This window comes from Sagittula stellata E-37, from assembly GCF_039724765.1.
GTDB lineage: Bacteria > Pseudomonadota > Alphaproteobacteria > Rhodobacterales > Rhodobacteraceae > Sagittula > Sagittula stellata.
In genome coordinates this window covers 3,726,156-4,176,848 of record NZ_CP155729.1, presented here as the reverse complement: position 1 = coordinate 4,176,848, position 450,693 = coordinate 3,726,156, and the positions used below count along the sequence as shown (strand labels likewise).

Sequence of the window (450,693 nt, the reverse complement as noted above, 5' to 3'; positions counted from 1 at the left end):
GATGGCCGCGCGGCGCGAGGCGGCAATGGCCGCCGAGGCGACCGTCCCGACCGAGGCCTTCGTTCCGGTCGATCCTGTGGAGGAGGCGGCGCTGATGCCCGGTCGAGGGCTCTTCGCGGCCGGTGGCGGGGCACAGCCGGCAGAACGGCCGCCGGTCAACGCCATGCCCGAAAGCCGCGTCGCCGTGCGACGGTTGGGACAGCTCTCGTCCGACTGAACGTCCGGCCCTGTTCCGGGTACGGGCGGCGCGTGTTACCCAAGGGGGACGAATCCCCTGACAGGAGAGCCCAGATGCCGCGCCTCGCCCTTGCCCTGACCGCCCTGCTGATTTCGGCCTGCACCGTCGGCGCGCCGCAGACCGACGCGCCTGGCAACGACGGGGTGGCGCAGAAACTGACGATGGGCGTGACCCGCGCCGAGGCGGAGGTGGCGCTTGGCACCGAGGCCGGGTTCGAGCGCAACCCGAAGAACTTCGACGAATCCTGCGTGAGCTACGCCTATGGCAACGGGCCGAAATACGTACATGCGGTCTATCGTGGCGGGAAACTGGTCAGCCGCACCGACGGACACCGCCAGCTTTGCACCTACGGGACGCTGGTGTCGGCCTGAGCTGCGCACCGGAACCCCTGTCCCTGCCGTCGCGTTTTGATGGCAAACGGAGGTTCACATGACACATACGCTGACATTGCAATCGATCTCGCCCGTGACGCGCGACACGCATCATCTGGTGTTCGACAAGCCGGAGGGATTCGCGTTCACGCCCGGTCAGGCGGTCGACCTGTCGCTGGACAAGGACGGCTGGCGCGAGGAGAAGCGGCCCTTCACCTTCACCAGCCTGCCGGACGAGGACACGTTGCAGTTCGTCATCAAGTCCTACCCGGAGCACGACGGCGTGACCGAGCAGATCGGCAAGTTGCAGGCCGGCGACAAGGTGCTGATCGAGGACCCCTGGGGCGCGATCGAAGACAAGGGCGACGGCATCTTCATCGCCGGCGGCGCGGGCGTCACGCCGTTCATCGCCATTCTGCGCAAGAAGCTGCAGGACAAGGGCACGCTGGAGGGCAACACTTTGGTGTTCTCCAACCAGACGGAGGCCGACATCATTCTGAAGGACGAATTCGACGCGATGCCGGGTTTGGCGGTGGTCTATACCGTCACCGACGAGCCGGACAGCGGCTATGCGCGCGGCCAGGTCGATGCGTCCTTCCTGAAGGACCTGGTCGAGGTGAAAGGCGACGTGGTCTACGTGTGCGGCCCCGACGGCATGGTCGAGGCGCTGCCGCGGGAGGTCGCCGAGCTGGGCGTGCCGAAGGACCATGTGGTGACGGAAGAGTTCGACTGACGGTTTCGGTTCGCTGGCGCGGACCGACCCGCGCGGGCGTTGCCCGCGCAGGCCGGGGGGCTGGCCCCCCGGACCCCCCAAGGTATTTGGACCAAGATGAAGGGCAGGGGCGGTTCCCTGTCCTTCCCTTTGATATGGGTGTTGTCAGTCGGAGGTCAGAACCACTGGCCCGGCTCCATCAGGCCGAGGTCGAGGAGCTGGCGCGAGTGCCATTCGAAAGGCACGGAGTTGTGCCAGTGGAAGTTCTGGATGTCGAAGGTCGAGCCGGGGTTGCGCTTAAGGGCCTTGGCGGTGCGGAAGGACACGATGGCGGCGGTCAGGTTGTTGTGCCAAGGACAGGCGTAGGTGTTGTATTCCTCGTCGTCGAACGTGTGGTCTTCGCGCAGGTGCAGGCCGGGTCTGGCGCGGAAGATGGCGATCCGGTCGATCTTGCGGCGTTCGGGGGGAATGTGTTCCTCGTACCGCCAGCGCAGGCCCCCGAAAAAGTCCAGTTGCCGCTCTTTCGGGTAATTCTTGTTGTCCGGATCGAGCCGGGCGAGCGCGTAGTAACCGGAGCGGTCGAGGCAGGCATCGTCGAGCGAGACGGCGTTCGGGTGGCGGCGGAGGTCGCCGGCGTAGAGGTCCACCACGTAGGTCAGCATGGCATCGCGCCGCTCTTCGGTGTGGTAGGCCAGCATCTCGCCGATGGTGCGGGTTTCGCAGAACGGGTAGAACAGGTACTCGGCGTTGTAGCAGTAGTAGAGCCACGTGCCTTCGGCTGCGGCGTTGACGTGGTTCACGGCTGCCTGCACCGCGCCGTCGGCCATCGCGTCGTAGTCGATCCGGTGGATCTTGCCCACGAGATCGGGCGGCGTTTCCCAGAGTTCCGAGACGAAGCACAGAACGACGCGAAAGCCGCAGTGGCGGTGGTGGCGCAGCGTCGTCGCCAGTTCGGTATCGTCCTCGGCGAAGATCATCGCGACCGGTCCCCTGGCCAGCACCTCGCGGCCCCGGCTGAGGAAATCCTGTAGGGAGTCGTACTGCATCGGCCTGCCCCTGAGCGCTTTGCGCCGAGAATCGGTGAATTTCCGCCCCATTGCAAGACGGGGCGGTTTCGGGGTATCCCGCGCCCCTGATCCCCTAAGCAACTCTCCCTACGCAACGGTGCAGCATGACCCGGAAGCTCTTTATCAAGACCTACGGTTGCCAGATGAACGTCTACGACAGCGAGCGCATGGCGGAGGCCATGGGCGGGCAGGGCTATGTCGTGACGGAAACGCCCGACGATGCGGACATGATCCTGCTGAACACCTGCCACATCCGGGAAAAGGCCGCCGAGAAGGTCTATTCCGAGCTTGGCCGCTACAAGGGGCTGAAGGCCGCGAAGCCCGACCTCAAGATCGGCGTGGCGGGCTGCGTCGCGCAGGCGGAGGGAGAGGAGATCATGCGCCGCCAGCCGATGGTGGATCTGGTCGTCGGGCCGCAGAGCTACCACCGCCTTCCGGAGCTGGAGGCGAAGGCGCGCACCGGGGCGAAGGCGCTGGACACCGATTTTCCCGAAGAAGACAAGTTCGAGCATCTGACGGCGCGTCCCAAGGCGAAGCGCGGGCCGACGGCCTTCCTCACGGTGCAGGAAGGGTGTGACAAATTCTGCGCGTTCTGTGTGGTTCCCTACACGCGCGGGGCAGAGTTGAGCCGCCCGGCGGAGCGCGTGATGCGCGAGGCGCGCGACCTCGTCGAGCGCGGCGTGCGGGAGATCACGCTCCTTGGCCAGAACGTGAACGCCTACCATGGACACGAGCGCGGTCTGGCGGGTTTGATCCGGGAACTGGAAACAATCGATGGCCTCGCGCGCATTCGTTTCACGACGTCGCATCCCAACGACATGGACGACGCGCTGATCGCGGCGCATGGAGAGTGCGAGAAGCTGATGCCTTACCTGCATCTTCCGGTTCAGGCTGGATCGGACAGGATCCTCAAGCGGATGAACCGCCAGCACACCGCCGAACAGTACCTTCGCCTGATCGAGCGTCTGCGCGCTGCACGGCCGGACCTGCACCTGTCGGGCGATTTCATCGTCGGCTTCCCCGAGGAGACGGAGGCCGATTTTCGGGACACCCTCGCGCTCATCGAAGCCGTGGAATACGGATCGGCCTTTTCTTTCAAGTATTCAGAGCGTCCGGGCACACCCGCCGCGGAGCGCGCGCAGGTGCCCGAGGACGAGAAGGACGACCGCCTTCAGCGCCTGCAGGCCCTTCTTACCAAACAGCAGCGTGCCCTCCAGGACGCCATGGTCGGGCGCGAGGTGCGGGTGCTGTTCGAAAAGCCGGGTCGGCTGCCGGGCCAGATGGTCGGAAAGTCGGAATACCTGCATGCCGTGCACGTGGAGGCACAGGGAATCGGTGCGGGCGATATTGCCCCTGTCCGAATCGAATCCAGTGGTCCAAACAGCCTTGGGGGCGTCTTGATGGCGATGTAACTTCGCCACAGAACCTATTGAATCAAAAAACAACCCCGGATTATCCACACAAAACACAAGATGTAGTGGGAACTGTTTCCGAAAGCGGTACAGTCCTTGTGGATTTCTTCTTCCCTTACCTAATGGAATCCTTACACTGACTTTACAGTTAATTTGCGCGGCCCGCTGCCATCGGACCACCGCGCATGGGGGAAACATCAGTTAAGGGACAGAGGCTGTGGTGACACGCATCTCCAAGGCCCTCAGCGCAATCGCGCTGACTGCATCCCTGTGCCTGTCGGTTGCTGCACCGGCGGTCGCGGAAGATGCTGGGCAAACACCTATCATTTCTACGCAGAACACGCGCACCATCGTGGGCGAACAATACATTCCGGGCATCTGGGTCGACCCAGATGGCTGTGAGCACTGGGTCATGGACGACGGCGTGGAGGGCTACATGGACCCCCACCTCGACCGCAAGGGCATCCCGGTCTGCCGCCGGTCCAACACCTGCGGCGTGATGAACACCGACCAGTTCTTCGCCACCGACAGCTACAAGATTTCCAAGCACGGACAGGCGCAGATCGCGAACTTCTTCCGGTCTTCGTCGGCAGTGGGCTTCGTCATCGCCGGGCACACCGACAGCCGGGCGTCCGACGCCTACAACATGAAGCTGTCGTACAACCGTGCGCTGGCTGTGGCCCGCGTCGCGCGGGCAGTGGGGGCCAACATCACCGACGTGCGCGGATACGGCGAACGCATGCCCGTGGCGTCCAACGCCACCGCTGCCGGCATGGCCAAGAACCGCCGCGTCGAAATTCTCTGCTTCCAGTAACGCCCGGGGGACCTTGGACATGAACTTCGCAAAACCGCTTCTTGCCCTGACCGTGGCGGGACTGGTGTCGGCCTGTGGCGTCGACGTTCCGATCGGCCCGGACAAGAGCCAGGACCGCAACTTCTTCGACCGGGACGACCTGTCCGGCATGCAGGCCGGCATCTGGGTCGATCCCAACGGGTGCGACCACTGGATCATCGACGACGGCGTCGAGGGCTACCTCTCGCTGCGGCTCGACAAGTACGGCAAGCCGGTCTGCTCGGGCGTCGCCCCGCCGACCATCGTCACCGGCCAGTTCAAGGGCGGCTCGACCAACATCATCGGCGATCCGCTCTGACGCATCCGTCAACCGCCATCGAACAGGGCCGTCCCCCAGCGGGGCGGCCCTTTTCTGTTGGGCCCCGCGCGGGATAATCCGGCGCCTCGGACGCAGGCACCTGCAGGCGAGAGTGTTTCAAAAGCGTGACATTCGCCGCGCGAGACTTGCGCAGTCGGGTGTGGCTTGGCACCATATCTAGACAAGGGGCCCCCGCCGAATCCACAGCTCGGGCCAAACACGGAGCAGGAGAGAGGCTTGAACACTGGCGTACTGAACGAAGCCATCCTCGAGTTTCCAGACAACCGGCTGCTGATCGACCTCTGCGGAGAGTTCGACCGCAACCTCACAGACATAGAGGCGCGCACCGGCGTGCAGATCCTCAGACGCGGCAACCAGCTTGCCGTGCATGGCCCCGAAGACGCGATCAAGGGCGCCACGGAGGTGCTGCAGGCGCTCTACCAGCGGCTGGAGGCCGGGCGCGAGGTCGGCAAGGGCGACATCGACCGGGAGTTCCGGATGGAGCATGAACCGGAGCCGGACCAGCAGCTCGAAATGTTCGGCGGCGGCAAGGTGGAGATCAAGACCCGCAAGAAGCTGGTGGAACCGCGCACCGACGCGCAGAAGGCCTACGTCCGGTCGCTGTTCGAAAACGAGCTGGCCTTCGGCATCGGCCCGGCCGGAACGGGCAAGACCTACATCGCCGTGGCGGTGGGCGTGAACATGCTGATCACCGGCGCGGTCGACAAGATCATCCTCTGCCGCCCCGCGGTCGAGGCGGGTGAACGGCTCGGTTTCCTTCCCGGCACGCAGGAGGAAAAGGTCGATCCCTACATGCAGCCGCTCTACGATGCGCTGAACGATTTTCTGCCCGGCAAGCAGCTCGCCAAGATGCGCGAGGAAAAAACTGTCGAAATCGCGCCCCTGGCCTTCATGCGCGGGCGGACCCTGTCCAACGCCTTCGTCGTGCTGGACGAGGCGCAGAACGCCACCACCATGCAGATGAAGATGTTCCTCACCCGCCTGGGCGAAGGGTCGCGCATGGTCATCACCGGCGACCGCACTCAGATCGACCTGCCGCGCGGCGTGCCGTCGGGTCTGCAGGACGCCGAACGCCTGCTGAAGGAGGTGAACGGCATCTCGTTCAACTACTTCACCGGCAAGGACGTGGTGCGCCACCCGCTTGTTGCGGCGATCATCGAGGCCTACGAACAGGACGCGGACGGGTGATATCGTCCCGCCGCTCCCGCCTTGCGTCCCACCTTCATCTTGGCACAAATACCTCGGGGGTCCGGGGGCTGGCCCCCGGCCGGTCGATCCCATGCTGACCGACACGATCGTCGAGGACGACCGCTGGGAAGCGGCAGGGCTCGCGGCGCTGGCCGAGGCGGCCGCGCAGGAAACCCTCGCGCAGCTCGGCTTCGTGGCCGACGACTACGAGATCGCGGTAATGGGCTGCAGCGATGGCCGCATAGCCATCCTCAATGCCGATTTCCGGGGCCGCCCGGCGCCCACCAACGTGCTCAGCTGGCCGACGCAGGAACTGACTTCGCCCGACGCGGGCGGCGACCCGTTCCTGCCGCACCTCGACGACGATTTCGAGGCGATGGGCGAACCGCATCACCTGGGCGATCTGGCGCTCGCGTGGGAGACCTGTGAGCGGGAAGCTGCCGAACAGGACAAGTCCATGGCGGACCACGTGACACATTTGCTTGTTCACGGGGTGTTACATCTTATGGGGTACGACCATATCCGTGATGCGGATGCCACGTTGATGGAAGGGTTGGAGCGCGGGATACTTGGCAATCTCGGTATCGCTGACCCATATAGGGAGATTGATGGGCCCGATGGCTCGTGACTGGACCGGAGAAATGGGCGACAACGACGACTCGTCTAACGCGGCGCATGGCGCGCTGAGACAATTTGAAGATGAAGAGGGACAGGATTCGGCGAGGCCGGGCTTCCTGAGGCGCCTCTTCGGTCGGACCACGGAAACCGACATGGAAGACGACTTCACGGGCGACGACACCGTCGGCCCGCGCGAGCCGCCCGTGCACGGAATGATCAACCTGCGGCGCATGCGGGTCGAGGACGTGGCCATTCCCAAGGCCGACATCGTGGCGGTGCCGAACACCATCACCCGCGACGACCTCGTGAAGGTCTTCCGCGAAAGCGGCATGACCCGCGTGCCGGTCTACGAGGGCACGCTGGACACGCCGGTGGGCATGGCTCACCTGAAGGACTTCGCGCTGGCCTACGGGTTCAACGGCGCCGGCGCCCGCTTCAATCTGAAACGCATGCTGCGGCCCCTGCTGTTCGTGCCGCCGTCGATGCCCATCGGCGTGCTGCTGACCAAGATGCAGACGGAACGGCGGCACATGGCGCTGGTGATCGACGAATACGGCGGCGTCGACGGTCTGGTGACCATCGAGGACCTGATCGAACAGGTCATCGGAGAGATCGAGGACGAGCACGACACCGACGACGACCAGTCCTGGGTGAAGGAGCGGCCCGGCTGCTACCTCGCCCTGGCCAAGACCCCGCTGGAGGAGTTCGAGGCGGAGCTGGGCTTTGACCTGACCGAACACGAAGACATCGACGAGGAAGAAATCGACACGCTGGGTGGTCTCGTGTTCATGCTGGCCGGTCGTGTGCCTGCGCGAGGCGAGGTGGTGCGCCACCCCGCCGGCCTCGACCTCGAAGTGGTGGATGCCGATCCGCGCCGCATCAAGCGGCTCCGGGTGCGGCTGCCGGGCGCGCAGCGTGCCGCCAGCCAGTCCCAGGCCGTCGCGCAGTCCGGTGCATCGAAGGCGGGCCATGCCTGAACTGACGGCGCCTGCGCGGGCATTTGTGCTGCGCGGGTGGGCGCGCCTGCCGCTGGCGCTGGCCTGCGGTGCGCTCATGGGCCTGTCGGCCGCGCCCTACGATCTATGGTACGCCGGTTTCCTCGGGCTCGTGGGGGCGTTCGCGCTGTTCCGCGTGGCGCCGCGCGGTCTGCGCGCCGTGGGCACCGGGTGGATGGTCGGGCTGGGGTACTTCGGCCTCTCCATGAGCTGGATCGTCGAGCCTTTCATGGTCGATGCCGCCGCCACCGGATGGATGGCGCCCTTCGGATTGCTCGGCCTCGCGGGTGGGCTGGCGTTGTTCTGGGCGTTGGCGTTCTGGGGCGCCGGCCATGCGCGGCACCGGGTGCTGCCTGCGCTGGTGGTCACGTGGACCGCCGCAGAGCTGGCACGCGCCTATGTGCTGACCGGTTTTCCGTGGGGCCTGGTGGGGTATCTCTGGCTGCCGGTGGCACCGATCCAGTGGGTGTCGCTGATCGGGCCGCACGGGCTGACCTTCCTGACCTTTGCGACCGCCGCACTCTATGCGGCGGAGGCGCCCCGGCGCGGGATGCGGCTGTTGCCGCCGGTGCTTGGGGTGACCGCACTGCTGGCGCTGTTCGGCGGCGGACAGGCGCTGCTCCCGCCGCTGCAGGATCTTGAAGGCCGGCCGGTCGTGCGGTTGATCCAGCCCAACGCACCGCAGCACCTGAAATGGCGGCGGGACATGGTGCCGATCTATTACCGCCGTCAGGTCGACTTCACCTCGGCGCCGATGCAGGACGGCGACAGCAGGCCGGACCTCGTGATCTGGCCGGAGACGGCGCTGCCGACGCTGTTGCACCGTTCGGCCAACGAGCTGGGCGAGATCAGCCTTGCCGCTGGGGCGGCGCAGGTGGTCGTCGGGCTTCAGCGCGAGAACTTCGGCAACTGGTACAACTCTCTGGTTCTGATGGGACCGGACGGCGACGTGCGGCAGGTGTATGACAAGTACCACCTCGTGCCGTTCGGAGAGTACATGCCGGCCAAAGCGGTCTTTGCCCGCTGGAACATCGCCGGACTGGCCGCGCGGGCAGAGGGCGGTTACAGCCCCGGACCCGGGCCGGAGCTTCTGGATCTGGGGCCGCTCGGTGTCGCACTGCCGCTGATCTGCTACGAGGCGGTGTTTCCGCAGGACGTGTACCGCGCGCCGGGACGGCCCGACATGCTGATGCAGATCACAAACGATGCGTGGTTCGGCGCCTTCTCCGGCCCGTACCAGCATCTTGAACAGGCGCGGATCAGGGCCATCGAGCAGGGTCTGCCGATGCTGCGGGCCGCCAACACCGGCGTTTCGGCGGTGATCGACGGCGCGGGCCGGGTGCTGGCGGCGCTGCCGCTGAACGAGGCGGGGTATTTGGACGCGCCGCTGCCGCCGCCGCTGCGGGGCACGCTCTACAGCCGGACGGGGGACCTGCCGATGCTTGTGATGCTTCTGCTTTTCGCGGGCCTTCTGATGCGACACCATCGCATCGCATTGCGCAGAGAAAACGATTGACCCGTTCCCCTGCGGAGCGTAGGCCGAACCGAGGTCTGGAAAATGGCCCAACAAACCCCGTCACAACGGCTTCCTGGCGTGACGGAGAAACCCGAATGGAGCACCCCCCATGTCCCGACAGAGTTACGTTTTTACGTCCGAGTCCGTCTCGGAAGGGCATCCCGACAAGGTCTGTGACCGGATCTCGGATGCCGTTCTCGACGCGTTCATCGCGGAAGATCCGCTGGCGCGCGTCGCCTGCGAGACCTTCGCCACCACCAACCGTGTCGTCATCGGCGGAGAAGTCGGCCTGACCGATCAGGCCAAGCTGGCGGAGTACATGGGGCGCATCGACGACATCGCCCGCGCCTGCATCAAGGACATCGGCTATGAGCAGGAGAAGTTCCACCACGAGACGGTGGAGATCACCAACGTCCTGCACGAGCAGTCCGCGCATATCGCGCAGGGGGTGACCGGCGGCGGCAACCGCGACGAGGGTGCCGGCGACCAGGGCATCATGTTCGGATACGCCACCAACGAGACCGACGCTCTCATGCCTGCGCCGATCCTGTTCAGCCACGCGATCCTCAAGCGGTTGGCCGAGGTGCGCAAGGATGGCACGGAGCCGACCCTGCGCCCCGACGCGAAATCGCAGCTTTCGGTGCGTTACGAGGGTGGCAAGCCGGTCGGCGTGACCTCCATCGTGCTGTCGACCCAGCACGAGAGCGAGAGCCAGACCTCCGACGACATCCGGGCCATCGTCGAACCTTACATCCGCCAGATCCTGCCCGAAGGCTGGATTTCCGGCGAGACGGAATGGTGGGTGAACCCCACGGGCACCTTCGTGATCGGCGGGCCGGACGGAGACGCGGGTCTGACCGGGCGCAAGATCATCGTGGACACCTACGGTGGCGCGGCTCCGCACGGCGGCGGCGCGTTTTCCGGCAAGGACCCGACCAAGGTGGACCGCTCGGCCGCCTATGCCGCGCGCTACCTTGCCAAGAACGTGGTCGCGGCTGGCATGGCAGAACGCTGCACCGTGCAGTTGTCCTATGCTATCGGCGTGGCCCGGCCGCTGTCGATCTACGTCGATACCCATGGCACAGGCGAGATCGACGCCGCCGCGATCGAACGGGCGATCCCGAAGGTCATGGACCTGACCCCGCGCGGCATCCGCACGCACCTGGACCTGAACAAGCCGATCTACGCGCGCACCGCCGCCTACGGCCACTTCGGCCGCGCGCCTGAGGCGGATGGCGGCTTTTCGTGGGAGAAGACCGACCTGGCGGAGGCGTTGGCAAAGGCCGTGTGAGGCGGCCACCTGCGCGCGACGAACGGGAAACCGAGGGCGTTCCAGGTGGAGCGCCCTTTTCTTTTGTGCGAGGCGAGGCTACACGCCCCGGCCATGACCACGTCGAACAAGCATCCCGATGCGCCCTGGCGCAACTTCTATGGCCGTGTGCGGGGCAAGACCCTGCGCCCCAGCCAGGTGGAATACATCGAGGAAGATCTGGCCGCCCTGTCGCCGGGACCGGTCGACTGGGACGTGAACCCCGACCGCGACCCTCTGGACCTGAAGGCGCGGTTCGGCGACCGGCCCCTCTGGCTGGAGATCGGGTTTGGCGGTGGCGAGCACCTCGTCCACCAGGCGGAGACCTACCCGGACGTGGCGATCATCGGCTGCGAGCCGTTCATGAACGCGGTGGCGATGCTTCTGGGCAAACTGCGCGACGCGGGGTGCGAAAATGTCTCGGTCCATCCGGGCGACGTGCGCAACCTCTTCGACGTGCTGCCGGAGGCGTCGCTCGACAAGGCGTTCCTGCTGTATCCCGATCCCTGGCCGAAGAAGAAGCATCACCGGCGGCGGTTCGTTACGCAGGAGCACCTCGCGCCCCTGCACCGTGCCCTGAAACCCGGGGCGGAGTTCCGCGTGGCCACCGACATCCCGGACTACGTCCGTCAGGCGCTGGTCGAGGTGCCGAAAGCCGGGTTCCGGTGGGAGGCCGAGGCGCCGGAGGACTGGCGCCGTCCGTGGTCCGACTGGCACTCCACCCGGTACGAGCAGAAGGCCCTGCGCGAGGGCCGGGTGCCGCACTACCTGACGTTCCGCAAGCATTGAGGGCGAAGGCGGCGCGCAGCCCCGCCCTACGGGCCGTTGCGCCCGTACCTGCGCCGCGCTAACAGTGCCGCGATCTTGACAGGAGACGCCGCATGTCCGCCCATGGTGAACCCATCCCGATGACCTCCCGCCGCGCCGGTCCGCTGACCGGAGAGGCGCATGTGCCGGGGGACAAGTCGATCTCTCACCGGTCGCTGATCCTTGGCGCGATGACGGTGGGCGAGACGAAGGTTACGGGTCTGCTGGAAGGGCAGGATGTTCTGGACACCGCCAAGGCGATGCGGGCCTTCGGCGCGCAAATCGAGAAGATCGGCGAGACGTGGCATGTACACGGTGTCGGCGTCGGCGGATTCCTCGAACCGGAGAACGTGATCGACTGCGGCAACTCCGGCACCAGCGTGCGGCTGATCATGGGAACGATGGCGACTTCGCCCATCGTGGCGACTTTCACTGGCGACGCCTCTCTGAACAAGCGGCCGATGGCGCGGGTGACGGACCCGCTGACGCTGTTCGGGGCGCGGGCCTACGGTCGCTCAAGCGGGCGGCTGCCGATGACCATCGTCGGCGCGAAGGAGCCCATGCCGGTGCGCTACGCGACGCCTGTGCCCTCGGCGCAGGTGAAGTCGGCGGTGCTGCTGGCGGGGCTGAACGCCCCGGGCGAGACGGTGGTGATCGAACGCGAATCCACCCGTGACCATACTGAACGGATGCTGGCGGGGTTCGGGGCGTCGATCTCGACCGAGGACACGAAGGAGGGCCGGGTCATCACCCTGCAGGGCCGTCCGGAATTCGTGCCGCAGGACATCGTCGTGCCGCGCGACCCATCCTCTGCCGCCTTCCCTGTCTGCGCGGCGCTGATCGTCGAAGGATCGGACGTGCTGGTGCCCAACATCGGTCTGAACCCGACGCGCGCCGGTCTGTTCTTCGCCCTGCAGGAGATGGGCGCGAACCTGACCTTCGAGAACATGCGCGAGGCGGGGGGCGAACCCGTCGCGGATCTGCGCGCCAAGTTTTCTCCGGACATGAAGGGGATCGAGGTGCCGGCAGAGCGCGCGGCTACGATGATTGACGAATACCCCGTGCTGTCGGTCGTGGCCGCGTTCGCGCAGGGCAAGACACACATGCCGGGGGTGAAGGAACTGCGGGTCAAGGAAAGCGACCGGATCGACGCCATGGCGCGCGGGCTGCGCGCCGCCGGAGTGCAGGTCGACGAGGGCGAGGACTGGTGGACGGTGCACGGGCGCGGCTTCGGTGATGTCGCGGGGGGCGCGACGGTCGAGACCTTTCTCGATCACCGCATTGCCATGTCGTTCCTTGTCATGGGGCTTGCGACCAATGCGCCGATGTCGGTGGACGACGGCCAGCCGATCGCCACTTCCTTCCCGATCTTCGAAGGCTTGATGGCCGACCTCGGCGCTCACGTCGAGCGTACGTGATCCTGCGCAGCCATCCGCGGGCCGCCGCCGGGCTGGCGGCTTTGGCGGTGCTCGCGCTGATGGCCGTCCTGTTGCACTGGAAGATCGCGCCGCTGACCGAAAGCGAGTTCCTCCCGCAACTGGCCGTCCGCGGATACACCGCCGCCGACCTGCAGGCGTTCGGAAGCGTCTTGGTGCGCTCCGGCGAAGGCGGGCTATACCGCAATATCCTGCGGCTGGATCTGGTGTTCATGGGGCTCTGGGGCCTGTGGGTGGTCCTGGCCTTTCCCGGCCGCAGAGCTTTGGGCATGGCGCTGGCAGGGGTGGTCCTGGCCTTCGACCTGGCAGAGAATGTCCTGCTGCAAGAGGCGCTGGACTGGGCGATGGGGCGCAGCCTGCCTGCCGGCTGGGCGCTGTACCCGCCTTTGATGGACAATGCGCCTGTTGTCGCTTTCACCAGGGTGAAACTGGTGCTCTACCCGTTGGTGACCTGCGGCCTTCTGCTGCGTGATCTGCGGCGCTGAGCCTTTCCTTTCAGGCTTTGTATTGCTATGCGCCGGGTGCGACACGGAGGGTGCCATGATCTTTACCATTGCCATCGACGGGCCGGCTGCGGCGGGCAAGGGCACCATCGCGCGGGCGGTGGCCAGCCATTTCGGCTTTGCCCATCTCGACACCGGGCTTCTGTATCGCGCGGTCGGACGGCACCTTCTGGACGGCGAGGATCCGGTGCAGGCGGCACGGGCACTCGACCCTGCGGAGCTGGACGAGGGTGCGCTGCGCACGCCCGAAGTGGCGCAGGCCGCATCGGAAGTGGCGGTGCTGCCGGAGGTGCGCGCGGCGCTGGTCGACTTCCAGCGCGGTTTTGCGCGCCGCGAAGGCGGTGCGGTGCTGGACGGGCGCGACATCGGCACGGTGATCTGCCCTCTGGCGGAGGCGAAGCTTTTCGTTACCGCCAGCGCAGAAGTTCGGGCGCAGCGCCGCTTCGATGAACTGATCGGCAAAGGGCTGGACGTCGATTACGACAAGGTGCTGGAAGACGTCCGCGCGCGGGACGCGCGTGACATGAGCCGGGCCGAAGCGCCGCTGGTGGCGGCGGAGGATGCGACGGTGGTCGATACTTCGGAGATGGCGATTGCAGGTGCGGTCGCGGCGGCCATCGCGGCGGTCGAGGCCCGCCGCTAGAAACCCATGACCGTCCGCAGGGCGGCGTGGACCGGGACAAGTCAGGTATTTTTGCCAAGATGAAGGCGAGGGGCGCGCGGGCCCTGGCCGTCAGCGCCGTTTCAGAGTGTCGCCGTAATTGATCGTCGGGGTCAGTTCGATCAGACGCTGGACCTCGGCTTCCGGGTTCGAGACGCGTTCGGCGATGATCTCGGCGGCGCGGGTGCCGATCTCGGTCCGGCAGGCGTCCATCGTGGCCAGTTGGCGCGGCAGCCCGTCGAGCAATTCCACGCCGTTGAACCCGGCGAGGCCCACGCGGCCGGGAATGTCGATCCCGGCGTCGAGCAGGTGCATCAGCCCACCCGCCGCGATCATGTCGTTGGAGTAGTAGAGGAAATCGAGTTCCGGCTCCCGCTCCAGCATGGCCTTGGTCATTTCGCGGCCCTTCTTGAGGGCGGAGCCGCCCGAGTAGAATTCGTGTTCCGCGATCTCCACGCCTTCCTTGGCGAGCGCGGTGGTGAAGCCCTCGAACCGTTTCCGGGCGCGGTGGTCGAGTGGCATCTTGGTGCCCATGAAACCGATTTTCTGATAGCCCTGCTTGAGGATCGCGCGGGCCATTTCGCGCCCGGCGCGGCGGTGGCTGATGCCCACGGCGCAGTCGATCGGATCGCCGTCCGTGTCCATGATCTCCACCACCGGGATGCCGGAGGCCTTGAGCATGGCCTCGGACGCTTCGGAGTGTTCGAGCCCGGCGATGATGACACCCGAGGGCCGCCAGGACAGCATCTCGTAGAGGACGCGCTCTTCCTTCTCGGGGAGGTAGTCGGTCACACCGACCACCGGTTGAAGTTCCGTGTTCTCAAGCACGCGGGAGATGCCGGACATCACCTCGGGGAAGACCATGTTGCGGAGCGAGGGGATGATGACGGCGACCAGATTGACCCGTTGGGAGGCCAGTGCGCCGGCGATCTTGTTGGGCACGTACCCCAGCGCCTTGGCAGCTTCGAGTACCTTTTCCCGCGTCGCCTGGCTGACATCGCCCCGGTTCCTGAGGACGCGGCTGACCGTCATCTCGGAAACGCCGGAGGCTTCGGAAACGTCGCGCAGGGTAAGCGGGCGGTGATCGTCTGCTGGCACTTGGGAAATTCCTTTTCTTCGAGTTGGTTCACGATACGCCGTGCCAACCGCCATGCGCAAGAGAGGGCTGAGGTGCGGGACGGGCGCGCGCGAAACCTGTCCTTTCGAGGGCGGAAAGGGTCATGACAAGGCGTGGCGGACAGGCTAAGAGGCGGGGCGTGCGGTCCCGTGGCTCAACTGGATAGAGCAGCCCCCTCCTAAGGGGCAGGTTGCAGGTTCGAATCCTGCCGGGATCGCCATTCCCATTCGCTGCAGTTGCGCCGATGGCGCGGGGCGCCCATGATCGGAGGCAGCTACCGTGGAAGGGACCTGCCTTTGCCTGATGTTCTGACAAATCCGTGGCGTGGCGGCGGGTTCGGCCCTTCGGATATCCTGCCCCTGACAGATGCCGAAGGGGTTGCGCGCTTGCTGAGTTCCTGTCCCCGTCATGCGGAGACGCCCTTGCACGACGTGGCGAAGCTTGCAGCACGTGCCGGGGTGGCGCGGGTCTGGGTCAAGGATGAGCGCGGTCGCATGGGGCTTGGTAGTTTCAAGGCGCTTGGGGCCGCCTTTGCCATTGCCCGCGACGCGGCGGCGACAGGTTCGCTCGACCTGCGGCAAGCGCTGGCGGGGCGGACCTACGTGGCGGCGAGTGCGGGCAACCATGGTCTTTCGGTCGCGGCCGGGGCGCGGGTATTCGGCGCGCGGGCGGTGATCGTCCTGGCCGAGACCGTTCCGGACGCCTTTGCCGAGCGGCTGCGCGACCGGGGCGCGGAGGTCGTGCGGGCCGGGGCCGACTATGAGCGCAGCATGGCAGAGGCGGAACGGAGCGCGGCGGACAACGGCTGGACGCTGCTTTCGGACAGCTCGTGGGAAGGGTACGCCGAACTGCCGCTGCGCGTGATGGAAGGCTACCTGCAACTGGCGGCCGAAGCCGTCGCGCAGGTGCCGGAACCGCCGACCCACATCCTGCTGCAGGCCGGTGTCGGCGGGCTGGCGGCGGCAGTGGCGGCCCATGCACGCGAGGCCTGGGGAGACGGGCCGCGGATCTTCGTCGTGGAACCGGCCTTCGCGCCCGCCCTGGCCGAGAGCATAAGGGCAGGCGCGTTGGTGACGGCGGACGGGCCGGTGTCCGCCATGGGGCGGCTCGACTGCAAGACACCGTCGATGATCGCGCTGGCGGGGCTGGCACGCGATGCCGATGCATTTGTGACAGTCACCGAGGACGAGGCGGCGGCTGGCGTGGCAGTGCTGGCCGAGCATGGCCTGGCGACGACTCCTTCGGGCGGCGCGGGTCTGGCGGCGTTGATTGCGGGGCTCGACATGGCAGCCGACGCGCGCGTACTGGCCATCCTCAGCGAAGGCCCGGAGGATGGCTGACCGGTCGCTGGTCTTTGACGCGGCGGAGTACCGTGGCCGGGTCGCGCGGCTTCAGGCCGCAATGGTCGCGCAGGGGATGGACGCGCTCTTGCTGACCGCCGCGGCGGATGTGTTCTACGTCACCGGCTTCCTGACGCGCTTTTGGGAAAGCCCGGCGCGGCCCTGGTTCGTCGCGGTGCCCGTGGCGGGCGATCCGGTGGCCGTGATTCCTTCGATCGGGGCGGACCTCATGGCGCGGACGTGGATGGACGACCTCCGAACCTGGGACGCGCCCTGTCCCGGCGATGACGGTGTTTCCCTGCTGTCGGCGACCTTGCGCGATCTCGTGCCGGATCACGGGCGAATCGGCGTGCCGATGGGGCTGGAGACGCACCTGCGGATGCCGCTCGCGGACTATGCGCGGGTCCGGGACGCCATCGCACCGCGCCAATTCGTGGACGGGACGGCGGCGGTGCAGCGGGTGCGGGAGATCAAGAGCGCACCGGAGGTCGAAAAGATCCGGCAAAGCTGCGCCATTGCCGGGCGTGCCTTCGACCGTGTTCCGGAGATCGCCGGGCCGGGCCGGCCGCTCGATACGGTGTTCCGCGACTTCCAGCGGTTGCTGCTGGAGGAGTGCGCCGACTGGGTCAGTTACGTCGCGGGCGCGGCAGGACCAGAGGGATATGCCGACGTGATCTCTCCGGCGGGACCCGATCCGATGGCGATGGGAGACGTGCTCATGCTGGACACGGGTACGGTGCGCGACGGGTATTTCTGCGATTTTGACCGGAATTACGCGGTGGGCGAGCCGTCCACTGCCGTGCGCAAGTCGCATGAGGCGCTGTGGCAGGCGACGGAGGATGCGCTGGACGAGTTGCGGCCCGGCATGCTTGCGCGCGACGTGCACCGCATCCTTTCTGAGGGGCTGACGGCGCGGGGCGTGGAACCGGGCGGCGGGCGGCTGGGCCATGGGCTGGGGGTGACGCTGACGGAATGGCCGTCGTTCACGCCGCAGGACAAAACCGAATTGCGCGAAGGGATGGTCCTGACGCTGGAACCCGGCGCATGGGTCGCCCCGGGCCGGATGCTGGTGCACGAAGAGAACATCGTGCTGCGTGCGGACGGCCCGGAACTGCTGTCGCCCCGCGCGCCCGCAGAGCTGCCGGTGCTGTCATGAGGGGGTTTCCCTACGATCTGGACGAGCCGCCGCGCGGAGTTCTGGGACTGATCTCGCTGCATGTGGATGAGACGGTCGAGGCCGATCTGCGCCGTTACCTGCCCGCCCAGGGCACGAAGCTGCACGTCACGCGGCTCAGGTCGGGCGACACGCTGACGCCGGGCAGCATCGCGGGCATGAAGGTCGGGCTGACAGCCGCGGCGCAACTGTTGCCGCCTGCTGCGAGCTTCGACGTGATTGCCTATGCCTGCACGTCCGGCACGGCCCTACTGGGGGCGGAAGAGGTACATGAACAGGTCGCCGCGGGGGCCACGACCGCCGCCGTGACCGATCCGCTGACGGCCGGGCTGGCGGCGATGCACACACTTGGGCTTGAGCGGATCGGGGTGGTGTCGCCCTACGTGGCGGATGTGGCGGAGCCACTCTGTGCCGCCTTCGACGCAGGCGGCGTGGCCGTGGCGCGGACGCTGTCCTTCGGCGAAGAGGAGGAGGCGCGGGTGGCCCGGATCGCGCAGGCCTCTGTCGCGGCGGCGGCGCGCGAGGTGGCGCAGGGCGGTGGCCTCGACGGGCTGTTCCTGTCCTGCACGAATCTGCGTACCGCGGATCTGCTCGGGCCGTTGACGGCGGAACTGGGCCTGCCGGTGCTCGCCTCGAACCAGGTCCTGGCGTGGCACATGCTGAAACTGGCGGGGATCGCGGCGCCTGCGGCGCTGCCGCTGCCGGATGGGCTGAGATAAGGGCAATTGGCCAGACCCGGGGCGCCGCCGCCGTTCCAACGCGACCCGAAGGCGCAGAAGACACATCTTGTGGCCTTTGTGTTACGCGCGACCGCGATGTGACCTCTGGTGCTGGCGCGGCGCCTCGGCGGCTTTATTCTGACACTCCACATAACATCTGCAGGATGCACAGCATGGCGGAGCCTGTCACATCGATCACTGTCGTCGGGGGCGGGACGGCCGGTTGGCTCGCGGCAACCTATCTGCGCAGCAAATGCGCGCCGAAAATCGCGATCACCCTGATCGAATCGCCCAACGTGCCGACCGTCGGCGTGGGCGAGGCGACCGTGCCGCACATGCCAGTCACGCTGCGCGAGATGGGGATCGACGACAAGGAGTTCTTCCGCCGCTGCAACACCTCGTTCAAGATGGGGGTGATGTTCCGCGGCTGGAACGTCGACCACAAGGGACGGCCCTTCGACTACATGAACCCTTTCGCGCCGCCGCCGAAGATCGACGGAGTCGAGGCCGGGCACTACTTCCAGGCCTTCGGGGCGGGCAGGCGGGATTACATCCAGTCGTTTTCGCCGCTGATGGACCTACTCGACGCGGGCAAGTGCCCGCTGTCCTTCAATGCGAAGAACGATCCGATGCCCCGCGCTGGCTATGCCTATCACCTCGACGCGGGCGCCTTCGCCAAGATGCTGGCGGAGGTCGGCGTGGCGCGCGGGGTGGAGCACGTGCTGGACGACGTCGACGGTGTGGAACTGGACGACACGGGCCATGTGGCGGCGCTGAACCTGCGCGCGCTGGGACGGCGGCCGGTGCAGCTTGTCATCGACTGCACGGGTTTCAAGGGGCTGGTGATCCGCGAAGCCCTGGGCGAGCCGTTCGAGAACTACTCGGACTATCTCGCCAACGACCGGGCCATGGCCCTGCCGATCCCGCATGCCGACCCAGAGGTGCTGCCTGCCGCCACGTCGTCCACCGCGCTTGGCGCCGGTTGGAGCTGGTCGGTGCCGCTCTATCACCGGATCGGGACGGGCTATGTCTATTCCAGCGCGCACCGCACGGACGACGCCGCACGGGACGATTTCATGGCGCACCTTGGCGACCGCGCGCCGAAGGGGGCGGAGCCGCGCGTGATCCCGATGCGCATCGGACGGATGCGGCGGGCGTGGGTCAAGAACTGCGTTGCGCTGGGGCTATCAGGGGGTTTCATCGAGCCGCTGGAATCGACCGCGATCCACATGATCGACATGGGCATCCGCTGGCTGCTGCAGTACTTCCCCAGCCGGGACTACGAAGAATCCACCCGCGCCGCCTACAACCGCTGCGCCGACGAGATGTACAATGAGGTGCGGGATTTCATCTGCCTTCACTACCGGCTCGGCAACCGGACGGACACGGACTACTGGTGCGATGCGCGCGGGCTGAAGATCACCGACCGGCTGGAAGGCTGGCTGGACCTGTGGCAGCGGCAATTGCCGGTCGAGATGGACATCGGGCGGGCGAACCTCTTCGATCACAACACCTTCCAGGCGGTGCTTCTGGGCAAGCGGGTCTACGAGAATGGCTGGGGCGCGGCGCGGCTGAACCGGTCGTTTGCCCTGTCCGAGAAGCGCTGGAAGGCTTTCCTGCGCGACAGCGCGGCGCGCAACATGGCGGTTGTGAAGGCGAAGGCCGACCATCGCCGCGCCCTGCGGGTGCTGCGCGGAGAGGCGACGGACGGCGCGGTGACGCGGCAGTCGCTGGGGGCGGTGGCCGACGAGGCGGTGCTCTTCTGAGGCTTGGCGGAAGGCAGGCGGCGCAAAGCCCCGCCCTACATCATTGCGTGCCGGGCGTGGAGCGGGGTGTGCGGAACGCCGGAGGGGCTGATTGGCTGGCGGATGCTGGCGGATGGCCGTTCAGACCATCTCGATCACGCCCTTGTCGATGGCGAGGACATAGCCACGGCGGGCGATGTTCTTGACCAGCAGTTCCGACACGATCTGGTTGCCCAGACCGTCGCGCAGCCGCTTGATGCGGGTGGCGCCGGCGGCTTCCTCGCAGTCGGACTCCGACTTGCCTGAGATCATTGACTCGATCTGCGCGCCGGTCAGCATCTCGTCGTCGAGCCGCGCCTCCGCCAGGACGGAGAGCGTCTCCATCATCGCGTCGGTAAGCTTGAAGCCCATGGTGTTGAGGTAAACCGTCCGCTCCTCGCGCGAGATGATGAGCGAGGAGACCTCGATCCCCGACCGTTCGATCTGGGCCATGCGGCGGTTCAGGGTCACCAGCATCACCAGGAACACCAGCGCCGCAACGAGCAGCGCCGTGGCAAAGATCAACAGGACGAAGATGATCGTGCGATAACTGGCCAGAACGTCGGAAAAGGCCGTGCCCGACTGGGCCAGGATCTCCAGCAGCTTGATCTCGCCCTCGCCGGTCAGGGCGTCGTTTTCGACGAAGATCCGTTCAACCCGCGCGTTGAAGGCGTTGGCGTCGGGCAGGGTGAGGATCAGCAGCCCCCCCGTGATGGCAAGGATCGCGACGATGGCCGCGATGCCGAGAGAGACTAGGCGGCTGCCGGAACGCAGGCTTTCTGAAACGGAAACGGCAATGGGCGGCATCGTGGCTTATCCGGCGGTGGTTCCAAGGATCTTCAGCAGGATCCACCCGTTGGCGGCAAGCCGGGTGCGGACCTCGCGTTCGACCTGCGCGGCGGACTCGCAGGCGTCGAGGACGATCGTACCATGATCAAGCCGCAGGGGGTCGTCCCGCTTCGCCTTGTATTCCACCGAACAGGCGGCAGAGGCCAGCGCGGGCGTCAGGAGGGTGAGTGCCACGAGGGCCGGGGCGAGGATGTGTTTCATGTCTTCAACCCTGCGCCCGGACGCGAGGAAATTCAATAACCGCAACGGTCTGGGCCGGCAGTTATCCGATAGCGCTGGGGCGTTATTGCGTGGTCCGGCGGGGGACGGGCAGCGTGATGCTACGAGGTTTCCCCGCCCCGGGGCCGCCACACACACCTTGCCATGCGAAGAAAGGAATTTCCAATGCGTCTCAAATTCGTCACCTCCATCGTTGCCGTCGGTGCGCTGATCGCCGCCCTGTCCACCGCGTCTCCGGCCGCCGCGCGCAACAACGACACCGCCCGGGTCCTTTTCGGCACGGCGGCTACCCTGTTGCTGCTCAACGAGTTGGCCAAGCAGAACAACAAGGGGCACAAGCCGCGCGCCTACGTCCAGACGGACCGCTCGCCGCGCTACGATCGCGGCCATCGCGATAGGCGGTATGACCGGGGACCGCGGCGCCATCACGGCTACGGGCACCATCGTCACGGCGGTCGTCACCAATGGGACCGCCGCCACAACCGGCACTGATCCAGAATGGCGGGAGCGTCGCGTGGGATGATCCCCTCTCGACCGCGATGCTCCGTTGTCGGGCAGTCCCCCATCCTGTCCCGGGGGGCATGGGGCGCATGGAGCGCGCCCCCTGAAAAGGGCCCTTCGCGGGGCCCTTTTCGCACGGCCTACATGGCGGCTGGGGCGATCAGGACCGGCTGGTCCAGCCAGTGCTCCTGAAGGTTCGGCGTGTCGCCGATGCAGTCCACCACGGCGAAGAGGCCCGGCGTGTGCAACGGGGTCAGCACGCCGTGCCAGGTGCCGCGGTGGAAGTTCACGCCCTGACCGGCGGAGGCGAGAAAGGCGTGGACGGGCCCCGGTGTATCGCCCGGCTCTGCCACGATCACCAGCCACGGGTGACTGTGCATCGGCAGGAACGCCTGCGAGCCTTCCGGATGCCGTTCGACCATTTCAAGCTTGTAGGGCAGGGTGCGCGGTTCGGCATCGAAGACAGAGACGCCCGCACGGCCCCTAGGGCCGAAGTCCATCGTGGCCAGGTCGTGGAAGCGCCCGCACTTGCCCTGATTGATGATCTTGTCCGGCGCGCCCTGTGCCTCCAGCACGTCGCCGAAAGGGGCGAAGGCCTGCGGGGTCAAGGGGCGCGCATGGATCGTCGGCAGGGTCATGGCCGGTCCCCGGGAAGGGAGAGGCTGACGTGCCGGTTCACGTCCTTGTAAAGCAGGTAGCGGAACGGTTCCTTGCCGGTGGCGACGCAGGCCTGCGGGCAGAAGGCGCGCAGCCACATGAAATCGCCCGGCCCGACCTCCACCCAATCGCGGTTCAGCAGGTAGCGCGCGGTGCCCTGTAGCACGTAGAGCCCGTGTTCCATCACGTGCGTCTCGGCAAAGGGGATGCGCCCGCCGGGGCAGAAGTTCACGATGTTGACGTGAAAGTCGTAGCGCAGGTCGAAGGGATCGAAAAAGCGCTGCGTCTCCCATACGCCGACGGCATCCGGCATCGCCGCCTTGCCCACGTCGGTTTCGTGAATGACGAAAGCTTCCAGAGGGTTGAGGCTGGGAATGCGCTGGTGGCGCTTGCGGATCCAGTGGAACCCCGCCGGTGCGTCCGACGTGTTCCAGATCTCCCAATGCGCGCCTGCCGGGATGTAGGCGAAGTGCCCCGGTTGCAGGTCCTCCCGCGCGCCGCCGATGGAGATGCGCAGCGTCCCGAAGGCAACGAAGATGGCGGCCTGCGCCTCCCTGTCGGGTTCGGGTTCGGCGGAGCCACCCCCCGGTGCCAGCTCCACGGCGTATTGCGCGAAGGTCTCGGCAAAGCCGGTCAGCGGACGGGCGAGGATCCAGACCTTCGCCAGAAGCCAGTCCGGCAGGAAGCTGGTGGTGATGTCGCGTTGCGTGACCGCGGGGATCACGGCGTAGGCTTCGGTGAAGACGGCGGTGCCCTGCGGATTGATGTTCTGCCCGGGCAGCCCGCCGGGAGGGAAGGCGTAGGTGGTCAAATCAGGCTCTCCAGACGGAGGCGGGCGATGCGCTCGACCTGGCGGCACGCTTCGTCAAGCTCTTGTTCATGAGTGTTACCGAGGCGGCGCTGGAAGGCGGCGAGGATGCTTTCCTTGGTGTTGTCCTTGACCGCGATGATGAACGGGAACCCTTGCTTTTCGGTATACGCGGTGTTCAGCGCCTCGAAGGTGCTGCGCTCGTCGTCGGTGAGCGCGTCGAGACCGGCCGACGATTGCTCTTCCGAGCTTTCGGCGGTCAGGCGCCGGGCCTGCGCCAGCTTGCCGGCAAGGTCGGGGTGGGCGCGCAGCACCTGCAGGCGTTCCTCGGGCGAGGCGCGGCGGAAGGCGCGGGCCAGCGCATTGGCCAGACCAGCCGGTCGGTCGTGCGCGGGCCCCAGTTCCAAGTCGAAGGCCCGCTCGGCAACCCACGGCGAATGCTCGTAAATACCGCCGAATGTGGCGACGAAGGTCTCGCGGTCCATCTGCGAAGGGCGTGCCCGTTGGACCGGCGGATGAGTGCTGGCCCAGTGGCGGGCAATGTCGATCCGGCGGGCGACCCAGACGTCGTCGAACTGCTGGATGTGGTCGAGGAAACGCATCAGACCGGCGATCTTGCCGGGGCGCCCGATCAGGCGGCAGTGCAGGCCGATGCTCATCATCGCGGGCTTCCCGGCCTGTCCTTCGGCGCGCAGCACGTTGAAGGCGTCGGTCAGATATTCCTCGAAATCGTGGCCGGTGACCCATCCCGGCGCGCCCGCGAACCGCATGTCGTTGGCTTCGAGCGTGTACGGAATGATAAGCTGATCGCGCCCGTGGATCTGTTTCCAATAGGGCAGATCGTCATCGTAGGTGTCTGAAATATAGGCGAATTGCCCGGTTTCCGCGACGAGATCCACGGTGTTCACGGAGCACCGCCCGGTGTACCATCCCTGCGGCGCTTCCCCGGTGACCTCGGTGTGCAGGCGGATGGCTTCGGCGATCTGGGCGCGCTCTTCCTCGGCGGGCATGTCGCGGTGTTCGATCCACTTCAACCCGTGCGAGGCGATCTCCCAGCCGGCGTCCTTCATCGCCTCCACCTGCTCGGGCGAGCGGGCGAGGGCAGAGGCCACGCCATAGATGGTAAGCGGCAGATTTCTTTGGGTAAAAAGCCGGTGAAGCCGCCAGAACCCGGAGCGCGATCCGTATTCGTAGATCGACTCCATGTTCCAGTGCCGCATGCCCGGCCAGGGCTGTGCGCCGGGGATGTCCGAGAGGAAGCCTTCGGAACCCGCGTCGCCGTGTATGATGTTGTTTTCGCCGCCTTCTTCGTAGTTCAGGACGAATTGCACGGCGATCTTGGCATCGCCCGGCCAACGGGCATCGGGACGGTCGGGACCGTAGCCGATCATGTCTCGGATATAGCGGGTCATCTTGACGGGACCTTCGGAATGTCTTGCAGTCCCCCTCAGAAGCGCCAAACCGGCGGGATTTGCAAGAGGAGGGCCCGAGATATGGCCGAAGGGTTCCTGACGACCCACGTTCTGGACACGGCGCGCGGGCTGCCCGCACAAGGCGTGGGGATCACTCTATATCGTATCGAAGGCAATGACCGCCACGAGATATGCCGCGTCGTGACCAATGACGACGGGCGGACCGACAGCCACATCCTGCCCAGGGAAGATTTCCGGACGGGCACCTATGAACTGGTCTTCGAGGCCGGTGCCTATCTGCGCGCCACCGGGCAAGCCGGGGCGGAACCGCTGTTTCTGGACGAGGTGCCGATCCGTTTCGGCATGTCGGAGGACACGCATTATCACGTGCCCCTGCTGATCTCGCCCTTCGCCTTCTCGACCTACCGGGGGAGCTGATCGCCCGGGCCGGGTGTGAAGATCCGTTAAGGTTCACATGGCGTGCGCACCGGTTGACGGAGCGTGCGCCGCCCACATCCGGGGTCGCGGCGCAGAGAACACACAAGGCAATTACCCGATCTTCACGAAGATGAAGGTCTGTTACCGGTGAACCGGCCGTTTCGGGGGGGCGAACCGGCCGGTTGGTAACCTTTTGCCCCGGATCACGCGCTTGTGTGGTTAACGCCCCGGTTTCTTCCGGCTGTCTTCCGGCCTGCGGGCGCAGGGCGCATTCTTCTGGCCCGTGCCTCTGGCTTCTGGCCCGCGCTTTTGGCCCGTGTCCCCGGGGCGCGCATCAGGCAACTGGACAGCGGCGGCCCGGACGCCTATCTACAACGCCCATGGCCAAGAAACCCGACCAGAGTCCGAACTACAAGGTGATCGCCGAGAACCGGCGGGCGCGGTACGATTATGCCATCGAGGACGACCTCGAATGCGGCATCATGCTGACCGGTTCGGAGGTGAAGTCGCTGCGCGAGAACACCTCCAACATCGCGGAGAGCTATGCGGCGGTGGAGGACGGCGAGCTGTGGCTGGTGAACTCTTACATCGCGCCCTACGAACGCGCGATGTTCGGTCACGAGGAACGGCGGCGGCGCAAGCTTCTGGCGTCGAAGCGGGAACTGGCACGCCTGTGGAACGACACCCAGCGCAAGGGCATGACGCTTGTGCCGCTGGTGCTGTACTTCAACCACAAGGGAATCGCGAAGATCAAGATCGGCATCGCCAAGGGCAAGAAGACCGTCGACAAGCGCGAGACCGAGGCGAAACGCGACTGGGCCCGCCAGAAGCAGCGGCTTCTGAAGCAGGGCTGACCCCGGACCGGCACGAAAACGGTGCCCGCCGCGAACGATCATACCTTACTCATACCTTAAACTGACATGGTATCGCCTTAGGTAAACTTGTACGTATACGTACAGGGAGTGGTGTGACGGTGTTTCTGATCGGTGCGATTGCGGGTGTTCTGGGCGGTCTTCTGCTTGGCCTCAGGGCTGGGCATCTCAGTTTCGGGCGTTGGCGGGACGGATGGGCCGGTCTGGCCGGGGGGACGGTGGGCAGCGCGGTGCTGACTCGCATCGGGGCTCCGGCGGAAAGCGCTGGCATGGACGTGGCTGCGGTGATGGGCCAGACCGCCGGCGGACTCGCGGGCGGTGCGGTGGCGGTGGCCGTCGCGGGGGCGTTGCGCAACCGCTGGAAGAAGTAAAACCCGAAGTATTGCGCGCCGCGACGCCCAGCCGCTTGCATGCCGTCGCGGCCTTGCCTAAGCACGTGTGGACGAAAACGGCGGGGTGAGGAGGCGCGCAAGCCATGGACGATCCGAAAGTGCTGGTGTCGACGCACTGGCTGGCCCGGCATCTGAACGATCCGGACCTGAGGGTCCTCGATGCCAGCTGGTACTTGCCCGACATGGGGCGTGATGCGAAGGCAGAATACGCCGCCGCGCACATTCCCGGCGCACGGTATTTCGATATCGACGCGGTTTCGGACGCGCGTTCGGAGCTGCCGCACATGGCGCCGGAGCCGGAGAAGTTCATGTCGCGGATGCGGGCCATGGGCGTGGGCGACGGGCATCAGGTTGTGGTCTACGACGGCGCCGGGGTGTTCTCGGCGGCGCGGGTCTGGTGGCTGTTCAAGCTGATGGGCAAGGACGACATCGCGGTGCTCGACGGCGGTTTCCCGAAGTGGCAGGCCGAGGGCCGCGAGGTCGAGGATCTGCCGCCGGTGATCCGCGACCGCCACATGACGGTGCGCCGTCAGGCGCATCTGGTGCGCGACGTGACGCAGGTGAGCGCGGCGGCCAAGCTGAAGGACCACGAGATCGTCGATGCCCGCGGTCCGGCCCGTTTCCGGGGCGAGGCGGCAGAGCCGCGCGCCGGTCTGCGGTCCGGCCATATTCCGGGCTCGAAGAACGTGCATTATGCCACCCTGCTGACGTCCGAGGGCACCCTGAAGGACCCCGACGCGCTGCGTGCTGTCTTTGAGGCGGCGGGCGTCGACCTGTCGAAGCCGGTCATCACCTCTTGCGGATCGGGCGTGACGGCGGCGATTTTGAACCTTGCGCTGGAGGTGCTCGGGAAGAGCGACCATGCGCTTTATGACGGGTCGTGGGCGGAATGGGGTGCCTTTCCGACGCTGCCCGTCGCGACCGGAGAGAAGTGATGTTCGAACTGCTGAAAGAGCAACCCGCAGACAAGATCCTGATGCTGATGCAGGCGTTCCGCGAGGACCCGCGCGAGCAGAAGATCGACCTTGGCGTCGGCGTCTACAAGGATGCCGAGGGCCGCACGCCGATCATGCGTGCGATCAAGACCGCCGAGAAGCAGCTTTGGGAGACCGAGACCACGAAGTCCTATACCGGTCTGGCCGGTGACGTGGGCTTTGCCGACGCGATGTTCGGCCTGCTGATGGGCGACGCGGTGCCGCGCAACTGCGTGGCGGCGGCGGCGACCCCGGGCGGAACGGGCGCGGTGCGTCAGGGCTTCGACATGATCCGCATGGCCGACCGCGAGGCGCGGGTGTTTGTCAGCGATCCGTCGTGGCCCAACCACATCACCATGCTGAAGCACCTTGAAATGCACATGCAGCCCTATCGGTATTTCGATTCCGAGACCCGGGCGGTGGATTTCGCCGGCATGATGGAAGACCTCGCCGATGCGCGGGTGGGCGACGTGGTGCTGCTGCACGGCTGCTGCCACAACCCGACCGGCGCGAACCTGAACCTGTCGCAGTGGCAGGAGGTCATCGACCTGCTGGTGAAGAACGGCGTCACTCCGATGATCGACATCGCCTACCAGGGCTTCGGTGACGGTCTGGACGAGGACGCGGCCGGTCTGCGCATGGTCGTGTCGCAGATGCCCGAGGTGCTGGTGGCGGCCTCGTGCTCGAAGAACTTCGGGGTCTACCGGGAACGCACCGGCCTGTTGATGGCCGTGGCGCAGGACCCGGTGCGGCAGAAGGCCAACCAGGGAATGTTGAACCACCTCAACCGGCAGAACTTCTCGTTCCCGCCGGACCACGGGGCGCGGCTGGTGACGATGGTGCTGGACGATCCGGCGCTGCGGGCCGACTGGGAAGAGGAAGTGCGCGAGATCCGCGAGGGCGTGCTGGGCCTGCGCGAGCAGCTTGCCGCCGAACTGCAGCGGCTGACGGGATCGGACCGCTTCGGCTTTATCGCGCAGCACCGCGGCATGTTCTCGCGCCTCGGCGCGACGCCCGAGCAGGTGGAGGCGATGCGCCAGTCGCATGGCGTCTACATGGTTGGCGATTCGCGGATCAACGTGGCGGGCCTGAACGCCAAGACCGTGCCGGTCCTGGCCGAAGCGATGGTGGCCGCCGGGGTCTGACGGCCTTCGGGGCCTTCTAGGCTGCAAATGAAAGCGGGGGGCCGGCAGATGCCGCGCCCCCCGCCTGTCTTTCAGTACCTGCGGTTCCGGTCACTCGACAATGATCGTGCCCTTCATCGAAGGGTGTATCGCGCAGGCGTAGGCGTAGGTGCCGGGGGTGTCGAAGGCGATCTCCGTACTGTCGCCACGGTTGAGACGCCCGGTATCCCAGCCGTCGCCCGTTGCGGTGTGCGGTGCGCCGTCTTCGTTCATGAAGGCGACGGCGGTCCCGGCCTTGACCGTGAGGGAGGCGGGCGCGAAGGCCATCCCCGACATGGTCACGGCGGCGCCGGCATGTCTGGCGGCGCGGGCGGTCAGAGCCGTGAGGGGCAGGAGGGCGAGTCCGGTCCCGACAAGGCGGAACATGGCGCGGCGGTCAATCTTGGTCATGTGAAAAGTCCTTTGATAATGAAAAACGCATCTTCGTGTTCCCATGACCTTCCATGTCCCGCCACATGTTTCAGGCGCGATCACGCAGCCGTGTGGCCATGTACTGCTTTGCTGTCCACCGGTGCCTCTGTGCGGTCGTTCATGCCGTAGTCGCGCAGTACGTGCGCCACGCGCAGGCGGTAGTCGGCGAAGATGCCCTTGCGCCCGGCGGACTGGGCGGCGCGGTGCTTTTCAAGCTGGCGCCAGCGTTCGACGGCCGCCTCGTCCTCGAAGAAGCTGATCGACAGGAGCTTTTCGGGATTGGTCAGCGACTGGAAACGCTCGACCGAGATGAAGCCTTCGACCTGTTCGACGAGCGGCCGCATGGTGGCGGCGATGTCGAGGTAGGCGTCTTTCTTGCCCTCGGCGGGGGTCACTTCGAAGATGATGGCGATCATGGCTGGAGGTCCGTGTTGTCGGTTCGGATGGGCGGCGGGACGGTGGGCACCGGTCGGTTTCGGGTGGTGGTTCCCGATGCCCGGCACTCCGGTCCGCCTGCGTGCTGTGCGCGCCAGTTTCGGGAAGCGGCGGGCGCTATGCAAGGCGAAGTTGCCGACGCGGGCGTCGGGGCGGAGCTGGTCTTTTGGTGGACCCGTCGGTGTGCGCCGGTATGGGCGTACTGTCGGCGTGCGCCGGTATGACCGGACCGCCGGCAGGGCGCAGGCACCGGCCTAGCTTTCCTCGCCGTTGCCCTTGCGGCTTTCCCACGTGCGTGTGACCGGAGAGGACATATCGCGGGAATGGCGTCCACGTGCCGCCGCCAGTTGCTCCCGCGCGTCGCGGGGCTGGTCGGGGGCGAAACCGGGGCTGGGGGGGCGCCCGTCGGGCGGCGTCAGGATGTGCCTGAGCAGCGCCACCGGGTGCGCGCGCAACGACAGGCGCATGGCGACGTAGTCCTCCACCACCTCCTCGCCCTCGGTCATCCGGGGCAGGTCGGCCATGACCTCGCGGATCGCCTCGCCCTCGATGTCGCGGGCGAACAGCGGCAGGTCGGGGCCGCGGGTCAGCGCCTTGGCCTCCCACAGCGCTTCGCGCCGGTTCAGCCCGATGCTGGCGAAGGCGTCGGCCTCCGACAGGCGGCCCAGCATCTTCGGCGACAGCCCCGCCCGCCGCCAGACGTCGCGCACCGTGCGGTAGCCGTTGCCGCGCGCGCAGGCGATCCACTGGGCGTCGTCCTCGCTCAGGCCCTTGATCTGGCGGAAGCCCAGCCGCAGCGCCAGACCGCCCCGCCCGTCGGGTTCCAGCGCGTTGTCCCAGTAGCTGGCGTTGATGTCGATGGGCCGCACGGCGACGCCGTGTTCGCGGGCGTCGCGGACAATCTGCGCGGGCGCGTAGAAGCCCATCGGCTGGGAGTTCAGCAGCGCACAGGCAAAGACCGCCGGGTGGTGGCACTTCAGCCAGGCCGAGGCATAGACCAGCAGCGCGAAGCTGGCGGCATGGCTTTCGGGAAACCCGTAGGAGCCGAACCCCTCGATCTGCGAGAAGCAGCGGTCGGCGAAGGCCTCGTCATAGCCGTTGTCGCGCATCCCCTTCATGAAGCGGGTGCGGAATTCGCTGACCGAGCCGTGCTTCTTGAACGTCGCCAGCGACCGGCGCAGGCGGTCGGCCTCGGTGGGGGTGAAGTTGGCGCCGGTGATCGCGATCTGCATCGCCTGCTCCTGGAAGAGCGGCACCCCCAGCGTCTTGCCCAGCACCTCCCCCAGCGCGTCGGAGGGGAAGCTCACCCGCTCCTCGCCGTTGCGGCGGCGGATGTAGGGGTGGACCATGTCGCCCTGGATCGGACCGGGCCGGATGATCGCCACCTCGATCACCAGGTCGTAGAAGTTTCGCGGCCGCATCCGGGGCAGGAAGTTCATCTGCGCCCGGCTTTCCACCTGGAAGACGCCCAAGCTGTCGGCGCGGCAGAGCATGTCGTAGACCTCCGGGTCTTCGGGCGGCAGGGTGGCCAGCGTGTGCGTGGTGCCGTGGTGCAGCTTCAACAGGTCGAAGGCCTTGCGGATGCAGGTCAGCATCCCGAGGCTGAGCACGTCGATCTTCAGGATCCCAAGCGCGTCGATGTCGTCCTTGTCCCAGCAGATCACCGTGCGCCCCTCCATCGAGGCGTTCTCGATCGGCACCAGCTCGTCCAACCGGCCCTCCGTCACGATGAAGCCGCCGACGTGCTGGGAGAGGTGCCGGGGGAAGCCGATGATCTCGTGGATCAGCTCCATCGTCAGTTGCAGGCGGCGGTCGGTGGGGTCGAGGCCGATCTCGCGCATTCGCTGCTCCTCCATCCCGGAGGTGGAGAAGAACCCCCAAAGCTGGGAAGACAGCGCGCCCAGCGTGTCTTCGCTCAGGCCCATGGCGCGCCCGACCTCGCGGATCGCGCGCTTGCCGCGGTAGTGGATGACGGTGGCGCAGATCCCAGCGCGGTGGCGACCGTAGCGTTCGTAGATGTGCTGGATCACCTCCTCGCGGCGCTCGTGCTCGAAATCGACGTCGATGTCGGGCGGCTCGTCGCGGGCCTCCGAGACGAATCGCTCGAAGACCATGGTGCCGATCTCGGGGCTGACGGAGGTGACGCCCAGGCAGTAGCAGGTGATCGAGTTGGCCGCCGAGCCGCGCCCCTGGCAGAGGATGCCGCGCTCCCGCGCGAAGGCCACGATGTCGCGGACGGTGAGGAAATAGGGCTCATACTTCAGTTTCGCGATGAGGGCGAGTTCATGATCGAGCTGGGCGCGGGCCTTGTCGGGGGCGCCCTGCGGGTAACGCCAGGCCAGCCCCTCGTGCGCGAGGCGGGACAGCCGCTGGGTGGCGGTCTCGGTCCCGGTGATCTCGGAAGGGTACTCGTACCGCAGGGAGGCGATGTCGAAGGTGCAGCGCCGCGCCAGTTCGCCGGCACGGGTGACGGCGGCGGCATGCGGCCCCAGAAGGCGGCGCATCTCGTCGCCGGAGCGCAGGCGTTGCTCGGCGTTGGCCAGCGCGTGGCGACCCAGCTTGTCGACCCGCTGGCGGGTGCGGATGGCGGTCAGTACGTCGGCCAGGCGGCGGCGGCGGCCGTGGTGCATCATCGGCTGGGCCGTGGCGACGGTGTCGATGCCCAGCCGTTCCGCCAGCCGGGCCAGCGCGTCGAACCGACGCGCGTCCTGCCCGTCGTAACGGGGCGCGAGGGCGAGGTGCAGGCGCCCGGGCGACAGGGCGTCCCGGTCCGGCGGCACCCCCGGCGCGCCGTTCGCATCCATACCGTCGGAAGGAACAGCGGAGGTCCGGGCAAAGCGGCGCGACACCTGTTCCGCCCGTGACAGCCAGCCGCCCGCGCCGCCCGGCGCTGTGGGGACGCGTGGCGGATGGAGAATGGCCTCCCATCCGCCCATGTCTTCGGGCAGGTCGGCCAGGGAGATGTCGCAAGAGCCCTTCCCGGCCCGCCGCCGCCCCAGCGAGATGATTCTGCACAGATCTGCCCAACTCCGCCGTGAAGTCGCGAGCACCGTCATCTGAAGCCCTTCGCGAAACACCAGCCGGGCACCGGGTATTACCCGCGGCACGGTGTCGACCGGTGCCCGGGGCGGCGCCGGCAGTCCGGGCGGCATGGGCGGCCCGATCAATCCGTCGCGGGCGATGATCTCCTCCCGTTCGCGGATCTGGTAGGCGATCTCCTTCGCCTCGCTGTGGGCTCGTACGATCCCCGCGACGGAGTTCTCGTCGCAGATGGCAATGGTCTCGATACCGAGAAAGGCGGCGCGCTCCACGTATTCTTCTGGATGCGACGCACCTGTGAGGAAGCTGAAGTTGGACGTAATGCAGAGCTCGGCGAACATGCCCGGCAGATTAGTTCATGATTTGTTCCATTTGGAGTCGGAATGCACCACTCTGCCCTGCAGCCCGCCGGACCCGCTTCACTAACAAAAATAGGTATTTGGACCAAGATGAAGACCAAGCCGCGCCATATTCTTCATCTTGGTTCAAATACCTTGGGGGGTACGGGGGGCAAAGCCCCCCGACGGTCGGATCGGCGTCAGCCGATCCGAAACCGGTCATCCCCTGCGATGTGGTCCGAAGAGCGCGGCCAGTCCCAAGAGTGCTCCCGATACCGTGGCAATCATCCCGGCGGCGGAGACCGACGCGGTGTTGCCCAGCCAGAGCGGGCCATATCCGGCCAGCACGTATCCCAGAACGGCCGAGAGCGTCGCGAAGCCAAGCGACCATGTCACCTGGTGTTCCAGCCGGTTGGTCATCAGGCGGGCGCAGGCGGGGGGGCAGATGAACATCGCGATCACGATGATCGAGCCGACAGCGTCGAAGGCGGCCACCGCCGCGAGGGCCGCCATTGTCACGATACCCAGCGAAATCAGGGTCACTGGCAGGCCGAGGGTGCGGGCGAAGGCTTCGTCGAACGTGGCGAGTTTCAGTGGCCGCCAGAACAGCCAAGTCGCCGCTGCGACCACGACCAGCGCTGCCGCCATGCGGCCCAGTTCCGGTGGCAGGGTGGCGAGCGCGGCGGGATCTGTCAGGGCGCTCCAGGAAAAGCCGTCGAGCCAGATCAGGCTTTCCAGGTTGCCGTAAAGCGCATGTTCCACGTCGAGGTGCACCGACGCGGTGTCGGTCTGTTCCAGCAGCAGCACGCCTCCCGCGAACATCGCGGTAAAGACGACGCCCATCGCCGCGCCGGGTTCGACGCGGCCGAGGCGGCGGATGGCCTCGATCAGGACCACGGCCACAAGGGCTGCGCCGGCGGCGCCCAGCATCATCGGTACGGCGGCGATCGTTCCGGTCACCAGGAAGGCAACGACGATACCCGGCAGCACGGTGTGCGAGATGGCGTCCCCGATCAGCGCCTGCCGCCTCAGCAGCAGGAAGTTGCCGGGCAGGGCGCAGGCCATCGCCGCAAGCGTGCCGATCAGCATCGGCGGCAGGGACAGGGCAAGGAATTCGGAGTTCACTGGGCGTCTCCCGCGGTCGGGAAGGGAGGAGGAGACCGGCGGACTGAACACGCGGCACGGGCGTGTCGCGTGACACTTGGGCGACACGCCCGGCGGGCTTTGCAACCGGGCCGGGCTTGGCCAGTCGTGGGAGGGATCGGAGCGGACAGACCGGTCATGCCACCGCTCCCCTGGGACCCAGGCGGGCGTCGATGGCGGCGATCTGGTCGCGGGTCAGGATGTCCTCGATCCGGGTCAGGCCATCGTCGCGCGCGGCGAGTTCGGAAAGCTGCGGCGCGCGGCGGAGTTCCTGCCAGCGGGCTTCGTCCAGTGCTTCTTCCGCGGCGCGGGCGCGGCCCTTTGCCGTGGGCACCCCGTCGGCGCGCAAGAGACCCCGGGCGCGGAGCATCCGGCGTGTGAGGTCTTCGTAGACCGGTTGTCCGTGGGCCAGCGCCAGCAGCCCCTGCCGCAGGTGGACCCGGTGTTGCAGCCGACGGTGGCGCAGCAGGGACGCCATGACACCGCGTCCGGGCGCCGCGATCAGCGACAGGGTGAAGAAGGCGAAGGCGGTCAGCACGATGATCGGTCCGGTGGGCAGTTGCGGCGCGGTGGCCGAGATCGCGGCGCCCGCGTAACCGGCCGCGCCGCCGAGGACGCCCGCCAGCAGTGCCACCCGTTCGGCCCGGTCGGTCCAGAAGCGCGCGGCGACGGGCGGGATGATGAGCAGGGCGACGATGAGGATCAGCCCGACGATCTTCAGCCCGGTCACGGTCACCGCCATCACCAGCGTCATCAGCGCCATGTCGAAGGCATGCACGCTGAGACCCCGCTGGGCGGCATAGCCTTCGTCGAAGGCGATCATCAGCAGCGGCCGGCGCAAGAGCAGCGTGGCGGTCAGCGTCAGGGCGCCTCCGGCGGCGATCAGCAGCGCGTCGCTTTGCAGCATGCCCGCGGTCGAGCCGAGCAGGAAGCTTTCCAGCCCGGCCTGCCGTCCGGCGGACATGGTCTGGATCACGGTCAGCAGCACCACCCCCAGCCCGAAGAAGACCGAGAGCACGGCGCCGATTGCGGCGTCTTCGGACAGGCGGGTGCGGCGGGTCAGCCAGGCCGTCAGCCACAGGCCGAGCCAGGCCGACACGGCGCTGCCTGCCATCAGACCGGCGAGGTTACGGCCCTCGCCGCCGAAGGCCACCATCAGGAGGAAGGCGCAGGCGAGGCCGGGCAGGGTCGAATGGCTGATCGCGTCGGACACCAGTGCGCGCTGGCGCAGGAAGAGGAAGGCACCGACCGTCCCCGCCGCCAGCCCGAGCGCCGCGGCCCCGAGCGCGACCAGCGTCGCATTATAGCCAAGTTGCAGGGTCAGCGCGTCGATCAGCATGGGGTGGGGGCGTTTCCTTGGGACAGATCCGGGTGCGGGGCAGACGGCGTTCGGGCGGCCTGTTTCAGGCTGGCCGGCCTTGGGGCCGTCTTTCGTCAGGCCGTCGTTCGTCAGGCAGTCTGGGCTCAGGCAGGCGGGTGTCGGGCAGCCGTCCGCCGTAGGTGGCTGTCAGCGCCTTTTCGGTGAAGTTCGTGTCCGTCGGCCCCTCGGCCACGCGGCGGCGGTTGATCAGGAAGACCCGGTCGAAGTAGCGCGGCACGGTGGCGAGGTCGTGGTGCACCGACAGCACTGTGCGGCCCTCGTCACGCAGCGCATGCAGGACGGAGATGATTGCGCTTTCGGTGGCGGCGTCCACGCCGGCGAAGGGTTCGTCCAGCATGTAGAGGTCGGCCTTCTGCGCCAGCGCCCGGGCGAGGAAGACGCGCTGCTGCTGGCCGCCGGACAACTGTCCGATCTGGCGGTCGGCGAAACCGTCCATCCCGACGCGCGCGAGACAGGCGAGCGCCGCGTCGCGGTGGGTCTTGCGGGTGCGTCTCAGAAGCCCCAGTTCGCGCCAGAGGCCCATCAGCACCACGTCCATCACAGTGGTCGGGAAGTCCCAGTCGATGGAGGCGCGCTGCGGCACGTAGGCGATCCGGTGGCGGGCCGCTTCGAGCGGTGCACCCCAGGCCGTGACACGGCCCGCAAGCGGTTTGATGACGCCGAGCGCGGCTTTCAGCAGCGTCGACTTGCCCGCGCCGTTCGGGCCGATGATCGCCGTCATCGTGCCGGGGATCAGCGTCATGTCGACGGAGAAGATCACCGGCTCGCCGCCGTAAGACACGGTCAACCCGCGCAAGGCCAGCGGGGCCGCCGAGAGGTCTTCGGTTACGGGCTGCCCTGCGGAGGTGGCGAGGTCGAGGCCATGGGTTTCGGATCGCTGCATCTTAGATCCCGGCATTGAGTTTGCCGTTCATGCCCCGGTCGGGGGCGGTGCCGCCAAGCGCTTTGCAGATCGTGGTCACGTTGTGGTCGATCATGCCGATCCATGTGCCTTCGTAGGTGCCGGGCTGACCCATGGCGTCGGAGAAGAGTTCTCCTCCGATGCGGACATCGGCCCCGCGCGAGGCCGCCCCTTCGATCAGCGCGCGCACGTTGCGGTCGGAGACCGAGCTTTCGACGAAGACGGCGCCGATGCCGCGCGTCACCAGCGCGTCGACCAGCGCGGCGATGCGCTGGAGGCCCGCCTCGGACTCCGTGGAGATGCCCTGAATGCCCATGACCTCGAAACCGTATTCCGCGCCGAAGTAACCGAAGGCGTCATGCGCGGTGACGAGCACGCGCGCCGGTTCGGGCACGGTGGCCAGGACGTCGGTCGCATAGGCCTGCAGCGCGTCGAGCTGCGCCAGATAGGCTTCTGTGTTGGCGGCGAAGGTGTCGGCCTCCTCGGGCCGCAGGTCGGTCAGCGCGTCGCGGGTTGCCTCGACCGCGTGGCGCCAGAGGCGCGGCACCATCCAGACGTGCGGGTCCGGCCGGCCCTCGTAGACCGTGTTGTACAGGATGTCGGTTTCGGGGATGGCCTCGGCGACGGGCACGACGGGCACGCGGCTCGACAGGGTTTCGAACAGATCTTCGAGTTGTGCTTCGAGGTGGAGGCCGTTGCGCAGCGCTACGTCGCCGCGCGTCAGAGTGACGATGTCGGAGCGGGTCTGCCGGTAGCCGTGCGGATCGACCCCCGGACCCATCAGCGCGGTCACCTCGGCCAGCGCGCCCGCAACGTTGCTGGCAGTGTCGGCGATCATGCCCGTGGTGGCGGTCACCCTGAGCGGCGCGGCTGCGTGGCCCATGCGCGGAACCAGAGGCAGGGCGGCGGCGGCCCCGAGGAAGGTACGGCGTGTAAATGTCATGTAAGCTGTCCTTTCTCTGCTCAATATGCGAGCCATTCGCAAGAAGTCAACGTTCATGCGACTTAGTCGCAAGAAAGGTGGGGGTTTGGCTGCGTGTTGCTCTTTGAAACGGCGAGGGGGGGGCGTCTTGCGGACCGGAGCGACGGGTCGCGTGTTGCCGCTTGATGCGGCGGGCCGATCCGTGCCAAGCCCGGTGCCGACGAGGCGGGGCCGGACAGGGAGGGGCGCTTGACCGATTTCGCGACCCTGACGCTGGACGGCAGCGGGCTGGAGCGGCAGCCGAGGGTGAAGGACCTCTATTGGGAGGACGATTACCTCGATCGGTTCGATGGCCGGACGTTGTGGCTGGACGCGGTCTGGCGGGCCGGAGTCGTCCGGCTGATCTGCCCGAGACTGAACAACCTCGACGCCCCTCTGCGCAGGGCACGGTTTGCACTGGACGGGCAGGCGGTGCGGGCGCGGTTCCGGACATATGACCGGCACACCGTCATATCCCTGCGCTCGGCGCGCTGTCCTGCGACGGTCTCGGTCGAGGTGGACGGCTGGCGCGGCGAGAGCGTCGTGCACGGGCCGGAGCCCGATTTCGCCGGGCGCAACGTTCTGGTCACCCTGTCGAAGGACAACGAGCCGGGCTGGATCGAGGACTGGGTGCGCTTCCACATGATCCATCACGGCGCCGACGCGGTGCTGTTCGTCGACAACGGGTCCGAGGTCCACGGCCCGGACGTGGTGCGGCAGGCGCTGGAGGCGAGCGGCGTGCCGGTGGCGCGGGTCTTGTCGACCTCCGTGCCATACGGGCCGCGCGGGAAGAAGCCCTACGCCAACTCCGAGCTGTTCCTGCAGTTCTGCGTCCTGAACGCGGTGCGGCACCGGTTCCTGTGGGACGCCCGCGCCGTGCTGAACTGCGATCTGGACGAGCTGGTGATGTCGGATGGCCGGATCTTCGACCGCGCGGTGGCGAGCCGTTTCGGCTATGTCGCCTTCCCGGGCTACTGGGTGCACCCCGCGCCGGGGTTCGAGGGCGTGCCCTCGCACGCCGTGCATGGCTGGCGCGACGATCCCGCGAAGACGTGTCCGGACAAGTGGTGCATGGTGCCTTCGGGGCCGTTGTGCGGGTTCGAGTGGCGCCAGCACCGGCTGGAGCGGCTGCCCTTTCCGACGTGGTTCCGGGCGAAGGACGCCTGGTTCTGGCACTGCCGCAACATCACCAACGGCTGGAAGCTTTTGAAACGCACGAAGGTGCGCGACGATACCGTGCCGGACGCGGGGCTGCAGGAGGCGGTGGCGGTGCTGCCGCTGCGGCGGGGCTGACGTGCGCGCCTTTCGCGCGGGTGCGATAGCCTTCGGTCCGGCGAACCGTGGCGGCCGGGGCAGGGTGGCGCGGAGCCCCACCCTACGTCAGGTCCGCGCGCCCGGACGCGTTGCGCATGGCGACCGGCGCGGAGCATGAGTATTTGGAAAGCAGAGAAACGGGAGATGTCCTATGCAGGCCAATCCGGTATGGTCCCTGGCGATGGTGTGCGTGTTCGTTGTCATGGCGGCGTCGAACTGGCGGCGGACGCGCATCCGGAGGATGGCGCGCGATCTGCCCACCGCCCTCAGGCGGCGGCTGGGCGAGGCCCCTGAGTACGAGGCGCCCGACGAAGACGCCTTCCGCGACTACGCAGCGCGGCACCGGCGGCTGACGCGGGTCATGCACGTGGCCTGGGGGCTGGCGGCGGTTTGGCTGGTCTATGTGGGGTATCTGGCTTTGGGAGGACAATGACTTGGCAAAAAAACAGGACCTTCAGGAGTGGATCATCGCAGCCTTGAAGGCGCACGGCGGTGAGGCGCACCTGACTCGGATTGCTCAGCATATCTGGGAGAATCATGAAGCTGAACTTCTGGCGTCAGGTGATCTGTTTTATACGTGGCAGTACGATATGCGATGGCAGGCACAGCACCTCAAAGCCGCCGGGAAACTGGAAAAACATAGAAAAAGTTGGCGTCTGACCGGCAAGTGAAGTCGGGCGAAAGCGGCCGGATTGGTTGGGGCGGGGAGGGGCCGTGAACGGCATCCGTGGTAGCGGAGCAAGCAGTCAATCGAGCGAAGTGACCCTCGCCATCCATACGCCGTGCGCCCGGAAAACGGGCAGGTCCTGGCCTGAGTGGCGCGGCTTTGCCTTCTGCATCGGCGCGACATTGAGAATTCACATTTGCGCTGCTATATTCATAGGCAGCCCGGCGCCGGGGCGTGTCACAGGCGCGCTATCCGAAGGAGGACGATGTCCTGTCTGCAATGGCACATGCGGGTACATCCGCTGAACAGGGTCAGCCGATGACGGCGCCGACCCAACCGGACCCGACGAGCAGCGAGATCCTCGCCGCGGTCCTCTCCACACTCTCCGACAACAAGGCCGAAGACGTCGTGCAGGTCGATCTGCGCGGAAAGTCTTCTGTCTGTGACTGGATGGTGATCGCTTCCGGCCGGTCGACCCGGCAGGTGGCCGCGCTCTCGGACAAGCTGGCCGAGACCCTGAAATCGGAGCTGGGCGTCCAGTGCAAGATGGAGGGCAAGGATATCGGGGACTGGGTTCTGATCGACGCGGCGGACGTGGTCGTGCACGTGTTCCGTCCCGAAGTGCGCGAGTTCTACCAGCTCGAAAAGATGTGGATGCCCACGACCGCTTCGGCCTGATGGAAGGTCCGGACGCGACGTGAAAGTGCACCTGTGCGTGGTGGGCCGGCTGAAGGCCGGTCCGGAACGCGCCCTGATCGACGATTATGTGAAGCGGTTCGACCGCAGCGGCCGGTCGCTTGGCCTTGGCCCTGTGCGCGTCGTCGAGGTGGACGACCGCAAGGGCGGCGGCATGGCGGCTGAGGCCGTGTTGCTGCGCAAGGCGCTGCCGTCCGCTGCCAAGGTCTGTGCCCTCGACGAACGTGGTGCAGTGATGACCTCTCCGGAGTTCGCGACGAAACTGGCGGATCTGCGCGACGGCGGCTGTTCCGACCTGGCCTTCGTGATCGGCGGTGCGGACGGGATCGACCCGGGTCTGCGCGCCGAAGCGGATTTCACGCTCAGCTTCGGCGCGATGGTCTGGCCCCACATGCTGGTCCGGGTGATGCTGACGGAGCAGCTTTACCGGGCGGCTTCGATCCTCGCTGGCGCGCCGTATCACCGGGCCTGACGGCAGGCGCGTACTTCAGCTGTAGGCGATCCACAGCAGGATGACGCCGAGGATCACCCGATAGATGACGTAGGGCGTGAAGCTGACGCTGCGCAGCAGGCGCATCATCAGGGTCAGGGCGAGCAGCGCCGCGACGAAGGCGAAGGCGGCGCCGATCAGGGCGTCCTTCACCGACACCGCGTCCTCGCCGGTGAGCACGTCGAGGCTCAGCAGCGCGCCGGAGGCGAGGATCGTGGGGATCGACATCAGCATGGCAAGCTTGGCGCCGTCGGTGCGTGTGTAGCCCAGCATCCGTGCGGCGGTGATCGTGATGCCGGAGCGCGAGGTGCCGGGGATCAGGGCCACGGCCTGCCACAGCCCCATGACGATCGCATCCTTCAGCGACCAGTCGGCGTCGGTCTTCTCTTCCGGGCCGGTACGGTCGGCCCACCAGAGCACCAGCCCGAAGACCAGCATCGCCCAGCCGATCACGGCGGTGGAGCGCAGCATCTCGTCGATGCCAAGCACTTTCAGGGCGAAGCCCGCGATGATCACCGGAATGGTCGCAACGATCAGAAGGAAGGCGAGCCGCGCGCCGGGTGTGTCCATATGTCCCGTCAGAAGCCGGGGCAGGCCGGTGACGGCGTCTTTCACATCTGCACGGAAATACAGCAGGACGGCCCCCAGAGTGCCCACGTGAACCGCAACGTCGATGGCGAGGCCCTGATCCTGCATTCCGGTCAGGATTGGCAGAAGAATCAGGTGACCCGAGGAGGAAACCGGGAGAAACTCGGTAATACCTTGGATCAACGCGAGAATCAGAAGTTGGGTCAGCGGCATTGGGCGGCTCCGAAGAAAAGAATAGCTTCGGTATAACCCCCTGTTTCAGAGAGAAAAGCCGGAAAGTAGGTCCGGATTGTTACCTAAATTCTGAAGTCCTCGGTCGAATATTGGTGTGCGGGACCATAAAAACCGACATTTAGGTCAGTACTTTTGACTTTTATTTGGTGTGAAGCTTCGGTAGAGAGGCGGCGATACGAGGTTGACCCCTGCAAGAGGTTTCACGACACATGGCCAAGCAGCCGATGCTGAAATTCGTCACCACCGAGCGCCAGATGCCGGACAAGCGTGACGCGAACGTCCGCAACAAGGATTTCCAGGAGATCTATGCCGAGTTCGCCGATGCCCGTGCAAAGGAGCAGGCGGCGCGGTGTTCGCAGTGCGGCGTGCCTTATTGCCAAAGCCATTGCCCCCTGCACAACAACATCCCCGACTGGCTGCGGCTGACCGCGACCGGGCGGATGGAAGAAGCCTATGAACTGGCGCAGTCGACCAACACTTTTCCGGAGATCTGCGGCCGCATCTGCCCGCAGGACCGTCTGTGCGAAGGCAACTGCGTGATCGAACAGTCGGGCCACGGCACCGTCACCATCGGCACGGTCGAGAAGTACATCCTCGACACCGCCTGGGAAAACGGCTGGGTGAAGCCCGCCGCCCCCGCGCGCGAGCGTACGGAATCCGTGGGCATCATCGGTGCGGGCCCCGGCGGCCTGGCCGCGGCCGACATGCTGCGCCGCGCCGGTGTGCAGGTCACGGTCTACGACCGCTACGACCGCGCGGGCGGGCTGCTGACCTACGGCATCCCCGGCTTCAAGCTGGAGAAGGACGTGGTCATGCGCCGGGTCAAGCAGCTGGAAGACGGCGGCGTGCGCTTCGTGATGAACTGCAACATCGGCGAGGACATGTCCTTCGACGATATCCGCGAACAACATGATGCGGTCATCATCGCCACCGGCGTCTACAAGTCGCGCGACCTCGGCGGGCCGGGCGCGGGCGCCAAGGGCATCGTCAAGGCGATCGAGTACCTCACCGCGTCCAACAAGTCGGCCAACTTCGGCGACAAGGTGGCGGAGTTCGAGGACGGCACGCTGAACGCCAAGGGCAAGAAGGTCGTGGTGATCGGCGGCGGCGACACCGCGATGGACTGCGTCCGCACCGCGATCCGTCAGGGCGCGGAGAGCGTGAAGTGCCTCTATCGCCGCGACCGTGCCAACATGCCCGGCTCGCAGCGCGAGGTGCAGAACGCCGAGGAAGAGGGCGTCGTCTTCGAATGGCTGACCGCACCGGCGGGCTTCAAGGGCGGCGATGTCGTCAGCGCCGTGACCGTGCAAAAGATGCGCCTTGGCGCTCCGGATGCCTCGGGGCGCCAGCGTCCGGAGCTGATCGACGGATCGGACTACGACGAGCCGGCGGACCTGGTGATCAAGGCGCTTGGTTTCGAGCCCGAGGAGCTGCCGACGCTCTGGGGTGTGCCGGGTCTGGACGTCACCCGCTGGGGCACCGTCAAGGCAGAGTTCACCACCGGCCGCACGGCGCTGCCGGACGTCTATGCCATCGGCGATATCGTGCGCGGTGCGTCTCTGGTGGTCTGGGCGATCCGCGACGGGCGCGACTGTGTCGAGGCGCTGTTAAAGGATCTTGACGCGAAGACGGCCGTGGCGGCGGAGTAACCTCCAGGCTGTGGGGATTGCCGGTACATTCCCGCAAAGGATGCGCTTTCCGGCCGTTTCGACCCCCTGAACCGGCCGGTTGTTAAACTCCTGAAGCGGCGCCCACGCGGGGCGGCGCGCGACGTTCACACAAGTTAAGGGTCCGCAGTGCTGACCCGAACCGCCAAGAGGGTTGAGAATGCGTAAATCGGTGCAGCAGCACATCGGGACGGCGGGGCTTTCGGCTCTCCTGTCGTGCTGCCTGCCGATGGCGCTGGCGGCGCAGGATGCGGTCTTTGCCCCGCCCGAGGGCTGCACGGCCTACCTGACCGTCCAGCACCGCGATTGCCGGGTGGAGCACCACTATACCTGCACCGACGCGGGCACCGACCGCTTCCGCGAGGTCTTTACCGACGAAGGCCCGGTCTACCAGAGCCGGATCGACGCGCAGGCGCAATGGATCAACAGCCGCGAACTGCCGAACGGCGGACTGACGGAGACGCTGCTGCCGGCGCGGGACCACGCGTCGATGGACACGCTTCTGGAGACCGGCGCGGACACAATGGATTTCGAGCAGCGCACCCCGGATGGCCGCCTGCAGCGCATCACCGGCGAGGACCGGATCGTCGACCGCAACGTGGTCATCGACGGAGAGCCGCTGTACCGCACGGAGTTCGTGGTGAATTTCCTTGCGCCCGATGGCGGTGTGATGGGCACCTACACCGGGTCGGAGTATGTCTCGCCCGTGCATCGCCGGTTCTTTGCCGGGCGCGGCAAGGCGGTGTTCGACGGGGTGGAGACGTCCTTCGACCGGACGCCGAAAGAGTTCATCTACCCGGGCGAGCCGGGCTTTGGGGCGCTGGAACCTGTCTACGATTGCGGGGTGATGATGAGTGCGCTTGAGATCGTGCCGTCCGCCGGTGTTTCGGGGGTGGCGCGTTGAGCGCGCTCAGGTCCGGGCCGCAGACCGGCGGCTGTATGTGCGGCGCGGTGCGCTTCACCGCCACAGAGGTGCCGGTGAACGTCGGCGCCTGCCACTGCGAGATGTGCCGCCGCTGGACGGGTTCCGCGCTGATCGGGGTCACGGTGCGGACGGAGAACGTGATCTGGGAAGGGCCGGTGTCGGTCATCGCCTCGTCGGAGTGGGCGGAGCGCGGGTTCTGCGGGCGCTGCGGATCGGGGCTTTATTTCCGGGTCACGCAGGAGGGTCAGTGGTTCGGCAACACCGAGCTGCCCATCGGCGTGTTCGACGACGCGGACGGCTTCGTGATGACGAACGAGATCTACATCGACCACAAGCCGGACAGTTTCGCCTACGCGGGCGAGGGCCGGCGTCTGATGACGCGGCAAGAGTGCGTCGAGCAGTTCGGCGTGCTGGAGGGCGGCGGCCCGGAGGATTGAGGTCCGCGCCCGTGGCGGCGTCCGGATCGTGAGTATTTGGAAAGCAGAGAAGCCCGGGGCTTCGGCGCTTTCCGGGGATGGGGCCATGAGGTCCACGAGAGAACGGGGCCGGTTGGCCAGTAAATGAGCGGGCCGGTTGGCCCGGTGGGACTGAGACGGCGCTTCGGCGCCACGAATGGAGGGCGTGAGCCATGACCAAGTACGATGCAGAGTGGGTCCGGTCCGAGGAAGCCAAGCGCGCGTGGATGTCGGAGAACGGCATGTACCACGAGAGCGAGGAGCATTCCTCGTGCGGGGTGGGTCTTGCGGTCAGCCTGGACGGCAAGCCGTCGCGCAAGGTCGTGGAGGCGGGTATCGGCGCGCTGAAGGCGATCTGGCACCGCGGCGCCGTGGATGCCGACGGCAAGACCGGCGACGGCGCGGGCATTCACGTCCAGATCCCGGTGCCGTTCTTCTACGATCAGGTGGAGCGCACCGGCCACAGGCCGCGCAAGGACGAGCTGCTGGCGGTGGGGCAGGTGTTTCTGCCGCGCACCGATTTCGGCGCGCAGGAGGCCTGCCGGACCATCGTGGAGACCGAGGTCCTGCGCATGGGCTATTACATCTACGGCTGGCGGCACGTGCCGGTGTCGGTCGCCTGCCTCGGCGAGAAGGCCAACGCGACGCGGCCCGAGATCGAGCAGATCCTGATCTCGAACGCCAAGGGGGTGGACGAGGAGCAGTTCGAGCGCGAGCTTTACGTGATCCGGCGGCGGATCGAGAAGGCGGCGGCGGCGGCGGGCATCGCCGGGGCGGGCGGGCTCTATATCGCGTCGCTGTCGTGCCGGTCGATCATCTACAAGGGCATGATGCTGGCGGAGCAGGTCAGCGAGTTCTACCCGGACCTTCAGGACGAGCGGTTCGAGAGCGCCTTTGCGATCTACCACCAGCGCTATTCGACCAACACCTTCCCGCAGTGGTGGCTGGCGCAGCCGTTCCGCATGCTGGCGCACAACGGCGAGATCAACACGCTGAAGGGCAACGTCAACTGGATGAAGAGCCACGAGATCCGCATGGCCTCGTCGGCGTTCGGCGAGCTTGCCGAGGACATCAAGCCGATCATCGCCAACGGGTCGTCGGATTCGGCGGCGCTGGATTCGGTGTTCGAAGTGCTGGTCCGGGCCGGGCGCAACGCGCCGATGGCGAAGACCATGCTGGTGCCGGAATCCTGGTCGAAGCAGGCCATCGAGCTGCCGGAGTCCTGGCGCGACATGTATTCCTACTGCAACTCCGTGATGGAGCCGTGGGACGGCCCCGCGGCGCTGGCGATGACCGACGGGCGCTGGGTGTGCGGCGGGCTGGACCGGAACGGTCTGCGTCCGATGCGTTACGTGGTGACCGGCGACGGCATGCTGATCGCGGGTTCCGAGGCGGGCATGGTGCCGGTCGACGAGGCGACGGTGCGCGAGAAGGGGGCGCTTGGTCCCGGCCAGATGATCGCCGTCGACATGAAGGACGGCAAGCTTTACCACGACGTCGAGATCAAGGACCGTCTGGCGGCCAGCCAGCCCTTCGGCGAGTGGGTCGGCAAGATCACCGAGCTGGACGATGCGCTGAACGCCATCACCGAGAAGCCGATCTTCGAGGGCGCCGAACTGCGCCGGCGGCAGATCGCGGCCGGGTATTCCATTGAGGAACTCGAGCAGGTGCTGGCGCCGATGGCGGAAGACGCCAAGGAGATGATCGCGTCGATGGGTGACGATACCCCGTCTGCCGTGCTCTCGAAGAAGTACCGCCCGCTGTCGCATTACTTCCGGCAGAACTTCAGCCAGGTGACGAACCCGCCGATCGACTCCTTGCGCGAATTCCGCGTGATGTCGCTCAAGACGCGGTTCGGCAACCTCAAGAACGTGCTGGACGAGTCGTCGAGCCAGACCGAGATCCTCGTGCTGGACACGCCGTTTGTCGGCAATGCCCAGTTCGCCGAGCTGCAGAAGCATTTCAACGCGCCCTGCGTGACGATCGACTGTACCTTTGCGTCCGGGCCGGATGCCCTGCGGGACGGCCTGTCGCGCATCCGCGCGGAGGCGGAGGATGCCGTGCGCTCCGGTGCGGGTCATATCATCCTGACCGACGAACGGGCTTCGGAAGACAAGGTCGCGATGCCGATGATCCTGGCCACCAGCGCGGTGCACAGCCACCTGACGCGCAAGGGCCTGCGGACATTCACCTCGATCAACGTGCGGTCGGCGGAGTGTATCGATCCGCATTACTTTGCCGTGCTGATCGGCGCGGGCGCGACCATCGTGAACCCCTACCTGGCCGAGGACAGCCTTGCGGACCGCATCAAGCGCGGTCTGCTGGACATGACCCTGACCGAGGCGGTGGCACGCTACCGCGAGGCCATCGACCAGGGCCTGCTGAAGATCATGTCGAAGATGGGCATCTCGGTCATCTCGTCCTATCGCGGCGGGTTGAACTTCGAGGCGGTGGGCCTCAGCCGCGCGATGTGCGCCGAGTACCTGCCCGGGATGCTGTCGCGCATTTCCGGCATCGGTGTGAAGGGCATCCAGAAGAAGGCCGAGGAAGTGCACCGTCTGGGTTTCCTGGCCGGGCGCGACGTGCTGCCCATCGGCGGCATCTACAAGGCGCGCAAGTCCGGCGAGACCCATGCGTGGGGCGCGCAGGTCATGCACCTGATGCAGGCGGCCTGCGACCGGGCGTCCTATGAGCTGTGGAAGCAGTATTCCAACGCGATGCAGGCCAACCCGCCGATCCATCTGCGCGACCTGCTGGCGATCAAGCCGCTGGGCAAGGCGATCCCGCTGGAGGAGGTCGAGTCGATCACCGCGATCCGCAAGCGGTTCGTGACGCCGGGCATGTCGCTGGGGGCGCTGTCGCCCGAGGCGCACAAGACGCTGAACGTCGCGATGAACCGTATCGGCGCCAAGTCGGATTCCGGCGAGGGCGGTGAGGACCCGGCACACTTCGTGCCGGAGCCGAACGGCGACAACCCGTCGGCGAAGATCAAGCAGGTGGCCTCGGGGCGCTTCGGTGTCACCGCCGAGTACCTCAACCACTGCGAAGAGCTTGAGATCAAGGTCGCGCAGGGTGCCAAGCCCGGCGAGGGCGGTCAGCTTCCGGGCATGAAGGTCACCGACCTGATCGCGCGGCTGCGGCACTCGACCAAGGGCGTGACGCTGATCTCCCCGCCGCCGCACCACGACATCTATTCCATCGAGGACCTTGCGCAGCTGATCTACGACCTCAAGCAGATCAACCCGCGCTGCAAGGTGACGGTGAAGCTGGTGGCCTCGTCCGGTGTCGGCACCATCGCGGCGGGCGTGGCGAAGGCGAAAGCCGACGTCATCCTGATCTCTGGCCACAACGGCGGCACTGGGGCATCGCCTGCGACGTCGATCAAGTACGCCGGCCTGCCGTGGGAGATGGGCCTGTCCGAGGCGCACCAAGTGCTGGCGATGAACAACCTGCGGTCGCGCGTCACGCTTCGGACCGACGGTGGCCTGCGGACGGGCCGTGATATCGTGATGGCCGCCATGATGGGCGCCGAGGAGTTCGGCATCGGCACCGCCGCGCTGATCGCCATGGGCTGCATCATGGTTCGGCAATGCCAGTCGAACACCTGCCCGGTGGGGGTCTGCACGCAGGACCCGGCGCTGCGCGACAAGTTCACCGGCAACGCCGACAAGGTGGTGAACCTCATTTCCTTCTACGCGACGGAAGTGCGGGAGATCCTCGCCGGAATCGGCGCGCGGTCGCTGTCTGAGGTGATCGGCCGGGCGGACCTGCTGACGCAGGTGTCGCGCGGGGCGGAACACCTCGACGATCTCGACCTGAACCCGCTGCTGATCCGCGTCGACGGCTCCGACACCATCGAGTACAACCGGGACAAGCCGCGCAACGCGGTGCCGGATACGCTCGATGCGGAAATCGTGCGCGATGCGGCGCGGTTCCTGAAGGACGGCGAGAAGATGCAGTTGTCCTACGCGGTGATGAACACGCACCGGACCGTGGGCACGCGGACCTCGTCGCACATCGTGTCGAAGTTCGGGATGCGCAACGCGCTGCAGCCCGATCACCTGCACGTCAAGCTGACCGGCTCGGCCGGGCAGTCGCTGGGCGCCTTCGCGGCCCCGGGGTTGAAGCTGGAAGTGTCGGGCGACGCCAACGACTACGTCGGCAAGGGCCTGTCGGGGGGCACCATCGTGGTGCGCCCGCCGCTGGTCTCGCCCTTGGCCGCGGCCGAGAACACGATCATCGGCAACACCGTGCTGTACGGCGCGACGGACGGCTATCTCTTTGCCGCCGGCCGGGCCGGAGAGCGGTTCGCGGTGCGCAACTCCGGCGCGAAGGTCGTGGTGGAGGGCTGCGGCTCGAACGGGTGCGAGTACATGACCGGCGGCGTCGCCGTGATCCTCGGACCCATCGGCGCCAACTTCGGCGCCGGCATGACGGGCGGCATGGCGTATCTTTACGATCCGCAGGGGCTGGCGAAGGACATGATGAACATGGAAAGCCTGGTGACCTGCCCGGTGACCGTGTCGGCCTGGGAAGACCAGCTGAAGGACCTGATCGAGCGCCACCTGGCCGAGACCCGGTCGCAGCGCGCGGCAGAGATCCTGCAGCACTGGGACCTGGAGAAGGCGCACTTCGTTCAGGTTTGCCCGAAGGAAATGCTGAACAAGATCCCGCATCCGCTGGGGATCGAGGAAGGCCTCGCCGTTCCGGCGGAGTGATCGCGGGCGTCGAAAGCAACGGGTCCCTGCCTGTGGGCGGGGGCCACTCCGGATTGTAGGACACGCGTCCTTCCCGCCTGCCGACCATTGGATCGGCGGGCTTTTTTTGTCCTTCGTCTCGCCGGAATTGTTTTGCCGTCCCGGGGGCAGTCTGGCGGGGCGCGGGCGCATGATTTCGATTTTGGTCATTGGGGCCGACAACGCTTTCGGGCCAAGTGAAGGGCCGGGCGGAACGACCGCCACCAAGGCCCCGACCACGTCCGGGACGTCGGGAGCGTGTCCGGTGCCTAATGGCCCTCCGCCAACTGCGCTTGTCACGGGAGGGGTCAGCGGCCATGATCCGAGACAGCATTGGCCGAAGGAACAGCTCATGGCGGACGGTGAGGAATTGATCGGTTCGTGGCGGATGGACGCGTGGACCCGCACATCGGTGGCGACCGGAGAAACCACCGACGCCCTGGGACCTTCGCCCATAGGCTACATCGCATACCATCGCTGTGGGAGGATGATGGCATCCGTATTCCGTCGCGATCGTTTTCCGCCGACGTCACAGGCATGGACGGTGGAGGAGAAAGCCAAGCTGTTCGATGACATGCTGGCGTATGTCGCAACCTACCGTCTCGAAGGCAATCGGGTCATTCACGAGGTTGACGGTTCGTGGAACCCGAACTGGCAGGGGGCGCTGGACCGACCTTTCACGCTGGAAGGAGACCGGCTGGTCATCAGCGGCGCGCCCGGGATCGACCCGGCGACCGGGGAGGAAGTGATCTACCGAATGGAGTTCACCAAGGACTGAGCTACAGGAACGCCATGGATCGTCTTTCTGGCGGACGTGGGAGAACTGACGGTTTCCGGCCCCCAATAGGGGAAAACGGACGACCCGTCCCTGCCGTTTGTATGCGGCAACCTGAGTGGCCGACTTGGGGCGCGGCGTTTTTCATGGGCCGCGGACGTGCGTGGAGGAAGCGATATGATCGAACTGACGGGGCGTCTGCTGTGCGCCGACGCGGCAGAGGCAGAGCGGGTGCGGCAGGCGTTGCCCGCGCATGTGGCGCTGACCCGGGCGGAACCGGGTTGCCTGTCATTCGAGGTGGAGCCTGACGGCCCGCTTACCTGGCGAGTCGCCGAGCTGTTCACCGATTCCGACGCTTTCGAAGCCCATCAGAAACGTATGCGTGAAAGCGACTGGGGGCGCGCAACCGAAGGGATAAAGCGGGACTACGAAATACGCAAAACTGGTTGACGCAGGGTCAAAAACCTCTTTATCGCCACTTTTGCGCACGGCCCGGGCCACCTTCTCAAGCGATAGTGCATATGTGGGTAGACGGTTCCCTTTTGACGGTTACGAGTGATGTGCCTGGCCGGCTCGGCGGGCGTCGGAGCGTCCTTTGGGGCGCTCCTTTTTTGCTCTCGTTCCTGCCGCCCGTCGGTGTAGACAAGGGGCATGGCAAGACGGGCAAAAGCGGCGCGCAAGACGGACGCGCGGAAGACAAAGAGCGACAAGGCGCGCACGGCGGGCAAGCTTCCCCTGAAACGGAGGCTGCGCAGACTTGTGCTGCGGGGGGTGGTGTTGATGGCAGGACTGATGGTCGTGGCGGTGGCGCTGTTCAGCGTGGTCGACCCGCCGATGACGCACACCATGTGGGTGGAGCGGTCGCGGCTGGGCGGGCTGGAGCGCGACTGGGTCGACATGGACGACATCGCGCCGGTCATGGCGCGGTCCGCCGTGGCGGCGGAGGACGCCAACTTCTGCGAACATTGGGGCTTTGACATGGGCGCCATCCGGGCGGCGATCTCGGAAGGGGCGGCGCGCGGCGGGTCAACCATCAGCCAGCAGGTCGTCAAGAACGTGTACCTCTGGCAGGACCGATCATGGCTGCGCAAGGGGCTGGAAGCCGGCATGACCCCCATGGTGGAGGCCATGTGGTCGAAGCGGCGTATTCTTGAGGTCTATCTGAACGTGGCGGAATTCGGCGAGGGCGTCTTTGGCGTCGAGGCGGCCGCACAGCACTACTTCGGGGTGAGCGCGGACGCGTTGAGCGCGCGGCAGGCGGCGCTGCTGGCGGCGGTCCTGCCCAACCCGAAGGAGCGCAACGCAGGCCGGCCCTCGAACGCGGTCGACCGGCGGGCACGGTCGATCCGGGACGGCGCGGCGACGATTGCCGCCGACGGGCGCGACGACTGTTTCGAAGGATGAGCAGCGGGCCGGCGCCACTGCGCCGGGACGCGGGGAGGTGCTTGAATCCCGGTCGTCTTGACCTCTATTAGAGAGGGGCTCCCCGACCATACAGGACTTAAATGGCCAAGCTTTATCACGTTCCTCTTTCACCGTTCTGCCGCAAGGTGCGGTTGAGCCTCGCCGAGAAGAAGATCGAATGCGAGCTGGTGGAGGAACGCTACTGGGAGCAGGACCCGGACTTCCTGCGCCGCAACCCGGCGGCCAAGGTTCCGGTGATCCGGATCGACGGTAAGACGATGGCGGAGTCGGCCGCGATCTGCGAATGGATCGAGGAGAAGTATCCCGAACCGTCGCTGATGCCGCGCTCGGCCGATGCGCGTTACGAGGTGCGCCGGTTGGTGGGCTGGTTCGACGACAAGTTCCACCACGAGGTCACGTCGAAGCTGCTGTACGAGCGGGTGAACAAGAAGTTGATGAAGGCCGGTTTCCCGGACAGCGGCAACGTGAAGTCGGGCGCCAAGGCGGTCAAGTACCACCTCGATTACATGGCGTGGCTGCTGGACCACCGCCGCTGGCTGGCGGGAGATTCGATGACGCTGGCCGATTTCGCCGCTGCCGCGCATCTGTCGTCGCTGGACTACATCTCGGACGTGGACTGGAACCGGTCGTCGGTGGTCAAGGACTGGTACGCGAAGATCAAGTCGCGCCCCGCCTTCCGGTCGATCCTTGCCGACCAGGTGCCGGGTTTCCCGCCGCCCGCCCACTACGCCGACCTCGATTTCTGAGGCCGGTGGCCGGACGCTGATCGCCGGCGATGGCGCGCAGGGCACTTCGGGCAGAGAGGAACGGGGGGTCGCGTGCAGGATCTGACGGCAGCGCTGAAACGGCAGGCGGCAGAGGTCGGGTTTTCCGAGTGCCGTGTCGCCCGCGTGGCCGACCTGCCGGAGGTGATGTCGCGCCTTCAGGCCTTTGTCGACGCGGGCTATCACGGGCAGATGGGCTGGCTGGCGGAGCGGATGCACTGGCGCGGCGATCCCGCAGCGCTCTGGCCCGAGGCGCGGTCGGTCGTCATGCTGGCAGAGGACTACGGTCCGGATGAGGACCCGCTGGCGGTTCTGCAACAACCCGACTGCGGTGCGGTCAGCGTCTACGCCCGGCATCGCGACTATCACGACGTGGTCAAGAAGCGGCTCAAGCGGCTGGGCCGTTGGCTGATCGAGTCGGCGGAAGCGGAGGGCACGACAGGGCCGGAGATCAAGGTCTTCGTCGACACCGCGCCGGTGATGGAGAAACCGCTGGGGCAGGCCGCCGGTCTGGGCTGGCAGGGCAAGCACACCAACCTCGTGTCGCGCCGGCTGGGATCCTGGTTCTTCCTCGGCTGCATCTTCACCACGCTCGACCTGTCGCCGGACGGGGCGGAGGTGGATCACTGCGGGTCGTGCCGCCGTTGCCTTGACGTCTGCCCGACCGATGCTTTCCCCGCGCCCTACAAGCTGGATGCGCGGCGCTGCATTTCCTACCTCACGATCGAACACAAGGGCCCGGTGGACGAGGCGCTGCGTCCCGGGCTGGGCAACCGCATCTACGGCTGCGACGACTGCCTTGCGGTCTGCCCGTGGAACAAGTTCGCGGGCGTCGCGCAGGAGGTGAAGTACCACGCCCGCGACGACCTGCTTGCCCCGCCGCTGGCCGATCTGGCGGCGCTGGACGACGCGGGGTTCCGGGCGCGGTTCTCCGGCTCTCCGATCAAGCGCATCGGGCGCGACCGCATGGTGCGCAACGTGATGTACGCCGTGGGGAACTCCGGCCGGGCCGCGCTGGAGCCGGTGGCCCAACGGCTGTGCGACGATCCGGACCCGGGCGTGCAGGACGCGGCCCGCTGGGCGGTGAAGCGCCTGCGTGGCAGTGGCTGACGGGGCGCGGCAGTTCGGTCACATTTTCCGGTTTGCCGCAAAAAACAGTGAACGCCACGGCAATGTGACTCTTGCGCGAGCGTTCATTCCGTGATGGAGTCCGATTTGCCGAGTGGGGGACGTGCTGCCAATACGCATTCACTCGAAATGTACAGGTTCCCGCGAAAGCGGGGCTTCGGAACGATGCGCCGCAAGCCGTTGATGTCCGGAGGGGTATTGACGGGCGCAGAGCTGCCATCTCCGCGCCCGAGGCGACTTGCGTGTTCTTGGGAGAAAGCGTTGTCACCCGCCTGTTTCATGACAGGTGAACCTTTTTGGCGCAAGGCTGCCCACATTCATGTGTACGATGTTTCGGCGGGGCTTTGCTTATTCGCAACAGGCCCCATCTTCCGTTGCAGACTGCACAGGAGGACGCAGATGCCAAAATATGAACGCAGACCGGATGTTATCGCCACGTTGACGCCAGAGCAGTACCGCGTCACGCAGCAAAGCGGTACGGAGCGTCCGGGCACCGGGGAATACCTCTCCAACAAGGAGCCCGGCATTTATGTCGACGTGGTTTCCGGAGAGCCGCTGTTCGCCAGCGCCTCGAAGTACGAATCGGGCTGCGGCTGGCCCAGCTTCGTGAAACCCATCGAACCCGACAACGTCGTCGAATTGCGCGACACCACCCACGGCATGATCCGGACTGAGGTCCGTTCCCGCCATGGCGACAGCCATCTGGGGCATGTCTTTCCCGACGGGCCCATGGATCGGGGCGGGCTGCGCTACTGCATCAACTCGGCCTCGCTGCGCTTCGTCCACCGCGACGACATGGAGGCCGAGGGCTACGGCGACTACATTGACCAGGTGGAGCAACCGGGATGAACACTGACCTTTCGGGGCAACGGGCAGAGCTTTATGCTCTGCTCGACAAGGAGGCGCCGGAAATCGTTTCGCGCCGCTCCGGATGGGAGCGTGTGGTCCCGCTGGCCGACGGCGCAGTTGTCCTTGTGCTGTCGTTGTCGCAGGACAAGGCTTCGGTCTACGTCAAACCGGAGGGCCCGGACGGCGCGCGTCTGTTGCGTGACCACCAAGACACTTTGGCACGCCGTCTGAAAGTTACACCGGGGCATGGCAGCGGGCAGGCTGAAAAGGGCTACTGGTATCGCAAGGACAACCCCAAGGCCTGCTTCACGATCCGCAGGCAGTGGCCCGAGGCAATCCGCTGGTTTCGGGCGCAACACGCAACATATTATAAGGCATTCGCCGAACTGGAGGACATCCGATGACCGAACGTGCCGTACTGGCGGGGGGCTGCTTCTGGGGTATGCAGGACCTGATCCGCAAGCTGCCGGGGGTGGAAAAGACCCGCGTGGGCTATACCGGGGGGGACGTGCCGAACGCGACCTACCGCAACCACGGGACACATGCGGAGGGGATTGAGATCCTCTTCGATCCGGAGAAGACGAGCTACCGGCGCCTGCTGGAGTTCTTCTTCCAGATCCACGATCCCACCACGCCGAACCGGCAGGGCAACGACCGGGGCATGTCCTACCGGTCGGCCATCTACTACGTGAACGAAGCGCAACGCGACGAGGCGCTTGAGACGATCCGCGACGTCGATGCCTCCGGGCTGTGGCCCGGCAAGGTGGTGACGGAGGTGGAGCCGGTGGGCGATTTCTGGGAAGCCGAGCCCGAGCACCAGGATTACCTGCAGCGCATCCCGCACGGCTACACCTGCCATTACGTGCGCCCGGGCTGGGTTCTGCCCCGGCGCGATGCGGCGGAATAGGGTTGGACGGGAACCGCTAACAGGGGCGGCGCGCCGGGGGACGGTGCGCCGCCTTTTTCGTGTCCGCGAGAGGGGGGGGGCGCTGCCCCCGCCCCTGCGGGGCTCCCCCGAGGTATTTTGCACCAAGATGAAGGGAGCCGGTCCGCCTTCGGCTGCCGTGGCGCGGCGCGGTCGGGAGGGAGATCCGCGCCGGAGAAACGCAAGGGAGAGCGGACCCCTGGGATGCTTTCGGGCGCGAAGCCAGGACGGCTGACGGGGGCGGTCGTCTTCGCGGCCCATCTCCCGGGATGACACGCGCACTTCATGCGGGCGCGGGCCGTCGTCGCCGGGCTGCCTTTGCGACACATCCCGTCCCGCCCATGACGTCACGTTGACGTGGACGCCGGGCGGGTCATGGTGTGTGGTGCCAGCCAAAGAGGGAGGTCCACACATGACGTCATATCCGCACCTGCTGCGCCCGCTCGACCTTGGGCATGTCACGCTGAGGAACCGCGTGCTGATGGGGTCGATGCACACCAACCTCGAAGAGCGGGGCGACTGGAACCGGGTGGCGGAGTTCTACGCGACCCGGGCGCGGGGCGGCGTCGGGCTGATGGTGACGGGCGGCATGGCGCCCAACAACGAGGGCGGCGTCTTTCCCGGCGCGGCGGGTCTTTACACCCCTCAGGACATCGCCAACCACCGCATCGTCACTGACCGCGTGCACGAGGCGGGCGGGCGGATCGCCATGCAGATCCTACATGCGGGCCGCTATGCCTACGGTCCCGATTGCGTGGCGCCCAGCCCGGTGAAGTCCCCGATCAGCCCCTTCCCGCCGAAGGAGCTGGACGAGGAAGGGATCGAGAAGCAGATCGGCGACATCGCCACCGCCGCCGCGCGTGCCCGCGAGGCGGGCTATGACGGCGTGGAGGTCATGGGCTCGGAAGGGTATTTCCTGAACCAGTTCCTCGTGACCCACACCAACAAGCGCACCGACCGCTGGGGCGGGTCTTACGAGAACCGGATGCGGCTGCCGGTGGAGGTGGTGAAGCGCGTGCGCGCGGCGGTGGGCGCGGACTTCATCCTGATCTACCGGCTGTCGATGATCGACCTCGTCCCCAACGGTTCGACCCATGAGGAGGTCGTGCAGCTTGCTCAGGCGGTGGAGGCGGCGGGCGCGTCGATCATCAACACCGGCATCGGCTGGCACGAGGCGCGGGTGCCGACCATCGCCACGTCGGTGCCGCGCCGGGCTTTCGCCTGGGTCACGCAAAAGCTGATGGGCAAGGTCGGCGTGCCGCTGATCTGTTCGAACCGGATCAACACGCCGGAGGTGGCGGAAGAGGTGCTGGCGGAGGGCTGCGCCGACATGGTGTCGCTGGCGCGGCCATTCCTCGCCGATCCGGACTTCGTCGCCAAGGCGGTGGCCGGGCGGCCGGAGTTGATCGCGCCCTGCATCGCCTGCAACCAGGCCTGCCTCGACCACACATTCGCGGGCAAGGTGTCGTCCTGTCTGGTGAACCCGAAGGCCGGGTTCGAGACGGAGCTGGTGGTCGCCCCCGCCGAGATCACGAAGACCGTGGCTGTGGTGGGCGCGGGACCAGCGGGCATGTCGGCGGCGATCACCTGCGCCGAGCGCGGCCATTCCGTCACGCTGTTCGATGCGGCGGCGGAGATCGGCGGGCAGTTGAACATGGCCAAGGTCATCCCCGGCAAGGAAGAGTTCCACGGGCTGGTCGACTGGTTCCGCGCGATGCTGGTCGACAAGGGCGTGACGCTGGCGCTGGGGCGGCGCGTGGGGGCGGAGGACGTGGCGGACTTCGACGAGATCATCGTCGCCACCGGCGTCACCCCGCGCGATCCGCAGATCCCCGGGCAGGATCATCCTTCGGTGCTGGGCTACATCGACGTGCTGCGTCACGGCGCGGAGGCGGGCAAGAGGGTCGCCGTGATCGGCGCCGGGGGCATCGGTTTCGACGTGTCGGAGTTCCTCGTGACCGGGGACAGCCCGACCGAAAGCCTGCCGGACTGGATGCGGGAATGGGGCGTGACCGATCCCGCCGAGGCGCGGTCCGGCCTTTCGCCCGAGGGGCCGCAGCCCGACGCGCCGGTGCGCGAGGTGGTGATGCTGCAACGCAAGTCCGAGAAGCCTGGCAAGAGGCTGGGCAAGACGACGGGCTGGATCCACCGCGCGGGGCTGCAGATGAAGGCGGTCGAGATGAAGGCGGGCGTCAATTACGAGCGCATCGACGACGCTGGCCTGCACATCTCCCATGGCGAGGCGCGCGAACGGCCCGAGGTCATCGCCTGCGACACGGTTGTGCTGTGCGCGGGACAGGTCAGCGCGCGCGGCCTGGCCGATGCGCTTGAGGCGGTGGGCCGGACCTGCCATGTGATCGGCGGGGCGGACGTGGCTGCGGAACTGGACGCCAAGCGTGCCATCGACCAGGGGGTGCGGCTGGCGGCGACGCTCTGACCGGGCACAGGCCTGCACAGGTCCTGCAGAAATGACAGGGCGCGCCTGCACACGGGGCGCGCCATTGTGGCCAAAGTCATTTATCGGAGGACATTGCCATGCTCAGATCATCGGGGCGACGGTTCCTGATCGTCGGCCTTCTCACCCTTCTCATGTTCATCCCCCTGTTCTTCGCGGCGGAGGTCATCGATTCCCGGAAGTCCTATTCTGAGGCGACGATCGACAGCGTCGGCGAGGAGTGGGGTGGCCGTCAGTACGTCTATGGCCCGCAGCTTGTCATCCCGGTGGAGACCACCGTGACGCGGGTGGCGTCGCGGCCGAAGATCGACCCGGAGACAGGTGTGGTGCAGACCGACCCGGAGACCGGCGATGACCTGTTCGAGCGGTTCCGGGAGACCGTGCAGGAGGCAAGCGCGCCGGTGCACCTGCTGCCCGAGGCCTTCGACGTCGACATCGCGACGCAGACGCAGGAACGGCGGCGCGGGATCTTCCGGGTGCCGGTCTATACGGCACAGGTCGATGCCGGTTTCGATTTCGACACCGCCGCGGCAGAGCGCCTGATCGGCCCCGACCAGCGGCTGCGCTGGGATCGGGCAGAGGTCTGGTTCGGCGTCTACAACAACCGGTCCCTGCGCGGCGAAGCGCGGCTGGAAGAGGGTGGCGAAGCGCTGCCGCTGGAACCCATGTCGCAGCGCTCTGGCGTGAAGGCGCTGGTCGGCGACCCGAGGGCGCGGGACCGCTACGACATGCGCCTCGGGATGAACGGCGCGCAGCTCATGATGGTGTCGCCGGTGGGGCGCACCTCTCGTGTCACGATGACCAGCGACTGGCCGCATCCGTCGTTCACCGGCGCCTTCCTTCCGGATGGGTCCACCGTGACCGAGGACGGCTTTACCGCCGAATGGACGATCCCGCATCTGGCGCGGTCGATGCCGCAGGCCGGGCTGGACGATCCCGACGACGCGGCGCGCCGCACCACCTTCGGGGTGGAATACCTGACGCCCAACGACTTCTACCAGAAAGCCTATCGGGCGGCGCGCTACGGCATCCTGTTCATCGCGCTGACCTTCCTGACGATCCTGTTGACCGAACGCGGCACCGGGCGGCCCGCGCACCCCGTGCAGTACATTCTGGCCGGTCTGGCGCAGACGACCTTCGTTTTGCTGATGGTATCCTACGCCGAACACCTGGGCTTTGCGCTGGCCTACGCGCTGTCGAGCGCGGCGGTGATCGGTCTGCTGACGCTGTTCGGGGTCGTGGCACTGAACCTGGGCCGCCGCGCCCTGGTGCTGGGCGCGATGCTGGTGGTGGTTTACGGGGTGCTCTACCTGATCCTGCGCTCGGCGGATTACGCCCTGCTGGCGGGCTCGACGCTGGCCTTCCTCGCGCTGGCGCTGACCATGATCGTCACCCGCAACGAGGACTGGTACGGCCCCGACGCGGGCAAGCCGAAACAGCGCCGGCCCTTCCTGGGCACCACGTCCGAGGCGCCGCCGCCTCCCGCCACGGAAGGCTGATCCGGGGACCCCGCGCAGGAACTCTGCGCGGGGTCTGTCCGTTTATCTGTCAGAGCGCGACACGCAACGCCGCGCATATGAAACACACGACAGGAGGCTCCCATGCCGAATATCGCAGAAGCAAAAGTACTGATCATCTCCACGCACGGTTTCGAGCAATCGGAACTGGAATTCCCCCGCGACCAGCTGCGCGCCAAGGGTGCCGAGGTGCATGTCGCCACGCTCGACGGCAAGGCGATCAAGGGCTGGGAAGGCTCCGACTGGGGCCGCGAGGCCGAGGCCGACCTGAAGATTGAGGATGCCAACCCGCATGACTACGACGCGCTTGTCATCCCCGGCGGCCAGATCAATCCCGATCTGCTGCGCGTCGAGGAGCCGGTTCTGGCACTGGTGCGTACGTTCCACGACCAGGGCAAAGTTGTCGCCGCGGTCTGCCACGCGCCTTGGGTCCTGATCGAGGCAGGCATCGTCGCCGGTCGCCGGATGACCTGCTACACCTCGATCCGCACGGACCTCGAGAACGCCGGCGCCAAGGTGATGGACACGTCGGTCGTGGCCGACAACGGCATCGTCACCAGCCGCCAGCCCGACGACCTGAAGGACTTCGTGTCGAAGATCGTCGAGGAGATCGAGGAAGGCACCCACGGTCGCAAAGCCGCCTGATCCGACCTTCATGACCTGAACGAAACCCCCGGCCCGCGCGTCGGGGGTTTTCGTTTGCCGGCTCGGTTAAGCCGTTTCCTCTCGTTCGCCAGTCAGGGCAGAAACCGCTTTATTGTCTTTACCGCGCCCCATTTCGGCCCCTGTTCGCCTGCATAAACAACAGGAACGAGATTGGACGAGGAGACGAGAATGGATCGTCTGACCGAAATGGAAGCATTCGCCACGGTGGTGGACCAGGGAGGGTTCACCGATGCGGCAAAGAAGATGGGTATTTCCAAGTCGGCCGTGTCCAAGCACGTATCGAGTTTGGAAGCGCGTCTTGGCGCCCGCCTTCTGAACCGGACGACACGGCGGGTTTCCCCGACGGAAATCGGGCTGGCGTATTACGACCGCGCCCGTCGCGTCCTGAACGACGCGGGAGAGGCCGACGCGCTTGTCACCTCGATGCAGTCGGCGCCCTCCGGCCTGTTGCGGATCAGCGTGGCGACCGATTTCGGGGTGAACCACCTGAGCCCCGTGCTGGGTGAATTTCTGGCCGAATTCCCGGACATCACCGTGAACATGGTGTTGAACAACCGCTACGTCGAACTCATCTCCGAAGGCTTCGACATGGCCGTGCGCATCGGCGAGCTGGAGGACAGCACCCTGCGTGCGCGCAAGCTGACCGAGACGACGAAGCGCATGATCGCCTCGCCCTCCTATTTCCAGAAATACGGGCGACCTTCGCGGATCGACGACCTGAACGAACATAAGCTGCTGCATTATTCCAACCAGGCCTCCGGCAACGTGTGGAAGCTGACCGCGCCCTCGGGCGAGAAACGGCAGGTGCGCACGGCGGGCTGGCTGACTGTCAACGACGGGCAGTCCCTTCTGAACGCGTGCATCGCCGGTCTGGGCATCGCCTACCTGCCGTCCTACCTCTATCACGACGCGATGGAGCAGGGGCTGGTCGAGGATGCGATCCCCGATCTGCCGATGGAAATGCAGGGTGTATACGCCGTGTATCCGCCGGGCCGCTTCACGCAGCCCAAGGTCCGCGCCTTCATCGATTTCCTTGTGCATGCCTTTGCCGAAAAGGGCCCGCAGAAGTGGTAAGATCCGGGGCCTGAGCACCCCCGGTAGAATGACAAGATCTGTTTCCCCCGCCTGATGCTAGGCAAACTGGCCCCCGATGACAGAAGTCGTCGGGGGTTTTTTCATCACCTGTGCCGTGGGGCAGTCGCTTGGCGTGCGGCGACCTTGCAAATAGGGCACCGGATGCGCCTTTCTGGCCGGGCCCGAGCCGGATGCGGCCACCTGACCGAGACAGACACACCACTGGCCGCGTGCACGGGCGCAGGACGTGGGAGCGTGCGGTGGGCACCGGCTGGCTGCGCTAGGGCTATTCGGTGGAGATCAGCACCGCCTCGACGCGGCGGTTGGCCTCCCGCCCCTCGGCGGTGAGGTTGCTGGCAACCGGGGCGAGGTAACCCGCGCCCTCCGCCCCGATCCGCCCGGCGTCGGTGTCGTGACGGCTGCGCAGGTAGGCCACCGCGGCCTGCGCCCGGCGCAGAGAGACACCCCGGTTGGCCTCCAGCGAGCCCGTCGCGTCCGTGTGGCCGACGAACAGGATGCGCCGGGTCGGGTTGTCGGAAAGGTACTGCGCCAGCGCGTCGAGGGAGGCGATGTCGTCCCCGCCAAGGTCAGTCGATCCAGACCGGAACACGAGGTCCGACAGGGTCACATGGCCGTCCCGCTCCAGCGCGGCGGGAATGTCACCCGGGTCGATGGCTGCGCCCGACGTCCGTGCCAAGGCAGGGGCGTCGCGCGTGATCTCGGCCTGCACGTCCTGACCGGCCCGGATCACCTGCACGTACCCATCGGACGGGCCACGGCTGGTCAGCACCGATACGGCGCCGCCCTCCGGTCCGACGGCCGAGACGAACCGGAAGTCGTCGAGACTGACGAACATCTCCGGCGCGGGCACCACCAGCGTGGCAAAGCGGAAGTCGAAGCCGCCACAGACCGCCGCCGCGCAGTCGAGCACGATCTCGAAACCCTCGGCCACCAAGGCGTCGCGCAGCGGTTTCAGCAACTGGAAGGAGGTCAGCCCGGACTTGGGCACCCGCCACGAAGACACCTCGATCCGTCCTTCGATCCGGCGGGTGGGCAGGGCGTCATCAGCCCATGGCCCGGTGGGCAAGGCGTAGACGCCCGGGTCCTGCACGGTGTCGAAGGTCTGCTCGGACGATCCCGGCAGCGGCAGGTCGAGCGCGCGCGCAGGGCCGCACAGCAGGACCAGGACTGCAAGGCCGGCCAGACGCCGCCGGGTATCAGCGCGCCTGCGCGTGATATTCATCGTTCGGGCGCATGTCCGTGGCAGACGCGACGCGGTTCGTCATGTTGAAAAACCCCGCCACATTGGCGATGTCCCAGATGTCGCGGTCGGTGAAGCCCGCATCGCGCAACGCCTCGCGGTCGTAGTCGCCGATCTCGGCGCTGGCTTTCGTCATCTTCTCGGCGAACCAGAGCATCGCGTGCTGGCGTTCCGACAGGTCGGCCACGCGCCAGTTCATCACCAGCATCTCGCCCAGTTTCGGATCGCCCGACAGTTGCCGGACGGCGGCGCCATGGGCGGTCAGGCAGTAAAAGCACTTGTTCACCGAAGAGACGACGACCGCGATCATCTCGCGCTCCAGCTTGCTCAGGCCGGAGTCCGCCAGCATCAGGTCGTTGTACATGGCGGTGAAGGCGTTCAGCTTGTCGACGTCGAAGGCATAGGCCTTCAGCACGTTCGGCACCATGCCAAGTTTGTCCCGGCAAACGTCGAAGTATTTCTGCGTCGCCTCCGGCAGGGGGTCCATCATGGGCAGGTTCAGGGCCGTGGGTCTGGTGTCTGTCACGCGTCTTCGCCTTCGCTTTGGTACATCCGGTAATGGTACTGCCCGGCCACCTCCATGTGCAACGAGGCATAGAGCGCGCTGGCCGCGTCGTTTTCTGCGGTGGCGGCGCAGGCCATCCAGCGCGCGCCCTTCCGCGCGGCCCAGAGTGCGGCGCACCGCATCATCCATCCTCCCAACGCCTTGCCGCGATGGTCCGACAGGATGTGCAGCGCATGCACCATGGCCACGCCTTCGTGGATGCCGCAGAAGCCCGCGCCGGCGGGCCGGTCGGACACCCGCCCGAAAAGGCCGGTCTTGGGCTGGGCCGCGCGGTCCATCACCCGGCGCCGCGCCTCGCCGATGCCGCCGTCCTCCCAGATCTCGTTCATGATCGCCAGCGGCTCCCAGATGGCAAAGGCGGAGACACGCGGCAGCTTCAGATCGGTCAGGTGGTCGATCGGCGCCAGCCAAAGGTTCGTCGGATCGACCCGGTCGTAGCCTTGCGCTTCCAGCGCAATGTCGAGCGTCTCGTCCCCGGGCCGGATCATGAAGAGCGCAGGCTGCCCCATCAGCCGCATCGCCGTCTCGGCGGCGGTCAAGTCGTCCACCCGCCACGCGCCGCGCGCCGTGGCCGCCGACACCCTCTTGCCGCCGCCCCGCCCCTCGCGCAGGGTCCAGGGGCCGGTCTCAACCCGCGCCGCCGCGGGCCAGGTCGTGTCGAGGACCGAAAACAGCCGCGACAGATCGGGTTTGAGGTGGATCATCGTCGTCCTTCAATCGCCGAAAAGGGCATTGAGCCGAGTCATCGCGGCGTCGAGCCGCCCGGCATCGGTGCCGCGCACGACCACGTTTGTTCCGAAGGCACCGTCCTTCTGGAACGGGTAGGACCCGAACTGCAGGTCCGAGAACTCCTCGGCCAGCGCCCCGAGCGGCTCCGCCACCATGCCCTCGCCGCGCTGGACGCGCAGGGTCTGCGACAGCAGCGGCGCGCCGCCAACGAGGGTGGACAGCAGGCTCGCGACCATCGCCTCGAAGATCTGCGGCACGCCCGCCATGACATGCACGTTGCCGAGACTGAAGCCGGGGGCGGCGGAAATCGGATTGTCGATCAGCGTCGCGCCGTCCGGAATGCGCGCCATTCTGAGGCGCGCCTCGTTCATCTCGGTGCCGGAACGGTCGTAATGCGCCTGCAGGATCGCGCGCGCATCCTCCCTGACCGAGATCGGCACGCCGAAGGCCTCGGCCACGCAGGGCGCGGTGATGTCGTCGTGCGTCGGCCCGATCCCGCCCGAGGTCACCACATGGTCGAAGCCATGGCGCAGCGCGTTGACCGCCGCCACGATCGCCGCCCGGTCGTCGGAGACCATGCGCACTTCGCGCAGGTCGATGCCGTGCCGGGTGAATTCCTGCGCGAGGTGGTGCATGTTGCTGTCGCGCGTCCGGCCTGACAGGATCTCGTCCCCGATCACCAGCATGGCGGCGGTGGGATTGGGCATATGCGGCACCTCCTTTGTGTCCCGGGCGCCTTGCGCCTCCAGGTGGTTAACGTATAGGCCCCGCTCCATGCGCTTTCAAACACATCTGGTGCCCGCGACCCTTGAGCGCCGCTACAAACGGTTCCTCGCGGACTGCACGCTGGACGACGGCACGCAGGTGACCGCCCATGTCGCCAACCCCGGCTCCATGCTGGGGCTGGCCGATCCGGGCCAGCGGATCTGGCTGGAACCCAACGACGACCCGAGGAAAAAGCTGAATTGGGCCTGGCGGCTGGTCGACCACGGTGGCGGCCACTTCACCGGTGTCGACACGGGCGCCGCCAACCGCGTGCTGAAGGACGCCCTCACAGCGGGCGAGGTCGCGGGGCTCGCCGGTTACGACACGGTGAGACCGGAGGTGAAGTACGGCGAGAACAGCCGCATCGACTTCCTGCTGACGGGCGGCGGAAAACCGGACACCTACGTCGAGGTCAAATCCGTCACGCTCTCACGCCAGCCCGGCCTCGCAGAATTTCCCGACAGCCGCACGGCACGCGGCGCGAAACACCTGGGCGAACTGGCGGCAATGGCAGGGCAGGGGCACCGTGCGGTGATGCTCTACCTCGTGCAGCGCACAGACGCCCGCGCCGTCACGCTGGCCCTCGACCTCGACCCGGCCTATGCGATGGCCTTCGCAAATGCCGCGGAGGCGGGTGTGGAGACACTGGCCCTCGGCTGCAAGATCGCGCCCGAAGGCATCGATCTCGGGCAAGCGCTGCCGTTCCGCGCACCCTGACCTTCATCTTGGCTCAAATACCTCGGGGGGCGCGCAGCGCGGGGCGGAGCCCCCGAACCGGCAGCAAAAAGGCGCCCCCGCAAAGGCAGGGGCGCCCGACAATCTGACCGACCGGTCCGTTGCGTCTCAGACCTTGAGGTTCGGGATGATCTGCTTTTTGCGGCTCATGATGCCCGGGAGCACGACGGTGTCGCCGGATACGGTCGCGCCAAAGGACTTCTCCGCCACGCCCTTCACCAGGTCGTTGGGGACCAGAAGCGTTGCTTCTTCTTTCAGGATGTCCACGACGAACAGCAGAACCTCGTCCACACCGTCCTCGGCCGCGACCGTCTTGAAGGTCTCCATGAGGCTGTCCTTGCGGCCCAGCGGGATCTCGGGCGCGGTCGTCTCAAGCACCGAAACGCGGAACTTCGTGCCGTCCACTTCGTATTCCTTGGAGTCCATCCGGATCAGCTCCGCGTCGGAGAAGGCGGAGACGTCGGACTTCGCCGCGAACATCTGGGCCGCGTAGTCGCTCAGGTCGACGCCCAGGTCGCGGGCCAGACCCTCGGCCACATCGCGGTCGTGCTGCGTGGTGGTCGGCGAACGGAATTCCAGCGTGTCGGACAGGATGCAGGTCAGCGCGGCGCCACGGACCTCGCGCGGGCACTTCTCCATCTCGGAGCCGATCATGTCGACCATGATCGTCGCGGTGCACGCGAGGGGACGCATGGTGATGTCGATCGGCCCTTTCGTCTCCAGCCCGCCAACGAGCTTGTGATGGTCGATGATCGCACGAATGTCGGCGGCGTTGATGTCCGCCGGCAGCTCGGCCGGGTTGTTGGTGTCGACGATGACGACCGGCGTGCCGGCCTCGACCGAGGAGATGATCTCGGGCTTCTCGAGGCCCCAGTGCGCCAGCATGAAGGCGGCTTCGGTGTTGGGTTCGCCCAGGAGAACGGGCTTGGCAGACTGGCCCTTCACTTCGTTGAGATACCAGGACCAGAGGATCGGGCTGCCGGTGGAATCGGTGTCGGGGCTCTTGTGGCCGAATACGAGCGTCGTCATGGCGTGTCCTTGAAAGGCAAATGGTGTCGCGCGCCCTATACCGCCGCAGCGCGGCATTGTCACCCCGCCGCCGAAGGGGTGCGACCTTCGCGCAGGACCCAGAAAGACTTTTCGGATGAAAAGTCTTCACGTCCAAAGACCTTTCGTCCGAAAGGCCTTTTACCTCGGCATCGGATGTCGGGCCTTGTTGTAGGGGGCCCAGTCGGTGATCTCCGGGTAATAGCGGGCCCGCCAGGCGCGGACCTTCGGATTCATCACCCGTTTCCAGACGGGCGGCACCATCGCCGCCATGGCCATCAGCGGGTAGCCGTAGGGCAGCTGCGGCGCCTCGCTCTCATCGTAGGTCTGCAGCAGCGGAAACCGCCGGTCGGGCTTGTAGTGATGGTCCGAGTGGCGCTGGAGGTTGATCATCAGCCAGTTCGTCGCCCGGTGCGAGGCGTTCCACGAATGGCGCGGCAGCACGTGTTCGTAGCGTCCGTCGTCCAGGTGCTTGCGGGTCAGCCCGTAGTGTTCGACGTAGTTCACCACCTCGAGCTGCCAGATCGCGACCCCGGCCTGCACGAGGAACAGCACCGCGCCCAGCCAGCCGCCAAGCGCCAGCGCCAACAGCATCATGCCCGCCTGCAGCGCCCAGTAGCGCCAGAACGGGTTGCTGCGGTGGGTCCAGGGCAGCCCCTTGCGGGCCAGCATGTCGCGCTCCGCCCGGAAGGACGACTGCAGCGATTCCCGCAGCACGCGGGGATAGAAACGGTGGAACCCTTCATTGTAGCGCGCCGTCACTGGGTCGCGCGGAGTGCCGACATAGCGGTGGTGCACCAGCAGGTGTTCGCTGCGGAAATGCGAATAGAGCACCATGGCCAGCAGGATGTCGCCCAGCCAACGTTCGAACCGGTTCCTCTGGTGCAGCAGTTCGTGGCTGTAGACGATTCCCACCGTGCCCGTCATCACGCCCGTGCCGAACATCACGCCGAAGATCTCCCAGCCGTTCAGGTGATCGGCGCGGCTGACATACCAGATCAGCCCGAAGAGTGTCAGGAACTGCACCGGCACCCAGACTTGCGTCAGGAGCTTGTACCAGAAGAGCTGCCTTTCAGTGGTCCCTAGATCGGCGTTCTCCGTGTTCAGTCCGGTCAGGATGTCGATTGCCGAGAACAGATACCACGTCGCGAGAGGCGTGAGCAGGACCCAGAGCCCGCCCTTGATCGCCCCGATCCAGACCAACGGGATCAGCAGGAAGGAGAGGAAGAACGGTAGCGCGGCGGTAAAGCGGGCGACATGCGCGGCGGGGATCATGGGACTGCTCCGGTGTTCGGGACCGTGTATAGTTCTGACGCGACCCTGACCCAAGCACGCATCACCTGCCTTGCGCGAGGTCAAAGGCCTTCCGCATCACCGTTGGCAGATCACTTGGGCTGAAATCCGGCAAGGCGATGAAATCCCCGCGATGTGGCTTTCTGTCCATGGGCACCAAAGCAGTCTTCACCACCAGCCGCAGGTGAAAGTGAGTGAAGGTGTGCCGGGCCTCACCGCCGACCGTCTTCCACTCGGCGCGGATCGGCGGATCTTCGTCCGGCGCGGGGCCTTCGACGTCCAGCCAGTCCGTCCCCGGCCAGCCCAGCATCCCGCCCAGCAGACCCTTGTCGGGACGCGTCTCCAACAGCCACGCGCCATCCACGCGCCGGGCGAGGTAAGCCACTCCTTGCCGCACCGGCTTGCGCTTCTTCGGCGCCTTCTTCGGCAGCTCTGCGGCGGTGCCGTTGGCCCAGGCCGCGCAGGAGGTCCGCCAGGGGCAGAGCCCGCAGGCCGGGCGCTTCGGTGTGCAGATTGTCGCGCCAAGGTCCATGACCGCCTGCGCATAGTCCCCGGGCCGCGCGTTCGGTGTCAGCGCGGCGGCATAGGCGGTCAGGATCGGCTTGGCCGCGGGCAGGGGCGTGTGCTCGTCGTGAAGGCGGGCCATGACCCGCTCGACGTTGCCGTCGACCACCACCCGTGGCACGTCGAAGGCGATGGCGGAGATTGCCGCCGCGGTGTAGGGGCCTACCCCCGGCAGCGTCAGCAGCACGTCGTGATCCGCCGGGAACACCCCGCCGGTTTCCTCCGCGACGACGCGGGCGCATTTCAGCAGGTTCCTGGCGCGGGCGTAGTACCCCAGACCCGCCCAGGCCGCCATGACCTCCGCGTCCGGCGCGGCGGCCAGCGCGTCCACCGTCGGCCAACGCTCCGTGAAGAGACGGAAATAGTCCTTCACCGCCGCGACGGTCGTCTGCTGCAGCATGATCTCCGAAAGCCAGATCCGGTAGGGATCGGGCGCAATGCCCTTTGCGCGCGCGGAAGGCCCCACGCGCCACGGCAGGTCGCGGGCATGGCGGTCGTACCATTGCAGCAGGTCTGCGGCATCGGCGGGGTCACGCAAGGGTGAATACCTCATGAACTTCGGGGCTGGCGCCCGGGGGCGGTGGCCTTAGAATAGCCTCCCGTACGGGGAGTCAATCATGGCGCAACGCAAGTCGACCACATACGGGTTCGCCCGGACCGAGAAGCTGCTTTCGGGCCAGATCCGCAAGGCCTCGGAGACACGCGGTTTTGCCAAGTCCCGCATCCTCACCCACTGGGAGGAGATCGTGGGCGCTGAACTGGCCGGCATGTGCCGCCCCGTCGAAGTGCGCTACGGTCGTGTCCGCTACGATGGGACGACCAACGATTCGCAGGGCGCCAAGCTGGTGATCCTGACCCGCGGCGCCTTCGCCCCGATGCTGGAAATGCGCAAACGCGAGATCCTCGACCGGATCAATGCGGTCTACGGCTACCCGGCGATCCGCCACGTCATCCTGACCCAGACCGCGCCCACCGGCTTTGCCGAGGGGCAGGCGGACTTCCGGCACCGCAAACCGGAGGAGACCGGTCGTACCCCCGATCCGCAAGCGGTGGCGGAAGCCCGGCAAGCGGCGCAGGCCGTGACCGACGAGGGCCTGCGCGCAGCGCTTGAACGTCTGGGGGCAAACGTCATATCGAAGGCAGGGCGGCGCGAGCCCCGCTCTGCGGACTGAACTCAAGAGAGGCAAGACAGATGAACAGGATCCTTTCGGGCGCCCTCGTGGCGCTGGGACTGGCAGCAGGCGGCGCGTGGTACATCACGCAGGGCGCGCAGGGCACCGGCGCGAACATCGCGCTTCCCGGTGCGGCCAACGCGCAGGAAAGCACCGCAGAGGTCGACACATCCACCATCACCGAGATGGTCATGGGCGACCCGGACGCACCGGTCGAGGTCATTGAATACGCCTCGTATACATGCCCGCACTGCGCCAACGCGGCAAAGACCCTGATCCCCGAACTGAAGAAGAACTACGTCGACACCGGCAAGGTGAAGTTCATCTACCGCGAGGTCTACTTCGACAAGTACGGCATGTGGGGGTCGATGATCGCGCGCTGCGGCGGCCCCGAGAAGTTCTTCGGCATCACCGACCTGATCTACAAGGGCCAGGACACCATCCTCGCCCCCGCGCGCGACGGCAACGACGCCGGTGTCGCGGATGAGCTACGAAAGATCGGCCGCATTGCAGGGATCGACAACGAACAGCTCGACGCCTGCCTTGCCGACGGAGACAAGCTGCGCACCCTCCTCGTCTGGTTCCAGGAAAACGCCAAGCGCGACGGCATCGATTCGACACCGTCCTTCATCATCGACGGCGAGAAGTACTCGAACATGAACTACCGGGACTTTTCGAAGATCCTCGACGAGAAGCTCGGCGAATGACGTCGGCACCGCGCGGCCCGCTCGAAGGCCTCAAGGTCGTCGAGCTGGCCCGCATCCTGGCAGGTCCCTTCGCCGGCCAGACGCTGGCCGACATGGGCGCCGACGTCATCAAGGTCGAGGCCGTCGCAGGCGACGACACGCGCCGCTGGGGGCCGCCCTTCATCGACCGCGAAGACGATCGCTCCGCCGCCTACTTCCATTCGTGCAACCGGGGCAAGACATCGGTGGCGGTGGACCTGACGACCGAAGAAGGTCAGGCCCGGGTGCGGGATCTGGTGGCGGATGCCGACATCCTGATCGAGAATTTCAAGGTCGGCGGGCTGGCGAAATACGGTCTCGACTACCCGTCGCTGGCCAAGCTGAACCCGCGTCTCGTCTACTGCTCGATCACCGGTTTCGGGCAGGACGGGCCTTATGCGCACCGTGCGGGCTACGACTACATCATTCAGGGCATGTCGGGCTTCATGTCGATCACCGGCGCGCCGGACGGCGAACCGCAGCGCGCCGGCGTGGCAATCACCGACCTCTTCACAGGGCTCTACAGCGTTTCCGCCATCCTCGCCGCGATCCACCAGCGCGACCGCACCGGGCGCGGTCAGCACATCGACATGGCGCTTCTGGATTGCGCCGTGGCAACCATGGCGAACCAGGCGCTCAACTACCTCTCCACCGGGACCCCGCCGGAACGCACCGGCAATTACCACCCGAACCTCACGCCCTACCAGGTCTTCGAATGCAGTGACGGGCACATCATCATCGCCACCGGCAACGATGCGCAGTTCCGGCGCCTGACCCGTGTGCTCGGCATGGAGGATATCGGTACACAGCCTGAATACATTTCCAACGCCGCCCGCATCGCCCATCGTGCGCAACTGACCGAACGGCTGGAATCCGGCACCCGTCAATTGACGAAGGACGACCTGCTGGCGGCCTGCGAGGCCGAAGGCATTCCCGCCGGCCCGATAAACGACATGGCCGAGGTCTTCGCCGACCCGCAGGTCGTTGCCCGCGGCCTGCGGATCGCCCCCGAAGGCATCCCCGGCGTCCGCTCGCCCTTCCGGTTCTCCGATGCCGATCTCGCGCTCGACCGCGCCGCCCCGCGGCTGCCCAAGGCGGACTGATTCCCTTCATCTTGGCGACAATACCTCGGGGGGGCCCGAAGGGGCGGGGACAGGGCCCCCTCCGCCGTTTCGGTCGGAGAAACGGACACCCGACTTTCCGTAGGGCGGAGATTTACTCCGCCTGCGCGCCGTCACTCCGTATACATCAAGCATACCGTCAGCGTACCGGCGTTGTCGGACAGCCCCGGGTCGGTCTCGTTGATCCGGAACAGCAGCGTGCCGCCGTTCATCCGGAACGGCCCCGTCGAATCGAGGGCTGTCTTGAACGCGGCCCAGGTGCCCTGCCGCGACACGCCGTTCGCCTCTACCCTGTAAAGCAGCGTGCCATGCGCCGCGCCCGGGTCCACACGCCGCGTCCCGCTCTGGGACAGGACCTCCGCCACGGCGCCAAGGTGGCCCGGCGCGCCCACCGGCTCGTGCACGCCGTCCGCAACCGTCCATGCGCCCGTCACCTGGACGTCCTCGACGATCCCTACCGGAAAGATCGCCTGCTGCCAGCCTTCCCTGGCCGAGACATCCTGGCAGACCGGCGCCGCCGCGACGACACCGGGCCATATCAACAACGGCAGAGCCCATAACCTCATAAGCGGGCGCTCAGGACAGGTGATCCACAACGGTCATGCGCTGCGCCAGCTCCTGCACGCCGTCCAGCCAGCGCGTCACCAGCCGCGGGTCGGAGGGTGCCGCGCTCACGCCGGCGGGCACCTCGCGGGCCAGCACCGCCTGCACCGCCCAGCTCACCGGCACCGACACCAGCCGCGCCATGGCCGAGCCGCGCGCGTCGCCCCAGGCGTCCATCACCCATGTCTTGTGGTAGACCGGTCTGCCTTCGCGCTCGGCCTTCAGCGACACGCAGAGCACCACGCGATCCGGCTCGCCCTCGTCGTATCCGTTCTCGGCCAGCAGCTTGTCGGCGATCTCCTGCAGGCGCGCGTCCGAGGCCGCCGGCGCCTCGGCGAAGATGTCCTTCCACGCCTCCGCCCAGCCGTTCAGCCGCAGCGTGCCGCGCACGAAGTCCTTCACCTTCCAGTCGCCGCCAAAGCCGTACTCCGCCATGAACGGCAGCGAGTCGCGGTTGGGGTAGACCTCGAAGCTTTCCGGTGGGTCGAGCGGCGCGTCGTAGCGTGTCAGCGCGTCCCAGGGGTGCGCCACCTCCAGCGTTTCATGGTGCCGGATGGACCGTGAAGGCGAGCGCAGGGCCTTCAGCACGCCAACCGGCGCCCAGGAGAACTTGTACCGGAAGGCGTTGGGCACCTTCGGCACACCGCCGCAGTAGGAGGTGAAGGAGACCGCGTTCTCCTTGTCGAACGCGGGCGAAGCCTTGTAGTCGGCCACCAGCCAGTGCGCCATCAGGTGGTCGATGCCGGGGTCGAGGCCGACCTCGTTCACCAGCCGCGCGTCCGCCGCCCGCGCCTTCGACTCCAGCGCTCGCATCTCGGGCGAGATGTAGGAGGACGAGACAAACTGCGCGCCCGCCTCCAGCGCCATCTCGGCCAGCGGCACGTGCCAGTCCGCGGGGAGCATGGAGACCACCACGTCGCCCGGCTCCAGCGCGCCCTTCAGAGCATCGGGGGTAAAGGCGCGGACCTCCACGTCCCTGTCGCCGACCGCCGTGCGCGCCTTGTCCACCGTGCGGTTCCAGACCGTCATCGGCACGCCCTCGTCGATCAGCCGCCGCAGTCCCGGGACCGTCGACAGCCCCGTTCCGATCCAGTGTACCGTCATTCCGTGGCCTCCTTCAGATGTGTTTCGAATGTCGTATGTGCCTGCCCCCAGACGCCCGCGTCGATCCGGTCGAGTGTCAGCAGGTGCGGCAGAAGCTGCGCCGCGAAGTCCAGCGAGGATTCCAGCGGCAGGAGAGAGGGGAGGTTGTCGATCGCCATCACGTCCAGCGGCGGCGCGTCGTGCACCCGGACCACCGGCGACTCCCAGCTTGTCACCGCGTCGTAGACAGGCACGGGGTTGTAGTCGCTCGACGGATCGCAGGCGATGTCGCCGATCACGCCCAGGCGGCGCGCCCGACCGCCTGCGTCCGGCGGCACGAAGACCGGCACGCCCGGCATGGCGAGGATGCAGTTGAAGAAGATTTCATGCTCCAGCACTTCGGGGAAGGGGCCGCCGTGTGCGGTCTCGGCCATGTCCCAGCCGGTCACCGGTATGCCCATCTGTTCGCACAACTTCTGCGCGCCCGACCCCACACGCCCCAGCGCGCCGATCACGAGGGCGCGGGCCTGAGGGGCGTCGGCCAGCGCCGCGCGAACCTCGTCCTGAAGGGCGTCGGCGTCCTTCCACGTGCCGACAGGGCCGCAGACCGTGCCGCGCGCCTGCGCCGCCCAGGCCAGTGCGCTGACCGCAGCCCCGGCGTAGCCCGCCCAGAACCCGAAGGCCGCGACCCGCCGGTTGTCCTTGTCGACGAGATATTCGAGATCGTAGAGCGCGCCGCCTCCTTCGCCGAAACGGCGCAGGAAGCCATCCCAGCCGGACTGCCGCTTGAAGGCATGGCCGAACATGATGTGCCGGTGGCGCAGGGCCATGCCATCGTCCGGGAGTTCCTTCAGGCCGAAAACGATGGCGTCGGCCGGCGCGTCGGGCCATGACCCCTCGGGTGCGACATCGGCACCTGCGGCTGTGAAGCTGTCCAGTGGCAGCACGCGGTGGGGGCTTTCCTCCACTGTCACGGCGATGCCCTTTGCGCGCAGGGCCTTCACCCCATCGGGCGTCAGGCCGACGCGCTCTTCGTTGGGGCGGCTCTCGGAGCGGATCCAGAGGTGGGTCAAGCGCGTGTCTCCCGTGTTCTTCGTGTCCGCGCAGGGAAGCGTCCCCCGCGCCGGGGTTCAAGCGGAAAGCGCCGATTTCGGAGCGCGAACCGTCTAGAGGTGGCTGCGCGCGAACAGGCGGTCCGGCGTATCCAGATGCGGCAGCGCGTTGAACTGCGTCAGCGCCAGCCCGCTCGGCAGCGGCTGGATACGGTGCAGCGAGGTATTCTCGATCGCGAGGCAGGCATGGGCCATGGCCGTCAGGTCCAGCCGCATCACGATCCGCATCGCCATGCCGATCAGCCCACCGGAGGTGACGATCAGAGCGCGTCCCTCACCCTCGGCGATCTCTGTCAGTGCCGCGCGGACGCGGGCTTCGAAGGCGGCGAAGGTTTCCGGCGCATCCTCGATCCGATCTTCCTGCCAGAGTCCGAACATCTTCGGCAGGTGCGAGACAAAGGCCTCCCGGTCCACCGGCATCATCAGGCCGTGCTGCGACTCGACCAGTGTGGCGAGGTCGAAATAGGACAGCTCGTTCAGGCGCGGGTCGCGGATCGGCCCTTCGAGACAGTCGGGCGCGATGGCCTCGGCGGTTTCGACATGCCGGCGCAGGGTGCCGGTGTAGACCCGCGCGAACTTCTCTCCGGTGGAGCGGAACCAGCCGCCCAGCCATTCCGCCTGTTGCCAGCCAAGCTCGCTCAGGCGGTCATATTCCAATTCGTCCCGCGCGGCGGAATTGGCCTGGCCGTGGCGGACAAGGGTGACATGCGACATGGGACGTCCTTTCCAATACTCACGCGCGCCTTACGCCGCCGCGCACCGGAGGGAAAGGTTCTTCGGGCCGTCACCTGGGCGGAGAGACGGTGATCGCCGGATCGTAGGTGTACACGTTCACCTGAACGTCGCCGGACGGATCAGGCGCGTAATGCGCCACGCTTTCGGAGGTCTCCCAGCGCATCACCCGGCCGTTTTGGGGGTGGACGAAAACGGTGTTCAGGGCGCCGAACCAAGCCCCGGCGGATTCGGGCGTCGGGTCGGTCTTCGTGAAATAGACGAACTTCTCCAGTGTCGTGCCATCGACGTCCGCCATGCCGGGGCAGTCGGTGCGGTCGAGGTTCTTCACGTTCTGCGCCATTTGCGCGCGGATGAATCCTTCGTGGTCGTCGGGGATCAGGTTCGGGGCCTTCGTCCACGGTCCGTCGGGAGACGCCCCCATCCAGCTGTCGGACCCGTCGAGCAGAACCTGTTGCCCGCCCTGCATCCCGCCCACGGTCTTGAGCGGTGTCTCGTAGCGCGCCTCGTAGATCCACCGGACGTTTCCGGCGGCGTCGTAGGTCGTGCCGACAAAGCTGTGCGGCGGCCGTGCGAACGGGTCCAGCGGGCCGCCATCGAACATGGCGGCGATCCGGTCGCGGCACGCGTCGGCAAGCGCCGGGACGGGCGCGGCAAGGGCGAGGCAGGCGAAAAGCGGAAGCAAATGTCTCATGGTGAAAATCCGGTCAGTCAATCAAACAAGGCAAATCCTAGACCGCGTCGGGGCGGATTGCCAAGCTGACGCACTGGCATCTTCGGCCAAAAGGTCCTAAATCTTGCTGAAAGTGAACGGAGACCCGCATTGAACCAGGATACCGCAGGCCGCATCACCCGAGAGGGCATCCGCATCCATGACGCTGCGGACTTTGCCGGCATGCATGCGGCGGGCAAGGTCGCGGCCCAGATCCTCGACGAGGTCGCGGACAAGGTGGATGTCGGCGCAACCACCGGCGAGATCGACGATTTCATCACCCGCCGCGTGACGGAGCTGGGCACCACCTCGGCCACCATCGGCTACAAGGGTTACCAGCATGCGTCCTGCATCTCGGTCAATCACGTGGTCTGCCACGGCATTCCCGGCGACAAGAAGCTGAAGGACGGCGACATCCTGAACATCGATGTGACGGTGATCCTGGATGGCTGGTTCGGCGACAGTTCACGGATGTATGTCGCCGGCAAGCTGCCCCGCAAGGCGGAGCGGCTGATCGAGGTCACGCACGACGCCCTGATGCACGGGATCGAGGCGGTGAAACCCGGCAACACCTTCGGTGACATCGGCCACGCCATCCAGACCTTTGTGGAAGGGCACCGCATGTCGGTGGTGCGCGACTTCTGCGGCCACGGGCTGGGCCGGGTGTTCCATGCGCCCCCGAACGTTCTGCACTACGGTCGACCGGGTTCGGGACCGCGGCTTGAAGAAGGCATGTTCTTCACCATCGAGCCGATGGTGAACCTGGGCCGACCGGAAACCAAGGTGCTGGGCGACGACTGGACCGCTGTGACGCGCGACAAGTCGTTGTCGGCGCAGTTCGAGCATTCGGTGGGCGTGACCTCGGACGGGGTCGAGATCTTTACCCTCTCTCCCGCGGGCCGGTTCCACCCGACCTACTGACACCTGAACCGTTCGCGTGCGGTCTGGTCAGCCAAATTGCCCGGGCCGGACCTTTGGCGGTTCTGCAGGAGCGCCTCCGCGCAATCAACCGAGCGTGAGGGTTTCCGCATTCAGTCGCTGGTGCAGCCACGGATCGTGGCTTGCAACGACAAGGGCCATTCCCTCTTCCACCAGTTTGGCCAGCAGGTCGGCCACCATGGCGCGCGAGACCGTGTCGAGCGCGCTTGTCGGCTCGTCGGCGACCAACAGACGGGGCTGCGCGGCAACGGCGCGGGCAATGGCGATCCGCTGACACTGACCAAGCGAGAATTCGGAAGGGCGGGCATTGATGTCGGCGCGGTCCAGCCCGACCTTGCAAAGCAGGTCGCGCGCGATTGCCTTGCGGTCCTCGGTGCGGATGCGCCTGGTGACGGACGCAGGTTCGCTGATCGTCCGCCAAACCGGCCAGAACGGGTTGAGGCTGGCGGCCGGGTTCTGAAAGACGGGCATGATCGCACCGGCACGGCTGAGTTCGGGGGCACGCCAAACCTGTCCCGTATCGGGCGTATCGAGCCCGGCCAGCGTGCGCAGCACGGTCGACTTGCCCGATCCGGACGGGCCGGCGAGCCCGATGCAGGCCCCGGCACGAACCTCGAAGCTGAGCGGGCCGATGGTCCGGGGGGCTCCGGCGTAGCTGCGTGTGACGTCCTTGCAGGCCACCAGAACCTCGCCCGGCGGCTGCGGCCGCATGACCGGAGGAGAGCTCACCGCGCCGGCCAGCCGGCGTGTCGCCACATGCCGTGCCCCATCGTCGAGCGCGGATACAGGCACGTCGTCGACGATCCGTCCCTCGTGCAGGATTGCGGCCCGGTCCGCGTGGCGGCGCACGAGTTCGAGATCGTGGCTGATGAGCAGGATCGCCGAGCCGCTCGCGCGTAACGTCGCCAGGATCTCTTCGGCGCGGTGGGCGTCCAGCGCGCTTGTCGGCTCGTCCGCCACAAGAAGCGTCGGCACATGGGCGGTGGCGGCCACGATGCAGGCACGTTGCAGCATCCCTCCGCTCCAGCAATGCGGGGCCTTCGTCGCAAAGTGTGGCGCGTCGTCTATCCCCGTGGCCGTCAGGCGCTTGGCGATGCAATCGCGGGCGGGCCTGAGGCCACGGCTTCGCCAGGCTTCGCCCACGTGGTGCCCGACGGTGCGCAGCGGATCGCAGGCCGAATAGGGGTCCTGTGCAACGTAGCCGACAAGGGTGCCCCGCAGGCGGGTGAGTTCGTCCTCGCTGGCAGAGATGAGGTCGTGCCCCAACAGGGAAAGCCGCCCTGAAACCCGGGTCCCGGGCCTGTGAAGCCCGAGGACCGCCTGTGCAATCGTCGACTTGCCGGAGCCGGACTCGCCGACCAGCGCAAGGCATTCGCCCGCTTTCAGGGAAAAGCTGACACCGGTGACCGTGGGGCCGGTTCCGTAGGACACGGTGAGGTTGCGGCAGTCGAGGACCGGAGTCATCGCCGCCCGTCCACAGAGAGCACGTCGCGTAGGCCGTTGCTGATCAGGTTCGCGGACAGGACCGAGAGGAAGATCAGGACAGCGGGTCCCCACAACAGCCATGGCGCGACCGCGAAGAACAGGCGCGCCCCCGACAGCATCGCCCCCCATTCCGCCCGGGGCGGCTGCACGCCGAGGCCAAGGAACGAAAGGCCCGAAATCGCGCCCACCATACCGCCCAACGCAAGCGAGGCGACGACGCCGAGATGCAGCGCGATCCCCGGCAGGATGTGGCGGGTCACGATCCGCCAGCCCGGCACACCGGCCATGCGCGCGGCGATCACGTCGGGCCTGTTCCCGCTGCCGATGGCCATCGAGCGCGCCAGCCGGGCATACCAGGCCCAGTCCGCGACGATCAGCGCGATCAGCAGGTTGACGAAACCGGGTCCGAGCACGCCGATCACGGCGAAGGCGAGGACAAGTCCGGGCAGGCTCATCATCACGTCGGCGACACGCATCATCACCGTGTCGACCGGTCCTCCGGCCAGTCCCGAGACCGTGCCATAGACAAGACCGATGGCAAACACCCCGCCCAGCACCGTCAACGCCGCGCCCAGAGTCCGGTGCGCGCCGTCCATCAGCCGGGACAGCAGGTCGCGCCCGGTGTCGTCGGTGCCAAGCAGGTGTGTCGTGCCGGGACCCTGCAAAGCCACGGCGTAGTCGGGCCAGTCGGGTTCATGGGGTGTCCAGACCATGCCGATCAGCGCGAAAGCCAGCAGCAGACCGCCAAGGATAAGCCCCGCACGCCCGCTGCGGTGCCGCCACAACCGGGGAAGCAGCCTACGGGTCGGCGTAGTGTCGGGCGGACGGGCGCGCGCCACGCCTAGACGGGGCCAGATCGCGCTCATGCCCGGGCCGCGCGCAGTCGGGGGTCTATGGCGATGGCGGCCAGGTCGATCAGCAGGCTGGAGACGACGTACAGACCGGCCGAGACAAGCACGAAGGCCTGGATCACCGGAAAGTCCCGCGCTGTCAGCGCCGCCAGCGTGTAGCTGCCAAGGCCGGGCCAGGTGAACAGCTCCTCGATGATCGGCGAACCGCCCAGCAGTGCCCCGATGGACACGCCGATGGCTGTCAGGAAAGGCAGGGCCGCGTTGGGTAGGGCGTGGATCAGCAGGGTGCGCCGTGATCGTGCGCCACGGGCGCGGGACACCTGGGCGTAGCCGCTGTTCATGGCGTCGATCAGCGAGGCCCGCAAAAGCTGCGTCCACCCCGCCGCGCGGTCGACGCCGATGATCAACGCGGGCAGGATGGCCATGCCGAGCGTGCCGCCCGACAGCACCCGGCCCACACCGGCACCCACGACGACGTATTGCAGCGCCAGAAGGCCGAACAGAAACGTCGGCAATGCCGCACCGACCTGCGTGTAGGCACGGATGAGCCTGTCCGGCCAGCGATCCCGGAATGCCGCCGAGATCAGCGCGAGGGCCAGCGCCACCAAAACGGAGACGGCCAGTGCAAGGCCCAGCAAGGTGAGGGTCGCCGGAAGGCGTCGAGCGATCTCGTCCGAGACCGGCTGGCCGGTCCGCCACGACACGCCGAGATCGCCCTGCACCACGCGCCCAAGCCAGGCCGCGTATCGTACCGGGAACGGCCGGTCGAGGCCCATGTCCTCGCGCAGGTCGGCGATCTCGGCGGGGGTGGGTTCATGTTCCGGCGCCTGCGATTTCAGGATCCGGTACGCCGGGTCGCCCGGCGCAAGCGGCAGCATCGCCCAGACCAGCAGGCTGGCGGCAAGCGCGGTCAGCGCGGCCTGGGCAAGGCGTCGAAGGGCGACCCGGATCACGTCACCGCACCGCGTCGGGCGCGGTCTGCCAGCCGATATGCCGCCAGGCGACACCGGGCTCGTAGGTCGACCAGGCGTCCGACACCAGCGCCCGCGGGCGCAGCATGGTCACGTTGAACACGTAGGGATCGTCTTCGACCAGGATGCCCTGAATCTCGCGCAGGATCTCGTTTCTTGCGGTCTTGTCCACCTCCACGGCAAGCGCCGCGATCAGGTCGTCCATGCGGGCGTTGGAATACCCCGCATAGTTCCGGTTGCCGTCCGAGGCCAGATAGCGGGCGAGAAAACCCTGCACCGCGCCGACGGTGGCCGACCCGTTGCCCAGCAGCGCCATGTCCCAGTCGATCGAACCGGAGGTTATCGCCTCGTTGACGTCGTCCACCGACAGTATTTCGGTGCCGACACCAAGCGCGCGCAGATAGGCCTGCAGCGCGTTCGACAGGGGCACGAGGTCGGGCTGTTGCGGGTAGATCACCAATTTGACCGTCAGGGGGGCGCCGTCCTTCGTCCGGATGTCGCCGTCCAGGGTCCAGCCAGCCTCGTCGAGCAGGCGCGCGGCCTCTTCGGGGTCGTGTTCGTAGTTCGCCACGGCCCAGGGGAAGGCCGTGGAATACAGCCCCTCTGCTTCTGCCGTGGCGCCCCGGAACACCGCATCGGACACCTCGGCATAGTCGATGGACTTCATCAGGGCGCGCCGGACGGCGACGTCCGCAAGCGGCCCCTCTTCGGTGTTCATGAAGGCCGCATAGCCGCCGGTGGACAGGTCGCCCAAGGCGAGGTTCACGTTCGGCGTGGCGTCGTAGACCGGCTTGGCCGAGATCTGCGGATAAAGCGCGATATCCCCTTCGCCGTTCTGGATCGCCAGCACCCGGGCATTGAGGTCGGTCACGAAGGTGACGGTAACACCCGGCATGGCCGGCGTACCACGCCAGTAGTTTTCGTTGCGGGTGGCGGTCAGGGCCGCGTCAGTCAGGTCGGTCACCTCGTAGGGGCCCGTATAGATACCGGCATGTTCCAGCGCCTCCCAGTCCCCGTTCGCGGCCTCCACGGCATCGAGATCGTAGATCAGGAAATAGCTTTCGTGGGCCAGCACGTTCGGGAACTCGGGCAGCGGCACCGGTGTCTTCACGGTGATTTCCAGCGGGCCAGTGACGTCGAAGGTCGTTTCTGGCGGCACGACGCCTTGCAGCGACGCCTTGTTCGCCAGCCGGAAGTCCATCAGCCGCTTCACCGCATCCGCGTCCAGTTGGCGGCCGTTCTGGAACGTCACCCCCTTGTTGAGCGTGATAACCCAGGTCAGGTCGTCCACCTGTTCCAGACTTTCGGCCAGCCAGGGCGCCACGGAGCCATCACGCTGGAATTCCATCAGCAACTCGGCCACGCCGAATTCCTGGAACCAGAAACCCTCGGACTCGGGGTCCATGCTGTCGATCTGGAACGACGTAATCACGCGGATCGGCTGATCGGCCTCCTGCGCCGGGGCGGGCTGGCCAAAAGTAAGGGCGGCGAGGGCCAGCGTGGTCGCAAGGTGTCTCATGATATGGTGCTCCTGTGGGGCGTCGTGTGTTGACTGGGCTGGCTGAGCCGGGCGGTGTGGATGTGCAGGTCAGGCAGTCCGCGCCCCGCGCAAAGCACCTCACGCACGAGGCGTCGGGCTGCCGCGCGGTCCGGTACGTGGAACCAGTCGCCTAGCGGGTAGACCGCGACGACGGGCCCCTTGTTGCAGGGAAAGATGCAGCCGGTGGTCGTCGTCAGGCAGCGCTTCGCGATGCCCGCCTCGGCGCATTCGGCCTTGAGGACATGGCTGAGACTCGCGGCATCGCGCATCTGGCAACGCGGCCCGGTGCAGACCAGCAGATGAAAGTCGAAATCGGGAGGGGTGTCCCAGCCGGGCTTGCCGAGCGCGGGTTTCACATTTTCGACCGACGTCGAAGGCGCGGCAAGCAGGTCGCGCAGCATCTCGGTGGGGCCGGCATCCATGCGGGATGGCTCTGGGCCGAGTGTCACGCCGATGGCCGCATTGACCGGTCGTAGAGACCAGTCGGCCAGAACGCCGGGAAGCCAGGCCAGAAGGCTCTCTGGAAACGGCAGTCCGATGGGTTGCAGCCGGATCGCGCGGGCGCCGCCGCGCCGCATCTCGTCCAGCGCCTCGAACAGGCTCCGGCCCATGTCTTCTAGGCGGATGAGCATGTGGGGGCGTTCCGTCGCCGCGGCGCAGATCGCCTCCAGTCGGTGGAAACCGCCTGCGCTCAGGTTGGCCGACGAACAGGCAAAGAGAACCCATTCCACGGGCGGACCCTCAAAGCGGCCCGCGCCGCAACCGTCGTCGTGTCGTCTCAGGGGAATTATCCGTGCATCTGCCATGGTGCCCTCCGCACAAATGCGGGGCGGGCAGACCAGCGATGACATCGGGCACAAAGAGCCGTCCAAACATAGCACATCTCCTGCCGGACACCCCGCCCGGTTAAAAGTGACTGCGGCGCGGAGCGCGCCGGAGATGGCAGGTCTCCTGACTTGCGGGTCAACGCTTTCCCGAACCTTCCCGAGCCGCCTACCGGCCCAGTGGTGTTCTCAGGATCGCTCTCCGCTCACAGTTGCGGGGGCAGTCGCGGATTCGGCACCTTGCGGACATCCTCACCGTGTTCCCTTTTCATCCCGGTTGGCTTGCTGGCGTTCCGGGAACCATCGCGGATCGTTAAGCACGGATACGGCTTGTCCGTCAATCTCCGGGCGCGATAAAATGAGTGTCGACTTCCCGCGAAGAGTGTATGCGCGTTGATCCGTCGGCGCCGGCAACGATACCCAAGGGCGCGTGGCCGAACACCGTCCCGGATCGCAAACAACCCGGACGCGGTGCATCGCCAAAGCCGTCCAGATGCGCTCGATCGCGACGTGCGCACGACGGAACGTCATCCGCCCGGAATGCAGCGCAGCAGGAACCCTTCCACCGCCGGGGCGTTTTCCGGGTGGAGGAACCGCCATGTCATTCAGAAAGAATTACGTCACCAAGCCGATTTTGAAGTGGGCGAGGGGGGCGATGCCGTCGCTGTCCTCGACAGAGGCCGAAGCCGTCTATTCCGGAGACGTCCACTTCGAGGCGGAACTGTTCTCCGGCAATCCGGACTGGACGATGCTGCGCAGCATGAAGGCGCCCGCCCTTACCGACGAGGAGCGGGATTTCATCGACGGGCCATGCCGGACCTTCTGCGACATGATCGACGTCTGGGATATCGACAGGCGCACCGGCGATCTGCCCCGCGAGGCGTGGACCTATCTGCGCGACGAAGGCTTTTTCGGCATGATCATCCCGAAGGAGCACGGCGGACTCGGTTTCTCTGCCTATGCCCATTCGGAAGTCGTGCGCTACATCGCGGGGCATTCCGTCGTGGCGGCGGTGACGGTCATGGTGCCCAATTCGCTCGGTCCCGGTGAACTGATCCTGCAATTCGGCACCGACGCGCAAAAACGGCACTGGCTGCCACGCCTCGCGCGCGGCGAAGAACTGCCCGCCTTCGGGCTCACCTCCGAAGACGCCGGATCGGACGCGTCGGCCATGACGGACGAAGGCGTCGTCTGCAAGGGGCAGTGGAATGGCGAAGAGGTGCTTGGCATCCGCATGACATGGGCCAAGCGCTACATCACGTTGTCGCCGGTCGCCACGGTGCTGGGTCTTGCCCTGAAGCTGCGCGACCCGGACCACCTGCTGGGCGAGGTCGATGACATAGGGATCACATGCACGCTCGTTCCGACGGATTTGCCGGGGGTGGAGACCGGCCGCAGGCACCTGCCCTCGGGGACCATGTTCATGAACGGGCCGACCACCGGCAAGGACGTCTTCGTGCCGCTCGACCATATCATCGGCGGGCCGGACTATGCGGGGCGCGGATGGATGATGCTGATGAGTGCGCTGGCCGCCGGGCGCGGAATCTCACTGCCATCGCTGTCGGCCGCAGCGGCAGCCATGTCCGCGCACAGCACCGGCGCCTATTCCCGCATCCGCAAACAGTTCAATCTGCCCATCGGGTTGTTCGGCGGCGTGCAGGAGCCCATGGCCCGCATCGCTTCCAACGCCTACACGATCGATGCGGGCCGCCGCCTGACGACGGCGGCGTTGGACGACGGGTACAAGCTGGCCGTGATATCCGCGATCATGAAGTATCACGCCACGACCCGGATGCGTGAAACGATCAACGATGCCATGGATGTGCATTCAGGCAAGGCGGTCATCGACGGTCCGTTGAACTATCTCCAGTCGCACTATCGCGCCATTCCCATCGGGATCACGGTCGAGGGCGCGAACATCGTGACCCGCAACCTGATCATCTTCGGGCAAGGGGCCATCAGGGCCCATCCGCATCTGCTGGACGAAATCGAAGCGATACAGGAGCCGGACCCGGACAAATCGCTCGACTCCTTCGACACCCATTTCTGGGCGCACGTCGGACACTCCCTCCGAACGGTCTGTCGCGCGGGATGGTCGGCTTGGACCGGGCGTGGCAAGGCCCCCGACGATGCAGGCAAGGCGACACCGTTCTATCGGCGCCTGTCGCGCTGGTCTGCGGCATTTGCCCTGACGGCGGACATGGCGTTCCTGACGCTGGGGGGCGGTCTGAAGCGGCGCGAGATGATCTCGGCCCGGCTGGGGGATGCGCTGTCGGAGATGTATCTCGTGGCTGCCGTGCTGAAGCGTTGGGAAGACGACGGGCGTCACGACGCCGACCTGCCCTTGGTGCGCCATGCCACCGAAACGAGTTTCGCCCGGATCGGTCGCGCGCTCGACGAGGTGATCGCCAACATGCCCGCACGCTGGGTCGGCTGGCTGCTGCGGCCCATCCTACGTCCCGGTGCCCATGCGCGGGGTCCCTCGGATCAGGTGATCGAGGAGGTCGCCAAGCTGATCTACGAGCCATCGGACACCCGCAGCCGTCTGGTCGGCCACTACTACGCGCCCAAGCCCGACAGTGGTCTGGGCCTGCTCGATACGGCGTACAAGCTGGTGCTGGAAGCGGCCCCTCTGGAAAAGCGTCTGCGCGATGTGCGCAAAACCCCGCAGGAAGGGCTGGACGCAGGACTGCTCTCTGAGGCCGAATATGCCCAGCTGCAGAGAATGCAGGAGGCTGTGCAGAAGGTTGTCGCCGTGGACGACTACACGCCGGAAGAGCTGGCGGATCTCTACCCCGAAATGACCCCACCGACCGACTGGAAGGAGGCCGCCGAATGAGCCGCCCCGTATACATCGTCGACGGCGCGCGCACGCCTTTCCTCAAGGCCCGTGGTCGCCCTGGCCCGTTCACCCCCGTAGACCTCGCCGTGCAGGCCGGGCGACCTCTCTTGTTGCGGCAACCGTTCGAACCCACGGCCTTCGACCTCGTGATCCTTGGCTGTGTCAACGTCATTCAGGACGAGATGAACCCGGCCCGGGTGGCGGCAATCAGACTTGGCATGGGAGAGAACCAAGTCGCGTTCACGGTGCAGATCAACTGTGGGTCCGGCATGCAGAGCATCGACACGGCCTATCGCTATATCCGCGAGGGCAGTCATGAAATGATCCTTGCCGGCGGCACGGAGGCGCTCAGCCATGCGCCGCTGGTCTATAACCGCGACGCGACCGAATGGTTCGGCGAGATGGCCCGGGCACGGGGGCCGCTGGACAAGGCGAAAGCCATCGCAGACGTCCGGCCGGAATTCTTTTCGCCCGTGATCGGGTTGGAGCGCGGGCTGACCGATCCCATCACGGCGCTCAACATGGGACAGACCGCAGAAGTGCTGGCCCACCGCTTCGGTATCGATCGCAAGATGGCGGATACCTATGCCGATGAAAGCCACCATCGCCTTGCCGCCGCGCAGGAGGAAGGACGGCTCAGGGGCGAGGTGCTGCCGGTCTTCGACCGGGACGGCAATGTACACGAGGTGGACGACGGTGTGCGGCCCAATTCTTCGATCGACAAGCTGGCAAAGCTGGACCCTGCCTTCGAAAAGCCGTTCGGCAAGGTAACGCCCGGAAATTCGAGCCAGATCACGGACGGGGCGTCATGGGTCATCCTCGCCTCGGAAACCGCCGTGGAGGCCCATGGCCTGACCCCGCTGGCCCGCATCGTCGATACGCAATGGGCGGCGCTCGACCCGCGCATCATGGGGCTGGGTCCGGTCCTGTCCTCGACACCGCTGGCGCAGCGTCACGGCCTCTCGGTCGACGATGTCGACCTTTGGGAGATCAACGAGGCCTTCGCCGCGCAGGTGCTTGCCTGTCTGGCGGCCTGGCAGGACGACTCATTCTGCCGCGACATACTGGGTTACGACACCGCCTTTGGCCGGATCGACCGGGGGCGCCTGAACGTCGACGGCGGGGCCATCAGCCTCGGCCATCCGGTCGGCACCAGCGGAAACCGCATCGTGCTGCACCTCGCCAATGCGCTGAAGGCGCGCGGGGGCAGGCGGGGAATTGCAACGGAATGCATCGGCGGCGGTCTGGGCGGCGCCATGCTTTTGGAGGCTGCGTGATGACCTTGTTCAACGAGATCGACCCCGATGACGCCCCCGGCGCCACCCGCCCCCCCGAAACGGAGAACTGGCGTCGCGCCGAGACCGACGGGCTGCTGACCCTCTGGCTCGACTGCCCGGGCACCAGCACCAACACGATCTCCGAAACGGTGTTGCGTGAGTTGGACGTCTTGCTGGACGACGCGAAACAGGCGCAGCCCCGCGGAGTGGCGCTGCGCTCCGCCAAACGCGGCGGGTTCGCCGCCGGGGCCGATATCGACGGCTTTGCCGACCTGCGCGGTCAGGGCGCGACAGAGATGCTGCAGCAGGGGCACGATGTGCTGGACAAGCTGGCCGCCTTGCCGGTTCCGACCATTGCCGTCATTCACGGCGCAACGCTTGGTGGCGGTCTCGAACTCGCGCTTGCCTGCGATTACCGCATCGGCGTCGAGGGGGTGAAGGTCGGCTTTCCGGAGATACAGCTTGGACTTCACCCGGGTCTCGGCGGAACGGTGCGCTTGACGCAACTTATCGACCCGGTGGAAGCCATGCAGATGATGCTCACCGGGCGCAGCGCACACGACCGGAAAGCCAGACGACTGGGGATTCTGGACGCGCTTGTGCCGGAGCGACATGTCGAAGCGGCCATGGATGCCGCCGCGAATGGCAAGCTGAGCCACGACGGCGGCGGCTTGCGGGCAAGCGCCCTGCGCACCCGCGCCGCGCGAAGCCTGGCAGCCAACAGGATGCGCGCGGAGGCCGAGAAGACGGCGCCGAACGCGCATTTCCCTGCCCCCTTCGCGCTGATCGAATTGTGGGAGCGCCATGGCGGCGATCCATCCGCCATGCAGCAGGCGGAGGTGCGGTCCTTCTGCGATTTGCTCGACAGTGCAACGGCGCAGAACCTGATCCGCGTGTTTTTCCTGCGGCGGCGGCTGAAGTCCGGTGCGACCGGGCCTGACGGGATAGACCATGTGCACGTCATCGGGGCAGGGGCGATGGGGGCGGAGATTGCTGCTTGGGCCGCGATCCAGGGGCGGCGTGTCACCATCGAAGACGTGGCTCTTGCGCCGTTGGGCGAAACCGTCCGCCGCGCCACCGAAATCTGCGGCAAAAGGCATCTCGGCGGGATCGAAACGCGCGATGCGCTCGACCGCCTCATGCCCGATCCGGACCGGCTGGGCCGGGCCCGCGCCGATCTGATCATCGAGGCCGCGCCGGAAAAGATGGAGGTGAAGGAGAAGATCTACGGCGAACTTGCGGACCAGATGAAACCCGGCGCCATTCTGGCCACCAATACGTCTAGCCTGCCGCTGTCGTCGCTGGTGACTGCCGCTCCGGTGCCCGGTCACTTTGCCGGGCTGCATTTCTTCAATCCGGTCAGCAAGATGCCACTGGTCGAGGTGGTGTCTCACGATCTTGCATCCGCCGATACGCTGGACCGCCTTGCCCGGTTTGCCAACGGGATCGACAGGCTGCCCGCGCGGGTGAAGGATTATCCCGGCTTCCTCGTGAACCGCGTCCTGGCACCCTACATGATGGAGGCGCTCGCGATGCTCGACGAGGGGCACGACAAGGAGGCGCTGGACCGTGCGGCCCTCGCCTTCGGCATGCCGATGGGACCGGTAACGCTGGCCGATTCCGTGGGTTTGGATATCTGCCTCGAAGTGGCGCTATCCCTGCGCGAGGGGCTGGATGTGCCCGTGGCCGAGACGCCGGGGTGGTTGCAGGACATGGTGGACAAGGGGCACACCGGACGAAAGGCGGGACGCGGTCTCTATGACTACGAAACCGAGAAGCCGCCCAAAGTCCCGGCAGACGACCCGGACCAGAACGTGATCGACCGGCTGATCCTTCCGATGTGCAACGCCGCGGTGGAGTGCCTGCGCAAGGGGATTGCCGAGGATGCGGACACCGTCGATGGCGCGCTGATCTTCGGCACCGGTTGGGCCCCGTTCCGCGGAGGTCCGCTGCATTATGCCCGTGTCCGCAGGGATGTGCCGGACGTGTTGACGAAACTCGCGGCGCAACACGGACCGCGATTTGCGCCCGATCCGGGCTGGGACGATTTTGGCTGACCGCACCACAGCCGAGGCCATCGCCGACGAGATCTTGGATCGGACCGGTGGCGACATCAGGCTTGCCTTGCCGCTTGGGCTGGGCAAGCCTGTCACGCTGGTCAATGCGTTGATCCGGGCCGTCGCTGCGCGTCCGGATGCCCGCCTGTCCATCCTGACGGCGTTGACACTGGAACGTCCGCCCATGAAGGACGAGATGACGCGACGCTTTCTGGGACCTGCGGCAGACCGTCTGTTCGGCCAATACCCCGAACCGGCTTACGCGGCCATGCTGCGGGAAGGGACCCTGCCGCCAAACGTCGAAGTGGCCGAGTTCTTCCTGCTTGCCGGGCGATGGATTGGCGTACCGGCCATGCAGCGCCGGTACATCCCGGCGAACTACACCCATGCATACGACGTTCTTGCCGCCTGGCGCCCCAACGTGTTGATGCAGCTTCTGGCCCCCATGGGATCGGACTACAGCCTGTCTTGCAACACCGATATCTCGTCGGATCTGTTGCGTGATCGCCGCGCAGGCCGCCAGAGCTTCCTTGTGGTCGGCGAAACCAACGCCAACCTTCCCGCGATGTCCGGGCCCGATGCGACGTTGCCGCGGGCAGAGGTGGACCTGTGCCTCGACCCCGGTCCGAATTTCGAGCTATTCTCGGTGGTCAAGCGTCCGGTCGGGCTGACGGAACACGCCATCGGCCTGCATGTCGCCCGCACCGTGCGGGACGGTGGAACACTGCAAGTCGGGATCGGCACCATCGGGGATGCCGTGGCGCACGCGCTGATGCTGCGGCAGTCCGGCGCTTTCGCCGGGGTAGACCGGTCCAACCCCTTCAGGGACGACACATTCGGGGAAACGGGGCCGTTCGATGCGGGGCTCTATGCCGTGACCGAAATGCTTGTCGACGGGCTCGTGAGGCTGTTCGAAGCGGGCGTGATCCGCCGAGAAGTCTGTGGCGCGGCCATCCATGCAGGTTTTTTCGTGGATTGCCGGGATCTATATGAGCGGTTGTGCGCGATGCCCCCGGAACGACGCGACAAGATCCGCATGATGCCCGTGTCTTTCACCAATCAGCTATACGGCGACGAAGAGACGAAACGTGCCGCCCGCGTCGATGCCCGGTTCATCAATTCCGCGATGAAGGCCACGCTTCTGGGCGGTGTGGTCAGCGACATCACCGCGAATGCGCAGGAAGTCAGTGGCATCGGAGGCCAGTTCAACTTCGTGGATCAGGCTTTTGCGCTGAACGGCGCGCGCTCTATCCTGACCCTGCCGGCGACCCGGACAAAGAACGGACGGACGGTCTCCAATATCGTGTGGGCACATCCGCACGAAAGCGTCCCGCGCGCCTATCGGGACATCATCGTGACCGAGTACGGCATCGCCGACCTCCGGGGTCAACCGGACGAGGTGGCCATTGCGCGCATGCTCTGCGTGACCGACGCCCGCTTTCAACCCACCCTGCTGGCCAAGGCCAAAGAAGCCGGGAAGGTCGCGTCCGATTTCGAGCTACCGGACCACGCGGCCAACAACACACCCGAGACCCTGCGCGCCTGGCTGAAGCCGATGAACCTGCCGGAGTTCCCCTTCGGCAGCGATTTCGACGATCTCGAACGGCGGCTCTTGCCAGCGCTCTCCATCTTGTCTGGCGCGCAGGGGAACCGCCTTGCCGTGGCGCGGCTGATGCTGTCCGGACTCGGGGGCAAGCTGCCGGATGACCTTGCCGGGCGCCTGGACCTCGACCCGCCCTCGGGATTGCGCGAACGGGCCCTCCGACTGGCGCTGACGGGCGCCCTGAGGACCGCGTCGGACAACCGGCAGTGACACACGGTCCGGCGCGCAACTGTCCGTTGCGCCGTGCCTGTTGTCCGCGCCTACAGGAAGACCGTCACCGTCACCGGCACAAGGGCCACGACCACCAGCACCAGCAACATCACCGCGATGAACGGCAACGTGGCGGCGAAGATCTGTTCGACGGACACGTTCGGATCGTTCAGCGTGTTGTGCACCGTGAACACAGATATGCCGAAGGGCGGTGTAAGCAGTCCGATCTCGACCGCGATGACCGTCACGATTCCGAAGTGCATCAGGTCCAGCCCCATGTTCTGCGCGATGGGGGCGGCGATGGGCACCATGATCAGCAGGATCGACGTGCTGTCGAGGATCATCCCCATCAGCAAGATGATCGCCGCGTAGAAGAAGATGAACCCGAGCGGTCCGAACCCGGAGTCCGACACAAGCCCCGCGATGGCGTTGGGCAGCCCCGCGATGGCCAGCATCCGGGAATAGAACGAGGCCGCGATCAGAAGCAGCAGGATCGACACGGAGATCACCCCGGTCTGCTTCATCACCTGCCACAGCTTGTGCCGGTCGAGGCTGCGGCGGGAAAGCGCGACCACGAGCGCGCCGAAGGCCCCGACGCCGCCGGCCTCGGTTGGGGTGAAAAACCCGGTGTAAAGCCCGCCCAGCACGAGGATCACCAGCAGGATGATGGGGATCATCTTACGGATCATCTCGCCCAGTGGCATCGGCGTGATATCGCGGTCGAGCCTGCGGGCGCGGGTGCTCTCGGGATCGATCAGCACGAAGGTCGGCGCGACGATGGTCAGGCCGATCAGCATCACGACGAACCCGCCCGCCAACAGCAGGCCGGGGATGATGCCCGCGATGAACATGCCGCCGATGGAGACCTCTGCCAGCACGCCGTAGATGATCAGCAAAAGGCTGGGCGGGATCAGCATCCCCAGAACCGAAGAGCCTGCGACGGTGCCTGCCGAAAAGGCCGGACGGTAGCCGTGGCGCGTCATTTCCGGCACGGCGACGCGGGTAAACACCGCCGCCGAGGCGATGGAGACGCCGGTGACGGCGGCAAAGACGGTATTGGCGGCGACGGTGGCGATGCCCAGCCCGCAGATCATGCGGCGCAGCAATTCCTCCGCCACGGCGAAGGTGTCCCGCCCGACGTTCGAGACGCTGACCAGAAGCCCCATCAGCACGAACAGCGGTATGGTGGCAAAGAGGTAGTCCGCGATGCCGGAATAAGCGGTCAGCTCCAGCATACGGAAGGCCAGGCCGAGGTTGTCGCGGATGATCCAGATGCCGACGAAGGCGACGGAGAACAGCGCGTAGGCGATCTGCATCCCCAGAAGGACAAGCGCGATCAGGACGGCGATCAGGATGAAGCCGATGGTCAGGGTGGTCATTGCGCGGCCTTCATCGTCTCGAATTCCCGTGTGACCCGGTAGAGGGCGGCAAGGGTTGCGGTTGCGGCGCCCAGCACGGTGATCCCGCGGAAGGGCCACGTGGGGATCGTCCATACCCCCTGGACACCGAAGAACTCGGCAGTGGTCCAGGCGGAACCGAACTTCGGCCAGGACGCCCAGACGATCAGCGCGAACACGACCGCGCCGGTGATGCAGAACAGGATCTCGAGCACGGACACCGCGGCGGGCGAGGCGCGCCCGATCCGCCGGACAAGGAAATCCGCACGGGTGAGGCGGCGTTGCAGGATCGCGGCGGGCACCTGCAGGAACACGATTGCGACGACGGTGCGGGCGGCGATCTCCGACACGCCGGTGATCGGCATGTCGAGCAGGTTGCGCCCGATCACATCCGCCACGATCAGCAGCATCAGTGCCCCGATGGAGGCCGTGCCGACCGCCGACATCGCCGCCGCGACACCGCCGAGCGCCGCGCCGAAAGGGGCTTCGGCAAAGGCCGGCACAAACTGGTCTTGGGTATCGGCGGAGCTGTCGTCGCTCATGAATGCCTGCCTTTGCGGTAGGGGTCAGCCCGACCTTCCGGGATCGGGCTGACAGGGGTCAATGCAGTCTTGCGTGGCAGGCTCAGAGCCCTTCGGCCCAGTTCCGGGTCGGGGTCGCGCCCCGTTCGGCCAGCGCATCGAAGTAAGCCTTGAGCACGGTCTTGCCCGCGTCGCCGGTCTGTTCCAGCCACGGCTCGACGATGTTCGGCAGGCCGTTGACCCACTTCGCTTTCTCTTCTTCGGGCAGTTGGTGGACCGTCAGACCCGCGGCCTGCATTTCGTCCATTGCGCGCGCGGCAAGGTCGGCCACGTAGTCGCCATGCGCCACCGAGGTCGCCTTTGCCGCCTCGCGGAAGGCCTCCTGCACCGGGGCTGGCAGGCCTTCGAAGAAGTCCTTGTTCGCCGCGATCCCGCCGAAGTACATCGACCCGATGCCGACACGGGTCAGCTCGGGGGCGACCTCGTAGACGCGCGTGGGAAGGATGCCCGATGCGAAGGACAGGGTGCCCTCGGTCACGCCGGTCTGGATGTTGGTGTAGTAGGTGGTCAGCGCGCCATCGACCGGTGTCGCCCCTGTGTCCCTAAGCCAGTTGGCCGAGGTGCCCGGCGCGTTCAGCTTGCGGTTCTGCAGGTCTTCCATCGTGTTGACCGGGAAGGTCGCGTAGATGTCGTAGCTGTCGGTGATCAGCGAGGACAGGTGGACCATCCCGTTCTCCGCCCACGAGTCCTTCAGCTCGGGCAGGTTCTCTGACAGGTCGTCGAAGATCTCGATGATCATGCGGTGGTCTTCGGTGGCGAAGGGCGTGAAGTAGGTCACGTTCTGGAGCGGCATGTTCGCGCCTTCCCAGACCGTGCCGACCATGCCCACGTCGACGATGCCATCCATCACCGCCTCACGTGTGTCGGTGAATTTGTAGAGCGTGCCGGCGTAATTCTCGACCCAGTCGATCTGATACTCGTTGCCGTTCTCGGCGAGGATGCGGTTCACCTCCGGCTGGAAGGTGTTCTTCATCGCGTAGACCCAGATGTTGGCCTCCGGGTGCGACGAGCCGATGTTGACCGTGATGCTCTGCTGCGCCATCGCGGCGCCGCCCATCAGCACGGCCATTGCGGTCGTGGTCGCCAGTTTCATGAAAGTCATGGTTGTTCCTCCCTGGTGCGGGGCGCGCTCCCGTCGCGCCCGTCGTTTGGTTCAGTCCTCGAATGCCCCGAGCGCACGCAGGATGCGCTCCGGGGTGAAGGGCATCTCCGTGACCTGCGCCCCAAGCGGGCGAAGGGCGTCGTTGATCGCGTTCATGACAGCCGCCGGGGCACCGGCCGTGCCGGCCTCTCCCGCCCCCTTGGCGCCCAGTTCGCTTTCGGCGGTGGGCGTCTCGACATGGCCGATCTGCATGTCCGGCATCTCGGCCGCCATCGGCACGAGGTAATCCGCCATCGAGCCGTTCAGCAGCTGACCGTCGCTGTCGTAGTGGATTTCTTCGTAGAGCGCGCCGCCAAGGCCCTGCACGATGCCGCCACGGATCTGTTCGTCGACCAGTTGCGGGTTGATGACCCGCCCGCAATCCTCGACGCACCAGTGCTTCAGCAGTGTGACGACGCCGGTGTCGGTGTCGACCTCGACGTAAGAGGCCTGCACGCCGTTGGTGAAGGCGAAGGGATAGTCCATCGTGATGAAGTGCCGGGTCTGCACCAGTTCGCGCGGCAGTCCCTTGGGCAGGGTGTCGCCCCGGAAATAGACGATCCGGCCCAGTTCCTCCAGCGGCAGGCGCGCCTCACCACTGTCGGCGTTCACCACCTGACCGTCGCGGATGTCGAGCGCGCCACTGTCGGCCTGGAGCATCGAGGCCGCCACATCGAGGATCGACTGCCGCAGGGCACGGGCCGCCTGAAGGGCTGCCTCTCCGCCGATGCCGGCCCCGCGCGACGCCCATGTGCCGCCGCCGTAGGGCGTGACCTGCGTGTCCCCGGTGATGACGCGCACCGACGAGGGCGGCACACCGACTCCTTCGGCGACGACCTGGCTCAGCATCGCCTCGGTGCCCTGTCCCTGCTCCGTCACGCCGGACAGCGCGACGATGGAGCCGTCGGGGTCCATCCGCACCGTGCAGCCGTCCTGAGCCGAGATCCGCGCCCCGCCGATGCCGTACATGAAGGGCGAGGGGTTGGTCAGTTCGATGAAGGACGCAATGCCGATGCCGCGCCGCTTGCCCTGCTTCAGCGCCTCCGCCTGATCGGCGCGGAGCGCGTCGTAGTCCATCATGGCCACCAGCTTGTCCATCGAGGCATGGTGCGACAGCCCCTCGAACCGCATCTTGGCGGGCGAGGTCACGGGGTAGGCGTCGTCGGCGTACATGTTGCGGCGCCGGATTTCGACCGGGTCCATGCCAATGGCGGCGGCGGCCATGTCCACCAGCCCCTCGGTGATCGCCACGGCGATGGGGTGGCCCACCGCACGGTACTGGCAGGTCGGTGTCTTGTTCTGGAACACCACCGTCGTCTTCGCCCGGTAGTTGGCGAAATCGTAGGGCCCGCCGCAAAGGTTCACCACCTGGTTGCCCTCGATGGCCGAGGTGCGCGGATAGACGGAATACGGGCCGATCCCTGTCCAGTCGTCCACGTCGATAGCAAGGATCCTGCCATCGGCATCCACCGCGATCTTCGCCTCGATCTCGTGGTCGCGGGCGTGGATGTCGGTCGAAAAGCTCTCCAGCCGGTCGGCGATGAACTTGACCGGGCGGCCCATGACCTTGGCGATGGCAGCGGTCGCGACCTCGTCGGGATAGACGTGAACCTTGATCCCGTAAGACCCGCCCACGTCGCCGCAAATCACCCGCACCCGGCCTTCCGGAACGCCGAGGTGCTCTGCCAGAACCGTCTGGATCATGTGCGGTGCTTGAGTCGCATGGTAGGCGGTCATTTGCCCTTCGGCCGGGTTCCAGTCGACGAGGATGGAACGCGGTTCGAGCGTGACGCCGGTATGACGCGCGGTGCGGAAGCTCGCGGAGATCACCTTGTGGGCAGAAGCCATCGCGGCCTCTACATCGCCCTCTTCGTGCTGACGCTGGAAGGCGAGGTTGTCGCCCAGGTCGGGATGGATGACGGGCGTGTCGGGGTCGAGCGCGGTCATCGTGTCCGTGACAACGGGGAGCGGGTCGTAGTCCACGTCGATCAGGGCCGCGCCGTCCTCTGCCGCGGCGCGGCTCGTGGCGACGACGGCCACCACGGGTTCGCCCACCCAGGTCGCCCGGTCGACTGCCAGCGCGTGCTGCGGCGGGGACTTCAGGCCTTTCAGGTGCGCCAGAACGGCGACCCAGGGCGTGCAGACCTGGGCCAGGTCGGTGCCGGTGAAGATCCGCAGCACACCCTTCACGTCCTTGGCGTCGGCCATGTCGATCCGTTTGATCCGCGCGTGAGCAAAGGGCGACCGAACAAAGGCCACATGCACCATGCGGGGCAGGGTGATATCGTCGACGTAGCGCCCGCGCCCTTGCACCAGCTTCGCGGCGTTGGGGCGGGGGACCGTCTTGCCGATGTAGGAATTGGGCCGGTCGGGGTTTCCGAATGCGATGGTCATGCGCGGCCCTTCCCGGCGCGCGCCTGTGCGACGCTTTCGACCGCGTCGACGATGGACTCGTAGCCTGTGCAACGGCAGTAATTGCCCGACAGGTGTTCCCTGATATCAGCCCGCGATGGGACGGCGCCGCGGCTCAGCAGCTCCTCTGCGGCGACCAGCATTCCCGGCGTGCAGAAGCCGCACTGCAGCGCGTTGCGCGCGACGAAGGCGTCCTGCAGGTCGGAGATGGTGCCAACGTCGGTCAACCCTTCGACTGTCCAGACCTCTGTCCCGTCGGCCTGTGCGGCCAACATCAGGCAGCCACGGACCGCCTGTCCGTCGACCCTGATCGTGCAAGCGCCGCAGACACCGTGTTCACAACTCGCATGGGCGCCTGTCAGCGCCAGTTCCATGCGCAGAAAATCGACGAGATGTTGTCCGGCGGGCACGCGCGCCTCGACCGGTTCGCCGTTCACGGTCAGGGAAATGTCCACCTTGTCGCGGAAGGCCTGTGTCATGGGTTGTCTCCTTCGATGCGCGCCACGGCACGCCGCAAAAGCACGCCTGCCAGATGCCGTCGGTAGCTGCCGCTTGCTTGGGTGTCGGAGGGCGGGTCGATCTCTTTGCGCAGGGCTTCGACCGCCGCCTCTGTGTCGCCCGCGTCGAGCGCTTGCATCGCGCCGCGGGCCAGCGTGGGCACCGGCCCGGCAGAGAACACCGACAGCCGGTGCCTCGCCTTGCGCCGGACGAGGCAAAGGCCCGTCAGAGCATAATCGCCGGACCGGCGCGCGACCTCCTCGATCACCTGCACTTCGTCCGGTTCTGCCTTCGGGACGGAGATTGCCGTCAGGATCTCTCCCTCCTCAAGCGCGGTGGTAAAGACGTCCTCGAAGAAGTCCTCCACGGAAATGTCGCGCGTGCCGGCGCTGCCGCTTGCGTGCATCGTCGCGCCAAGTGCCAGGGCACAGGCGGGGAATTCGGCGGCAGGATCGGCATGGGCCAGCGCCCCGCCGATGGTGCCGCGGTTGCGGATCGCGGCGTGGGCGATGTAGTCCACGGCCGTGGACAGAAGGGGCGCATGGGCGCGGATCATCGGGTCGTTGCCGACCTGCGCATGCCGCGTCAGCGCGCCGATCCGAAGGCGGTCGCCGTCCTCGCGGACACCGGAAAGGTCTGCGATACGGGAAATGTCGATCAGCATGTCGCCTTCCGAGAGGCGCATGTTCATCGCTGCGACAAGGCTCTGGCCGCCAGCCAGAAAACGACCAGCCCCCTCCGACCCGGCCATCAGCTCCAGCGCGTGCGCGACGTCGACAGCCCGGGCATATCCGCCCGCCGATGCCTTCATGATGGTATCCTCCCTCCATGAGCGCGACCCGGCTTTTGCCTATTATTGATCGTATGCTCACTACTGTTGAGCGGATGATCTATAAAACTGTGAGCATTACAAGGAAAATTTGCTAAACGGGTTCCGGGACAACGAACCGGGGACACCGTCGTGGACAAAGAAAACGAACAGGACAGGGACGCGGGCACCCGCCGGAGACTGCCTCCAAAGGAACGGCGCGAGCAGATCGTGAACGAGGCCGTGCGCTTCTTTGCCGAGGTCGGACTGGAGGGGAATACCCGCCAGCTGGCCAAGCGACTCGGGGTCACGCAATCCCTTCTTTTCAAATACTTCGCCACCAAAGAAGAGCTGCTGGAGGCGGTCTACGAAAAGGTCTACCTGGGCCGTTTGTCCAACGACTGGCCCGACCGGCTCACCGACCGGTCCGTGCCTTTGAGGGCGCGACTGCTGGCGTTCTACACGGAATACAGCGGGCTTATCTTCGAACATGACTGGATGCGGATATTCATGTTCTCGGGCCTCGCCGGGGCGGCCCTGAATAACCGCTACCTCGAACACCTGGGCAACGTGATTCTCCGCCCGGTGCTGGCGGAGACGGCTGCTTTGACGCCCGGACAGACGCAGCCCACCATGGAGGATCTGTGGAACCTGCACGGCGGGATCGTCTACATCGGTATCCGCACGCACATCTATGGGTTGCCCGCTCCGGATCATCCCGAAGAGGTCATCGCCCGGGCCATCGACAAATACCTTCGGTTCTTCGGTATCCCGCACGACGCCTGACAGCGCGGCGTCCCTGCGAAAGCGAAAAGCGCGGCCCCGGAAGAGGCCGCGCTTTCGGTTCGTCCAGACGGTGCAGGCTCAGACGATGTTGAAATCGAGCCCGAAGATCAGCGGATCGTGGTCAGAAGAGGCGTAGACGCCGTCGTTGTAGAAGTCCGGATCGTTGAAGCTGGTGTCGTATCCGATCAGGCCGGGTTCGTCGGCGTTGATGTGCCACTCCGCCGCGCCGGTGACATGCGCCGCCAGTGCCGTGTCGGCCAGCCCCTGATCCAGCGTGCCCCGCTGGCCGTCGAAGACGTAGGAATACGCCTCATCCTGACCGCCCGGCACGAAGGTGTCGATCAAGTCGACCAGACCGGCGTTATCGTCGAGATACTGGACCGCGTCTTCCTCGGCGTAGGAGTTCATGTCGCCAAGCAGGGCATAGTTCGTGGTGCCGCCGCCATCGTAGGTGTTGGCGATCCAGTCGGCCAGTTCGACCGCCGCGTCGAGGCGGACCCCGTTCCAGAAGCCCTGACCGTCACCCTGATCGTAGTTGGGATCGGCATAGAGGTCGGCCAGCAGTCCCTCGACAGTCGTGTAATTGGCGTTGCCGGGGTTGTTGGTCAGCCAAGTTTCCGCGTCTCCCGCCAAGTTGTCGAGCCCGCTCGGCCCCTTGGATTTGAAGTGCGAGGACACGACGGTAAACGTGTTGCCGCTGGCATCCTCGAAGGTCGCGGCCACGGACGGACGGTTGCGCTGGTAGTCGTCGAAGCTGCCCCCGATGTAGCTTGCCAGATCCATGGCGATGGCCGCCGTCGCATCGGCAGAGGGTTCCGCGTACACGAGGTATTCGGAGTGCAGCAACGTCACGGCGGACGCATCGTAGATGATCCCCGTGGTGATCGCATCCTCGCCGATGAAGTCCCCCGTCCCCGTCGGATCGACGTAGGCATAGGTGGCGGCGGTGCCCTCGGCGTTCAGCAGATCGACCAGCGTGCCGATGGCCGTGGTGCCGTTGTTCTCGATCTCCTGCAGGGCCAGAACCTCGGCGCCGGTGCCGATGATGCCGTCGACGATCTTGGCGGACTGGCGGGCGAATTCGTCCGCAGTGTCGGCGCCGCGCGGATCGAGATCGCCGTTCGGTCCGGTGGCGTTCGAGCCCTCGTCAATCGTGGTGAAGAAGTTCAGCACGTTGTAGGAGGCTACCTGCAGGCTGCCGCCCACGTCCGGCGCGGTGGTCGGGCGCGGGTTCGCGCTTTCGTCGAACACCAGCGTATCGGTGACCTGCAGCGTCCATTCGTCAAAGGCGAAGCCCAGCACGCCCTCTATCGGCTGCGCGATCCCGGTGCCGAGGCGCACGGTGGAGCCCATGTCCCCGAAGTCGTCGGCCTTGTCGAGATAGTCGTTGCCGTCCAGCGGGTTGTTGTCGGGGATGTACTGGAACTCGTCGGGATTCTGGCTGCTGACGCCGTCATCCAGAAGGAGCGAGGCATTGGCGTTCTGTTCGGCCAGTGCCGCGATTTCGGCCTGTTCGGTCTGGGCGTCGTAGATCTGGGTCGGTTGCACCTGTGTGCCCGCCGAAACCGAGATCTGACCATACCGTGCGAGGTTGTAGTTCTCGTTGATCGTCAGCGGGTCCATGGTGCCCGAGACGACCTCCAGCCGCATCCCCTCAAGGCTTTCCCAGTCGGGGACGGTGTCCGGCGACAGAGCGACCACGGTCGCGGAAGGCAACGGGTTGCCGGAGGACTGGACCACGACGCCGGAGACCGAGGTGATTTCCGTCAGGCCGAAGAACTCCGTCACCGATCCGGTGACCTCGACGAGATCGCCAAGCGTGACGGCATAGCCGCCGCCCGTATAGACGTAGATGCCTTCGGAGGTCGCCATGTCACCGTCGCTGTCAGCGTCTTCTTCCTGTAGCCAGAAACCCTCGTCCGTGAGCGCGGTGACGATGGCCGACGCGGTGACCTGCTGGCCAACCAAGGCTGAGGCATCGCCAGCGCCCTGGATCTCTGAAATCAGGGTAATGTCCTCGACCGGCGGCTCGACGACCGCATCCGGATCGGCGGTGACGATGACGTTGTCGAGGTAGACCGCCTCGCTGCCGGAGTTGCTGTCGAACTCCACGATCAGTTGGGCGCTGTTCACGGATGCGTCGACCGTGGCCGACAGGGTGTTCCACGCGCCTTCGATGCCCAGGTCGTCGATGTCCTGCCAGGTGGAGTCGAGCAGGATGACCTCGCCCGCGTCGGTGGCGACGTAGACCTTCAGCAGGTCGTCGGATTCGTAGCCGGTCGATTGCAGGAAATAGTCGATGGAGAAGGTCAGTTCGCCCACGTCCGTCAGGTCGAGCGTGTCGAAGGACAGCCTCAGCAAGCCATCCCCGTCCGACAACTCATACCCTTGAAGGCCATCGCTGTAGGCGCCGACGACACCGGCATAGTTCTGTACGCCGATGAAATCGCCATCTGACAGACCCACGTCGCCGCGGGTGTTCACCCAAGTGAGGTCAAAGCCAAGCTGACCGGCAGAGGCTGCAGTGCTGTCCACGGTGGCAAGGCCCGCGCGGTTGGGCACCTCGGCCTCTTCGCCAAACGCGGTCTGGCCGTCAGAGGCATCGTCGAGTTGGTACTGCGCCCCGGTGGCTTCGGTCTCGAAGCTCTGGGTCACCTGGAAAATCTCTTCCAGCCGCACGTTGTCGAGATAGACCGCCTCGCTGGCGGAATTGGAGTCGAACTCCACCACCAGAGATGCCTCGGTCACGCCGTCTGGCAGCTTGGTGGACAGGGTCTGCCAGGCCCCCTCGATATCGAGGTCGTCGATGTCCTGTCCGCTTGTGTCGATCAGTGTGAACGTGCCGAGGTTGGTTTCCACCACGATACGCAGCAGGTCATCGGCTTCCCAGCCGGTCTCGACCAGGAAGGTGTCGAGCGAGACCTTCAACACGTGGTTCTCGGTGCGGTTGGACAGGTCGATGGTGTCGAAGGTCAGACGCAGCAGGCCGTCCGCATCCGACAGCTCGTAACCTTTCTGTCCTTCGCTGAAGGCGCCCACTTCGCCCGTGAAGGATTGCACGCCGATGAAATCGCCGTCCGAGATGCCCACGTCGTTGCGGGTGTTCTCCCACTCAAGGTCGAAGCCCCACAGCCCGGCGGATGCCTCGGTGCTGTCGACGGTCGCAAGTCCGGGCACGTTGGGCAGGTCTACGACGTCGCCCAGCTCGGTCAGGTTGCCGGTCGCCGGGTCGTAATCGTACTTGCTGCCGCCTGATTCCGTCTCGAACCCCTGCGTGACGGCGATCTTCTCCGATACATCGTTGACGGTCACGGTGATCGCACGCGCGTCGCGTGCACCGTACTCGTCGGTGACCACGACAGTCAGCTCGTAGGTGTTGTCGGTGTCGGCGTCGGCCGGGGCCTCGTAGTCCGGCCCGGCCCCGAAAGTGATCGTACCGTCATCTGCAATCTGGAACAGGGACGCGTCGTCGCCTTCAAGGGAGTAGGACAGCACAGCGCCATTGTCGGCATCTGTGGCCGAGACGGTGGTGACGGCGGTGGTGTTCTCATCCACTGTAATCGCCGGGTCGGAGACTGTCAGGACAGGCGCGTCGTTGGTGCCGGTGACGGTCACCGTGACGGTTGCGGTGTCGGTCCCGCCATAGCCGTCGTCGACGGTGTAGGTGAACGTGTCCTCAAGCGTCTCGCCCTCGGCCAGCGCGTCGAAGGTGGGCGTGTAGGTGATCTGCCCGTCCGCCATCGCGACCATGGCCCCCAGCGCCGAGGTGGCGTCCACGGAGGTGATCGTCAGCGTGTCACCGTCAAACTCGGTGTCGTTCGACAGGAGGTCGGCGACGTCGAGGGTGATCGCCGTGTTTTCCGTGGTGGCCGCGGCGTCGTCGCCTGCCAGCACGGCATTGTTCGTCCCGTCGAGGAAGAGCGTGTAGTCGTCCGCCGCGAAGTAGAGCGCCTCAACCTTCTTCAGCACGTCGACCGAGGTCACGGCGCCCTGGGCATCCGTGATTGTCACGATGGCGGTGGATGCGTTGAGGGCGTGGTGGCGACCCTTCTTGAGGCCCGACAGAGCGATGTCGGCGTCAAGGATGGAGCCAGAATAGACCACGGTGTCGAAGCCCCGGTCGCCCATGATGAAATCGAGGCCGTCAGACGCGATCACCGTGTCGTCACCGCTCCGGCCAAAGATGAAGTCCGTGCCCTCGGTGCCGGTCAGCATGTCGCCTCGGCGGGTGCCGAATTCGAAGTTGAAGGGATTGGAAAAGGCACGGCCGAAGGCCCGACCGTTCAGAGCGTGGTGAAACATTGAGAGGCCCCAGTTGCTGTCATTTGTTGTTTCCTGACAGCCTTTGGTAACAGAGCCTTGACGTCCAGCTTTATGAGCGCGGCTCACAACGCTGGCGCGAGTTTTTGCCGATTGGTCAAAAAATCGCAGGAATTATCGGCGCATGCCGTAAAGGCACTTTTGGGTGACGTAAGGACAGTTTTGCGCCTGTCGCCGCGCTGCATTGGTGCCCGGCGGACGTGTGATCGGCGATACGCAGCAATGATTCGCCCCTCGGGCGGGCGCAATGGGGCAGATGATCGCGCATGGTCGTGCCCATGATCACCCCTTCCAGAAGGGGCACAAATTGCCAAAACGAGCGGCGAGACCGCGTGCTGGACGAAACGGCAACCGCTCGCCACGAACTCTGCCGGTTGGGGGGCTGCCCGCTGCCGAACCGCCGGATTTCAGTGCGATGCAACGGCCCGGGCAAGAACTCGCCACGGACAGAGCGACGCGTTGCCCGGCATTTCCTGCGCCGAGTCGCGTATTCTTTGAGATTTTCCGGGTCTGGCTGTTCGTTGATGGCGATCGTTCTCGGAGCGATCAGTATCAAGGGAGGATACCATGAACTATCTTGCAACCGCGCTCCGCGGCACCGTCGCCGCATCCATCATCCTGGTCGGCGCAACCGGCGCCCATGCGCAGAATTTCGTGAACGTGCTCACCGGGGGCACCTCGGGCGTTTACTATCCGCTCGGTGTCGGCCTGTCGAACATCTATGCCGAGAACATCGACAAGGTGCGCACGCAGGTACAGTCCACCAAGGCCTCCGTCGAAAACCTGAACCTGTTGCAGGACGGCCGGGGCGAGATCGCCTTTGCGCTGGGTGACAGCGTCGCGGCGGCATGGGCCGGGGACGAAGAAGCCGGTTTCCCGGAGAAACTCGACAAGCTGCGCGGCATCGCGGGCATTTATCCTAACTACGTCCAGCTTGTGGCCCTTCAGGAAAGCGGCGCGACCACGCTGGCGGACCTTGCGGGCAAGGGCGTTTCGGTTGGCGCGCCCGCGTCCGGTACGGAACTCAACGCGCGTGCGATCATGGGGGCGGCGGGCATGTCCTATGACGACCTCGGCAAGACCGAATACCTGCCTTTCGCGGAGTCGGTCGAACTGATGAAGAACCGCCAGCTTGACGCCACCCTGCAATCGGCGGGCCTGGGCGTGGCGTCCATCCGCGATCTCTCCACGTCCGTTCCGATCACCGTGGTCGAGATCCCCGCATCCATCGCCGAAACCCTCGGTGCGCCTTACCGGGCGGCGGTGATCCCCGGCGGCACCTATGACGGGCAGGACAGCGACGTTCCGACCGTGGCAATCGCCAACTACCTCGTGACGCACTCGGACGTGTCGGACGAACTGGCCTACCAGATGACCAAACTGCTGTTCGAGAACATCGAGACGCTGACCTCGTCGCATCAGGCGGCGGCACAGATCAAGCTGGAGAATGCGCTCGAAGGCATGCCGATCCCGCTCCATCCCGGCGCGGAGCGCTTTTACCGGGAACAGGGTCTGATCAACTGATCAGGGACGGGTTCACGGCGCCGCGTGCCCCCGCGCGCGGCGCGCGTGCCGTTGTCGAGGGAGACAGACATGACTGACCAAGCCGCACCGCCGGTTCCGGCGGAGACCCATGGCGTGACCTTCCCAGCCGGAAGGGTAGGACGTTTCCTGTTCTGGATCGCCGTGATCTTTTCCCTGTTCCAGATCGCCACCGCGGCGCATCTGGTGGACATGCCCAGCCAGATCGTCCGGGCCATCCACGTGGGTTTCCTCATGGCGCTGAGCTTTCCGCTGGTCGCCTACGCCCGCGAGGCGGGGCCTGTCCTGCGCGCCCTTGCCTGGGCGTTGGCCGCCGCCGGTTTGCTTGTGGCCTGCTACCAATGGGTCGAGTACCGCGACCTGATCCTGCGCGCGGGGCGCCCGACCTCGGCCGATATCGCCATCGGGGTGATCGCGCTCGTCACCGTCTTCGCCGCGGCCTACTGGATGATGGGCATCGCCCTTCCGATCATCGCGGGCCTGTTCCTGCTGTACTGTCTCTTCGGCGAGCATCTGCCCTACCCGCTGGACCATCGTGGGTACGCCTTCGAGCAGGTGATCGACCATATGGCCTTCGGGACCGAGGGCATCTACGGCATCCCGATCTACGTGTCTTCGACTTATATCTTCCTTTTCATCCTCTTCGGTTCGTTCCTCGAACGGGCGGGCATGATCCAGCTTTTCACCGACGTCTCCATGGGGTTCTTCGGGCACCGGCAGGGCGGCGCCGCGAAGGTTTCCGTCGTCTCGTCCGGGCTGATGGGCACGATCTCCGGCTCCGGTGTCGCCAACGTCGTGACGACCGGGCAGTTCACCATTCCGCTGATGAAGCGCTTCGGCTACCGGGCGGAGTTCGCGGGCGGTGTCGAATCCACCGCCTCGATGGGCGGGCAGATCATGCCGCCGGTCATGGGGGCGGTTGCCTTCATCATGGCCGAGACCTTGGACGTGCCCTATGTCGAAGTCGTCAAGGCGGCGCTGGTGCCGGCCATCCTCTACTTCGCATCGGCCTTCTGGATCGTACATCTCGAAGCGGGCAAACACGCGCTGCGCGGACTTCCGCGAGAGGATCTGCCGTCGCCCTTGAAGGCGGTGAAGGACGGCTGGATGCTGCTGGTTCCGCTTGGTGTGCTGGTCTACCTGCTGTTCGGAGGGTACACGCCGCTGTTTGCCGGCACGGTCGGGCTTGGCCTGACGGTCCTGCTGATCCTCGGCGGCTCAATCGTGCTGGGCCTGCCGTCGCCTGCGCTGCGCACCGTCTTCTGGATCGGGCTCGGCCTTGTCACGGCGGCCTTCCTGCAGTTCGGTACGGATGTGCTTTTCGGGGCCGTTGCGGCTCTGCTGATCTGGTGCGCACTGTCCAAGGGCGGCCGCGAGACTCTGTCCCTGATCCGCGACAGCCTGGCCGAGGGCGCCCGCACCGCGCTGCCGGTGGGAGTGGCCTGTGCGCTTGTCGGCGTCATCATCGGCACCATGACCCTGACCGGGGCGGCCAACACCTTTGGCCAGTTCATCGTCTCCATCGGCCAGCAAAACCTCTTCCTGTCGCTGGTGCTGACCATGATCACCTGCATCTTCCTGGGCATGGGCATACCGACGATCCCCAACTACATCATCACGTCCTCCATCGCCGGACCGGCGCTGCTGGACCTTGGGGTGCCGTTGATCGTCAGCCACATGTTCGTCTTCTACTTCGGCATCCTCGCCGACCTGACGCCCCCCGTGGCTCTGGCCTGTTTCGCGGCGGCACCGATTGCCAAGGCGAACGGGCTCAGGATCTCGATGGAGGCGATCAAGGTCGCGGCGGCGGGCTTCGTCATCCCGTTCATGGCGGTCTACACACCTGTCCTCATGCTGCAGCCGGGTGGACCGCTGGCGGAGGCCATCGGTTTCTGGCCTGCGGTGGCCTACGTGGTGTTCAAGACGGTTGTCTCCATCGCTCTGTGGGGCGTGGCGGTGATCGGCTGGCTCGGTCATCGGCTGGGCTGGCCGGTGCGTGCCCTGGCAATGGGCGCGGCCTTCACGCTGATCGCCTCGCTTCCGATGACGGACGAGATCGGTTTTGCGCTGGCGCTGGCCGTGGCGGCGCTGATCTGGTTCGGCGGGCGCAAGGCGGCAGAGGCATGAGCGCGCTGTGCATTGGGGCCACCGTCGCCGCGTTGGCTGCGCAGCAGTTCACGCTGTCCTGGACGCATTCGGTGGAACACACCGGTTGGCAGGAAACGTGGGTTGTCGAAGAGGATGGTCTGCACCTTGTCCGAAGCGCGGTGCAGGGCTCTGGGGCCGGGATGGAGCCCGGCCCGGACGCCCGGTTGCAGAATGGCTGGTGGGTCTGGGACAGCGACGTGTCGGTGGCGGAGCTGATGCTGGCCGCCTCCGGCGCGACGGGGGGCGGATGGCAGTTCTGCGCCGGGGCGGAGTGCCGGGAAATAGGCGCTGTCTCCGGCGCGCCCACACGCATCGCCCCTTGCGACGAGGGGAGTTCCGCCGCCGCATCACTCGTGTCAGAGTAACGCCATGAGACCGCTTCGTCACAGGGCCTTGTGGCCGCTGGTTGTATTCTGTGCCGCGCTTGCGGCCGGGGCGGCAGGCATTGCGGCGTGGCATGTGGCGAAGGGCGCGCTGGCGCAGCGGGTGGACCAGTCGCTGGTTCTGACCGCGCGGACCATCGAGGCAGAAATCGAGCGGTTCCGTTATCTGCCGTCCATCGCGCTCGAAGATCCGCGCATTCGCGCCGCCGTCGTGACGCCGGGCGACACCGCAATGACAGTGACCGCCAGCAGGGCGCTGGAGGTTATCGCCCGGCAGTCGGGCGCCGACGAGCTTTTCCTGATGGATGACACCGGCACCGCGATCGCGTCGAGCAACTGGCAGGACGACCGCAGCTTCGTCGGTGAGAATTACGCTTTTCGACCCTACTTCAAGAACGCGATGAACGGTGGGGCGGGCCGGTTCTACGCCGTGGGCGTCACCACCGGAGAGCCGGGCTATTTCCTGTCGTCGCGCGCCGACATCGCCGGGCGCCCCGCGGTGATCGTCGTGAAGGTCGACCTCCGCCCCTTGCAGGACACCTGGGTCGATGCCGGGGACACGCTGGCGGTGGCCGACAGTTTCGGCGTCATCATACTTTCGGGGCTGGAGGACTGGCTCTACCGCCCGCTGCTGCCGCTGTCGCCGGAGGACCGCGCCGCCATCGTCGAGGAGCGTGTCTTTGCCGGCCTCCCGGTTGCAGAGCGTGCGCCCCTTCTGGAGCGGCCCGGGCAGGAGGACGTGCAGGTCGACGGCAGCAACCGGCTTCTCAGGCGGCAGGCGCTTCCGGTGGATGACTGGGTGCTCCTGGGCAGCACGTCGCTGGCGCCGGCCGTGCGCGGGGCGTCGATCACGGCCGGTGTCGTATTGCTGACGGCGCTGGCCCTTGGCGCGCTGATGCAGACGTGGTGGCAAAGGCGCCGGCTGATCGACATGCGGCTGCGACAGGGGGCCCTGCTGGAAGCGCGCGTGGCCGAACGGACCGCCGCCCTGGCCATCGAGATCGAAGAGCGGCGCCGGACCGAGGACGACCTGCGCGCGGCGCAGGATGCCCTGATCCATTCCGAGAAGATGGCGGCGCTTGGGCGGATGTCGGCGGCCATCGTGCATGAGATCAGCCAGCCGCTCGCTGCGATGGAAGCCACTCTGGCCGCCACGCTCCTGTCCGGTACGGTCACGGATTCCTACGCCACATCGCGGATCGAGAAGGCGCGCAGCCATATCAGGCGGATGCTGCGCACGATCCGGCACCTGAAGAGCTTTTCACGCAAGGAGGCCGGAGAGCGGTCGCCGGTTCCGGTGGACCCGGCCATCCGGAACGCCATGGAACTGGTCGCGCCGCGCGCGTCAGCAGGCGGCGTCTCCATCGGCTTCGATCCCGAAGGTCCGGTGCCGGTGGTTCTCGCCGGGCAGGTGCGGCTGGAACAGGTGCTGGTGAACCTGTTGATGAACGCGCTCGATGCCGTCGCCGGGCAGGACGGTCCGCGCATCCGGGTGGAGCGTCGACAGTCGGAAACCGCTGTCGAGATCGCCGTCGTCGACAACGGACCCGGCATTCCCACGTCGCTGTTGACCCGGGTGGTGGAGCCGTTTTTCAGCACCAAGAAAACCGGCGAAAGCCTCGGTCTCGGCCTGTCCATTTCACGCAACATCGTCGAGGAGTTCGGTGGTCAGCTGACGCTGTCGAATGCGGCGGGGGGCGGTACATGCGCGCTGCTGACCTTCGAGGCGATGGCCTCCGACAGGATCGCCGCGGCATGACCGGGGCCCGCGTCTTCGTCGTCGACGACGATCCCGACCACCTTGAAGGGTTGTGCGACCTGATCTCGGCGGTTGGGCATGAAACCGTCGCCTTCGACGTGGCGTCGGCGGCGTTGACCGCAGCCACCGCCGCGCCGCCCGACCTTGTGCTGACCGATCTGCGCATGCCTGGTCTGGACGGAATAGGCCTTCTGGACGGACTGGTCGATGCGGGTTGCGACGTGCCCGTGGTGGTCTTGACGGGACACGGAGACGTCGCGCACGCGGTCCGCGCTATGCAGTGCGGCGCGGAGGATTTCCTCGAAAAGCCGTACGACGCCGAGCACCTGATGTCGGTGATCGAACGCGCGCTGAAGACCGGGCGCCTTAAGGCCGAAGTCGCGCGCCTGCAGACGCGGTTGGAGGAACAGGCGGACTTCATCGGCGAGAGCCGGGCCATCGCCGCGCTTCGCGACACCCTCGCCGAGATTGCTCCGCTGGCCATCGATGTGGTGCTGACCGGGGAAACCGGGACCGGCAAGGAACTGGCGGCGCGCCTGCTGCATCACCGTGGACCGCATGCGCAAGGGCCGTTCGTCGTGGTCAACTGCGCGACCCTGCCCGAAGTCGGGGCCGAACCGATCCTGTTCGGGGACCCCCGCGCCGCCGCGGACGGTGCCCCGAACCCGGGGCTGATCGCATCCGCCGACGGGGGCACGCTGTTCCTCGACCAGATCGACACCCTGTCGATGGCGTTGCAACCGAAACTGCTGCGCATCCTGCAAACCCGCGAGACGGATGAGATCGCGGGGCCGCGCAAGCTGGATTTCAGGGTCATTTCCTCGGCTTCCCGCCCGCTGCGCGACGCGATCCGGCAGGGCACGTTCCGCGAAGACCTGTATTACCGGATCGCGGGGTACGAGGTCGCGCTGCCCGCCTTGCGGCAGGTGCCGTCGGATGTGCCACTGATCTTCGCGCATTTCCTCGCCGCCGCCGCCGCGCGGCACGGGCGCCAAACGCCCGAGATCACCTTTGACGACCGGAAGGCGCTGCAAAGCCACCACTGGCCCGGCAACGCCCACGAGTTGCGGATCATGGCCGACCGGCACGTGCTGGGGCTGCGGCGCCCGCGTGCGGTGGCGCGGGACAACGGTTCGGGCGCCGTGGTGAACACGGGCCAGACGCTGCGGGATCTCGTGTCCGACTTCGAAGCCAAGGAAATCAGCCGCGTTCTTGACCAGTGCAATGGCAACACGGAGACGGCGGCCCGCATCCTGGGCCTGCCGCGCCGGACGCTCAATGACAAGATCGCCAAGCTGTCGTTGGCCGCAGGGCGCAGGAAGTGACTTGTCGGCTGTTGTTGTGGCCAGCTTTCCTGCCGCGCGATGCCTGGCTCTCCCGGCGAGACACTGCCGGAGGTGGCAATGGCCGAGACGTGAGACCTAGGTCTCAAGCAGGATGAAGCGGGCCAAGTGATGGTCGTGCAAGGCGTCTTGCTGGCTGCTTATCCCGAATTTCGGACGCGCAGCAACAGCGGCAAGGGATAAAAGACGCTGCGGACCGGGGCCATGCATGTACTTATTGGCGCCGCAAGGCGCTTCAGAGGTCGCGCACTGGCTTTTGCCGCCGCGTCCCAGTCGCACGGCCAAGAGCCGCTCAGGGATCGAGGCGCGCGACCTCTACAAGGGCCGTGTGTGCGCTGCAGCCCTGGCCGAGTTTCGAGGTCCCCACGTCCTTCGTCAGCACGTTGGGGTTGCCGTCGAGGTCGATGTTCCCGCCAGGATCGCTATACCAAGCGCCGGTCGGCAGGGCGACAACGCCGGGCCTGATGTCCTGCGACACTTGCGCCCGGGCACGGCAGGCTCCGCGTGCATTGAAAACGCGCAGGAGGTCGCCGGATTCGATCTGACGCAGTGCCGCATCGTCGGGATGGATGACCAGAGGTGCGGGCCGTGCGCCCGGCACATCCGCCAGCGCACTTTCGAGCTGGCTGTGCAGCTTGTCGCCGGGCTGGGGCGAGACGAGGTGGAGCGGCGTTTCCGCATTGGCGGACCCCAGCCATTCGGACGGCGGCAACCAGACCGGGTGACCGGGGCAGTCCTCGTAACCGAACCCGTCAATGGTTTCCGAGAAGATCTCGATCCGGCCCGAAGGCGTCCCGAGCGGCGCCCGGGCCGGATCCGCCCGAAAGGGACCGAAGTACGAATGGCCGATGCGCTCGGAGCGGATCGGCAGCTTGATCCAGTTTTGCTGCCGCAAACCGTCGAGGTCCGGGATATCGATGCCTTGTGCGACTGCCCGTTCGCGGAAGTCGGCATACAGGATCTCGATCCAGTCGTCAGCGCTGCGGCCTTCGGAAAACACCTCTCCTTCTCCGACCCGCTCGGCCAGTGCCGCGAAGATGGCGTAGTCGTCGCGCGCCTCGCCCACCGGCGACACCAGCCTGGGCATATGGAACAGGTGATCGTCGAGGCTGGAGCGGCCGATGTCTTCCCGCTCATATGGGGTGGTCGCGGGGAAGACGATGTCCGCGCGCTTCGCCGTGGCTGTCCACCACGGTTCGTTGACGATGATCGTCTCGGGCTGTTGCCAAGCTTCGTGCAGGGCGTTCAGGTCCTGGTGGTGGTGGTACGGGTTGCCGCCCGCCCAGTAGATCAGCCGGATGTCGGGGTAGGGCGTGCACTGACCGTTGAAGTCGTAGAGTTGTCCGGGATTGCGCAGCATGTCGGCGATGCGGGCCACGGGGATCCTTGTCTGCACCGGGTTCGACAATTGCGAGAAGGTCATCCCCGACATGGCGTCGAGGGTCTTGCCCACGCCACCGATCGCCCCGTAGCCGTAGCCCACGCCGCTGCCCGGACGGCCGATCTGCCCAAGCATCGCGGCCAGCACGGCGGACATCCAGTAGGGCTGTTCCCCGTGTTCGCCACGTTGCAGCGACCAGGCAACCGTGATCAGCGTGCGGGTCCTTGCCATGCGGCGCGCGAGGTCGCGGATCGTGTCGGGTTCGGCCCCGCATAGCGGTGCGGCCCATTCCGGGGTCTTCGGGGTGCCGTCGCTTTCTCCCATCAGATAGGGGCGGAAGCGGGCGAACCCCTCGGTGTAGCGGTCGAGGAAGGCGTGGTCCGTCAATCCTTCGCTCTCCAGAACGTAGGCCAGTGCCAGCATCAGCGCGGTGTCCGACCCGGGCCGGACAGGCAGCCAGTCGCAGCCTTCGGGGGCGTCCGAGCGCTGCGGCCCGACGTTCAGACAGTACATCCCCTTCGCAAGGCAACGTTGCATCCAGCTCGCGGTGTCGTGATCGGTCACGCCGCCCATGCTGACCTGCGCATTCTTCGGATTGATCCCGCCGAACATCACCAGCGTTTCAGTATGGTCGTGAATCGAGTGCCAGCCCTCTTGGTGCTGGTAGAGCAGCGAGAGGAAGTCGATTCCGAAGACGTGCGGCATGATCGATTGCGCGCAACCGGTAGAGTAGCTGCCGAAAGAGGCGACATACCCACCGATGCTGTTCAGGAACCGGTGGACCTGGCTTTGCGCGTGGTGGAAACGCCCGGCGGAACTCCACCCGTAGGAGCCGCCGAAGATCGCCTCGTTGCCGTGGGTCTTGCGGATGCGGTCTATCTCGGCGGCGGCGATGTCAAGCGTCTCGTCCCAAGGCAATTCGACGAAGTCGTCCGTGCCACGTCCGCTGCGCTCCCTGGTGTCCAGCCAGCCACGGCGGATGGAAGGGCGTGCGACCCGCGAGCGGTGATGCACCGCCTGCGGAATGATGTCGGGTATGCGGGAGGGATGCGTATCGCCCGAGAAGGGCCGCGTGGCGACAATGCGGTCGTTCTCCACGTCCACTTCGAAAGCGCCCCAGTGGCTCGACGTGATCCTGGTGAAGCGTGCGGCGGTGTCGTCCATGATGCGTCCCTGGCTCCGGCTGGTTCCTGTGGCTTTCCCTAGCCAACATGGATCGGCGCGCCAAGGGAGAGAGTGGCGGATACACCATTCGTAGGGGTGGCGGAGATCAGGCGGGGCCAGTCGCGCGCCGACTGAGATGGGCGAATGTCGGGGGGAGGGCGCCCGGCACGTCTGATCCGGACCGGGGCACAAGGTGGGGCGGGGCACCGTTGCCCCGCCCAATGATCACTCGGCCGGTTGTGTCGCGGATTGCGCCCGCTTGCGCGTGAACAACCGAACCACAATGACGAAGAACAGCGGAACGAGAAGCACGCCGAAGACGGTGGAGGACAGCGTGCCCCCAAGCACCCCGGCGCCAATGGCGTTGCGTCCGCCGGAGCCCGCACCGGTGGAAATCACCAGCGGCACGACGCCAAGCGAAAAGGCCATGGACGTCATGATGATCGGGCGGAAACGCTGCTTGGCGGCCTCGACCGTGGCGGTCAAGACGTCTTCGCCTGCCTCCATCCGGTCGCGGGCGAACTCCACGATCAGGATGGCGTTCTTGCCGGTCAAACCGATCACCGTCAAAAGACCCACCTGGAAGAAGACGCCGTTCTCGAAGCCGCCGGCCCACGCCCCGAGCAGCGCGCCCAACACGCCGATGGGCATGGCCAGCATCACCGCGAAGGGAATCGACCAGCTCTCATAAAGCGCTGCAAGCGACAGGAACACGGCGGCCAGGGACAGCGCGTAAAGCAGCGGTGCCTGGTTGCCGGATTCGCGTTCCTCCAGCGACAGACCGGTCCACGACAGGCCGAACCCGTCGGGAAGCTGGGACACGAGACGCTCCATCTCGGCCATGGCTTCACCGGTGGTCACACCGGGCGCGGGACTGCCCTGGATCTGGAGGGCAGGCACACCGTTGTAGCGGTAGATGCCCTGTGCCCCCATCTGCCACGAGCCTTCCGCAAAGTTGGCGAAGGGCACCAAACCGCCGGAGGCATTGCGCACCCGCCACTTCGCCAGGTCGGTCGGCGTGGACCGGCTGTCTGCCTGTCCCTGCACGTAGACCCGCTTGATCCGGCCCCGGTCGATGAAGTCGTTCACATAGGCGCCGGCCCAGGCGATCCGCAACAGGTTCGACACATCGGTTGCCGTCACGCCCATCGCGCCCGCCCTGCGCCAGTCGATGGCGAGGTTGAACTGCGAGGCATCTTCGAGCCCGTTCGGACGCACACCCGTCAGAAGCGGGCTTTGTGCCGTCATGCCCAGAAGCTGGTTGCGTGCTGCGACCAGTTCTTCGTGGGTCTGGCCGCCGCGTGCCTGGAGGAACATGTCGAAGCCCGAGACGTTGCCGAGTTCGGTGACGGCGGGCGGCACGACCGGAAAGACGAAGGCGTCCTGGATTTGCGACAGGGCGCCGAAGGCCCGCCCCGCCACCGCCCGGGCAGACAGCGCCGGGTTTTCGCGTTCGGACCAGTCCTTCAGCCGGACGAAGGCCAGCGCCATGTTCTGCCCCTGACCGGCAAAGCCGAAGCCCGCCACGCCGAAGACCGCTTCGACCGCCTCGGATTCCTGTTCGAGGAAGTAGGTCTGCACCCGTTCCACGACATCCTCGGTCCGTTCCAGCGTCGCGCCGGTGGGGGCCTGGATCATCACGAACATGATGCCCTGGTCCTCGTCCGGCAGGAAGCCGGTGGGCGTTCGCATGAACAGCGCGACCATGCCGCCCACAATCAGAAGATAGACAAGAGCCATGCGGACCGGACGCCGCACGATGCCGCCGACCGCCTTGCCATAGCCGCGGGTCGTGGCTCCGAAGCCCCGGTTGAAGAAGCCGAAGAACCCGCGCTTGTCACTGGGGGTGTGCTTGAGCATGGTCGCGCAGAGCGCCGGTGTCAGCGTCAGCGCCACCAGCACCGACAACGCCATGGCCGACACGATGGTGACCGAGAACTGCTGGTAGATCACGCCGGTCGATCCGCCGAAGAAGGCCATGGGCACGAACACCGCGGAAAGAACCATGGCGATGCCGATCAGCGCTCCGGTGATCTGGCCCATCGACTTGCGGGTGGCCTCGCGCGGCGAGAGGCCTTCCTCTTCCATCAGGCGTTCGACGTTCTCGACAACCACGATGGCATCGTCGACGAGCAGGCCGATGGCAAGTACCATGGCCAGCATGGTCAACGTGTTTATCGTATAGCCCATCACCGCGAGAACCCCGAAGGTCCCGAGGATGACGACCGGCACCGCCAGCGTGGGGATCAGTGTGGCCCGCAGGTTTTGCAGGAACAGCAGCATCACGAGGAAGACGAGCACGATGGCCTCGACCAATGTGCGCACCACCTCCTCGATAGAGATCTTCACGAAGGGCGTGGTGTCGTAAGGGATCGTGTAGGCGATGCCGGCGGGGAAGAACTGAGCGAACTCCTCCATCCGGGCGTGCACCAGCTCCGATGTGTCCAGCGCGTTGGCGCCGGGTGCGAGGCTGATCGCCATGCCGCTGGCGGGCTGGCCATCGTAGGTCGGAGTGAAATTGTACCCTTCAGAGCCGATCTCGACCGTCGCCACGTCGTCCAGCAGCACCAGGCCGCCGTTCTCCTGCGCACGCAGGACGATCTGGCGGAAGTCCTCCGGCGTCTGCAGCAGCGACTGCGCGGTGATCGTGGCGTTCAGCATCTGGCCGTCCGACGTGGGACGGTCGCCGAAAGCGCCGGCGGATATCTGTGCGTTCTCGGCACTGACCGCGGCCACCACGTCCGAAGGCGTCAGTTCGTAGGCGGTCAGCTTTGACGGGTCGAGCCAGATGCGCATGGCGTACTGCCCGCCGAACACCTGCACCGCGCCGACGCCTTCGATCCGGGACATCTCGTCCACGAGGTTGGACTTCAGGTAGTCGGAGAGGTCCGTCTGGTCGAGGCTGCCGTCCGGAGAGATCAGCGCGATCACCATCAGGAAGCCGGCAGAGGACTTCTGCACGGTTACACCCTGACGCTGCACGCTGTCGGGGAGGAGCGGCGTCGCTTGTGCCAGCTTGTTCTGCACCTGGACCTGAGCGATGTCCGGGTCGGTCCCGGTCTCGAAGGTCAGCGTGACGCTGGCGGTTCCCGCCGAGGTGGAGTTCGACGACACGTAGCGCATTCCGTCGAGGCCGGTCATCTGTTGTTCGATGATCTGAGTGACGGTATTGGCCACGGTCTGCGCCGAGGCACCGGGATAATTCGCCCGGATGGAGATCGAGGGCGGCGCGATCTGCGGATACTGTGCGATGGGGAGCGTCAGAACCGACAGGATGCCGATCCCCATGATGATGATGGAGATGACCCACGCAAAGATGGGCCGCTCGATGAAGAAACGGGCCATTGCGCTTACTCCGTTGCCGTGGCGGCGTCGCCGTCCGTTGCCGTCGCGGCCTCGGCGGAGGTGTCGGTTGAGGTCTCGGCGGTGCGTTCCGATGGGGCGACGGTGGCGCCCGGCCCGGCCTTTTGCAGGCCTTCCACAACGACCCGGTCGCCCGGGTTCAGACCCTCGCTGACCACCCAGTCGGAGCCGCGGTCCTGCAGGATCGTCAGCGGGCGAACCTCGACCACGTTGTCGGCGTTCACCACCCAGGTCGTCGGGTTGCCCCGGCGGTCGCGGGTCACGGCTTCCTGCGGGACCAGGTACACGTCTTCGAGTTGCGCGGTCGGCATTTCGACCTGCACATACATACCCGGCAGCAGCAGCATGTCGGGGTTCGGGAATTCGATCCGCAGCACGATCACGCCAGTCTGTTCGTCCACATGCGGCTCGGCGGCGGTGAGGTGACCGGGCTGGCTGAAGGGGGCGCCATCGGCGAGGGTCAGCTTGACCTCGCCCGTGGTTTCTTCGTCCAGCGCCGTGCCGCGCCGCCAGGCAAGCAGCTCGGCTGCGGATTGAGTCACGTCGACATAAACCCTGTCCAGCTTGCGGATCGTGGTCAGCGGCGTCGGCTGGCTGGCGGTCACGAGCGCGCCGCGCGAAATATCCGAAAGGCCGATCCGACCGGAAAGGCGGGCGCGGATTTCGGTGTGGTCGAGGTTGATCTGTGCCGACCGCAGCGCGGCCTCGGACATCACCACCTGCGCGTCAGCGGTATCGCGGGCAGACGTCGCCTCGTCCACGGCCTGCTGGCTGGTGACACCGCGCGTGGACAGGCTGCTTACCCGGTCGAAGTCCCTCAGAGCCGCGCGTTGTTGGGCCTGTGACGCGCTGAGCTGCGCCTCGGCCTGCGCGACGGCGGCCTCGTAGGTGGTCGCGTCGATGGTATAAAGAAGATCGCCTTCCTCGACCATCGTGCCCTCTTTGAAGTGACGCTCGGTGATGATGCCGTTAACCTGCGGCCGGACCTCTGCCACCGCCGACGCGCGGACGCGGCCGGGCAGGGTAGAGGTCAGCGTCAGCGCTTGCGGTTGCATCGTCTCGACTGTGACGGCCGCGGGCGGACGCTCGCCGCCTTGTTGCTGTGCAAGCGCGGGTGTGAAGGACAGCGGCAGGGCTGCCGCAACAAAAAGCGCCAGAAGCGGCGCGGTCGTGACCGAACGCATTGTCGGCTCCTTTTCGCGAATCCGGCGAAATCGCTTGGCGCAATCCGGCGGAGTATTTAAAAGACTCTGGCGTCTCATAAGTACCGTAATGTGGATTCCGCAAGCCGCTTTTTGGCGCGAAGGGCAAGGCAGCGCGATTTGGAGGGCAAGCGTGGCACGTACCGCACAAGCAGTCGGCAGGAAAGACGATCCTGTGCCCGTCCGTAAGGGACGGCCTGTCGTCATGGACGCGGAGAAACGGCGGGCCGTGATCCTCGACGCGCTGGACGAGCACTTCCGCGAGGTGGGTCTGGCCGGGATGACCATGGCGGCCATCGCGCGGCGCGCGGGCATGTCGAAACAGACGCTCTACGGCCTGTTCCAGGATCGCGACACGCTGTTCGACGCCTACATCGAAAGGCGCTTTGTCAGATGCGCGCCGGTGCCGGATCTGCCGGAGGACGGGTCTTTCGCGGTCCGTCTGCGCAAGCTTTTCATGATCGACGAGCCCGGCAACCGATGGGACCTGCCGATCGCCCTGTTCCGGCTGGCCATCGCCGAGGCCCAGCAGCACCCGCGCCTCAGCCGGCGCTGTCTGGAAGAGGGGCCGCGCAACAAGCAGGCCATGGTCCGGGCAGAGATCGAGCGGGCCTGCGCGCGGGGCGAACTGCAGGTCGAGGACCCCGCCGCGGCAGCGACGTTGTTGCTCGACATGTTGCACATGCCGGTGATCGAGGCACTGATCCAGACCGATGAACACCCCTGCAAACAGGCGCCCAAAGCGCGGTTCGAGCTGGGTCTCAGGGTCTTCCTGAACGGCATTTCCTGAGGCCCGCGCCGGTTCGGTCAGGCGGCAGGGATCGCGCCCCCGGGACGGGGGTGTTTCAGGAGGCTGTCCAGCGGATCGTGTTCGGCCACGAGGTGCCCGCCGCCCATGTCGCGCAATTGGGGCACATAGACGTCTCCCTTATCGGCGAGGCGCGAGGGCAGGAAGCGCAGCGACGCGCGTGGATCCAGCGGTGAGGGCAGTTCTCCGGGGATGCGGATGCGATTCCGGGCGCGTTCGGCCACCGGATCGGGGATCGGTACTGAGGAAATCAGGGCCTGCGTATAAGGGTGCTGCGGCCGGGCGCAGATGCTGTCCGCGTCGCCCATCTCCACGACGCGCCCGAGGTACAGCACCATGATCCGGTTGGAGATGGCGCGCACCACCGAAAGGTCGTGGCTGATGAACAGCATCGACATGCCGAATTCGTCCTGAAGGTCCTTCAGGAGCTTCACGATCTGCGCCTGGATCGAGACGTCGAGCGCGCTGACCGCCTCGTCGCAGACGATCAGCTTGGGCCGGGTGATCATCGCGCGGGCGATGCCGACGCGCTGGTTCTGTCCGCCGGAGAGTTCATGCGGGTAGCGGTTGTACATCGACGGCTCCAGCCCGACGCGGGTCATCATTGCGACCACTTCCTCGCGCCGCTCGCGGGCGGTCAGTTCAGGTCGGTGGGTCTGAAGCGGCTCCGCGATCGAGGCGGAGATGGTCAGGCGCGGATCGAGGCTGGCCAGCGGGTCCTGAAAGACGATCTGGAGGTCGCGGCGTTCCCGCTTCAGCGCCTTGCGGTCCAGTTCTGTCAGAGGCTTGCCCAGCCACGACACGGTGCCCGACTTCGATGGGATCAGTTGCAGCACCGCGCGGGCGAGTGTCGATTTTCCGCAGCCGGATTCGCCCACGATGCCCAGCGTCTCGCCTTCCTTCAGGTCGAAGCTTACGCCGTTGACCGCCTTCAGAGGGACGGTGCGCCCGAACAGACCGCCACTCACGCTGATCGGAAAGTGCACCTTCAGGTCTTCGACGTCGAGAATGGTGTTGCCTGCGATGTCGCCCGGCGTATCGCCCTTGTCGATCCGGGGCATCGCCTCCAGCAGCTTGCGGGTGTAATCGTGTTCCGGTTCGGCGAAGATGCGTTCCACCGGGCCGTCCTCCACGAATTCGCCAAGGCGCATGACCTTCACGTGATCGCACATGCGGGCGACGACGCCCATGTCGTGCGTAATCAGCGCGATGGCGGTGCCCATCTCCTTCTGCAGCGTGGCCATCAGGTCCAGCACCTCCGCCTGTACCGTCACGTCGAGCGCCGTGGTCGGTTCGTCCGCGATCAGCAGTTTCGGATCGCAGAGCATGGCCTGCGCGATCATCACGCGCTGACGCATCCCGCCCGACAGCTCGTGCGGGTACTGGTCGAGACGGCGCTCGGCCTCGGGGATCTGCACGCGGTTCAGCCAGTCGAGGCAATGCGCGCGGGCGGCGCGGCCCCGCAGACCCTTGTGGACTCTGAGCACCTCGGCCATTTGTGCGCCGATCTTCAGGTGGGGGGTGAGCGCGGTCAGCGGGTCCTGGAAGATCATGCCCACATCCGCGCCGCGGATGGCGTTCAGCCGTTTCAGCGGAAGGTTCAGAACCTCCTGCCCGGACAACGTCACCGACCCGCTGGCATGGCCGTTCGGCGGCAGCAGGCCCATCGCGGCCATGAAGCTCTGCGACTTGCCCGATCCGCTTTCGCCAACGATGCCAAGACACTGGCCCGCGGCGATATCGAAGGAGACCCCCTTGACGGCCCGAACGGCGCCGTCGGGCGTGTCGAAGGAGACCTTCAGATCCTTGACGGAAAACACGGTCATGTCAGCGGTCCTTCGGGTCGAGTGCGTCGCGCAGGCCGTCGCCGATAAAGAACATCGCGATGATCAGCGTGACGTAGAAGAAAAGCGGAACCAGCAGCTGCCAGAGGGTGCCGTAGGCCATGGTGCCTGCCCCCTCCGCGATCAGGCGTCCGAGCGAGGTGTTGGGCTCTGAAATGCCAAGACCGAGGAAGGAGATGAAGCTCTCGGCGAGGATCATCTCGGGCACCAGCAACGACGCGTAGACGATGACCACCCCCGCGAGGTTCGGCAGGATGTGGCGCCGGATGATGGTGGCCTCCGACACGCCGGTGGCGCGCGCGGCCTCGATGAACTCGCGGCCCTTCAGGGTCAGGGTCTGGCCGCGGACGATGCGGCTCATGGTCAGCCACGACACCGCGCCGAGGCCCAGGAACAGTGCCACGAAGCTGCGCCCGGCGACGACGAGGATGAGGATGAGGATCAGCGTCAGCGGGATGGCGAGCATGATATCGACGAAGCGCATCATGACACTGTCGAGGCGCCCGCCGAAGTAGCCCGCGACGACACCCCAAAGCGTGCCCACGACCAGCGCCATGGCGGCACCGATCAGCCCGACCAGCAGCGAGGTGCGCGTCGCCTGGATCGTCCGTGCATACAAATCGCGGCCGAGATCGTCGACGCCGAAGTAGTGCCCGGTCTCCAGCGACGGCATGCCCATGCCCTTCACGTCTCCCATCACGACCCAGTCGATTTCCTCGTTCGACCATTGCGAGAACAGCGGTCCGAACAGCACGAACAGCACGACCAGCGCAAGGATGACGACGCTTGCCATCGCGGCCTTGTTGCGCAGGAAGCGGTTGAAGGCGTCCCTCAGAAGCGACCGGCCGCGCACGGCGGTGAAGTCGGTGATCTCGCCCGCCAGCGCGGCGGCCTTGGGGGATGTTCCGAAAAAGCGCATGTCAGTACCGGATCTTGGGATCGAACCACGCGTAGGCGAGGTCGGTCAGCAGGTTCACGACGACGGTCAGCGCGCCGTACAGGATCGTCACGCCCAGCAGCACCGCATAGTCGCGGGTGAGGGCGGAGTTCACGTAGCTCTGACCGAGGCCGCCGGTGGAGAAGTAGAGATCGACGAAGACGGACCCCGTCAGCACGTAAACGAAGACCGGCCCGAGGTAGGAGATCACCGGCAGCAGTGTCGGCTTCATCGCGTGTCGCCAGATGATCGTGCCTTGCGGCAGGCCCTTGGCACGGGCGGTGCGGATGAAGTTGGAGTTCAGCACTTCCAGCATCGACGACCGGGTGATCCGCGCGATGGACCCCATGTAGGAGGTCGAAAGCGCAATCACCGGCATGATGAGGTATTGCCACTGTCCGCCGTTCCAGCCGCCGCCGGGCAACAGCCCCAGCCAGAGCGTGAAGGTCAGGATCAGGATCGGGCCCATGATGAAGTTCGGCAGCGCCTGTGCGGCGATCCCCAGCGACACGGCGGCGTAATCGATCCAGGTGTTGTGCCGGATCGCGGCGGCGATGCCGAGAACCACACCCACAACCGTCGCGGCGAGGAAGGCCAGCGACCCGTAGGTCAGCGAGATCGGGAAGCCCTGCGCGATGATGTCGTTCACGTCCCGGTCCTTGTAGACGAAGGACGGCCCGAAATCGAAATGCAGGACGATATTGGCGAAATAGTCCCAGAGCTGCTTCCACAGCGGCTGGTCGAGGCCGTAGCGACGCTCGATGTTGGCGAGCACCTCGGGGGGCAGGGGACGTTCGGAAGTGAATGGCCCGCCCGGCGCAAGCTGCATCATGGCAAAGGCAGCGATCACCAGTAACAGGATCGTCGGGACAGCAACCAGAAGCCGTCGGATCACATAAGAAAGCATTTGGGGTTCAACCTTGCGGGAATGGATCGGCATCCCGGGACCGGGTCTTGTCCGGTGCCCGTGCCGCCGCGTGCGATTCCTGCGCGCGGCGGCAGGTCCCGGCGCGAACGCCGGGACGGGTCTGGGAACGGCTTACTCGGCGACCTTGTAGAGGTCCTTCGAATACCAGTTCTGTTCGACGTTGTTGACCGGCCAGTTGCCCACGTCGCTGTCCATCATGTAGACGCCCGCCGCGTGGTAGACCGGGATCACCGGCATGTCCTGTGCAAAGATCTGCTCGGCCTCGGTGTAAAGCGGTGCGCTGTCGTCGGCGGACTTAGCCTCCTGGATCAGCGCGTCATAGTCGGCGTTGGAGTACTTGCCGTCGTTATAGCCGGACGGCGTCGTCAGCAGGTCGAGGAAGGTGGACGCCTCGTTGTAGTCGCCGCACCATGCACCGCGCGCCAGTTCGAAGTCCTGATTGCCGCGCACTTCGAGGAAGACCTTCCACTCCATGTTGGACAGTTCGACCTCGACGCCCAGCTTCTGCTTCCACATCTGCGACATGACCACGGCGATTTTCTGGTGGTTGTCGGAGGTGTTGTACATCATGCCGAACTTCAGCGGGTTGTCGGGACCGTAGCCCGCCTCCGCCAGGAGTTCCTTCGCCTTCGCGTCGCGTTCCGCCTGGGTCATCTCCTGCATTTCGGAGACCGGCGGTTCGAAGTTGGCGACGGCGGCCGGCGTGAAGCTGTAGGCCGCCACTTCTCCGCCCGCCAGCACGTTCTTGGTGATGATGTCGCGGTCGATGGCCAGGGCCAGGGCCTTGCGGACGTTCACGTCCTTGAACGCTTCGGGGCCGCTGTCGGACAGGTTGAACGTATAGTAGTAATTGCACAGCCGCGGAAAGCTGATCGCCTCGTCAGGGTGCTCCTTGGACAGGCGCGGGAACTGGCCTGCGGGGATCTCGGTGCGGTCGAGTTCACCGGCGAGGAACCGGGTCAGGGCCACGTTCTCGTCGTTGATGACCAGCGCCACGGTCTTGTCGATGATGGTGTTCTCGTTGTCCCAGTACATCTCGTTGCGCTCGCGGGTGGAGCGTTCGTTCGGGATGTGTTCGGTCAGCACGTAAGCGCCGTTCGAGACGATGTTCTCCGTCTTGGTCCAGTCGGCGCCGAACTCCTCAACCACCTTCTGCGGTGCCGGGAAGGTCGTGGCATGCGTCACCATCTGCGGGAAGTAGGACAGCGGCTGGCTCAGCTTCACTTCGAGCGTGCGGTCGTCGACGGCGGTGACGCCCAGCTCTTCGGGGGCCATCTCGCCTGCGATGATGGCATCGGCGTTCTCGATGGACATCAGCGACATGTACCACTGGTACGGCGATGCCAGTTCCGGCGAGACAGCACGGCGCCACGCGAAGACGAAGTCCTGCGCAGTCACCGGATCGCCATTCGACCATTTCGCATCGTCACGCAGCGTGAAGGTGTAGGTGGTCTTGTCTTCCGAGGCCTCGTATCCGGTGGCGACACCCGGCACCAGTTCGCCGTTTTCGTCCTGGTTCATCAGGCCTTCGAACAGGTCGCGCGCCACTTCCGACCCGGTCACGTCCTCGACGACCTGCGGGTCGAGCGAAGAGAATTCGTCCAGGATGCGGTAGGTGAAGGTCTGATCGGCGGCCAGCGCCTCGCCGGTCTCCGGGTGGGTCTCCTGCGCCAGTCCGACGGTGGCGATGCCGGCTGTCAGAAATGTCGTCAGAGTCAGTTGGGCGAGTCTTGACATAGTGAATATCCCTTGTTGGCTCGGGGCAACGATGCCCGTCGTGTCTTGGTGTCCTGGCCGCCCGTTATGGTATTGTTATTTTTTGGGTTGTCAGCCTTGGAGTGAGTTCGCGTACCCATGTCTGGGTACTTCAGATTGACTGTTTCTGCTATCGGCAATTCAAAACGGAAGGCCGTCGGGCATGCAATAGGGGTCTACGCGACGTTATTGGATCTTTGGCGCAGTTAGACGTTTCCTATGCCGACGGACTGTCATCCCGCCACCAATGTTGCGTCGTGTCCCCGTGCGGCGCAACGGAATCCGCTCCGGGCGGCGGTAAGCCTGTGTTTGCGGTGACACGATGCCCAGGGATGCGTCGCAAGGGTGGAACCGGGCGCGGGCCAGTTAGGTTTGATTTGCATCCGGCGCCTGAATGCCTGAGAAGGGCAGACCAACACTGCGGGGTTCCATGTCTGTCTCCATGCTGTCCACCTTCGTCAAGCCGATGCACCCGGAAGGGCGGAAATTCGTTGCCATAGCAGCCGCGATCGCGGTCGTCCTGTTCCTCGTGTGGGAACCGCTGGGGTGGATTGCCGCTGGCGTGACGGTCTGGGTCTACTACTTCTTCCGCGATCCGGAGCGTGTGACGCCGAACCGCCCGGACGTCATGGTATCGCCTGCGGACGGGATCGTGTCGCTGCTGGAACCCGCCATTCCCCCGGCAGAGCTGGGTCTGGGCGATGCGGAAATGATGCGCATCTCTGTGTTCATGTCGGTCTTCAACTGCCATGTGAACCGGCTGCCGACCGCCGGGACGGTCGATACCGTCGCTTACCGGCCGGGCAAATTCCTCAACGCCTCGCTCGACAAGGCGTCGGAGGACAACGAACGCAACGGCCTTGCCGTGACCCTGCCGGACGGGCGCCGCTACGGCGTGGTCCAGATCGCAGGTCTCGTGGCGCGCCGTATCCTGTGCTGGACCAAGAAAGGCGATACGCTGGAGCGCGGCGAGCGGTTCGGCCTGATCCGGTTCGGCTCCCGTCTCGACATCTACCTGCCGCCCGGCGCCACGTCGCTGGTCCGCATCGGCCAGACGATGGTTGCGGGCGAAACGGTCATCGCCGATCTGACCGCCGAAACCGGAGAAGGCTGAGCCATGTCGGATCTCCCCCCCGAGCCGGACTCACAGGCGGAGGACCGCAGCCAGGTCTCTCTGCTGATGCTCCTGCCCAACATGGTCACGCTGACCGGCATGAGCTTTGGCTTCACGGCCATCCGGTTCGCGATGGAGGGACGGTTCGGGGCCGCGGTCTTCGCCATCCTGATCGCCGCGCTGGCGGACGGCCTCGACGGGTTGCTCGCCCGCAAGCTGAAGGCCGAGTCGCCGATGGGGGCGCAACTGGACTCGCTGTCCGATTTCCTGTGCTTCGGCGTCGCACCGGCGGTTGTCGTCTACCAGGTGCACCTGGCCCATACCGGCGGGTTCGGCTGGGTCTTTGCGCTGCTGTTCGCCGCCGCCACCTGCCTGCGGCTCGCGCGGTTCAACGTCATGTCGGGGCAGGCCGATGAGAGTGCCGGGCCGAAACGCCACTTCGTCGGTGTGCCTGCACCTGCGGGGGCCATGCTGGGCCTTCTGCCGGTTTTCATGATGCTTGCCGGCGGATGGGACGCGGGGGAGGCACCGGCCATGGTCGCCCTCTGGCTCGCGCTGATCGGTGTGCTGATGATCTCCAAGCTGAAGACGCCGTCCCCGAAGGCGATCAAGGTGCCGCGCCGCATGATCGCGGTCATCCTGTTTGCCACGGTCACGGTGATCGGGTTCAGCTTCACCCACCCGTGGTATCTGTTGGTTTTGCTCGACTGGGCCTATCTGGCCGTCGTCGCACTGGCTGCCATCCGGGCGCGCGGTCGTCTCTTCGGCTGAGCTGAAAGCCCCTCTGCGTTGACAAGCCCGGCGCGGACCCTCACCAATCGGGAAGGGGGTGGCCATGGACGTTCAGAAAAGCGCGGCGCTGGTTGCAGAGCGGATCGCCGAGACACCGGCACGAGGGCGGCGGAGGCTGGTCGCTCTGGCCGGGGCGCCGGGTTCCGGGAAATCGACGCTGGCGCATGTGGTTGCAGCGCGGACACCCAATGCGGCGGTCATGCCGATGGACGGATTTCACCTCGACGACCGGTTGCTGCGGCCCGCTGGCCTGCTGCCGCGCAAGGGTGCGCCGGAGACCTTCGACTTCGGCGGTTTCCGAGCCTGCCTCGCCCGTGTCGCCCAAGAGGACGAGGTCATACTGCCGGTCTTCGACCGTACCCGGGAAATCGCCATCGCCGGAGCGGAGCGCATCGGCCCGGAGACCGAGACGGTGATCGTCGAGGGCAACTACCTGTGCCTTGCCGAGGACCCGTGGCGCGCATTGGTAGAGTTGTGGGACCTGACCGTTTACCTGTCCGTTCCGATGTCGGAACTGGAGCGGCGGCTGATCGAACGTTGGGTGAGCTACGAGTACGACCACGCGGCGGCGCGCGAAAAGGCGCTGAGCAACGACATTCCGAACGCGCATCGGGTGGCGGACAACCTTGGCAACGTCGACCTGACCATCTCCTGGGAAGGGCATCCGTGACCTCTCCGCCGCAGTTTCAGCCGCACCGCAGCATGGACGGTGGTTGTCGGCATGCACCTGCGCCATACTTGTAAGACGGACAGCGGGCAGAGGTCGTCTTATGGGTTTGATCGTGTTCACCGATCTCGACGGCACCTTGCTGGACCATGACACGTATTCCTGGGAGGCGGCGCGTCCGGCGCTCGATGCGCTGAAGGAACGGGGCGTTCCGCTGGTCCTCGCGACCTCCAAGACCGCCGCGGAAGTTGCCCCGCTTCACGCCGATCTTGGCCTTGGCGACACGCCCGCCATCGTGGAGAACGGCGCCGGGTTCTACCGGCCCGCCGACGGTGTGGCGCAGGACGCCGGGGATCACGCCCACATCCGCCGCGCCCTTGCCGATCTGGCGCCGGAACTCCGGGCCGGGTTCCGGGGTTTCGCCGACATGACCGCAGAGGAGATCGCGGAGGTGACGGGACTTGGCCTCGACGGCGCAAGACGCGCCGGGCAGCGGTGTTTCTCCGAACCGGGGATCTGGTCGGGCGCGGACGACACCCGCGCCGCCTTCCTGTCCGGGCTTGGCATGTATGGCGTGCGCGGGCGCAGCGGCGGCCGTTTCCTGACCCTCTCGCTGGGCCGCACGAAGGCGGATGCCATGGCTGAACTTGCCCGCGAAATGGGCGCATCCCGGACAATTGCGCTTGGCGACGCGCCCAACGACATCGAGATGCTGCAGACGGCTGACATCGGCGTCGTCGTGCGCAACGATCACGGGCCGGGCCTGCCCCTGCTGGAGGGCGAGGACGCGGGGCGCATCCTGCGCACTGACCTGACCGGCCCCGCAGGTTGGGCGGCGGCGATGCTGTCGCTTCTTGACGATTACGACGCGAAGGATCCCGCGCATGGCTGACTTTCACCAGAACGGCAACATCGCCCAGTTCCACAACCTGAGGCAGCGCCCGATCGAGGAACTGGTCTACGAGATCGAGACCTTCGCCCAGACGCGCAAGATCAGCCTCGTTCTGCCGTCGCTCTATTCCGAACTGGAAGGCCCGGCGCTGTCGAACATCATCGACGAGCTGAGCCAGGTCAGCTACCTGCACCGGATCATCATCGGGCTGGACCGTGCGGACGAGGACCAGTTCCGCCGGGCGCGCGATTTCTTTTCCCGGCTGCCCCAAGATCATGTGGTCCTCTGGAACGACAGCCCCAGGATGAAGTCCTACATGGCGCGGCTCGAAGAGATGGGGCTGGCCCCGGACGAGCCGGGCAAGGGCAAGAACATGTGGACCTGCATGGGTTACATGATCTCTTGCGCGGATACGGCGGTCATGGCGCTGCACGATTGCGACATCGTCACCTACGACCGCGAGATGCTGGCCCGGCTGGTCTATCCGGTGGTCAATCCGAATTTCCGCTACCAGTTGTCGAAGGGGTTCTATCCGCGTGTCGGCGACGGCAAGCTGAACGGGCGGGTGACCAGGCTGCTGGTCTCGCCGCTCCTGATCGCGCTTAAGCGGGTGATCGGGGACCGGGACTACATCGACTACCTGCGCGCTTTCCGCTACCCGCTGTCGGGCGAGTTCGCGCTGCGCACTGGCCTCTTGCCGGACCTGCGCATCCCCTCCGACTGGGGGTTGGAAATCGGCGTGTTGTCAGAGGTTTGGCGCAACAGCGGGCGGCACACGGTCTGCCAGGTGGAGATCGCCGATGCCTACGATCACAAGCATCAGGACGAAAGCGAAGGCGACGCGGCGGCGGGTCTGAACCGCATGTCCACCGACATCTGCAAGGCGATCTTCCGCAAGCTGGCGGCGGATGGGACGATCTTTACCGCCAACTCTTTCCGGGCGCTGAAGGCCACGTATTACCGGGTCGCGCTGGACCTGCTGGAGTTCTACGACAACGACGCCAAGATGAACGGCCTGACGCTGGACCGGCACCGCGAGGAACGGACCATCGAGCTGTTCGCGGAGAACATCATGGTCGCGGGGCACACCTTCCTGGCCAAGCCCAACGATGCGCCGTTCATCCCGAACTGGAGCCGGGTGAACGCCGCCGATCAGGGGCTGGTGTCGGAGCTTCGGTCGCTGGTGGCCGCCGACAACGCGGAGTTCGCGCCTAAGCCGTTCTGATGAATATCCGTTCATCTTAATGCGGCGCGCGGAGGGATTAAGGCCGCGTGCGATGCCCTGCAACGCGCAGATGTGGGGCCGTCCGCGACGCGATCCACAATGGATCAACCACCTGTTCACCATGCTTAACAACCCGTAGGGGGTGAACCGGCCGGTTCGACCCCTCGAACCGGCCGGTTGGTAATCTTTCTGCGCCGCAGCGAAAAAAAGAGGTTAACGAGGCCTCCCGGGCGATCCGAAACGGGTCAATCCGCGCTGTTCAGGGCCGAGATGCGCCAGCCGTCCGGGCCGGACACCAGCGTCATACGAAGCGCGTACACCTCGCCTGATGACGCGCCGCAGCCGGTCACGCGGGCGCGCAACTGGACCAGCGCAGAGCCGCCCGACACACCCGCATCGGAGGCCTCGACGACGCTCGCATCGCAGATGCCTGCGGCGGCACGTTCGATGGCCTCGCGCTTTTCCGGAATCCAGAGCGCTGCGGGCGCCCCTCCGTCACGCTTGCCGAGCCGGTCGAAGTAGGCGCGCGCCAGCGCCACCGGGTCGGGGCCCGGAACGGAGGTCTGGGCTGCCGCCGCGCCACCGCCCGACGCCTTCCAGGAGACGGAGGTGACGGGCGTGCGCGGGGGCCAGGCCATGCTGTAATGCATGTAGGCCCGCAGATCGGCGCGGTCGCTGTCGGCGGGCATGTCCTCTTGTGGGTAGAGGTTGACCGACACGGTGCCGGATCCCGGCGAGGGCTTGATCTCGCACCAGCCGGTCCAGCCCATCCCCAGGTTGATGTTCCGGAACTGCACGAAGTTCACCGGGATGCTAACGTTGTCGCCCAGCCAGGGGGCGGGGTCGCGTCGCTGGACGTGGTTCGCGACGCTGTCGAAATAATCCTGCCCGCCGGTGTCGTAATCGGCAAAGCCGAACTCCGAATGGTTCCAGCCGCGATAGGTGGAATAGAGCAGGTTATAGCACAGGGTCGCGGCGCGCTGCCGGTCGAAGGCGGGGGTGGCGGTGTTGGGGATGTCGTCCATCAACCCGATGTCGAAACTGTAGAACTGGTCGTTGGTGGTGATGGTGTAGAACTCCTCCGGCGGCGTGCTGAACATCTGCGCGAAGAGGTCGGGGTGGATCATTGACTGCTTGTAACCGGTGGAGGCCACGACCGAGGAGAGCTTGGAAAACGCGCTCTGGATCTGGGCGAAGATGTCGAGCGCGGCGGAGAACGACAGGTCGAGCGGCACGAGCTGCTGCTTCTGGTCAGGCTGGAGGAAGGGCGCGTGGAAGCCCAGCGTCGCGGTGGGGTGCATCCCGCGCGTGGGCTGGCAGGAGTAGGGTGCCCCGGCGCAGGTGTGGCCCGCCATGAAGATCAGCGAACAGGCGGACAGGCATGTTTCACCTGCGTCGATCACGGTGGTCGTGCGGCTGAAGTGCTGGGGGATGGCCAGCGCCTCGGTCACCGAGCCGCCGGGCGAAGACAGGTGCAGGGTGGAATAGGTGCAGGCCGCGCTGTCCATCAATGCTCCGAAGCGGTCGGCGTCGCCCTTCACGATCTGGCCGGAGAGGTAGACGTCGCAATCGTCGCCCATGGTGATGTCGGCGGCCTGCGCGGGCGCGGACAGAAGAAGGAGGCAGGCGAGGGAGGCCAAGAAGCGGAAAGGCATGAGGTCGTCCGGTATTGGTCAGCAGGTCGGCCCATGATGGGTCGGGACCTGCTGCCGGGTCAACAATCCGTCCGGTCGCTTTTTCGCGGTCAGCCCCGGTTGGTGATCCAGCGGCACTGGTAGGGGGCGAGCGTCACGCCGTCCTCCTCGGGGTGCAGCGTCTCGCCAGACAGCAGGTCGATCCAGTCCTCGTCCGCGATCAGGTTGAGCGCGCGGGGCGGCAGGTCCACCGTTTCGGCGCTCACGTTGTGCAGGGCAAAGATCGACTGCTCGCGGTTGATCGACTGCCGCCAGACGCAGAACACGCGGTCGTCGACGTTCAGCGTGAAGTTCGTGGCGTTGGGGTGGAAGGCGGGCTGTTTCGCGCGGAGCTTCAGCCGCTCCTTCAGGGCGGGCAGGACCTGGCCCTGCGGGGTCTCCGGGTCCTTGATGCGCTTGCGCAGGTCCGTGTAGTCCCAGCGGTGGCGATTGATGGCGCGGTTCATGCCACGGCGTTCGACGCCGTCGATGTCGTTCTCCGTGCCCAGCATCGCGTGGATGTAGAAGGCGGGCACCCCTTCGATCGACATGACGATGGTCTGCGAACACAGGAAGCGCGCGATGTGGTTGGCGGTGTCGCCGCGATAGGTCCGCGACAGGGCCGAGAAGAAGGTGGCGTTCAGCTCGTAGACCGATGTGCCGCCGTTCGGCAGCGCCCGCATCGACGCCCGCCCGCCGCTGTCCTGCACGGTAGAGATCATGCGCGCGATTTCCTCGTCCGGCAGCAGGCCTTCGGCGGGGCGCATCCCGATGCCGTCGTGCGAGGCGGTGAAGTTCAGGTAGGCGCAGCCGTGCGGCGCGGGCGGCATGGAGCGCAGCCAGTTCGACAGGAAATGCGCGTCCCCCGAGAGCATGGCGTGCAGGATCAGCGGCGGCAGCGGGAAGTTGTAGATCCAGTGCGCCTCGTTCAGTTGGCCGAAGTAGCTGAGGTTCTCGGCCTTGGGCACGTTGGTTTCGGTCAAGAGCACGACCGGTTCGCGGGCGAAGTCCGCCAGCACCCGCAGAAGCTGCACGATGGCGTGGGTCTGCGGCAGGTGGATGCAGGTCGTTCCGGGCTGTTTCCAGACGAAGGCCACGGCGTCGAGGCGGACGATCTTCACCCCCATCTCGATGTGCAGACGAATGATGCGGATGATCTCGTAGAGGACTTCGGGGTTCTTGAAGTTCAGGTCGATCTGGTCGTGGCTGAAGGTGCACCAGACGTTCTTGACGCCGTTCGCCGTCTCGACCTCCTGCAGAAGCGGCGTCGTCCTCGGGCGCACGACCATCGACAGGTCGTCCTCCGGCGAGGCCTCGAAGAAGAACCCGTCGTAGGGCTTCTGCCCCTGCCGGTAGGCGTTGAACCACGTGCCCTGCGACGAGACGTGGTTCAGCACGAGGTCGGAGGCAAGATCCCATTCCGAGGCGATGCGCTGGATGTCGGGCCAGTCGCCCAGCGAGGGGTTCACCTTGCGGTAGTCGGTCACCGCAAAGCCGTCGTCCGAGGTGAAGGGGAAAAACGGCAGGATGTGCACGCCGTTGACCACGCCCTTCAGGTGCTGGCCAAGGAAGTCGCGCAACAGGTCCAGCGGCTTGTAGACGCCGTCGATCAGGCTGTCGCCGTAGGTGATCAGCAGCGCGTCCTTCTGGCTCCAGAGCTGGTTGCCGGGCTTGCGGGCGCGTCCGCGTGGATCCGTGCCTTCGGGCCAGAAGGCCTCGACGACCCTGGCGGTCACCTCTTCGGTGTCGTGGTCGGGGTAGAGGCGCATGAGCAGCGCATGCAGGCGGTTCGTCAGGGTCGATGGAACGGTCATGGCGGGCCTCTGGGCGGTCGTCGTACCCGGCATTTATAGACGGGCCTTGCGCGATGGCGAAAGGGGCAGGTCATCCGCAAGGCCTGCGGCACCGGAAGCCGGGTGCTTTGCCCTGTTTTTGGGCACCCTGCGAGCTTGCCTCCGCAGACGCCATGGCCCAGCGTGGACGGCAAAGCGAAGGAGCCGGACGATGGCGGAAGTGACGGTCGGGGTGCGCGGGCGCGTGCTCGAAGTGGTGCTGAAACGGGGCAAGGTGAACGCCATCGACGCGGCGACGTCACGAGCGCTCGGCGCCGCCTTCCTGCGCCTGCAGGAGGACGACGCCCTGTCGGTGGGCATCGTTACCGCCGAAGGGCGCTTCTTCTCCGCCGGTTGGGATCTCAAGGCCGCGCAGGACGGCGAGGACCCGGAGGCCGACATGGGCCCCGGCGGCTTCGCGGGCCTGACGGAATTCTGGGACCTGACGAAACCGGTCATCGCCGCGGTGAACGGCACGGCGCTGGGGGGCGGGTTCGAACTGGCGCTGGCGGCGGACATGATCGTCGCCGCCGAAGGGGTGGAGTTCGGCCTGCCCGAGACGTCGATCGGCCTGGTGCCGGATTCCGGCGGTGTGATCCGCCTGCCGCGTCGCCTGCCGCGCGCCGTGGCGATGGAGATGCTGATGACCGCCCGACGCGCCGGGGCAGAGGAATTGCTGCGCTGGGGCGTGATCAATGCCGTGGTGCCCGCCGATGCGCTGATGGCGCAGGCCCGCGCGCTGGCCGACCGCGTCGCCGCCTGCGCACCGCTCTCGCTGCGCGCGGTGAAGGAAATCGCCCGCGCCACGGAGGGCCTCGGCGAACGGGACGCTTTCGCCCTGATGCGCGCTGGCGGGCTGGAGGCCTACGCCCGGCTCTACGACAGCGCGGACGCGAAGGAAGGCGTGGCAGCGGTCATGGAAAAGCGCAGCCCCGTCTGGACGGGACGCTGACTTGCTGGAGACGGAGACTTTCCTGCATCCCTGGACCGGCCACGTGGACGCGCCGCTGCGGCTGGTGGAGAACGTGGTCCGGCCGGCGTGGGTGGACGAATACAGCCACATGAACATGGCGCATTACCTGACGGTCTGCGATCAGGCGAACTGGGCCTTCTTCAACTGGATCAACGATCCGATGCGGATGGAGGCGCGGAACGGCCACGAATACGTCATCGTCGAGAACCACGTCACCTACTGCGGAGAACTCGCCGAAGGCTGCGCCTTCGCCATCGAGACGCAACTCCTCGCCCATGACGCCAAATGCTACATCCTCTTCCACCGGGTGCTGGACGGATCGGGACAGGTGGCGGCGACAAACGAGGTCAAGATGCTGGGCTTCAATCTCCGCACCCGCCGCCCGGACCCATGGGGCAACACCCCGGCGCGCGCCTCGCGCTTGTCGCGGACGCACATCGCGGCCTGCCTGCTCCGGCCTAGGGTCAGGACTCGTTCTCTCTCAAAGCCAGAAGATCACGGTCGCAGCGAGTGCGATCGCTGAGAAGAAGGTCTTTGGGCATCGGTCATAACGGGTCGCCACCCGTCTCCAATCCTTGAGCCTGCCGAACATGATCTCGATCCGGTTGCGACGCTTGTACCTGCGCTTGTCGTACGGGACGGGCGTCTTCCGTTTCGTCCGGCCCGGGATGCAAGGGCGTATCTTCTTGTCTTGCAAGGCTTCTCTGAACCAGTCGGCATCGTAGCCGCGATCTCCGAGCAGCCATTTCACGTCTGGCAGCCCGCCGACCAGCGCACGCGCCCCGATGTAGTCGCTGACGGGGCCGGCAGTCAGGAACAGGTCGATGGGCCGGCCATGGCTGTCGCAGACGGCGTGCAACTTCGTGTTCATGCCTCCCTTCGTCCGGCCAATCAGCCGTCCACGCCCCCCTTTTTCACGCCCAGGCTGGACGCCGTGCGATGGGCCTTCAGATGAGTTGCGTCGATCATCACGGTCGTCTCCTCACCATGCTCGCCCGCCAGCCCGGCCATGATCCGGGCGAAGACGCCTCTATCGCTCCACCGCTTCCAGCGGTTGTAGAGTGTCTTGTGCGGGCCGTATTCCCTTGGCGCATCTCGCCACCGCAATCCATTGCGATTGATAAAGATAATACCGCTCAGAACGCGCCGGTCATCAACCCGGGGCTTGCCGTGCGACTTGGGGAAGTAAGGCTCCAGACGCGCCATCTGCGCATCGCTCAACCAGTAGAGATCAGACATGTTCACCGCTCGTTTTCGAACGGTGAATCACGCTCGCTCAACCAAATCAATGGGTCCTGAACCTAGGCCGGTCAGGGCATCGTTTTGGGGAAACGCTGAGGACACGGCCGTTCCGGCCGTTTGGGGGCTCTGCCCCCGCCTCCCTTGCGGGAGCCTCCCCCGAGGTATTTGGGCCAAGATGAAGGCAAGACGCCTTTGCTTCTTTGCTTCGAAAATACTCTGAAGGGGGTCCGGGGGAAGTGAAACTTCCCCCGGCGGGTCGCTGACGCAGTCAGCGAAACCCGGTTTGTGTGGCGCCCTTACTGGAGCGCCTTGTCGCTGACCGCGTGGGTCCATGCGCCTTCCGGCGCTTTCGTGATGACCGGGTCGGAGCCGCCCGCCAGCAGCGTGTCCACCGTGCGCTGGTAGTCGGCTTCGTCCAGCGCGCCGTTGGAGCCCGACGTCAGCTTGGCGACTTCGCCCATCATCCGGATCTGGTGCTCTTCGGTCTGCGCGCCGGTTTCGTCGTAGTCGAGCACGATCATCGCCGCTTCTTTCGGGTTCTCCTCGGCCCATTTCCAGCCCTGCATGGAGGCGGAGACGAAACGCGCCATCTTGTCGACGAAGGCCTCGTCCGAAAGGTTGTCTTCGAGCACGTAAAGGCCGTCCTCCATCGTGGCGACGCCCTGGTCCTGGTACTTGAAGGTGATGAGTTCGTCTTCGGACACGCCCGCGTCGAGGACCTGGCCGTACTCGTTGTAGGTCATGGTCGAGATGCAGTCGGCCTGGCGCTGGAGCAGCGGATCTACGTTGAAGCCCTGTTTCAGCACCTCGACGGAGCCTTCGGCCTTGCCATCGGTCTTGATGCCGAGCTGGCTCATCCACGACAGGAAGGGGTATTCGTTGCCGAAGAACCACACGCCGAGCGTGCGGTCGGCGAGATCCGCCGGTTCCTCGATGCCCACGTCGCCCCAGCAGGTCAGCATCATGCCCGACGACTTGAAGGGCTGGGCGATGTTGACCAGCGGCAGGCCGTTCTCGCGCGCCGCCAGCGCGGCGGGCATCCATTCGACGATGACGTCGGCGCCGCCGCCCGCGATCACCTGGGTGGGCGCGATGTCGGGGCCGCCGGGCAGGATCGTGACGTTCAGGTCGGCATCCTCGTAGTAGCCGTTTTCCAGCGCCACGTAGTAGCCCGCGAACTGCGCCTGTGTGACCCACTTCAGCTGAAGCGTGACATCGTCCGCGGCAAAGGCCGGTGCGGCGAGCGCGAGCGCGGCGGTGGTGGAAAGGATGTATTTCATGGTTACCTCCGGTTGGTGATGGCCCCTCGTTGATGCGGGGGCTTGGGATGGATGTTAGCGGCCTCGGGTCGAGGCGTGCCAGAATGTCATGCGTTTTTCGATCAGCGTGATCAGGCCGTAGAAGCCGGTGCCCGCCAAAGCGGCAACCACGATGGCCGACCAGACCATCGCCAGGTCGAGCTGGCCGATCGAGGTGGAGATGCGGAAGCCGAGGCCCAGGGTCGGCGAGCCGAAGAACTCTGCCACGATGGCGCCGACCAGCGCGAGGGTCGAGGTGATCTTCAACCCGTTGAAGATGAAGGGCAGGGCGGCGGGCAGGCGCAGGGTCCAGAGCGTCTGGCCCCAGGTCGCGGCGTAGGTCTTCATCAGGTCGCGCTGCATGGCGGTGGTTTCCGACAGGCCGGCCACGGTGTTCACCAGCATCGGGAAATAGACCATGAGCACGACCACGGCGGCCTTTGACTGCCAGCCGAAGCCGAACCACATCACGAGGATGGGCGCCGTGCCGACGATGGGCAGGGCGGCCATGAAGTTGCCGAGCGGCAGCAGCCCGCGCCGCAGGTAGTCGGAGCGGTCGACGAGCAGTGCGGTGAGGAAGGCCGCGACGTTGCCAATCACGTAGCCCGAGAGCGCGCCCTTGAGGATCGTCTGCGTGAAGTCGCGCCACAGGAGGCCGGTGTTGCCCGCGAAACGTTCCGCGATGTCGGAGGGCGGCGGCAGGATCACGGTGGGGACCTCGGCGCCGCGCACGATGAGTTCCCACATGGCGAGCAGCGTGGCGCCGAAGATCAGCGGCACGGCGATCTGCGCGGCGCGCGTGTCGCGGGCAGGTCCGTTGGCGAGCGCCACGTTCAGCGCGAAACCGGCGGCCCAGAGCGCGAGGGCTGCGAGGATCAAGGTCATCGCGGACCTCCGGTGGCGGAGTGGGTGGAGGGGGTGGAGATGAGTATTTGCAAAGCAGAGAAACCGAGGGATGCGCCCTTGCCCGGCGTGGGTTTCCCGGGGGCGGCGAGGAGGAAGGTCATCGCGGGCCTCCGGTGGCGGACTGGGCGGATGGGGTGGGCTTGAGTATTTGCAAAGCAGGGAAACCGAGGGGTGCGCCCTGGCGCGGCGTGGGTTTCCCAGCGGCGGCGGTCCGGGAGCGCGCGACTTTTGGGTGTGGGGCGGGCGGTCATCTGGACATGCCCATCCTGACGAGCGTGCGGCGTTCCACGGCGCCGATCGCCCAGACCAGCACCGCGGCGAGCCCGGCGGCCATCAGGAGCGCGGCCCAGATCTGAGCGGTCTGGCCGTAGTAGCTGCCGGCCAGCATGCGCGCGCCGAGACCGCCTTTCTGCACCGGGAGTTCTCCGACGATGGCGCCCACGAGGCTGGCGGCGATGGCAATCTTCAGCGAGGCGAAGAGGTAGGGCACCGAAGCCGGCAGGCGCAGCTTCGTCAGCACGTCGCGGGTCGGCGCGTTGTATGTGCGCATCAGGTCCATCTGCATGCCGTCCGGCGAGCGCAGGCCCTTCACCATGCCGACCACCACAGGGAAGAACGACAGGTAGGCCGAGATCACCGCCTTGGGCAGCAGGCCCTGGATGCCGATGGAGTAGAGCACCACGATGATCATCGGCGCCAGCGCCACGATGGGGATGGTCTGGCTGACGATGGCCCAGGGCATGACGCTCATGTCCATGACGCGGCTGTGCACGATGCCGATGGCCAGCACGATGCCCAGCCCGGTGCCGATCAGGAAGCCCACGAAGGTCGCGTTCAGCGTGACGATGGCGTGATACAGAAGCCCGCGGTTCGACAGCGACCCGGACCTGACCAGCCCGCGCCGCCCGGTCAGCTCTTCGGTGACGGTCGAGTCGTAGAGTTCCGCCACGACCTGATGTGGGGCGGGCAGGCGCGGTCGGTCGAGCGACCAGCTTTCGCCGAGCGCGCCCAGGTTGCCGAAGACCAGCGCCCATGTGCCGGTGTCCCGGCGTTCCACGGCGGTGGCGGGTGTGACGGGTATTTCGGCACGTTCGGCGCGGGTCAGGGTCTCCTGCACGTTCATCGGCACGACGGCTGCGTACCATAACGCCAGGAGCGCCAGCACGACGCCGAGGAGCGGGGGGATGAAGCGGCTCATGATCCGTACCTCGACCATTCCATGCGCAGCCGGCGGAGCGGCACCGGCAGCGTTTCGTTTTCGATCCCCAGCGCGGTGAAGCCGTTGCGCCGCCAGAAGGTCTGGGCGCGGACGTTGGCCATCAGGGCGTTGACGCTGAGGAAGTCACGGCCCTCGCGGGCGGTTGCCAGCAGGGCGGAGCCGTGGCCTAGGCCCGGGGTCCGGCAGTTCAGCGCGCCGATGTGGCCATTGGCGGGATCCAGGGACAGGTAGGCTTCGACCGGTTCGCCGATCACCCAGATGATCCGGTACCGGAGCGCGCCTTCGAACATCTCGCGGACCTTCTCTGCCGGGGTGGCGCGTTGCAGCCATGGCGTGCCGTCGATCCAGCCGTTCACCACGTCTGCGCATTGCGGCAGGTCGTCGGTTTCGGCCAGGCGGATCATGACGTGCCCTCCGCGCGGGTCCAGTCCATCCGCAGCATCTGCGGCGCGCCGTCGCGGTCGGCGTCGAGGCGGGCGGTCTCCACGAAGCCTTCGCGGCGGTAAAACGTCTGCGCCCGGGTGTTGGGCACGTAGACCGTGAGCCAGAGGCGGTCGCGGCTCGTCTTGGCGAGGTCCATCAGCCGCTTGCCGGTGCCCTGGCCGGGGCGGGTCAGGTAGAGCGCGCCGATCTTGTCTTCGGCCGGGTCGACGGAGAGGTAACCCGCGACCGGATCGCCCACCACGTGGATGTCGCGGGCCGGGAAGGCCGTTGTCAGGTGGCCGGTCAGCGTCGCGACGTCGGGCGTGTCGTGGATGTATCCGCTGGCGCGCTCCCAGTCGTGCACGATCCGCGCGCAGGCGGGCATGTCGGCAAGGGTGGCGGCGCGGATCGCTGTCATTCATCGTACCCCGCGCGCAGCCCTTCGCGGACGCGGTGGGCGATCTCGATGAATTCGGGCGTGTCGCGGATGTCGAGCGGGCGGTCCTTCGGCAGGGGGCTTTCGATCACGTCGGTGATCCGGCCCGGGCGCGGGCTCATGACAACGATGTGGGTCGAGAGATAGACCGCCTCGGGGATCGAGTGGGTGACGAAGGCGATGGTCTTGCCGGTCTTGTCCCAGAGGCGCAGGACCTCCTCGTTCAGGCGGTCGCGGACGATCTCGTCGAGGGCGCCGAAAGGTTCGTCCATCAGGAGGATGTCGGCGTCGAAGGCCAGGGCGCGGGCGATGGACGCGCGCTGCTGCATGCCGCCGGACAGCTGCCAGGGGAATTTTTTCTCGAAACCGGAAAGCTCGACGAGGTCCAGCACGCGGGCGATGCGTTGCTGCCGCTCGGCCCTGGCGTAGCCCATGATTTCGAGCGGGAGGGCGATGTTGCGCCCGATGGTGCGCCACGGGTAGAGCCCCGCCGCCTGGAAGACGTAGCCGTAGGCGCGGGACCGGCGGGCCTCGTCCGGGGTCATGCCGTTCACCGTCAGCGTCCCGCCGGTTGGGTGTTCGAGCGCGGCCATGCAGCGCAGGAAGGTGGTCTTGCCGCAGCCCGAGGGGCCGATGAACGACACGAAGGCGCCCTTGGGGATGTCGAGGGAGACATCCTTCAGCGCGTGGACCGGGCCGTCGGCCGTCTGGAAGGTCAGGTCCAGGTTCTGTGCCTGGATCACCGGTTGGGCTGTCATCGAACGAAGCTCCGGAGGTTGGCCTGTCCGGCGGCGGGGCCGGAAAGGCAAGCATGGGCGACCGGGCGCGGGCCGCGCCGTCGGGCCGAGTTTTCGGGGCGTGCCGGACTGGCGTCAAGGGATGCCACGGGGCGCAGAGCGCAGAAGTCCGGACCGCGTCCCTGCGGCATCATCGGGCCACCGGGCGCGCGCGGCGGTGCGGGGTGGCGTGCGGCGTGACGGTGCCTTTGATCGAGGAGGTGCATGTGGTCATCGGGGTGCCGGTGTCCTGCGGGCGTCCGTGCGGTGTGACATCCGGGTGGTTGCGTCGGCACATCCCTTAGGCCTGGTGCGGGCTGCCATGTTGCGGTGAGTATTTGTGAAGCAGAGAAACAGTGGCACGCGCGTTGCGGTGACGGGGCGCAGGGTGTCCCTCTGGCCGGCATCGCGGCATGAGGGCCGGCGTGGGCGGCAGGCGGACGGGGCGGGCTGCACCGTTGCGTCGGACCGCAGGGGGCCGCGGGCGTCGGAGGTGTGGGCCGGTCGGGGTTGGGCGCGCCGCGCGGGGTATGCGGCCCGATCCCGTCGAAGCGGGACGGGATGGGTTGCGCGCCCGGTTTCCGGATGGCGGTCATGGCGTTGGGCCTGCGTGCGATTTTTTTGGCCCCCGGGTGCTGGCGGCGCGGCCCCCCGGGGATCCGGCAAGGTGTGGTGCTGTATCGGTTCGCCGCCGCCGCGCCGCCGCAAGGAGGGCGCGCGCCCCGGCTTTTGCGGGGCGGGCACCGTCCGGGCCATGACCAGCGTTTCGGCCAAGCGTCATACCCCGCTTGCCGGGATGCCGGACCGCTGTACCGGGCGCGGCGCGGTGAGGTCCTTCCACTTCGACAAAGCGGTGTTGGTGGGCGTGCCGGCCTTGCGCTCGACGAACTGGCCGTGGCCTTCCCGGGAGGTCAGCGTGCCGTCGGTGACGGCGACGTGGCCGCGTGTCATGACGTAGCGCGGCAGGCCTTTCACCTTCTTGCCCTCGAAGACGTTGTAGTCGATGGCGCTGACCTGCGCGGCAGCGGAGATGGTCTTTTCCTTCTCCGGGTCGAGCACGAGGATGTCGGCGTCCGAGCCCACGCGGATCGCGCCTTTCCTCGGGTAGCAGTTGAGGATCTTGGCGATGTTGGTGGAGGTGACGGCGACGAATTCCTCGGGCGTCAGGCGGCCGGAGCCCACGCCTTGCGTCCAGAGCATCGGGATGCGGTCCTCGAGCCCGCCGGTGCCGTTGGGGATCTTGGTGAAATCTCCGACGCCGTAGCGCTTCTGGTCGGTGGTGAAGGCGCAGTGGTCGGTGGCCACGACGCTGAGCGAGCCGCTCATCAGGCCGGCCCAGAGGCTGTCCTGATGCTTCTGGTTGCGGAAGGGGGGCGACATGACGCGGCGGGCGGCGTGGTCCCAGTCCTGGTTGAAGTATTCGCTTTCGTCGAGGGTCAGGTGCTGGATCAGCGGTTCGCCCCAGACGCGCTTGCCCTGCTGGCGGGCGCGGCGGATGGCCTCGTGCGCCTCTTCGCAGGAGACGTGCACGACATAAAGCGGCACGCCCGCCATGTCGGCGATCATGATGGCGCGGTTGGCGGCCTCCCCCTCGACCTGAGGCGGGCGCGAATAGGCGTGGGCCTCGGGTCCGGTGTTGCCCTCGGCCAGCAGCTTGGCGGACAGTTCGGCCACCACGTCGCCGTTTTCCGCGTGCACCATGGCGATACCGCCCAGTTCGGCGAGGCGCTGGAACGAGGCGTACATCTCGTCGTCGTTCACCATCAGCGCGCCCTTGTAGGCCATGAAGTGCTTGAAGGTGGTGATGCCGCGGGTGTCGATCACGGTCTTCATCTCGTCGAAGACCTGCTCGCCCCACCATGTCACGGCCATGTGGTAGGAGTAGTCGCAATGGGCGCGACCGGCCTTGTTGTCCCACATCTGGAGCGCGTCCAGCAGGCCCTGACCGGGGGAGGGCAGGGCGAAGTCCACCACCATCGTCGTGCCGCCCGCCAGCGCCGCCTGCGTGCCGCTGTCGAAGTCGTCGGTGGAGTAGGTGCCCATGAAGGGCATTTCCAGGTGGGTGTGCGGGTCGATGCCGCCGGGCATGACATAGCAGCCGGTGGCGTCCAGTTCCTTGTCGCCCTTCAGGCCCTCGCCGATCTCGGTGATGATGCCGTTCTCGACCGCGACATCGGCCTTGTAGCTCAGGTCGGCGGTGACGACGGTGCCGTTCTTGATGACTGTGGTGGTCATGTGATGCTCCCTGTGTTCGGGTCGTTGCCCGGTGTCTCGGTGAAGGCCCGGGCCAGATGCGCCGTGGCGCGCCGGTGCCAGTGATCCGCGTCTGGGCGGAAGGCTATGTCGTTCTGCCGCTCGATCGCGGCCTCCAGGTTCCAGAGGGCTTGAGCCTCGGGCAGGTTGCCCGCTTCGGCCTGTGCGTCCCCAAGCCTGTCCGCCAGCCCGGCGAGCACGCAGATGTCCGCCACCGAGAGGGTCACGGTCACCGGGGCATCGAGGTCGACATCGGGCAGCGTCATGCGGATCAACCCACGCAGTTCAGGAAATGGAACTTGCCGTCCTGACGATAGTAGAAGCACAGGTCGTCCGTCACGAAGACTTCGCTGAGGGGGATGCCGTCGGGCAGGCCCTCCGCGATGCCGAGCGGCAGGTCGAAGTCCACCGGTTTGACCTTGATGGTGTCGGCGGGCAGCGGATCGGCCCCGAAGGTGGCCATTGCAAGCAACACGATGCAGCCGATCAGGGAAAGCGAGAGGCGGTTCATTGGCAGGTCCCGTACGTCGCGGTGAGGTCGCGATCCTTGAAGATGAGAGACAGTCCGGCAGCCTCGGCCGCAGCGCAGGCGCCGGCGTCGGGCGCGCGGTATTCGGCGGCGAACACCGGCTTGCCCGCCGCCACGTAGGGCGCGAAGGCGTCGCACCAGCCGTGTTCGTGACAGCTTTCGAGGATCGCGAAATCCAGCGTCGGGGCCAGAGCGGCGGCGAGGTCGGGGGCGTTCTTCTGGCCGATCTCCAGCCCCAGCGCATGGGCGCTCTCGGCCAGCAGCGCGACATAGTCGCGGGTGTCGTCGGGCGTCAGCGCAAAGCCGGAGTCGTTCAGGTGGGCGTCCATGTTGTCCGGCTCCACCGCGTCGAAGCCCGCATCGGCGCAGCGCCGGAACCGGTCGGTCATGACCGGCAGCAGCACGTCGTGGCGGCGGATGTCGAGGTAGCGTTCGTCGGGCCAGTCGGGCAGCGTTTTGCCGAGCACGTCGCCGGGCACGTCGAGGGGGCGCCAGGCTTCCCATGTGCCGACTGATACGTAGCAGATCAGCTTCACCCCGCGGGCTTTCAGCGCGTCGATATCGGCCTGCGGGTGGTTCTGCGGGTCGAGGTCCATGACCTCCACCGCGCGGGACAGGTCGAAAGGTTCGGTCAGCTGCCAGTCCCATGTCGGCTGCGCGGCGGCGGGCGTGGCGAGCGAAGCCGCCCATGCAACCGCCAGCACGGTGCCCGCGTTGATGAGGAAACGGCGGCCCATGGCCGCATTGCCCGAAGATGAGGACATCCGATGAACGACACCGACATCCGCCTGCACGAGGCGCTTGAGAACATGTTTGACACCAAGACGGACACCGGCAACGACACGCTTGAGGTCACGGCCCGGGAACTGGCCAATGCCGCCGAGGTGGAGGGCAAGACCGGGTCCGTCAGCACCGAGGCGGCGATGGCCGTCCTGCGCGAGGTCGCAGGTCCGGGCGACGAGATCGACGGCGAGACTGCGCGGTTTGCCATGCCGCGCAGCGCCGCCTAGGCGGTCGGACATCAGGCGACCGGGGCGCCGATAAGCGCCATCCGCACCGGGAACGGTCGGTTTATGTCCGCCCGGGGCCTGACAGGCCGGATTTTGCAATTGCGGGCGGGTCATTCTATCGTGCAGGCGGCCCAACGCCCGCCTGCGCCCGTGCCTTGCCAGCATTCGTAAGCGACGCGACCGCTGCGGTAGACGACCTTGAAGCAGCGCGACGCTTCTGCGGCTGATTTGGTGGCAGAGGTCATCAGCGCGTCCGGCGCGACGCCTGCCGGCGGTTCCACAGCGGACAGCATGTCGCTGTTGGCCGATAGGATGGCGCTGGCCATGGCGGCGACCGTCAGGTCGTCCTGCTGTTCGGGTACAAAGAACAGGTCCTTGCCGGGGTTCTCTCGGCGCAGCGCCGCGAGGGCGCCCGCGCGACCCGCAACGCTTTGACGAGCGGTGCCGTTCCGATCCAGTGCAATCCAAGTGAAGCCCATGTCCGCTATGTCCCCGGAGTCCTAGGATACGATTTCCGCCGTCTCGACCACCGCGTGGAACAGGACGTCCGTCCCGGCCTTGGCCCATTCCTTTGAGATCTCCTCGGCCTCGTTGTGCGACAGGCCGTCGACGCAGGGGCACATGATCATCGCGGTCGGCGCCACGTCGTTGATCCAGCAGGCATCGTGACCCGCGCCGGACACGAGGTTCATGTGGCTGTAGCCCAACCGCTCGGCGGCGTTGCGCACGGCGGTCACGCAGCCTTCGTCGAAGGTGACCGGATCGAAGTGGCCGACCGGCTCGATCTCCAGCCCGAGGCCCAGCTCGTCGGCGATCTGCTGCGCCTTGGCCTCGTACTGTTCGCGCATGGAGGTGAGTTTTTCGAGGTCGGGAGAGCGGAAGTCGACGGTGAACACCACCTTGCCCGGGATCACGTTGCGCGAGTTCGGATAGACGTCGCACTGCCCGACGGCGCCCACCGCGTGCGGCTGGTGGGCCATCGCGATCTGATGCGCGGCCTCGGTCATCCGGGCCATGCCGAGCCCTGCGTTGACCCGCATGTTCATCGGGGTGGAGCCGGTGTGCGCGTCCTTGCCGGTGACCGTGCATTGCAGCCACCACAGGCCCTGGCCGTGGGTGACGACGCCGATGTCCTTGCCTTCGGCCTCCAGGATCGGGCCCTGTTCGATGTGCAGTTCGAACATGGCGTGCATCTTGCGGGCGCCGACCTTTTCTTCGCCCTTCCAGCCGACGCGCTCCAGCTCGTCGCCGAAGCTCTTGCCCTCCGCGTCCTCGCGGTCATAGGCCCATTGCAGGTCGTGCTTGCCGGCGAAGACGCCGGAGGCCAGCATCGCCGGGGCGAAGCGGGTGCCTTCCTCGTTGGTCCAGTTGGTCACGACGATGGGGTGCTTCGTCCGGATGCCGGTGTCGTTGAGCGAGCGGATGACCTCCAGCCCGCCGAGAACGCCCAGCACGCCGTCGTACTTGCCGCCGGTGGGCTGCGTGTCGAGGTGGCTGCCCACGTAGACCGGCAGGGCGTCCGGGTCGGTGCCCTCGCGGCGCGCGAACATGTTGCCGATCTCGTCCAGCCCCATGGTGCAGCCGGCCTCTTCGCACCAGGTCTTGAACAGCGCGCGGCCCTCGGCATCGGAGTCGGTCAGGGTCTGGCGGTTGTTGCCGCCCGCGACGCCCGGTCCGATCTTCGCCATCTCCATCAGGCTGTCCCAGAGGCGGTCGCCGTTGATCGTGAGATTTGCGGCTGGTGCTGCCATTTCGTACACTCCCCTTCGGACCCCGGTGCCAAGGGTCTCTTGCGATTTGACCATTCGGTCAAAAGAACGCTACCAAAGGACAGATTCCAGTCAAGCGCCGCGCCGTGAATTCCGGCGGGCGCCTAAATAAAGGGCAGGCAGGGGCGGGGATGACGGAGAAAACGGCAGGCGTGCAGGCTCAGGAAGTCCGGCCGCAGACTCGGATCCAGAGGCAGAAAAGCGCGGCGATTCTGGAAGCGGGTCTGACCGTGTTTTCCGAAGCCGGGTTCCGGGGCGCGACACTTGACCGGATCGCGATGGAAGCGGGGCTTTCGAAGCCGAACCTGCTGTACTATTTCCCTTCGAAGGAAGCGATCTACGAGGCGCTCCTGCGCGAGTTGCTGGACACATGGCTGGACCCGTTGCGCGCCATCGACCCCTGCGGCGAACCGGTGGACGAGATCCTGGACTATGTGCGCCGTAAACTGGAAATGGCGCGCGACTTTCCCCGCGAAAGCCGGCTTTTCGCAAACGAGATCCTGCAAGGCGCGCCGCTGATCGGTCCCGTGCTGGCGGGCGAACTGCGCGACATGGTGGACGAGACGGCCCGCCTGATTGACGGCTGGATCGCGGAACGCCGCCTCGCCCCGATCGACGCACGGCATACGATCTTCTCGATCTGGGCGCAGACGCAGCATTATGCGGACTTCGACGTGCAGGTGCAGGCCGTGTTGGGCGGGCAGGATTTCGATGGCGCGGCAGCACACCTCGACACGCTTTTTCGCCGGTTGCTGCAGCGCTGACCAGCGGTGGAGAAGCGCGCGGAGGGGCCGCCGTTCACCACGCCTTTACCGGGATCGCGCAGGCTGGGGGCATGCAGACTCTCCCGCAGAAGGCCGGCCCGGCCCACCCACAGACTCTTCGACAGACTCTTCAGCAGAATTGTCGACTGTCGAACCACAGTCCCAACGAGCCGTGGCTCGCCCAGATTTTCGCCGCGAAGGCGGTGCGGACCGGCGGGGTCGTGCGGCGCGCGGTGCGGGACGTGGAGCGGGAGGTGGGGCGCGCCCGTCTCATGCAGGAGGTCGCGGCGCGCGGGTTCCACCTGATCGAATGTGGCGGGCAGTTCGTGATCGTCTGCCGGACCAGCGACCTTGTCGTCCATCTGTGAACGGAATAGGGCAGACTTTTCCTCGAAAAGTCTGCCGTGTCGAAGAGTTCTCGACGAGAACTCTTCACGGGTCGGGTGCCTTACTCCGCCGCTTTGGCCATCGGGTTGTTCGGATGGGTGGTCCAGTTGGCGTAATCCGCCTCGACCGTGCGGCCGGTGCGCGGATCGACAGAGCCAGGGGCCAGCCGTTCCATGGTGATACAATCCTCGACCGGGCAGACGTCTAGGCACAGGTTGCAGGCCACACATTCCGCATCGTTGACCTCGAAGGTCCGGTCCTCGTGCATCCAGATCGCCTGGTGGCTGGTGTCCTCGCAGGCGGCGAAGCACCGGCCGCATTTGATGCAGGCGTCCTGGTCGATCCGGGCCTTGGTGATGTAGTTCAGGTTCAGGTACTGCCAGTCGGTGACGTTGGGCACCGCCTTGCCGACGAAATCGGCGGTGGACGTGTAGCCCTTTTCGTCCATCCACTGGCTGAGGCCGCGCTTCATTTCCTCGACCACTTTGAAGCCGTAGGTCATGGCGGCGGTGCAGACCTGCACGTTGCCACAGCCCAGCACCATGAATTCCGCCGCGTCCCGCCAAGTGGTGACACCGCCGATGCCGGAGATCGGCAGGCCGTGGGTCTGCGGGTCGCGGGCGATTTCGGACACCATAGACAGGGCGATGGGCTTGACCGCCGGGCCGCAGTAGCCGCCGTGGCTGCCCTTGCCGTCGATGGTGGGTTCGGGTGCGAAACTGTCGAGGTCGACGGAAGTGATGGAGTTGATCGTGTTGATCAGCGACACCGCGTCGGCTCCGCCGTTCCGGGCCGCTGCGGCGGGTTTGCGGATATCGGTGATGTTCGGCGTCAGCTTCACGATCACCGGCTTGTCGTAGTACATCTTGCACCAGCGGGTGACCATCTCGATGTACTCGGGCACCTGGCCCACCGCCGCGCCCATGCCGCGCTCGGACATGCCGTGCGGGCAGCCGAAGTTCAGCTCGATCCCGTCGGCGCCGGTTTCCGCCACGCGGGGCAGGATGGCCTTCCAGGCGGCCTCCTCGCAGGGCACCATGATCGAGGCGATGAGCGCGCGGTCCGGGTAGTCGGCCTTCACCCGCGCCATTTCCTCGAGGTTGGTTTCGAGCGGCCGGTCGGTGATCAGTTCGATGTTGTTCAGTCCCAGCAGGCGGCGGTCGGCGCCGTGGATCGCGCCGTAGCGCGGGCCGTTGACGTTGACGACCGGCGGGCCTTCGGCGCCCAGCGTCTTCCAGACCACACCGCCCCAGCCGGCCTCGAAGGCGCGGCGGACGTTGTATTCCTTGTCGGTCGGCGGCGCGGAGGCCAGCCAGAAGGGGTTGGGGCTTGTGATGCCGACGAAATCGGTGGTGAGATCGGCCATGTGCTGTCTCCTTGGCGGACGGCCTCTGCGGTCTGGCGCGAGGCGTGGCAGGGGATGGGGCCCGGCGCTGCGGCCGGGACCGGTTCAGTCGGCGGTGAGCGTGGCGTGGATGTCCTCGGCGGCATCGCGGCCTTCGGCGACGGCCACGACGGTCAGGTCCTCGCCGTGGGTGCAGTCGCCGCCCGCCCAGACGCCCTGCAGGGACGTGCGGCCCGCGCCGGTGGTGGCGATCTTGCGTCCGTCGAGGTCGAGCCCCGCGGGCGGAGTGAGGCGCTGGCCGATGGCGCGGAAGACCTGGTCGGCGGGCAGGCGGATGGTCTCGCCGGTGCCTTGCAACTGGCCGCCCGCGTCGGAGGTGTATTCCAGTTCGATCTCCACGGCCTTGCCGTTGCCGTGCACCGCTTTCGGCATCGTGTTGGCGAGGATGCGCACGCCTTTCGAGGTGGCGAGGTCCTGCTCGTAGCGGCTGGCGGGCATCTGATCCTGTGCGCGGCGGTAGGAGAGCGTGACCGTCTCGGCGCCCAGCAGCTTGGCTTGGACGGCGGCGTCGATGGCCGTCATGCCGCCGCCGATCACCACCACGTTGCGCCCGATGGGCAGGCCAGCGAGGTCGGAGGCCTGCCGGAGGTCGGCGATGAAGGACACGGCGTCGGCCACGCCTTCGCGGTCCGCGCCTTCGGCGTCCAGCGCGTTGGTGTCGCCGAGACCGATGCCCAGGAACACCGCGTCGAAGTCGGCGCGCAGGCTGTCGAGGGTGATGTCAGCCCCCAATGCCTTGCCGTATTCCACCGCGATTCCACCGACTTGCAGCAACCAGGCGGCCTCGCGCGCGGCGAAGTCGTCGGTCGTCTTGTAGGCCGCGATGCCGTATTCGTTGAGGCCGCCGGGCTTCGGGCGGGCCTCGTAGACGGTGACGTCGTGGCCCTTCAGCGCAAGGCGGTGGGCACAGGAGAGGCCCGCCGGACCGGCACCGATCACGGCCACGCGCTTGCCGGTCGGGGCGGCGCGGGTGAACGGGTGGCTGTTGGCGGCCATCAGGCTGTCGGTGGCATGGCGCTGGAGGCGCCCGATCTCGACCGGCTTGCCTTCGGCGGCCTCGCGGACGCAGGCCTCTTCGCAAAGCGTTTCGGTCGGACAGACGCGGGCGCACATTCCGCCCAGGATGTTCTGTTCGAAGATCGTCCGCGCCGCGGCCTCTGGCTGACCGGTCGAAATCTGCCGGATGAACAACGGGATGTCGATGTCGGTCGGGCAAGCGGTGACGCAGGGCGCGTCGTGGCAGAAGTAGCAGCGGTCGGCGGCGACGGCGGCTTCGTGGGCATCGTAGGCCGGGTGCAGATCGGCGAAGTTTCCTGCCAGCGATTCCGGGTCGAGACGTCCCGGAACGATGCCTGGCGTATGCGGGCTGGACATGGCGGCTCCCTGTTTTCTGTTTGTATCAGAGTGCCACGTCTGAAAATTTTATCAATTGGTAAAATTTGGGTGGCGCGCCGCGGACCGCTTTTTGCAGAACCACGCCGAAAATTGCGGCAACTGTAGCTGTAGCGTGACACAGTTTTTTGCAGTCAGTTACACAGTTTTTTACAGCAAAGCGTTTTTCGGTTTCCGGTTCTCGTCTGTAGCGTGACACGGTTTTTTGCAGTCAGTTACACAGTTTTTTGCAGCAACGTGTTTTTCAGTTTTGGGCCCTCGCTCGGTGACTGCGTATAAAGCTGCCCATCGGGCGGGAACCTTTAACGGTCGTTTAACGCGCCTTTAGGGTGCGATGATGCCCATCCCGCGAAGAGCGGCCACGATTTCATTCACCATCGCCTCGTTCGAAGCTCCGGAGGTGTCGTCGGCGATCGCGGCCTGCTGCGCCCCCAGCACTTTGACGCCGGCGACCTTGTAGGTTCCATCGTGGCCGATCTCGACGCGCGTCGTGCCGCCGGTTGTCGCCCCGCCCGTATCCGACACGCATTGCAGGAATGCCTTCCCGTCCGCCGTGGCCTTGCCGGTCCGGATCTGAAGCTCTGCCCAAGTGTTCCCGGCGTATGTAATCGCCCATTTTTTCTTAATTCAGCGCCACCCAACCCGCACTCGCCAGCCCGTAAGCCAAATAGATCGTGCCGGACGAGGAGTTGCGGTACATTTGCCCGACAGCGACCGGCGTCACGCTGCCCACCGGGCTTACCGCAGCAACTTGCAGCTTGCCGTTACAGCGCGCCTCCCACGTCGGCGCGCTGTTTGCACAGGCCGCCCCCGAGACCGTGGCATCCGCGTTGCTGTCGATCACGCCTGTTCCTGCTGCATAATCCAGCGCCATCACTCGCTTGACGCCCGTCACCCCAGCTATAGTGATGTAGTCCCCCACGATCAGCTTTGTCGCGTCAGCGAACGTTACTGCCGTGCTACCGCTCGTTGTCGAGGCGGTAGTGCTGATGGCGCGGCTCGTACCCGCGACCGTGCAGACCCAGCGGTCAACATAGTCGGAAGAGTAGCCCTTCGAAATCACAGTGTCGCCGACGATAACCGTCCCCTGCGCGGGACCGAAGCCGTTGGCCACGTTGTAGTAGGGGTCTTCGTGGCATACGAAGTTCTTTCCCGAGGGGGACACGTCGCCGGTCGGCCAACCCTTGCCGACGAACAAGCTGAAAGCTGCCATCTGCATCCACGGAATCGCCGCGCCATTCGGAAAGGCGAGGCGCAAGTCCAAATAAGCCCCGTTACGCATCTGGCTCTCCAAGATCCGGACCTGCGACATTATGGGCATCCAGTCGTTCTCTGTCAGCTGGTCGATGCGGACGCCCATCGCGCCCGAGCCGTGGAGACCGTTGTCCCCTATGGTCCCCGAACCGACATTCCAAGTCGCTGATCCGTAGGGCGGCGCGGCCATCACCCCCCGCACCATCGTGAAAGCGGTCAGGACCTCGCCGGGGCGGTGTATCGGGATGTTGCTGATGCCGATGTCGGTACCCTCGGAGCGGTACACCAGCGTCGGTCCAAAGTACGGGTCGTTGTGTACGTATCGCTCCGGGCCGTCCGCGCTGGTCGGTACGTTCGGGTTCGGGATGATCGGATACGCGTCCGAGCCGAGCCACCCGCCCTTGTACGAGTAGGCCAGCAACGCGGGTGTCTTAAAGTTCGCCGAAAAGGTGCACTGGCTGAAAGTGACCCCTACCGCTGTGTTCGCGGGGGCGCGGTTGAGCACTCCGGTGCCTGCCACCAAGTCCACCGAAACGAAGCGAAAGAAGCCATCCTCCCCCGCGATGGTGTACGATGTGTTTCGCGAGAAGTGCTTGGCGGCTGAAACCCCCGTGACGGAGGTGCTCCCCGCCGTGGTGTCGGCGGTGAAGCTACCGCCTCCGGACGAGCCGTGGCGGGTGCCGATGTACTCGATGAACGGCGAGCCGAACAGCGGATGCGTCTTGAAGCTCTCGTTGCCGAACACCCCGTTGGTCATTTCCAGCCGCACGGGACCGTCCATGTCGTGTTCGTCAACCGCGTCGGCGACTGATCCGCCCAGGATGCGAAGTACGCCGCCCTCATTCGAGATATTGTTGTCCAGCTTGATCCGCGCCGGGTCTACGTGTTCGAAACCCCCTCCAAGCCGCACGTTGAAGTCCTGCCTGTTCGATGTCGCCGGGTTGCTGATGTAGATGTCGTAGTCGGTCCCGTCCGCGTGCGTCTTGTGCACAAGCTCGCTGTGGCCGCTGAACTCGACCTCGCGGAACGTTGAGCAGTTCTCAAGGAAGAGGGTAGAGACCGACACGCCGTCGCCGTAACCCACGTTTTCGAAGGTGCCTGTCACGTCCTTCTTAGCGGACCCTTCGAGGATGTTGCCCTTACCCGAGAGACCGCCCCATCCCTCCAGCCAGAGCATCGGACCCCGGATTGGTCCCCCGCTCGTCTGGATGTGGAGACCGCTGATACAAGCCGAACTGGTTACGAAATTGATACCGCCGTAACCCCGCCAGCGGAAGCCCGACCTGGCACCGATGATATTGACGTTCTCGATGACCGGGTTGTACGTGTAGTCCGTCTTCATATCGACGACGTAGTTGTCCGCCTTGAACTGGCAGTCGGCCAGCAGGAACTCGCGAATGCGCGTCACGCCGGTCGCGACGGTCGTCAGGAAGCGCCCCTCGTCCGCCAACAGATCGACCTTGAGTCCTCGGAACACGAGCGAGGCGTGGTCAGCGGCGGACCCCGCCTGTACCTCAAGCATCCCGTCACCGACAGATGCAGGCTCATAGCGGATGACCGCGTTGTTCTGTGCAATCAGTTCAAGCCGACTCGTAATCGGCAGAGTGACCTTGCCGTTGAAGACGTAGGCGTTCGGTGCGTTCTTCCAGTTACCCCCTGCCGCATCGCCGCTGTCTTGGGAGAGAACCACTGTGACGCCGGAGGCACCGTGCGCGTCGACGATTGCCTGTAAGGCAACGCTATTGTTGGTCGTCCCGCCGTCACCAGCGCCGCCGAAATCCTCAAGGAAGACGAACGCCCGATGGTCCTCCCACTTAAAGACTAAAGCCGAGCTCTCGACACGATAGAAGGTCTGCCGGTTGCGGCGTCCCTCGTCGCTGAAGATGCGGACGATCTGGTTCTCGCTCAGGCCGCCGAGCGCGGCGTCAGCGTCAGCCATCGTGTCGTAGAACAGGACATCGCCCGAAGCCTCGGAGGCAGCCTGTGCGGCGTTCTTGTATGCGGAAGCTGATAAGGCGCTAGATGCAGCCGCCGCCGCAGAGGCCGCAGAGTTGGTCTCGCTGACGAGAGCGGCGCCAGCAGAGGACTCCGCAGCGTCCCGTGCATCTTCTGCGCGCTGCACCATGGACGCGACACTGATGCCCGGGATCAACCGATACTCCTCGCCATTCCACCGCCATTCGATGACCATGCCCGGGAGCAGTTCGCCTGCCTGCAGCTCGGCGCCGGTGTTCGTCACCAGCGCTCGTGCCGTGCCTCCGTCGATGCCGATTGTCACCGCGCCGGTGTTGATGTCGACGACCCTTGCGACGAACTTTGCGGCATAGGGTGCCTTCGAGTGATCGCGGTCGGAGGAGCCGGAAAGCGCGTTCGCTGTCCCGCTCAAACTCACGACAACATCCGAGACAGCGCCACCAAATTCGCCGATCCGAACCCATCGCGACCACGCCCCAGACCATTTGTAGCGCCCGTGATTGCTGACCGTGTCGCCGTCGTAGCCGGTCTCCGTCGCTTGCGAGTGCGTCCCTTCGTCGGAAAGGGGCACTTCAGCTCCGGCCGCGTCCTCGCTGCCGGTCAAAGCCTCAAGTTCGGCCCAGGTCGACGGCGCCAGCAGGCCCCGAGTGACTTGCGAACGGATCGACGAAAGCTCGTTGGCGATCGAGCCGCTGCCCGCAAGAACTGAGGCGAGGACAAGATAGCTGACACGACCAGCGGTCTGCCCCGAGATGCCGAGCAGGTGGTCGACGAACGGTAGAGCTTCAGCTTCAGTAACAGGGATCCCGGCAGACATCTAAGGCTCCTTAAACGATGGTTGCGGCGACTGGCCCGGTGGGCGCGGTCGCGATGTCGTCGCCGTTCAGCGGCGCGACGTAGTAGGAGAAAGCGCCTTGCGGCGCAGAGGTGCTGGTGGCGCGGAAGGCGAGGATGGTCTCGACAGCCCCGTCGAAGTCCGTCGAGGCGACGATCTCGATCCGGTCGAGGTCGGAGACAGCAGGAAGGGCGAAGTAGAATTGGCCGTTATCGTCGAACGCGGCCGAGGCGACGGCAGACGCACCCGCAAGTTGGACCGTGACGGTCCCGGCCGTTCGACCGCTGACGATCAGGTATCCGCGATACGTGCTTTCGTCTGCCACCGTGAGCGCTTGCGACATGGTGCTTGCCGCGCCCGGCGTGTGGGTCGCCAAGCCGCCCGCGAGTGCCCAGCCACCGCGGAGCGTCCACGCTCCTGCATCTGACATGTCCCCGGCCGTCACGATATTGATGCGCGTGGCATCCCCGTCGGTGTAGCTCAACGACGAATTGGCCACGACGGGCACCGGCTGACCGACCGCGTGCGTTTCCACGTCGAGCGTGTCGCCTTCGGGCACCCGGAAGACCTGCACCTGAGCGGTGTCCGCTTGGGTCGCGAAGGAAAGCTGGGCATAGCCGAGGCCGCCCATGGCCGTCAGCCCGTCCAGGTCGATCGGTGTTGGCAACGGCACGCCGCCCGTCACGGCGAAGGTGCCGGTCGCGGTCGCGGCGCCGACATCGCCGAAGATCGAATAGGCGGTGGCAAAATACTCGATCGAGACCCCGGCCGGGTAGGACAGGACGGCGATGCCCGCTTCGCCTGTGACGGAGGTCACGTCGAAGCCGGGCGCTCCGACCACGCGGTGGCTGACGTCGATGCGCCCGACCGCCACGCGGTTCGTGGTCGGCATGCCCACCGGCACGGACACGTCGAGGGTGCCGTCGTCGGTGTAGGCGAAGGTCGGATGCGCGGCGGTCACGGTGCCGGTCACCGGCGCGTCGGGGGTTCCGGCGAAGGGCAGGTCGGTGCCAGCGATCCGGTTCCATGCCGGGGGCACATCCGCCAGCGACAGCGCGTCGATCTCCGGCGCGGCAAGCTGGAGGCTCAGCCGGTAGCTGCCTTCCGAGGCCGCTTCGACCGAGGTCACCTTGCACATCCAGTTGATCAGCTCGACCCGGCCGAAGGTCAGCCTGGTCCCCGGCGCGGGTGGCTCCACGCCGTTGTCGATGCGCAGGATCCGGGTCTCGCCGGGATCCGTGGCGACCGTCGCCTCGACAAACACGCCTTCCGGGGTCTCCTCGTCGGCGACATGCCAGCGGATCCCGTAGCGCACGCCCTCTTCCATGGTCGCGAAGGCGTCCAGGACGACAACCGCATCCATGCTGCGCACGACCCGGGCGGAGATCTGGGCAAGGTCGAGCATCTCGCAGCTCAGCCCGACCATGTCGCCGCGCATGCTTTCCCGCTGCGGGCCGCTCTGGAACACGGTGAACACGTCCGGCCGATGCTCGGCCTCGTACCCGCGCCAGCGCAGGTCCCGGTACACCTGGGCCGGGTCGGTCCGGCCTTCCAGCGAGACCTCCTCCAGCACGCGCGGTTCACCGGTGAAGCCGGGCCGCAGCACCACGCGCTCGGACTTCTCGTAGCCGGAGGTCTCGTCGAGGAAGGTGGCGATGAAGGCGTCCGGCAGGCGGCGGTAGCGCTTCGACCAGCGCAGGCCGAAGCTGTTGGTGGCGTCGATCAGCGCGACCGGCGCATCCTTGACCTCGTCCCAGCCGACGCCCCACCCGAGGCCGTCGCGGCGCCACCAGCCACGCCCGGCCGCGCAGACCGACGTCAGGATGGTCGCCAGGTTGTCGTCGCCCGCGAGAACGCGGTCGTACTTCAGGCCGCGCGTGTCACAGAACGCCCACCAGGCTTCCAGCTCGTCCATGTGGATCTGCGAGGCCGCGACCGGCGCAAAGTTGGCGTGCGGATGCAGGAGGATGTCCCGCACGACAGAGGCGGGGTTGCGGGGGAGGTCCCGCGACCAGCGCGTCCCGTCCCAGGTGTCGCAGTACCTGGTCACGATGCCGTTGACCGCGTCGAGCGTGCCGTTGGCGACCGCCGAGGCCTTGATGCGGATGGCCGAGCGCGCCAGCGGGACGACGATGTTCAACGGGCTTTGACGACGGATCCCGGCCGCAGCCACGAAGAAGGTCGTGGTGACCTCGCGCGAGTCCGTCCCGGTGTCCCGCGCGATCCGGATGTCCCAGATCCCGCGATGCGGCATCACCCACTCCTTCTTGTGGAAGAAGCCGTCGTTCGTATCGCGCGACTGGTCGATCCGGTCGAGTTCGGTCCAGACGGTTTCGCCGCTTTCGCGCAGCCAGATCCTGATCCCGACCCCGGCCACCTTGAAGCGGCCGTCGTCGGCCTGCCGGTAAAGCCCGCCGGGCCACTGGAAGATCAGCCGCACCACGTCGGTCTCGCGCGGGCTTGTCCAATGGTGATGAACCAGCCCATCGGCACCCGGCGCGAGCAGCTCCAGCCCGAGCCGGTCCTCGATCACCTGTTCGGCGATCAGCGTGATGTCCGGATCCGCGTCGGTGCCCGGCACCGTCTCGACCTCCACGCCCGGCAGGTCGGCGATCGGCATGTTGCCGATGCGGATGTCCTCGATCTGAAGTTCGCCGTGACCCCAGCAAAAATAGCCGTAGAGGTACTGCTCCCCGTTGACGATGTCGGAGAACGGCAGGGCGAGGAACACCGGCGACATGCGGATCCGGCCGACCGGGAACGGGAAGGCGGCGCCCGGCGCGATCCGGTTGCTCCAGCCGTCCAGGCTGTAAAGCTCCTCGCCCGCAGGCTGCTCCTTCCGCTTCGGCAGGCTGGGCACCAGCGACGACGCGATCGCACCGGCGACGGCGGCGCTCCCCACCAGTCCGGCGCCGACGACGCCGGCGTAGAACGCCTGCGCCGCGCCCAGCGAATAGATCCCGGTCGCGTTGATGAAGGCGCCGGTGGCGTGGCTGGCGATGACCTGCAGGAGCGGCAGCACGGGGCCGCCCGCGACGGGCCGGACGATGACCCAGGTCCCGGCGTGGGGCCGCACCCTGTGCCATGCCGCGCGCGGAACCGGCCAGACCCGGTCGCCGTGGCTGACGGCCACGCGAACGCCGGAGGTGTCCGCCAGGTGCGGCAAGGCCATCGCCACGATCTGCGCAATCGTCGACAGGGGCCCGGCCGGGACCTCGAAGGTCCGGCGCTGCTCGGGAAAGGGCGCCGATGCGACGATGACCTTCGTCATGCCAGCACCTCATGGCGGAAAGCGCCGACGAACCGATGGCGCCAGCCGGTCTTCGTCCAGTCGGCCAGCGAAGAGCGCCCGACGTGCATGTGCAGCATCTGGGTCGCGGTCCTGGGCTCAGGACCCATTGATTTAGTTGGGCGCGTGTTTTTCATCGTTAAAAAAACGAGCGGTGACCATGTCAAATCTTTTCTGGTTGAGCGATGCGCAGATGGCGCGTCTGGAGCCTTACTTTCCGAAGTCGCATGGCAAGCCCCGTGTCGACGACCGGCGCGTCCTGAGCGGGATTATCTTCATCAATCGCAATGGCTTGCGGTGGCGCACGCTCCAAGGGAGTATGGCCCGCACAAGACGCTCTACAACCGTTGGAAGCGGCGGAGTGATCGTGGTGTCTTCGCCCGGATCATGGCGGGACTGGCCGCTGAGCACGGCGAGGAGACGACTGTGATGATTGACGCCACCCATCTGAAGGCCCATCGCACTGCGTCCAGCCTGGGCGTTAAAAAGGGGGCGTGGACGCCTGATTGGCCGAACCAAGGGCGGCATGAACACGAAGCTGCACGCCATCTGCGACAGCCGTGGCCGACCCGTCGACCTGTTCCTGACAGCCGGTCCCGTCAGCGACTATATCGGGGCGCGTGCGCTGGTCAGCGGATTGCCCAACGTGAAATCGCTTCTCGGAGATCGCGGCTACGATGCCGATTGGTTCAGAGAAGTCTTGCAGGACAAGAAGATACGTCCCTGCATCCCGGGCGGGAAGAAACGGAAGACGCCCGCCCGGTACGACAAGCGCAGGTACAAGCGGCGCAACCGACCCTTTCGTGACATCGCTTTTCGATGCACTGCCGGGCAGCGATGCGAGATCATGTTCGGCAGACTCAAGGATTGGAGGCGGGTCGCGACCCGTTATGACCGCTGCCCACAAGCATTCTTCTCAGCAATCGCACTCGCTGCGACAGTAATCTTTTGGCTGTGAGTGGGAACGAGTCCTGAGCCTAGCCAGCCATAGGGTGTCGAATTGGCTGCATCAACGCGCCGCCAGATACGCACTCCGGGGCCCATAGCTTGTAGGTGCAGCTCACCGTCCGCCACCGTCGCGCGGCGCTCTGCGATAGTGGCATAGGGGCGCTGCCCGGACACAAGAGCAACAAGTTCGGTCTGCGCTCGGGCGGTCGCCGATGCGGACGCGCTGGATGCCGCAGCCGCCTCGGACGCAGCAGCATTGGCCTCAGAAACAGCCGCGGCATCTTGACTATCAGACGCCTTGCCTTCGCTGACGAGAGCGGCACCCGCCGAGGTCTCTGCCGCCTGGCGCGCGTCCTCCGAGCGCTGCACCATCGCCTCAACGTTGATGCCGGGGATCAGCCAGTATTCGGAGCCGTTCCAGCGTCATTCGACCACCATCCCGGGCATCAATTCGCCCGCCTGCAACGGGGCGCCGGTGTTCGTCGTCAAGGCCCGCGCAGGCGCACCGTCGATGCCGAGCGTCTCATGAGGCGGCCTTGCCGGCCCGGACGCGTCTTGCGCGCATTGAAAAGCCGGACTTCATGTTCAGCCCAAGGAGGAGGATGTTTACTGCACCCGCCGCGAGCTCGACGATTTGCACGACGGCGAAGGGCGCGCCGAATTGGCCGACTTGCGCCCGCAGCCCGAGAAACACGGCGGATGGGACGAGGACGATCAGGCCGTTCGCCGCCGCGAGCATTGTGCGTCGGCGCTTGGCCACGATCACGGGTGCCCTGGAGCGCCCTGCGAGCCGCGTGCCGCTTGCCCCGGCGGCGATCATGGCGAGCACGAGGACAGGCACTGCATAGAGAATCGCCGTGCGGACGATGACGATGCCGGCCGTGGACAGGACAAGTTCGGCGGTCAGCGCCGAACCCCAGAAGGTTACGATCGTGAGAAGGGCCGTGGCGCCTGCGATGCCGTGGATCGCGACAAGGGTGGTTCGGGACATGCTGATCTCCTTTTTAATAGCGTGCTATGTATATAGCTAAAGATGGACAGCACGCTATGCAAGATGTAGTCGTTGGCGATGACCGACGACACCTTCGACCGTACCCGTTCGGCGGGATATCTCGCCAACCATATGGCGCGTCTCTTCGCGCAGCGCCTGCACGAACGCATTCGTCCGCTGGGGCTTGCGCCTGCTCAGTTCATGACATTGCTGGAGTTGTGGGAGGAAGACGGGCTGACGCAGCGCGACTTGTTCGAGCGGCTCGATGTCGAGCAGGCGACCATGGCCAACACGCTTGCCCGGATGGAGCGGGACGGGCTGATCGAGCGCCGGGCGCATGCGACGGACGCACGGGCCAGGACGGTCCACCTGACAGACCGGGCCCGCGACCTGCGCGGTCCGGCGCAGGCCGCCGCGCGGGAGGTCAACGCGATGGCCCTCGGGCACCTGAACGGCGACGACCTCGATCGTTTCGTGTCCACCATGCGCAGCGCGGTGGAACGGCTGAAGGCGGGAGAAGAAAGGTAGCGCAAGGGCGCGACCGGGCAGAGAGACCTGATTCCTAATAGGGGTGCCGTTTCAAGACCGCAGCCCTGTGCGGGCCGGACCCGCGCGGGCATGCCGCGCGGACGTGTTCATGAAGACGCCGTCGCGCATCGGTCGAAACGGGCGGGATGCGGGCAAAGGCCCGGTGACAATGCGCCGGACCGGGTTGACGCGTCCGTGGACCTGTCTGCGCGGATCGTCTATGGGGTCGTGGTTTCCGGACCTCTGCTTAGGCGCCCGGGACCAGCACCAGTTGCACGCGGCGGTTCTGGGCGGCGGCGGGGTCGAAGCTGTTCTTCAGGCGGGAAAAGCCAACGCCCTCCGCCCGGATGCGCGAAGGCGGCAGACCCATGGTGCCCTGCACGAAACGGGCCACGGCCTCGGCCCGGCGGCGGGATAGGTCCATGTTGTAGGCGGCGGAGCCGACGCCGTCGGTATGGCCGATGAAGACCAGTCGCGCGTCGGACAGGCGCGGATCGCGCAGTGCATCGGCGAGGCTGGACAGCTTGCCCATCGCTTCCGGAGTCAGGTCGTCGGAGTTGTAGGCAAACAGGATTTCGAGGTCGATGGAGGGCAGTGGCGCAGGTGCGGCGGTGCTGCCGCCGGTGCCGCCGGCGGCGGCGTTCTGGGGGACCTCGGTCCGGTCGATCACGCCAAGGTTCACCACATCGTCGAGGGTGAAGGTGGCGGAGCCGGAGAATTCGTCGCTGGTGCAACCGGACTGGTCGAGCAGGCAGTCGCGCATCTCGGCGCTGGGGGCGGTCTCGGGCTGGGCCTGCGGGGCCGGTTCCAGCGAGAAGCTGTCGAGAGTCACGGTGGACTGGGCCAGCGCCGGCGCGGCGGCGAGCGGGACGCCGAAAATGGCGGCAAGGGCGAGAATGCGGCGGGTCATCAACAGGCCTCCTGGAGATTGCTGGATCAAGGATAGCGAAGACCCGTGCGGAATTCCACCGTGGACGCAGGCCGGTGTTCCGTGCTTTTTTACGCAAGGGCAAGGCCTTGCCGTATGGCAGGGCCGGGGGAGGATCTGGAATGGAGAAGTGTTCATGCGTTTGACCGGATTAATCGTGGCGACCGTGCTTTCGGCGGGGGCGGCCACGGCGCAGTCGACGCAGGAGGACTGGCTGGGGATCGAGAACGAGGTTGCGGTCCAGGGCTACAACAACGAGCCGATCTCGACCTACGACGAACAGGCGGATTTCCGGAAAATGGGGCGCGGCGTGGGGATGCTGTCGATATCGACCGACGGGGGCACGTTCCCCTGCACGGCCTTCCTCGTGTCCGAAAAGTACCTGCTGACCAACCACCACTGCGTGCCGGGGGTGCTGAAGGACGAGCGGGTGAACGCGACGAAGATTCTGGCGGTGGATTGGCTGGCGGGCTTTCACGAACCCGGTCGCATGGAAGAGGCCGAGCGGTTTTCGGTCAACCCGGAGCCGGTGGAGACCTCGGAAGACCTCGACTACACGGTGCTTGAGGTGACGGGCAACCCCGCGGGCAAGTATCCCCCCTTGCCGCTGGCGGCGACGCCGCTGAGGCCGGGGATGCCCTACTGGATCATTGGCCACCCCATGGGCAAGTCGCAGCACATCAGCCGCGAGGGCTGCCGCGCCGCCGATCCGCCGATGAACGACAACCGGCTGCGCCACACCTGTGACACGCTCGGGGGCAACTCGGGCTCGCCGATTATCGATTCCTCGGCCCGGCAGGTTGTCGGACTGCACAACTCGGGCAACAGCAGGGTGGGGATCAACTTCGGTATCCCGATGACGATGATCCTGTCGCACTCGAAGGTGCTGAAGGCGGCGCCGCCTGCGCGGGACAAGCCTCTGCCGCTGGTGATGACGCTGTACCCGGACGCGCTTGATGTGGGGCAGGAGGTGTCCGTGGTGGCCGACATGCCGGACGCATGCACGCCCGCCTTCGTGGCGCTGAGCCCGTCGTCGCAACTGACGCCGATCCCGCTCGATTTCTTCCAGAAGGTGCCGCTGGGACCGGGGCAGGTGCGCTACCAGATCTCGCCCGGCGGACGCTACGGGTTGGTGATCGAGGAGGGCGACGAGAAGGGCGCCCACAAGCTGGGGTTCCTGTGCGGACCGGGCGGGTTGACGGAGCCTGCGGCATTGCAGGATGCGCTGCGCGGCGTGGTGGCGTCGCTTTCGGCGGGGCAGACCTCGGGCGAGGTGGCCAGTGGAGCGGGGCCGGTGGGCTACGCCTTCCGCACGTTCGAGGTCCGGTGATGCGGCGCGCTGTTGCGGGGGGCCTGCTGGCGCTTGTCACATGGGCCGGGATGGCCGCTGCGGCGGAGATCCGGCTGAAGCCCGAACTGGCTGGGCGGTTGGCGCAGATCCGCCCGGTCTATGGAGAGCGCAATTCGCTGGGCGATGACGGGCCGATCCTCGTGACCGAAGGGGGCGGGACCACCCTTTGGGGGCAGACGTTCAAGATCATCGGCATCGACGGTGTGATCGAGGCGGGCGATGCCGAGAAGCTCTCCTCCCTGATCGGGCCATACGAAACGGCGGGGCCGTTCCTCGTGGTGATGAACTCACCCGGCGGCAATTTCCTCGAAGGCGTCCGGATGGGCAAGGTCCTGAAGGAATACCGGGAGGGCAACGGCGATCCCTACCTGACAGGTGTGGTCGTGCTGGCCGGACAGGAGTGCATGTCCGCCTGCGCCGTCGCCTTTGCGACCTCCGCCCTGCCGCGAGACAGCGGCATGTCCGTGCGCTTTGTCGAGATGGGCGCGCGGCTGGGGTTCCACATGCCCTTCGTGCCGACCGATCAGCAGAGCCAGCAGACGGAGATCGCCCGTGCCATGGACCTGACCTACGAGGTCATGTCGGAGTACATGGCGCTGATCGGCAACCGGGTGGCGCCGACGGCGCTGGTGCAGAACGCGCTGTTCTATCGCCGCCCGGATCAGTTCTTCCTGCTGGAAGGCGGGCTTGTGACGCGCTTCATGGACTTCGTGCCGGTGGCGGGGCCGGTGGGGTCGACGCCTCTGACGGCCTCGGGTCTGACACAGCGCGACGTGCTGAACATGTGCCAGTATCAGGCGTATTCCGCCGGGCGGGAATTCATTGCGGCGGAATACGAGTTCTGGCCGGTGCAGGCCTATTCGCAGTTCCCCGACGACACCCCGGTCGAGGAGCTGTTCCGCCAGGTCGGTGCCAGCAGGATCACGACGCATGGCTGCTCGGCGGAACTGTTTGAGGGCGGTACGCTCGGGGTTTCGGCCATCGGCGACTGCCCGCAGGACGTGCCGTCTGGCTGGTGCCGGTCGGAACAGGCGCAGGGCTACGTGGGCCGGTTGCCTCCGGCGACGGGCGCGCTGCTGGCCGACAGCCTTGGCTGCCACGGCGGTCGGATGACGCACACATACTACCGCTGGGACGACACCAACGCCTTCCTCGAAGAGGAGCGCCCCGATGCCTACCGCTGGGAGGGCGCGCCGCCCGGGGCGCCGGAGTACGCGCTGGACTGGAGCGGCGCGGTGCTGCCCACGAACCTGACGCTGCGCGACGCGCCGGGGGGCGAGCGCGTCACGGTCCTGGACGCGGGCACGCCGGTCGAGGTCGAGGATTGCGCGCTCAGCCCCGACGGTCAGGGTGTCTGGTACAGGGTCGCTGCGAACGGCATGTCGGGCTGGGGCAGCGCGCGCTACATCGACGTGCCCGCGCTGCAGGGATGGGACTTCATGGTGCGCCCGAAGGGGTTCCAGTAGCCGACGCCTGACGTACGTACCGATGCACGCCGGATCAGATCCCGAGGAACTGCTGCTTCACCGCCCCGGTCATCTCGCCAAAGCGGCCCTGCCACGCCACGGCCCCGCGTTCCAAGACCACCGCCCGGTCGCAGACCGAGGACAGCTCCGATGGCGATTTGTCGATCACCAGGAGCGCCATGCCGCTTTCCGCCTTCAGCCTGCGGATCGCGCCCCAGATCTCCTGCCGGATCAGTGGGGCCAAACCCTCCGTCGCCTCGTCGAGGATCATGAGCCGGGGGTTGGTCATTAGCGCCCGCGCAATGGCCAGCATCTGCTGCTCTCCCCCCGACAGCGACCGCGCCACCTGCTGCTGCCGCTCCGCCAGCCGGGGGAACAGACCGGCCACAGCGGCGCTGTCCCACGGCCCGGGGCGCGCGGCGGCGCGCAGGTTCTCGTCCACCGTCAGGTCGGCGAAACAACGGCGCCCCTCCGGCACTAGCCCGATGCCCAGCCGGGCGGCGCGGTGCGGCTTCAGCCGGGTCAGGTCGTGCCCTGCAAAGTCGATCGCGCCGCCGGTCGCAACCATCCGGCAGATCGCCCGGACGGTCGTCGTCTTGCCCATGCCGTTGCGGCCCATGAGCGCCAGCGCCTCGCCCTCCGCCAAGGCGAAGGAGACGCCGAACAGCGCCTGCGACGCGCCGTAGCGGGCGCTGACGGAGTCGAGGGTCAGAAGGCTCACGCGGTTTCCCCCAGGTAGGCGTCGCGCACGGCTGCATCGGCCCGGATCTCGTCGACCGTGCCCGTGGCGATGATCCGGCCATACACCAGGACAGAGATCCGGTCGGCCAGCGCAAAGACCGCGTCCATGTCGTGTTCCACCAGCAGGATGGGTGCCTCGGCGCGCAGGCTGTCCAGAAGGCGGGTCAGCGCGGCAGAGCCCTCCATCCCGAGGCCCGCCATCGGTTCGTCCATCAGGAAGGCCTTCGGTTGCAACGTCAGCGCCACCGCGATCTCGAGCTGCCGCCGCTGCCCGTGCGACAGGTCGGCGGTGCGGGTGGCGGCGAAATCGGCGAGGTCTGCGCGTTCCAGCGCCGCCTCCGCCCGGTCGCGCAGTGAGCGGTCGGCGAGGGCGGGCCGCAGGAACCGCCAGGGCCGTCCGGACTGGCCAAGCGCCCCAAGCAAGGCGTTCTGCAGGACGGTGTCCTCCATAGCGAGCTGGCTGATCTGGAACGTGCGGGCCAGCCCCGCCCGCGCGCGCGCCGCGGTGTCCCGTGCGGTGACGTCGCGCCCTTCGAGCAGCACCGACCCGGCGTCGGGCGCCAGCGCGCCCGAGACCTGCGCGATCAGCGTCGACTTGCCCGCGCCGTTCGGGCCGATCAGGGCGTGGATTTCGCCCGCGCGCAGCGTCAGCGACACGTCGTCGGTCGCAGTCAGCGCGCCGAAAGCCTTTCGCAGGTTGCGGGTTTCCAGCACGGGCTCAGTCATGCGCCTTCGCCCTCCCGGTCAAAAGGCCGATGACGCCGCCCTGGCCCCAGAGCGTGACAGCCAGCAGCAAGAGGCCGAACCAGATGTGCCAGTATTCCGACAGCTGGCCCAGCCAGTGCTCCATCAGCACGAAGATTGCCGCCCCGATCACCGGCCCGAACAGCCGCGCGGTGCCGCCAAGGATGATGAAGACGATGAACTCGCCCGAAAGCTGCCAGGAGAACATCGAGGGCGAAACGAACCGGTTGAGGTCGGCAAAGAGCGCGCCCGCCAGCCCGGTGACCGCGCCCGACAGGGTAAAGGCAGCCAGCCGCAGCCGCACCGGATCGAGGCCCACGGCCCGCACCCGCTCGGGCGCCTGCCGCGCGGCGTTCAGCGCCAGGCCGAAGGGCGAGCGCATCAGCGCCGCCGTCAGCGCCAGCACCGCGAGCAGCACGACAAGGCACAGACCGTAGAACTGGATAGGCACCAGCGTGTTCAACCCGGGAAAGCCGTTGCGGACATAGATCGACACGCCGTCCTCGCCGCCATAGGCCGCCCAGCTGATCGAGAAGAAATAGAACATCTGCCCGAAGGCGAGCGTGATCATGATGAAGTAGACGCCGGAGGTCCGCAGCGCCAGCAGCCCTATGAAAAAGGCCGCCAGTCCCGACACGACCAGCGCGACAAGCCAGATCACCGGCATCGCCTTGGTGCCCGGAACGCTCACCCCGAAGAATTCCATCGGCGCGTAGCTCTGCGCGTGGAAGGCGAGGATGCCCATGGCATAACCGCCCAGCCCGAAGAACACCGCATGGCCAAGGCTGACCAGCCCGCCCACGCCGAGAGCGATGTTCAACCCGGCCGCCGCCAGTGCCAGGATCACTGCACGCGTGGCCAGCGTGATGGTGAACGGCTCATCCGCAACCAGTGCCCATCCAGGCACGGCAACCAGTGCGAGCAGCACCGCAATGTTCAGCCACCCCTCCCGGCTCATGCGTGGAGCCCCTGTTTCTCTGCTTTCCAAATACTCATGCCGACACATGCCACAGGTCGCCCGCTCACCGGTTCAGCACCGCGGCAACTCATGTCCGCACCCCGTAAAGCCCGGTGGGCTTCCAGACCAGCACCGCCGCCATCAGGATGTAGATCGCCATGGAGGCCAGTGCGGACCCGGTCTGCGTGGCCTCCGACGGCGGCATGAACAGCTTGAAGAACTCGGGCAGGAAGACGCTGCCCAGCGTGCCGGTCAGCCCGACCAGAAGCGCCCCGACCAGCGCCCCCCTGATCGAGCCGATGCCGCCGATGACGATGGTGACGAAGGCGAGGATCAGCACCGGCTCGCCCATGCCGACCTGCACCGACTGGAGCGTGCCCACCAGCGCTCCCGCCAGCCCGGCCAGCGCCGCGCCAAGCGCGAAGACCAGCGTGTAGAGCGCATCGATATTCACGCCGAGGGCGGCGATCATCTCGCGGTCGTTCTCGCCCGCGCGGATGCGGATGCCCAGCCGGGTGCGCCCGATCAGCCAGAACAGCGCCGCCGCCAGAGCCAGTCCGGCGCCGATCAGGGTCAGCCGGTAGAGCGGGTACTGGATGCCGAAGGGCAGGGTGACGGGCCCCGACAGGGCGGGTGGCACGTCGAGATACAGAGGAAAGGAGCCGAAAAGCCACCGCGTTCCTTCCGAAAAGATCAGGATCAGCGCGAAGGTGGCCAGCACCTGGTCCAGGTGATCACGGCCGTAAAGCCTTCGGATCACCGCCAGTTCGATCAGCGCGCCCGCGGCGGCCGCTCCCGCCAGCGCCCCGACCAGCCCCAGCGCGTAGGAGCCGGTGGCGGCGGCCGTCGCGGCGGCACAGAACGCGCCGACCATGTAAAGCGATCCGTGGGCAAGGTTGATCAGCCCCATCACGCCGAAGATCAGCGTGAGGCCGGCGGCCATCAGGAAAAGCATGATGCCGGATTGCAGGCCGTTCAGGACCTGCTCTGCGATGAGGGTCGGGGACATGGGGGGATCCTGGCGCGTCGGACCGGGGCCGGGCGGCGCAACAGCCCCGCCCTACACGCCGCCGCGCCCCCGGGTCACGGTGCGGTCACCGAAACAGGGGGCGGAACGGTCCGTAGGGCGGGGCTTCGCGCCGCCTCCGACCGGGTCACATCTTGCAGTCGCCGACGTAGGCGTTGTCGCGGTTCTCCATCGCGGTGGCGACGATCTTGTTGGTAAAGACGTCGCCTTCCTTGATCACCTCGCGGGTGTAAAGGTTCTGGATGGGGTGGTTGTTCGCCGCGAAGGAGAACGACCCGCGCACAGAGTCGAAATCTGCCTCCTTCAGCGCCGCGCCGAAGGCCGCGTCGTCGTTCACGTCAGCCTTGTCGATGGCCGAGAGCAGCAGGTTCGCCGTGTCATAGCCCTGCGCCGCGTAGATCGACGGCAGGCGCCCGTACTTCTCGGAGTAGGCGTCGACGAAGGCGGCGTTCGCGGCGTTGTCGAGGTCCTTCGACCAGGAGGACGTGTTCTTCACCCCCACCGCCGCGTCGCCGACGGCCTGCAGGATGTTCTGGTCGAAGCTGAAGGCCGGACCCACCAGCGGCAGATCGACACCGGAATCCGCGTATTGCTTCAGAAACGAGATGCCCATCCCGCCCGGCAGGAAGAAGAAGACCGAATCCGCGCCCGACGCACGGATTTGCGCGATCTCGGCGGCATAGTCGGTCTGGCCCAGCGTGGTGTAGATCTCGCCAGCCAGCTCGCCTTCATAGAACCGCTTGAAGCCGTTCAGGCTATCCTGCCCCGCCGGGTAGTTCGGCGCGAGGATGAACGTTTTCTGGAACCCCTCCTGCGTGGCATAGGCGCCCGCCGCCTCGTGCAGGTTGTCGTTCTGGTAGCTCACCGAGAAGTAGTTCGGGTTGCAGCCCGCGCCGGCCAGCTGGGCCGGGGCCGCGTTGGTCGAGAGGTAGAACAGCCCCTGCGCGGTCGCCGCCGGCACGACGGCCATGGCGAGGTTCGACCACACGATGCCGGTCAGCACGTCGACCTTCTCCGACTGGATCATCTTGTCGGCAAGTTGCACGGCCACCTCGGGCTTTTGCTGGTCGTCTTCGACCACGACCTCCACGTCGTCGCGGCCGGCCTGTTCGATCGCCAGCAGGAAGCCGTCGCGGGTGTCGATCCCCAGCGAGGCGCCGCCACCGGACAGTGTGGTTATCATGCCGACCTTGACCTCTGCCGCGGCGGGCAGGGCGGCCAGAAGGCCGAGCGCGGTGGTCAGCGCAAGCGTTCTGCGGTTCATGGTTTATCTCCCTGTGTTCTTGTTGTCGTCTTGTTGTCGTTTTGGTGTTGGTCCGAATGCATCGGATGGTGGGCGGATCAGAAGGCCCGGAAGGTCAAGGTGGTCAGCGTGCGCTGGATGTTCTCGACGTTGGCGATCTTCTCGGCGATGTACTTGCCGATGTCCTCGTCCTCGGGGATGTAGAGTTTGACCAGCAGGTCGAACTCTCCGCTGGTGGAAAACAGCTCCGAGTGGACCTCGCGCAGCGCAATATCCTTGGCGACCTTGTAGGCGGTGCCGGGCGTGCAGCGGATCTGGACGAAGACGCAGGTTGTCATGATCGGGCTCCGTTGGGCCCCGGTGCGGGGCGGTTCGTCCCGACTAGAGCGGAAAACGCGGGCCAGCGCCACCCCCCGGACGCTCTTGCGGAACAGGGGGCGTGCCGTCAGTCTCGGTGCCGGGGCGGGCGCGGTTGTCCGCCGGGTTCGACAGTGGAGACAGTAGTGAGTATGGCACGGTACGACGATCTGGACGGAACTTCGGTGTTCATCACGGGCGGCGGTTCGGGGATAGGCGCGGCTCTGGTGGACGGGTTCCTCGGGCAGGGCGCGCGGGTCACCTTCGTCCAGCGCTCCGACGCGCGGGAGTTCTGCGCCGAGATGGCAGCGAAACATGGGCGGGCGCCGGAGTTCCTGCCCTGCGATGTGACCGACACCGCGGCGCTTCAGGCGGCCATCGACCGGACCGCCGAGCAACAGGGACCGGTGCGCGTGCTGGTCAACAACGCCGCCAACGACAACCGCCACGCCACGCTGGAGACCGATGCAGAGGCCTGGCGCGCGGCGCTTGCGGTCAACCTCGACGCCTATTTCTTTGCCACGCAGGCGGTGGTGCCGATGATGCGCGACCTCGGGGGCGGGGTAATCGTGAACTTCAGTTCGATCAGCTACATGATGGGCATGGCCGACCTGCCCGCCTACACCGCCGCCAACGGCGCGATCACGGCGATGACACGCGGCCACGCGCGCGAGTTCGGCGCCGACGGTATCCGGGTGAACGCTGTCGCCCCAGGCTGGGTGCTGACCGAGCGGCAGCTTCGGCTCTGGGCCACGCCGGACGCGCTGTCGGGTATTCTCGGGCGGCAATGCCTGCCGCGTCACCTAAGCGCCGAGGACATCGTCGGGCCGGTGCTGTTCCTGTCCTCCGCCGCATCTGGGGCGATCACCGGCCAGTGTTTGGCGGTGGACGGCGGTGTGGTGACGGTGGCAGGGTAGCGCCGACATCACGCGGGAGGGAAAGCGGAATGGCAGACGTCAAGGTCTTGTCCGACACGAAATGCATCCTCGGGGAGGGGGCGCTCTGGCATCCGGAGCGCGAAACTTTCTTCTGGTTCGACATCCTTGGCCACAAGCTGTTCGAACATGACGGCACGGGCCAGCGGGAGTGGTCCTTCGACCGCGCGGTCTCAGCCGCGGGCTGGGTGGACGGCAACCGCCTGCTGGTCGCCTCCGAGCGAGACCTGTTCCTATTCGATATCGAGGCGGGCACCGAAGAGCATCTGATCGACCTGGAAGCGGACAATCCCGACAACCGGTCGAACGACGGGCGGGCCGATCCGCAGGGCGGGTTCTGGATCGGAACGATGGGCTATGCGCAGGGCAAGGGCGCGGGGTCGATCTACCGCTACTATCGGGGGGAGCTGCGCCTCCTGTTTCCAGACATCACCGTGACAAACGCGATCTGTTTTGCCCCGGACGGGCGCACGGCCTGTTTCGCGGACACGCCGACGCGACAGGTGCGCCGGGTGGCGCTGGACGCCGACGGCTGGCCCGTGGGCGAGAGCGAGGTGTTCATCGACATGACCGATAAGCCGGTGGTGAAGCCGGACGGCGCGGTGATCGACACGGAGGGGCGCTTGTGGACGGCGCAGTGGGGGTCGTCGCAAGTGTCCTGCTACGGCGCGGATGGCGGCTTCATCCGCTCGCTGCCGTTGCCCGCGATCCAGGTAAGCTGCCCGTCCTTCGGCGGACCGGGGCGGCGGCGGCTGTTCGTGACGTCCGCATCCACCGGCCAGCCGGACGACGCGCTGGCGGGCCAGACCTTCTATGCCGACCTCGACGGCGTGCAGGGACAGGCAGAGCATCGCGTCATCATCTGACCGGCATCGGATGCTGGGGCGTAGAGCCTGCAGCCTGCGGTAGGGGCGGCATCGAATGCGGCGGCGTCTGACCCCGGTCGCCCTGCGCAGGTGGCGCAGGTTGGGCGGTTCGGGAGCTCGCGGAGGGCCGGGTCATTGACAGCCCGTTCCGGCCGGGGCGACATTCTGTAGGGCGGGGCTTTGCGCCGCCTTCGTGGCGAAACAGGCGGAAGGTTAGGATCTTGGCGGATCATCACGGCGATGCGCAACGACCCGGCGAGACGCGGGCCGATCTGCCTCCGGCGGATGACGCGGGCCTGCGATTCATCGGGGTCTTGCGCACCCCCTTCACCGAACGCAGCCTGTGCCCGCATCAGGGCGACATGGAGGAGGGGCCCGAGTGCTTCGTTGATCTCCGTGCCCCCTATCTTTCCGCGCTTGAAGGGATCGAGGCGCAGGACCACCTGCAACTGATCTACTGGCTCCATCAGGCGCGGCGCGACCTCCTGACCCAGCAGCGCAGGGGCGAGGACGCCGCACGCGGCACGTTTACCTTGCGCTCGCCGCTCAGGCCGAACCCGCTAGGGGTCTCCTCCGTGCGACTCTTGCGGCGAGAGGGTGCGCGGCTGGTGGTGCGCGGGCTGGACTGTCTGGACGGAACGCCGCTTCTGGACATCAAGCCGATCCGCTGCGGCAAGGAACCCCGTTAGACAGACGGCCCGTAGTACCATGGTGATCGAGACGGCTCCCTCGCGGGCGGGTTGTCTAGGAACCGGCGCCGCGACTCGCCGTGCCGGGGGCTTCGTGGCGGGCCTTGCTCGGGCGGCAGATCCTGTGGCCGGTCGTTGTCAGCCGGGCGCCGGGATCTTGCCTGCTTCCGTGGTTCGGCCGGATCCGCGCCGTGGCACCGGTGCCCGGGCAGTTTCGCGGTTGCCTCGGGCGGCGATACCCGGCGTTGGGGGTCCGGTTGGCGCTACATGACACGCGCCTCCCGACTTGGTTCAGGTCGGGGCACCGGGGGCGGGGGCAGCGGTGTCCAGCCCTTCGGCCCGGAGAGCCGCACGGGTTTCGCGCCAGGTCGTCTGCAGCGCCGCCGCGTCGGAGGCGAGGGCCGTCTTGTCGTCCGCGCGGGCATGGCGTTCGAAGGCGCGCAGGGCATCGGCCAGTGGCAGCGCCCCGAAGACGCCGGACGACCCGGCGAGACGGTGCGCCTCCGCTCCCAGTTTTGCCGTTTCGGCGGCATCGGTCCCGGCAAATTCGTCGACCGACAGCGACGACATGAAATCTTCGAGCTCGCAGGCGAAGGTGTGCAGGGCGGCGGCAAGCTTGTCTTCCGGCAGGTCCTCGCGCACTTCGTCGAGATGCGCGAGGTCGATCAGCGCGGCGTGCGTTCCCGCCGACGGTGCCGAGTTGGCCGGCGTCTCATGCGGCGCGGCGGGCGGCGGTGCCTCGGGCAGGCGTTCCGGGGCAAGCACGCTGGCCAGCGACTGCCGCAGCGCGTTGGCGCTGATCGGTTTCGTCAGGACAGTGGCGATGCCGGCGGCGTGAAAGGCGCGCACTTCTTCCGGCATGGCATGGGCGGTGGTTGCGATGATCGGTGTCGCCACGCTGTGGCCGCCGGATTGCCGGATCGCGCGCGACGCCTGGATACCGTCCATACCGGGCATCGAGATATCCATGAGGATCACGTCGAAGTCCCGCGTCTGCGCCGCTTCCACGCCCTCGCGCCCGTCGTGCGCCTCGGTCACCTTGTGGCCGTCGCGCTGCAGCATGTGCCGGGCGACCTCGCGGTTGATGGCGTTGTCTTCGACCAGCAGCACGTCGAGCGGGGGCAGGACCGGAGCGGGGGCAGGGGCATTTGCTGCGCGGGGGCGCGCGACCGGGGCGCCGACCGGCGGGGCAAGGGGCAGCCGCAGCCAGAAGACGGAGCCGTCCCCCGGTTCGCTCTCGGCGCCCAGTTCGCCCCCCAGAGCGGTGGCGAGCCTTTGCGAGATGCTCAGACCCAGGCCGGTGCCGGTGTTGCGCCGCCCATAGCTGGAATCGATGGTCACGAAGTCGTCGAATATGCGCGCCAGGTCGTCCGGCTTGATGCCGACGCCGGTGTCGATCACCCGCAGCTCGCAATCGTCCATGCCGGAATCGCAGTCGGCCTCGATCATGATCCGGCCGCCGGCGGTGAACTTGATCGCGTTCGACACGAGGTTCAGCAGGATCTGCCGCAGTCGGTCGGGGTCGGAGTAGACCTCGTGCAGGGCCGGGTTGGGCGGGCGCAGCGTCAGCAAGTTGCCCTGCGCGCGTGCGCGGTCGGCCTGGCTTTCGACGATCTCTTCCAGCAGCGCCACGAGGTCGAAGCGGGTCTTGCGCAGGGTCATCTTGCCAGCGTCCAGCCGGGAGATGTCGAGCACCTCGTTGACATGGCCCAGCAGGATCTCGCTCGACTGCCGGATGATGCGCAGGTAGCGCTGGTCCTCTGCCGGGAGGCTGTCGGCCTCCAGCAATTCCAGAGTGCCGAGGATGCCGTTCAGCGGGGTGCGCATCTCGTGGCTCATCACGGCCAGCAGTTCTGCCTTCTGCTTTTCGCCGGCGACGGCGCGGTCGCGGGCGCGGCGCAGCGCCTCGTCGCTGCGCACCCGGTCGGATATGTCGCGCAGGAAGGCGACGAAGATCTCTCCCGTCGGGCTGTTTGCCTTGGCGAGAGACAGGTCCACCGGAAAGACCGTGCCATCCTTGCGCATGGCCTCAAGCTGGACGATGCCGCGACCGATGACGCGCGGTTCGCCGTCGTTCAAGTAGCGTGACATGCCCGAACGGTGCATCTCCCGGAAGTGCGGTGGTACGATAAGAGTGGGCATGTCGGTCCCGATCGCCTCGGCCCGGGTGTAGCCAAAGACGCGTTCCGCCGCGCCGTTCCATTCGATGATCCGGTTTTCCCGGCTGACCGCGACCACGGCGTCGAGCGAGGTCGAGATGATCGTCTCCATCCTCCGCCGTGTCTCGAAGTTGGCCTGCGCCTCGCCCTCGCGCTGCCGGGCGAGCCGCAGGACCGCAGAGATCAGGATCAGCAGGATTCCGACCAGCGCAATGGTCATCAGACCGATGCTGAAGAGGGTGTTGATGATCTCTTCCCGGCGCATGTCGCCGACCCGGGCGAAAAAGGCGATACCGCTGAGGGCGAGACGCCGCAGGTCCGTCCGTACCTCTTGCGCCGCGTCGAGCAGGTCCGGCAGTGCAGCCCGAAGAACGTCGTCGGGACTGTCGATGACGCTGACCCACTTGTCGCGGAAGTCCACCGCGGCCGTCAGTTCGTTGTCGACCTCGTCGCCGCTGCGCAGCTCCTCCAGCACCTTTGCGCGCTGGAGGGTTTCGATCCGGCTGTAGGCGATGTCGAAGCGCAAGCGCACTTCGTCGAGCCCGGCAGGGTCATCCGGATCGCTGATGGCGTGCGCCGCCGCCAGTTCCAGAGCGATGACTTCGGTCTCGGCCTGGCCGATGGTCCACTGGACGTTTTCGGCGGCGGACTCGTCCAGCCGCGCAAGCTGACGAGGCACTTCGAGGCCGAGGACCACGATCACCGCCATAAGCACCGCGATCACGGAGGCCGCAAGGATGCGGCGCACCAGCGTGCTGCGCGAAATAGAGAAGGAGGTCCGGTGGCTGGTCACGCCACGCCCTTAACAAAACCAGCGCATGTCAGGGAAGGACTTCGATCGTATCAAGTTGCCAGATGCTGCGCGAATGGTAGGTCTCCGTCCGGAAGCGCTGATCGCTGTCGTAGGGATAGATGACCCACAAAGGACCTTTTTCGCGGACGGACATGGGCTCTCCGTTGCGTTCGATCGCCAGAATCGCGGTGTCGTCGCTGACGTCCGAAAACGGGATCTCGATGGCGTAGTCGTTGACCGCCACGGCACGGAGCGTGCTGCCCTTGGCCTGCAGCCGATCCATGATCGCCTTGAGCGGCGGACCCGCGAAGACCTGCGTGCCATCCGTCCAGATGGTCGATGTCTCGACTTCGCGCATGCCCAGATCTTCGAGCATCTCGCGGTCGAACTCCGCCCGTCCGCTGGCATTGGTGACGGGCATGTCGCCGATGACAGTCAGCAGCACGGGGCCTTCGGGCTGCGGCAATTCTTGCGCGTGCCCGGCAGAGCCAATGACAACGATGGCCAGGAAAATCCTTGCGCAGTCGACAATACGCTTTCCGAGCAACGCAACCTCCGATAAAGTAATCCACGCACTTGTTTGCGTAAGGTAGAAGCTAGCTTACCTGGCGTGTTCGCGCTACCGACTGTTAAGGTATAAAAAAGGCGCATTCGTATATGAGGCGACCCTGGCTAACGCTGCGTTGTCACGATGTTGTCACTGGTTGGCGTCTGTTGCGGCTGGACGAGGTTTCGTACTACCGGTGCTGGTGTGGACATTTGGCAGGTTCGGGTCAGATAAATCGTGTCTTAAGCTTCTTTTGGCAAGACCGGAACACGACCGACCTGGCCTGATGTACGGGAGAGGGGCGTTGCGTTCATGCGCTGCGCCGATGACGAAGGGAACGTTTAATGCGTATTCTGGTGGCTGACGATCACGACCTCGTGCGGGAAACGATCGCGGCATTTCTGGACGGTTCTGACATCGAAGAGGTGCAGACGGTCGCGACGCTTGAAGAGGCGGTGAACGCGGCAAAGACGTCCGGGACATTCGATCTGGTCCTTCTGGACTACAATATGCCGGGCATGAACGGTCTGGAAGGGCTGGCGCGGATGCGCGATGCCAACGAAGGGCGCCCGGTGGCGATCCTGTCCGGCAGCGCATCGCGCGATGTGGCGGACGCGGCTCTGAAGTCCGGCGCACAGGGGTTCATCCCCAAGACCCTGTCGGCGCGGTCGCTGCTGACGGCAGCGCGGTTCATGGCGGCGGGCGAGATCTACGCGCCGATCGAGTTCATGCAGAAGGACCCCGACGACGCGGGTGGCATGCTGACGCGGCGCGAACTGGAAGTGCTGCGCGGCATCTGCGACGGCAAGGCCAACAAGGAAATCGCCCGCGACCTCGACCTGCAGGAAGTCACCGTCAAGCTGCACGTCAAGACGCTGTCGCGGAAGCTGGAAGCGCGCAACAGGACACATGCGGCGATGATCGCCCGGGATCGCGGGCTGGCCTGACCTGACTTTTTTGCCACACCGTCTGTTCCCGTGACCGCCTGGCCGCGCGGCGGACGAAGATGGTCCCCGTTCCAGGCTGGCGGCGCAGCCTTCCGTGCGCCCCGACTGAAACCTCGCGGTTTCAGCGGCCCACCCTCCAGCCCGCGCCCCGAACCGGTTTCGCGCCGTGCGGCGACCCTGCGCAAAACCCGGGTGGGGCCGCCGCTCAGATCGGATCGTTGGCGGCGCCGTAGTGGATGTAGTTCACCCATTCGCTGCTGTCGTGCACCTCGTGGATGATCCGGCGCGCCTCGGTCAGGGCGGCGCCGATGGTCTGGGCCTGCACCTGTTCGTAGAACACGGACGAGAAGTTCACCGCCGTGTCGTCGTTCACCGGCCAGAAGGTGCCGACGATGTGCCGCACGCCGGCCAGCAGGAAGGCTTCGGCCAGGCCAGTGTTGCGCATGGCGAAGTCCTGTGCGGTGGGCGGTCCGGCGTCGCGCGCGCCGCGCTTGCGGACGCGTAGGGATTCACAGGCGTTCAGGAAGACGAAGCCGGGCACCTGCGCCAGATCGGCGATGTCGGTGCCGTGCAGCGTGTCCTCGCCGGCCAGGATCAGCCCGCTGCGCGCCCGGTCCGCGGGGTCGAAGAAGGCGTGTCCGGCGTAGTGGAAAATGTCGTAGACCCGGCCCACATCGTCCTGCCCGAGCGCAGCCGCGACCGCCGCCACCGTTGCCTCGCCGCCCTCACGTGTGTCGAGCCGCACGCCGGGGCGTCCGGCCAGAGTGGCTTCGATCTGCCGAGCTTCCTTCCGGGCGCCTGACAGGTCGCGCGTCGGATCGGCGACCATGAGGACGTTGACCGGCCGCCCGCGGTTGCGGGCGCCGACGGGACGGCGCGCGGCGCGGCGGACTCCGCCCGTTGCCGGCAGATACCAGCGGTTCAGACCGCCCCGCAGCGCGACGGGCGCCTTGCCGAGGTGCAGCACCTCCCAAGGGATGCGCGAGGCCCAGGTATCGCAGACCACCTGAAGCCCGTACTCGAAGCTCTGCCCGGCCTCCATCTTTTCGCGGAACGCTTTCGAGAGGATGAGCTTTTCTATGTCTTCCGCCACGCCGCGCAGCTTCTCCGACGTCATGGCGCGCGACAATGGGGCCGTGCGTGCGTCGAGTTCCGACATCTGGAACGTCATCTGCGAGGTCGCGAGCTGCGCCTCCCTGTTGCCGGAGCCGGGCACGTGATGAAGCTGAAGCGTCACCACCGGGTCGCGGTCCTCCTCCGTTACTTCGGCCTGGACTGTGAATATCTCGGGCAGCTTCGGATGCGGGGCCGGTCCGGCGCGGCGGCGATTCAAGGGGGCCGGCTTCTTCTGCACCACGATCTCGCAGTCGGACATGTTGAACCCGGCGAAGGTGCGGTTGAGCCCGTCGGCGATTTCCTCGTAGCGGTCGGGGTTGTATTCGCAGAGCCGGATGCAGGAGAAGCTCTGGTCTTCGTCCCAGTCCTCCAGCGCCTCGAATATCCCGCCAAAGAGTTCGCGGAAGATCTCGACCGGGGTCGGGCCGGAGTCCGCGCCCAGCAGCACGCCCGCGAAGCTCGACACTTCGGAGATGCACAGCGAGCGCATCATGTTGCGCCCGGCGATACGCACGGCGGCGGTGATCGTGTCCTTCGGACCGAAAGCGCCGAGGCCCACCACGACCACATGCGAGGTGCGCAAGTGGTGGCGGGGTATCGGGATAAAGGTGACCTCTCCCTTCCGACCGGTGATCTGGCCGTCGGCGATCTGGGCAGACAGCATCCCGTCCAGTTCGTAATCCACCGCGCCGATGGCGCCGCCGAGCGTGGTGACCCCTTCGAAGATGCCCAGCACATAGGCGTCGGCCGGCACATCCAGGATGTCGGCGTTCATCACGTCGATGTTGATGCGGCGGAGGGCCTTCTTCTGGCGTGTGTAGACGTAGGTGCCATCGTCGGTGTGCGGCGCCAGAGGGGCGGGCAGCGTGGGCGTGGTGGGCCTGAGGGCTTCGCGCTCGATCTTGTCGATGTCGGCCTCGGCGGAGAGGAAGCCCTCCAGCAACGCCTGTTCGGAGAAGGCCGGATCGTCGGGATCACCGGTGCGGGGCAGCCCGCTCCGCGCCGCACTGCGCAGGGCCTTCTCCGGCTCTGCGCTGACGCTCGCGGTCAGAGTGCGGAAGGCGTCGGGGTCGTCGGCAAGGTCGGGCACACGGCCGTTCAGTACCGCGTCGCAGGCGTCGATGGCGGCGCGCAGGTTGCAGAGCTGGCCGTGCTTGCCCTCGATGTAGAAGCGCCGGTCGGCGCCGTCCATCTCGGCCAGCGTACGCGGGACGGTGCCGTCGCCGTCGTCGTTATGATTATAGAAGAGTTCGCCCTTGTCGATACGCACGTCGTGGACGGTGCGCATGCCCAGGCCGACGATCTGGGTAAAGCGGTCGTCCGGCGGCGGCAACTCGGCCTGCGCCTTTCCGGCGGCGGCGAGGATCGCGGCATCCGGGATCAGGCTGTCCTGCTTCGGCCAGAAGCCCGCGTCGAACCAGTTCTCGTCGCGCCGTGCATCAGGTGAAGGCATCATCTGCAACAGGCCGGGGAAGCGGTTGACGAGGGTTTCCACCAGTGCTTTCGGCCCGATGCCGGTGCTGTCGAGCCGGGCGAGGAGGTGGACGTTGTCGTTGAGGCCGCGCAGGGTCATCACAGGGGAATAGGACCCGAGGTTGGGCGTGCCCAGCGTGACGACCTTGCGGATCAGGCGGCGGTCGCCATCGCGCGCGGCCAGCGCCCGGGCCACTAGTCCGCCCATGGAATGGCAGATCAGCGAGACCGGCTTTTCCACGGCTTCGATGGCGGGCCACAGGTCGTCGGCAGTTGTCGCTATGTCCTCGCGCCAGTCGAAGGGCAGGAACTGAACGTCATGGCCCTTGATGATCAGCCTGAGCCGCATCCGCTGATAGGCGAAGAGGAACACGCCGGAGGCGGTGACCCGGAAGGTGTCGGACGGGTAGGCCAGTTCGGTGACCCGGCCCTTGTAGAGGTTGCGGATCGAGAGCCATATTTCGTCGCTGCGGGCGCCGTCGATCACCGAGAGCTTGGAGCCCATGATGCCGGGCAGCAGGAAAACGTGGCCGGCGGCGGCGCTGCGACGGGCCTTGGCCTCCTGTGCCATGCGGGCAAGGACGTGCAACTCGTCGTAGAGGGCGTCTCCGAATTCGGCGCGGAGTTGCGGCTCCGCAGCGCCGGACGCCAGCATGGCATCCATCTCTTCCGCCGAAACCTGCGGATCGGTGAGGTTGGCCATGGCAATATCCTGAACAAATTTTGGGGCGCGAAATGCGTGTCTGAATAGGATTACTAGACCATAGGGCGAGCGTTCGCGTCAACGATCTGCTGAAAGTGCATGCCGGATCGGTCCGCGCGCGATCAGGGCGGCGACCGGCGCCTCTTGGTAGCAGTCGGCGGCGCTGCTGCCAGGGCGCGGACGCGGGGCATCAACGGGGGCCAGTCGCTGGACGGCGCGCGGGCGGCCTCATGCGGGCAGAAACTGCGTGGTGCGTCGGTGAGGCGGAGGAGCGTGTCGGCGATAGCCTCGTCAGACGGGCCCATACCGGCGTCGTTCGATGGTGGCGGTGCCATTTGCGTCGGCGCGGAGGATGGCGAGGTCGCCGTATTCCAGCGGCGCGGGACCGGTCAGGCGGAGGTCTTCCCAGATGCGGGTCAGGTTGCCCTTGTTGCCGATCCAGATGACCGAGCGGCCCTGCGCGCTTTGCACCAGCGCGGCGGTGGGGTGCTCTTGCGGGATGCGCTCGACCGGCAGGTCCAGCGCCTTGGCGAGCGGCGCTGCCGTCGCAAGGTTGCGGTCGATACCGGGGGCATGGATGCGGGTGACGATCAGGTCCTTTGTCGCGGCGACCAACGCGCGGGCCCGGTCCCGCCCCGTGTCGCTGAGCAGGTCGAGGTTGTCCTGCCGGTCGGCATGTCGGGTCAGGATCAGCGTGGACTCTGGGGCCAGGGACAGACCCTGCGGCGCGACGGAGCAGGCGACCAGGGCGGGCATCGACAGCAGGAAGGTGCGGCGGAACATGGGGTCTCCGGAGAAAGTCTCCGGATGATACTGGCAAAAGGGTGACGTTAGGGCAAGTGGCGTGGGCACGTGCAGACGAGCGGGAGGCGTCGGCGATGCTGGCGGGCGAATGCCGTCCCGAAAGGAGAACGCCCCGGCCTAGCGGACCGGGGCGTTCTTGAAGATCAGGACAGCGCCTCGTCGCAGCGGGCGCAGGTGGCCGGGTGGCTGTGTGTGCCCACGTCCGGCAGGATCTTCCAACAGCGCTGGCATTTCTGGCCATCCGCCTTGGCGAAGACCACGGCGATCTCCGGCACGTCGGTCACGCGGAAAGCGTCGTCCGGCGCGGGGGCGTCCGTCAGGGTGATGGCAGACGTGATGCAGATGTCCTCGAAGGTGGTGGTCTTCAGCGCCTCCAGCATCGCGGCGTCGGAGACATGGACCACCGGCGCGGCCTCCAGCGAGGCACCGATGACCTTGTCGGTGCGCTGGATTTCCAGCGCGGCCGTCACCGCGCGGCGGGCGCGGCGCACCATCTGCCATTTCGAGGCCAGCGTGGCGTCGCGCCAGTCGGCGGGCGTCTCCGGCATGTCCTGCAGGTGGATGGAGCTGTCGTCGGCGGGGAAGCGTTCCAGCCAGACTTCCTCCATCGTGAAGACGAGGATCGGGGCGAGCCAGGTCGTCAAACGGTGGAAGAGGATGTCCATCACGGTGCGCGCGGCACGGCGGCGGGCGGTGTCCCCGTCGCAATAAAGCGCGTCCTTGCGGATGTCGAAGTAGAACGCCGACAGCTCGATGGTGCAGAAGTTGAAGACCTGCTGGAAGACACCCTGGAAGTCGTACTTCGAATAGCCTTCGCGCACGGTCTTATCCAGCTCAGCGAGGCGGTGCAGGATGTACTGTTCCAGCTCCGGCATGTCCTTCGCGTCGACGCGCTGGTCCTCGGTGAAGTGGCTGACCGCGCCCAGCAGGTAGCGCATGGTGTTGCGCAGGCGGCGGTAGCTGTCGGCCACGTTCTTGAGGATCTCGGGCCCGATGCGCAGGTCAGCGGTGTAGTCCGACTGCGCCACCCAGAGCCGCAGGATGTCGGCGCCGTACTGCTTGGTCACGTCCTCAGGCGCCACGGTGTTGCCGAGCGACTTGGACATCTTGTTGCCCTTCTCGTCCAGCGTGAAACCATGGGTCAGCACGCCACGATAGGGCGCCCGTCCGCGCGTGCCGCAGGCCTGCAGCATGGAGGAGTGGAACCAGCCGCGGTGCTGGTCGGTGCCTTCGAGGTAGAGATCGGCCAGGCCGTCCTTCGATCCGTCCTCGCGGTCGCGCAGGACGAAGGCATGGGTCGAGCCGCTGTCGAACCACACGTCGAGCACGTCGAAGACCTGCTCGTAGTCGTTGGCGTTGTGGTCGTTGCCCAGGAATCGCTCCTTCGCGCCGGGCTTGTACCACGCATCCGCGCCCTCGGCCTCGAACGCTTCGAGGATGCGGGCGTTGACCTTTTCGTCACGCAGCAGGAAATCCGGATCGTCGGGCCGCGTGTCCTTGCGCACGAAGCAGGTCAGCGGCACGCCCCAGGCGCGCTGGCGCGAAAGCACCCAGTCTGGCCGGGCCTCGATCATCGAGTGCAGGCGGTTGCGCCCGGTCTGCGGCGTCCACTTCACCAGCTCGTCGATGGAGGTCAGCGCGCGGGTGCGGATTGTCGTGCCATAGGTGTCGTTGTTGTCGCCCACCGGCTTGTCGATGGCGGCGAACCATTGCGGACGGTTGAGACGGATCACCGGCGCCTTCGATCGCCAGGAGTGCGCGTCCGAGATCGTCAACCGCTGGCGGGCCAGCAGGTGGTGCACCTCGATCAGCTTGTCGATGACGGCCTTGTTGGCTTTCCCCGGCTTGCCCTTCTCGTCGTAGATACGCAGCCCGCCGAAAAACGGCAGGTCGTCGCGGAACGAGGAGTCGTCGAGGATGTTGTACGTCATCTCCAGCCCGTGTGCGCGGCCGATGGCGTAGTCGTCGTCGCCGTGCGAGGGCGCGGTGTGCACAAAGCCGGTCCCGGCGTCCGCCGTGACGTGTTCGCCGCGCAGCAACGGCACCGGGTAGTTCCATTCGCCACCGCCCTGCGGCACGCCCTCGAACGGGTGGGCGCAGGTGAAACAGTCCAGCAATTCCGGCGGCGCGTCGCGCAGGCGGGTGAACTGGTGCGGCTCCAGCCGGGCGCGGGCGAAGGTCGCTTCGGCCAGATCGTCGGCCATGATGTACTTCTCGCCCTTCACGGCCCAGCATTCCTCGGGCGTGTCGAGCACTTCGTAGAGGCCGTACTTGATCGCCGGGTTGTAGCAGATCGCGCGGTTTTGCGGGATCGTCCAGGGCGTCGTCGTCCAGATGATGACATAGGCGTTGGCGCAGTCGGCAGAGAGCGCCTGCACCTCGTCGGAGTACTTTTCCTCTCCGAACTGATCGAGCAGCAGGTCGGTCAGCGCGTCGGAACCGGCGATGCCCGCGACACGGAAGGCCACCCAGATCGCGTCGGTCTGGCGGTCGTGGTATTCCACCTCAGCCTCGGCCAGCGCGGTCTTTTCGACGGGCGACCACATCACCGGTTTGGAGCCCTGATAAACCAGCCCGTTCATCAGGAACTTCTGGAATTCCTCGGCGATCACGCGCTCGGCGTGGAAGTCCATGGTCAGGTAGGGATCGGCCCAGTTGCCGGTCACGCCGAGACGCTTGAACTCCTCGCGCTGGATGTCGATCCAGCCCTCGGCGAAACGGCGGCATTCCTGGCGGAAGTCGACGACATTGATGGCGTCCTTGTCCTTGCCCTTGGCGCGGTACTGTTCCTCGATCTTCCACTCGATGGGCAGGCCGTGGCAGTCCCAGCCGGGGATGTAGCGCGCGTCGCGTCCCATCATCTGCTGGCTGCGGACGATGAAGTCCTTCAGCACCTTGTTCAGCGCGTGGCCGATGTGCAGGTGGCCGTTGGCGTAGGGCGGGCCGTCGTGCAGGGTAAAGCTTTCGCGGGTCTCGTCCGCGGCGGCCTTGGCTCGGAGCTGGCCGTAGACGTCCATCTCGGCCCAGCGGGCAAGCCAGTCGGGTTCACGCTTGGGCAGGCCCGCGCGCATCGGGAAATCGGTTTTCGGCAGCGCGAGCGTGTCTTTGTAGTCGATCGTGTCGGGGGTGTCGGCGCACATGGGGGCGTCCTTCGGGTCGGAATGCTGGTCTTTGGGTGCGGCGGCGCGGTCAACCCATGCGCCTTGTCCCGGCGTCTCTGGTCAGAGCGCCGGGCAGCTAATTCGAATGATGAAAGCACAGGTCATCATGCGCGCCTTATAGGACGCGGCGCCGGAGGGGTCCAGCGCTGTCGTGCCGTCCGCGCCGGTGCCGCCATGACCCTGTGCCGCAGTGGCCATCCGTCCTGCCGGGGACTATGCTGAGAGACCAAGTTCGAGACGTCCGGCAGAAGGGATTGCGGGCATGGCGGTACAGGCGAAGTTCCCGGTGACTCGGGCCGACATAGAGCGCGTCGTGGCGGCTTTCTATGCGCGGGTCCGGGTGCATCCGGGGCTGGGACCGGTCTTTGCCGTCCATGTGGAGGACTGGCCGACGCACGAGGCGCGGGTGGCCGACTTCTGGGCCAACGCCATCCTCGGCGAGCGACGCTATGATGGCAACCCGGTGCGTGTGCATCAGCAGGCGGGCAATGTCCGGCCCGGCATGTTCGAAACCTGGCTCGCGCTGTTCGACCAGGTGCTGCAGGCGGAACTGACGCCGGAGCAGGCGCTGGCGTGGTCGGCGCTGGCGCACCGGATCGGCGGCAGCCTGCGGGCGGGCGTGGTCGAGAAGATGCGCGGCCCGGGCGGCGTGCCGATTCTGCGGTAGGGCGGTTCCCGCCGCTGGCCCTTGGTCGGCGGAAGCCGGCCAATCCACCGGAAACATGGAATAAATCCGCCTGAACTGATTCGGGTTGGTTTGGTGCGCGGGATTTCGGCGGGAACCGGCTTGGCGCGCAATGCGGTTTTGGCAGGCGCAGGCCGATGCATGGGAGGGGCCATTGAGACCCGGGCAAAAGCCCCCATCCTACTGTCATGCCCGGACGCAAACCCGGGTCCAACGCAAGAAGGAGATGGGCCATGACCTATGAGGCCGAAGACCCTTATCTGAAGATGCACCGCACCCGGACCGACACCTACGGTCACGACGATCCCGCGCCGGTGCAGACCCGCCGCAAGGGGGCGTGGTCGATCGCCGGGCTGATCGCCGGTGTCGTTCTGGTGATCGCGGTGGCAATGACCGTGTTCCTTGGCCCGTCGGCCACCACCACTCCGGTGGACCCGGCGGCACAGGAGCAGGCGGTTCCGGTCGATCCCGACTCAGGCGCGCCTGCCATGGATGCACCCGCGGCGTCCGGGATGACCGCCGATCCCGCCACCGAAGCCGCGCCGGCCGCTCCCGCCGCGCCCGACGCTTCGGAAGGCGGCGCGACCACCGCTCCGCTTCAGTAATCCCCCTGTTGAAGCGCGGAAAGGCCGGGAACCGTCTGGTTCCCGGCCTTTTCACTGTCTTCCGACTCCGTTCAGAAGGTCAGCCTCAGAAGGTCAGCGCAGGACGGGTGAGCATCAGCCACAGGATCGTCGCCACGGCAAAAAACGCCGGAAAGCCGCAAGCGAACCATATGCGGAACAGCCGAAAGTAACGGTCGGGCAATGCAGTGCCGTCGTTCACCGCGGTTCGGGCGAGGTCGCGCAGGCGGATCTGTATCCAGACCACCGGCAGCCAGAACACCCCTGCCAAAACGTACAGCGCGACGGAAAGGAACAGCCAGCCTTCGCTCAGGCTCCACCCGATGTCCCGTGCCAACAGGATGCCGGTGACTGGCTGGGCAATGACGGCGGTCAAAGTAAAGACGGTATCCGCCAAGACCACCGTCCCGGCGACATGGGCTATGGCCCGGGCGTCACGCGACAGGTGCGCCATCAGCATGAAGAAGGCGATGCCCGCACCGGTGCCGAACAACACGGTGGCGCCCACGACGTGAAGCCAGCGCAGGAGGTCGGCGTAGAGCATCAGCGCGTCTCCAGCAGCGCCGGGGTGACGGCGGCCAACATCATGGCCGGGAGCACCTTGACCAGAGGCCCAAGCGGATCCGCCCACATGCCCGGAGTGAAGACGGTGGCGGAGGCGATATAGATGAGCGAGACGCCGATCATCGCAAGACAGGCGCGTGCGGCGAAGGGCCGGTAGAGGATCGCGAGCCCCAGCACCACATCGACCACGGCCCAGAAGCCGACGGAGGCGGTGGCGAGGGTCTGTGGCCAGCCGATCCGGGTCAGGTGTTCGGCGGCGGGGCCGATCTGACAAAGCCCGATGATCCCCGACAGCAACCAGAACAGGGACAGCGTGGCCACCGCCAGGGGCATCAACAGGGTGGCACGCGCCTGCAGCCGGTGCTCGGGTCCGAGGTGGGCCTTGGTCAGCGTTTCCTGCAAGGGGGCGATGCTGCTTCCCGTCTGCGCCTGCCACGGGCGCGGGTCGCCGGTTACCCCGTCTGCCAGCACCTCTATGGCGGTGGACCGGAGCGGGCTGCGCCAGCCGAGGTGCGCCAAGGCGTCGGCGATCCGGGCCGTGGGGGCCAGCATCCAGCGGGGCAGAGTCAGCGTGGCGCGTGCCGGGGGAAAGCCCAGGGCACGGCGATGCGCTGCGATGATCTCTGACAGGCTGTGGGTCTGGTCCTCCACGAGGTCGAAGGTATGCCCCCGGGGCAGGTGGCCGGAGGCGACGATTGCGACGGCTTCGGCCAGATCGGCCAGAGAGACGGTCTGGATCGGCGTCGCAGGCAAGGCCTGAGGCTGGATCAGAGGCACGGCGGCCAGCATCCGCAAAAGCGTGGTGCCACCGTAGGCGCTTTGGCCGATGACAAGGCCGGGCCGCAGGATCACCGCGTTCGCGCCGGAGGCCAGCAGCGCCGCGTCTCCCCGCGCCTTGGAGGCGAAGAAGACGGTGGGGTGGTCGGGGCGAACACCCGCCGCCGATATCTGCACCACGCGGATGCCCCTTGCCGCGGCGGTCTCACCCAGGCCTTTCACGGCGTGATGGTGCAGCCGTTCGAGATCGTCGCCGGGGCCGTCCTGCAAGGCGCCCGCGCAATTCACAATCACATCGACGCCGTCGACCAGTGCAGTCCAGTCGGAGGGTTCCATTCTTGACAGGTCGGACCGGCGGAAAGGCAGCATCGGCAGGGCCTTGGCGGCGCTGGCGGCGGACCGGCCAGAGGCGATGACGCGGTGGCCGCAGGCGTGGAGCGTGCGGCAGATTTCCGTGCCGATCAGGCCGTAAGCGCCGAGGATCAGGACGGTCTGTCGCGCCGTGGCGGGAGCTTGGGTCATGCCGTTCCTTTCGCCCGGTGCGGCGTCGGTGTCCAGAGCGGCGGTCAGGCGGTGTATCCGGCGCGGGACTGCGCCGTCTCGGGCACGGCGCGGCCATCGCGCGCCAGCGCCGTCCAGGGGATCTGCGCCGGGGTCAGGCGGGGCGGACGGCGCGGCATCAGCCGCAGCGCCACGGCGACAAGGCTGAGCGCCGCCCATGTCATCGGCACCGCGGCGGCGATGCCGGGGGCCAGGGACCAAACGGCGGGCACGACAAGCATGGCGGCGACGGCATTGGCCGCGAAATAGGCCGCGCTGGCCCGCGCTTTGGGGCGGAGCGCACAGGCGGCATGGGCGGTGAACAGGATGAGAAGGCCAAGCAGGCACAGGATATGCATCACGGCGGCTGTCCGTGGATCGACAAGGGCTTCGGTCATCCGGAAATCCTTCGGATCGGCGGTGTGCTGGAAAATGGCTTGGCCGGAGTATGTGCACCGGTGGCCGTCGCGTGTAGTGGGGTAAACCGGACCGGATGAGCGCAGCCGCAGCGAGTCGCGTCAAGGCAGGCGGCTTTGTACCCAGCGATTAAGCCATGCCAGACCCGACAGCGACAGCCCCAGCAGCAGGAACGAGAACACCCGCGCCAGCCCGTCGAGGCCGGAGATGTCCAGCAGGAAGACCTTGGCCACCGCCACGGCGATCACAGCCACACCGGCGCGGCGCAGCAGGTCCGACCGCTGTTGCAGCGCGCGGGTAAAGAGCGCGGCCCCCACAAGCAACAGCGCGACCGTGTGGCTGTAGAGTTCCGGCTGAGAGATACCCGCCGCAATCTCCATTTCGGCGCCGCCTTGCCAGAGGTGGCGGATCGCCATACCCGCCCAGAACACCGTCAGCGCCGTGGCCGGCACCGCAAGCCCGATGCGCAGCGCCTTCGGGCCTGACAGGCGCGCGGCGCCGAACGCCAATGCCAGTGCAGGCAGCAGATAGGCCGGGATCAGCGTGTTCAGCAGCACCGGCCCCGCGACGTTCTGGCCGCCGAACAGCGGGTTGGCGAGGCTGAGCGCCGCCGCCTCGAACCCCAGCGCGACGAGGCCGAAGACCACCGCGAGCGCGAGGCGCAGCAGGCGAAGCGGGCCACCCGCGCCCATGCGCATGACCTGCGCCAGCGCGGCCAGCGTCCAGATCGTGGCGTGCAGGCCGGTGACCCAGTGTTCCTGCCCCGCGGCGTGGCCGGTCATGCCCTTGATCAGGTGGTAAAGCGTCAGGGACGCGGTCATGCCCCCCGCCGACCACGCGGCGCTTTCGAGGAACAGCTTCGCACGGGCGCGGGCTTCGGGCAGGAGGGCACGGGCGGCCAGAAGCGCGGCCAGCGTCCCGCCATAAGTCAGGAACATTTCGGCAAAGCCGACCTCGACCGCCCAATCGAGGCCCGGATCGGCCAGCAGCCGGTAGCCCAGGGCGGCGATTCCGGCGGTGATGAAGCCGCTCATCGGCGCGAGGTCGAAGCGGCGGTCCAGGACGGCAGCGGCCAGCACGGTTGCAGCGAGGGCAAGGGTCAGCGCCGCATCGGTGAGGATGACGGTCAGCGCGAAGGCGAGGCACGCCAGCGCCGACAGCGTGGCCAGCGCGGCGCGCAGCCGGTCGGCGCAGTCGATCCGCGCAAAACGGGCAGCGAGCGCTGTCATCAACCCGCCAAGCGCCAGCGCGTGCAGCGCCCAGGGCCACGCGCCGATTAAGTCGGCTGGCTGCCATGTGACTTCCAGCGCGAGGCCGCCAAGCGGGGCGATCAGGGCAGAGGCGGCGGCCCAGTGGGCCTTGAACGGGTCGCCCTTCAGGCTGCGCAGCGCGGCGGCCAGCGTCAAGAGCAGCGGGGCCAGCATAGCGAGGGTCACGGTCAGCGGGAGGCGCTGCTCTGTCAGGCCTTCCTGGGCTTGGATGGTGGCGAAGAGGGCGGTGCGTACGCCCCCGTTCAGCTCTGGCGCCGCCAGCAGAAGGAGCGTTGCCGCAGCGGGCAGGGCCGCAAGGTCCTGAAGCCCCGGTGCCCGGTGAGACCAGAGCGCCAGCGCAGCACCCAGCAGCGCCGCGAGTGTCAGTGCGGTCCACCAGGCCGTCAGGCCGAAGGTCGCGGCCTGCAGAAAGGCGAGCGTCGCAGCCAGCGTGGCGCCTGCGGCCAGCAGCGTCGGGAAGGCGGGGCGGGCCTTTTCCAGCGCCTGCAGCAAGCAGGGCGTGGCGTGGTCGGGCGTCAGGCTGCGCGCCGGAATCAAGATCGCCAGGACGGCAAGGAAGGCCGCGTGGGCGGCGAACGCGGTCGCCATGGTCTCGGACGGTTCGGCCAGCAGAAGAAGCGCCCCGGTGGCAAAGCCGCCAACGAGGGCGAGGACGGAGACCCAAGCCCAGCGACGCAATGTGTCGATCCCGAGGCCGAGTGCCGCGAGCAGCGCGAAGTAGAGCAGCAGCCATGCGGGCTGATCGCTTTGCCCGCCGACGAGGAAGGGGGCGGCGAACCCGCCCGCAAGACCTATGGCGGCCAGAAGCGGCCCGTTGATCCAGCCCAGCACAAGCCCGCCCAGCGTCGTGGCAAACAGCAGTGCAAGCGCCGGGCCGGGGTCGATCAGGTCATACAGCAGGCGCGCGGCGAGGATGCCGCCCATCAGCGACACGAGACCGGCGGAGGAGAGCGTGGAGGGCAAGTAGGCCGTAGCGCTGTCCTCCGTGTCGCCGGAGCGGCGGCGGATGCGCTCTCCGACGAGGATCAGGGCCGCGCCGAAGACCAGCGCGGCGGCGACCCGCGCGGGTGGGGTCAGGAGCCCGGTCTCCACGCCGTATTGCACGAGGAAGATACCCGCGAGTGCGAGAGAGACGGCGGCGATGGCGTAGAACCAGTTCTGCGCGAGCCACCCGGCAAGTCGCGCCGCGACGGATGGTCCCTTTGCTTCGGGTGCCGGACGGTCCTGCGGCGCGGGTTGCGGGGGCTGCGGCGTTTCGGGTCGCGTGTTTGGTGCGGGCTGAGACTTTGGCGGTGCGGTCCGCTCGGTGAGGGCCGGAGCGGGCGTCGCGGAGGCCGCTTCAGGCCGGTCCAGCCATGGCGTCGGACCTGCGCTCAGGGTGTCGACCTTCTGGCGCAGCTCTGCCAGTTCGCGGAACAGGCGGGCCTGCCGGACGATGAGGACGATCACGACGACCGGCAGGGCCAGGAAGATGATGCCGACGAGGACGAGTAGGGCTTCCACGTGCTGCGCTCCGATTGTTCGACGTGCACTCAATCACGCCGCGCACGGCTTGGAAACCGGCGGGTTTCCTGACCTTTCCCGCGAAGGTGGCGAACCCGCGCGTGCCGCGCGGAACCCCCACCCTACGGAGCGCTCGGTCCTTTGTCCTGCTGGAACAGCCCGCTCAGCGAGGAGCGCACGATGCCGCGAACGGATGGGCGCTTGCCCTTGCCGAAGGGCAGGGGACGGCAGACCTCCATTGCGGCGACGCCGACCCGGGCGGTGAGGGCGCCGTTGACCATGCCCTCGCCGAAACGGCGGGACAGTTTGCCCAGCAGGCCCGCACCGAAGATCGGTTCCAGCATGTCGTCGCCCACCGCGACCGCACCGGTGGCCACGAGGTGCGAGAAGACGGCGCGGGTGAGCCGCCAGCTGCCGAGCGTGCCGGAGCGTCCGCCGTAGATCTCGGCGATGCGGCGGATCATCCGCAGATTGGCGGTCAGCGCGGCGGCCACGTCAGCGAGCGCAAGCGGGACCAGCGCCGTGACGGCGGCGACCTGCCGCGCGGCGGCCTCCACCTCGCGCCGGGCCTGCAGGTCGAGGGGGGCGAGCAGTTCGTTTTCCGCATGGGCGACAAGACCCGAGGCATCGAAGATCTCGTCCCGACGGGCGGCAAAGCGGTCGCGGCCCCAGCGCGTGTCCTCGCGTCCCTTGTAGAGGCCCACCAGCTTGTCACCGAGGTCGCGGGCGAGGCTCAGGTCGTCTTCGGCCAGTGCGGTGTCGGCCTGCCGGTGCAAAGCGTCGATCTTTGACAGGCGGGCGAAGGCGGAGAGTTCCTTGATCACGATCGCGACGCAGACCAAGAGGAAAGCGGCCAGCAGCGCGGTCACCGCCCAGCCGAGCGCAGGGTTGGCGGCGATCAGCCCGGTGGCGACGTTCCACGCGGCGATGGAGGCGAAGGTGCCTACAAGGGCTGCCAGCAGGCGCCAGAACCAGCGTGCAAGGGCGGAGACGCGCCGTGTGGTCAGGGCCGCGACGGTGGCCATGGCCGCGCCCTCGGGCGGAGGCGTGAGATCGGGTACGGGCGGGGCCTCGGCCGGAGAGGGGGCGGCGGTGTCGTCGTCCAAGTCGATGAGGACGGGGCCCTTGCGCGTGTCGGTCATGGTCTGGATCCTGAAACGTTGGTACGGAACGTGCGGTTTCCCTGTCGCCCGGTGCGACCTTCCGTTGGTGGTTTGCCCGTGTTCCTGGGCAGTTGTTCTTCGGCACGCGATCGGCGGAGCCGGGATCGGGGCGATGTCGCCCTGCGGGTCCTTGGCGGGACAGTCAGCCGTCGGTCTCTTTCCCGCCGGATGCGTTGGCGGAGACTTTCGCGTTGCCAGTGCCAGCCCCTTTGCCGGTTGCCTGTGACGTTTCGCCCGACGCCTTGGCCACGCCTTTGTCCGGTGCCTTCGCCGTCTCTTCGCGGGTCCAGACGAAGCGCATGTCGGGCAGGCCTTCCTCGTTGTGCGCGCCGTCCGATTCCCCGTCCGGGCGGAAGCCTTCTCGGCGGTAGAACCGTTGCGCGCCCCGGTTGGCCTGAAGCGTCCAGAGCTCGAGGCGGTCGTTTTGCGTCTTGGCGTCGTCGAGAAGCCGAGTGCCGATGCCACTGCCCTGCGCTTCCGCCGCGACATAGAGGCTATGGATGTAGCCGCCGTCGCGGGCGATGAAGCCCGCGGGCGTGTAATCGACCTCGGCCACCGTGACCCATCCCTTGTCGATCATGTGGCCCGCGTGGGCGATGTCCTCGGCACCGGTGTGCAGCCGCGGCATCCACGGTTGGCTGTCCACGGCGCGCGAAATCATGTCGCCCAGCCGTCCCGCGTCGAGCGGATGCCCCGGGCGCAGGCTGATGACGGGACCGGGCATGGGGCTGGGCGCGGGGCCGGGATCGCCGGGCAGGCCGGGGACTTCGGAGGGGACGTCCTGCGGCGGCAGATCCGGAGCGGGCGTGCCGGGGATCTCCGTCGGGTTGCCGGGCCGGTTCGGCGGTGGGGTGTCCGGCACTTCCTCGGGCGCATCGGGCGGCAGGTCGTGACCGGGATCGGACGGGGCAGGGACGCCCGGCAGATCTTCGGGCACCTCTTCGGGCGGCGTGTCCGGCGGCAGGTCGGGCGCAGGCGCATCGGGCAGCTCGTCCGGGTCCTGTTGGGGAAGGTCGGGGGCCGGTGTGCCCGGCACCTCCGACGGGGGCTGTTCCGGCGGCAGATCCGGGTTGGGGGCGTCCGGGTCCGGGGACTGAAGGCGGGTCTTTGCGGTCATCGTCACAGGCGGTCTCCGATCAGGAACTGGGCGGCGCGGTCGAGGCGGATGTGCGGCGGGCCCTCGCCGGGTTTCAGAGTCAGCGGTGCGGGGGCGAAGGACATGATGGAGTAATCCTGCCCCAACCATTCGGAAGCGCCTTCGCGGGCAGGTGCCAGAAGATGCGCCGGGTCTTCGGGCAGTTCGCCGGGATAGAAGGCCGCGCGCTTGCCGGTGTCCAGCAGGGTGCCGCGCACGCATGGCAGGTCGCGACCCTCGTGGGCGATGATCTCTTCGGTTGTGGCGCGCAGGGCAGCGAGCGACAGGGCCTGCGTCTCGGCCCCGGCAAAGCGGGCGCGGTCGCGGGCGTCGCGGGTCAGCGCCTCCATCACGGCGGTCAGGCGGGCGTGCTGGGTATGGTGCAGGTGGTCTGCTTTCGTCGCGGCAAAGAGGATGCGGTCGATCCGCCGCCCCAGGAAGATCTGCGACAGGAAAGACGAGGCACCGGGGCGGAAAGCCGTCAGGATATCGGCCAGCGTCCGGCGCAGATCCTCTACCGCGCGCGGACCGGCGTGGATCGCCCCGAGCGCGTCCACCAGCACGATTTGCCGGTCGAGCCGGGCGAAGTGGTCCTGGAAGAACGGTTTGACCACGCGGGACTTGTAGGCGTCGAAGCGGCGCTCGAACTCGCGGTAGAGCGCGCCGCGCGATGCGCTGACCGGTGGCAGGGGCGCGAAGGTCAGCACGGGCGAACCGGCCAGGTCACCGGGCAGCAGGAAGCGCCCCGGTCCGCAGTCGGAAAATCCTTCGCGGCGGGCGGCGTTCTGCGCTTCGGTGTAGGCTTTGGCGAGGCGCTGTGCCACGGGCTCGTCGAGCTTGGCCTCGGCCGCCTCGGTGGTGGCCATGGGCAGGAAGCCGTCGGGGTCGGGGCGGTGGGTCATGCGGTCCAGCATGTGCTCGGACCACTGGGCGTATGACTTGTCCATCAGGCCGAGGTCCAGCAGCCATTCGCCGGGATAGTCGATGATGTCGAGGTGCAGCGTGCGCGGCCCCTGCAGCCCGGACAAAAGGCCCTGTGGGCGCACCTTGAGCGAAAGTCGCAGTTCCGACACGGCGCGGGTGCTGTCCGGCCAGTGCGGTTCGCGCGCGGTGAGCGCGGCGAGGTGCGTCTCGTAGTCGAACCGCGGGATGGTGTCGTCCGGCTGCGGCTGCAAAAAGGCCGTGAGGATGCGGCCCTCGGATTGGGCGACAAGCCCCGGCATCCGGGCGCGGTCCATCAGGTTCGCCACAAGCGAGGTGATGAACACCGTCTTCCCGGCCCGCGACAGCCCGGTGACGCCAAGGCGCAGGGTGGGTTCGAAGAAGGTCTCCGAGATCGTGCTGGTGGCGCTGTCGATGCCCCGGGCGAGGCCGTCGGCGAGAGTGGTCAGGACCATGGGAGCCTTTGCAGTTGTTCGCTCTGAACTTAGGGTGCAGAGGCGCCCGCCGCCAGTGCCTTGCCGGTCGCCCGGGTGTAGACGCCACGCCCGGGGCGCGCTAAGCGGCGCACATGCCAAGATACGCATTGCTCGTGGAATATGATGGCCGCCCGTTTTCGGGCTGGCAGCGCCAGGCGGCGCAGCCTTCGGTGCAGCAGGCCATCGAGGACGCGCTGGCGCGGCTGGAGCCCGGCCCTTTCACCATCGCGGGGGCTGGGCGCACCGATGCCGGCGTGCATGCGCGCGGGCAGGTGGCGCAATGCGACATGGCAAAGGACTGGGATCCGTTCCGGTTGTCGGAGGCGTTGAACTTCCACCTCAAACCCGCACCGGTGGCGATCCGGGCCTGCGCGCGGGTGGCCGACGACTGGCACGCGCGGTTCTCGGCGGTGGAGCGGCGCTACCTGTTCCGTATCCTGATGCGCCGCGCGCCCGCCACGCTGGAAGAGGGGCAGGTCTGGCGGGTCATGCACCCGCTCGACGTGACGGCGATGCGCGAAGGCGCGGCCCACCTTGTGGGACGGCACGATTTCACCACCTTCCGGTCGGTGATGTGCCAGGCGAAATCGCCGGTGAAGACGCTTGATTCGCTGGAGATCAAGGCGGTCGACGGCCCCGCAGGGCCAGAGGTGTGGTTCTCGTTGCGCGCGCGGTCTTTCCTGCATAATCAGGTGCGCTCTTTCGTCGGCACGCTGGAACGGGTCGGTGCCGGGGCCTGGGCGCCGGACCGTGTGGGCGCGGCTCTGGAGGCGCGCGACCGTGCGGCTTGCGGGCCGGTCTGCCCGCCGCAGGGGTTGTACCTGACGGGTGTCGGTTATCCGGAGGACCCGTTCGGGGGGTGATCGCGCCACCTGCGGAGAGTGCGTGGATCGACCGCCTGTCAAACACGTCTGCCCAGCCTGCCGTGCAGGTCTCGGAGGCCTGGCCAATTGCACGTCCTTTTCCTGCTGCATCCGCTGGCGCTGTCGGCCGGGCTGGGGAGCGCCGCCTGACCGGCGCTGATCCGGTTCCGGGGCGGGTTATGCCGCAAGCGCGCCAAAGGCTGCAGTTATTGCACCCGCGCGCCCGCCGTGATGGGATGACGCACAACAGGGCATCGGGGAGAACAGCCATGACAGGCGTCACGGAAGAGGACATCGCCGCCGCGCGGCACCTGCGGCACAACCTGCACCGCGCCCCCGATCTCTCGGGCGAGGAGGACGCCACCGCCGCGATCATCGTCCGACATCTCACGGCCCTGAACCCCGCCACGTTGATCACTGGCCTTGGCGGCACCGGCGTTGCCGCGACCTTCGGCACGGGCGACCGGGGCCTCTTGATCCGTTGCGAGCTTGACGCACTGCCCATTGTCGAGACCGGACACCCCGCGTGGCGATCCGAACGCGCGGGCGTGGCGCATCTATGCGGTCACGACGGGCATATGGCGACGCTCTACGCCGTGGCCCGCGTCCTGTCGCGGCAGCCGCCCGACACCCGCGTGATCCTGCTCTTTCAGCCCGCCGAAGAGACAGGGCAGGGCGCCCGCGCGGTGATCGGGGACCACCGCTTCGGCACGCTCGGCGCGGACATGGCCATTTCCCTGCACAACATGCCCGGCCTGCCATTGGGCGCGGTTGCACTGAAGGAGGGGCCGGTCAACTGTGCCTCGCGCGGGCTGCGCGTAAGGCTTTCGGGGCGCACGGCGCACGCATCCGAGCCGGAGAAGGGGGTGTCTCCCGGCCTGGCTCTGGCCCGGCTGATCGCCGACTTCGGCGCGCTGACCCGCGATCTGCCGACCGAACACCCGGATTTCCGGCTGGCGACCGTGACCCATGCCCGGTTGGGCGTCCCGGCCTTCGGCGTGGCACCGGGTGAGGCCGAGATCATGGTCACCCTGCGTACCCTCCTCGACGACCGCATGGCCGCGCTCGAGGATGAGGCCCGCGCGCAAGTCGCAAAAGCCGCCACCGGACTGACGGCGGAGATCGCGGTGCACGAGGCCTTCGGCCATTGCGTGAACGCCCCCGAGGCCGTCGCCGTGCTGGAGCGTGCCACCCGGGGCTGCAGGCGCGTGTCCGAGGGCATGCCGATGCGTGCTTCCGAGGACTTCGGCCGCTTCGGCGCGAACATGCCGGCGGCGATGTTCTTCCTCGGGGCGGGCGAAACCTGTCCGCCGCTGCACGCCCCGGACTACGACTTCCACGATGCCCTGATCGGGGCCGGTGCCGACATCTTTCTGCGCGCCGTCGCCGGTTTCGCTGCGCTTTGAAGACGCGGTCCTTGCAAACCGCTTGCTTTCCGCCCCGGAACCGGTCAAAGACGCGCCATGATGCAAACTGCGATGATCCGACGAGCCTGAGCTCTCCCTGCGTGCCTGTCCGGCGCGCCTGTCATCCTGCGTCACTTTCCCCAGAACCGGTCCGACTTGACTAAAGCCCGAGGGCTTGCCACCAATCGGACCTCTATTTCCCAGAGGACATGAGCCATGATCCCTTCCGTTCTGCCGACCTACAACCGCGCGCCCCTGCACTTCGTGAAGGGCGAGGGCGCTTGGCTGATCGAGGAGGACGGGCGCCGATTCCTCGATCTCGGCAGCGGCATCGCGGTGAACGCCCTGGGCCATGCGAACCCCGATCTCACAGCCGCGCTGACCGAACAGGCGTCCAAGCTCTGGCACGTGTCGAACCTCTACGAGATCCCGCAACAGCAGGCGCTGGCCGGCAAGCTGGTCGAAGTCACCTTCGCCGACACGGTGTTCTTCACCAACTCGGGTACGGAGGCCTGCGAACTGGCGGTCAAGATGGCTCGCAAGTACTGGTACGAGAAGGGCGAGAAGGAGAAGATCGAGATCCTGACCTTCTCCGGCTGCTTCCATGGCCGGTCCTCTGCAGCCATCGCGGCCTCCGGGTCCGAGAAGATGGTCAAGGGTTTCGGCCCGGTGCTCGACGGCTTCGTGCACCTCGACTGGGGCGACCACGACGCGCTGAACGAGGCCATCACCGACAGGACCGCCGCGATTCTGATCGAACCGGTGCAGGGCGAAGGCGGCATCCGCCCGCTGCCCGACCAGTGCCTGAAGGGCCTGCGCAAGCTCTGCGATGAAAAGGGCATCCTGCTGATCCTCGACGAGGTGCAGTGCGGCGTCGGCCGGACCGGGCGGCTGTTCGCGCATGAATGGGCGGGCGTGACCCCGGACATCATGATGGTCGCGAAAGGCATTGGCGGCGGCTTCCCGCTGGGCGCGGTGCTGGCCACCGAAGAGGCGGCCAGCGGCATGGTCGCGGGCACCCACGGTTCCACATACGGCGGCAACCCGCTGGGCTGCGCCGTGGGCAAGGCGGTGATCGACCGCATCTCCGATCCGGCCTTCCTCGACAGCGTGAACGCAAGCGCGGGCCTCCTCCGCCAGAAGCTCGAAGGCCTCGTCGCCGCGCATCCCGACACCTTCGAGGAGGTGCGCGGCATGGGTCTGATGCTGGGTCTCAAGTGCACGCCCAAAGCCGCTGCCGCCGACGTGGTCAAGGCAGGCTACGCCGCCGAGGTCATCACTGTCCCCGCCGCCGACAACGTCGTGCGCCTTCTGCCGCCGCTCAACATCACAGAGGCGGAAATCGCCGAGGCGCTCGCCCGCCTCGACAAGGCCGCAACCGCTGTCGAAGCCGCCTGATCTTCATCTTGGCAACAATACCCTCGGGGTCCGGGGCAGAGCCCCGGTTCCTCCGCAAGCGCAAAGAACCCGACCGATGAACCACTTCCTCGATATCCACAAGACCGACAAGACCGCCCTCAGGGGCATCATCGACAACGCCCGGGCCGTGAAGGACGCGCGCAAGGGCAAGCCCAAGGTCGAACCCGACGACGAGCTGCCGCTCAAGAACCGCATGGTGGCGCTGATCTTCGAAAAGCCCTCGACCCGGACGCGCACCTCCTTCGACGTGGGCGTGCGGCAGATGGGCGGGCAGACCATGGTGCTCTCGGGCTCGGACATGCAGCTCGGCCACGGCGAAACCATCGCCGACACGGCCCGTGTCATGTCGCGCTATGTCGACATGATCATGATCCGGACCTTCGACGAATCCGTGCTGGAAGAGATGGCGGAATACGCCTCGGTCCCCGTCATCAACGGGCTGACCGACCGCACCCATCCCTGCCAGATCATGGCCGACGTGATGACCTTCGAAGAGCATCGCGGCCCCATCGCCGGCAAGAAGGTGGTCTGGTGCGGCGATGGCAACAACGTTTGCGCCTCCTTTCTGCATGCCGCGGGCCAGTTCGGCTTCGACCTGACCTTCTCGGGACCCGTGCAACTCGATCCGGAGCCGGAATTCGTCGGCTGGGCGCGCCAGCAGGGCAGCAAGGTCACCATCGAGCGTGACCCGGCAAAGGCGGTGGAGGGCGCCGACCTTGTGGTCGCGGATACATGGGTGTCGATGCACGACGCGCAAAGCGCGCGCGAGCGGCGGCACAACATGCTCCGGCCCTATCAGGTGAACGCGGCACTCATGGCGCAGGCCAAGGAGGACGCGCTCTTCATGCACTGCCTGCCGGCGCACCGCGAGGAAGAGGTCACCTCCGAGATCATGGACGGCCCGCATTCGGTCATCTGGGACGAGGCGGAGAACCGCCTGCATGCCCAGAAAGCGATCATGCGCTGGTGCGTGGAAAGCTGATCCGCCGCCTGCGAAACGTGCCGTAGGGTGCAGATTCTGCACCCTGCCTCAGAAAAGCGCCTGCGCCAGCCAGTAGATGCTGCCGACCCAGAAGGCGGGGACGATTGTCCAGACCAGCGCCCAGATCAGCGGCTGCGCCGGGTGCCGGTCCTCCCACTTTCGTGGTCCACGATAGGCGACGAAGGGGGCGGTGGCGCTGATGCGGCGTGGCACATCGGCTGGATCGGGCGCGGAATCGGTCAAGGCAGTCTCGTCACTCTGTGTTCGTTGCCAGGACGTTACTCTGCCGTGGTTAATTTTCCCTGAGTGTCCTTCCTGCCACGGCGGCGTATCAGGTCCGTCAGTACAACTGCTCCGCTGCCCAAGCGACCGCGACCAGCCAGACCACCGCCACGAAGACGATGATCATCGCCCGGACGATCAGCAGGTCAAGGTCGGTGGTCCGGGTGCGATGCACCGGGCGCAGTTGGTGCCCCGCGCGCAGGTGTGGCTCCGGTGCGAACCGGCGGAGCGCTGGCCCAGGGTGCGATCCCGGCGGTGCGGGGGCTTGCATCGACATGTCATGTCCTTTCGCGATCTGCGACAGGCACTTGGCGATGCAGCGTTTAACGCTATCCAAAGTCTTTGTGACACCGGCGCGGCGTTTTCACGTCCCGCGCGGTTTGGCGCGCAGCGTGGGGTCGGCTTCCGTGGGGTCCTCCGGCCAGGGATGGCGGGGATAACGCGCGCGCATCTCTTTTCGGACGTCGGCGTAGGAGCCGGACCAGAAGCCGGGCAGGTCCATGGTGGTCTGCACCGGGCGTTGGGCCGGCGACAGCAGCGTGACTTTCAACGGTGTGCGCCCGACCATCGGATGGGTCGTCTGGCCGAACATCTCCTGCAGCCTGAGCGAGATTTCCGGGTGATCGCCGGAGTAGTCGATGGGGATCTGCCGTCCCAGGGGCGTCATGAAATGCGCGGGCACCGCGCTGTCCAGAGCCTGCATCTGGCCCCAGTCCAGCCGTGCACGCAGCGCGGGGAGCAGGTCGAACCGTTTCCAGTCGTCCGCTGTCTTCACGCCCCCAAGGTACGGCAATAGCCAGTCTTCGAGGTTCTCCATCAAGGCCCCTGGCGTCATGTCCGGCAGATCGTGTCCGGCTTCGCGGGCCAGCGCCACGCGGGCAAGGAACCTGTGGACAGGTCCGGATAGTGAAAGGCCGAGGTCCCGGACGCCGTCCAGCATCGCCCGGGATATCGCATCTGTGGCGGCGTCCTTCCAGACGCGGTCGTCCAGCGCGATGGCACCCAGCCGTTCCTGGCGGCGGGCGATCACGCGACGTTCACGTTTTGACCATGCGCAGGTGTCGACCCAGCCGATGCCGTCAGCAAAAAGCGCGCGCACTTCCGACAGGGAAATGGCGATGGCCTGACGGATCTTCGCTTCGCGCGGGTTTCCGTCCGTATCGGTGACCACGATCAGCCGTTCGACGGCCAAAGGATCGGCCTCGTCCATCACAGCGCCCTTTCCGCCCGACAACTGGAAACGCGGCGCGTCGCCCTTGCGTCTGAGGCCGATGCGGTCCGGATAAGCGAGTGCGGCCATTTCGGCTGCCGACCAACGCCTTTCCACATCGTCGGATTTCCCTGATGTGCCAGCCCGTTTGGCACTTATCCTCGTGCTCTTTATCAGGCGCTTCGCCTCCTGTCGGATGCGGTCGAGCGCGGGGCGTCGCAGGCCGATGGCGCGGGTCTCCTGAAAGCGTTTCGGATCGGCCAGCGCCTCGAGCCGAAGGGACAAGTCTGTGGATGCTCCTGTGAGTGGATCGCGATCCGACAAGAGTGCGGCCAATTCGGCTGCCTGTGCACCACAGGTTTGGAGCATATGGGCAAGCCGGGGATGCAGCGGAAATGTGGACAACTGTCGTCCGTGCGCCTTGATCCGGCCCTCAGAGTCCAAGGCGCCCAGCATTTCGAGCAACGCGCGCGCCTCCGACAGGGCGCCGGGCGGCGGTTGCGTCAGGAACGGCAGATCCTCTGCTCCCCAGAGCGCGAGCTCCAGCACCAGAGACGACAGGTCGGCGGCTTCGATTTCCGCTGGTGGGAAGGGACTTAGCGCCCCTTCCTCACCCTTCGTCCAAAGCTTGTAGGCGGTGCCCGGGGCGACACGCCCGGCGCGCCCGGCGCGCTGTGTGGCTTCTGCCCGGGTCACCCGCTCCGTCACCAGCCGCGACATGCCCGAGCCGGGATCGAAGCGCGCCCGCCGCGCCTTGCCGCCGTCGACGACGACGCGGATGTCCTCGATGGTCAGCGACGTTTCGGCGATGGACGTGGCGAGAACCAGCTTGCGTCCATCCGTTTCCGGCCGGATCGCGGCGCGCTGGTCCTTCAGGTCCATGGCACCGAACAAGGGGCGGACGTGTGTGCCGGCGGGCAGTCGGTCTTTCAGAAGTGCCTGCGTGCGGCGGATCTCGCCCTCGCCAGGCAGGAAAGCGAGGATGCCGCCCTCGGTCTCGGTATGGGCCTTGACGATCAGGTCGGCCATTGCGGCGTCGAAGCGGGTCTGTTTCGGCACGGGGGTGTCGCGCCAGATAGGTTCGACCGGGAATGCGCGGCCTTCGGAGGTCACGACGGGCGCATTCATCAGTTCGGCCACAGGGGCGGCGTCGAGCGTGGCGGACATCACCAGCAGGAGCAGGTCGTCGCGCAAGGCTCCCGCGATCTCGAGGCACAAGGCGAGGCCCAGATCCGCGTTGAGCGAGCGTTCGTGGAATTCGTCGAAGAGCACCGCGCCGATGCCGCCAAGTTCCGGATCGGATTGGATCATCCGCGTCAGGATGCCTTCTGTCACGACCTCGATCCGGGTGTCTTTCGAGACCGCGCTTTCGCCGCGCATCCGGTAACCGACGGTCTGTCCCGGCTGTTCCCCCAACTGCTCTGCCAGCCTTTGCGCGGCGGCACGGGCAGCGAGGCGGCGGGGTTCGAGCATGACGATTCGGCCACCGGTCAGCCCGGCATCGCGAAGGGCAAACGGCACCCGCGTCGTCTTGCCCGCACCGGGCGGCGCCTGCAGCACGGCCCGTCCGTGGGCGCGCAGGGCGGCGATCAGGTCGGGCAGGGCGTCGTCGATGGGCAGGGTCTGGGACATGTGCCCCTTATCCACACGCTGCCCGGTCAGGCAAGAGAGGCGGCATCGGTGCTTTCCAGCGCGGTGTCGTTGCCGGTGTCACCGAGGAACCACTGGTTTTTGCGGTGGAAGCCGGCATGGAGAGCGGTGTCGGTGAAATCGGGCGTGCGGGCCAGATCCATGCGGGCCCGGTCTGCAATTCGATTCGGCTTTTTCACGGTGGGCGGAACGGGCATGTTCACTCCGCGCGGTGTTTCGGTTTATTTCGTCGGAAAAGCCGGATGACGGAGTGGCGATGGCGCCGCCGACGAGAGGTCGGTGCGAGATGCAGAAGGCCGGCCGACTTGCTTTGCGGCGCATGTGGTCGGCCCGGGCATCCCGTCTCGGAAAGATCGCCGTTTGGCGGCACGGACAACAGAAGAAAGGCGACGACAGGTGACGAAGGTGACAGAGGCCGGGCAGGGCGCCGAACTCAAGAGCATGAAGGATTCTGTGCTGGCCGGAGATCGCAGAGCCCTGGCGAAGGCGATCACGATGGCCGAGAGTTCCCGTAAAGAGCATCGGGAAACGACGTCTCACCTTTTGGGCGAACTTGCGGGATGCAACCGGCAGGCGCTGCGAATTGGGTTGTCCGGCACGCCCGGTGTCGGGAAATCGACCTTCATCGAAGCCTTCGGAATGATGCTGATCGAGAAGGGCCTGAAGGTGGCGGTTCTGGCGGTGGACCCGTCTTCCGCGCGCTCGGGCGGCTCGATTCTAGGCGACAAGACGCGGATGGAGCGGCTGTCGCGCGAGCGCAACGCATTCATCCGCCCGTCGCCCGCGCAAAGCCAACTGGGCGGCGTCGCACGCCGCACGCGGGAAGCCATCGACCTCTGCGAAGCGGCGGGGTTCGACGTGGTGCTGATCGAAACGGTCGGCGTCGGCCAGTCAGAAACCATGGTGGCCGAAATGTGCGACCTTTTCCTGCTGTTGCTGGCCCCTGCGGGCGGAGACGAATTGCAGGGCGTGAAGCGCGGCATAATGGAGATGGCCGACATCCTGCTGGTCAACAAGGCGGATGGCGACCTGAAAAGGCAGGCCGTCAGGACTTGTGCCGACTACGCCGGGGCGCTGCGTCTGCTCAGGAAACGGCCGCAGGACCCGCAGGGCTTTCCCAAGGCAATGACCGTCTCTGCCATCGAACGGAACGGACTGGACGCCGCTTGGGACGAGATGACGGCACTGGCGGACTGGCGGCGAGAGAACGGGCATTTCGACGCACGCCGCGCCGAGCAGGCGCGTTTCTGGTTCGAAGCGGAGGTGCGCGACGGTCTGCTGGCACGCCTGCGCGACCCCGGGCCTAAGCAGGCTATGGCGGACCTGGCGGCACAGGTCGCGGCGGGGACCTTGTCTCCGGGTCTGGCCGCCCGGCAAATGCTGGAGGACCACCTGGACCGATGAAGGCCCATCCGGTGTTCGATGGGGGCCGTCTGAGGGCGACGGTCTTTCGGCCTCGGAGGAAGAAGCTGTTCGTCAGTTTCCGTCAACGCGTCGGCGCGCCGGGTTCCTTCGACGAGCCGCGCCCGGTCATGGGCTTCGTGACCCGCAGCTTTGCGCATCTACACATCCAATCGCGCGAGAACGACTGGTTCATCAACGACGAGACCGAGGCGCTTGAAGCGGCCCTGTCGCGCTTTGTCGAACGCTATGACGAGGTGGCTGCGATGGGGTTCTCGATGGGTGGCTACGGCGCCCTGCGCTTTGCCCGCGCGCTTCGGATCGACCGGATTCTGGCGATCTCTCCACAGGTGTCGATCGACCCGGAAGTGGTGCCCTTCGACCGGCGCTACCGGGGGGAGGCGGATGGTTGGGACGGGGCGCTCGGGACGCTGGAGGGGCGCGGGACGCAGATGCGCGGCGCGGTGCTGGTCGACCCGTTCAAGCGCATGGACGTCGAACACGGACGGATGATTCGCGCACTCTTCCCCCGTCTGACGCTGGTCATGCTGCCGTGTGGCGGACACCCCGCGACGCGGGTGATCCGGCAAGGCGGGCGTTTCGACTGGCTGAAGACCGATCTGGCCGAGGGGCTTGCCGATCCGCGTGAAATCGGCAGGGTGCACCGCGACGTGCGGCGCCGGTCCGAAAGCTACTGGCTTCACCTGGCCGAGATCGCCAGATACCGTGGTCGCGAAGGTCTGGCGCAACGGGCCGAAGCCGAGGCAGAGGCCCTGACCGAGAGGGCTTGACGACTCCGCTCCATATGCCTAGAAGCCGCAGAACGAGATTCTGGGCGCCTTCCCTCAAACGGGCGGCGCCCTTTGATATTGGCGCGGTTTGGGGCTGGCAAGGCTCTGGCCGACTGACAATGAGGACGAAACGATGTCGCGTGTTTGCGAACTGACCGGTAAGGGCCCGATGGTTGGCAACAATGTCAGCCATGCCAACAACAAGACCAAGCGGCGTTACCTGCCGAACCTGAACGATGTGACCCTGCAGTCGGAGACTCTGGGCCGTGGCGTCAAGCTGCGCATATCCGCGCACGCGCTGCGTTCGGTCGACCACCGCGGTGGTCTCGACAAGTTCCTGGCCAAGGCGAAGGACACCGAGCTGTCGGACCGTGCCCTGAAGGTCAAGAAAGAGATTGCGAAGGCACAGGTTACCGCCTGATCCCTTCGACGGACGATTGCGGCGGCCTCGGGTGGTGACACCCGGGGCCGTTTGCTTTTGTTGCATGACGCGCCTGTTTCGCCCGGCTATAAGGCGCGCATGACACGGACGATGTCCCTGACCCGCGGGCTTCTGGCCCCCCTGCTGATCGTGGTGCTGGCGATGACCGGTCTTGCGGCCGGCATGGCGCGTGGGCAGGCAACGCCGGTCGGGTCGATGGAGATCTGTCGCGGTCTGACGGTGGTCGAGGTCGCCGTGGATGCCGAGGGGCGCGCCATCGGTCACGTCCACCTCTGCGACGATGGCATGATGGCGCTGTTTGCTTCGGTCGGTCTGGCGGTGGCGCAGGGCGGGATGTCGTTCATCTGGCAGGCCGTGGAGAGCGATCCCCAGGCCACCGCGCTGGCAGATGCCGAAAGGCCGTCGGCCACCGCACGGGGCCCACCGCTTTTTCTTTGATTTCACGTCTCAACATCAAATGAAAAGGTAGTGAACAATGATGAAATCCCTTCTGGCGGGCGCGGTTGCGCTGACCCTTGCCTCCCCCGCATTCGCCGACATCGAAGTCGCGGACGCCTACGCCCGCGCGGCCAGCCCCACAGCCAAGGCCGGCGCCGCCTTCATGGTGATCCGCAACACGGGGTCCGAGGACGACCGCCTCGTTTCTGCTGCATCCGACATCGCGGCCCGGGTCGAACTGCATACCCATAAGGACATGGGTGACGGCGTCATGAAGATGATGCACGTCGAGGAAGGCTTTGCCGTGCCCGCCAATGGCGATCACGCGCTTGCTCGTGGCGGCGATCACGTGATGTTCATGGGGTTGACACGTCCGATGGCACAGGGCGACACGGTCACCGTCACGCTGACCTTCGAAAAGGCGGGCGAGGTCGTCGTGGACATCCCGGTTGATCTGGAGCGTCAGGACGCCGGCACCCACGGCGCGGGCCACGGCATGTCGATGGGCAACTGAGGTTGCCGGGCGGTGGTCGTCCGCCGCCCGCACCTTTCATGCGCCGATAAGCTCTTCGACCCAGGCTAGAATGGTTTGGGTGGCATGCCCGATGCGCCTCTGGTGAAAGACATGCGACGTGGGCTCCAGGTTCAGCTCGATGCACTCCGCCCCGTAGTCCGATGCAAGCTGGGAAAACCCGGCGGCCGGATAGACCTGGCCCGACGTGCCGATAGAGGCGAAGATGTCGGCATTTTCAAGGTGTTCCGCGATCTCCTCCATGTGGTACGGCATCTCGCCGAACCACACGACGTCGGGCCGGGCGCTGTGGTGTCCACAGGCGGGGCATGGAGTTGCGCTGTCGATGGTTTCGGGGGCGGTCCAGCGGTGATCGCAAAGGTGGCACAGCGCCGAATCAAGCGCGCCGTGCAGGTGGATGACCTTAGCGCCGGCCTTTTCGTGCAGGCCATCGACGTTCTGCGTGACGATGACAACCTCTCCGCCGTGGTCGCGCTGCAACCGAGCCAACGCGACATGAGCGGCGTTGGGGGTGGCGGCGCGGGATTGGGCGCGGCGTGCGTTGTAGAAGGCCTGCACAAGATCCGGGTTGCGGGCGAAGGCCTCCGGGGTGGCGACGTCCTCGATCCGGTGCTGTGACCAGAGGCCGCCCTCGTCGCGAAAGGTAGACAGGCCGCTTTCGGCGGACAGGCCCGCGCCGGTGAGGATCACGATTTTCCCGTTCCGTGTCATGCACTTGTCCGCAAAGGTTTCGCGCGGCATAGTTGCCGCATGACCCAGCGTATCCTCTTTGTCTGTCTTGGCAACATCTGCCGCTCCCCTTCCGCCGAAGGGGTGGTGAGGGTTAAGGCCGCCCAAAGGGGCGTTAACCTCAATCTCGACAGCGCCGGGACGGGCGGATGGCACGCCGGAGAGCCGCCCTATGGTCCGATGCAAAAGGCCGCAAAGGCAAGGGGTTACGACCTGTCCGGGCTGCGGGCAAGGGAGGTGACGGAGGGCGACTTCGGCGCCTTCGACCTGATCGTCGCCATGGATGCGGACAACATGGCCAACCTGCGGCGGATGCAGCCGGAGGGGGGCGCGGAGGTCAGGCTCTTCACCGACTACGCGCCCGAAGGCTCCGGCTGGACCGAGGTGCCCGACCCCTATTACACCCGCGATTTCGACGGCACGCTGGACCATGTCGAGGTCTGCGCGGATGGCTTGCTGGATGCGCTAAGCCGTTGAGTCAGGCGGGCTTTGCAGGGCCGTAAAGCGCCCTCGCCACGAACCACGAGATCGGCAGCGAGACCACGAAACCGATGGCCGCCGCGACGACGATGGGGATGAGGGTGTCGTAGCCCGCGACGAGGGCCGCGATGATGAGGCTGCCCGCCACCGTGGTGGAGATCAGCGAGTAGAGGATACTGGCGAGGCGGAACATTCAGACCTCCTGAGATCGGGTTAATCGTACAAGATCTCGTATATTCCGATTTTCCTATCTGTGCGTTGACCTGCGTCAAACAGGGCGCGCCCGGTGGCTTAACCCTTCGCCGTTTACCATTCCTTATGGTGAGTCCCGGCCGGTTCGGGGGTCCTTTCCGGCCGGTTGTTAACCTTTGGCCGAAAACCGGGGCACGGGGCCCCGGATGCGGCATCGGAGAATCGGAGGGCGCATGGACGTCGAGATCAGGGCAATGAGCATCACGGAGTTCCGCGAAAACGTCGCCGCGCAACTGCGCTACGTCGAACGGACGGGCGGGCAGCTTTGGCTGCAACGGCGCGGCCGGGTGGGCTGTGCCGTGGTGCCGTTCTACCAGGTGAAGGTGCTGGACACGCTGCTGGGCGCCTCGGTCGAGGAGAAGGCGCGGGGTATGGAGGCGGAGTACGCGGCGCACGCGCTGGCAAAGACGATCCAAGCGCGGGAGGAACTGGCTCGGCTGGAGCGCGGTTTTGATGCCGGGGGCGCGGTGCGAACGCGGATGTTGCGGCGGCAGATGGAGGTGGGGCGGGACCCTTGGGAGAGGGATCTAGGTTCAGGACCCATTGATTTGGTTGAGCGAGCGTGATTCACCGTTCGAAAACGAGCGGTGAACATGTCTGATCTCTACTGGTTGAGCGATGCGCAGATGGCGCGTCTGGAGCCTTACTTCCCCAAGTCGCACGGCAAGCCCCGGGTTGATGACCGGCGCGTTCTGAGCGGTATTATCTTTATCAATCGCAATGGATTGCGGTGGCGAGATGCGCCAAGGGAATACGGCCCGCACAAGACACTCTACAACCGCTGGAAGCGGTGGAGCGATAGAGGCGTCTTCGCCCGGATCATGGCCGGGCTGGCGGGCGAGCATGGTGAGGAGACGACCGTGATGATCGACGCAACTCATCTGAAGGCCCATCGCACGGCGTCCAGCCTGGGCGTGAAAAAGGGGGGCGTGGACGGCTGATTGGCCGGACGAAGGGAGGCATGAACACGAAGTTGCACGCCGTCTGCGACAGCCATGGCCGGCCCATCGACCTGTTCCTGACTGCCGGCCCCGTCAGCGACTACATCGGGGCGCGTGCGCTGGTCGGCGGGCTGCCAGACGTGAAATGGCTGCTCGGAGATCGCGGCTACGATGCCGACTGGTTCAGAGAAGCCTTGCAAGACAAGAAGATACGCCCTTGCATCCCGGGCCGGACGAAACGGAAGACGCCCGTCCCGTACGACAAGCGCAGGTACAAGCGTCGCAACCGGATCGAGATCATGTTCGGCAGGCTCAAGGATTGGAGACGGGTGGCGACCCGTTATGACCGATGCCCAAAGACCTTCTTCTCAGCGATCGCACTCGCTGCGACCGTGATCTTCTGGCTTTGAGAGAGAACGAGTCCTGACCCTAGGTCTGCTGAGAAATATACATTGGGCGGAGTGCAGCAGCGCTTAACTACTCACTCACAAAGGTATCGAGTAGACTAGAGTGGCCGAAAACTCAATCAAAAGTGGTCATCGGGCCACCGATGCGGAAACGCCGGGCATGTGGCCCAGCGTTTGAGGTCGGGCGAACGCGCCCGGAATGGAGGGGTGTGGGCACGCGGAACCTGGCTGCGCCAGAACCCGCTTTCGCCCACTCGCACTCAAGATGGATTAATCATCCATCTTGAGTGCGGAAATAAACGCTTCCTGCGGGATCTCGACCTTGCCGAACTGGCGCATCTTCTTCTTGCCGGCCTTCTGCTTCTCGAGCAGTTTCTTCTTCCGGGTGGCGTCGCCGCCGTAGCACTTGGCGGTCACGTCCTTGCGGAGGGCAGACAGCGTCTCGCGCGCGATGACCTTGCCGCCGATGGCCGCCTGGATCGGGATCTTGAACATGTGGCGCGGGATCAGGTCCTTGAGCTTCTCGCACATGGCGCGGCCGCGCATCTCGGCCCGGTCGCGGTGGACCATCATGGAGAGCGCGTCGACCGGCTCGTCGTTGACGAGGATCTGCATCTTGACGAGGGCGTCCTCGCGGTAGCCCACAAGCTGGTAGTCGAAGGAGGCGTAGCCCTTGGTCACCGATTTCAGCCGGTCGTAGAAGTCGAAGACGACCTCGTTCAGGGGCAGGTCGTAAACCACCATGGCGCGGCTGCCCGCATAGGTCAGGTCGAGCTGGATGCCGCGGCGGTCCTGACACAGCTTCAGCACGTCGCCCAGGTAGTCGTCGGGCACGAGGATGGTCGCCTTGATCCGCGGCTCCTCGATGTGGTCGACCTTGGTCATGTCGGGCATGTCGGCGGGGTTGTGGAGGTCGATCTTCTCCCCGTCCTTCATGTAGAGGTGGTAGATCACCGATGGCGCGGTGGTGATCAGGTCGATGTCGTACTCGCGCTCCAGCCGGTCGCGGATCACCTCCAGGTGCAGAAGGCCCAGGAACCCGCAGCGGAAGCCGAAACCGAGGGCGGCAGAGGTCTCCATCTCGTAGGTGAAGGAGGCGTCGTTGAGCGCCAGCTTCTCGATAGCGTCGCGCATGTCCTCGAAGTCGTTGGCGTCCACCGGGAAGAGGCCGCAGAAGACCACGGGGATCGACGGCTTGAAGCCCGGCAGCGGGGTCTCCGCGCCCTTCTTCTCGGTGGTGATGGTGTCGCCGACGCGGGTGTCGCGGACCTGCTTGATCGAGCCGGTGAAAAAGCCGATCTCGCCGGGGCCCAGTTCCTTGACGTCCTGCATGGCGGGGCGGAAGACGCCCAGCTTGTCGACGCCGTACTTGCCCCCCGTCTTCATCATGCGGATGTTGTCGCCCTTGCGGATCGTGCCCTCCATCACGCGGATCAGCACGACGACGCCGAGGTAAGGGTCGTACCACGAGTCGATCAGCATCGCCTTCAGCGGCGCGTCCGCGTCGCGTTCCGGGGGCGCGGGCAGGCGCGTCACGATGGCCTCCAGCACGTCGGGGATGCCGACGCCGGTCTTGGCCGAGATCAGGCAGGCGTTGGAGGCGTCGATGCCGATCACGTCCTCGATCTGTTCGGCCACGCGTTCGGGTTCGGCGGCGGGCAGATCGACCTTGTTCAGCACCGGCACGATCTCGTGGTCGGCGTCGATGGCGGTGTATACGTTGGCAAGCGTCTGCGCCTCGACCCCCTGGGAGGCGTCGACCACCAGCAGCGACCCCTCGCAGGCGCGCATGGAGCGGCTGACCTCGTAGGCAAAGTCGACGTGTCCGGGCGTGTCGATCAGGTTCAGGACGTAGGTGTTGCCGTCCTTCGCCGGATAGTCGATGCGGACGGTGTTCGCCTTGATGGTGATGCCGCGCTCACGCTCGATGTCCATCGCGTCGAGCATCTGCTCCTTCATGTCGCGTTCGGCCACGGTGCCGGTCAACTGGATCAGCCGGTCGGCCAGGGTGGATTTCCCGTGGTCGATGTGGGCGACGATGGAGAAGTTACGGATCAGGTTCTGGGGGGTGCTCATGCGCGCGCTCGAGTCCTTCGGGGAAGGGCTTGGGTTTGATGGGTGCATATGGCTTGGAAAGGGGGGAATGGCAAGGCTTGTGCGCAAGGCAGGGCAGGGCGGGAGGCAAAGCAACGGGACGCCGCCGCCTGAAAGCCCCAAGGGATGCAGATCAGGCTTTGTGTCGGTCGGCCGCGCGGCTAGGCTGCCTTTAAGACGGGTAGAGTGCAGGTGGGCCATGCGGTTCGAGGACAATGATGCTTTGAAGGCATGGCTGAAGACGCAGAGCCAGGAGGTATGCGTCGCCATCGCAACACGTGCAGCGCTGCGCGTCCTGCCCATCGTTGCGGCACAGTCTACTTGGAAGAATACTGGGGAGGCTCGACAACAGCACGAAAGCCTTGTGCTCTTGACTGTCTGGGCTAACCTGATTTCAGGGGTTGCGAGCACATGTCCAACCCCTGAAATCAAATTCGCCTCCTCCCGCGCCGCCTTCGCCTCCTCCCGCGCCGCCGACTCCGCCTCCTCAATCGCCTTCGCCGCCTCCCGCGCCGCCTCCCGCGCCTCCTCCTTCGCCGCCTTCGCCGCCTCCTCCTCCTCCTCCTTCGCCGCCGACTCCGCCTCCTCCGCCGACTCCTCCTCCTTCGCCGCCTCCCGCGCCGCCTCCCGCGCCTCAATTGAGGCGGACAGCGACTTCTCACCGGACGAGATGTTTCGCGAACCTCTCTGGCACGGCGTAGGTGTGCCGGAGGGCCTTCGCTCAGGCGACCTCGGACCGACCCTCTTGGAGACCGATCAAAGGTACGAATTCTTCAATGACTGGTACGACAGCATGCTGCGGGGCGAACCGCTGCCCTGGGCCTTGCAGGAAAAGGTCGCGCTGATCCCGGGGGAGACCTGGCAGGCCGGGGCGGATGCCGTGGCCAAGGCGATTGAGGAGGCAAAGGCTGCTTTCTTCGCAGAACACGTGCCGCTTGCGGAGCGCATCGGCTACAACGCGGAAACCAGTCGTTTCTTCGCCGAACCGATCCCGATGCAGAATGCCGCTTTCATGGCGACGCTGATGGCGCGGACGGCGGACGCTCTCAACGATGCGCTGCACGGCAATAATGGTTTGCGTGAAGATATGCGCGAAGCCCGCGTCTTGCGGCGCGCGCATGAACGGTACGGGAATGACCCGCAGCGGGTCGAGATGGATTATGTCTCGGTCGCGGTAAGCCTGCGGCGTAACTTCGACCGCAAGGAACTTGCCGACAGCGAAGACAATCTCGCGCTGCTGGACGCCGTTGAAGAAGGCGCGCGGGGGATCAGGGCGCATCATCCCGAGGTCGCCGCGAACCGTGAGAGCCTTGCGCGGGAAGTATTGAGGGAACTGCCCGGGGAGGCGATTGCGCTGCTTGAAGATGCAGCGGAGACATTGCCCGAAATCAGCGAAGGCGTGATGAAGGAGGACTTCGAGCGAGATATTCCCAAGCTGATAAACGATGCGCTGACGCCGCTGCCGAATGGTGCGCCTCCCTTGCCGGGCATGGATGAGGCGACCCGCATCTTCTCGCGTGTTGCCAAGACTCGTGTGAGGATTTCGGATATTCCTGAAACCGGCGCCAGGATTTTTGACAGCAAGGGTTTCAAGACGGTGCGGCTTGGAATGACGGTTTCTAGGTTGCTGAGTGCGCTCGTCACTCTGGGTTTGCAGCTTTTCGGTGTCCTTTAACCGTAGGCAGAACTTTCGCGATCTTTTTGCCCGCTAAGCCCGTCTTTACCGATCTGTCTTAGGCAGGGGGGAGGAGGCGTCATGCAGCAGTCTTTTCCCATCACAGGCGATCCGCCGCAGGAGATCCTCGACCAGCTTGTCGCGTTGCACGACGCGGGGCAGAGCGTCGTGGTCGCGGAGGAGACGGGCAAGCTGTTGCAGGCCTTCCCGGCGTCTTACGTTCTCTGGCAGATCTACGGCGGCGTGCTGCTGGCGCTGGGCCTCTTTTCGGAGGCGGAGAAGGCGCTGGGGCAGGCGGCGGCGCTGAGGCCCGACCTGTCGGAGGCGCTGTCCAACCACTCCGTCGCGCTGCGCGCGGTCGAGCGGATCGACGAGGCAGAGGTGCGGGCGCGCGGCGCGGTCGGGCTGGCGCCCGATTCGACGCGGGCGCTGGTGGAACTGGCGGCGGTGCTGCTCTACCGCGGCGAGATGGCGGAGGTGCAGGCGCTCTGCGAACGGGTGCTGCGGCAGGAACCGGACAACGCGGCGGCGATGAACAACCTCGGCGTGGCGTTGCAGGCGCAGGGCAGGGCAAAGGCGGCGCGTACGGCCTTCCGCAAGGCGGTGCGCGCGGCGCCGCGCTTTGCGGAGGCGCACAGGAACCTCGCGGCGGCCAAGACGTGGGAGGCGGAGGATGCGCAGCTTCGGCAGATGCAGGCAATCGCCGACGACCCGCTGACCCCGCCGCCCGACCGGATGCGGATCTGCGCGGCGCTCTTCACGGCCTACGACCGGCTGGGGCAGGAGGCGCAGGCCTGGCGCGCCCTGTCGGAGGCCAACGCGCTGCGCAAGGCCCGGCAGGGCTATTCCGTGGCTTCGGACCGGGCGGTGTTCGCCCGGCTGCGCGAGGTCTTCGGCACGCTCGACCCGCTGGCGGCGGAGCCGGGCGCGGTGGTCCCGGTCTTCATCCTCGGGATGCCCCGGTCCGGGACGACACTGGCCGAACAGATCGTCTCGGCCCACCCGGACGTCACGGGCGCGGGCGAGCTGGGCGTGGTGAACGCGCTGGCCCAGCCGTTCATGTCGGGCGAGACCGCGCCGGACGCCACGGCGCTTCGGGCCTTTCGGGAGAGCTACCTGCAAAGCGTGGCCCTGCGGGCGGAGGGGCGGCGCTTCGTGACCGACAAGATGCCGCACAACTTCCGCTACATCGGGCTGATCGCCGCCGCCCTGCCGGAGGCGCGGATCGTGCATGTCACACGCCAGCCGGAGGCCGTCTGCTGGTCGAACCTCGCGCATTACTTCGTGTCGGAGGGGCTGGGCTACGCCAACGACCCGGCCGAGGTGGTGGCCTATCACGGCCTCTACCGCGACTTGATGGCCTTCTGGAACGCGCGCTGGCCCGGGCGCATCCGGCGGCTGGACTACGAGGCGCTCGTCACCGCGCCAGAGGCGGAGACGCGCGCCCTGATCGCCGACCTGGGGCTGGACTGGGACGCGGCCTGCCTGCGCCCCGACCTGAACCGGCGGGCGGTGCAGACGGCCTCCACCGCGCAGGTGCGCATGCGGGTCTACACCGGCAGCTCCCGGTCGTGGCGGCGGTACGAGCCATACCTCGACGGCGCATTTCGTGACCTGCGGGAGATCGCGGATTCTTGAAACCGCGACGCTTCTGACGCATGATAGGCGTCAGAGCAGTCCCGGGAGAGATGGCACAGCCACCCCCGGCCGTTAGGACAGGTGGTATGACAAGGATCTTGCTGGGCACGATGCTGTGCCTGACGCTGGCCGCGTGTGGCGGCGGTCGGAGCGACAACCGCAACAAGGGGTACAACACGACGGTGGCCCCGGCGTTCGCCGCGGGGCAGGTGGCACGGGCGTGCATGGCCTCGGGGCGCAAGGCCGCGAATGTGCAACTGTGCGGATGTGTGCAGGCCGTGGCGGACCGCGACCTGAGGGGAAGCGACCAGAGCATGGCCGCCAGCTTCTTCTCCGACCCGCATCGCGCGCAGGAAATCCGGCAGTCGGACAACCCGCGACACGAGGAATTCTGGAAGCGGTACAAGATCTTCGCGGAACGGGCCGAGCAGACCTGCACCGGGCTCTGACCGGGCTTTGGGTGCGCGCGTCCTCGCCCGATCCGTTCCGCTGCGGGACGGGTTCGGGCGGCACAGGGTCGTCAGACAGGGGCCAGCCCGGCGCCGGTGGGGCCGGGTGCCGTTCCGGTCATCGACCGGAACAGAGGGGCCGGCGGCGTTTCGGAACCTTGGGAGGTCGGGAACGGCCACATCCGCACGACGTCATGGCGTCGGTCATCTGCGCCCGACCGCAACGGAAGGGGCGCACAAATAAGGCAGGGGATTGCCCGGCATCCCGACGGCCCCGGCATGCACAACATTCCGAAACTCCCGCGGGCCGCTTGCGCCCGGGGGGCGCGCGTCAGCGCGGCGAGCCGTCTTCGGGATGGTGCCGGGCCAACGCCACGATCCGGGCCACGAGACAGTCGAGGCTGTCCGTCCAGGCAATGTCCTCCGGCATCAGGGGCGCCGCCAGGGAGAGTTCCGTACAGGCGATCAGGATGTGGTCGGCGCGTGAGAGAAGCCGCCGCGCGGCCTTTGTCAGCGCCGGGGCAATGTCGGAGGCCGAAGCGCCGCCCTTGACTGCGCGGATCATGTCGAGCACCGGTCCGTCGTCCTCCGGCATCTCGAAGGGCTGCGGCAGATACCTGTCGAACACGCCGGTCAGGCGGGTCGCGGGCGAGGCGAGGATGCCGATGCGGCCCTTGCCCTCAAGCGCTGACGCGGTTTCCGAAAGCATGTCGAGGAACGGCAGGCCGCAGGCAGCGCGAATGCCGTCCACGTAAACATGCGCGGTGTTGCAGGGCATGGCCAACGCCGCCGCTCCGGCGGCCTGCAGGTCACGCGCCATGGCTTGCAGCGCGGGCAGCGGCGAAGGCCCTGTCCCCTCGATCAACGCGGCGATGCGCGAGGGCACGGCGGGGTTCTGGTGAACGATCAACGGCACATGTCCGGCATCGTCCGTGGCCGGGACGGCGTCGAGCACTTTCTGCATCAGCAGGATCGTTGCCTGCGGTCCCATGCCGCCCAGAATGCCGACAGTCGTCATGCCGGGCGGGGGAAGACTTTTCGACGAAAAGTCTTGGTGCGGGATGATTTTTCGAGAAAAATCATCTGCGTGGCGTGGCAGGTCATGTCCGCCCAGCCGCGTCGAAGCAATGGGTGTAGCCGGTCAGGCCGATGGCGCCGCCGGTGTGCAGGAAGACCACCCGCTCGCCTGCCTTGAAGTGGCCCTTGCGGATCAGGTCGATCAGCCCCGCCGCGCCCTTGGCGGAATAGACCGGGTCGAGCAGGATGCCCTCGGTCCTTGCAAAGAGGTCGATGGCCTCGAGCGTGCTGTCCGCCGGCAGGCCGTAGCCTTCACCGATGTAGTCGCAATTGGCCATCACGTCTTCGCGTCCGACCACCCCGGCGCAGCCCAGCTTTTCCGCGGTGGCGCAGGCGAGCCGGTAGACGTTGCTTTCCTGTTTCTCCTGCGGGGCGCGCACGCCGATGCCCAGCACCGGGATGCCCGCGTTCAGCGCCTTCAGCCCGGTGACCAGCCCGGCCTGCGTCCCGGCCGAGCCCGTGGCGTGCACGATGTGATCGACGGGCAGGTGCGCCTCCGTCACCTGCGCGAGGAGTTCGAGCGCGCAGTTCACGTAGCCGAGCGCCCCCGTCGGGTTCGAGCCGCCGCCCGGGATGGTGTAGACCTTGGCGCCGCCCGCGCGGCGGTTCTCGGCCACCTTCTCCATCTCGGCGTTCATGTCGCCGCCTGCCGCGCGATGTTCGATGGTGGCGCCGTGCAGCACGTCCAGGAGGACGTTGCCGTTGTGGCGGTAGTTGTCGTGGGTGTAGCCGGTGCGGTCCTCCAGCAGGAGATGGCAGCCGAGACCCAGGCGGGCGGCGGCGGCGGCGGTCTGGCGGGCGTGGTTCGACTGGGTGGCGCCCTGGGTCATCACCAGTTCGGCGCCCTGCTGCACGGCCTCGGCCATCAGGAATTCCAGCTTGCGGGTCTTGTTGCCGCCGGTCGAGAGACCGGTGCAGTCGTCGCGCTTGATCCAGAGTTCCGGCCCGCCCAGCAGGGCCGACAGCCGTGGCATGGGTTCCAGCGGCGTTGGCAGGTGGGCAAGGCGGAGGCGCGGGAAGCGGGTGAGGTTCATCTTGCGGTCTTTCGTCAGGCCCTGAGGGCGGTGGTCGGGGAATGGGCGTGGAGGCGGGCCTCGGCGGAAAGCGCGTGGCCGGTCATGCCTTCGGCGCGGGATATCCGGCTGGTGGCACGGGCGAGGGCGGGCAGCGCCGCGTCGGTGGCGCGCTGCCAGGTCACGGTCTTGAGGAACTTGTGGACGGACAGCCCGCCGGTGTAGCGCGCGGCGCCGGAGGTCGGCAGTACGTGGTTCGGTCCCGACGCCTTGTCGCCGAAGGCCACCGTCGTCTCGGCCCCGAGAAAGAGCGAACCGTAGGCGGTGAGCCGCGTCTGCCACCAGTCGAGCGCGGTGGCATGCAGGTGCAGGTGTTCGGGGGCAATGCGGTCGGCCTCCTGCGCCATCTCCTCGCGGCTGTCACAAAGGATGATCTCGCCCATGGCGTCCCAGGCGGCGCGGGCGGTGTCGGCATTCGTGCCGCCGAGGCGCGCGCAGGTGTCGGGAATCAAGTCGCGGACGCGGCGGGCCAGCGGTTCGTGGTCGGTCACCAGCCAGCACGGAGAGGTCGGCCCGTGTTCGGCCTGTCCGGCGAGGTCCAGCGCCACAAGGCCCGGGTCGGCGGTGGCGTCGGCGACGATCAGCAGGTCGGTGGGCCCCGCCACGGTGTCGATCCCGGTCGGCCCGAAAAGCTGGCGCTTGGCCTCGGCCACGTAGGCGTTGCCCGGTCCGGCGAGGATCGCGGCGGCGGGCGTGCCGAACAGCCCGAAGGCCATGGCGGCGATGCCCTGCACCCCGCCCAGCGTCAGGATCGTGTCCGCCCCGGCCAGGTCCATCGCGTAGAGCGTGGCGGCGTCGATGCCGGGCCCGTCTCGTGGCGGGGCGGCGGCGGTGATGTGCGGCACGCCGGCCGCCTTTGCGGTGGCGATGGTCATCAGGGCAGAGGCGATGTGCGCATACCGCCCGCCCGGCACATAGCAACCCGCCGCCGAGACGGGGATGGAGCGTTGCCCGGCGATCAGGCCGGGGCGGAGTTCAGTCTCGAAGTCCTGCAGCGAGGCGCGCTGCGCCCGGGCGAAGGCGCTGATGTTGGCGTGGGCATAGGCCAGCGCCTCTTTCAGGTCGGAGGGCACCTGTGCGGCGGCGGCCTCGATCGTGCTGCGTGGCGTGACGATGGGGCCGGTCCAGCCGTCGAGGCGCCGGGCATAGTCGCGGGCGGCGGTGTCGCCGCCGCTGCGCAGGCGGGCAAGCATGATCTCGACTGTGTCGCGGATGTCGCCTGTTGCGGCAGGCGGCAGGCCGGGGGCGGATTTGATCATTCGGGGCATCGAAGGGTCCTTGACGGGCAGGGAGACAGAATTCTTGATGGGGGCGCAAATTCATGTTTTTCGAATATGTGCATGTTCAGGAGAAGCCGATGCTGACCAAGGGGGTGTCCCTGCGCGGGCTCGAGGTGTTCGAGGCGCTGGCCGAGAGCGGATCGGTCGCCCGCACCGCCGAGTTGACCGGGCTGAGCCAGCCCGCGGTCAGCCAGCAGATGCGCAACCTCGAAACGGCGCTGGGCGTGGAGCTTGTCGACCATGGCCGCCGGCCGATGATGCTGACCCCTGCGGGGCGGGCGTTTCTCAGCCGTGCGAAGGCGGTGTTGCGCGAGTTGCGGCTGGCGCAGAGCGAGCTGACGGTGATGGATCTCGCGCATCTGGCGGTGCTGAACCTGGGCGTGATCGACGACTTCGACAACGACCTGACACCCCGGCTGGTGACGATGCTGGCGGAAAGCATGACGCGCTGCCGGTTCAAGCTGATCACCGCGCCGAGCCACGAGATATCCGAAGAGATCCGCGCCCGCCGCCTGCACCTTGCCATCGCCGCGTCGAGCGGCGAGGTCATGCCCGGCGTGGTCGAATACCCGCTGGTGCGCGATCCGTATATCTTTGTCTGCGCGCGGGGTGCCGCACAGGCGGCGGGCGGGATCGAGGCGCTGATGCGGGAGGCGCCGCTTCTGCGCTACGACCGCGAACAGGTGGTGGGGCGGCAGATCGAGGCGCATCTGGCCCGGCAGAAGCTGTCCTTTCCCGAACGCTTCGAGATCGGCGCGCATCTGTCGCTGATGACGCTGGTGTCGCGCGGTGTCGGCTGGGCGCTGACGACGTCTCTCCAGTACATGCGGGCGGGCCGGATGCACGACAGGATGGAGGTACATCCGCTGCCGTTCAGCCCCTTCGCACGGACGATCTCGCTTTATGCCGGGTCGGACTGGACCGACCAGGTGCCGCGCGACGTGGCGCGCACCATGCGGATGCTGGTGAGCGACATGGTGATCGGCCCGGCCTGGGCCAAGCTGCCGTGGCTCGAAGGCGATCTGAAGATACTGGACGGCTAGGGACCTGCGCATGGCGTACAGGTTGTCGCAGCGCGGCGCCCTGTCCAGAGCGTCGCGCGCTCATTTGCGAACGTCATCCCGCATATTCGGATTTCTCGAATATGGTGTCCCGGTCAAGGGGGCTTTGGGCATCTCGGGCGCGTCTTGGGGCGGCCGGGACGCTGCGGTCACGGTGGGACGATGCCTGCCCGCGCCGCCGCCGCGGCGGTCCGTGGCGCGGAGATTCTCCGCGCGCGTCAGGAGACGGCGGAGAGAAACGCCCGGACGGAGGCCTCGAACCCGCGCGGGTCGTCGGCGTGCAGCCAGTGACCGGCCTGCGGCATCTTGGCAAAGCGCGCCTTGGGAAACATCCGGCGGATGGTGTCGCGGTGCTCGGGCAGCACGTAGTCCGACTGCCCGCCGGACAGGAACAGCGCGGGTCCGGTGTATTGCCCGTCGATCTCCGGGAAGCCGAGGATCTTCGGCATTTCCGCTTCGAGCGCGTCGAGGTTGTATTTCCACTGCCTGGCCTTCACGTCGAGCGACTGGGTGAAGAAGCTTTGCAGCGCCTTGTCCGTGACGTGTTCGGCCAGTTGCGCCACCGCGTCGGAGCGGCGGTCGACCTGCGTCAGGTCGACCTTGCGCATGGCGTCGATGTACTGCTGCTGGCTGTGGCCGTAGGCGACCGGCGCGATATCCGCCACGAGGAGCGAGGCGACCTTTTCCGGGTGCATGAGGGCCAGCGTCATCGCCGCCTTGCCGCCCATGGAATGGCCCACCACATGGGCGCGGCCACCGTGGGCGTCGATCAGCTCTGCCAGGTCGGCGGCGAGGTCGGGGTAGCCGTGGTTGTCCGAATGCGGGCTGTCGCCGTGGTTGCGCATGTCGGGGGTCAGCACGAAGCGTTCCTCGGCCAGCCGCCGGGCGATCACGCCCCAGTTGCGGCCCGATCCGAACAGCCCGTGGACGATCACCAGCGGCGTGCCCCCGGGCGTGCCGTATGTCAGCGTGTTCAACATGCCGCCTAGATAGGACGGGGCCGGGACGAGGGCCAGTGCAATTGTCGACGGGGCGCGAACGCTGTGGTGACGTGTCTGCAATTGAGGCGAAAATGCGGCGGCGGGTAAGGTCGTGCCATGCAGGTGGAACGGGACATGGCACGCCGTGTGGCGCGGCTTGAGGGGCTCTTGGCGCGCAGGATGGGGCTGCGGCGCGGCCCTTTGGCGTTGCGGGTGAAACGCGCCCGGGGCGCTCTGCCCGAGGCGGTGCGCCGCGACCTGCTGGCTTTGGCGGCGGCGCGGCAGGGGGCGGGGCATCCGAAGATCGCCCGCCAGATCGACGCGCGCGCCATGGCGCAGGCCGAGCGGCGCGTCGCGCGGTTCCTGAAAGGCCCCGTGCTGCGCGAAAGGCGCGTGACGCGGCGGGTGCGCTGGAAGGCGGCGAGGGTGCTGAACCTCGCGCTGATCGCGCTTGGCGCCATGTGGTTCGCCATGTGGCGCGGCTTGGTCTGAGGGGGCTGGCCTGAGGGGGCTGGACTGAGGGGGTTGGTCTGAGGCGGCTTGGTCCAACGTAGCCTTGTCCGGGGCGCCCGGTCCGGGCGGTTCGTCCGCCGTTCGGTTCAGCCGCGATCCGCGCCTTGGGGATCAGCCGCGTTCACGCCGGGTGCACCGGCCGTGCACCTCAGTCGCGCATCGGCTCTCCGCGCAGGCGGAGGAACAGGCTTTCCTCGTCGTCGTTGCGGAAGAACGGCACGCTGTCCGGAGGCGTCTCGTCGGCGGCGCGCGCCGCGACCTCGGCCAGCACGACCTCGGTGATGAACGGCAGGTCGTAGTCGCGAATCTCGTCCACGGCGATCCACTGGAGGTGCGACAGCTCATCCGTGGCGTGGGAGAAGTCGTCGGGGTCGGACATCAGCGCCTCTGCGTCCAGCAGGAAGAAGCGGGCATCGAAGCGGCGCGGACGGCCCGGGGGCGTGATCGCGCGAAAGACGAATTGCAGCCCTTCGGCGGAAGGCCGGTGCCCGGTGCCCGCGAAGCTGAGCCAGTCGGCGGGCACGGTGCCGGGCCAGGGCGCGGGTGTGCCGAGGATCTGGCCGGTCTCTTCCCAGAGTTCGCGCACCGCGGCCGCGGCGAGCGCACGCGCGATGCCGGCGGGTGCGTCTTCCTCGATCCGCGCGGCGCACAGCGGCGAGAGCGGGCGGGTGAGGTGGATCTGTGCGTCGCCCCGGTCCACGGCGCCGCCGGGGAAGACGAACTTGTTGGGCATGAAGGCGGCCTTCGCCCCGCGCTGGCCCATCAGCACCCGAGGCCGCGTCCGGCGGTCGCGCAGCACGATCACGGTGGCCGCGTCGCGCAGGGCGCTCTTGTCGGGGGTCGGGGCGGTTGTCGTCATGGGGTCTCCTCCGGGCGGTCAGCCGGGGCGCGGCGCGAAGCCGTACATCCCCCGGGCCCACTGGAAGGCCACGATCGCCCCTTTCAATCGGGGCAGAAGGTAAAGGGAAAGCGCAACGCAGCCAACCGCAAAGATCGTGAAGAGCACGAGCGGATCGGGCCGCCACGCTTCAAACACGATCAGCAGCAGGGGCGCCATGATGTGCCCGACGATGAGGATCGTCAGGTAGGCGGGTCCGTCGTCGGCCCGGTGGTGGTACAGTTCCTGACGGCAGACCGGACAGGTGTCGCGCACCTTGAGGTAGCCCGAAAGGAGCGGTCCGGAGCCGCATTTCGGACACCGCCTGCGCCAGCCACGCCAGAGCGTCGGCCAGATCGGCGTGTCTGCTGCGATGTTGCCTGATTGCTGCATAGAAATCCCGTGCCTCCTCGAGCGCGAAAGATGCTCTCTCGGTGCGGCTTATGAAAGGGGGCGAAACGCCCTTGCGGCGGCGTGTCACATTCGGACCGTTTGCGCTCACGCTTCAGTGATCGTGTTTCGTGCGTTTTGTGCCGGCTTCTGCGACGGAAGCTGCCGCCCCGTGCGTGGAAGCCTGCAGAGACGCCCAAGAACGGCGCTCGGGACAGGTGCGACAGAAACCATGGAGACCAGGATGATGACCAGGACAAAACCGACCCTCTGGATGACTGCGGCGCTGGTGGCGGTGCTGACCACTGCCGGTGCGGCGCAGGCGCGCGACTTCGGGCGTGGCCACGACGGTGCGCATGGCGGCCCGCAGGGCGGCATGGGCCCGCGCGGCTTCTTCTCGGAAGAGATGTTCGCCGCGGCGGATACCGACGGTGACGGCAAGATCACCGAGGCCGAGATGAAGGCCGCCGCCGAGAAGCGCTTTACCGACGCCGACACCAATGGCGACGGGATGCTGAGCGCCGACGAGATGGCCGCCCGGGCCGAGGCCCAGCGCGAGGCGCGCCGCGTGGCGCGGATGACCGAGCGCAGCCAGGCGATGATCGACCGGCTGGACTATGACGGCGACGGGATGCTGAGCCTTGAGGAAGCGCAGCGTCAGGCCCCGGCGGACATGTTCGACCGGATGCTGGAACGTCTGGACACCGACGGCGACGGCGCCTTGAGCCAGGAAGAGATCGCGGCCGCAAAGGCGAAAATGCGCGAACGGCACGCCGATCGCGGCCACGGTCCGCGTGGCGAGCGCGGCGAGGGCCGTTTCCCGTGGCGTCAGGACCGCTGAGATCGTGAGTTCCCGCCCCGGGCTGCCCGCCGGACGGCGGATGGTCCGGGGCATTGCGCGGTGCCGCGGTTGCGGTTAGCGCAGATGGATACGGAACCGGGATGCCTTATGACGCCATGAGCGACTGTGCCGAGGAGGAGCTTCTCGCGGCGTATGCCGCGGGCGATGCCGCTGCGGCGCGCGCGCTGACAGCGCGGCTGGCGCCCCGTGTGCTGGCCCATGCCTTCCGTATGCTGGGCGGCGACCGGGCAGAGGCGGAAGACGTGACCCAGGAGGCGCTTCTGCGCCTGTGGCGCGCGGCGCCCGACTGGCGCCCGGGCGAGGCGAAGGTCTCGACCTGGCTGTACCGGGTGACGGCGAACCTCTGCATCGACCGGATGCGGCGGAGGAGCCGCGCGGGACCGGCGCTCGACGACATACCGGAGCCGGAGGACGAGCGCCCCTCTGCCGCGCAGCACATGCAGCAGGCGGCCCGGGCCGAAGCGTTGCAGGCCGCGCTCGACCAATTGCCGGAGCGGCAGCGCCAGGCGGTGGTGCTGCGCCATATCGAGGGGCTGCCAAACCCCGAGATCGCGCAGATCATGGACATCGGGACACGCGCCGTGGAAAGTCTGACGGCACGGGGAAAACGGACTTTGGAAGCGCTTCTGGCCGGGCGCAGGACAGAACTGGGGTACGACGGCGATGACTGATCCAAGGGACGACACGATGCCGGGGTCCGCCGGGGACCTCTCGGCGTTCTTCGAGGCGGCACGGGCCGAGGCGCCGGTGCCCGACGGCGATTTCATGGCGCGGCTGACCGCCGACGCACTGGCCGAGATGCCGGTGCCGGGGGCGCGCGTGGCGCCGCAGGGGGGCGGTCCGGGCCTTTGGGACCAGGTGCGCGGCGCGCTGGGCGGCTGGATCGGGATGACCGGGCTGGCGGCGGCCTGCGCGGCGGGCATCTGGATCGGGGTGAACCCGCCCGCGACGCTGGACGCGTTCTGGGGCGGCAGCGCGGATCTGGGAGAGATGGGCGTCGACCCGCTTTCGGGGTTCGAACTGGCGATGATGGAAGGATGAGCGGCATGGCCGGATCGCAAGGCAACCGCGTGATGCGGATCATGCTCTTCGTCTCGCTGGCGATCAACCTTGCGGTTGCCGGCGTCGTGGTGGCGTTCCTGTGGAACGGCCCGCCGGTGTCGCCGGGACGGCCCGACGGCGGGGACCCGGCGCTGCCCTACACGCGGGCCCTGGACGAGGACCAGCGCGACGAGGTGCGGCAGGCGCTGCGCGAAGCGTTCCTGCGCGACCGCACGGAGGCGCGCGGCGCGCGGCGCGACGTGATCGAGGATTACCAGCAGGCGCTGAAGGTGCTGCGCGCCGACCCCTACGATCCTGCCGCGCTCGGGGCGCTGATGACCGCGCAGGCCGAGCGCAGCGCCGGGTTTCGCAAGCGCGGGCAGGAGGTGCTGAGCGCCTATGTCGCCGGGATGACGCCTGCGGAACGCGCGGCCTACGCCGACCGTCTGGAAGAGACGCTGGCCCGGTTCCGGGAACGGCGCGCGCGGCATTTCGAAGAGCATCGCCGCAAGGACGGCCCGCCGCGCGAGTAGGGCAGGGCGGCGCGCGCCGGGCGGCTCCGGCGCGTTTTTCAGGTGACCGTCATGCAGATGGGAGTCCGCAGCCGGAGGCGGGCCGCCCGGCGCGCGCTCAGAGGCGCGGCAGGCCCCAGGGCGGGATCGTCGCGCCGTCGGTGCCGGTGTCCTGACCGATCATCGGTTCGACGGGCGCCAGCCTCGGGTTCGGTTTCGGGGCGGGCGGCAGGGTGCGCACGACCTTGGTCAGCGGCAATGCGAGCACCGTGTCGGCCATGACCACCGTATTGCGGCCGCCGTTCTTCGCGGCATAGAGCGCGGAGTCGGCGCTTGAAATCAGGTCGACCGGCGTTTCGGCGCTGCGCGACACTCCGATGGCCACCCCGATGGACAGCGTGACGATGATCCTGCGGCCATCGGGCAGGGAGATGGGGTTCTTCGCCATCAGGGAACACAGGCGCCCTGCGGTCAGCCGCGCTGCCGTGCGGTCGGTGTCGGGCATCGCCACGAGGAATTCCTCGCCGCCCCAGCGGGCGATCAGGTCGGCGGCCCGCAGGTTGTCGGTCAGCCGCTGCGCCAGCGTCACCAGCACCGCGTCGCCCGCGGCATGGCCGTAGTCGTCGTTCACCTGCTTGAAGTAGTCGAGATCCGCGAGGAGCAGGGCGTAGGGCCTGCGCGACCGCTCTGCCCGGTCGGCCAGCCGCGAGATGTGGGGCAGGGCGTACCGTCGGTTGTAGAGCCCGGTCAGCGGGTCGGTCACGGCGGCGCGCAGCCCGTCGCGCATGTTCGCCCTGAGCCGGTCGCCCAGCCGCTTGCGGGCGATCTGTTTCTTCAGCCGCAAGGCCAGTTCGTCCACCTCCAGGCCGTCGGACATCAGGTCGTTGGCCCCCATGTCGAGGGCGGACGCGGCCTCCCTCCGGTGATTGGGGAGGGCGATGTACATCAGCGCGGAGCGGCGCGTGCCGCGATTGGAGCGCAATTGCGGCAGGAGCGACAACACGTTCCCGCCGGAATGCTCGGTCTCCAGCAGGACGACCAGGTCGGGGTGGCGCGGGTTCTCGCGCATGGCGTTGTCGGGATCGACCAGTTCGATGTGGTCTTCGGAGCGGCGGCAGAACGCCTCGATCCGGGCGCGTGTGGTCGCGCCGGGGCGGTCGGCGATGATCCGCACCTGCCCCGGTTTGCTGAAGTCTGAGGGCTGCTCGGCCAGTCCCAGCGCCCGGCCGGTGTCGTCGCGCAACTGCAGCTCTGCCTCCGCGTCGCGGGCCCGAAGGAGCGAGCGCAGCCGGGCCAGCATCACGACGTCGTCGATGGGCTGCGACAGCACGTCGTCCGCCCCCGCGGCGAGCGAGGCAAGCCGTTCCTCCGGCCGGTCCGCGGGGTGCACGACGATGACGGGGACGGCCGGTCCCGGGCGGGAGGCGCACTTCCGCCGGATCGCGGAACAAAGCGTCCGGCCGGACATGTCGGGCAGTTCGGAGGCCGCGATCACCAGATCCGGATCGGACCTGCGCATCATCGCGAGGGCCGCCTCGCCAGAGGCCGCCTGCACGACCTCGTAATAGGCCGAAGACAATTTGACTCGCAGTATGATGCGGTTGGTAGGCACCGCATCGACCACCAGGATCCGCCCAGTCATCAGTGTTCAGCTACCTCGTGTCTTGCACCGTGAGTGTCGGCGCGTGCTTGAACTTCTCGGCCCCATCAGATTTGGTGAAATTTGGTTAAGAAACCCTTTCAAGGTGGCGTGGGAATTGAGCTTTACGCAGGAAAGTGCCGAGACGGTCAGTTTGCAGGCGATGGCATGGCTTGCAGGCAACGATGAATTGTTGCCGGTGTTTCTTGGGGCTTCGGGCGCGTCGGAGGCGGACTTCCGCAACGGTCTGGGGGACCCTGTCTTCCAGGGGGCGGTTCTCGACTTCGTGATGATGGACGACGCGTGGGTCATGGCGTTCTGCGAATCGGCGGGACTGGATTACACGGTCGTCGCGCAGGCCCGCGCGGCCCTTCCGGGCGGAGGAGAATGGCATTGGACCTGAGCGTCGACGCGGTCCTGTTCGACAAGGACGGAACGCTTTTCGATTTTTCGGCAACCTGGGACGTCTTTGCGGCGCGGTTGATCGCGCGCCTGTCCGACGGTGACGCAAGCCGCGCGGCGCGCGCCGCCGACGTGCTGCGTTTCGACCTCGAAGCCGGGCGTTTCCTGCCCGACAGCCCCGCCATCGCCGGCACCAATCGCGAGATCGCGGCGCTGCTGGCCTGGGTCCTGCCGCAGGATGCGGCGGCGCTGGAGCGGATCATCGTCGAGGAGGCAGGCCGCGCGCCTCTGGTGGAGGCGGTGCCGCTGGTGCCCCTGCTGGCAGAGCTTGCGGCGCGTGGGCTGATGCTGGGCGTGATGACCAACGACACGGAATCGGTGGCGCGGGCCCATCTGGCCGAGGTCGGCATCCTCGGGCAGTTCGACTTCGTCGCGGGGGCCGACAGCGGCTGGGGGGCAAAGCCCTCGCCCGATCCGCTGCTGGCCTTCGCCGAGCGGATGCGCGTGCCGCCCGCGCGGGTGGCGATGGTGGGCGACAGCACGCACGACCTGCTGGCCGGGCGCGCGGCGGGCATGGTCTGCGTCGGCGTTCTGACCGGCATGGCCGGGCCGGAGGTGCTTGGCCCCCACGCCGAGGCCGTGCTGCCGGACGTGGGGCACCTGCCGGGCTGGCTCGACGGGCGCGCGACCCGCGGGTGATCGCGGCGCCCCGGACGGCAAAAGCGATCGCCTGCGTCGTCTTCCGGCAGGCAGCGGGCAGCGGATCGCCGTGTGATGGGTGCCTTGCCGCTCACCGGACCGCAGGGAAAGCGCCATCGTGCCCGACGACGCCGCACCGACACGCCGCGACCAGTGCGGCCGGGCGGGGCACGCCCCGGCGCACCTGCTGTGGCCCAGGCCCCCTGGCACATCCCGCGCAACGCCGGCCGGCCGACCGAACCGCTGCGCCCGGACGCGGTCGCCCGCCTGCATGACGCGACCATGCGCATCCTCGAAGAGATCGGCAACGAGTTCCTGCGCCCCGACACGGTGAAGATCCTCCGGGACGCCGGAATGCATGCGCGCCACGCAGATGACCGGCCAGATGGCGCGCCACTACGGCTTGCCGATGCGCTCTTCGGGCGCCTGCACCGCCAACGTGCCCGACGGTCAGGCGATGTGGGAAACGGGGCATGCGCTCCGGGCGGCGGTCCAGTCGGGCACGCATTTGGTCTGCCACGTGGTCTACCTCGCGGCGGGCCGGCCCGCAGGCAGCGCCCGCATCGGTCCCGCTGCCACGTCGCGCCCGGCTCGACCGGTGCACGACCGCTGCGCTTCATCTTGGCAAAAATACCTCTGACTCCCTCGTCGGGAGGTGCCCGGCCAAAGGGGGGCGGGACAGGGGCCCGCTGGCCTCGCCCGGCCCGAAACTCGGCTCAATTGCATATATTATGCGCCTGTTAAACGTCGCTGCGCCATGGTGCCCCGAAAGCGGAGCAGCGGTCATGCATGGTCTCATCCTGAGAACATTTCAGGTCTTTGTGCAGGATACCTACGGGCAGTCCACGTGGGAGGCGATCACCGGCCACGCCCAGTTCGAGGCCGGCGATTTCGAGGCGATGCTGAACTATCCGACCGAAACCTTCGACGCGATCATCGCCGCCACGGAAATCGAATTGGGCAAGAGCAGCGACCTCTTTCTGGAGGACGTGGGCACCTATCTCGTCTCCCATCCCAACAGCGAGGGGTTGCGCCGCCTACTGCGCTTCGGCGGCGTCGACTATATCGAGTTCCTGCATTCCCTCGACGACCTGCCGGACCGGGCGCGGCTGGCCGTCGCCGACCTCGTGCTGCCGGATCTGGAACTTCGCGACATGGGGCAGAACACCTTCCGCCTCACGGTCGGAGAGGGGCTGCCCGGCTTCGGCTTCGTCATGGTGGGGGTGCTGCGCGCCATGGCCGACGATTACGGCGCGCTTGTCCTGCTGAACGCCGAAGGCGTCGGCATGGGCGAACAGGAGGTGGACATTACGCTTGTGGAATCGGCCTTTGCCGCCGGCCGGGCCTTCGACCTCGCGGCGGGTGGCGGCGCGCAGGGAGGGGCGGCATGACGTCGCTGCCCGAAGAGGTGCTGCACGCGCTCTGCCCGATGCATGCCGTCCTGTCGCCGACAGGGCATATCGTGCAGGCCGGACCGACGCTCCACAAGCTGAGCGGGCGGCGCCTGGAAAACGCCCGGTTTCTGGAGGTGTTCGAGATCTACCGCCCTCGCGCGGTGACGGACATGGCGGGCCTGCGCGCGGCCCAGGGTCGCAAGCTGCATCTCAGGCTGCGCGACGGTGTGCGGACCGCCCTGAAGGGCGTTGTGGTCGGCACCGGTGGCGGGGGCGCGGTGGTCAACCTGTCGTTCGGCATCGCGGTGGTCGACGCGGTGCGCGACTACGCCCTGACCAGCACCGATTTCGCGCCGACCGACCTTGCCATCGAGATGCTTTACCTTGTGGAGGCGAAGTCCGCCGCCATGGACGCGTCGCGCAGTCTCAACACCCGTCTCCAGGGGGCAATGGTTGCGGCGGAGGAGCGGGCCTTCACCGACACGCTGACCGGCCTGCGCAACCGGCGCGCGCTGGACACGGTGCTGGACCGGATCTCGCGGCAGGGGCGGGCCTACGCGCTGATGCACCTCGATCTCGATTTCTTCAAGGCGGTGAACGACACCTACGGGCACGCGGCGGGGGATCACGTCCTGCGCCACGCCGCGCGGATCATGCTGGAGGAATCGCGCAAGGACGATACCGTGGCGCGCGTCGGCGGGGACGAGTTCATGATCGTCTTTGCCAACCTGACCCGGATGCCGCGCATCGCGGAGATTGCTGGCCGCATGATCGAACGGATCGAGCGGCCCGTGGACTGGGGCACCACGAAGTGCCGAATCTCCACCAGCATCGGCATAGCGATTTCCGAGGGCGAAGGTCTGTCGCCGACGGAAATCATGGACCGTGCGGACACGGCGCTCTACGCCTCCAAGCGCGCGGGGCGGGCACAGTTCCGTTTCTACGGCTCGGACGTTGCCGACGCGCCCGCCGCCCTTCGCGGGGCAGAGTAATTTTTTCGGGAAGAAGGTCTTGATCCTCCCGAACCGGCGCAGTAAGTAGCGCGCCACGGTTGGGGTGTAGCCAAGTGGTAAGGCACCGGTTTTTGGTACCGCGCACCGTAGGTTCGAATCCTACCACCCCAGCCAATGACCTCCTGTGACGTTCGCCAAAGATTGGAACTTATCCGGTTCTACTTGGCATCTTGCCCGAGCAAGACTGGCATCTGCTGACATTTCGAGCGTTTCGCCGTACAGAATCCCTTTGAACTGACAGGTATTTGCGCCGGTGTGATCTCGTCCCTAAACTGTGGTCTGACGAGCACGGAGGGCACAGGCATGGCCAACTGGTATTCGGCCGACCTGCACTTCGGCCACCACCGCATCATCGACTTCTGCAAGCGCCCCTTCGCCTCAACCGCCGAGATGAACGCGGCCCTGATCGCCAACTTTCAGGCCTGCGTCGCGCATGATGATGACCTCTGGATCTTGGGAGATTTTGCCTTCGGTCGCGCTGCCGATACGGCACAGTTCGAGAGCTGGTTTCACAGCCTGCCCGGCCGCAAGCATCTGATCATTGGCAACCACGACGACGAAGCAGTAATATCCCTCCCCTGGGCCAGCACAGAGTACATGGCCGAGATCCAGGACGGCGAACACAGCCTCGTCCTTTGCCACTATCCGATGATCACTTGGAACGGCGCACGCAGAGGCGCCCTACAGCTGTTCGGCCACGTCCACGACCAATGGGCAGGCTCGCGAAACAGCATAAATGTCGGCGTCGACCAGTGGGGTTTTCGACCGATCCAGATTGAGGAAATGGCAAAGCGGGCAGCCCGTATGCCCGTTAACAAGCATTGGGCGGATGTCGAACATGGAAACGAGCTTCCGTAGACCAATCGAACGGGTGGCAGCGCGAACCAGCTAGTTGAGCGATCGCATGGTGAGCAAGAGCTTGGAGGTTTGATCTCGCAAGGGCAGCTCGCATCGGTGTTGAAAAGCACCAGATAGTTCTGCCTTTCTCGTCAGAGGATTTGCCTCTGCCGCTCAGACCGGTGCTGTTTTCCCTACGAGAATTTATGCTGCTTTGATCCGCGTTTCGGCGCGTCGATCGCTGCGCAGCCCTTCCCCTGTCAAACCCGAGGATGGCCCATGAGCGACCGTTTTTTCGTCGTGACGGGCGGCCCCGGTGTGGGCAAGACCAGCCTGATCACCGAGCTCGCCCGCCACGGCCTTCACACGACCCCCGAATCCGGCCGGGCGATCATCCGCGAGGAGATGGCGCGCGGCGGAGACGCCCTCCCTTGGGCGGATCGCATGGCCTATGCTGAACAGATGCTGGAGCGCGACCTGCGCGCCTACAGCACCGCACAGGCGCTCTCAGGCCCCGTGATCTTCGAATGGCTTCTCGTCATTCCATGACCTACTTGGCGATCTGCCGTCTTCCAGTACCGCCTAAGTATGCCTCCGCACTACTAACGCGACCCACCTCAATCGTCCTTTGACTTTAGGTCACCCACGCGCAGCACAATTTCGACAGTTCCAAACTTCGCCAAAGGGCGCGGGCGCCGTCCGGCACCACCTTCGGCCTTCGCCACGAGCTCTGCCAGCGGGTCACCTGTGCGCAACCCCAGCACCATGTACGTGAGCCATTCTGCGAACGGGCGAGAAGCAGGGCCAACTAGGTGTGCTGGGATTTGAGCGGCGCTCGCTGCATGATGCCGCGCCAAATCCTCGACGAGCTGCGTCGCGACCATAGGTACGCCCCGATCGAGCAGTCCTGGGCATTGGAACAGATAGAAGGATGACCCTGTTTGGCGGATCAGGTCCGTCATCTGTAAAGGGTCCAGCTTGAAGGAACTGGCTAGGCCCTTGTCTGACTGGGTGGGGTCTTTGAGCCGCAGCCGCTTCGCCTGGATAAGTGTAGCGCGCTTGCCGAGAGAACGGTCTTCGAGATACGGATCCACGATCAGGCATAGATCAGCGGAAAAGCCGGGGGGCTCGGCGTCGCCCTTCGGGTTCACCCCCGGCTTACCCTCCTCCGATTTATCGACGGGCCGATACTTCAGATCGATACTCGTATTGCGAGCTGCTCCGGTGGCGCTTGCCGTCGCTCGAAGACCATCTCCCAAGTCGCCAAGGCGAGATTCGAGGCGGGAGAAGAAGCTTCGAAGCAGTCCTTCCTCTCCTTCCTCGCTGTGATCTGAATACTCCTCCGCGAACCTCCTCTCCTCACCCGCCACTGTCTGCTCAATGAGAAGTTCGACGAGCCGGTCGCCAATCCACGTCTTTGGGTATTTGGACGGAATGGGATCCAGACCGATGCTGAAAAGCCCCCGAGCGATAGTGCTGACACTAGGAGTTGGCCAAGCCTCTTCGCTGGTCGATTTGCCAAATACAGCGTGGCGTAACTTGTCGGCCCGGTAACCTACTTCTCGATCTGGATGCTCGGTGAGCGCCTTGACAAAGGCCTCATCATCTGGTTCGACTAGCCGCGTGGCAGCGAATAACGCCAGATCATGCTGCCGCGGCGGGCAGCGGCTGAGTAAAGCTTCTACTGCCGCCCGGCGCAGATCGGCGTCACCACCGATTGCCTTGCGCAAACGCTGGACATAGACGGCGCGAACGTCAGGGCCGGAGGCAGACAGCGCTCCGTCGAGGTCCAGGATCAATTGTGCGACCTCTCTGACCGAGCCGTCGGGCAGTATCACATCCCACGCTGCGCGCCGCATCGCGAAAGTCTCTTCGGTGTCCGGTCCACGTCTCTCCGGGACGGTGCACCTGGTCTCTCCGGCAAGCTCGACTTCATCGTACAGGATCGCGAAAAGCTTAACCCATGACGTCCAGCCGAGCCCACGAGCTGTTGCGGCGATAAGTACGGTCGGTGCGAAGTCGCGGGTAAGTCTCTCCACAGCGGGGAAGGCACGTCTGGCCTGGTTCAGATCCCGGACGACCAAGGCGTTCAGTTCGACGTAGCGATGCCAGCCGGCCAATAACCCTTGCGTCGCTGCCTCAATGATTGCCTCAATCATGGCAGAGGATTGAGTCATCTCAGGAAAGGCCCGGAGGATGTCGCGATTAACGCCGTAATCAGCTATCGCCACCAGCGCGATGTCAACATCGAGTTCGCCTGGGCGCGACTTCAAAAGCGCCTGAAGCGCGTTCGACGCCCCGGCATCATCACCGTGCTGTTTTTTAGCGGTGGCCGCTACCGCAGCCAACGTTGCGACCTCTGCTGCGTCCAACTGTGCCATTACCTCGGGGAGGTTCAGCTCACGCACCACTTGGTCGACCAGTTTTAGATCGACTAAATTTGGCCTTTTGATCGTGATCTTACGCCGACCGATTTCCCGGCTCGGCTCGTGGCGATACAAAATGCTCCAAATGGCAGGACAAGTTTCGACGTCGGCGGTCATCGGGCAATGTCAGGAATACAGTGCAGCAACAATCTGGTCCTCTCCCCAGTATGGATCGATAAAGGGGCATTCGTAGCTCGGCCCCACATGGTCTACCTTCGCAGAGTGAAAGAAGTCCCGGGCTGCGTCATGGAGGTCTTCCGGAATTATCAAAAACGCCGGATCCGTCTCGGAGAAGTCGAGATCTCCAACATGCCGCCATTCCCGCTCCCATTCATAGAGGTACTTTGAGTTTCCATAAGTGCCCGGCAGATCCACGAAGGGTGCAATATTCCAGACGGGCGCATCCGGGGCGTTGGCCGCCGCATTCACCATCGCGTTGATCGACTGTGCTTGGGGCGTGTCCTTGTAGGCGTAAAGGATCGGTCCACCACCACGCTCGACGAGAAACTCCTTTCGAAAACCGATCCCATGCGGACCACGGACGTCCGCCAACCGCTTTAGATGGTGAAGTGGCACCTCGCTGAAGCATACCGACCTGCGCGCCGGAGCAAGCTTGCGACCGGCGCCGAATGTCTTCGCAGCGACGATGCGCCGTTCGAAAAGGATCGAAATCGCGTTGTCGTACGCCGTACTCGGCGGTTCGGCCTTCGCGAAGTGAACCACATATTTCGACATGTCCTTCCATGACGGATCGATGCTTCCGATAAGCGCCATGTCACCTCCCAGGATCAAACAACGTCATGTCTCTGCGTCTTGCAGTCATGAGATGCCAGGAGCGCTTCCAGTTTGCGTGCCGAATTTTTCGGGACTGCTATGACCAGCAGCCGTTTCGCCCTAGACGCAGCCACATAGATCTTCCGGGCATCCTCAGCAGAGTCCTGTGTGCCCTCTCCAGTTTCGAGATGTGCGAATATTTTTTTGGTCTTGTTGCTCGTCATGACCACGCACACCGCCGCGAACTCCAACCCCTTCGCCGAGTGGATCGTGCGCACGGGATGCGAATCCAGCGGCGGGCTAACCAACGCGGCCTCAAGGCCGGAAGTCGACCGCAGGCGCTGCTTGATGGTTGCGGAAGACACGAGATTGGGGGCCAGAACGGCGCGAGCCCTCTCGAGCCACATTTCGGACGTCATGCCAGGGACGATTTTCAGCTTTGACGCGATCTCAATGATCGCGGGCCGCCACGTTGCATCGTCGGCATTCGTGCCGGTAACGTGCCGATGGTACTCGCCCGGTGCCTGGATGTGACCTTGAACCTGGAGTATAGAGCGGTGCAGGGCAATAAGTGCCTGCCGCCGGTTACCTAGGGTCAGGACTCGTTCTCTCTCAAAGCCAGAAGATCACGGTCGCAGCGAGTGCGATCGCTGAGAAGAGGGTCTTTGGGCATCGGTCATAACGGGTCGCCACCCGTCTCCAATCCTTGAGCCTGCCGAACATGATCTCGATCCGGTTGCGACGCTTGTACCTGCGCTTGTCGTACGGGACGGGCGTCTTCCGTTTCGTCCGGCCCGGGATGCAAGGGCGTATCTTCTTGTCTTGCAAGGCTTCTCTGAACCAGTCGGCATCGTAGCCGCGATCTCCGAGCAGCCATTTCACGTCTGGCAGCCCGCCGACCAGCGCACGCGCCCCGATGTAGTCGCTGACGGGGCCGGCAGTCAGGAACAGGTCGATGGGCCGGCCATGGCTGTCGCAGACGGCGTGCAACTTCGTGTTCATGCCTCCCTTCGTCCGGCCAATCAGCCGTCCACGCCCCCCTTTTTCACGCCCAGGCTGGACGCCGTGCGATGGGCCTTCAGATGAGTTGCGTCGATCATCACGGTCGTCTCCTCACCATGCTCGCCCGCCAGCCCGGCCATGATCCGGGCGAAGACGCCTCTATCGCTCCACCGCTTCCAGCGGTTGTAGAGTGTCTTGTGCGGGCCGTATTCCCTTGGCGCATCTCGCCACCGCAATCCATTGCGATTGATAAAGATAATACCGCTCAGAACGCGCCGGTCATCAACCCGGGGCTTGCCGTGCGACTTGGGGAAGTAAGGCTCCAGACGCGCCATCTGCGCATCGCTCAACCAGTAGAGATCAGACATGTTCACCGCTCGTTTTCGAACGGTGAATCACGCTCGCTCAACCAAATCAATGGGTCCTGAACCTAAAATGCTGGATGATCTCCTCAACCGAATGAAAGCTCGGGCGATCCTCCAACCCGATCATGCCCTCCGCAAAGATATGATCAGCCTCTCGCATGCGTCATTTGTGTTGCGGTGCCCCGCAGGTCAAATTCTTCGCTTTCTTGAGGCGGGAGAGCTGCCCGGTTCCTACATCAATACGACCGAGATCGGACTCGCCGGACTGAGAATTAGTCATAGAGAGCTGTTCGCCGCGATACGCCGCCAACAGCGTGCCGATTTGACACTGGAGGAGGTGCGTAAGCGTTTGGCCCTGAGTAGCCGCGAAATCCGGAAAGTGGTTTCAGCTGGGCTGCTTCGGGTGGAGCGACGGCGTCCCAACGGGTTTCATAACGCTGCGGAGTTTGTAACGTGCGACGATTATGAGGGCTTCCTAGAAAGGCTCCAAACACCAAAGACTGCCGCCCAACATCTCGGGCTAACGCCCAGACAAGTGATGGCACTGGTCAGAGCTTCGCAGCTTAGCTCCGTGATTTCAGAGAGTGATGTACGGGTATACGACAGAGAAAACATTCTAAGCCTATAAAGACTCAAGACTTCCACGGATATTGTCAGGTTAGTCCTGCGCTCATCTGGTCGAGAGACCTGTCCGCCTCATCCATCGTGAATGTAAATGAAATCTCGCCCTGCCGCTTGCGCGGCAGGGCGAAGGCATTTCTGGTAGTAGGATGGGGGGGGGAAGCGCGGTGCTGGGCTGCTCAAGGTACCCTGTCTGGGCTTTTGCTCCACGTCTGCGCCCAGCCAGCGGTATTCGGGAAAGAGTGCGACCTGAATCGCAGTCTTATGGGCTTTGGGGTGCAAGAGCGCGGAGGTTCCAGTCTTACCCGAAAAATACTCCAATTTGATTTTGATGCCAAATGGGAAAAGATTCTGGATCAATCACTTGGGAACGTGTCAGATTCCAATCTTAACCGGATATCACATCCATGTGACATTCGCCGAAGATTGGAACCTATCCGGTTCTACTTGGCATCTTGCCCGGGCAAGACTGGCATCAGCTGACATTCCGAACGCCTCACCGTCCATAATCCTTCCGAACTGACAGAGATTTGCGCCCGTATGACCTTGCCCCTAAACTGAAGTCTGACGAACACGGGAGGGCACATATATGGCCGTGGGCGTTTTTGGGCAAATCGGGGTTCGGGCTGAAGGTCCCTTTTCCCGTTGTGCTTCAGGCGATAGCCTCGATCTCGGCTCTGCCGGGGGCCGGGAAGCGGTTCACGATGACGATGCGGATCCGGATTTCGGGGGTCTGACGGTCGGGGGTGGGCCATCGATGCGCCATCGGTCCGAGCGGCAATGGCGAACGGACATGATCCGCTCCCCGAAGAGCTTCAGGCAATTCATCCCTTGGCCAGCAGGGCATTGCACAGCAATGTCCCGAGAGGCTGAGCTTCGACCCGACTTCGGACATGGTAGCGGGCCCACGTCTTCCAGAGCGCCCTGCCGAGGTGTCGCGTCGCGCGCAGGATCTCGTTTCGCGCCAATGCTGCGGGGCAGTCTTCTTTCCAGGCGCGGCCGTTCCGGTGGATCGGTATGACGGCATCGGCGCCGTGCTCGACGATGGCGGGATGGCATCGGCGTGTGTCGGATGCGCCGTCCGTTGCCCGGCAGGGTCATGCGTCGCATGATCCCGAGAGGGGCCGTGACGGTGGCGATCTCCTCGCCCTCGGGAATGTGCGACAGCAGGTCTGGCAGCAGCGGGCTGTCGCCATGGCGGCCTGAGGTGAACTCGACCGCGCGTATGTCGCCGGTTTCCGTGTCCGGGGCGATGTGAACCTTGCGCCATTGCCTCTGGCCGGAGGCGCGATGCTTCCGGGCCGGCCATGCGCCACCGCCACCGAACGTCACCCCCGTGCTGTCCGCTGCCCGGCCGTGCATCGCGCGGTGATGTCACGAGAGGGGATCGGCAGGTTCAAGGGCTTGCCCGAGCGGCGACAGGGGATCTGACCCCGATCCGCGCTTGCCGTCGGCACAGCGCCGAACAGTCCGGAGCCCGCCGGTCGCGCCCAGCCATCCGGATCGGGCTCTCGACCGGCCCGACCGTCTGCAGAAGCGGAAGGCCGAACAGGCCGGGGCTCCGCCCGTTCAGGGCTGAAACGATCCCCCGGATCGTTGCCGAGACGCCCCTCACCCTCCAGCGTCAGGCAGGTTTGGATCGCGGCGTCCGAGAACGTCTCGGGCCGCCCCCGTTTACCGGTCTTTCCGGCGTGCCGGACCGTGTCGGGATCAAACCAGACCCAGAGCGAACCCCGCCGGCGCAGCGCAGTGTTTTATTCGGACCAGTCCGTCGTGCGATAGCGGGAGGGAGAGGGCCTCGGCATGACACCGATCCAACGCACTGGATTCCTACAGTGAATCCTCATCGCTGATATGTGCGACAAGCCCCATGTAGGTCCGCAGAGCACTGGGAGGGCGGAGAGTTGCCGCAGCGAAAGGTTGGCAAACGCCATAGGCATGGCTGGAACCGATCGCGCACCAGCCATGTGGCTGCGCAGTGCCGCCAAGCGATGATCGCCAGGAATGCGACCTCACATCCAGATCAGGTCGTGACGCAGGATGGAAGACTCCGGCCTTTGGCCGATTGATCGTTCGCGTCGCCGGACTGATGCCGATCGACTGCATGTCCTGTTGGCGCCCGCATCGAATACGCTATCTGGGAGAGGTATGAACAAGGTCCTCCTTTGCCTCGCCCTCATACTTGCCCCGTGCCAGGTCTTGGCCCAGGATGTCGTGACCGAGGCGGATGCCTTGCCCACGCTTGCAGTCGAGAACGTACCTGACGACGCGGCCATCGCGACTCGCTTGCGCGCCATACTCGGAGCTCTCGAATTCGAAGGGATCTCGGTCAGCGTCGACGCTGGGGTCGTATCGCTTGCGGGGGACGTCGCAGACCCATCCATCAGCGAGAAGGCCGAGAGCATTGCCGAGCGTCTCGAAGGTGTCGTTGCGGTGAACAACACGCTCACGGCTTCGGATGAGCTCGCCAATCAGATAAATCCCGCGGTTGATCGCTTCCGGGCGCGGGTTGCGCAACTGATCTCCCGTCTACCTTTGCTGCTGCTGGCGTTTGTGGCCTTCCTGATGATCGTCGCGGCGGGCTTCCTCGTGGCGCGAATGCGGTTTTGGGACCGCATCTCGCCCAACGCCTTCATCGCCGAGCTTTATCGGCAGGCGTTCCGCGTGGCCTCCGGGATCATCGGCATCGTGGTTGCGCTGGATGTCGTGGGGGCGGCGGCCCTGCTCGGCACGATCCTCGGCGCTGCGGGGATCATCGGTCTTGCCATCGGCTTTGCCGTCCGCGACACGGTGGAGAACTTCGTGGCGTCCGTCATGTTGAGCCTGCGCCAACCTTTTCGCCCGAACGACCTGGTTGAGATCGAAGGCGACGTCGGCCGCGTGATCCGACTGACCTCGCGCGCGACGATTCTGCTGTCGCTCGACGGCAATCACATCCGCATTCCAAACGCGACTGTCTTCAAGGGCAAGATCGTGAACTACACGCAGTATCCGGCGCGGCGGTTCATGTTCGACATCGGCATCGACCCTGACGCGGATCTCGAGACGACGCGCAGCTTGGCACAGACGACGCTGAAAGCATTGCCTTTCGTACTGGACGACCCGGAAGAGTTGGTCTGGATCGAGAACATCACAGAGTCCGGCGCCATCCTGCGTGTGACTGGCTGGGTCGACCAGACCGCGACAGGCTTTTCCACGGCACGCGGAGACGCCATTCGATTGGTCAAGACTGCTATCGAAGAAGCTGGGGTGGCGATCCCTGACACGACGTATCGCATTCGCCTGGAAGGGGCGGGGCTGTCAGGGGCACCCTCCGAACCGCCACCGCGCAAGGTATCAATGCCGCACGCACCCGCATCATCGCTGGAGCCCTCGGTCCATAAATCGGAAGAAGCGGCGCTGATCCCCCTTGTCGACGCTGAGCGCCAAGACAGCGATGATCTCCTCGCGAGGAGCGCGCCGCGTGAATAGGTGTCAAGCGCCTCCTGCGGATTGGAACTAAGCCACGGTGCGACTGAACCGCTCTCAGCCCCATTGCTGCCGCTTGTGCTGGGCGCAGCATAGCTGCACGCTCTGACAGAAAGGGCGGGAAGCCGACCTTCGCTGCGGCTGGGATGACGTGTAGGTATGGCCCAAGACCGTTTATCCGCCACATTTGGCAGCAATGGTGATCTTGGGCCGTTCGCGTCGTTCCTGCCGTCAGAGTGGGCAATGAGCAGTCGCAGCGTCACGCGGCCAAGGTCGCAACGTGCCGAAAAGCCGGGTCGCAAACGAGGGCCGGATCTGGTTTAGGCTTACCCTAAGCAATGATGATCGAAATCGTAATTTTCTAGTTTGCAGCGACTGCATAAAACCCCTGTATCGCTCCGTTGGTGGGGAGGTTTTGGGCAATCAAATGCAGGGAGTGCGGACGTCCTCATGGAGAAAACAGACACACTGATTGTCGGCGGTGGCCAGGCCGGAATCGCGATGAGTGAACACCTCGGTCGCGCGCAGGTCCCGCATATCATTCTTGAACGGCACCGCACCGCCGAAGCCTGGCGCACCGGTCGGTGGGACAATCTGGTGGCCAATGGCCCCGCCTGGCACGATCGTTTTCCGGGGCTGGAGTTCGAGGACTGCCATCCCGATGCCTTCGTGTCCAAGGACCGGATGGCGCAGTATCTTATCGACTATGCCGCGATGATCGACGCGCCGATCCGGGAAGGCGTCGAGGTTCTCTCGGCAGAGCCTCTTTCCGGAGATCGGGGATTTCTGGTCAAGACCGACCAGGGCGACTTCCAGGCCCGTCGTATCGTCGCCGCCACCGGCGCCTTCCAGCACCCCGTCATCCCGCCACTCGTGCCCGAGACCGCTGGGATCGAGCAGCTGCATTCTTTTCATTACAAGAACCCCGAAGAGCTTCCCGAAGGCGCCGTCATGGTTGTGGGCGCGGGCTCGTCCGGCGCGCAGATCGCGGATGAGCTGAACCGGGCGGGACGCAAGGTGTACCTCTCGGTTGGGCCGCACGACCGGCCGCCGCGCCGTTACCGGGGCCGGGACAACGTCTGGTGGCTGGGGGTTCTGGGCCTGTGGGATATGCCGGCCCCGGCGCCGGGGACCGAGCATGTCACGATTTCCGTCAGCGGTGCGCGCGGAGGCCAGACGATGGACTTCCGCCGTCTGGCGGGGGAGGGCGTCACCCTGACCGGGCTGACGAGCGGCTTCAAGGATGGCGTTCTGGAGTTTGCGGACGATCTGGCGAAGAACGTCTCGGCGGGGGACGCCAACTACCTGGAGGTGCTGGATATGGCCGATGCCTATATCGCGCGCACCGGCATCGACCTGCCCGAAGAGCCTGAGGCGCGCCGGACCTTTCCTGACCCGGAGTGCCTGACCAACAGGATCCGCAAGCTCGATCTGGCCGCCGAGGGCGTCACCTCGATCATCTGGGCCACCGGTTTCCGGCAGGATTTCGACTGGTTGAAGGTCGACGCCTTCGACGAAAAAGGCGCGCCGATCCATCAGCGCGGCATGTCGGTGGCACCGGATGTCTATTTCCTGGGCCTTCCCTGGCAGTCGCGGCGCGGGTCGTCGTTTCTCTGGGGCGTGTGGCACGATGCCAAGCACGTCGCCGACCAGATCAACATTCAACGCGCCTACCAGCGCTACGAGGGCGAGGCTGCTATCGTGCAGCCCGCCGCCGAGTAATCCGAGGAACATCTCATGGCCCACACCCGCATCCGCAAGTTCAATACCGCCGAGACTTACCCAGAGCAGAAGCTCGACAACGATCTGTGCCAAGCGGTCGTCACCCAGGGCGGCAAGACCGTCTGGCTGCGCGGCCAATGCCCGCAGGACCTCGACACGGCGAAGAACATCGACAGCCACGATCCGGTCGAGCAGACGCACAAGGTGATGCAGAACATCAAGCAGCTTATCGAAGAGGCTGGCGGCGAGATGGCGCATCTGGTCAAGGTCGTGGTCTACATCACCGACGTGCGCCACCGCGAGGCGGTCTATCGTACCATGGGCGAATACATCAAAGGCGTGCATCCCGTCTCGACCGGTCTGGTGGTGCAGGCCCTGGCCCGGCCCGAATGGCTGGTGGAAATCGACGGCACGGCGGTCATTCCCGAAGGATACGGCGCATGACCTTTTCCCTCGTTGCGCGTTGCCCCGACACCGGCATGTTCGGCATTGCCATCTCCTCCTCCTCTCCCGCGGTGGCCGCGCGCTGCGCCTATACCCGGGCAGGGGTCGGTGCGGTGGCCTCGCAGAACGTCACCGACCCGACGCTCGGGCCGCTGACGCTCGACCTGATGCAAGGCGGCATGAGCGCCGAGGCCGCCGTCGCCCGCGTGGCGTCGGAGGCGAAGTTCGTCGAGTACCGACAGGTCATGGCGGTGGACAAGACCGGCGCGACGGCGATCCATTCAGGGCCGAACTCGCTCGGGATCTGGACGCAGGCGCAGGCGGAGAACGTCGCCTCCGCCGGCAACCTTCTGGATAATGAGGGCGTGCCGCAGGCCATCGTGGATGCATATCTCTCGGCCACCGGCCATATCGGCGACCGCCTCATTGCCGCCATGCGCGCGGGTCTGGCCGCGGGGGGCGAGGCAGGCCCCGTCCATTCCGCCGGGCTGCAGATCGCGGACAAGGTCGCATGGCCGGTCGCCGACCTGCGCTGCGACTGGACGGAAGATTGCCCCATCGAGGCCATCGCCACCGCGTGGGAGGTCTACAAGCCGCAGCTCGACGCCTACGTCCAACGCGCCCTCGACCCGCGCGCCGCGCCCTCCTACGGCGTGCCCGGCGACGACTGAACAGGGACAGACATGCTCGATCATTCGCATCAGGACTGGGCGGCGCGCGCCGCCATGCTGGATTTGCGCGGCAAGGCCTTCATCAACGGCAAGTTTGTCGAGGCCGCCTCCGGCAAGACCTTCGACAGCATCAATCCGGCCACCGGCGCCGTGCTGACCGCCGTCGCGGAATGTGACGCCGAAGACGTTGACCGCGCCGTCACCGCCGGCCGCCGCGCCTTTGAGGCGGGCCACTGGTCCCGCATGGCGCCCGGGGACCGCAAGGCGGTGCTGTTGAAGCTGGCGGACCTGCTGCGCGCCAATCTCGAGGAAATGGCGCTGCTCGACAGTCTCGACATGGGCAAGACGATCACCGACGCCTCGACCATCGACGCCCCGGGGTCCGCGCATTTCTTCCAGTGGTATGCGGAAGCCATCGACAAGCTCTATGACGAGGTCGCGCCAACCGGCCCGGGCGATCTGGCGCTGGTGCGCCGCGTGCCCCTGGGCGTTGTCGGTGCGGTGACGCCCTGGAATTTCCCGCTGGACATGGCGACGTGGAAATCCGCGGCGGCGCTGGCGGCAGGCAATTCGGTGGTGTTGAAGCCTGCCGAGCAATCGCCCCTCTCTGCGTTGCGGCTGGCCGAACTGGCGGCCGAGGCGGGGGTACCGGAGGGCGTCTTCAACGTGGTACCGGGGTTCGGGCACACGGCGGGCAAGGCGCTTGGCCTGCACATGGATGTCGATTGCCTCGCCTTCACCGGGTCTACCGCCATCGGCAAGATGTTCATGCAATACTCGGGCCAGTCGAACCTGAAACAGGTCTGGCCGGAAACCGGCGGCAAGAGCCCCAACATCGTCTTTGCCGATTGCGAGGATCTGGACGCGGCAGCCGACATGGCGGCCTTCGGCATCTTCTTTAATCAGGGCGAGGTCTGTTCGGCCAATTCGCGGCTCTACGTGGAGCGCGCGATCAAGGACGAGTTCGTGGCAAGGCTGAAAGAGCGCGCCACGGCGATGCAGCCCGGCGATCCGCTCGACCCGGCCTCGAAAATGGGGGCGATCGTCGACGAAAAGCAGACGCAGGGCATCATGCGCTTCGTCGAGGCGGGCAAGGAGACGGCCAACCTCGTGACCGGTGGCGCCCGCGTCACGGTGGACGGCAAGGGCTGTTTCGTGCAGCCGACGATCTTTGACGAGGTGTCGCAGGACGACCCGCTTGCCCGGGACGAGATCTTTGGCCCGGTCCTGTCGGTCATCGCCTTTGACAGCGAAGACGAGGCGGTGCGCATGGCCAACGATTCCATCTACGGGCTCGCGGCCTCGGTCTGGACGGACAACCTCAGCCGCGCCTGCCGCGTGGCGGATCGCCTGCACGTGGGCACCGTGTCGGTGAATACCGTGGATGCCCTGTCGGCGCAGACGCCCTTTGGCGGCATGAAGCAATCGGGCTTCGGCCGCGACCTGTCGCTGCATTCTCTGGACAAGTACACCGCCCTGAAAACGACCTGGATCAAGTACAAGGCCTGATCCGGCCCAAGTTACGAAAGACACCCCGGGTGTGCCGGTCGCGGCCCAGGCCGCACCACGCCCGCGAAGGAGCCCCCATGCGCGACGCCCGCTACGACATTCTGTTCGATCCCATCAAGATCGGTCCCCTGACCGCAAAGAACCGCTTCTACCAGGTGCCGCATTGCAACGGCGGCGGCTATCGCGACCCCTCGGCCGCGGCGGAGATGCGCGGGATCAAGTCCCAGGGCGGCTGGGCCGTGATCTTCACCGAGCAGTGCGAGATGCACCACAGTTCAGAGATCACGCCCTTCATCGAATTGCGCCTGTGGGAGGACAAGGACATCCCGCAGCTGCGCCGGATGTCGGAAAAGATGAAGGAACACGGCGCGCTGGCGGGGATCCAGCTGGCCTATTCCGGCATCAACGGTCCCAACCTGTACACCAAAGAGGTGCCGCTGGCGCCCTCCGCGCTGCCGATCCGCACCTTCACCAACGACCCGGTGCAGGCCCGGGCGCTGTCGAAAAGCGAGATCGGCGATCTGCGCCGCTGGTTCGTGAACGCCGCCAAGCGGTCGCGCGAGGCCGGGTTTGACCTGATCAACCTCTACGGCGCGCATGGGTTCGGCATTTTCCAGCACTTCCTGAGCCGGGCCACCAACCAGCGCACCGACGAATACGGCGGCAGTCTGGAAAACCGGTCGCGCTTTGCACGCGAGGTGGTTGCGGATATTCGCGATGCGGTCGGGGATACGATGGCCATCGCGATGCGGGTTTCCCTTGACGAGAGCATCGGCGATCTTGGGTTCTCCAATGCCGAAGTGCGGGATTTCATCGAGATGAACCGCGACCTGCCCGACATCTGGGACCTGGCCCATGGCGCGTGGGAGGATTGCTCCGGCCCCTCACGTTTCAAGGAAGAGGCGGCGCAGTTCGATCTGGTGAAGGCGATCCACGACTTCACCGACAAGCCCATCGTCGGGGTCGGGCGGTTCACCTCGCCGGACGTCATGGTCAAGATGATCAAGTCCGGCACGCTTGACATGATCGGTTGCGCGCGCCCCTCGATCGCGGACCCGTTCCTGCCCAAGAAGATTGAGGAAGGCCGGATCGAGGACATTCGCGAATGCATCGGCTGCAACATCTGCATCACCGGCGACATGACCATGTCGATCAGCCGCTGCACCCAGAACCCGACCTTCATGGAGGAATGGCGGAAGGGCTGGCACCCGGAAAACATGAACGCCAAGGGCAGCAGCGACAACGTGCTGGTCATCGGCTCGGGTCCCGCGGGGCTGGAGGCGGCCTGGGCGCTGTGCCGACGCGGCTATGACGTGGCGGTGGCCGAAGCCCGCAGCGTGATCGGCGGGCGGGTCACCCGCGAACGCGCGCTGCCTGGCCTTTCGGCCTGGGGCCGCGTGGTGGATTACCGCGACTACCAGCTCTCGCAGCGCCCGAACGTCGAGATCTACCGCGAAAGCGCGCTCGACGCCGAAAGCGTGCTCGAGTTCGGCTTCCAGAACATCGCCATCGCGACCGGCTCCACCTGGCGGCGCGACGGGGTCTCGCGGCAACACGTGGTGCCGATGCCGATTGCCGAAGGCGCCAAGGTCTATACCCCCGATGACCTCATGGACGGGACCGTGCCCGGCGGTAACGTGGTTATCTATGACGACGATCACTACTACATGGGCGGCGTGCTCGCGGAACTGCTGGTCAAGCAGGGCGCGAAGGTGACGCTGATCACGCCCTCGGCCTACGTGTCCGACTGGACGAACAACACGCTTGAACAGGCGACCATCCACGCCCGGCTTGACGAGATGGGCGTCGACATCGTGCTCAACCGCGGCGTGGCCTCCATCGCCACCGATCATGTCGTCAGCAATTGCGTCTATACCGGCAAGACCCGGCCCTATGAGTGCGACGCCGTGGTCATGGTGGCCTCGCGCACCGGCAATGACCAGTTGTTCCTGGATCTCACCGCGCGGCAGGCGGAATGGGCGGATGCGGGCATCCGGTCGGTCAAGATCTTTGGCGATGCGGAAGCCTCGGGGCCGATTGCCTGGGCCACCTATGCCGGTCATCGCTATGCGCGGGAACTTGACGGTGAGGATATCGGGGACGACCTGCCCTTCCGCCGGGAGATCACCGAACTGGCGGCAGAATGACACCGCATTCCTCGACGCTCGATATCCTGGCGCGCCTGATTTCCTTTCCCACGGTCAGCGCCGAGAGCAACCTCGCGCTGATCGACTGTGCCGAGGGACTGTTGGCAGCGGCGGGGTTCACGACCCAAAGGATCCCCGATCCCGAGCTTGCCAAATCCGGCCTCGTCGCCCGCATCGGGCCGGATGGGCCGGGGGGCGTTCTTCTGTCGGCGCACAGCGATGTGGTCCCGGTCGAGGGGCAGGCCTGGACGCGGGCCCCCTTCGAGATGACGCGCGAGGGCGACAGGGTGTTCGGTCGCGGCACGACCGACATGAAGGGATACCTCGCGTCGATGTTGTCGCTGGCGCAGCGGGTCGAGGCAAATCGCCTGACCGCCCCCCTGATGCTGGTCATCTCCTATGACGAAGAGATCGGCTGCCAGGGCATGCGCAAGATGGCCCCTGCCTTAGAGGATCTGGGATGGACGCCCGAGCTTTGCATCGTGGGCGAGCCAACCTCGATGCGCGTGGCAACCGGGCACAAGGGCAAGGCTGCGCTGCGGGCCGCCTGCCACGGGGAGGCGGGGCACTCTGCGCTGGCGCCCAAATACGTCAACGCGCTGCACCTGGCAGCGGAGTTCATCGCGGCACTTAAGGGGCTTCAGGAGAGTTACGCAGCCTCGGGCGCGAAAGACAGTGCCTATGACGTGCCCTATAGCACTGTCCACGCCGGAACCCTCCACGGCGGAACGGCCCTGAACATCGTGCCGCAACAGGCGGTCATCGACTTCGAGCTGCGCCATCTGCCGCAGGATGCGTTGCCGGATTTTCTGAACCGCCTGACCGCCGAGACCGATCGCATCTGCGCACCCTACCGCAAGCACTTCGCGGGCGCGGGCATCGACATCGCGGTGACCAACACCTACCCCGGCCTCGACATCTCGTCCGGCCACCCCGCCGTTCAGCGCGTCGCGCGCCTGTGCGGATCGGACGAATTGACCAAGGTCGCCTTCGGAACAGAGGCAGGCTTCTTCGCAGGCATGGGGTTCCCCACCGTGGTCTGCGGCCCCGGCAGCATGGAGGCGCAGGGGCATAAGGCGGATGAATACGTCACCCTGGCTCAGCTTGGGCAATGCGATGCGATGATGGACCGGCTGGCGGCCGAGCTCTGCTGACATCCAGTTGCGCGCCCGGTCGGGTTGAGCTGCAACCGATCAGCTTGATCTTCGATCCAGCGTTGCGCATGGCCGAAGAAGGTCTTGTGCAGCTGCGTGTGGTTTGACCCGGCACTGGTGAGAATGCCCAGTTTCATCGCCCGCTGTCCGCCGGAAAGGGGGACATAACGGATCGGTTTGCGGTCGGGCGCAAGGTCGCTCTGCGGGCGCACGTTGATGATCGAATAGCCAAAGCCGTTCGCCACCAACCCGCGCATCACCGCCATGTCCCGAGTCCGCTCGGCGATGTTGGCGCGCAACCCGTGGTCGGTGAAGAACGACATGAAATACTCGGCGCTATGCGGCAGGTCGAGCAGAACCATCGGATGCGGCGCCAACTGGTCGATGGAGATTTCCGGCAGATGCGCCAGCGGATGCGTCTCGTAGAGGGCGACCATCGGCGGAAGGTCGAGGATCGGAATGAAGGTCAAGTCGCGCGGAAGATCCAGATCATAGGTCAGTGCAAGGTCGATCCTCGCCTGCCGTTGCAGGCTGAAGAGCCCCGATTGGTCGGCCTCGATCTGGCTGGTGCGCACCTCGGGATGCTCCTGCACAAAGCTCTGCCGCAGCCCCGGCACCACGATCTGGGCAAAGGTGCTGAGGCAGCCGATCGCCAGAGAGCCGCGCACGCTGCCCGAAAGATCGCCGGCCATGTCGTTGATCGCGCCGGCCTGCCGCAGCACCAGTCGCGCCTGATCGAGGATCTGAAGGCCCGCTGCCGTCGGCGTCATCCCCTGGGCGTGGTGGCGAATGAAAAGCTGGACCCCCAGCTCTACTTCCAACTGCGAAATCCCCGCCGAGACCGAGGGCGAGGACACGTTCAGCCGCTGTGACGCGCCCGCAATGCTGCCGGTTTCGCCAACACCAACGAAATACTCCAATTGTCTGAGGCTGAAACGCAGTGGCATGTCTTGTGTCGCCCTCCCGAGGGTCCTCGTCGGTTCTCTGCCCGCGTCGCCGTCCAGGCGCAGGGTTGTGTGGCCAGCGGCAGCTTGGGCCTGGCGCATGTCAGATGGCGCGCGTGGTGGGTAACCGTCAATGGGCTTGAGCCGGGGACATGCGCAGGACCATCCCGAGCCGGTCGTGCGCACTTTTTGACACCAAAGATGTATGTTTTTTAGGCAGTGCACATCAACAGGCCAGGGGGCCTCAGTCTGCGGGATGCTGCCCTAGCACGCAGGGAAACAACTTATTTCCCAACAATACGACAACTTATGCGGCCTGTCGCGATGTCCCGCCGTCTCGCTTAGGCGGGACCTAACCAGCACTTCCGCAAGTTCTCATTTATTAACGAAACACGCCTGACGTTTATTCCCCCCACGCGCGGCTCCGACCAGGGGGCCCTGCAAGACCGGCCTGCGCGCCTGATCCATGGGAAGAACCGAATGAGCCGCCAAACCGCTGTCGAAGTGATCAACGTGTCGAAGAGTTTCGGCTCCTATCAGGCATTGCGCTCGGTCGAATTCAAGATCCGCGAGAACGAGTTCTTCACGATGCTGGGCCCCTCGGGCTGTGGCAAGACCACGCTTTTGCGGATGATCGCCGGTTTCGAGAGCCCGGACAGCGGCAGCCTTTTGCTTCAGGGGCGCGACATCGTCGATATTCCCCCGCACAAGCGGCGCGTGAACACGGTCTTCCAGAGCTATGCGCTGTTTCCGCATATGACGCTGGCCCAGAACGTGGCCTTCGGCCTCGAAAATCTCGGCTGGGAGAAGGCGCGGATCACGGCCCGCGTGGGCGAAATGCTGGAACGGGTGCACATGAGCGCCTTTGCCAACCGTAAGCCCGACCAGCTCTCCGGCGGGCAGCGGCAGCGTATCGCCCTGGCCCGCGCGCTTGCCGCCGAGCCCGAGGTGCTGCTGCTGGACGAGCCGCTTTCCGCGCTGGATCTCAAGCTGCGGCAGGCCATGCGCGACGAGCTGCGCACGCTTCAGCGCGACACCGGCATCACCTTTGTCTTCGTGACCCATGACCAGGAAGAGGCGCTCGACATGTCCGACCGCATCGCGGTTCTGGGCGGCGGCGAGGTGCAGCAACTCGGCACCCCCTCCGAGATCTACGAGGAGCCGTCGAACCGCTTCGTCGCGGATTTTGTCGGAGAGACGAATTTCGTCGAGGTCGAGGTGCTGGAGGCGACCGACACCAGCGCGACGGTCCGCACGCCCTTCGGCCCGGTCATCACCGCGCCCTCTTCGACGCGCATGGGGCAGGGCAAGGCGACGCTCTCGATCCGGCCGGAAAAGCTCAACCTCGGGGACCAGGTGCAGGGTGTCGGTTTTCAGGCCGATGTGGTGAACAAGCATTATCTCGGCGGATACACCCATTACCAACTGGCCGTGGGCGGCGTTGAAATCCGGGCCTCGCGGCGCAATGCCTCGCGCGAGGGCGATGCCATCGCGGTGGGCAGCAGCGTGCATGTGGGCTTTGTCGAAAACGCGGCGCGGGTTCTGGCCGCATGAGCGAGGCAACCGGACATCATGCCGGCGCGGAAAAGGTCACAGCGCCGCAGGCCCTGCGCCGCCCGATCAACCTGGCCTATCTGGGGCTGGTGCCCTCCTGGGTTCTGATGGGCTTTGCCCTGATCCTGCCGATCTTCATCATCGCCGCGGTCTCGGTCGCCGTCAGGGGCGCCTATGGCGGGTTTGACTGGGGGCTCGACCTGTCGGGCTATCGCCAGATCCTCTTCAACGAGGGCTGGACCGGCGAGATGGAGTTCACGCCGCAATACCTGATCATCATCCTGCGCACGATCCTTTTGGCAAGCGTGACGACGCTGCTCTGCCTGCTTTTGGCCGTCCCCGTAGCCTACTGGATCGCGCGGCAGCCCGGTCACCGCAAGTCGCTGCTGGTCTTTCTCGTGACGCTGCCGTTCTGGATGTCGATGATCCTGCGGGTCTATGCTTGGATGATCATCCTCGGCAAGGACGGCCCGCTGCCGCGCCTGCTGGAAGCGCTTGGCGCGCCCGCCGGCCTCTCACTGATGTATAACGACGGCGCGACGCTGGCGGCGATGGTCTATACCTATATCCCACTCATGGTCCTGCCGGTCTTCGCCTCCATCGAAAAGCTGGACGGCGCGCTGATCGAAGCGGCGCACGATCTTTACGGCAACCGCTGGACAACCCTGCGCCGGGTGATCCTGCCGCTGACCGCCCCGGGCATCGCCTCCGGCGCGATCCTTGTCTTCGTGCCGGCCCTTGGGGCGGTGCTCGAGCCGATCCTGATGGGCGGGGGCAAGCAGATGATGATGGGCTCCCTGATCCAGCTGCAGTTCGGCGGAGCCCGCAACTGGCCCTTCGGGGCGGCCATCGCCATGACCCTGCTGGTGGTGGTGATGCTGGTGCTGATCGCGCTGGCCCTGCGCAGCGCCCGCAAGGAGGTCGCGGCATGAGCAAGCAGCACGACGTCAAGAGCTATCCCGGGCTGGGGCTGATCAGCATTGCGTTCTTTGTCTATCTCTACACGCCGCTGCTGATCGTCATCCTCTACTCGTTCAATGCCAACCGCATCACCAGCGTCTGGACCGGGTTCTCGTTCAAATGGTACGCCTCCGCGCTGCAGAACGACGCGCTGATCGCCGCGCTCAAGACTTCGCTGACGGTGGCCCTCATCGCCACCTCCGTGGCCACGACGATTGCGCTGCTGGCGGCGCTGTCGATCATCCGCGGCAGGAACGTCCGCTTCCGCAAGCTCTCTGAGACCGTGGTGAACCTGCCGCTGCTTTTGCCCGAGATCGTGCTGGCGGTGGCGACGCTGATCCTATTCTCGCTGGTTGGCGTGCAGAATGGCATGCTCAAGCTGGTGATCGCGCATTCGGCCTTCTGCACCCCCTTTGCCTTCCTTCCGATCCGCGCCCGGTTGCAGGGCATGTCGCTGGATTACGAGGAAGCGGCGACGGATCTCTATGCCTCGCGCTGGGTCGTCTTTCGCCGCGTGACGCTGCCGCTGATCTTCCCGGGGCTGTTCTCGGGCGCGATGCTCGCCTTCCTGATCTCGATGGACGACTTCATCACCTCGAACATGCTGAGCTCGGGCGGCACGACCACCTTGCCGGTCTACATCTTCTCGCTGATCCGCGTGGGCACATCGCCAGAGCTCAACGCCGTGGCGACCCTGCTCATCCTCGGTTCGCTGGTCCTCGCCACGATCGCGCTGACGGTCGCGGCGCGCGGTCAGCGCACCGGCTCATGATCCCCAATCACACCAACCACCCCCCCAACAGGAGAGACACAACATGACCGTATTCAAGACGGCAACGGCAATGGCGCTGCTCATGGGCACCTCGGCGATGGCCGAAGGATCGCTGAACCTCTACGTCTGGTCGGAATCCATCGCGCCGGAACTGATCGAGAAATTCGCCGAGGAGTATGACGTCGACGTCAGCGTGGACGGCTATACCTCGAACGAGGACCTGCTGACCAAGCTTCAGGCCGGATCCTCGGGCTATGACATCGCGGCGCCCTCGCAGCACTTCCTGCGCATCATGATCGACGAGGGCCTGATCGAGAACTTCGGCGCCGACAAGCTCGAGGCCTATGGAAATATCCAGGAGGCCTACCGCAACCAATGGTGGGACGAGACCCAGGAATATTCCATCCCACTGGCCTATGGCACGGCGGGCTTTGCCGTGAACACCGATCAATATGACGGTCCCACCGACAGCCTGAAGTACTTCTTCGAACCCGAGGGCGCGCTTGCGGGCTCTATCGCCATGCTCTCCTACCCGGACGAAGTCGTGGGGGCCGCCCAGCTCTATCTCGGCGTGCCCTTCTGCTCGGAAGATCCCGACGAGATGAAGCGCGTGCTTGACCTGCTGATGGCGCAGAAGGAACACGTGGCCGCCTATTCCTCGGACAACATCGCGGGCCGTCTCGGCTCGGGCGAGGTGGCTTCGCACTTCTGGTGGGATGGTGAGGTCGTACGCGCGATCGCCGACGGCGCGCCGCTGGAATACGCCATGCCCAAGGAAGGCCTGGTCGGCTGGATCGACAGCATGGTGATCCCGAAGGGCGCGCCGAACCGCGAGAACGCGATCAAGTTCATCGAGTTCATCTCGACGCCCGAGAACGCGACCATCGAGATGAACTACTACTCGCATTCCTCCCCGATGACGATCATCGACGCCGACAAGGAATTCACCGAGGAAAACGCGCCGGCGCTCTACCCGACGGTGCCGGTCGAGATGTCGCGCACCTGTAGCCCCAAGGCGCAGGACCTGGTGACGCGAGTCTGGACCCAGTTGCTGCAGTAATCGATAAGGCGGGGGCCAGAAGGCCCCCGCATTGCCCGCGGGAGCCCCGGATGCACGCCGATCTTGTCTTTCTGAACGCCCGGGTGCGCCCGCTCTTTGCAGCCCCCGGCACGACGGCTGTTGCGATCCTTGATGGGAAGATCGCGGCGCTGGGCGGCGATGATGACATCCGCGCGTTCATCGGGCCGCAGACCCGCGTAATCGACGCTGGCGGGCGGGAACTCTTGCCCGGCTTCATCGAAAGCCACCTGCACCTTTTCATGGGCGGCGCCACGCTGTCGATGCTGAACCTGGGCGAGGTCTTTGGCCTCAAGGCCGTCAGCACTGCCTTCCGAAGCTTCATCGACGAAACCCCGGATGCGCCCCTGCATTCGGCCTTTGCCGCGAACTACACGATCTTCGGCGAAGACCGTCGCCCCGACCGGCACCTGCTGGACCGGATCAGCCCGGATCGTCCGATCTTCATGTCCTCGGTGGATCTGCATTGCGGCTGGGCCAATACCCGCGCGCTCGAATTGGCCGGGGTGCTGCGGGGCGCCGAGGTCGAACCGGGCTCCGAGGTGGTCATGGGCGAAGACGGGCTGGCCACCGGAGAGCTGCGCGAATTCGCGGCAATGAGCTTCGTGCAGCAGCTCTCCGAGCTCAAGGGGCGGGACAGCCTCGGCAACCAGGGGCTTGAGCCGGAGACAGACGCCGCGCGGGCGTATGACCGTGGCCTGCTCCGCCTGGCCGGGGAGTATTGCGCGCGCCATGGAATCACCAGTGCCGTGAACATGGACGGCAATCCCTACCAGGCGGGGCTCCTCAGGGATCTGGCGTTGGCCGGCGAGATGCCGGTGCGCGTGAGCCTGCCGCTCAAGCTCGATGAAAGCGACGGGGTGGCCGGTGTCGCCCGGATCGAACAGTTCGGCGAGGAAGTGCCCGGCTGGCTGCACTTCCGGCGCATCAAGCTCTTCCTCGACGGGGTCTATGACACCTGGACCGCGCTTACCGTCACCGATTATCCCGACCGGGCGGGCTTCCGCTCCGAGCCGCTGATCGCGCCGGACCTATTCAACGCGATCTGTATCGAGGCCGACAGGCGCGGCTTGCAAGTGGCGACCCATGCGGTCGGCGACGGTGCCGTGCGCGCGGCGATCGACGGCTACGAGGCCGCCGCCCGCGCTAACGGCCCCCGCGATGCCCGCCACCGGATCGAACATATCGACACGATCACGCCCGAGGATGTCGACCGGCTGGCGCCCCTGGGGATCGTCGCCTCCATGCAGCCGGTGCATCCTCCGGGCTCTGCCGGGCTGCCTCTGGAGCCGACGACCTCGATCATGGGACCTGCACGCTGGCCCACGGCGTTCCCCTGGCGGATGATCCGGGATCGGGGCGTGCCGCTGGCCTTTGGCACGGATTGGCCGGTGTCGCCACTTTCGCCGCTTTACGCCATCCACTGTGCTCTGACCCGGAGCCCCTGGCGGGACGACATGCCGGACCAGCGGATCACGCTGGACGACTGTCTGGCGGCCTACACCACGGGCGGGGCCTATGCGGATTTTTGCGAAACACATCGCGGCGCGCTGACGCCGGGGCTGGCCGCCGATCTGGTGCTGATCGACGGCGACCTCGACGGATTGGCGCAGAGTGCCGAGGCCGCGACGGTTGCGATGACGATCTGCGACGGGCGGCTGACCTATTGGGGCGACGATGGAAACCTTTGACTACATCATCATCGGGGCCGGATCGGCCGGATGCGTACTGGCCAACCGACTATCCGCCGACCCAAGCACCCGTGTGCTCATCATCGAGGCCGGGAAGGGGCAAAGCGACCCGCGGGTGAAGATCCCGGCAGGCATCCTCGCGATGTATGGCCGGCCGCGCTTTGACTACGGCTACGTGGGCACGCCCCAGCCGGAGCTGAACAACCGCCGCATTCCCGTGAACCGCGGCAAGATGCTTGGCGGATCGTCCTCGATGAACTCGATGCTCTATATTCGCGGGGCGGCGCAGGATTACGACGACTGGCGGGATCTCGGCTGCGAGGGGTGGGGCTGGTCCGATGTCCTGCCGGTGTTCAAGGATCTGGAGCGCAACAGGATCGGCCAGGATCCCGCCTATCACGGCACCGACGGGCCGCTTTACGTCAATCGCCCCAAGGATCCGAACCCGGTCTGCGACGCCTTCATCGCAGCGGGCGAGACGCTTCAGCTTCCGCATAACACGGATTTCAACGGGCCCTCACAGCTGGGGCTTGGGGTTTATGATGTCACGCAGCGGAACGGTATCCGGTTTTCCTCCTACAACGCGTTTCTGGAGCCGGTGCGCCAGCGCAAGAACCTCGCGATCTGGACCGACACCGAGCTGCGCCGGCTTCTGGTGGATCAGGGCCGCGTGACCGGCGTTGCCCTGTCCCGCAACGGCGAGGCGCTTCAGGTGCAGTGCCGGGGCGAGGTGACCCTGAGCGCGGGCGCCATCGGCACGCCGATGGCCCTGATGCAATCGGGTATCGGGCCCGGTCAGGTCTTGCAGCGGGCCGGGATCGAAGTTGTCCATGATCTGGCTGGAGTCGGGCAAAACCTGCGCGACCACGTCGATGGCATGATCACCGTGCGGAGCCCGTCGGCGCGCACGCTGGGGCTGTCCTTTGCCAACAGGCGCCGTCTTCTGGCCGCCCCTTTTGCCTTTGCCGCGGGGCGCAAGGGCGAGCTGTCGACAAATTACGTGGTCGCGGGCGGCTTTGCCAAAACGCCGCTGGCCGGTGACCTTCCGGACGTGCAGTTCCATTTCGTCCCCGGCTATCGCAGCCATCGCGGGCGGCTGATCGAATGGGGCCATGGCTTTGCCGTGCATACCTGCGTGCTGCGCCCCAAATCCGTCGGCGAGATCACCATCTCACGTGAGGGGGGCGACCTGACACCCATGATCGACCATCGCTTCTTCTCTCAGGGCGATGACGCAGAGGTCCTCGTGGAGGGTATCAAACTGGCCCGCCGGATCTTTGCGGCCGCCCCCATGGCAGACCTGAACGGGCAAGAAATCCTCCCCGGACCCGACGTGCAAAGCGATGCGGAAATCCTCGCCTACCTGCGGGCCGAGGCGCTGACCGTCTATCATCCGGTCGGCACGGCAAGGATGGGCCGCGACGCGCTGTCGGTCGTCGATCCGGCCAGCCTGAAGGTGCATGGCATGGACAACCTGCGCATTGCCGACGCTTCCATCATGCCGACCTTGATCGGGGGCAACACCAATGCACCGACGATCATGATTGGCGAGAAATGCGCCCGCATGGTGGGGCAATCCCCCCAATCTTAAGGGGATACGGAAGTAGAGTTTTCTCGGCAGGATGAACGAGGAGATTCCGATGAAGAAGACACGATTCACCGAGGCCCAGATCATGCGCGTGCTGCGCCAGATGGAGTTCTGAAGTGGTCCTGAAAAACTGTACGGTCGGACAAGGTGTCTTCCAGACCTTTGAATGGACAAGAGAATGGCGAAGTGCGGTGGGTTTACAGAATGGCTTGAGGCGAAGGTGGCACTGGAAGTGCAGCGCGGAGACTGGACATTGCAGGAAATTGCTACCCGGCAACGGTTTGGCTGATATCCTTGATCGGAGGGGCACGTTGACGCGCGCGGCGGCTGGCATCGGTGTCCTCGTAGCGCGCCCGTTTCCGGCCAAGGCGACGCTGCTCCGAAAGCCCGTCTTCCGGGTAATTCCGGCAGAGCGTCGCGTGGTTCATGCTGATGCCCTGCCGTTCCGGCAGAACGCCGATCCGTCTTTGACCGGGCCATGCGCGGAACGATTTCCGGACGATGACCAGTCCGACAAGGCTGAGCGCTTCTGTGCGCGCCTCCGCCTCGCAGCATTCTCGTAAACGCGGCGTCGGCAAAAGGTGCCTTGAGGGCGCTTTGACACCATCAGGAAGGAACAGGCGGGTCAGAGAGCTTCCCCGGGCGGCGATGTGGGGCCCGCACCCGGATTTTGCCCGCAGTGGGAAAACGGTCGAACGGTCCGGCAGCGGCCCGAACAGCCCAGCCGCAGGCTTCAGGCTCTACACATTTGTGAAACGACAGCTCGGGATTTTGACAATCGGATGGCCCGCGACGGTATGCGGTACGGGCAAAGATCAGACTGGTCGTTAGCGAACCGAGCGCGCGTTTGGCCCGAGGTCGTGCAGATGCGTTCGGCACCAGTTGAGCAGGGTGGTTTCACAGGCGTCCAGCCGCACCTGGAAACCGGCCGAGAACTCGTCGAATGCCGTCTGGTTCATGGCGTTGACGCAGGTCAGCACCGGCACGCCCATGGAAATGGCCTCACCGATCAGCGTGCGAAAGCCCGCGCCGCATGCCTCTTGCTTGCCGAACTTGTTGACGATCAGTACATCCGCATCCGGCGCGAAGGACGCGCCGACGCAGGCGACGGCGGTCTCCAGCGCGCCGCTGTCCAGGCGGCAGCCGCGCGCGCCAAGGCCGAGACTTTGCGACACCCTGATCTCCCGCCCCTCCGGCAGGAGACGGATGTCCATGTCGCACCGCTGCCCGTCGTGCCGGTCCCGATTGACCTGAATGGCGCCGTGCACCCGGAGGCCCTGCGCGATCAGACGCTCGGCAACGTGGCTCAGGAGCATGTCTCCGACACCGCGATCCTCGGACCGGATGTAGCCCAGAAGGGGGCGCTCGACCGCGATTGCCGTTGCGGTCGCGCGCATGGTTTCTCTCGTAAAGGCCGTCATTCGACGTCACGGCACAGGATCGTCCCGCCATCCCCCGCAGCGAAATACCGGCCCGCGTCATTCACGGCGACCGCCCGTAGGCCGGCCGTGGTGCCCGTCGGGTCCATGTGCCAGCGCTGACCGTCGAACCGGGCCGCGGCGCCTGCCGCGCCCACGGCCACGACATCGGTCGCGGTGCCGGTCAGGGCCAACAGGTCGTTGCGCGCCCGCGCCGGGGTGATGTGCCACCGCGATCCGTCGAAATGGCCGATGGTTCCGGACAGGCCGACAACGAAGATATCGCGCAGGGACCGCCCCCAGACGTCGAACAGGAAGTGCTCGGTCCCGGCGTTGAACTCGTCCCAGCGCTTGCCGTTCCACCGCATGATCTGGCCGAAGTCGCCGACCGCCAGCAGATGCTCGGCGTCCATACCCCAGAGGCCGTAAAGCGCACTTTTGGTGCCGGAGGGCATGCGCTCCCACTCCGCGCCCGCCCAATGAAGCACCAGACCTTCGTCGCCGGCGGCAAAGATCTGCCCGTGGCCATCGGACCACAAGGACAGGATCGTGACATCCATGAACAGGTCGAAGTGTTTGCTCCAGGCGGTGCCGTCGAAGTGGTGCACTTCGCCGAGCTGACCCGCCGCCAGCAATCCGCCATCCGGGGCGCGGGCCAGGTCGTGGATGCCAAGCGTGCCCGCCGGTGGCAGCGCCTCCCACTTGCCGCGATCATGGACCAGCACGGTGCCTTCCTCGCCGCAGGCAAAGAGCATGTCCTGTTCAGGATCGTGCCACATCCCCCAAAGCTGGCGGTCCGTGCCGCTGTCCATCGCGGACCAGTTCGCCGGGTCCTCGCCGGGCTGGATCGCGGGGGCAAAGCAGGTCAGTGCGTCGCTGCCTCCCACCAGAAGACTGCCGTAATCCCCGACCGCCATCACCTCGCCCGAGGGTAGGTCGACGAGGCCCAGAAGGTCGTGGCCCGTGCCGCTTTGCAAGCGGTCGATGCAGTCCTTGCGGATCAGGTGGATCTGACCGGCATCGCCGAGCGCCAGAAGGCCCTTGCCGGTCCGGCCCAACGCCCGGAAGCGGCTGAACTCGGTGTCGGGGAAGAGCTTTTCGAAGCGTTCGCCATCCCATTCGACAAGATCGCCGCGAAAGCCGTTGGCCTGGATGAAATACCGGCCCCCGGCCAGCAGGACACGCCCGTCGGGCAGGGCCATCGCTGCTGTGAAATTGGAGGCAACGGGGCAATCGAGGACCTCCCACACGCCTTCGGAATTGCGCAGAACCACCGTGCCATCGCCGCCCGAGGCCATCACACGACCATCGTCCAAAACGATGACGGCGCGCAAATGGGCGCGGGTCCCGGCATCTTCGACCGACCAGTCCGTGCCGTCGAAATGCAGGATTCTGCCGCGATCTCCGACCGCCCAGGCGTGCCCGTCCGCGCGGCCGCAGATGGCGAACAGCGGTGTGTTCTCTTCGACGGAGGCGTATTTGCCCTTCGCGTCGACCACGCAGCCATGCACCTGGTGCCAGACCTCTCCGTCGTGGTGCAGGATTAGGCCCATCCAGCCGACGGCCCAGAGGTTTTCCCGATCCGTGCCCCAAAGCGCATGGATCGGCACGGGGGCGGGGCTTGGCAGGCGGACCCACTCCGCGCCATCGAAATGGTTGATCGCGCCGTGATCGCCGACCACGAAGAGGCCGGCCTCATCCGTCCAGCCATCCCAGAACACGTCGTCGGCGCCGGCTGGAAGGCCTTCTACCGAATACCAGCCCTCTGCCGGCTCTGGCTGTGCCCCGAACTGACCGCGAAAGAACCCGCGACGTGAAACCGTCTCAACTGCTCCGTCCATTTATCCGCGTCCCTTTGCCGGTTGCGAGGCCTGTTTCAGTCTGCTCGCCTCCTGGTTCAGCAGATCCGAAAGCTCGGCACCCAGGACATCGCCTTCGGCCAATGCCGACATCGCCGCCTGCAAATCCTCGTCATTCAGGTTTTCGGCAAAGACGTCCTGCATGGTTGCGGCGACCGCCTCGTGAAACCCTGCGCGTCCCAGCGCCGAGACCGCTTCGATCATCGGCGCGAAGGCGCGCGCCACCACGCTGTCGGGCATTGCGGTCACGACGGGTTCGCCGCGGTCGGACCCCAATGCGAGATCGGGCGAGAGCGGGATCTCGGCAAGTTTTCTGATGTCGAGTTTGCCCAACGCCTCGGCGACGCCCGCGTCCGGAAACAGGTGGAATTCCTCGTGACAGTTCGGGCATTGCACGCCGGCCATGTTCACGGCCGCACCGATGACAGGCAGGCCGCGTTCGCGGCAGAACCGCCCGGCCTTGAGGCTGTCCATCTGTGCCACCGCCTGCGGCGAAGTCACCAGAACCGCCGAGACGTTGCTGCCTTCGAGCATGTCGCAGAGCGTGATCAGCTCGTTGCCGGTGCCGGGGGGCATGTCGACCACCAGAAAGTCGAGCGACCCCCAGTCGAAGCTGCCGATCAGGTGGTGGATGAAGTCGTGCTTGTAGGCATCGCGCCAGACGATCGGGGTGGTGTCGTCTTCGAGCATGAAGGCCAGCGATCCGACCTCGACCGGGTGGTCGATCCCGTCGGCCACAAACCCATGGGTCTGCAACCCTGCCGGGGTGGTGCGGATCTTGGCGCCGGCGAAGCCGAAGAACCGGCTTTGGTTGGGGCCGTGGATGTCGGCATCCGCGACACCCACGCGAAAACCTTCGCGCGCCAGCCCGGCGGCCAGATTGGCGCTGACCGTGCTTTTGCCGACGCCGCCCTTGTTGGCCAGAACGACGATGATTTGGTCGATCTCCTGCAAGCGGCGTTCGATCAGAACCTTGTTGTGGTACGGCTTGTCGAGCTTGCAGCCCGCTTCCTTGGGGCAGAACTGGCAGGCGTGGCCCAATCCGCAATCGGTCTTGGTGACGCTTGCCTTTTCTTCAGGGGTCAGGAAATCCATGGATCACTCCGATGCCATGTCGAGAAGGACCCAGCCGTCCGAGACGCGCTTGAACCCGTCGCGCTCTTTCTCGGCACCCTGCCAGACGGCGAACGCCATGGGCACCACGTCGCGGTTCAGCGACACGTCATGCGCGCCGTCGTCCTCAAGCGGGCGCGACATCACCACTGTCCATACGTTGGGGTCGTCGTCCTTTTCGGTATACAGGCTTTGCCCGCTGACCGGCTGTTCGTCCAGAAGCGTGGTGCTGCCGGGACCGCCAGCCGCAAGGTTCTGCACCGCGTCCTTGTCGGATCGCCAGTACCAGATGTTCACCGTGCTGTCCGGGCCATCCCCCATCATGTAGGATGTCACGTCGTCGCCCATGGAAAACTGCACCGCGACACCGTCCCGGAACCGGTCAAAGGCGGTTTCGGTATTCTGCGTGTCGTCGGTCCAGCGCAGCCGGACGTAGAACCGGTCCGACGTCTTGGCGAGGTTCACGTAAAGATAGCTTGTCTCGGCGTCGTAATTGACCCTCAGCTCCACCGACGGGTGCACCGCCGGGGCCGGCATCATGGCAACGCGGTATTCGGGAATGCGCTCCCAGATGATGTCTTCGGGATCGTTGACGGTGCGCAGGTAGATGTCGTCGGGAATGGTCGAAACCTCGACGGTGTCGTAGGCTTCGAGCAGTTTGACGTTGCCTTCGCCCAGGGACTGCGCCGCCGACAGGGTCGGAGCCGACAGCAGGGCCAATGCGGTCAGGGAAGCAATCGTTGTTCGCATGGTGGGTCTCCTTATCCCCAGAGGTTCTGTGCCGCCGGTTCGGCGGAAACGCTGCTGGTCTTGGGCGCATCGGGGTCGTTGAACGGGCCGACCCGGACCTCCAGTTCGTTGATCTGGATCTCGGCCCAGGCACTGAGGTCCTGCACAAGCTGGCTGATCGTCGGGTCCAGCAAAGTGACCGGATGACGTCGCAGCAATCCGGCGACGGCCTCCAGCGTCGGGCCAAGATAGCGGCAGAGGAAATCGCGCTGCGCCCGGCGATAGCCGGAGGCATCCTTGCCCTGTGCCAGCGCCGTCGCCTCGAAGTGGCACAGCACCGCCATCATCTCCAGCATGCTGGCCAGATGGTCGGGTTCGTCGGTCTTGCCCTCGTCGCCAGTGGCCGGTTTCAGGCCGAAATGCTTGTAGAAGGCCGCGACGTTCAACATGAAGGCCGGCCGGGTCAGACCGGCGAGGATGTCTTCGTGGTCGCCGGCCAGCAGGGCCGCAACGGGCTTGCCCCCCTGTCCATGCAGGAAGGCGCTGATGTAGCCCGCCTCGAAGTTGGCGAAGTCCGGCGAGACGGGCATTCTGGGCCAGGGCGCGCCGGTGGCATCGCCCCAGGCACCGCTGAATGCCTCGTGGAACTGCCCGGAGGCGACGGCGTCGAAGAACTCCACGGACGGATGCCCGAAGGCCAGCGCCGAAAGGCGCCAGATGCGTTCCTTGGCCCGGGCCCGCGCGGGGCTGTCGCCCATGGGCGGGCGTGATTTTACCGCGACCGACATCAGCTTAGCTTGAACATTTCGGCGTGACGATAGCCGATCAGGGTGTCCATCAGCTCGCTCTCGCCGCCTTCGGCCTTCTTGGCGCGCTCTGCGGTGATCGTCTCCAGCGCCGCGCTGACGCCGTCGCCGAACAGGCTTTCGAGATAGTCGAGCGGCACGCGGGACTCGGCGGTCGCGCCTCCGGCCTCGTCGATCTTCGGCGGCGACAGCGGCGGCACGTAGAAGACGTTGGGCTGCGTTCCCATCTCCGGGTACAAGGGCAGGGCGACCTTGTACTTGTCCACCAGCGTGTGGATCGGGCCGTCCTCATCGTCGCGATAGCCGATCCAGCGGATCCGGCCGACGCACTGCTTGGCGCAGGCGGTGGGCAGGCCCTTCTCGATGCGCGGATAGCAGAAGATGCACTTCTCGGACTTCGAGATTTCCTCGTTGAAATAGACCTTCTTGTAGGGGCAGGCAGAGACACAGTATCGGTAGCCGCGGCAGCGTTCCTGGTCGATCAGGACGATGCCGTCTTCCTGCCGCTTGTAGATCGCGTTGCGCGAACAGGCGGCCAGACAGGCCGGGTTTGCGCAGTGATTGCAAAGTCTTGGCAGGTAGAAGTAGTAGGAGTTCGGGTAGTCGCCTTCGCCCTCGTCCTCGTCCCAGTTCGCGCCCCAGGTGGGTTTGACGTTGGGACGTAGCCACGGGTCGGTGCCGGTCATCAGCGCTTCTTCGTAGTTGTACTCCCATGGCACGCCGTAGTCCTCGGCGCTGGGTTCCTTGCCCAGGCGCAGGGCGCCATCCTCGTCGAAGCCGCCGCCCATTTCGTGGAAGTTCTTCGGATAGCCGGTGCCGGGCCGGGTCTCGACGTTGTTCCAGTACATGTACTCGCGACCGTTGCGGTTGGTCCACTGCAGTTTGCAGGCGGATGTGCAGGTGTGGCACCCGATGCACTTGTTCAGGTCCAGAACCATGCTGAGTTGACGTTTCACAGCCATTTCTTATTCCTCCCTCTCACGCGGCTCTCAGGCCGGCTCCACGTCAACGCCGCTTTCGTGCGCGAGCTGGTTTGCGTTCCATTTGAAGAGCTTGAAGCCAAGGTGGCCCCATCCGCCCGCCAGTTCCAAAGGCTGGATCAGCGTGGCCATGGTGTTGTTCATCGGCTTCCACTGCTCGTATTGATACGGCTCCCAGCCGTGCTCCATCATGATCGAGCTTTCCGGCAGGCTGGGGTAGAACTTGGCCTGGGCAAAGAACTCGCCCGCGCTGTTGAAGATCCGCACCTTCGAGCCGTCGGTGATGCCCTTCTGCGCTGCCAGTTTCGGGTTGATGTAGATGTTGGGTTCGCCCCGCTGCAGCCGCAGCATGAACTTGTTCGAGCGCCAGTTGGAGTGAATGCCCCACCGTGTGTGCGGCGAGTAGTAGTTCAGCGGGTAGTTCGAGGCCTCCGACCCGGCGTGATGCCGCGCAGTCGGGACCACGGCCCCCAGTTTCTCGAAGGTCGGATGGTCGCAGTAGAAGGTGACCCGCCCCGTGAGGGTGTCGTAGGGCTTCTTGTCCTCGGTCTGGGCCACGAAGGGGTTGTAGGGCTCGTCCACAGGCAGCGGCTGGTTGTTGCCCCCCACGGCATTCATCACGATGAAGCCCTGTTCTGCTGCGTCTTCCAGCGACACGCCACCCATCTCGGGGCTGTTGTCCACGAGCCATTTCGTGGCGTCGTAGTCGGTCATGATCGTCTGGTTCATGGTGTAATCGTCATGGATCGTGTGCAGGTCGCGGCTCACGTCGCCATCCTGATATCCGCTGACCCCGCGTGCGATGGCACGCTCCTGGATCTTGCGGGTCAACAATTCCATGATGTCCCAGTCCGGTTTGGCCTCGCCAATCGGATCGACCGGTCTGGAGAACACGTTGATGAAGCGGTGGAAACCCACCCCGCGCAGATCCCAGGCCTCGTAGTGGCTGGCGGCGGGCAGCAGGTAGTCGGCCCATTGCGCCGTGCTGTCCATGCGGATGTTGATATCGACGAAAAGCTCTTCGACCTCTTCGAGGATGCGCTCGCGGTACTTGTCGACGAACTTGTTGCGCCGGAACTTGTTGTCCGCGATCGAGATCAGGCCCTTCATATCGCCGTGATAGGGCATCCACCCTTCGCCGATACTCTGGTCGATCATCTCTTCCATTTCGTCGATGTTGAAGCCCACGCGCTCTTTCAGCTTGTCGGCGTCATAGTACTTGCGCGCGTGCTCGATCATGTGGCCGCGCTGGAACTCGCCCAGACCGCCCGGTTCGAGCCGCGGCAGTTTTTCGAACCCGTACAGCGCCAGTTGCAGCCACGGGCCATGGTTCCAGTCGATCCAGGACGTGTCCATCCCGCCGGTCTTGCCGCCATGCCCGGTCAGCGCCAGCATCAGCGCCTGCGCCCAGCCGGTGTAGATACCGTTGGAATACCGGCCGACGTTGAACCCCAGCATCAGGATCGCCTTCTTCGCCTTGGCAAAGTTGCGCGCTTCGGTCCGCACGGTTTCGGCGGCAATGCCGGTGATGTCCGCCATGGCTTCGGGTGTGTGTTTCGACGCCTCGGCGCGGACCTTTTCAAAGACGGTGGTGACCTCGATCCCCTCGACCGTGAAGGTGCCTTCCAGAGCCGGATCGACACCGTCGAGCGCGATGGTCTTTTCCTCCGACGCCATCGTCCCCTTGAGCATCACGGGGGCACCGGTGTTCAGGTCCCAGTGGTAGAAGTTCTGGTCCGAGCCGCCATCGACCAGATCGGCCTCGCGCAGCATCTTGCCGGTGTCGGTGCGGACCAGAACCGGCAGATCGGTCTGTTCCTTGACGAATTCGGGTTTGTAGAGCTCCTCCTCGATGATCACGTTGACCATCGACATCGCCAGGAACGGGTCGGCGCCCTGTTTGATCGGCATCCAAAGATCGGCGTGGATCGACGACGGGTTGTAATCCGGCGCGACCGAGACGATGCGGGCGCCGTTGTACTTGGCCTCCCACAGGTAGTGTGCGTCCGGGATCCGTGTCACGCTGGGGTTCAGAAGCGACATCATGATGTAGTCGGCATCGAACCAGGCGTCCGAGGTAAAGCTTTCCAGCGGGTTGCCGTAGGCCAGATGCGCGCCAGTGTTGAGGTCGCCCACATCGGTGAAGATATCGAGCTGCACCCCACCGACCAGGGAGGCAAAGCGGTAGGGCGCAGCGAAACGGACCATCGACTGGTTGCCCGACCCGGTGTGGGTCATCAGCTTGCCGGGACCGTATTTCTCGAAGATGTCGATCACCTTGTCGGCGATCTCTTCGGTGATGTCGTCCCACTCCATGCGCTGCCATTTGCCTTCGCCGCGTTCGCCGACCCGCTTCATCGGGTAGCGCAGGCGGTCGCCCTCATACATGGCGGCGGAATGGATCGAGCCCTTCTGACAGCCGCGCGGGTTGGCATCGGGCACGTTGGGGTTGATCTGGGGGTATTTCGCCAGCTGCTCTTCGCGGATGACGATGCCATCCTTGACATAGATGTCGAAAGCGCAGTTGCCGATGCAGTTGATGCAATGCGCGGCCTTGCCGATCTTGTCCCAGGTGAATTCCCGGCGATAGAGGTCTTCCCAGTCGCGATAGGGGTATTCCTCGGCCAGGGTGTCGCCGATAGGTTCAAGCCGGTTCAAGGACCATGCCTTGTTCGCGGCCAGAACGCCGGCACCGGCAAGTGACGATGTTTGCAGGAACTCACGACGCTTCATGCGCAGCATGTTCATCCTCCCTTTGGCTGTGCGCCCAGTTGTTTGGGTCGATCATTGAATCACACGTTAGAGGAGGAGCGCCCGCCAAAGGCTGCAAAGTTGTTACGTCATGTAAACGAGTTGTAAACGAACGGTGCCTAGGGTTTGTGCAAACGGCAAAAGTGGTCTTATCGTGGTCAAGCGTTGCTTCTTGGGGGAGGGCCTGACGGGCCGAGATGCCGATGCCAACAGATACGCCAGCAGATTTGCCAGCCAACACGTCGTCCGGTTTCGGACGTAACAGCAGTACCGACGCACTGACCGATTTCCTTGAACAGCGCCTCGACCGCCTGGTCGACCAATCCATCGAGATCGCAAAAACAAACGGTTACGCGCCCTTCACCACGACGATCCGCGCCGCGTGGGTGGAGGCGATTGTCAGCGTCACCGACGCCCTCGGGTCGTATCTCGCGGGCAGCGACGATGCCCCGAGCGGCCCGCTCGCGACGCTCGACTATGCGTCGGACCCGCGGTTTTCGCGCATGCGCATGATCGCCCGGCTGCATCGGTCGCAGGGCATAACGCTCCAGATGTACCTTGGCTTGTTCAAGCACTTCCGCAATCTCTACGTGTCCGAACTTGCCAAATTGCCGGGGGGCGTCACCGCGCAGGAAGCCGTCCGGGTCCGGGACTTCTTTGACGACACCGAGCTCAGCATCACCGCGGACTGGCACCACCACGACGACAACCGGCGCCTGCGCGAACTGCAGGAACGCTCCCGCGCTGTCACTCTGGACAAGGACCGGTACTTCGCCGTTTTCGAAAGCCTTCGGAACGCCGCCTTCCTGCTGGATCATGGCGGCCATCTGGTGAATGCCAATCAGGCGGCGGCGGAGTTGTTCCTGGGCCGCGACGCGCAGGCGGGGGACATCATCTACCTGCGGTCCATGCGGCTTCGCAAAAGGTCGCTGCAAGCGGTCGTCGACAAGATCATGGAGAACGCCGAGGCCTCGGACGACCCAGTCTGGCTCGACACCCTGGACGGGCCGCGCTGTTTCGATGTCCGCACCCGCGTCCTGCACGATGCGGTCGAGAACACGGCCCTCGGTCATGTGGCCCTGTTGAACGATGTCACCGCACATTTGCGCGACGCCGAGGAAGCCAAGCAGTCAGAGCGTGGCATGTCGCGGTTTCTGGCCACCATGAGCCACGAAATCCGCACGCCTCTGCACAGTGTCCTGGGCGCGGCCGAACTGTTGCGCACCGCCGATCAGGCCAATTCGGAGATCTTTCTCGATGTGATCGAAGGGGCGGGCAAGGCGCTGCTGCAAACTCTCAGCAATGTGCTGAACTACTCGAAATTCGAAAACGAGCCACCCGTGCCGCGACCGGTGGACACGGATCTGTTCGAGGAAATCCGGGTCTACAAACGCATTGCCACCATCGGACGCAATGTTGTCCGCACGCCGCTCGAATTCGACATCGGCGCCGATGTTCCGAAGTCGGCGCATATCGACTGGGGCATGATCCAGCAGGTTCTCAGCAACCTGGTGTCGAATGCGCAAAAGGCCGACAACGGCGATGGAGTCGCCGTTTCGATCCGGCGCATTGCATCCGAGGCCGGCGGCGAGACCCTGCGTTTCGAGGTGCGCGATCATGGTCCGGGCCTGCCGGAGCATGCCGCCACGGCCCTGTTCCGCCCGTTCGAGAACACCAGGCCCCGCGACACCGGCAATGGCGGGTCGGGTCTTGGGTTGGCGATCTCTCATCATCTTGTGGAGGCCATGGGAGGCCGGATCGGGTATGAGAACCTCAGGAAAGGCGCATTGGTGTGGTTCGAAGTGCCACTTGTGCAATCCAAGACGTTGGGGTCGCTGGGCCCGCGATATCAAAGCCTGACGACCCGCAGGGTGCCGCATGCCAAGTCGTGCATGCTGATAGACGACGACCCGATCGGCGCCAACGTGACTGCCCACCAACTGGAGCGTATCGGCCTCGATGTCACCCGCGCCGCCTCGTTCGAAGAGGCAAAGCGGCATGCCGCACGGGCCGAGTTCGACGTCTATGTCGTCGATTACCTTCTGCCGGATGGCGATGGTCCGACGCTTGCTCAGTACCTGAAACAACGGACCAGCAGCCGGGCCAAGTTCCTGGCGCTCACAGCCAATGTCGACGCGCTGCTCGGGCGGTCTACGGGCTTCGACGAGGTGCTCGCAAAGCCGGCGGGTCAGGTCAGCCTGTCATCGGCCATTTTCGGATCGGGCGCCTGCGGTCGTGCAAGCGGTCCGGCCGGCGAGGACGATCTGGAGAACCTTCAGGGACTTACGCCGGGAACGGTCAAGGCGATGATCGACATGTTCGCGGCGACCTGGTCGGATTTTCGCCGGGAGTTGCAGGCGCCCGATACGCCGCGGCATGTGCTGGGGCTTGCCGCGCACCGGCTGGCCGGAAGCTGCGCGATCCTTGCCCTGTCGGAACTGGAGATTGCGCTTCGCGATCTCGAAGCCGACTGCAACGACGAAAGCTCTCCCGTCAACCTGGCCGCACATCTGCCCGCGCTCGACCGGGATTTGGCGGATCTCCGGTCCTGGCGGCGGCTGACTGCGGCATGGGCCGCGGAATGACGGTCAGAACGCATTCCGCCCGCCCGCAGTCCGGCGCGAAAAGGGCCACAGTCCTGTGCATCGACGACGACCCGCTCGTGCAGTTGATGCTGGAGGATATCGTTGCCGGAGCAGGGGCGGATTTCATCATTGCCGGGTCGGCGCGCGAGGCCGAGGACGTGCTCGCCGACACGCCTTTCGATCTGGTCCTTCTCGACCGGCGCCTGCCGGACAGCGACGGCCTTTTGTTGCTGCACGCGATCAAGCGGGAAAGCGACTGCCCGGTCATCATCCTTAGCACGATGGACAAGTCGCGGGACAAGCTTCTGGGGATCGGGCTCGGCGCGACCGAATACGTGACAAAACCGTTCAATCCGTTGGAACTGAGCAGCCGTATCAGGCAATTGCTGAATGCCCATTCCGATACGTCCAACCAGGCCGAGCACAGTATCTTCGAGATCGCCGGCATGACCTTCGACCCGCGCAGCCGCAGGCTCGATACCGACGGTCAGCATGTCATCCTTGCACCGGCCGAAACGCGGCTGCTGCATGCCCTTTTGCTGAACGAAGGACAGGTGCAGACTCGGGATCAGCTTTCGCAATTCACGTGCGGGCGGGAATGGTCTCCGGGCGACCGCACGGTCGACGTTCTGATAAACCGTCTTCGCGGCCGTATCCGAGCCTTTCCGGTCACGATCGTGACGGTCCACCGCGCGGGCTATCTCCTTGTTCCACAGGTGGAAGACGCCCCAAAGCAATAGGCGGATCGCACCGAGCCACGACGTGTTGCGCGTGTCTAATTGCCACGGCGTCCAGGCGGGTTCGGCGCCGCAGCCTGCGCTTCGGGCGCGCCGTCGCGGAGCCGGCGTGCCTCCATCAGCCGGACCCGCTCCCGCCCAATGCGAACACCGCCCCGCCTGACCTGTCGCAGGCCCGCACCCCGAGCATGGCGATGGAAGGCGGCGCAATGGCGGGGGCAGGAACAAGGAGGGCTTGGCGCGGATGAAGTTCATGAAGACCATCGGCGACGAGATGGAGGTGCTCGGGTCGATGGCCAAGGGGCAGACCGCCTTCGACGCCGCCGCCGCCAACGCTGCCCTGACGGAGGTCGCGGCGTAGACGGCGTTGACCGCACCGATGTTCGAAACGCGTGCCCAGGGCCCGAAGTCCGAGGTTGTGCCGATCATCTGGGCGGCGTGGGACGACTTCGCCAAACGCGCGTCCGATGCGGAAACCGCTGCCGGAGTTTTGGCCGGGACGATCACCGTTGAGACGGACCTTGGCCACGCGCGGGATGCAGGTCTTCGGGGCGATGTCGTAAGCTGGTAGAGGATGGCCAAGACCGGTCCCCCGACGTGAAGGCCGGGCGCGCGGAGGCACGATGATGAGCGCCGTCTTGCCCATCGCCGTCTGCATCATTTCCGCTGCCTGGGGCGGGGCAGGATGGTGCCGGAATTGGTCATTTCTTGCTTTTGGGCCAAGGGCTCGCCGCGCGGTTTCGGTGGCCATGGCATGCGTGCTTCACAGGGCCTGCATCTTCGGTCGCGTTTTCATGGCCGCCGCGTTGGCACGCCCCGGGAATTCATATGCAAGGTCTGCGGTTCAGATCAGGGTCGATTCCTTGTTTCCGGCTACCGGACGGAGTGCCGGACACCTGCGTCCTCTGGTCGGGAAGGGCTGGTCGTGCCCGCAAACAGGGTGCGGGGGCGCCGATTCAGGCGAGATTTCTGTAAATTCAAAAGTTATTTAATACATGTATTTGTGAGAAAGTATATCGAATAATGATAAGAAAAGATTGTATTTCGACATAAATTGTTTGCATCACGACATGCCGAAACGCATGACTCCCGAGACATGTGCCCGAAGAAACGGGGACGTCGGGGAGGAAACGTGCAGGACGAGAACGAAGCCAGCCGGGGGTCCGAGACGTCGCTTGCGAAGGCCATTCGGCTTCTGCCGATTGTGGCGGAGCGCAACGCGACCGGGGTTAACCTGTCGACCATCGCGCGCAAGGCCGACCTGACTCCGGCCACCGCACGACGGCTGTTGCAGGGGCTGGTCGATGGTGGGCTGCTGAGTTTCGATCCCTATTCGAAGATTTACACATTGGGCATCGGGCTATTCAATCTTGCAGGGGCGCCCGGGTCGCCGCGCCAGTTCGACAGTCTGCGCATGAACCTGCGGCCCGTGGTCGAGGAGGTCGCGGCGCTGTCCGGTGACACGGTTTACCTGACCGTGCCCTTCGGTGACGAGGCAATCTGCATCGACACCGCGACCGGCTCTTACCCGATTTCGGCGAACACTCTGCACGTTGGGTCGCGGCGTCCGCTCGGTGTGGGCGCGGGCAGCGCGGCGATTTTGGCCGCCATGCCGCCGGACCGGCGTGACAGGCTGATCGCATCGCACCGCGAAGTCTATGGCCGCTACGGCGAGCTGACCACGGCAGAGGTGCGCCGCATGGTCGCCCATTGGCAGAGCCATCGGTTTCTCGTGAACAATTCGATGATCATCGCGGGCGTCAGCGCGATTGCCGTTGCCGTCTTCGACGCGTCCGACACCCTGCTTGCCGGCCTGTCCGTCTCGGCGCTGAAGACGCGGCTGGGCGGAAAGCGGCGCAAGGATGTCGTTTCGATCATGACGGGCGCGCTGGAGCGCGCCGGTTTCAAGACCTGAGGACAAGACATGTATCCCATCCATTTCTTCGATCGCGCAGCGCGCCTGTGGCCGGACCATGTCGCGGTCGAATGCGGCGGCGAGCGCGTCACATACAGCGACTTGCAGGACCGGGTTCAGGCGCTGGCAACGGGGTTGCAGGCCATCGACCCGGAGTTCGGATCGCGGGTCGGTATCTGCTGTTACAACACGGTCGAGCATCTCGTGGCGTGGCTAGCGGTGCTTGCGGCGGGCAAGGTCTGGGTGCCGCTCCAGCCGATGAATGCACAGGAAGAGCTGTTGCGTTCGGTTGAGCTCACCCGGGCGAGCATCGTCATCGTGCAGCCGGAGACGGCGCAGAAGCTGTCCGGCGCGCAGGCACAGTTCGTGATGGCCGATGCGCGGTCCGACAAGGCCGACACCACGGCGGCGCTTTGCCGGACATACGCCGGTCAGTCGCCCGAGGCAGGGCACCTGCCACTTTCGGCAACCCAGGCCATCAAGTTCACCGGCGGCACGACCGGGCGACCCAAGGGCGTCATGCAGCCTTACCGGGCGTGGAACACCAATATCGCCATCCAGATCGCGGCGTGGTCTCTGGGGGAGGGGCAGCGCTACCTGGCCGCGGCGCCGATCACCCATGGCACTTCGACGTACATCCTGCCGACGTTGGCGACCGGGGGCACGCTGGTGCTGCTGGACCGCCCGCGCCCCGAAGAGACGCTGCATTTCCTGCAGGCGGAACGGATCACCACGACCTTCGTGCCGCCGACCGTGCTGTACATGCTGATGGAGTTGCTGACCGTGCGCGATGCCGACTATGCGCACCTGAAGAACCTGATCTACGGCGCGGGGCCGATGCGTCCCGAGGCGATTGGCCGGGCGCAGGAGATCTTTGGCCCGTGCCTGGCGTCCACCTACGGCCAGACCGAGGCACCGCAGATCGCCACGATGATCTCGGCCCGGGAACTGGCCGATCCGGAGAAGCGCACATCCGTCGGGCGGGAGACGCTGCTGTCGCGTGTCGAGATGATGGGGCCGGACGGGCAGATCCTTCCCCCCGGCGAGACCGGAGAGATCGTCATTCGCGGCGACCTCCTGATGACCGGTTACTGGGATCAGCCCGAGGCGACGGAAAAGGCGCTGAAGGACGGCTGGCTGCACACCGGCGATCTGGGTGTGAAGGATGAGGACGGCTATGTCTACATCCGCGGCCGCGCCAAGGAGATGATCATCACCGGCGGCTTCAACGTCTATCCCGCCGACGTCGAGACGGTGATGGGCGAACACCCCGACATCGTCGATTGCGCGGTCTTCGGCGTGCCCGACGACAAGTGGGGCGAGGCCGTGCATGCCGCCGTTCAACTGCGCGACGGTGCGCGCGTGACCGGGGCGGCAATCATAGCCTTCGTCAGGGAAAAGCTGGGGCCGGTGAAGACGCCGAAATCGGTGCGCTTCATGGCGGACCTGCCGCGCAACGCCATCGGAAAACTACAGAAATCGCAACTTGCCGAACAACATCTCGCCGAGATGGCGGTTGCAGTGAAGGAGGGATGACCATGTCCACGCAGGCGCCGACCACGTCCTTGTGCCGGTACACCGACACGGAGATCTTCTACCGCGACCGCAATCTCGTCGACGACCTGTTGTCGGGCGAGGCGGACTTCGTTTCGGTGATGATGAGCCACATCCTCGGGCGCGAGGTGTCGCCCGCGCAGCAGCGGGTGATGCACGCCATTCTGATCGTGATGATGGAGCACGGCCTGACGCCAAGCGCCATCGCCACGCGGTCGATCTACATGTCCGCGCCGGAGAACCTTCAGGGCGCGGTGGCGGCGGGCCTTCTGGCCGTGGGCAGCCAGTTCGTCGGCACCATCGAGAACAACGCCCGCCTTCTGGCGGAACTGGTGGACCTCGACGGCGACGCGCAGGCAACGCGCGCGGCAGAGATCGTGCGCGAGCATCGTGCCCGCAAGGCACATCTGCCGGGCTTCGGCCACCACCTGCACCGGCCCGACGACCCGCGCGCCCTGAAACTGATCGAGATCGGCAAGGCGGAAAGCGCTTCGACCCGGTATGTCGATGCGTTGCTGACGCTGTCGGCCGCGGTCGATGCGGAGTTCGGACGCCACATCACCATCAACGCGACCGGCGCGACGGCAGCCTTGCTGGGCGATATGGACATTCCGGTCGTGCTGATGCGCGGGTTCGCCGTCATCTCCCGCGCGGCAGGGCTGGTCGCCCACATCGCCGAAGAGCAACAGAAACCGTCGGGCCGCTTCATCTGGGAAACGGTCGACAAGGCGATGCCGTTCGGAGACTGATGCCATGACGGATCATGCCATCGTGACAGGCGGGGCGCGCGGCATTGGCGCGGCCATCGCGGAACGGTTGAAGGCGGAGGGCCTGTCGGTCGCCGTGGTCGACCGGATCGCGCCGGAGCATGGGCATGCGGATGCGTTCCTGGAACTCGACCTGTCGGACGTGGAGGCGACGCGGGACGCGCTGGCCCGCTTCTGCGAAGGGCGGCGCGTGACGCGGCTGGTGAACAATGCGGGGATCGTGATGCCCGCCACCGTCGAGGACACGGATCCGGCCTCCATCGATCAGGTCTCTGCCGTCAACCTGCGCGCGCCGCTGGTCTGTCTTCAGGCCGTGCTGCCGTCGATGAAGGCGGCGGGGATGGGGCGTGTCGTCAACATCTCCAGCCGCGTGGCGCTGGGGAAGGAACTGCGCACCGCCTACGCGGCGACCAAGGCCGGGCTGCATGGCATGACGAAGACATGGGCGCTGGAGCTGGGCCGTCACGGCATCACCGTGAACGCGGTGGGGCCGGGTCCTATCGCCACCGAGTTGTTCAACAAGGTCAACCCGCCGGGCGATCCGCGCACCGAGAAGATCATCGAAACCGTGCCCGTCAAGCGCACCGGCACCCCGGAGGACGTGGCAGAGGCCGTGGGCTTCTTCTGCTCGGAAGGTGCGGGCTTCGTGACGGGGCAGGTCCTGTACGTCTGCGGCGGCATGACCATCGGTTCGGCATGACGGTCAGCGGCAGGAGGCCGGAATAAAACTTTGATCGAAACTGGAGGAGGAGAATGACAATGAAGATCAACAGAAGAAGCACGCTGGCCGCGCTCGGCGCGGTGTCGATGCTGGCTCTGGGCACGGTGGCCCATGCGCAGGAGTATCCGGCAAAGCGCATCACCATCATCGTGCCCTACAGCGCGGGCGGGTCCACCGACATCCTGGCACGCCAGGTGGCGGACGGCCTGACAAAGGTGCTGGACGAGACTGTGACGGTCGAGAACCGTCCCGGTGCCGGGGCGACGCTGGGCACGACCATGGCGGCCAAGGCGCGGCCCGACGGCTACACGCTGTTCATGGGGCAGGTGTCCTCGCACGGGATCGCCCCGGCGGTCTACAAGAACCTGCAGTACGATCCGGTCGCCGACTTTGCGCCGATCAAGCTGCTCATCACCATCCCGAACGTCATGGTCGTGAACAAGGACAGCCCCTACCAGACGGCGGCGGAGTTCCTCGACGCGGCCACGGCCGAAGGCAAGACCTTCGGGTCTTCCGGCGTCGGCAGTTCGATCCACCTGTCGGGCGAGATGTTCAAGTCGCGCACCGGAGCGAACATGACGCACGTGCCGTTCCGTGGCAGCGGTGAGGCGGTGCCCGCGCTGCTGGCGGGCGACGTCGACGTGATGTTCGACAACCTGCCGTCGGCCATGCCGCACATCCAGTCCGGCGCCCTGCGCGCGCTTGCGATGACCACGCCGACGCGCTCGGAGAAGTTGCAGGACGTGCCGACGCTGGACGAACTCGACATCCCGGAACTGGACGGGTTCGCAGCGCGGTCGTGGTTCGGTCTGCTGGCGCCCGCTAGCACCGATCCGGAGATCGTGGCAACGCTGTCCTCGGCGCTGGACGAAGTCATCGCGAGCGAGTCCTTCGTCTCTTTCGCCGACACACGCGGCGCGCAGATCGAAGGCGGCAGCCCCGAGGACTTCTCCGCGTTCATCGCGGACGAACTGTCGAGCTGGAAGACGGTCGTCGATGACGCGGGTGTGACCGTCGAGTGATGCACTTCCCGCGAAGGCGGCCATTGCGGGCCGCCTTCGCGGACACCGATACGTCGGCCAGAGGGAGGGGCGGACAATGAGCGACACGTCGCACCAGTCGGATGCCCGGAAAGGGCGCCGCCGAGAGATCGTCTTTGCGGCACTGACACTGATCGCTGCCGCGCTGTTCGCGGCAATCGTCATACCGGCGGGCGTGACGACGCCCGGGTCGGTCAAGCATCTGCCGTTGTCACCGGCCTTCCTGCCGTATGTTCTGACCGGAGCGATCGCGCTGTTCGCGCTGGTCCACCTGCTTGAGGCGCTGTTCGCGCCGCATGTTCCCGACGACGACGCGACGCCGCCGGACCTGCATGCGCACTGGAAATTGCGCCTTCTGGTCCTTTGCGTGCTGCTGCTGATCTACCTGCTGGTGCCGGAAACGCTGGGGATGCTGCTGACCTCCATCGTGGTGACTGTCGTTCTGATGGCGATGGGCGGTGAACGCAGGCCGCTCGTGCTGTTGGGCGTCGGCATCACGGTGCCCCTGCTGATCTACCTTTTCTTCGTGCATGTGGCGCAGGTGCCCATGCCTGCCGGTATCTTCGAAGACTGGATGTGACCCATGCTTGAGAACATCGCGACCGGCTTTCAGCTCTTCCTGACGTTCCAGAACCTGCTGGCCATCACCATCGGCGTGTGCCTCGGCGTGACGGTCGGGGCCATCCCCGGCCTGACCGCGACGATGGCCGTGGCGCTGGCGCTGCCGTTCACCTTCAACCTCGATCCGGTGACGGGCATTCTGCTGTTGGTGGGGGTCTACAAGGGCGGGGTCTTCGGCGGGTCGATCACAGCGATCCTGATCCGTGCACCGGGCACGCCCGCCGCGGCCTGCACGCTGCTGGACGGTTACCCGCTGGCGCAGAAGGGGCAGGCGGGCAAGGCGATGAACATGGCGCTTTACGCGTCCTGCATCGCGGACTTCCTGTCGAACCTGTCGCTGATCTTCTTCGCGAGCCTGATCGCCGGGCTGGCACTGGCCTTCGGCCCGCCGGAGTACTTCTGGCTGATCTGCTTCTCGCTGACGGTCGTGATCTCGATCTCGGGCTCGTCGCTGACCAAGGGGCTGATCTCGGGCCTTCTGGGGCTGCTGACCTCGACCATCGGTCTGGATCTCGTTTACGGCACGCAGCGGTTTACCTTCGACAACTTCAACCTGATGGCCGGGGTCAGCTATATCCCGCTGCTGATCGGGCTTTTTGCGTTGCCCGAGGTCATCGACTTCTACATGCGCAAGATCGCCCCGCACACCATCAAGGCCGCCGACCGCAGCCGTGTCACGATGGAGGAATTCAAGGGCAGCCTTCTGACGATCATCCGCGGCAGTTTCATCGGTGTCATCATCGGCACGATCCCCGGTGCCGGGGCGACGGCGGCGGCCTTCCTGTCCTATGGCGAAGCACGGCGGACGTCGAAGACGCCGGAGACCTTCGGCAAGGGCAACATCGAGGGCGTGGCCGCCTCCGAGTCCGGGAACAACGGCGTGGCGGGCGCGACGCTGATCCCGCTGCTGGCTCTTGGCATTCCGGGCGACGTCGTGACGGCGGTGATCCTCGGGGCTTTCATGTTGCAGGGACTGACGCCGGGACCGCTGATGTTTCAGGACAATATCACGATCATCTACGCGATCTTCATCGGCATCATGCTGAGTTCGATCGTGCTGTTCGGCTCCGGCAAACTGGCGATCCGTTACTTTGCCAAGATCGCCGACATTCCGCGCCACATCCTTCTGCCCGTGGTCCTGCTGTTCTGCGTCTTCGGCAGCTACGCGGTGCAAAGCCAGATGTTCGACGTCGGTGTGATGCTGGCATTCGGCGCTTTGGGCTACATCATGATGAAGATCAACATGGCGGCGGCGCCGTTCCTGATGGGCTTCATCCTCGGCCCGCTGTTCGAGGACAACCTGCGCCGCTCGTTCCTGATTTCCGAGGACGTCGGTATCTTTTTCCGCAGTCCGATCTGCTGGATCTTCATCTTGATCACCGCATTCTCGCTGTTCGTGGGCGTGCGCCGGGAATTGCGCATGACGCGGGCCAGACGCAGCGCTCTCCGCTCGGCAGAGGCGAAATGACAGGAGCGGCCGCCATGCAGTTGAAGGATCGCGTCGCAATCGTCATCGGCGCCGGTGCAATTGCCGAGGGCATCGGGATCGGCCGGGCCATAAGCATGGGTCTGGCGCGCGAAGGGGCCTTTGTGGTCGCCGCTGACGACAACGAGGATGCAGCGGCGCGCACCGTCGACCTGATCCGGGACGAAGGCTTCGCGGCAGAGGCAGCGGTCGTCGATGTTCTGGACGACGCAAGCGTCGAGCGGCTGGTGGAGGGCGTGGCCGACCGGCATGGCCGCATCGACATCCTGCATTGCAACGTCGGGCTCGGAAAAAGCGGACCGTCCGGCCAGACCACGCCCGCCGACTGGCGGCGGATCAGCGATGCCAACCTGACGTCCCTTCACGTCGCTGCGCAGGCGGTTCTGCCCCACATGCGCGCTCAGGGCAGGGGGGTCATCACCGTGACATCCTCCATCGCGTCTATCCGCAACGTGGGCTATCCGCACCTCGCATACTCGGCGACCAAGGCCGGGGCCAATCAGTTCGCGCGGGCGCTGGCGGTGGAACTGGCCCCCGAGAACATCCGCGTCAACGCGATCATCGCCGGTCTGATCGACACGCCGCGCATCGGCATCACGTTGGCCAACAGCTATGGCGACAAGTCCGAGCAGGAGATGCGCGCGGCCCGTGCCCGGCAGTGCCCGATGGGGCGCATGGGCTCGGCCTGGGACATCGCGGAGGCCGCGGTCTTCCTGGCATCCGACAAGGCGGGCTACATCACCGGGTCCGAGATGATCGTCGACGGCGGACTGTCCGCCAGCATCCGGCAGGTGGTGGACGGCTGATACGCACGCGACAGAAAGAACGGCACGGGACGAGCTGAATCTCGTCGTTGCGCTGGGACGGCCTTGCACATCATCTTGCTTCCTTCGCCATATTCGGGCGGATGGCCGCGTCATGGTGGGTCCTGCACGGTGGCTCCGACGTGGCAGGGGGGCGCCTGTGTCTTTGGCAATTCGTCGCGTTCCGACCGGATTTCGTGAAAAGCCGATCCGGCGCGCTTGATTTCCCGAAACGCGGCAGAGAAAGTGGAATGCCATTTTTCTGTCAGTGTAACGGATGTCCGATGGTCGATGAAATCGAAGGCATATGGGCGCCGGACGCGCCGACGGCGACGGCACAATGGGTGGCCGACATCCTGCGCGACAGGATCGTCAAGGGCGTCTACGCGCCGGGATCGCGCATCGTCGAACGCAAGATCTCTGCCGAACTCGACGTGTCTCGCACGCCGGTGCGGGAGGCCCTGAAGCTGATCGACGCGGACGGGCTGATCGCGATTTCCCGCAACAAGGGTGCGCAGGTGCTGCAATACGGCGCCGCCGAGGCGCTGGAGCTGTTCGACGTGATCGCCTCGCTTGAAAGCCTCGCAGCAGAGAGGCTGGCCGAAACCATCGACGAGGGCGCGCTGGATACCCTCGAAGAGATGCATGACCGGATGATGACCTACCACAAGATCGGCAACCACGCGGACTACTTCGACACGAATTCGGAAATCCACGATTTCATCGTGGCGTGCAGCGGCAACGGTATTGTGTTCGAAACGCATCGCAGGCTGATGGCGCGCGCGAGGCGCGGGCGGTTCCTGGCGATCATGAAGCCCGAACGCCTGACCGAGGCGGTGTCGGAGCACGAGGTGTTGATGCAGGCCCTGCGGCAGCGCGATACGGAGCGCGCGGCGCGGATCTGGCGGCAGCACCTCCTGCACACCGGCCAGACCGTCGCTGCGCTTCTCTGACCGCTCAGGCCGCCGCAGCCCGGGCCCAGAGCCCTTTTGCCACGCGCTGTGCCTCTGCCACGACCTCGGCTGCGTCGACGCGGGTGGGTTTGCGGTCGCGCACCAGCCACTCTCCCTGAACCATGACGTCGGTCACGTTGCCGGCCGATCCGGAGTGCACCACGACGCCTACCCCGTCGATGACCGGGCGCAGGTTGGGCGCCAGCGGGTCGAGCAGTATGAGATCCGCCGGGTCGCCGACAGTCAGTCGCCCGGTGGCCGCGTGAACCTTGAGCGCGTCTGCGCCGCCTGCCGTGGCCCAGCCGAAGACCTCGGCGGCATCCAGGTCGAACGACATGCCCGCGCGCCAGCGGGCGGTGGCGATGGCCATGCGCATGGCCTCGAACATGTCCGCCGATTTGGTATCCGTGCACAGCGTGATCGCTGCCCCGGCATCCCTGAGCGCCTTGATCGGTGCGGCTGCGCCGAAGCTGGCGTTGCCGATAGGGGCATGCGTGACGACGCCACCCGCCGCGCCGAAGCGGGCGATGTCGCTGTCGGACATGAAGATGCAATGCGCGGCGATCAGGTCGGGCGACAGCAGCCCCACGTCGTCGAGAAACTCGGTCGGGGTCATGCCTTCGCGGGCGAGGATCTGGTCCACCTCCATTTGCGACTGGCTGAGGTGGGTGTGCACCTGTTTTCCCGTGCGCTCGGCGAGGGCGCGAAATTCGGTGAACATGTCCCGAGAGCAACTGTCCGGCGCGTGCGGTGCGAGGATGGTGCCGATCCGGTCGTGCCCGTCCCATTTCTCCACAAGGTCCAGTGCGGCGCGCAGGGTTTCGTCTCCAAGCGCAGGCGCGCGTTCGAAACGGCCTTCCGCAAGGGCGGCCGTGTCCATGTCGATGACCCGGCCACCGACCATGGCGCGCATGCCCATCTCGTCGGCGGCGCGGGCCAGCGCCTCGGGGCAGCGATAGTAGTCGACGATGGTGGTGGCCCCCGCCATCAGCATTTCGAGCACGCCCAGCCGTGCGAGCGCGTGTGTTTCCTCCTCTGACAGCCAGTGCCCCTGTGGAACGCCAGGGATGTAGGCGGGGGCAAATCCTCTGTCCTCGACCATGCCGCGCACGATCATCAGGGGCGAATGGTTGTGGCTGTTCACAAATCCGGGAAGGCACAGCGACCCCCGGGCGTCGGCGACCTCTGCGCCCTCGGGCGTCGCTAGGCCGGTACCGATTCCCGTCACGATGCCGTTTTCGCCGATGACGATGTCCGCGTCCGTCCGGACGGGTGCGCCGTGAGTCACGAGCGTGACGTTTTTCAAATGGAATGCCATTTTGGTTTTCCTTTAGCCTACGAGTTGGGCGTCGCCGCTGCAGAGGGCGCAATTTTTGACGTCTTTGTGTTTCCGTGCCGTCCGCAAGGGTTTTGACCTGGCCCCACGCCGACAGAATCGAGCTAAGGCAAATGGCATCCCATTTTCAAGTCGGCAGAAGAACCGGCGCTTCAAACAGCGAAATGGTCTCATGATCCGAACAGAGAGGAACGTCATGACACAGATTCAGAAAGCCGGGCTGACACGCCGCAGCCTGCTGCGCACCTCCGCCTTGGCCGCCGTCGGCACGCTGGCGGCGCCCTCCATCCTGCGCGCCCAGTCGAGCGAGATCGTCATCGGCTGCGCGGGTTCGCACACCGCCTGGATGGAACAGATCGTCGTCCCGCACATGAAGGAGGCGATCGGCGCGGATATCCTGTTCGAGGGCACGAAGTCCTCCGTGAACCTCGAAAAGATGGCGTCCAACAAGGATGCGCCGTACCTGTCGGTGGTGCAGATGGACGACCCGGTGATGATCCAGGCGGTCGAGGCCGATCTGCTGACGCCGATCACGCCCGACGCCGTGCCGAACATGACCGACCTGCGCGCCGACGCGGTGCACATGGACGGTATGTGGTGCAACTACGTGCAGCCCTGGGCGGGCGTCGCCTACAACACGGATTACGCCGAGGGCGTGCCGTCGTGGGAAGCGCTCTGGGCGCCGGAGAACGCCGGGCAGGTCATCATTCCATCGCTGCAGAATACCGAAGGCATGTGGACCATGTTCGTCGCCGCGATGCTGGGATCGGGCAAGCCGTTCTCCGAAGCGCAGTATGAGGTCGACGCGGCCTTTGCCAAACTGGAGGAGCTGAAGCCGAACCTGCTGTCGGTCTACACGACCATGAGCCAGGCCTTCAATCTGCTGGAGCAGGGCGAGATTTCCATGCTGGCGGGCAACTTCTCGTCCTACACGCTGCCGCGCAAGGCAGAGGGCGTGCCGGTCGATCTCGCCGCACCGAAAGAAGGCATCTTCGCCATGCCGTCGGGCATCTGCCTGGTGAAGGGCGGGCCGAACCCGGAGCTGGCACAGGCCTATGTCAACGAGATGCTGGGCGAGACCATGCAGGCGGCGATTGCCGACTTCGCGTCGTCGGTGCCGGCCAACACAACCGTCAAGGCAGGCGCCGTCATCCCGGATGGTGTGCCGATCTACTCTCCAGACTGGGCCTTCGTCGCCGAGAACCGCCGCGCGTGGATCGAACGCTTCGACAAGCTCATGGCGCTCTGAGGCGGACTGCGGACATGGCTCTGGATCAAGGCAAACCGGTTTCCCGCTACCTCGACGTCGTGGGCGTGGAGAAATCGTTCAAAGGCACACGGGTCATGTCCGACATGAATTTCCGGGTGAACCGGGGGGAGCTTGTGTCTCTCCTCGGTCCCTCGGGCTGCGGCAAGTCCACGCTGCTGCGCATCGTCGCCGGTCTGTTGGAGGCCGACGACGGGTCGGTGGTGCTGGATGGCCGCGACATCACGCGCATCCCCGCGCACAAACGCAACGTGTCGGTGGTCTTTCAGAACTACGCGCTGTTTCCACACCTGACCGTGGCCGAGAACGTGGCCTTCGGGCTGCGCGCGCGCGGCATGGCGAAAGGCGACACCGGCGCACCGGTGGCAGAGGCGCTGTCGCTCGTGCGCATGACCGAATTCGCCGACCGGCCCATCGCGGCGCTGTCGGGCGGGCAGCAGCAACGCGTCGCCGTGGCGCGCGCGCTGGTGGTCGGCCCCGACCTTTTGTTGCTGGATGAGCCGTTTTCGGCCCTCGACCGCAAGCTGCGCGAGACCATGCAGGTCGAACTGAAGTCCCTGCTGCTGGATCGCGGCATCACCGCCATCTTCGTGACCCACGACCAGGAGGAGGCGATGGGCGTCTCCGACCGGATCGCGGTGATGAATTCCGGCCGGATCGAACAGTTCGCGGATCCCTCGACGCTCTACGCCCGGCCCACGTCGCCTTTCGTGATGGACTTCGTCGGCCTGTCCACCCGGGTCACCGGCACGGTGGCCGAGCAGGCCGGAGGGACGATCACGGTCGATACGCCCTACGGCGCGCTACGAGCGAAGAGCGAAGCCGCCGTCGGTACGCGGGTCCTGCTGGGCGTCCGGCCCGAACTGATCTCCGTCGGCGAAGGAGAGAACACCATTCCCGCACGGCTGGCCGATGTCATGGTGCTGGGCTCGAAGACCGTGCTGCACGGCGCGGCGCAGGAGGGCGACCGGGTGCTGTGCGAATTGCCCGGCATCCGCAGCGGCCTGACGCGCGGACAGGAGGTCATGCTGGGGTGGAGTGTCGACGATACCCTGGCCTACGAGGTCGCGGCATGACGGCCCGTATCGACCGTATCGCCCTTCTTGCGGTTCCCGGGCTGGCCTATCTTGCCGTGATCTACGCGCTGCCCCTGCTGATGCTGCTCGCCAAGTCGGTGCAGACCGCCGAGGGCTTCTCGCTCGCGGAATACCGCGCCTTCTTTGCCGACGAATACAACCTTCGCGTCCTGTGGCGCACATTGCGCGTGGCCGCTTTGACCACGCTGCTGGCGCTCGCCATCGCCTATCCGACCGCCTTTGTCATGAGCCGCGCCAAGGGGCCGTGGCTGACCGTCTTCCTCGTGGCGATGGTGTTGCCCATGTCGCTGGGCGTGGTGGTCAAGGCCTTCGCATGGTCGATCCTGTTCCGCGCGAACGGTTTCATCAACACGTCGCTGCAATGGATCGGCCTGACGGAAAAGCCGGTGCGGATGTTGTTTACCGAGACGGCCCTGGTCATCGGCGCGGCGAATGTCTTCCTGCCGTTCATGGTGCTGCCGATCTACGCCGTGGTGCGCCAGCTTGACCGCGGCCTGCCCGAAGCTGCGGTCTCGCTGGGTGCCGGGCCGTTCTTCCGGTTCTTCAACGTCACGCTGCCGCTGACCTTGCCGGGTGTGGTGGCCGGATCGGCCTTCACCTTTTCCATGGCCATCTCGATGTACGTGATCCCCTCGCTGATCGTGGGCGAGCGCCAGCAGACGCTGTCCATGCTGATCGCCCGCAGTTTCCTCTACCTGCGCAACGAGCCGCTTGGCTCGACCATCTCCGCCGTGCTGCTGGCCATCGCGATCTTCGTGGTCGTGTTCTCCAGTTGGCTGGCCCGGCGACTGGGGGCACGTACATGACGCAGACCGACCGCATCTTTCGCACCCTTAGCTGGATCGTCGCCCTCGGCTGCGTCGTCTTCCTGATGCTGCCGATCTTCATCACCGTGGCGGCGTCCTTCTCGGCATCGCCGGTCTACACGCTGCCACCGCCGGAATGGTCGCTGCGTTGGTACGCCTCTCTTGAGCGGCGCTCGGGCCTGTGGGATGCGGTGGTGTTGTCGCTGAACCTGGCCTTCGTCTCGACGCTGATCTCGCTGGTGCTGGGCACGCTCGCCTCCATCGCGGTCACGCGCGGCAACTTCCGTGGACGGGAGGCGATTGCCACGTTCGCCGTCTCGCCGCTGATGATGCCGGGGCTGGTGGTGGGTGTCGCGCTTCTGCAGTTCTTCCGCGAGATCGGGCTGCGCGACGCCTATGTCTCTCTGTTGCTTGGGCATATCGTCATCACGCTGCCCTTCGTGATGCGCACGCTGCTGGCGTCCATGGCGCAATTCGATTTCTCGATGATCGACGCGGCGCGCACCCTGGGCCTGAGCTATCCGAAGGCGATCCTGAAGGTGCTGGTGCCCAGCCTTGCACCCGCCTACCTCACCTCCGGCCTGTTCGCCTTTCTCGCGTCGATGGATAACTACCCGATCTCCATCTTCCTGACCGACGCACGCAACAAGACGCTGCCGATCAAGATGCTGCAATACCTGGAAGAACAACCCGACCCGTCGCTGGCGGCCATGTCTTCCGGACTGATCCTGCTGGCAATTCTGGTGCTGGTCTTCGGCGCGCGCACGGTCGGTCTGAACCGCATGATCCAGGGATGAGCGAATGAACGATCGACGCGACTTCAAAGGCTATTTCGGCGCCGAGCCCGCGCCCTGCTGGCCGGACGGCAAGCAGCTTGCGGTGTCTTTCGTGGTGAACGTCGAGGAGGGGGCAGAGTTATCCATCGGCGACGGCGATCCCCGCAACGAAAGCACCTACGAGATCCGGGAAGAGGTGGAAGGCGCGCCCGACCCCTGTATGGAGACGCACTTTGCCTACGGCACGCGGCAGGGTTATGCGCGCATCGCCGGGGCTTTCGACAGTTACGGTGTCAAGGCGACCTTCTCGACTTGTGGCCGCGTCGCGGAGCGCAGCCCGTGGCTGATGCGGGACATCGTGGCGCGCGGGCACGAAGTGTCCTGTCACGGCTGGCTCTGGCAGCGCCACGCCCACATGACACGGACCGAGGAAGAGGCAATCATCGAGCGAACCCACGCCGCGATCAAGGCGGCCTGCGGCGTTGCGCCGGTCGGCTGGCACACGCGCTCTGCACCATCGGTCAACACCCGCGATCTGCTGATCGGGCGTGGCGATTTCCTATATGACAGCGACGTCTACGACGACGACATACCTCGGATGGCGGGTGGCCATGTGATCCTACCCTATGCCTTCGACACGAACGACATGCGGTTCTCGCCCGGCGGCGGGTTCGTTCAGGCGCGGGATTTCAGCGACTATGTGATCGGCGCCTTCGACCGGCTTCTTGCCGAAGGCGAAGGCGCGGCCCGGATGATGTCCATCGGTCTGCACCTTCGCCTGATCGGGCGACCGGGCAGGATCGGCGGGCTTGAGGACGTGCTGGCCCACATCTGTGCGCATGACGATGTCTGGATCGCCCCGCGCCGCGAGATCGCCGCCTGCTGGGCCGAAGCGCAGAGGGCAGAGGCATGAACGCCATGGATCTGTCGGCCTCGGACTTCGCCGCGCGAGTCCGCGCCGGAGAGTTGTCGCCAGCCCAGGTGGCGCAGGCCGCGCGGGCACGGGTGGCGGAACGCGACCCGGCGCTGAACGCGATGACGGTTCTGAACCCCGCGCTTGACGACGAGGCGGCGGAAGTCGCTGCCCGCCTTGCCGCAGGGGAGGACCTGCCGCTGGCCGGCGTGCCGGTGGTCATCAAGGACAACATCTGGGTCAGGGGCCTGCCGGTTACACAGGGGTCGCGGCTGTTCGCGGACTTCGTGGCGCCCGAAGACGCCCGAGCCGTGTCGAGACTGCGTGCAGCGGGGGCGATGATCCTTGGCATCGCGGCTTGTTCGGAGTTCGCCTGCAAGGGCGTGACCAACACGCCCCTGCATGGCAAGACCCGCAATCCGGTGGACACGAAGCTCACCACCGGCGGATCGTCCGGCGGGCCGGTCGCGGCAGTGGCGGCGGGCATGGCGCCGCTGGCCCTGGGCACGGACGCGGGCGGATCGTCCCGGCGTCCCCCGGCGCACACCGGTCTTTACGGGTTCAAGCCGACGCAGGATCTTGTGCCCTACGGACCTGGCTTCGACGAGCCGGTGGACGGCATTTCTGCCATTTGCCCGATGGCCCGTACGCTGGACGATATCGAGTTGGCGATGTCGGTCCTTGCCGATCTGCGCCCCGGCATCCCCATGCCCGGCCCTTACGTCTGGAGCGCGGACTTCGGACACGGGCAGCCGCTCGACGCGGATGTCGCGACATCCTTCGAAACATTTGTCCGTGGCATGGTGGCGTCCGGGGGCGAGATGACCGAGGCGGCCCCCGATTGGGGAGGGCTGACCGGCGGGTCCGTCATGGCTTTGCAGCATGCCGGTCTTGCGCGTTTGTTCGGCCCGGCGTGGAAGAAGGACCCGTCCGTCTTCGATTCCGACATCGCCGGTCAGATCGAGACCGGCATGGCCCTCCGTGCCGCGACCTTGGCCGAGGCGCAACGGGCCTCGGCGCGCATCGGTGCGATCCTGAACGGCTTTCTCGACCGGTACGGTATCGTGATGGTGCCGACGACGCCCTGTCCCGCCTGGCCTGTCGATCAACTGGCGCCGACGGAGATCGGCGGCCAGCCCTGTGCGCCGCGCGACCACGCGGCCTTCACGCCGCAAGCCAACCATGCGGGCTGTCCGGCGCTGACAGTCCCGTTTGCCCGGACACGTGCCGGACTGCCCATCGGGCTCCAGATCATGGCCCCAAGGGGGCGCGACGCCGATCTGCTCGCGACCGCACGGACCATCACGGCCGCCTTGGCCCGCAACACGCACGAAAGGGCCACTTGATGCGCATTCTGCTGGTCAATCCCAACATGACCCAAGCCATGACGGACACCATGACGGACATTGCACGTGGCTTGGCCGGCGACCGGGCAGAGATCGTGCCGCTGACGGCAACGACCGGATTTCCCTACATCGCCTCGCGCGCAGAGGCTCAGGTGGCCGGGGGCATCGCGCTCGGGATGATCGCCGAGCACATCGCGGGCGTCGACGCCGTTGTGATCGCGGCCTTCGGCGACCCGGGGCTGACCGCCGCGCGGGAGGTTTTCGACGTGCCCGTCGTGGGCATGGCAGAGGCCGCCGTCCTGACCGCCGCGATGCTGGGGGAACGTCTGTCCATCGTCACGTTCTCGCCGGTGATGACGCGCTGGTATGCCGACTGCGTGCGGGCGACCGGGCTGGGCGCGCGCTTTGCAGGTGTGCGCACGCCGGATGCGCATGGGGGCGACGTGGCCAATGCGGCACAGAACATGCGGGCCGAACTGGTGACTCTGGCGCGGCGCGCCGTGTCCGAGGACGGCGCTGACGTGGTGATCCTTGGCGGCGCGCCGCTCGCGGGGCTCGCGCCCGAGGTCGCCGGAGAGATCCCGGCCGTCGTCATCGACCCCATCGCGGCCGCCGTGGCGCAGGCCATGACGCTGGCCTCCCTGCGCCTGCGTCTTGAGGGCAGGGCGTGCAAGCCGGTCGCCAAGGAGTCTGTCGGGCTGCCGCCTGCGCTGTCGCGTGTGATCGCGCATGAGGCGGCGGTCTAGATCGGGCATAGTGATTTGGTCGTGTTGCAGAGTGGCGCCATCGGTGAGGACCGCCGGACCGCGTCCCGTGGCTGGAATACCCTTCCGGACCTGAGGTTGCCCCCGAAAGGTTCGGCGCCGAGTCCGGTGGCGGCACCCGCGAAAGAGATCAGCTCTTGAAGATCTCTTCGAGGCTCGGCCGCTCGGCATGGACGGGTTCGAGGTCGAGCGTCGCCGCGATGCCGTCGATATGGGCCTTGATGACCGCGTCGAGCCGATCCGTGTCGCCCCCGGTAAGCGCCTCGACGATCCCGGCATGTTCGTCATGAGAGCAAATGCCCTGATCGGGAATCTCGTAAAGCTGGATGATCAGCGACTCCCGCGCGATCAGGTCCGCGAGGTAGCGTTCCAGAATGGCGTTGCCGGAGATCTGCGCAAGCAGCAGGTGAAACTCTCCGGACAGGGCGATCATGCTTTGTCGGTCGCCGCTGGCATGGGCCGCCTTCTCCTTTTCGATGTGCGCCCTCAGCCGGCCCGCTGCCACGGTGTCGATGCGGGCTGCCGCCTCGTGGGCGGTGGCGCGTTCGATGCAATGGCGGGCGACGAAGAGGTCGGCGGCATCCTTGACTGTCGGCTGCGCGACAGAGGCGCCGCGGTTGGGCTGATGATCCACCAGGCCGTCGAAGGCAAGGCGCGCCAGAACTTTGCGGATCGTGCCGCGCGTGGTGCCGAAGATCCGGCAAAGCTCCACCTCGCGCAGCCGTTGGCCGGGCAGGAGTTGCCGGTCGCCGATCGCGGTGCGGATGCGTTCGTAGACATCTGTCTCTGCGGCGTTGAGGCGGGCCAAGTGCGATCTCGTGGGGTTGTGACGCGTGAATATTAGGCACTGGCCGTTGGGTGTGCAATCCGGCGGTTCTCGGGGTCAGAAACGGGATCCGTGGTTAGAGAGTTGTTAACGCTTGTAAAAATACAGGCCGCGCGTCGTCTTTCGCCGAGTGGGCTCAATAATTGCGCACAAAATTAATTTTAATTGTTAACAATCTTGCCCCTTGATTGAGCGGTCGGCGCCGTGGCCGTTCATCGGTTTGCACGCGCGCCTGCGGTTTTCATGTCTGCAACAGGAGCCCCCTGCCATGCCTCGCCTTTCCCGTGTCTCGATTCTCTCTCTCGCCGCCGCTGCCGGACTGGCCCTGACGGCCCCGGCCGAGGCCCAGTCCCTGCGCTGGCTGACCCAAAGCCAGGAAAGCGCCGCGCAGTACCCGGCCGAAATCGCCGCAATCGAAGCCGCCGGAGAGGCAGGTTTCGACGTGACGCGGAACGAGTTTCAGGTCCTGGGCGTGAACCTTGCCGATGCGTTGCGGCTGGTGGGCTCCGGTGCCTTCGACCTGGCCACGGTGCAGATCGGCAGTGCCGCGAAGGACGATCCCTTTCTCGAAGGCATCGACCTGATCGGCGTCTCGACCGACATGAACGACCTGAAAGGTGCGGTCGATGCCTACCGAGAAGCGTTCAACGCGCGTCTGGGCGAGAAATTCGGCGCCAAGGCCATGGCGATCTGGCCTTTCGGTCCCCAGGTCTTTTTGTGCAGCGCCGACATGTCCTCCTTGGCCGATCTCGACGGGCTCAAGGTGCGGTCCTTCACCGCGTCGATGTCGATGCTGCTGGAAGAGCTGGGTGCGACGCCCGTGACTCTGTCCTTCCCTGAGGTCTACCCGGCGCTTCAGCGTGGCGTCGCTTCCTGCGGCGTGACCTCGCCCACGTCGTCCAACACCGGCAAATGGCCGGAGGTGACGACGCACCTTTACCCGCTGTCTGTGTCGGGCTCCGTACAGGCGCATGTGGTCAACCTCGACTGGCTGAACGGCCTCGACGAGGAAAAGCGCGCGGCCTTCGAAACCGTCATGTCCGATCTCGAAACCGCCCTGTGGGAGCTTGCGATCACCACAAACGGTACGGCGCAGGCATGTTCCACCGGTGGAGAATGCCCGGAAGGGATCTACACTTCCTACGAGATGACGCTGGTGCCGGTGTCGGATGCGGACAAGGCGAAGGTGGCCGAGATTTCCGCGACGAAGATCCTGCCGGAGTGGGGCGCCCGCTGCGAGGCCTCCTACGAGGGCTGCGTGGACCTGTGGAACGAGACGGTGGGCACGGCGCGCGGCCTGACGATCTCGCTCGACACGCAGTAAACTGACCATGGTTCGGATACTGGGCCTTGCCCGGGGACTGGCCTTCGCACTCGCGCTTGTCGCGGGTGCGTCGGTCCTCGTTCTCGCAGTGCTGATCTTCGTCGATATCGTCGGTCGTGACGTCTTTGGCGCGTCGATCCAGGGCACGGATGAACTGGGCGGCTATGCTCTGGCATTTGTGGGATCGCTTGGCCTGTCGCTGACGCTGCTCAACCGGGGGCATCCGAAGATCGACATCTTCCTGCGGATGTTCCCCTTGGGCCTGCGTGCGGCCCTGCACGTGCTGGCGCAGGCGAGCATTGCGGCGCTTGGCCTGTTCATGGCCTGGCACGCCTGGGGCGAACTGTCCGAGACCATGCGCTTTGGCGCGGTGACAAACACGCCGCTGCAGACCCCGCTCTGGGTGCCGCAAGCGGTGTGGGTGGCGGGGACGGCGATCTTCGCGCTGGTCGCCTGCCTGACCACGCTGCACGCGTTGTTCCTTCTGCGGACCGATCCAAGCGCCGTCGAAGCACACTACGGCCCGCCCACCGTCGATGAGGAAGTCGGCCACTACATCGACCACACCGGGGAGAGCGACGATGCTCGGAATTGAAGGCGCGGCCATCGGCTTTGGCTTGCTGCTGTTCCTGCTGTTCATCGGACAGCACATTGCGACGGCCCTGTTCACCGTGGCGCTGACCGGCGCCTGGCTGTTCTTCGGGGATGCGATGCTGCGGCCTTTCGGGACGATGATGTGGGGCACGCTGAACAACTTCCTGCTGGTCGCTATCCCGCTGTTCGTGCTGATGGGCGAAATCCTCGTCCGGGGCGGCGTGACCGAGCGCATGTACCGCGCGCTGGCGGACTGGACACGACCGCTGCCGGGGGGCCTGTTGCACACGAATATCGCCGCCTCGACGGTCTTTGCGGCGATCTCCGGCTCGTCGGTGGCCACGGCGGCGACCATCGGGACGGTGGCCTTTCCCACCTTCCGCCGCCAGAACTACGCCGAGGCTTGGGTGGCGGGCAGCGTCGCCTCCGGCGCCACGCTGGGCATTCTCATCCCGCCGTCGATCAACCTCATCATCTATGGTGCAATCACCAACACCTCCATCGGGGCGCTGTTCCTTGCGGGGATCCTGCCGGGCATCGTGCTGGCGCTGGCCTTCATGGGGGTCATCATCGTCGCGAGCCTGTTGAACCCCGCCGTGGCCGGACGACCGGAGCGCATGGCGCCCTGGCCCGAGCGCCGCAAGCGGCTGGGCGATCTCCTGCCGCCTCTGGCGATCTTCGTGTTGGTGATGGGGTCGATCTACCTAGGCTTCGCCACGCCCACAGAGGCCGCGGGCGTGGGCGTCGTGGGTGCGCTGATCCTGACTGCCGCATACCGGTCGCTGACCTGGCCCATGCTGCGCGAGGCGATGTTGTCCACCGTGACGACCACGGCGATGACGCTGCTGATCCTCGTCGCGGCATTCTACCTGAACTTCATCCTCGGTGTGCTGGGCGTGCCTGCGCAGGTCTCGGCCTTCGTGTCGGGGCTGGAGGTCGGGCCGGTCACCATGCTGATGCTGCTGGTGGTACTTTATCTGATCCTCGGCTGTTTCCTGGATGCTCTGGCGATGATGATCGCGACCATCCCCATCGTGCTGCCGGTGGTCACGCATCTGGGGTACGACAGCGTGTGGTTCGGCATCTTCCTGGTGATGATGTGCGAACTGGCGCTGATCACGCCGCCCGTGGGCATGAACCTTTATGTCACGCAAAGCGTGCGCGGACGTGGACAGGTCGGGACGGTCATCCTCGGTGTGCTGCCGTTCCTCGCCTGCATCCTTGCGGTCGTCGCGCTGATCGCGGTCTTTCCGGGGTTGTTGTGATGCGGCTTCTGGCGCTGAACCCGAACACATCGGCGGAGGTGACCGGCGCCTTCGTGGCCGAGGCCATGCGCATAGCCCCGCCCGGCGTCACGATAGAGGGAGTCAACGGCGGGTTCGGGGCGCGCATCGTGACGACCGAGGCAGAGAACCTGATCGCCGGACACGCGGCACTGGAGCTGGCCGCCGTTCATGCGCTCGGGTGTGACGGCGTGATCCTCGCCATCTCCTTCGACACGGCGTTGCGCGCCTTGTCCGAACTGCTTCCGGTGCCCGTCACCGGGCTGACGGAAGCGGCGCTGGCCGCAGCTGGGGAAGCGCCGGTCGGCGTGGTGATCTTCGGCGCGTCGAGTCGGCCACTCTACCGGCGTCTTCTCGAAGGCTACGGCCATGCGCCCGTTGCTTGGGAGGTGATCGAGTTCGCCACCCGTGCCGAATACCTGAACGCCGAGGCGCGGGACGATGCTGTTCTTGCCGCGGTGGACCGTCTGGCCAAGGCCGGCGCGGGCGCGGCGGTCATCCTCGGTGCGGCCGTCGTCGGCATGGCCGCGCGCCTCGCCCCACGTGCCAGCATTCCCGTCAGCGACGGGGCGGCTGCGGTGGCGTTGAGCGTTGCGCGGGTCACGGGCGGCGCGCCGCTGCCGTCCCGCCCCGTACCCATCGCGGAAACCATCGGCCTCTCTCCGGCGCTGACCCGGCTGATCGCCGGGGACCTCCCGGCATGACAAGTACCCTGTTCCGCAATGTGCACCTGCTCGACCCCTGTTCCGACACGGGGATGACCGCGGCGACGGACCTTCTGGTGACCAGAGGCCGGATCGTCGGTTCGGGCGATGCACTGGCGGTGCCGCCCGGCGCCACTGTCATCGACGGCAAGGGCGACCTGCTGATGCCGGGGCTGATCAACGCCCACTTCCATTCCTCCGTGAACCACATGAAGGGGCGTCTGCCCTGCCTGCCGCTCGAACTCTTCATGCTGTACGAAAGCCCGGCGCTGGAAACGCTGCGCCCGACACCCCGGCAGGCCTACCTCCGAACCATGCTCGGCTGTATCGAGATGCTGCGGGGTGGGACGACGGCGGTGATGGACGACTGCTTCTTCGTGCCCGAACCCACGCCCGAGATCATCGACGCGGTGGCGCAGGCCTATGCCGACAGCGGAATCCGCGCGACACTTGCCCTTGATGAGCCAGAGTTGTCGGAACTGGAGAAGCTGCCGTTCCTCGATGCACTGGCTCTCGACGACCTGCGGCCGCAACTCGCCCGCCGCCCGAAGCTGACCGCGCGCGATCTGCTGGCGCTCTACGATCACCTTGTTGACCGCTGGCACGGAGCCGAAGACGGGCGCATCGCCGCTGCGGTGTCCTGCTCGGCGCCGCAGCGCGTCAGTCCGGACTACTTCGCCGCGCTCGATGGTCTGAGCCGTCAGTACGATCTGCCGGTCTTTGCCCACATGCTGGAGACAAAGCTGCAGCGCGTGCTCGGTCATGAAAGGTTCGGCGGACGCTCCCTCGTGCGATACACGCACGACCTGGGTCTTTTGACCGACCGGATGCAGGTGATCCACGCGATCTGGGTCGACGCCTGCGATCTGGACCTGATCGCGGCAGCCGGGGCGAAGGTGGCGCACAACCCGATCAGCAATCTGCGGCTCGGCTCGGGCGTGATGCCGTTGCGCGAGATGCTGGACAGGGGCATCTCCGTCTCGCTCGGTGTGGACGAGGCCATCGCCGACGATGCAGTGAACATGTGGTCGGTGATGAAGACCGCCGGGATGATCCACACGCTGTCCGGCGACGATCCCGACCGCTGGCCCACGGCGCATGAGGTGCTGCACGCGGCGACTGTCGGCGGGGGAGAAGCCATGCGGCGGCCCGGCCTCGGCACGCTCGACGCGGGCGCACCGGCTGACCTGATCCTCGTCGATTTGTCGTCGCTGCCCTTCCTGCCGATGAACGACCTTTTCCGCCAGCTGGTTCACGTCGAAAACGGCAGCTCCGTGCGGATGACCATGGTGGCGGGCCGGGTCGTGGCAGAGAGCGGGCGCGTGGTTTCCGTGGACGAAGCCGCCTTGCTGGACGAGGCGCGCGATGTCTTTGGCGGCCTGGCTCCGATCCTGCGCCGCGCCGCCGACGAAGTGGCCGGCCTGCTTCCGGTCTATCGCGCCATCCACGACCGAGCCGCCGCCCGGGATGTCGGCATGACCCGAAAGCTGACAGGGGGTCTGGCATGACGCTGCCGTGGTCCTACTCCGCCCTTCCGGCGCGCCCGGAGGGCAGGTGGCCCAACGGCGCGCGGGTTGCGCTCTGGGTGGCGGTAGGTGTCGAAAGCTACCGTCCCGACGGCGGCATGACAGAAGACATCCTGCCGCGCGGCGCCGCACCCGACCTCGTGAACGCAGCATGGAGGGACTTTGGCAACAGGGTAGGGGCGTTCCGCCTGTTCGACCGCTTGGCGGCCGCAGGTATCCGACCGGCGGTCCTGCTGAACACCGATGTGTATGACGAGGCACCGGAGGTCCTGACCGCCGCCCGCGCCGTGGGAGCCGAGATCGTGGGGCATGGGCATTCCAATTCCGACAGCCTGACAGCCTTGCCGGAAGGGGCGGAGCAGGGCTACGTCTGTCAGGTTCTCGAACGCATCGCACGTGAAGAAGGCGCCGCGCCCGGAGGCTGGTCCTCGCCCTGGCTCGCGCATACGCCGACCTCGCTGAAAAGCCTCCATGGTGCCGGGTACCGCTACCTGCTGGACCTGCGGCTTGACGACCAGCCGGTGTGGCTGCGGGCGGGGACGGGGCGGATCCTGAGCATTCCCTATGCCGCCGAACTCAACGACAGCACCACGATGGTCGGCCGCCAGTTGGACGCCCGTGGCTTTGCGGCGATGATCCGGGACGAGGCAAAGGAACTGATGGCGTCGAGGCACCCGGTGGTCATGAGCGTCGTGCTTCACAGCTTCATATCCGGCCAGCCGTGGCGCCTGCGACCCGTGGCAGAGGCGCTGGCCGAAGTGGCCGCGATGGATGGCGTCTGGTGCGCCACTCCGGCGGAAATCCACGCCGCGGTCCTTTCGGATCCTGATCTCGCGGCGGGGTGAGCCATGCCTATCCTATTCGCCAACCCGAACAGATCGGACGTCATGGCTTGGGGCATGGCGGCAGGGGTCTGGCGGATCGCCTCGACCGGCTTGATCGACGGCAGGTCGAAGGCGATGCGGACCGAACCGGAATAGGCGTTCGTGCCGACTAATGGCGGAATGCCCCCTCGCGGTCAGGCGAACAGCGCGTAGAGGAAGCGCAGCGCCACGAGCGCGAGGAAGGTACCGAAGGCCAGTTCCAGCGCGCGCCGTTCCATCCGGTGCGCCATCGCCACGCCGAAGCGGGTGGTCAGCAGCGACGTGGGAATCGTCAGCGCAAATGCGGCGAGCGAGACGAAGCCAAGGGACGCTGGCGGCAGGCCGTCCTTGCCCATGCCCGCAAGGATGTACCCAACGGTGCCCGGTATCGCGATCAGGACGCCGACGCCGGCAGAGGTCGAAACCGCGCGGTGGATCGGCACGCCGTGCAGTGTGAGAAACAGGTTCGACACCGCACCGCCGCCGATCCCCATGATCGCCGAGACGAGGCCGATCCCGCCGCCACCCAGCCGCATCACCCACGGGCCGGGCAGCGTGTCGCGCAACTGCCAGCTTTTGCCCCTCCGCAATAGTTTTACGGCGTTGACGCTGGCGATGGTGACGAAGACGGCCTGGAAGACCTCGGGTGCGGCGTAGCGCGCAATGAACGAACCCAGCATCACACCGATCAGCACCGGCACGGCCCATGTCTTCAGGATCGCCATGTCGAGCGTGCCCTTGGCGTTGTGTGCGCGTGCCGACACGATCGAGGTCGGGATGATCACGGCCAGCGATGTGCCCACGGCGACGGGCATCGCGATGTCCGGCGGATACCCGAGCGCGCCGAAGATCTCGTAGAAGACGGGAACGGAAATCGCGCCGCCGCCAACGCCGAACAGACCGGCAAGGAAACCTATGGCGGCACCGGCCAGCACGAGCGCCGCCGCGATTTCTATCAGTACGGTTTGGTTGGCGAGTATGTCCAAGTCACGGGTCCGGAAGCTATGTCGTCAGGCGCGCGCCGCAGCAACCGTCAGGGCTGGCGGCAGTCGTCCCCTCGTAGCCCGCGCGCGTGACCTTCGACAAGGGCTTCGGCATGTCGCACCGCGCCTGCGGCCCGCTGGCCGCGCGAACCGGACCGGAGCCGGTAAATTCCTGCACGTCGCCACAGTCACGGGCGGGCAGGACAGCGGTCAGTCTGCCAGGCCTGCCGACCGGGATCGTTGCGCGCCGTCCAGACGTCGACAGCCCGCCGCTTCAGTCCGGCATGACGACGCGCGTGCCCCAGGTCTTGCACTGTGCGGCAAGGCTGGGGGGCAGGGGTTTGTCGGTAAAGAAGGCGTCGACGTCAGACAGAGAGGCGATGCGCGCGGGGGCCGTCCGGGCGAACTTGGTCTGGTCGGCCACGAGGAAGGTCTTGCGCGAGTGGCGCAGGATGGCCTGGTTCACGCTGACCTCCTGAATGTCGAAATCGAGCAGGTCGCCGTCGCGATCCAGCGCCGAACACCCGATCACCGCCAGATCGAACTTGAATTGCCGGATGGTCTCGGTCGCGAGATTGCCGACAAGTCCGCCGTCGGCGCGGCGCAACTGCCCACCGGTCAGGAGGATCTCGCAACGCGGGTTGGCGGCGAGGATATTGGCCACGTTCATGTTGTTGGTGACGACCATCAGGTTCTCGTGGTGCAGCAGCGCCTCGGCCACCGCTTCGGTGGACGTTCCGATGCTCAGGAAAAGCGAGATGGCATTGGGCACTTGCGCGGCGCAGGCCTGCGCGATGGCGTGCTTGGCCTCGCGGTTCAGGGATCGCCGTTCGCCGTATTCGATGTTGGTTGTCCCTGACGGCATCACCGCACCGCCGTGCACCCGTTCCAGTCGGCCGGCTTCGGCGAGGTCGGTCAGATCGCGGCGGATGGTCTGGAGGGTGACGCCGAAATGCGCGGCCAGCCCGTCCACGGTGACCTTCCCTTCGCGGCGGACGATGTCGAGAATCTCCGGATGGCGGAATGTTTGGGACACGTTCGTTACTTTCGAATTGCAGATGCGCGGCGCGCTTTTGGTCAGCCTGCCTCTTCGGAAAGGTCGTTGCAAATGCGCGGTTCCGCAACCTTCTGCCCGCATTTTGTTGCGGTTGGTGCGCGGGCGCGATGTGGGCCGGACCGGTAAACCTTTGAGTGGTCGGGGAAATCCAAAAGCGAACACAAACGAAAGAAAACGCTTGCGTAAATTGGTTATTGTGAACATAAATGATGCAGATACGCGCATCATAGGGGGGAATCGCGTGACGCATACCGCAGCCGATACGGTTACCGATCTTTTCATCATCGGTGGCGGCATCAACGGATGCGGCATCGCGCGCGACGCCACGGGACGTGGTCTGTCGGTGACGCTGGCCGAGATGAACGACCTGGCCTCCGCCACCTCGTCCTCTTCCACCAAGCTGTTCCATGGCGGTCTGCGCTATCTCGAATACTTCGAATTCCGCCTTGTCCGCGAAGCGCTGATCGAGCGCGAGGTGCTGCTGAGCGCCATGCCGCACATCAGCTGGCCGATGCGCTTCGTGCTGCCCTACCACAAGGACATGCGCTTCGAGTCCGAGACGCCGACATCGAAGCTGCTCAGCCTGTTCATGCCGTGGATGAAGGGGCGCCGCCCTGCGTGGCTGATCCGGCTGGGACTGTTCATGTACGACAACCTCGGAGGACGGAAAATCCTGCCGGGCACATCGACGGTCGATCTGCGCGCCGCGCCCGAGGGCAAGCCGCTGGAGGATCGTTTCGAGAAGGCCTACGAATATTCCGACTGTTGGATCGAGGATTCCCGGCTGGTGGTTCTGAACGCCCGCGACGCGGCGGCGCGCGGGGCAGAGATCCTGACGCGGACGAAGGTCAAGTCGGCGCACCCCGAAGACGGTCTGTGGCATATCGAGACGGTCAACGCCGAGACCGGCGAGACCCGGGCGCACAAAGCGCGGATGCTGGTCAACGCCGGCGGGCCTTGGGTCGGCGACATCATCCAGACCAAGGTACGTGTGAATTCGCGCGAAGGCGTGCGCCTCGTGCGCGGCAGCCACATCGTGACCAAGCGCCTTTACGACCACGACAAATGCTATTTCTTCCAGGGCACGGACGGGCGGATCATCTTCTCGATCCCCTACGAGACGGATTTTACCCTGATCGGGACCACCGATGCCGAACATGACGATCCGTCGGTCAAGCCGGTATGCACGCCGGAAGAACGGCGCTACCTGATCGACTTCGCCAATCACTATTTCCGCAAGGACCTGACCGACGAGGACGTGGTCTGGACCTATTCCGGCGTCCGCCCGCTGTACGACGACGGTGCCAGCAGCGCCACGGCGGCGACGCGGGATTACACGCTGAAGGTCGACACCAGCACCGGCGCGCCGATGCTGAACATCTTCGGCGGCAAGATCACCACCTATCGCCGCCTGGCCGAAAGCGCGCTGGAAAAGATCGGCACGCAACTGAAGGTGACAAAGGGCGCGTGGACTGCGGGCGTACCTTTGCCCGGCGGCGATTTCCCGGTGACGGGCGTGGCAGACCAGATCGGCGCGCTCAAGGCGAAGTATCCCTTCCTGACCGAGTTCTGGGCGAAACGCCTTGTCCGGGCCTACGGCACGGAAGCCAAAAAGGTCCTCGGCGACGCGAAGGCAGCGGCGGACCTGGGTCAGGATTTCGGCGCCACGATGACAGAGGCGGAAGTGACCTGGTTGATGGACCACGAATTCGCCCGCACCGCCGAGGACGTGGTCTGGCGCCGCAACAAGCTGGGTCTCCGGCTGGATCGGGCGCAGATCGAGGCACTGAACACATGGATGACGCAGAACCGGCGCGACGCCTCTGCGGCAGCCGAATGAAGGGGAGGACCGGATGACGCTGGAACTGAAGGGCGTGTCCAAGATCGTGGAGGGGCAGACGCATATCTACCCCACCGACTTGACGCTGGAAAAGGGCACGATGAACGTCCTTCTGGGGCCGACGCTTTCGGGCAAGACCTCGCTGATGCGGCTGATGGCCGGGCTGGACGCTCCGGCGACGGGGAAGGTGTTCTGGAACGGCGACGACGTGACCGGACAGCGCGTGCAGGACCGCAAGGTCGCCATGGTCTACCAGCAGTTCATCAATTACCCGTCGATGACCGTCTACGACAACATTGCCTCGCCGATGAAGCTGATGGGGGTCGACAAGGCCGAGATTGACCGCCGCGTGCGCGAGACCGCAGAGATGATGAAGCTCACCCCGATGCTGTCGCGCAAGCCGCTGGAACTGTCGGGCGGTCAGCAGCAGCGCTGCGCGTTGGCCCGCGCGCTGGTCAAGAACGCCGGTCTGGTGTTGCTGGACGAACCGCTGGCGAACCTCGACTACAAGCTGCGCGAGGAATTGCGCGTCGAGATCCCGAAGATCTTCGAGGCCTCGGGAAGCATCTTCGTATACGCCACGACGGAACCGGAGGAGGCGCTTCTGCTGGGAGGCCATGTCGCGACGCTCTGGGAAGGGCGGATCACCCAGTTCGGTCCGACGCCCTCGGTCTATCGCCAGCCTGTCGATGCCACGACGGCGCGGGTCTTCAGCGATCCACCGATGAACTTCCTGCAGATCACCAAGACCGGCAGCCAGATTGCGTTCGGTGACGGTCAGACCGCGCCGGCCACGGGCCAGATCGCGGCTCTGGCCGATGGCCGCTACACGGCGGGTTTCCGTCCCAACCACCTTGAGATCATGCGCCACGCCGCCGACGCCATCGAGTTCAAGGCGACGCTTGGCGTGACCGAACTGACCGGATCGGAGACCTTCGTGCATCTGGACCACCACGGGGAACGCTGGGTCGGCCTGATCCACGGAGTTCACCATCTGTCGCTTGGCGAGAAACTGAGCGTCTGGCTCGACCCGCGTCACATCTACATCTTCGGCGAAGACGGCAATCTCGTCGCGCCCGCCGCCTACGCGCTGGCGGCCTGAGGGGGAGGGGACAATGGCCAAGATCACGCTCGACAACCTCGCCCATTCCTACCTGCCGAACCCGAAGGGCGAGGATGACTTTGCCCTGAAGGAGCTGAACCACGATTGGGACGACGGCGCGGCCTATGCGCTGCTCGGCTCTTCGGGGTGCGGGAAGTCCACGCTGCTCAACATCATCTCGGGGCTGCTGCATCCCAGCCAGGGGCGCATCCTGTTCGACGGGCAGGACGTGACCCATGCGCCCACGGCAGAGCGCAACATCGCGCAGGTGTTCCAGTTCCCGGTTGTCTACGACACGATGACCGTGCAGGACAATCTGGCTTTCCCGCTGCGCAACCGGGGTCGGGAAGAAAGCTATGTCGCTGAACGCGTTCAGGAAATCGCCCGAATGATCGGTATGGAAGACATGCTGAAGAAGAAGGCGCGCGGCCTGACGGCGGATGCGAAGCAGAAGATTTCGCTGGGACGCGGGATGGTGCGCAAGGACGTGAACGCGCTGCTCTTCGACGAGCCGCTGACCGTCATCGACCCGCACATGAAGTGGGAACTTCGGACGCAACTGAAGAAGCTGCACCACGATTTCGGTCACACGATGATCTACGTCACGCACGACCAGACGGAGGCGCTGACCTTCGCCGACAAGGTCGTGGTGATGTACGACGGGCGCGTCGTCCAGATCGGCACACCCGAAGAGCTGTTCGAGCGGCCCGAACACACCTTCGTCGGTTATTTCATCGGCTCGCCGGGCATGAACGTCATCCCCGCGCGGGTCGAGGGTTCCACCGCACATCTCGATGGCGACGTCATCCCGCTGGCCGACAGCTACGGTCCGCTCGACGGCCGAGTAGAGATCGGCGTCCGCCCGGAATACGTGCGCCTCAGCCAGACGGAAGGTGTGCCGGTGAAGGTGAACCGCGTCGAGGACGTGGGCCGCCACAAGATCATCCGGGCCGAGTATTCCGGCCACGACATCAATATCATCGCCGGCGAGGACGAGCAGATCGGCGCGGACATGAACCGCGTCGTCTTCGATCCGGACCACGTAAACGTCTACGCCAACGACTGGCGTGTCGCCCCGCTCGGGCGGAGCGCACCGGCAGGGGAGGCCGCGTGATGGAAAAGACGATCAATCAGAAGGCCTGGTTCCTTGTCCTTCCCGTCCTGCTGCTGGTCGCCTTCTCGGCGGTGATCCCGCTCATGACGGTGGTCAACTACTCGGTTCAGGACACGTTCGGAAACAACCAGTTCTTCTGGGCCGGGCTCGAATGGTTCGAGGAGATGCTCTCGTCCGAACGGATGTGGAATGCGCTGGGACGGCAGCTGATGTTCTCGGCCATCATCCTCGCGATCGAGATCCCGCTGGGCATCTTCGTCGCGCTCAACATGCCCAAGAGCGGTTTCTGGTCGAGCCTCTGCCTCGTGCTCATGTCCCTGCCGCTTCTCATTCCATGGAACGTGGTGGGCACCATCTGGCAGATCTTCGGGCGCGTCGACATCGGCCTACTGGGCTACATGCTGGACGCCATCGGGGTCAGCTACAATTACACGCAGGACACTGTCGCGGCGTGGATCACCATCATCGTGATGGACGTCTGGCACTGGACTTCGCTTGTCGCGCTTCTCGCTTTTGCAGGGCTGAAATCGATCCCCGATGCCTATTACCAGGCGGCCAAGATCGACCAGGCGTCGCGCTGGAAGGTGTTCCGCTTCATCGAACTGCCCAAGATGATGGGCGTCCTGATGATCGCCATCCTGCTGCGCTTCATGGACAGCTTCATGATCTACACCGAGCCCTTCGTCGTCACAGGCGGTGGCCCCGGCAACGCTACGACGCTTCTGTCCATCGACCTGGTGAAGATGGCGCTGGGACAGTTCGACCTCGGACCGGCGGCGGCGTTCTCGCTGATGTACTTCCTCGTGATCCTGCTGATTTCATGGGTGTTCTACACCGTCATGACCAACCTCGACAAACGGGAGGGCTGACCGATGGCCGACACGACCTCTGCCCCCGGAGCGGCGTCCCTTCCGGGCGACGTGACCGCGAAACGCGCGCAGGCCAGGACGCGCCGCCCCTTCCGGCCCAATGGCTCTGCCGTGGTGATGACGCTCTACCTGCTGTTCCTGCTGCTGCCGATCTATTGGCTGCTGAACATGAGCCTGAAGACCAACACGGAGATCCTGAACGCCTTCACCCTGTTTCCGCGTGACCTGACGCTCGACAACTACCGCACGATCCTCACCGATCCCGCGTGGTACATGGGCTACGTGAACTCGCTGATCTACGTGGTGATGAACACGGTCATCAGCCTCGCCGTGGCGCTGCCCGCCGCCTACGCCTTTTCTCGGTACAGCTTCATGGGGGACAAGCACCTGTTCTTCTGGCTGCTGACCAACCGCATGGCGCCTCCGGCGGTCTTCGCGCTGCCGTTCTTCCAGCTCTACTCGTCGGTGGGTCTTTTCGATACGCACATCGCCGTCGCTCTGGCGCACTGCCTGTTCAACGTGCCGCTGGCGGTCTGGATCCTCGAAGGCTTCATGCGCGGCGTGCCGAAGGAAATCGACGAGACGGCCTATATCGACGGCTATTCGTTCGGCGCCTTCTTCGTGAAGATCTTCACGCCGCTCATCGCCAGCGGAATCGGCGTCGCGGCCTTCTTCTGCTTCATGTTCTCGTGGGTCGAGCTGCTGCTCTCGCGGACGCTGACCACGGTGGACGCAAAGCCCATCGCCGCGATCATGACCCGTACGCAGGGCGCATCGGGGATCGACTGGGGGGTCCTGGCGGCGGCGGGCATCCTGACCATCGTGCCGGGGGCGCTCGTAATCTACTTCGTGCGCAACTACATCGCCAAGGGTTTTGCACTTGGGAGAGTATGATGGAAGCCTTTACTTCAAATTATGAGCGCATGGAAATCGGCGCAGTTCTGACGCACCACGAGTTTCAGCCTGTGGCTCATCCTGCGCCGGGTAACAACCAGCCAGCCTACATAGAGTTCGCAGACAATTCCCGGCTTGGTGGAACAGTACGTCATAGAGAGGGAAACTTCTGGAATTTCGAAACGCCCGAAGGGGTTTGGGTGCTCGAGCTAACCGGAAAGCCCATTCTGAAAGACAAAATGCGGATGCGTGAATTTACGGTCCGAAGCTTCGAGGAGACCTGACCAATGGACTGGATGGCATGGACCTGGCCGACCGCGATCTTCTTCATGGTGATCGCCTCGTTGCTGATCCTCTTCACGATCCTCGCGATCAAGTTCCCGGAGACGCCGCGCACCGGCATCCTCCGGATCGAGACCACACGGGGCGACCGGCTGTTCATCACGCTGCTGGGGTCCGCCTTCATCAATCTCGCGTGGCTCGGCCTCGTGGGGCCGGACACGCAGCTTTACGCCTTGATCGTCTGTCTCGTCTACGCCGCGGCGGTGTTCCGCTGGGTGTAGGCACAGGCCGGAGTGACCGGGGCAAGAGGAGCCCGGCCACGACGGAAATACCCGGAAAAAACGGTTCTGAAATGGGAGGAAACCGAACATGAACTACAAGCTGAAATCAACCACGGCAGCGCTGCTGATCCTTGCGGGTCCGGCCTTTGCCGACATGGACGCCGCGCGTGCGTTCCTAGACGAGGAGATCGGCGACATGTCGTCGCTCACCCGCGAGGAACAGGAAGCGGAGATGCAGTTCTTCGTGGACGCCGCCCAGCCTTTCCAGGGCATGGACATCAAGGTGGTCTCGGAAACCATCACCACGCACGAATATGAAAGCCAGGTGCTTGCGCCGGCCTTCACCGCCATCACCGGCATCAACGTCACCCACGACCTGATCGGCGAAGGCGACGTGGTCGAGAAGCTGCAGACCCAGATGCAGTCGGGTGAGAACATCTATGACGCCTATGTCAACGACTCCGACCTGATCGGCACGCACTGGCGCTATCAGCAGGTGCGCAACCTGACCGACTGGATGGCGAATGAAGGCGCGGATGTGACCAACCCCGGCCTCGACCTCGACGACTTCATCGGCACGGCCTTTACCTCTGCGCCCGACGGCAAGCTGTACCAGTTGCCGACCCAGCAGTTCGCGAACCTCTATTGGTTCCGCTACGACTGGTTCAACGACGAAAAGAACAAGGCCGATTTCCAGGAGAAATATGGCTACGAGCTGGGTGTGCCGGTCAACTGGTCGGCTTATGAGGACATCGCCGAGTTCTTCACCGGGCGTGACCTGTCGCACATGGGTGTGGACGGCGAAGTCTTCGGGAACATGGACTACGGCAAGAAGGACCCGAGCCTCGGCTGGCGCTACACCGATGCGTGGCTGTCGATGGCGGGCGCCGGATCGAAGGGTGAGCCGAACGGCCTACCGGTGGACGAATGGGGCATCCGCGTGAACGAGAACTCGCAGCCCGTCGGTTCCTGTGTCGCCCGCGGTGGCGCGACCAACGGCCCCGCTGCCGTCTATGCCGTGACCAAGGCCATCGAGTGGCTTGAAAAGTACACGCCCCCGGCAGCCGCGGGCATGACCTTCTCCGAGGCAGGCCCGATCCCGGCGCAGGGTAACGTCGCTCAGCAGATGTTCTGGTACACCGCCTTCACCGCCGACACGGTGAAGCCCGGCCTGCCGGTGATGAACGAGGACGGCACGCCCAAGTGGCGCATGGCCCCGTCGCCGCATGGCGTCTACTGGGAAGAGGGCACCAAGATCGGTTATCAGGACGTGGGTTCCTGGACGCTGATGAAGTCCACCCCCGAGGACCGCGCCAAGGCCGCATGGCTTTACGCGCAGTTCGTGACCTCCAAGACCGTGGACGTGAAGAAGAGCCACGTCGGCCTGACCTTCATCCGCGACAGTTCCATCAACCACGAGTCCTTCACCGAGCGTGCGGACAAGCTGGGAGGCCTGGTGGAATTCTACCGTTCGCCTGCCCGCGTCGCGTGGTCGCCCACGGGCACCAACGTGCCGGACTACCCGAAGCTGGCGCAGCTGTGGTGGCAGAACATCGGCGACGCCATGTCGGGCGCCAAGACCCCGCAAGAGGCGCTCGACGCGCTTTGTGCTGATCAGGAGCGGGTGATGGAGCGTCTGGAGCGCGCCGGCATCCAAGGCGACATCGGCCCCAAGCTGAACGAGGAGAAGGACCCGCAGGAGTGGCTTGCGATGGAAGGCTCGCCCAAGGCGAAGCTGGACAACGAGGACGAAGAGCCCAAGACCGTGTCCTATGACGAGCTGATCAAATCCTGGCAGTAAGCCGTCTTCTTGACCGGGGCCCCTGATCGGGCCCCGGTCTTTCTGGATTTTCCCCAAATGACGTGCCGCAACGGCGCCCCGACATCGCTTTGAGGAGAGGCGGTCATGACTCATATTCTGGCCATCGATCAGGGCACCACCTCGACCCGTGCCATCGTATTCGACGCGTCGATGACGGCCGTGGCTTCCGCGCAGGAGGAGTTTCCCCAGCACTTCCCCGCCAGCGGCTGGGTCGAGCACGAGGCCACGGACCTGTGGGCGACAACCGCCGCCACATGCCGCGCCGCCATCGAGAAGTCTGGCACAACCGACATCGCCGCAATCGGCATCACCAACCAGCGCGAAACCACACTGGTCTGGGACCGCAAGACCGGCAAACCCGTACACAATGCCATCGTCTGGCAGGACCGCCGCACCTCCGGCATGTGCCGGACGCTGAAGGAGGAGGGCTTCGAGGACACCGTCACAGACCGCACCGGATTGCTGCTCGATCCCTACTTCTCCGGCACGAAACTGGCATGGCTGCTCGACAACGTGGATGGCGCGCGTGCACGCGCCGAGGCCGGAGAGCTGGTCTTCGGCACGGTCGACACGTGGCTCCTGTGGAACCTGACCGGGGGCGCGGTGCACGTCACCGACGCCACCAACGCCGCGCGGACCATGCTGTACGATATCCGCAAAGGGCGCTGGTCTCGCACCATCTGCAACCGGCTGGGCATTCCGATGGACATGCTGCCGGAGGTGCGTGATTGCGCCGCCGACTTCGGAAAGACGCGGCCGGACCTCTTCGGCCGCCCGATCCCGATCCTCGGCATCGCCGGGGATCAGCAGGCGGCGACCGTTGGGCAGGCCTGTTTCGAACCGGGCATGCTGAAGTCGACTTATGGCACAGGCTGCTTTGCGCTCCTGAACACTGGCGACACGCCCGTCCGGTCGCAAAACCGACTGCTCACCACCATCGCCTATCAGCTTGACGGCAAGCCGACCTACGCGCTCGAAGGGTCGATCTTCGTGGCGGGCGCGGTGGTGCAATGGCTGCGGGACGGGCTGAAGATCATCCGCACCGCGGCCGAGACGCAGGCCCTGGCCGAACAGGCCGACCCGGCGCAGGACCTCGTGCTTGTCCCGGCCTTCACGGGCCTCGGCGCGCCCTACTGGAACGCCGATTGCCGTGGCGCGGTGTTTGGGCTGACCCGCAATTCCGGCCCCGCCGAGTTCGCGCGCGCCGCACTCGAAAGCGTGGGCTACCAGACTCGCGACCTGCTGACCGCGATGCAGGCGGACATGGGAGCGGACGCATCCGACGCCGCCACGCTTCGGGTGGACGGCGGGATGAGCGCATCGGATTTCGCCATGCAGTTCCTGTCGGACATCATCGGGGCCCCCGTGGACCGCCCGAAGGTGCTGGAGACGACGGCCCTTGGCGCTGCATGGCTGGCCGGGCAAAAGGCCGGTGTCTATCCGGATCAAGAGGCTTTCGCCCGGGGCTGGGCGCTGGAGCGCAGTTTCGCCCCGACAATTAGCGAAGAGACGCGCACCGCCAAATACGGCGCATGGCGCCGCGCGGTCGAGGCCACGATCAGCGTCTGAAACGCCGGGGTAGATGCTTGTTCCGCAGGCGTTGGCCTGGCGCGAAGCGTGATGCAGCGCCGCGGCGACTGGACCCGGCCCGCATCGGATGCCAGACCGGAAGGCGCCCCGCCGGAAGGACACCCGATGAAGAGCCACGTTTTCGATTTCGCCAGACTGACCCCGAAAGAGCGGTACAAGCTTCTGATCGGGACGGTCATCCCGCGCCCCATCGCCCTCATCACGACGCTGTCGGAAGACGGCACCCCGAATGCCGGATCGTTCAGCTTCTTCAACATCCTGACCCACGATCCGGCGATCATGGCCATCGGTATCGAAAACAGGCCGGACGGCACGCCGAAGGACACCGCAGCCAACATCCTCGCCACGCAGGAGTTCACTGTCCACATTTCCGACCACGCGCTGGTGGACCAGATGGAGATCTGCTCGATAAAGTTCCCGTCGGACGTGGACGAACTGTCGGTCGCGGGGCTTGAAACCGTGCCGGGCGAAACCGTGCGCAGCCCGCGCATTGTCGCTGCGCCCGCGGCCTTCGAATGCCACCTCGTGCAGACCGTACCTGTCACGCCCGCGCGTGTCATCGTGCTGGGAGAGGTCAGGCGTATGTTCGTGCGCGAAACGCTGGTCGACCCCGAAACGCTGCAGGTCGACCAGATCGGCATCGACGCGGTGGGGCGGCTGGGCGGGCACCTCTACGCCCGGCAGCGAGACCAGTTCGAGCGGGTGACACCCTCCGTCGAGCAGTTCATGGCCACGTCGGGCGCCGTGGAAAGCTGACCTGTCTTCGGCGCCGTCAGACCGGTCCACGAAGGAAAATGGGCCAGCCGGCCGACCGGCCCCCTCTGCGTTGCACGAACGCGCATTCACACCAGAAAATCGAGCGAGGTCTCTACTTCGATCCCGCCGGACACGCTCGTCGTCACGCTGAAATCCGCGTCCGTGACGCCGGTAAAACTGCCGCTGCCGGTGAACAACGACAGGCTGTCCGTCTGCCCCCCGACGTCGAGGACGAGTTGCCCGGAGTTGCCGGAGCAGGTGAAGGAAAGGCGGACCGGACCTCCGGCGTTGAGGTCGGTAAATTGGAAAGTGTCCCCGGCCTCGAAGTCCTTCACCACCGCGTTGAAGGTCGAAGAGCAGGACATGCTGACGACATCGTCCGCCTTGCCGAAGCGCACCCGAGAGTCAGCCTGACCGTTTTGCCGGGCGCGGGGCACCTGCTGTACGCCACGCGGGCGCGGCTGGTCTGTCGTGCGCCGGTGGACCGGATGGACTGGCGCGGACGGGATCGCGGGACCGCAGGGGCGGTCCGGCGCTCAGCCGGTCACCCGCGCGTGGACGGTGTAGCGGCGGTACAGTCCTCTGTGCTCCACGCGCGCCACACGCCCGCCGAGGTTGTCGAGCGTATCGGTCAGCCGGTCGCGAGGCGCGACATGGAACCGTGCGAGCCACGCCCGCAATCCGGTCCGGAACCACCGCGGGAGCCCAGCCTGATCGCCGAAATCGACGATATGCAACTGCCCGCCGGGAGCGAGATGGCGCAGCGCCTCGTCCACGGCGCGCTGCCAGTCGGGGATCATCGACAGGCAGTAGGAACAGACGATGTGATCGAAACGGGCGATGCCGAACAACGACTGCGCATCGAAGGTGCAGGCGTCCGCCTGCGCCAGCACCACGCCCGCGCCCAGCTTGCGCCGCGCCGAGAGCAGCATCTGCTCCGAGATGTCCAGCCCGTAAAGCCGCGCGTCCGGGTGGCGTGCGCGCAGGGCCGCAAGGTTGCGCCCGGTGCCACAGGCGATCTCAAGCACCGACTGGCCGGGGCGGACGTCCATCCGGTCGATCAACTCGTCGCGGCCCAGCAGGTAATATTTGCGAGTCACGTCGTAGAACAGCCGCTGATAGCGATAGACGTCGTCCATCAGCCGACCGTGATCCGAGGTCATCGTCATGTTCAGGCCTTCCGGTACAGGTGCACGCCGCCGTAGATGGCGGAGCGGTCGGTGGCGAAGGCGGTGGCGGAGGCGGCTTCATCATAAACCCATTGGCCGAGCAGAGCCTCTGGCACGCGCCCGGGCAGGATGTCCGCCGCGCCGCCGGTGCGGAACAGAACGCGGGCGCCGGGCCGGGCGGTGCGGGTGATCTGTTCCCACAGCGCGGTCAGCTGCGCATCTGTCATCCAGTCCTGCGCATCCAGCAGCACATAGACCGACTTCGACGCGGCGGGTGCCTCTGCCAGCGCGTCGGTGATCGAGCGGTTCCAGACCGACACACGGGGCGCGGCGGCGCGCACCGCCTCGAAGTTCTGTCGTTCCAGGTAGGGCGGCACTGGGCCATCGCCTTCGGGCTTGTAGGCGCGGGTCGCGGCCTGCCAGGCAAAGTAGGTCTCGGCGATGGGGAAATCGCAGAACAGCTTGCGCGTCCGTTCCCGCAATACCGGGATGACGTCGCCGCCCGCATCCGCCGCCAGCTTGTCGTATTGCGCGGGCGGGATGCCAAGCCCGAACAGCGACGCCCGACGCCGCGCGGCAAAACGCACCAGCCGCGTCTCGTACAGCGGCGCGATCTGAGTATCGAAGAAGACGCGCTGTTCCTGCAGCGTGGTGGCCGTCAGCAGACCGTCCCACCGCACGCCCGACATGCGGGTGACAAGATGCACCGCGCCAAGGAAACGGCCCAGCACGCCATACCGATGAAAGCCACGCGAGAACAGCGCCTTGCGCCGGATGAAACCTTCACGTCCCTGCCAGAACGCCCGTGCCTCCGGGTCCAGCCTGCGCAGGATGTAGCGGTCGAAGAGCGCCACGTTCCCGCGGCGGTCGGCATGGCCGAAGAGGTCGTAGAAAGCCGCGTGGTCGGGCAGGGTCTGGGCCGCCAGAAGCTTCAGCCGGTTCAGCTCCACGTGCCATGGCGACAGGTCCACCGCAGTGACGGAGGTTGGCGCCGCGACCAGGTACGACATCACGTTGCAGCCGCCCGAGGCGATGCACACGATGTCGTCCTCTGCCGTCAGGCCAAGCGCCACCATATCGCAAACCGGGTCCTCCCAGATCTGCGGGTAGACAAGGCCCCGGAACAGCCGGGCAAACATCCGGTCCGACAGCGTGCCCAGCGACCATGTGCGGTTCTGGTAGACGGCCTCTGCGATGAGGGCCTGCGTGGTGTCGCTCATTGCGCTTCCTGTTCAAGCTGTGCGTGTGACGACTGCGCGGCGATCCGGGCGCGCTTGCGGCTGCGCCGTTCAAGGACGAACTGCCGGTTCTTTCGGGCTTCCCAGTCTACCAGCCGCATCTCGCCCGCCGCGTTCTCGATGACCGCCGTGCAGCTTTCGACCCAGTCCCCGGTGTTGATGTAGCGGATGTCGCCGATCTCGCGGATCGAGGCATGGTGGATGTGGCCACAGATCACCCCGTCGAACCCTTTCTGACGGGCGTCGAGCGCCAGCACCTCCTCGAACTTGCAGATGTAGTTGACCGCTTGCTTCACCTGCTGTTTCGACCATTTCGACAGTGACCAGTACCGATGCGACCAGAGCCTGCGAACCATGTTGATCTTCGGATTGAGCCAGATCAGCGCGGCATAGGCACTGTCGCCAAGGCAGGCGAGCCACTTTGCGTTGGCCACCACCGCATCGAACTCGTCGCCATGGGTGACAAGGTAGCGCCGACCGTCCGCCGCCGTGAAACTGTCCTGCCGCTTCAGCTCGATCCCGCCAAGGTGCAGCCCGACATAGTCGCGAAAGACCTCGTCGTGGTTGCCGGGGATGAAGATCACCCGTGTGCCGCTACGCGCCTTTTCGAGGATCGCCTGAATGACCGCGTTGTGGTCCTCGGGCCAGTGCCAGCCCTTCTTCAACCGCCAGCCATCTACGATGTCGCCAACAAGGTAAAGCGTTTCCGCATCGTGCTTCGCTAGGAACTCCGCCAGCAGCCGCGCCCGGCAACCGCGCGTGCCGAGGTGGACATCTGACAGGAAGATCGTGCGATCGGTCACCGTTTCGTCCGCGCTTCTGGTTGCCATTCCAGATACGCATAGGCGGGCTATGTATCATCGGGGTGACTGTTTTGTATCGGTCCCGTGACCCGGCGCGCGCCGAACACATCAGGCGGTCCGAGGCTTGCGACCGACGCTTCTGGGATTGACGCGCTGCTTTTCACGCAATGGAAACCGAGGAAGGCCACGGTGCCGGCCTGCCGTGCAGACAAGGTCTAAATGTGGATGGCCCCTGAAGGGCGCTGCGCGTTGCGCGCCTTCATCACGGGCGTGACCCGGGCAGGGCGCGCGCCGGGACGTCAATCTTCCAGCGTCAGGGTGATCCGGTCGCCCGCCCACCATGTCCGCCCGAACTCTGTCGGCACGCCCTCGGTGTCGACGTTCAGGCTGGTGGTCTTCAGAAGCGGTGCGCCCTCCGGCAGGTGCAGGTGAATCGCCTGCATCGCCGATGCCGCCACGGCGGTGATCCGGGTCGAGGCGCGGGTATAGTCCGACACGCCCGCCGCGTTCAGCGCATGAGTCACGCCCTTGCCCTCCGCCAGAGCCTCCGGCAGTCCCGGCAGGCGGTCGAGCGGGTAGACCGACTCCGCCAGGGCCACCGGTTGCCCGTCGGAGAACGAAAGCGAATGGGTCGCCAGCACCCGCGCGCCTTCCGCCACCTCCAATACCTGTGCCTCGCCGGTACTGGCGTTGCGCACCTCCTGTCCCAGGATTTCTCGCCCCGGCGTCCGGCCCGCGCGGCGCAGGTTCTCGGTGAAGCGCACGCGCGCGCCGATGGGATACTGTGTCGGCGCAGCAGCCACGAAGACGCCCGATCCCCGGCGCGACCGCAGCACGCCGGCCTCCACCAGCGCCGCCACCCCGTGCCGCACCGTGTGCCGATTCACCCCGAAGCGCTCCGCCATCTGCGCCTCGGTCGGCAGCTTGTCTCCCGGGAGATAACGGCCTTCGGCAATCTCTTCCCGCAGTGCGCGGGCAATTCCTGCCCAGAGCGGCGTCCGCTTTGATGGTTCCTTGCCCAAGGTGCACACTTTCCGACTCGCGCCCGAGGGCGTCATCTGCAATAATGAGTCTAGTTGTATAGATATGGCGGGATTTGTCGAGATGAAGAGCCTTGACGACGACACGAAGGGCACCGGCGACCAGCATGCCGTGCAGGGCACTCTGGAACGGACGCCCCTGTCCCGGGCGCTCCGGCCGTCTTCACGGAGCCTCGCGCCTTGCCGGGTCCTCGCCCTTTCCTTGGGCCTTTCGCGAAGCGGAAGAGGGAACCTGTCTCTGGGCAAAGTTGGTTCGGGACGGACCTTCGAAGGTTCTGAGTCCGGTCAATGCCGCAGGGTTTTATACTCCTCGTCCCGGGTGAGGACCAGGAAGGGGAAGGTCAGGAGAGGGGGCGAGGGGGACATGTCAGGCCAAGAGGGCAAGGCCCGCAACGGGTACACAGTCCACGGTTGCGGCCCGAGGCACGTCAAGCTCCATGAATCCAGTCGCCGCCACGGCCACGCCGCCACCGCCCCGTTGGAGGGCCGCCATGTCTTGGGCCCCGCACCGGTCCCGCCTTTCGAAAATCCCGGGCCGGGCGGCTGCCCGGCGATCCGACCGTTCGATGCCGGACACGAGCCGGTGTGCCATACCCGGATACCTGACGGCCGGATGGCCAGCCCCGGCATCGAGGATCAGCCGTTCGGGGCCTCGGAGCCCGATCGCCACTGCGGGACCGAGGACAGCCATTTCGACGCGGTGATCGCCGAGAACCGTGGCGGGCGGCTATTCGACTACCCGGCGATGGCCCACTGCGAACTCCGGAAGGCACAGGGTTCACGGGGGGAAACGGCGGCATGAGCGATCTTATCCTGCGTGCGCCAGAGGAACGCGACATCCCCGCCCTGCACGAAATGATCCTGCGCCCCGCCGTGCAATGGGGCACCGGACGGCTGCCCTGGCAGAGGGCGGACTGGGTGGCAGAGCGGGTGCGGGCCAGGACCGAAGGGGTCCACAGCCTCGTGGCGGAGAAGGATGGCAGGGTTGTCGGCTGGACAACCCTGACGCGCGGCCCGGACCGCCGGTCGCACTCCGGGTCGCTGGCGATCACCGTCCACGACCTGCATCACCGGCAGGGGATCGGTCGGGCGCTGATGGCCGCGATCCTCGACCTCGCAGACAGCTGGCTGGGCCTGATCCGGACGGAGCTGGAGGTCAACTTGGACAACCACGGGGCCATCGCGCTGTATCGGGCGTTCGGTTTCGAGGACGAGGGCATCCGGCGCGCCAGCCTGTTGCGTGACGGCGTCTATGTGGACAGCCTGCTCATGGGCCGGCTGATCGCGCCACGCCCCTTGGCCTCTCAGCTGCCGGGTTTCGCGACGACATCCGATGGCTCGGAGGACGGAGCTTGAGGGCGTGCTTCGCCGGTGGCGGTCTGACCTTCGGGGCCGGCCCGGGCGCGACGGAGGGACCTCTGCGCAGCCGGGTTTCGTGCCCGAGCCACGGCCTCGGGGAAGGGCGTGAAGGCCGTAGCGACCGTTGGCGGCCCGGTGGAGGCCGGCCATGAGCGGCCGGCTGATCGCGGTGGTCGGGCCCTCGGGTGTCGGTAAGGACAGCGTGATGCAGGGGATCGCCGCGGCTTCACCCACGGTCGGGCTGGTGCGGCGGGTCAGCACCCGTGATGCGGCGGCGGGCGGCGAGGTGTTCGATGCCGTGACGCCCACGCGGTTTGGCGAGATGCGCGCCCAAGGGGCGTTTTGCCTTTCCTGGCAGGCGCACGGGTTGTCCTACGGCATCCCGTCGCGCGTGCTGGAGGCAGTGCGGGACGGCGCCGAGCTGGTGGCGAACTTGTCGCGGTCGGTCCTGCCCGAAGCGCAGGCGCAATTCCCGTGCGTCGTGGTGCTGAACCTGACCGCCACGCCAGAGACGCTGGCCGCGCGGCTGGCGGGGCGGGGGCGGGAAAGCGCGCCCGAGATCGCCCGGCGGCTGGCGCGGGCAGGCTATGCCTTGCCCGCGGGCATGACCCGCATCGACGTTTCGAACGACGGCCCGCTGGAGCGCACCGTCACCGAGGCGCTGGCGCGGCTTCACCCGGTGAGGGCGTAGCGATGGATCAGCTCGAACCGGCCATCGGGACGTTCGCCGCAAAGGCAGATGTCGGCCATGACGAAAGGTTCCGGCAGCGGGGGGAGGGCGTCCGTGATTGCGGCCTCGACGGCGTCAAGGATGTCCTTCTCGACCTTGCCGGTCAGCGTCAGGTGGAAACGGAACTGGTCGAGCACGTAGGGGTAGCCCCACTTGCGCAGGTGATGGTCCTGCCGGTCGGTCAGCCCGGCCTTGCGGCGGCGGTCGAGTTCGGCCACGGACGGGGGCGTGCGGAAGGCGTCGAGCTCGGTCACGCAGGCGGCGGCGATGCGGCCGATGCCGGAGATGTCTCCGGTGGGGGTCAGCGCGAACCAGCGGCCCAGCCGGGTGAGCGCGAGGCCCGCCGCGCGGGCGGGGGCGGTGCGTTGCGCCAGCGTGGCCACGGCTTCCTTGAGGTCGGGCAGGCTGCCCTGCAGGTGGAAAGGCGGCTTCAGCGTACCGTGAAAGCCGTACTTGCGGGGCGCCCGGGTGATCTGTTCGATGGGCGGCACGGTGGCGGGCAGGGCGGTTTGCGCCACCTCTGCCCCGGCGATGGCATCCCAGCCCAGCCAACCGGCGCCGAAAGTCTGCAACGCGCCCTCGGACGGCATGAAATACACAGCGTAACGGGAATGGTCTGACATGAACTCTCCGGTCTTTTCGAGCGACATGACACGCGGTGATGACAGGCGCGTGTCGGCCTCCTTCTGCCTTGCCAATGCCCGTCTGGTTCTGGACGACCGCGTGGTGACGGGCAAGCTTTGCGTGGAGGACGGGGTGATCGCGGAGATCCGCGAAGGCGCGGACGTGCCGGCGGGCGCGGTCGACTGCGGCGGCGATTTCGTGTTGCCCGGGTTGATCGAATTGCACACCGACAACCTGGAACGGCACATCCAGCCGCGCCCGGGCGTTGACTGGCCGCATGTCGCGGCGCTGTTGGCGCACGACGGGGAGCTGGCGTCCTGCGGGATCACCACAGTGTTCGACGCGATGCGGGTGGGATCGATCCATTCGGGCAAGGGGCGCTATGCGCAATACGCGCGGGGACTGGCGTCCGAGATGATGGCGCTGCGGGGCGCGGGGGCGATGCGGATCAGCCATTTCCTGCACCTGCGGGCTGAAATCTGCTCAGAGACGCTGCTGGACGAGCTGGCGGCCTTCGGGCCGGAGGACCGGGTCGGCATCGTCAGTCTGATGGACCACACGCCGGGGCAGCGGCAGTTCCGCGACCTCGCTAAGATGAAGCAATACGTCGCCAAGAAGCGCAACATGTCGGATGCGGAATTCGACGCGCATGTGGCGCACCTGAAGGGCCTGCAGGCGGAATACGGTATCCGGCACGAGGCAGGCGCGGTCGAGGAGGCGCGGCGGATCGGCGCCGTGCTGGCCAGCCACGACGACACGACGGAGGATCAGGTGGCACGGAGCGGTGCGTTGGGTGTGGGCTTTGCCGAGTTTCCGACCACGGTGGAGGCGGCGGAGGCCTGCCGTGAGCAGGGCATCGCGATCATGATGGGCGCGCCGAACGTGATCCGGGGCGGGTCGCATTCGGGCAATGTTTCGGCGCTGGCGCTGGCGGAGTTCGGCCTGCTGGACATCCTGTCGTCGGACTACGTGCCGTCTGCGCTGCTTCTGTCGGCGTGGCGGCTGGGGGCGCTGTGGGACGACCTGCCGCGCGCGGTGCGGACGGTGACACAGGCTCCGGCGCGGGCGACGGGCCTGACGGACAGGGGGGCTCTGGCAGAGGGGCTGCGGGCGGATCTGCTGCGGGTCGAGCCCTTCGGTGACGCGCCGGTGCTGCGCGGGGTCTGGTCGCGCGGGTGTCAGGTGGGGTGAGGCGTGGGCGCGCTATGCGGCAGCCCCGCAAAAGGATCAGGCCGCCCGGGGAGCGGCCTGATGTTCGTTGCAGCAGAGGTCAGCCCGGGCAGGCGGCGCCTGTCTCGATCCAGGCTTCGGTGAGCTGGCCGAAGATTTCCTGCGTGCCCGGCGCGGGGGTCCGGCCTTCGCCCGGCTCCCATCCCCAGCCGACGAGGCCGTCCTCGGCGTTGTGCTCGTGCAGTTCCGCGAGCGACTTGCCACCGTTGGTCTCCGGGTCCTTGAGCTGGGCGCAGATCTCTGCTGCCGACTTGCCGATCCAGCCCATTTCCAGCGGTGCAAGCTGCCACGGGCTGTGGCCGGGGATCGACCCCGTGCCGGTCTCGAAGGCGTAGTTCTCCTCGCCGTGGCAGGTGTTGCAGCGCATGCCCGGCGCGCCGAAGTCCGCGTCGCCGCGCACCACCGGCGGCATGTGGATCGTCATCTCGTCGCCTTGCCGCGGGGTGTTGTCCACCGGGTGGCAGTTCAGGCAACGCGGGCTTTCGATCACGACCAGCATCTCTTCGAACAGCGAGACGGAGCGTTCCGTTTCGTCAGTGATGCCGTCGAATTCGTCCACGGTGCGCAGACCGTTGACAGTTTCGGCGAAGGCAGGCGCCATGAGGGCCGGGGCGACGCCAACGAGCGCCGCCATGAGAAGTGTTTTGTTCATGGGTCAGGCCTCCATGTTGGCGGTAAAGGGCAGGCGGGTGACGGTCTTGCCCGTAAGAGCGCGCCATGCGTTGGCAACGGCCGGGCCGATGGGCGGCAGGCCGGGTTCGCCGACGCCGGTGGGATCGGCGTCGGACTGGATGATCTCGACCACCACTTCCGGCATCTCGTGGATGCGCAGCATGCGGTAGGTGTCGAAGTTCGACTGTTGGACCTCGCCGCCGTCGCCCAGCGTGATCTCGTCGAAGAGGACGGAGCCGAGACCATAGCCGATGCCGCCCTCCATCTGGGCGCGGATCACGTTGGGGTTGACTGCGACGCCGCAGTCGACGGCGCACCACACGCGGTGGACTTTGGGGAAACCGCCCTGGTCCGAGACTTCGGCGATCTCGGCGACGTAGGTGTTGAAGCTTTTCACCAACGCGATACCGTAGCCCTTGCCGTCACGCACGGTGGTGCCGTCCCAGCCGGCCATTTCGGCGACCTTTTCGAGCACGCCACGATATCGGTCGCCGTCTTCTCTCAGCAGGTCGAGGCGGCCTTGCAACGGGTCCTTCCCCTGCGCTTCGAGCACCATGTCCAGGAAGACCTCGGCGGCATAGCCGGTGTGGCTGTGGCCGACAGAGCGCCACCAGAGCACGCTGACCGGGTTTTCCTGTGCGGCCCAGCCGACGCGGGAATGGCCCAGGTCATAGGGCAGGTTCGACGACCCTTCGTAGGAGGTCGGGTCCATGCCGTCCTGCATCATCTGCGCCATGGGGCCGCCCGCCATGATCGACTGGTTGGCCACCACGTTTTCCCAGCCCAGAAGCGCGCCGCCCTCATCCAGACCGGCGCGGAAGCGGTGCACGGTCAGGGGGCGGTAGTATCCGCCGTGGATGTCGTCTTCGCGCGTCCAGACCAGCTTGTAGGTCCCGGGACCGGCGGCCTTGCCGATCTCGGCCAGTTCGGAGGCGAAGTGCGCGGTGTCCTGCGCGCGACGGCCGAAGCTGCCCCCGGCGTACAACACGTTGATCTTCACGGACGCCGGGTCGAGCCCGAGCGGACCGGCGATGGCGGACAGGTCGAGGGTCGGGAACTGAGAGCCCATCCAGGCCTCTGCCCCGTCCTCGCGCACTTCCAGAACACCGTCGAGCGGCTCCATCGGGGCGTGGGCGAGGTAGGGGAAGCGGAACTCGGCCTCGATGACCTGCGCGGCGCCGGCGATGCCTGCGGCACCGTCGCCGTGGACCTCCGCATCGCGCCCGCCCTCGGCAGCGGCGGCGGAGAACGCCTCGTACATCTCGTCGGTCGAACGGGTCTCGGCCGCGCTGTCGTCCCATTCGACGGTCAGCGCGTTGCGGCCCTTGATCGCCGCATATGTCGATGTGGCGTAGACGGCCACGCCCTGCGGGATCTGGTGGACCGCCTCGACACCCGGGACCTTCAGCGCCTCCGCGTCGTCGTAGGAGGCGACGGTCGCGCCGAACTTCGGCGGGTGGGCGACGACCACGGTCAGCATCCCATCGCGGTAGATGTCCATGGTGAAGGTCGCGGTGCCGTTCGACTTGGCGGCGGTGTCGAGCTTGGGCAGGTCGGTGCCGATCAGGCGGAACTGGTCGGCGGACTTCACGGCCGGATCCTGGGGCACCGTCTGCATCGCGGCCTTTTCGGCCAGCGCGCCGAAGCCCGAAGAGTGACCGTCGGGATGGCTGACGGTGCCGTTCTCGACGGAGATCTCGCTGGCGGGAACGCCCCATTCCTCGGCGGCGGCGGCGACCAGCATGGCGCGGGCGGCGGCCCCGGCCTTGCGCATCTGCATATAGCTGTTGGCCATGGCGGTGGAGCCGCCTGTGCCCTGCATGCCGAAGGCGAGGTTCTTATAAAGTTCGGTGTTCGCGGGCGCGCTTTCGGCGCGCATCTGCGACCAGTCGGCGTCCATCTCCTCGGCGACGAGGGTGGCGAGGCCGGTGTTGGGGCCTTGGCCGAACTCGATATGCTTGATCATCACGGTCACGGTGTCGTCGGGCGCCACGCGGACAAAGGCGTTGGGGGCAAAGGTGCCCTCGGTGCCGTCGCCTTCGAAGGCGAGTGCGGCACCGGATTGGGCGCGCCCGGCCATCGGCAGCGTGAGGCCGATCACCAGACCGGCGGAAGAGGCGAGGAAGCCCCTGCGGGACAGTTGCTTGTTCATGGGATCAGCCCTCCAGCGCGTCGGCGGCATCGTGGATCGCCTTGCGGATGCGCACGTAGGTGGCGCAGCGGCAGACATTCCCGGCCATGGCATTGTCGATGTCTTCGTCGGTGGGGGCGGACTTTTCCCGCAGTAGCGCGGTGGCGCTCATGACCTGGCCCGACTGGCACCAGCCGCACTGCGGCACGTCGAGGCCGGCCCACGCCGCCTGAACCGCCTCGACCTCGGGGCCTTCCATGCCCTCGATGGTGGTGACGAAGCTGCCGTCGACCATGGAGATCGGTGTCACGCAGGAACGCCGCGTCATGCCGTTGAGCATCACCGTGCAGGCGCCGCATTGCGCGACGCCGCAGCCGAATTTGGTGCCCGTGAGCTTCAGCTCGTCCCGCAGCACCCAAAGCAGCGGCGTGTCCGGGTCGACGTCTACGGTCACCTCCTCGCCGTTCAGTTCGAAAGAGATCATCTGGCTAGCCCTCCCTGTGGGTATTCGCTTTGCGGGGAAATAGAGCGCGCACCGGCCTCGTCCATGGCTGCAAAGAAAAAATCGGAGGGGCGCTCCGTTTATATGCCCGAGACGGTGGACCTGCGCAGTCAGACGGGCGCGCACCGCCTATTTGATCAACAATTTTTCCTTATCGCATAACGACTTTGCTGCGTTGCGGCGGAAAGCCGTTGGTTTCGGTGGCCATCCGTTCTATTTTCATGACGTGGCGATGGACGGCATGTCCATGCCCGAGGGTCCGGGTTGGCAGCCGGTATGCCGACCCCCGCGATGCCGCCTGAAACGGCTGGTGACGCACCCGGTATATGGCTGAACGAAACGTAAACAGAGTATCCTGAAAGGAGCTCCCCATTAAGGATTCATCTTATCAACCCGCCGCCCCCTATGACCGTGTCGCCGTGCTGGGCGCCGGTAGCTGGGGCACCGCGCTGGCCACTGTGTTGGCGCGCAACGGTCGTCAGGTGAAACTCTGGGCGCGCCGTCCCGACCAGGCCGATGCGATCAACGCGGGCGGCCAGAATGCCGATTACCTGCCGGACGTGCCGCTGCCCGAAGGCTTGACCGCCACCGCCGATCTGGCCGAGGCGCTGGACGGGGCGGAGGCCGTGCTGATGGTCACGCCGTCCTCGACCCTGCGGCCCATGTGCCGGGCCATCGCTCCGCATCTGCCGAAGGATGTGCCGGTGGCGCTGGCCTGCAAGGGTGTCGAGCGTGGTACCGGCCTGTTGCTGTCGGAAGTCGTGTCCGACGAACTGCCGGGGCACCCGGTTGGCGCGGTGTCCGGCCCGACCTTCGCGCGGGAGACAGCGCTGGACCATCCCACGGCGGCAACCGTGGCCTTTCACTTCCGCTATGCCGACCGGCTGGCGCCGACGTCGAGCCCGGCGGCCCGTCTGGCGCTGTCGTTGTCCGGAAACGGGTTCCGGCCCTACGTGTCGGACGACCTTGTCGGCGTCGAAGTCGGCGGCGCGGTCAAGAACGTGATCGCCATCGCCTGCGGGATGATGTCGGGCGCGGGCTTTGCCGAGAACACCCGCGCCGCGCTCATCACGCGCGGCATCGACGAGATGAAGCGGCTGGCGCAGGCGCTGGGAGGACGGCGCGAGACAGTGACCGGCCTGTCCGGCGCGGGAGACCTGACGCTGACCTGTTCGTCGACGACGTCGCGCAACATGTCGCTGGGTTATCAACTGGGGCAGGGCATCCCGCGGGTGTCGTGTTTCGAGGGACGCCCGGTGGTGGTCGAGGGCGAGGTCAACGCGGTTTCGGTCATCGAACTGGCGCAGCGCGTGGGTGTTCCCATGCCGATCTGCGAGACGGTCAACGCCGTGCTGCACGAGGGCGCCGATCTGCAGGAGGCGTTCAGCACGCTCTGGGCGCGCCCCATCGAGGCAGAGCCGCAGGCGCTGGACCTGTCGATTGCCCATCCGCAACCCGACGTGCCGCTGCAATTCGGAGAAAGCTGACATGAACGTACATGCCACATCGCGCCCGCCCATCGCCGCGCGCCGTATGACGCTGGCCACCGATCTGGACGGAACCTTCCTTGGCGGCACCGACGCCGAGCGGGACAGGCTTTACGGCTGGATCGAAGCCAACCGCGCCAGCGTCGGGCTGATCTTCGTCACCGGGCGCGACCCGGAGTTCATCATGGAGATGTGCCGCGAGAAGGGCCTGCCCTGGCCGGAATACGTGGTCGGCGACGTGGGCACCACAATCGCCGAGGTCACGGCGGACGGCCATGTCACGCCCATTGCCAGACTGGAAGAGGACATCGCCGAGCGCTGGGGCGACAAGGGAGAGCTGGTGCGTGTGACGCTGGACGGCCATCCCGGCCTGACGCTGCAACCGACCGCCTTCCGCTATCGGGTCAGCTATGACCTCGACCCCGCCGACTTCGACGCCAACGCAAAGGAACGCGTGGCGGAGATGGGGCTGGATTGGCTGATTTCCGACAACCGCTATTTCGACGTGCTGCCGAAAGGGGTCTCGAAGGGGCCGTCGATCCGGCGGCTTGTCGACCACCTGGGCATCCCGGAGGCGCGCGTGCTGTGCGCCGGGGACACGCTCAACGACCTGTCCATGCTGGAGAGCGGCCTGCCGGCCGTGGCCGTGGGCAATTCCGAAGCCGACCTGAAGGCGCGGCTCGATGGCTGCAAGACCGTCTACCACGCAAAGGCGCACGGTGCGGCGGGGATCCTCGAAGCCATCGCCGCGCTTGACCTGCATGACACCCCGAAAGGAGCCTGAACCATGCCATCCGATCTGGTGATCGTTTACCACCGCCAGCCCTATGAAGAAGTCGAAGTCGACGGCAAGATCGAGTTCCGGGAAAACAAGAGCCCCAACGGCATCGTCCCCACCCTCAAGAGCTTCTTCGGCCGCTTCGACAAGGGCGCCTGGGTGGCATGGAAAAACGCCGACGATCCGTCCAACCCGGGCTTTGAACGGGTGGTGGAGATCGAGGACCAGCACGGCAAGTACTCCGTGTCCCGCCTGCCGCTGACGCCGGAACAGGTGACGTCCTTCTACCACGTTTCCTCGAAAGAGGCGTTCTGGCCGATCCTGCATGGCTTCAAGGAACGCTACAACTACGACCCGGTCGACTGGTCGACCTTCCGGGAGGTGAACTGGGCCTTCGCGGAGGCCGCCGCCGCCGAGGCCGCGCAGGGGGCCGTGGTGTGGGTGCACGACTACAACCTGTGGCTGGTGCCCGGTTACCTGCGGACCCTGCGCCCCGATGTTAAGATCAGCTTCTTCCACCACACGCCGTTCCCGCCCGCCGACATCTTCAACGTGCTGCCCTGGCGGCGCGAGATCCTCGAGTCGCTGCTGGCCTGCGACGTGGTGGGCTTCCACATCCCGCGCTATGTGAACAATTTCGTCTCCGCCGCGCGGTCGCTGCTGGAGGTCGATACCCAGAAGCGCGAGAAGGTGAAGGACGAGTTGAACGCCCAGACATCCGCCCTGTCGGAGCAGTCGGTCATCACCGAGGTCGCCTATGACGGGCGCACGGTGCTGCTGCAGGCGAGCCCGGTGGGCGTTGACGTGGACTACATCGAGACGCTGGCGCAAAGCGAGGAGACGGCGAAGCGGGTCGGCGAGATACGCGAGGGCCTGAAGGACCGCCAGTTGATCCTGTCTGTGGGCCGGACCGATTACACCAAGGGCGGCATCGAGCAGCTCGAGTCGTTCGAGCGGATGCTGGAAAACCGCCCCGACCTGCGTGGCAAGGTGCAACTGATGCACGTTTCGGTCAGCGCGAATGCCAACATGACCGCCTATCAGCAGATCCAGGAGGATCTGGAGTCGATTGCGGGTCGGATCAACGGACGGTACGGCAATTTCGACTGGCAGCCGTTGTTGCTGATCTCGAACCCGGTGCCGTTCACCGATCTCGTGGCCTTCTACCGGGCGGCGGACGTGGCATGGATCACGCCGCTGGCAGACGGCATGAACCTTGTCTGCAAGGAGTTCTGCGCGGCCCGCACCGATGGCGACGGTGTGCTGGTGCTGTCGGAATTCGCCGGCGCGGCGGTGGAACTGGCGACCGCGGTTCCGACCAATCCGTTTTCGCACAAGTCCATGGACTCTGCCATCGAGTTCGCGCTCGCCATGCCGGAGGAAGATCGCCGTGGCCGGATGAAGGTCAACCGCGCGATGGTGCAGAAGCAGGACATCCGCTTCTGGGCCGAGGACCAGATGCGCGCCTTCAGCACGCCAAAGGAGAAGACGGCGAGCGCCGCGGAACCGGCCTGAGCGACCGCTATCGCGTGACGGAGTACTTCAGCGGACGGGCGTGGGCCCGTCCGCTTTTTCATATCCGGCTACCCGCAATACGGGAAATGTGGTAGAATTCTTCATTCATTGATTTTCGGCGGCCCGCTCTGGCCGCATTTTCAGCACGAAGGGGGATTTGTCCCGTGGCCCGTTTTCTTGCCTTGCCGAAGAACGACCCTGTCATCGCCTCGCTCAGCATGGCCGATGTGACCATGGCGCCCGAAGCACGCGCCGAGCAGGTCACACGTGTCATGGAGGCGCGCCGCCGTCTTGGTGCGCAGACCCGGGGGCCGGAGCCTGCCGCCCGCGCGCGCATGCGCTCGGCCGAGATCGTGTCCCACCCGGAGGAGACGACGTCGGTGACCGGCGTGATGGTCTTCGACATGGCGGACCCGGAGGAACTGGAGCGTCTTAAGACCGACCTGCCGAACTACGAAGTGGTGGAGGATCTGCCGCTGTCGCTGATCCCGCCAGTGCGTGCCACGGCGGGCCATTCCGAGGCGGAGGGGCTGGACCTCTGGCATCTCGACGCGGTGGCTGTGGCCAACGCCCGGGCGGCGGGTTTTGGCGGCACGGGGCGTGGCGTGGGTGTCGCCATCCTCGACACGGGGGTGGACGAGGTGGCGGAAATCGCCGGGCGGGTGGCGTCGGCTTTCCGGCTGGACCGCAGCACGAGCGAACCGGTCGCGATCCAGACCGAGGACACGGAAGGCCATGGCACCCATGTGGCGGGGCTGGTGGCCGGTTCGCAGGTCGGCGTGGCCCCGGAGGCGGAGCTGATGAACTACATCATGATCCCCAACGCGCTTGGCAACATATCGGACTTCATCTTTGCCATCGACTTCGTGGCACGGCGGCCGGAAATCTCGATCCTCAATATGTCGGCGGGGATTCCAGGCTTTCACGGCGCGATGAAGTCCTCGGTCGGTCTGCTGAAACGCATGGGCATCCTGCCGGTGGTCGCGGTGGGCAACGAGGGTCCGAACACCAGCCGCAGCCCCGGCAACTACACGGAGGTGCTGTCAGTCGGCGCCGCCAACCGCCATGGCCGGGTGGCAAGTTTCTCCTCTGGCGGGAGCATGGTTGCCGACGCGCAAAGCTACACCGTGCCGGACCTCGTGGCGCCGGGGGCGGAGGTGACGTCCTGCGTGATGGGTGGCGGCTATGAGGCTTGGGACGGCAGTTCGATGGCGACGCCGCTGGTCTCGGGCATCGCCGCGCTGATCCTGGAGCGGCTCCCGACGATCACCCTGCCGGACCTGAAGGAGGAGATCATCGGCGTCTTGCAGCCTCTGTCGGGCGTGGATGCGCTGCGGCAGGGTGGCGGGCTGCTGCAACTGCCGTCTCACATGTGGCAGGCTGTGTCCTGAGTCGGCACACGCTTTCAGGGGGCGGTCTGGATGGATGATGAAAGTCTGAAGAAGTTGCAGGCGGAACTGGGCGCCAGGCCGTCCGGCGGGACGGAACGTATGATCCTGCAGACCGTGCGGCCCACCCGCAGCCGCGGTGGCCCGTCCCCTGCACCGGAGGCCTACCCGGACCGCACCGCCTATCGCAAGGCGTTGATCGACTTCGAGGACGGGCAGGGTGCACCGGATCTGGACGCACTTGTGGGCAAGTTGCAGGCGTTGGGATTGAAGACCTCGGTCGCGCGCGGTGTGCAAGCGGTTGTGGTCGAGGGCGCCCCGGAGGCGCTGAGCCGCGCGCTGGAGGCCGAAGAGGTCGAGGACGCGGAGTTCGACCGCGCCGTGGACATGGTCCGGCCGCGGCGTCCGTCGAAGGAATAGGCGCGGGCCTCGTGGTCGGCGGTCAGAGCGCTTTCAGGTCGTCGTAGAGCGACTGCGCGATTTCTGCGTAGCCGCGTTCACGGTTGCGGGCGCGTGCGGCATAGCGGCGCTCTGCCGGAAGACGCGCGCCTTGCCCGGCGATCTCGGCAAAGAGCGCCTCGGCCGAGGTTTGGCCCGCGTCGGCGCGTCCACCCGACAGGCGCGCCGGGTCGAAGGCCACGATGATCTGGCCGTGGTAGGGCGCCTCCGGGCGGCCCTCGGCATAGGCCATGCTTTCCAAGCTGGTCATGTCCCCGATCAGCGGTCCGGCCAGCAGTTCGACCATCAGCGACAGGGCAGAGCCCTTGTGGCCGCCGAAGGTGCACATTGCGCCCCGCATCGCGGCCTCAGGATCGGTTGTGGGCTTGCCGTCCGCGTCCAGCGCCACGCCTTCGGGCAGGGGCTTGCCCGCGCGTCGGTAGAGCTCGATCTCGCCGCGCGCGAAGGCGGAGGTGGCGAGGTCGAAGACCAGCGGGTCGGTGTCGCCGCGCGGCCACGCAAAGGCGATGGGGTTGGTGCCGAGCGCGCCGCGCGTGCCGCCCGCAGGGGCAACCCAGGCGTGGCTGGGCACCATCGAAAGCGCGGAAAGCCCTTCGCGGGCAAGCTGTTCAACCTCGGGCCAGAGGGCGGAGAAGTGGTAGCAGCGGTTGACGGCCAGTGCCGCCACACCGAAGCGGCGCGCGCGTTCGATCAACAGTGGCAGCCCGCTCTGCGTCGCCAGTAGAGAGATGCCGCCCCGCGCGTCTGCCCGCACCACGGCGCTGTCGTCGGTGACGATATCCGGCTCTGCCGTGCCGTCGATGGTGCCCCGGCGCATTGTCTCGACGCACATGAACAGGCGGAACAGCCCATGAGAGCCGCAGTCGTCCATCTGGCAGGTCGTGAGAAAACTGGCGATGGCCCGCGCGTGGGCTTCGCCGTACCCGGTGCGGGTCAGGATGCCATGAGCCAGGTCGTGGATCTCATCGGGGGTCAGGCGGATCTGGGTCAAGATGTGGTCCTCTGGGCGCGCAGGTGCCTTTCGGGATACATCAAGTCTTGGCGTTGCTCAAACGATCGGCTCGGGCGCCAGCGGCAGGTCTATCTTCACCGTGCAGCCACGCCGGGCGGGGCCGTCGGCGATGGCGATGGCGCCGCCGATGTTCTTCACAACCTTTTTCGCCACGGCGAGGCCCATGCCCGCCGTGCCGACCTCATCCTTGGCGCGCAGGGTGAAGAGCGGTTCGAAGACCTTCTCTCGGTAGTCGGGTTCGATGCCCGGCCCGTCGTCGGTCACGGTCAGGACAATGCGTTCGCCGTGACGCGTTGTCCCGACAGACACATGGCCATGCGCCGCGTCGTGGTGGCGGACACAGTTCGAGAGGACGGCGAAGAGCATGCGGTCCAGGTCGTTGCCAGGCGCGAGGACCGTGCCCTCCGCACCCGTCAGGTCGAGTTCGAAGCCCTCTGACCCGGGTACGCGGCGCCAGGCGTCGAGCAGGGCCTCGGTCAGCGGGTGGAGATCCGGGGTGTCGGCCAGCCGCCCGACACGCGACAGCTCTGTCAGGCCGTCGAGCATGAGGTCGAGCCCGCGGGCATAGTCGCGCAGCATGGTGACGTGTTCCCGGACGTCCACCGGAATGGCGTGGCCGGCGGCATCGAGGTCTTCTTCGATCCATTCGGGAATGACGCGCATGGCACGGGAATAGGTCTTCAGATCGTGCGTAACGATATACAGGTAGGATTCGAAATCCCTTTCCGCTTCGTCCGTTTCTGTAAGATCCTTCATTTTCCTGCCCATTCCGAGGATTATTGGTTGTAAGTGTATTCGTAACATTCAGCCGGAGCATCGCCAAACACTTCCCTCAGATAGTTTTGCGAAATTTCTCGTTAATTAATTGGAGGGCTTCATGCGGGATTAAGAGTTTCTCCCATTATTCTCCCGGGCATTGAGTGACCCGGAACCTTGGGAGAAGACGGATGGCTGAGACGGATAGAGGGGATGGTATGCTGGCGGCCGGCGGCCAGGATGGCGCCAAACAGCGCGGCGTTTTCGAGGTGCTGGTCCTGGACGACAGCGCCTTCGATCTGAACCGGATCAAGCGCGCCTGCGGCAAGACCGGCCTGCCCGTGAACACCCGCCTGTCGACGTGCCTGGAAGAATTCGAGAAGGCGCTCGATGAGCGGTCATATGACGTTATTTTTATTGATTATCTTCTGCCGAAAGGGAATGGCCTGCACGCGCAGAGACTGGTGAACAACCACCCCATGAACTTCGGTGCTGCGGTTGTGATGATCTCGTCCGAGATGCGCACGGATGTTGCTGTCGCCTCGATGAAGAAGGGGTCGATGGACTGCCTCAGCAAGGACGCGCTGGACCCGGACAAGCTGAGGGAATTGATGATCGCGTCTGCCAAGGTGTTTTCGGAGGCGTCCCGCCACTGGATCGGCGAATTGCTGGCGCAGCAGAGGGTCCAGATTTCACAGGACGTGGCGAAAGTCATACGCGACGAAATGGAATTCGGTAGATTTGTCGACACAATCGACAAGCGTATCATCGATATGCTTTCCAGCAAGGGGTTCGCGGAGCCGGAAAACTGGAATGTCTCCTACCTTTTCGATTCCGATGAGCCGCTGCGGTTTCGCTGAATCCATTCCGGGCCGTCGGACTGCGGTCACAAACGGGTGTCACATTGTGTGGCGTGGATGAACCGCTCAACAAACGCCCTGTCTTGACCCGACATCGGGGCATGAGTGGGGCCAGTCTTCATTGCAGATTCAGGACTGAAACACGCCAGCCCGGCGCCTTTTGCGACACAGACCTGTCGATCATATGCCGCGCGCGCGGGACAGCCATCCCAGAGTGGCATCGGTATCGGAACCGGGGCGGTATTCCGCGCCAAGCGGGGCCGTCCAGCCCAGAGCGGCGATCTCTTGAAAGACGGCGGCGTAATTGAGCTCGCCCTGGTCTGGGGGACCACGGTCGGGCGCTCCGGCGAACTGGATGTGACCGATCAGCGGCAGGAGGTCGCGCAGGTGATGGATGACGTCACCTTCGGCGCGCTGAACGTGGTAGCAGTCGAACATCAGTTTCAGGTTCGGAAGGCCCAGCGTTTCGATGATCCGGCGCGCATGGCCGGTATCGCGCAGGAAATACCCCGGCGCGTCCTTTTGGTTGATGGGTTCGATCAGGATCGTAAGGCCGTGCGGCTTGGCGAGCGCGCAGGCATGGCGCAGGGCATTGTGATAGGCAGCATGGGCTTTCGGACCGCGCGACTTCCCCGCCATCACGTGCACCATGCGCGCGCCCAGAGCCACGGCTCCGTTCACTGCCTCGGCGATGGCGGCGTGGGCCTCGGCCTCTCGCCCGGGCACCGCAGAGAGGCCGAAGTCCCCGGGCCGCGGCCCGCGCCGTGTGTTGACGCTCAGCATGGGCAGGCCGGTCTCGGCCATGGCAGCGCACAGGGAGTCCACCGGAGCGTCGTAGGGCCAGTGGCATTCGACCGCGTCGAAGCCCGCTGCCCCCGCCGCCCGTATCGCGTCGGACAGGGGCCTGTCGGTCCAGAGAAACCCCAGGTTTGCCGAGAATGCCAAGCGGTCCGTCATGCCGGACGCCCTGCTGCGCCGTCATTGTCTGGCTGCGGACCGCTCATGTCGCAACAATCTCCACCCGACCGCCATCGTCGGCATGGTAGCGCACGTCCAGCGTGCCCGCCGTTTCCGGCGCCGACAGGATGGTGCGCGCGATGGAGGGATAGACCTCCGCGGCAAAGAACCCCGGGATGCCGCGCGCGCCGTGCACCGGGTCGTAGCGGTCGGCGCAAAGCGCGGAGACCTGCTCTGGCGCCATGGCGATCGTGACCGCGTGCCCGGCGGCCCGGATGCGCGCGTTGACCTTCCGCAATTCCCGGTTGGCGATTTTCTCGATCAGTTCCAGCGGCAGCGTCCGGAACCCGATGATGTTCTGCCGGCCATTGAACCGGTTGAGGAACTCTGGCCGGAAGGTGCCTTCCAGATCGCGCATCGTCTCTTCCATCGCCGCGGCAAATTGGAGGTCTGCGTTGAGGAAATGCGCCTGACCGATGTTGGTGGTCATCAGGATGAGCGTGTTCGCGAAGCTGACGGTCAGCCCGCGATTGTCGGTCAGCCGTCCGTCGTCCAGCACCTGGAGGAAGACGTTGAAGACGTCCGGATGCGCCTTCTCGATCTCGTCGAAGAGGATGATGGAATGCGGATTGCGGCGCACGGCGTTGGTGAGGATGCCGCCTGCCTCATAGCCTTCGTAGCCCGGCGGCGCGCCGATCAGCTTGGCCAGCGCGTGCTTCTCCATGTATTCCGACATGTCGAAACGCAGCATCGCCTTTTCGTTATCCTTCAACGCCATGGCCAGCGTCTTGGCGATCTCGGTCTTGCCGACACCGGACGGGCCGCAGAACATGAACGACCCCTGCGGCTTGTCCGGTTCCTTCAGCCCCGCATTGGCCATCAACACCGCGCCGACCAGTTTCTCGACCGCATGGTCCTGGCCGTAGACCCGCGCCTTCAGCGTCTGATCGAGCGTCAGGAGCTTTTCGCGTTCGTCCTGGTTCAGCTTCTCGGCGGGGATGCCGGAAATCGCCGAGAACTCCAGCGTGACGGCGGCTGCGCCCAGCGCGAGACCGGCGTTCATCTCTTCCTGCAGGGTGTCGAAGGCCCGCTTGTTGTCGGCGATGGCGGTCGTGGCCTGCCGGATCTCCTGCAGGATGCGGTTTTCCTCGCGCGAGCCGAAGCCCGCGCCCCCGGAAAGACGGGCCGAGAAGGTGGGCGCGGCCTCCGTCGGGGCAGCCTCGGCGCGTTCCTTCTGCCGTTCTCCGGACAACTGCTCTTCAAGGGCCAGCAGCAGCTCCTCTCCGCTGCGCTGCGCGTTGCGCAGGGCGGTCAGCCGGTCGGTCTTTGCCGCCCAGTCGGTCTCGGCGGTCGCCAGCATCCCCTGCAGCTCGTCGCGCTGGCGGACGATGTCGGCAGAGCGAGCGGCGTCCGGCAGTGCCTCGATCTCCGCCAGCGTGGCGCGAAGGCGGGCCAGGTGCGGCGGTCTGCGGTGCACCGTCTGCCGGTAGGACGTGAGCGCCCGGTCGATCAGGTTGAGCGTGCGTTCAGGCTGGGCGCGCGATAATGACAGATCCCCGACGTGATACTTGGACGTCAGATCGATCGCCGCGGCGATGGCCTGCTCCGTGACGGGCACGCCGTGGTGGGCCGTCAACCGCCCGGCGCCGACTAGGGCGATCTCCTTCAGGGCGTCGGGATCGGGCTCGCGGATCTCCAGTAGGGTGAAGACCTCACGCATGTTGGAGTGGCACTTGAGAACGATTTCCAGATCCTCGTCCCGCGCTTCAAGAATGCACTGATATCGCCCCGTCAGCACGTCGCGCATGACGGCATTGATCAGATGGGTTGTGCCGTTGTTGCGCGCGGCTTCGATGAAATCGCGGAAATCGTCGATCAGCAGGACGGAATTCGCGGTGCGCAGCAATGTCCGGCGCAGTTTCTCGAACCCTTCCGAGATGCGCGCGTGGGTCCCGGAGGAAAACAATCCGTCGGTGTCGAGCCAGAACAGCCGCTTGGCAAGGACGTCGAAAGGCAACGAGACATCGGTCTTTGCCGCTTCGAGCCCGATGCAGATCGAAGTTGCGCCAACACCGCCCGGCCCGACGAGCAAGACGTTCGATGCGGTGTGACGCATGAGCATCCCCGAGATCTGGGTCAGTTCCCTCGACCGTCCGACCAGACGGAAATTCTGTCGCTGTGCCAGCAGGTCCGCCCCACGGATCAGGTAGTCGACGACGTGTTCAGGCATCGGCGTGCCGATTGACGAGGTCATTCAACGATGTGACGGGTCGCCTCGCTGTCGCGAGGCGACCGGCCGGGGGGCATCGCCCCCCGGACCCCCCAAGGGTATTTAGACCAAGATGAAGGGATGGGTTCGTCTTCATCTTGGATGAAATACCTCCGGGGGTCCGGGGGCGGAGCCCCCGGCGGATCGGATCGCGCAGCGATCCGAGGCCGGAAAGTGTGATCACTCGGTGGGTCATGACCCGTTCCGGGATTGGCCGAGACCGAACGGGTTCGGTGTGGTCTGCGGCTCTTCAGACGCTTTTGCGGTATCGTCCGCTGCGGGGGGGCGGGCGCCGCCCTTGCCGCCCGCGACGTCCGCCGCCACCGAGAGCGATTCCTTGACCGCCGCTTGTGTCTCAGCGGTCTGGCGTTCGATCTTCGCGAGCAGATCGCGCGTTTCCGAAAGGCCTTCACGGGTGATCGAGGTGGCGGCCCGGATGGTCTCGCCGTATTCGGAGAGTTCGGACAACGCGTTCGTCAGATCCTGGTTGATCTCCTTCGTGCCGAGCGCCACGCGGATGACTTCGCGTTGGCCAAGTTCCGCGGTTGTGCGGTTCATACGTTCGAGGCTGATCTTCGCCGCTTCGGAGCTTTCGCCCAGGGCAGCAGCGGAGACGGCCTGCAGAACGGTCGACAGCTGGTCCGCCACGCCTGCAACGCCGGAGGTATGAAGCTGGCGGGTCTTGGCGACCTGCTGTTCGTTCGCTTCCTTCATCGAATGGATGCGGTGGCCGGAGGCGGTCAGTTCCGCCAGCACAGCCGTGGTGTCCACCGACGACCGTCCCAGGTTCGAGATATAGGCGTTGATGTCGCGTTCCAGCCGTTCCTGCCCAAGCTTTTCAAGATCGCTGGCGGCGCCATCGATGGCCTTGCGGATCTCTTCGCGGCGGGCTTCGTTGCGGGTATCGACCTCTTTCGTCGCGTCCGAGAGGATCGCGTACATCGAGCGCATGGTGAAATTGGCCTCGTCGAGGTTCTCGATCTGCCCGTTCATGCCGTTGAAGTGACCGAGCACGCCGGAGACCCGGGCTTCGGTCGTGTCGATGAAATCCTGCGCGGACTTCACCAGCGCCTCCTGCCGGGCCCTGTGCTCTTCCGAGGTGATATCCAGCAATTCCTTCAGCTTGGCCTTTTCCGCCGCGAACTCGGCGTATCGCGCGCTTTGCGGGGCGCCGGCGTCGAGCGCCTTCATCTCTGCCAGAACGCCTTGCAGCTTCTTCGTGTCGGCCGCCAGGGCGACCTCGTTCTGGGCCATCTTGTCCTGCGCCGTTTTCTTCACCCCGCCGAAGCCGAAGAAACCGCGGTCGTCCTTGAGAAAGCCGTTCTCGGCCTTCAGCGCTCGGATATTGTCTTCGAGGTCGAGCATCTGTTCGCGCAGCACAGCCCTCTTTCCGGATCGCTTCTTCTCGTCCTCGCGCTCCTGCAGAAGCTCCTGGAAGATGTCGAAGGTCACGCCGTTCATCCGCAGCGTGTAGACGGCGTCGACGATATCGGTGAGCGGGCCGATACGCCGTTCGAAGGTCATCAGCGCGGTGTTGATGTCCTCGAACACCTGTTTGAGTTCGCCGAAGGCCTCCGTGTCGGTCAGAGCGATGATTTCCTGCGCCATGCGCTTGCGTTCGAACTGCAGGTATTCCTTGAAGGCGTTGAAGGCGGCGAGGTTCTCGCGCGCTTTCGCGCGGTCGTCGGTGAAGGTCAGGGCCTGTGTCACCCGGTCGAGCTTGTCCTGCGGCGTGGCGCTTTCGTCGAGCATGATCCTGAAGAACGGGTTGTCCTGGATCGCGGCAAAAGCCTGGCCCGCGGTTTTGCCAGTGCCTCTTGTTTCGGCATCCGTCTGTTCGGCGGGGGTGCTGTGGGCCTTCACAAAGTCCCGGGCGGACGTGATCTTGGCGGCTTTGGGCTTGGCGGCTTCCGACATGAAATACCTGTTCCTCAATAGCGGGCTCGGCGGAACCCGATGGATCAATTGTGGCTCACGATACATCCCGCGTTGGGTTTTGGAAGCGTGTTTGTCATTTTTTCGGTCGGGTTCAGTCTGTTGCAGTAGGAGGCGCTGCGGACGGCCCGCAGTGATCGGGCGCGTGTGCCTGTCGGAGCGATCGCCGGAGCCGATCGGGCGGCGCGGCCCGATCAAAGGCGCACGCGGGGCGTTGCGCGAAATTTGGGCGCGAGGCGCACGCGTGCCCGATTTTTGCACGTTTCGCTTCACCCGCGCGCCTGCGCCATGGCAGGGTGATTGCCGGGCCCCCGCCCTGACGGACGAAAAGGGGGCACACAACCTGACAGGGGAGAGACACCGTGCTGCATCGCAATCTGTTCGCGCTCGCCGGTCTGTCGCTGGCCACCGGACTTTCCACCGGGGCCGCCGCCGAGACCGACATGCCGTTCGCACTGGACTGGAAATTCGAAGGGCCGTCCGCGCCGTACTTCGTCGCCATCGACAAGGGCTTTTTCGGCGATGCCGATCTCACGGTGGAGGTGACCGCCGGGCAAGGCTCGCTCGACGCCATTCCGAAGGTCGCCACCGGCGCCTTCCCGGTGGGTTTCGCGGACATCAACTCGCTCATCAAGTTCCTCGACCAGAACCCCGGCGCGCCGGTGACGGCGGTCATGATGATTTACGACAAGCCGCCCTTCGCGGTTGTCGGACGCAAGTCGCTGGGGGTCGAGACGCCGAAGGACCTTGAAGGCAAGGTGCTGGGCGCGCCGCCGCCGGACGGCGCATGGGCGCAGTTCCCGATCTTCGCCGCCGAGAACGATCTCGACATGGACGCGATCACGGTGGAACCGGTGGGCTTTCCGACCCGCGAGCCGATGCTGGCGGAGGGCAAGGTGGCCTCCGTGACCGGCTTCAGCTTCTCGTCCTTCCTCAACCTCGTGCGGCTGGGCGTGCCGGAGGACGACATCTCGACCATCCTGATGGCGGATCACGGCGTCGACCTGTACGGCAATGCGATCATCGTCAACACCGACTTCGCTGCCGAGAACCCGGAGGCCGTGAAGGGCTTCCTCGAGGCCGTCGCCATGGGCTGGAAGGATGCGATCGCCGATCCGGCGGGCGCCACCGAAAGCCTGCTGGAGCGCAACCCGGCCGCGGATGCCGGCCTGGAAGAGCGCCGCCTGCAACTGGCCATCGACGCCAACGTGGTGACCGACTGGACGCAGGCCAACGGCTTCGGCGGGATCGACGACGCCCGCATGGAAAACGCCATCGAGCAGATGAAACTGACCTACGCGTTCCAGAACGAGCCGGACGCGGCGTTGTATTTCACAGACGCCTACCTGCCGGACAGCGGCTTCGCGCTGGAATGACAGGACAGGTGGGGAACCCGCCCTGACGGGCGGAACCCCCACCCTACGAACGGGCCGGGCCAGGGGTCCGGCCCCTTTATAAATGACACGACCGGGCGCGGGGGCCACATGGCAAATCTGATCGACATCAAGGAGGTGCGGCACACCTACCAGACGCAGAACGGCCCCTTGCCGGTGCTGGACGGCCTGAACGTCTCCGTCCCCGAAGGCGGGTTCTGCGCCGTAGTCGGACCGTCCGGCTGCGGCAAGTCCACCCTGACGCGGCTGATCGCGGGGTTGATGAAACCGGACCACGGCGAGGTCTGGCTGCACGGCGAACCGGTGAAGGGGCCGCGCTCCACCGTCGGCATGGCCTTCCAGAACCCGGTTCTGCTGGAGTGGCGCACGATCCTGCAGAACGTGATCCTGCCGCTCGAAATCGTGCCGAACAAGCTGTCGAGGAAGGAACAGGAAGACCGCGCGCGCCACCTGCTCTCGCTCGTCGGGCTCACCGGTTTCGAGGACAAGCGCCCCTCCGAACTCTCGGGGGGCATGCGCCAGCGCGCCTCGCTTTGCCGGGCGCTGGTGCACAAACCCGAGGTGCTGATCCTCGACGAACCCTTCGGAGCGCTCGACGCTTTCACCCGCGAGGACCTGTGGCAGACCATGCACAGGGTGAAGGAGAAGGAGCCCTTCACCGGCGTGCTCATCACCCACGACCTGCGGGAGTCGATCTTCCTTGCAGACCAGGTGATCGTGCTCTCGGGGCGGCCGGCGCGGACGCAATATGTGCTCGACGTCCCGGACACCGGCCCGCGCGACCTCGATCACCTCTACACCGCCGAGGCCGCCGAGATGCTGGGCATCCTGCGCCACCAGATCGAGATCGCGCAGGGGAGGGCGGCTGCCTGAGGGCACGCCTCTCCGGCAAGCGCGCTTCCCCCTGCTTCTCCGCTTCCAAAATACTCACCTTCCGACGCCGCCACACGCGCCGCCGCCTGACCGAAAAGAACCGCCATGCGCCTCAAAGCCTTTCTCACCCCGGTCGTCGCCGTCATCGTCTTCCTGCTGCTTTGGGAGTTGCTGGTCTGGGCCATGGGCTGGCCGAACTACAAGATGGCCTCGCCCTCGGATCTCCTGCCCGCCTACACACGCTACTGGGAGCTGTTCCTCGTGATGGGCTGGCAGACGCTCTGGCGCACGGTGGCAGGGCTGTTGCTGGCCATCGTGGTGGGTGTCGCCATCGGCATGGTCATGGGTTTTTCCCGCACGATGCGCGACGCGCTCTACCCGTTGCTGGTGGGCTTCAACGCCATCCCGAAGGCCACCGTCGTGCCGATCATCGCCCTGATGTTCGTGGGCATGCACGACTTCAACACCGTGCTGATCGCTTTCATGATCTCCTTCTTCCCGATCGCCGTGTCGATCTCCATCGGGCTGTCGACGCTCGAACCGGAATACCGCGACATCCTGCGCTCGCTCGGCGCTTCGCAGACCACGATCTTCTGGAAGATCGCGCTGCCCAAGACCCTGCCGGAGTTCTTCGGCGCGCTGAAGGTCTCGGTCACGTTGGCCTTCATCGGCACCAACCTGATGGAGATCGTCTCGCCCCACGGGCGGGGGCTCGGCGCGCTCTTCGACTCGGGAAAGACCAACTCCGACTATCCGCTGATGTTCGCCGTCCTCATCGCGCTCGCCTTCCTTGGCATCGTTCTCTATTACGTGGTGGTCGCGCTCGAAAAGATCTTTGCCGGCTGGGCGGAACGCGCGCCCGGCTGAAACGAAAGCAGGCCGCGCCCGCGCCGAACGGGGCATCCATGGGCCGAAACGCTCTGGACGCGCGCCCGGATAGCGGCTGTAATCGCGTGGGCAACGGGCCCGCGGCGGCGCCAGGCGGGACCTGCCAAAGCCAGACCCCCCCACGCAGAAGCCCCTATCGCCCCGAAACTGCACGCTCCCGCGTTGACACGACTCGACAACATTGTTTACGTGTGAACAAACTGGCGCCGAAAACGGCTGCCCCGGGAGGATCGCATGGACACGACAGAGACGCTCGTCACTTACGAGCTCAAGGGCGCCGTCGCGCTGATCGGACTGAACCGTCCGGACAAACGAAACGCGATCTCCGACCGTTTCGTCGAAGCCATCCACGAGGCCGTCCAGCGCGCGCAGAAGGAAGCGCGCGCGGGGGTGATCTTCGGCCATGGCAAACATTTCTGCGCCGGTCTCGACCTGGCCGAGCATTCCGAGAAGCCGCTCTTCGAGGCCGTGAAAGGGTCGCGCCGCTGGCACGCCGTCTTCGACGGGATCGAGCGCGGCACAATCCCCTTCGTCGCGGCGATCAGCGGCGCTGCCGTGGGCGGTGGCTTTGAATTGGCCGCGTCCACCCAGGTCCGCGTGGCGGACCAGACCGCCTTCTTCGCCCTGCCCGAAGGCCAGCGTGGCATCTTCGTGGGCGGCGGCGGCTCCGTCCGCATCGCCCGGCTGATCGGCGCGGCCCGCATGGGCGACATGATGCTGACCGGGCGCGCTCTGAAAGCCACCGAAGCCGAGGCCTGGGGCGGAGTATCCTACGTGGTGCCCGAGGGCGAGGCGCTGACCAGGGCCGTCGCTCTGGCCGAGCAGATGGCCACCAACGCCGAGTTCACCAACTACGCGATCATCAATGCCCTGCCGCGTATCGCCGACATGTCGTCGGAGGACGGGCTCTTCGCCGAATCCATGGTCGCGAGCCTTGCCACCATGACCGACGATGCGAAGGACCGCCTGCGCGCCTTCCTCGAAAAGCGCGCCGCCAAGGTGCAGGACCCCAATGCCTGAGGGCGATGACGCCCTGGCGTTCGGCCCGCTGGCGGACAGTCTCGGGTTTCTGCTGCGCCTGTCGCAGCTGCGCAGTTTCGCCCAGTTCTACAGCGACTTCGAATCCGCCGGGATGCGTCCGGGCGAGTGGTCGGTGCTGCTGATGCTGGCCGAGAACCCCGGCGTCCGCCAGGGCGTGCTGGCGAAGGCGCTGCGGATCAAGCGGGCGCACATGACGAAGATGGTGCACGGGATGGAGGCCGAAGGCCTCGTGCGGCGCACCGTGCCGGAAGGCGACAAGCGGTCGGTGGAACTCTGGCTGACAGAGGCGGGCACGGCCCGTGTCGATGCGCTCCGCCCGTCGTTCGAAATCCATGAGGGCGCCTCGCCCGTTCCGCTCAGCAATGCGGACGCGGATCAGCTGAAGACGCTCCTTCGGCGCTACCTGAAGATGGAGAGCTGACATGACCGACCCGGTCCTGATCGCCGGAGGGGGCATCGGCGGCCTCGTGACGGCGCTGACACTGCACCAGATCGGCGTGCCCTGCGTCGTCTACGAGAAGGTGCGCGAACTGAAGCCGCTTGGCGTGGGCATCAACCTGCAACCGAATGCGGTCCGGGAACTCTACGACCTGGGCATCGGGCCGGAGGTGCTGGACCGCGTCGGCGTGCCCGCGCGCGAATGGGCATTGGTCGGGTTGAACGGCAACGACATCTACGCCGAGCCGCGCGGGCTCGAAGCCGGCTACAACTGGCCGCAGTACGCGGTGCATCGCGGCGCCTTCCACATCGCACTGCTCGAAGCCTTCCGCACGCGGGCGGGCGAAGACGCGGTACGGACCGGCCATGCCTCCGTCGGCTATGCACAGGACGACGAGGGCGTCACGCTGGTGATGCAGACCGAAGCCGGCGAGGTCCGGGCCCGTGGCAGCCTGCTGATTGGCGCGGAGGGCATCCATTCCGCCACCCGTGCGCAGATGCACCCCGACCAGCCGCCGATCCACTGGGGCGGCGCGATCATGTGGCGCGGCACAACGCGCGCGGCCCCGATCCGCACCGGCTCCAGCTTCGTGGGGCTGGGCACGCACCGCCACCGGATGGTCATCTACCCGATCTCCGCGCCGGACGCGGACGGGCTGGCCACGGTCAACTGGATCGCCGAACTCGTTGTCGACAAGAGCGAGGGCCGCGGCGAAAGCGGCTGGTTCCGCCCGGTCGAAATCTCTGAATTCGCCCATCATTTCGAAGGCTTCCGTTACGACTGGCTGGATGTTCCCGACTTGCTGGCCCGTGCCGACATCGCCTACGAGAACCCGATGATCGACCGCGATCCGATCCCGACCTGGGTCGATGGGCGGGTGGCTCTCATGGGCGACGCGGCCCATGCGATGTACCCTACCGGCTCCAACGGCGCGAGCCAGGCTGTGATCGACGCGCGTACCCTGGGGCAATGCCTGCTGGCCGAGGGCGTCGGTCCGTCGGCGTTGGCCGCCTACGACGCGCGCCTTGCCGAACCCGTGGGCCAGCTAGTGCTGCGCAATCGCGGCGCCGGTCCCTTTGGCCTCCTGAACATGGTGGACGAACGCTGCGGCGGAGAATTCGACGACATCGACACCGTCATCCCGCCAGCGGAACGCGACGCCTTCATGGCGGGCTACAAGGCGGCGGCGGGGTTCGCCCGAGAGGCCCTGAACGAAGCCCCCCGCATGATCGCCCAGGGCGCACGCGTCTGACAGGACCCTCAGGCAGGCGCCGGCGTCCCGACACCCGGAAACATGGCCGTGTAGCCTTGGCGCGGGCGCGGTTTTCGGGGATGGTCGCGGACAGGAACAAGCGAAGGACGCGGCCGATGCTGAAACGGAGACTGGGGGCTGGCGGACCGGAAGTCGCCGCACTGGGCGTGGGTGCGATGTCCTTCTCGGACTTCTACGGTCCGGTCAGCGTCGAAGAGGCGCATGCCGTGCTCGACGCGGCGCTCGACGCGGGCGTGACGCACCTCGACACCTCCAACGTCTACGGCATGGGCCGCTCCGAAGAGACCATCGGCGCCTATCTCAAGCGCTACGCGGGGAAAGGCGACATGCCTTTTACCATCGCCACGAAGGCCGCGATCACCAAGGATGCTGAGGGACGGCGCAGCTTCGACAACGCGCCCGAACATCTGGAGGCGGAACTGGACCAGAGCCTGCGCCGCCTCGGCGTGGAGCGGGTGGCCCTGTTCTATGTCCATCGGCGCGATCCCCGGCACGAGATCGAAACGGTGACGGAGTTTCTCGCCACACTCGTGGCGAAGGGCAAGATCGCGTCCTTCGGCTTTTCCGAGATCGCACCCACCTCGCTCCGGCGCGCCGCCGCCGTGGCGCCGGTGGCCGCGGTTCAGTCGGAATACTCGCTCCAGACGCGGCTGCCTGAACTCGGCCTCATCCAGGCCTGCCAGGACCTCGGCACGGCGCTGGTCGCCTTCTCGCCGGTCGGGCGGGCGCTTCTGTCGGACACGCCACCGACGGCAGAGCGGGTCGCGGCGAGCGGTTTCCTCTCGGCCAACCCACGCTTCATCGGCGGCAACCTCGAACGGAATCTGGCCGCCAGCGCCCCTCTGCGCGATATGGCGGCCGACATGGGCGTGGCGACTGCATCTCTCGCCATCGCCTGGACGCTTGCAAAGAGCCCCGCCATCCATGCGATCCCGGGCACCCGCAGCACCGCGCATTTCGCGGAACTAGTCGCGGGCGCAGAGATGAACCTGCCGCCTGAAACCCTGGCCGAGATCGAACGCAGGCTGCCCGTGGGCTGGTGCCACGGCGCACGCTACTCGGCGGCGCAATCGGTGGGGCCGGAAGACTACTGCTGACCGGACGCCGTCGACGCGCCGATCCGGCAGGGCAAGGCCCCTGTCTTCATCTTGGCAAAAATACCTGCCCTGCAACGGCGCAACCGACCCGATGCCGGGCGTCGTCGCACGGTTATCCGCCTGCCATCCCGCGCGCCCGCAGGGCGCGCGGGTCGGATCGCGTCAGCGATCCGAAACCGCCAACGCCCAGTCCACGGATGCTTCTGCCACGCCCATCCGCGCCGCGGCGCCAAAGAGCCACAGGTCCAGCGCATCCTCTTGGCCGAGCGCGGCCCGCAGGCGTTCCGCCAGCCCGGCGGCGACCACCTCCCAGGCGGCGCGCAGGGCCGCGTCCGCCGCAAGCGCCTGCGCTGCGGGCGTTGCGCCGGACAGGCGCTCGACGAGGGTATCCAGCCGTGCCAGCAGGGTCGGGAAGACCGATCCGCCGTCGAGCCGGGCCAGCAGGGCCGCGCGGATCGCCGGGCCGTCCTTCAGCAAACGGCGGAACAGCACGTCCTGGGCCTGCATGCCGGTGGTGCCTTCGTAGACCGTGGTGATGCGGACATCGCGAAAGTGCCGCTCGGCGGGCCATTCCCGCGTGTAACCCGCGCCGCCCAGCACCTGGATCGCGGCATCCGCATTCGCCTGCCCCAGCTCGCCGCCAAAGGTCTTGGCCAGCGGCAGGAGGAAGGCCGAGAGCGCCGCTGCCTCCGTGTTGCCGGCATGGGCGTCGCCCAGGGTCACGGCGGTTTCCACGACAAGCGCCGTTGCGATCAGGGCGCGCGCCTCCATCTGCCAAAGCTGGCGTCGCACATCCGGGTGCGACGCGATGGCGACAGGGGCCGCGTCGGGGCGGCCGCCCTGGCGTCGGTCATCGGCGTAGTCCCGCGCCAGCGTGGCGCATGTTGCGGCGACGCCCGCGCCCTGTACCCCGACCTGCAGTCGCATCAGCTCGATCATGTTGAAGAGGGCAGGCAACCCGCGCCCGGGCGTGCCGATCAGGCTGGCTTCGGCGGTCTCGAACCGCAGGACGCAGGTCGGCGAACCGTGCAGGCCCAGCTTCTCCTCGATTCGCTCGACGAAGATGCCATTGCGCGTGCCGTCGTCCAGGGTGTCGGCCACGAGGAACAGCGACAGGCCGCGCGTTCCGTCCTCCGGCGCGCCGGTCCGGGCGAGGCAGAGGTGTCCGATGCGCTCCGCCATGTCGTGATCGCCGAAGCTGATCCAGCATTTCGTGCCCGAGACGGTCCAGCCGTCGCCCGCAGGCATGGCCTTCGTGCGGATGCGGCCCACGTCCGACCCGGCGTCCGGCTCGGAGATGCAGATCGTCGCCGCCCACTCACCGGAGGCGAGTTTCGGGCACCATTCCGCCGCCAGGTCCGGCGCGGTGGCGGCAAGGCAATGTGCCGCCGCGCGGGTGGAGCCCAACAGCATCATGAAGGGCAGGGCCGCGCCCTCCATCGGCAGGGATGCCGCCGCGTGCAGCGCCAGCGGCATGTCCATACCGCCGAGATCGGATCCCAGGTCGGACGCGATCCAGCCGTCCGCGCCCATTTGCCGGAAGGCGTCCCCGTAGCCTTCGGGCGTCCTGACCCGCCCTTGCTCGACCCGGCAGCCTGTCTCGTCGGCCCTGGCGGCCATCGGCGCGAGCGTGGTCCCGGCGACCTTCGCCGCCTCCGAGAGGATCTGCAGCGTTGCGGTGTCGTCGAGGTCGGCGGCCGCGGCCTGCGCCGCCCAGCCGGGCGTCGCGTTCAGGAGGGAGAGGAGCGTTTCAGGTGTCATGCGGGGGGCTTGCCTTTCGAAGAAACGGGTTTCGGATCGGTGTGCGGGCTTTCCTCCGGAAATCCCTGCGCCGACCCGACGGTCGCGCGCCGTTGGCGCGCGGAGGTCGCGTCTGCCCGGCCTCCGTCGCGGGCGGCGTTGCCTGCGCTGCAGGTATTTTTGCCAAGATGAAGGGGCAAGGTTGTGCACATGACATTGCGGAGGCGGAACCGGGCGCCGGTCTCAGGATTTCAGGATGTGGATGACGCGGGGATCCTCGGACCAGAGCGAGTCCACGAGGTCGGCGCGGTGCCGTAGCACGGCGCGCTGGTTGATCGAGCCTTTGTCCGTGACCTCGCCCTTGTCGAAGTCGAGCGGCACGGACATGTACATCATCCGCATTACCCGGGACGCGGAGCCGGTGGCGGCCTTTGCGTGGGCGGCGAGGCGCTCGGCGGTGCGTCTTCGGACCTCCGGGTGGCCCAGCAGTTCCTCGCCCTCGATGTCCTCGCCCGCGATCTCGCGCAGCGCGGCGCGGTTCGGCACGACGAGGGCGCCGAGTTCGGTATGGCCTTCGCCCGCGATCACCACGTCGGAGGCAAGGCCGCCGAGGTCGTCGGTGAGTTTCGCACGGAGCGGGCCGACGGCCACCCAGGTGCCGGAGGCGAGCTTGAAATTCTCCGCCAGCCGGCCGTCGAACAGCAGGCCCTGCGACGGGTCGTCGGGGTCGGCGAATCGGAAGGCGTCGCCGAAGCGGTAGAAGCCTTCCTCGTCGAAGGCGTCTTGGGTCAGGGCCGCGTTCTTCCAGTAGCCGGGGGTGATGGAGGGGCTTTTCACCCGGGCCTCCATCTTGTCGCCCTGCGGCACGAGTTTCAGGGTCACGCCGGGTGCGGGCAGGCCGAGGTTGCCGGATTTCGACTGCCGCGCGGTGTTGGTGACCGAGAAGGGGCCGGTTTCCGTCGCGCCGAAGCCGGAGGTCAGCAGCACGCCGCCCGGCACCATTTCGTCGCAGACGCGGGTCAGTCGGTCCCAGACCGGCTGCGACATGCCCGCGCCGGCGTAGAACAGCATCTGGATGCGTTTGAAGAAGGTGTCGCGCAGCTTCGTGTCGGTCTCGAACGCGTCGAGCAGCATCTGGTAGCCGAGCGGCACGTTGAAGTACCAGGTTGGGGAGATGTCGCGCAGCGTTTCGATCGTCGTGTGGATGGCCTTGGGCGTCGGGCGGCCGTCGTCGATGTAGTAGGTGCCGCCGTTGTAGATCACCATGTTGAAGACCTTGTTCCCCGAGGCGGTGTGGTTCCACGGCGCCCAGTCGACGACCACGGGGGGCGTTTCCTTCAGGAAGGTGAAGCACTGCTGCACCATCTGCTGGTTGGAACAGAGCATGCGCTGGGTCTGGATCACCGCCTTGGGCGAGCCTGTTGTGCCGGAGGTGAAGAGGAACTTCGCCACGGTGTCGGGGGTGACGGCGGCGGCGGCGGTGGCCTCTGCGTCGGTCAGGTGTGTCGCTGTCAGCGCGTCGAAGGACAGCGTCTCGCGCCCCTCCACCGTGCCGGTCAGCGAGACCACGGGCACCTCTGCGCCGAAGACCGTCGCGATCGCGTCGGCGTAGGGGGCCGCGTCGTCGGCGAAGATCAGGCCCGGCGAGATCTGGGCAGCGATATCGCGCAGCTTGGCGTAGTCTCCGCCGGTCAGCGCATAGGCGGGGGCGAGGGCGGCGGAGGGCACGCCCACGTGCTGCGCGCCGAGCGCCATGAGCGCGTGGGCGATGGAGTTGCCGGAGAGGATCAGGACCGGTGTGTCCTGCGTCAGGCCGCGGCGGGCGAGTGCCTCGCCGATGGCGCGGATGCTGGCCCAAGCCTTGGCGTAGGAAAGGGTCGCCCAGCCGTCGCCGGATTTCTCGGCCATCCAGATCCGGTCCGGCGTCTCACGCGCCCAACGGGCAAAGCGCTGGCCCATGTGGTCGGGATAGGCCCCGAGCGGTTCTTCCTGGCCAAGCAGGATGGTGCCGTCCGCGCGGCGGTCGACGGTCAGGCGCGGCGTCCAGAAGGACACCTCTCGCGGTGTTGTGGTCATTTCTCCTCCTGGCGTTTTAGCCGACCCGGTCGTTTGCCGCCGGGCTATTACGGCCACGTTGACTCGAATCCGATATTTTGTCTACTAGGAAACAATAATCGCCGTCTGAATCCTCGGGACACGCGGAACGGGGCGGCGGATGTTTCCGGTTGGACGGCGCGCAGAGGCGTGATTGTCTGGCCGCGACCCCAGGGAGGCACCATGAACATCGACGATCTGATCGCCATCGACTTTCACACCCACGCGGAGGAGCCGTGCTGCGGCCCGCGCGACGACGGCTATGACGAGTTCCAGGCCGGGATGGCCCGGTATTTCCGGAACCCGGCGGGGGCGGAGGGGATGCTGCCTTCGGTCCAGCAGACGGCGGAGTACTTCCGCGAGCGCAAGATCGGCGCAGTGATCTTTCCGGTCGACGCGGAGCGGGAGACCGGGTTTCGCCGCTATTCCAATGAGGAAGTCGCGCAGATCGCGGCCGAGAACGACGACATCCTGATCCCCTTCGCCTCCATCGACCCGCACAAGGGCAAGGCGGGGGCGCGGGAGGCGCGGCGGCTGGTGAAGGAGTTCGGGATCAAGGGGTTCAAGTTCCACCCGACGATGCAGGGTTTCTTTCCGAACGACCGCGAGGCGGCCTACACCGTCTACGAGGCCATCGCCGAAGAAGGCGGGATCATGCTGTTCCACACCGGCCAGACGGGCGTCGGATCGGGGATGAAAGGTGGCATGGGGATGCGGTTGAAGTATTCCAACCCGGTGCACATCGACGACGTGGCGGTGGATTTCCCCGATACGCCCATCGTTCTGGCGCACCCGTCCTTCCCCTGGACCGAAGAGGGGCTGATGGTCGCCCAGCACAAGCCCAACGTCTACATCGACATGTCGGGCTGGTCGCCGAAGTACTTCCCCGAGATCTTCGTGAAATACGCTAACTCGATCCTGAAGAAGAAGATGCTCTTCGGGTCGGACTGGCCGGCGATCACGCCGGACCGCTGGCTCAAGGATTTCGAGACCATCGGGATCAAGGACGAAGTCAAACCGCTGATCCTGAAGGAAAACGCACGACGCATCCTGAAGATCTGAGGGTCTCGCCGCCTGACGGCGGCGACCACGCGCTGGCTTTGCCGGCGCGTGGTCAACTGGCCCTTGGCGGCATGGTACAGGGGCGCTGCGCCAGTCGCATCCCTAGGGCGGCGGGGAGCTTCGACCTCAGGCGATCTCGTAGAAGGAGATGACCACGGAGGCCGCCCTGCGCCCGCCTGTGCCCAGAAACAGCGGCGCGTTCACCCAGGCATAGCGCGGGTCGCCGGTTTCGAGGCGGCAGTGGGTGCGCATGTAGTACTCCGCCGGATCGACGTCCTTACCCGCGGCGACGCGTGCCATCACGTCCTCCGGTCCGAAGCGGCGGCCGTAGTTGATGATCTCGATGGTCGCGCCGTCATGCGTTTCGATCCCGTAGCGGGTGTCGAGTTCGGAGACCCCGCCGTCCCAGATCGTCTGCCAGTCGGCGCCGAGGTTCAGGACACGGCCCTTGATGCGGTCGCCCTCGCACGTGCCGCCGACGATCGGGATGATCCGGCGGCGCCCGGTACGGCCACGCCCCATTTCCCGGATCGGATCAAGCTCGACGGTCAGGTCGAAGGCGTGGCGCAACTCTGGCGGCTGGAAAAATGGCATGGGTGGTGTCCTCCTCTGGTGTGCGGTGCCCGCAGGTGCGGCCCGCAGTCGTCGTCTATCGGTCAGGTCATCCCAGCGTCAGCGCGGCAAGCCCGGCGGTTTCGCACAGCAGTTGCGCGGCCCCCAGGACATCGCCGGTCTGCCCGCCGATCCGCCGTTGCGCGCGCCACGCCACGAGCGATGCGGTCACCGCCACGGCGCAAAGCGCGGCCAGCCCGCTGCCCCCCAACGGCAGGATCAGCACCACGGCCAGAAGCGCGCCCGGAAGGTAGGGGCGTCCGTCGGAAGCGCTGGCCGACTGGCCCAGCCCCTTGGCGCGCACCGATGGCAGCTCCACCAGCAAGACCAGCATGGCAAGTCGGCTGAGCACCGACAGCGCGACCAGCGCCAGCAGTCCGCGTGCGGGCGTCAGGCCGGACAGCGCCGCCGCCCATGCGCCCACCGTCAACACCAGCGCCACAGCGCCATAGCTGCCGATCCGGCTGTCGCGCATGATCTCCAGCGCGTGGGACGCATCGCGTCCGCCGCCGAACCCATCGGCCACATCCGCCAGCCCGTCGAAGTGCAGCGCGCCGGTCATCATGACCATCGCCGCCAGCGCCAGCACGGCAGCGAGCAAAGGCGCCAGCCCGGCCCAGCCCGCCAGCGCAAAGACCAATCCCCCGGCCAGCCCCACCGGCAGGCCCGCCAGCGGAAAGGCCCAGCGTGCCTCGGCCAGCGTCGGCACGGGATCGGGCAGGGTGCCCACCGGCAGGCGGGTCAGGAACATCACCGCCAGCCGGATCTGGTCGAGGCGGCGCGCCGTGCTCATCCGCCCGAGACCTGCGCCTCGGCAAAGGTCGCCATGCCATTGTGGCATTCCAGCGCCGCGCGCAGCACCCCCAGCGCCAGCGCCGCGCCCGACCCCTCGCCAAGCGCCATGTCCAGCGTCAGGACCGGCGCCTTCTCCATTGCGTCCAGAAGGCGGGCGTGGCCCGGTTCCGCGCTTTGGTGGCCGACGATGCAATGGTCGAGGAACCGCTTGTCCTGCGCGAACAGCGGCGCGACGGCGGCGGTGCATATGTAGCCGTCGAGGATCACCGGAATGCGGCGGGCGCGGGCCTCGATCACCGCGCCGCAGATCGCCGCCTGCTCGCGTCCGCCGTAGGCCATGAGCAGCGCCAGCCCCGCGGCATCCGCGTGCAGCTTGCGGCCGTCTTCGATCACCTGTGCCTTCAGCGCCTTGCCTGCCGCGTCGGAACCGGTGCCACGGCCCACCCAGTCGACAGCCGCACCGCCGAAGGCCCCGGCGGCAAGGGCTGCGGCGACGGTGGAGTTGCCGATCCCCATCTCGCCCAGCACCAGGACAGAGGTCGTCGCGGGCACGGCGGCCGCACCGATCTTCATCGCCTTTAGCACCTCATCCTCGGTCATGGCCGGTCTGGCGGTGAAATCGGCGGTGGGTGTGTCGAGGTCCAGTTCGACGACATCGAGATCGGCCCCGGACGCGCGGCACAGCTGGTTGATCGCCGCGCCGCCGCTGCGGAAGTTCGCGACCATCTGTGCCGTCACCTCCTGCGGGAAGGGGTTCACGCCCCGCGCGCAGATCCCGTGGTTTCCGGCAAAGACCAGCGCCTGCGCCTGCGTGATCGAGGGGCGGTCGGTCTTTTGCCATCCGGCCATGAAGACGGCCAGGTCCTCCAGACGTCCCAGCGCGCGCGGCGGCTTCGTCAGGCTCATCTGGCGGGCATCGGCGGCCTCGCGGGCGGCGGGATCGGCCTCCGGCAAGGTGGCGGCGAGGGCCGCAACGTCGGCCAGCGTGCTCAGGTCAGAGAGAGACGTCATCGGGTTTCACCTTCAGAGGGCAGCCCGCGACCGAGAGATAGACCTCGTCGCAGGCGGTTGCGATGGTTTGGTTGAGCCAGCCCGCGGCATCGCGGAACTCGCGCGCAAGCCGGTTGTCGGGCACGATGCCAGAACCGACCTCGTTGGTCACCAGCACCACGGGGGCGGTCTGCCGGGGCAGGGCCTCGGCCAGTGCCGTGCCAGCCGCGCGCCAGTCCGCGCCGGACAGCATCAGGTTCGTCAGCCAAAGCGTGAGGCAGTCGACAAGGCGCGGTGCGTCGCCGTCCGTGGCGTCGAGCGTTCCGACAAGATCGAGCGGCGCCTCGTGATCCGTCCACCCGGCGCCCCGGCGGGCGCGGTGCTGCGCGATCCGGTCGCGCATCTCGTCGTCACGGGCCTCGGCGGTGGCGATATAGACCGCCCGGCCGGAACGCGACAGCGCCAGCCTTTCGGCGAGGGCCGATTTGCCGGAGCGGGCGCCGCCCGTGATCAGTATCGACTTTTTCATGGCGCCGTGAAAAAGCAGGTTCGGCGCGGAATGGAAAGTGGAAATCCGGGGGACTGTCAGGGCATGGGCGAAGAGCGACCGGAACTGGTCCTGATCCGGCATGCGCCGGTGGCGGAGCCGGGCGTCCTGAACGGACGACGCGACGTTGCGGCCCGGCTGTCCCCAGACGCCATCCATGCGCTGCGCCAGGGGGCGGGGCGGGTGGCGAAGGTCGTGGTCAGCCCGGCGCTGCGCTGCCGCCAGACGGCAAAGGCGCTTTGGCCCGACGCCGAGCCTACGGAAGACGCCCGCCTCTGGGAGCAGGACTTCGGCGATTTCGAGGGGCGCGCGCTGCAGCACCTGCCCGACCTTGGCGAGATATCTCCGGACGCGCTGGCCGCGCACCGCTGGCCGGGCGGCGAAAGCTTCGCCGACGTCTGTTCGCGGGCGGCACCGGCCCTGCAGGACGCCGCAGGCATGGCCCGGGACCACGGCGCGCCGGTGGCGGTCGTGGCGCATGCGGGCGTGATTCGCGCGGCGCTTGCGCTGGTCACGGGGCATGTGCCCGGCGCATTGGCGTTCGAGATCGCGCCGCTGTCGGTCACCCGCCTAGGCGTCTGGCGCGGAGCGCCTGTCTCGGTGCGCAGCGTGAACCGGGTCTTCGCATGACAGACGTGGCCGGGCACTTCGGCGAATGGCTGCAGGGGCGGCTCGGCCCCGACGGGCCAGTGGTTCTGGTGACGTGTCCTTGCCCGGTGCTGCGCGTGTCACCCGCCGCGGGTCCCGCGCTTTTCCCGGCGGACTCGGTGGAGCGGTTCTGCGCGGCGCTTGGAACAGACAGCGCGCATTGGCCAGAGCTTGCCTGCGACATGCCGCCGGGCGGCGGGGCAGGGGCCTCCACCGCATGGCTGGTGGCCGGGGCGCGGGCGGTCGCGCCGCACGCCACGGCAGAGCAGATCGCCCGCGCCTGCCTTTCCGTCGAAGGCGCCTGCGATCCGCTGATGTTTCCCGATCCCGACCGGCTGCTCTGGGCGTCCCGCGAGGGCCGCATCGTCGAACGTCTGTCCGCGCCGCCCCGCTGCGAGGTGGTCGGCGGTTTCTGGGGGGCCCCGACGCGGACCGACCCGGCGGACCACGCCTTTCCCGAGGTGGACGATCTTGTGACCGACTGGCGCCGCGCGGTAACGGAAGCCGACCTCGGGATCGCGGCCGGGATCGCCACCGCTTCGGCCACCCGCTGCGACGCCTTGCGCGGACCGGGCGACCCGATGACCGGACTGGCCCGCGACCTGAAGGCGCTTGGCGTGGTGCGGGCGCACACCGGTTCGGCGCGTGGTCTGATCTTCGCCCCCGGCGCGGTCCCCGCCACGGCAGAACCCGCACTGCGTGAGGCCGGCCTCACGCAAGTGCTGCACTTCACGACCGGACAGCGCCCATGAGCTTCGCCGCGACGATGCTGGTGGCGCTCGTGCTCGACGCCGGGATCGGCTGGCCGGATCCGCTGTACAAGCGCGTCGGTCATCCGGTCGTCTGGATCGGCAACCTGATCTCGCTGTGCGAACAGCGTTGGAATGCAGGCCCACGCAACAGGCGCATCGTCTTCGGCACGCTGACCGTCCTTCTGGTGACGGGACTTCCCATGGCCCTTGCCGCGCTTGTCGCGCTGATCCTGCCGGGCGGCTGGGCCGGGGTTGCGCTGACCGGCCTGCTCGCATGGCCCTTCGTTGCCGTCCGTTCCCTGCATGACCACGTGGCAGAGGTCGCCCGTCCGCTGGGCGGTGGCGACCTCGACGGGGCGCGACAGGCGGTGGCGATGATCGTCGGGCGCGACATCACGCAGCTCGACACCGGCGGCGTCGCCCGCGCCGGGATCGAAAGCCTGGCCGAAAACGCCTCGGACGGGGTGATCGCGCCGCTCTTCTGGGGTGTCGTTCTGGGGCTGCCGGGCATCGTGGGGTACAAGGCGATCAACACGATGGATTCGATGATCGGCCACCGCACGGACCGTTACGAGGCCTTCGGAAAAGCCGCGGCCCGGCTCGACGACGGGGTGAACTGGATCCCGGCGCGCATCACCGCCGCGCTCTTTGCCCTGGGCACGCCGCGCCGCCTGGCGCACGCGTCGCGCGTCGTCCGCAGGGATGCCGCCGCCCACCGTTCGCCCAATGCGGGCTGGCCCGAAGGCGCGATGGCGGGCATCCTTGGCGTGCGCCTTTCCGGCCCGCGCGTCTACGCCACCCACCGGGTAGAGGAGCCGTGGCTGAACGCCGGCGCTCCGGACCCTGCGGCGCGCGACATGCGCCGGGCGCTCCGGACCTACATGCGGGGCATGGCGCTGGCGGGCGGGTTGCTCCTTGCGCTCGCGGTCCTCTAGCGACACGAAAGGAACCACATGGCACGCGATCACGGAGGCAACCTCGACGCCGCCATCAGACGCTTCGGTGGCGTGGCGCTCGACTGGATCGACCTGTCCACCGGCATCAACCGCGTGCCCTACCCGGTGCCGCACGTTCCTCCGCAGGCATGGCAGGCGCTGCCGACCCGAACCGACATGGACCTTCTGCGCAGCGTCGCGGCCCGAGCCTACGCCACCCGCGCCGACGTCGTGCCACTGGCGGGCGCGCAGGCTGCGATCCAGGCCGTGCCCTTCCTTGCCGCGCCCGGCACCGCCCGCGTTCTCACGCCCACCTACAACGAACACGCCGCCTGCCTCCGCGCTTTCGGCTGGACGGTTGAGGATGTGGCCACCCCCGACGCGCTCCACGGCGCCGACCTTGCCGTGGTGGTCACGCCCAACAACCCCGATGGCCGCGTGCTGGACACCGAAGCGATAGCCGTGCTCTCCGAGCAGGTCGGCCTGCTGGTGGTCGACGAGAGTTTCGGCGACGCAACGCCCGGTGCCTGCATCGCCCCCGACCTGCACCGCCTGCGCGACAACGTGGTGGTCCTGCGCTCCTTCGGGAAGTTCTACGGGCTGGCGGGGCTGCGGCTGGGTTTCGCGCTGGCGACCGGGCCGCTGGCGGACCGGCTGAGGGCGATGGCCGGGCCATGGCCCGTTTCCGGCCCCGCGATCGAGATCGCCTGTACCGCACTGGCCGACACGGGATGGCAGGCCGAAACCATTGCCCGGCTCGACCGCGACTGCGCCGCTATGGATGCGCTCGCCATGGCGCGCGGCTGGCCGCTGGCGGGGGGCTGCCCGCTCTTCCGGACCTACGAGGTGCCCGATGCAACGGCGGCACAGGACCGCCTGGCGCAGGCCCATGTCTGGAGCCGCGTCTTCCCCTACAGCGCCACATGGCTGCGGCTGGGCCTGCCGGGCCACGACGAATGGCCCATTGTGGAGGCCGCCCTGCGCTGAGCCTAGCGTGCCGCCGCCAGCAGTCCCGCCACGTCGAGATGCGTTTCGAGGTGGTCCGCAAGGGCATCCAGCGTCGCGTCCACCGTCGCGTCGTAGGCTTGCGACGAGGCCACCCCGAACCGCTTCAGGAATCCGGCGCGGAAGGCGTCGTCGGTGAACATGCCATGCAGGTAGCTGCCCGTCACGCGCCCGTCCGGCGAACAGGCGCCTTCGGGGCGGCCATCGACGAAAGCGAAGGGCCGCGCGCAATCCGTGCCCGTCGTCCGCCCGATATGGATCTCGTATCCGGCGAAGGGCAGGGCGGTCGCGGCGTGTCGCGCGTCCACGCGGGTCAGGCGCTTGTCGCCGGTCATCACCGTGTCGACGTCGAGAAGGCCAAGCCCCGCCGTCTCGCCCGCCGCGCCCTCGATACCGTCGGGGTCGGCCACCCGCCGTCCCAGCATCTGGAAGCCGCCGCAGATCCCCAGCACATGGCCGCCGCGCCGGTGATGCGCGACAAGGTCGATGTCCCAGCCCTGATCGCGCAGAAAGGCAAGGTCGCCCCGCGTGCTCTTCGAGCCGGGCAGGACCACGAGATCGGCATCGCCGGGGATCGGCTCTCCGTGGCCCAGCATGGTCAGCCGGACACCCGGTTCCTGCGCCAGGGGGTCCATGTCGTCGAAATTGGCGATCCGCGACAGGCGCAGGCAGACGATGTGCAGCCCCTCCTGCCGCACGGGGGCCCGGATGTCCAGCGCATCCTCGGCAGGCAGCTTCCAGGCATGGGCGAACCACGGCGCGGTGCCGAAGCCGCGCCAGCCGGTGCGCGCCTCGATCAGCGCATAGCCGTCGTCGAAAAGCGAGGGGTCGCCACGGAACTTGTTGATCAGGAAGCCCTCGATCCGCGCGTTGTCGCCGGGTGACAGCACCGCCTGCGTGCCCACCACCTGCGCGATGACGCCGCCGCGGTCGATGTCGCCGATCAGCACGACGGGCAGGTCCACGGCCTCCGCAAAACCCATGTTCGCAATGTCGCCGGCGCGCAGGTTGACCTCTGCCGGGCTACCCGCGCCCTCGACGATCACCAGGTCATGGCGCGCCTTCAGCCGCGCGAAACTCTCGCGGACATGACCCAGCAACTGCGGCTTCAGGGCGGCGTATTCGCGCGCCTTCACCGTCGCCAGCCGCTTGCCCTGCACCACGACCTGAGATCCCACGTCGGTCTCCGGTTTCAGCAGAACAGGGTTCATGTCGGTCAGCGGCTCCAGCCCGCAGGCCCGCGCCTGCAACGCCTGCGCGCGGCCGATCTCGCCGCCGTCGACTGTCACGGCGGCGTTGTTCGACATGTTCTGCGGCTTGAACGGCGCCACCGAGAGGCCGCGCCGCAGCGCCGCCCGACATAGCCCGGCCACCAGCACCGACTTGCCCACGTTGGACCCGGTGCCCTGAAGCATCAGGGCGCGCGTCATTCCGGGTCACGATCCCCGGGCAGCGGGAGCTGCGCAAGGTGATACTCCCGGGCGAACCGCGACGCCGGCCGCGCGACGAACAGGGCGGAGCCCACGGTAAAAAGCCAGGTCGCCGGGTATTGCGTGTCTTCCCAGAAGAAGAGGATGGATCCGAAGAGAAACGCGAGCCCCGCGCAGAGGTCGATGACGGTATAGATCTTCTCGTAGAAGCCGTAGACCTCCTCGTGACGGGAGGTGGCGTCCTGCAGCCGTTTCCTGAACATCTGGCGGTGGTCCTCGCTGGTTTCGGGATAGTGACATCCACCGTTACCAGCCTTGAACGCAGGGTCAACGCGCCGAAACCATCTTGGCATGCCGAAGCGCCCGCCCGCGAACCCACGACCGGCCACTGTTCGTTCCGGCAAGAACCGCCGAAGCAAGTCCGTTGTCTCGTTGACCGCTACCGGAAATCTTCGCGCACCGGTCATGTCCCGTGGTGGCAAGCAATGAGCTAAACGTCGACCTTCCCCAGGCCAGGCGCAACGCCATCCACACGGCGCCGCTCCCAGGGACGCCCCGGCCTCACCCAATTCCGAAGACAGGCACCAGGGGCAGAGAGCGCATTGCAGAAATTCCGCTCGCCGCGCCCACTGATCCAGCCGGAACAGCCTGCCCGTTTCCCTGACGCACGTCCCCACACGTCAAACGGCGCAAACGGCCCGGACAGGATGCCTCCGGCGGAGGTATTTTTCGCCAAGATGAAGGGGCGGGTCGGACACCGCGCCTCGGGCCTTCGTCGAAGGGGGAGGCGCGGTGCCTTCACCTTGGGCGGTCATCGGGACCTCTCCCTGTACCGCCCGGCCAGCCTCTCCGATTCCGATTAAAGAAGTCTTGCCTTCATCTTGGTCCAAATACCTTGGGGGTCTGGGGGGAACCCCCAGCGGGTCGGGTCGCCGCAGGCGAGCCGAAATCCGGCGCCACAATCTCAGAACTCGACGCCCTTCTGCGCCTTCACCCCTTCACGGAACGGGTGTTTGACAAGCGTCATGTCGGTGATGAGGTCCGCCGCCTCGATCAGTTCGGGCTTGGCGTTGCGCCCGGTCAGGCAGACATGGGTCATCGGCGGTTTCTGCTCCAGCAGGAACCCCACCACGTCGTCGATGTCGAGATAGTCGTAGCGCAGCGCGATGTTGATCTCGTCGAGCAGAACGAACTGCACTTCCGGGTCGAGGATCTGCGTCTTGGCGATCTCCCAGCCGTTTTGCGCCGCCGCGATGTCGCGTTCGCGGTCCTGCGTCTCCCACGTGAACCCTTCCCCCGACACGAAGAACCGGCACTCCGCCGCGAAGCGTTCGCGCAGGAACGTGCCTTCGCCGGTGGGCCAGGCGCCCTTGATGAACTGCACCACCGCACAGGGCATGCCATGCGCGATGCAGCGCATGATCATGCCGAATCCGGAGGACGACTTGCCCTTGCCGGTCCCGGTATGGACGATAATCAGGCCCTTCTCCTCCGTCTTGGTCGCCATCATCCGGTCGCGGGCCGCCTTGATCTTCTTCATCTTTTCGGTGTGGCGGGCGTTTTCGTCTTCGCTCATGGCGCGGGCTCTCCTTGACATTGCCGGGCGTCCGGCGCATCAGCCGGAGTGCTGGTGCCTGTGTCTAGCAGGTGAAAAGGGAATGCGCAGCCCCGCGTCGGGGTCAGGCGCAGCCGCCCCCGCGACCGTGACCGGAAAGGGCCCGAAGCCACTGGCGACATCGCCGGGAAGGCCGGGTTCCGTTGGGATCGGCAGGACTGCCTGCCGCCCAGTTCCGCAAGCCGGGAGACCTGCCAGTGGCCGCGCCGTGGAAGGGGCGGAGGAACGAAACCGGACGGGGTGATCCGGGGTCGGGAGAGGGCCTGTCTTGGCCCGTGCCCCGCTCAAGGTCCCCCCAGATGCGCGAGGTCGCCATGCCGTCAGAGACCGAACTTCTGGTCTGCGTGAAGTGCCGCCGGGGGCAGGACATCCCCGCCGACGACCGCCGGCCCGGGCAGGCGCTCTACGATGCCCTTGCCGACCGGCCTTTGCCCGAGGGCCTGCGCCTGACCGCCGTCGAATGCCTGCAGAATTGCGATGCCGGTTGTACCGTCGCCCTGCGCGGCGGCGACCGCTGGACCTACGTGTTCGGGAATGTCGACGAGGCGTCGCATCCGGACATGCTGCTCGACGGCGCGGCGCGCTATCACGCGACCGGCGACGGGTTGATCCCGTGGCGCGAGCGTCCCGAACACTTCAAGCGCAACTGCGTGGCGCGTATTCCGCCCCTGACCCCGAACACCCCTGTGGAGGCCGACTGAATGACCGATCTAGCCAAACTCCCCGTCACCGTGATCACCGGCTTCCTCGGCTCCGGCAAGACGACGCTGGTGCGCCACCTGATGCAGAACCCCGGCGGCCGCCGCCTGGCCGTGGTGGTCAACGAATTCGGCGACGTGGGCGTGGACGGCGACATCCTGAAATCCTGCGCCATCCCCGACTGCCCGGCCGAGAACATCATGGAGCTCGCCAACGGCTGCATCTGCTGCACCGTGGCCGACGACTTCATCCCCACCATCGAGGCGCTGATGGCGCTCGACCCGCGCCCCGACCACATCCTGATCGAGACCTCCGGCCTCGCCCTGCCGAAGCCGCTTCTGAAAGCCTTCGACTGGCCCGACATCCGGTCGAAGATCACCGTCGACGGCGTGATCGCGCTGGCCGATGCGGAGGCCGTGGCGGCGGGCCGCTTCGCTCCCGATGTGGCGCGGGTGGACGCGCAGCGTCTGGCCGACGACAGCATCGACCACGAGACGCCGCTGAGCGAGGTCTTCGAGGACCAGATCTCCTGCGCCGACATCATCCTGCTGACCAAGCCCGACCTCGCCGGACCCGAAGGCGTGGCGAAGGCCAAGGCGATCATCGCCGCCGAGGCACCGCGCCCGCTGCCGGTGGTCGAAGTGGCCGAAGGTGTGGTCGACCCGCGCGTGATCCTCGGGCTGGAAGCCGCCGCAGAGGACGACATGGACGCGCGCCCCTCGCATCACGACGACCACGACGATCACGAGCACGACGACTTCGAATCGGTCGTTGTGGAGCTGCCGGAACAGGACAGTCCCGCCCAGCTGGTCGCCGCCATCGAGCGCCTCGCGAAGGAGCAGAACATCCTTCGGGTGAAAGGGTATGCCGCCGTCAAGGGCAAGCCTATGCGCCTTCTGGTGCAGGCGGTGGGCGCGCGGGTGCGTCATCAGTACGACCGCCCGTGGAAGCCGGACGAGGCGCGCGTCAGCCGGGTCGTGGTCATCGCGGAACATGACGACATCCAACCCGAGGCCATCGGGGCGGTCCTCGGGGCCGCGCCTGTCGCCGCAGAATGACGTAAGGTAGGGCGGGGCTGTGCGCCGCCTTTCCGGGAACCGCCGATGCACGTCATCTTCCGCGAAAGCCACGGCCTCGAAGAAAGCGAGACGCCGCAGGACCTGGGCCAGAGCCCGGCGGACCTCGTCGTGCTGTCGTTCTCCGACAGCGACCTCGGCGCCTTTGCCGAAGGCTGGCGGCGCGGCGGCGGGCCAGAGGGGCGGATGCCCACGCTCCGTCTCGCCAATCTCGCCGCCCTCAGGCATCCGCTGTCGGTCGACACCTACGTGGAACAGACGCTGGAGGGCGCGAAGGGCATCCTGATCCGCCTGATCGGCGGCGTGCCCTACTGGTCCTACGGCCTGCAGCAGGTGCTGTCGCTGGCGCAACAGAAGGGCATCGCGCTGGCCGTGTTGCCCGCCGACGGGCGCGAGGACACGCGCCTCGACGAGATGTCGACTCTGCCGGTGTCGACCCTGCGGCGGCTGGCGCATCTCTGCGACGCGGGCGGCACCGTGGCGGCGCAGGCGGCACTGGCGCAACTGGCGCTGGCGGCAGGCCTTTATGCCGGGCCTGTGCGCGGGGCCAAGGGTTTGCCGCCGCTCAGCTGCTGGACACCCGAACACGGCGTGACCTGTCCGGTGCTGACGCGGGTGTCCGGCAAGACCCCTCTGGCGCTGGTCTTCTACCGCTCCTACCTCGTCTCCGCCGACCTCGCGCCGATCCGGGCACTGTACGAGGAGTTTGCCGCGCGCGGCTTCGCCGTCACTGCCTTCTTCGTCCCGTCCCTGAAGGCGCCCGAAGCGGCAGGCTGGCTGCGCCGTCAGATCGCCGCTCTGGCCCCGGCGGCCATCGTCAACGCCACCGCTTTCTCCGGCAAGGGCGCGGACGGCACCTCGCCGCTCGATGCCGCCGACGTGCCGGTCTTCCAGTGCGTGCTGTCGACCTCCGACCGCAAGGCCTGGGCGGAAGCCGACCGGGGCGTGTCTCCCGCCGATCTGGCCATGCACGTCGTGCTGCCGGAGGTGGATGGCACCATCCTGGGCGAACCCGTCTCCTTCAAGGAAACCGGCGACCGGGACTCCGACCTGCAGTTCGCCCGCGCCGTCCACGCCGCACATGATGAAGGCATCGCCGCCCTCGCCGACCGGGTAGAGGCGCGCCTGTCGCTCGCCCGGCGCGCGCCCGGCGACCGCCGCCCGGCGCTGATCTTGTCGACCTACCCGGGCAAGGACTGGAACATCGGCCACGCCGTGGGCCTCGATGCGCTGGCCTCTGCCCGATCCATCCTCGACGACCTGCGCGACGCCGGTCACGCCGTGACGGACGCCCCCGCCGACCTGCCCGCAGAGCTTCTGGCCCGAACCGAAAGCTGGCCGCTGCGCGCCTATGAGGCCGCTCTCGCCAATTTGCCGCAAAGTCTGCAGGACGACCTCCACGCCGCATGGGGCGAGCCCGACACCGACACGCTTGTCCGCGATGGCGCCTTCCGCTTCGCCGCCATCCGCTGCGGCCGCGCGACGGTCGCGCTGCAGCCCGAACGCGGGAGGCCGGAAACCCGCGACGACGACTACCACGACCTGTCGCGCACGCCCTGCCACGGCTACGTGGCCTTCTACCTCTGGCTGCAACAGCAGGCCGACGCGCTGATCCACATCGGCGCCCACGGCACGCTGGAATGGCTACCGGGCAAATCCGTGGCGCTCTCCGCCGCCTGCTGGCCGAAGGCGCTGACCGGCACCCTGCCGGTGATCTACCCCTTCATCGTCAACGACCCCGGGGAAGCCGCGCAGGCCAAGCGCCGCCTGGGCGCGCTGACCCTTGGCCACACGCCCCCGCCGCTGCGCGAAAGTGGAACCCCCGACCGGCTCGCCCGGCTCGAGGCACTGCTGGACGAATTCTCCAACGCCGACGGGCTCGACCCGCGCCGCCGGGACCGGCTTCAGGCCGACATCCGCGACGAGGCGCAGGCGCTGGGGGTGGAGGACGACCTCGGCCTCGACCGCGCCGCCTCCATCGCCGAGGCGATCACCCGCATCGACCGTTTCGTCTGCGACGTGAAGGAAAGCCAGTTCGGCGAGGGCCTGCACGTTTGGGGCCGCGACGACCTTTCGGCGCAGGCCTCCCGCGATCCAACCGGATCGCCCGAGGCCGAACGCCGCGCCATCCCTGCGGCCCTCGACGGGCGCCGGATCGCACCCGGTCCGTCGGGGTCGCCCTACCGCGGCCGCCGCGACGTGTTGCCCACGGGACGAAACCTCTTCACCACCGACCCGCGCTCCGTCCCGACCCGCGCCGCATACGCGCAGGGCGTGAAACTGGCGGAGGAGCTGGTGCGCCGCCATCTGCAGGACGAAGGCGACTGGCCGCGCGGCCTGATCGTCGACCTCTGGGGCTCTGCCACCATGCGCACGGCGGGCGAGGAATTCGCCATGGCGCTGCACCTGCTCGGCGTGAAACCGGTCTGGGACAAGGGCTCCGAACGCGTCTCCGGGATCGAGGTGCTGCCCATAGCCGAACTCGACCGCCCGCGCATCGACGTCACCCTGCGTGTCTCCGGCCTCTTTCGCGACGTCTTCCCGAGCCTCTCCGCGCTCTTTTCGCAGGCCGTCCGTGCGCTGGCGCAACGCGACGAGGCGCCGGACTGGAACCCCTTCGGCGGGCGCGCCGATCTCGCCCGCGTCTACGGCCCGGCGCCGGGCAGCTTCGGCCTGAACATGGGTGACACGCTCGACGACTACAGCGACGCGGGCCGCCGCGCGGCGGGCGAGGCCTGGCTTGCCGCCTCCGCCTTCGCGCTCGATGGCGACAGCGCCACCCGCGATGCCCGGGGCATCGCCGCCAGGGTCGCCGCCGCCGACAGCTTCGTGCACCTGCACGATCTGCCGGAAACTGACCTGCTCCTCGCCATGGACTTCGTCGGGCACGAAGGCGGCTTTGCCGCCGCCCAGCAGGTCACCGGAGGCAATGCCGCGCTCTGGCACCTCGACAACACCGACCCGGCCCGCCCGCGCGCCCGCAGCCTGCCCGAAGAGATCGCCCGCATCGTGCGCGCCCGCGCCGCCAACCCGGCCTGGATCCGGGGCATGAGGCCCCACGGCTTCCGTGGCGCGGCGGAAATCGCCGCCACGCTCGACCACATGGCCGCCTTCGCACATCTCGCCCGGGCGGTTCCCGACCATCTCTTCGATCTCTACCACGAGGCCACGCTGGGCGATCCGGAGACCGACACTTTCCTGCGCGAGGCCAACCCCAGGGCCCATGCGGCAATGCAGGCCCGCTTCGCGGAGCTGCACCGGGCGGGCCTCTGGAGCAGCCGCCGCAACTCCATCCTCGCCGATATGGCGACCCGTATCGAAGGGGCCGCCGAATGACCGGCAACTCTCCCCAGGTGCGCGGCTGGTGCCCCGGGGCGCTCCGCCCCATGGCCTCCGGCGACGGTCTGGTGGTGCGTGTCCGGCCCCACTTCGCCCGTCTCACGGCGGCGCAGGGGCTGGCGCTCTGCGCGCTGGCGACGCGCCACGGCGACAGCGGGCTGGAAATGACCAACCGCGCGAACCTGCAAATCTACGGCGTGAGCGCAGACGACCACCCGGCGCTCCTCGACGGGCTGCGTGGGCAGGGCCTGCTCGACGCGGACGCGGAAACCGAACGCCGCCGCAACGTGCTGGTCGCCCCGGCTCATGCCGGGGGCGATCTGACCCACCGCCTGACACAGGCGCTCTACGATGCACTGGACCGCCTGCCGGACCTGCCGGCGAAGGTCGGCTTCGCCGTTGACACCGGCCCGGCGCCGGTGCTGACGAACGACCCCGCTGACTTCCGCCTCGAGATGTCCGCCAATGGCCTGATCCTGCGCACCGACGGCGCCGACAGGGGGCTGCCTGTCACAGAGTGCGACGCCATCCCCAAACTCATCGCCCTGGCCACCCTCTTTGCCGAAACCCGGACACCGGACCAGCGGCGCGCCCGGGCCTGGGCCGCCGCGGGCGGTCTGCCGGACAGCTGGCAGACCACGCGCCCCCTGCCTTCATCTTGGCCGAAATACCTCGGGGGTCCGGGGGCAGAGCCCCCGGCGGGTCGGCCCGGCGTCAGCCGGGACGAAACGGCAGGCTACGCCGCCCCCTTTGGCCGGATCGGGGCCGCCGGCCTCGCCGACCTCCTCGCGCGCAGCGGGGCGACCGTGCTCACCGTCACCCCCTGGCGTGTCTTCCTGCTGCACGGCGGCACGCCCGTCGACCATCCGGATTTCATCACCGACCCGGACGATCCGCTGCTGACCGTCTCCGCCTGCCGGGGCGCGCCCTTCTGCCCGCAGGCCACGGTCGAGACCCGAGGCCTCGCCCGCCGCCTCGCGCCGCATGTGCGCGACCTGCACGTCTCGGGCTGCGCCAAGGGCTGCGCCCGCGCGGGGCCTGCCGCCGTCACCGTCACGGGACGGGACGGGGCCTATGACCTCGGTCAGGGTTGCGCAGGCGAAACCCCCCGGCTATCCGGCCTCACCGCCGATGCCATCATCCAGGACCTCACCCGCCCATGACCTACCAGTATGAAACCGACGGGGCCGCCATCTACCGTCAGTCCTTCGCCACCATCCGGGCCGAGGCCGATCTTGCCGCCTTCGCTCCCGACGAAGAACAGATCGCCGTCCGCATGATCCACGCGGCGGGCATGGTGGGGCTGGAGCGTCACATCCGTTTCTCGCCCGGTTTCGCACCGGCTGCCCGCACCGCGCTGGAAAACGGCGCGCCGATCCTCTGCGACGCGCGCATGGTCTCCGAGGGCATCACCCGCAAGCGCCTGCCCGCCGACAACGCCATCGTCTGCACCCTGCAAGACCCGGGCGTGCCCGCGCTCGCGGCCAGCATGTCCAACACCCGCTCGGCGGCGGCGCTGGAACTCTGGCGCCCGCACCTGGGCGGCGCGCTGGTGGCCATCGGCAACGCGCCCACCGCGCTCTTCCACCTCCTCAACATGCTCGAAGACCCGGACTGTCCGCGCCCCGCCGCGATCGTCGGCTGCCCCGTGGGGTTCGTCGGCGCGGTGGAATCGAAGGACGCGCTCTGGGCCGACCAGCCGGTGCCCTGCTGCATCGTCGAGGGCCGCCTCGGCGGCAGCGCGATCACGGTCGCCGCCGTCAACGCCATCGCGAGCCGCGCCGAATGACCGCGCGGCACGGCACCCTTTTCGGCGTGGGCCTCGGCCCCGGCGCCGCGGACCTGATGACGGTGCGCGCCGACCGGCTGATCGCCAACGCCCGCCACGTCGCCTACTTCCGCAAGGCCGGGCGCACTGGTCATGCGCTCACCATCGCCGCGCCGCTCCTGGCGAAGGACGCGATCCACTTCCCGATGGAATACCCGGTCACCACCGAGATCCCGCTACAGGACCCGCGCTACAACGAAGTCCTGTCCGAGTTCTACGCACAGGTGACCATGCACCTGCGCCAGCTCCTCCTCTCCGGCGAGGACGTTGTGGTGCTCTGCGAGGGCGACCCGTTCTTCTACGGCTCCTTCATGCACCTCTACGAACGCCTGAAGGACACCGTCCGGGTCGAGGTCGTGCCCGCCGTCACCGGCATGTCCGCCGCCTGGACGGCCTCCGGCGCGCCGATCACCTGGGGCGACGACGTGCTGACCGTGCTGATGGGCACGCTGCCGTCCGAAACCCTGATCCAGCGCATGACCGACGCCGACGCCATCGTCGTGATGAAGATCGGTCGCAACATCGGCAAGATCCGCCATGCCCTGCGCGAGGCGGGCAAGTACGACCGCGCGTGGCTGGTGGAATACGCCGCCCAGGAGGGCCAGACCGTCCAGCGCCTGGCGGAGGCGGAGGACCGCGTCACGCCGTATTTCTCCATCGTCCTCGTGCACGGGCAGGGGCGCCGCCCATGACCGCCCGCTCGGGATGGGTGAAGATCGTGGGCCTCGGCCCCGGTGCCGACAGCCTCGTGACGCTGGAGGCGCAGGCCGTTCTGGCGGAGGCCACCGATGTCGTAGGCTACATCCCCTATGTCGCCCGCGTCGCCGACCGGCCCGGCCTGACGAAACACGCCTCCGACAACCGGGTGGAGATCGCTCGCTCGCAGCACGCCCTCTCCATGGCCGCCGAAGGCAAGCGCGTCGCCGTCGTCTCTTCGGGCGATCCCGGCGTCTTCGCCATGGCCTCCGCCGTGTTCGAGGCGCTCGAAGCCGGGCCCGACGCGTGGAAAGACCTGCACATCGAGGTCATCCCCGGCATCACCGCCAGCCTCGCCGCCGCCGCCCGCGCGGGCGCACCGCTGGGGCATGACTTCTGCACCATCAACCTCTCGGACAACCTCAAACCCTGGTCGCTGATCGAGAAGCGCCTGCGCCTCGCGGTGGAGGCCGACTTTGCCATGGCCTTCTACAACCCGCGCTCCAAATCCCGGCCCGAGGGCTTTGCCCGTGTGCTCGACCTCCTGCGCGAGACCTGCGAACCCGACCGCCTGATGATCTTCGCCCGCGCCGTATCGGCCCCGGACGAGACACTGAGCGTGGTCCCGCTCTCCGACGCCACGCCCGAAATGGCCGACATGCGCACCATGGTCATCGTCGGCTCTTCGCTGACCCGCCGGATCGCGGGCACATCGCACGTCTACACCCCAAGGTTTGTCGCGGAATGACTCTTGGCGCCGATCACCCACCGCATGTCCTGTGCGGTTCTGCCAAAGGGCAGGGCGGGGCGGTCGGCCTCAAGGCCCAGCGGGAATCGGTGCTCCGCTCAGCCCAGCCAGTCCAGCACACCCTGCACGTCATGCGCCTCGCGCCGGTCGGGCAGGGCAGGGCGGTCGATCATCACAACCTCCAGCCCCAGCGCCCGCGCTGCGTCGATCTTGGCCCGCGCGCCCGTGCCGCCCGCGTTCTTCGACACCACCAGACCGATGCCGTTGTCCCGCATCAGCGCAAGATCGTCCTCCAGCGTGAACGGTCCCCGGTCCATCACCGCGTGGCTGTCGGGGAAGGGCAGCGCCTCTTTCGGCGGATCGACAAGGCGCAGAAGGTAGAAGTGCTGCGGGTTCGGCGCGAACTCCGCCAGATGCATCCGGCCCACCGCCAGCATGACGCGGGTTGCGGGACGGTCGAGCGCGGCCACCGCGCCCGCGATGTCCGGCACCCGGGTCCATCGGTCGTCCGCCTGCGGCTGCCACGGCGCGCGGGTCAGGGCGATCAGTGGCGTGCCGGTCGTCTCGCAGGCGGCCACCGCGTTGGCGCTCATCTGCGCGGCGAAGGGATGGGTCGCGTCGATCACATGCGTCACGCCTTCGTCGCGGATGTGGCGCGCCAGCCCCTCGACGCCGCCGAAGCCGCCGACGCGCTGCGGCAGCGGCTGGCGCACCGGGCGCTCCACCCGTCCCGCGAAGGAGATCGTGCCGTGAATGCCCTCGTCCGCAAGACGGCGGCAAAGCGCGGTGGCTTCCGTCGTGCCGCCAAGGATGAGAAGGTTGGGCATGTCTGAGATCCAGTCCGATCCTTGGTTGACCATCGTCGGTGTGGGCGAGGACGCCGGTCTGACGCCCGCGGCCCTTGCCGCCATTTCAAGGGCAGAGGTCGTCATGGGCCCGCCCCGGCATCTCGCGCTGCTGGCGGAGGTTCTTGCCGAGACCCGCGCCGAGATCAAGCCCTGGCCGGTGCCCTTCGCCGATGGCGTCATCAAACTGATGGCGCTGGAGGGGCGGCGCGTCGTGGCGCTGGCCTCCGGCGATCCGTTCTGGTTCGGTGCGGGATCGGTGCTGGCCGACAGGCTTCCGCAGGGCGCGTGGCGGGCGATCCCCGGCGTTTCCGTCTTCTCGCTGGCCGCGTCGCGGCTGGGCTGGCGGCTGGAAGGGACGATATGCCTTGGCCTGCACGCCGCTCCCCTGACGCGGCTGGCCCTGCACCTCGCCCCGGGCCGCCGCCTGATCGTGACGCTGCGCGACGGCGCGGCGGTGGGCGATCTCGCCGAATACCTGCGCGCGGCGGACTTCGGCGCGACGGTCATGCACGTGATGGAGGCGCTCGGCGGCCCGCGCGAACGGTTGCGCAGCGTGACCGCCGAAACCTGCGCGCTGGACGATGTGGACCACCCGGTCTGCGTGGCGCTGGAACCGCTGGGCGAAGCGCTGCCGCTGGCCACCGGGCGACCCGACACCACCTTCGACAACGACGGCCAGATCACCAAGCGGCCCGTCCGTGCGCTGACGCTTTCGGCGCTGGCACCGCGCCCGGGCGAACACCTCTGGGACATCGGCGGCGGATCCGGCTCCATCGGGATCGAATGGCTGATGTGCGACCCGCTGATGCGCGCCACGGCGGTCGAGGCCGATCCCGCCCGCGCCGCACGTATCCGCAGCAACGCCGCCGCCCTCGGCATGGACCGGCTGCAGGTGGTTGAAGGGCGCGCACCCGACGCGCTCGATGGCTTGCCCGCGCCGGATGCGGTCTTTGTCGGTGGCGGCTTGTCTCAGGCGCTGCTCGACCGTCTCGACACGCTGGCCCCCGGCGCCCGTCTCGTGACCAACGCCGTGACGCTTGAGTCCGAGGCGCTCTTGGCCCGCGCCCATGCCGAGCGGGGCGGGTCCCTTCTGCGCATCGAGCTGTCCGACGCGGTGCCGCTCGGGACCCGGCGCGGCTGGAAGTCCGGCTACCCCATCGTGCAATGGAGCGTGACGCTATGACCGCCGTCTCTCCGCCAGAACTGCCCGCGCCCTTGGTTCTGCACGGCTGCCCTGTGGCTGCGCAAACGCTTGGCCCCACAGCCGCCTGTGCTGTCGCTTTGCACCGGGCGGATCGGACCCGTCATCCGGCAAAGCGCGTTGCCCGCGTGTCCGCCCGTCCTGCGGGGGCCAAGGTGAAGACGCACCTCTTGTGTGCAGCCCCCTCGCGCAAGACAGCCAGACACGCAAAGCAAGCAATACAAGCAAGGACCACGCCATGATCGTCGCCGGATTCGGATACCGCAGCGGAGCGACGCTCGACAGCCTGCGCGACGCCTACCGCCGCGCGCGGCTGGGGCAGGAGGCCGACGTGCTCGCCACCGTCGAGGACAAGCTGTCTTTGCTCCACGACCTGGGCGCCGACATCCGCCGTCCGGCGGTCGGCATTTCCTCGAAGTTCATGCAGGTGCAGGAGACCGAAACCGTGTCGGAGGTCGTGCTCGCGGCCCGGGGCGTGGGATCGGTGGCCGAGGCCGCCGCGCTGGCCGCCGCCGGGCCCGGCGCGCAGCTCCTCTCGACCCGCGTGGTGTCGGAAGACGGCCGCGCCACCTGCGCCTTCGCCATCGGAGAAGACGAATGACGGTACACTTCATCGGCGCAGGCCCCGGCGCTCCCGACCTCCTGACCCTGCGCGGCCGCGATCTGATCGCGTCCTGCCCCGTCTGCCTCTACGCCGGGTCGCTGGTCCCCGAGGCGATCCTCGGCCACTGCCCCAAAGGCGCCCGGATCGTGAACACCGCGCCCATGGACCTCGACCGCATCATGGCCGAGATCGCCACCGCCCATGCCGAGGGTCACGACATCGCGCGCCTGCACTCCGGCGACCTCTCCGTCTGGTCGGCCATGGGCGAACAGCTCCGCCGCCTGCGCGAGATGGGCATCCCCTACACCGTCACTCCCGGCGTGCCGTCCTTTGCCGCCGCCGCCGCCGCGCTCGGCACCGAACTGACCCTGCCGGGGCTCGCCCAGTCCGTCGTCCTGACCCGCACACCGGGGCGCGCCTCCTCCATGCCCGAGGGCGAGACGCTCACCAACTTCGCCCGCACCGGCGCCACGCTGGCCATCCACCTCTCGATCCAGAACCTCGACACCGTGACCGCCGACCTGATCCCCGCCTACGGGGCCGACTGCCCCGTCGCCGTCGTCTTCCGGGCAAGCTGGCCCGACCAGCGGATCATCCGCGGCACGCTCGCCGACATCGCCAGCCGCATGGACGGCGACATCACCCGCACAGCGCTGATCCTCGCAGGGCCGGCGCTGGCCGCCGAAGGCTTCGATGATAGCTGCCTCTACGCCGTCGACTACGACCGCCGCTACCGCCCGCAAAGCGCCGACAGCCAATGGGCCGGATGGCGCCCGGAGGACGAGGCATGAAGGGCGTCCTCGTCTCCGCGCCGTCCTCGGGCACCGGCAAGACCACCGTCATGCTGGGCCTCCTCAGGGCGCTGGCCGACGACGGCGTGAAGGTCCAGCCGTTCAAGTCCGGCCCCGACTACATCGACCCGGCCTTTCACCGCGCGGCCTGCGGGCGCGACTCGTTCAACCTCGACACCTGGGCGATGGACGGCGCGCTGCTGGACGCGCTCGCCAGCGAGGCGGCAGAGGCCGACTTCTGCGTCGCCGAAGGCTCCATGGGACTTTACGACGGCGTCGCGACCGAAGGGCAGTCGGGCTTCGGCTCCTCCGCCGAAACCGCGCGGCGCTTCGGCTGGCCGGTGGTGCTGGTGCTCGACGTGGGCGGGCAGGCGCAGTCGGCGGCGGCGACCGCGCTGGGGTTTTCCACCTACATGCCGGATCTGCCCTTCGCGGGCGTGATCCTGAACCGCGTGGCCTCGCCGCGTCACGAACGCCTCACCCGGCTGGGAATGGAGCGCGCGGGCCTGAACGTGCTGGGCGTGCTGCCCCGGCGCGGCGACCTGACCCTGCCGGAGCGCCACCTCGGGCTGGTGCAGGCGGTCGAGCATCCCGACCTCGACGCCGCCATCGCGGGCTATGCCGATTTCCTGCGCGCCCATGTCGACCTCGACGCGATCCTTGCGGCAGGGCGGCGTGAACCCCGCCCTACGGGACCGATGCGCCTGCCGCCGCCGCCCGCGCAACGCATCGCGCTTGCGCAGGACGCCGCGTTTTCCTTCACCTATCCGCACATCCTGAAGGGCTGGCGCGAGGCCGGGGCCGAGATCCTGCCGTTCTCTCCCCTCGCGGACGAAGCCCCCGCACAGGACGCCGATCTCGTCTGGCTGCCCGGCGGCTACCCCGAACTGCACGCGGGCCGTCTGGCGGCTGCCGACCGCTTCGGAACGGCGCTGCGCCGCCACGCCGAAACCCGCCCCGTGCACGGCGAGTGCGGGGGCTACATGGCGCTTGGCGAGGCGCTGACCGACAAGGACGGCACCACGCACCGGATGGCCGGGCTGCTGGGGCTCGTCACCTCCTACGAGAAGCGCAAGTTCCACCTCGGCTACCGCCGCGCCGTATTGCAGGCGGGGATGCCCGGTTTCACCCCCGGCATGGCGCTGCGCGGCCACGAATTCCACTATTCCACCATCCTCGAACAGCCCGACGCGCCGCTGGCGCAGGTCTTCGACGCGGATGGCAACCCGGTGGTCGAAACCGGCTCTGTCAGGGGCCACGTGTCGGGGACGTTCTTCCATCTCATCACCGGCGAAGGGGGCATGGCATGACCGGCTTTGTCAGTTTCGTGGGGTCCGGTCCCGGCGATCCGGAGCTTCTGACCCTGAAGGCCGTGGATCGCCTGAAACGGGCCGACGCGGTACTGTTCGACGACCTCTCCTCTGGCCCGATCCTCGGGCACGCACGGCAGGGCGCGGACCTCGTGGGTGTGGGCAAGCGCGCCGGGCGGCCCTCGCCGAAACAGGACCACGTGTCGCGCCTGCTGGTGGACTACGCGCTGACCGGCCAGCGCATCGTGCGGCTGAAGTCCGGCGACAGCGGCATCTTCGGGCGGCTGGAAGAAGAGCTGACGGCGCTCAAGGCTGCGGGCATCCCCTACGAGATCATTCCCGGTGTCCCCTCCGCCGTGGCGGCAGCGGCTGCGGCGGGCATCCCGCTGACCCGCCGCCTGACCGCGCGGCGGGTGCAGTTCGTCACCGGCCACGACGTTTCGGGTGCGCTGCCCGAGGACCTGAACCTCGACGCGCTGGCAGATCCGATGGCCTCCACGGTGATCTTCATGGGCAAGGGCACCTTCCCGCGCCTCTTCGCCATGCTCGAAGCGCGCGGCCTGCCGGCCTCCACGCCCGCGATCCTCGCCGAAGAGGTCAGCGGTCCGGGCCAGACCATCACCCGCACGACCGTGGGCGCCCTGGCCGAGCAACTGGCCGCCGAGAAGGGCACCAAGGCCGCCCTTATCCTCTACGGCTCCCTTGCGGAGGTGTGAGAGGTGATCGGGCCGGGGCGCTTCGGGGCGCGTGACTGCACCGGACTGCGGGATATGTCCACCGTATCGCGCATGCCGTGCGGCGGGACCGGTGGTCCCATGGGCCGCCGGCGCGCGGACCGACACGTCCCCTCGCCCGCACGATCCGGGGTCTTTCGGCGCGACGCACCAAGCCCGTTGCCGAAATGCGGGAGACCGACCGCTGCCCCGTGCGGACGGCGTGCCATCCTCCCTCCACCAGCGGACCAAGGCCCGGCAGATGCCTTGCGTCGGTCTTTCAGGACCATCCGAGGGCGCCGACCGATGGGTTTCCATTCGACCGCCGCCCCGTGTGGACGGCGTGCCATCCTCCCTCCGCCAGCGGACCACGGCCCGGCAGACGCCTTGCGCCGGTCTTCAAGAACCTCCCGAGGGCGCGGACCGATGATGCTCCATCCGACCGGCCCTGACGGCGCAACCGCCTCCTTCTCCGTGTCAGATCGCGAACGGGCGGGCGTGACGATCCATGGCGTTTTGCGAGAGGTCCGCCCGATGAACGACCATCCGACCTTCGTGCCGGCTGCGACAGGCCCTTTCTGCCCGACCGAGGGCAGGCAGGCGACATGCGCCGCCTTTGCCCGTCTCCTCTCTGAAAGGACCTGCCGATGATCGAACGTGTGGTCCTTGTGGGCATCGGGACGGGCAGTCTGGGACACATGACGCTGGACGGGCAGGCGGCGCTGCGGTCGGCGGACGTGATCCTCGTGCCCCGCAAGGCCGAGAAGGACGACCTCGCCGAGATCCGCCTGAAGCTGCTGGAGCGGGCCGGGGTCTCTGCCCGCGTGGCCTTCTTCGACTATCCCGTCCGGGACGAAGCCCTGCCATACCTTGAACGGGTCGAACGCTGGCATGACGAAATCGCAACCCGCTGGACCGCCGCCGCCGGAGACGCCGCCGAAATAGCCCTGCTGGTCTGGGGCGACCCCTCCTTCTACGACAGCACGATGCGAATCGCCGCCCGGCTGGTGCCGGTTGGAGCAGTGCGGGTGATCCCCGGGATCACGGCGGTGCAGGCCCTGACAGCCGCGCATGGGGTGCCGCTGAACACGGTGAACGGACGGATTCTCGTGACCACGGGCCGTCGACTGCGGGACGGCGGCTGGCCCGAGGGGGCGGAGAGCGTGGTGGTGGTGCTGGACGGGGAGTGCTCGTTCAGTAGGCTGACGGGACAGGGCCTGCGGATCTGGTGGGGGGCGTTCCTGGGGATGCCCGAGGAGATCCTGCTGAGCGGGCCGCTGGACGAGGTTTCGCCGCGGATCGTGGAGGCGCGGGAGGCGGCGCGGGCCCGGCATGGGTGGGTGATGGACACCTACCTGATGCGGAAATCCTGAGGTCTGGGGCCCCGTCCGAAGGAAGTTCAGGTTTCGCGGCGAAACCTTGTTCATTAACAATGGGTTAATTCTTTTCGTGAGTCCCGGGTTCATGGGCCTTTCCCGATGCCCTCCCGACGCCGAACCGCCCGCTTGCCCACGAGACGCGCCAAGGCTCCGACACGCTCGAACGAATTCCCGATCCTGCTTCGACCCGCGCCGCGGATGGCGGAGGAGATCGTCCGGCCTTTGGGACAGATATGTCGGCAGTGCGCAGAGAGCGGACGACCTGCTAGATGTGCCGACACTCCCATGTCGTCAGTCGCTTCCGGCCCAAAGCCGACCTTGGCCTACAGCGCGGAAGCCGCATCGCAGCGTCACCGAAGCGGACATCGTAGGATACAAGATACGCCAACAATCATGACACCGGACAAAACTGTCTCTGAACTTGGGGAGAAAGTTGCACCATCCGTTGTTTGTTCGTCGATCAACACCACGGTGGTTGTCCGCGCAAGATCTGAAACGACAAGAATGAGACTGGCAGATCGCTGAGCTAGGGTCAGGACTCGTTCTCTCTCAAAGCCAGAAGATCACGGTCGCAGCGAGTGCGATCGCTGAGAAGAAGGTCTTTGGGCATCGGTCATAACGGGTCGCCACCCGTCTCCAATCCTTGAGCCTGCCGAACATGATCTCGATCCGGTTGCGACGCTTGTACCTGCGCTTGTCGTACGGGACGGGCGTCTTCCGTTTCGTCCGGCCCGGGATGCAAGGGCGTATCTTCTTGTCTTGCAAGGCTTCTCTGAACCAGTCGGCATCGTAGCCGCGATCTCCGAGCAGCCATTTCACGTCTGGCAGCCCGCCGACCAGCGCACGCGCCCCGATGTAGTCGCTGACGGGGCCGGCAGTCAGGAACAGGTCGATGGGCCGGCCATGGCTGTCGCAGACGGCGTGCAACTTCGTGTTCATGCCTCCCTTCGTCCGGCCAATCAGCCGTCCACGCCCCCCTTTTTCACGCCCAGGCTGGACGCCGTGCGATGGGCCTTCAGATGAGTTGCGTCGATCATCACGGTCGTCTCCTCACCATGCTCGCCCGCCAGCCCGGCCATGATCCGGGCGAAGACGCCTCTATCGCTCCACCGCTTCCAGCGGTTGTAGAGTGTCTTGTGCGGGCCGTATTCCCTTGGCGCATCTCGCCACCGCAATCCATTGCGATTGATAAAGATAATACCGCTCAGAACGCGCCGGTCATCAACCCGGGGCTTGCCGTGCGACTTGGGGAAGTAATGCTCCAGACGCGCCATCTGCGCATCGCTCAACCAGTAGAGATCAGACATGTTCACCGCTCGTTTTCGAACGGTGAATCACGCTCGCTCAACCAAATCAATGGGTCCTGAACCTAGGCATAGACGCCAAAGGAATTAGCGTCGGACAACTCTTTGAATTGTGACAGTTTTAGGGCGTCAGCGGTGCGAACCGGTGTGCCTTGGTCTCTTTAGAGCAACAGATTATGGACATCCGGCAGGAAAGCGCGTGCATACGCCATGTCTTCAGATCAGGGCTTGCAGTTCACTGAAATTTAACGCAAAACTTGGAAAACTGCGAAAAATGCAGAAAATCCGCAAAATGCGCAGTTTAAATGGAGCATGAGCCATGTTGATTGAATTTTCGGTATCCAACTTCAGGTCTATCTCTGAATCTGTGACGTTCTCCGCAGTTGCTAGCGCTGCTGCGACCAAACAGCCGGGTATCACATTCGAGACAGGGAATTCTCTGGCTCCAGATGTTCTGACAAGCGCCGTGGTTTTTGGCGCAAACGCATCTGGGAAGAGTTCACTATTCAACGCAGTCGATTTCTTTACTGAGTTTGTTTGCAACTCGGCTAGAAAGGGTACTCAGGGTGAAGAGATTTCCATTCCTCAGAACAGGGTCTCTCCTGAATGTAAAGGGGAACCAACCACAATGGAGATGGTGTTTTCCCACGATGATGAAGTGTTTCAATATGGTTTCTCGCTGAACACCGAAAGGGTGATCGACGAATGGCTTTTTGCCCGGACATCTAAGCATGGCAGCAAAACACGGACCATCTTCACTCGAGAGTACGATGAAGAGACAAAAATTTACGAGTGGATGCTCAACGAAGGACAGTTGCCTGGTGAACGCGAAAGCTGGAAGGTGTCCACGCGCGACAATGCACTTTTCTTGTCTACGGCGGTCCAACTGAATTCCAAAACTCTGGAAAAACCATACTCTTGGCTCCGCAGTGGAATTCACGTCATCAAGTCGAACCATAGAATTGCGAAAAGTTTTACTGCCCAGTTGCTTCAGGACGATGAATATCGCCACAGAGTGGTCGAGTTTGTCGAGGCTCTTGACCTCCCGATAGGGGGATTTCGAGTGGAGGAGAAACAGGCAGAGGTACCAGATGAAGCCAAAGAGTTCTTTTCCGAGAAAATGCTCACCGAGCTGACTAAGTCAGTTGTCAACGAGAAGGTCTATCGAGTTTTTTCTAAGCACCAAAACTCCAAAGGGGAAACAATCGAACTTTCTTTGGAAGAAGAAAGCGATGGGACACAAGCGATGTTCGGCATGGCAGGTCCAATCATTGATGTGCTTGAAAATGGAGAGACTCTGCTGATCGATGAGCTAAGCAATAGTCTGCATCCTTTGGCCCTTAAAGGGTTGGTAAGCATCTTTCACGACAAAAGGCAAAATCCAAAGGGCGCGCAGCTCATCTTTACGAGTCATGAGACGTCGATCATTTCAAAGAGCTTCATGCACAAGGATCAGGTTTGGTTCATCCATCGACCAGATGGGCAACACACCGAACTAACCCCCTTGTCTGATTTCAAAATCAGAGATGTTGAAGCATTTCAACGGGCCTACCTAGGAGGTAAGTTTGGGGCAGTTCCCAACGTCCGGAGGATGCAACATTCCGGCGCGCAGTGATAAGCTCTTCCAAAGACGCAAGACTGCAAAGAAACTAAGCCGACGGGCCGCGACCATCGCTCCAAGGAGACGAGTTCTGATTGTTACAGAGGGCGAGGTCACAGAGGTTCAGTATTTTGAGAGTGTAAAGAACATTCTTGGATTGGTGAACGTCGACTTGGATATTTGCGGTAAGGAATGCGATTCCTCGCCTACAGCAGTTGTGCGCTACGCAATCGCTCGGGCGGAAGCAGAAGGGCTGCATAGCAACGGTGGTTACAATGATGTCTATTGTGTGATTGACCGAGATACCCACCAAGATTTTTACAAGGCCCTCAGCGAAATCGCGGCTGCTAACAAACCTCGGTCATCGTTCAAAGGCGAGCGAATTTTTCAAATCGTATCCTACCCCTGTTTCGAGTACTGGCTACTACTACACTTTGAATTTAGCCGCTCGCCTTTTTCGGCATCTGGCAACAAAAGTGCTGCCGAAATGCTCGCTGCGGAACTGAAGAAGCATCCACCATTTGAAGCCTTTGACAAGTCCTTAACCAAGGAAATGCTCGCCAAACTTCAGGCTGTTCAGGAAACAGCAGTTGCCAACGCATCGAAGGCTCTGAACGATGCAAACGATACAGGTGAAATGAACCCATCAACGACGGTCCACGAGTTGATAAAAGCGTTGGAAAAGCTGGGTAAAAAGTAGCGCTGTATTCAGTAACATGGGGCAGCTTTGATCGTAATGCGAAGGACGTCCTACTGGTGATCATCGAATAGCTGTTCCTGCTGGCGGGATGTCTTGGGGCAAAGCAACTTCCACTTGAATGTCCGCTTTGAACTTTCTGATGGATGCTTTCGCGGTTGCAGAGAATTCACACTTCCCGCCCTTTTATGTTAGTACTTGGCACCGTGCGACGTCTTGCACGACTGTGGCGTATGGGCTGACACCTGCCGCTTTCACGCGCGGCGGACCGCAGTGCGGCATGGGCAGGTTCGGGCTCGGATCGGGTTTCCACGACACCTTTCTACCGGGTCGGCTTTGTGGAAGAATTTGCCGTTTGCTGCCAGCGCGGCATCCTCAGGCGCGTATGTTGGCGATGCGCAGTAACCGGACGCAAGAATGGTTGCGGCATTTCTGAAGACGCGTCGGTAGGCTTGGCAGGTATCAATTCGATCCTGACACAGAGAACGGTCCGATCTGCATCCGGGGACCGGTCTTCCCTGCCTCCGGCAGCATTGGCTCCAACGTTCTGCCGTCAGGGGCATGGGCAGACAAATGCCGCCTGTGCTCTGGCGGTCGGGCGTCGTGACTTGCCCCTTGTCATTGCAGCCTTCCACGTCCGTCATGGTCATGCGCCCGAATTGCGGGCCGCGTCGGGCCGCGTCGGGCCTCGCGGTCCATAGTCCGGTCAAGGCACTTTCCGCTCCGATGACGTTGCTATACGGCTACCGTCATGACGTCCGTGCAGCAAAAGACGGTCCGCTCTGTCGAGCGCACGTTGCAGATCCTCGAATTGATGAACCGCGCGCCGGTGGTGCGCGTGCAGTACCTCGCGCAGGAGACGGGTCTGCCCGCGCCGACGGTCGTGCGCCTGCTGGAGACGCTCATGAGCGCGGGATATGTGCGCAAGATCGGGCGGCAGGCCGGGTATTGCGTGACCGAGAAGGTCGCGGCGCTGGGGGCAGGGCATCACGGGTTGCCTCAGGTTTTCGAAGTGGCGCGTGAGGCGGCAGAGGCGCTGACACGCTGCACGCTCTGGCCGACGGCGCTGGCGACGCTGGACGTGGACGCGCTGGTGATCCGCTTCAGCACCATTCCGATGAGCCCGCTGTCGCACTACCAGTCGACGATCAACCGCCGGATGACGCTGCTGGATTATGCCCATGGACGCGCCTACCTGGGGTTCTGCCCGGGGGAGGAACGCGCGCATCTCGTGGCCTTGCTGCAGCAATCGGCGGCGACGCCGGCAGAGGCGGAGGCCATCGCGCAGCGCGCGGATGCGGTGGTGGCGCTGACGCGGGCCAGCGGCTTTGGCGAGCGCACGGGCAACATTCAGCCCGAGACGCATTCGATTGCCGTACCGCTGCGGCTGGGGGCCAAGCTGGTCGGCACGCTGGGGATCACGTATTTCGCGCGTGCCAATGTGGATGTGGGTGCGCTGAAGACCGAATTGCGCGCCGCTGCGGACGCCTGCGAAAGGGGCGAACCCTACGTGTGAGCGGCCGTATCCCCGGGGTAGACGGTGCGCGCGCGGTCGTCGTCCTTGCCGGACGCGATGAGGCGCGGTTCGGCGAGCCGGAGATGGTGGAGGTAGGTCTGCGCGGAGGCGGCAAGCGCCGCGTCATCGCATTCGCGCGCGCCGGTCAGGGTAAAGAGCGGCAGATAGTGCATGCCGGTGTGGACGGCCATCAGCTCGAAGGGCACGGTGACCTCATCCAGCGTCCGGCCGTATCGGCCGTCCGGCTGGTAGTCGCGGCCGTTCGATCCGGTGGAGACCGCGATGCCCAGTGTCTTGAGCCGCAGCGCCCGCCCGCCGGGACCGTAGGCCCAGCCGCGTTTCATGATCTCGGTTTGCCAGACCGACAGCAGCGGCGGGCAGGAATACCACGTCAGCGGAAATTGCAGCACGATGCGGTCGTGGTCGGTGACCAGCTGCCGCTCGGCCTCTCCGTCGATCTGCCCGTTGGGGTAACGCGCGTAGAGATCGTGCAACGTGATGTCGCCTGCGGCGCGAATGGCCTCGGCCCAGCGGCGGCTGATGCGGCTGCGGCCCATGTCGGGGTGGGCAAGAATGACGAGCGTTCGGGTCATGGGGGCCTCCGTTTCTGCCTGTGGTGGCACCGCCCGCGAAGGCGCTCAAGCGCGCGCCCGCGCAATTCCGCACCGTGGAACACGCTCGCGTTTCCCGTGCGTCGCGTGGTCCGTCATGCGAGGTGGAAGACCACCGCAGACAAGACACAGGCCCCCCATGTTCGATGACAGCGATCCGCGCAAGGCACTGACCTCCATGGCGAAAGAGCGCAGCTTTTCCGGACCGTTCTGCGGCCCGGAAGTGGGCGATTTCAGCCAGGAGCCGCCGCAGCTGACGGGGGACGGCTGGCAGGCGTGGATGATGCGCTGCACCAACCTTGTGGTCAGGCTGGTCCGTCTGGAGGGCGCCGCCACCTTTGCCCGCAGAGGGCAGTTGGACGAGTACATGGTATTCTCGACCGACGCCGACGTCCGTTTCGATATCGAGACGGCAAAGGGCACGGTCAGCGACCATCCGGGCAACCACCTGTTTGTCGTCCCGCCGGGAGACAGCACCGTGACGGTCCGTGGCACCGGGCTGGTGAGCTTTCTCTACACCACGCGCTCCGCCGATCTCGTGGCGCAATGTGCGAACCCGGAGATCCCGGCCAATCCGAACATTCCGCCGTTCCAGCAATGGCCAGATCCGGAGGGTGGGTTTCGCCTGCGTGCCTATGACCTCGACGTGCCCGAGGAACCGGGGCGCTTTGGCCGCATCTTCCGCTGCACGACGATGATGGTGAACGTGCTGCCGCGCTTTCCCGCGCCGCGCGATGCCGCGAAAGTCTCGCCGCATTACCACGCCAGTTTCGAGCAGGTCAGCCTGACGCTGGAGGGGGATTTCGAACATTTCCTGCGCTGGCCCTGGACGTCCGACATGGCGGAGTGGCTGCCAGACATGCATGTCCGTTGCGCCAGCCCCTCGGTGACGGTCCTGCCGCCGCCCGCGATCCACACGACGCTGTGGACCTCGGAGGCGACGCAGATCGTCGACATCTTCTCGCCGCCGCGCATGGATTTCTCGACAAAGGACGGCTGGGTGCTGAACGCCGCCGATTACCCCTTGGCGCGGACCGAGATCGAGTGACCCTAATCCGCGATGTCCCCCAGCGCGGGCATCGAGGCGATGACGATGGTGTCATGCGCGATCGGCGGCAGCGCGGGCAGGGGGCGGCGTGACAACTCGCGCGCCGCGTCCCGGGACATGCCGAAGGCCATCAAAATGTGTTCGGAGACCTGTTCCGGGTAGTCGCCGGGGGTCGCGCCGCTGGTGATCGACACCATGGCCGCCGCGACCGCGCCCATCAGGATGTCGCGCCCGATCTCTGCCGTGGAGATGTGGAACAGCCCTTCCTCCACCCCGCGCCGGATCGTCACCAGCGAGTTGTGCCAGACCATCTCGCCGAAGGTATGCCCCGGCGCGCTGGAGTGGATCATCGCCCAGCCCCATGCGGGGTTCTTTTCCGCCGCGTGCAGGTAGTAGCGGATGGCGACGGCGCTCTGTTCGGCGGCATTTTCCAGCGCGCCGAACATGTGATGCACGGCGCGGTCGAATTCCCCGGTCATTTCTTCGAGCAACTGGTAGCGGAGCGCTTCGAGATCGTCGAAGTGGTTGTAGAAGGTGCCCCGCGCCACGCCCGCCGCCTTGCAGATGTCCTCGATCCGCACAATGCGTCCGTCCGCACGCCCGTAGCAGGCGAAGGCGGCGGTGAGGATCGTGTTGCGCGACTTGGCCCGGCGCGCGGCACCGATCTCTGCACGGCGACTGGTCCGTGCGGTGCGGTAGCCCATGCGGACAATGACCTCGTCGGCGTTCTCGGTGTTTTCTGACATGGGCGAAACAGGGCCTCTGACAAGGGACTTCGACTGGCAACGTCCGAGGTATGCCGCAGCCGCAGCGTCGGGGCCACCCCGAAGCCGCACCTCCGCGCCAATTCCACGCTGCGGAATTATTAAAATGACTATTTGTTCAAATTACAATCTGTCGTAGGCTTTGGACATGGCGGCTGGAGGGCTGCCGGCAACGAGGGCCCGGGAGAGCCCGCAGGGAGGACATGATCAGACGACACCGACCGGGCTAAGCCACCGGCAGGCGCGATAAAGCGCCATCACCCGACATTTCCGTGACCAGCACCACAGCGCGCGAGACGCACCCGTCCGGGCGCGATGGCTCCAGTTTGCCTGGTCATTGGTGGGCGTTCTGCGTCCGCCGTCACACGGCGCCGACACGGCGACCGTCCCGAACACTATTGACAAAGAGAAGGATCACATCATGGGGATCAACCGTATCGACCACGCCGCCGTCAGGGTCGGCGATCTTGGAAAGGCACTTGCCTGGTACGAGGACGTGCTGGGCCTGACCGTGCTGTCGCGCGACGCCGACACCGTCCACCTTGCCTGCCGCGGCAAGGCCGCCGACATCACGCTGGTCAAGGGCACGCAATCGCTGGAGAACTTCACCTTCGGTGTCGATGACCAGGAGGATCTCGACCGGGTCGAGAGCATCCTGAAAAAGGAAGGCGTGGCCGCAGAGCGTCTGAACGGCGACAGCCGCCCGGGCGAGGGCGCGACGCTGAAGTTTCACCTCCCCTCGGGCCACGAATTGCGGCTGTGCACCGGCGGGGCCGAGCGCCGCGCGGGCGTCTCGGACTTCGACGCCAAGGGCTCGCACATCCCGACCGACATGGACCACATCAACCTGCTGGGCGAAGTCGACCCGGCGGTGATGCGCGACTTCCTGATGATGATCGGCTTCAAGTCGTCCCTGAACATTTCCGTCGGCGGGCAACTGGCGGGCATCTGGCTGCGCGGTTCGGCCTATGACCATGACATCGCTTATATGCGGGCGGTGCGGCCCTCGGACCGGCTGCATCACGTGGCCTTTGCGGTGGAGGACGGCAACCACTACTTCCGCCTGTCGGACCGGCTGATGGAAACGGGCCATCGCTGGGAATTCGGGCCGGGGCGGCACAATGCGGGACTGGGCAAGTCCACGGGCTTCGGCACCAACAACTACGCCTATGCCTTCGACCCCTTCGGCAATCGCAACGAGTTCTCGTCGGGGATGGAGCAATTCGCCGACGACGCGACCCCGCTCGACGTGGACATCGCGCCCGAGCAACTGACGGACGTGATGAACGGCTGGGGCTACGAGATGGCTGAGACCTTCATGACGGTGGGATCGTGAGCCTGTCGGCTGACACCTTCCTGGCGGCGCAGGACCTTGTCCTGCGCTTCTGGGCGGTGGTGGACGAGGTGGACGACACGCCCGGCGCGGCGCTGTTCACCCCCGAAGGCGCGCTGGTGATCGAAAGCTTTCGCGCCGAGGGAACGGAGGAATTGTCCCGCTACTTTGCCGCCCGCCGCAAACTGTCCGCCGAGCGGCAGCGCGCGACCCGGCATCTGTGCACCAACCTGCGGGCGCTGCCCGGCGAGGGCACCAGGCTCGCCGCGACGGTGACGGTGTTCTCCGGCACGGGGACACGCCCCTTGCCCTTGGAGGCGCCGTCCTCGCTGGCGGACTTCACCTTTGACTGCGTCGAGACGCCGGACGGCTGGCGGTTTCGCGAGGTGCGCGGGGCGCTGGTCTTTGCCGGGGCCGACACGCCCGACCTGACAAAGGCCGCGCAGGCGGCCAAGGGAGTCCCGGCATGAGACAGGTTGCTCTTGTCCACGGCTGGGGCGGCTCCTACGCCGCCACATGGCAGGCCGATGGCTGGGACGCGGCGCTGCGCGACGCGGGGTTCGAGCCGGTCGGCGTCGACGTCGCGGGCCACGGGCCACAGGGCGGCCCGCATGACGCGCAGGCCTATGCCGACCTTGCCAGCGACCTCGCCGCGAAACTGCCCGCCGGTCTGCACGGGGCGATCGGGTTTTCGCTGGGAACCAAGCTGCTGCTGGAACTGGAGGCACGCAATCCCGGCGCGCACGGCAGGCTGGTGCTAGGCGGGATCGGCGACAACCTCTTTGCCCCCGAAGCCGCCGGTCCGGCCATTGTCGCGGCGCTGCGTGGTGAGACGGCGGAACACCCGCCGCAGGTCGCAGCGCTTCTGGCTTACGCGGCCAAAAGCGGATCGGACCCGGCCTGTCTGGCCGCCGTGCTGGAGAGGCCCGCCAACCCGGTCCTGACCGAGGCGCGCCTCGCCGCCGCAACGGCGCCGATCCTGATCTTCAACAGCCGCGCAGATGCCGTGGCACAGCCCGACGCGCGGCTCGTCTCGGCCCTGCCGGGCGCCACGCACCAGCTGATCGATGGCCCCGGTCACGTCGGCCTGACCGCCGACGACCGCTTTCGCGACGCGGCCATCGCATTCCTGACTGACTGAACCGCATAGGGAGGAGACCACCCATGTTTGACGACACCACACCGATGATCGACCGCGTTCGCGCGGTCCTGCCACAGATCAAGGCCAACGCGCCAAAGGCCGAAGAGGACCGCATGGTCCCGGCCGAGAACATCGCGCTGCTCAAGGACATCGGCCTGCACCGGGCCTTTCAGCCAAAGGCCTACGGCGGTCTGGAAATGCCGGTGCCCGACTTCGAGAACTGCATCGCGCTGATCGCCACCGCCTGCGGATCGACCGCTTGGGCCTTTTCGCTGCTGGCGGAGCATGCGCACCAGATCGCGCTTTACTCGAAGGAGTTGCAGGACGAGATCTGGGGCGACGACCCGGACACGCTGTCCTCTTCGTCCATCGCTCCTTATGGCAAGTCCACCGAAGTGGAGGGCGGCGTGCGCTTCTCCGGTGAATTCGGCTGGTCCTCCGGCTGCGATCACGCGACCTGGGCGATCCTCGGGTTCCTGCGTGACGATGCGGAGTTGGGCAAGGTCTACAGTTTTGCCATCGTGCCGCGCAGCGATTACGAGATCAAGGACAACTGGTTCACCGCCGGGATGCGCGGCACCGGGTCGAAGACGCTGGTGGTCAAGGATGCCTTTGTACCGAACCACCGCATCGAAAGCGTGCCCGCGCTGATGACGCTGACCTCGGCGGGTGGCGCGCTCTATCCCGACAGCCAGATCTATCACGTGCCCTTCATCTACGTCTTTGCAAGCTGCTTCTCGGCGGTCAGCCTTGGCATCGCGGAGCGCATGATCGAGCTGTATACCGAACGCACGCAGGGCCGCGTGCGCGCATACACTGGGGCGAAGGTGGGCCAGTCGATCCCGGCCTGCATGCGTCTTGCCGAAAGCACCCATCAGGTGGCCGCGGGCCGTGCCTTTCTGGAAAAGACATGGGCCGAGATGCGCGACCATGCCGAACGCCACGCATACCCGACGCCGACGCAGATGGCCTTCTGGCGGACCAATCAGGCCTATGCGGTCAAGATGTTCGTGGCGGCGGTGGACCGCCTGTTCGAAGCGTCTGGCGGATCGGCATGGTTCGACGATGCCGAAGCGCAGCGCCTGTTCCGCAACAGCCACATGACGGCGGCGCATGCCTATACCGATTACGACATATGCGCGCAGATCCTCGGACGCGCATTGATGGGTCTGGAGCCCGATCCCTCCCTCTTCTGACCCATCTGCGGCCCGCTTCGCCCCCCGGGGCGGGCCGCCTTTCCCTGTCAGATTTTCCTACCCCACTGGAGGTCCCCCATGGCCAGCATGAACTTCCCCGCCGAGAGCGGGTTCGATCCGCGTGCCTTTCGCGCAGCGCTCGGGTGCTTTGCCACCGGCGTCACCGTGATCACCGCGCAGGCCGAGGGCCAGCGCGTCGGCGTCACGGCCAACAGCTTCAACTCGTTGTCGCTGACGCCGCCGTTGATCCTGTGGAGCCTGCTCAAGACCTCGTCGAGCTACCCCGTCTTCGAAGCCGCAAGCCATTTCGCGGTGAACATCCTTGCCCATGACCAGATTGAGCTGTCGAACCATTTCGCGCGCCGCAGCGACGACAAGTTCGCCGGAATCGACGTCATCGAAGGGCAAGGTGGATGCCTGATGTTGCCCGAGACCTGCGCCACGATCCAATGCGCCCGCGAGAACATTCTGGACGGCGGCGACCACTGGATCCTGATCGGCCGCGTCACCGGGTTCGAGACCTCGGACAGCGCGCCGCTTCTGTACCACCGGGGCCAATATTCGCTGGCGCAGCCACACCCGCAGGTGGCCGCCGGGTAGGCCCCGCTTTCCCCATCTTTGCAAACTTCAGGGAGGAGACCCTATGAAGATGACATACACCCTTGGCGCCGCTGCGGTGGCGCTGGCCATGGCGGCCGCGCCGGCGCAAGCCATCGACGTGGGACCGGCGGATTACACGATACTGCCAAGCGGCACGACACTGGGAATGCTGTACTGGCAGCACCTGAGCTCGGACAAGCTGACGGTCGATGGCAAGCAGATCCCCGGGTCCGAATTCGAGGCCGACATCGCCATCCTGCGCAGTCTGAACTATTTCACTCTGGGGGACATGCCTGCCGCGTTCCACGTGGTGGCGCCGTTTGCCAGCATCGACACGGCCAACATCGGGACGATCAAGCAGGACACCTCCGAAGGGGTGGGCGATCTGACGCTGGGCCTGACGCTCTGGCCGGTGCAGCCGGACAACCCGGAAACCGGCACGACGCTGGGCTTCTCGCTCTTCGCGACCTTGCCCACCGGGGCCTATGATCCGGCACGGATCGGTATCGGCGAAGGCACTTTCACCATTACGCCTCAGGTCGGTGTGATTCAGGGGCTTGGCGGAGGGTACTACGTCGACGGCGTGCTGGACGTGGGCCTGCAGCGCGATCACACGGAGAACGGGCAGACATACGAACGCGCCCCTGCGTGGCAGCTTCAGGCGATGCTGCGCAAGCAATGGGGGCCCGCGACCTCGCTCGCCATCGGCTATTCCGGCCAGCGTGGCGGTGAGCAGAAGGTCAATGGCGTCGAGACCGGCCTGAAAGTCCATCGAGATCAGGCCCGCATCTACGGCACACATTTCCTGAACCCCACGACCCAGATCCAGGCGATGTATGGCAAGGATTTCAACGTCGAAGGCGGCTTCGAATACGACAGCGTCGTGCAACTGCGCCTTGTGAAGGTGTTCTGAACCCGTCCACGGCCCGGAGGCGATCCGGGCCGTCCCAAACCAAAGGACTCCCCCGTGCCCCGGACTTCGAAAAAGACCATCATTTGCTGCGCCGTGACCGGCTCCATCCACACGCCGTCCATGTCGCCTTACCTTCCGGTGACCGCCGACCAGATCGCCGAGAGCGCCATCGCCGCCGCCGAGGCCGGTGCCGCCGTGTTGCACCTGCACGCCCGCGTGCCCGAGACTGGCGCGCCCAGTCAGGACCCGGCGCATTACGCCGCCTTCCTGCCGCGCATCCACGCGGCCACGGATGCCATCGTGAACATCACCACCGGCGGCGGCCTGGGCATGTCGATGGAGGCGCGCATCGCCCCCGCCGTGCAGGCTGCGCCGGAACTGGCTTCGCTCAACATGGGGTCGTTCAACTTCAACATCTCGGCGGCGGAAAAGGGCTGCCGCGATCCGCAGCCGTGGGAGGTCGGCTACCTGCGCGGCACCCGCGACCTTATCATGTCCAACACCTTCACCCAGATCGAGACGGTTCTGGCCAGGCTGTCCGAAACGGGCACCCGGTTCGAGTTCGAATGCTACGACACCGGGCACCTGTACAACCTTGCGCATTTCGCGGATCGGGGCCTGGTGAAGCCGCCATTCTTCGTGCAGGCGATCTTTGGCGTCACGGGGGCGCAGGGCACCGACCCGGAAAACCTGATGCACATGCGCGCCACGGCAGTGCGGCTTTTCGGCGACGATCACCTGCTGTCCGTGCTGGGCGCGGGCCGGTCGCAGTTCCCGCTGGTTACCATGGGGGCGATCCTTGGCGGTCATGTCCGCGTGGGGCTGGAGGACAACCTCTACATCGCGAAGGGTCAGCTTGCAGAGAGCAATGCGCAGATGGTCACCAAGATGCGACGCATCCTCGAGGACCTGGGCCACGAGATCGCCACCCCGGACGAGGCGCGCGCGATCCTCGGGACCAAGGGCCGGGACAAGGTGTGCTTCGGATGAGGGCCGGTTTTCGCGCCCGCCTGCGCGCGCCCGACCCGGTGCTGGGGACCTTCCTCAAGATCCCCTCGACCCAGCCCGCCGAGATCCTCGGCTCTCTGGGCTTCGACTTCGTCGTGATCGACGAGGAACATGCGCCGCTGAACCCCGAGACGACGGATGCCATCCTGCTGGCCTGCCGGGCGCATCGCATGGCGGGGCTGGTGCGGGTGCGTCAGCCCGGTGATATCCTGCGCGCGCTGGACAGCGGCGCCGATGGCGTGTTGGTGCCGCATGTGACATCTGCCGCCGTGGCCCGCGAGATCGTCGCACTTGCGCGCTATGCCGGTGGCCGTGGACTCTCGCCCACCACCCGCGCAGGCGCGTTCGGCGGCGTGCCCGTGGCGGACCATATGGCGGCGCAGGATGCGCGCAGTGCCGTCATCGCGATGATCGAAGATGCCGAAGCCCTCGACCGCATGGACGAGATTGTCGCGACAGAAGGGCTCGACGCCGTCTTCATCGGTCGCGCGGATCTGGGGGCCAGCATGGGCGAGGCGGCAGAAGATGGCGGGCTCGACCGCGCGGTCGCGCATCTTTTGAAGGCGGCGAAATCGGCCGCTCTGCCCGCCCTCGTGCTCGCAAACGACCGCGCCGACACCACCGCGTTCCGCGCGTTGGGCGCAACCGGGGTCTTGACTGGATCCGATCAGGGGTTCTTGAGAACCGCTGCAAAAGCCGCCCGCACCCGCCTGTTGGAATGATGAGCCGACGGGCGAGCGACCTCCTGGTTTTGTCGGTGATCTCGAAGCGGCTGGTCTTGCTCCGGACAACAGACGCCCGCTCCTCGACATGGCCTGCGGCAAAGACATCCGGGACCCGCAGACGGACCGGATCACAGCCCCGGAGCCTGCTGTCGACGGCGAGAATGAACAGCGCGAGAGTTCTCCCGCGCGGCACAGACCGTGCGGATCGCATCGACATGGGACATTTCATGTCCTCGGACAGATGCCGTTGCAGGGGCGTGCTGCCCAGCCCGGGCGCTCTGGCCTCAAGACGGACGCGCGCCCTCTCTTTTCGATGGTTCGATCTGACCGCCATCACCGTGATGCCCGCCAGCGGGAGCGGGGCGGGGGTGGCGCCAATAAGCCGGGTCGGCCGGTCATGATGCGTTGTCCATGGGCGACGGGGCAGACGGCGCTCAGAACTCCGTCCACAGGCCGAATTTCAGCCCCATGGAACTGTCGCCCGCAAGCCCGTAGCTGCCCCCGATTTCCGCCTTCAGGCGCCGTCCGAGCGGCACGACATACGACGGCACGATACGGGCGAAAGCCGGGTCTCCATGCCTCAGCCCGCTTTGCATCTGCACGATCAGCTTGCGGTCCTGCGCCAGGTTCCGACCCCATGTCACGTCGAGCTTGAGATCGTGCCGCCCGGTGCCGGCGTGCATCTCGGCCAGCATGTCGATCGAGAGCCAGCCCCGCTCCCGCCCCCAGCCGACGGAGAGCCCGGGCCGGACCACGTCGTCGGAGTCGATCCGGCCAAGGCCCATCTGCAGCGCGACCTTGGGTCCGGTGTCGCGGTCGCGCAGCGGGACCTGGAAAAAGACGACGGTCTTGTCGCCGCCCGACACCGAGCGCCCGAGGTCGAGCCCGAGCGTCAGGCGCGGTCTCAGCCCGTATTCGAGGTAGAAGGTCTGATAGTCCTCCGTCGGGGCAAGGCCGTTGCCGTTGGACAGGTCCTGCGGCCAGGACACTTGCGCCGAGACCATGGCGAAGCCCGCCCCCTTCGCGCGCTGCCAGGCGCCTGCCCGGGCCGGCACTGCCGCAAGGCAGGTCAGCAGGAAGGCGGTCACGGCAAGGATGGCGCAGGGGCGCATGGCGCGGCACTCCGGATGCGGCAGACGTGGTAATCCTGGCGCAATACTGGTTAAGGTGCCGTGAAGGCCCGGGTGCGGGCGGTTTGCCATCGGCACGACATGCCGCGGCACCGGATGCGCGGAAGGGGCTGGAACAGGCCATGCTGCGGGTGCACAATCGCGGCAGGCTCCCGGGGGGATGGACGATGGCAGGACAAGTGATAACCGTGGCCCAGCAGAAGGGCGGATCGGGCAAGACGACGCTGGCGGCGCATCTTGCGCTGGGGTTCCGGGCGGAAGGCAAGACCGTCGGGCTGATCGACCTCGACCCGCAGGGCAGCCTCGGACGCTGGTACATGACGCGCTTGGAGGCGGACGAATCCGCCTGCGAACGGCTGGAGTTCGCGACCTCCTCGGCCTGGGGCATCTCGATGGAGGTGCGCAAGATGGCCAATGCCTGCGACGTGGTGGTGATCGACACGCCGCCGAAGGTGGACAGCGACCTGCGCCCGGCGCTCAGGGTGGCGCATCTGGTCGTGGTGCCGATCTCGGTCGGGCACATGGACCTCTGGGCGACAGAAGGGGTGATGGACCTCGCCGACCGCGAGAACAAGCCGGTCCTGCTGGTGCTGAACCGCACGCGGTCGGGCACGCGCCTCGGCGCCGAGGTGATGGAGGCCGCCCGGCAACTGGGCGCGCCGCTTGCGAAGGCCGCCGTGGCGCAACGGGTGGGTTACGCCGAAGCGATGGGCCATGGCCGCGGCGCGATCGAAGCGAAGGGTCCGGCCCGGGAAGAGATCTCCGCCCTCGTCGCAGAGGTGGCGGAGCGGCTGAAACCGCGCTAAGGCGTCGGACGGCCCGCCCGGGCCAGAAGACGGAGGGCCCCTTCATGGCAAGCACGAGCACAGCTCATACGACCGCACATGCAGACATCCGTCAGGCGTGGCGCGCCCACGAAGGCCAGCCGATCTCACGGCTGGGCTATTTCTGCGCGCCGTTCCGTCCGGCGGACGGTCCGCTGTCCGACCGGGTGATCAAGGTCTACCGCAGCCTGCCGGACCCGGCGGTGATGGACCGCCTCGCTGCCAACCACGACGCCTACGTGACGGCACTGCAAGCCGCCGGCGTCCCGCTGCCGGACACGGAATTCCACCTCGTCGACATGGGCGAAAAGGCGCGCGTGCCGGTCGTCTTGCAGGAGGCGCTCGACCCTGCCAGCCTGATGCGCCCGCTGATGCAGAGCCGCCCGCTGGACGAAACGGTCGCGATGATGGAGGCGGCGGGACAGGTGATCGCCCGCTTCTGGCATTGGGCCGAAGGCTTCGACGGACGCATCGGTTTCCACCCTTCGATCCGGAACTTCGCGATCGTGGAGGGCAAGGCCGTGTTCTTCGACACCTTCCCGCCGCTGATCCATTACAGCCGCGACGAGATGGGCAAGATGCTCCTCGCGTTCTCCGAGAAGCGGCTGATGCGCGTGGTCGGTCCTTTCCTGAAGGCACGCGTCACCGGCATACAGGACGAATGGTACTCCCCGGCGGAAACGCTAGTCGGGCTGGTGGGCTCCGCCTGCCGCCTGCGCCCGGACGACGCGGATACCTACCTGGCCTGGGGAAGGGCGTTTGTCGAACGGGAAATGGCCCCCTGGGCCGACGAGGCGCTGCCGGGCCTGCAGGACGCGCCCCGGCTGCCCGGCTACTGGACGGGCTTCCGCAAGATCCTGGGTCTGCAAGGCGAACCCAACGTCTGAGGTCGGGCGCCGCGCCAGTCCTTCATCTTGGCTGAAATACCTCGGGGTCCGGGGCGGCGCCCCGGTCCGACACCGGCAAAAAGCACCCGGTCCGCCATGCAGACCCTGTCCGGCATGCCCGAAAGGAAAAAGGGTGGCGCAAAGCCCCACCCTACAAACCGTCGCGACACCGCGTAGGGCGGGGCTTTGCTCCGCCCCGCCTGCAGGGCGTCACACGATCTTAATGCCGGCGTCCGCGGCGTCTTTGACGAACTGCGCAAGACCCTTGTCGGTCAGCACGTGGTTGGCCATGGCCTTGATCACCGCCGGCGGGGCGGTGGCCACGTCGGCGCCGATCTTGGCGGCGTCGCTCATGTGGTTCGCGGTGCGGATCGAGGCGGCGAGGATCTGCGTCTCGAAACCGTAGTTGTCGTAGATCTCGCGAATGTCGGCGATCAGCTCCATCCCGTCGATGTTCAGGTCGTCGAGCCGCCCGATAAACGGCGAGATGAAGGTCGCGCCGGCCTTGGCCGCCAGCAGCGCCTGGTTGGCCGAGAAGCACAGCGTCACGTTGACCATGCGGCCCTCGTCCGAAAGCGTCTTGCAGGCCTTGAGGCCGTCCCAGGTCAACGGCACCTTCACGGCGATGTTCTCGGCGATCTCGGCCAGACGGCGACCTTCGGCGATCATCGCGTCGGCCTCGGTCGCGACGACTTCGGCAGAGACGGGGCCGGAAACGAGGTCGCAGATTTCCTTCGTCACTTCGAGGATATCGCGGCCGGATTTTTTGATGAGGGAGGGGTTGGTGGTGACGCCGTCCACCATGCCGAGGTCGTTCAGCTCCCGGATGGCGTCGATGTCGGCGGTGTCTACGAAGAATTTCATGATCGGTCCCCTTGCGCGGCCTGATGAGAGTCCTGCGTCTCTTAACCCATGACGGGCGCCTCCGAAAGAGTTAGGTTTGCGCTAACGGAGGCCGGCCGGATCCTTGCCGCCCGGCAACAGGTGTGTGGGGGCCGAGGTCATCGACCCGCGCACCGCTCCGCACCCGGCGCGGCATGGCAAGCGGCTTCGGTCCCGCCGCGCGCAACCGGGCCGTCTCCTCCCATGCAGGGCGCGGGTTATTGCGGAGGCCCCCGGATTGCGCCATCTGTCGGGCATGCAGGAGTTCTTCGAACAGGGCGCGCGCATAGGCGTGCTGACGGCACAGCCGCTGGACCGGCTGCTGGATTACCGCGCGCCGGAGGGCGGTTGTTTTCTGGGCGCCTATGTCGAGGTGCCGCTTGGCCCGCGCAAGGTGCTGGGCGTGGTCTGGGGGCCGGGCGAGGGCCAGTTCGACGCTGCCAAGCTGCGCAGCGTGATCCGTGTACTGGACGCGGCGCCGATGCGGGCGGAGATGCGTGCCTTCCTCGAAAAGGCCGGGGCCTACACGCTGACGCCGATGTCCGCGATGCTGCGGCTGGCCACGCGTGCGCCGGGGCTGGGCGACGCGCCGTCGATGCGCAAGATCTATCGCCGGGGCGAGGGCGAGCCGGAGCGGATGACCGATGCCCGGCGCCGGGTGATCGCGGCTTCGGAGGAGTTGGGCGGATTGGCCCTGACGCTGCGCGAACTGGCGGAGGCGGCGGGGGTGACCTCTTCGGTGGTGAAGGGGCTGGTGAAAAGCGGCGCCATCCGAGAGGAGGAGAGCCCGCGCGACACGGCCTTCCCGTGGCTCGACCCCGACTACGGCGGCAAGGACCTGACGGAGGACCAAGCGGCGGCGGCGGATGTCCTGCGCGACGGCCAGCAATCCGGCACCTACGGCACGGTGCTGCTGAAGGGGGTAACCGGCTCCGGCAAGACGGAGGTCTATCTGGAGGCGGTGGCGGAATGCCTCCGGCAGGGGCGGCAGGCGCTGGTCCTGCTGCCGGAGATTGCGCTGTCGGCGGAATTCCTCGCCCGGGTGGAGACCCGCTTCGGCGCACGGCCCGCCGAATGGCATTCCGGCGTGACGATGACGGAACGGCGGCGCGTCTGGCGGATGGTCGGTGAGGGGCGCGCGCAGATGGTGGTGGGCGCGCGCTCGGCCTTGTTCCTGCCGTTCCAGCGTCTTGGCCTGATCGTCGTCGACGAGGAACACGACACCTCCTACAAGCAGGAGGACGGCGTCCTTTACAACGCGCGGGACATGGCGGTGCTGCGCGCGTCGATCCTCGGCGCGCAGGTCGTGCTGGCCTCTGCCACGCCGTCGCTGGAAAGCTGGGCCAATGCGGATGCGGGCAAGTACCGGCGGCTGGTCCTGACTTCGCGCTTCGGCGAGGCGGTGCTGCCGGAAATGCGCGCCATCGACATGCGGCGGCAGGATGTGCCCTCGAACCGCTGGATTTCGCCCGCGCTGGCGGCGGCGGTGAAAGCACGGATGGAGCGGGGGGAGCAGGCGCTTCTGTTCCTCAACCGCCGGGGCTATGCGCCGGTGACGCTCTGCCGGGCCTGCGGACAGCAGATCGGCTGCGACCACTGCGACGCGCGGATGGTGGAGCACCGGTTCCTGAAACGGCTGGTCTGCCACCAGTGCGGCGAGACGAAGCCCATGCCGGAGGTCTGCCCGTCCTGCGGGGCGGAGGACAAGCTGGCGGCGGTCGGCCCCGGCGTGGAACGTCTGGCCGAAGAGGCGCAGGCGCAGTTCCCCGACGCACGGATCGCGGTGTTGTCCTCGGACCTTTACGGCACGGCGCACGAGCTGAAGGCGCAGATCGAGGGGATCGCGGCGGGCGGTGCGGACATCATCATCGGCACGCAGCTTGTCGCGAAGGGGCACAACTTTCCGCTGCTGACGCTGGTGGGGGTGATCGACGCGGACCTTGGCCTGCAGGGGTCCGACCTGCGCGCCGCCGAGCGGACCTTCCAGCTCATGCGGCAGGTGGCGGGGCGCGCCGGGCGGGCGGAGAAGCGCGGCGAGGCGCTGTTGCAGACTTACCAGCCCGAACACCCGGTGATCCGTTCGATCCTTGCCGGCGACGAGGAGGCGTTCTGGAGCGCGGAGGCCGACGAGCGCCGCCTTGGCGGGATGCCCCCCTTTGGGCGACTGGCGGGGATCATCCTGTCGGGGCCGGACGTGCAGGAGGTGTTCGACCTCGGCAACTGGCTGGCGCGCAACGACGGGGCGCTGCGGCGGGTGGGGGCGCAGGTCTTTGGCCCCGCGCCCGCGCCCATCGCCCGGGTTCGGGGGCGGCACCGGGTGCGGCTTCTGGTGCGGGCGGAGAAGGGCGTGGCGCTGCAGGGCGCGCTGGCCGACTGGGTGCGGCCCGTGAAGCTCAAGGGCGAGATGCGGCTGGCCATCGACATCGACCCCCAGTCGTTCTTTTGACCGGGGTGCATGCGCGCGCCGGTCTTTCCCGAGGGGGAGGAGGCTGCGCGCGCATCCATAAGGCGATCAGAGTGCATAAACCTGTGGTTTCCCCGGTGTTCTTGGGCTGGCCGCCTTGTCTGGCTTCTTCCCTGCCTCTACATGCCTTTGCATGAAACGATGGATCCCTTTCGTGAAGAGCCGGCCGCGGGTGTCGGTGGTGCGCCTCCAGGGCGCGATTTCAGTCCCCGCCAGAGGCAACCTGAGCGACAGGACAGCGGCGGCCCTGCTTGAAAAGGCCTTCCGGTCCAAACCGGATGCCGTGGCGCTGGAAATAAATTCGCCGGGCGGGTCGCCCGTGCAGTCCTCGCTGATCGGCGCGCGCATCCGCCGCCTGTCAGAGCAGCACAACATCCCCGTTTACGCTTTCGTCGAGGACGTGGCGGCCTCCGGCGGCTACTGGATCGCCTCCGCCGCAGACGAGATATGGGCCGATGCCAGCAGCATCCTCGGGTCGATCGGGGTGATTTCCTCCGGCTTCGGGGCGCATGTCTTCCTGCAACGGCAGGGGATCGAGCGCCGGGTGCACACTGCGGGCAAGTCGAAGTCGATGATGGACCCGTTCCGCCCTGAGACCGAAGAGGATGTGGCGCGCCTGAACCGGCTGCTGGGGCAGTTGCACGACACCTTCATCAACCAGATCCGGGCCCGGCGCGGCGAAAAGCTGGCGTCTAACCCCGACCTCTTTACCGGAGAGATCTGGGTGGGGCAGGCGGCGGTCGATCAGGGGCTGGCCGACGGCATCGGGCATCTCGTGCCGGTGATGAAGCAGCGCTTTGGCGACAAGGTGCGTTTCAAGCGGTACGAGGCCAAGCGGCCCTTCCTGCCGCGTCTGGGCACTCAGATCGCGCAGGGTGCCCTAAGCGAAATCGAGGAGCGTGCGGACTATGCACGGTTCGGCCTCTCGTGATCGCAAAGATCGTCCTCCTGTTCCTGCTGGTCATGGGCCTTCTGGGCGTGTTCGGCAAATGGCGCATGCCCGGGGCGAAGAAGATCGGACAGTTGCGCAAGAAGACGATGCTGAGTGCCAAGAAATGCCCGCACTGCGGGGGGTACAGCATCGGCGACGGCCCTTGCGCCTGCCGGAAAGGTAAAGACTGACATGGTGTTTCTCTATGCCCTGTTGGGCCTGCTGATCCTGCTTCTGGCGGGCGACGCGTTGGTAAAGGGCGCCGTCAACCTGTCCCTGCGCGTGGGCATCCCGGCGCTGATCGTCAGCCTGACGATCGTCGCCTTCGGGACCTCCGCGCCGGAGCTGCTGATTTCCGTCCAGGCGGCGATGCGCGACGTGCCGGGGATCGCGCTCGGCAACGTCATCGGATCGAACACGGCCAACGTGCTGATGGTGCTGGGCATTCCGGCGCTTATCACGGTGATGCACACCTCGGCCCATGACACCCGCAAGAGCTATGTGCAGATGCTGGGCGCCACCGTGCTCTTCATCGCGCTGGCGCTGCGCGAGGTCTTCGACTGGAAGTCGGGCATCGTGCTGCTGGCGGTGCTGGCCTTGATCCTGAGCGACCAGATCAAGGACGCGCTGGCGCACCGGCGGGCGGGCGATCTCGACGAGGAGCTGGAGGAGCCCGAGGGTGCCGACCCGGAGATGTCGTGGTGGAAGATCGGCTTTTACCTGTTGCTCGGCCTGATCGGCCTGCCCTTCGGTGCCGACCTTCTGGTCGACAGTGCCACGGAAATCGCGCGCATGTTCAACGTCTCGGACGAGGTGATCGGCCTGACGCTGGTCGCGGTCGGCACGTCGCTGCCGGAACTGGCGACAACCGTCATGGCAGCGCTGCGGCGGCAGGCGGACGTGGCCCTGGGCAACGTCATCGGGTCGAACATGTTCAACCTCCTGGCCATCATCGGCGTGGCCTCGATGATCGCGCCCATGCCGTTCGAATTCCGGGAACTGACCTTTGACCTCGCGGTGATGCTTGGCGCCTCGCTGCTGCTGATGCCCTTCGTGTTCTTCAAGCGCGACCTGAACCGGACCTGGGGTGTCATCTTGTCCGTGCTCTACATAAGCTATGTGGTCATCGTGATCGTCTGAACGGAGGCAGGATGTCTGAAGAGGGAAAACGCGCGCTGGTGACCGGCGGCGCACGTCGGCTGGGGCGCGACATGGCATTGACGCTGGCCGGGCAGGGGTATGACGTGGCGGTGCACTACGGCGGGTCCGCCGTTGCCGCCGAAGAGACCGCGGCAGAGATACGCGCGCTGGGACGGAAGGCCGTCCCCCTGCAGGCCGACCTGCTGGTCGAGGACGAGGTGCAGGCGCTTGTGGGACGCGCTCGGGACGCCCTTGGCGGGCCGCTGACGGCGCTGGTGAACAACGCATCGATCTTTGAACACGACGATTACGAGACGGCGACGCGTGAAAGCTGGGATCGCCATATCGAGAGCAACCTGCGCGCACCCTTCGTGCTGACGCAGTCCTTTGCCGCCCAGGCACCCGATCCGCTGCGCGACGCAAACGGAGAGCCGGTGGCGCAGGCGCTGGTGGTCAACATGATAGACCAGAGGGTCCGCAAGCTGACACCCGAGTTCGCCAGCTACACCATCGCCAAGATGGGTCTGTGGGCGATGACCCGGACGGCGGCCATGGCGCTGGCGCCGCGTGTCCGGGTGAACGGGATCGGCCCTGGGCCGACCCTGCGCGGCGGCCGCCAGAGCGACGAGGACTTTGCCGAGCAGCGGGCCGCGACCGTGCTTGAACGGGGCTCGGACAGCGAGGATATCACCGCCGCGCTGGTCTATCTCTTGTCGGCAAAGGCACTGACGGGGCAGCTTCTGTGCGTCGACGGCGGGCAGCACCTTGCGTGGCAGACACCGGACGTAACGGCAGTTGAATGAGTGACTCCGATGCAAGTTTTGCACGGGTCACATCGGCGTCACAGAAGTGTTATGAAAATGTAAAGATTCTCAGTCACTTGTAGGGATTCCAAAAATTAACACTGCAATTTCAATGACTTGATAATGCGATTATTTTTTGTGCATCCCGGCGAAGTGGGCTGAAAGCAACGGAAATTTCGCGCTCCCCCGAAATTGCCACCAGACTTATCCACAGAAACGGTGGATGTAATCTCACTTGAAACCGCCGCCGCGGCATTGCAGCAGACAGGGGAATCGACACAGGTTTATGGCTGATGGTCAGGGTGACATGAACGACGGTCCGGACAGCGCAGACACGCCCCGCGGGGTCGAGGTCATCCAGTCCTATCTGAGGACGCTGGAGACCTCTCCGGGGGTGTACCGGATGCTGGATGACCATAGCCGGGTGTTGTACGTCGGGAAGGCGCGCAATCTGAAGGCACGGGTGTCGAACTATGCCCGGCTGAACGGTCATTCGCGGCGGATCGAGCGGATGATCCGCGAAACCGCGTCGATGATGTTCCTGACCACCCGGACGGAAACCGAGGCCCTGCTGCTTGAGCAGAACCTCATCAAGCAGCTCAAGCCGAAGTTCAACGTGCTGCTGCGCGACGACAAGTCGTTCCCGAACATCATCGTCACCAATCACGCCTTTCCGCAGATCAAGAAGCACCGGGGCGCGAAGTCCGAGAAGGGGCAGTACTTCGGCCCCTTCGCCAGCGCGGGCGCGGTGAACCGGGTTCTGAACCAGTTGCAGAAGGCCTTCCTGCTGCGCAACTGCACCGACAGCCAGTTCGAGGGACGCACGCGGCCTTGCCTGTTGCACCAGATCAAGCGGTGCTCGGCGCCCTGCGTCGGCAAGATCTCGGAGGAGGACTATGCCGCGTCGGTGCGCGACGCGGCGCGATACCTGTCGGGCAAGTCGACCGAGATCCAGGAGAAGCTGGCCGCCGACATGATGGACGCGTCGGAGGCGATGGAGTTCGAGCGCGCCGCTGCCCTGCGCGACCGTATCCGCGCGCTGACGCAAGTTCAGACGGCGCAAGGGATCAACCCGCAGACCACCGCCGAAGCGGACGTGATCGCGCTTTACATGGAGAACGGGCAGGCCTGTGTGCAGGTGTTCTTCATCCGCGCGAACCAGAACTGGGGGAACAAGGACTTCTACCCGCGTGTCGGCGACGACGTCGGCCCGGCGGAGGTTATGGAGGCCTTCCTGGGCCAGTTCTACGACCAGAAGGAACCGGCGCGGCTGCTGCTGCTGTCGCACGCGATCGAGGACGAGGACCTGATGTGCCAGGCGTTGTCGGACAAGCTGGGCCGCAAGGTCGAGATCAGCGTGCCCCAGCGCGGCGAGAAGGCGGAACTGGTCGAGGGCGCGTTGCGCAATGCCAAGGAGAGCCTTGGCCGCAAGATGTCGGAGACGGCGACGCAGGCGAAGCTGCTGCGCGGTCTGGCAGAGGCCTTCGGGCTGGATGGCCCGCCGCAACGGATCGAGGTCTACGACAACTCGCATATCCAGGGCACCAACGCGGTGGGCGCGATGATCGTCTCCGGCCCGGACGGCTTCATGAAGAACCAGTACCGCAAGTTCAACATCAAGGGCGACGACCTCGTGCCCGGCGACGACTTCGGCATGATGAAGGAGGTTCTGAACCGGCGGCTGGTGCGGCTGAAGAAGGACGACCCCGACCGTTCGAAGGGGCTGTGGCCCGACCTCATGCTGATCGACGGCGGGGCCGGGCAGGTCTCCGCCGTAGCCGAGATCATGCGCGAGCAGGGGGTGGAGGACGTGCCCTTCGTGGGTGTCGCCAAGGGTGTGGACCGCGACCACGGCAAGGAGGAATTCCACCGCGTCGGAGAGCGGGCCTTTGCGTTGCGCCACAACGATCCCGTGTTGTATTTCGTGCAGCGGTTGCGGGACGAGGCGCACCGGTTCGCCATCGGCACGCACCGGGCGAAGCGGGCGAAGGCGCAGATGGCCAACCCGCTGGACGAGGTGCAGGGCGTCGGAGCTGCGCGCAAGCGGGCGTTGCTGCAGCATTTCGGGTCCGCAAAGGCCGTCAGCCGCGCCAACCTCGCCGACCTGAAGGCGGTGGATGGCGTGTCGGAGGCGCTGGCGGAACGGATCTACGCCTTCTTCCACGAACGGGGTTAGGGCACCGTCCGTTTGTGGGGCTTTCCGGGCCACTGTTCAGGGGCCATAGTTCAGGGGAACGGTTGTCAGGCGAGCGTTTCGAACACGCGGCGTACGGCGTCGGGAATTGGAGCGGGCCGTCCATCCTTGCCGACGTTGACCTGGGCAAAGAACGCCTCGGCGCTGGCCGTGTCAGTGTCGTTGCGGAACAGGCCCAGCTCGAAGCGCAGCGACGACCGGCCAAGGTGGCCAATGCGCAGACCCGCGTAGATCACGTCGGGGAAGCCCAGTTCCGAGAAGTAACGGCATCCGGTCTCGACCACGAGGAAGCGCAACGCTTCGGGTCCGCGGATCTGCAGACCGTTGTCGAGCTGCCAGAGCGATACGGCGGTGTCGACGACCGAGAGGTATTCGGCGTTGTTCATGTGGCCGTATTCGTCGTTGTCTTTCCACCGCGTCGGGATTGTGCGGAAGGCACGGAAGGCGTCTCGGGTGGCCGGGCCGGGCCGCGTCATGACGAGCGGATGGCCCGGAACGCGGCAGAGGCGCCCCAGCCAGCGAAGATGGCGATGGCCAGCGACATCAGCCCGTAGACCAGCGGCTGTTCACGCGACAGCGCAAAGAGCCAGCGTTCGAGGCCGACCTTGCGGACCTCGATCTCTGTCGCGTAGGACGACACGACCTTGCCTTCGCGGGTCAGGAAGATGCGCGTCGGGTAGGTGCCTTCGGTCAGGTTGGCGGGCATCGAGATCCTGGTGTCGAACAGGGTCTGTTCGCGCAGCGTGACCGCGTCCTGGTTCAGCGCGTAGGTGCCGTTGTCCTCGTTGATGCGGATCACCGCGCGGGTGAAGTTCTGGCTGTCGAGCACGGTCATCGGGGCACCGACAGAGCGGATGACGCGCGGGATGGAGATGCCGTGGCGCAGATCCTCGGTGTTGGTGATGACCTCTTCCCAGGGCGCGGAGGTGGCGATTGCGTAGAACGAGGGCGCGGCGTCGACCTCTACCGTGTCGGTGTTCATCCAGATGCCGAAACGGCGTTCCTTGCGCCGGACGGTCAGTCGCTGGTGGGGGCCTTCGACGGTGACGATGACCTGCAAAGGCGGTTCGCTGATCGGGGCTTCGCGTTTGACCGCGCCGAAGATCAGGATCTCCGACCCGTCGAAATCGGTGGAGATCGAGACCTGATCGCGCGACAGGCCCAGCACCACGTCTTCTGCCGCGGCGGGCAGAGCCGTCAGCATCAGGACGAAAAGGGCGATCAGCCTGGTCATGGTCCGGTGGGCCGTTCGATGACGTAGAGTTCGGACGGCGTGATGACCAGTTCGAGCCCCAGCTTGATGCAGACCAGAAGCACGAGCCCGGCCAGCAGGATGCGCAGTTGCTCCGCCTTCAGGCGGGTGCCCAGCATCGTGCCGAACTGCGCGCCGACCACGCCGCCGAGGATCAGCATCACCGCCAGCACTACGTCGACGGTGTAGTTCGTGGTGGCGTGCAGCAGCGTGGTGAACGCGGCGACGAAGATGATCTGGAACAGGGAGGTGCCGACCACGACCTTTGTGGGCATCCCCAGCAGGTAGATCATCGCGGGCACCATGATGAAGCCGCCGCCGACGCCCATGATTGCCGCCAGCACGCCCACGGCGGTGCCGACCAGCGCAGGCGGGATGACCGAGATATAGAGCCCGGACGTGCGGAACCGCATCTTGAGCGGCAGGTTGTGGATCCAGTTGTGCTTGCGCCGCTTCGGGCGCGCTCCGGCGCGGGCCTTGCGCAATGCGTTGAGGCTCTCGATGAACATCAGCCCGCCGATGATCCCGAGGAAGACCACGTAGCAGAGACGCACCAGAAGATCGACCTGGCCCAGCGACTTCAGGTAGTTGAAGAGCATGACCCCCAGTCCTGCGCCGACGAGACCGCCCAGCAGCAGGACCGTGCCCATTCGGAGGTCCACCGTCTTTCGCCTGAGATGGGCGAGAAGTCCCGAGAAGGAGGCCGCGACGATCTGGTTCGCGCCGGTCGCCACGGCGACAGCGGGCGGGATGCCGATGAAGAACAGCAGCGGTGTCAGGAGAAACCCGCCACCTACGCCGAACATGCCTGACAATACGCCGACAAGACCGCCGAGACCCAGCAGAAGGAAGGCGTTTACCGCAACTTCGGAAATCGGAAGGTAGACCTGCATGTATATTCGTAGACGCATTGCGCGCGACTGTGCAAGTGCGGCAAACCGGAATTTTCGCTTTGCCCTGCGGAGGTTCTCTCATCCCTTGGCACAGGGCGTCCGCCCCTGAGCGGCCGCTGTCCAACAGCGGGGGGCTAGGGGGCAAAAGGGCGGCCGGAGTGTTCCGCTCCGGGGCTGCGATCAGCGTTCTTTGACGTAAGGCTCGCCCCCGGCGCGCGGGGGAATGGCCTTCCCGACGAAGCCGGCGAGGATGACCACGGTCAGGATGTAGGGCAGGGCGTCCATCACCTGAACCGGCACTGTGAACGGGCCGAGGTCGATGTTCTGGTAGCGCAGCGCCACCGCCTGCAGGAGGCCGAACAGCAGGCAGGCGCCAAGCGCGTACCACGGCCGCCACTTGGCGAAGATCAGCGCCGCCAGCGCGATGTAGCCCCGGCCTGCCGTCATCTCGCGGACGAAACCCGCCTGCAGGCCGGTGGCGAGATAGGCGCCCGCCATGCCGCAGAGAACGCCGGTGATGACCAGCGAGGAATAGCGCAGCCCGATGACCGAGACACCGGCGGTGTCCACTGCCTCGGGTGCCTCGCCCACGGCACGCAGGCGCAGGCCGTAGCGGGTGCGGAACAGCACCCACCACGTCAGCGGCACGGCCAGGAAGGCCACGTAGACGAGGATCGAGTGGCCTGAGATCAGGTCGGCGTAGATCGGGCCGAGGACGGGCACGTCGCGCAGCGCCTCGGCGCCGGGCAGGGTGATGTTCTCGAACCGGCCTCCGGACATGAGCGAAGGCGTGCGTCCGCCCTGGCTGAACCAGACCTGCGCGATCAGCACGGTCAGGCCGGAGGCGAGGAAGTTCAGCGCCACGCCGGAGATAAGCTGGTTGCCGCGGAAGGTGATGGAGGCCAGCCCGTGCAGGCCCGACAGGAACAACGCCGCGAGGATGCCCGCGAACATGCCCCAGATCACCGCCGGAAAGAGGTTCTTCAGCCACGTCAGGTCCATGCCCAGCAGGACCCAGGTTTCGGCAGTGCTGACCATCGCCGCGATGGCGGCAGAGAAGAAGGCCGCGATCAGCATCTTGCCTTCGAGCCCGATGTCGATCACGCCCGAGCGTTCCGAGAACAGACCGGCGAGGCACGCCAACAACAACGGCGTGGCGAGGCGGACGGTGCTGTCGAGCACTTGCAGGATGGTGTCGAGATCCATGGGTCAGCTCCTGGCCGTGGCGAGCCGGATGGCGAAAAGGGTGAAGAACACGCCGAGCGTCGCTTCGATCGTGCGGCGGGCGCGGGCATAGAGCGCACGCACCGGTGCGGCGGACAGTGCCAGCGCATAGGCCCCGTGCCCGGAGAGCGAGATCAGGAAGGCCCCCAGCAGGAACAGCGCCACGACGGTGGCGGGGGCGCCATTGGTCGCGCCGACAGACGCGATGGCGATCCAGAAGACGATGGCCTTGGGGTTGGTGACCTGCATGAGATAGCCGGTCGCAAAGGCGCGCAGGGGCGACAATGGCGGCATCCGGTCGGGTGCGATATGAGGCGGGTGGATGGCCTTCCTGAGCGACCCGTAGGCCAGCCAGAGCAGGTAGGCCGCACCGATCATCCGCAACGTCGTCACCGCCCAGGCCGCCTGTTGCACCAGCACGCCCACACCCGCCAGCGTCAGCGCAGCCAGTGTGGCGGCTCCGGCGGCGACACCGACCGATGCGATCACGGCAGAGGCCCGTCCGCGCGACAGCGCCACGCCAAGCAGCATCGCGACCGCCGGACCCGGCGACAGGACCGCCACCAGCAGGATGGCGTAGGAGGCGAGGAAACCGGGCAGGTACGCCTGCATCAGCGCGCCCCCTTGCCGAAGGTGAGGAACAGTTGCTCCAACGGCATCCGCACCATGTTGTCGAGCGCTCCGGTGAACAGGATCACCAGTGCCTGAATTACGGTGATCAGCTCCCGCGGGATGTTGGTCCAGAGCGCCAGTTCCGCCCCGCCCTGGTAAAGGAAGCCGAACAGCAGCGCGGCCAGGAACACGCCCAGCGGATGCGACCGGCCCATGAGCGCCACGGCGATGCCGATGAAGCCCGCGCCCTCGGTCGCGTTCATAACTAGCCTTTCGGCCTCGCCCATGGTGGTGTTGAGCGCCATCATGCCCGCCAGCCCGCCGGAGATCAGCATGGCGATGATCGTTGTGCGCGCGGGCGAGATGCCGGCATAGCGCGCGGCGGATTCGGAATGGCCGAAGGCGCGGATCTCGTACCCCAGCTTGGTGCGCCAGATCAGCAGCCAGACGGCGACGCAGGCGAGGATGGCGATGAAGAAGGTGACGTTCGCGGGAGAACCGCGGAACAGCGGGTTGTCGGCGGTCGCGAACATGTCCTGGAAGGTCGGCAGGTGCGTCGCCTCGGGGAAGCGGGCGGTGGCCGGGTCCATCGCGCCCTGCGGACGCAGGAGGTTCACCAGCACATAGTTCAGCACGGCCGAGGCGATGAAGTTGAACATGATCGTGGTGATGACGATGTGGCTGCCGCGCCGGGCCTGCAGGTAGCCCGGTATCCACGCCCATGCCGCGCCGAACAGCGCCGCCGAGACGGTCGCCCCGATCAGCGCGATCGACCAGTGCGGCCACGGGACGTAGAGGCAGGCCAGCGCCACGCCGAGCCCGCCGATCATCGCCTGACCTTCGCCGCCGATATTGAACAGCCTCGCGTGGAATGCGACGGCGACGCATAGGCCGGTGAAGATGAAGTTGGTGGTGTAGTAGAGCGTGTAGCCCCAACCCGTCGACCGCATCAGCGCCCCGTCGATCATCAGCGACAGCGCCTCGGTCGGGCTTTCGCCGATGGCCAGGATCACCAGCGCCGAGAGCGCCGCGGCGATCAGGATCGAGATCAGGGGTACGAGGACCGCGTCGGCCCAGGCAGGCATCTTATCCATTGTGGGCTCCGGTCGTTTCGGGCCATGCCGGGGCGCCCGAGGCGGCGGCAAAGGAGGGGCGGTCGAAGGTTCGGGACCATGCGCGCGACAAGCGGGCGGCGTGTCCGGATTGAGCGGCGGGACGGTCAGTCATGCTGCGCGGCCTCGCGGGCTTCCTTGGCCTGAAGCTTCTCGTCGATGACCTCGATGGGCGCTTTGCCCTTGGTGTCGGTGACCCCCGCCATCAGCAGGCCCAGTTCCGTCTGGTCGGTGTCGGAGGGCAGGCGTTCGCCCATGATCTGGCCGTCGAACATCACCGCGATGCGGTCCGAGAGCGAGAAGATCTCGTCCAGTTCGACCGACACCAGCAGGATCGCCTTGCCCTGATCGCGCAGGCGGACGATTTCCTGGTGGATGAATTCGATGGCGCCGATGTCGACACCGCGTGTCGGCTGGCCCACCAGCAGGATGTCCGGGTCGCGTTCGATCTCGCGGGCGAGGACGATCTTCTGCTGGTTGCCGCCCGAAAAGTTCTTGGCGGCGAGGTTGGGATCGGGGGGGCGGACGTCGTAGCGGTCCATCTTGGCCTGCGCCTCGGCCTTGATGGCGGCGTTGTTCATCAGCACCCCGGATTGAAGCTCTGGCGCGCGGTGGTAGCCGAAGACGGTGTTTTCCCACGCGGTGTAGGGCAGGATCAGCCCCTCGTGGTGGCGGTCTTCGGGCACATGGGCGATGCCACGGGCGCGCCGGCTTTGTCCGTCGGAGTGCTTGCCGGTCAGGTCGATCTCGTCGCCGTTGACGCGGATCGTGCCGGTGGCGCCGATCATGCCGCCCAGCACGGCCAGAAGCTCGGACTGGCCATTGCCGGAAACGCCTGCAATGCCAAGGATCTCGCCCGCGCGGACATGCAGCGACACGCCTTTCAGGCGCTCCACCCCGTGGCTGTCGGTGTGGCGCAGGTTCTCGACTTCGAGGATCGGCGCGCCGGGCATCGCGGGTTTCTTGTCAACGCGCAGCAGCACCTTGCGGCCGACCATCAGTTCGGCCAGCTCCTCGGGCGAGGTCTCTGCCGTCTTGACGGTGGCGGTCATCTCGCCGCGCCGCATGACCGACACGGTATCCGTGATCTCCATGATCTCGCGCAGCTTGTGGGTGATCAGGATGATCGTCTTGCCCTCGCGCTTCAGCCCTTCGAGAATGCGGAACAGGTGGTCCGCCTCGGCGGGCGTCAGCACGCCCGTGGGCTCGTCGAGGATCAGGATGTCGGCCTCGCGGTAGAGCGCCTTGAGGATCTCGACCCGCTGCTGGTGACCGACCGAGAGGTTCTCGATCAGGGCGTCGGGATCGACCTGAAGCTCGTACTCCTCGGCGAGGTGTTTCAGCGAGCCGCGTGCCTTGGCGAGCGAGGGTTTAAGGAGCGCGCCGTCCTCGGCGCCCAGGATGACGTTTTCGAGGACGGAGAAGTTCTGCACCAGCTTGAAGTGCTGGAAGACCATGCCGATGCCCGCCGCGATGGCGGCCTGGCTGTCGGTGATGTCCTTGCGTTCGCCGTTGACCCAGATCTCGCCCGCGTCGGCCTTGTAGAAGCCGTAGAGGATCGACATGAGCGTGGACTTGCCCGCGCCGTTTTCGCCGATGATGCCGTGGATCGTGCCGGGCATCACGCGGATGGAAATGTCCTTGTTGGCCTGCACGGGGCCGAAGGCCTTGGATATGCCTTTGAGTTCGATGGCGGGCGCTGTCATGGGGAGCCTTCGGAACGTAGAACGGCCCACCCCGGACGGGGTGAGCCGGTTGCGGGGCCGTCAGGCGGCCCCGGGCATCATCAGAAGTTCAACGCCGGGCAGGAGTCGTCGGAGGAGTAGTCGTGCACCTCGGTCTCGCCCGCGATGATCGCGGCCTTGGCCTCTTCGACGGCGGCGGTCATCTCCTCGGAGACGAGGTCCGCGTTGTTGTCGTCCATGGCGACGCCCACGCCGTCCTCGGCCAGGCCCAGCGTCTTGACGCCGGTCTCGAGGTCGGCGCCCGCGGTCATCGCGTCAAAGACGGCAACGTCCACGCGCTTGAGCATCGAGGTCAGCATGTTGCCCGGGTGCAGGTAGTTCTGGTTGCTGTCGACGCCGATGGCCATCTTGCCTTCGTCGGCGGCGGTCTGCAGCACGCCGAGGCCGGTGCCGCCCGCGGCTGCGAAGATCACGTCGGCGCCCTGGCTGATCTGGGCCTTTGCCAGTTCGGAACCCTTCACCGGGTCGTTCCAGGCGGCGGGCGTGGTGCCGGTCATGTTGGAGATCACGGTCGCGTCGGGGTTCACCGCCTTCACGCCCTGCGCGTAGCCGCAGGCGAACTTGCGGATCAGCGGGATGTCCATGCCGCCGACGAAGCCCACGGTGCCGGTTTCGGAGGCCATGGCCGCCATCATGCCCACAAGGTAAGAGCCGGTGTGCTCTTCGAACAGGATCGACAGGACGTTCGGGTGCTCGGCGGGATCGACGAAGCCGTCGATGGTCACGAACTTGGTGTCCGGGTAGTCAGCGGCCACGGCGGCGATCGGCGAGGACATGGAGAAGCCCGTGGTCACGACCGGGTTGAAGCCGGCTTCGGCAAAGCGGCGCAGGGCCTGCTCGCGCTGTGCTTCGGACTGAAGTTCGATGTCGCGGTAGGAGCCGCCGGTTTCCTTGGCCCAGCGGTCGGCACCGTTGAAGGCGGCTTCGTTGAACGACTTGTCGAACTTGCCGCCGAGGTCGTAGATCAGCGCCGGATCGGCAAGGGCTGCGCCTGCGGACAATGCGAGCGCGGCAACAGTGCCGAGGGTCTTCTGCATGAAAGTCATAGAAATGCTCCCGATTGGTAGGGCGCTGGGGCCCCTTCTTGTGATTTATCAATGAAGACGCAGGGGCGGGTAGGGGTCAAGGCGGTTTTTGTCCGTGCCGCAGGGTGCCGTCAGGGCAAAACGCGCGACATGATCACGGCGTCGTCGGTGCCGCCGTCCGCGAGGTGGTAATACCCCTTCCTCAGGCCCGAAACGCCATAGCCATTCGCCTCGTAGAACGCGCGGGCGGGGGCGTTGCGGGCGGCCACCTCAAGGAAGGCGCTTTCGGCGCCGCGCGCCACGGCCAGCGCGTGGAAAAGCGCCAGCGCCCGGCTGGCTTCGCCCTTGCGCTGCACATCGGGATCGGCGGCAAGCGCGAGGATCTCCGCCTCTCCGGCAACCACGAGGCCAAAGACGAAGGCGTGTCCGGTCGCGGCGACCAGTGCGTGCGGGCTGTCGAGGCTGTCGGCGAAGTCATGAGCCGCCCAAGGGCGTGAGTGCGTGTAGGCGCGGGCGCAGAGCGCGGCCATCTCATCGGGTGTCATCGTCTGTTCGGACATGAGGTCAAGCGTCATCGAGGATCACCGGGGCTGCTTCGGAAGACGGCGCTGCGTCGGCCGCCCGCACGTAAAGCGGGGCCGGGCGGGTGTCTGTCGGTTTGCCCGCGGCGACGCGGGCGACGGTGGCCGCATTTTCCGCAGCATCCTCATGGGCGGTTGCGGCGCCGGTGGGGATCTCTGCCGATTGGATGATCGTGGCGTCCGCGTGCTGCAGGTAGAACAGCCCGCCGGTGGCCGGGACCGCCGCAACGTCGGCGGTGCTTGTGGCGCGGATGACCTCGAAGGTGGTGACGCCCACAGCGGGGATCTTCAGCCCCAGCGCCAGCCCGCGCGCGGTGGCCACGGCGATGCGGATGCCGGTGAAGTTGCCCGGCCCGGTGCCGACGCCGATGCGCGTGACGTCCTTCCAGCCTGCGCCGGCCTCTGCCAGCATCTCCTCCAGAAGCGGCAAAAGCCGCTCTGCCTGCCCGCGTTTCATCGGTTCTGCCCGCGCGGCGAGCAAGGTTCCGCCGTCGAGAAGCGCCGCGGCACAGAAAGGACCGGAGGTGTCGAAGGAGAGTATCATGACCCTGTATGACTCCGTGTGCACAGAGTCTGCAACCGTGCGTGCAAGGGTGACCCCGCAACGGTGCCCGAAACCTTGGCGAACGGCGCATTTTCGGTCAGGTTTCCGTTCCATCCGGGACAACCGGACCGGTGGCCGTGTCTGTGGGTCAGGGCCGTGCCGTGGGCGGAGCGCCGTTCAGAATGTCGCGGCCAGACGCGTCTGCCCTTGGCAACCCGTCGTCGAGGTGGAGCCAAGGCATCCGGCTTTCGCTGTGGCAATGCAGGCGGGGCGGCAGGAGGTGTGCGGTGTCCAGCACGCCGAGCGGCACTTAGGTCTGTCCCGGCAGATACGCGAAGCGCGCCGCGAGCGGCGAGCCGCAGCGCCCGCAGGCCCAGCGTTGCACGCCCGGCGAGAGTTCAAGCGGATCGGTTTTGGGCAAGGATACCGCCGCGTCGGCAATACCGGCGAAGGCGGGCAGGGGCGATCCGGTCCAGCGGCGGCAGTCGGCGCAGTGGCAATAGGCCACCGTCAGCGGGTCTTCCGTTGCGGAAATGCAAAGGGCGCCGCAATAGCAGCGCCCGGTGTGCAGATCGTGCGAGGTGTCGCGTTTGCGCTCAGACGGCAACCGGACGGACTTCCGTCACCTCGGGGATATAGTGCCGCAGCAGGTTCTCGATCCCCATCTTCAGCGTCAGCGTGGAAGAGGGGCAGCCTGCGCAGGCACCCTGCATGTGCAGGTAGACGACGCCGCGGTCGAAACCGTGGAAGGTGATGTCGCCGCCGTCCTGAGCCACCGCCGGACGCACGCGGCTGTCCAGCAGTTCCTTGATCTGGCCAACGATCTCACCGTCTTCGCCCTCGTGCTCGGCGTGGCCGCCGGCCTGTGCCGCACCATCGGACATGACCGGCTGACCGGACTGGAAGTGTTCCATGATCGCGCCGAGAATCGCGGGCTTCATGTGGTCCCAGTCGACGGTATCGGCCTTCGTCACGGTGACGAAATCGTTGCCGAAGAAGATGCCGGTGACACCGTCCACGGCGAACAGCCGCTGCGCCAGCGGTGATGCCCCGGCAGCATCGGCAGAGGGGAAATCGGCGGTGCCCATATCCAGCACGGTCTGGCCGGGCAGGAATTTCAGCGTGGCCGGGTTGGGCGTGGATTCTGTCTGAATGAACATCTGGAGCGTACCTTTTCTGGCCTCTTCCCTATATGCGCGCCGTGCGCTCCGGCGTCAAGGATTGGAACGATTCTAAACAGGGGTTCAGTCGATGCAGAGCCGGAATGCCAATGCCAGCATCTGCCGTTCCAGCGCGGTCGTGTTGCGGCTGGCGCTGTAGATGCCGCCGATCACGCGCCCGTAGCTGGCCCAGACGGTATAGCCCGGGGCTGCGGCGAGGGCGCGCGCGGTTTCGGGCGGGAGACGGAGCAGCAGGTAGGCCTCGTCGCCGTCGATCCGCACCGAAAGCGCGTCCTGCGGCAGTTCGCGCTGTTCGGCACCGATCCAGACGGAAGGATACCCGAGGTCGTTGCCGGTGAACCCGTGTATCGCCGCGTGCATCAGCGCGTAGGCCTGCCCGCCGCGACAGTAGAACGACACCTGGTCGACGCCGTCGTAAGGCTGCGGAGGATCGAGCCTGCGAGAGGCCGCCACGACGCCCTCCTTGTAGGGTTCGAGGAACATCGTGTCGAAGCCCGTGCGGGTCATCAGGTCGTATTCCTCTGCCTGCTGACGCGGCACATGGTACATGCCTGACGCCTCCTGCGAGGCGGCAAGGGTAAAGATGCGGGCATCCACGCCCATCTCGACCATGTAGGCCACGAGGTCGCCGGAGAACTTCTGCGCCACCGCGCTGCCCACGTCCTCGGTCGAGGAATAGAACTGGTGCAGGCCGAGGCGGTCGTCGTCGTTGTAGGCCCGCCGTTCGCCGCCCATGAAGGCATAGGCGCAGGCGCTTTCGCAGCGCCCCGGCGCCGGACCGGCGGAGCCCATGAAACGCGGCGTGCCATCGTCGTTTCGGGGAATGCCGTCACTGCTGCCGATGGAGGTGTCCCAACCAAGCTCGCGGATGTAGCGCCCAAGCCTCAGCCCCTCGCCGAGATTGCCGCCGGGGCTGTTGAGATACACCACTCCGCCGTCGACGCCCTGGCTGTCGACCATAGCCCGAAGCCGGTCGGTCAGCCCCGGCGTGATCTCTCCCTCGATCAGGACAAAGCAGGACTCGTACGCATTGCCCAGGCAATCGTTGTCCAACAGCGTCTCGGCATGGGCGGGGCTGGAGGCGAGAAAAGTGGCCAGCAGCAGGAAAAATGAGCGCATGAATGATCCCCGGGTCGTCGGCAATGGCGGTTCGGAATGCCGGGCAGGATGCACGCAGGCATGCGGTTTGTGAAGACGCCTGTCGAGGTGCCGAAGAAGACTGCGCGCGGCCCCGGTGCGGTTCAACGCGAAGAGGGTGCCGTTTCGTGTCGGCGCGTCGGCGGCAATATCGAACGGCGCGGGTTGCCCCGGCGGCCACCGCAGCCGGCGCGAGAATTGGTCACGTGATCGCTTCCAGCCGTTCCTTTGAAAGATCGCCTGGCACCACGGTCACGGGCACGGGCAGGGAGCCGGCGCTGCGGGTCATCTGGGTGACGAGCGGGCCGGGGCCCTTGTTGTCGGCCGCGGCGCCGAGGACCAGCACGCCGATCTCGGGGTCTTCGCGGACATGGGCGAGGATCTCGGTTACGGCGTCGCCTTCGCGGATCACCAGTTCCGGGTCGACGCCCTGCTTGTCACGCATCCACTTGGCGAAGACCTCGAAATGCGCGTGGATGCGTTCGCGGGCCTCCTCGCGCATGATGTCGCCGACGCCGATCCAGTGGTTGAACTCTTCCGGGGCGATGATCGACAGGATGGCCACGCCGCCTCCGGACTTCGCGGCGCGCATGGCGGCAAAGCGCATGGCGTTCAGGCATTCTCTGGAATCGTCGAGCACGACAAGGAACTTGCGCATTGGGTCTGTCTCCTGTCGGGCGACCTTGGCAGAGGGGCAGGCGGCTGTCCACTCTCCCGTGACGTGTCAATCAAAGTGGCGGCGTCCTGTGCAGGAGGCCGGGGGCGGCGGTTTCAATCATCGCATGACCGGCGTCGGTCAGGCAGAAGACCGCAACCTGCGGGTCGTTGTCGAGGAAGGCGAGGTGGCGGCCAGCGGGCAGCAGGGCGGCGATGTCGTCGAGCACCCTGCGCAGGATATCGTCGGTCGCCGCGTCGAAGGAGATTTCGCGGGACTGGCCGCCCAGGTTGTAGGAAAGGCGGTCGGCGGCATTCACCTGGCCCAGCCTGTCCGCAGTCCCGGCGGCACGCGCAACATCGCGGAGCGCATCGGCAAAGTCCTGCGGCGCGTCGAAGGCGTCGCGGCGAAGCAGGCAGGCTGCGGGACAGAACGGCGTATGCGGCGGGCGGTCGATGCGGATCGCGAAGGTCAGGAGGAGGAGCCGCCAGGGATCGTGGCGATATGTGTCTTCCGGCCCGAAGTCGGTCAGGTCGGCGCGGGTTACGCCGGGCGAGAGCGTCAGCCCGGCCCGGGCCAGCAGGCCGATCTGCTCGCCGAGGGAGGGCGCGGCGGGCCGCGGGGCAGGGTGCGCCCCGGGCCGGTTGGCGCGTATCACCGCGCGGATCGCCAGCGCGAACCCCACGAGGACGACCCCGATGACCGCAAGTTTCAGCCACATGGCGCGGTCCGCCTCAGGCGCTGAGCGCCCAGTCCCAGTAGAGGTCGCGGACCCGGGCGGTCACCGGTCCAGCCTGGTAGGACATGTCCTCGAACGCGGTCACCGGCGTGATCTTGTTCATGTTGCCGGAGAGGAAGACCTCGTCCGCCGCATCGAAATCGGCGAAGGTCAGCACGGTCTCGACCACCTCAATCCCGTCCGCCTTCATGTTGGCAATGTGTCGGGCGCGAGTGATCCCGGCGAGAAAGGTGCCGTTGGGGATGGGGGTGAAGACGACGCCGTCGCGGACCATGAAGACGTTGGCCGTGGCACTTTCGGCGACGTTGCCCATGGCATCGGTCACCAGCGCGTTGCCAAAGCCGCGGCTACGGACCTCGGACAGCATCCGGGCGTTGTTGGGATAGAGGCACCCGGCCTTGGCATTGACCACCGCGTCCTCCAGCACCGGGCGGCGGAAGCGGGTGCGCCCCAGCGTCGTCGAAGCGGTGGCGGAGGCCATGGGGATCTCTTCGAGACAGATGGCAAAGCCGGTCTCTTCCGGCTGCGGGACGATGGCGGTGACGTCGCCGTTGATGCCCCAGTACATCGGGCGGATGTAGACCGCCGCGTCGGGGGCGTAGGCCGAGAGGCCCTCGCGCACGATGTCCACCATATCTTCGGGCGTGACGGTTGGCGTGACCATCAGCGCCTTTGCGGAGGCGTTGACCCGGGCGCAGTGGCGGTCGAGGTCGGGCGTGACACCCTGCGTATAACGCGCGCCGTCGAAGACCGTGCTGCCGAGCCACGCACCATGGTCGGCGGCGCGCATGATCATGGCGTCGCCCTCGTGCCATGTGCCGTTGAAATAGGTGCGGATGTTCTTGCCGGTCGCCATCGGGATCTCCTTTTGGCGCGGAGCCTAGGCCCGCCGAGCGGCAAGGTCCAGAGGCAGGGCGGCGCACAGCCCCGCCCTACGATGCGTCGCGCGGGCCGGGCGTGCGCGCGCCGGTCGGTACGTGAGGAAACAGGCGGCGCAAAGCCCCGCCCTACGGCCGGTTGCGCCCTGCGGGCAAGGGTCTTCGCCGAACGGAGGGGCGCCTCAGTCGGTGCTGTCCGCGTTGGCCTCCAGCAGCAGGTTCGGCAGGTCGAGCGGTGCGTTGACCATCAGGAGTTTGCCGTTGCCGTCGCGGGGCCAGTCCTCCGGCGCGCGGTCGCGGTAGATCTCGATCCCGTTGCCGTCGGGGTCGGAGAAGTAGATCGCTTCGCTTACGCCATGGTCGGCGGCGCCTTCGATCTCGACCCCGTGGCTCAGCGCGCGTGCGAGCGCGTCGGCCAGCGCCGGGCGGTCGGGGAAGACGAAGGCCGTATGGTAAAGACCCGGGGCGCGGGGATCGGCCCTGGGACCGTCCTTCGAATGCCAGGTGTTCAGGCCGATGTGGTGGTGGTAGCCGCCGGCGGAGAGGAAAGCGGCCTGACGTCCGTAGGTCTGCATCACCTCCAGCCCCATCACGTCGCGGTAGAACGCGACAGAGCGGTCGAGGTCGGTGACCTTCAGGTGAACATGGCCGATGCGGGTTTCGGGATGGGCGGGCATGGGATGCCTCCTTTGCATGTCATGAATATGGGGGTGCGCAGGCGGCGGTCCATTGCTGCCAGCGCGTGCAGGGCGTGCGCCGGTGCACAGGGGAGCGCGGGTTACAGGCGCGCACGGCTTGACGCAGGCGCGGCGCCGCCCTCCCTTGGCGGGCGTTGTGGCGCGCATCGGAAACCCGGAGACGCAAAAACGTGACCGAAGGTCGGCATTGATCCACGCCCGTCGGCACGCGCATGGTCTACAAGAGCCGGAAACGAGAGGAGGCGCGCGTGGCCGACAGGATCCGATTCACACTCGACGGCGAGGAAGTCGAAGCCGAAAAGGGCATGACCATCTGGGAGGTGGCGAACGGGCGCGGTCTGAAGATCCCGCATCTGTGCCACAAGCCCGCGCCGGGATACCGTCCGGACGGCAACTGCCGGGCCTGCATGGTGGAGATCGAGGGCGAACGCGTTCTGGCGGCATCGTGCATCCGAGAACCCGAGGACGGCATGGTGGTCAAGAGCGCCTCGGCCCGGGCAAAGACCGCGCGCAAGATGGTGATGGAACTGCTCGTGGCCGACCAGCCGGAGCAGGCGGCTGCGCATGACAAGTCCTCTCATCTCTGGGACATGGCAGCGGAACAGGGCGTTACCGAAAGCCGCTTCCCGACGCTGGAGGCGGAGCGCATCCCGCTGCTCGACGACAGCCATGTGGCGATGTCGGTCAACCTGGACGCCTGCATCCAGTGCGGCCTGTGCGTGCGCGCCTGCCGCGAGGTGCAGGTCAACGACGTGATCGGCATGGCGGGACGCGGGCATGACGCCTACCCGGTGTTCGACCTCGGCGACGACATGGGGGCCTCCACCTGCGTGGCCTGCGGCGAATGCGTGCAGGCCTGCCCGACCGGTGCGCTGATGCCGTCGTCGGTGATGAACGACGCGCAGGAAGGCGACCGTGCCGATTTCGACCAGGAAACCAAGTCCGTCTGCCCGTTCTGCGGGGTCGGTTGCCAGGTGTCGATCAAGGTCAAGGACGGCAAGGTCAAGTACGTCGAGGGCATCGACGGCCCGGCGAACGAGGGGCGGCTGTGCGTCAAGGGCCGCTTCGGGATGGACTACATCCACCATCCCCACCGCCTGACCAAGCCGTTGATCCGCCGCGACGATGCGCCGGAGAAGGGCCTGAACGTCGACCCGTCGAACCCCTGGACACACTTCCGCGAAGCGACCTGGGAAGAGGCGCTGGACAAGGCCGCGCACGGGCTGGCCGACCTGCGGTCCTACTACGGCGGGCAGTCGGTGGCGGGCTTCGGTTCGGCCAAGTGCACCAACGAAGAGGCCTATCTTTTCCAGAAGTTCATCCGGCAGGGCTTTGGCCACAACAACGTCGACCACTGCACCCGGCTGTGCCACGCTTCCTCGGTGGCGGCGCTGATGGAGAACGTGGGCTCGGGCGCGGTGACCGCGACCTTCAACGAGATCGAGAACGCCGACGTGGCGATCGTCATCGGCTCCAACCCGACGGAGAACCATCCCGTCGCAGCGACCTACTTCAAGCAGTTCACCAAACGCGGCGGCGAGCTGATCATCATGGACCCGCGCGGCACCGCGATGAAGCGCTTTGCCAAGCACATGATCCAGTTCCGCCCCGGCACGGACGTGGCGCTGCTGAACGCGATCATGAACGTGATCGTCGAGGAAAAGCTCTACGATCGCCAGTACATAGAAGGCTTCACCGAGGGCTTCTTCGAGTTCCGCGACCACATCCGCGCCTTCACGCCGGAGCGCATGTCGGAGCTGTGCGGGATCGCGCCCGAGGTGATCCGCGACGTGGCCCGGACTTTCGCCACGGCGCAGCGGGCGATGATCTTCTGGGGTATGGGCATCTCGCAACATATCCACGGGACCGACAACTCGCGCTGCCTGATTTCGCTGGCGCTGCTCTGCGGGCACGTGGGCCGTCCGGGCACCGGGCTGCATCCGCTGCGGGGGCAGAACAACGTGCAGGGCGCATCCGACGCGGGGCTGATCCCGCAGGTCATGCCGGACTACCAGTCGGTCACCGATCCAGAGGTGCGGGCGCTGTTCAAGCACATCTGGCAGGGCACGGAAATCCAGGCGGCACCGGGACTTACCGTCGTCGAGATCATGGACCGTGTCTACCGCGGCGAGATCCGCGGGATGTACGTTCTGGGCGAGAACCCGGCCATGTCCGATCCGGATGTGGACCACGCGCGCAAGGCGCTGGCCAAGCTCGACCACCTGGTGGTGCAGGACATCTTCCTGACGGAGACGGCGAACTTCGCCGACGTGATCCTGCCCGCCGCCGCCATGCCGGAGAAGGCCGGCACCGTGACCAACACCAACCGGCAGGTGCAGATGATGCGCAAGGCGGTGGAGGCCCCCGGCGAGGCGCGCGAGGACTGGAAGGTCATAGTCGATCTGGCGCGGCGCATCGGGCTGACGTGGGACTACGACGACCCGCGCGAGGTCTTCAACGAGATGAAGATGTCGATGCGGTCGCTGCACCACATCACCTGGAAGCGCCTTGAGACCGAGAATTCAGTGACTTACCCCTGCAACGGCCCGGACGATCCGGGGCAGGCGGTGGTCTTTGGCGACGGGTTCCCGCGCCGCGCGGGCCGGGCGAAATTCACGCCTGCGCGTGTCACGCCCCCTGCGGAGGTCCCCGACGAGACCTTCCCGATGGTGCTGACGACAGGACGGCAGCTGGAGCATTGGCACACCGGGTCGATGACCCGCCGGGCCACGGTGCTGGACGCGGTGGAGCCGGAGGCCAACTGCTCGCTCCACCCCTCGACCCTGCGGGAGCTGGGCGTGGAGCCGGGCGGGCTTGTGCGGCTGATCACACGGCGCGGATCGGTCGAGGTCATGGCGCGGGCGGACCGGGCCGTGGCGCGCGACATGGTGTTCCTGCCCTTCGCCTACGTGGAGGCGGCGGCCAACATCCTGACGAACGCCGCGCTGGATCCGTTCGGGAAGATCCCGGAGTTCAAGTACTCCGCCGTGCGGGTGGAAAAAGTGCCGGACGACGCGCTTGCCGCAGAGTGAGTGCGCTCCCCCGTGTGTTGCGCAACGGGTGCGGCGTGCCTGAGCCGTGTTAACGGAGCGGGCGCCGGGTAAACGCGGCGCGCGCTACCAGATGTGCGGCTCCGATGCGGGCGATCCGCAACGGATTTACGAAACCTGAACGGTCCAGTCCGCGCGTTAACCCGCGAACCGGCCGGTTCGCTCCCGATTCCCGGCCGGTTGGAAACCTTCGTTAACGCGGCCAGGCGCCGAAGTGTTGCGCGGAATTCTTTTTCGTTAACGGTGGGATAGAGGCGGCCCCTTGCGGCTGCGGGGAGGTCGGGTTTTCTCCGTCTGGCCGAAAGCCTGTGAGGATCGGCCGGGACGTGGCAGGATGGGCGCAGGAGGATGTGCCATGGATCCCGTTTCGCTCACCTATTACGCCGCGGTCTGCGGGCTTCTGAGCCTTGCCGGCCCGCGGCTGGGCCGGGCGCCGGTCCGGCTGATCGTCGGCGCGCTGGTCGGTGTGGTGGCGGTGGCGTGCCTGCCGTCCGTGCGGGCTGCTCTTGGCCTGAGCTGACATTTCTGCCGCGACGCCGCACGTCCTGCGACGGAGCGGGCGGGCTTCTGCGTGAAACCCTGAAACGGAAAAGCATTCAGGGACAATCAGACATGGTCAGAACAGTTGTTTTCTGGGGACACCTGACGGCGGGACTTGTCGCCGGGGTCTTCGTCATGGTGATGAGCGTGACCGGGGTCCTGCTCACCTACGAGAGCCAGATCGTGCACTGGGCCACGGCCCGCGCCATCGAGGCCCCGGCGGGCGCGGTGGCGCTGTCGCCCGAAGAGATCGTCGTCGCGACGGGCGCGGGGGCGGGGCAGTCGCTGGTCCTCCCGCGCGCGCCCGGCGGGCTGGTGGAACTGCGGCAGGGACGTTCCGCGGTGGCGGTGGACCCCTACAGCGGCGCGGAACTGGCGGGCGCGGGCGAGGACGTCGCGGCCTTCTTCCACGGCGTGACGGCGCTGCACCGCTGGCTGTCGTTCAGCGGCCCCACAGAGGTGGGCGGCTGGCTGGTCGATGCGGCGAACCTGCTGTTCCTCGGGCTGGTGGTGTCGGGGCTGTACCTGTGGCTGCCGAAGACGTGGAAGTGGACGCGGGTGAAGCTGAACCTGTTTTTCCGGCGCGGGCTGCCGAACGCGCAGGCGCGGGACTACAACTGGCACCACGTGCTTGGCATCTGGGCGCTTGTGCCGCTGTTCGTGATCGTGCTGACCGGTGTCGTCATGAGCTACGGCTGGGCTAACGCAGCACTTTTCGCCGCGCTGGGCGAGGAGGTGCCGCAAGGGCGGGGCCGTGGGGCGCTGTCGCAAGAGATGTCGGCGCGGGAACTGTCGGGTGCGCCGCTGGACTATGCCGCCCTGCTGGAGGCCGCCGGTGCAGCACGGCCGGAGTGGACGACGGCGACGATTGTGCTGCCCGAGGCAGGCGCGGGCGCGGTACAGGTGACGCTGGACTCGGGCAACGGCGTGGCGCCGTCGCAGCGTTCGGAGCTGGTGCTGGACCGGGCGACGGGCGAGATCCTGTCCGACGACGCCGTGGCGGGCAGCGCGGGCATGCGGGCGCGGATGTGGGCGCGGTTCGCGCACACCGGGCAGTATTATGGCGTCGTCGGTCAGACCGTGGCCGGACTGGCCTCGCTCGCGGCGATGGTGCTGGTCTGGACCGGCATGGCGCTGGGCCTGCGCCGGCTGATGCGGATGCGGCGTGTGCGGCGCGCGGCGGTGTGAGGGGAAGATCTTTCGTCCGAAAGATCTTGGCAGGGGAAGGCTTTTCCTTCGAAAAGCCTTCTTGGGTCCGGTGATGCGGCGCCGGTGATGCCGGACCCGTGGCCCGTGGCGGTCAGGACCAGGTGACGTCGCCGAGGAAGATGTAGCCCGCGCCGTAGATCGTCTTGATCAGGCGCGGGTTCTTCGGATCCTCGCCGAGCTTCGTCCGGAGCCGGGAGATCCGCACATCCATCGCCCTGTCGAAGCTGTCGCCCGCCGTGCCGCCCAGCGCCTCCTGCATGTGGGCCCGGGTGATGAGCCGTTTCGGGCTTTCGAGAAAGAGCCTGAGCACCTCGCCTTCCGCCTGGCTGAACGGCGTCTCCGTCCCGTCCTTCTCCAGCGCAAAATGGTCGAAATGCGCGGTCCAGTCGCCGAAGCGGGCGGAGGTCTGCGCGGGGCGGGGCGGGGTGCGCAGGCGGGCGCGGACGCGGGCCACGACCTCGGCCGGGTCGAAAGGCTTGGTGACGTAGTCGTCGGCGCCGAGTTCCAGCCCGGTCACCCGGTCCTGCACCTGCGCGCGGCCGGAGATGATGATGACCTTCGCGCCCTGCTCCAGCGCCAGGCGGTGCACCAGCGTCAGCCCGTCGCGGTCGGGCAGGGAGAGGTCCACGAGGCAGACGGCGGGGGTGACGGAGCGCAGGGCCGCCTCGAATTCCGTCGCCCGGGAAAAGGCGCGGGTGCGGTAGCCCGCGTCCTGCAGCGCCTCCGTCAGGATGTCGCGGATGGCGGGTTCGTCGTCGAGGATCGTCACGAGGGGGGCGTCGGTCATGGCGTCCTTTCCCCCTCCCGGAGGGCGTTGGCAAGGGTTTCCGCGGTGAAGGGCTTGGCGATGACCGGCGCGCGGGCGCGGGCGGCGCGGTGGCGGGGGTCGCCGGGCGGCAGCGAGGTCATCAGGCGCAGCGGCACCTGCGGCAGGCGATCTGCCAGCGTGTGTCCGGGTTCACTGCCTTCCAGCGTGATGTCCGACAGGATCAGCGCGACTTCCAGCGTTTCGGCGAGGGCCAGCGCCTCCGGCACGGAGCTGGCTTCGGCCACGGCGTAGCCCAGTCCGGTCAGCATGTCGCGGATGGGCGCGCGCAGGTCGGGGCTGTCCTCGACCAGCAGCACGAGGCCGGAGGCGGGCAGGCTGAGGGCGTGGCGCAGCGGCAGGCGCAGGATGACGCGGGCGCCGGTGCCGGTGTTCGACAGCCGCAGTGCGCCGCCCGCCAGCTTGGCCATGTCATAGACCATGGCCAGGCCCAGGCCGGACCCTTCGCCGCCCTTGGTGGTGAAGAAGGGCGCGGCGCCGTGGTCCAGCGCCTCCGCCGAGAAGCCGGGGCCGGTGTCGGTCACGGCGATCTCCAGCCAGGTGCCCTGAAGTTCGTGGGCGGCGATGGTGATCCGGGCCTCGGCGCGACCGGCGCAGGCGTCGCGTGCGTTCAGCACGAGGTTCAGCAGCGCGTCCTGCAGCAGGCCGGGGTCGGCCATGAGCGGCGCGGTGGTGTGATCCTCCATCGTCAGGGTCAGCCCCGCGGGCAGGGTCGGATCGGCGAGATTGGCGAGGTCGTCGAGGAACGGCGAAAGGCGCATCGGCTTCGGCTGCCAGGTGCGCGGGCTGGTGATGTCGGCGATGCGTTCGAGCAGCGTGCCGCCGCGCCGCGCCGCCTGCAGCGTGGCGGTGACGCAGGCCGGCGCCTCGCCGGGCAGGTCGAGGCGGGCGAGTTTCGCCTGCTGGCCGAGGATGATCGTCAGGAGGTTGGAGAAGTCATGCGCCAGGCCGGATGTGAGCTGTGCCGCGATCTCGCGCCGCCGGGTTTGCTGGAGCGCGGCGCGGGCCTGCGTTTCCTCCGTCACGTCCTGCGAGAGGATGTAGACGCCCGGTTCCAGCGGGTCGGGGGTAAAGGCGGCACGGATGCGGCGGGAGGAGGCCTCGTCGCTGAACTCGAAAGTGGAGGCGCGCCCGGAAAAGGCGGCGTCGAGGTGCGGCTGCACGCGGGCGTAGGCCTCTGGCCCCAGCGTGTCGGAGATGTGCAGCCCGACGATCGACGCGGGCCGCCCGGGCATCACGTCCGCCAGCCGGTTGTTGGAGAAGGTGTAGCGCCCGGTGGCGTCGACGCGGGCGATGTGGGCGGGCATCATCTCGGTCGTGGTGCGGGTGCGGGCCTCCGTCTCCATCAGCTGGCGGCGGGTTTCTTCGAGCGCGGTGATGGTGGCGGCGAGCTGGCGGTTGGTGCGGGCCAGTTCTTCGGACCGCTGGAGGACTTCTTCGGAGAGCGACTCGGAGCGGCTGCGGAGCAGTTCCTCCTGCTGTCGGATCGCGGTGATGTCGGTGTAGACGGTGACCCAGCCGCCCTGCGGCAGCGGCGCGCCTTCCACGGAGATCGTGCGGCCGTTGGCGCGCTGGCGTTCCATGTAGTGCGGCTCGAACGTCCGGGCGAGGGTGACACGGGCCTCGATGAAAGTCTCCAGATCGTCGATGGGGCCGTATTCGCCGGAGGTGGCGAGGTGGCGGATCACCGCCTCGAAGGTGGTGCCGGGGGCGCAGAGCGTGTCGGGCAGGTCGAACATCGCCTGCATGGGGCGGTTGATCAGCACGAGGCGCAGGTCGCGGTCGAAGATCGACAGCGCCTGCTGGATCAGGTTCAGCCCGGCGAGGGTGAAGGCGGCGGTGTCGGCGCGTGTGGTCATGGCCGGAGCCTAGTCGCGGGCAGGCGCGCGGTCGATAGGGCTTGGCTGACGGTTGGGGCGACGGTTCGGAGCAAGGGTTAGGGGCAAGGGTTCGGGGCAGGCGTACCTCTTTCTTCGAAAATCGGCCCGCCCACCCCGGCCATCCCGTCCCGGGGCCGGTGAAGCCCACCCCGCGCGGCGCTCTGTAAGAATTGGTTACATTCTGGAAAACCTCAGGAAAAAGTTGACCGCGAGCCTGAGAGCCGCCCTAATTGACCGCAGAATCGTGATGAACGCGATCGAGGTCCCGAAGGGCCACCATAAGGGAGGGGCGCCGGAACAGGCGTCCGGGGAGGAAACACTTGGCTGCACTCGTCGAGGGCATCGAAGGCCTGCGCTCCGTGCCTGCGCTTCTGCGCCGGAACGCCACGGAATTCGCGGGCGCGCCGGCCTACCGCGAAAAGGAATACGGGATCTGGCAGAGCTGGACCTGGGCCGAGGCCGAGGCCGAGATCGAGGCCTTCGCGCTGGGTCTGCTGAACCTCGGGGTGGCGCCGGGCGACTACGTGGCGGTGATCGGGCGCAATCGTCCGACGCTCTACTGGGCGATGGTGGCGGCGCAGATGTGCGGCGCCGTGCCGGTGCCGCTGTACCAGGACGCGGTCGCCGAGGAGATGGAGTACGTGCTGTCGCACTGCGGCGCGCGCTTTGTCGTGGTCGCCGATCAGGAGCAGGTCGACAAGGTGATCGAGGTGCAGGAGAGCCTGCACCAGTTCGAGCACATGATCTATGTCGACCCGCGCGGCCTGCGGAAGTACGACCACACGCGGCTGCACGACTACGCCCACGTCCAGGACCAGGGCCGCGCGGCCCGCGACGAGCTGATCGGAGAGCTGGACCGGCGGCGCGGGGCGCTGGGCTACGACGACACCTGCGTGATGCTCTATACCTCCGGGACGACGGGCAAGCCGAAGGGCGTGGTGCTGTCGAACCGCAACATCATTGAGGCGGCGCGGTCTTCGGCGGAGTTCGACCACCTCAAGCGCGACGACGAGGTGCTGGCCTACCTGCCGATGGCCTGGGTGGGCGATTTCATCTTTTCCATCGGTCAGGCCTACTGGAAGGGTTTCTGCGTGAACTGCCCGGAAAGCGCGGAGACGCTGCAGACCGACCTCAAGGAAATCGGGCCGACCTACTATTTCGCCCCGCCGCGGGTGTTCGAGACGCTGCTGACGCGGATCATGATCCGGATGGAGGACGCCAGTCCGCTGAAGAAGCGGATGTTCGACCGGTACATGGCGCACGCGCGGAAGGTCGGGCCGCGCATCCTCGACGGGAAGTCCGTCGGGCCGCTGGACCGGCTGAGATACCGGCTGGGCGAAGTCCTGGTCTACGGGCCGCTGAAGGATTCCATGGGATTTTCGAAGGTGCGGGTGGGCTATACCGCGGGCGAGGCCATCGGGCCGGAGATCTTCGATTTCTACCGCTCGCTGGGGATCAACCTGAAGCAGCTTTACGGGCAGACGGAGGCGTCGGTCTTCATCACCGTGCAACCGGACGGCGAGGTGCGCTCGGACACGGTGGGGGTGCCGGCGCCGGGGGTGGAGATCCGCATCGCCGAGAACGGCGAGGTCTTCTACCGCTCGCCGGGGACCTTCGTGGAGTATTACAAGAACCCCGAAAGCACCGCTTCGACCAAGGACCCGGAGGGCTGGGTGGCGACGGGGGACGCGGGGTTCTTCGAAGAGGCGACGGGTCACCTGCGGATCATCGACCGGGCGAAGGACGTGGGGCAGATGGCCTCCGGCGCGCTCTTTGCGCCGAAGTACGTCGAGAACAAGCTGAAGTTCTATCCCAACATCCTGGAGGCCGTAGTGTTCGGGGCGGGCCGCGACCGCTGCTGCGCCTTCATCAACATCGACCTCTCGGCGGTGGGCAACTGGGCGGAGCGCAACAACATCGCCTATGCCTCCTACCAGGAACTGGCGCAGCACCCGCAGGTCATCGAGACGGTGCGCGCCCATGTCGAGGAGGTGAATGCCTCTGTCGCGGAGGACGAGATGCTGTCGGGGTGCCAGATCCACCGCTTCCTGATCCTGCACAAGGAACTGGACGCCGACGACGGCGAGATGACGCGGACCCGGAAGGTGAAGCGCAAGATCATCTCGGAGAAATACGACGATCTGGTGACCGCCTTGTACGACGGATCGGACAGTATCTACACGGAAACCGAGGTGACCTACGAGGACGGCCGGAAGGGCCGGATCAAGGCGACACTGAAGGTGGTCGACGCGAAGGTGGTGCCGGTGACGCCCAAGGCGATGGCGGCGGAATGATGGCCGGACGCTCCCGCTGCGCGGATCGCCCCGCCCACCATCCCGCAGGTTTGCGGTCAGCGCTTATCGTAAACGGCCTGGATGAGAATTCCGAGCCGGAGCGGTACGTAGCCCGGATCAAGTCCGTTCAGTTCACAGACCTTTGTGAATGCCCGGTTGGCAGGGATTTTCTCCGATTTCGCGATGCGGATTGCACCGCCACAGAAGAGGTCGGTTTGATCGGTCGGCATGTTCGAAACACCCGGTTTTGGATGACCAGAACAAGCAAACGCGCGATGAGAGAACGCGCATGCAGAGGAGTTCGAGGCGGTGGATCGTTTTCTGCCGAGGGTTCCATTCTCCACAGAACAAAAGGAGGTGCATGATGCTCGATCAGACCGAAGGCTACACCACCGCGGACGGGCGGCAGATCGGCGGGACGTTGATGGAGATGCGGAACATCACGCTGAAGTTCGGCGGGGTGACGGCGATCTCGGGCATTTCCTTCGACATCCGCGAGGGCGAGATCCGGGCGATCATCGGGCCGAACGGGGCGGGCAAGTCGTCGATGCTCAACATCATCTCGGGGTTTTACACGCCGACCATGGGAGAGGTCTGGTACAAAGGGACCAAGCGCCCGCCCATGAAGCCTTACGAGGTGGCGCGGATGGGGGTGGCGCGGACCTTCCAGAACATCGCCCTGTTCGAGGGGATGAGCGTGCTCGACAACGTGATGACCGGGCGGCTGACGCACATGAAGGCCGGGATCGCGGCGCAGGCGCTGTGGTGGGGCAAGGCCCGAGACGAGGAGATGGCCAACCGCGAGGTGGTGGAGAAGGTGATCGACTTCCTGGAGATCCAGGCGATCCGCAAGACCCCGGTGGGGCGTCTGCCTTACGGTCTGAAGAAGCGGGTGGAGCTGGCGCGCGCGCTGGCCGCAGAGCCCTCGATCCTGCTGCTGGACGAGCCGATGGCGGGCATGAACGTCGAGGAGAAGGAGGACATGAGCCGCTTCATCCTCGACGTGAACGACGAGTTCGGGACGACGATTGCGCTGATCGAACACGACATGGGGGTGGTCATGGACCTCTCCGACCGGGTCGTGGTGATGGATTACGGGCGCAAGATCGGCGACGGCACGCCCGACGAGGTGCGCGGTAATCAGGACGTGATCGACGCTTATCTGGGAGTGGCGCATTGATGGAACGAGTTGCACTGTGTCTGGTGGCAGCGGTCTGCGGGACCGGGGCCTTTGCGCAATCCGACCGGGCGGTGGCCCCTGAGGTCTGGGTCGATGTGCTGGAAACCTGCCTGTCGGTGGCACGGGCGGAGGATCCGACGCTTCTGGGAACGGACGGGCTGTACCGTGAAGCCCCGAAGGATGACGGGAGCGTCCTGGCGGAACGGGCCATCCTGCCGGACGGGGGTGTTCCGACCTCCGAAGACCAGCCGATCATCTACTTCCTGTATGATACGGCGATCGTCAAAGCCACCGGGTTCCGCAATGTCTTTTGCGACATCACCATGCCGGGGCCCGATCCCGAGGGACGGGAAACCATCCGGGAGACCATGCGCGACTGGGGCGCGCGCAATGGCTTCGATCCCGAGGTCGAGCCGTCGATGGTCTTCCTGACCCGGTGCGACGGCCCGATTCAGGAGGTCGTCACGGTCCACGACCCGGCCAACATGGCAGAGATGAAGGTTTTGCGCATGACAGGCGTAAAGACCTGCGAGGGGGAATGACATGCTGAACGACATCTTCATCAAGCCGTTCGCGGACATGATCGACGCGCCGGACTTCCTGTTGCAGGTGCTTTGGGAGGGGTTGGTTTCGGGCGTGCTCTACGCGTTGATCGCGCTGGGGTTCGTGCTGATTTTCCGCTCCAGCCGGATCTTCAATTTCGCGCAGGGGATCATGGTGGTCTTTGCCGCGCTGACGCTGGTCGGGTTGCATGCCTTCGGGGTGCCGGCCTGGATCGCGGTGGCGCTGACGCTGGGGGTGATGTTCGTCCTTGCTGTGACCATCGAGCGGGTCGTGCTGCGGCCGCTGGTGGGGCAGCCTGACATCATCCTCTTCATGGCGACCATCGGCATCACGCTGTTCCTGATCGGCTTCGGCGAGATCATATTTGGCGGCGAAAACAAGGTGATGATCACCGAGGAGCTGAGCATCCCCACCGGCGACACGGTGCTGGAGCCCTGGGGCGGGCTGCTGATCCTGCAGCATCTGGACATCACCGTGGTGGCGGTGGCCTGCGCGCTGGTGGCGGGGCTGCTGGCCTTCCTCAACTACACGCGGATGGGCCGGGCGATCCGGGCGCTGGGCGACGACCATCAGGCGGCGCTGTCGGTGGGCATCTCGCTGCAGACTGTCTGGGTGCTTGTGTGGTTCATCGCGGGCATCATCGCGCTGGTCACGGGCATCGCCTGGGGCGCGCGGGCGGGCGTCAGCTTTGCGCTGGAGGTCATCGCCTACAAGGCGCTGCCGGTGCTGATGCTGGGCGGGCTGGAGTCGATCACCGGGGCGATCATCGGCGGGCTGATGATCGGCCTGCTGGAGAAGCTGTTCGAGATCTACTGGGGTCAGCCCTTGCTTGGCGGCAACACCGAGACTTGGTTCGCCTTCGTGCTGGCTCTGATCGTGCTGCTGTTCCGTCCGCAGGGATTGTTCGGGGAGCGGATCATCGAGCGGGTCTAGCGGGCTTGCGGCGACGTATGGGGCCGGTGGCGTTCGCGGAGGCCTCCGAAAGGTTGGACAGCCCCGGACGAATGGGCGTGCCGCGTGGATGGTCGGCCGGTGCGGCGGGTGTCGGAGCAGGTGTACAGAGGGTGGAGTGACATGACGAAACTGATCGCGGTTCTGAACGTGGTGGCCTGGGCCGGGTTTTGGTCTTTTGGCTATCTGGCGCTGACGACGCCGGTGGAGCAGGGTGGGCGTATGGTCGTTGCGCTGCTGCTGGCAGCCTTCGGGGCGGCACTGGGGATCTGGGCGTGGTTCCGGATCGTGCGGCACTCCGAGGCGACCGGCTACGTGCGGCCGACCAGCAGCCGGGCGCGTCACGATGCAGACGAAGGACTGGATGCCTGATGGCCACACAGAAGACCCCCACTCGGACGGACAGGACGCGTGCCGCGAAGACCGGCGCGCCGCAAAGGGACCGCTCGACGCGCGCACGGGCCCCGGCGCGCGAGGACGCCGCCGACATCGCCCGGGCGGCGAACGGGCTGGGCGAATACCACGACACGCAGCACGAGGCGGTGCAGGGCGTGATGAGGGCGCAGATGGACGTCATGAACACCATGATGACCGCGTCGATGACGGCCACCGCGACGTCGCTGAAGGCCATGGCGGCTTTCTGGACGGCGGCCATTCCGGGTCAGAGACGGCGCGGAGACGACTGAAACAGCAAGACGCCCGGGGACCGGCGGCAAGACCGGCCCGGGCGACAAAGAGGGAGGACCGCGGATGCTCTATCGCACCGCCGGACAGTTCAAGACGACATACGAGGCGGACCAGGCGCTGTTCCCGGTCCGGCAGGACGCGATCCTTCTTGGGGTGATCCTGCTGTGCGCCTGGGTAATCTTTCCGCTGACGGCGAGCGAGTTCGCCTTTCAGACGCTGCTGATCCCGGTGCTGATCTATTCGCTGGCGGCGCTGGGGCTGAACATCCTGACGGGCTATGCCGGGCAGCTTTCGCTGGGCACCGCGGCCTTCATGGGGGTGGGGGCCTATGCCTGCTACAAGCTGATCACGCTCATGCCGTGGATGAACCCGATCGTGGCGATCCTTTTGTCGGGGGTGTTCTCGGCCGGGGTGGGTGTGGCCTTCGGCATCCCGAGCCTGCGCATCAAGGGGTTCTACCTGGCCATCGCAACGCTGGCGGCGCAGTTCTTCCTCGTTTGGCTGTTCGAGAAATGGGCCTGGCTTTACAACTACAACGCAAGCGGAGCCATACAGGTGCCGAACCTCGAAATGTTCGGGGTGTACGTGGCGGGCCCGCAGGCCAGCAGCATCGTGCAGTATTACGTGGTGCTGTTCATCGTCTGCCTGTTGACGATGCTCTGCATCAACCTGACGCGCGGCACGCTGGGGCGGACGTGGAAGGCGACGCGGGACATGGACATCGCCGCCGAGCTGATCGGCATCAACCTGATGCGCTCGAAGCTGACGGCCTTTGCCATCTCGTCCTACATCGTGGGCGTGGCCGGGGCGCTGTTCGTTTTCATGTGGCGCGGCGCGGCAGAGCCGAACCTGTTCGATATCCCGCTGTCGTTCCGCATCCTGTTCATCGCGATCATCGGCGGGCTGGGCTCGATCATGGGCAACTACCTGGGCGCCATCCTGATCGTCGGGCTGCCGGTGGTGCTGAACCTGCTGCCGAACGCGCTGGGGATTTCCATCGACAGCGCGCTGGTGGAGCACCTCAACATCATGATCGTGGGGAGCCTGATCGTGTTCTTCCTGATCGTGGAGCCGCACGGGCTGGCGCAGCTTTGGCGGCTGATCCGGGAGAAGATGATCCTCTGGCCGTTCCCGCACTGACGCGGCGCGGCGGGACCGGGGCTGCGCCCGGCGACACGGGGCGAAGGTGCAGGATCTGCACCCTACGCGGGGTCCGGGCCAGGCCTGAACCGAAGGACGACGAAAGAAACGAAGTGAAAGATTTCAGGGAGGAGAACCAATGAAACACTTCACGAAACTGGCGGTGGCCGCGGTCGTCGCGGGTGTCACCGCAGGCGCTGCCATGGCGCAGGAACTGTACACCCCGAACCTGAGCTACCGGACCGGCCCCTTTGCCGCGACCGGCATTCCGCTGATGAACGGGCAGGCCGACTACATGACCATGCTCAACGAGCGGGACGGCGGCATCGGCGGCGCCAAGATCAACTTCGAGGAATGCGAGACCGGCTATTCCACCGAAAAGGGCGTCGAATGTTACGAGAAGACCAAGGGGCAGGCCATCGTGACCCAGCCGTGGTCCACCGGCATCACCCTGCAGGTGCTGCCGAAGACCAACGTGGACGAGATCCCGATCCTTGCCTCGGGCTACGGTTTCAGCCCGATGATGGATGGCGAGACCTTCCAGTGGGCCTTCAACACGCCCGCCGGGTACTGGGACGGCGCCGACATGATCATCCAGTATCTCGAAAGCCAAGGGTCGCTGGAGGGCAAGAAGATCGTGCACCTGCACCTCGACCACCCGTTCGGCAAGGAGCCGCTGCCGGTGCTCGAAAAACTGGCCGAGGAGAAGGGCTTCGAGCTGGTGCCGATCCCGGTCGGTCTGAAGGAAATGCAGAACCAGTCGGCCCAGTGGCTGCAGATCCGCCGCGAGCGCCCGGACTACGTGATCATGTGGGGCTGGGGTGCGATGAACGCCGGTGCCATCACCGAAGCGGTGAAGACCAAGTTCCCGATGGAGAACTTCATCGGCGTGTGGTGGGCCGGGCATGACGCCGACCTCAAGATCGTCGGCGAGGACGGCAAGGGCTACAAGTCGATCTCGTGGTCGTTCCCCAACGCCGAGGCACCGGTCATCGCGGACATCAAGAAGTACGTGGTCGACGCCGGCCTGACGAAGTCGAACCCGGAAGAGATGGAAGGCGTGTTCTACAACCGCGGCATCATCATCTCGGCCATTCTGGCGGAAGGTATCCGCAAGGCGCAGGAAGAATACGGCACTGCCGAGATCGACGCGTCGCAACTGCGCTGGGGTCTGGAGAACATCGACATGACCGAGGCGCGCATCGACGAACTGGGCCTGACCGGAATGGTGCCGCCGTTCAAGACCTCCTGCAGCGACCACACCGGCAAGTCCGGCGGCTGGATGCTGGAGTGGGACGGCGAGAAGTTCGTGAAGGCCTCGGACCACCTCGTCCCCAACACCGAGGGCTATGCCGATCTGATCGCCTCTTCGGCGGCGGAATACGCCGAGGCCAACCAGCCGTGGCCGGTCAACGAGAACTGCGGCGGCTGACGGCTTTCGCGTGACGATGTCCGGCGGCGGCGCACGCTGCCGCCGCCGGACCCATCGAGGCAATTTCACGAAGACGAGGCAGCGGTTCCGGGGTGGGTCCGGCGCGCTGCGAGAGGAACGCCATGCTGGACGCCGGGAAGACCGAGACCCTGCTTGAGGTCAACAACATCGAGGTGATCTACAACCACGTGATCCTCGTGCTGAAGGGGGTGTCCCTGACGGTCCGGAAAGGCGGGATCACCGCGCTTCTGGGCGGTAATGGCGCGGGCAAGACCACGACGCTGAAGGCGATTTCCAACCTGCTGCACAGCGAGCGGGGCGAAGTGACCAAGGGGTCCATCGTCTACAAGGGCGAGCGGGTGCAGGACCTCGACCCGGCGGCGCTGGTGAAGCGCGGCGTGATCCAGGTGATGGAGGGGCGGCACTGCTTCGAGCACCTGACCGTGGAGGAGAACCTGATGACCGGCGCCTATACGCGGCGCGACGGCAAGGGCGCCATCGAGGCGGACCTCGACATGGTCTATACGTATTTTCCGCGGCTCAAGGAGCGGCGCAAGAGCCAGGCGGGCTATACCTCGGGCGGGGAGCAGCAGATGACGGCGATCGGTCGCGCGCTGATGAGCCGCCCGGAGACGATCCTGCTGGACGAACCGTCGATGGGGCTGGCGCCGCAACTGGTGGAGCAGATCTTCGAGATCGTGAAGGCGGTGAACGAGGGGGAGGGCGTGTCCTTCCTGCTGGCCGAACAGAACACCAACGTCGCGCTGCGCTACGCGCATTCGGGATATATTCTCGAAAACGGGAGGGTGGTGATGGAAGGTCCGGCGCAGGAACTGCGCGAGAACCCGGACGTGAAGGAATTCTACCTCGGCATGTCCGACGAGGGCCGCAAATCGTTCCGCGACGTACGCTCTTACCGCCGCCGCAAGCGCTGGCTGGCCTGAAGGATGGGAACCGGTCGGGAAGACGGCGCGCGTTGCCTGTCACGCCTCGCGCATGCTGCGCAGGAGGTCGAGCTGTGCCAGCGCCTCGGCGCGGGTGGCGAAGATGTTGGGCGCGAAGCCGCCGCTGGCGCTGCGCGCGCGGATGTTCTCGGCCTCTTCGCCGGGGACGTTGTAGCGCAGCGTCGCCAGCGAGAAGCTGGTGTTCAGGTCGCGGCCCCGGCGGGAGTATTCGACCCACGCGGCGGGCAGGACCTGCGTATCGCGGTAGTTTACAAGCGCGTACCACTTCATCGGCTGGCCCATGGCGACCACCCGGGCCTCGATATGGTCGAAGAGGTCGGACACGTCGCGCCCGTGGTTGAGCGTCATCTCGGACATGTCGATCTCGACGATGCGGCGGTTGGTGTCGAAGGTGACGCGCGGGTAGAGGTCGTGGAAGCGCAGCGTCCGTTCGTCCACCCGGGGCGGCACGTTCGCGTCGCGGATGTCCTGAAGGTAGCGCAGCGCCGCCGCCTTATCCGGGAAAACCGGCATGTTGAAGCCGGTTTCCTTCGTCATGGAGGCCAGCGCGGCGGTGATGTCCGGACCGGAGCCATACCGGGCGGAGCCAAGCGCGTGATGCAGGTTCAGCGCGTGTATGCGGCCCGCGTAGGCCTTGCAAAGCGCGGGCGAGATGGAGGCCCCGGTGATGTCGATCAGGAAGTACCAGTGCCGTTCGCCGGACGCGGCGATGCTGACCTCGATCGCGTCGAAATGGATATCGACGTCGACCGGCTGTTCGAAACGCATCCCGGATGCGTTCATGAACATGATCCGCTGGGCGTAGTCGAAATGTATGCGTCGTTCGATCTCGGCTTTCACGGCCCGTCCTCTTCGGCGCGTACGGTATCAGAACACCAGAAAAAAACCATCCGGCCAAATTCAGATTGCCCGAGGGGAGGAACAACCCGATGAGCACCTATTACGACGCGCTCGAAACGCGCAGCCGCGACGAGCGGGAGGCGGCGCAGCTAGGGGCCCTGAACGCGCAACTGGCGCGGCACGGACTGCCCGCGCTTGAGACGCTGGCCGGCCTCGGGTCGCTGCCGGTGCTGCGCAAGGCCGACCTTGTGGCCCGCCAGAAGGAGGCGCCGCCCTTCGGCGGGCTGCCGGTCGGCAACCTGGCGCATGTCTTCCAGTCGCCGGGGCCGATCTACGAGCCGGGGGGCGTCAGCCACGACTGGTGGCGCATGGGCCGGTTCCTGCATGCCTGCGGGATCGGCGTGGGCGACATCGTGCAGAACTGTTTCGGCTACCACCTGACGCCCGCGGGGATGATCTTCGAAAACGGCGCGCGCGCGGTGGGGGCCGCCGTGCTGCCCGCCGGCACCGGCCAGACCGAGTTGCAGGCGCGGGCGGCGCGCGATGTCGGCGCCACGGCCTACGCGGGCACGCCGGATTACCTGAAGGTGATCCTGGAAAAGGCCGACGAGATGGGTCTTGAGCTGCAGATCGTGCGGGCCGCCGTGGGCGGCGGCGCGTTGTTCCCCTCGCTCCGGGCCTGGTACGAAGAGCGCGGCATCCAGTGCCTGCAATGCTACGCCACTGCCGACCTGGGTAACGTCGCATACGAGAGCGCGGCGAAAGAGGGGATGATCCTCGACGAGGGGGTGATCGTGGAGATCGTGACGCCGGGCACCGGCGATCCGGTGGCCGAGGGCGAGGTGGGCGAGGTCGTCGTGACGACGCTGAACCCGGACTATCCGCTGATCCGTTTTGCCACCGGCGACCTGTCGGCCATCCTTCCGGGCGAAAGCCCTTGCGGCCGGACCAACACCCGCATCAAGGGCTGGATGGGGCGCGCCGATCAGACCACGAAGATCAAGGGCATGTTCGTGCGCCCCGAGCAGGTGGCCGAACTGGTCGCCCGCCACGCGGAGATCGACCGCGCCCGGGTGGTTGCCAGCCGCGAGGGCGAGACCGACGTGATGACGGTGCGAATCGAGACCGGCGCAGAGACCGTCGCGGGCGTCGAGGACAGCGTGGCGGGGGTCCTGAAGATGAAGGGGCGGGTGGAACTCGTGGCCCCCGGCGGTTTGCCGCGCGACGGGCTGGTGATCGAGGATCAGCGCACCTACGACTGAGGGTTGCGCCCGCGACGCGGCATCTTCCTGAGAATGAGGGAAAAATTCCCGTGCTCCACGGGGCGGGCGGCATTGTCCTGCCGAAGAAGTTTTCGCGACTTGCACAATCGTGTCTTGCCGCAGGGGCCTAGCACGGTAGGCTTGTGGACAAAGGAGGATTTGTCATGCGGATTCTTGCACTTGCCTTTACAGGACTTGTTTCCGGAACGATCACGGGCGCATTCTCGCCGAACGCGGCGGAGGCGGCGGGCGACGCCCTCGTGATCGGCAACAGCAGCTACAACGGCGTTCAGACGCTCTTTGCCGCGACTCAGGTGGCGGAGACCGCGCAGGCGTTGCGCGACAAGGGCTTCGATGTGACCGAGGCGCGCGACGCCGGCGGCGCTGCGATGTCCGACGGCTTTCGCACCTTCGTCTCGGCGATGGAAGGCGACGATCCGGTCGTGGTGATCCTGGCCGGGGCCTTCGCCCATGCCGACCATGGGTCGTGGCTGTTGCCGGCGGCGGACGGATCGGGGCTTGCCGATGCGGCGGTCATGGTCGAGGCCTTCCCGGTGGAGGCGGTGCTGAGCGTGCTGGCGAAGTCTCCGGGGCGGGCGTTCCTCGTGCTGGCCGAAAGCGGCGTGGCGGGTGAATTCGGCGATTTCCTCGAACCGGGGCTGGGCGAGCTCAAGGTGCCCGAGGGGGTGACCGTGCTGCGTGGCGAGGAGGCCAAGGTGGCGCGTTTCGCGGCAGGCGACCTGGTGAAGGTCGGCGTGCCGGTGGTGGCCGCCGCCCGTGCGGCGGGCCTGACGGTCAGCGGCAACAGCGGTGCGGACCTCGTGGTGGTCACGAGCGAGCCCACGGAGGACATGGGCGGTGCGCCGGGCGGTGTGCCTGAGGACGGACCGGTTGCCGCAGTCGATCCAGCGCCGGAGGCCGCCGATGAGGCGCCCATGACGCCGGACGTTGCGGAGAACGCAGAGACCGCGCCGGTCGCGGAGCCGGAGACCGGGATGGCGGAGGCTGACGCACCTGAGGCGCCGGCTGACTCTGTCGTCGAGGTGATGGAACCGGAGACCGAAGTAGAGACGCAGGCCCCGGCGGCCGAGGTCGCGGACATGCCCGAGGCCGACACAGTCGATACAGCCGAAGCGCCCGTGGCGGATATGGCCGAAGCGCAGGCGCCCGAACCTGCCGAGGCGCCCGTGGCAGAAGTGACCGAAGCGCCCGAGGTCGAAACCGCCGAAGCCCCCGAGGCGGACGTGGCCGAAGCGTCCGAGGCGGACGTGGCCGAAGCGTCCGAGGCGGACGTGGCCGAAGCGCCAGAGGCCCCCATGGCGGATGTGCCCGAGGCCGGGATGTCCGAAACCGGCGAGGCCGAAGCGGAGACCGTCGTGGCCGCCGAACCGGACCCCGCCGAAGCACCCGAGCCGGTGATGGCGGAGACAGCGCAACCCGCCCCGGCGGACGAAGTTGCCCCGGAGGTCGCCGAAACCGCCCCTGTGGCAGAGCCGGAGGACACCCGGTCGGAGGTGGAGATCGCGGCGGACGACGCGGCCTGGCGCGCGGCGCGGATCGAGAACACGGAAGCCAGCTATTCGTCTTACCTGAAGGCACAGCCGGACGGTGCCTATGTCAACGCCGCCACGCAGCGAATCAAGGCGATCAAGGCCGATCCGCACTACGACCTGCGGCGGGCGGAGGACTTCCTTGGCCTGACGCGCGAGGCGCGGCGTGACATCCAGCGCGATCTCGACATGCTGGGGTACTACACTTGGGCCGTGGACGGGATCTTTGGCGAAGGCACCCGCGATGCGGTGCGCGGCTGGCAGAAAAACGCGGGGTTGGAGGAGACCGGCTATCTCGACCTCGACCAGATCGCCAAGATCGAGGCGGACGCCGCCGCGAAGGAACAGGCGGCGGATGCGCAACGCGCGCGCGACAGAGCCCGCCAGGCCGCTGCGGCAGAGGCGGAGCGCAAGCGGGCCGCCGAGGCCGCGGCTGCGGCGGCAGAAGCGGCGCAGGACGATCCCGCACCGCGCCGTGGCCCCTCCGACGCGGCCATGTGGGCCGAGGTGGAGCGGCTTGGCACGGAAGAGCAGGTGCGGCGTTACCTGCGGGCCTTCCCGAACGGCGCGCGTGCGACGCAGGCCCGCAACATGCTGGCCGTCATCGAACGGATGCGCGGCGGCTGACACGGGTCAGAGTGGCGGGGTGAGCTTCGGGAGGCCGGGCCTTCCGGGCGTGCCCTGCCGGGCCTGTTCGGGCCCGGCGGCCCACCCTCCACGCCACTGCCCGGCAGGGCACGCCTGAAGAGGGCGCGTCATGACTGGGCTGGCACGAAACACGAAAACCCCCGAGGCATCCGCCTGCGGGGGTTCTTTCTCGTGTCGATGCGGCCCGAAGATCGGGCCGTCCGATCAGCCCTGACGCGCCTTGAACTTGCGCTGGGTCTTGTTGATCACGTAAACGCGGCCCTTGCGGCGCACAACGCGGCAGTCGCGATGGCGATTCTTGAGCGAGCGGAGCGAGTTTGCGACCTTCATCGGTCTCTCCTTCGTCTTTCGCGGCGCGCGAGCGCCATGGGTTGTGCCAGACACCTGAGCGTCGTGCCCCGAGCGTCCTGCGTTATGTGTCCCCGGAACATCTCGGGCGCGGTCCTGTTCAGGACGCGCCCGCAACCCCCGGAGGGTGAATTCTGGTGGGCGATACTGGGATCGAACCAGTGACCCCTACGATGTCAACGTAGTGCTCTACCGCTGAGCTAACCGCCCCTATGGCCGATCCGTTCCCCTTGCTCCGTGCCCCTTGTGAAAGAAAGGGGCGCGGGAGGTCCGCGCCGGTGGAGGGGTCTATAAATAGGTTCCGGAGCGGGATCAAGGGCTTTTGGAGTCGAAAGTTTTTGGTCTATGATTTGCTGCAAAGGAGCGCCAATGCCCAGCACGGCTTACCATCTTCATCTGCCGGAAAAGCTGTCGAGTTGCGTTGTGTTCGCGTCGCCGCATTCGGGACGCGATTATCCGCCGAGCTTTCTGGGTACGACATTGCTGGACAAGCGGACGATTCGGTCCTCGGAAGACGCCTGGGTCGACCGGCTGTTCGATTCCGCACCTGCACATGGCGCGCCGTTGTTGCGGGCCGGTGCGCCCCGCGCCTACGTGGACCTCAACCGGGCGGTCGACGAACTGGACCCGGCGCTGATCGAGGGCGTGCGCCGCATGGGCCACAACCCGCGCGTGGCCTCCGGTCTGGGCGTGGTGCCGCGCGTCGTGGCAGGCGGCCGGGCAATCTATCGCGGCAAGCTGTCCCGGCTGGAGGCGGAGCGTCGCCTGCAGCAGATCTGGCGCCCCTACCACGAGAAACTGGCCACCCTTCTGGCGCGGTCGCACGCGATCTTTGGCGAGGCGATCCTGATCGACTGCCATTCGATGCCGCGCGAGGCGCTGGACGGCGCGCTGCGCAATGGCGTGCCGCGCCCCGAGGTCGTGATCGGCGACCGGTTTGGCGCGTCCTCGGCCATCGATGTGGTGGAACGTGTGGAAGCGGCCTTCCGCTCTGCCGGGTTCGTGGTGGCGCGCAACGCACCTTTCGCGGGGGCCTACACCACCCAGGCCTATGGGCGCCCGTTGCGGAACCAGCACGCGGTGCAGGTGGAGATTGACCGGTCGCTTTACATGGACGAGAAGACCATCAGCCCGAGCGCGGATTTCGAAGACGTGCGGCGCGTGTTGCGCGGGGTCGTGGCGGAACTGGCCGTCCTGGGCGCGCGCGACCGGGGACAACTCGCGGCGGAGTGACACGGGGCCTTCGGGTCCGCCACGTCCGCCGCGATTCGCGGGGTGCCGGTGTGCCGCTCAGGCGAACAGGCGGTCGAGTGCGGCCTCCAGCGGCGCCGGGTCCGCGATCTGCAGTCTTACCGGAACGGTCAGGACCTGCTGGCGCATGTCGGCGGGCAGGCGCACGGCGTCTTTTTCCGTGGTGACAAGCTGCGCGCCCATCCGGCCCGCGTCCTGCGCAAGACGGGTCAGGATGGCCGGGGTCAGCGGCTGGTGGTCGCCGAGCGCCACGGTGCCCTTCACGTCGGCGCCAAGGCCCCTGAGCGTGGCGAAGAACTTTTCCGGGTGGCCGATGCCCGCGAAGGCGAAGGCGGCCATGTCCTGCCAGTCCATACCGGTCTGAAGCGGTTCGAGCGCGCCGGTCAGGTGCGGGATCGTCACCTGCCTGCCCCATGTGGCGGCAAAGCGCTGCTGTGCGGCGGAGGGGCCTATGGAGAGGAGCAGGTCGGCCCGGGCGAGGCCCGCCGCCACCGGTTCGCGCAGGGGGCCTGCGGGCTGGCAGCGGCCGTTGCCGAAGCCCATGTGCGCGTCCACCGTCACCAGCGTCAGATCCTTGCGCAGCGCCGGGTTCTGCAGCCCGTCGTCCAGCACGAGGACGTCCGCGCCCGCCGCTTCGGCCGCGCGGGCGCCCGCGGCGCGGTCCTTTGCCACCCATGCGGGACAGAAGGCGGCGAGGAGGAGCGGTTCGTCCCCGGTTTGCGATGCGGTGTGACGCAGCGGATCGACCTGCACCGGACCGTCGAGCGTACCGCCGTACCCGCGCGACAGGACATGGGGGCTCAGGCCCCGCGCTTGCAGGCGCTGGACGAGGGCTATGGCGGCGGGGGTTTTGCCGGTGCCGCCCGCGTTGACATTGCCGACGCAGATCACCGGAATGCCGGGGGCATGGTCTGGTGCGCGGGACACGCGGCGTGCGGTGGCGCGGGCGGTGAGGGCGGCCAGCGGCGCAAGCGCGCGGGTCTGCCACGCGGGGGCGTCGGGCGGGGTGAACCAGAAGCGCGGCGCCTGCATCAGACCGCCCCGCGTGCGTCGAGGACCTCGGCCACCTCGGCGATGACCGTGTCGACCAGTTCCGCACCGGAGGAAATCACGTCCCACCCGGCGTGTGCCATGGCCGCCGCCTGATCCGGGGCGACGAGGTGCAGCACTGCCGCCGCCAGGGAATCGGCGTCGCGGACGATGCGCGCGGCCCCGGCCTCGACCAGCCGCGTGTAGCTGCGCAGGTGCCCGCCCACGTTCGGGCCATAAAGGATCGCGGTGCCGAGCGTCGCGGCTTCGTAGGGGTCTTCGCCGCCGACGCCGTTGACGAGAGAGCCGCCGAGGTAGGCGAGGGGCGCGATGCGATACCAGAGGCCGAGCGTCTCCGGCCCTTCGGTGATGATGACCTGCGTGTTTTCGTCCGGCGTCTCGCCCTCGTCCCAGAGGCAAAGCCGGAGCTGCGCCTGCCGGGCGGCGCGGAGGATACGTTCGGCGTCCTGCGCGCAGGCGGGCACGATGACCAGAAGCAGGCGGTGGTTCAGGCGCACGGCCTGGCGGTGGGCGGCGAGGATGTCGTAGGTTTCCCCGCCGCGCAGTCGGGCGGCCAACCAGACGGGCCGGCCCGACATGAGCGCCGCGACCTCTTCGTGCTGGGCATCCGCGCAGGGCAGGGGCATGTCGGTGTCCATCAGCGGACCGGCGACGTGGATGCGCGTGGCATCCATCCCCAGCCGTCTCAGGCGGCGGGCGGCGGCTTCGTCGGTGGCATAGAGCGTGTCGACGAGCGCCAGCGCCGCCGGGGCCGGATCGGGCAGCCAGCGTGCGGCGGCGGGCGCCACGGGCGGCTGGTCGGTCAGGTCGAGCGCGATGATATGCGCGCCTTCCTCGGACAGGGAGTGCAGCAGCGCGGGACGCAGGTTGGACCCGGCCCAGAGCACCACGTCGGGTTTCAGGTGCCGGGCGTAGGCGGTGCAGTCGGGCAGTCGTTCGGCGGGGGCGGGCAGGTGCAGTGCCTCGCCGGAGGCGGGCGCGTCGCCCGAGAGCACGATTTCGGTGTCGGGGTGCTGGCCGGTCAGGCGGGCGCAGAGGCTGGCCAGCGCGCGTCCGCGTTCCTCGCCCGAGGCCCAGGCCCAGACGAGCGGACCCGGCGGACGCGGCGGCAGCGGTTGCGGCTTGTCCGCGCCCGGGCCGCGCGTCGTGGCCAGATAGGCCTGGAGCGACAACGCGCGACTGCTCAAGGCGTCAGCCCAGTTCTTCGGTGGAGGAGGCTTCCTTGCCTTCCTCTCTCAGCCGGTGCAGGTGCGCGATGAAATAGCGCATGTGGGCGTTGTCCACGGTGCGCTGCGCTTCTGCCTTCCATGCGTTGTAGGCCTCTTCGTAGTTCGGAAAGATGCCGACGATGTGGAGGTCGTTCACATCGCGGAACACGGTCTTGGTTGGGTCTTCGAGTTCGCCGCCGAAGACGAGATGGAGCCGTTGCATGCGCTTCTCCTGAAGGATGGGGCCAAGGTGACGGGCCATGACCGTAGTCATCGCGGGGGCGGGGTCAAGCGGGCCGGGGGGCGTTTCGGGTGTCCTGCCAAATACTTCGTTACCGGTTTCGGGCCGTTGCCGTGGAACCGGGCGGCCCCGGTGCATCGTCCGCGAGACGGGCCATGAGCGAGCCGTGCAGGTCGGGGTTGGCCGCCACCAGCCCGTCGACCTGCGCCTTCGGTCCGTTGAAGCGCAGCGGCTGGCCCCGGCGGTCGGTCACGGTGGCCCCTGCCTCCGACAGGATCAGCGCGCCTGCGGCGATGTCCCATTCCCAGCTTGGCCGGAAGGTGAACATCGCGTCATAGCGTCCCTCTGCCACCAGCGCCTGCCGGTAGGCCAACGAGGGGCGGTGGTGGCGCTTCACCTGCGGGACGCCGCCGGGCCAGTGATGCGGGTCGAGGTTGGGCCGGGTGGCCAGCACGTCCGCGCCGGTCAGCGCGCCGCGCGGCGAGACGGCGATCGTGTCGCCGTTCAGCCGGGCGCCGCCGCCGAGCCGGGCAGTGTAGAGCGCGTCGAGCATCGGCAGAAAGACCACCGCCGCCTGCACGATCCCATGCTCCACGACGGCCAGCACGTGCGCCCACGCGCGCGAACCTTCGATGTAGGACCGCGTGCCGTCGATGGGATCGACGATGAACACCCGGTCCTTCGTCAGGCGGTTCTCGCCGTCGGGCGTTTCCTCCGACAGCCAGCCATAACCGGGGCGGGCGTCGCGCAGGATGTCCTTCAGCGCCGTGTCCACGGCAAGATCGGCGCGGGTCACGGGGCCGGCGTCGTCCTCCTTGTAGCGGATGTCCAGATCCTGCCCGATGAAACCCGTCGCGATGTCGCCCGCCTGGCGCGCGGCCTGTGTCAGCAGGCGCAGATCGGCGTCGGCCTCAGTCTCCGGCAAGAGTGAGCCCCTCGACCAGCAGCGACGGCACCACGCGCGACAGCCAGGGGCGTGCGTCGTTCGCTGGGGTGATGGCGCGCAGCATCTCGCGCAGGTTGCCCGCCAGCGTGACACCGGACACCGGATAGGCCAGTGCGCCGTTCTCTACCCACCAGCCCGCCGCCCCGCGCGAGTAGTCGCCGGTGTTGGGGTTGATGGTGGAGCCGATCATCGAGGTCACCAGCAGGCCGCTGCCCATCTCTGCCATCAGGTCTTCGCGCGTCCGGTCGCCCTGCGTCAGTTCGAGGTTCCAGACGGTCGGAGAGATCCCGCCCGAAACGGAGCGGGCGGCGTTCGCGGTGCTCTCCATCTCCAGCTTGCGGGCGTTGGCGAGGTCCAGTGTCCAGCCGGTCAGCACACCGTCGTCGATCAGCTTGCGGGCCTTCGTCGCCAGCCCTTCCGCGTCGAAGGGACGGGAGGCGGCGGTGCGCGGGCGGTGCGGGTCCTCGATCAGCGACAGGCCCTTGGGCAGCACGTCTTCACCCAGGGCGCCGCGCAGCCAGGACGCGCCGCGTGCCACGGAGGCACCGTTCGACGCCGCGACAAGGTGGCCGATCAGCGACGAGGAGATGCGTTCGTCGAAGAGCACGGGATAGGCGCCGGTCTTGGGGCGCTTCGGGTTCAGCCGTTCCAGCGCGCGGATGGCCGCGGTGTCGCCGATGTCCTCGGCCGAACGCAGGTCGGACTGGAAGATGCGGCTGTCGCCGTCGTAGTCGCGCTCCATGGCAAGGCCGGTGCCCGCCACCGCGACGCAGGACCGGGAGCGCCCGGTGCGCCGGTAGCCTCCGGCAAACCCGTTGGAGGCGGCAAGTGCGACGTTCTGCGCCGAATAGGTGGCGGAGGCGGAGTGCACCATGGTGATGCCCTCGTGCGCCAGCGCCGCAGCCTCGGCCCGGCGGGCGTCGTCTTCAAGCTCTGCCGGGGCGGGTTCCTCGGCGGGGTCGGCCAGTTGCAGGGCGTCCATGTCCCAGTCGCGGGCAAGCTGAGACGGATCGGCAAGGCCCGCGTAGGGGTCTTCGGGCGTCTCGCGGGCCATGGCGACGGCGCGTTCTGCCATGGCGGTCAGCGCCTCGGCCCGGGTGTCGGAGGTGGAGACGCTGGCGACCCGCCTGCCCACGAAGACCCGCAGCCCGAGGTCGCGCCCCTCGGCCCGTTCCGCCTGTTCCAGCGTCCCGGCGCGCACGTCGATGGACAGCGCGGTGCCTTCGATGGCGATGGCGTCTGCGGCATCGGCGCCAGCTTTCTTCGCGGCGTCGAGCAGGGCCTGTGTCAGCTCGGTCGGGGTCTGGGACATCTGCAGCCTTTCGTCGGTCGTTGTCCCGAGGTAGGGCGCCGCGCGTCAGGGTGCAAGCGTTTCGGGGGGGCGCAGGGCGCGGTGCCGTGGTTGCCGGCCCATGACTGCCAGCCCCGTGTCAGCGTGGATCGCACTCGACGAAGGCGGTGAACGCGGCAGCCCTCTGGGCCAGGTCCTCGGGGCGAAGAGGTGTGTGTGGCGCGGCACGGAGGGGCGAGACCCCTTGCGCCGCAAGGAACCGCGCCGCGACCTCGGCCCGGACCGCGAAGTTCACGTTCTGGGGAATGTCGCGCAGCTGGTCGGCGATGGTCAGCGCGTCGAGCTTGGCCACCACCACGCCCACCACCGAACCGTCTGCGCCGATCAGCGGCCCGCCGGAATTGCCGGGCTGGACCGGGGCGGTGATCTGCATGGTCGCGGGATCGCCCGACAGCCCGGTGATCGCCGAGACCGACCCGCGCGTCACGTTCATCCCGCCGAGGATGTGCGACAGCGGATACCCTAGCGCGGTCACGTCCGAATTGAGCCGCGCGGGCGCCTCCGAGAAGATGGCGACCGCCGGGGCCGGTGCTTCGGACAACAAAAGCGCCAGGTCGCTGTCAGCGGATTGCGTCAGCAGGCGGGCGGGCCGGCCGTCGACGTGGATCGTGGTGCAGCCGTCGGTGACATGGGCGTTGGTCAGAACGTGCCCCTCGGCGGAGACGTAGAAGCCGCTGCCGGTGCTGGCCGCGCGGAAGGGGCGCGACGGGCGGTCCCGGTGCGCGCTGTCCTCCGGCAGGTTGACGTCCGGCAGGGTGGCCTCCGGGGGTGAGGCCACTGGCGGTGTGGCCTCGGTCGGGGGGGCGGGCCTGTCCCGAGGCAGGCGTTCCAGGGTGTCCAGCAGCGGGGCGGCGGCTTGCCGTGCCCGGTCGAGCCGCCCGCCGCGCGTGACCGCCAGCGGCGCGGCCAGCCCCGGCGCAATGCTGGCGGCCACCGCGCCGAGAAGCGCGCCGTCCGCCGCATCCGCCGACAGAACGACCGTCGACCATGCGCCGTCGATATAGTCGGAGCGGACCCGGCGCAGTGTGCCGTCCGCGCCGGTGACCCCGGTCACGGCAAGGCTGGCGTCGCGCGTGCGCACCGGGGTTCCGCCCTCTGCCTGAAGCGCCAGCGTGTCGCGGTGCAGCGCCTGCGCCTCTGGCCGGGAGAGAGAGGCGAAACGGTAGCGCAGCGAGGACGTGCTGTGGTCCCAGACGGTGAACGCGCCATCCGGTGCGGCGGGAACGGCGGTCTTGGACGGAAAGAGCAGCGACAGCCCGAGCGAGTCGAAGTGGCGCCACGTCCAGCCATCGCGCGCGGCCCGATCCGTCATCTCCTGCGCCAGCGCGGCCATATGCAGCACGGAGGGCGCGGCGCCGTAGGCGGTTTGGGCGAAGTCGTCCATCGCTGCCTGCGCGCCGGGGCTCCAGTCGGGGGCGATGGGCGCGTGCAGAGCGCCTTCGAAGGCCAGCGCGGCTTGAAGGAAACGCCGGTCCTGGATCGAAAGCCCCTCTGCCAAGAAGGGTTCGGAAAGGTCCACCGCCTGCTGCGCCGACGCGGGCGGCCACGGCGGCAAGGCGGCCAGCAAGAGAAGCACGAAAAAGGTGCGCAAGGATAAGGTCATCAAAGGTCGCGGCGAAGGAATGGCATGGTCTGTCCGGGCAGCCTGCCATGCGGACACACGCGCGGCAATCGCTTCCGCCCCGGCGGACCCATCCGGCCCGGCCTGGCCATCCGGCACGCGGACGCGGTCTCAGCCGGTCAGTCGGCCTTTTCCGTCACGGCCACGATCGGTCCCATGCGCCGCCCGAGGTCGTTGCGGCCCAGTTCCGGCGCATAGAGCCGCGAAACATTGCCGTCGAGGAACAGCGCGTTGGGCAATTTCAAACCGTCGCGGAAAAACCGCCCGAACTCGTGGAAGGTGACGACGCTTTGCGAGATCGCGAAGACCGCGCGCTTGCCGTCCTTCGATGTGCCCACGCCGTTGCGGATATAGCGCGAGGTGGAGTCCGGCAGGAAGCGCGGGTGCAGTTCGCCGCCTATGACCAGCATCGGGCCGGATTGCGTGGCGTCGCGGCAGGCGGGCTTGGCGGCAAGGAAGTCGCGGGTCTCGTAGACTCGGGCGCGGGTATCCGTGATGCAGAGCACACCGTTGGGCAGGAGGCCGAAGTTGCCCGGACCGGGGGAGGAGATGACACGCATCTCTTCCTTGCCATCCTCGACGTAATAGCCGACCGGGGCGCGGTCCTCGTGATACATGCCGGCATTCATCGCGAAGGCGAGCGTTTCGCCCTTTTGGGCCAGAATGGCCTCAAGGCGCGAGAACTGGCCGATGGGCCGTCCCTCGGCGTCGGCGCGAAACAGGCGGAGGTCTTCCTTCGTGGCGTCGACCTCGCAGACGGCGTAGCGGATCGACTCGAACTCCACGTTGCGGCAAGTGACGGCGCTGGCGGGCGCTGCCACCGAGGCGAGCAACGCTGCCAGCGCAAGGCAGGCACGGAGCATGGGATCAGCCCTCCACGTCGCGGCGCACGGTGTCGTCGGAGAACAGGCGCCGGGCCTCGTCGAGGTTGTCGAAGGTCTCGTCCAGGCGGAACCGCAGTTCAGGCGCGAATTTCAGCGTCAGCCCCTTCGAGACGGCGCGCCGCAACTCGCCCTTGTTGCGGTCCAGCAGGGCGAACATGTCGTCGGCCTTCTGCCCGCCGAGCGGCACCACATAGGCGGTGGCGACCTTGAGGTCGGGGGAAACGCGCACCTCGCCGACCGTGATCGACAGGCGGTTGAGCTCGGGGTCGTGGACGTCGCCACGCATGAGAACATCCGACAGCTGGCGCCGGATGACTTCGCTCACCCGGAGCTGACGTTGGCTTGGCCCGGGGCCATCTTGGAATCTGTTGCGTGCCATGCGGGAGAAGTAGAGCGAAGCTGTCGCTTTGCCAAGCGCCGACGACCGCTGTATGGGATCGCAACGGACTTGAGGAGTGTGGACGATGACGGATCAGCCAGGTGTCGTTGTAACGGGCGTTTCCGGACGCATGGGGCAGATGCTCGTGAAGGAGGTCATGGCCTCCGACCGGCTGAAACTTGTCGGCGCGCTGGAGCGCGAGGGCCACGACTGGGTCGGGCGCGACCTGGGGCTGGCCATGGGCGGTGCCGAGATGGGCCTGAAGGTGAGCGACGACGCGCTTGAGGCGTTTTCGCGTGCGCAGGCGGTCATCGATTTCACCGCGCCCGCGGCGACGGTCGCATTTTCCGAACTGGCGGCGCAGGCGCGGGCGGTGCATGTCATCGGCACCACTGGGCTGTCGGAGGACGATATTTCCGCCATCGACCGCGCGGCACGTCATGCGGTTGTGGTCCGGGCGGGCAACATGTCGCTGGGCGTGAACCTGCTGACCCGGATGGTGAAGCAGGTTGCGGCGGCGCTGGATGCCGACTGGGACATCGAGGTGATCGAGGCGCACCATCACCACAAGGTGGACGCGCCCTCGGGGACGGCGCTGATGCTGGGCGAGGCCGCGGCAGAGGGACGCGGGGTTGCGCTGGCAGACGTGTCCGACCGGGGCCGCGACGGCATCACGGGCGCGCGCAAGCGTGGCGACATCGGTTTCCACGCGATCCGTGGCGGCGACATCGTTGGCGAACACGAGGTGCTTTTCGCCACACCCGGCGAGCGTATCGTGCTGAAGCATGTGGCTTCCGACCGGACGCTGTTTGCGCGCGGCGCGCTGAAGGCGGCGCTCTGGGGGCAGGACAAGGGACCGGGCCACTACGACATGCTGGACGTGCTCGGGCTTGGCTGACCGCGTCACGGCGCCCTGAGAGGAGCGCCGCCCACCCACCCACCCACGGCGCCCCGCTCAGGGCGCCGTGACGCTTTCGGGGGGCAGTGCGGTTGGAGAGAGGCGGTTTCCTCTGGTGCACCGTGCCGTGACCGATCCGGTTTCGTGGATTTATCCGATGTATCGCGCGCCAGGAGGGTTTGCCGGTTGAGTCTGGCTGTCAGAGCTTCCGCGATTTCAGGAATTTCGATTTTCCGATGCTTCCACAGTAGCAGCAGTCTTGTCATTGCGCCGCGCATCTTGGCGTCGTCAGGGCATGTCAGTGTGGAATCTGTTTACAAAATATTATGTTGACCCCTTTTCCTGACGTGGGATTCTTGCTGTTTTTTGGTAGGTAGGTTTCTTTCGAGCGACGTGAGGAATTGTGATTTTCCGATCTTCGTGCGGGCGAGGAGTGGCTTTCAGCAGTGGCCAGTCGGAGCTTGTCCAGGAAGTGGACGGTCCGTCCACTTGCATAAACCCGATGTATCCCTGGTCTGTTGGGGTGGCCGTTGCGCCCGGTCTTTTGGATCTGCGTCAGCCCAATCGGGACCGCCTCATGCCGTCGAAGCGGCGCGAGATGCGCGTGGGTCTGACATGTAAGCGGAGGTCGTCTGGTCGCGAAGATACGCGCGCGACCGGCCTAGAAGTCGATGGCGAGGCCCTTCTTTTCCCAGTCGCCGTAGCGCACCGGTTCGGGACCGTCGCGGCCGCCGTATTCCTTGGGGAAGGCTTTTGCCTCGGCCTCTGGCTTTGCCCGGCGCTCCGCTGCTTCGGCAAGGGCGCGCTGCGCCGCGGGGGGCAGGTCGCTTTCGGGGGTCTCGGGCATGGCGGTCCTCGCTGGGCTTTCCTAGGGCGATGGCTGTTGATATAGGCCCCCGGTGCCGTCCGGGGCAAGCCCGGGCCAGATTCCGGAGACTTCATGGCAGACCCCAGCCCGGCCCGACTGGCCGCCGTCGACCTGTTGGACATGGTGCTGGTGCAGCACCGCCCTTTGTCGGAGACTGACCGGCTCGACCGGCTGGCGGCGCCCGACCGCGCGGCGGCGCAGCGGTTGGCGACGGAGGTGCTGCGCGGGCTGGAACGCGCCGACCGTGTGCTGAAGCCGCATCTCAGGAAGGCCCCGGCGGGGCGCGTCATGAACATCCTCAGACTGGGCGCCACGGAGCTGTGCACCGGCGGTGCGGCGCATGGGGTGGTGAGCGATTGCGTCGAGATCGCAGCGCGGGGCAAACGCACGCAGGGCGCGAAGGGGCTGGCCAACGCGGTCCTGCGCAAGGTGGCCGAGAGCGGTCCGGCGGACTGGGCGAAGCTGCGTGTTCCGCGCCTGCCGAAGTGGCTGCGCGCGCCGCTGGCGGAAGCCTGGGGACCGCAGGCCGTGGCGGCGATGGAACGCGCGCATTTCGACGGAGCGCCGGTCGATCTGACGCTGAAAGGGGACCTGCCGGAGGGGCTACCGGGCGAGTTGCTCCCGACCGGTTCGGTGCGCTTGCGCGACGCGGGACAGGTCAGTGCGTTGCCGGGGTTCTCTGACGGCGCATGGTGGGTGCAGGACGCTGCCGCCGCGCTGCCGGTGAAGCTGCTGGGCGAGGTGGCGGGCCTCGACGTGCTGGACATGTGCGCCGCTCCGGGCGGCAAGACGCTGCAACTGGCGGCGCGGGGGGCGCGTGTGACCGCGCTCGACATCTCGGAGGCGCGGCTGGCGCGGGTGCGTGAAAACCTCGACCGCTGCGGGCTGGAGGCCGAGCTGGTCGCAGGCGACGCGCTGGAGCATCGGGGACAGTACGATGCCATCCTGCTGGACGCCCCGTGTTCGGCTACGGGCACGATCCGCCGACACCCCGACTTGCCGCACGTTCACATGGGCGAGAAGATCTCGGAACTGATCGGGCTGCAGGGCTGGATGCTGGACCATGCGCTGTCGCTGCTGAAGCCGGGCGGGCGGCTGGTCTACGCCACCTGTTCGCTTTTGCCCGACGAGGGCGAGTGTCAGATCGAAGAGGCGCTGGAGCGTCATCCCGGCCTGCGTGTCGTTCCGGCGGAGGCCGACTGGATCGAGCCCGCGTGGCGGAGCGAGGAGGGCGGGCTTCGGCTCAGGCCCGATTTCTGGGCGGAGCGGGGCGGCCTGGACGGTTTCTACATGGCTTGCGTGGCGAAGGGCTGATCCACGCTCTTGCCGGTGGCCTTCGTTAATGACTTTGTCGGCTGCGGACGATATGATCCTGCGCAAGCGCCCGCGAAGGGCCATTCCCGTCAAGGGTCCCCGCAAGGGCAACGAGGCAAGGCAGCGATGACGACGCAGCGCAACTGGCGGACCGCGCCGGAGCGGGTCCTGAACCGTGTGCACGCACGGCTGGCGGCGCGTGCGCGCGCGGCGGACGGATTTGTCAGCCAGCCGGAACCGCGCACCGTGGGCTTCTTTGCCAAGGGACGGCAGATGTGCGCGGGCAACCTGATGTTCGCGGGCCATTTCGTCGAGGCGCCGGGCGCCATGCTTTGGGACATCCCCGCGCCGGATGCCGCCTTCACCGAGGAAATCAACGGGTTCGCCTGGCTCGACGATCTCGCGGCGGTGGGCGACATCAAGGCGCGCAAGCTGGCACAGGACTGGCTCTGGGACTGGATCGCGCGGTACGGGCGCGGCACCGGGCCGGGCTGGACGCCGGAACTGACCGGACGGCGGCTGATCCGCTGGGTGCATCACGCGCTGTTCGTGCTGCGCGGACTGCCGTCCGACAAGAGCGAGGCGTTTTATGCGGCACTGGGCGCGCAGGCGACGTTCCTTGCGCGGCGCGGTGCGTCGGCCCCGCCGGGACTGGCCCGCTTCGAGGCGATGACAGGGCTGCTGTACGCCGCGCTGTCGCTGGAGGGGATGGAGACGCACGTCGACCCGGCGCGCGAGGCGCTTGGCGCCGAATGCCGGCGGCAGGTCTCGGCGCAGGGCGGCATTCCCACGCGCAACCCCGAGGAACTGCTGGAGGTCTTCACCCTGCTGACGTGGGCGCAGGCGGCGCTGGAGGAGGCGGACCTCGTTCCACACAAGGACCACGTTGAGGCCATCGCGCGGATCGCGCCCACGCTGCGCACGCTGCGCCACGCGGACGGCGGGCTGGCGCGGTTCCACGGTGGCGGGCGCGGGCTGGACGGACGGCTGGACATGGCGCTTGCGGTCTCCGGTTCGAAGAAACGACAGGCGGACGGGCTGGCGATGGGGTTCGCACGGCTCTCGGCCGGTCGGACGAGCATTGTCATAGACGCCGCCGTGCCGCCCGTCGGGGCGGCGTCCGGCAACGCCCATGCCTCTACGCTTGCGTTCGAACTGACTTCGGGCCGGCGGCCGCTGATCGTCAACTGCGGCTCGGGCAGCGGGTTCGGAGAGGATTGGCGCCGTGCCGGGCGGGCGACGCTGTCGCATTCGGTGTTGTGCCTGCAGGGCTACAGCTCGGCCCGGCTGGCGGCGCCGCGCTGGGTCGCGCAGGCGCGGCGCGAACTGCTGGAGGATGCGCCGAAGCACGTGCCGATCCAGATGACCCATCTGGCCGAATCGCTGCGCTTCGAGGGAGGACACGACGGTTATGTCGCCGTACAGGGGCTGACCCACGCCCGGTCGCTGGAACTGTCGCTGGACGGGCGGAGCCTCAGGGGCGAGGATTATCTCGTCGCGCTCGACGCCCCGGCGAAGAAGCGGTTCGACAAGGCGATGGATGCGGTGAAGCTGGCGGGTCTGCCGTATGAGATTCGCTTTCACCTTCATCCCGAGGTCGACGTGACCGTCGATTTGGGGGGCAACGCGGTGTCGATGGCGCTGCGATCCGGCGAAATCTGGGTGTTCCGCTTCGAAGGCGGCGTGGAATTGGCCCTCGAACCCTCCGTATATCTTGAAAAGGGGCGGTTGAGGCCCCGTGCGACGAAGCAGGTGGTTCTATCCGGGCGGGCGATGCAGTATGCGACGCGCGTCCGGTGGTCATTGGCCAAGGCGCAGGAGACCGCGCTGGCCGTGCGCGATCTTGCGCAGGATCCGACGGACGTCTGAGTCTGACCCTTGGAGTGCCCCACATGACCGACCTCGCACCCGTGCGCCGCGCGCTGATTTCCGTTTCCGACAAGACCGGCCTGATCGAGCTGGCCCGCGCACTGGCCGACCTGAAGATCGAGCTGCTGTCGACCGGCGGGTCCGCCAAGGCGATCCGCGACGCCGGCATCGAGGTGCGCGACGTCTCCGACCTGACCGGTTTCCCGGAGATGATGGATGGCCGGGTGAAGACTCTCCACCCCAAGGTGCACGGCGGCCTTCTGGCGCTGCGCGACAACGGCATGCATGTGGCCTCCATGGCCGAGCACGGCATCGTGCCGATCGACCTGCTGGTGGTGAACCTCTACCCGTTCGAGGCGGCGCTGGCGCGCGGCGCGGGCTATGACGAGATGATCGAGAACATCGACATCGGCGGCCCTGCGATGATCCGTGCGGCGGCGAAAAACCATGCCTTCGTCACCACGGTGGTCGACGTGGAGGACTACGGCGCGCTCCTGGAAGAGATCAAGGCGAACGGCGGGGAAGAGGCGCAGACCACGCTCGCGTTCCGCAAGAAGATGGCGCAGATCGCCTATGCCCGCACCGGCGCCTATGACGCCGCCGTGTCGACCTGGATGGCGGGTGCCATCGGCGAGGAGACGCCGCGCCGCCGTGTGTTCGCGGGCGAGCTGAAGCAGACCATGCGCTACGGCGAGAACCCGCACCAGAAGGCGGCGTTCTACGCCGACGGCTCGAACCGCCCGGGCGTGGCGGTGGCCGAGCAGCTTCAGGGCAAGGAGCTGAGCTACAACAACATCAACGACACCGATGCCGCGTTTGAACTGGTCAGCGAGTTCCTGCCCGGCGACGGCCCGGCCTGCGCGATCATCAAGCACGCCAACCCCTGCGGCGTGGCGAAGGGTGCGACCCTGCTTGAGGCCTACCAGAAGGCGTTCGACTGTGACCGGACTTCTGCCTTCGGGGGCATCGTGGCGCTGAACGGCCCGCTGGACGGCGCCACCGCCGAGGCGATTTCCGAGATCTTCACCGAGGTCGTCATCGCGCCGGCCATCGACCAGAAGGCGAAGGACATCTTCGCGAAGAAGAAGAACCTGCGGCTGATCCTTGCACCGGGTCTTGCCAATACGGCGGAGCATCGCGTGTCCTACCGGCAGGTGTCCGGCGGGATACTGGTGCAGGACATCGACAACGGTGTGCTGACCGTGGACGACCTTAAGGTGGTGACGAAGATCGCGCCCACCGACGCGCAGATGGAGGACCTTCTGTTCGCGTGGAAAGTCGCGAAGCACGTGAAGTCCAACGCCATCGTGTACGTGAAGGACAAGGCCACCGTGGGTGTCGGCGCGGGTCAGATGAGCCGTGTCGATTCCGCGCTGATCGCGGCCAAGAAGGCAGAGCGGATGGCGGAGGCGCTTGGCCTGCCCGAACCGCTGACCCGCGGCTCTGCCGTGGCGTCGGACGCGTTCTTCCCCTTCCCGGACGGGCTGATGGAAGCCGCCGCAGCCGGTGCCACCTGCGTGATCCAGCCGGGCGGTTCGATGCGCGACGACGAGGTCATCGCCGCCGCGGACGAGGCCGGGCTGGCAATGGTCTTTACCGGGATGCGGCATTTCCGCCACTGATCCCGGTCGGCCCCCACGTCATCTTGCGGTGAGCCGGTGTCCGGCGCCGCGCGAGGTTGTGCGCCCCTGCGGGGGCGCATAGTCTTTCGCCGTGCGGACGCAGGCAGGCCCTGACCGGCAAGCCTGCTGATGCGACAAGCGCCGCACCGACCTTCGCCGATGTCGAAGAGTTGATTGAAAACCGACCTATCCCGCCCGGTCGAGACCGGTTAACAGGGCCGGGGCAAAATGAACGAGACAGCAGTGGCAGGCAGGCAAAGCGCAGTTCGGCAGGGGACCCTCCGTTTGGTCTGGTGGGTGGCATTCTGGGTCTTCGTGATCGATCAGCTCTCGAAGATCTGGGTTGTGCACGTGCTCGACCTCGCGACGCGGTTGCAGATCGAGGTCTGGCCGCCGTTCCTGAATTTCCACATGGCTTGGAACTACGGCATCAACTTCGGCCTGCTTGCCGGAGACGCGCCGGCCACGCGGTGGATCCTGATTTCCGTGGCTCTTGGCATCGTGCTGTTCGTGCTGGTCTGGATGCGCCGGGACCCGCCGGGCCGGCTTGGCCTGATCTCGGCCGGGATGCTGATCGGTGGGGCGCTGGGGAACGTCGTCGACCGTGTGCTGTATGGCGCGGTGGCGGATTTCCTCAACATGTCCTGCTGCGGCTTCTCCAACCCTTTCGCCTTCAACGTCGCCGATATCGCGATCTTTGCCGGGGCGTTCGGGCTGGTGCTGTTCCCGTCGGCGAAAAACACCTGATCTTCGGGGTTTGATGCCGGGATGGGCGTGACGGCGCCGTCCTGATGGGTTAGAAGCGGTCAGACCATGGGTGAACGGAGGGTATGATGCGGGTAGCGCATCTGGCGATCATTGTGATGACAGGCGCGCTGGCGCTGTCGGCCTGTTCGCGCAGCGGCGAACCGAAGCCGCTCCACGACCTGCGGTCCAACAGCGGTGAGCCGGAAGAATTCGCCATCGTTCCCAACAAGCCGCTGACCATGCCGCAGACCTTCGCGGAACTGCCGCAGCCGACACCGGGCAATGCCAACCGTACCGATCCGACGCCGCAGGCCGACGCAGTGGCGGCGCTTGGCGGCAATCCGGCAGCGCTCCAGCCGGGCGCGGCAGGGGCCATCGGCGGCGGCGATGCCGCGCTTGTCCAGCAGGCCAGCCGTTACGGGCGCGACAGCGCGGTCCGGCAAACGCTGGCGTCCGAGGATCAGCAGTACCGCAGGGGCAAGGGCCGCTTCTCGTGGTCCATCGTGCCGCGCGACGACTATGACCGCGCCTACCGCCGTCAGAAGCTCGACCCCTACGCTTGGCTGAACCGGTATCGCAGGGCAGGGGCACGCACGCCCACGGCACCTCCGGCCCCCTGAGACCTGTCTCTTTCACTGCGCGCCGTTCTGACACCTGTCCGGTAGGGCAGGTGTTTCCATGTGGGCAGGGGGGACGGGCGTGGCCGGTAGCTCCGCTTCACCAGTGCGCGAGGCACGCCAGAGTTAACTTGAAGTTAATGGCCGGCTGCGTAGGTATTGTGTCATCCTTTCCCAAAGTGAGATGACACCAGATGCGCCAACTCCCCCTGGTCCTGTCCCTGCTGGCCGCGCCTTTGGCGGCGCAGGTCGCGCAGGCCGAAGTGCCCGTCACGACATACACGCTCGACAATGGAATGGATGTGGTGGTGATCGAAGACCACCGCGCGCCGGTGGTCGAACACATGGTCTGGTACAAGGCCGGTGCCGCCGACGAGGAGCGCGGCGTATCGGGTGTGGCGCACTTCCTGGAGCATCTGTTGTTCAAGGGCACCGAGAAGCTGGCGCCGGGCGAATTCTCGAAGGTGGTAGCGGCGAATGGCGGGTCCGACAACGCCTTTACCAGCGCCGATCAGACCGCCTATCACCAGCGCGTCGCCGCCGACCGGCTGGAAATGATGATGAGCATGGAAAGCGACCGCATGGCGAACCTGCAGCTTTCCGAGCAGGATATCCTGACGGAGCGCGAGGTCATCATCGAGGAGCGCAACATGCGGGTGGAGAACGATCCCGGCGCGCTGTTCCGCGAGCAGTCGCAAGCGGCGCTGTACCTCAACCATCCATATGGTACGCCGACCATCGGCTGGCGGCACGAGATGGAGAGCCTAGACCTCGACGACGCGCTGACATTTTACCACAAGTATTACGCGCCGAATAACGCGATCCTGATCGTGGCGGGCGACGTGCAGCCCGACGAGGTGCTGCGCCTGGCCAAAGAGTATTACGAACCCATCGCGCCGAACGACGAGCTGGGCGAGCGTGTACGCCCGTCGGAGCCCCGGCAACTGGCCGAACGGCGGATGACCTTCCGCGATCCGCGTGTCTCGACGCCCTACGTGACCCGCACATATCTTGCCCCGGAGCGCGATCCGGGCGACCAGAAGAAGGCGGCGGCGCTTGAGATCCTGTCGCAGATCCTTGGCGGCGGGCAGACCTCCGTTCTGAACCAGCGGTTGCAGTTCGACCTGAAAAAAGCGGTCTACACCAGTGCTTACTACAGCGGTGTGTCGCTGGACGACACCACCTTCGGGCTGGTCGTGGTGCCGGCACCGGGGGTGAGCCTCGAAGATGCGGAAAAGGAGATGGACGCGACCATCCAGGCCTTCATCGAAAACGGCGTGGACGAGAAGCAACTCGACCGGATCAAGTTTCGGATGAAGGCGTCGCAGATTTACGAACAGGACGACGTGAGCCGCCTGGCCCGGCGGTATGGCGATGCGCTGACCTCCGGTCTGACCGTCGAAGACGTGCAGGCCTGGCCCGACGTTCTGCAGGCCGTGACCGGCGAGGACGTGGTCGCAGCGGCCAAAGAGGTCTTCGATCCGAAGAAATCCGTCACGGGCTACCTGATGCCCGCCGAGGAGGTGACCCAATGAAGCGTTTCATCCTGGCCTTCGGGCTGATCTTCGGCGCCACCGTGGCGCATGCGGAAATCGACATTCAGGAGGTCGAGAGCCCCGGCGGTCTGAAGGCCTGGCTCGTGGAAGAACCCTCCATCCCCTTCGTGGCGCTGGAGCTGCGCTTCAAGGGCGGCGCATCGCTGGACGTGGAGGGCAAGCGCGGCGCGACCAACCTGATGGTGGGCTTGCTGGAAGAAGGCTCTGCCGACATGGACGCCAAGGCCTTTGCCGAGGCGAAGGAGGATATTGCCGCGCAGATCGGCTACGACGCGAGCGACGACTCGGTGAGCATTTCGCTCAAATTCCTGACCGAGACGCAGGATGCGGCGGTCGACCTGCTGCGCGCGTCGCTGGTGGAACCGACCTTTGACGAGGTGAGCGTGGAACGGGTGCGCCAGCAGGTGCTCTCCTCGTTGCGCTCCGACGCGACGGACCCGGACGAGATCGTCACGCGCGCCTGGGACAGCATGGTCTTCGGCGATCATCCCTACGGCTCCGACTACTCGGGCACAATCGAGAGCGTGACCGCGCTGACCCGCGACGACGTGGTCGAGGCGTGGAAGAACGCTTTGGCACGGGACCGGGTCTACATCGCGGCGGCGGGCGACATTTCGGCCGAGGACCTGGGTGTGCTGATCGACCGGCTGCTGGGCGACCTGCCGGAGACCGGCGCGCCGATGCCGGAGGACGTGACGGTGGAGACCGAGGCCGGTGTGACGGTGCTGCCTTTCGACACGCCGCAGTCGGTGGCCATCTTCGGGCATCGCGGCATGAAGCGTAACGATCCCGATTTCTTCGCCGCCTACATGCTGAACACCATCTTCGGCGGTGGGGGTTTCGAGGCGCGGCTGATGGAGGAGGTCCGCGAGAAGCGCGGCCTGACCTATGGGGTCTATTCCTACCTGATGCCCAAGGACCACGCCGAGCTGGTGATCGGGCGCGTGGCCTCGGCCAACAACCGCATCGCCGACGCGATCTCGGTCATCCGGGACGAATGGGCGAAGGTGGCCGCGGACGGCGTGACCGAGGCGGAGCTGGAGCAGGCCAAGACCTACCTGACCGGCGCCTATCCGCTGCGCTTCGACGGCAACGCACCGATCGCGCAGATCCTCGTGGGCATGCAGATGGACGACCTCGGTATCGACTACGTGACGACGCGCAACGCCAAGATCGAGGCTGTCACGCTCGACGACATGAAGCGCGTGGCGGGTGAGCTGATGAAGCCCGAGGAGTTGCATTTCGTCGTCGTGGGCCAGCCCGAGGGGCTGGAGGATGCGACCGTCGGTCAGTGACTTCGTGTCGCCTGCGCGTGCCGCGCAGGCGATCTGCCGGGGGGCTCTGCCCCCGGACCCCCCGAGGGTATTTGGACCAAGATGAAGGGAAGGGTCGGGCACGGTGTTCCGGCCCTTTTTTTGTGTGGCGCCGAGATCGGGCGCGCGTCAAGGTAGGGCGGGGCTGTGCGCCGCCTGGCCTGCCGGAACGAAGGCGCGCGGGCCTGCGTTGCGCTTCTGACAGAAGACAGGAGCGACCATTGGCGACGCAGGCTAGAAAACGGCAGCAACCTTCGAAATCCGCATCCGGCAACTCGAAAGAGGCGCGGCGCACACAGTCCGTCAACACGCCCCCCGAAAACCCGGTGACCGAGCTGAAGAGCCGGGTGGAGGATTACCGGCGTCTCGCCCGGCGGTTCGTCGAGGACCCCTGCGTCATGCGGCCCTGCAACCTGACCGGAGAGGCGCGGCGGCGCCACGTGCGGGAGACGATCATCGAGGATCACGCCGTCCGGATTGCGCAGAAGTCCGACGGTGCGGATGCCAAGTTTCGCAAGCTGGCGGACAGCCGGTTTGCGTTCTTCCGGGGCACGTCTTTGCTGTTTCATCGCGACATGGTGGGCGACGATGCGCGGATGCCAACCGTTCTGGTGCTGGGCGACGTGCATCCGGAAAACTTCGGCGTCATGCCCAACGCGGACAATGCGCCGATCTTCGGGGTGAACGATTTCGACGACGTGGTCTACGGGCCTTTCAGCTGGGATCTGAAGCGCGGCGTGACGGGGTTCCTGCTGGCCGCCGAGGAGGAAGGGGATCTGAAGAAAAAGCACCGGCTGAAGATCGCGCGCTGCTTCATCAAGGGGTATCGCGACGGCATCGCCTTTTATTCCCGGCATGACACGGAATCCAGCCAGCAGATGCGGCAGGACAATTCGCCGAAAGTGATCCGCAAGCTGTTCGAGGAAGCGCGTGAAAGCCGCAAGGACTGGCTTTGGGATCGGTATCTGGCGGAGAACGGGCTGGGTTTTCGCGCCAATGACGAGTTGACCCCGCTGACCACGAGGGTCGACGAGTTCCAGGGCTACATCGACCAGATCGCCAAGGCCGCGGGTGTCGAGAAGTCGGGCCGCGTCAACCGGCTGAAGGTCAAGGATGTCTGTCTCCGGCATGGGCAGGGCACGGCCTCGCTGGGTCTGGCGCGCTACTATGTGCTGCTGGAGGGGCCGTCCGAGGATGCGACCGACGATCTGATCGTAGAATTCAAGCGCGCCCGCCGCTCGGCGCTGGAGGGGTTGGTGCCCGCCAACGACTTCGACGCGGGGAAGGAAGGGGATCGCATCGCCCACGGGCAGGCAGTGCATCTTGCCAATGGCGATGTGTTCTACGGCAACGTGGAGATCGACGGCGTCAGCTTCATGTCGCGGGAGCGTGCACCGTTCCGCGAGGATGTCGATCTCGACGATCTGTCGAAGAAAAGCTGGAAGCGCTATGCGGCGGCCTGCGGCCGGGCCTTGGCGCAGGCGCATGCGCGGTCGGACGATGCAGGTCAGCTGGACTACCGGATCGAGCCGCGCATCCTTGAGGCGATGGAGCCGTTCGACCTGTTCGTCGACGACATTCTGGGATTTGCCAAGGAGGCCGTGAAGCGGCTGGACCGCGATCACGCCTATTACAAGCGCGACCTGAAGCTGGGAGCGTTCACCGTGGGTCTGAAGACGTATCGTTGACGCCCGTGCCGAGATACCAGCGCGTGAAGCCGGACAGCCGACGGGTAGAGCCCTTGCGGGTCCGGGCCAGCAGCCAGCGCATCATCGCCGGATGCACCAGCCGGAAGACGAGGATGTAGAGCGCCGCTGCGGAGAGCAGCTGGAAGGCGGCAATCAGTGGACCCGTGCCATCGCGGCCTTGCAATGCGATGTCGAGCCCCAGGAACGCCAGCGCGCCCGCCGCCGTCGCAAGGAAGATGCGCCGCCGCACGTGCAGTGGGTTCGGGCCGAGCAAAGAGATCCCGGCCCGATCCGTCATCAGTTCAGCAGACCGGCGTGGCGCAGGCCCGCGTCGATCCGCTCGCGCACCGGTTCGGTGACCGGCAGTAGCGGCAGGCGCATGTCCTCGGCGCAGAGACCGATACGCGACATGGCGTATTTCGCGCCGCACAGGCCCGGTTCGAGGAAGATCGCCTGGTGCAACGGCATCAGCCGGTCCTGCAGGTCGAGCGCCAGTGCGTAGTCACCGGCGAGGCAGGCCTCCTGCATCTGTGCGCAGAGGGCGGGCGCCACGTTGGCGGTGACGGAGATCATGCCGACACCGCCTTGCGCGTTGAAGCCGTGCGCCGTGCCGTCCTCGCCCGAGAGCTGGATGAAGTCCTTGCCGCAGGTGATGCGCTGCTTGCAGACGCGGGCGAGGTCGCCGGTGGCGTCCTTGACGCCGACGATGCGCGGCAGCTTTGCAAGTTCGCCCATGGTCTCGGGGCTCATGTCCACGGCCGAGCGGCCGGGGATGTTGTAGATGATGATCGGCAGGTCGGCGGCATCGTGCACCGCCTTGAAGTGCGCGATCATCCCGGCCTGCGTCGGCTTGTTGTAGTAGGGCGTCACCACCAGTGCGCCATCGGCGCCGACGGTCTGGGCGTAGACCATGAAGCGCACGGCCTCGTCGGTGTTGTTCGACCCGGCGCCGGCGATGACGGGAATGCGGCCTGCGGCGGCCTCGACCACGCAGCGGATGACTTCTTCATGCTCGTCATGGGTCAGCGTCGGGCTCTCGCCGGTCGTGCCGACAGGCACCAGCCCATGGCTCCCCTGGTCGACGTGCCAGTCGACGAGCTGTTTGAGCGTTTCGAAATCCACCGCGCCGTCCTTGAACGGCGTGACCAGGGCAGGCATTGATCCCTTGAACATCTCACGCTCCTTTGTTGTTTCGGGTTCGTCGTCGCTTGTGGAGAATTTCCGCCGACCCAGCGGGAAAGTGAGTTGAAGCCATGGGTGCGAGCGATATCCTCCGGAGGGGTCTATTAAGTTTCATTGCGGGAATTGCAAGCTCATGTCGCGCCTTCTTGCCGTTTTGCTGTTGATCTGCACCAGCATGGCCGCCGCCGCGCAGGAGAGCGGGCAGGCGCTTGCCAAGGCCATGCAGTCGATGCGCACCGGAAACTGGGCCGCCGCCCAGATCGAGGCGCGTGGCGACGGCCAGATCGCCGTCGATGTCATCCTGTGGCACGCGCTTCGGTCGGGGCGGGGAGATTCGGAAGAGGTGATGGACTTCATCGCCCGCAATCCGGACTGGCCGGGGATGGACTACCTGCGCGAGAAGTCCGAGCCGATCATGGCCGACGAGGCGACGAACGCGCAGATCCAGCACTTTTTCTCGGATCACCAGCCGCAGTCCGGCGCGGGGGCTCTGGCGCTGGCGCGTGTCCATATGACGGAAGGGGACGAAGGGCTGGCACAGGCCGACATCGTGCTGGCCTGGCGGACGCTGTCGCTGACCAGCGACGAGCGCCGGGCATTCCTGTCGACCTGGGGCGAGATCCTGAAGCCCCATCACATCGCGCGGCTGGACATGGCGCTGTGGAATGGCTGGAGCCAGAACGCCACCGCCATGCTGCCTTTCGCGGACGACGGCTGGCGCGCGCTTGCGGAGGCCCGCATGGGGTTGCGCGCAGCGGTGGGCAATGTCGATTCGCTGATCGCGCGGGTGCCACCGGAACTGGCGGACAACGCTGGGCTGGCCTATGAACGCTTCCTTTGGCGGGTGCGCAAGGGACGCCGCGACGAGGCGATCGAGCTGTTGAAGGAGCGGTCGACGTCGCTGGCGGGGCTGGGCGAGCCCTGGGCCTGGGCCAACGAGAGGGTCGATCTTGCCCGGCTCAGGATGCGCGCCGGTGCCTACGACGAAGCCTACGAGATCGCGTCGCGGCATTACCTTGTCGAAGGGTCGGAATTCGCGGAACTGGAGTGGCTGTCCGGCTATCTTGCCATGCAGTTCCTTGGCCGCGCGGACCTTGCGGTGCAGCACTTCCGCAACTTCCGGGAAGCCGTGTGGACGCCGATTTCGGTCGGACGGGCGGGCTACTGGCTGGGCCGGGCGCTGGAGGCGACGGGAGATGCCGAAGGCGCGCAGGCCGCCTACACGGAGGGCGCGGCCTTTCAGACGTCCTTTTACGGGCTGCTTGCGGCGGAGCGCGGGGGCATCCCGGTCAATCCGCTGTTGTCCGGCGACGAGGATTTCCCGGACTGGCGCGAGGCGGGATTTGCCAAGTCGACGGTCTTTCAGGCGGGTATCCTGCTGCTCGCGGCGGGCGAGATCGACCTGGGCGAACGCTTCCTGACGCATCTTGCAGAAAGTCAGGACCGGACGGGTATGGGCCAGATGGGCGACATGCTGGCCGAGATGAAACGCCCGCATATTCAGGTCATGCTGGGCAAACGCGCCGCGCAATACGGGATCGAGCTTGCGGGGCCCTACTATGCGCTGCACCCGGACGTGGTGGGCACGGAGTACCCTGTGCCCAAGGAGCTGGTGCTGGCCATCGCGCGCCGCGAATCCGAATTCGACCCGGGCGTGATCTCGGGCGCGGGGGCGCGCGGGTTCATGCAACTGATGCCGGGCACCGCCCGCGAGGTCGCCTCAAAGGTGGGCGAGCCCTACGACGCGGCGCGCCTGTTGTCGGACCCGGCCTACAACGCGACATTGGGATCGACCTACCTGGCCGGGCTGGCGGACACCTTCGACGGCAACGTCGTGATGATGGCTGCGGGCTACAACGCCGGACCGTCGCGCCCGCTGCGCTGGATGGCGGAGTTCGGCGATCCCAGAACCGGCGCGGTGGACGTGATCGACTGGATCGAGTTCATCCCCTTCGACGAGACGCGCAACTACGTCATGCGCGTGGCGGAAAGCCTGCCGGTTTACCGCGCGCGTCTGGGCAAGGAACCGCTGCCGGTGCCCTTCTCCGAAGAGCTGGTGGGCGCGTCGATGCTGGCCCGGTCGGTGGTCGCGGACTGACGGGCCTGGCGGAATGTCCGCCCTTCGGGCGACCATGCAGGTCGTCTCGGCCCCGGCCTTGCGGCCGGCACCTCGGGCCCGTGAAGGCGTGACGTTCCGGCAATCCGGGGTCAGCTTTTGACGCGGGCGCGCCAGAGCGTGAACAGCCCGGCGGCGACGATCATCGCCGCACCGATCACCACGTTGATGCGCAGCGTTTCGTTGAACACGATCAGCCCGAGCGTGCTGGCGAACACCAGTTGCAGGTAGGCGAAAGGCTGGACGGCGCTGGCCTCGGCGACCTCGTAGGCGCGGATCATGAACCAGTGTCCCAGCGCGCCGGTCAGGCAGAGCAGGCTCATCCATCCCCAGTCGGGCGCGGTCATCGGCTCCCAGAACCACAGGCCGATGGCGGTGGCCACAAAGGCGCCCGCCGTGCCGGTGTAGAAGAACGAGGTTGCCGCCGTGTCGGTGCGGGCCACGTAGCGGGTGAGCAACGCGTAGAGGCTGAACATCAACGCCGCCAGCAGCGGGATCGCGGCATAGGGGGAGAAGACCCCGCCCGAAGGCTGCAGGATCACGATCACCCCGACGAAACCCACGCCGATCGCGACCCACCGCCGCCAGCCGACCTTTTCGCCAAGCACCGGGCCGGAAAGCGCCGCGACCAGCAGCGGGTAGCAGGCAAAGACGGCGTGGCTTTCCACGAGCCCAAGGAAGACGAAGGCCAGCACCATCACGTTGATCTCGACCACCAGCAGCGCGCCGCGGAAGCACTGCACAAGCGGGTGGCCGCTGCGGGTGGCGCGCCTGAGGCCACCGGGCTGCCGGGCAGCGACGGCGATCACGAAGGCTGCGAAGAACCAATAGCGCAGCATAACCACCATCATGACGTTGTATTCCGTCGCAAGGTGCCGCGAGAGGCCGTCCTGCATGGCGAAGACGAAGGTCGTCGCAACCATCAGGAGAATGCCGAGGCGGGTGTTCTGTTCGGTCATGTCAGGGCTTCTTTGCCGTTGTCATGTGGCGTTTGCGGCCATAGCCCGGTTGGCGCGTCACCTGAAGGCCCGCGTCCGACAGCGCGCGGCGGACGTGGCCGGCGGCCGTGTAGCTTGCGGCGGTGGCGCCGGGGGCCATGTGGCGGGCGACCTCGGCCATCAGGTCGGGCGCCCAAAGCTCGGGATTTCGCGCCGGGGCGAAGCCGTCGAGGAACCACGCGTCGGCGTTCCCGTCCCACAGCGGCAGCGTCTCGCGCGCGTCGCCGGTGACAAGCGTAAAGTCGAGGTCCGGCAAGGTGATCCGCGTGGCGCGTGCCTGCCAGTGCGGGGCGAGATCGCGGGCGACGTCCGCCACCGCGGGAAAGGCGGACTGCGCGCGGATCATCTGCGGGCCGTCCAGGGGGAAAGCTTCGAAGCTGGTGAACTTGAGGTGGCCTTGCCGTCCCGTCCGTCGCCAGAGGTCGAGCGCGGCCAGAAGGTTCAGCCCCGTCCCGAAACCCAGTTCGGCGATGTGGAACCCGTCGCGGAACCGTTCCGGCAGGCCATTGCCGGACAGGAAGACATGGCGCGTCTCCTCCAGCCCGTTTTCGAGCGAGTAGTAGGGATCGTCGAAGCGGGTCGACACGGGGATGTCGTCGCGCCAGTCGAGCGCGGGGCTCTGGTCGGCCATCGGGGAAGTCCTTATGGGATGGTCCGAGATGTGACGCGGAGAGACGGCGATGGCAAGCGTGGACGTGACGATCAGGGGCGCCGGGATATTCGGCCTGTCGATTGCCTGGGCGCTGGTACGGCGCGGGGCGCGGGTGCAAGTTGTCGATCCGCATGGCGCCGGGGCGGGCTCCTCTGGCGGGCTGGTCGGTGCGCTTGCGCCGCACGTCCCGGAAAACTGGAACGAGAAGAAGGCCTTTCAATTGGACAGCCTGCTGATGGCGGAAGGTTTCTGGCAGGAAGTGGAGGCCAAGGGCGGTATTTCGGCCGGTTATGCGCGGACTGGGCGGCTGCAGCCGGTGGCGGACGAGGCCGCTCTGGCGCTCGCACGGGCACGGGGCGACGGTGCCGCCGCGCTGTGGAAGGGCAGGGCGGTGTGGGAGGTCGTGCCGCAGTCGGAGGCCGGGGCTTTTGCGCCGGTGTCGCCTTCAGGCTGGCTGATCCGCGACACGCTGAGCGCACGGATGCACCCACGCCGGG

424 protein-coding genes, 3 tRNA genes, 4 pseudogenes and 3 riboswitches (2 of these 434 running past the window's edge) are annotated in these 450,693 nt (G+C 66.5%); of the genes and pseudogenes, 246 read left to right on the top strand and 185 right to left on the bottom strand.

Annotated elements, in window-relative coordinates; translation table 11 throughout:
- From ABFK29_RS19915 to ABFK29_RS19905, 3 genes are all read left to right on the top strand, one after another.
- A protein-coding gene (locus ABFK29_RS19915; RefSeq protein WP_005860116.1) for a hypothetical protein crosses the window boundary here: on the top strand, positions 1-217 show its 3' end. 239 nt of this gene lie to the left of the window's left edge; the window shows 217 of its 456 coding nt (coding positions 240-456); its start codon lies beyond the left edge, outside the window; its stop codon occupies positions 215-217.
- 74 nt (positions 218-291) lie between these two features.
- Complete coding sequence (locus ABFK29_RS19910) at positions 292-609, top strand: hypothetical protein (RefSeq protein ID WP_005860114.1); 318 nt, start codon at positions 292-294, stop codon at positions 607-609.
- A 58-nt stretch (positions 610-667) separates the two neighbouring features.
- Complete coding sequence (locus tag ABFK29_RS19905) at positions 668-1,342, top strand: FAD-binding oxidoreductase (protein WP_005860112.1); 675 nt, start codon at positions 668-670, stop codon at positions 1,340-1,342.
- A 155-nt stretch (positions 1,343-1,497) separates the two neighbouring features.
- On the opposite strand, the gene ABFK29_RS19900 is transcribed toward ABFK29_RS19905, so the two are convergent.
- The gene (locus ABFK29_RS19900; protein WP_005860110.1) at positions 1,498-2,367 is read right to left on the bottom strand and encodes a hypothetical protein; all 870 of its coding nucleotides are present in this window, start codon (positions 2,365-2,367) and stop codon (positions 1,498-1,500) included.
- A 125-nt stretch (positions 2,368-2,492) separates the two neighbouring features.
- Between ABFK29_RS19900 and miaB the strand changes: the two genes are divergently transcribed.
- The 12 genes from miaB (at position 2,493) to ABFK29_RS19840 (ending at position 13,987) form a co-directional block, all read left to right on the top strand.
- A complete protein-coding gene (miaB, locus tag ABFK29_RS19895) occupies positions 2,493-3,800 on the top strand; it encodes a tRNA (N6-isopentenyl adenosine(37)-C2)-methylthiotransferase MiaB (protein ID WP_005860108.1) in 1,308 nt (435 codons plus the stop codon).
- A gap of 217 nt (positions 3,801-4,017) precedes the next feature.
- Positions 4,018-4,614 carry an OmpA family protein gene (locus tag ABFK29_RS19890; protein WP_005860106.1) on the top strand — a complete coding sequence of 199 codons (597 nt, stop codon included), beginning with the start codon at positions 4,018-4,020 and terminating at the stop codon, positions 4,612-4,614.
- 19 nt (positions 4,615-4,633) lie between these two features.
- Positions 4,634-4,951 carry a hypothetical protein gene (locus ABFK29_RS19885; RefSeq protein ID WP_005860104.1) on the top strand — a complete coding sequence of 106 codons (318 nt, stop codon included), beginning with the start codon at positions 4,634-4,636 and terminating at the stop codon, positions 4,949-4,951.
- 237 nt (positions 4,952-5,188) lie between these two features.
- The gene (locus tag ABFK29_RS19880) at positions 5,189-6,160 is read left to right on the top strand and encodes a PhoH family protein (protein ID WP_005860102.1); all 972 of its coding nucleotides are present in this window, start codon (positions 5,189-5,191) and stop codon (positions 6,158-6,160) included.
- Positions 6,161-6,251: 91 nt separating this feature from the next.
- Positions 6,252-6,788: an rRNA maturation RNase YbeY gene (ybeY, locus tag ABFK29_RS19875; RefSeq protein ID WP_005860100.1), complete on the top strand. Its 537-nt coding sequence runs from the start codon at positions 6,252-6,254 to the stop codon at positions 6,786-6,788.
- Between the two features lie 13 nt (positions 6,789-6,801).
- Entirely contained in the window at positions 6,802-7,755 is a 954-nt protein-coding gene (locus ABFK29_RS19870; protein WP_083803462.1) for a hemolysin family protein, read from the top strand.
- Positions 7,748-9,289, top strand: coding sequence for an apolipoprotein N-acyltransferase (gene lnt, locus ABFK29_RS19865; RefSeq protein ID WP_005860096.1), 1,542 nt, complete (start codon positions 7,748-7,750; stop codon positions 9,287-9,289). Before ABFK29_RS19870 ends, lnt begins: the two co-directional genes overlap by 8 nt.
- Positions 9,290-9,343: 54 nt before the next feature.
- Positions 9,344-9,392, top strand: a riboswitch (SAM-SAH riboswitch).
- A 6-nt stretch (positions 9,393-9,398) separates the two neighbouring features.
- Positions 9,399-10,580 (top strand): methionine adenosyltransferase, encoded by a 1,182-nt coding sequence (gene metK / locus ABFK29_RS19860; protein ID WP_005860094.1) that lies wholly within the window; start codon positions 9,399-9,401, stop codon positions 10,578-10,580.
- Positions 10,581-10,673: 93 nt separating this feature from the next.
- Positions 10,674-11,387, top strand: a complete 714-nt coding sequence (gene trmB, locus ABFK29_RS19855) for a tRNA (guanine(46)-N(7))-methyltransferase TrmB (protein WP_005860092.1) — start codon at positions 10,674-10,676, stop codon at positions 11,385-11,387.
- A 92-nt stretch (positions 11,388-11,479) separates the two neighbouring features.
- Positions 11,480-12,823: a 3-phosphoshikimate 1-carboxyvinyltransferase gene (gene aroA, locus ABFK29_RS19850; protein ID WP_040604691.1), complete on the top strand. Its 1,344-nt coding sequence runs from the start codon at positions 11,480-11,482 to the stop codon at positions 12,821-12,823.
- Complete coding sequence (locus ABFK29_RS19845) at positions 12,820-13,326, top strand: hypothetical protein (protein WP_005860088.1); 507 nt, start codon at positions 12,820-12,822, stop codon at positions 13,324-13,326. Before aroA ends, ABFK29_RS19845 begins: the two co-directional genes overlap by 4 nt.
- 55 nt (positions 13,327-13,381) lie before the next feature.
- Positions 13,382-13,987 carry a (d)CMP kinase gene (locus ABFK29_RS19840; protein ID WP_005860086.1) on the top strand — a complete coding sequence of 202 codons (606 nt, stop codon included), beginning with the start codon at positions 13,382-13,384 and terminating at the stop codon, positions 13,985-13,987.
- A 90-nt stretch (positions 13,988-14,077) separates the two neighbouring features.
- Here ABFK29_RS19840 and ABFK29_RS19835 read toward each other — a convergent pair whose 3' ends face one another.
- Complete coding sequence (locus ABFK29_RS19835; protein WP_232281577.1) at positions 14,078-15,037, bottom strand: LacI family DNA-binding transcriptional regulator; 960 nt, start codon at positions 15,035-15,037, stop codon at positions 14,078-14,080.
- A gap of 228 nt (positions 15,038-15,265) precedes the next feature.
- On the opposite strand from ABFK29_RS19835, the gene ABFK29_RS19830 reads away from it, so the two are divergent.
- From ABFK29_RS19830 to ABFK29_RS19810, 5 genes are all read left to right on the top strand, one after another.
- Positions 15,266-15,342: transfer RNA gene (locus ABFK29_RS19830), tRNA-Arg, on the top strand.
- A gap of 40 nt (positions 15,343-15,382) precedes the next feature.
- Positions 15,383-16,462 (top strand): pyridoxal-phosphate dependent enzyme, encoded by a 1,080-nt coding sequence (locus ABFK29_RS19825; protein ID WP_005860082.1) that lies wholly within the window; start codon positions 15,383-15,385, stop codon positions 16,460-16,462.
- The gene (locus ABFK29_RS19820) at positions 16,455-17,618 is read left to right on the top strand and encodes a M24 family metallopeptidase (RefSeq protein WP_005860080.1); all 1,164 of its coding nucleotides are present in this window, start codon (positions 16,455-16,457) and stop codon (positions 17,616-17,618) included. Before ABFK29_RS19825 ends, ABFK29_RS19820 begins: the two co-directional genes overlap by 8 nt.
- Entirely contained in the window at positions 17,615-18,355 is a 741-nt protein-coding gene (locus ABFK29_RS19815; protein WP_005860077.1) for a maleate cis-trans isomerase family protein, read from the top strand. Before ABFK29_RS19820 ends, ABFK29_RS19815 begins: the two co-directional genes overlap by 4 nt.
- Before the next feature lie 173 nt (positions 18,356-18,528).
- Positions 18,529-20,121, top strand: coding sequence for a tryptophan halogenase family protein (locus ABFK29_RS19810; protein ID WP_157136520.1), 1,593 nt, complete (start codon positions 18,529-18,531; stop codon positions 20,119-20,121).
- Between the two features lie 120 nt (positions 20,122-20,241).
- On the opposite strand, the gene ABFK29_RS19805 is transcribed toward ABFK29_RS19810, so the two are convergent.
- Both ABFK29_RS19805 and ABFK29_RS19800 read right to left on the bottom strand, forming a co-directional pair.
- Entirely contained in the window at positions 20,242-20,946 is a 705-nt protein-coding gene (locus tag ABFK29_RS19805) for a hypothetical protein (RefSeq protein WP_005860073.1), read from the bottom strand.
- Positions 20,947-20,952: 6 nt separating this feature from the next.
- Positions 20,953-21,189, bottom strand: a complete 237-nt coding sequence (locus ABFK29_RS19800; RefSeq protein WP_005860071.1) for a hypothetical protein — start codon at positions 21,187-21,189, stop codon at positions 20,953-20,955.
- A 183-nt stretch (positions 21,190-21,372) separates the two neighbouring features.
- On the opposite strand from ABFK29_RS19800, the gene ABFK29_RS19795 reads away from it, so the two are divergent.
- A complete protein-coding gene (locus ABFK29_RS19795; RefSeq protein WP_005860069.1) occupies positions 21,373-21,699 on the top strand; it encodes a hypothetical protein in 327 nt (108 codons plus the stop codon).
- 149 nt (positions 21,700-21,848) lie between these two features.
- On the opposite strand, the gene ABFK29_RS19790 is transcribed toward ABFK29_RS19795, so the two are convergent.
- From ABFK29_RS19790 to puuE, 3 genes are read right to left on the bottom strand one after another with little or no spacing between them, the layout of a single operon-like run.
- A complete protein-coding gene (locus ABFK29_RS19790; RefSeq protein WP_005860067.1) occupies positions 21,849-22,346 on the bottom strand; it encodes an ureidoglycolate lyase in 498 nt (165 codons plus the stop codon).
- Positions 22,343-23,176 (bottom strand): bifunctional allantoicase/(S)-ureidoglycine aminohydrolase, encoded by an 834-nt coding sequence (locus ABFK29_RS19785; RefSeq protein WP_005860065.1) that lies wholly within the window; start codon positions 23,174-23,176, stop codon positions 22,343-22,345. Before ABFK29_RS19785 ends, ABFK29_RS19790 begins: the two co-directional genes overlap by 4 nt.
- A complete protein-coding gene (puuE, locus tag ABFK29_RS19780; protein ID WP_005860063.1) occupies positions 23,173-24,585 on the bottom strand; it encodes an allantoinase PuuE in 1,413 nt (470 codons plus the stop codon). The genes ABFK29_RS19785 and puuE overlap by 4 nt, the downstream gene beginning before the upstream one ends.
- 81 nt (positions 24,586-24,666) lie before the next feature.
- Between puuE and uraH the strand changes: the two genes are divergently transcribed.
- From uraH to ABFK29_RS19755, 5 genes are all read left to right on the top strand, one after another.
- Positions 24,667-25,023, top strand: a complete 357-nt coding sequence (gene uraH, locus ABFK29_RS19775) for a hydroxyisourate hydrolase (RefSeq protein WP_005860061.1) — start codon at positions 24,667-24,669, stop codon at positions 25,021-25,023.
- Between the two features lie 380 nt (positions 25,024-25,403).
- Complete coding sequence (smpB, locus tag ABFK29_RS19770) at positions 25,404-25,877, top strand: SsrA-binding protein SmpB (RefSeq protein ID WP_005860059.1); 474 nt, start codon at positions 25,404-25,406, stop codon at positions 25,875-25,877.
- Between the two features lie 113 nt (positions 25,878-25,990).
- Positions 25,991-26,266 (top strand): hypothetical protein, encoded by a 276-nt coding sequence (locus ABFK29_RS19765; RefSeq protein WP_005860057.1) that lies wholly within the window; start codon positions 25,991-25,993, stop codon positions 26,264-26,266.
- 104 nt (positions 26,267-26,370) lie between these two features.
- On the top strand, positions 26,371-27,222 hold the full coding sequence (gene sseA / locus ABFK29_RS19760; RefSeq protein WP_005860055.1) for a 3-mercaptopyruvate sulfurtransferase: 852 nt from the start codon (positions 26,371-26,373) through the stop codon (positions 27,220-27,222).
- Positions 27,222-28,406: an aromatic amino acid transaminase gene (locus tag ABFK29_RS19755; protein WP_005860053.1), complete on the top strand. Its 1,185-nt coding sequence runs from the start codon at positions 27,222-27,224 to the stop codon at positions 28,404-28,406. Before sseA ends, ABFK29_RS19755 begins: the two co-directional genes overlap by 1 nt.
- A 90-nt stretch (positions 28,407-28,496) precedes the next feature.
- On the opposite strand, the gene ABFK29_RS19750 is transcribed toward ABFK29_RS19755, so the two are convergent.
- From ABFK29_RS19750 to ABFK29_RS19720, 7 genes are all read right to left on the bottom strand, one after another.
- Complete coding sequence (locus ABFK29_RS19750; protein ID WP_005860051.1) at positions 28,497-28,835, bottom strand: cupredoxin domain-containing protein; 339 nt, start codon at positions 28,833-28,835, stop codon at positions 28,497-28,499.
- An 80-nt stretch (positions 28,836-28,915) separates the two neighbouring features.
- On the bottom strand, positions 28,916-29,272 hold the full coding sequence (locus ABFK29_RS19745) for an antibiotic biosynthesis monooxygenase family protein (protein WP_005860050.1): 357 nt from the start codon (positions 29,270-29,272) through the stop codon (positions 28,916-28,918).
- A 273-nt stretch (positions 29,273-29,545) separates the two neighbouring features.
- A complete protein-coding gene (locus tag ABFK29_RS19740; protein WP_005860048.1) occupies positions 29,546-32,671 on the bottom strand; it encodes an error-prone DNA polymerase in 3,126 nt (1,041 codons plus the stop codon).
- Positions 32,672-32,887: 216 nt separating this feature from the next.
- Positions 32,888-33,757: a metal ABC transporter permease gene (locus tag ABFK29_RS19735; RefSeq protein WP_083803574.1), complete on the bottom strand. Its 870-nt coding sequence runs from the start codon at positions 33,755-33,757 to the stop codon at positions 32,888-32,890.
- Between the two features lie 190 nt (positions 33,758-33,947).
- Entirely contained in the window at positions 33,948-35,150 is a 1,203-nt protein-coding gene (locus ABFK29_RS19730; protein WP_005860044.1) for a metal ABC transporter permease, read from the bottom strand.
- 64 nt (positions 35,151-35,214) lie between these two features.
- Entirely contained in the window at positions 35,215-36,075 is an 861-nt protein-coding gene (locus tag ABFK29_RS19725; protein WP_005860042.1) for a metal ABC transporter ATP-binding protein, read from the bottom strand.
- 1 nt (position 36,076) lies between these two features.
- Positions 36,077-37,036, bottom strand: a complete 960-nt coding sequence (locus ABFK29_RS19720; protein ID WP_040604689.1) for a metal ABC transporter solute-binding protein, Zn/Mn family — start codon at positions 37,034-37,036, stop codon at positions 36,077-36,079.
- A 228-nt stretch (positions 37,037-37,264) separates the two neighbouring features.
- On the opposite strand from ABFK29_RS19720, the gene ABFK29_RS19715 reads away from it, so the two are divergent.
- From ABFK29_RS19715 to rlmH, 5 genes are all read left to right on the top strand, one after another.
- Positions 37,265-38,347 (top strand): hypothetical protein, encoded by a 1,083-nt coding sequence (locus ABFK29_RS19715; protein WP_005860038.1) that lies wholly within the window; start codon positions 37,265-37,267, stop codon positions 38,345-38,347.
- Between the two features lie 172 nt (positions 38,348-38,519).
- Complete coding sequence (locus ABFK29_RS19710) at positions 38,520-38,801, top strand: hypothetical protein (protein ID WP_005860036.1); 282 nt, start codon at positions 38,520-38,522, stop codon at positions 38,799-38,801.
- Position 38,802: 1 nt separating this feature from the next.
- Positions 38,803-39,039 carry a hypothetical protein gene (locus ABFK29_RS19705; RefSeq protein WP_005860035.1) on the top strand — a complete coding sequence of 79 codons (237 nt, stop codon included), beginning with the start codon at positions 38,803-38,805 and terminating at the stop codon, positions 39,037-39,039.
- Positions 39,040-39,353: 314 nt separating this feature from the next.
- Positions 39,354-39,713 carry a ribosome silencing factor gene (gene rsfS, locus ABFK29_RS19700; RefSeq protein WP_040604688.1) on the top strand — a complete coding sequence of 120 codons (360 nt, stop codon included), beginning with the start codon at positions 39,354-39,356 and terminating at the stop codon, positions 39,711-39,713.
- A gap of 19 nt (positions 39,714-39,732) precedes the next feature.
- Positions 39,733-40,203, top strand: a complete 471-nt coding sequence (gene rlmH, locus ABFK29_RS19695) for a 23S rRNA (pseudouridine(1915)-N(3))-methyltransferase RlmH (RefSeq protein WP_040604687.1) — start codon at positions 39,733-39,735, stop codon at positions 40,201-40,203.
- Between the two features lie 15 nt (positions 40,204-40,218).
- On the opposite strand, the gene ABFK29_RS19690 is transcribed toward rlmH, so the two are convergent.
- Positions 40,219-41,022 carry an undecaprenyl-diphosphate phosphatase gene (locus ABFK29_RS19690; RefSeq protein WP_005860029.1) on the bottom strand — a complete coding sequence of 268 codons (804 nt, stop codon included), beginning with the start codon at positions 41,020-41,022 and terminating at the stop codon, positions 40,219-40,221.
- Between the two features lie 230 nt (positions 41,023-41,252).
- Here ABFK29_RS19690 and ABFK29_RS19685 point away from each other — a divergent pair, with 230 nt between their 5' ends.
- The 16 genes from ABFK29_RS19685 to ABFK29_RS19610 all read left to right on the top strand — a co-directional run bounded on the left by ABFK29_RS19685 (position 41,253) and on the right by ABFK29_RS19610 (position 60,404).
- Positions 41,253-42,692, top strand: coding sequence for an NAD(P)-dependent oxidoreductase (locus ABFK29_RS19685; RefSeq protein WP_005860026.1), 1,440 nt, complete (start codon positions 41,253-41,255; stop codon positions 42,690-42,692).
- 178 nt (positions 42,693-42,870) lie between these two features.
- Positions 42,871-43,614, top strand: coding sequence for a hypothetical protein (locus ABFK29_RS19680; RefSeq protein WP_050772433.1), 744 nt, complete (start codon positions 42,871-42,873; stop codon positions 43,612-43,614).
- Entirely contained in the window at positions 43,611-44,072 is a 462-nt protein-coding gene (locus ABFK29_RS19675) for a GFA family protein (RefSeq protein ID WP_232281572.1), read from the top strand. Before ABFK29_RS19680 ends, ABFK29_RS19675 begins: the two co-directional genes overlap by 4 nt.
- A 191-nt stretch (positions 44,073-44,263) precedes the next feature.
- Positions 44,264-48,808 (top strand): glutamate synthase large subunit, encoded by a 4,545-nt coding sequence (gene gltB, locus ABFK29_RS19670; protein WP_005860019.1) that lies wholly within the window; start codon positions 44,264-44,266, stop codon positions 48,806-48,808.
- Positions 48,809-49,178: 370 nt separating this feature from the next.
- The gene (locus ABFK29_RS19665; RefSeq protein ID WP_005860017.1) at positions 49,179-49,604 is read left to right on the top strand and encodes a lipocalin-like domain-containing protein; all 426 of its coding nucleotides are present in this window, start codon (positions 49,179-49,181) and stop codon (positions 49,602-49,604) included.
- 174 nt (positions 49,605-49,778) lie between these two features.
- Positions 49,779-50,051: a putative quinol monooxygenase gene (locus ABFK29_RS19660; RefSeq protein ID WP_005860015.1), complete on the top strand. Its 273-nt coding sequence runs from the start codon at positions 49,779-49,781 to the stop codon at positions 50,049-50,051.
- 201 nt (positions 50,052-50,252) lie between these two features.
- Positions 50,253-51,005: a monofunctional biosynthetic peptidoglycan transglycosylase gene (gene mtgA / locus ABFK29_RS19655; RefSeq protein ID WP_005860013.1), complete on the top strand. Its 753-nt coding sequence runs from the start codon at positions 50,253-50,255 to the stop codon at positions 51,003-51,005.
- Positions 51,006-51,106: 101 nt separating this feature from the next.
- On the top strand, positions 51,107-51,772 hold the full coding sequence (locus tag ABFK29_RS19650; RefSeq protein ID WP_005860010.1) for a glutathione S-transferase family protein: 666 nt from the start codon (positions 51,107-51,109) through the stop codon (positions 51,770-51,772).
- 72 nt (positions 51,773-51,844) lie between these two features.
- The gene (gene queG, locus ABFK29_RS19645) at positions 51,845-52,900 is read left to right on the top strand and encodes a tRNA epoxyqueuosine(34) reductase QueG (RefSeq protein ID WP_005860008.1); all 1,056 of its coding nucleotides are present in this window, start codon (positions 51,845-51,847) and stop codon (positions 52,898-52,900) included.
- A gap of 417 nt (positions 52,901-53,317) precedes the next feature.
- Complete coding sequence (gene msrB / locus ABFK29_RS19640; RefSeq protein WP_005860006.1) at positions 53,318-53,767, top strand: peptide-methionine (R)-S-oxide reductase MsrB; 450 nt, start codon at positions 53,318-53,320, stop codon at positions 53,765-53,767.
- Positions 53,764-54,171: a hypothetical protein gene (locus ABFK29_RS19635; RefSeq protein ID WP_005860004.1), complete on the top strand. Its 408-nt coding sequence runs from the start codon at positions 53,764-53,766 to the stop codon at positions 54,169-54,171. The genes msrB and ABFK29_RS19635 overlap by 4 nt, the downstream gene beginning before the upstream one ends.
- Positions 54,168-54,674 (top strand): peptide-methionine (S)-S-oxide reductase MsrA, encoded by a 507-nt coding sequence (msrA, locus tag ABFK29_RS19630; RefSeq protein ID WP_005860002.1) that lies wholly within the window; start codon positions 54,168-54,170, stop codon positions 54,672-54,674. Before ABFK29_RS19635 ends, msrA begins: the two co-directional genes overlap by 4 nt.
- A 430-nt stretch (positions 54,675-55,104) precedes the next feature.
- The gene (locus ABFK29_RS19625; protein WP_005860000.1) at positions 55,105-57,129 is read left to right on the top strand and encodes an NADPH-dependent 2,4-dienoyl-CoA reductase; all 2,025 of its coding nucleotides are present in this window, start codon (positions 55,105-55,107) and stop codon (positions 57,127-57,129) included.
- A gap of 98 nt (positions 57,130-57,227) precedes the next feature.
- The gene (creD, locus tag ABFK29_RS19620) at positions 57,228-58,646 is read left to right on the top strand and encodes a cell envelope integrity protein CreD (protein WP_005859998.1); all 1,419 of its coding nucleotides are present in this window, start codon (positions 57,228-57,230) and stop codon (positions 58,644-58,646) included.
- 102 nt (positions 58,647-58,748) lie between these two features.
- The gene (locus ABFK29_RS19615) at positions 58,749-59,309 is read left to right on the top strand and encodes a type 1 glutamine amidotransferase domain-containing protein (protein WP_005859996.1); all 561 of its coding nucleotides are present in this window, start codon (positions 58,749-58,751) and stop codon (positions 59,307-59,309) included.
- 189 nt (positions 59,310-59,498) lie between these two features.
- Complete coding sequence (locus ABFK29_RS19610) at positions 59,499-60,404, top strand: LysR family transcriptional regulator (RefSeq protein WP_005859994.1); 906 nt, start codon at positions 59,499-59,501, stop codon at positions 60,402-60,404.
- A 286-nt stretch (positions 60,405-60,690) separates the two neighbouring features.
- Here ABFK29_RS19610 and ABFK29_RS19605 read toward each other — a convergent pair whose 3' ends face one another.
- Genes ABFK29_RS19605 through ABFK29_RS19590 form a run of 4 tightly spaced genes read right to left on the bottom strand, consistent with a single transcriptional unit; the run spans position 60,691 to position 63,666 of the window.
- Positions 60,691-61,647 (bottom strand): OmpA family protein, encoded by a 957-nt coding sequence (locus ABFK29_RS19605; protein ID WP_005859993.1) that lies wholly within the window; start codon positions 61,645-61,647, stop codon positions 60,691-60,693.
- Positions 61,622-62,191 carry a peroxidase-related enzyme gene (locus tag ABFK29_RS19600; RefSeq protein WP_040604686.1) on the bottom strand — a complete coding sequence of 190 codons (570 nt, stop codon included), beginning with the start codon at positions 62,189-62,191 and terminating at the stop codon, positions 61,622-61,624. Before ABFK29_RS19600 ends, ABFK29_RS19605 begins: the two co-directional genes overlap by 26 nt.
- Positions 62,188-62,934: a GNAT family N-acetyltransferase gene (locus ABFK29_RS19595; RefSeq protein WP_005859988.1), complete on the bottom strand. Its 747-nt coding sequence runs from the start codon at positions 62,932-62,934 to the stop codon at positions 62,188-62,190. The genes ABFK29_RS19600 and ABFK29_RS19595 overlap by 4 nt, the downstream gene beginning before the upstream one ends.
- A 9-nt stretch (positions 62,935-62,943) precedes the next feature.
- Positions 62,944-63,666, bottom strand: a complete 723-nt coding sequence (locus tag ABFK29_RS19590) for a competence/damage-inducible protein A (RefSeq protein ID WP_040604685.1) — start codon at positions 63,664-63,666, stop codon at positions 62,944-62,946.
- Positions 63,667-63,733: 67 nt separating this feature from the next.
- Here ABFK29_RS19590 and sfsA point away from each other — a divergent pair, with 67 nt between their 5' ends.
- A complete protein-coding gene (gene sfsA, locus ABFK29_RS19585; RefSeq protein WP_005859985.1) occupies positions 63,734-64,441 on the top strand; it encodes a DNA/RNA nuclease SfsA in 708 nt (235 codons plus the stop codon).
- A gap of 126 nt (positions 64,442-64,567) precedes the next feature.
- Here sfsA and ABFK29_RS19580 read toward each other — a convergent pair whose 3' ends face one another.
- The 3 genes from ABFK29_RS19580 to mutY all read right to left on the bottom strand — a co-directional run bounded on the left by ABFK29_RS19580 (position 64,568) and on the right by mutY (position 67,901).
- Complete coding sequence (locus ABFK29_RS19580) at positions 64,568-65,488, bottom strand: manganese-dependent inorganic pyrophosphatase (protein ID WP_005859983.1); 921 nt, start codon at positions 65,486-65,488, stop codon at positions 64,568-64,570.
- A gap of 159 nt (positions 65,489-65,647) precedes the next feature.
- Complete coding sequence (locus ABFK29_RS19575) at positions 65,648-66,781, bottom strand: alkane 1-monooxygenase (protein ID WP_005859981.1); 1,134 nt, start codon at positions 66,779-66,781, stop codon at positions 65,648-65,650.
- A gap of 61 nt (positions 66,782-66,842) precedes the next feature.
- Positions 66,843-67,901, bottom strand: a complete 1,059-nt coding sequence (gene mutY / locus ABFK29_RS19570; RefSeq protein WP_005859979.1) for an A/G-specific adenine glycosylase — start codon at positions 67,899-67,901, stop codon at positions 66,843-66,845.
- Between the two features lie 79 nt (positions 67,902-67,980).
- On the opposite strand from mutY, the gene ABFK29_RS19565 reads away from it, so the two are divergent.
- Genes ABFK29_RS19565 through ABFK29_RS19555 form a run of 3 tightly spaced genes read left to right on the top strand, consistent with a single transcriptional unit; the run spans position 67,981 to position 70,363 of the window.
- Positions 67,981-68,535, top strand: coding sequence for a DUF721 domain-containing protein (locus ABFK29_RS19565; protein ID WP_005859977.1), 555 nt, complete (start codon positions 67,981-67,983; stop codon positions 68,533-68,535).
- Between the two features lie 20 nt (positions 68,536-68,555).
- Positions 68,556-69,242, top strand: a complete 687-nt coding sequence (locus ABFK29_RS19560) for a DsbA family protein (protein ID WP_005859975.1) — start codon at positions 68,556-68,558, stop codon at positions 69,240-69,242.
- Entirely contained in the window at positions 69,239-70,363 is a 1,125-nt protein-coding gene (locus ABFK29_RS19555; RefSeq protein ID WP_005859974.1) for a CaiB/BaiF CoA transferase family protein, read from the top strand. Before ABFK29_RS19560 ends, ABFK29_RS19555 begins: the two co-directional genes overlap by 4 nt.
- Positions 70,364-70,494: 131 nt before the next feature.
- On the opposite strand, the gene ABFK29_RS19550 is transcribed toward ABFK29_RS19555, so the two are convergent.
- The 5 genes from ABFK29_RS19550 to ABFK29_RS19530 all read right to left on the bottom strand — a co-directional run bounded on the left by ABFK29_RS19550 (position 70,495) and on the right by ABFK29_RS19530 (position 74,605).
- Positions 70,495-70,947, bottom strand: a complete 453-nt coding sequence (locus tag ABFK29_RS19550) for a hypothetical protein (RefSeq protein WP_157136519.1) — start codon at positions 70,945-70,947, stop codon at positions 70,495-70,497.
- A 10-nt stretch (positions 70,948-70,957) separates the two neighbouring features.
- Positions 70,958-72,088 (bottom strand): saccharopine dehydrogenase family protein, encoded by a 1,131-nt coding sequence (locus tag ABFK29_RS19545; RefSeq protein ID WP_005859970.1) that lies wholly within the window; start codon positions 72,086-72,088, stop codon positions 70,958-70,960.
- Positions 72,085-73,140, bottom strand: coding sequence for a saccharopine dehydrogenase (locus ABFK29_RS19540; protein WP_005859968.1), 1,056 nt, complete (start codon positions 73,138-73,140; stop codon positions 72,085-72,087). Before ABFK29_RS19540 ends, ABFK29_RS19545 begins: the two co-directional genes overlap by 4 nt.
- A gap of 93 nt (positions 73,141-73,233) precedes the next feature.
- Positions 73,234-73,893, bottom strand: a complete 660-nt coding sequence (locus ABFK29_RS19535; RefSeq protein WP_005859966.1) for a histidine phosphatase family protein — start codon at positions 73,891-73,893, stop codon at positions 73,234-73,236.
- 70 nt (positions 73,894-73,963) lie between these two features.
- The gene (locus ABFK29_RS19530; RefSeq protein WP_040604684.1) at positions 73,964-74,605 is read right to left on the bottom strand and encodes a hypothetical protein; all 642 of its coding nucleotides are present in this window, start codon (positions 74,603-74,605) and stop codon (positions 73,964-73,966) included.
- A 129-nt stretch (positions 74,606-74,734) separates the two neighbouring features.
- Between ABFK29_RS19530 and map the strand changes: the two genes are divergently transcribed.
- On the top strand, positions 74,735-75,544 hold the full coding sequence (gene map / locus ABFK29_RS19525; RefSeq protein WP_005859962.1) for a type I methionyl aminopeptidase: 810 nt from the start codon (positions 74,735-74,737) through the stop codon (positions 75,542-75,544).
- A gap of 84 nt (positions 75,545-75,628) precedes the next feature.
- On the opposite strand, the gene ABFK29_RS19520 is transcribed toward map, so the two are convergent.
- Genes ABFK29_RS19520 through ABFK29_RS19500 form a run of 5 tightly spaced genes read right to left on the bottom strand, consistent with a single transcriptional unit; the run spans position 75,629 to position 81,215 of the window.
- Complete coding sequence (locus ABFK29_RS19520; RefSeq protein ID WP_005859960.1) at positions 75,629-77,026, bottom strand: ABC transporter ATP-binding protein; 1,398 nt, start codon at positions 77,024-77,026, stop codon at positions 75,629-75,631.
- Entirely contained in the window at positions 77,023-77,913 is an 891-nt protein-coding gene (locus ABFK29_RS19515; protein WP_083803460.1) for an ABC transporter permease, read from the bottom strand. Before ABFK29_RS19515 ends, ABFK29_RS19520 begins: the two co-directional genes overlap by 4 nt.
- Positions 77,910-78,851: an ABC transporter permease gene (locus ABFK29_RS19510; protein ID WP_005859956.1), complete on the bottom strand. Its 942-nt coding sequence runs from the start codon at positions 78,849-78,851 to the stop codon at positions 77,910-77,912. The genes ABFK29_RS19515 and ABFK29_RS19510 overlap by 4 nt, the downstream gene beginning before the upstream one ends.
- Position 78,852: 1 nt before the next feature.
- Positions 78,853-80,388: an ABC transporter substrate-binding protein gene (locus tag ABFK29_RS19505; RefSeq protein ID WP_005859954.1), complete on the bottom strand. Its 1,536-nt coding sequence runs from the start codon at positions 80,386-80,388 to the stop codon at positions 78,853-78,855.
- A complete protein-coding gene (locus ABFK29_RS19500) occupies positions 80,385-81,215 on the bottom strand; it encodes a (2Fe-2S) ferredoxin domain-containing protein (RefSeq protein WP_083803464.1) in 831 nt (276 codons plus the stop codon). The genes ABFK29_RS19505 and ABFK29_RS19500 overlap by 4 nt, the downstream gene beginning before the upstream one ends.
- Before the next feature lie 118 nt (positions 81,216-81,333).
- A riboswitch (cobalamin riboswitch) is annotated at positions 81,334-81,553 on the bottom strand.
- Between the two features lie 278 nt (positions 81,554-81,831).
- Here ABFK29_RS19500 and ABFK29_RS19495 point away from each other — a divergent pair.
- From ABFK29_RS19495 to ABFK29_RS19480, 4 genes are read left to right on the top strand one after another with little or no spacing between them, the layout of a single operon-like run.
- Positions 81,832-84,072, top strand: coding sequence for an acyl-CoA dehydrogenase (locus tag ABFK29_RS19495; protein WP_040604683.1), 2,241 nt, complete (start codon positions 81,832-81,834; stop codon positions 84,070-84,072).
- On the top strand, positions 84,069-85,352 hold the full coding sequence (locus ABFK29_RS19490; protein ID WP_005859948.1) for an acetyl-CoA C-acetyltransferase: 1,284 nt from the start codon (positions 84,069-84,071) through the stop codon (positions 85,350-85,352). The genes ABFK29_RS19495 and ABFK29_RS19490 overlap by 4 nt, the downstream gene beginning before the upstream one ends.
- Complete coding sequence (locus ABFK29_RS19485) at positions 85,352-87,409, top strand: 3-hydroxyacyl-CoA dehydrogenase NAD-binding domain-containing protein (protein ID WP_005859946.1); 2,058 nt, start codon at positions 85,352-85,354, stop codon at positions 87,407-87,409. The genes ABFK29_RS19490 and ABFK29_RS19485 overlap by 1 nt, the downstream gene beginning before the upstream one ends.
- Entirely contained in the window at positions 87,402-89,222 is a 1,821-nt protein-coding gene (locus tag ABFK29_RS19480; RefSeq protein ID WP_005859944.1) for an acetyl-CoA hydrolase/transferase C-terminal domain-containing protein, read from the top strand. The genes ABFK29_RS19485 and ABFK29_RS19480 overlap by 8 nt, the downstream gene beginning before the upstream one ends.
- Positions 89,223-89,272: 50 nt before the next feature.
- Here the strand turns inward: ABFK29_RS19480 and ABFK29_RS19475 are convergent, their stop codons facing one another.
- The 6 genes from ABFK29_RS19475 to ABFK29_RS19450 all read right to left on the bottom strand — a co-directional run bounded on the left by ABFK29_RS19475 (position 89,273) and on the right by ABFK29_RS19450 (position 96,062).
- Positions 89,273-90,601: a TRAP transporter large permease gene (locus ABFK29_RS19475; RefSeq protein ID WP_005859942.1), complete on the bottom strand. Its 1,329-nt coding sequence runs from the start codon at positions 90,599-90,601 to the stop codon at positions 89,273-89,275.
- Positions 90,598-91,161 carry a TRAP transporter small permease subunit gene (locus tag ABFK29_RS19470; protein WP_005859940.1) on the bottom strand — a complete coding sequence of 188 codons (564 nt, stop codon included), beginning with the start codon at positions 91,159-91,161 and terminating at the stop codon, positions 90,598-90,600. The genes ABFK29_RS19475 and ABFK29_RS19470 overlap by 4 nt, the downstream gene beginning before the upstream one ends.
- An 82-nt stretch (positions 91,162-91,243) precedes the next feature.
- Positions 91,244-92,302 (bottom strand): C4-dicarboxylate TRAP transporter substrate-binding protein, encoded by a 1,059-nt coding sequence (locus ABFK29_RS19465; protein ID WP_157136517.1) that lies wholly within the window; start codon positions 92,300-92,302, stop codon positions 91,244-91,246.
- Between the two features lie 51 nt (positions 92,303-92,353).
- Positions 92,354-94,735 carry a xanthine dehydrogenase family protein molybdopterin-binding subunit gene (locus ABFK29_RS19460; RefSeq protein ID WP_005859936.1) on the bottom strand — a complete coding sequence of 794 codons (2,382 nt, stop codon included), beginning with the start codon at positions 94,733-94,735 and terminating at the stop codon, positions 92,354-92,356.
- The gene (locus ABFK29_RS19455; RefSeq protein ID WP_005859934.1) at positions 94,732-95,232 is read right to left on the bottom strand and encodes a (2Fe-2S)-binding protein; all 501 of its coding nucleotides are present in this window, start codon (positions 95,230-95,232) and stop codon (positions 94,732-94,734) included. The genes ABFK29_RS19460 and ABFK29_RS19455 overlap by 4 nt, the downstream gene beginning before the upstream one ends.
- On the bottom strand, positions 95,229-96,062 hold the full coding sequence (locus ABFK29_RS19450; RefSeq protein WP_005859932.1) for an FAD binding domain-containing protein: 834 nt from the start codon (positions 96,060-96,062) through the stop codon (positions 95,229-95,231). The genes ABFK29_RS19455 and ABFK29_RS19450 overlap by 4 nt, the downstream gene beginning before the upstream one ends.
- Positions 96,063-96,212: 150 nt before the next feature.
- Between ABFK29_RS19450 and ABFK29_RS19445 the strand changes: the two genes are divergently transcribed.
- Entirely contained in the window at positions 96,213-96,845 is a 633-nt protein-coding gene (locus ABFK29_RS19445; protein ID WP_005859930.1) for a TetR/AcrR family transcriptional regulator, read from the top strand.
- Between the two features lie 78 nt (positions 96,846-96,923).
- Here the strand turns inward: ABFK29_RS19445 and ABFK29_RS19440 are convergent, their stop codons facing one another.
- Positions 96,924-101,147: an ExeM/NucH family extracellular endonuclease gene (locus ABFK29_RS19440; RefSeq protein ID WP_005859927.1), complete on the bottom strand. Its 4,224-nt coding sequence runs from the start codon at positions 101,145-101,147 to the stop codon at positions 96,924-96,926.
- 585 nt (positions 101,148-101,732) lie between these two features.
- Here ABFK29_RS19440 and ABFK29_RS19435 point away from each other — a divergent pair.
- The 5 genes from ABFK29_RS19435 (at position 101,733) to ABFK29_RS19415 (ending at position 108,322) form a co-directional block, all read left to right on the top strand.
- Positions 101,733-102,689 carry a TAXI family TRAP transporter solute-binding subunit gene (locus ABFK29_RS19435; protein WP_005859926.1) on the top strand — a complete coding sequence of 319 codons (957 nt, stop codon included), beginning with the start codon at positions 101,733-101,735 and terminating at the stop codon, positions 102,687-102,689.
- A gap of 69 nt (positions 102,690-102,758) precedes the next feature.
- On the top strand, positions 102,759-104,834 hold the full coding sequence (locus tag ABFK29_RS19430) for a TRAP transporter permease (protein WP_005859924.1): 2,076 nt from the start codon (positions 102,759-102,761) through the stop codon (positions 104,832-104,834).
- Entirely contained in the window at positions 104,831-105,220 is a 390-nt protein-coding gene (locus ABFK29_RS19425) for a DUF1850 domain-containing protein (protein WP_005859922.1), read from the top strand. The genes ABFK29_RS19430 and ABFK29_RS19425 overlap by 4 nt, the downstream gene beginning before the upstream one ends.
- A 4-nt stretch (positions 105,221-105,224) precedes the next feature.
- Positions 105,225-106,997 carry a sensor histidine kinase gene (locus tag ABFK29_RS19420; protein ID WP_157136516.1) on the top strand — a complete coding sequence of 591 codons (1,773 nt, stop codon included), beginning with the start codon at positions 105,225-105,227 and terminating at the stop codon, positions 106,995-106,997.
- Positions 106,994-108,322 (top strand): sigma-54-dependent transcriptional regulator, encoded by a 1,329-nt coding sequence (locus ABFK29_RS19415; protein ID WP_005859917.1) that lies wholly within the window; start codon positions 106,994-106,996, stop codon positions 108,320-108,322. Before ABFK29_RS19420 ends, ABFK29_RS19415 begins: the two co-directional genes overlap by 4 nt.
- 310 nt (positions 108,323-108,632) lie before the next feature.
- Here ABFK29_RS19415 and ABFK29_RS19410 read toward each other — a convergent pair whose 3' ends face one another.
- The 3 genes from ABFK29_RS19410 to ABFK29_RS19400 all read right to left on the bottom strand — a co-directional run bounded on the left by ABFK29_RS19410 (position 108,633) and on the right by ABFK29_RS19400 (position 115,432).
- A complete protein-coding gene (locus ABFK29_RS19410; protein ID WP_005859915.1) occupies positions 108,633-110,885 on the bottom strand; it encodes a molybdopterin-dependent oxidoreductase in 2,253 nt (750 codons plus the stop codon).
- A 225-nt stretch (positions 110,886-111,110) separates the two neighbouring features.
- Entirely contained in the window at positions 111,111-114,230 is a 3,120-nt protein-coding gene (locus ABFK29_RS19405) for an efflux RND transporter permease subunit (RefSeq protein WP_005859913.1), read from the bottom strand.
- Between the two features lie 5 nt (positions 114,231-114,235).
- A complete protein-coding gene (locus tag ABFK29_RS19400; RefSeq protein ID WP_005859911.1) occupies positions 114,236-115,432 on the bottom strand; it encodes an efflux RND transporter periplasmic adaptor subunit in 1,197 nt (398 codons plus the stop codon).
- A gap of 223 nt (positions 115,433-115,655) precedes the next feature.
- Here ABFK29_RS19400 and ABFK29_RS19395 point away from each other — a divergent pair, with 223 nt between their 5' ends.
- Entirely contained in the window at positions 115,656-116,240 is a 585-nt protein-coding gene (locus ABFK29_RS19395) for a TetR/AcrR family transcriptional regulator (protein ID WP_005859909.1), read from the top strand.
- Positions 116,241-116,257: 17 nt separating this feature from the next.
- Here the strand turns inward: ABFK29_RS19395 and ABFK29_RS19390 are convergent, their stop codons facing one another.
- The 4 genes from ABFK29_RS19390 to ABFK29_RS19375 form a co-directional block, all read right to left on the bottom strand.
- Positions 116,258-118,084 (bottom strand): dipeptide ABC transporter ATP-binding protein, encoded by a 1,827-nt coding sequence (locus ABFK29_RS19390; protein WP_005859907.1) that lies wholly within the window; start codon positions 118,082-118,084, stop codon positions 116,258-116,260.
- A 1-nt stretch (position 118,085) separates the two neighbouring features.
- A complete protein-coding gene (locus ABFK29_RS19385; RefSeq protein WP_005859905.1) occupies positions 118,086-119,021 on the bottom strand; it encodes an ABC transporter permease in 936 nt (311 codons plus the stop codon).
- Position 119,022: 1 nt separating this feature from the next.
- The gene (gene oppB, locus ABFK29_RS19380) at positions 119,023-119,946 is read right to left on the bottom strand and encodes an oligopeptide ABC transporter permease OppB (RefSeq protein ID WP_005859903.1); all 924 of its coding nucleotides are present in this window, start codon (positions 119,944-119,946) and stop codon (positions 119,023-119,025) included.
- A gap of 132 nt (positions 119,947-120,078) precedes the next feature.
- Entirely contained in the window at positions 120,079-121,704 is a 1,626-nt protein-coding gene (locus ABFK29_RS19375; protein ID WP_005859901.1) for a peptide ABC transporter substrate-binding protein, read from the bottom strand.
- 448 nt (positions 121,705-122,152) lie between these two features.
- Here ABFK29_RS19375 and ABFK29_RS19370 point away from each other — a divergent pair, with 448 nt between their 5' ends.
- The 5 genes from ABFK29_RS19370 (at position 122,153) to ABFK29_RS19350 (ending at position 126,412) form a co-directional block, all read left to right on the top strand.
- Positions 122,153-122,836, top strand: coding sequence for a phosphatidylserine decarboxylase (locus ABFK29_RS19370; protein WP_005859899.1), 684 nt, complete (start codon positions 122,153-122,155; stop codon positions 122,834-122,836).
- Positions 122,837-122,839: 3 nt separating this feature from the next.
- The gene (gene pssA, locus ABFK29_RS19365; protein WP_005859897.1) at positions 122,840-123,607 is read left to right on the top strand and encodes a CDP-diacylglycerol--serine O-phosphatidyltransferase; all 768 of its coding nucleotides are present in this window, start codon (positions 122,840-122,842) and stop codon (positions 123,605-123,607) included.
- Positions 123,608-123,671: 64 nt separating this feature from the next.
- A complete protein-coding gene (locus ABFK29_RS19360) occupies positions 123,672-124,298 on the top strand; it encodes a hypothetical protein (RefSeq protein ID WP_005859895.1) in 627 nt (208 codons plus the stop codon).
- A 100-nt stretch (positions 124,299-124,398) separates the two neighbouring features.
- Positions 124,399-125,187, top strand: coding sequence for an HAD-IIB family hydrolase (locus ABFK29_RS19355; protein ID WP_005859892.1), 789 nt, complete (start codon positions 124,399-124,401; stop codon positions 125,185-125,187).
- Complete coding sequence (locus tag ABFK29_RS19350; protein WP_005859890.1) at positions 125,180-126,412, top strand: hypothetical protein; 1,233 nt, start codon at positions 125,180-125,182, stop codon at positions 126,410-126,412. Before ABFK29_RS19355 ends, ABFK29_RS19350 begins: the two co-directional genes overlap by 8 nt.
- Before the next feature lie 245 nt (positions 126,413-126,657).
- Here ABFK29_RS19350 and ABFK29_RS19345 read toward each other — a convergent pair whose 3' ends face one another.
- Both ABFK29_RS19345 and ABFK29_RS19340 read right to left on the bottom strand, forming a co-directional pair.
- Positions 126,658-128,067: a hypothetical protein gene (locus ABFK29_RS19345; RefSeq protein ID WP_005859888.1), complete on the bottom strand. Its 1,410-nt coding sequence runs from the start codon at positions 128,065-128,067 to the stop codon at positions 126,658-126,660.
- Between the two features lie 89 nt (positions 128,068-128,156).
- Positions 128,157-129,899, bottom strand: coding sequence for an alpha-amylase family glycosyl hydrolase (locus ABFK29_RS19340; protein WP_005859886.1), 1,743 nt, complete (start codon positions 129,897-129,899; stop codon positions 128,157-128,159).
- Positions 129,900-130,089: 190 nt separating this feature from the next.
- Between ABFK29_RS19340 and ABFK29_RS19335 the strand changes: the two genes are divergently transcribed.
- Entirely contained in the window at positions 130,090-130,869 is a 780-nt protein-coding gene (locus tag ABFK29_RS19335; protein WP_005859884.1) for an enoyl-CoA hydratase-related protein, read from the top strand.
- Between the two features lies 1 nt (position 130,870).
- The gene (locus ABFK29_RS19330) at positions 130,871-131,413 is read left to right on the top strand and encodes a thioesterase family protein (protein ID WP_005859882.1); all 543 of its coding nucleotides are present in this window, start codon (positions 130,871-130,873) and stop codon (positions 131,411-131,413) included.
- Here the strand turns inward: ABFK29_RS19330 and ABFK29_RS19325 are convergent.
- From ABFK29_RS19325 to ABFK29_RS19275, 11 genes are all read right to left on the bottom strand, one after another.
- Positions 131,372-132,129, bottom strand: a protein-coding gene (locus ABFK29_RS19325; RefSeq protein ID WP_085983406.1) for an IS5 family transposase whose coding sequence is annotated in 2 segments (ribosomal slippage) — positions 131,372-131,808 and positions 131,808-132,129 — 759 coding nt in all. Because the reading frame shifts where the segments join, the coding sequence is not laid out codon by codon here. The genes ABFK29_RS19330 and ABFK29_RS19325 overlap by 42 nt on opposite strands.
- Positions 132,130-132,428: 299 nt before the next feature.
- Complete coding sequence (locus ABFK29_RS19320; protein ID WP_005861418.1) at positions 132,429-133,412, bottom strand: ABC transporter substrate-binding protein; 984 nt, start codon at positions 133,410-133,412, stop codon at positions 132,429-132,431.
- Between the two features lie 54 nt (positions 133,413-133,466).
- The gene (locus ABFK29_RS19315) at positions 133,467-134,315 is read right to left on the bottom strand and encodes an ABC transporter permease (RefSeq protein ID WP_005861416.1); all 849 of its coding nucleotides are present in this window, start codon (positions 134,313-134,315) and stop codon (positions 133,467-133,469) included.
- Positions 134,316-134,583: 268 nt separating this feature from the next.
- On the bottom strand, positions 134,584-135,534 hold the full coding sequence (locus ABFK29_RS19310; protein ID WP_005861414.1) for an ABC transporter permease: 951 nt from the start codon (positions 135,532-135,534) through the stop codon (positions 134,584-134,586).
- The gene (locus ABFK29_RS19305) at positions 135,531-135,959 is read right to left on the bottom strand and encodes a GNAT family N-acetyltransferase (RefSeq protein WP_005861412.1); all 429 of its coding nucleotides are present in this window, start codon (positions 135,957-135,959) and stop codon (positions 135,531-135,533) included. Before ABFK29_RS19305 ends, ABFK29_RS19310 begins: the two co-directional genes overlap by 4 nt.
- Positions 135,956-136,396 carry a GNAT family N-acetyltransferase gene (locus ABFK29_RS19300; RefSeq protein WP_005861410.1) on the bottom strand — a complete coding sequence of 147 codons (441 nt, stop codon included), beginning with the start codon at positions 136,394-136,396 and terminating at the stop codon, positions 135,956-135,958. Before ABFK29_RS19300 ends, ABFK29_RS19305 begins: the two co-directional genes overlap by 4 nt.
- Positions 136,393-137,172, bottom strand: coding sequence for an ABC transporter ATP-binding protein (locus ABFK29_RS19295; RefSeq protein ID WP_005861408.1), 780 nt, complete (start codon positions 137,170-137,172; stop codon positions 136,393-136,395). The genes ABFK29_RS19300 and ABFK29_RS19295 overlap by 4 nt, the downstream gene beginning before the upstream one ends.
- 795 nt (positions 137,173-137,967) lie before the next feature.
- Positions 137,968-139,425: a dihydropyrimidinase gene (gene hydA, locus ABFK29_RS19290; RefSeq protein ID WP_005861406.1), complete on the bottom strand. Its 1,458-nt coding sequence runs from the start codon at positions 139,423-139,425 to the stop codon at positions 137,968-137,970.
- On the bottom strand, positions 139,422-139,709 hold the full coding sequence (locus ABFK29_RS19285; protein ID WP_005861404.1) for a hypothetical protein: 288 nt from the start codon (positions 139,707-139,709) through the stop codon (positions 139,422-139,424). The genes hydA and ABFK29_RS19285 overlap by 4 nt, the downstream gene beginning before the upstream one ends.
- Before the next feature lie 5 nt (positions 139,710-139,714).
- The gene (locus ABFK29_RS19280) at positions 139,715-139,954 is read right to left on the bottom strand and encodes a hypothetical protein (RefSeq protein ID WP_005861402.1); all 240 of its coding nucleotides are present in this window, start codon (positions 139,952-139,954) and stop codon (positions 139,715-139,717) included.
- Positions 139,951-140,709 (bottom strand): endo alpha-1,4 polygalactosaminidase, encoded by a 759-nt coding sequence (locus ABFK29_RS19275; RefSeq protein WP_005861400.1) that lies wholly within the window; start codon positions 140,707-140,709, stop codon positions 139,951-139,953. The genes ABFK29_RS19280 and ABFK29_RS19275 overlap by 4 nt, the downstream gene beginning before the upstream one ends.
- 30 nt (positions 140,710-140,739) lie before the next feature.
- On the opposite strand from ABFK29_RS19275, the gene ABFK29_RS19270 reads away from it, so the two are divergent.
- On the top strand, positions 140,740-140,982 hold the full coding sequence (locus ABFK29_RS19270; RefSeq protein WP_005861398.1) for a hypothetical protein: 243 nt from the start codon (positions 140,740-140,742) through the stop codon (positions 140,980-140,982).
- 110 nt (positions 140,983-141,092) lie between these two features.
- Here the strand turns inward: ABFK29_RS19270 and ABFK29_RS19265 are convergent, their stop codons facing one another.
- Together ABFK29_RS19265 and ABFK29_RS19260 are read right to left on the bottom strand one after the other, a co-directional pair.
- Complete coding sequence (locus ABFK29_RS19265) at positions 141,093-141,461, bottom strand: hypothetical protein (RefSeq protein WP_005861396.1); 369 nt, start codon at positions 141,459-141,461, stop codon at positions 141,093-141,095.
- A 21-nt stretch (positions 141,462-141,482) separates the two neighbouring features.
- Complete coding sequence (locus ABFK29_RS19260) at positions 141,483-142,733, bottom strand: Zn-dependent hydrolase (protein ID WP_040604846.1); 1,251 nt, start codon at positions 142,731-142,733, stop codon at positions 141,483-141,485.
- 149 nt (positions 142,734-142,882) lie between these two features.
- Between ABFK29_RS19260 and ABFK29_RS19255 the strand changes: the two genes are divergently transcribed.
- Complete coding sequence (locus ABFK29_RS19255; RefSeq protein ID WP_005861391.1) at positions 142,883-143,515, top strand: TetR family transcriptional regulator C-terminal domain-containing protein; 633 nt, start codon at positions 142,883-142,885, stop codon at positions 143,513-143,515.
- A gap of 71 nt (positions 143,516-143,586) precedes the next feature.
- Positions 143,587-143,883: a hypothetical protein gene (locus tag ABFK29_RS19250; RefSeq protein ID WP_005861389.1), complete on the top strand. Its 297-nt coding sequence runs from the start codon at positions 143,587-143,589 to the stop codon at positions 143,881-143,883.
- A gap of 80 nt (positions 143,884-143,963) precedes the next feature.
- Here the strand turns inward: ABFK29_RS19250 and preA are convergent, their stop codons facing one another.
- From preA to gpJ, 5 genes are all read right to left on the bottom strand, one after another.
- Positions 143,964-145,268 (bottom strand): NAD-dependent dihydropyrimidine dehydrogenase subunit PreA, encoded by a 1,305-nt coding sequence (preA, locus tag ABFK29_RS19245; RefSeq protein ID WP_005861387.1) that lies wholly within the window; start codon positions 145,266-145,268, stop codon positions 143,964-143,966.
- A gap of 84 nt (positions 145,269-145,352) precedes the next feature.
- Positions 145,353-146,681, bottom strand: a complete 1,329-nt coding sequence (locus ABFK29_RS19240; protein WP_005861385.1) for an NAD(P)-dependent oxidoreductase — start codon at positions 146,679-146,681, stop codon at positions 145,353-145,355.
- Positions 146,682-147,023: 342 nt separating this feature from the next.
- A complete protein-coding gene (locus ABFK29_RS19235) occupies positions 147,024-147,224 on the bottom strand; it encodes a hypothetical protein (protein WP_005861383.1) in 201 nt (66 codons plus the stop codon).
- Positions 147,225-147,321: 97 nt separating this feature from the next.
- On the bottom strand, positions 147,322-150,744 hold the full coding sequence (locus tag ABFK29_RS19230; RefSeq protein ID WP_005861381.1) for an FAD-binding protein: 3,423 nt from the start codon (positions 150,742-150,744) through the stop codon (positions 147,322-147,324).
- 10 nt (positions 150,745-150,754) lie between these two features.
- Positions 150,755-154,033, bottom strand: a complete 3,279-nt coding sequence (gene gpJ / locus ABFK29_RS19225) for a TipJ family phage tail tip protein (RefSeq protein WP_005861379.1) — start codon at positions 154,031-154,033, stop codon at positions 150,755-150,757.
- 178 nt (positions 154,034-154,211) lie between these two features.
- On the opposite strand from gpJ, the pseudogene ABFK29_RS19220 reads away from it, so the two are divergent.
- Both ABFK29_RS19220 and ABFK29_RS19215 read left to right on the top strand, forming a co-directional pair.
- Positions 154,212-155,009 (top strand): annotated as a pseudogene (locus tag ABFK29_RS19220) (IS5 family transposase).
- Positions 155,010-155,297: 288 nt separating this feature from the next.
- Positions 155,298-155,528, top strand: a complete 231-nt coding sequence (locus ABFK29_RS19215; protein ID WP_157136557.1) for a hypothetical protein — start codon at positions 155,298-155,300, stop codon at positions 155,526-155,528.
- Here the strand turns inward: ABFK29_RS19215 and ABFK29_RS19210 are convergent.
- Positions 155,523-155,990, bottom strand: coding sequence for a hypothetical protein (locus tag ABFK29_RS19210; protein ID WP_005861370.1), 468 nt, complete (start codon positions 155,988-155,990; stop codon positions 155,523-155,525). The genes ABFK29_RS19215 and ABFK29_RS19210 overlap by 6 nt on opposite strands.
- A 78-nt stretch (positions 155,991-156,068) precedes the next feature.
- On the opposite strand from ABFK29_RS19210, the gene ABFK29_RS19205 reads away from it, so the two are divergent.
- Positions 156,069-156,518 carry a MarR family winged helix-turn-helix transcriptional regulator gene (locus tag ABFK29_RS19205; protein WP_005861368.1) on the top strand — a complete coding sequence of 150 codons (450 nt, stop codon included), beginning with the start codon at positions 156,069-156,071 and terminating at the stop codon, positions 156,516-156,518.
- A gap of 247 nt (positions 156,519-156,765) precedes the next feature.
- Here ABFK29_RS19205 and ABFK29_RS19200 read toward each other — a convergent pair whose 3' ends face one another.
- Positions 156,766-157,428 carry an OmpA family protein gene (locus tag ABFK29_RS19200; RefSeq protein WP_005861366.1) on the bottom strand — a complete coding sequence of 221 codons (663 nt, stop codon included), beginning with the start codon at positions 157,426-157,428 and terminating at the stop codon, positions 156,766-156,768.
- A 154-nt stretch (positions 157,429-157,582) separates the two neighbouring features.
- Here ABFK29_RS19200 and ABFK29_RS19195 point away from each other — a divergent pair, with 154 nt between their 5' ends.
- Together ABFK29_RS19195 and ABFK29_RS19190 are read left to right on the top strand one after the other, a co-directional pair.
- Entirely contained in the window at positions 157,583-158,776 is a 1,194-nt protein-coding gene (locus ABFK29_RS19195; protein ID WP_005861364.1) for a trypsin-like serine peptidase, read from the top strand.
- Positions 158,776-160,263: an SH3 domain-containing protein gene (locus ABFK29_RS19190; RefSeq protein ID WP_005861363.1), complete on the top strand. Its 1,488-nt coding sequence runs from the start codon at positions 158,776-158,778 to the stop codon at positions 160,261-160,263. Before ABFK29_RS19195 ends, ABFK29_RS19190 begins: the two co-directional genes overlap by 1 nt.
- A 34-nt stretch (positions 160,264-160,297) precedes the next feature.
- Here ABFK29_RS19190 and ABFK29_RS19185 read toward each other — a convergent pair whose 3' ends face one another.
- The 6 genes from ABFK29_RS19185 to ABFK29_RS19160 all read right to left on the bottom strand — a co-directional run bounded on the left by ABFK29_RS19185 (position 160,298) and on the right by ABFK29_RS19160 (position 165,314).
- Complete coding sequence (locus ABFK29_RS19185; protein WP_005861361.1) at positions 160,298-160,984, bottom strand: ABC transporter ATP-binding protein; 687 nt, start codon at positions 160,982-160,984, stop codon at positions 160,298-160,300.
- A complete protein-coding gene (locus tag ABFK29_RS19180; protein WP_005861359.1) occupies positions 160,981-161,730 on the bottom strand; it encodes an ABC transporter ATP-binding protein in 750 nt (249 codons plus the stop codon). The genes ABFK29_RS19185 and ABFK29_RS19180 overlap by 4 nt, the downstream gene beginning before the upstream one ends.
- A complete protein-coding gene (locus ABFK29_RS19175) occupies positions 161,723-162,706 on the bottom strand; it encodes a branched-chain amino acid ABC transporter permease (RefSeq protein ID WP_005861357.1) in 984 nt (327 codons plus the stop codon). Before ABFK29_RS19175 ends, ABFK29_RS19180 begins: the two co-directional genes overlap by 8 nt.
- An 88-nt stretch (positions 162,707-162,794) precedes the next feature.
- Positions 162,795-163,715, bottom strand: a complete 921-nt coding sequence (locus ABFK29_RS19170; protein ID WP_005861356.1) for a branched-chain amino acid ABC transporter permease — start codon at positions 163,713-163,715, stop codon at positions 162,795-162,797.
- A gap of 145 nt (positions 163,716-163,860) precedes the next feature.
- A complete protein-coding gene (locus ABFK29_RS19165) occupies positions 163,861-164,997 on the bottom strand; it encodes an ABC transporter substrate-binding protein (RefSeq protein WP_005861354.1) in 1,137 nt (378 codons plus the stop codon).
- Positions 164,998-165,074: 77 nt separating this feature from the next.
- Positions 165,075-165,314, bottom strand: a complete 240-nt coding sequence (locus ABFK29_RS19160; RefSeq protein WP_005861352.1) for an Lrp/AsnC ligand binding domain-containing protein — start codon at positions 165,312-165,314, stop codon at positions 165,075-165,077.
- A 171-nt stretch (positions 165,315-165,485) separates the two neighbouring features.
- On the opposite strand from ABFK29_RS19160, the gene ABFK29_RS19155 reads away from it, so the two are divergent.
- The 3 genes from ABFK29_RS19155 (at position 165,486) to tsaA (ending at position 167,823) form a co-directional block, all read left to right on the top strand.
- Complete coding sequence (locus ABFK29_RS19155; RefSeq protein ID WP_005861350.1) at positions 165,486-166,250, top strand: SDR family NAD(P)-dependent oxidoreductase; 765 nt, start codon at positions 165,486-165,488, stop codon at positions 166,248-166,250.
- Between the two features lie 29 nt (positions 166,251-166,279).
- The gene (locus ABFK29_RS19150) at positions 166,280-167,134 is read left to right on the top strand and encodes an SMP-30/gluconolactonase/LRE family protein (RefSeq protein ID WP_005861348.1); all 855 of its coding nucleotides are present in this window, start codon (positions 166,280-166,282) and stop codon (positions 167,132-167,134) included.
- Between the two features lie 221 nt (positions 167,135-167,355).
- On the top strand, positions 167,356-167,823 hold the full coding sequence (tsaA, locus tag ABFK29_RS19145) for a tRNA (N6-threonylcarbamoyladenosine(37)-N6)-methyltransferase TrmO (RefSeq protein WP_005861346.1): 468 nt from the start codon (positions 167,356-167,358) through the stop codon (positions 167,821-167,823).
- A gap of 291 nt (positions 167,824-168,114) precedes the next feature.
- Here the strand turns inward: tsaA and ABFK29_RS19140 are convergent, their stop codons facing one another.
- Positions 168,115-170,775, bottom strand: coding sequence for a hybrid sensor histidine kinase/response regulator (locus ABFK29_RS19140; RefSeq protein ID WP_005861344.1), 2,661 nt, complete (start codon positions 170,773-170,775; stop codon positions 168,115-168,117).
- A gap of 28 nt (positions 170,776-170,803) precedes the next feature.
- Positions 170,804-171,322 carry a molybdopterin-dependent oxidoreductase gene (locus ABFK29_RS19135; RefSeq protein WP_232281591.1) on the bottom strand — a complete coding sequence of 173 codons (519 nt, stop codon included), beginning with the start codon at positions 171,320-171,322 and terminating at the stop codon, positions 170,804-170,806.
- 344 nt (positions 171,323-171,666) lie between these two features.
- On the opposite strand from ABFK29_RS19135, the gene ABFK29_RS19130 reads away from it, so the two are divergent.
- On the top strand, positions 171,667-172,269 hold the full coding sequence (locus ABFK29_RS19130; RefSeq protein ID WP_005861341.1) for a response regulator: 603 nt from the start codon (positions 171,667-171,669) through the stop codon (positions 172,267-172,269).
- Positions 172,270-172,474: 205 nt separating this feature from the next.
- Here ABFK29_RS19130 and ABFK29_RS19125 read toward each other — a convergent pair whose 3' ends face one another.
- The 5 genes from ABFK29_RS19125 to ABFK29_RS19105 form a co-directional block, all read right to left on the bottom strand.
- Positions 172,475-175,561, bottom strand: a complete 3,087-nt coding sequence (locus ABFK29_RS19125) for a CHAT domain-containing protein (protein ID WP_005861339.1) — start codon at positions 175,559-175,561, stop codon at positions 172,475-172,477.
- 122 nt (positions 175,562-175,683) lie between these two features.
- Positions 175,684-175,866 carry a DUF3253 domain-containing protein gene (locus tag ABFK29_RS19120; RefSeq protein ID WP_157136556.1) on the bottom strand — a complete coding sequence of 61 codons (183 nt, stop codon included), beginning with the start codon at positions 175,864-175,866 and terminating at the stop codon, positions 175,684-175,686.
- Positions 175,853-176,344 (bottom strand): histidine phosphatase family protein, encoded by a 492-nt coding sequence (locus tag ABFK29_RS19115; protein ID WP_005861337.1) that lies wholly within the window; start codon positions 176,342-176,344, stop codon positions 175,853-175,855. Before ABFK29_RS19115 ends, ABFK29_RS19120 begins: the two co-directional genes overlap by 14 nt.
- 164 nt (positions 176,345-176,508) lie before the next feature.
- The gene (gene ileS / locus ABFK29_RS19110) at positions 176,509-179,505 is read right to left on the bottom strand and encodes an isoleucine--tRNA ligase (RefSeq protein WP_005861335.1); all 2,997 of its coding nucleotides are present in this window, start codon (positions 179,503-179,505) and stop codon (positions 176,509-176,511) included.
- An 81-nt stretch (positions 179,506-179,586) separates the two neighbouring features.
- Positions 179,587-179,724 carry a hypothetical protein gene (locus tag ABFK29_RS19105; RefSeq protein ID WP_157136555.1) on the bottom strand — a complete coding sequence of 46 codons (138 nt, stop codon included), beginning with the start codon at positions 179,722-179,724 and terminating at the stop codon, positions 179,587-179,589.
- A gap of 64 nt (positions 179,725-179,788) precedes the next feature.
- On the opposite strand from ABFK29_RS19105, the gene ABFK29_RS19100 reads away from it, so the two are divergent.
- Both ABFK29_RS19100 and ABFK29_RS19095 read left to right on the top strand, forming a co-directional pair.
- A complete protein-coding gene (locus ABFK29_RS19100; RefSeq protein WP_005861333.1) occupies positions 179,789-180,193 on the top strand; it encodes a group III truncated hemoglobin in 405 nt (134 codons plus the stop codon).
- A gap of 251 nt (positions 180,194-180,444) precedes the next feature.
- Positions 180,445-180,816 (top strand): hypothetical protein, encoded by a 372-nt coding sequence (locus ABFK29_RS19095; RefSeq protein WP_005861331.1) that lies wholly within the window; start codon positions 180,445-180,447, stop codon positions 180,814-180,816.
- An 85-nt stretch (positions 180,817-180,901) separates the two neighbouring features.
- On the opposite strand, the gene ABFK29_RS19090 is transcribed toward ABFK29_RS19095, so the two are convergent.
- The 7 genes from ABFK29_RS19090 to ABFK29_RS19060 all read right to left on the bottom strand — a co-directional run bounded on the left by ABFK29_RS19090 (position 180,902) and on the right by ABFK29_RS19060 (position 189,601).
- Positions 180,902-181,378 carry a DUF2269 family protein gene (locus tag ABFK29_RS19090; protein WP_005861329.1) on the bottom strand — a complete coding sequence of 159 codons (477 nt, stop codon included), beginning with the start codon at positions 181,376-181,378 and terminating at the stop codon, positions 180,902-180,904.
- Positions 181,378-182,697 carry an SDR family oxidoreductase gene (locus tag ABFK29_RS19085; RefSeq protein WP_005861327.1) on the bottom strand — a complete coding sequence of 440 codons (1,320 nt, stop codon included), beginning with the start codon at positions 182,695-182,697 and terminating at the stop codon, positions 181,378-181,380. The genes ABFK29_RS19090 and ABFK29_RS19085 overlap by 1 nt, the downstream gene beginning before the upstream one ends.
- A gap of 44 nt (positions 182,698-182,741) precedes the next feature.
- Complete coding sequence (locus tag ABFK29_RS19080; RefSeq protein WP_005861325.1) at positions 182,742-183,113, bottom strand: hypothetical protein; 372 nt, start codon at positions 183,111-183,113, stop codon at positions 182,742-182,744.
- Positions 183,114-183,233: 120 nt separating this feature from the next.
- Positions 183,234-185,906 (bottom strand): DUF2339 domain-containing protein, encoded by a 2,673-nt coding sequence (locus tag ABFK29_RS19075; protein WP_005861323.1) that lies wholly within the window; start codon positions 185,904-185,906, stop codon positions 183,234-183,236.
- A 122-nt stretch (positions 185,907-186,028) separates the two neighbouring features.
- Complete coding sequence (locus ABFK29_RS19070; protein ID WP_005861321.1) at positions 186,029-187,048, bottom strand: YcjF family protein; 1,020 nt, start codon at positions 187,046-187,048, stop codon at positions 186,029-186,031.
- 163 nt (positions 187,049-187,211) lie between these two features.
- Positions 187,212-188,186: a GNAT family N-acetyltransferase gene (locus ABFK29_RS19065; RefSeq protein WP_005861319.1), complete on the bottom strand. Its 975-nt coding sequence runs from the start codon at positions 188,184-188,186 to the stop codon at positions 187,212-187,214.
- A gap of 2 nt (positions 188,187-188,188) precedes the next feature.
- Positions 188,189-189,601 (bottom strand): YcjX family protein, encoded by a 1,413-nt coding sequence (locus tag ABFK29_RS19060; protein ID WP_005861317.1) that lies wholly within the window; start codon positions 189,599-189,601, stop codon positions 188,189-188,191.
- A gap of 113 nt (positions 189,602-189,714) precedes the next feature.
- Here ABFK29_RS19060 and truA point away from each other — a divergent pair, with 113 nt between their 5' ends.
- From truA to argF, 4 genes are all read left to right on the top strand, one after another.
- Positions 189,715-190,485, top strand: a complete 771-nt coding sequence (truA, locus tag ABFK29_RS19055; protein WP_040604844.1) for a tRNA pseudouridine(38-40) synthase TruA — start codon at positions 189,715-189,717, stop codon at positions 190,483-190,485.
- Positions 190,486-190,754: 269 nt separating this feature from the next.
- Positions 190,755-191,891 carry an amidohydrolase gene (locus ABFK29_RS19050; protein ID WP_005861313.1) on the top strand — a complete coding sequence of 379 codons (1,137 nt, stop codon included), beginning with the start codon at positions 190,755-190,757 and terminating at the stop codon, positions 191,889-191,891.
- A gap of 216 nt (positions 191,892-192,107) precedes the next feature.
- Positions 192,108-193,289: an aspartate aminotransferase family protein gene (locus tag ABFK29_RS19045; protein WP_005861311.1), complete on the top strand. Its 1,182-nt coding sequence runs from the start codon at positions 192,108-192,110 to the stop codon at positions 193,287-193,289.
- Positions 193,290-193,365: 76 nt separating this feature from the next.
- Positions 193,366-194,292: an ornithine carbamoyltransferase gene (gene argF / locus ABFK29_RS19040; RefSeq protein WP_005861309.1), complete on the top strand. Its 927-nt coding sequence runs from the start codon at positions 193,366-193,368 to the stop codon at positions 194,290-194,292.
- Positions 194,293-194,340: 48 nt separating this feature from the next.
- Here the strand turns inward: argF and ABFK29_RS19035 are convergent, their stop codons facing one another.
- The 4 genes from ABFK29_RS19035 to ABFK29_RS19020 all read right to left on the bottom strand — a co-directional run bounded on the left by ABFK29_RS19035 (position 194,341) and on the right by ABFK29_RS19020 (position 197,631).
- Positions 194,341-194,535 carry a hypothetical protein gene (locus tag ABFK29_RS19035; protein ID WP_005861307.1) on the bottom strand — a complete coding sequence of 65 codons (195 nt, stop codon included), beginning with the start codon at positions 194,533-194,535 and terminating at the stop codon, positions 194,341-194,343.
- A 97-nt stretch (positions 194,536-194,632) separates the two neighbouring features.
- Positions 194,633-194,851, bottom strand: coding sequence for a hypothetical protein (locus ABFK29_RS19030; protein ID WP_040604843.1), 219 nt, complete (start codon positions 194,849-194,851; stop codon positions 194,633-194,635).
- A gap of 87 nt (positions 194,852-194,938) precedes the next feature.
- Positions 194,939-197,416: an ATP-dependent helicase HrpB gene (hrpB, locus tag ABFK29_RS19025; protein WP_005861303.1), complete on the bottom strand. Its 2,478-nt coding sequence runs from the start codon at positions 197,414-197,416 to the stop codon at positions 194,939-194,941.
- Between the two features lie 26 nt (positions 197,417-197,442).
- Entirely contained in the window at positions 197,443-197,631 is a 189-nt protein-coding gene (locus tag ABFK29_RS19020; RefSeq protein ID WP_005861301.1) for a hypothetical protein, read from the bottom strand.
- A 244-nt stretch (positions 197,632-197,875) separates the two neighbouring features.
- Here ABFK29_RS19020 and meaB point away from each other — a divergent pair, with 244 nt between their 5' ends.
- From meaB to ABFK29_RS18995, 5 genes are all read left to right on the top strand, one after another.
- Positions 197,876-198,838 (top strand): methylmalonyl Co-A mutase-associated GTPase MeaB, encoded by a 963-nt coding sequence (gene meaB, locus ABFK29_RS19015; protein ID WP_040604874.1) that lies wholly within the window; start codon positions 197,876-197,878, stop codon positions 198,836-198,838.
- Positions 198,835-199,626: an alpha/beta hydrolase gene (locus tag ABFK29_RS19010; RefSeq protein WP_005861297.1), complete on the top strand. Its 792-nt coding sequence runs from the start codon at positions 198,835-198,837 to the stop codon at positions 199,624-199,626. Before meaB ends, ABFK29_RS19010 begins: the two co-directional genes overlap by 4 nt.
- Positions 199,627-199,759: 133 nt before the next feature.
- Positions 199,760-200,047 carry a 50S ribosomal protein L28 gene (rpmB, locus tag ABFK29_RS19005; RefSeq protein ID WP_005861295.1) on the top strand — a complete coding sequence of 96 codons (288 nt, stop codon included), beginning with the start codon at positions 199,760-199,762 and terminating at the stop codon, positions 200,045-200,047.
- A gap of 99 nt (positions 200,048-200,146) precedes the next feature.
- Positions 200,147-200,506, top strand: a complete 360-nt coding sequence (locus tag ABFK29_RS19000; RefSeq protein ID WP_005861293.1) for a hypothetical protein — start codon at positions 200,147-200,149, stop codon at positions 200,504-200,506.
- 37 nt (positions 200,507-200,543) lie between these two features.
- Entirely contained in the window at positions 200,544-201,020 is a 477-nt protein-coding gene (locus ABFK29_RS18995; RefSeq protein ID WP_005861291.1) for a copper chaperone PCu(A)C, read from the top strand.
- A 36-nt stretch (positions 201,021-201,056) separates the two neighbouring features.
- Here ABFK29_RS18995 and ABFK29_RS18990 read toward each other — a convergent pair whose 3' ends face one another.
- Positions 201,057-201,749 (bottom strand): Sir2 family NAD-dependent protein deacetylase, encoded by a 693-nt coding sequence (locus tag ABFK29_RS18990; protein ID WP_040604871.1) that lies wholly within the window; start codon positions 201,747-201,749, stop codon positions 201,057-201,059.
- 39 nt (positions 201,750-201,788) lie between these two features.
- Between ABFK29_RS18990 and ABFK29_RS18985 the strand changes: the two genes are divergently transcribed.
- Entirely contained in the window at positions 201,789-202,244 is a 456-nt protein-coding gene (locus tag ABFK29_RS18985; protein WP_040604842.1) for a low molecular weight protein-tyrosine-phosphatase, read from the top strand.
- A gap of 1 nt (position 202,245) precedes the next feature.
- Here ABFK29_RS18985 and ABFK29_RS18980 read toward each other — a convergent pair whose 3' ends face one another.
- Positions 202,246-202,440, bottom strand: a complete 195-nt coding sequence (locus tag ABFK29_RS18980) for a hypothetical protein (protein WP_005861285.1) — start codon at positions 202,438-202,440, stop codon at positions 202,246-202,248.
- A 232-nt stretch (positions 202,441-202,672) separates the two neighbouring features.
- On the opposite strand from ABFK29_RS18980, the gene ABFK29_RS18975 reads away from it, so the two are divergent.
- On the top strand, positions 202,673-203,065 hold the full coding sequence (locus tag ABFK29_RS18975; RefSeq protein ID WP_040604841.1) for a hypothetical protein: 393 nt from the start codon (positions 202,673-202,675) through the stop codon (positions 203,063-203,065).
- Positions 203,066-203,092: 27 nt separating this feature from the next.
- A protein-coding gene (locus ABFK29_RS18970) for an IS5 family transposase (RefSeq protein WP_085983406.1) occupies positions 203,093-203,850 on the top strand; the annotation gives its coding sequence in 2 pieces (ribosomal slippage) (positions 203,093-203,414 and positions 203,414-203,850; 759 coding nt in all).
- Between the two features lie 267 nt (positions 203,851-204,117).
- Here ABFK29_RS18970 and lepA read toward each other — a convergent pair.
- Positions 204,118-205,923 (bottom strand): translation elongation factor 4, encoded by a 1,806-nt coding sequence (gene lepA, locus ABFK29_RS18965; protein ID WP_005861280.1) that lies wholly within the window; start codon positions 205,921-205,923, stop codon positions 204,118-204,120.
- A 217-nt stretch (positions 205,924-206,140) separates the two neighbouring features.
- Here lepA and ABFK29_RS18960 point away from each other — a divergent pair, with 217 nt between their 5' ends.
- From ABFK29_RS18960 to ABFK29_RS18950, 3 genes are all read left to right on the top strand, one after another.
- Complete coding sequence (locus tag ABFK29_RS18960; RefSeq protein WP_005861278.1) at positions 206,141-207,616, top strand: hypothetical protein; 1,476 nt, start codon at positions 206,141-206,143, stop codon at positions 207,614-207,616.
- A gap of 81 nt (positions 207,617-207,697) precedes the next feature.
- The gene (locus tag ABFK29_RS18955; RefSeq protein ID WP_005861276.1) at positions 207,698-209,254 is read left to right on the top strand and encodes a tetratricopeptide repeat-containing sulfotransferase family protein; all 1,557 of its coding nucleotides are present in this window, start codon (positions 207,698-207,700) and stop codon (positions 209,252-209,254) included.
- A gap of 86 nt (positions 209,255-209,340) precedes the next feature.
- Positions 209,341-209,703, top strand: a complete 363-nt coding sequence (locus ABFK29_RS18950; RefSeq protein WP_005861274.1) for a hypothetical protein — start codon at positions 209,341-209,343, stop codon at positions 209,701-209,703.
- A gap of 331 nt (positions 209,704-210,034) precedes the next feature.
- Here the strand turns inward: ABFK29_RS18950 and ABFK29_RS18945 are convergent, their stop codons facing one another.
- The 3 genes from ABFK29_RS18945 to hisD all read right to left on the bottom strand — a co-directional run bounded on the left by ABFK29_RS18945 (position 210,035) and on the right by hisD (position 213,112).
- Positions 210,035-210,721: an aspartate/glutamate racemase family protein gene (locus ABFK29_RS18945; protein WP_005861272.1), complete on the bottom strand. Its 687-nt coding sequence runs from the start codon at positions 210,719-210,721 to the stop codon at positions 210,035-210,037.
- A gap of 82 nt (positions 210,722-210,803) precedes the next feature.
- Entirely contained in the window at positions 210,804-211,814 is a 1,011-nt protein-coding gene (locus ABFK29_RS18940; RefSeq protein ID WP_005861269.1) for a D-cysteine desulfhydrase, read from the bottom strand.
- Positions 211,815-211,828: 14 nt separating this feature from the next.
- Positions 211,829-213,112: a histidinol dehydrogenase gene (gene hisD / locus ABFK29_RS18935; protein WP_005861267.1), complete on the bottom strand. Its 1,284-nt coding sequence runs from the start codon at positions 213,110-213,112 to the stop codon at positions 211,829-211,831.
- Positions 213,113-213,210: 98 nt separating this feature from the next.
- Here hisD and ABFK29_RS18930 point away from each other — a divergent pair, with 98 nt between their 5' ends.
- Entirely contained in the window at positions 213,211-214,176 is a 966-nt protein-coding gene (locus ABFK29_RS18930) for a LysR family transcriptional regulator (RefSeq protein ID WP_040604869.1), read from the top strand.
- 236 nt (positions 214,177-214,412) lie between these two features.
- On the opposite strand, the gene ABFK29_RS18925 is transcribed toward ABFK29_RS18930, so the two are convergent.
- A complete protein-coding gene (locus ABFK29_RS18925; RefSeq protein ID WP_005861263.1) occupies positions 214,413-215,174 on the bottom strand; it encodes an alpha/beta fold hydrolase in 762 nt (253 codons plus the stop codon).
- Between the two features lie 135 nt (positions 215,175-215,309).
- Between ABFK29_RS18925 and ABFK29_RS18920 the strand changes: the two genes are divergently transcribed.
- A complete protein-coding gene (locus ABFK29_RS18920) occupies positions 215,310-215,666 on the top strand; it encodes a hypothetical protein (protein ID WP_157136554.1) in 357 nt (118 codons plus the stop codon).
- A 169-nt stretch (positions 215,667-215,835) separates the two neighbouring features.
- On the opposite strand, the gene ABFK29_RS18915 is transcribed toward ABFK29_RS18920, so the two are convergent.
- Entirely contained in the window at positions 215,836-216,546 is a 711-nt protein-coding gene (locus ABFK29_RS18915; RefSeq protein WP_005861259.1) for an NUDIX hydrolase, read from the bottom strand.
- A gap of 18 nt (positions 216,547-216,564) precedes the next feature.
- Complete coding sequence (locus tag ABFK29_RS18910) at positions 216,565-216,957, bottom strand: DUF983 domain-containing protein (RefSeq protein ID WP_005861257.1); 393 nt, start codon at positions 216,955-216,957, stop codon at positions 216,565-216,567.
- A 241-nt stretch (positions 216,958-217,198) separates the two neighbouring features.
- Here ABFK29_RS18910 and ABFK29_RS18905 point away from each other — a divergent pair, with 241 nt between their 5' ends.
- From ABFK29_RS18905 to ABFK29_RS18890, 4 genes are all read left to right on the top strand, one after another.
- Positions 217,199-217,795, top strand: coding sequence for an EF-hand domain-containing protein (locus tag ABFK29_RS18905; protein WP_232281590.1), 597 nt, complete (start codon positions 217,199-217,201; stop codon positions 217,793-217,795).
- A gap of 101 nt (positions 217,796-217,896) precedes the next feature.
- On the top strand, positions 217,897-218,487 hold the full coding sequence (locus ABFK29_RS18900) for an RNA polymerase sigma factor (protein ID WP_005861252.1): 591 nt from the start codon (positions 217,897-217,899) through the stop codon (positions 218,485-218,487).
- On the top strand, positions 218,480-218,857 hold the full coding sequence (locus ABFK29_RS18895) for a hypothetical protein (RefSeq protein ID WP_005861249.1): 378 nt from the start codon (positions 218,480-218,482) through the stop codon (positions 218,855-218,857). Before ABFK29_RS18900 ends, ABFK29_RS18895 begins: the two co-directional genes overlap by 8 nt.
- Positions 218,858-218,862: 5 nt before the next feature.
- Positions 218,863-219,390: a periplasmic heavy metal sensor gene (locus tag ABFK29_RS18890; RefSeq protein WP_040604839.1), complete on the top strand. Its 528-nt coding sequence runs from the start codon at positions 218,863-218,865 to the stop codon at positions 219,388-219,390.
- A 97-nt stretch (positions 219,391-219,487) separates the two neighbouring features.
- On the opposite strand, the gene ABFK29_RS18885 is transcribed toward ABFK29_RS18890, so the two are convergent.
- Positions 219,488-221,011 carry a diguanylate cyclase gene (locus ABFK29_RS18885; protein ID WP_005861245.1) on the bottom strand — a complete coding sequence of 508 codons (1,524 nt, stop codon included), beginning with the start codon at positions 221,009-221,011 and terminating at the stop codon, positions 219,488-219,490.
- Positions 221,012-221,126: 115 nt separating this feature from the next.
- On the opposite strand from ABFK29_RS18885, the gene ABFK29_RS18880 reads away from it, so the two are divergent.
- The 9 genes and pseudogenes from ABFK29_RS18880 (at position 221,127) to ABFK29_RS18845 (ending at position 225,902) form a co-directional block, all read left to right on the top strand.
- A complete protein-coding gene (locus ABFK29_RS18880) occupies positions 221,127-221,411 on the top strand; it encodes a DUF3572 domain-containing protein (RefSeq protein WP_005861244.1) in 285 nt (94 codons plus the stop codon).
- Complete coding sequence (locus ABFK29_RS18875; protein WP_005861243.1) at positions 221,396-222,109, top strand: HAD family hydrolase; 714 nt, start codon at positions 221,396-221,398, stop codon at positions 222,107-222,109. Before ABFK29_RS18880 ends, ABFK29_RS18875 begins: the two co-directional genes overlap by 16 nt.
- Before the next feature lie 75 nt (positions 222,110-222,184).
- A pseudogene (locus ABFK29_RS25180) lies at positions 222,185-222,412 on the top strand (hypothetical protein); the annotation flags it as partial.
- Between the two features lie 40 nt (positions 222,413-222,452).
- Positions 222,453-222,629: pseudogene (locus ABFK29_RS18870) on the top strand (trimethylamine methyltransferase family protein); the annotation flags it as partial.
- 265 nt (positions 222,630-222,894) lie between these two features.
- A complete protein-coding gene (locus ABFK29_RS18865) occupies positions 222,895-223,500 on the top strand; it encodes a heme NO-binding domain-containing protein (RefSeq protein WP_005861234.1) in 606 nt (201 codons plus the stop codon).
- On the top strand, positions 223,497-224,495 hold the full coding sequence (locus ABFK29_RS18860) for a GGDEF domain-containing protein (RefSeq protein WP_005861233.1): 999 nt from the start codon (positions 223,497-223,499) through the stop codon (positions 224,493-224,495). Before ABFK29_RS18865 ends, ABFK29_RS18860 begins: the two co-directional genes overlap by 4 nt.
- A gap of 60 nt (positions 224,496-224,555) precedes the next feature.
- Positions 224,556-224,630, top strand: a tRNA-Gln gene (locus tag ABFK29_RS18855).
- A gap of 189 nt (positions 224,631-224,819) precedes the next feature.
- On the top strand, positions 224,820-225,374 hold the full coding sequence (locus ABFK29_RS18850) for a hypothetical protein (RefSeq protein WP_005861232.1): 555 nt from the start codon (positions 224,820-224,822) through the stop codon (positions 225,372-225,374).
- A gap of 258 nt (positions 225,375-225,632) precedes the next feature.
- Positions 225,633-225,902, top strand: a complete 270-nt coding sequence (locus ABFK29_RS18845) for an AAA family ATPase (RefSeq protein WP_005861231.1) — start codon at positions 225,633-225,635, stop codon at positions 225,900-225,902.
- Between the two features lie 68 nt (positions 225,903-225,970).
- Here ABFK29_RS18845 and ABFK29_RS18840 read toward each other — a convergent pair whose 3' ends face one another.
- From ABFK29_RS18840 to ABFK29_RS18825, 4 genes are all read right to left on the bottom strand, one after another.
- Positions 225,971-227,896, bottom strand: a complete 1,926-nt coding sequence (locus tag ABFK29_RS18840) for a hypothetical protein (protein ID WP_005861230.1) — start codon at positions 227,894-227,896, stop codon at positions 225,971-225,973.
- A 9-nt stretch (positions 227,897-227,905) separates the two neighbouring features.
- Positions 227,906-228,553: an abortive infection system antitoxin AbiGi family protein gene (locus ABFK29_RS18835; protein WP_005861229.1), complete on the bottom strand. Its 648-nt coding sequence runs from the start codon at positions 228,551-228,553 to the stop codon at positions 227,906-227,908.
- A gap of 14 nt (positions 228,554-228,567) precedes the next feature.
- Positions 228,568-228,972 (bottom strand): 3'-5' exonuclease, encoded by a 405-nt coding sequence (locus ABFK29_RS18830; protein WP_005861228.1) that lies wholly within the window; start codon positions 228,970-228,972, stop codon positions 228,568-228,570.
- A gap of 193 nt (positions 228,973-229,165) precedes the next feature.
- Positions 229,166-229,923, bottom strand: a protein-coding gene (locus tag ABFK29_RS18825; RefSeq protein ID WP_085983430.1) for an IS5 family transposase whose coding sequence is annotated in 2 segments (ribosomal slippage) — positions 229,166-229,602 and positions 229,602-229,923 — 759 coding nt in all. Because the reading frame shifts where the segments join, the coding sequence is not laid out codon by codon here.
- Here ABFK29_RS18825 and ABFK29_RS18820 point away from each other — a divergent pair.
- Entirely contained in the window at positions 229,922-230,548 is a 627-nt protein-coding gene (locus ABFK29_RS18820; RefSeq protein WP_157136552.1) for a hypothetical protein, read from the top strand. The genes ABFK29_RS18825 and ABFK29_RS18820 overlap by 2 nt on opposite strands.
- 645 nt (positions 230,549-231,193) lie before the next feature.
- Here ABFK29_RS18820 and ABFK29_RS18815 read toward each other — a convergent pair.
- Positions 231,194-232,286 (bottom strand): annotated as a pseudogene (locus ABFK29_RS18815) (IS5 family transposase).
- A 403-nt stretch (positions 232,287-232,689) separates the two neighbouring features.
- Between ABFK29_RS18815 and ABFK29_RS18810 the strand changes: the two are divergent.
- The 7 genes from ABFK29_RS18810 (at position 232,690) to argE (ending at position 241,656) form a co-directional block, all read left to right on the top strand.
- Positions 232,690-234,012, top strand: coding sequence for a mechanosensitive ion channel family protein (locus tag ABFK29_RS18810; protein ID WP_005861222.1), 1,323 nt, complete (start codon positions 232,690-232,692; stop codon positions 234,010-234,012).
- Positions 234,013-234,459: 447 nt separating this feature from the next.
- Complete coding sequence (locus ABFK29_RS18805; protein WP_005861217.1) at positions 234,460-235,731, top strand: flavin-containing monooxygenase; 1,272 nt, start codon at positions 234,460-234,462, stop codon at positions 235,729-235,731.
- 15 nt (positions 235,732-235,746) lie between these two features.
- Positions 235,747-236,175, top strand: coding sequence for a RidA family protein (locus ABFK29_RS18800; protein ID WP_005861215.1), 429 nt, complete (start codon positions 235,747-235,749; stop codon positions 236,173-236,175).
- Positions 236,172-236,846: a DUF1028 domain-containing protein gene (locus ABFK29_RS18795; protein ID WP_005861213.1), complete on the top strand. Its 675-nt coding sequence runs from the start codon at positions 236,172-236,174 to the stop codon at positions 236,844-236,846. Before ABFK29_RS18800 ends, ABFK29_RS18795 begins: the two co-directional genes overlap by 4 nt.
- Before the next feature lie 12 nt (positions 236,847-236,858).
- On the top strand, positions 236,859-238,355 hold the full coding sequence (locus tag ABFK29_RS18790) for an aldehyde dehydrogenase (RefSeq protein WP_005861212.1): 1,497 nt from the start codon (positions 236,859-236,861) through the stop codon (positions 238,353-238,355).
- A 77-nt stretch (positions 238,356-238,432) separates the two neighbouring features.
- Entirely contained in the window at positions 238,433-240,502 is a 2,070-nt protein-coding gene (locus ABFK29_RS18785; RefSeq protein WP_005861205.1) for an FAD-dependent oxidoreductase, read from the top strand.
- Entirely contained in the window at positions 240,499-241,656 is a 1,158-nt protein-coding gene (argE, locus tag ABFK29_RS18780; protein ID WP_005861204.1) for an acetylornithine deacetylase, read from the top strand. Before ABFK29_RS18785 ends, argE begins: the two co-directional genes overlap by 4 nt.
- On the opposite strand, the gene ABFK29_RS18775 is transcribed toward argE, so the two are convergent.
- Positions 241,602-242,603 carry a LysR substrate-binding domain-containing protein gene (locus tag ABFK29_RS18775; protein WP_083803486.1) on the bottom strand — a complete coding sequence of 334 codons (1,002 nt, stop codon included), beginning with the start codon at positions 242,601-242,603 and terminating at the stop codon, positions 241,602-241,604. The two genes, argE and ABFK29_RS18775, sit on opposite strands and share 55 nt — an antisense overlap.
- 477 nt (positions 242,604-243,080) lie before the next feature.
- Between ABFK29_RS18775 and ABFK29_RS18770 the strand changes: the two genes are divergently transcribed.
- Genes ABFK29_RS18770 through ABFK29_RS18745 form a run of 6 tightly spaced genes read left to right on the top strand, consistent with a single transcriptional unit; the run spans position 243,081 to position 250,246 of the window.
- Positions 243,081-244,154: an ABC transporter ATP-binding protein gene (locus ABFK29_RS18770; RefSeq protein WP_005861196.1), complete on the top strand. Its 1,074-nt coding sequence runs from the start codon at positions 243,081-243,083 to the stop codon at positions 244,152-244,154.
- Positions 244,151-245,086, top strand: a complete 936-nt coding sequence (locus ABFK29_RS18765; RefSeq protein ID WP_005861195.1) for an ABC transporter permease — start codon at positions 244,151-244,153, stop codon at positions 245,084-245,086. Before ABFK29_RS18770 ends, ABFK29_RS18765 begins: the two co-directional genes overlap by 4 nt.
- Positions 245,083-245,886 (top strand): ABC transporter permease, encoded by an 804-nt coding sequence (locus ABFK29_RS18760; protein WP_005861194.1) that lies wholly within the window; start codon positions 245,083-245,085, stop codon positions 245,884-245,886. Before ABFK29_RS18765 ends, ABFK29_RS18760 begins: the two co-directional genes overlap by 4 nt.
- A gap of 43 nt (positions 245,887-245,929) precedes the next feature.
- Positions 245,930-246,946: an extracellular solute-binding protein gene (locus tag ABFK29_RS18755; protein ID WP_040604838.1), complete on the top strand. Its 1,017-nt coding sequence runs from the start codon at positions 245,930-245,932 to the stop codon at positions 246,944-246,946.
- Between the two features lie 50 nt (positions 246,947-246,996).
- A complete protein-coding gene (locus ABFK29_RS18750; RefSeq protein ID WP_005861190.1) occupies positions 246,997-248,655 on the top strand; it encodes an amidohydrolase in 1,659 nt (552 codons plus the stop codon).
- Complete coding sequence (locus tag ABFK29_RS18745; RefSeq protein WP_005861188.1) at positions 248,642-250,246, top strand: GMC family oxidoreductase; 1,605 nt, start codon at positions 248,642-248,644, stop codon at positions 250,244-250,246. Before ABFK29_RS18750 ends, ABFK29_RS18745 begins: the two co-directional genes overlap by 14 nt.
- Before the next feature lie 263 nt (positions 250,247-250,509).
- Here ABFK29_RS18745 and ABFK29_RS25175 read toward each other — a convergent pair whose 3' ends face one another.
- The 8 genes from ABFK29_RS25175 to ABFK29_RS18705 form a co-directional block, all read right to left on the bottom strand.
- Positions 250,510-250,821, bottom strand: a complete 312-nt coding sequence (locus ABFK29_RS25175; protein ID WP_005861183.1) for a hypothetical protein — start codon at positions 250,819-250,821, stop codon at positions 250,510-250,512.
- A gap of 249 nt (positions 250,822-251,070) precedes the next feature.
- Complete coding sequence (locus ABFK29_RS18735) at positions 251,071-251,640, bottom strand: DUF2478 domain-containing protein (RefSeq protein ID WP_232281589.1); 570 nt, start codon at positions 251,638-251,640, stop codon at positions 251,071-251,073.
- Between the two features lie 20 nt (positions 251,641-251,660).
- Positions 251,661-253,502, bottom strand: coding sequence for a glycosyl hydrolase (locus tag ABFK29_RS18730; protein ID WP_083803485.1), 1,842 nt, complete (start codon positions 253,500-253,502; stop codon positions 251,661-251,663).
- Positions 253,503-254,615 carry a P-loop NTPase gene (locus ABFK29_RS18725; protein ID WP_005861177.1) on the bottom strand — a complete coding sequence of 371 codons (1,113 nt, stop codon included), beginning with the start codon at positions 254,613-254,615 and terminating at the stop codon, positions 253,503-253,505.
- Between the two features lie 3 nt (positions 254,616-254,618).
- Positions 254,619-255,383 (bottom strand): ethylbenzene dehydrogenase-related protein, encoded by a 765-nt coding sequence (locus ABFK29_RS18720; RefSeq protein ID WP_005861176.1) that lies wholly within the window; start codon positions 255,381-255,383, stop codon positions 254,619-254,621.
- Positions 255,384-255,394: 11 nt separating this feature from the next.
- Positions 255,395-256,120 (bottom strand): molecular chaperone TorD family protein, encoded by a 726-nt coding sequence (locus ABFK29_RS18715; protein WP_005861175.1) that lies wholly within the window; start codon positions 256,118-256,120, stop codon positions 255,395-255,397.
- A 29-nt stretch (positions 256,121-256,149) separates the two neighbouring features.
- The gene (gene clrB, locus ABFK29_RS18710) at positions 256,150-257,130 is read right to left on the bottom strand and encodes a chlorate reductase subunit beta (RefSeq protein WP_005861174.1); all 981 of its coding nucleotides are present in this window, start codon (positions 257,128-257,130) and stop codon (positions 256,150-256,152) included.
- Between the two features lie 27 nt (positions 257,131-257,157).
- A complete protein-coding gene (locus tag ABFK29_RS18705; protein WP_040604859.1) occupies positions 257,158-259,890 on the bottom strand; it encodes a molybdopterin-dependent oxidoreductase in 2,733 nt (910 codons plus the stop codon).
- Positions 259,891-260,102: 212 nt separating this feature from the next.
- On the opposite strand from ABFK29_RS18705, the gene ABFK29_RS18700 reads away from it, so the two are divergent.
- The 13 genes from ABFK29_RS18700 to ABFK29_RS18640 all read left to right on the top strand — a co-directional run bounded on the left by ABFK29_RS18700 (position 260,103) and on the right by ABFK29_RS18640 (position 273,081).
- Positions 260,103-262,484, top strand: a complete 2,382-nt coding sequence (locus ABFK29_RS18700) for an ATP-binding protein (RefSeq protein WP_157136551.1) — start codon at positions 260,103-260,105, stop codon at positions 262,482-262,484.
- The gene (locus ABFK29_RS18695) at positions 262,481-263,224 is read left to right on the top strand and encodes a response regulator transcription factor (protein WP_040604858.1); all 744 of its coding nucleotides are present in this window, start codon (positions 262,481-262,483) and stop codon (positions 263,222-263,224) included. The genes ABFK29_RS18700 and ABFK29_RS18695 overlap by 4 nt, the downstream gene beginning before the upstream one ends.
- Before the next feature lie 241 nt (positions 263,225-263,465).
- On the top strand, positions 263,466-263,582 hold the full coding sequence (locus tag ABFK29_RS18690) for a cytochrome c (protein WP_005861169.1): 117 nt from the start codon (positions 263,466-263,468) through the stop codon (positions 263,580-263,582).
- 18 nt (positions 263,583-263,600) lie between these two features.
- Positions 263,601-263,792, top strand: a complete 192-nt coding sequence (locus ABFK29_RS18685; protein WP_005861163.1) for a hypothetical protein — start codon at positions 263,601-263,603, stop codon at positions 263,790-263,792.
- Positions 263,793-264,353: 561 nt separating this feature from the next.
- On the top strand, positions 264,354-265,136 hold the full coding sequence (locus ABFK29_RS18680) for an IclR family transcriptional regulator (protein ID WP_005861162.1): 783 nt from the start codon (positions 264,354-264,356) through the stop codon (positions 265,134-265,136).
- Positions 265,137-265,145: 9 nt separating this feature from the next.
- Entirely contained in the window at positions 265,146-266,672 is a 1,527-nt protein-coding gene (locus ABFK29_RS18675; RefSeq protein ID WP_005861161.1) for a class I adenylate-forming enzyme family protein, read from the top strand.
- A 2-nt stretch (positions 266,673-266,674) separates the two neighbouring features.
- On the top strand, positions 266,675-267,439 hold the full coding sequence (locus tag ABFK29_RS18670) for a citryl-CoA lyase (RefSeq protein WP_040604837.1): 765 nt from the start codon (positions 266,675-266,677) through the stop codon (positions 267,437-267,439).
- 4 nt (positions 267,440-267,443) lie between these two features.
- Positions 267,444-268,157 carry an SDR family NAD(P)-dependent oxidoreductase gene (locus ABFK29_RS18665; RefSeq protein ID WP_005861157.1) on the top strand — a complete coding sequence of 238 codons (714 nt, stop codon included), beginning with the start codon at positions 267,444-267,446 and terminating at the stop codon, positions 268,155-268,157.
- A 59-nt stretch (positions 268,158-268,216) separates the two neighbouring features.
- Positions 268,217-269,200, top strand: a complete 984-nt coding sequence (locus tag ABFK29_RS18660; RefSeq protein ID WP_005861156.1) for a Bug family tripartite tricarboxylate transporter substrate binding protein — start codon at positions 268,217-268,219, stop codon at positions 269,198-269,200.
- Between the two features lie 76 nt (positions 269,201-269,276).
- Complete coding sequence (locus ABFK29_RS18655; protein WP_005861154.1) at positions 269,277-269,798, top strand: tripartite tricarboxylate transporter TctB family protein; 522 nt, start codon at positions 269,277-269,279, stop codon at positions 269,796-269,798.
- Positions 269,799-269,801: 3 nt separating this feature from the next.
- Positions 269,802-271,307, top strand: a complete 1,506-nt coding sequence (locus ABFK29_RS18650; protein ID WP_005861152.1) for a tripartite tricarboxylate transporter permease — start codon at positions 269,802-269,804, stop codon at positions 271,305-271,307.
- Between the two features lie 14 nt (positions 271,308-271,321).
- The gene (locus tag ABFK29_RS18645; protein ID WP_232281586.1) at positions 271,322-272,131 is read left to right on the top strand and encodes an SDR family NAD(P)-dependent oxidoreductase; all 810 of its coding nucleotides are present in this window, start codon (positions 271,322-271,324) and stop codon (positions 272,129-272,131) included.
- Positions 272,132-272,412: 281 nt separating this feature from the next.
- Positions 272,413-273,081, top strand: a complete 669-nt coding sequence (locus ABFK29_RS18640; RefSeq protein ID WP_005861148.1) for a GntR family transcriptional regulator — start codon at positions 272,413-272,415, stop codon at positions 273,079-273,081.
- A gap of 4 nt (positions 273,082-273,085) precedes the next feature.
- Here ABFK29_RS18640 and ABFK29_RS18635 read toward each other — a convergent pair whose 3' ends face one another.
- A complete protein-coding gene (locus ABFK29_RS18635) occupies positions 273,086-274,399 on the bottom strand; it encodes an amidohydrolase family protein (RefSeq protein WP_005861146.1) in 1,314 nt (437 codons plus the stop codon).
- 214 nt (positions 274,400-274,613) lie between these two features.
- Here ABFK29_RS18635 and ABFK29_RS18630 point away from each other — a divergent pair, with 214 nt between their 5' ends.
- From ABFK29_RS18630 to ABFK29_RS18600, 7 genes are read left to right on the top strand one after another with little or no spacing between them, the layout of a single operon-like run.
- Entirely contained in the window at positions 274,614-275,666 is a 1,053-nt protein-coding gene (locus tag ABFK29_RS18630; RefSeq protein WP_040604835.1) for an extracellular solute-binding protein, read from the top strand.
- A 14-nt stretch (positions 275,667-275,680) separates the two neighbouring features.
- On the top strand, positions 275,681-276,760 hold the full coding sequence (locus ABFK29_RS18625) for an ABC transporter ATP-binding protein (RefSeq protein WP_005861142.1): 1,080 nt from the start codon (positions 275,681-275,683) through the stop codon (positions 276,758-276,760).
- Positions 276,757-277,587, top strand: coding sequence for an ABC transporter permease (locus ABFK29_RS18620; protein ID WP_005861140.1), 831 nt, complete (start codon positions 276,757-276,759; stop codon positions 277,585-277,587). The genes ABFK29_RS18625 and ABFK29_RS18620 overlap by 4 nt, the downstream gene beginning before the upstream one ends.
- Positions 277,584-278,384, top strand: a complete 801-nt coding sequence (locus ABFK29_RS18615) for an ABC transporter permease (protein WP_005861138.1) — start codon at positions 277,584-277,586, stop codon at positions 278,382-278,384. Before ABFK29_RS18620 ends, ABFK29_RS18615 begins: the two co-directional genes overlap by 4 nt.
- A gap of 4 nt (positions 278,385-278,388) precedes the next feature.
- Positions 278,389-279,276, top strand: a complete 888-nt coding sequence (locus tag ABFK29_RS18610; protein WP_005861136.1) for an allantoinase PuuE — start codon at positions 278,389-278,391, stop codon at positions 279,274-279,276.
- On the top strand, positions 279,273-280,622 hold the full coding sequence (locus ABFK29_RS18605; protein ID WP_005861134.1) for an amidase: 1,350 nt from the start codon (positions 279,273-279,275) through the stop codon (positions 280,620-280,622). Before ABFK29_RS18610 ends, ABFK29_RS18605 begins: the two co-directional genes overlap by 4 nt.
- Positions 280,622-281,368 carry an aspartate/glutamate racemase family protein gene (locus tag ABFK29_RS18600; RefSeq protein WP_005861132.1) on the top strand — a complete coding sequence of 249 codons (747 nt, stop codon included), beginning with the start codon at positions 280,622-280,624 and terminating at the stop codon, positions 281,366-281,368. The genes ABFK29_RS18605 and ABFK29_RS18600 overlap by 1 nt, the downstream gene beginning before the upstream one ends.
- Positions 281,369-281,516: 148 nt before the next feature.
- On the opposite strand, the gene ABFK29_RS18595 is transcribed toward ABFK29_RS18600, so the two are convergent.
- Positions 281,517-282,194 carry a GntR family transcriptional regulator gene (locus tag ABFK29_RS18595; protein ID WP_005861130.1) on the bottom strand — a complete coding sequence of 226 codons (678 nt, stop codon included), beginning with the start codon at positions 282,192-282,194 and terminating at the stop codon, positions 281,517-281,519.
- A 286-nt stretch (positions 282,195-282,480) separates the two neighbouring features.
- Between ABFK29_RS18595 and ABFK29_RS18590 the strand changes: the two genes are divergently transcribed.
- From ABFK29_RS18590 to ABFK29_RS18560, 7 genes are read left to right on the top strand one after another with little or no spacing between them, the layout of a single operon-like run.
- A complete protein-coding gene (locus ABFK29_RS18590) occupies positions 282,481-283,536 on the top strand; it encodes a TRAP transporter substrate-binding protein (protein ID WP_005861128.1) in 1,056 nt (351 codons plus the stop codon).
- A gap of 7 nt (positions 283,537-283,543) precedes the next feature.
- On the top strand, positions 283,544-284,131 hold the full coding sequence (locus ABFK29_RS18585; RefSeq protein WP_005861127.1) for a TRAP transporter small permease: 588 nt from the start codon (positions 283,544-283,546) through the stop codon (positions 284,129-284,131).
- Entirely contained in the window at positions 284,118-285,395 is a 1,278-nt protein-coding gene (locus tag ABFK29_RS18580) for a TRAP transporter large permease (protein ID WP_005861125.1), read from the top strand. The genes ABFK29_RS18585 and ABFK29_RS18580 overlap by 14 nt, the downstream gene beginning before the upstream one ends.
- Positions 285,395-286,117, top strand: a complete 723-nt coding sequence (locus tag ABFK29_RS18575) for an aspartate/glutamate racemase family protein (protein ID WP_005861123.1) — start codon at positions 285,395-285,397, stop codon at positions 286,115-286,117. Before ABFK29_RS18580 ends, ABFK29_RS18575 begins: the two co-directional genes overlap by 1 nt.
- Positions 286,114-287,625: an amidohydrolase family protein gene (locus tag ABFK29_RS18570; RefSeq protein ID WP_005861121.1), complete on the top strand. Its 1,512-nt coding sequence runs from the start codon at positions 286,114-286,116 to the stop codon at positions 287,623-287,625. The genes ABFK29_RS18575 and ABFK29_RS18570 overlap by 4 nt, the downstream gene beginning before the upstream one ends.
- Positions 287,622-288,488: a polysaccharide deacetylase family protein gene (locus ABFK29_RS18565; protein ID WP_005861119.1), complete on the top strand. Its 867-nt coding sequence runs from the start codon at positions 287,622-287,624 to the stop codon at positions 288,486-288,488. Before ABFK29_RS18570 ends, ABFK29_RS18565 begins: the two co-directional genes overlap by 4 nt.
- 3 nt (positions 288,489-288,491) lie before the next feature.
- Positions 288,492-288,623 carry a hypothetical protein gene (locus tag ABFK29_RS18560; protein WP_005861118.1) on the top strand — a complete coding sequence of 44 codons (132 nt, stop codon included), beginning with the start codon at positions 288,492-288,494 and terminating at the stop codon, positions 288,621-288,623.
- Positions 288,624-288,661: 38 nt separating this feature from the next.
- Here the strand turns inward: ABFK29_RS18560 and ABFK29_RS18555 are convergent, their stop codons facing one another.
- Positions 288,662-289,492 carry a sulfite exporter TauE/SafE family protein gene (locus ABFK29_RS18555; protein ID WP_005861116.1) on the bottom strand — a complete coding sequence of 277 codons (831 nt, stop codon included), beginning with the start codon at positions 289,490-289,492 and terminating at the stop codon, positions 288,662-288,664.
- Between the two features lie 271 nt (positions 289,493-289,763).
- On the bottom strand, positions 289,764-290,525 hold the full coding sequence (locus tag ABFK29_RS18550; protein WP_005861114.1) for a DeoR/GlpR family DNA-binding transcription regulator: 762 nt from the start codon (positions 290,523-290,525) through the stop codon (positions 289,764-289,766).
- A gap of 262 nt (positions 290,526-290,787) precedes the next feature.
- Between ABFK29_RS18550 and glpD the strand changes: the two genes are divergently transcribed.
- From glpD to ABFK29_RS18500, 10 genes are all read left to right on the top strand, one after another.
- A complete protein-coding gene (glpD, locus tag ABFK29_RS18545) occupies positions 290,788-292,386 on the top strand; it encodes a glycerol-3-phosphate dehydrogenase (RefSeq protein ID WP_005861111.1) in 1,599 nt (532 codons plus the stop codon).
- Between the two features lie 13 nt (positions 292,387-292,399).
- Positions 292,400-293,488, top strand: a complete 1,089-nt coding sequence (locus ABFK29_RS18540; RefSeq protein WP_005861109.1) for an ABC transporter ATP-binding protein — start codon at positions 292,400-292,402, stop codon at positions 293,486-293,488.
- A 13-nt stretch (positions 293,489-293,501) separates the two neighbouring features.
- The gene (locus ABFK29_RS18535) at positions 293,502-294,602 is read left to right on the top strand and encodes an ABC transporter ATP-binding protein (RefSeq protein WP_005861107.1); all 1,101 of its coding nucleotides are present in this window, start codon (positions 293,502-293,504) and stop codon (positions 294,600-294,602) included.
- Positions 294,602-295,471, top strand: coding sequence for a carbohydrate ABC transporter permease (locus ABFK29_RS18530; RefSeq protein WP_005861105.1), 870 nt, complete (start codon positions 294,602-294,604; stop codon positions 295,469-295,471). Before ABFK29_RS18535 ends, ABFK29_RS18530 begins: the two co-directional genes overlap by 1 nt.
- A 3-nt stretch (positions 295,472-295,474) precedes the next feature.
- Complete coding sequence (locus tag ABFK29_RS18525) at positions 295,475-296,365, top strand: carbohydrate ABC transporter permease (protein ID WP_005861103.1); 891 nt, start codon at positions 295,475-295,477, stop codon at positions 296,363-296,365.
- Complete coding sequence (locus tag ABFK29_RS18520) at positions 296,365-296,649, top strand: hypothetical protein (RefSeq protein WP_157136549.1); 285 nt, start codon at positions 296,365-296,367, stop codon at positions 296,647-296,649. The genes ABFK29_RS18525 and ABFK29_RS18520 overlap by 1 nt, the downstream gene beginning before the upstream one ends.
- Before the next feature lie 3 nt (positions 296,650-296,652).
- Positions 296,653-296,928, top strand: a complete 276-nt coding sequence (locus ABFK29_RS18515; protein ID WP_005861099.1) for a DUF2160 domain-containing protein — start codon at positions 296,653-296,655, stop codon at positions 296,926-296,928.
- A gap of 88 nt (positions 296,929-297,016) precedes the next feature.
- Positions 297,017-298,729 (top strand): extracellular solute-binding protein, encoded by a 1,713-nt coding sequence (locus tag ABFK29_RS18510; RefSeq protein WP_005861097.1) that lies wholly within the window; start codon positions 297,017-297,019, stop codon positions 298,727-298,729.
- A gap of 105 nt (positions 298,730-298,834) precedes the next feature.
- Positions 298,835-300,319 (top strand): glycerol kinase GlpK, encoded by a 1,485-nt coding sequence (glpK, locus tag ABFK29_RS18505; RefSeq protein WP_005861095.1) that lies wholly within the window; start codon positions 298,835-298,837, stop codon positions 300,317-300,319.
- A 126-nt stretch (positions 300,320-300,445) separates the two neighbouring features.
- Positions 300,446-301,096: a flavin reductase family protein gene (locus ABFK29_RS18500; protein WP_040604834.1), complete on the top strand. Its 651-nt coding sequence runs from the start codon at positions 300,446-300,448 to the stop codon at positions 301,094-301,096.
- Positions 301,097-301,182: 86 nt separating this feature from the next.
- On the opposite strand, the gene ABFK29_RS18495 is transcribed toward ABFK29_RS18500, so the two are convergent.
- The 5 genes from ABFK29_RS18495 to phnF form a co-directional block, all read right to left on the bottom strand.
- Complete coding sequence (locus ABFK29_RS18495; RefSeq protein ID WP_005861091.1) at positions 301,183-301,494, bottom strand: hypothetical protein; 312 nt, start codon at positions 301,492-301,494, stop codon at positions 301,183-301,185.
- Positions 301,495-301,632: 138 nt separating this feature from the next.
- Positions 301,633-302,265: a class I SAM-dependent methyltransferase gene (locus ABFK29_RS18490; RefSeq protein WP_005861089.1), complete on the bottom strand. Its 633-nt coding sequence runs from the start codon at positions 302,263-302,265 to the stop codon at positions 301,633-301,635.
- 2 nt (positions 302,266-302,267) lie between these two features.
- On the bottom strand, positions 302,268-303,485 hold the full coding sequence (locus ABFK29_RS18485) for a DUF3419 family protein (protein WP_005861088.1): 1,218 nt from the start codon (positions 303,483-303,485) through the stop codon (positions 302,268-302,270).
- Positions 303,482-304,306 (bottom strand): UDP-2,3-diacylglucosamine diphosphatase, encoded by an 825-nt coding sequence (locus tag ABFK29_RS18480; protein WP_347099716.1) that lies wholly within the window; start codon positions 304,304-304,306, stop codon positions 303,482-303,484. The genes ABFK29_RS18485 and ABFK29_RS18480 overlap by 4 nt, the downstream gene beginning before the upstream one ends.
- Positions 304,307-304,605: 299 nt before the next feature.
- Complete coding sequence (phnF, locus tag ABFK29_RS18475) at positions 304,606-305,328, bottom strand: phosphonate metabolism transcriptional regulator PhnF (RefSeq protein ID WP_005861084.1); 723 nt, start codon at positions 305,326-305,328, stop codon at positions 304,606-304,608.
- 64 nt (positions 305,329-305,392) lie between these two features.
- Here phnF and ABFK29_RS18470 point away from each other — a divergent pair, with 64 nt between their 5' ends.
- The 3 genes from ABFK29_RS18470 (at position 305,393) to phnN (ending at position 307,396) form a co-directional block, all read left to right on the top strand.
- Positions 305,393-306,148 (top strand): alpha-D-ribose 1-methylphosphonate 5-phosphate C-P-lyase PhnJ, encoded by a 756-nt coding sequence (locus ABFK29_RS18470; RefSeq protein ID WP_332306610.1) that lies wholly within the window; start codon positions 305,393-305,395, stop codon positions 306,146-306,148.
- Positions 306,145-306,702: a GNAT family N-acetyltransferase gene (locus ABFK29_RS18465; RefSeq protein WP_005861077.1), complete on the top strand. Its 558-nt coding sequence runs from the start codon at positions 306,145-306,147 to the stop codon at positions 306,700-306,702. Before ABFK29_RS18470 ends, ABFK29_RS18465 begins: the two co-directional genes overlap by 4 nt.
- A gap of 151 nt (positions 306,703-306,853) precedes the next feature.
- The gene (gene phnN, locus ABFK29_RS18460) at positions 306,854-307,396 is read left to right on the top strand and encodes a phosphonate metabolism protein/1,5-bisphosphokinase (PRPP-forming) PhnN (protein WP_005861075.1); all 543 of its coding nucleotides are present in this window, start codon (positions 306,854-306,856) and stop codon (positions 307,394-307,396) included.
- Here phnN and ABFK29_RS18455 read toward each other — a convergent pair.
- On the bottom strand, positions 307,378-308,058 hold the full coding sequence (locus ABFK29_RS18455) for a DUF1045 domain-containing protein (protein ID WP_040604851.1): 681 nt from the start codon (positions 308,056-308,058) through the stop codon (positions 307,378-307,380). The two genes, phnN and ABFK29_RS18455, sit on opposite strands and share 19 nt — an antisense overlap.
- Before the next feature lie 25 nt (positions 308,059-308,083).
- Here ABFK29_RS18455 and ABFK29_RS18450 point away from each other — a divergent pair, with 25 nt between their 5' ends.
- A complete protein-coding gene (locus ABFK29_RS18450; RefSeq protein WP_005861071.1) occupies positions 308,084-309,250 on the top strand; it encodes an alpha-D-ribose 1-methylphosphonate 5-triphosphate diphosphatase in 1,167 nt (388 codons plus the stop codon).
- Positions 309,251-309,329: 79 nt separating this feature from the next.
- Here ABFK29_RS18450 and ABFK29_RS18445 read toward each other — a convergent pair whose 3' ends face one another.
- From ABFK29_RS18445 to ABFK29_RS18435, 3 genes are read right to left on the bottom strand one after another with little or no spacing between them, the layout of a single operon-like run.
- Complete coding sequence (locus ABFK29_RS18445) at positions 309,330-309,941, bottom strand: hypothetical protein (protein WP_005861070.1); 612 nt, start codon at positions 309,939-309,941, stop codon at positions 309,330-309,332.
- A gap of 3 nt (positions 309,942-309,944) precedes the next feature.
- Positions 309,945-312,113, bottom strand: a complete 2,169-nt coding sequence (locus tag ABFK29_RS18440; RefSeq protein ID WP_040604833.1) for a xanthine dehydrogenase family protein molybdopterin-binding subunit — start codon at positions 312,111-312,113, stop codon at positions 309,945-309,947.
- A 4-nt stretch (positions 312,114-312,117) separates the two neighbouring features.
- Positions 312,118-312,576, bottom strand: coding sequence for a (2Fe-2S)-binding protein (locus ABFK29_RS18435; protein WP_005861065.1), 459 nt, complete (start codon positions 312,574-312,576; stop codon positions 312,118-312,120).
- A gap of 437 nt (positions 312,577-313,013) precedes the next feature.
- Between ABFK29_RS18435 and ABFK29_RS18430 the strand changes: the two genes are divergently transcribed.
- From ABFK29_RS18430 to ABFK29_RS18410, 5 genes are all read left to right on the top strand, one after another.
- On the top strand, positions 313,014-314,081 hold the full coding sequence (locus ABFK29_RS18430) for an NAD(P)H-dependent glycerol-3-phosphate dehydrogenase (RefSeq protein WP_005861063.1): 1,068 nt from the start codon (positions 313,014-313,016) through the stop codon (positions 314,079-314,081).
- A 1-nt stretch (position 314,082) separates the two neighbouring features.
- Positions 314,083-314,865 (top strand): HAD-IIB family hydrolase, encoded by a 783-nt coding sequence (locus ABFK29_RS18425; RefSeq protein ID WP_005861062.1) that lies wholly within the window; start codon positions 314,083-314,085, stop codon positions 314,863-314,865.
- A 3-nt stretch (positions 314,866-314,868) separates the two neighbouring features.
- Positions 314,869-316,374 (top strand): glucosylglycerol-phosphate synthase, encoded by a 1,506-nt coding sequence (gene ggpS / locus ABFK29_RS18420; RefSeq protein WP_005861060.1) that lies wholly within the window; start codon positions 314,869-314,871, stop codon positions 316,372-316,374.
- A gap of 164 nt (positions 316,375-316,538) precedes the next feature.
- A complete protein-coding gene (locus tag ABFK29_RS18415; protein ID WP_005861058.1) occupies positions 316,539-317,765 on the top strand; it encodes a S8 family peptidase in 1,227 nt (408 codons plus the stop codon).
- 30 nt (positions 317,766-317,795) lie between these two features.
- Positions 317,796-318,182, top strand: coding sequence for a hypothetical protein (locus ABFK29_RS18410; RefSeq protein ID WP_005861056.1), 387 nt, complete (start codon positions 317,796-317,798; stop codon positions 318,180-318,182).
- 22 nt (positions 318,183-318,204) lie between these two features.
- Here the strand turns inward: ABFK29_RS18410 and ABFK29_RS18405 are convergent, their stop codons facing one another.
- Both ABFK29_RS18405 and ABFK29_RS18400 read right to left on the bottom strand, forming a co-directional pair.
- Entirely contained in the window at positions 318,205-319,212 is a 1,008-nt protein-coding gene (locus ABFK29_RS18405) for an Ldh family oxidoreductase (protein WP_005861054.1), read from the bottom strand.
- Between the two features lie 57 nt (positions 319,213-319,269).
- A complete protein-coding gene (locus ABFK29_RS18400; protein ID WP_005861052.1) occupies positions 319,270-319,989 on the bottom strand; it encodes a sensor histidine kinase in 720 nt (239 codons plus the stop codon).
- A 191-nt stretch (positions 319,990-320,180) separates the two neighbouring features.
- Between ABFK29_RS18400 and ABFK29_RS18395 the strand changes: the two genes are divergently transcribed.
- Positions 320,181-320,849 carry a response regulator gene (locus ABFK29_RS18395; RefSeq protein ID WP_083803483.1) on the top strand — a complete coding sequence of 223 codons (669 nt, stop codon included), beginning with the start codon at positions 320,181-320,183 and terminating at the stop codon, positions 320,847-320,849.
- Between the two features lie 180 nt (positions 320,850-321,029).
- Here ABFK29_RS18395 and ABFK29_RS18390 read toward each other — a convergent pair whose 3' ends face one another.
- The 3 genes from ABFK29_RS18390 to ABFK29_RS18380 form a co-directional block, all read right to left on the bottom strand.
- Positions 321,030-321,806 carry a hydroxypyruvate isomerase family protein gene (locus ABFK29_RS18390; RefSeq protein WP_005861048.1) on the bottom strand — a complete coding sequence of 259 codons (777 nt, stop codon included), beginning with the start codon at positions 321,804-321,806 and terminating at the stop codon, positions 321,030-321,032.
- Between the two features lie 43 nt (positions 321,807-321,849).
- A complete protein-coding gene (locus ABFK29_RS18385) occupies positions 321,850-324,060 on the bottom strand; it encodes an AAA family ATPase (RefSeq protein WP_347099714.1) in 2,211 nt (736 codons plus the stop codon).
- 207 nt (positions 324,061-324,267) lie between these two features.
- A complete protein-coding gene (locus ABFK29_RS18380; protein WP_005859360.1) occupies positions 324,268-325,992 on the bottom strand; it encodes a hypothetical protein in 1,725 nt (574 codons plus the stop codon).
- 380 nt (positions 325,993-326,372) lie between these two features.
- Between ABFK29_RS18380 and ABFK29_RS18375 the strand changes: the two genes are divergently transcribed.
- From ABFK29_RS18375 to ABFK29_RS18345, 7 genes are all read left to right on the top strand, one after another.
- Positions 326,373-327,386, top strand: a complete 1,014-nt coding sequence (locus ABFK29_RS18375; protein ID WP_005859358.1) for an ABC transporter substrate-binding protein — start codon at positions 326,373-326,375, stop codon at positions 327,384-327,386.
- A 108-nt stretch (positions 327,387-327,494) separates the two neighbouring features.
- Positions 327,495-328,277 (top strand): ABC transporter ATP-binding protein, encoded by a 783-nt coding sequence (locus ABFK29_RS18370; RefSeq protein WP_005859354.1) that lies wholly within the window; start codon positions 327,495-327,497, stop codon positions 328,275-328,277.
- Positions 328,278-328,382: 105 nt separating this feature from the next.
- Positions 328,383-329,144, top strand: a complete 762-nt coding sequence (locus tag ABFK29_RS18365; RefSeq protein WP_005859352.1) for an ABC transporter permease — start codon at positions 328,383-328,385, stop codon at positions 329,142-329,144.
- Positions 329,145-329,399: 255 nt separating this feature from the next.
- The gene (locus ABFK29_RS18360; protein ID WP_005859350.1) at positions 329,400-330,185 is read left to right on the top strand and encodes a crotonase/enoyl-CoA hydratase family protein; all 786 of its coding nucleotides are present in this window, start codon (positions 329,400-329,402) and stop codon (positions 330,183-330,185) included.
- On the top strand, positions 330,178-330,627 hold the full coding sequence (locus ABFK29_RS18355) for a MarR family winged helix-turn-helix transcriptional regulator (protein WP_005859349.1): 450 nt from the start codon (positions 330,178-330,180) through the stop codon (positions 330,625-330,627). The genes ABFK29_RS18360 and ABFK29_RS18355 overlap by 8 nt, the downstream gene beginning before the upstream one ends.
- A gap of 1 nt (position 330,628) precedes the next feature.
- Positions 330,629-331,897 carry a flavin-dependent oxidoreductase gene (locus ABFK29_RS18350; protein ID WP_005859347.1) on the top strand — a complete coding sequence of 423 codons (1,269 nt, stop codon included), beginning with the start codon at positions 330,629-330,631 and terminating at the stop codon, positions 331,895-331,897.
- A 116-nt stretch (positions 331,898-332,013) separates the two neighbouring features.
- On the top strand, positions 332,014-333,015 hold the full coding sequence (locus ABFK29_RS18345; protein WP_005859345.1) for an aldo/keto reductase: 1,002 nt from the start codon (positions 332,014-332,016) through the stop codon (positions 333,013-333,015).
- Between the two features lie 162 nt (positions 333,016-333,177).
- Here the strand turns inward: ABFK29_RS18345 and ABFK29_RS18340 are convergent, their stop codons facing one another.
- Positions 333,178-334,776 (bottom strand): acyl-CoA dehydrogenase family protein, encoded by a 1,599-nt coding sequence (locus ABFK29_RS18340; protein WP_005859343.1) that lies wholly within the window; start codon positions 334,774-334,776, stop codon positions 333,178-333,180.
- A 222-nt stretch (positions 334,777-334,998) separates the two neighbouring features.
- Positions 334,999-336,831, bottom strand: coding sequence for a feruloyl-CoA synthase (locus ABFK29_RS18335; RefSeq protein WP_005859342.1), 1,833 nt, complete (start codon positions 336,829-336,831; stop codon positions 334,999-335,001).
- Positions 336,832-337,032: 201 nt separating this feature from the next.
- On the opposite strand from ABFK29_RS18335, the gene ABFK29_RS18330 reads away from it, so the two are divergent.
- Positions 337,033-337,911, top strand: a complete 879-nt coding sequence (locus ABFK29_RS18330; protein WP_005859340.1) for a 4-hydroxyphenyl-beta-ketoacyl-CoA hydrolase — start codon at positions 337,033-337,035, stop codon at positions 337,909-337,911.
- A gap of 126 nt (positions 337,912-338,037) precedes the next feature.
- On the opposite strand, the gene ABFK29_RS18325 is transcribed toward ABFK29_RS18330, so the two are convergent.
- The 4 genes from ABFK29_RS18325 to cobU form a co-directional block, all read right to left on the bottom strand.
- Positions 338,038-338,505 carry a DUF3237 domain-containing protein gene (locus tag ABFK29_RS18325; protein ID WP_040604576.1) on the bottom strand — a complete coding sequence of 156 codons (468 nt, stop codon included), beginning with the start codon at positions 338,503-338,505 and terminating at the stop codon, positions 338,038-338,040.
- A 67-nt stretch (positions 338,506-338,572) separates the two neighbouring features.
- Positions 338,573-339,316: an adenosylcobinamide-GDP ribazoletransferase gene (gene cobS / locus ABFK29_RS18320; protein ID WP_005859336.1), complete on the bottom strand. Its 744-nt coding sequence runs from the start codon at positions 339,314-339,316 to the stop codon at positions 338,573-338,575.
- Positions 339,313-340,329, bottom strand: coding sequence for a nicotinate-nucleotide--dimethylbenzimidazole phosphoribosyltransferase (cobT, locus tag ABFK29_RS18315; RefSeq protein ID WP_005859334.1), 1,017 nt, complete (start codon positions 340,327-340,329; stop codon positions 339,313-339,315). Before cobT ends, cobS begins: the two co-directional genes overlap by 4 nt.
- Complete coding sequence (gene cobU, locus ABFK29_RS18310; RefSeq protein ID WP_005859332.1) at positions 340,313-340,837, bottom strand: bifunctional adenosylcobinamide kinase/adenosylcobinamide-phosphate guanylyltransferase; 525 nt, start codon at positions 340,835-340,837, stop codon at positions 340,313-340,315. Before cobU ends, cobT begins: the two co-directional genes overlap by 17 nt.
- A 63-nt stretch (positions 340,838-340,900) precedes the next feature.
- On the opposite strand from cobU, the gene ABFK29_RS18305 reads away from it, so the two are divergent.
- Genes ABFK29_RS18305 through cobD form a run of 4 tightly spaced genes read left to right on the top strand, consistent with a single transcriptional unit; the run spans position 340,901 to position 344,177 of the window.
- The gene (locus ABFK29_RS18305) at positions 340,901-341,485 is read left to right on the top strand and encodes a histidine phosphatase family protein (protein WP_040604575.1); all 585 of its coding nucleotides are present in this window, start codon (positions 340,901-340,903) and stop codon (positions 341,483-341,485) included.
- Complete coding sequence (locus ABFK29_RS18300; RefSeq protein ID WP_005859328.1) at positions 341,482-342,255, top strand: hypothetical protein; 774 nt, start codon at positions 341,482-341,484, stop codon at positions 342,253-342,255. Before ABFK29_RS18305 ends, ABFK29_RS18300 begins: the two co-directional genes overlap by 4 nt.
- A complete protein-coding gene (cbiB, locus tag ABFK29_RS18295; protein WP_005859326.1) occupies positions 342,252-343,190 on the top strand; it encodes an adenosylcobinamide-phosphate synthase CbiB in 939 nt (312 codons plus the stop codon). Before ABFK29_RS18300 ends, cbiB begins: the two co-directional genes overlap by 4 nt.
- Before the next feature lie 18 nt (positions 343,191-343,208).
- Positions 343,209-344,177: a threonine-phosphate decarboxylase CobD gene (cobD, locus tag ABFK29_RS18290; protein ID WP_005859324.1), complete on the top strand. Its 969-nt coding sequence runs from the start codon at positions 343,209-343,211 to the stop codon at positions 344,175-344,177.
- Positions 344,178-344,179: 2 nt separating this feature from the next.
- On the opposite strand, the gene ABFK29_RS18285 is transcribed toward cobD, so the two are convergent.
- The 3 genes from ABFK29_RS18285 to cobO all read right to left on the bottom strand — a co-directional run bounded on the left by ABFK29_RS18285 (position 344,180) and on the right by cobO (position 347,201).
- Positions 344,180-345,625 (bottom strand): cobyric acid synthase, encoded by a 1,446-nt coding sequence (locus tag ABFK29_RS18285; protein WP_005859322.1) that lies wholly within the window; start codon positions 345,623-345,625, stop codon positions 344,180-344,182.
- The gene (locus tag ABFK29_RS18280; protein ID WP_005859320.1) at positions 345,622-345,888 is read right to left on the bottom strand and encodes a YrhK family protein; all 267 of its coding nucleotides are present in this window, start codon (positions 345,886-345,888) and stop codon (positions 345,622-345,624) included. Before ABFK29_RS18280 ends, ABFK29_RS18285 begins: the two co-directional genes overlap by 4 nt.
- A gap of 701 nt (positions 345,889-346,589) precedes the next feature.
- On the bottom strand, positions 346,590-347,201 hold the full coding sequence (cobO, locus tag ABFK29_RS18275) for a cob(I)yrinic acid a,c-diamide adenosyltransferase (protein ID WP_005859318.1): 612 nt from the start codon (positions 347,199-347,201) through the stop codon (positions 346,590-346,592).
- A 35-nt stretch (positions 347,202-347,236) separates the two neighbouring features.
- Positions 347,237-347,453: riboswitch (cobalamin riboswitch) on the top strand.
- A 101-nt stretch (positions 347,454-347,554) separates the two neighbouring features.
- On the opposite strand from cobO, the gene ABFK29_RS18270 reads away from it, so the two are divergent.
- Genes ABFK29_RS18270 through cobJ form a run of 7 tightly spaced genes read left to right on the top strand, consistent with a single transcriptional unit; the run spans position 347,555 to position 355,626 of the window.
- Positions 347,555-347,941 (top strand): DUF1636 family protein, encoded by a 387-nt coding sequence (locus tag ABFK29_RS18270; RefSeq protein WP_040604613.1) that lies wholly within the window; start codon positions 347,555-347,557, stop codon positions 347,939-347,941.
- Entirely contained in the window at positions 347,942-348,997 is a 1,056-nt protein-coding gene (cobW, locus tag ABFK29_RS18265) for a cobalamin biosynthesis protein CobW (protein WP_005859314.1), read from the top strand.
- Between the two features lie 45 nt (positions 348,998-349,042).
- Positions 349,043-352,351 (top strand): cobaltochelatase subunit CobN, encoded by a 3,309-nt coding sequence (gene cobN / locus ABFK29_RS18260; RefSeq protein ID WP_005859312.1) that lies wholly within the window; start codon positions 349,043-349,045, stop codon positions 352,349-352,351.
- Positions 352,348-353,517: a hypothetical protein gene (locus ABFK29_RS18255; RefSeq protein ID WP_040604574.1), complete on the top strand. Its 1,170-nt coding sequence runs from the start codon at positions 352,348-352,350 to the stop codon at positions 353,515-353,517. Before cobN ends, ABFK29_RS18255 begins: the two co-directional genes overlap by 4 nt.
- Positions 353,514-354,143: a precorrin-8X methylmutase gene (locus ABFK29_RS18250; protein WP_005859308.1), complete on the top strand. Its 630-nt coding sequence runs from the start codon at positions 353,514-353,516 to the stop codon at positions 354,141-354,143. Before ABFK29_RS18255 ends, ABFK29_RS18250 begins: the two co-directional genes overlap by 4 nt.
- Positions 354,140-354,874 (top strand): precorrin-2 C(20)-methyltransferase, encoded by a 735-nt coding sequence (locus ABFK29_RS18245; protein WP_005859306.1) that lies wholly within the window; start codon positions 354,140-354,142, stop codon positions 354,872-354,874. The genes ABFK29_RS18250 and ABFK29_RS18245 overlap by 4 nt, the downstream gene beginning before the upstream one ends.
- Positions 354,871-355,626, top strand: a complete 756-nt coding sequence (gene cobJ / locus ABFK29_RS18240; RefSeq protein ID WP_005859303.1) for a precorrin-3B C(17)-methyltransferase — start codon at positions 354,871-354,873, stop codon at positions 355,624-355,626. Before ABFK29_RS18245 ends, cobJ begins: the two co-directional genes overlap by 4 nt.
- Positions 355,627-355,724: 98 nt before the next feature.
- Here cobJ and ABFK29_RS18235 read toward each other — a convergent pair whose 3' ends face one another.
- Positions 355,725-356,453, bottom strand: coding sequence for a cobalt-precorrin-6A reductase (locus ABFK29_RS18235; RefSeq protein WP_005859302.1), 729 nt, complete (start codon positions 356,451-356,453; stop codon positions 355,725-355,727).
- Between ABFK29_RS18235 and ABFK29_RS18230 the strand changes: the two genes are divergently transcribed.
- The 6 genes from ABFK29_RS18230 (at position 356,452) to cobF (ending at position 362,466) form a co-directional block, all read left to right on the top strand.
- Positions 356,452-357,657 (top strand): bifunctional cobalt-precorrin-7 (C(5))-methyltransferase/cobalt-precorrin-6B (C(15))-methyltransferase, encoded by a 1,206-nt coding sequence (locus ABFK29_RS18230; protein ID WP_005859300.1) that lies wholly within the window; start codon positions 356,452-356,454, stop codon positions 357,655-357,657. The two genes, ABFK29_RS18235 and ABFK29_RS18230, sit on opposite strands and share 2 nt — an antisense overlap.
- Positions 357,658-357,913: 256 nt before the next feature.
- Positions 357,914-358,276: a cobalamin biosynthesis protein gene (locus ABFK29_RS18225; RefSeq protein WP_005859298.1), complete on the top strand. Its 363-nt coding sequence runs from the start codon at positions 357,914-357,916 to the stop codon at positions 358,274-358,276.
- Positions 358,273-359,070 (top strand): precorrin-4 C(11)-methyltransferase, encoded by a 798-nt coding sequence (cobM, locus tag ABFK29_RS18220; RefSeq protein ID WP_005859296.1) that lies wholly within the window; start codon positions 358,273-358,275, stop codon positions 359,068-359,070. Before ABFK29_RS18225 ends, cobM begins: the two co-directional genes overlap by 4 nt.
- Positions 359,067-360,380, top strand: a complete 1,314-nt coding sequence (locus ABFK29_RS18215) for a cobyrinate a,c-diamide synthase (protein ID WP_005859294.1) — start codon at positions 359,067-359,069, stop codon at positions 360,378-360,380. The genes cobM and ABFK29_RS18215 overlap by 4 nt, the downstream gene beginning before the upstream one ends.
- Positions 360,377-361,096, top strand: a complete 720-nt coding sequence (cobA, locus tag ABFK29_RS18210) for a uroporphyrinogen-III C-methyltransferase (RefSeq protein WP_005859292.1) — start codon at positions 360,377-360,379, stop codon at positions 361,094-361,096. Before ABFK29_RS18215 ends, cobA begins: the two co-directional genes overlap by 4 nt.
- 644 nt (positions 361,097-361,740) lie before the next feature.
- On the top strand, positions 361,741-362,466 hold the full coding sequence (gene cobF / locus ABFK29_RS18205; RefSeq protein ID WP_005859290.1) for a precorrin-6A synthase (deacetylating): 726 nt from the start codon (positions 361,741-361,743) through the stop codon (positions 362,464-362,466).
- A 555-nt stretch (positions 362,467-363,021) separates the two neighbouring features.
- On the opposite strand, the gene ABFK29_RS18200 is transcribed toward cobF, so the two are convergent.
- Positions 363,022-363,779 (bottom strand): IS5 family transposase gene (locus ABFK29_RS18200; RefSeq protein WP_085983410.1). Its coding sequence is split into 2 segments (ribosomal slippage): positions 363,022-363,458 and positions 363,458-363,779, totalling 759 coding nucleotides; the frame shifts between segments, so codons are not numbered across the junction.
- A gap of 316 nt (positions 363,780-364,095) precedes the next feature.
- On the opposite strand from ABFK29_RS18200, the gene ABFK29_RS18195 reads away from it, so the two are divergent.
- The 3 genes from ABFK29_RS18195 (at position 364,096) to ABFK29_RS18185 (ending at position 367,589) form a co-directional block, all read left to right on the top strand.
- On the top strand, positions 364,096-365,391 hold the full coding sequence (locus ABFK29_RS18195) for an AAA family ATPase (RefSeq protein ID WP_083803449.1): 1,296 nt from the start codon (positions 364,096-364,098) through the stop codon (positions 365,389-365,391).
- Entirely contained in the window at positions 365,342-366,076 is a 735-nt protein-coding gene (locus ABFK29_RS18190) for an RloB family protein (protein ID WP_083803448.1), read from the top strand. The genes ABFK29_RS18195 and ABFK29_RS18190 overlap by 50 nt, the downstream gene beginning before the upstream one ends.
- A 748-nt stretch (positions 366,077-366,824) precedes the next feature.
- Positions 366,825-367,589 (top strand): DNA-binding transcriptional regulator, encoded by a 765-nt coding sequence (locus tag ABFK29_RS18185; protein WP_005859284.1) that lies wholly within the window; start codon positions 366,825-366,827, stop codon positions 367,587-367,589.
- Here the strand turns inward: ABFK29_RS18185 and ABFK29_RS18180 are convergent.
- Entirely contained in the window at positions 367,580-368,182 is a 603-nt protein-coding gene (locus tag ABFK29_RS18180) for an NAD(P)H-dependent oxidoreductase (RefSeq protein ID WP_005859282.1), read from the bottom strand. The genes ABFK29_RS18185 and ABFK29_RS18180 overlap by 10 nt on opposite strands.
- A 157-nt stretch (positions 368,183-368,339) precedes the next feature.
- Here ABFK29_RS18180 and ABFK29_RS18175 point away from each other — a divergent pair, with 157 nt between their 5' ends.
- A complete protein-coding gene (locus tag ABFK29_RS18175) occupies positions 368,340-369,248 on the top strand; it encodes a hypothetical protein (RefSeq protein ID WP_005859280.1) in 909 nt (302 codons plus the stop codon).
- Positions 369,249-369,250: 2 nt separating this feature from the next.
- Here ABFK29_RS18175 and ABFK29_RS18170 read toward each other — a convergent pair whose 3' ends face one another.
- Positions 369,251-369,994 (bottom strand): TetR/AcrR family transcriptional regulator, encoded by a 744-nt coding sequence (locus ABFK29_RS18170; protein ID WP_005859278.1) that lies wholly within the window; start codon positions 369,992-369,994, stop codon positions 369,251-369,253.
- A 439-nt stretch (positions 369,995-370,433) separates the two neighbouring features.
- Between ABFK29_RS18170 and ABFK29_RS18165 the strand changes: the two genes are divergently transcribed.
- The 8 genes from ABFK29_RS18165 (at position 370,434) to ABFK29_RS18130 (ending at position 376,925) form a co-directional block, all read left to right on the top strand.
- Positions 370,434-371,348, top strand: coding sequence for a VOC family protein (locus ABFK29_RS18165; RefSeq protein WP_023850422.1), 915 nt, complete (start codon positions 370,434-370,436; stop codon positions 371,346-371,348).
- Positions 371,345-371,815, top strand: a complete 471-nt coding sequence (locus ABFK29_RS18160) for a nuclear transport factor 2 family protein (RefSeq protein ID WP_005859274.1) — start codon at positions 371,345-371,347, stop codon at positions 371,813-371,815. Before ABFK29_RS18165 ends, ABFK29_RS18160 begins: the two co-directional genes overlap by 4 nt.
- Positions 371,812-372,486 (top strand): alpha/beta fold hydrolase, encoded by a 675-nt coding sequence (locus ABFK29_RS18155; RefSeq protein WP_005859272.1) that lies wholly within the window; start codon positions 371,812-371,814, stop codon positions 372,484-372,486. Before ABFK29_RS18160 ends, ABFK29_RS18155 begins: the two co-directional genes overlap by 4 nt.
- 23 nt (positions 372,487-372,509) lie before the next feature.
- A complete protein-coding gene (locus tag ABFK29_RS18150) occupies positions 372,510-373,682 on the top strand; it encodes a p-hydroxyphenylacetate 3-hydroxylase oxygenase component (protein ID WP_005859270.1) in 1,173 nt (390 codons plus the stop codon).
- 78 nt (positions 373,683-373,760) lie between these two features.
- Positions 373,761-374,282, top strand: a complete 522-nt coding sequence (locus ABFK29_RS18145; RefSeq protein ID WP_005859267.1) for a flavin reductase family protein — start codon at positions 373,761-373,763, stop codon at positions 374,280-374,282.
- Between the two features lie 43 nt (positions 374,283-374,325).
- On the top strand, positions 374,326-375,195 hold the full coding sequence (locus ABFK29_RS18140) for a transporter (RefSeq protein WP_005859265.1): 870 nt from the start codon (positions 374,326-374,328) through the stop codon (positions 375,193-375,195).
- A 120-nt stretch (positions 375,196-375,315) separates the two neighbouring features.
- Complete coding sequence (locus tag ABFK29_RS18135) at positions 375,316-376,185, top strand: 3-keto-5-aminohexanoate cleavage protein (RefSeq protein WP_005859263.1); 870 nt, start codon at positions 375,316-375,318, stop codon at positions 376,183-376,185.
- On the top strand, positions 376,182-376,925 hold the full coding sequence (locus tag ABFK29_RS18130; RefSeq protein WP_005859261.1) for an HpcH/HpaI aldolase family protein: 744 nt from the start codon (positions 376,182-376,184) through the stop codon (positions 376,923-376,925). Before ABFK29_RS18135 ends, ABFK29_RS18130 begins: the two co-directional genes overlap by 4 nt.
- 437 nt (positions 376,926-377,362) lie before the next feature.
- Here the strand turns inward: ABFK29_RS18130 and ABFK29_RS18125 are convergent, their stop codons facing one another.
- Entirely contained in the window at positions 377,363-378,040 is a 678-nt protein-coding gene (locus ABFK29_RS18125) for a hypothetical protein (RefSeq protein WP_005859259.1), read from the bottom strand.
- 185 nt (positions 378,041-378,225) lie between these two features.
- On the opposite strand from ABFK29_RS18125, the gene parA reads away from it, so the two are divergent.
- Positions 378,226-378,864: a ParA family partition ATPase gene (parA, locus tag ABFK29_RS18120; protein ID WP_005859257.1), complete on the top strand. Its 639-nt coding sequence runs from the start codon at positions 378,226-378,228 to the stop codon at positions 378,862-378,864.
- 44 nt (positions 378,865-378,908) lie between these two features.
- Entirely contained in the window at positions 378,909-379,769 is an 861-nt protein-coding gene (locus tag ABFK29_RS18115) for a DUF6206 family protein (RefSeq protein WP_005859255.1), read from the top strand.
- Positions 379,770-379,979: 210 nt separating this feature from the next.
- Here ABFK29_RS18115 and fsa read toward each other — a convergent pair whose 3' ends face one another.
- On the bottom strand, positions 379,980-380,633 hold the full coding sequence (gene fsa / locus ABFK29_RS18110; RefSeq protein ID WP_005859253.1) for a fructose-6-phosphate aldolase: 654 nt from the start codon (positions 380,631-380,633) through the stop codon (positions 379,980-379,982).
- 274 nt (positions 380,634-380,907) lie between these two features.
- Here fsa and ABFK29_RS18105 point away from each other — a divergent pair, with 274 nt between their 5' ends.
- From ABFK29_RS18105 to uvrC, 6 genes are all read left to right on the top strand, one after another.
- Complete coding sequence (locus ABFK29_RS18105; protein WP_005859251.1) at positions 380,908-383,097, top strand: primosomal protein N'; 2,190 nt, start codon at positions 380,908-380,910, stop codon at positions 383,095-383,097.
- Between the two features lie 151 nt (positions 383,098-383,248).
- Positions 383,249-384,046 carry a S49 family peptidase gene (locus ABFK29_RS18100; RefSeq protein ID WP_005859250.1) on the top strand — a complete coding sequence of 266 codons (798 nt, stop codon included), beginning with the start codon at positions 383,249-383,251 and terminating at the stop codon, positions 384,044-384,046.
- Positions 384,043-384,237 (top strand): hypothetical protein, encoded by a 195-nt coding sequence (locus ABFK29_RS18095; protein WP_005859248.1) that lies wholly within the window; start codon positions 384,043-384,045, stop codon positions 384,235-384,237. The genes ABFK29_RS18100 and ABFK29_RS18095 overlap by 4 nt, the downstream gene beginning before the upstream one ends.
- Position 384,238: 1 nt before the next feature.
- Positions 384,239-385,186 (top strand): calcium/sodium antiporter, encoded by a 948-nt coding sequence (locus ABFK29_RS18090; RefSeq protein WP_005859246.1) that lies wholly within the window; start codon positions 384,239-384,241, stop codon positions 385,184-385,186.
- An 11-nt stretch (positions 385,187-385,197) separates the two neighbouring features.
- Positions 385,198-385,989: an SDR family oxidoreductase gene (locus ABFK29_RS18085; protein ID WP_005859244.1), complete on the top strand. Its 792-nt coding sequence runs from the start codon at positions 385,198-385,200 to the stop codon at positions 385,987-385,989.
- Between the two features lie 307 nt (positions 385,990-386,296).
- Positions 386,297-388,165, top strand: coding sequence for an excinuclease ABC subunit UvrC (uvrC, locus tag ABFK29_RS18080; RefSeq protein WP_040604612.1), 1,869 nt, complete (start codon positions 386,297-386,299; stop codon positions 388,163-388,165).
- Between the two features lie 65 nt (positions 388,166-388,230).
- Here the strand turns inward: uvrC and ABFK29_RS18075 are convergent, their stop codons facing one another.
- The 17 genes from ABFK29_RS18075 to ABFK29_RS17995 all read right to left on the bottom strand — a co-directional run bounded on the left by ABFK29_RS18075 (position 388,231) and on the right by ABFK29_RS17995 (position 402,438).
- Positions 388,231-388,569 (bottom strand): acyl-CoA thioesterase, encoded by a 339-nt coding sequence (locus tag ABFK29_RS18075; RefSeq protein WP_347099712.1) that lies wholly within the window; start codon positions 388,567-388,569, stop codon positions 388,231-388,233.
- An 86-nt stretch (positions 388,570-388,655) separates the two neighbouring features.
- Positions 388,656-389,417 (bottom strand): TIGR02186 family protein, encoded by a 762-nt coding sequence (locus tag ABFK29_RS18070; RefSeq protein ID WP_005859238.1) that lies wholly within the window; start codon positions 389,415-389,417, stop codon positions 388,656-388,658.
- Positions 389,414-390,328: a sulfite exporter TauE/SafE family protein gene (locus ABFK29_RS18065; protein WP_005859236.1), complete on the bottom strand. Its 915-nt coding sequence runs from the start codon at positions 390,326-390,328 to the stop codon at positions 389,414-389,416. Before ABFK29_RS18065 ends, ABFK29_RS18070 begins: the two co-directional genes overlap by 4 nt.
- 180 nt (positions 390,329-390,508) lie before the next feature.
- Positions 390,509-391,534 carry an ABC transporter permease gene (locus tag ABFK29_RS18060; protein WP_005859233.1) on the bottom strand — a complete coding sequence of 342 codons (1,026 nt, stop codon included), beginning with the start codon at positions 391,532-391,534 and terminating at the stop codon, positions 390,509-390,511.
- A 3-nt stretch (positions 391,535-391,537) separates the two neighbouring features.
- Positions 391,538-392,164, bottom strand: coding sequence for a LysE family translocator (locus tag ABFK29_RS18055; protein WP_005859231.1), 627 nt, complete (start codon positions 392,162-392,164; stop codon positions 391,538-391,540).
- A complete protein-coding gene (locus ABFK29_RS18050; protein WP_005859230.1) occupies positions 392,164-393,258 on the bottom strand; it encodes an ABC transporter permease in 1,095 nt (364 codons plus the stop codon). Before ABFK29_RS18050 ends, ABFK29_RS18055 begins: the two co-directional genes overlap by 1 nt.
- Positions 393,259-393,383: 125 nt before the next feature.
- The gene (locus tag ABFK29_RS18045; RefSeq protein WP_005859227.1) at positions 393,384-394,982 is read right to left on the bottom strand and encodes an ABC transporter ATP-binding protein; all 1,599 of its coding nucleotides are present in this window, start codon (positions 394,980-394,982) and stop codon (positions 393,384-393,386) included.
- An 80-nt stretch (positions 394,983-395,062) separates the two neighbouring features.
- Positions 395,063-396,067, bottom strand: coding sequence for a BMP family lipoprotein (locus ABFK29_RS18040; protein ID WP_005859226.1), 1,005 nt, complete (start codon positions 396,065-396,067; stop codon positions 395,063-395,065).
- A gap of 110 nt (positions 396,068-396,177) precedes the next feature.
- The gene (locus tag ABFK29_RS18035) at positions 396,178-396,621 is read right to left on the bottom strand and encodes a GNAT family N-acetyltransferase (RefSeq protein ID WP_005859224.1); all 444 of its coding nucleotides are present in this window, start codon (positions 396,619-396,621) and stop codon (positions 396,178-396,180) included.
- Positions 396,611-397,171, bottom strand: coding sequence for a tRNA (adenosine(37)-N6)-threonylcarbamoyltransferase complex dimerization subunit type 1 TsaB (gene tsaB, locus ABFK29_RS18030; protein WP_005859222.1), 561 nt, complete (start codon positions 397,169-397,171; stop codon positions 396,611-396,613). The genes ABFK29_RS18035 and tsaB overlap by 11 nt, the downstream gene beginning before the upstream one ends.
- A 310-nt stretch (positions 397,172-397,481) precedes the next feature.
- The gene (locus tag ABFK29_RS18025) at positions 397,482-397,778 is read right to left on the bottom strand and encodes a GFA family protein (protein ID WP_005859220.1); all 297 of its coding nucleotides are present in this window, start codon (positions 397,776-397,778) and stop codon (positions 397,482-397,484) included.
- Positions 397,768-398,331, bottom strand: a complete 564-nt coding sequence (locus ABFK29_RS18020; protein WP_005859217.1) for a NifU family protein — start codon at positions 398,329-398,331, stop codon at positions 397,768-397,770. Before ABFK29_RS18020 ends, ABFK29_RS18025 begins: the two co-directional genes overlap by 11 nt.
- 84 nt (positions 398,332-398,415) lie before the next feature.
- A complete protein-coding gene (locus tag ABFK29_RS18015; RefSeq protein WP_005859215.1) occupies positions 398,416-399,471 on the bottom strand; it encodes a hypothetical protein in 1,056 nt (351 codons plus the stop codon).
- Positions 399,472-399,691: 220 nt separating this feature from the next.
- Positions 399,692-400,147: a universal stress protein gene (locus ABFK29_RS18010; protein WP_005859214.1), complete on the bottom strand. Its 456-nt coding sequence runs from the start codon at positions 400,145-400,147 to the stop codon at positions 399,692-399,694.
- A 70-nt stretch (positions 400,148-400,217) separates the two neighbouring features.
- Positions 400,218-400,865, bottom strand: coding sequence for a hypothetical protein (locus ABFK29_RS18005; RefSeq protein WP_005859212.1), 648 nt, complete (start codon positions 400,863-400,865; stop codon positions 400,218-400,220).
- A 13-nt stretch (positions 400,866-400,878) separates the two neighbouring features.
- Positions 400,879-401,739 carry a branched-chain amino acid aminotransferase gene (locus ABFK29_RS18000; protein WP_005859210.1) on the bottom strand — a complete coding sequence of 287 codons (861 nt, stop codon included), beginning with the start codon at positions 401,737-401,739 and terminating at the stop codon, positions 400,879-400,881.
- A gap of 204 nt (positions 401,740-401,943) precedes the next feature.
- Positions 401,944-402,438 (bottom strand): VOC family protein, encoded by a 495-nt coding sequence (locus ABFK29_RS17995; protein ID WP_005859209.1) that lies wholly within the window; start codon positions 402,436-402,438, stop codon positions 401,944-401,946.
- Between the two features lie 269 nt (positions 402,439-402,707).
- Between ABFK29_RS17995 and fdhF the strand changes: the two genes are divergently transcribed.
- The 3 genes from fdhF to ABFK29_RS17980 all read left to right on the top strand — a co-directional run bounded on the left by fdhF (position 402,708) and on the right by ABFK29_RS17980 (position 407,237).
- Positions 402,708-405,491, top strand: a complete 2,784-nt coding sequence (gene fdhF, locus ABFK29_RS17990; protein WP_040604610.1) for a formate dehydrogenase subunit alpha — start codon at positions 402,708-402,710, stop codon at positions 405,489-405,491.
- 373 nt (positions 405,492-405,864) lie between these two features.
- Entirely contained in the window at positions 405,865-406,029 is a 165-nt protein-coding gene (locus tag ABFK29_RS17985) for a hypothetical protein (RefSeq protein WP_198135709.1), read from the top strand.
- 92 nt (positions 406,030-406,121) lie between these two features.
- A complete protein-coding gene (locus tag ABFK29_RS17980; protein WP_040604572.1) occupies positions 406,122-407,237 on the top strand; it encodes a PepSY-associated TM helix domain-containing protein in 1,116 nt (371 codons plus the stop codon).
- A gap of 112 nt (positions 407,238-407,349) precedes the next feature.
- Here the strand turns inward: ABFK29_RS17980 and ABFK29_RS17975 are convergent, their stop codons facing one another.
- Both ABFK29_RS17975 and ABFK29_RS17970 read right to left on the bottom strand, forming a co-directional pair.
- Positions 407,350-408,045, bottom strand: a complete 696-nt coding sequence (locus ABFK29_RS17975; RefSeq protein WP_005859200.1) for a response regulator transcription factor — start codon at positions 408,043-408,045, stop codon at positions 407,350-407,352.
- Entirely contained in the window at positions 408,042-409,943 is a 1,902-nt protein-coding gene (locus ABFK29_RS17970) for a PAS-domain containing protein (RefSeq protein WP_005859198.1), read from the bottom strand. The genes ABFK29_RS17975 and ABFK29_RS17970 overlap by 4 nt, the downstream gene beginning before the upstream one ends.
- A gap of 341 nt (positions 409,944-410,284) precedes the next feature.
- Between ABFK29_RS17970 and ABFK29_RS17965 the strand changes: the two genes are divergently transcribed.
- Complete coding sequence (locus tag ABFK29_RS17965) at positions 410,285-412,258, top strand: AMP-binding protein (RefSeq protein WP_005859196.1); 1,974 nt, start codon at positions 410,285-410,287, stop codon at positions 412,256-412,258.
- Between the two features lie 56 nt (positions 412,259-412,314).
- On the opposite strand, the gene ABFK29_RS17960 is transcribed toward ABFK29_RS17965, so the two are convergent.
- A complete protein-coding gene (locus ABFK29_RS17960) occupies positions 412,315-412,488 on the bottom strand; it encodes a hypothetical protein (protein ID WP_005859194.1) in 174 nt (57 codons plus the stop codon).
- A gap of 134 nt (positions 412,489-412,622) precedes the next feature.
- Here ABFK29_RS17960 and ABFK29_RS17955 point away from each other — a divergent pair, with 134 nt between their 5' ends.
- The 8 genes from ABFK29_RS17955 to ABFK29_RS17920 all read left to right on the top strand — a co-directional run bounded on the left by ABFK29_RS17955 (position 412,623) and on the right by ABFK29_RS17920 (position 419,156).
- Entirely contained in the window at positions 412,623-413,438 is an 816-nt protein-coding gene (locus ABFK29_RS17955; protein WP_040604609.1) for an ABC transporter ATP-binding protein, read from the top strand.
- Positions 413,438-413,980 (top strand): hypothetical protein, encoded by a 543-nt coding sequence (locus ABFK29_RS17950; RefSeq protein WP_005859190.1) that lies wholly within the window; start codon positions 413,438-413,440, stop codon positions 413,978-413,980. The genes ABFK29_RS17955 and ABFK29_RS17950 overlap by 1 nt, the downstream gene beginning before the upstream one ends.
- Before the next feature lies 1 nt (position 413,981).
- Positions 413,982-414,935 carry a branched-chain amino acid ABC transporter permease gene (locus ABFK29_RS17945; protein WP_005859188.1) on the top strand — a complete coding sequence of 318 codons (954 nt, stop codon included), beginning with the start codon at positions 413,982-413,984 and terminating at the stop codon, positions 414,933-414,935.
- Between the two features lie 141 nt (positions 414,936-415,076).
- Positions 415,077-415,325 (top strand): hypothetical protein, encoded by a 249-nt coding sequence (locus tag ABFK29_RS17940; RefSeq protein ID WP_005859186.1) that lies wholly within the window; start codon positions 415,077-415,079, stop codon positions 415,323-415,325.
- Positions 415,325-415,639 carry a hypothetical protein gene (locus ABFK29_RS17935; protein WP_005859184.1) on the top strand — a complete coding sequence of 105 codons (315 nt, stop codon included), beginning with the start codon at positions 415,325-415,327 and terminating at the stop codon, positions 415,637-415,639. The genes ABFK29_RS17940 and ABFK29_RS17935 overlap by 1 nt, the downstream gene beginning before the upstream one ends.
- A 64-nt stretch (positions 415,640-415,703) precedes the next feature.
- A complete protein-coding gene (locus ABFK29_RS17930; protein ID WP_005859182.1) occupies positions 415,704-416,780 on the top strand; it encodes a branched-chain amino acid ABC transporter permease in 1,077 nt (358 codons plus the stop codon).
- 139 nt (positions 416,781-416,919) lie between these two features.
- Entirely contained in the window at positions 416,920-418,212 is a 1,293-nt protein-coding gene (locus ABFK29_RS17925; RefSeq protein WP_005859180.1) for an ABC transporter substrate-binding protein, read from the top strand.
- A 122-nt stretch (positions 418,213-418,334) separates the two neighbouring features.
- The gene (locus ABFK29_RS17920; protein WP_005859178.1) at positions 418,335-419,156 is read left to right on the top strand and encodes an ABC transporter ATP-binding protein; all 822 of its coding nucleotides are present in this window, start codon (positions 418,335-418,337) and stop codon (positions 419,154-419,156) included.
- A 39-nt stretch (positions 419,157-419,195) separates the two neighbouring features.
- Here the strand turns inward: ABFK29_RS17920 and ABFK29_RS17915 are convergent, their stop codons facing one another.
- A complete protein-coding gene (locus tag ABFK29_RS17915) occupies positions 419,196-420,017 on the bottom strand; it encodes a hypothetical protein (RefSeq protein ID WP_005859176.1) in 822 nt (273 codons plus the stop codon).
- Between the two features lie 89 nt (positions 420,018-420,106).
- On the opposite strand from ABFK29_RS17915, the gene ABFK29_RS17910 reads away from it, so the two are divergent.
- Together ABFK29_RS17910 and ABFK29_RS17905 are read left to right on the top strand one after the other, a co-directional pair.
- Positions 420,107-421,279: a phenylacetate--CoA ligase family protein gene (locus tag ABFK29_RS17910; protein ID WP_005859174.1), complete on the top strand. Its 1,173-nt coding sequence runs from the start codon at positions 420,107-420,109 to the stop codon at positions 421,277-421,279.
- A 164-nt stretch (positions 421,280-421,443) separates the two neighbouring features.
- Positions 421,444-423,456, top strand: coding sequence for a peptidoglycan-binding protein (locus ABFK29_RS17905; RefSeq protein WP_005859172.1), 2,013 nt, complete (start codon positions 421,444-421,446; stop codon positions 423,454-423,456).
- Positions 423,457-423,681: 225 nt separating this feature from the next.
- On the opposite strand, the gene ykgO is transcribed toward ABFK29_RS17905, so the two are convergent.
- Both ykgO and ABFK29_RS17895 read right to left on the bottom strand, forming a co-directional pair.
- Positions 423,682-423,807 (bottom strand): type B 50S ribosomal protein L36, encoded by a 126-nt coding sequence (ykgO, locus tag ABFK29_RS17900; RefSeq protein ID WP_005859170.1) that lies wholly within the window; start codon positions 423,805-423,807, stop codon positions 423,682-423,684.
- A gap of 153 nt (positions 423,808-423,960) precedes the next feature.
- A tRNA-Val gene (locus tag ABFK29_RS17895) sits at positions 423,961-424,035 on the bottom strand.
- 159 nt (positions 424,036-424,194) lie between these two features.
- Between ABFK29_RS17895 and ABFK29_RS17890 the strand changes: the two genes are divergently transcribed.
- Positions 424,195-425,058 carry an N-formylglutamate amidohydrolase gene (locus ABFK29_RS17890; protein ID WP_005859168.1) on the top strand — a complete coding sequence of 288 codons (864 nt, stop codon included), beginning with the start codon at positions 424,195-424,197 and terminating at the stop codon, positions 425,056-425,058.
- Positions 425,059-425,115: 57 nt separating this feature from the next.
- On the opposite strand, the gene lpxK is transcribed toward ABFK29_RS17890, so the two are convergent.
- The 8 genes from lpxK to rbfA all read right to left on the bottom strand — a co-directional run bounded on the left by lpxK (position 425,116) and on the right by rbfA (position 432,756).
- Positions 425,116-426,108, bottom strand: coding sequence for a tetraacyldisaccharide 4'-kinase (gene lpxK / locus ABFK29_RS17885; RefSeq protein WP_005859167.1), 993 nt, complete (start codon positions 426,106-426,108; stop codon positions 425,116-425,118).
- Positions 426,108-427,298 (bottom strand): 3-deoxy-D-manno-octulosonic acid transferase, encoded by a 1,191-nt coding sequence (locus ABFK29_RS17880; RefSeq protein WP_005859165.1) that lies wholly within the window; start codon positions 427,296-427,298, stop codon positions 426,108-426,110. The genes lpxK and ABFK29_RS17880 overlap by 1 nt, the downstream gene beginning before the upstream one ends.
- 19 nt (positions 427,299-427,317) lie before the next feature.
- Positions 427,318-427,557 (bottom strand): DUF4170 domain-containing protein, encoded by a 240-nt coding sequence (locus ABFK29_RS17875; RefSeq protein ID WP_040604608.1) that lies wholly within the window; start codon positions 427,555-427,557, stop codon positions 427,318-427,320.
- A gap of 109 nt (positions 427,558-427,666) precedes the next feature.
- A complete protein-coding gene (locus tag ABFK29_RS17870; protein ID WP_005859162.1) occupies positions 427,667-428,500 on the bottom strand; it encodes an inositol monophosphatase family protein in 834 nt (277 codons plus the stop codon).
- A complete protein-coding gene (locus ABFK29_RS17865; protein WP_005859160.1) occupies positions 428,487-429,833 on the bottom strand; it encodes a TldD/PmbA family protein in 1,347 nt (448 codons plus the stop codon). Before ABFK29_RS17865 ends, ABFK29_RS17870 begins: the two co-directional genes overlap by 14 nt.
- Positions 429,834-429,951: 118 nt before the next feature.
- Entirely contained in the window at positions 429,952-431,463 is a 1,512-nt protein-coding gene (locus ABFK29_RS17860) for a trypsin-like peptidase domain-containing protein (RefSeq protein WP_050772420.1), read from the bottom strand.
- A 149-nt stretch (positions 431,464-431,612) separates the two neighbouring features.
- Positions 431,613-432,356, bottom strand: a complete 744-nt coding sequence (locus ABFK29_RS17855) for a phosphodiester glycosidase family protein (protein WP_005859156.1) — start codon at positions 432,354-432,356, stop codon at positions 431,613-431,615.
- Positions 432,357-432,360: 4 nt separating this feature from the next.
- On the bottom strand, positions 432,361-432,756 hold the full coding sequence (rbfA, locus tag ABFK29_RS17850) for a 30S ribosome-binding factor RbfA (RefSeq protein ID WP_040604570.1): 396 nt from the start codon (positions 432,754-432,756) through the stop codon (positions 432,361-432,363).
- Between the two features lie 85 nt (positions 432,757-432,841).
- Between rbfA and dapB the strand changes: the two genes are divergently transcribed.
- Positions 432,842-433,654: a 4-hydroxy-tetrahydrodipicolinate reductase gene (gene dapB, locus ABFK29_RS17845; protein WP_040604569.1), complete on the top strand. Its 813-nt coding sequence runs from the start codon at positions 432,842-432,844 to the stop codon at positions 433,652-433,654.
- A gap of 661 nt (positions 433,655-434,315) precedes the next feature.
- Here the strand turns inward: dapB and ABFK29_RS17840 are convergent.
- Positions 434,316-434,501 (bottom strand): DUF1674 domain-containing protein, encoded by a 186-nt coding sequence (locus tag ABFK29_RS17840; protein ID WP_005859150.1) that lies wholly within the window; start codon positions 434,499-434,501, stop codon positions 434,316-434,318.
- A 93-nt stretch (positions 434,502-434,594) separates the two neighbouring features.
- Between ABFK29_RS17840 and ABFK29_RS17835 the strand changes: the two genes are divergently transcribed.
- The 8 genes from ABFK29_RS17835 (at position 434,595) to ABFK29_RS17800 (ending at position 445,248) form a co-directional block, all read left to right on the top strand.
- Positions 434,595-435,836, top strand: a complete 1,242-nt coding sequence (locus ABFK29_RS17835) for an RsmB/NOP family class I SAM-dependent RNA methyltransferase (protein WP_005859148.1) — start codon at positions 434,595-434,597, stop codon at positions 435,834-435,836.
- Between the two features lie 126 nt (positions 435,837-435,962).
- Complete coding sequence (locus ABFK29_RS17830) at positions 435,963-437,705, top strand: heparinase II/III family protein (RefSeq protein WP_005859146.1); 1,743 nt, start codon at positions 435,963-435,965, stop codon at positions 437,703-437,705.
- Positions 437,706-437,728: 23 nt separating this feature from the next.
- Positions 437,729-439,327: a bifunctional phosphoribosylaminoimidazolecarboxamide formyltransferase/IMP cyclohydrolase gene (purH, locus tag ABFK29_RS17825; RefSeq protein ID WP_005859144.1), complete on the top strand. Its 1,599-nt coding sequence runs from the start codon at positions 437,729-437,731 to the stop codon at positions 439,325-439,327.
- 228 nt (positions 439,328-439,555) lie between these two features.
- A complete protein-coding gene (lspA, locus tag ABFK29_RS17820; RefSeq protein WP_050772419.1) occupies positions 439,556-440,074 on the top strand; it encodes a signal peptidase II in 519 nt (172 codons plus the stop codon).
- 83 nt (positions 440,075-440,157) lie between these two features.
- A complete protein-coding gene (locus ABFK29_RS17815) occupies positions 440,158-440,694 on the top strand; it encodes a DUF3035 domain-containing protein (RefSeq protein ID WP_005859140.1) in 537 nt (178 codons plus the stop codon).
- Between the two features lie 191 nt (positions 440,695-440,885).
- Positions 440,886-442,226: a M16 family metallopeptidase gene (locus tag ABFK29_RS17810; protein ID WP_005859138.1), complete on the top strand. Its 1,341-nt coding sequence runs from the start codon at positions 440,886-440,888 to the stop codon at positions 442,224-442,226.
- Positions 442,223-443,542 carry a M16 family metallopeptidase gene (locus tag ABFK29_RS17805; RefSeq protein ID WP_005859136.1) on the top strand — a complete coding sequence of 440 codons (1,320 nt, stop codon included), beginning with the start codon at positions 442,223-442,225 and terminating at the stop codon, positions 443,540-443,542. The genes ABFK29_RS17810 and ABFK29_RS17805 overlap by 4 nt, the downstream gene beginning before the upstream one ends.
- 239 nt (positions 443,543-443,781) lie before the next feature.
- Positions 443,782-445,248: a DUF2252 domain-containing protein gene (locus tag ABFK29_RS17800; protein WP_232281560.1), complete on the top strand. Its 1,467-nt coding sequence runs from the start codon at positions 443,782-443,784 to the stop codon at positions 445,246-445,248.
- On the opposite strand, the gene ABFK29_RS17795 is transcribed toward ABFK29_RS17800, so the two are convergent.
- Both ABFK29_RS17795 and dapA read right to left on the bottom strand, forming a co-directional pair.
- Positions 445,220-445,546: a hypothetical protein gene (locus tag ABFK29_RS17795; protein WP_005859132.1), complete on the bottom strand. Its 327-nt coding sequence runs from the start codon at positions 445,544-445,546 to the stop codon at positions 445,220-445,222. The two genes, ABFK29_RS17800 and ABFK29_RS17795, sit on opposite strands and share 29 nt — an antisense overlap.
- Positions 445,546-446,421 carry a 4-hydroxy-tetrahydrodipicolinate synthase gene (gene dapA, locus ABFK29_RS17790; RefSeq protein WP_005859130.1) on the bottom strand — a complete coding sequence of 292 codons (876 nt, stop codon included), beginning with the start codon at positions 446,419-446,421 and terminating at the stop codon, positions 445,546-445,548. Before dapA ends, ABFK29_RS17795 begins: the two co-directional genes overlap by 1 nt.
- 142 nt (positions 446,422-446,563) lie before the next feature.
- On the opposite strand from dapA, the gene ABFK29_RS17785 reads away from it, so the two are divergent.
- Complete coding sequence (locus ABFK29_RS17785) at positions 446,564-448,528, top strand: lytic transglycosylase domain-containing protein (protein ID WP_005859128.1); 1,965 nt, start codon at positions 446,564-446,566, stop codon at positions 448,526-448,528.
- Positions 448,529-448,638: 110 nt separating this feature from the next.
- Here the strand turns inward: ABFK29_RS17785 and ABFK29_RS17780 are convergent, their stop codons facing one another.
- Together ABFK29_RS17780 and mnmD are read right to left on the bottom strand one after the other, a co-directional pair.
- Positions 448,639-449,505 carry a DMT family transporter gene (locus ABFK29_RS17780; protein ID WP_005859126.1) on the bottom strand — a complete coding sequence of 289 codons (867 nt, stop codon included), beginning with the start codon at positions 449,503-449,505 and terminating at the stop codon, positions 448,639-448,641.
- A gap of 1 nt (position 449,506) precedes the next feature.
- Positions 449,507-450,175 carry a tRNA (5-methylaminomethyl-2-thiouridine)(34)-methyltransferase MnmD gene (mnmD, locus tag ABFK29_RS17775; protein WP_005859124.1) on the bottom strand — a complete coding sequence of 223 codons (669 nt, stop codon included), beginning with the start codon at positions 450,173-450,175 and terminating at the stop codon, positions 449,507-449,509.
- Between the two features lie 49 nt (positions 450,176-450,224).
- Between mnmD and ABFK29_RS17770 the strand changes: the two genes are divergently transcribed.
- On the top strand, positions 450,225-450,693 hold the 5' portion of the coding sequence (locus tag ABFK29_RS17770; protein ID WP_005859122.1) for an NAD(P)/FAD-dependent oxidoreductase. It continues 566 nt past the right edge of the window; the window shows 469 of its 1,035 coding nt (coding positions 1-469); the start codon lies at positions 450,225-450,227; its stop codon lies off the right edge, out of view.

Excerpts from the sequence above, each read along its gene's own strand:
- ABFK29_RS19910 (WP_005860114.1), top strand. The coding sequence starts at position 292 with ATGCCGCGCCTCGCCCTTGCCCTGACCGCCCTGCTGATTTCGGCCTGC.
- ABFK29_RS19905 (WP_005860112.1), top strand. The coding sequence starts at position 668 with ATGACACATACGCTGACATTGCAATCGATCTCGCCCGTGACGCGCGAC.
- ABFK29_RS19900 (WP_005860110.1), bottom strand. The coding sequence starts at position 2,367 with ATGCAGTACGACTCCCTACAGGATTTCCTCAGCCGGGGCCGCGAGGTG.
- miaB (WP_005860108.1), top strand. The coding sequence starts at position 2,493 with ATGACCCGGAAGCTCTTTATCAAGACCTACGGTTGCCAGATGAACGTC.
- ABFK29_RS19885 (WP_005860104.1), top strand. The coding sequence starts at position 4,634 with ATGAACTTCGCAAAACCGCTTCTTGCCCTGACCGTGGCGGGACTGGTG.
- ybeY (WP_005860100.1), top strand. The coding sequence starts at position 6,252 with ATGCTGACCGACACGATCGTCGAGGACGACCGCTGGGAAGCGGCAGGG.
- ABFK29_RS19870 (WP_083803462.1), top strand. The coding sequence starts at position 6,802 with ATGGGCGACAACGACGACTCGTCTAACGCGGCGCATGGCGCGCTGAGA.
- lnt (WP_005860096.1), top strand. The coding sequence starts at position 7,748 with ATGCCTGAACTGACGGCGCCTGCGCGGGCATTTGTGCTGCGCGGGTGG.
- metK (WP_005860094.1), top strand. The coding sequence starts at position 9,399 with ATGTCCCGACAGAGTTACGTTTTTACGTCCGAGTCCGTCTCGGAAGGG.
- trmB (WP_005860092.1), top strand. The coding sequence starts at position 10,674 with ATGACCACGTCGAACAAGCATCCCGATGCGCCCTGGCGCAACTTCTAT.
- aroA (WP_040604691.1), top strand. The coding sequence starts at position 11,480 with ATGTCCGCCCATGGTGAACCCATCCCGATGACCTCCCGCCGCGCCGGT.
- ABFK29_RS19840 (WP_005860086.1), top strand. The coding sequence starts at position 13,382 with ATGATCTTTACCATTGCCATCGACGGGCCGGCTGCGGCGGGCAAGGGC.
- ABFK29_RS19835 (WP_232281577.1), bottom strand. The coding sequence starts at position 15,037 with ATGACGGTCAGCCGCGTCCTCAGGAACCGGGGCGATGTCAGCCAGGCG.
- ABFK29_RS19825 (WP_005860082.1), top strand. The coding sequence starts at position 15,383 with ATGATCGGAGGCAGCTACCGTGGAAGGGACCTGCCTTTGCCTGATGTT.
- ABFK29_RS19820 (WP_005860080.1), top strand. The coding sequence starts at position 16,455 with ATGGCTGACCGGTCGCTGGTCTTTGACGCGGCGGAGTACCGTGGCCGG.
- ABFK29_RS19815 (WP_005860077.1), top strand. The coding sequence starts at position 17,615 with ATGAGGGGGTTTCCCTACGATCTGGACGAGCCGCCGCGCGGAGTTCTG.
- ABFK29_RS19810 (WP_157136520.1), top strand. The coding sequence starts at position 18,529 with ATGGCGGAGCCTGTCACATCGATCACTGTCGTCGGGGGCGGGACGGCC.
- ABFK29_RS19805 (WP_005860073.1), bottom strand. The coding sequence starts at position 20,946 with ATGCCGCCCATTGCCGTTTCCGTTTCAGAAAGCCTGCGTTCCGGCAGC.
- ABFK29_RS19800 (WP_005860071.1), bottom strand. The coding sequence starts at position 21,189 with ATGAAACACATCCTCGCCCCGGCCCTCGTGGCACTCACCCTCCTGACG.
- ABFK29_RS19795 (WP_005860069.1), top strand. The coding sequence starts at position 21,373 with ATGCGTCTCAAATTCGTCACCTCCATCGTTGCCGTCGGTGCGCTGATC.
- ABFK29_RS19790 (WP_005860067.1), bottom strand. The coding sequence starts at position 22,346 with ATGACCCTGCCGACGATCCATGCGCGCCCCTTGACCCCGCAGGCCTTC.
- puuE (WP_005860063.1), bottom strand. The coding sequence starts at position 24,585 with ATGACCCGCTATATCCGAGACATGATCGGCTACGGTCCCGACCGTCCC.
- uraH (WP_005860061.1), top strand. The coding sequence starts at position 24,667 with ATGGCCGAAGGGTTCCTGACGACCCACGTTCTGGACACGGCGCGCGGG.
- smpB (WP_005860059.1), top strand. The coding sequence starts at position 25,404 with ATGGCCAAGAAACCCGACCAGAGTCCGAACTACAAGGTGATCGCCGAG.
- sseA (WP_005860055.1), top strand. The coding sequence starts at position 26,371 with ATGGACGATCCGAAAGTGCTGGTGTCGACGCACTGGCTGGCCCGGCAT.
- ABFK29_RS19755 (WP_005860053.1), top strand. The coding sequence starts at position 27,222 with ATGTTCGAACTGCTGAAAGAGCAACCCGCAGACAAGATCCTGATGCTG.
- ABFK29_RS19750 (WP_005860051.1), bottom strand. The coding sequence starts at position 28,835 with ATGACCAAGATTGACCGCCGCGCCATGTTCCGCCTTGTCGGGACCGGA.
- ABFK29_RS19745 (WP_005860050.1), bottom strand. The coding sequence starts at position 29,272 with ATGATCGCCATCATCTTCGAAGTGACCCCCGCCGAGGGCAAGAAAGAC.
- ABFK29_RS19740 (WP_005860048.1), bottom strand. The coding sequence starts at position 32,671 with ATGTTCGCCGAGCTCTGCATTACGTCCAACTTCAGCTTCCTCACAGGT.
- ABFK29_RS19735 (WP_083803574.1), bottom strand. The coding sequence starts at position 33,757 with ATGCTGATCGGCACGCTTGCGGCGATGGCCTGCGCCCTGCCCGGCAAC.
- ABFK29_RS19730 (WP_005860044.1), bottom strand. The coding sequence starts at position 35,150 with ATGCTGATCGACGCGCTGACCCTGCAACTTGGCTATAATGCGACGCTG.
- ABFK29_RS19725 (WP_005860042.1), bottom strand. The coding sequence starts at position 36,075 with ATGCAGCGATCCGAAACCCATGGCCTCGACCTCGCCACCTCCGCAGGG.
- ABFK29_RS19720 (WP_040604689.1), bottom strand. The coding sequence starts at position 37,036 with ATGACATTTACACGCCGTACCTTCCTCGGGGCCGCCGCCGCCCTGCCT.
- ABFK29_RS19710 (WP_005860036.1), top strand. The coding sequence starts at position 38,520 with ATGCAGGCCAATCCGGTATGGTCCCTGGCGATGGTGTGCGTGTTCGTT.
- rsfS (WP_040604688.1), top strand. The coding sequence starts at position 39,354 with ATGACGGCGCCGACCCAACCGGACCCGACGAGCAGCGAGATCCTCGCC.
- ABFK29_RS19690 (WP_005860029.1), bottom strand. The coding sequence starts at position 41,022 with ATGCCGCTGACCCAACTTCTGATTCTCGCGTTGATCCAAGGTATTACC.
- ABFK29_RS19685 (WP_005860026.1), top strand. The coding sequence starts at position 41,253 with ATGGCCAAGCAGCCGATGCTGAAATTCGTCACCACCGAGCGCCAGATG.
- ABFK29_RS19680 (WP_050772433.1), top strand. The coding sequence starts at position 42,871 with ATGCGTAAATCGGTGCAGCAGCACATCGGGACGGCGGGGCTTTCGGCT.
- gltB (WP_005860019.1), top strand. The coding sequence starts at position 44,264 with ATGACCAAGTACGATGCAGAGTGGGTCCGGTCCGAGGAAGCCAAGCGC.
- ABFK29_RS19665 (WP_005860017.1), top strand. The coding sequence starts at position 49,179 with ATGGCGGACGGTGAGGAATTGATCGGTTCGTGGCGGATGGACGCGTGG.
- ABFK29_RS19660 (WP_005860015.1), top strand. The coding sequence starts at position 49,779 with ATGATCGAACTGACGGGGCGTCTGCTGTGCGCCGACGCGGCAGAGGCA.
- mtgA (WP_005860013.1), top strand. The coding sequence starts at position 50,253 with ATGGCAAGACGGGCAAAAGCGGCGCGCAAGACGGACGCGCGGAAGACA.
- ABFK29_RS19650 (WP_005860010.1), top strand. The coding sequence starts at position 51,107 with ATGGCCAAGCTTTATCACGTTCCTCTTTCACCGTTCTGCCGCAAGGTG.
- msrB (WP_005860006.1), top strand. The coding sequence starts at position 53,318 with ATGCCAAAATATGAACGCAGACCGGATGTTATCGCCACGTTGACGCCA.
- ABFK29_RS19635 (WP_005860004.1), top strand. The coding sequence starts at position 53,764 with ATGAACACTGACCTTTCGGGGCAACGGGCAGAGCTTTATGCTCTGCTC.
- msrA (WP_005860002.1), top strand. The coding sequence starts at position 54,168 with ATGACCGAACGTGCCGTACTGGCGGGGGGCTGCTTCTGGGGTATGCAG.
- ABFK29_RS19625 (WP_005860000.1), top strand. The coding sequence starts at position 55,105 with ATGACGTCATATCCGCACCTGCTGCGCCCGCTCGACCTTGGGCATGTC.
- creD (WP_005859998.1), top strand. The coding sequence starts at position 57,228 with ATGCTCAGATCATCGGGGCGACGGTTCCTGATCGTCGGCCTTCTCACC.
- ABFK29_RS19615 (WP_005859996.1), top strand. The coding sequence starts at position 58,749 with ATGCCGAATATCGCAGAAGCAAAAGTACTGATCATCTCCACGCACGGT.
- ABFK29_RS19610 (WP_005859994.1), top strand. The coding sequence starts at position 59,499 with ATGGATCGTCTGACCGAAATGGAAGCATTCGCCACGGTGGTGGACCAG.
- ABFK29_RS19605 (WP_005859993.1), bottom strand. The coding sequence starts at position 61,647 with ATGAATATCACGCGCAGGCGCGCTGATACCCGGCGGCGTCTGGCCGGC.
- ABFK29_RS19595 (WP_005859988.1), bottom strand. The coding sequence starts at position 62,934 with ATGATCCACCTCAAACCCGATCTGTCGCGGCTGTTTTCGGTCCTCGAC.
- ABFK29_RS19590 (WP_040604685.1), bottom strand. The coding sequence starts at position 63,666 with ATGCCCAATCCCACCGCCGCCATGCTGGTGATCGGGGACGAGATCCTG.
- sfsA (WP_005859985.1), top strand. The coding sequence starts at position 63,734 with ATGCGCTTTCAAACACATCTGGTGCCCGCGACCCTTGAGCGCCGCTAC.
- ABFK29_RS19580 (WP_005859983.1), bottom strand. The coding sequence starts at position 65,488 with ATGACGACGCTCGTATTCGGCCACAAGAGCCCCGACACCGATTCCACC.
- ABFK29_RS19575 (WP_005859981.1), bottom strand. The coding sequence starts at position 66,781 with ATGATCCCCGCCGCGCATGTCGCCCGCTTTACCGCCGCGCTACCGTTC.
- ABFK29_RS19565 (WP_005859977.1), top strand. The coding sequence starts at position 67,981 with ATGGCGCAACGCAAGTCGACCACATACGGGTTCGCCCGGACCGAGAAG.
- ABFK29_RS19560 (WP_005859975.1), top strand. The coding sequence starts at position 68,556 with ATGAACAGGATCCTTTCGGGCGCCCTCGTGGCGCTGGGACTGGCAGCA.
- ABFK29_RS19555 (WP_005859974.1), top strand. The coding sequence starts at position 69,239 with ATGACGTCGGCACCGCGCGGCCCGCTCGAAGGCCTCAAGGTCGTCGAG.
- ABFK29_RS19550 (WP_157136519.1), bottom strand. The coding sequence starts at position 70,947 with ATGAGGTTATGGGCTCTGCCGTTGTTGATATGGCCCGGTGTCGTCGCG.
- ABFK29_RS19545 (WP_005859970.1), bottom strand. The coding sequence starts at position 72,088 with ATGACGGTACACTGGATCGGAACGGGGCTGTCGACGGTCCCGGGACTG.
- ABFK29_RS19535 (WP_005859966.1), bottom strand. The coding sequence starts at position 73,893 with ATGTCGCATGTCACCCTTGTCCGCCACGGCCAGGCCAATTCCGCCGCG.
- ABFK29_RS19530 (WP_040604684.1), bottom strand. The coding sequence starts at position 74,605 with ATGAGACATTTGCTTCCGCTTTTCGCCTGCCTCGCCCTTGCCGCGCCC.
- ABFK29_RS19520 (WP_005859960.1), bottom strand. The coding sequence starts at position 77,026 with ATGACTCCGGTCCTCGACTGCCGCAACCTCACCGTGTCCTACGGAACC.
- ABFK29_RS19515 (WP_083803460.1), bottom strand. The coding sequence starts at position 77,913 with ATGAGCGCGATCTGGCCCCGTCTAGGCGTGGCGCGCGCCCGTCCGCCC.
- ABFK29_RS19505 (WP_005859954.1), bottom strand. The coding sequence starts at position 80,388 with ATGAGACACCTTGCGACCACGCTGGCCCTCGCCGCCCTTACTTTTGGC.
- ABFK29_RS19500 (WP_083803464.1), bottom strand. The coding sequence starts at position 81,215 with ATGGCAGATGCACGGATAATTCCCCTGAGACGACACGACGACGGTTGC.
- ABFK29_RS19495 (WP_040604683.1), top strand. The coding sequence starts at position 81,832 with ATGTCATTCAGAAAGAATTACGTCACCAAGCCGATTTTGAAGTGGGCG.
- ABFK29_RS19490 (WP_005859948.1), top strand. The coding sequence starts at position 84,069 with ATGAGCCGCCCCGTATACATCGTCGACGGCGCGCGCACGCCTTTCCTC.
- ABFK29_RS19485 (WP_005859946.1), top strand. The coding sequence starts at position 85,352 with ATGACCTTGTTCAACGAGATCGACCCCGATGACGCCCCCGGCGCCACC.
- ABFK29_RS19475 (WP_005859942.1), bottom strand. The coding sequence starts at position 90,601 with ATGACCACCCTGACCATCGGCTTCATCCTGATCGCCGTCCTGATCGCG.
- ABFK29_RS19470 (WP_005859940.1), bottom strand. The coding sequence starts at position 91,161 with ATGAGCGACGACAGCTCCGCCGATACCCAAGACCAGTTTGTGCCGGCC.
- ABFK29_RS19465 (WP_157136517.1), bottom strand. The coding sequence starts at position 92,302 with ATGACTTTCATGAAACTGGCGACCACGACCGCAATGGCCGTGCTGATG.
- ABFK29_RS19460 (WP_005859936.1), bottom strand. The coding sequence starts at position 94,735 with ATGACCATCGCATTCGGAAACCCCGACCGGCCCAATTCCTACATCGGC.
- ABFK29_RS19455 (WP_005859934.1), bottom strand. The coding sequence starts at position 95,232 with ATGACACAGGCCTTCCGCGACAAGGTGGACATTTCCCTGACCGTGAAC.
- ABFK29_RS19450 (WP_005859932.1), bottom strand. The coding sequence starts at position 96,062 with ATGAAGGCATCGGCGGGCGGATATGCCCGGGCTGTCGACGTCGCGCAC.
- ABFK29_RS19440 (WP_005859927.1), bottom strand. The coding sequence starts at position 101,147 with ATGTTTCACCACGCTCTGAACGGTCGGGCCTTCGGCCGTGCCTTTTCC.
- ABFK29_RS19435 (WP_005859926.1), top strand. The coding sequence starts at position 101,733 with ATGAACTATCTTGCAACCGCGCTCCGCGGCACCGTCGCCGCATCCATC.
- ABFK29_RS19430 (WP_005859924.1), top strand. The coding sequence starts at position 102,759 with ATGACTGACCAAGCCGCACCGCCGGTTCCGGCGGAGACCCATGGCGTG.
- ABFK29_RS19425 (WP_005859922.1), top strand. The coding sequence starts at position 104,831 with ATGAGCGCGCTGTGCATTGGGGCCACCGTCGCCGCGTTGGCTGCGCAG.
- ABFK29_RS19420 (WP_157136516.1), top strand. The coding sequence starts at position 105,225 with ATGAGACCGCTTCGTCACAGGGCCTTGTGGCCGCTGGTTGTATTCTGT.
- ABFK29_RS19415 (WP_005859917.1), top strand. The coding sequence starts at position 106,994 with ATGACCGGGGCCCGCGTCTTCGTCGTCGACGACGATCCCGACCACCTT.
- ABFK29_RS19410 (WP_005859915.1), bottom strand. The coding sequence starts at position 110,885 with ATGGACGACACCGCCGCACGCTTCACCAGGATCACGTCGAGCCACTGG.
- ABFK29_RS19405 (WP_005859913.1), bottom strand. The coding sequence starts at position 114,230 with ATGGCCCGTTTCTTCATCGAGCGGCCCATCTTTGCGTGGGTCATCTCC.
- ABFK29_RS19400 (WP_005859911.1), bottom strand. The coding sequence starts at position 115,432 with ATGCGTTCGGTCACGACCGCGCCGCTTCTGGCGCTTTTTGTTGCGGCA.
- ABFK29_RS19395 (WP_005859909.1), top strand. The coding sequence starts at position 115,656 with ATGGACGCGGAGAAACGGCGGGCCGTGATCCTCGACGCGCTGGACGAG.
- ABFK29_RS19390 (WP_005859907.1), bottom strand. The coding sequence starts at position 118,084 with ATGACCGTGTTTTCCGTCAAGGATCTGAAGGTCTCCTTCGACACGCCC.
- ABFK29_RS19385 (WP_005859905.1), bottom strand. The coding sequence starts at position 119,021 with ATGCGCTTTTTCGGAACATCCCCCAAGGCCGCCGCGCTGGCGGGCGAG.
- oppB (WP_005859903.1), bottom strand. The coding sequence starts at position 119,946 with ATGCTTTCTTATGTGATCCGACGGCTTCTGGTTGCTGTCCCGACGATC.
- ABFK29_RS19375 (WP_005859901.1), bottom strand. The coding sequence starts at position 121,704 with ATGTCAAGACTCGCCCAACTGACTCTGACGACATTTCTGACAGCCGGC.
- ABFK29_RS19370 (WP_005859899.1), top strand. The coding sequence starts at position 122,153 with ATGTCTGTCTCCATGCTGTCCACCTTCGTCAAGCCGATGCACCCGGAA.
- pssA (WP_005859897.1), top strand. The coding sequence starts at position 122,840 with ATGTCGGATCTCCCCCCCGAGCCGGACTCACAGGCGGAGGACCGCAGC.
- ABFK29_RS19360 (WP_005859895.1), top strand. The coding sequence starts at position 123,672 with ATGGACGTTCAGAAAAGCGCGGCGCTGGTTGCAGAGCGGATCGCCGAG.
- ABFK29_RS19355 (WP_005859892.1), top strand. The coding sequence starts at position 124,399 with ATGGGTTTGATCGTGTTCACCGATCTCGACGGCACCTTGCTGGACCAT.
- ABFK29_RS19350 (WP_005859890.1), top strand. The coding sequence starts at position 125,180 with ATGGCTGACTTTCACCAGAACGGCAACATCGCCCAGTTCCACAACCTG.
- ABFK29_RS19345 (WP_005859888.1), bottom strand. The coding sequence starts at position 128,067 with ATGCCTTTCCGCTTCTTGGCCTCCCTCGCCTGCCTCCTTCTTCTGTCC.
- ABFK29_RS19340 (WP_005859886.1), bottom strand. The coding sequence starts at position 129,899 with ATGACCGTTCCATCGACCCTGACGAACCGCCTGCATGCGCTGCTCATG.
- ABFK29_RS19335 (WP_005859884.1), top strand. The coding sequence starts at position 130,090 with ATGGCGGAAGTGACGGTCGGGGTGCGCGGGCGCGTGCTCGAAGTGGTG.
- ABFK29_RS19320 (WP_005861418.1), bottom strand. The coding sequence starts at position 133,412 with ATGAAATACATCCTTTCCACCACCGCCGCGCTCGCGCTCGCCGCACCG.
- ABFK29_RS19315 (WP_005861416.1), bottom strand. The coding sequence starts at position 134,315 with ATGACCTTGATCCTCGCAGCCCTCGCGCTCTGGGCCGCCGGTTTCGCG.
- ABFK29_RS19310 (WP_005861414.1), bottom strand. The coding sequence starts at position 135,534 with ATGAGCCGCTTCATCCCCCCGCTCCTCGGCGTCGTGCTGGCGCTCCTG.
- ABFK29_RS19305 (WP_005861412.1), bottom strand. The coding sequence starts at position 135,959 with ATGATCCGCCTGGCCGAAACCGACGACCTGCCGCAATGCGCAGACGTG.
- ABFK29_RS19300 (WP_005861410.1), bottom strand. The coding sequence starts at position 136,396 with ATGACAGCGATCCGCGCCGCCACCCTTGCCGACATGCCCGCCTGCGCG.
- ABFK29_RS19295 (WP_005861408.1), bottom strand. The coding sequence starts at position 137,172 with ATGACAGCCCAACCGGTGATCCAGGCACAGAACCTGGACCTGACCTTC.
- hydA (WP_005861406.1), bottom strand. The coding sequence starts at position 139,425 with ATGACCACCACAGTCATCAAGAACGGCACCGTCGTCACCGCCGACCTG.
- ABFK29_RS19285 (WP_005861404.1), bottom strand. The coding sequence starts at position 139,709 with ATGACGCTGCCCGATGTCGACCTCGATGCCCCGGTGACCGTGACCCTC.
- ABFK29_RS19280 (WP_005861402.1), bottom strand. The coding sequence starts at position 139,954 with ATGAACCGCCTCTCGCTTTCCCTGATCGGCTGCATCGTGTTGCTTGCA.
- ABFK29_RS19275 (WP_005861400.1), bottom strand. The coding sequence starts at position 140,709 with ATGGGCCGCCGTTTCCTCATCAACGCGGGCACCGTGCTGGCGGTTGCA.
- ABFK29_RS19270 (WP_005861398.1), top strand. The coding sequence starts at position 140,740 with ATGAACGACACCGACATCCGCCTGCACGAGGCGCTTGAGAACATGTTT.
- ABFK29_RS19265 (WP_005861396.1), bottom strand. The coding sequence starts at position 141,461 with ATGGGCTTCACTTGGATTGCACTGGATCGGAACGGCACCGCTCGTCAA.
- ABFK29_RS19260 (WP_040604846.1), bottom strand. The coding sequence starts at position 142,733 with ATGGCAGCACCAGCCGCAAATCTCACGATCAACGGCGACCGCCTCTGG.
- ABFK29_RS19255 (WP_005861391.1), top strand. The coding sequence starts at position 142,883 with ATGACGGAGAAAACGGCAGGCGTGCAGGCTCAGGAAGTCCGGCCGCAG.
- ABFK29_RS19250 (WP_005861389.1), top strand. The coding sequence starts at position 143,587 with ATGCAGACTCTCCCGCAGAAGGCCGGCCCGGCCCACCCACAGACTCTT.
- preA (WP_005861387.1), bottom strand. The coding sequence starts at position 145,268 with ATGGCCGATCTCACCACCGATTTCGTCGGCATCACAAGCCCCAACCCC.
- ABFK29_RS19240 (WP_005861385.1), bottom strand. The coding sequence starts at position 146,681 with ATGTCCAGCCCGCATACGCCAGGCATCGTTCCGGGACGTCTCGACCCG.
- ABFK29_RS19230 (WP_005861381.1), bottom strand. The coding sequence starts at position 150,744 with ATGTCTGCCGGGATCCCTGTTACTGAAGCTGAAGCTCTACCGTTCGTC.
- gpJ (WP_005861379.1), bottom strand. The coding sequence starts at position 154,033 with ATGACGAAGGTCATCGTCGCATCGGCGCCCTTTCCCGAGCAGCGCCGG.
- ABFK29_RS19210 (WP_005861370.1), bottom strand. The coding sequence starts at position 155,990 with ATGTCCCGAACCACCCTTGTCGCGATCCACGGCATCGCAGGCGCCACG.
- ABFK29_RS19205 (WP_005861368.1), top strand. The coding sequence starts at position 156,069 with ATGACCGACGACACCTTCGACCGTACCCGTTCGGCGGGATATCTCGCC.
- ABFK29_RS19200 (WP_005861366.1), bottom strand. The coding sequence starts at position 157,428 with ATGACCCGCCGCATTCTCGCCCTTGCCGCCATTTTCGGCGTCCCGCTC.
- ABFK29_RS19195 (WP_005861364.1), top strand. The coding sequence starts at position 157,583 with ATGCGTTTGACCGGATTAATCGTGGCGACCGTGCTTTCGGCGGGGGCG.
- ABFK29_RS19190 (WP_005861363.1), top strand. The coding sequence starts at position 158,776 with ATGCGGCGCGCTGTTGCGGGGGGCCTGCTGGCGCTTGTCACATGGGCC.
- ABFK29_RS19180 (WP_005861359.1), bottom strand. The coding sequence starts at position 161,730 with ATGACTGAGCCCGTGCTGGAAACCCGCAACCTGCGAAAGGCTTTCGGC.
- ABFK29_RS19175 (WP_005861357.1), bottom strand. The coding sequence starts at position 162,706 with ATGAGCCGGGAGGGGTGGCTGAACATTGCGGTGCTGCTCGCACTGGTT.
- ABFK29_RS19170 (WP_005861356.1), bottom strand. The coding sequence starts at position 163,715 with ATGTCCCCGACCCTCATCGCAGAGCAGGTCCTGAACGGCCTGCAATCC.
- ABFK29_RS19165 (WP_005861354.1), bottom strand. The coding sequence starts at position 164,997 with ATGAACCGCAGAACGCTTGCGCTGACCACCGCGCTCGGCCTTCTGGCC.
- ABFK29_RS19160 (WP_005861352.1), bottom strand. The coding sequence starts at position 165,314 with ATGACAACCTGCGTCTTCGTCCAGATCCGCTGCACGCCCGGCACCGCC.
- ABFK29_RS19155 (WP_005861350.1), top strand. The coding sequence starts at position 165,486 with ATGGCACGGTACGACGATCTGGACGGAACTTCGGTGTTCATCACGGGC.
- ABFK29_RS19150 (WP_005861348.1), top strand. The coding sequence starts at position 166,280 with ATGGCAGACGTCAAGGTCTTGTCCGACACGAAATGCATCCTCGGGGAG.
- ABFK29_RS19130 (WP_005861341.1), top strand. The coding sequence starts at position 171,667 with ATGCGTATTCTGGTGGCTGACGATCACGACCTCGTGCGGGAAACGATC.
- ABFK29_RS19125 (WP_005861339.1), bottom strand. The coding sequence starts at position 175,561 with ATGGCCAACCTCACCGATCCGCAGGTTTCGGCGGAAGAGATGGATGCC.
- ABFK29_RS19120 (WP_157136556.1), bottom strand. The coding sequence starts at position 175,866 with ATGGGCCCGTCTGACGAGGCTATCGCCGACACGCTCCTCCGCCTCACC.
- ABFK29_RS19115 (WP_005861337.1), bottom strand. The coding sequence starts at position 176,344 with ATGTTCCGCCGCACCTTCCTGCTGTCGATGCCCGCCCTGGTCGCCTGC.
- ileS (WP_005861335.1), bottom strand. The coding sequence starts at position 179,505 with ATGTGCGCCGACACCCCCGACACGATCGACTACAAAGACACGCTCGCG.
- ABFK29_RS19105 (WP_157136555.1), bottom strand. The coding sequence starts at position 179,724 with ATGGCCACTGCGGCACAGGGTCATGGCGGCACCGGCGCGGACGGCACG.
- ABFK29_RS19100 (WP_005861333.1), top strand. The coding sequence starts at position 179,789 with ATGGCGGTACAGGCGAAGTTCCCGGTGACTCGGGCCGACATAGAGCGC.
- ABFK29_RS19095 (WP_005861331.1), top strand. The coding sequence starts at position 180,445 with ATGACCTATGAGGCCGAAGACCCTTATCTGAAGATGCACCGCACCCGG.
- ABFK29_RS19090 (WP_005861329.1), bottom strand. The coding sequence starts at position 181,378 with ATGCTCTACGCCGACCTCCTGCGCTGGCTTCACGTCGTGGGCGCCACC.
- ABFK29_RS19085 (WP_005861327.1), bottom strand. The coding sequence starts at position 182,697 with ATGACCCAAGCTCCCGCCACGGCGCGACAGACCGTCCTGATCCTCGGC.
- ABFK29_RS19080 (WP_005861325.1), bottom strand. The coding sequence starts at position 183,113 with ATGACCGAAGCCCTTGTCGATCCACGGACAGCCGCCGTGATGCATATC.
- ABFK29_RS19070 (WP_005861321.1), bottom strand. The coding sequence starts at position 187,048 with ATGACCGACACGCGCAAGGGCCCCGTCCTCATCGACTTGGACGACGAC.
- ABFK29_RS19065 (WP_005861319.1), bottom strand. The coding sequence starts at position 188,186 with ATGACCGCAAAGACCCGCCTTCAGTCCCCGGACCCGGACGCCCCCAAC.
- ABFK29_RS19060 (WP_005861317.1), bottom strand. The coding sequence starts at position 189,601 with ATGGTCCTGACCACTCTCGCCGACGGCCTCGCCCGGGGCATCGACAGC.
- truA (WP_040604844.1), top strand. The coding sequence starts at position 189,715 with ATGCCAAGATACGCATTGCTCGTGGAATATGATGGCCGCCCGTTTTCG.
- ABFK29_RS19050 (WP_005861313.1), top strand. The coding sequence starts at position 190,755 with ATGACAGGCGTCACGGAAGAGGACATCGCCGCCGCGCGGCACCTGCGG.
- ABFK29_RS19045 (WP_005861311.1), top strand. The coding sequence starts at position 192,108 with ATGATCCCTTCCGTTCTGCCGACCTACAACCGCGCGCCCCTGCACTTC.
- argF (WP_005861309.1), top strand. The coding sequence starts at position 193,366 with ATGAACCACTTCCTCGATATCCACAAGACCGACAAGACCGCCCTCAGG.
- ABFK29_RS19030 (WP_040604843.1), bottom strand. The coding sequence starts at position 194,851 with ATGTCGATGCAAGCCCCCGCACCGCCGGGATCGCACCCTGGGCCAGCG.
- hrpB (WP_005861303.1), bottom strand. The coding sequence starts at position 197,416 with ATGTCCCAGACCCTGCCCATCGACGACGCCCTGCCCGACCTGATCGCC.
- ABFK29_RS19020 (WP_005861301.1), bottom strand. The coding sequence starts at position 197,631 with ATGCCCGTTCCGCCCACCGTGAAAAAGCCGAATCGAATTGCAGACCGG.
- meaB (WP_040604874.1), top strand. The coding sequence starts at position 197,876 with ATGAAGGATTCTGTGCTGGCCGGAGATCGCAGAGCCCTGGCGAAGGCG.
- ABFK29_RS19010 (WP_005861297.1), top strand. The coding sequence starts at position 198,835 with ATGAAGGCCCATCCGGTGTTCGATGGGGGCCGTCTGAGGGCGACGGTC.
- rpmB (WP_005861295.1), top strand. The coding sequence starts at position 199,760 with ATGTCGCGTGTTTGCGAACTGACCGGTAAGGGCCCGATGGTTGGCAAC.
- ABFK29_RS19000 (WP_005861293.1), top strand. The coding sequence starts at position 200,147 with ATGACACGGACGATGTCCCTGACCCGCGGGCTTCTGGCCCCCCTGCTG.
- ABFK29_RS18995 (WP_005861291.1), top strand. The coding sequence starts at position 200,544 with ATGATGAAATCCCTTCTGGCGGGCGCGGTTGCGCTGACCCTTGCCTCC.
- ABFK29_RS18990 (WP_040604871.1), bottom strand. The coding sequence starts at position 201,749 with ATGACACGGAACGGGAAAATCGTGATCCTCACCGGCGCGGGCCTGTCC.
- ABFK29_RS18985 (WP_040604842.1), top strand. The coding sequence starts at position 201,789 with ATGACCCAGCGTATCCTCTTTGTCTGTCTTGGCAACATCTGCCGCTCC.
- ABFK29_RS18980 (WP_005861285.1), bottom strand. The coding sequence starts at position 202,440 with ATGTTCCGCCTCGCCAGTATCCTCTACTCGCTGATCTCCACCACGGTG.
- ABFK29_RS18975 (WP_040604841.1), top strand. The coding sequence starts at position 202,673 with ATGGACGTCGAGATCAGGGCAATGAGCATCACGGAGTTCCGCGAAAAC.
- lepA (WP_005861280.1), bottom strand. The coding sequence starts at position 205,923 with ATGAGCACCCCCCAGAACCTGATCCGTAACTTCTCCATCGTCGCCCAC.
- ABFK29_RS18960 (WP_005861278.1), top strand. The coding sequence starts at position 206,141 with ATGCGGTTCGAGGACAATGATGCTTTGAAGGCATGGCTGAAGACGCAG.
- ABFK29_RS18955 (WP_005861276.1), top strand. The coding sequence starts at position 207,698 with ATGCAGCAGTCTTTTCCCATCACAGGCGATCCGCCGCAGGAGATCCTC.
- ABFK29_RS18950 (WP_005861274.1), top strand. The coding sequence starts at position 209,341 with ATGACAAGGATCTTGCTGGGCACGATGCTGTGCCTGACGCTGGCCGCG.
- ABFK29_RS18945 (WP_005861272.1), bottom strand. The coding sequence starts at position 210,721 with ATGACGACTGTCGGCATTCTGGGCGGCATGGGACCGCAGGCAACGATC.
- ABFK29_RS18940 (WP_005861269.1), bottom strand. The coding sequence starts at position 211,814 with ATGAACCTCACCCGCTTCCCGCGCCTCCGCCTTGCCCACCTGCCAACG.
- hisD (WP_005861267.1), bottom strand. The coding sequence starts at position 213,112 with ATGATCAAATCCGCCCCCGGCCTGCCGCCTGCCGCAACAGGCGACATC.
- ABFK29_RS18930 (WP_040604869.1), top strand. The coding sequence starts at position 213,211 with ATGCTGACCAAGGGGGTGTCCCTGCGCGGGCTCGAGGTGTTCGAGGCG.
- ABFK29_RS18925 (WP_005861263.1), bottom strand. The coding sequence starts at position 215,174 with ATGTTGAACACGCTGACATACGGCACGCCCGGGGGCACGCCGCTGGTG.
- ABFK29_RS18920 (WP_157136554.1), top strand. The coding sequence starts at position 215,310 with ATGGCACGCCGTGTGGCGCGGCTTGAGGGGCTCTTGGCGCGCAGGATG.
- ABFK29_RS18915 (WP_005861259.1), bottom strand. The coding sequence starts at position 216,546 with ATGACGACAACCGCCCCGACCCCCGACAAGAGCGCCCTGCGCGACGCG.
- ABFK29_RS18910 (WP_005861257.1), bottom strand. The coding sequence starts at position 216,957 with ATGCAGCAATCAGGCAACATCGCAGCAGACACGCCGATCTGGCCGACG.
- ABFK29_RS18905 (WP_232281590.1), top strand. The coding sequence starts at position 217,199 with ATGATGACCAGGACAAAACCGACCCTCTGGATGACTGCGGCGCTGGTG.
- ABFK29_RS18900 (WP_005861252.1), top strand. The coding sequence starts at position 217,897 with ATGCCTTATGACGCCATGAGCGACTGTGCCGAGGAGGAGCTTCTCGCG.
- ABFK29_RS18895 (WP_005861249.1), top strand. The coding sequence starts at position 218,480 with ATGACTGATCCAAGGGACGACACGATGCCGGGGTCCGCCGGGGACCTC.
- ABFK29_RS18890 (WP_040604839.1), top strand. The coding sequence starts at position 218,863 with ATGGCCGGATCGCAAGGCAACCGCGTGATGCGGATCATGCTCTTCGTC.
- ABFK29_RS18885 (WP_005861245.1), bottom strand. The coding sequence starts at position 221,011 with ATGACTGGGCGGATCCTGGTGGTCGATGCGGTGCCTACCAACCGCATC.
- ABFK29_RS18875 (WP_005861243.1), top strand. The coding sequence starts at position 221,396 with ATGGCATTGGACCTGAGCGTCGACGCGGTCCTGTTCGACAAGGACGGA.
- ABFK29_RS18865 (WP_005861234.1), top strand. The coding sequence starts at position 222,895 with ATGCATGGTCTCATCCTGAGAACATTTCAGGTCTTTGTGCAGGATACC.
- ABFK29_RS18860 (WP_005861233.1), top strand. The coding sequence starts at position 223,497 with ATGACGTCGCTGCCCGAAGAGGTGCTGCACGCGCTCTGCCCGATGCAT.
- ABFK29_RS18850 (WP_005861232.1), top strand. The coding sequence starts at position 224,820 with ATGGCCAACTGGTATTCGGCCGACCTGCACTTCGGCCACCACCGCATC.
- ABFK29_RS18845 (WP_005861231.1), top strand. The coding sequence starts at position 225,633 with ATGAGCGACCGTTTTTTCGTCGTGACGGGCGGCCCCGGTGTGGGCAAG.
- ABFK29_RS18840 (WP_005861230.1), bottom strand. The coding sequence starts at position 227,896 with ATGACCGCCGACGTCGAAACTTGTCCTGCCATTTGGAGCATTTTGTAT.
- ABFK29_RS18835 (WP_005861229.1), bottom strand. The coding sequence starts at position 228,553 with ATGGCGCTTATCGGAAGCATCGATCCGTCATGGAAGGACATGTCGAAA.
- ABFK29_RS18830 (WP_005861228.1), bottom strand. The coding sequence starts at position 228,972 with ATGACGTCCGAAATGTGGCTCGAGAGGGCTCGCGCCGTTCTGGCCCCC.
- ABFK29_RS18820 (WP_157136552.1), top strand. The coding sequence starts at position 229,922 with ATGTTCACCGCTCGTTTTCGAACGGTGAATCACGCTCGCTCAACCAAA.
- ABFK29_RS18810 (WP_005861222.1), top strand. The coding sequence starts at position 232,690 with ATGAACAAGGTCCTCCTTTGCCTCGCCCTCATACTTGCCCCGTGCCAG.
- ABFK29_RS18805 (WP_005861217.1), top strand. The coding sequence starts at position 234,460 with ATGGAGAAAACAGACACACTGATTGTCGGCGGTGGCCAGGCCGGAATC.
- ABFK29_RS18800 (WP_005861215.1), top strand. The coding sequence starts at position 235,747 with ATGGCCCACACCCGCATCCGCAAGTTCAATACCGCCGAGACTTACCCA.
- ABFK29_RS18795 (WP_005861213.1), top strand. The coding sequence starts at position 236,172 with ATGACCTTTTCCCTCGTTGCGCGTTGCCCCGACACCGGCATGTTCGGC.
- ABFK29_RS18790 (WP_005861212.1), top strand. The coding sequence starts at position 236,859 with ATGCTCGATCATTCGCATCAGGACTGGGCGGCGCGCGCCGCCATGCTG.
- ABFK29_RS18785 (WP_005861205.1), top strand. The coding sequence starts at position 238,433 with ATGCGCGACGCCCGCTACGACATTCTGTTCGATCCCATCAAGATCGGT.
- argE (WP_005861204.1), top strand. The coding sequence starts at position 240,499 with ATGACACCGCATTCCTCGACGCTCGATATCCTGGCGCGCCTGATTTCC.
- ABFK29_RS18775 (WP_083803486.1), bottom strand. The coding sequence starts at position 242,603 with ATGCCACTGCGTTTCAGCCTCAGACAATTGGAGTATTTCGTTGGTGTT.
- ABFK29_RS18770 (WP_005861196.1), top strand. The coding sequence starts at position 243,081 with ATGAGCCGCCAAACCGCTGTCGAAGTGATCAACGTGTCGAAGAGTTTC.
- ABFK29_RS18765 (WP_005861195.1), top strand. The coding sequence starts at position 244,151 with ATGAGCGAGGCAACCGGACATCATGCCGGCGCGGAAAAGGTCACAGCG.
- ABFK29_RS18760 (WP_005861194.1), top strand. The coding sequence starts at position 245,083 with ATGAGCAAGCAGCACGACGTCAAGAGCTATCCCGGGCTGGGGCTGATC.
- ABFK29_RS18755 (WP_040604838.1), top strand. The coding sequence starts at position 245,930 with ATGACCGTATTCAAGACGGCAACGGCAATGGCGCTGCTCATGGGCACC.
- ABFK29_RS18750 (WP_005861190.1), top strand. The coding sequence starts at position 246,997 with ATGCACGCCGATCTTGTCTTTCTGAACGCCCGGGTGCGCCCGCTCTTT.
- ABFK29_RS18745 (WP_005861188.1), top strand. The coding sequence starts at position 248,642 with ATGGAAACCTTTGACTACATCATCATCGGGGCCGGATCGGCCGGATGC.
- ABFK29_RS18735 (WP_232281589.1), bottom strand. The coding sequence starts at position 251,640 with ATGCGCGCGACCGCAACGGCAATCGCGGTCGAGCGCCCCCTTCTGGGC.
- ABFK29_RS18730 (WP_083803485.1), bottom strand. The coding sequence starts at position 253,502 with ATGGACGGAGCAGTTGAGACGGTTTCACGTCGCGGGTTCTTTCGCGGT.
- ABFK29_RS18725 (WP_005861177.1), bottom strand. The coding sequence starts at position 254,615 with ATGGATTTCCTGACCCCTGAAGAAAAGGCAAGCGTCACCAAGACCGAT.
- ABFK29_RS18720 (WP_005861176.1), bottom strand. The coding sequence starts at position 255,383 with ATGCGAACAACGATTGCTTCCCTGACCGCATTGGCCCTGCTGTCGGCT.
- ABFK29_RS18715 (WP_005861175.1), bottom strand. The coding sequence starts at position 256,120 with ATGGGCGACAGCCCCGCGCGGGCCCGGGCCAAGGAACGCATCTGGCGC.
- clrB (WP_005861174.1), bottom strand. The coding sequence starts at position 257,130 with ATGGCTGTGAAACGTCAACTCAGCATGGTTCTGGACCTGAACAAGTGC.
- ABFK29_RS18705 (WP_040604859.1), bottom strand. The coding sequence starts at position 259,890 with ATGCTGCGCATGAAGCGTCGTGAGTTCCTGCAAACATCGTCACTTGCC.
- ABFK29_RS18700 (WP_157136551.1), top strand. The coding sequence starts at position 260,103 with ATGCCAACAGATACGCCAGCAGATTTGCCAGCCAACACGTCGTCCGGT.
- ABFK29_RS18695 (WP_040604858.1), top strand. The coding sequence starts at position 262,481 with ATGACGGTCAGAACGCATTCCGCCCGCCCGCAGTCCGGCGCGAAAAGG.
- ABFK29_RS18690 (WP_005861169.1), top strand. The coding sequence starts at position 263,466 with ATGAAGTTCATGAAGACCATCGGCGACGAGATGGAGGTGCTCGGGTCG.
- ABFK29_RS18685 (WP_005861163.1), top strand. The coding sequence starts at position 263,601 with ATGTTCGAAACGCGTGCCCAGGGCCCGAAGTCCGAGGTTGTGCCGATC.
- ABFK29_RS18675 (WP_005861161.1), top strand. The coding sequence starts at position 265,146 with ATGTATCCCATCCATTTCTTCGATCGCGCAGCGCGCCTGTGGCCGGAC.
- ABFK29_RS18670 (WP_040604837.1), top strand. The coding sequence starts at position 266,675 with ATGTCCACGCAGGCGCCGACCACGTCCTTGTGCCGGTACACCGACACG.
- ABFK29_RS18665 (WP_005861157.1), top strand. The coding sequence starts at position 267,444 with ATGACGGATCATGCCATCGTGACAGGCGGGGCGCGCGGCATTGGCGCG.
- ABFK29_RS18660 (WP_005861156.1), top strand. The coding sequence starts at position 268,217 with ATGAAGATCAACAGAAGAAGCACGCTGGCCGCGCTCGGCGCGGTGTCG.
- ABFK29_RS18655 (WP_005861154.1), top strand. The coding sequence starts at position 269,277 with ATGAGCGACACGTCGCACCAGTCGGATGCCCGGAAAGGGCGCCGCCGA.
- ABFK29_RS18650 (WP_005861152.1), top strand. The coding sequence starts at position 269,802 with ATGCTTGAGAACATCGCGACCGGCTTTCAGCTCTTCCTGACGTTCCAG.
- ABFK29_RS18645 (WP_232281586.1), top strand. The coding sequence starts at position 271,322 with ATGCAGTTGAAGGATCGCGTCGCAATCGTCATCGGCGCCGGTGCAATT.
- ABFK29_RS18640 (WP_005861148.1), top strand. The coding sequence starts at position 272,413 with ATGGTCGATGAAATCGAAGGCATATGGGCGCCGGACGCGCCGACGGCG.
- ABFK29_RS18635 (WP_005861146.1), bottom strand. The coding sequence starts at position 274,399 with ATGGCATTCCATTTGAAAAACGTCACGCTCGTGACTCACGGCGCACCC.
- ABFK29_RS18630 (WP_040604835.1), top strand. The coding sequence starts at position 274,614 with ATGACACAGATTCAGAAAGCCGGGCTGACACGCCGCAGCCTGCTGCGC.
- ABFK29_RS18625 (WP_005861142.1), top strand. The coding sequence starts at position 275,681 with ATGGCTCTGGATCAAGGCAAACCGGTTTCCCGCTACCTCGACGTCGTG.
- ABFK29_RS18620 (WP_005861140.1), top strand. The coding sequence starts at position 276,757 with ATGACGGCCCGTATCGACCGTATCGCCCTTCTTGCGGTTCCCGGGCTG.
- ABFK29_RS18615 (WP_005861138.1), top strand. The coding sequence starts at position 277,584 with ATGACGCAGACCGACCGCATCTTTCGCACCCTTAGCTGGATCGTCGCC.
- ABFK29_RS18610 (WP_005861136.1), top strand. The coding sequence starts at position 278,389 with ATGAACGATCGACGCGACTTCAAAGGCTATTTCGGCGCCGAGCCCGCG.
- ABFK29_RS18605 (WP_005861134.1), top strand. The coding sequence starts at position 279,273 with ATGAACGCCATGGATCTGTCGGCCTCGGACTTCGCCGCGCGAGTCCGC.
- ABFK29_RS18600 (WP_005861132.1), top strand. The coding sequence starts at position 280,622 with ATGCGCATTCTGCTGGTCAATCCCAACATGACCCAAGCCATGACGGAC.
- ABFK29_RS18590 (WP_005861128.1), top strand. The coding sequence starts at position 282,481 with ATGCCTCGCCTTTCCCGTGTCTCGATTCTCTCTCTCGCCGCCGCTGCC.
- ABFK29_RS18585 (WP_005861127.1), top strand. The coding sequence starts at position 283,544 with ATGGTTCGGATACTGGGCCTTGCCCGGGGACTGGCCTTCGCACTCGCG.
- ABFK29_RS18580 (WP_005861125.1), top strand. The coding sequence starts at position 284,118 with ATGCTCGGAATTGAAGGCGCGGCCATCGGCTTTGGCTTGCTGCTGTTC.
- ABFK29_RS18575 (WP_005861123.1), top strand. The coding sequence starts at position 285,395 with ATGCGGCTTCTGGCGCTGAACCCGAACACATCGGCGGAGGTGACCGGC.
- ABFK29_RS18570 (WP_005861121.1), top strand. The coding sequence starts at position 286,114 with ATGACAAGTACCCTGTTCCGCAATGTGCACCTGCTCGACCCCTGTTCC.
- ABFK29_RS18565 (WP_005861119.1), top strand. The coding sequence starts at position 287,622 with ATGACGCTGCCGTGGTCCTACTCCGCCCTTCCGGCGCGCCCGGAGGGC.
- ABFK29_RS18560 (WP_005861118.1), top strand. The coding sequence starts at position 288,492 with ATGCCTATCCTATTCGCCAACCCGAACAGATCGGACGTCATGGCTTGG.
- ABFK29_RS18540 (WP_005861109.1), top strand. The coding sequence starts at position 292,400 with ATGACGCTGGAACTGAAGGGCGTGTCCAAGATCGTGGAGGGGCAGACG.
- ABFK29_RS18535 (WP_005861107.1), top strand. The coding sequence starts at position 293,502 with ATGGCCAAGATCACGCTCGACAACCTCGCCCATTCCTACCTGCCGAAC.
- ABFK29_RS18530 (WP_005861105.1), top strand. The coding sequence starts at position 294,602 with ATGGAAAAGACGATCAATCAGAAGGCCTGGTTCCTTGTCCTTCCCGTC.
- ABFK29_RS18525 (WP_005861103.1), top strand. The coding sequence starts at position 295,475 with ATGGCCGACACGACCTCTGCCCCCGGAGCGGCGTCCCTTCCGGGCGAC.
- ABFK29_RS18520 (WP_157136549.1), top strand. The coding sequence starts at position 296,365 with ATGGAAGCCTTTACTTCAAATTATGAGCGCATGGAAATCGGCGCAGTT.
- ABFK29_RS18515 (WP_005861099.1), top strand. The coding sequence starts at position 296,653 with ATGGACTGGATGGCATGGACCTGGCCGACCGCGATCTTCTTCATGGTG.
- ABFK29_RS18510 (WP_005861097.1), top strand. The coding sequence starts at position 297,017 with ATGAACTACAAGCTGAAATCAACCACGGCAGCGCTGCTGATCCTTGCG.
- glpK (WP_005861095.1), top strand. The coding sequence starts at position 298,835 with ATGACTCATATTCTGGCCATCGATCAGGGCACCACCTCGACCCGTGCC.
- ABFK29_RS18500 (WP_040604834.1), top strand. The coding sequence starts at position 300,446 with ATGAAGAGCCACGTTTTCGATTTCGCCAGACTGACCCCGAAAGAGCGG.
- ABFK29_RS18490 (WP_005861089.1), bottom strand. The coding sequence starts at position 302,265 with ATGACGATGACCTCGGATCACGGTCGGCTGATGGACGACGTCTATCGC.
- ABFK29_RS18485 (WP_005861088.1), bottom strand. The coding sequence starts at position 303,485 with ATGAGCGACACCACGCAGGCCCTCATCGCAGAGGCCGTCTACCAGAAC.
- ABFK29_RS18470 (WP_332306610.1), top strand. The coding sequence starts at position 305,393 with ATGGCGGGATTTGTCGAGATGAAGAGCCTTGACGACGACACGAAGGGC.
- ABFK29_RS18465 (WP_005861077.1), top strand. The coding sequence starts at position 306,145 with ATGAGCGATCTTATCCTGCGTGCGCCAGAGGAACGCGACATCCCCGCC.
- phnN (WP_005861075.1), top strand. The coding sequence starts at position 306,854 with ATGAGCGGCCGGCTGATCGCGGTGGTCGGGCCCTCGGGTGTCGGTAAG.
- ABFK29_RS18455 (WP_040604851.1), bottom strand. The coding sequence starts at position 308,058 with ATGTCAGACCATTCCCGTTACGCTGTGTATTTCATGCCGTCCGAGGGC.
- ABFK29_RS18450 (WP_005861071.1), top strand. The coding sequence starts at position 308,084 with ATGACACGCGGTGATGACAGGCGCGTGTCGGCCTCCTTCTGCCTTGCC.
- ABFK29_RS18445 (WP_005861070.1), bottom strand. The coding sequence starts at position 309,941 with ATGAACAAAACACTTCTCATGGCGGCGCTCGTTGGCGTCGCCCCGGCC.
- ABFK29_RS18440 (WP_040604833.1), bottom strand. The coding sequence starts at position 312,113 with ATGAACAAGCAACTGTCCCGCAGGGGCTTCCTCGCCTCTTCCGCCGGT.
- ABFK29_RS18435 (WP_005861065.1), bottom strand. The coding sequence starts at position 312,576 with ATGATCTCTTTCGAACTGAACGGCGAGGAGGTGACCGTAGACGTCGAC.
- ABFK29_RS18425 (WP_005861062.1), top strand. The coding sequence starts at position 314,083 with ATGAACGTACATGCCACATCGCGCCCGCCCATCGCCGCGCGCCGTATG.
- ggpS (WP_005861060.1), top strand. The coding sequence starts at position 314,869 with ATGCCATCCGATCTGGTGATCGTTTACCACCGCCAGCCCTATGAAGAA.
- ABFK29_RS18410 (WP_005861056.1), top strand. The coding sequence starts at position 317,796 with ATGGATGATGAAAGTCTGAAGAAGTTGCAGGCGGAACTGGGCGCCAGG.
- ABFK29_RS18400 (WP_005861052.1), bottom strand. The coding sequence starts at position 319,989 with ATGAAGGATCTTACAGAAACGGACGAAGCGGAAAGGGATTTCGAATCC.
- ABFK29_RS18395 (WP_083803483.1), top strand. The coding sequence starts at position 320,181 with ATGGCTGAGACGGATAGAGGGGATGGTATGCTGGCGGCCGGCGGCCAG.
- ABFK29_RS18390 (WP_005861048.1), bottom strand. The coding sequence starts at position 321,806 with ATGACGGACCGCTTGGCATTCTCGGCAAACCTGGGGTTTCTCTGGACC.
- ABFK29_RS18385 (WP_347099714.1), bottom strand. The coding sequence starts at position 324,060 with ATGACCTCGTCAATCGGCACGCCGATGCCTGAACACGTCGTCGACTAC.
- ABFK29_RS18380 (WP_005859360.1), bottom strand. The coding sequence starts at position 325,992 with ATGTCGGAAGCCGCCAAGCCCAAAGCCGCCAAGATCACGTCCGCCCGG.
- ABFK29_RS18370 (WP_005859354.1), top strand. The coding sequence starts at position 327,495 with ATGGCAAATCTGATCGACATCAAGGAGGTGCGGCACACCTACCAGACG.
- ABFK29_RS18365 (WP_005859352.1), top strand. The coding sequence starts at position 328,383 with ATGCGCCTCAAAGCCTTTCTCACCCCGGTCGTCGCCGTCATCGTCTTC.
- ABFK29_RS18360 (WP_005859350.1), top strand. The coding sequence starts at position 329,400 with ATGGACACGACAGAGACGCTCGTCACTTACGAGCTCAAGGGCGCCGTC.
- ABFK29_RS18355 (WP_005859349.1), top strand. The coding sequence starts at position 330,178 with ATGCCTGAGGGCGATGACGCCCTGGCGTTCGGCCCGCTGGCGGACAGT.
- ABFK29_RS18350 (WP_005859347.1), top strand. The coding sequence starts at position 330,629 with ATGACCGACCCGGTCCTGATCGCCGGAGGGGGCATCGGCGGCCTCGTG.
- ABFK29_RS18345 (WP_005859345.1), top strand. The coding sequence starts at position 332,014 with ATGCTGAAACGGAGACTGGGGGCTGGCGGACCGGAAGTCGCCGCACTG.
- ABFK29_RS18340 (WP_005859343.1), bottom strand. The coding sequence starts at position 334,776 with ATGACACCTGAAACGCTCCTCTCCCTCCTGAACGCGACGCCCGGCTGG.
- ABFK29_RS18335 (WP_005859342.1), bottom strand. The coding sequence starts at position 336,831 with ATGACCACAACACCGCGAGAGGTGTCCTTCTGGACGCCGCGCCTGACC.
- ABFK29_RS18330 (WP_005859340.1), top strand. The coding sequence starts at position 337,033 with ATGAACATCGACGATCTGATCGCCATCGACTTTCACACCCACGCGGAG.
- ABFK29_RS18325 (WP_040604576.1), bottom strand. The coding sequence starts at position 338,505 with ATGCCATTTTTCCAGCCGCCAGAGTTGCGCCACGCCTTCGACCTGACC.
- cobS (WP_005859336.1), bottom strand. The coding sequence starts at position 339,316 with ATGAGCACGGCGCGCCGCCTCGACCAGATCCGGCTGGCGGTGATGTTC.
- cobT (WP_005859334.1), bottom strand. The coding sequence starts at position 340,329 with ATGACGTCTCTCTCTGACCTGAGCACGCTGGCCGACGTTGCGGCCCTC.
- cobU (WP_005859332.1), bottom strand. The coding sequence starts at position 340,837 with ATGAAAAAGTCGATACTGATCACGGGCGGCGCCCGCTCCGGCAAATCG.
- ABFK29_RS18305 (WP_040604575.1), top strand. The coding sequence starts at position 340,901 with ATGGGCGAAGAGCGACCGGAACTGGTCCTGATCCGGCATGCGCCGGTG.
- ABFK29_RS18300 (WP_005859328.1), top strand. The coding sequence starts at position 341,482 with ATGACAGACGTGGCCGGGCACTTCGGCGAATGGCTGCAGGGGCGGCTC.
- cbiB (WP_005859326.1), top strand. The coding sequence starts at position 342,252 with ATGAGCTTCGCCGCGACGATGCTGGTGGCGCTCGTGCTCGACGCCGGG.
- cobD (WP_005859324.1), top strand. The coding sequence starts at position 343,209 with ATGGCACGCGATCACGGAGGCAACCTCGACGCCGCCATCAGACGCTTC.
- ABFK29_RS18285 (WP_005859322.1), bottom strand. The coding sequence starts at position 345,625 with ATGACGCGCGCCCTGATGCTTCAGGGCACCGGGTCCAACGTGGGCAAG.
- ABFK29_RS18280 (WP_005859320.1), bottom strand. The coding sequence starts at position 345,888 with ATGTTCAGGAAACGGCTGCAGGACGCCACCTCCCGTCACGAGGAGGTC.
- cobO (WP_005859318.1), bottom strand. The coding sequence starts at position 347,201 with ATGAGCGAAGACGAAAACGCCCGCCACACCGAAAAGATGAAGAAGATC.
- ABFK29_RS18270 (WP_040604613.1), top strand. The coding sequence starts at position 347,555 with ATGCCGTCAGAGACCGAACTTCTGGTCTGCGTGAAGTGCCGCCGGGGG.
- cobW (WP_005859314.1), top strand. The coding sequence starts at position 347,942 with ATGACCGATCTAGCCAAACTCCCCGTCACCGTGATCACCGGCTTCCTC.
- cobN (WP_005859312.1), top strand. The coding sequence starts at position 349,043 with ATGCACGTCATCTTCCGCGAAAGCCACGGCCTCGAAGAAAGCGAGACG.
- ABFK29_RS18255 (WP_040604574.1), top strand. The coding sequence starts at position 352,348 with ATGACCGGCAACTCTCCCCAGGTGCGCGGCTGGTGCCCCGGGGCGCTC.
- ABFK29_RS18250 (WP_005859308.1), top strand. The coding sequence starts at position 353,514 with ATGACCTACCAGTATGAAACCGACGGGGCCGCCATCTACCGTCAGTCC.
- ABFK29_RS18245 (WP_005859306.1), top strand. The coding sequence starts at position 354,140 with ATGACCGCGCGGCACGGCACCCTTTTCGGCGTGGGCCTCGGCCCCGGC.
- cobJ (WP_005859303.1), top strand. The coding sequence starts at position 354,871 with ATGACCGCCCGCTCGGGATGGGTGAAGATCGTGGGCCTCGGCCCCGGT.
- ABFK29_RS18230 (WP_005859300.1), top strand. The coding sequence starts at position 356,452 with ATGTCTGAGATCCAGTCCGATCCTTGGTTGACCATCGTCGGTGTGGGC.
- ABFK29_RS18235 (WP_005859302.1), bottom strand. The coding sequence starts at position 356,453 with ATGCCCAACCTTCTCATCCTTGGCGGCACGACGGAAGCCACCGCGCTT.
- ABFK29_RS18225 (WP_005859298.1), top strand. The coding sequence starts at position 357,914 with ATGATCGTCGCCGGATTCGGATACCGCAGCGGAGCGACGCTCGACAGC.
- cobM (WP_005859296.1), top strand. The coding sequence starts at position 358,273 with ATGACGGTACACTTCATCGGCGCAGGCCCCGGCGCTCCCGACCTCCTG.
- ABFK29_RS18215 (WP_005859294.1), top strand. The coding sequence starts at position 359,067 with ATGAAGGGCGTCCTCGTCTCCGCGCCGTCCTCGGGCACCGGCAAGACC.
- cobA (WP_005859292.1), top strand. The coding sequence starts at position 360,377 with ATGACCGGCTTTGTCAGTTTCGTGGGGTCCGGTCCCGGCGATCCGGAG.
- cobF (WP_005859290.1), top strand. The coding sequence starts at position 361,741 with ATGATCGAACGTGTGGTCCTTGTGGGCATCGGGACGGGCAGTCTGGGA.
- ABFK29_RS18195 (WP_083803449.1), top strand. The coding sequence starts at position 364,096 with ATGTTGATTGAATTTTCGGTATCCAACTTCAGGTCTATCTCTGAATCT.
- ABFK29_RS18185 (WP_005859284.1), top strand. The coding sequence starts at position 366,825 with ATGACGTCCGTGCAGCAAAAGACGGTCCGCTCTGTCGAGCGCACGTTG.
- ABFK29_RS18180 (WP_005859282.1), bottom strand. The coding sequence starts at position 368,182 with ATGACCCGAACGCTCGTCATTCTTGCCCACCCCGACATGGGCCGCAGC.
- ABFK29_RS18175 (WP_005859280.1), top strand. The coding sequence starts at position 368,340 with ATGTTCGATGACAGCGATCCGCGCAAGGCACTGACCTCCATGGCGAAA.
- ABFK29_RS18170 (WP_005859278.1), bottom strand. The coding sequence starts at position 369,994 with ATGTCAGAAAACACCGAGAACGCCGACGAGGTCATTGTCCGCATGGGC.
- ABFK29_RS18165 (WP_023850422.1), top strand. The coding sequence starts at position 370,434 with ATGGGGATCAACCGTATCGACCACGCCGCCGTCAGGGTCGGCGATCTT.
- ABFK29_RS18155 (WP_005859272.1), top strand. The coding sequence starts at position 371,812 with ATGAGACAGGTTGCTCTTGTCCACGGCTGGGGCGGCTCCTACGCCGCC.
- ABFK29_RS18150 (WP_005859270.1), top strand. The coding sequence starts at position 372,510 with ATGTTTGACGACACCACACCGATGATCGACCGCGTTCGCGCGGTCCTG.
- ABFK29_RS18145 (WP_005859267.1), top strand. The coding sequence starts at position 373,761 with ATGGCCAGCATGAACTTCCCCGCCGAGAGCGGGTTCGATCCGCGTGCC.
- ABFK29_RS18140 (WP_005859265.1), top strand. The coding sequence starts at position 374,326 with ATGAAGATGACATACACCCTTGGCGCCGCTGCGGTGGCGCTGGCCATG.
- ABFK29_RS18135 (WP_005859263.1), top strand. The coding sequence starts at position 375,316 with ATGTCGCCTTACCTTCCGGTGACCGCCGACCAGATCGCCGAGAGCGCC.
- ABFK29_RS18130 (WP_005859261.1), top strand. The coding sequence starts at position 376,182 with ATGAGGGCCGGTTTTCGCGCCCGCCTGCGCGCGCCCGACCCGGTGCTG.
- ABFK29_RS18125 (WP_005859259.1), bottom strand. The coding sequence starts at position 378,040 with ATGCGCCCCTGCGCCATCCTTGCCGTGACCGCCTTCCTGCTGACCTGC.
- parA (WP_005859257.1), top strand. The coding sequence starts at position 378,226 with ATGGCAGGACAAGTGATAACCGTGGCCCAGCAGAAGGGCGGATCGGGC.
- ABFK29_RS18115 (WP_005859255.1), top strand. The coding sequence starts at position 378,909 with ATGGCAAGCACGAGCACAGCTCATACGACCGCACATGCAGACATCCGT.
- fsa (WP_005859253.1), bottom strand. The coding sequence starts at position 380,633 with ATGAAATTCTTCGTAGACACCGCCGACATCGACGCCATCCGGGAGCTG.
- ABFK29_RS18105 (WP_005859251.1), top strand. The coding sequence starts at position 380,908 with ATGCAGGAGTTCTTCGAACAGGGCGCGCGCATAGGCGTGCTGACGGCA.
- ABFK29_RS18100 (WP_005859250.1), top strand. The coding sequence starts at position 383,249 with ATGAAACGATGGATCCCTTTCGTGAAGAGCCGGCCGCGGGTGTCGGTG.
- ABFK29_RS18090 (WP_005859246.1), top strand. The coding sequence starts at position 384,239 with ATGGTGTTTCTCTATGCCCTGTTGGGCCTGCTGATCCTGCTTCTGGCG.
- ABFK29_RS18085 (WP_005859244.1), top strand. The coding sequence starts at position 385,198 with ATGTCTGAAGAGGGAAAACGCGCGCTGGTGACCGGCGGCGCACGTCGG.
- uvrC (WP_040604612.1), top strand. The coding sequence starts at position 386,297 with ATGAACGACGGTCCGGACAGCGCAGACACGCCCCGCGGGGTCGAGGTC.
- ABFK29_RS18075 (WP_347099712.1), bottom strand. The coding sequence starts at position 388,569 with ATGAACAACGCCGAATACCTCTCGGTCGTCGACACCGCCGTATCGCTC.
- ABFK29_RS18070 (WP_005859238.1), bottom strand. The coding sequence starts at position 389,417 with ATGACCAGGCTGATCGCCCTTTTCGTCCTGATGCTGACGGCTCTGCCC.
- ABFK29_RS18065 (WP_005859236.1), bottom strand. The coding sequence starts at position 390,328 with ATGCAGGTCTACCTTCCGATTTCCGAAGTTGCGGTAAACGCCTTCCTT.
- ABFK29_RS18060 (WP_005859233.1), bottom strand. The coding sequence starts at position 391,534 with ATGGATCTCGACACCATCCTGCAAGTGCTCGACAGCACCGTCCGCCTC.
- ABFK29_RS18055 (WP_005859231.1), bottom strand. The coding sequence starts at position 392,164 with ATGCAGGCGTACCTGCCCGGTTTCCTCGCCTCCTACGCCATCCTGCTG.
- ABFK29_RS18050 (WP_005859230.1), bottom strand. The coding sequence starts at position 393,258 with ATGGATAAGATGCCTGCCTGGGCCGACGCGGTCCTCGTACCCCTGATC.
- ABFK29_RS18045 (WP_005859227.1), bottom strand. The coding sequence starts at position 394,982 with ATGACAGCGCCCGCCATCGAACTCAAAGGCATATCCAAGGCCTTCGGC.
- ABFK29_RS18040 (WP_005859226.1), bottom strand. The coding sequence starts at position 396,067 with ATGACTTTCATGCAGAAGACCCTCGGCACTGTTGCCGCGCTCGCATTG.
- ABFK29_RS18035 (WP_005859224.1), bottom strand. The coding sequence starts at position 396,621 with ATGACGCTTGACCTCATGTCCGAACAGACGATGACACCCGATGAGATG.
- tsaB (WP_005859222.1), bottom strand. The coding sequence starts at position 397,171 with ATGATACTCTCCTTCGACACCTCCGGTCCTTTCTGTGCCGCGGCGCTT.
- ABFK29_RS18020 (WP_005859217.1), bottom strand. The coding sequence starts at position 398,331 with ATGTTCATTCAGACAGAATCCACGCCCAACCCGGCCACGCTGAAATTC.
- ABFK29_RS18015 (WP_005859215.1), bottom strand. The coding sequence starts at position 399,471 with ATGCGCTCATTTTTCCTGCTGCTGGCCACTTTTCTCGCCTCCAGCCCC.
- ABFK29_RS18010 (WP_005859214.1), bottom strand. The coding sequence starts at position 400,147 with ATGCGCAAGTTCCTTGTCGTGCTCGACGATTCCAGAGAATGCCTGAAC.
- ABFK29_RS18005 (WP_005859212.1), bottom strand. The coding sequence starts at position 400,865 with ATGTGGCTGAAACTTGCGGTCATCGGGGTCGTCCTCGTGGGGTTCGCG.
- ABFK29_RS18000 (WP_005859210.1), bottom strand. The coding sequence starts at position 401,739 with ATGGCGACCGGCAAGAACATCCGCACCTATTTCAACGGCACATGGCAC.
- ABFK29_RS17995 (WP_005859209.1), bottom strand. The coding sequence starts at position 402,438 with ATGCCCGCCCATCCCGAAACCCGCATCGGCCATGTTCACCTGAAGGTC.
- ABFK29_RS17985 (WP_198135709.1), top strand. The coding sequence starts at position 405,865 with ATGGATCCCGTTTCGCTCACCTATTACGCCGCGGTCTGCGGGCTTCTG.
- ABFK29_RS17980 (WP_040604572.1), top strand. The coding sequence starts at position 406,122 with ATGGTCAGAACAGTTGTTTTCTGGGGACACCTGACGGCGGGACTTGTC.
- ABFK29_RS17975 (WP_005859200.1), bottom strand. The coding sequence starts at position 408,045 with ATGACCGACGCCCCCCTCGTGACGATCCTCGACGACGAACCCGCCATC.
- ABFK29_RS17970 (WP_005859198.1), bottom strand. The coding sequence starts at position 409,943 with ATGACCACACGCGCCGACACCGCCGCCTTCACCCTCGCCGGGCTGAAC.
- ABFK29_RS17960 (WP_005859194.1), bottom strand. The coding sequence starts at position 412,488 with ATGCCGACCGATCAAACCGACCTCTTCTGTGGCGGTGCAATCCGCATC.
- ABFK29_RS17955 (WP_040604609.1), top strand. The coding sequence starts at position 412,623 with ATGCTCGATCAGACCGAAGGCTACACCACCGCGGACGGGCGGCAGATC.
- ABFK29_RS17950 (WP_005859190.1), top strand. The coding sequence starts at position 413,438 with ATGGAACGAGTTGCACTGTGTCTGGTGGCAGCGGTCTGCGGGACCGGG.
- ABFK29_RS17945 (WP_005859188.1), top strand. The coding sequence starts at position 413,982 with ATGCTGAACGACATCTTCATCAAGCCGTTCGCGGACATGATCGACGCG.
- ABFK29_RS17940 (WP_005859186.1), top strand. The coding sequence starts at position 415,077 with ATGACGAAACTGATCGCGGTTCTGAACGTGGTGGCCTGGGCCGGGTTT.
- ABFK29_RS17935 (WP_005859184.1), top strand. The coding sequence starts at position 415,325 with ATGGCCACACAGAAGACCCCCACTCGGACGGACAGGACGCGTGCCGCG.
- ABFK29_RS17930 (WP_005859182.1), top strand. The coding sequence starts at position 415,704 with ATGCTCTATCGCACCGCCGGACAGTTCAAGACGACATACGAGGCGGAC.
- ABFK29_RS17925 (WP_005859180.1), top strand. The coding sequence starts at position 416,920 with ATGAAACACTTCACGAAACTGGCGGTGGCCGCGGTCGTCGCGGGTGTC.
- ABFK29_RS17920 (WP_005859178.1), top strand. The coding sequence starts at position 418,335 with ATGCTGGACGCCGGGAAGACCGAGACCCTGCTTGAGGTCAACAACATC.
- ABFK29_RS17910 (WP_005859174.1), top strand. The coding sequence starts at position 420,107 with ATGAGCACCTATTACGACGCGCTCGAAACGCGCAGCCGCGACGAGCGG.
- ABFK29_RS17905 (WP_005859172.1), top strand. The coding sequence starts at position 421,444 with ATGCGGATTCTTGCACTTGCCTTTACAGGACTTGTTTCCGGAACGATC.
- ykgO (WP_005859170.1), bottom strand. The coding sequence starts at position 423,807 with ATGAAGGTCGCAAACTCGCTCCGCTCGCTCAAGAATCGCCATCGCGAC.
- ABFK29_RS17890 (WP_005859168.1), top strand. The coding sequence starts at position 424,195 with ATGCCCAGCACGGCTTACCATCTTCATCTGCCGGAAAAGCTGTCGAGT.
- lpxK (WP_005859167.1), bottom strand. The coding sequence starts at position 426,108 with ATGCAGGCGCCGCGCTTCTGGTTCACCCCGCCCGACGCCCCCGCGTGG.
- ABFK29_RS17875 (WP_040604608.1), bottom strand. The coding sequence starts at position 427,557 with ATGCAACGGCTCCATCTCGTCTTCGGCGGCGAACTCGAAGACCCAACC.
- ABFK29_RS17865 (WP_005859160.1), bottom strand. The coding sequence starts at position 429,833 with ATGTCCCAGACCCCGACCGAGCTGACACAGGCCCTGCTCGACGCCGCG.
- ABFK29_RS17855 (WP_005859156.1), bottom strand. The coding sequence starts at position 432,356 with ATGCTCCGTGCCTGCCTTGCGCTGGCAGCGTTGCTCGCCTCGGTGGCA.
- rbfA (WP_040604570.1), bottom strand. The coding sequence starts at position 432,756 with ATGGCACGCAACAGATTCCAAGATGGCCCCGGGCCAAGCCAACGTCAG.
- dapB (WP_040604569.1), top strand. The coding sequence starts at position 432,842 with ATGACGGATCAGCCAGGTGTCGTTGTAACGGGCGTTTCCGGACGCATG.
- ABFK29_RS17840 (WP_005859150.1), bottom strand. The coding sequence starts at position 434,501 with ATGCCCGAGACCCCCGAAAGCGACCTGCCCCCCGCGGCGCAGCGCGCC.
- ABFK29_RS17835 (WP_005859148.1), top strand. The coding sequence starts at position 434,595 with ATGGCAGACCCCAGCCCGGCCCGACTGGCCGCCGTCGACCTGTTGGAC.
- ABFK29_RS17830 (WP_005859146.1), top strand. The coding sequence starts at position 435,963 with ATGACGACGCAGCGCAACTGGCGGACCGCGCCGGAGCGGGTCCTGAAC.
- purH (WP_005859144.1), top strand. The coding sequence starts at position 437,729 with ATGACCGACCTCGCACCCGTGCGCCGCGCGCTGATTTCCGTTTCCGAC.
- lspA (WP_050772419.1), top strand. The coding sequence starts at position 439,556 with ATGAACGAGACAGCAGTGGCAGGCAGGCAAAGCGCAGTTCGGCAGGGG.
- ABFK29_RS17815 (WP_005859140.1), top strand. The coding sequence starts at position 440,158 with ATGATGCGGGTAGCGCATCTGGCGATCATTGTGATGACAGGCGCGCTG.
- ABFK29_RS17810 (WP_005859138.1), top strand. The coding sequence starts at position 440,886 with ATGCGCCAACTCCCCCTGGTCCTGTCCCTGCTGGCCGCGCCTTTGGCG.
- ABFK29_RS17805 (WP_005859136.1), top strand. The coding sequence starts at position 442,223 with ATGAAGCGTTTCATCCTGGCCTTCGGGCTGATCTTCGGCGCCACCGTG.
- ABFK29_RS17795 (WP_005859132.1), bottom strand. The coding sequence starts at position 445,546 with ATGACGGATCGGGCCGGGATCTCTTTGCTCGGCCCGAACCCACTGCAC.
- dapA (WP_005859130.1), bottom strand. The coding sequence starts at position 446,421 with ATGTTCAAGGGATCAATGCCTGCCCTGGTCACGCCGTTCAAGGACGGC.
- ABFK29_RS17785 (WP_005859128.1), top strand. The coding sequence starts at position 446,564 with ATGTCGCGCCTTCTTGCCGTTTTGCTGTTGATCTGCACCAGCATGGCC.
- ABFK29_RS17780 (WP_005859126.1), bottom strand. The coding sequence starts at position 449,505 with ATGACCGAACAGAACACCCGCCTCGGCATTCTCCTGATGGTTGCGACG.
- mnmD (WP_005859124.1), bottom strand. The coding sequence starts at position 450,175 with ATGGCCGACCAGAGCCCCGCGCTCGACTGGCGCGACGACATCCCCGTG.